Annotated in this window: 289 protein-coding genes, 8 tRNA genes, 2 rRNA genes, 1 other RNA gene, 5 pseudogenes and 1 riboswitch (2 of these 306 running past the window's edge); of the genes and pseudogenes, 131 read left to right on the top strand and 174 right to left on the bottom strand. The window is 73.6% G+C overall.

Annotated features, from left to right (window positions below):
• From RVR_RS11110 to RVR_RS11175, 14 genes are all read right to left on the bottom strand, one after another.
• On the bottom strand, positions 1-489 hold the 5' portion of the coding sequence (locus tag RVR_RS11110; RefSeq protein ID WP_237404685.1) for a glycosyltransferase family 2 protein. Its footprint begins 435 nt before the window's first position; 489 of the gene's 924 nt are visible here — the first part of the coding sequence; the start codon lies at positions 487-489; its stop codon lies beyond the left edge, outside the window.
• Entirely contained in the window at positions 486-860 is a 375-nt protein-coding gene (locus tag RVR_RS11115; RefSeq protein WP_202233695.1) for a DUF2304 domain-containing protein, read from the bottom strand. Before RVR_RS11115 ends, RVR_RS11110 begins: the two co-directional genes overlap by 4 nt.
• Positions 861-865: 5 nt before the next feature.
• Positions 866-1,594 (bottom strand): glycosyltransferase family 2 protein, encoded by a 729-nt coding sequence (locus RVR_RS11120; protein WP_202233696.1) that lies wholly within the window; start codon positions 1,592-1,594, stop codon positions 866-868.
• 21 nt (positions 1,595-1,615) lie between these two features.
• Positions 1,616-3,154 (bottom strand): polysaccharide biosynthesis protein, encoded by a 1,539-nt coding sequence (locus RVR_RS11125; protein ID WP_202233697.1) that lies wholly within the window; start codon positions 3,152-3,154, stop codon positions 1,616-1,618.
• Complete coding sequence (gene rfbD, locus RVR_RS11130) at positions 3,147-4,043, bottom strand: dTDP-4-dehydrorhamnose reductase (protein ID WP_272933073.1); 897 nt, start codon at positions 4,041-4,043, stop codon at positions 3,147-3,149. The genes RVR_RS11125 and rfbD overlap by 8 nt, the downstream gene beginning before the upstream one ends.
• Positions 4,040-5,023 carry a dTDP-glucose 4,6-dehydratase gene (gene rfbB / locus RVR_RS11135; RefSeq protein WP_202233698.1) on the bottom strand — a complete coding sequence of 328 codons (984 nt, stop codon included), beginning with the start codon at positions 5,021-5,023 and terminating at the stop codon, positions 4,040-4,042. The genes rfbD and rfbB overlap by 4 nt, the downstream gene beginning before the upstream one ends.
• Positions 5,020-6,087 carry a glucose-1-phosphate thymidylyltransferase gene (locus tag RVR_RS11140; RefSeq protein WP_202233699.1) on the bottom strand — a complete coding sequence of 356 codons (1,068 nt, stop codon included), beginning with the start codon at positions 6,085-6,087 and terminating at the stop codon, positions 5,020-5,022. The genes rfbB and RVR_RS11140 overlap by 4 nt, the downstream gene beginning before the upstream one ends.
• Before the next feature lie 161 nt (positions 6,088-6,248).
• Entirely contained in the window at positions 6,249-8,309 is a 2,061-nt protein-coding gene (locus tag RVR_RS11145; protein ID WP_202233700.1) for a hypothetical protein, read from the bottom strand.
• A 238-nt stretch (positions 8,310-8,547) separates the two neighbouring features.
• The gene (locus RVR_RS11150) at positions 8,548-10,047 is read right to left on the bottom strand and encodes a bifunctional cytidylyltransferase/SDR family oxidoreductase (protein ID WP_202233701.1); all 1,500 of its coding nucleotides are present in this window, start codon (positions 10,045-10,047) and stop codon (positions 8,548-8,550) included.
• A 99-nt stretch (positions 10,048-10,146) separates the two neighbouring features.
• On the bottom strand, positions 10,147-11,589 hold the full coding sequence (obgE, locus tag RVR_RS11155) for a GTPase ObgE (protein WP_202233702.1): 1,443 nt from the start codon (positions 11,587-11,589) through the stop codon (positions 10,147-10,149).
• A 132-nt stretch (positions 11,590-11,721) separates the two neighbouring features.
• Positions 11,722-11,976: a 50S ribosomal protein L27 gene (gene rpmA / locus RVR_RS11160; RefSeq protein WP_202233703.1), complete on the bottom strand. Its 255-nt coding sequence runs from the start codon at positions 11,974-11,976 to the stop codon at positions 11,722-11,724.
• 14 nt (positions 11,977-11,990) lie between these two features.
• A complete protein-coding gene (gene rplU, locus RVR_RS11165; protein WP_103889203.1) occupies positions 11,991-12,314 on the bottom strand; it encodes a 50S ribosomal protein L21 in 324 nt (107 codons plus the stop codon).
• A 307-nt stretch (positions 12,315-12,621) separates the two neighbouring features.
• Positions 12,622-17,031: an Rne/Rng family ribonuclease gene (locus tag RVR_RS11170; RefSeq protein WP_202233704.1), complete on the bottom strand. Its 4,410-nt coding sequence runs from the start codon at positions 17,029-17,031 to the stop codon at positions 12,622-12,624.
• A 224-nt stretch (positions 17,032-17,255) separates the two neighbouring features.
• On the bottom strand, positions 17,256-18,059 hold the full coding sequence (locus tag RVR_RS11175; RefSeq protein WP_202233705.1) for a TIGR03936 family radical SAM-associated protein: 804 nt from the start codon (positions 18,057-18,059) through the stop codon (positions 17,256-17,258).
• Between the two features lie 617 nt (positions 18,060-18,676).
• Between RVR_RS11175 and RVR_RS11180 the strand changes: the two genes are divergently transcribed.
• Positions 18,677-18,991 (top strand): hypothetical protein, encoded by a 315-nt coding sequence (locus RVR_RS11180; RefSeq protein ID WP_202233706.1) that lies wholly within the window; start codon positions 18,677-18,679, stop codon positions 18,989-18,991.
• Between the two features lie 6 nt (positions 18,992-18,997).
• Positions 18,998-20,083 (top strand): SPFH domain-containing protein, encoded by a 1,086-nt coding sequence (locus RVR_RS11185; RefSeq protein WP_237404686.1) that lies wholly within the window; start codon positions 18,998-19,000, stop codon positions 20,081-20,083.
• On the opposite strand, the pseudogene RVR_RS38880 reads toward RVR_RS11185, so the two are convergent.
• Positions 20,035-22,005, bottom strand: a pseudogene (locus RVR_RS38880) (glycoside hydrolase family 76 protein); the annotation flags it as partial. The gene RVR_RS11185 and the pseudogene RVR_RS38880 sit on opposite strands and share 49 nt — an antisense overlap.
• Between RVR_RS38880 and RVR_RS11195 the strand changes: the two are divergent.
• Positions 22,004-22,840, top strand: a complete 837-nt coding sequence (locus RVR_RS11195) for a helix-turn-helix transcriptional regulator (RefSeq protein ID WP_202233708.1) — start codon at positions 22,004-22,006, stop codon at positions 22,838-22,840. The pseudogene RVR_RS38880 and the gene RVR_RS11195 overlap by 2 nt on opposite strands.
• 178 nt (positions 22,841-23,018) lie before the next feature.
• Positions 23,019-23,711, top strand: coding sequence for an SDR family NAD(P)-dependent oxidoreductase (locus tag RVR_RS11200; RefSeq protein ID WP_202233709.1), 693 nt, complete (start codon positions 23,019-23,021; stop codon positions 23,709-23,711).
• Between the two features lie 72 nt (positions 23,712-23,783).
• On the opposite strand, the gene RVR_RS11205 is transcribed toward RVR_RS11200, so the two are convergent.
• From RVR_RS11205 to RVR_RS11250, 10 genes are all read right to left on the bottom strand, one after another.
• Positions 23,784-25,724 (bottom strand): TIGR03960 family B12-binding radical SAM protein, encoded by a 1,941-nt coding sequence (locus tag RVR_RS11205; protein WP_202233710.1) that lies wholly within the window; start codon positions 25,722-25,724, stop codon positions 23,784-23,786.
• Between the two features lie 196 nt (positions 25,725-25,920).
• Positions 25,921-27,117, bottom strand: coding sequence for a rod shape-determining protein RodA (rodA, locus tag RVR_RS11210; RefSeq protein WP_202233711.1), 1,197 nt, complete (start codon positions 27,115-27,117; stop codon positions 25,921-25,923).
• Positions 27,117-29,360, bottom strand: a complete 2,244-nt coding sequence (gene mrdA, locus RVR_RS11215; RefSeq protein ID WP_202233712.1) for a penicillin-binding protein 2 — start codon at positions 29,358-29,360, stop codon at positions 27,117-27,119. The genes rodA and mrdA overlap by 1 nt, the downstream gene beginning before the upstream one ends.
• A gap of 47 nt (positions 29,361-29,407) precedes the next feature.
• Entirely contained in the window at positions 29,408-30,112 is a 705-nt protein-coding gene (gene mreD, locus RVR_RS11220) for a rod shape-determining protein MreD (RefSeq protein ID WP_202233713.1), read from the bottom strand.
• A 4-nt stretch (positions 30,113-30,116) separates the two neighbouring features.
• Entirely contained in the window at positions 30,117-31,130 is a 1,014-nt protein-coding gene (mreC, locus tag RVR_RS11225) for a rod shape-determining protein MreC (protein WP_202233714.1), read from the bottom strand.
• Positions 31,131-31,271: 141 nt separating this feature from the next.
• Positions 31,272-32,294, bottom strand: a complete 1,023-nt coding sequence (locus tag RVR_RS11230) for a rod shape-determining protein (RefSeq protein ID WP_202238535.1) — start codon at positions 32,292-32,294, stop codon at positions 31,272-31,274.
• A 194-nt stretch (positions 32,295-32,488) separates the two neighbouring features.
• Positions 32,489-32,908, bottom strand: coding sequence for a nucleoside-diphosphate kinase (ndk, locus tag RVR_RS11235; RefSeq protein WP_202233715.1), 420 nt, complete (start codon positions 32,906-32,908; stop codon positions 32,489-32,491).
• Positions 32,909-32,977: 69 nt separating this feature from the next.
• Complete coding sequence (locus tag RVR_RS11240) at positions 32,978-33,313, bottom strand: DUF4233 domain-containing protein (protein WP_202233716.1); 336 nt, start codon at positions 33,311-33,313, stop codon at positions 32,978-32,980.
• A 126-nt stretch (positions 33,314-33,439) separates the two neighbouring features.
• Entirely contained in the window at positions 33,440-34,960 is a 1,521-nt protein-coding gene (folC, locus tag RVR_RS11245; protein ID WP_202233717.1) for a bifunctional tetrahydrofolate synthase/dihydrofolate synthase, read from the bottom strand.
• Between the two features lie 114 nt (positions 34,961-35,074).
• Complete coding sequence (locus RVR_RS11250) at positions 35,075-37,711, bottom strand: valine--tRNA ligase (protein WP_202233718.1); 2,637 nt, start codon at positions 37,709-37,711, stop codon at positions 35,075-35,077.
• A gap of 160 nt (positions 37,712-37,871) precedes the next feature.
• On the opposite strand from RVR_RS11250, the gene RVR_RS11255 reads away from it, so the two are divergent.
• Positions 37,872-38,717, top strand: coding sequence for a hypothetical protein (locus RVR_RS11255; protein ID WP_202233719.1), 846 nt, complete (start codon positions 37,872-37,874; stop codon positions 38,715-38,717).
• A 209-nt stretch (positions 38,718-38,926) separates the two neighbouring features.
• Complete coding sequence (locus RVR_RS11260) at positions 38,927-39,898, top strand: hypothetical protein (RefSeq protein ID WP_202233720.1); 972 nt, start codon at positions 38,927-38,929, stop codon at positions 39,896-39,898.
• 101 nt (positions 39,899-39,999) lie between these two features.
• Here RVR_RS11260 and clpX read toward each other — a convergent pair whose 3' ends face one another.
• The 5 genes from clpX to RVR_RS11285 all read right to left on the bottom strand — a co-directional run bounded on the left by clpX (position 40,000) and on the right by RVR_RS11285 (position 45,218).
• Positions 40,000-41,283, bottom strand: a complete 1,284-nt coding sequence (gene clpX, locus RVR_RS11265) for an ATP-dependent Clp protease ATP-binding subunit ClpX (RefSeq protein ID WP_202233721.1) — start codon at positions 41,281-41,283, stop codon at positions 40,000-40,002.
• 163 nt (positions 41,284-41,446) lie between these two features.
• Positions 41,447-42,130 carry an ATP-dependent Clp protease proteolytic subunit gene (locus tag RVR_RS11270; RefSeq protein ID WP_402443004.1) on the bottom strand — a complete coding sequence of 228 codons (684 nt, stop codon included), beginning with the start codon at positions 42,128-42,130 and terminating at the stop codon, positions 41,447-41,449.
• Positions 42,131-42,239: 109 nt separating this feature from the next.
• A complete protein-coding gene (locus RVR_RS11275) occupies positions 42,240-42,854 on the bottom strand; it encodes an ATP-dependent Clp protease proteolytic subunit (protein ID WP_202238536.1) in 615 nt (204 codons plus the stop codon).
• Between the two features lie 632 nt (positions 42,855-43,486).
• Positions 43,487-44,932 carry a trigger factor gene (gene tig, locus RVR_RS11280; RefSeq protein WP_202233722.1) on the bottom strand — a complete coding sequence of 482 codons (1,446 nt, stop codon included), beginning with the start codon at positions 44,930-44,932 and terminating at the stop codon, positions 43,487-43,489.
• A 209-nt stretch (positions 44,933-45,141) separates the two neighbouring features.
• Positions 45,142-45,218, bottom strand: a tRNA-Pro gene (locus RVR_RS11285).
• Positions 45,219-45,361: 143 nt separating this feature from the next.
• Here RVR_RS11285 and RVR_RS11290 point away from each other — a divergent pair.
• Positions 45,362-45,435: transfer RNA gene (locus tag RVR_RS11290), tRNA-Gly, on the top strand.
• 18 nt (positions 45,436-45,453) lie between these two features.
• On the opposite strand, the gene RVR_RS11295 is transcribed toward RVR_RS11290, so the two are convergent.
• A complete protein-coding gene (locus RVR_RS11295) occupies positions 45,454-46,656 on the bottom strand; it encodes an HNH endonuclease (RefSeq protein ID WP_237404687.1) in 1,203 nt (400 codons plus the stop codon).
• Between the two features lie 117 nt (positions 46,657-46,773).
• The gene (locus tag RVR_RS11300) at positions 46,774-48,003 is read right to left on the bottom strand and encodes a GNAT family N-acetyltransferase (protein ID WP_202233723.1); all 1,230 of its coding nucleotides are present in this window, start codon (positions 48,001-48,003) and stop codon (positions 46,774-46,776) included.
• A 169-nt stretch (positions 48,004-48,172) separates the two neighbouring features.
• On the opposite strand from RVR_RS11300, the gene RVR_RS11305 reads away from it, so the two are divergent.
• Positions 48,173-49,315: a PP2C family protein-serine/threonine phosphatase gene (locus RVR_RS11305; protein ID WP_202233724.1), complete on the top strand. Its 1,143-nt coding sequence runs from the start codon at positions 48,173-48,175 to the stop codon at positions 49,313-49,315.
• A gap of 130 nt (positions 49,316-49,445) precedes the next feature.
• Positions 49,446-49,640, top strand: a complete 195-nt coding sequence (locus RVR_RS11310) for a hypothetical protein (protein WP_202233725.1) — start codon at positions 49,446-49,448, stop codon at positions 49,638-49,640.
• Here RVR_RS11310 and RVR_RS11315 read toward each other — a convergent pair.
• Positions 49,605-50,636: an asparaginase gene (locus RVR_RS11315; protein WP_202233726.1), complete on the bottom strand. Its 1,032-nt coding sequence runs from the start codon at positions 50,634-50,636 to the stop codon at positions 49,605-49,607. The two genes, RVR_RS11310 and RVR_RS11315, sit on opposite strands and share 36 nt — an antisense overlap.
• A 137-nt stretch (positions 50,637-50,773) precedes the next feature.
• On the opposite strand from RVR_RS11315, the gene RVR_RS11320 reads away from it, so the two are divergent.
• Positions 50,774-51,226: an Lrp/AsnC family transcriptional regulator gene (locus RVR_RS11320; protein WP_202233727.1), complete on the top strand. Its 453-nt coding sequence runs from the start codon at positions 50,774-50,776 to the stop codon at positions 51,224-51,226.
• Between the two features lie 30 nt (positions 51,227-51,256).
• On the opposite strand, the gene RVR_RS11325 is transcribed toward RVR_RS11320, so the two are convergent.
• The 4 genes from RVR_RS11325 to RVR_RS11340 form a co-directional block, all read right to left on the bottom strand.
• The gene (locus RVR_RS11325; RefSeq protein WP_202233728.1) at positions 51,257-52,081 is read right to left on the bottom strand and encodes an Fpg/Nei family DNA glycosylase; all 825 of its coding nucleotides are present in this window, start codon (positions 52,079-52,081) and stop codon (positions 51,257-51,259) included.
• A gap of 9 nt (positions 52,082-52,090) precedes the next feature.
• Positions 52,091-52,579, bottom strand: a complete 489-nt coding sequence (locus RVR_RS11330) for a ribose-5-phosphate isomerase (RefSeq protein ID WP_202233729.1) — start codon at positions 52,577-52,579, stop codon at positions 52,091-52,093.
• Positions 52,580-52,660: 81 nt separating this feature from the next.
• Complete coding sequence (locus RVR_RS11335) at positions 52,661-53,254, bottom strand: biotin transporter BioY (RefSeq protein WP_202233730.1); 594 nt, start codon at positions 53,252-53,254, stop codon at positions 52,661-52,663.
• Positions 53,255-53,534: 280 nt separating this feature from the next.
• Positions 53,535-54,176 carry a mycothiol-dependent nitroreductase Rv2466c family protein gene (locus RVR_RS11340; protein ID WP_202233731.1) on the bottom strand — a complete coding sequence of 214 codons (642 nt, stop codon included), beginning with the start codon at positions 54,174-54,176 and terminating at the stop codon, positions 53,535-53,537.
• 202 nt (positions 54,177-54,378) lie between these two features.
• Between RVR_RS11340 and pepN (RVR_RS11345) the strand changes: the two genes are divergently transcribed.
• Together pepN (RVR_RS11345) and RVR_RS11350 are read left to right on the top strand one after the other, a co-directional pair.
• Positions 54,379-56,976, top strand: a complete 2,598-nt coding sequence (gene pepN / locus RVR_RS11345) for an aminopeptidase N (RefSeq protein WP_202233732.1) — start codon at positions 54,379-54,381, stop codon at positions 56,974-56,976.
• Between the two features lie 384 nt (positions 56,977-57,360).
• Positions 57,361-58,353 carry a hypothetical protein gene (locus tag RVR_RS11350; protein WP_237404688.1) on the top strand — a complete coding sequence of 331 codons (993 nt, stop codon included), beginning with the start codon at positions 57,361-57,363 and terminating at the stop codon, positions 58,351-58,353.
• A 40-nt stretch (positions 58,354-58,393) separates the two neighbouring features.
• On the opposite strand, the gene RVR_RS11355 is transcribed toward RVR_RS11350, so the two are convergent.
• The 3 genes from RVR_RS11355 to RVR_RS11365 all read right to left on the bottom strand — a co-directional run bounded on the left by RVR_RS11355 (position 58,394) and on the right by RVR_RS11365 (position 64,003).
• A complete protein-coding gene (locus RVR_RS11355) occupies positions 58,394-60,169 on the bottom strand; it encodes a TIGR03767 family metallophosphoesterase (RefSeq protein WP_202233734.1) in 1,776 nt (591 codons plus the stop codon).
• A 277-nt stretch (positions 60,170-60,446) separates the two neighbouring features.
• Positions 60,447-63,056 (bottom strand): ABC transporter permease, encoded by a 2,610-nt coding sequence (locus tag RVR_RS11360; RefSeq protein WP_202233735.1) that lies wholly within the window; start codon positions 63,054-63,056, stop codon positions 60,447-60,449.
• Positions 63,053-64,003 carry an ABC transporter ATP-binding protein gene (locus RVR_RS11365; RefSeq protein WP_237405287.1) on the bottom strand — a complete coding sequence of 317 codons (951 nt, stop codon included), beginning with the start codon at positions 64,001-64,003 and terminating at the stop codon, positions 63,053-63,055. Before RVR_RS11365 ends, RVR_RS11360 begins: the two co-directional genes overlap by 4 nt.
• A gap of 381 nt (positions 64,004-64,384) precedes the next feature.
• On the opposite strand from RVR_RS11365, the gene malQ reads away from it, so the two are divergent.
• Both malQ and RVR_RS11375 read left to right on the top strand, forming a co-directional pair.
• Positions 64,385-66,457, top strand: coding sequence for a 4-alpha-glucanotransferase (malQ, locus tag RVR_RS11370; RefSeq protein ID WP_202233736.1), 2,073 nt, complete (start codon positions 64,385-64,387; stop codon positions 66,455-66,457).
• A gap of 47 nt (positions 66,458-66,504) precedes the next feature.
• Positions 66,505-66,744 (top strand): hypothetical protein, encoded by a 240-nt coding sequence (locus tag RVR_RS11375; RefSeq protein WP_202233737.1) that lies wholly within the window; start codon positions 66,505-66,507, stop codon positions 66,742-66,744.
• A 170-nt stretch (positions 66,745-66,914) separates the two neighbouring features.
• Here the strand turns inward: RVR_RS11375 and RVR_RS11380 are convergent, their stop codons facing one another.
• From RVR_RS11380 to RVR_RS11400, 5 genes are all read right to left on the bottom strand, one after another.
• Complete coding sequence (locus tag RVR_RS11380; RefSeq protein ID WP_202233738.1) at positions 66,915-68,342, bottom strand: alkaline phosphatase family protein; 1,428 nt, start codon at positions 68,340-68,342, stop codon at positions 66,915-66,917.
• 320 nt (positions 68,343-68,662) lie between these two features.
• Positions 68,663-71,233, bottom strand: a complete 2,571-nt coding sequence (pepN, locus tag RVR_RS11385) for an aminopeptidase N (RefSeq protein WP_202233739.1) — start codon at positions 71,231-71,233, stop codon at positions 68,663-68,665.
• 179 nt (positions 71,234-71,412) lie between these two features.
• On the bottom strand, positions 71,413-71,985 hold the full coding sequence (locus RVR_RS11390; RefSeq protein ID WP_202233740.1) for a hypothetical protein: 573 nt from the start codon (positions 71,983-71,985) through the stop codon (positions 71,413-71,415).
• Positions 71,985-73,811: a hypothetical protein gene (locus tag RVR_RS11395; RefSeq protein ID WP_202233741.1), complete on the bottom strand. Its 1,827-nt coding sequence runs from the start codon at positions 73,809-73,811 to the stop codon at positions 71,985-71,987. The genes RVR_RS11390 and RVR_RS11395 overlap by 1 nt, the downstream gene beginning before the upstream one ends.
• Positions 73,812-73,971: 160 nt before the next feature.
• Positions 73,972-74,508, bottom strand: a complete 537-nt coding sequence (locus RVR_RS11400) for an HNH endonuclease (protein ID WP_103889250.1) — start codon at positions 74,506-74,508, stop codon at positions 73,972-73,974.
• Between the two features lie 293 nt (positions 74,509-74,801).
• Here RVR_RS11400 and RVR_RS11405 point away from each other — a divergent pair, with 293 nt between their 5' ends.
• Both RVR_RS11405 and RVR_RS11410 read left to right on the top strand, forming a co-directional pair.
• Entirely contained in the window at positions 74,802-75,806 is a 1,005-nt protein-coding gene (locus RVR_RS11405) for a mechanosensitive ion channel family protein (protein ID WP_202233742.1), read from the top strand.
• Complete coding sequence (locus RVR_RS11410; RefSeq protein WP_346731446.1) at positions 75,803-76,498, top strand: GNAT family N-acetyltransferase; 696 nt, start codon at positions 75,803-75,805, stop codon at positions 76,496-76,498. The genes RVR_RS11405 and RVR_RS11410 overlap by 4 nt, the downstream gene beginning before the upstream one ends.
• Here RVR_RS11410 and RVR_RS11415 read toward each other — a convergent pair.
• From RVR_RS11415 to RVR_RS11425, 3 genes are all read right to left on the bottom strand, one after another.
• Positions 76,417-78,051: a hypothetical protein gene (locus RVR_RS11415; RefSeq protein WP_237404689.1), complete on the bottom strand. Its 1,635-nt coding sequence runs from the start codon at positions 78,049-78,051 to the stop codon at positions 76,417-76,419. The two genes, RVR_RS11410 and RVR_RS11415, sit on opposite strands and share 82 nt — an antisense overlap.
• Positions 78,052-78,448: 397 nt before the next feature.
• The gene (locus tag RVR_RS11420) at positions 78,449-78,922 is read right to left on the bottom strand and encodes a carboxymuconolactone decarboxylase family protein (RefSeq protein WP_202233744.1); all 474 of its coding nucleotides are present in this window, start codon (positions 78,920-78,922) and stop codon (positions 78,449-78,451) included.
• 95 nt (positions 78,923-79,017) lie between these two features.
• Positions 79,018-79,950 (bottom strand): helix-turn-helix domain-containing protein, encoded by a 933-nt coding sequence (locus RVR_RS11425; RefSeq protein WP_202233745.1) that lies wholly within the window; start codon positions 79,948-79,950, stop codon positions 79,018-79,020.
• Between the two features lie 347 nt (positions 79,951-80,297).
• Between RVR_RS11425 and RVR_RS11430 the strand changes: the two genes are divergently transcribed.
• From RVR_RS11430 to RVR_RS11440, 3 genes are all read left to right on the top strand, one after another.
• Complete coding sequence (locus RVR_RS11430) at positions 80,298-81,182, top strand: helix-turn-helix domain-containing protein (protein ID WP_202233746.1); 885 nt, start codon at positions 80,298-80,300, stop codon at positions 81,180-81,182.
• Between the two features lie 31 nt (positions 81,183-81,213).
• Positions 81,214-81,426 (top strand): DUF397 domain-containing protein, encoded by a 213-nt coding sequence (locus tag RVR_RS11435; RefSeq protein WP_237404690.1) that lies wholly within the window; start codon positions 81,214-81,216, stop codon positions 81,424-81,426.
• Between the two features lie 142 nt (positions 81,427-81,568).
• A complete protein-coding gene (locus RVR_RS11440; protein ID WP_202233747.1) occupies positions 81,569-81,967 on the top strand; it encodes a DUF397 domain-containing protein in 399 nt (132 codons plus the stop codon).
• A gap of 46 nt (positions 81,968-82,013) precedes the next feature.
• Here RVR_RS11440 and RVR_RS11445 read toward each other — a convergent pair whose 3' ends face one another.
• A complete protein-coding gene (locus RVR_RS11445) occupies positions 82,014-82,862 on the bottom strand; it encodes an SDR family oxidoreductase (protein WP_202233748.1) in 849 nt (282 codons plus the stop codon).
• Positions 82,863-82,963: 101 nt separating this feature from the next.
• Between RVR_RS11445 and RVR_RS11450 the strand changes: the two genes are divergently transcribed.
• The 6 genes and pseudogenes from RVR_RS11450 to RVR_RS11475 all read left to right on the top strand — a co-directional run.
• A complete protein-coding gene (locus RVR_RS11450; RefSeq protein WP_202233749.1) occupies positions 82,964-83,923 on the top strand; it encodes a helix-turn-helix domain-containing protein in 960 nt (319 codons plus the stop codon).
• 75 nt (positions 83,924-83,998) lie between these two features.
• Positions 83,999-84,580 carry a SigE family RNA polymerase sigma factor gene (locus tag RVR_RS11455; RefSeq protein ID WP_430393123.1) on the top strand — a complete coding sequence of 194 codons (582 nt, stop codon included), beginning with the start codon at positions 83,999-84,001 and terminating at the stop codon, positions 84,578-84,580.
• Positions 84,577-85,074: a hypothetical protein gene (locus RVR_RS11460; protein WP_202233751.1), complete on the top strand. Its 498-nt coding sequence runs from the start codon at positions 84,577-84,579 to the stop codon at positions 85,072-85,074. Before RVR_RS11455 ends, RVR_RS11460 begins: the two co-directional genes overlap by 4 nt.
• Positions 85,075-85,457: 383 nt before the next feature.
• Positions 85,458-86,111 carry a hypothetical protein gene (locus RVR_RS11465; protein ID WP_202233752.1) on the top strand — a complete coding sequence of 218 codons (654 nt, stop codon included), beginning with the start codon at positions 85,458-85,460 and terminating at the stop codon, positions 86,109-86,111.
• Between the two features lie 146 nt (positions 86,112-86,257).
• Positions 86,258-87,097 (top strand): hypothetical protein, encoded by an 840-nt coding sequence (locus tag RVR_RS11470; protein WP_202233753.1) that lies wholly within the window; start codon positions 86,258-86,260, stop codon positions 87,095-87,097.
• Position 87,098: 1 nt separating this feature from the next.
• Positions 87,099-87,262 (top strand): annotated as a pseudogene (locus RVR_RS11475) (ATP-binding cassette domain-containing protein); the annotation flags it as partial.
• Positions 87,263-87,454: 192 nt separating this feature from the next.
• Here the strand turns inward: RVR_RS11475 and gap are convergent.
• Both gap and RVR_RS11485 read right to left on the bottom strand, forming a co-directional pair.
• Positions 87,455-88,453: a type I glyceraldehyde-3-phosphate dehydrogenase gene (gene gap / locus RVR_RS11480; RefSeq protein WP_202233754.1), complete on the bottom strand. Its 999-nt coding sequence runs from the start codon at positions 88,451-88,453 to the stop codon at positions 87,455-87,457.
• A gap of 210 nt (positions 88,454-88,663) precedes the next feature.
• A complete protein-coding gene (locus RVR_RS11485) occupies positions 88,664-89,620 on the bottom strand; it encodes a GlxA family transcriptional regulator (RefSeq protein WP_202233755.1) in 957 nt (318 codons plus the stop codon).
• Positions 89,621-89,864: 244 nt separating this feature from the next.
• Here RVR_RS11485 and RVR_RS11490 point away from each other — a divergent pair, with 244 nt between their 5' ends.
• From RVR_RS11490 to RVR_RS11565, 16 genes are all read left to right on the top strand, one after another.
• Positions 89,865-90,548 (top strand): ribonuclease FAU-1 family protein, encoded by a 684-nt coding sequence (locus tag RVR_RS11490; RefSeq protein WP_202233756.1) that lies wholly within the window; start codon positions 89,865-89,867, stop codon positions 90,546-90,548.
• Positions 90,549-90,804: 256 nt separating this feature from the next.
• Positions 90,805-91,602, top strand: coding sequence for a polyprenyl diphosphate synthase (gene uppS / locus RVR_RS11495; RefSeq protein ID WP_202233757.1), 798 nt, complete (start codon positions 90,805-90,807; stop codon positions 91,600-91,602).
• A gap of 149 nt (positions 91,603-91,751) precedes the next feature.
• On the top strand, positions 91,752-92,660 hold the full coding sequence (locus tag RVR_RS11500) for a hypothetical protein (protein WP_202233758.1): 909 nt from the start codon (positions 91,752-91,754) through the stop codon (positions 92,658-92,660).
• Between the two features lie 148 nt (positions 92,661-92,808).
• A complete protein-coding gene (locus RVR_RS11505; protein ID WP_202233759.1) occupies positions 92,809-94,050 on the top strand; it encodes an ROK family transcriptional regulator in 1,242 nt (413 codons plus the stop codon).
• 249 nt (positions 94,051-94,299) lie between these two features.
• The gene (locus RVR_RS11510) at positions 94,300-95,628 is read left to right on the top strand and encodes an ABC transporter substrate-binding protein (protein WP_202233760.1); all 1,329 of its coding nucleotides are present in this window, start codon (positions 94,300-94,302) and stop codon (positions 95,626-95,628) included.
• Positions 95,628-96,575, top strand: a complete 948-nt coding sequence (locus RVR_RS11515) for a carbohydrate ABC transporter permease (RefSeq protein ID WP_202233761.1) — start codon at positions 95,628-95,630, stop codon at positions 96,573-96,575. The genes RVR_RS11510 and RVR_RS11515 overlap by 1 nt, the downstream gene beginning before the upstream one ends.
• 5 nt (positions 96,576-96,580) lie before the next feature.
• Positions 96,581-97,498 (top strand): carbohydrate ABC transporter permease, encoded by a 918-nt coding sequence (locus tag RVR_RS11520; protein WP_202233762.1) that lies wholly within the window; start codon positions 96,581-96,583, stop codon positions 97,496-97,498.
• Positions 97,495-98,772 (top strand): family 4 glycosyl hydrolase, encoded by a 1,278-nt coding sequence (locus RVR_RS11525; RefSeq protein ID WP_202233763.1) that lies wholly within the window; start codon positions 97,495-97,497, stop codon positions 98,770-98,772. Before RVR_RS11520 ends, RVR_RS11525 begins: the two co-directional genes overlap by 4 nt.
• Positions 98,763-99,776 (top strand): N-acetylglucosamine kinase, encoded by a 1,014-nt coding sequence (locus RVR_RS11530; protein WP_430393124.1) that lies wholly within the window; start codon positions 98,763-98,765, stop codon positions 99,774-99,776. The genes RVR_RS11525 and RVR_RS11530 overlap by 10 nt, the downstream gene beginning before the upstream one ends.
• Before the next feature lie 184 nt (positions 99,777-99,960).
• Positions 99,961-101,430 carry a hypothetical protein gene (locus tag RVR_RS11535; RefSeq protein ID WP_346731447.1) on the top strand — a complete coding sequence of 490 codons (1,470 nt, stop codon included), beginning with the start codon at positions 99,961-99,963 and terminating at the stop codon, positions 101,428-101,430.
• 110 nt (positions 101,431-101,540) lie between these two features.
• On the top strand, positions 101,541-102,506 hold the full coding sequence (locus RVR_RS11540; protein ID WP_202238543.1) for a glutamate ABC transporter substrate-binding protein: 966 nt from the start codon (positions 101,541-101,543) through the stop codon (positions 102,504-102,506).
• A gap of 153 nt (positions 102,507-102,659) precedes the next feature.
• Positions 102,660-103,949, top strand: coding sequence for a hypothetical protein (locus tag RVR_RS11545; RefSeq protein WP_202233764.1), 1,290 nt, complete (start codon positions 102,660-102,662; stop codon positions 103,947-103,949).
• Between the two features lie 291 nt (positions 103,950-104,240).
• Positions 104,241-106,775 (top strand): serine/threonine-protein kinase, encoded by a 2,535-nt coding sequence (locus RVR_RS11550; protein WP_202238544.1) that lies wholly within the window; start codon positions 104,241-104,243, stop codon positions 106,773-106,775.
• 4 nt (positions 106,776-106,779) lie between these two features.
• Positions 106,780-108,213 carry a PP2C family protein-serine/threonine phosphatase gene (locus tag RVR_RS11555; RefSeq protein ID WP_202233765.1) on the top strand — a complete coding sequence of 478 codons (1,434 nt, stop codon included), beginning with the start codon at positions 106,780-106,782 and terminating at the stop codon, positions 108,211-108,213.
• A gap of 79 nt (positions 108,214-108,292) precedes the next feature.
• On the top strand, positions 108,293-109,618 hold the full coding sequence (locus RVR_RS11560; RefSeq protein WP_202233766.1) for a vWA domain-containing protein: 1,326 nt from the start codon (positions 108,293-108,295) through the stop codon (positions 109,616-109,618).
• A 70-nt stretch (positions 109,619-109,688) separates the two neighbouring features.
• Positions 109,689-110,759, top strand: coding sequence for an FHA domain-containing protein (locus tag RVR_RS11565; protein WP_202233767.1), 1,071 nt, complete (start codon positions 109,689-109,691; stop codon positions 110,757-110,759).
• A gap of 18 nt (positions 110,760-110,777) precedes the next feature.
• Here RVR_RS11565 and RVR_RS11570 read toward each other — a convergent pair whose 3' ends face one another.
• Positions 110,778-111,758, bottom strand: a complete 981-nt coding sequence (locus RVR_RS11570) for a methyltransferase domain-containing protein (protein WP_202233768.1) — start codon at positions 111,756-111,758, stop codon at positions 110,778-110,780.
• 84 nt (positions 111,759-111,842) lie between these two features.
• On the opposite strand from RVR_RS11570, the gene RVR_RS11575 reads away from it, so the two are divergent.
• The 4 genes from RVR_RS11575 (at position 111,843) to RVR_RS11590 (ending at position 120,244) form a co-directional block, all read left to right on the top strand.
• Positions 111,843-112,247 carry a globin gene (locus RVR_RS11575; RefSeq protein WP_202233769.1) on the top strand — a complete coding sequence of 135 codons (405 nt, stop codon included), beginning with the start codon at positions 111,843-111,845 and terminating at the stop codon, positions 112,245-112,247.
• Positions 112,248-112,417: 170 nt separating this feature from the next.
• Complete coding sequence (locus RVR_RS11580; RefSeq protein WP_202233770.1) at positions 112,418-115,993, top strand: FtsX-like permease family protein; 3,576 nt, start codon at positions 112,418-112,420, stop codon at positions 115,991-115,993.
• A 121-nt stretch (positions 115,994-116,114) separates the two neighbouring features.
• Entirely contained in the window at positions 116,115-119,048 is a 2,934-nt protein-coding gene (locus tag RVR_RS11585) for an FtsX-like permease family protein (protein ID WP_202233771.1), read from the top strand.
• Positions 119,045-120,244 (top strand): ABC transporter ATP-binding protein, encoded by a 1,200-nt coding sequence (locus RVR_RS11590; RefSeq protein WP_346731448.1) that lies wholly within the window; start codon positions 119,045-119,047, stop codon positions 120,242-120,244. The genes RVR_RS11585 and RVR_RS11590 overlap by 4 nt, the downstream gene beginning before the upstream one ends.
• 117 nt (positions 120,245-120,361) lie before the next feature.
• Here RVR_RS11590 and RVR_RS11595 read toward each other — a convergent pair whose 3' ends face one another.
• The 7 genes from RVR_RS11595 to RVR_RS11625 form a co-directional block, all read right to left on the bottom strand.
• Positions 120,362-121,078, bottom strand: a complete 717-nt coding sequence (locus RVR_RS11595) for a DUF8185 domain-containing protein (protein ID WP_202233772.1) — start codon at positions 121,076-121,078, stop codon at positions 120,362-120,364.
• Positions 121,075-121,497 carry an acyl-CoA thioesterase gene (locus tag RVR_RS11600; RefSeq protein ID WP_202233773.1) on the bottom strand — a complete coding sequence of 141 codons (423 nt, stop codon included), beginning with the start codon at positions 121,495-121,497 and terminating at the stop codon, positions 121,075-121,077. The genes RVR_RS11595 and RVR_RS11600 overlap by 4 nt, the downstream gene beginning before the upstream one ends.
• Positions 121,497-123,161 (bottom strand): energy-dependent translational throttle protein EttA, encoded by a 1,665-nt coding sequence (ettA, locus tag RVR_RS11605; protein WP_202233774.1) that lies wholly within the window; start codon positions 123,159-123,161, stop codon positions 121,497-121,499. Before ettA ends, RVR_RS11600 begins: the two co-directional genes overlap by 1 nt.
• 220 nt (positions 123,162-123,381) lie before the next feature.
• Positions 123,382-124,815 carry a thioester domain-containing protein gene (locus RVR_RS11610; protein ID WP_202233775.1) on the bottom strand — a complete coding sequence of 478 codons (1,434 nt, stop codon included), beginning with the start codon at positions 124,813-124,815 and terminating at the stop codon, positions 123,382-123,384.
• Between the two features lie 244 nt (positions 124,816-125,059).
• The gene (locus RVR_RS11615) at positions 125,060-125,494 is read right to left on the bottom strand and encodes a single-stranded DNA-binding protein (protein ID WP_202233776.1); all 435 of its coding nucleotides are present in this window, start codon (positions 125,492-125,494) and stop codon (positions 125,060-125,062) included.
• Between the two features lie 126 nt (positions 125,495-125,620).
• Complete coding sequence (locus tag RVR_RS11620) at positions 125,621-127,645, bottom strand: GTPase (RefSeq protein WP_202233777.1); 2,025 nt, start codon at positions 127,643-127,645, stop codon at positions 125,621-125,623.
• A 5-nt stretch (positions 127,646-127,650) separates the two neighbouring features.
• On the bottom strand, positions 127,651-129,291 hold the full coding sequence (locus tag RVR_RS11625) for a dynamin family protein (protein WP_202233778.1): 1,641 nt from the start codon (positions 129,289-129,291) through the stop codon (positions 127,651-127,653).
• A gap of 328 nt (positions 129,292-129,619) precedes the next feature.
• On the opposite strand from RVR_RS11625, the gene RVR_RS11630 reads away from it, so the two are divergent.
• Positions 129,620-129,695, top strand: a tRNA-Arg gene (locus RVR_RS11630).
• 241 nt (positions 129,696-129,936) lie between these two features.
• Here the strand turns inward: RVR_RS11630 and RVR_RS11635 are convergent.
• Positions 129,937-130,929, bottom strand: a complete 993-nt coding sequence (locus RVR_RS11635; protein WP_237404692.1) for a 4,5-dihydroxyphthalate decarboxylase — start codon at positions 130,927-130,929, stop codon at positions 129,937-129,939.
• 129 nt (positions 130,930-131,058) lie between these two features.
• Here RVR_RS11635 and RVR_RS11640 point away from each other — a divergent pair, with 129 nt between their 5' ends.
• Both RVR_RS11640 and RVR_RS11645 read left to right on the top strand, forming a co-directional pair.
• A complete protein-coding gene (locus tag RVR_RS11640) occupies positions 131,059-131,676 on the top strand; it encodes a TetR/AcrR family transcriptional regulator (protein ID WP_202233779.1) in 618 nt (205 codons plus the stop codon).
• A gap of 210 nt (positions 131,677-131,886) precedes the next feature.
• Positions 131,887-132,627: a dienelactone hydrolase family protein gene (locus RVR_RS11645; RefSeq protein ID WP_202233780.1), complete on the top strand. Its 741-nt coding sequence runs from the start codon at positions 131,887-131,889 to the stop codon at positions 132,625-132,627.
• A 153-nt stretch (positions 132,628-132,780) separates the two neighbouring features.
• Here RVR_RS11645 and RVR_RS11650 read toward each other — a convergent pair whose 3' ends face one another.
• The 5 genes from RVR_RS11650 to RVR_RS11670 all read right to left on the bottom strand — a co-directional run bounded on the left by RVR_RS11650 (position 132,781) and on the right by RVR_RS11670 (position 138,355).
• A complete protein-coding gene (locus tag RVR_RS11650; RefSeq protein ID WP_237405291.1) occupies positions 132,781-135,000 on the bottom strand; it encodes a heavy metal translocating P-type ATPase in 2,220 nt (739 codons plus the stop codon).
• A gap of 143 nt (positions 135,001-135,143) precedes the next feature.
• Positions 135,144-135,431, bottom strand: a complete 288-nt coding sequence (locus RVR_RS11655) for a hypothetical protein (protein ID WP_202233782.1) — start codon at positions 135,429-135,431, stop codon at positions 135,144-135,146.
• A 141-nt stretch (positions 135,432-135,572) separates the two neighbouring features.
• Entirely contained in the window at positions 135,573-136,088 is a 516-nt protein-coding gene (locus tag RVR_RS11660; RefSeq protein ID WP_202233783.1) for a copper chaperone PCu(A)C, read from the bottom strand.
• 577 nt (positions 136,089-136,665) lie between these two features.
• Entirely contained in the window at positions 136,666-137,280 is a 615-nt protein-coding gene (locus RVR_RS11665) for a sigma-70 family RNA polymerase sigma factor (protein WP_202233784.1), read from the bottom strand.
• 376 nt (positions 137,281-137,656) lie between these two features.
• Positions 137,657-138,355, bottom strand: coding sequence for a hypothetical protein (locus RVR_RS11670; protein ID WP_202233785.1), 699 nt, complete (start codon positions 138,353-138,355; stop codon positions 137,657-137,659).
• A gap of 111 nt (positions 138,356-138,466) precedes the next feature.
• Positions 138,467-138,662, top strand: a riboswitch (cobalamin riboswitch).
• 33 nt (positions 138,663-138,695) lie between these two features.
• Between RVR_RS11670 and nicT the strand changes: the two genes are divergently transcribed.
• Entirely contained in the window at positions 138,696-139,847 is a 1,152-nt protein-coding gene (nicT, locus tag RVR_RS11675) for a Nickel transporter NicT (protein WP_202233786.1), read from the top strand.
• A 13-nt stretch (positions 139,848-139,860) separates the two neighbouring features.
• Here nicT and RVR_RS11680 read toward each other — a convergent pair whose 3' ends face one another.
• Positions 139,861-140,655 (bottom strand): alpha/beta fold hydrolase, encoded by a 795-nt coding sequence (locus tag RVR_RS11680; protein ID WP_202233787.1) that lies wholly within the window; start codon positions 140,653-140,655, stop codon positions 139,861-139,863.
• 282 nt (positions 140,656-140,937) lie between these two features.
• Entirely contained in the window at positions 140,938-142,020 is a 1,083-nt protein-coding gene (locus tag RVR_RS11685) for a phospholipase D-like domain-containing protein (RefSeq protein WP_202233788.1), read from the bottom strand.
• Positions 142,021-142,490: 470 nt separating this feature from the next.
• Here RVR_RS11685 and RVR_RS11690 point away from each other — a divergent pair, with 470 nt between their 5' ends.
• From RVR_RS11690 to RVR_RS11710, 5 genes are all read left to right on the top strand, one after another.
• Positions 142,491-143,444, top strand: a complete 954-nt coding sequence (locus tag RVR_RS11690) for a SigB/SigF/SigG family RNA polymerase sigma factor (protein ID WP_202233789.1) — start codon at positions 142,491-142,493, stop codon at positions 143,442-143,444.
• Positions 143,445-143,752: 308 nt separating this feature from the next.
• Positions 143,753-144,244, top strand: coding sequence for a MarR family transcriptional regulator (locus tag RVR_RS11695; protein ID WP_202233790.1), 492 nt, complete (start codon positions 143,753-143,755; stop codon positions 144,242-144,244).
• 536 nt (positions 144,245-144,780) lie between these two features.
• Positions 144,781-145,671 carry an SIS domain-containing protein gene (locus RVR_RS11700; protein ID WP_202233791.1) on the top strand — a complete coding sequence of 297 codons (891 nt, stop codon included), beginning with the start codon at positions 144,781-144,783 and terminating at the stop codon, positions 145,669-145,671.
• Between the two features lie 179 nt (positions 145,672-145,850).
• The gene (locus RVR_RS11705; RefSeq protein ID WP_202233792.1) at positions 145,851-146,711 is read left to right on the top strand and encodes a class II fructose-bisphosphate aldolase; all 861 of its coding nucleotides are present in this window, start codon (positions 145,851-145,853) and stop codon (positions 146,709-146,711) included.
• Between the two features lie 269 nt (positions 146,712-146,980).
• Positions 146,981-147,184 carry a MarR family transcriptional regulator gene (locus tag RVR_RS11710; RefSeq protein ID WP_202233793.1) on the top strand — a complete coding sequence of 68 codons (204 nt, stop codon included), beginning with the start codon at positions 146,981-146,983 and terminating at the stop codon, positions 147,182-147,184.
• Positions 147,185-147,282: 98 nt separating this feature from the next.
• On the opposite strand, the gene RVR_RS11715 is transcribed toward RVR_RS11710, so the two are convergent.
• From RVR_RS11715 to RVR_RS11745, 7 genes are all read right to left on the bottom strand, one after another.
• Positions 147,283-148,266 carry a DedA family protein gene (locus tag RVR_RS11715; protein ID WP_202233794.1) on the bottom strand — a complete coding sequence of 328 codons (984 nt, stop codon included), beginning with the start codon at positions 148,264-148,266 and terminating at the stop codon, positions 147,283-147,285.
• 225 nt (positions 148,267-148,491) lie between these two features.
• On the bottom strand, positions 148,492-149,238 hold the full coding sequence (locus tag RVR_RS11720; RefSeq protein ID WP_202233795.1) for an SDR family NAD(P)-dependent oxidoreductase: 747 nt from the start codon (positions 149,236-149,238) through the stop codon (positions 148,492-148,494).
• A gap of 420 nt (positions 149,239-149,658) precedes the next feature.
• Entirely contained in the window at positions 149,659-150,948 is a 1,290-nt protein-coding gene (locus RVR_RS11725) for a citrate synthase (protein ID WP_202233796.1), read from the bottom strand.
• A 124-nt stretch (positions 150,949-151,072) separates the two neighbouring features.
• The gene (gene recD2, locus RVR_RS11730; RefSeq protein ID WP_202233797.1) at positions 151,073-153,295 is read right to left on the bottom strand and encodes an SF1B family DNA helicase RecD2; all 2,223 of its coding nucleotides are present in this window, start codon (positions 153,293-153,295) and stop codon (positions 151,073-151,075) included.
• Between the two features lie 293 nt (positions 153,296-153,588).
• Positions 153,589-154,440, bottom strand: a complete 852-nt coding sequence (locus tag RVR_RS11735; protein ID WP_202233798.1) for a sugar phosphate isomerase/epimerase family protein — start codon at positions 154,438-154,440, stop codon at positions 153,589-153,591.
• Positions 154,437-155,600, bottom strand: coding sequence for a dihydrodipicolinate synthase family protein (locus RVR_RS11740; protein WP_202233799.1), 1,164 nt, complete (start codon positions 155,598-155,600; stop codon positions 154,437-154,439). Before RVR_RS11740 ends, RVR_RS11735 begins: the two co-directional genes overlap by 4 nt.
• On the bottom strand, positions 155,597-156,748 hold the full coding sequence (locus tag RVR_RS11745) for a Gfo/Idh/MocA family protein (RefSeq protein ID WP_202233800.1): 1,152 nt from the start codon (positions 156,746-156,748) through the stop codon (positions 155,597-155,599). The genes RVR_RS11740 and RVR_RS11745 overlap by 4 nt, the downstream gene beginning before the upstream one ends.
• Positions 156,749-157,046: 298 nt before the next feature.
• Between RVR_RS11745 and RVR_RS11750 the strand changes: the two genes are divergently transcribed.
• From RVR_RS11750 to RVR_RS11765, 4 genes are all read left to right on the top strand, one after another.
• Complete coding sequence (locus tag RVR_RS11750) at positions 157,047-158,162, top strand: LacI family DNA-binding transcriptional regulator (protein ID WP_202233801.1); 1,116 nt, start codon at positions 157,047-157,049, stop codon at positions 158,160-158,162.
• A 97-nt stretch (positions 158,163-158,259) separates the two neighbouring features.
• The gene (locus tag RVR_RS11755; RefSeq protein WP_202233802.1) at positions 158,260-159,180 is read left to right on the top strand and encodes a bifunctional helix-turn-helix transcriptional regulator/GNAT family N-acetyltransferase; all 921 of its coding nucleotides are present in this window, start codon (positions 158,260-158,262) and stop codon (positions 159,178-159,180) included.
• A 194-nt stretch (positions 159,181-159,374) separates the two neighbouring features.
• Positions 159,375-160,172, top strand: coding sequence for a sugar phosphate isomerase/epimerase family protein (locus RVR_RS11760; protein ID WP_202233803.1), 798 nt, complete (start codon positions 159,375-159,377; stop codon positions 160,170-160,172).
• A gap of 105 nt (positions 160,173-160,277) precedes the next feature.
• A complete protein-coding gene (locus RVR_RS11765) occupies positions 160,278-161,180 on the top strand; it encodes a LysR family transcriptional regulator (RefSeq protein ID WP_202233804.1) in 903 nt (300 codons plus the stop codon).
• Between the two features lie 125 nt (positions 161,181-161,305).
• On the opposite strand, the gene RVR_RS11770 is transcribed toward RVR_RS11765, so the two are convergent.
• Together RVR_RS11770 and speB are read right to left on the bottom strand one after the other, a co-directional pair.
• Positions 161,306-165,223 carry an ABC transporter ATP-binding protein gene (locus RVR_RS11770; protein WP_202233805.1) on the bottom strand — a complete coding sequence of 1,306 codons (3,918 nt, stop codon included), beginning with the start codon at positions 165,221-165,223 and terminating at the stop codon, positions 161,306-161,308.
• Positions 165,224-165,400: 177 nt separating this feature from the next.
• A complete protein-coding gene (gene speB / locus RVR_RS11775) occupies positions 165,401-166,360 on the bottom strand; it encodes an agmatinase (RefSeq protein WP_202233806.1) in 960 nt (319 codons plus the stop codon).
• Between the two features lie 379 nt (positions 166,361-166,739).
• Here speB and RVR_RS11780 point away from each other — a divergent pair, with 379 nt between their 5' ends.
• Positions 166,740-167,624 (top strand): phosphatase, encoded by an 885-nt coding sequence (locus tag RVR_RS11780; protein WP_202233807.1) that lies wholly within the window; start codon positions 166,740-166,742, stop codon positions 167,622-167,624.
• Between the two features lie 52 nt (positions 167,625-167,676).
• Here RVR_RS11780 and RVR_RS11785 read toward each other — a convergent pair whose 3' ends face one another.
• From RVR_RS11785 to RVR_RS11795, 3 genes are read right to left on the bottom strand one after another with little or no spacing between them, the layout of a single operon-like run.
• Positions 167,677-168,561: an acyl-CoA thioesterase gene (locus RVR_RS11785; RefSeq protein WP_202233808.1), complete on the bottom strand. Its 885-nt coding sequence runs from the start codon at positions 168,559-168,561 to the stop codon at positions 167,677-167,679.
• On the bottom strand, positions 168,558-169,715 hold the full coding sequence (locus RVR_RS11790) for an acyl-CoA dehydrogenase family protein (RefSeq protein WP_202233809.1): 1,158 nt from the start codon (positions 169,713-169,715) through the stop codon (positions 168,558-168,560). The genes RVR_RS11785 and RVR_RS11790 overlap by 4 nt, the downstream gene beginning before the upstream one ends.
• Positions 169,716-169,748: 33 nt before the next feature.
• On the bottom strand, positions 169,749-170,378 hold the full coding sequence (locus RVR_RS11795; RefSeq protein ID WP_202233810.1) for an SACE_7040 family transcriptional regulator: 630 nt from the start codon (positions 170,376-170,378) through the stop codon (positions 169,749-169,751).
• A gap of 84 nt (positions 170,379-170,462) precedes the next feature.
• Between RVR_RS11795 and RVR_RS11800 the strand changes: the two genes are divergently transcribed.
• The 6 genes from RVR_RS11800 (at position 170,463) to glmS (ending at position 178,643) form a co-directional block, all read left to right on the top strand.
• Positions 170,463-172,091 carry a carboxyl transferase domain-containing protein gene (locus RVR_RS11800; protein WP_202233811.1) on the top strand — a complete coding sequence of 543 codons (1,629 nt, stop codon included), beginning with the start codon at positions 170,463-170,465 and terminating at the stop codon, positions 172,089-172,091.
• 41 nt (positions 172,092-172,132) lie between these two features.
• Positions 172,133-174,154, top strand: a complete 2,022-nt coding sequence (locus tag RVR_RS11805; RefSeq protein ID WP_202238547.1) for an acetyl/propionyl/methylcrotonyl-CoA carboxylase subunit alpha — start codon at positions 172,133-172,135, stop codon at positions 174,152-174,154.
• Complete coding sequence (locus RVR_RS11810; RefSeq protein ID WP_202233812.1) at positions 174,151-175,134, top strand: hydroxymethylglutaryl-CoA lyase; 984 nt, start codon at positions 174,151-174,153, stop codon at positions 175,132-175,134. The genes RVR_RS11805 and RVR_RS11810 overlap by 4 nt, the downstream gene beginning before the upstream one ends.
• Positions 175,135-175,136: 2 nt before the next feature.
• Positions 175,137-176,303, top strand: coding sequence for an acyl-CoA dehydrogenase family protein (locus RVR_RS11815; RefSeq protein WP_272933074.1), 1,167 nt, complete (start codon positions 175,137-175,139; stop codon positions 176,301-176,303).
• Positions 176,304-176,411: 108 nt separating this feature from the next.
• Positions 176,412-176,687: a hypothetical protein gene (locus RVR_RS11820; RefSeq protein WP_202233813.1), complete on the top strand. Its 276-nt coding sequence runs from the start codon at positions 176,412-176,414 to the stop codon at positions 176,685-176,687.
• Between the two features lie 141 nt (positions 176,688-176,828).
• The gene (gene glmS, locus RVR_RS11825; protein WP_202233814.1) at positions 176,829-178,643 is read left to right on the top strand and encodes a glutamine--fructose-6-phosphate transaminase (isomerizing); all 1,815 of its coding nucleotides are present in this window, start codon (positions 176,829-176,831) and stop codon (positions 178,641-178,643) included.
• A 57-nt stretch (positions 178,644-178,700) separates the two neighbouring features.
• Here glmS and RVR_RS11830 read toward each other — a convergent pair whose 3' ends face one another.
• A complete protein-coding gene (locus RVR_RS11830; protein WP_202233815.1) occupies positions 178,701-179,222 on the bottom strand; it encodes a universal stress protein in 522 nt (173 codons plus the stop codon).
• Positions 179,223-180,024: 802 nt separating this feature from the next.
• Here RVR_RS11830 and RVR_RS11835 point away from each other — a divergent pair.
• The 7 genes from RVR_RS11835 to RVR_RS11865 all read left to right on the top strand — a co-directional run bounded on the left by RVR_RS11835 (position 180,025) and on the right by RVR_RS11865 (position 187,728).
• Complete coding sequence (locus RVR_RS11835) at positions 180,025-181,461, top strand: helix-turn-helix domain-containing protein (protein WP_202238549.1); 1,437 nt, start codon at positions 180,025-180,027, stop codon at positions 181,459-181,461.
• A 10-nt stretch (positions 181,462-181,471) separates the two neighbouring features.
• Positions 181,472-182,089 carry an oligoribonuclease gene (gene orn / locus RVR_RS11840; RefSeq protein ID WP_202233816.1) on the top strand — a complete coding sequence of 206 codons (618 nt, stop codon included), beginning with the start codon at positions 181,472-181,474 and terminating at the stop codon, positions 182,087-182,089.
• Positions 182,090-182,166: 77 nt separating this feature from the next.
• Positions 182,167-182,239 (top strand) — tRNA-His (locus tag RVR_RS11845).
• Between the two features lie 681 nt (positions 182,240-182,920).
• Positions 182,921-184,420: a cellulose binding domain-containing protein gene (locus RVR_RS11850; protein WP_202233817.1), complete on the top strand. Its 1,500-nt coding sequence runs from the start codon at positions 182,921-182,923 to the stop codon at positions 184,418-184,420.
• Positions 184,421-184,688: 268 nt separating this feature from the next.
• Entirely contained in the window at positions 184,689-186,482 is a 1,794-nt protein-coding gene (locus RVR_RS38885) for a discoidin domain-containing protein (protein ID WP_202233818.1), read from the top strand.
• Between the two features lie 191 nt (positions 186,483-186,673).
• A complete protein-coding gene (locus tag RVR_RS11860) occupies positions 186,674-187,108 on the top strand; it encodes a VOC family protein (RefSeq protein WP_202233819.1) in 435 nt (144 codons plus the stop codon).
• Between the two features lie 83 nt (positions 187,109-187,191).
• A complete protein-coding gene (locus RVR_RS11865) occupies positions 187,192-187,728 on the top strand; it encodes an RBBP9/YdeN family alpha/beta hydrolase (RefSeq protein ID WP_202233820.1) in 537 nt (178 codons plus the stop codon).
• Between the two features lie 134 nt (positions 187,729-187,862).
• On the opposite strand, the gene RVR_RS11870 is transcribed toward RVR_RS11865, so the two are convergent.
• On the bottom strand, positions 187,863-188,906 hold the full coding sequence (locus RVR_RS11870) for a LacI family DNA-binding transcriptional regulator (protein ID WP_202238550.1): 1,044 nt from the start codon (positions 188,904-188,906) through the stop codon (positions 187,863-187,865).
• 359 nt (positions 188,907-189,265) lie between these two features.
• On the opposite strand from RVR_RS11870, the gene RVR_RS11875 reads away from it, so the two are divergent.
• The 4 genes from RVR_RS11875 (at position 189,266) to RVR_RS11890 (ending at position 194,309) form a co-directional block, all read left to right on the top strand.
• On the top strand, positions 189,266-190,603 hold the full coding sequence (locus RVR_RS11875; RefSeq protein WP_202233821.1) for an ABC transporter substrate-binding protein: 1,338 nt from the start codon (positions 189,266-189,268) through the stop codon (positions 190,601-190,603).
• A 195-nt stretch (positions 190,604-190,798) separates the two neighbouring features.
• A complete protein-coding gene (locus tag RVR_RS11880; protein WP_202233822.1) occupies positions 190,799-191,806 on the top strand; it encodes a carbohydrate ABC transporter permease in 1,008 nt (335 codons plus the stop codon).
• Between the two features lie 2 nt (positions 191,807-191,808).
• The gene (locus tag RVR_RS11885; RefSeq protein ID WP_202233823.1) at positions 191,809-192,726 is read left to right on the top strand and encodes a carbohydrate ABC transporter permease; all 918 of its coding nucleotides are present in this window, start codon (positions 191,809-191,811) and stop codon (positions 192,724-192,726) included.
• A 110-nt stretch (positions 192,727-192,836) separates the two neighbouring features.
• Entirely contained in the window at positions 192,837-194,309 is a 1,473-nt protein-coding gene (locus tag RVR_RS11890; protein WP_202233824.1) for a GH1 family beta-glucosidase, read from the top strand.
• Between the two features lie 111 nt (positions 194,310-194,420).
• On the opposite strand, the gene RVR_RS11895 is transcribed toward RVR_RS11890, so the two are convergent.
• The 3 genes from RVR_RS11895 to RVR_RS11905 all read right to left on the bottom strand — a co-directional run bounded on the left by RVR_RS11895 (position 194,421) and on the right by RVR_RS11905 (position 197,485).
• Complete coding sequence (locus tag RVR_RS11895) at positions 194,421-195,896, bottom strand: glycoside hydrolase family 18 protein (protein WP_202233825.1); 1,476 nt, start codon at positions 195,894-195,896, stop codon at positions 194,421-194,423.
• A 157-nt stretch (positions 195,897-196,053) separates the two neighbouring features.
• Positions 196,054-196,770, bottom strand: coding sequence for a class F sortase (locus RVR_RS11900; protein WP_202233826.1), 717 nt, complete (start codon positions 196,768-196,770; stop codon positions 196,054-196,056).
• A 277-nt stretch (positions 196,771-197,047) separates the two neighbouring features.
• Positions 197,048-197,485 (bottom strand): hypothetical protein, encoded by a 438-nt coding sequence (locus RVR_RS11905; protein WP_202233827.1) that lies wholly within the window; start codon positions 197,483-197,485, stop codon positions 197,048-197,050.
• A gap of 325 nt (positions 197,486-197,810) precedes the next feature.
• Here RVR_RS11905 and RVR_RS11910 point away from each other — a divergent pair, with 325 nt between their 5' ends.
• Positions 197,811-198,995 carry a multicopper oxidase domain-containing protein gene (locus tag RVR_RS11910; RefSeq protein ID WP_202233828.1) on the top strand — a complete coding sequence of 395 codons (1,185 nt, stop codon included), beginning with the start codon at positions 197,811-197,813 and terminating at the stop codon, positions 198,993-198,995.
• Between the two features lie 116 nt (positions 198,996-199,111).
• Here RVR_RS11910 and RVR_RS11915 read toward each other — a convergent pair whose 3' ends face one another.
• Positions 199,112-200,893: an FAD-dependent oxidoreductase gene (locus RVR_RS11915; RefSeq protein ID WP_202233829.1), complete on the bottom strand. Its 1,782-nt coding sequence runs from the start codon at positions 200,891-200,893 to the stop codon at positions 199,112-199,114.
• 403 nt (positions 200,894-201,296) lie between these two features.
• Here RVR_RS11915 and RVR_RS11920 point away from each other — a divergent pair, with 403 nt between their 5' ends.
• The 7 genes from RVR_RS11920 to RVR_RS11950 all read left to right on the top strand — a co-directional run bounded on the left by RVR_RS11920 (position 201,297) and on the right by RVR_RS11950 (position 206,766).
• Positions 201,297-202,445 carry a SchA/CurD-like domain-containing protein gene (locus RVR_RS11920; protein WP_202233830.1) on the top strand — a complete coding sequence of 383 codons (1,149 nt, stop codon included), beginning with the start codon at positions 201,297-201,299 and terminating at the stop codon, positions 202,443-202,445.
• A 147-nt stretch (positions 202,446-202,592) separates the two neighbouring features.
• Complete coding sequence (locus RVR_RS11925) at positions 202,593-203,036, top strand: cupin domain-containing protein (RefSeq protein ID WP_202233831.1); 444 nt, start codon at positions 202,593-202,595, stop codon at positions 203,034-203,036.
• On the top strand, positions 203,033-204,337 hold the full coding sequence (locus RVR_RS11930) for a beta-ketoacyl-[acyl-carrier-protein] synthase family protein (RefSeq protein ID WP_202233832.1): 1,305 nt from the start codon (positions 203,033-203,035) through the stop codon (positions 204,335-204,337). The genes RVR_RS11925 and RVR_RS11930 overlap by 4 nt, the downstream gene beginning before the upstream one ends.
• Positions 204,334-205,593, top strand: a complete 1,260-nt coding sequence (locus tag RVR_RS11935) for a beta-ketoacyl synthase N-terminal-like domain-containing protein (protein ID WP_202233833.1) — start codon at positions 204,334-204,336, stop codon at positions 205,591-205,593. The genes RVR_RS11930 and RVR_RS11935 overlap by 4 nt, the downstream gene beginning before the upstream one ends.
• Positions 205,594-205,606: 13 nt before the next feature.
• Positions 205,607-205,891: an acyl carrier protein gene (locus RVR_RS11940; RefSeq protein WP_202233834.1), complete on the top strand. Its 285-nt coding sequence runs from the start codon at positions 205,607-205,609 to the stop codon at positions 205,889-205,891.
• A gap of 35 nt (positions 205,892-205,926) precedes the next feature.
• Entirely contained in the window at positions 205,927-206,433 is a 507-nt protein-coding gene (locus tag RVR_RS11945) for an SRPBCC family protein (RefSeq protein WP_202233835.1), read from the top strand.
• Positions 206,434-206,439: 6 nt separating this feature from the next.
• Positions 206,440-206,766 (top strand): TcmI family type II polyketide cyclase, encoded by a 327-nt coding sequence (locus RVR_RS11950; protein ID WP_202233836.1) that lies wholly within the window; start codon positions 206,440-206,442, stop codon positions 206,764-206,766.
• Between the two features lie 168 nt (positions 206,767-206,934).
• Here the strand turns inward: RVR_RS11950 and RVR_RS11955 are convergent, their stop codons facing one another.
• From RVR_RS11955 to RVR_RS11995, 9 genes are all read right to left on the bottom strand, one after another.
• Positions 206,935-208,035, bottom strand: coding sequence for a methyltransferase (locus RVR_RS11955; protein ID WP_202233837.1), 1,101 nt, complete (start codon positions 208,033-208,035; stop codon positions 206,935-206,937).
• A 59-nt stretch (positions 208,036-208,094) separates the two neighbouring features.
• Positions 208,095-209,234, bottom strand: a complete 1,140-nt coding sequence (locus tag RVR_RS11960) for a right-handed parallel beta-helix repeat-containing protein (protein ID WP_202238551.1) — start codon at positions 209,232-209,234, stop codon at positions 208,095-208,097.
• 429 nt (positions 209,235-209,663) lie between these two features.
• A complete protein-coding gene (locus tag RVR_RS11965) occupies positions 209,664-211,007 on the bottom strand; it encodes a sensor histidine kinase (RefSeq protein ID WP_202233838.1) in 1,344 nt (447 codons plus the stop codon).
• 25 nt (positions 211,008-211,032) lie between these two features.
• Positions 211,033-211,725 carry a response regulator transcription factor gene (locus tag RVR_RS11970; RefSeq protein WP_202233839.1) on the bottom strand — a complete coding sequence of 231 codons (693 nt, stop codon included), beginning with the start codon at positions 211,723-211,725 and terminating at the stop codon, positions 211,033-211,035.
• A gap of 164 nt (positions 211,726-211,889) precedes the next feature.
• Positions 211,890-212,426 carry a hypothetical protein gene (locus RVR_RS11975; protein WP_202233840.1) on the bottom strand — a complete coding sequence of 179 codons (537 nt, stop codon included), beginning with the start codon at positions 212,424-212,426 and terminating at the stop codon, positions 211,890-211,892.
• Positions 212,427-212,454: 28 nt separating this feature from the next.
• Positions 212,455-213,309 (bottom strand): spermidine synthase, encoded by an 855-nt coding sequence (locus tag RVR_RS11980; protein WP_202233841.1) that lies wholly within the window; start codon positions 213,307-213,309, stop codon positions 212,455-212,457.
• A 142-nt stretch (positions 213,310-213,451) separates the two neighbouring features.
• Positions 213,452-213,832 (bottom strand): hypothetical protein, encoded by a 381-nt coding sequence (locus RVR_RS11985; RefSeq protein ID WP_202233842.1) that lies wholly within the window; start codon positions 213,830-213,832, stop codon positions 213,452-213,454.
• Between the two features lie 195 nt (positions 213,833-214,027).
• On the bottom strand, positions 214,028-214,618 hold the full coding sequence (locus RVR_RS11990; protein WP_202238552.1) for a histidine phosphatase family protein: 591 nt from the start codon (positions 214,616-214,618) through the stop codon (positions 214,028-214,030).
• A gap of 64 nt (positions 214,619-214,682) precedes the next feature.
• Positions 214,683-215,372: a TetR/AcrR family transcriptional regulator gene (locus tag RVR_RS11995; RefSeq protein WP_202233843.1), complete on the bottom strand. Its 690-nt coding sequence runs from the start codon at positions 215,370-215,372 to the stop codon at positions 214,683-214,685.
• A 238-nt stretch (positions 215,373-215,610) separates the two neighbouring features.
• Between RVR_RS11995 and RVR_RS12000 the strand changes: the two genes are divergently transcribed.
• From RVR_RS12000 to RVR_RS12015, 4 genes and pseudogenes are all read left to right on the top strand, one after another.
• Positions 215,611-216,711: a phosphatase PAP2 family protein gene (locus tag RVR_RS12000; protein ID WP_202233844.1), complete on the top strand. Its 1,101-nt coding sequence runs from the start codon at positions 215,611-215,613 to the stop codon at positions 216,709-216,711.
• Between the two features lie 162 nt (positions 216,712-216,873).
• Positions 216,874-217,977: pseudogene (locus RVR_RS12005) on the top strand (hypothetical protein); the annotation flags it as partial.
• A 293-nt stretch (positions 217,978-218,270) separates the two neighbouring features.
• Positions 218,271-219,983: a hypothetical protein gene (locus RVR_RS12010; RefSeq protein WP_202233845.1), complete on the top strand. Its 1,713-nt coding sequence runs from the start codon at positions 218,271-218,273 to the stop codon at positions 219,981-219,983.
• 182 nt (positions 219,984-220,165) lie between these two features.
• Positions 220,166-221,446: an AAA family ATPase gene (locus tag RVR_RS12015; RefSeq protein ID WP_237405294.1), complete on the top strand. Its 1,281-nt coding sequence runs from the start codon at positions 220,166-220,168 to the stop codon at positions 221,444-221,446.
• A 119-nt stretch (positions 221,447-221,565) separates the two neighbouring features.
• Here RVR_RS12015 and RVR_RS12020 read toward each other — a convergent pair whose 3' ends face one another.
• Positions 221,566-222,654 carry an FAD-dependent monooxygenase gene (locus RVR_RS12020; protein WP_202233846.1) on the bottom strand — a complete coding sequence of 363 codons (1,089 nt, stop codon included), beginning with the start codon at positions 222,652-222,654 and terminating at the stop codon, positions 221,566-221,568.
• A 149-nt stretch (positions 222,655-222,803) separates the two neighbouring features.
• On the opposite strand from RVR_RS12020, the gene RVR_RS12025 reads away from it, so the two are divergent.
• The 5 genes from RVR_RS12025 (at position 222,804) to RVR_RS12045 (ending at position 225,630) form a co-directional block, all read left to right on the top strand.
• Positions 222,804-223,691, top strand: coding sequence for a LysR family transcriptional regulator (locus RVR_RS12025; RefSeq protein WP_202233847.1), 888 nt, complete (start codon positions 222,804-222,806; stop codon positions 223,689-223,691).
• Between the two features lie 70 nt (positions 223,692-223,761).
• Positions 223,762-224,124, top strand: coding sequence for a hypothetical protein (locus tag RVR_RS12030; protein WP_202233848.1), 363 nt, complete (start codon positions 223,762-223,764; stop codon positions 224,122-224,124).
• A 133-nt stretch (positions 224,125-224,257) separates the two neighbouring features.
• Positions 224,258-224,878 carry a bifunctional DNA primase/polymerase gene (locus tag RVR_RS12035; RefSeq protein WP_237404694.1) on the top strand — a complete coding sequence of 207 codons (621 nt, stop codon included), beginning with the start codon at positions 224,258-224,260 and terminating at the stop codon, positions 224,876-224,878.
• An 18-nt stretch (positions 224,879-224,896) separates the two neighbouring features.
• Positions 224,897-224,970, top strand: a tRNA-Lys gene (locus tag RVR_RS12040).
• 231 nt (positions 224,971-225,201) lie between these two features.
• Positions 225,202-225,630: an OsmC family peroxiredoxin gene (locus RVR_RS12045; protein ID WP_202233849.1), complete on the top strand. Its 429-nt coding sequence runs from the start codon at positions 225,202-225,204 to the stop codon at positions 225,628-225,630.
• Positions 225,631-225,674: 44 nt separating this feature from the next.
• Here RVR_RS12045 and RVR_RS12050 read toward each other — a convergent pair whose 3' ends face one another.
• Together RVR_RS12050 and RVR_RS12055 are read right to left on the bottom strand one after the other, a co-directional pair.
• Positions 225,675-226,967: a M6 family metalloprotease domain-containing protein gene (locus RVR_RS12050; protein WP_202233850.1), complete on the bottom strand. Its 1,293-nt coding sequence runs from the start codon at positions 226,965-226,967 to the stop codon at positions 225,675-225,677.
• Between the two features lie 3 nt (positions 226,968-226,970).
• On the bottom strand, positions 226,971-228,278 hold the full coding sequence (locus RVR_RS12055) for a M6 family metalloprotease domain-containing protein (RefSeq protein WP_430393126.1): 1,308 nt from the start codon (positions 228,276-228,278) through the stop codon (positions 226,971-226,973).
• 422 nt (positions 228,279-228,700) lie between these two features.
• On the opposite strand from RVR_RS12055, the gene RVR_RS12060 reads away from it, so the two are divergent.
• Entirely contained in the window at positions 228,701-230,461 is a 1,761-nt protein-coding gene (locus RVR_RS12060; RefSeq protein ID WP_202233851.1) for a putative bifunctional diguanylate cyclase/phosphodiesterase, read from the top strand.
• On the opposite strand, the gene RVR_RS12065 is transcribed toward RVR_RS12060, so the two are convergent.
• Complete coding sequence (locus RVR_RS12065) at positions 230,413-231,252, bottom strand: AraC family transcriptional regulator (RefSeq protein WP_202233852.1); 840 nt, start codon at positions 231,250-231,252, stop codon at positions 230,413-230,415. The genes RVR_RS12060 and RVR_RS12065 overlap by 49 nt on opposite strands.
• Before the next feature lie 102 nt (positions 231,253-231,354).
• Here RVR_RS12065 and RVR_RS12070 point away from each other — a divergent pair, with 102 nt between their 5' ends.
• A complete protein-coding gene (locus RVR_RS12070; protein WP_202233853.1) occupies positions 231,355-232,176 on the top strand; it encodes a sulfite exporter TauE/SafE family protein in 822 nt (273 codons plus the stop codon).
• A gap of 166 nt (positions 232,177-232,342) precedes the next feature.
• Here the strand turns inward: RVR_RS12070 and RVR_RS12075 are convergent, their stop codons facing one another.
• A complete protein-coding gene (locus tag RVR_RS12075) occupies positions 232,343-234,199 on the bottom strand; it encodes a glycosyl hydrolase family 18 protein (RefSeq protein ID WP_202233854.1) in 1,857 nt (618 codons plus the stop codon).
• 433 nt (positions 234,200-234,632) lie between these two features.
• Positions 234,633-235,757, bottom strand: a complete 1,125-nt coding sequence (locus RVR_RS12080; RefSeq protein WP_202233855.1) for an LLM class flavin-dependent oxidoreductase — start codon at positions 235,755-235,757, stop codon at positions 234,633-234,635.
• Positions 235,758-236,156: 399 nt separating this feature from the next.
• Between RVR_RS12080 and RVR_RS12085 the strand changes: the two genes are divergently transcribed.
• Both RVR_RS12085 and RVR_RS12090 read left to right on the top strand, forming a co-directional pair.
• Positions 236,157-236,915: an IclR family transcriptional regulator gene (locus tag RVR_RS12085; protein ID WP_237405295.1), complete on the top strand. Its 759-nt coding sequence runs from the start codon at positions 236,157-236,159 to the stop codon at positions 236,913-236,915.
• 46 nt (positions 236,916-236,961) lie between these two features.
• Positions 236,962-237,035, top strand: a tRNA-Lys gene (locus RVR_RS12090).
• Positions 237,036-237,086: 51 nt separating this feature from the next.
• On the opposite strand, the gene RVR_RS12095 is transcribed toward RVR_RS12090, so the two are convergent.
• From RVR_RS12095 to RVR_RS12105, 3 genes are all read right to left on the bottom strand, one after another.
• Complete coding sequence (locus RVR_RS12095; RefSeq protein WP_202233857.1) at positions 237,087-238,355, bottom strand: MFS transporter; 1,269 nt, start codon at positions 238,353-238,355, stop codon at positions 237,087-237,089.
• The gene (locus RVR_RS12100; protein ID WP_202233858.1) at positions 238,352-239,050 is read right to left on the bottom strand and encodes a FadR/GntR family transcriptional regulator; all 699 of its coding nucleotides are present in this window, start codon (positions 239,048-239,050) and stop codon (positions 238,352-238,354) included. Before RVR_RS12100 ends, RVR_RS12095 begins: the two co-directional genes overlap by 4 nt.
• Before the next feature lie 219 nt (positions 239,051-239,269).
• The gene (locus RVR_RS12105; protein WP_237404695.1) at positions 239,270-240,115 is read right to left on the bottom strand and encodes a pentapeptide repeat-containing protein; all 846 of its coding nucleotides are present in this window, start codon (positions 240,113-240,115) and stop codon (positions 239,270-239,272) included.
• A gap of 364 nt (positions 240,116-240,479) precedes the next feature.
• Between RVR_RS12105 and RVR_RS12110 the strand changes: the two genes are divergently transcribed.
• A complete protein-coding gene (locus RVR_RS12110; RefSeq protein ID WP_202233860.1) occupies positions 240,480-241,829 on the top strand; it encodes a PP2C family protein-serine/threonine phosphatase in 1,350 nt (449 codons plus the stop codon).
• A gap of 109 nt (positions 241,830-241,938) precedes the next feature.
• On the opposite strand, the gene RVR_RS12115 is transcribed toward RVR_RS12110, so the two are convergent.
• From RVR_RS12115 to RVR_RS12130, 4 genes are all read right to left on the bottom strand, one after another.
• A complete protein-coding gene (locus tag RVR_RS12115; protein WP_202233861.1) occupies positions 241,939-244,896 on the bottom strand; it encodes an FAD-binding and (Fe-S)-binding domain-containing protein in 2,958 nt (985 codons plus the stop codon).
• A gap of 232 nt (positions 244,897-245,128) precedes the next feature.
• Positions 245,129-245,830 (bottom strand): class F sortase, encoded by a 702-nt coding sequence (locus RVR_RS12120; RefSeq protein ID WP_202233862.1) that lies wholly within the window; start codon positions 245,828-245,830, stop codon positions 245,129-245,131.
• A 6-nt stretch (positions 245,831-245,836) separates the two neighbouring features.
• Entirely contained in the window at positions 245,837-246,529 is a 693-nt protein-coding gene (locus tag RVR_RS12125; RefSeq protein ID WP_202233863.1) for a hypothetical protein, read from the bottom strand.
• Between the two features lie 165 nt (positions 246,530-246,694).
• Entirely contained in the window at positions 246,695-247,474 is a 780-nt protein-coding gene (locus RVR_RS12130) for an HAD-IIA family hydrolase (protein WP_202233864.1), read from the bottom strand.
• Between the two features lie 174 nt (positions 247,475-247,648).
• On the opposite strand from RVR_RS12130, the gene RVR_RS12135 reads away from it, so the two are divergent.
• Positions 247,649-248,710 (top strand): Gfo/Idh/MocA family protein, encoded by a 1,062-nt coding sequence (locus RVR_RS12135; RefSeq protein ID WP_202233865.1) that lies wholly within the window; start codon positions 247,649-247,651, stop codon positions 248,708-248,710.
• A gap of 62 nt (positions 248,711-248,772) precedes the next feature.
• Here the strand turns inward: RVR_RS12135 and RVR_RS12140 are convergent, their stop codons facing one another.
• Together RVR_RS12140 and RVR_RS12145 are read right to left on the bottom strand one after the other, a co-directional pair.
• Positions 248,773-249,627, bottom strand: a complete 855-nt coding sequence (locus RVR_RS12140; RefSeq protein ID WP_202233866.1) for a fumarylacetoacetate hydrolase family protein — start codon at positions 249,625-249,627, stop codon at positions 248,773-248,775.
• Positions 249,628-249,715: 88 nt separating this feature from the next.
• Positions 249,716-251,209 (bottom strand): DUF445 domain-containing protein, encoded by a 1,494-nt coding sequence (locus RVR_RS12145; protein ID WP_202233867.1) that lies wholly within the window; start codon positions 251,207-251,209, stop codon positions 249,716-249,718.
• 135 nt (positions 251,210-251,344) lie between these two features.
• On the opposite strand from RVR_RS12145, the gene RVR_RS12150 reads away from it, so the two are divergent.
• Positions 251,345-252,475, top strand: coding sequence for an aminotransferase class V-fold PLP-dependent enzyme (locus RVR_RS12150; protein WP_202233868.1), 1,131 nt, complete (start codon positions 251,345-251,347; stop codon positions 252,473-252,475).
• Positions 252,476-252,506: 31 nt separating this feature from the next.
• Here RVR_RS12150 and RVR_RS12155 read toward each other — a convergent pair.
• The 3 genes and pseudogenes from RVR_RS12155 to RVR_RS12165 form a co-directional block, all read right to left on the bottom strand.
• Positions 252,507-253,450 (bottom strand): annotated as a pseudogene (locus RVR_RS12155) (ABC transporter ATP-binding protein).
• Between the two features lie 136 nt (positions 253,451-253,586).
• Positions 253,587-254,465: an ABC transporter permease gene (locus RVR_RS12160; protein WP_430393230.1), complete on the bottom strand. Its 879-nt coding sequence runs from the start codon at positions 254,463-254,465 to the stop codon at positions 253,587-253,589.
• 7 nt (positions 254,466-254,472) lie between these two features.
• Positions 254,473-255,276 (bottom strand): ABC transporter permease, encoded by an 804-nt coding sequence (locus tag RVR_RS12165; RefSeq protein WP_202233869.1) that lies wholly within the window; start codon positions 255,274-255,276, stop codon positions 254,473-254,475.
• Between the two features lie 284 nt (positions 255,277-255,560).
• On the opposite strand from RVR_RS12165, the gene RVR_RS12170 reads away from it, so the two are divergent.
• Positions 255,561-257,957 (top strand): transglycosylase domain-containing protein, encoded by a 2,397-nt coding sequence (locus RVR_RS12170; protein ID WP_237404696.1) that lies wholly within the window; start codon positions 255,561-255,563, stop codon positions 257,955-257,957.
• 131 nt (positions 257,958-258,088) lie between these two features.
• Here RVR_RS12170 and RVR_RS12175 read toward each other — a convergent pair whose 3' ends face one another.
• Positions 258,089-258,388 carry a GroES family chaperonin gene (locus tag RVR_RS12175; protein WP_202238557.1) on the bottom strand — a complete coding sequence of 100 codons (300 nt, stop codon included), beginning with the start codon at positions 258,386-258,388 and terminating at the stop codon, positions 258,089-258,091.
• 49 nt (positions 258,389-258,437) lie between these two features.
• Positions 258,438-258,764: a DUF3618 domain-containing protein gene (locus tag RVR_RS12180; protein WP_202233870.1), complete on the bottom strand. Its 327-nt coding sequence runs from the start codon at positions 258,762-258,764 to the stop codon at positions 258,438-258,440.
• A gap of 100 nt (positions 258,765-258,864) precedes the next feature.
• On the opposite strand from RVR_RS12180, the gene bcp reads away from it, so the two are divergent.
• From bcp to RVR_RS12200, 4 genes are all read left to right on the top strand, one after another.
• Complete coding sequence (gene bcp / locus RVR_RS12185; protein ID WP_202233871.1) at positions 258,865-259,332, top strand: thioredoxin-dependent thiol peroxidase; 468 nt, start codon at positions 258,865-258,867, stop codon at positions 259,330-259,332.
• A gap of 105 nt (positions 259,333-259,437) precedes the next feature.
• On the top strand, positions 259,438-260,073 hold the full coding sequence (locus RVR_RS12190; protein WP_237405298.1) for an HNH endonuclease signature motif containing protein: 636 nt from the start codon (positions 259,438-259,440) through the stop codon (positions 260,071-260,073).
• Entirely contained in the window at positions 260,070-260,591 is a 522-nt protein-coding gene (locus RVR_RS12195; protein ID WP_237404697.1) for an HNH endonuclease, read from the top strand. Before RVR_RS12190 ends, RVR_RS12195 begins: the two co-directional genes overlap by 4 nt.
• A 52-nt stretch (positions 260,592-260,643) precedes the next feature.
• Positions 260,644-260,727: transfer RNA gene (locus RVR_RS12200), tRNA-Leu, on the top strand.
• Positions 260,728-260,780: 53 nt separating this feature from the next.
• Here RVR_RS12200 and rdgB read toward each other — a convergent pair.
• The 11 genes from rdgB to clpS form a co-directional block, all read right to left on the bottom strand.
• Entirely contained in the window at positions 260,781-261,386 is a 606-nt protein-coding gene (gene rdgB, locus RVR_RS12205) for an RdgB/HAM1 family non-canonical purine NTP pyrophosphatase (protein ID WP_202233873.1), read from the bottom strand.
• A gap of 7 nt (positions 261,387-261,393) precedes the next feature.
• Positions 261,394-261,918: a hypothetical protein gene (locus RVR_RS12210; protein ID WP_202233874.1), complete on the bottom strand. Its 525-nt coding sequence runs from the start codon at positions 261,916-261,918 to the stop codon at positions 261,394-261,396.
• Positions 261,919-262,241: 323 nt separating this feature from the next.
• Entirely contained in the window at positions 262,242-262,970 is a 729-nt protein-coding gene (rph, locus tag RVR_RS12215; protein ID WP_202233875.1) for a ribonuclease PH, read from the bottom strand.
• Between the two features lie 174 nt (positions 262,971-263,144).
• Positions 263,145-263,378, bottom strand: a complete 234-nt coding sequence (locus tag RVR_RS12220) for a PTS sugar transporter subunit IIB (protein WP_202233876.1) — start codon at positions 263,376-263,378, stop codon at positions 263,145-263,147.
• A gap of 421 nt (positions 263,379-263,799) precedes the next feature.
• The gene (locus RVR_RS12225; RefSeq protein ID WP_202233877.1) at positions 263,800-264,552 is read right to left on the bottom strand and encodes an MBL fold metallo-hydrolase; all 753 of its coding nucleotides are present in this window, start codon (positions 264,550-264,552) and stop codon (positions 263,800-263,802) included.
• A gap of 287 nt (positions 264,553-264,839) precedes the next feature.
• Complete coding sequence (locus RVR_RS12230; RefSeq protein WP_202233878.1) at positions 264,840-265,790, bottom strand: PLP-dependent cysteine synthase family protein; 951 nt, start codon at positions 265,788-265,790, stop codon at positions 264,840-264,842.
• Positions 265,790-266,095, bottom strand: a complete 306-nt coding sequence (locus RVR_RS12235; protein WP_202233879.1) for a MoaD/ThiS family protein — start codon at positions 266,093-266,095, stop codon at positions 265,790-265,792. The genes RVR_RS12230 and RVR_RS12235 overlap by 1 nt, the downstream gene beginning before the upstream one ends.
• A 311-nt stretch (positions 266,096-266,406) precedes the next feature.
• Entirely contained in the window at positions 266,407-266,817 is a 411-nt protein-coding gene (locus tag RVR_RS12240) for a M67 family metallopeptidase (RefSeq protein ID WP_202233880.1), read from the bottom strand.
• Positions 266,818-266,848: 31 nt separating this feature from the next.
• Positions 266,849-268,450, bottom strand: coding sequence for an amino acid permease (locus tag RVR_RS12245; protein ID WP_202233881.1), 1,602 nt, complete (start codon positions 268,448-268,450; stop codon positions 266,849-266,851).
• A 206-nt stretch (positions 268,451-268,656) separates the two neighbouring features.
• Positions 268,657-269,220 carry a DUF2017 domain-containing protein gene (locus RVR_RS12250; protein ID WP_202233882.1) on the bottom strand — a complete coding sequence of 188 codons (564 nt, stop codon included), beginning with the start codon at positions 269,218-269,220 and terminating at the stop codon, positions 268,657-268,659.
• Positions 269,220-269,531, bottom strand: coding sequence for an ATP-dependent Clp protease adapter ClpS (gene clpS / locus RVR_RS12255; protein WP_202233883.1), 312 nt, complete (start codon positions 269,529-269,531; stop codon positions 269,220-269,222). Before clpS ends, RVR_RS12250 begins: the two co-directional genes overlap by 1 nt.
• Positions 269,532-269,630: 99 nt before the next feature.
• Here clpS and RVR_RS12260 point away from each other — a divergent pair, with 99 nt between their 5' ends.
• Both RVR_RS12260 and RVR_RS12265 read left to right on the top strand, forming a co-directional pair.
• The gene (locus RVR_RS12260) at positions 269,631-270,962 is read left to right on the top strand and encodes a nicotinate phosphoribosyltransferase (protein ID WP_202233884.1); all 1,332 of its coding nucleotides are present in this window, start codon (positions 269,631-269,633) and stop codon (positions 270,960-270,962) included.
• A 75-nt stretch (positions 270,963-271,037) separates the two neighbouring features.
• Complete coding sequence (locus RVR_RS12265; RefSeq protein ID WP_202233885.1) at positions 271,038-271,631, top strand: isochorismatase family protein; 594 nt, start codon at positions 271,038-271,040, stop codon at positions 271,629-271,631.
• A gap of 14 nt (positions 271,632-271,645) precedes the next feature.
• Here the strand turns inward: RVR_RS12265 and RVR_RS12270 are convergent, their stop codons facing one another.
• Positions 271,646-271,960: a hypothetical protein gene (locus RVR_RS12270; RefSeq protein ID WP_202233886.1), complete on the bottom strand. Its 315-nt coding sequence runs from the start codon at positions 271,958-271,960 to the stop codon at positions 271,646-271,648.
• Between the two features lie 92 nt (positions 271,961-272,052).
• Complete coding sequence (locus tag RVR_RS12275) at positions 272,053-274,467, bottom strand: immune inhibitor A domain-containing protein (protein WP_488165667.1); 2,415 nt, start codon at positions 274,465-274,467, stop codon at positions 272,053-272,055.
• A 323-nt stretch (positions 274,468-274,790) separates the two neighbouring features.
• Here RVR_RS12275 and RVR_RS12280 point away from each other — a divergent pair, with 323 nt between their 5' ends.
• Positions 274,791-275,075: a hypothetical protein gene (locus tag RVR_RS12280; RefSeq protein WP_202233888.1), complete on the top strand. Its 285-nt coding sequence runs from the start codon at positions 274,791-274,793 to the stop codon at positions 275,073-275,075.
• Positions 275,076-275,135: 60 nt separating this feature from the next.
• Here RVR_RS12280 and RVR_RS12285 read toward each other — a convergent pair whose 3' ends face one another.
• Both RVR_RS12285 and RVR_RS12290 read right to left on the bottom strand, forming a co-directional pair.
• A complete protein-coding gene (locus tag RVR_RS12285; RefSeq protein ID WP_237404698.1) occupies positions 275,136-275,609 on the bottom strand; it encodes an RDD family protein in 474 nt (157 codons plus the stop codon).
• A gap of 75 nt (positions 275,610-275,684) precedes the next feature.
• Entirely contained in the window at positions 275,685-276,734 is a 1,050-nt protein-coding gene (locus RVR_RS12290; RefSeq protein WP_202233889.1) for an aldo/keto reductase, read from the bottom strand.
• Positions 276,735-276,853: 119 nt separating this feature from the next.
• Between RVR_RS12290 and RVR_RS12295 the strand changes: the two genes are divergently transcribed.
• Positions 276,854-277,405, top strand: a complete 552-nt coding sequence (locus tag RVR_RS12295; RefSeq protein ID WP_202233890.1) for a TetR/AcrR family transcriptional regulator — start codon at positions 276,854-276,856, stop codon at positions 277,403-277,405.
• A 22-nt stretch (positions 277,406-277,427) separates the two neighbouring features.
• Here RVR_RS12295 and RVR_RS12300 read toward each other — a convergent pair whose 3' ends face one another.
• Positions 277,428-278,132 carry an RDD family protein gene (locus tag RVR_RS12300; RefSeq protein WP_202233891.1) on the bottom strand — a complete coding sequence of 235 codons (705 nt, stop codon included), beginning with the start codon at positions 278,130-278,132 and terminating at the stop codon, positions 277,428-277,430.
• 113 nt (positions 278,133-278,245) lie between these two features.
• Positions 278,246-279,496: an RDD family protein gene (locus RVR_RS12305; RefSeq protein ID WP_202233892.1), complete on the bottom strand. Its 1,251-nt coding sequence runs from the start codon at positions 279,494-279,496 to the stop codon at positions 278,246-278,248.
• 281 nt (positions 279,497-279,777) lie between these two features.
• On the opposite strand from RVR_RS12305, the gene RVR_RS12310 reads away from it, so the two are divergent.
• Positions 279,778-280,257, top strand: a complete 480-nt coding sequence (locus tag RVR_RS12310) for an SsgA family sporulation/cell division regulator (RefSeq protein ID WP_202233893.1) — start codon at positions 279,778-279,780, stop codon at positions 280,255-280,257.
• 21 nt (positions 280,258-280,278) lie between these two features.
• Here the strand turns inward: RVR_RS12310 and RVR_RS12315 are convergent, their stop codons facing one another.
• Together RVR_RS12315 and hppD are read right to left on the bottom strand one after the other, a co-directional pair.
• On the bottom strand, positions 280,279-281,649 hold the full coding sequence (locus RVR_RS12315) for an FAD-binding oxidoreductase (protein WP_202233894.1): 1,371 nt from the start codon (positions 281,647-281,649) through the stop codon (positions 280,279-280,281).
• Between the two features lie 79 nt (positions 281,650-281,728).
• Positions 281,729-282,853 carry a 4-hydroxyphenylpyruvate dioxygenase gene (hppD, locus tag RVR_RS12320; protein WP_202233895.1) on the bottom strand — a complete coding sequence of 375 codons (1,125 nt, stop codon included), beginning with the start codon at positions 282,851-282,853 and terminating at the stop codon, positions 281,729-281,731.
• Between the two features lie 124 nt (positions 282,854-282,977).
• Between hppD and RVR_RS12325 the strand changes: the two genes are divergently transcribed.
• The 7 genes from RVR_RS12325 (at position 282,978) to RVR_RS12355 (ending at position 289,757) form a co-directional block, all read left to right on the top strand.
• On the top strand, positions 282,978-283,448 hold the full coding sequence (locus tag RVR_RS12325) for an Lrp/AsnC family transcriptional regulator (protein WP_202233896.1): 471 nt from the start codon (positions 282,978-282,980) through the stop codon (positions 283,446-283,448).
• Positions 283,449-283,488: 40 nt separating this feature from the next.
• Positions 283,489-284,136 (top strand): ABC transporter permease, encoded by a 648-nt coding sequence (locus tag RVR_RS12330; protein WP_202233897.1) that lies wholly within the window; start codon positions 283,489-283,491, stop codon positions 284,134-284,136.
• Positions 284,137-284,335: 199 nt separating this feature from the next.
• Positions 284,336-285,544, top strand: coding sequence for a betaine/proline/choline family ABC transporter ATP-binding protein (locus RVR_RS12335; RefSeq protein WP_202238560.1), 1,209 nt, complete (start codon positions 284,336-284,338; stop codon positions 285,542-285,544).
• A complete protein-coding gene (locus RVR_RS12340; protein ID WP_237404699.1) occupies positions 285,541-286,470 on the top strand; it encodes an ABC transporter permease in 930 nt (309 codons plus the stop codon). Before RVR_RS12335 ends, RVR_RS12340 begins: the two co-directional genes overlap by 4 nt.
• A 65-nt stretch (positions 286,471-286,535) precedes the next feature.
• A complete protein-coding gene (locus RVR_RS12345; RefSeq protein WP_202238562.1) occupies positions 286,536-287,498 on the top strand; it encodes a glycine betaine ABC transporter substrate-binding protein in 963 nt (320 codons plus the stop codon).
• A gap of 89 nt (positions 287,499-287,587) precedes the next feature.
• A complete protein-coding gene (locus RVR_RS12350) occupies positions 287,588-288,232 on the top strand; it encodes an ArsR/SmtB family transcription factor (RefSeq protein ID WP_430393128.1) in 645 nt (214 codons plus the stop codon).
• A gap of 127 nt (positions 288,233-288,359) precedes the next feature.
• The gene (locus RVR_RS12355) at positions 288,360-289,757 is read left to right on the top strand and encodes an MFS transporter (protein ID WP_237404700.1); all 1,398 of its coding nucleotides are present in this window, start codon (positions 288,360-288,362) and stop codon (positions 289,755-289,757) included.
• A gap of 59 nt (positions 289,758-289,816) precedes the next feature.
• On the opposite strand, the gene RVR_RS12360 is transcribed toward RVR_RS12355, so the two are convergent.
• The 3 genes from RVR_RS12360 to RVR_RS12370 form a co-directional block, all read right to left on the bottom strand.
• Complete coding sequence (locus RVR_RS12360) at positions 289,817-290,605, bottom strand: hypothetical protein (RefSeq protein WP_202233898.1); 789 nt, start codon at positions 290,603-290,605, stop codon at positions 289,817-289,819.
• A 599-nt stretch (positions 290,606-291,204) separates the two neighbouring features.
• A complete protein-coding gene (locus RVR_RS12365) occupies positions 291,205-291,975 on the bottom strand; it encodes an IclR family transcriptional regulator (protein ID WP_202233899.1) in 771 nt (256 codons plus the stop codon).
• Positions 291,976-292,243: 268 nt separating this feature from the next.
• Entirely contained in the window at positions 292,244-294,037 is a 1,794-nt protein-coding gene (locus RVR_RS12370) for a DEAD/DEAH box helicase (protein ID WP_202233900.1), read from the bottom strand.
• Between the two features lie 241 nt (positions 294,038-294,278).
• Between RVR_RS12370 and RVR_RS12375 the strand changes: the two genes are divergently transcribed.
• Positions 294,279-295,610 carry an SMP-30/gluconolactonase/LRE family protein gene (locus RVR_RS12375; protein WP_202233901.1) on the top strand — a complete coding sequence of 444 codons (1,332 nt, stop codon included), beginning with the start codon at positions 294,279-294,281 and terminating at the stop codon, positions 295,608-295,610.
• 121 nt (positions 295,611-295,731) lie between these two features.
• Here the strand turns inward: RVR_RS12375 and RVR_RS12380 are convergent, their stop codons facing one another.
• On the bottom strand, positions 295,732-297,357 hold the full coding sequence (locus tag RVR_RS12380; RefSeq protein WP_202233902.1) for an MFS transporter: 1,626 nt from the start codon (positions 297,355-297,357) through the stop codon (positions 295,732-295,734).
• 194 nt (positions 297,358-297,551) lie between these two features.
• Here RVR_RS12380 and RVR_RS12385 point away from each other — a divergent pair.
• Positions 297,552-297,625: transfer RNA gene (locus tag RVR_RS12385), tRNA-Cys, on the top strand.
• A gap of 123 nt (positions 297,626-297,748) precedes the next feature.
• Here the strand turns inward: RVR_RS12385 and RVR_RS12390 are convergent.
• Positions 297,749-298,909: a TFIIB-type zinc ribbon-containing protein gene (locus tag RVR_RS12390; protein ID WP_202233903.1), complete on the bottom strand. Its 1,161-nt coding sequence runs from the start codon at positions 298,907-298,909 to the stop codon at positions 297,749-297,751.
• 143 nt (positions 298,910-299,052) lie between these two features.
• Complete coding sequence (locus tag RVR_RS12395) at positions 299,053-300,189, bottom strand: SPFH domain-containing protein (protein WP_202233904.1); 1,137 nt, start codon at positions 300,187-300,189, stop codon at positions 299,053-299,055.
• Positions 300,190-300,402: 213 nt separating this feature from the next.
• Between RVR_RS12395 and RVR_RS12400 the strand changes: the two genes are divergently transcribed.
• Together RVR_RS12400 and RVR_RS12405 are read left to right on the top strand one after the other, a co-directional pair.
• Positions 300,403-300,849, top strand: a complete 447-nt coding sequence (locus tag RVR_RS12400) for a carboxymuconolactone decarboxylase family protein (protein ID WP_202233905.1) — start codon at positions 300,403-300,405, stop codon at positions 300,847-300,849.
• Complete coding sequence (locus tag RVR_RS12405) at positions 300,846-301,586, top strand: isocitrate lyase/PEP mutase family protein (RefSeq protein ID WP_202233906.1); 741 nt, start codon at positions 300,846-300,848, stop codon at positions 301,584-301,586. Before RVR_RS12400 ends, RVR_RS12405 begins: the two co-directional genes overlap by 4 nt.
• A gap of 67 nt (positions 301,587-301,653) precedes the next feature.
• Here RVR_RS12405 and RVR_RS12410 read toward each other — a convergent pair whose 3' ends face one another.
• The 7 genes from RVR_RS12410 to RVR_RS12440 form a co-directional block, all read right to left on the bottom strand.
• Positions 301,654-303,960 (bottom strand): xanthine dehydrogenase family protein molybdopterin-binding subunit, encoded by a 2,307-nt coding sequence (locus RVR_RS12410; protein ID WP_237405300.1) that lies wholly within the window; start codon positions 303,958-303,960, stop codon positions 301,654-301,656.
• Between the two features lie 5 nt (positions 303,961-303,965).
• Positions 303,966-306,056, bottom strand: coding sequence for a 2Fe-2S iron-sulfur cluster-binding protein (locus RVR_RS12415; protein ID WP_202233908.1), 2,091 nt, complete (start codon positions 306,054-306,056; stop codon positions 303,966-303,968).
• Positions 306,053-306,925, bottom strand: a complete 873-nt coding sequence (locus RVR_RS12420) for an FAD binding domain-containing protein (protein ID WP_202233909.1) — start codon at positions 306,923-306,925, stop codon at positions 306,053-306,055. The genes RVR_RS12415 and RVR_RS12420 overlap by 4 nt, the downstream gene beginning before the upstream one ends.
• A 264-nt stretch (positions 306,926-307,189) precedes the next feature.
• Entirely contained in the window at positions 307,190-308,821 is a 1,632-nt protein-coding gene (locus RVR_RS12425) for a beta-N-acetylhexosaminidase (RefSeq protein ID WP_202233910.1), read from the bottom strand.
• Positions 308,822-308,905: 84 nt separating this feature from the next.
• Positions 308,906-310,093: a tetratricopeptide repeat protein gene (locus RVR_RS12430; RefSeq protein WP_202233911.1), complete on the bottom strand. Its 1,188-nt coding sequence runs from the start codon at positions 310,091-310,093 to the stop codon at positions 308,906-308,908.
• Positions 310,094-310,151: 58 nt separating this feature from the next.
• Positions 310,152-310,460 carry a DUF3039 domain-containing protein gene (locus RVR_RS12435; RefSeq protein WP_202233912.1) on the bottom strand — a complete coding sequence of 103 codons (309 nt, stop codon included), beginning with the start codon at positions 310,458-310,460 and terminating at the stop codon, positions 310,152-310,154.
• Positions 310,461-310,471: 11 nt separating this feature from the next.
• On the bottom strand, positions 310,472-311,050 hold the full coding sequence (locus RVR_RS12440; RefSeq protein WP_202233913.1) for a YqgE/AlgH family protein: 579 nt from the start codon (positions 311,048-311,050) through the stop codon (positions 310,472-310,474).
• Between the two features lie 165 nt (positions 311,051-311,215).
• Between RVR_RS12440 and murA the strand changes: the two genes are divergently transcribed.
• Positions 311,216-312,571: a UDP-N-acetylglucosamine 1-carboxyvinyltransferase gene (gene murA, locus RVR_RS12445; RefSeq protein ID WP_202233914.1), complete on the top strand. Its 1,356-nt coding sequence runs from the start codon at positions 311,216-311,218 to the stop codon at positions 312,569-312,571.
• Positions 312,572-312,682: 111 nt separating this feature from the next.
• Here the strand turns inward: murA and RVR_RS12450 are convergent, their stop codons facing one another.
• The 10 genes from RVR_RS12450 to ftsE all read right to left on the bottom strand — a co-directional run bounded on the left by RVR_RS12450 (position 312,683) and on the right by ftsE (position 324,938).
• The gene (locus RVR_RS12450; protein ID WP_103888102.1) at positions 312,683-312,964 is read right to left on the bottom strand and encodes an HU family DNA-binding protein; all 282 of its coding nucleotides are present in this window, start codon (positions 312,962-312,964) and stop codon (positions 312,683-312,685) included.
• 191 nt (positions 312,965-313,155) lie between these two features.
• Entirely contained in the window at positions 313,156-314,598 is a 1,443-nt protein-coding gene (locus tag RVR_RS12455; protein WP_202233915.1) for an NAD-dependent malic enzyme, read from the bottom strand.
• Positions 314,599-315,012: 414 nt separating this feature from the next.
• Positions 315,013-317,322, bottom strand: a complete 2,310-nt coding sequence (locus tag RVR_RS12460) for a HelD family protein (RefSeq protein WP_202233916.1) — start codon at positions 317,320-317,322, stop codon at positions 315,013-315,015.
• A gap of 162 nt (positions 317,323-317,484) precedes the next feature.
• Positions 317,485-318,663 carry a uroporphyrinogen-III synthase gene (locus RVR_RS12465; RefSeq protein ID WP_202233917.1) on the bottom strand — a complete coding sequence of 393 codons (1,179 nt, stop codon included), beginning with the start codon at positions 318,661-318,663 and terminating at the stop codon, positions 317,485-317,487.
• 153 nt (positions 318,664-318,816) lie between these two features.
• Positions 318,817-320,181, bottom strand: a complete 1,365-nt coding sequence (locus RVR_RS12470; protein WP_202233918.1) for a nitrate/nitrite transporter — start codon at positions 320,179-320,181, stop codon at positions 318,817-318,819.
• 491 nt (positions 320,182-320,672) lie between these two features.
• Positions 320,673-321,059, bottom strand: a transfer-messenger RNA (tmRNA) gene (gene ssrA / locus RVR_RS12475).
• Positions 321,060-321,264: 205 nt separating this feature from the next.
• The gene (gene smpB, locus RVR_RS12480; protein ID WP_202233919.1) at positions 321,265-321,744 is read right to left on the bottom strand and encodes an SsrA-binding protein SmpB; all 480 of its coding nucleotides are present in this window, start codon (positions 321,742-321,744) and stop codon (positions 321,265-321,267) included.
• An 18-nt stretch (positions 321,745-321,762) separates the two neighbouring features.
• A complete protein-coding gene (locus RVR_RS12485; protein WP_202233920.1) occupies positions 321,763-323,058 on the bottom strand; it encodes a S41 family peptidase in 1,296 nt (431 codons plus the stop codon).
• Between the two features lie 221 nt (positions 323,059-323,279).
• Positions 323,280-324,200, bottom strand: coding sequence for a permease-like cell division protein FtsX (gene ftsX, locus RVR_RS12490; protein ID WP_202233921.1), 921 nt, complete (start codon positions 324,198-324,200; stop codon positions 323,280-323,282).
• A 48-nt stretch (positions 324,201-324,248) separates the two neighbouring features.
• Positions 324,249-324,938, bottom strand: a complete 690-nt coding sequence (gene ftsE / locus RVR_RS12495) for a cell division ATP-binding protein FtsE (protein ID WP_037907191.1) — start codon at positions 324,936-324,938, stop codon at positions 324,249-324,251.
• 379 nt (positions 324,939-325,317) lie between these two features.
• On the opposite strand from ftsE, the gene RVR_RS12500 reads away from it, so the two are divergent.
• On the top strand, positions 325,318-325,509 hold the full coding sequence (locus RVR_RS12500) for a hypothetical protein (protein WP_202233922.1): 192 nt from the start codon (positions 325,318-325,320) through the stop codon (positions 325,507-325,509).
• 103 nt (positions 325,510-325,612) lie between these two features.
• On the opposite strand, the gene RVR_RS12505 is transcribed toward RVR_RS12500, so the two are convergent.
• The 5 genes and pseudogenes from RVR_RS12505 to RVR_RS12520 all read right to left on the bottom strand — a co-directional run bounded on the left by RVR_RS12505 (position 325,613) and on the right by RVR_RS12520 (position 332,407).
• The gene (locus tag RVR_RS12505) at positions 325,613-326,491 is read right to left on the bottom strand and encodes a hypothetical protein (protein ID WP_202233923.1); all 879 of its coding nucleotides are present in this window, start codon (positions 326,489-326,491) and stop codon (positions 325,613-325,615) included.
• A gap of 252 nt (positions 326,492-326,743) precedes the next feature.
• Complete coding sequence (prfB, locus tag RVR_RS12510; protein ID WP_202233924.1) at positions 326,744-327,862, bottom strand: peptide chain release factor 2; 1,119 nt, start codon at positions 327,860-327,862, stop codon at positions 326,744-326,746.
• A 184-nt stretch (positions 327,863-328,046) separates the two neighbouring features.
• Positions 328,047-329,078, bottom strand: a complete 1,032-nt coding sequence (locus tag RVR_RS39305) for a DUF8189 domain-containing protein (RefSeq protein ID WP_488165672.1) — start codon at positions 329,076-329,078, stop codon at positions 328,047-328,049.
• Positions 329,070-330,404, bottom strand: a pseudogene (locus RVR_RS37510) (serine/threonine-protein kinase); the annotation flags it as partial. The gene RVR_RS39305 and the pseudogene RVR_RS37510, both read right to left, overlap by 9 nt.
• Positions 330,405-330,715: 311 nt before the next feature.
• Positions 330,716-332,407 (bottom strand): serine/threonine-protein kinase, encoded by a 1,692-nt coding sequence (locus RVR_RS12520; protein ID WP_202233926.1) that lies wholly within the window; start codon positions 332,405-332,407, stop codon positions 330,716-330,718.
• A 454-nt stretch (positions 332,408-332,861) separates the two neighbouring features.
• Between RVR_RS12520 and RVR_RS12525 the strand changes: the two genes are divergently transcribed.
• From RVR_RS12525 to RVR_RS12540, 4 genes are all read left to right on the top strand, one after another.
• The gene (locus RVR_RS12525) at positions 332,862-336,305 is read left to right on the top strand and encodes an FtsK/SpoIIIE domain-containing protein (RefSeq protein ID WP_202233927.1); all 3,444 of its coding nucleotides are present in this window, start codon (positions 332,862-332,864) and stop codon (positions 336,303-336,305) included.
• A gap of 301 nt (positions 336,306-336,606) precedes the next feature.
• Complete coding sequence (locus RVR_RS12530; RefSeq protein ID WP_202233928.1) at positions 336,607-338,016, top strand: ABC transporter substrate-binding protein; 1,410 nt, start codon at positions 336,607-336,609, stop codon at positions 338,014-338,016.
• Between the two features lie 6 nt (positions 338,017-338,022).
• Positions 338,023-339,441, top strand: coding sequence for a carbohydrate ABC transporter permease (locus RVR_RS12535; RefSeq protein ID WP_430393129.1), 1,419 nt, complete (start codon positions 338,023-338,025; stop codon positions 339,439-339,441).
• A gap of 131 nt (positions 339,442-339,572) precedes the next feature.
• The gene (locus tag RVR_RS12540; RefSeq protein WP_202233929.1) at positions 339,573-340,472 is read left to right on the top strand and encodes a carbohydrate ABC transporter permease; all 900 of its coding nucleotides are present in this window, start codon (positions 339,573-339,575) and stop codon (positions 340,470-340,472) included.
• Positions 340,473-340,670: 198 nt separating this feature from the next.
• Here the strand turns inward: RVR_RS12540 and RVR_RS12545 are convergent, their stop codons facing one another.
• From RVR_RS12545 to RVR_RS12555, 3 genes are all read right to left on the bottom strand, one after another.
• Positions 340,671-345,641: an NAD-glutamate dehydrogenase gene (locus RVR_RS12545; protein WP_202233930.1), complete on the bottom strand. Its 4,971-nt coding sequence runs from the start codon at positions 345,639-345,641 to the stop codon at positions 340,671-340,673.
• Between the two features lie 267 nt (positions 345,642-345,908).
• Entirely contained in the window at positions 345,909-346,562 is a 654-nt protein-coding gene (locus tag RVR_RS12550; RefSeq protein WP_202233931.1) for an HAD family hydrolase, read from the bottom strand.
• Positions 346,563-346,627: 65 nt separating this feature from the next.
• Positions 346,628-347,134: a DUF6912 family protein gene (locus RVR_RS12555; protein WP_202233932.1), complete on the bottom strand. Its 507-nt coding sequence runs from the start codon at positions 347,132-347,134 to the stop codon at positions 346,628-346,630.
• A 153-nt stretch (positions 347,135-347,287) separates the two neighbouring features.
• Here RVR_RS12555 and RVR_RS12560 point away from each other — a divergent pair, with 153 nt between their 5' ends.
• Complete coding sequence (locus tag RVR_RS12560; RefSeq protein WP_202233933.1) at positions 347,288-347,854, top strand: Rv3235 family protein; 567 nt, start codon at positions 347,288-347,290, stop codon at positions 347,852-347,854.
• 146 nt (positions 347,855-348,000) lie between these two features.
• Here the strand turns inward: RVR_RS12560 and secA are convergent, their stop codons facing one another.
• Positions 348,001-350,799, bottom strand: coding sequence for a preprotein translocase subunit SecA (gene secA / locus RVR_RS12565; RefSeq protein ID WP_202233934.1), 2,799 nt, complete (start codon positions 350,797-350,799; stop codon positions 348,001-348,003).
• Positions 350,800-351,062: 263 nt separating this feature from the next.
• Here secA and RVR_RS12570 point away from each other — a divergent pair, with 263 nt between their 5' ends.
• Together RVR_RS12570 and RVR_RS12575 are read left to right on the top strand one after the other, a co-directional pair.
• Positions 351,063-351,650 carry a GNAT family N-acetyltransferase gene (locus RVR_RS12570; protein WP_202233935.1) on the top strand — a complete coding sequence of 196 codons (588 nt, stop codon included), beginning with the start codon at positions 351,063-351,065 and terminating at the stop codon, positions 351,648-351,650.
• Positions 351,651-351,797: 147 nt separating this feature from the next.
• On the top strand, positions 351,798-352,985 hold the full coding sequence (locus RVR_RS12575) for a winged helix-turn-helix domain-containing protein (RefSeq protein WP_202233936.1): 1,188 nt from the start codon (positions 351,798-351,800) through the stop codon (positions 352,983-352,985).
• A gap of 162 nt (positions 352,986-353,147) precedes the next feature.
• On the opposite strand, the gene RVR_RS12580 is transcribed toward RVR_RS12575, so the two are convergent.
• The 7 genes from RVR_RS12580 to mtnA all read right to left on the bottom strand — a co-directional run bounded on the left by RVR_RS12580 (position 353,148) and on the right by mtnA (position 361,666).
• Entirely contained in the window at positions 353,148-353,885 is a 738-nt protein-coding gene (locus tag RVR_RS12580; protein WP_202233937.1) for a response regulator, read from the bottom strand.
• A 134-nt stretch (positions 353,886-354,019) separates the two neighbouring features.
• Positions 354,020-354,712, bottom strand: a complete 693-nt coding sequence (hpf, locus tag RVR_RS12585; protein ID WP_202233938.1) for a ribosome hibernation-promoting factor, HPF/YfiA family — start codon at positions 354,710-354,712, stop codon at positions 354,020-354,022.
• A gap of 296 nt (positions 354,713-355,008) precedes the next feature.
• The gene (locus tag RVR_RS12590; protein ID WP_202233939.1) at positions 355,009-355,905 is read right to left on the bottom strand and encodes a ComF family protein; all 897 of its coding nucleotides are present in this window, start codon (positions 355,903-355,905) and stop codon (positions 355,009-355,011) included.
• A 76-nt stretch (positions 355,906-355,981) separates the two neighbouring features.
• Positions 355,982-357,823, bottom strand: coding sequence for an LpqB family beta-propeller domain-containing protein (locus RVR_RS12595; RefSeq protein WP_237404701.1), 1,842 nt, complete (start codon positions 357,821-357,823; stop codon positions 355,982-355,984).
• Positions 357,823-359,790, bottom strand: a complete 1,968-nt coding sequence (mtrB, locus tag RVR_RS12600; protein WP_202233940.1) for an MtrAB system histidine kinase MtrB — start codon at positions 359,788-359,790, stop codon at positions 357,823-357,825. Before mtrB ends, RVR_RS12595 begins: the two co-directional genes overlap by 1 nt.
• A gap of 1 nt (position 359,791) precedes the next feature.
• Positions 359,792-360,481: an MtrAB system response regulator MtrA gene (gene mtrA / locus RVR_RS12605; protein ID WP_202233941.1), complete on the bottom strand. Its 690-nt coding sequence runs from the start codon at positions 360,479-360,481 to the stop codon at positions 359,792-359,794.
• Positions 360,482-360,616: 135 nt separating this feature from the next.
• Positions 360,617-361,666: an S-methyl-5-thioribose-1-phosphate isomerase gene (gene mtnA, locus RVR_RS12610; protein ID WP_202233942.1), complete on the bottom strand. Its 1,050-nt coding sequence runs from the start codon at positions 361,664-361,666 to the stop codon at positions 360,617-360,619.
• Between the two features lie 95 nt (positions 361,667-361,761).
• On the opposite strand from mtnA, the gene RVR_RS12615 reads away from it, so the two are divergent.
• Complete coding sequence (locus tag RVR_RS12615; RefSeq protein WP_202233943.1) at positions 361,762-363,045, top strand: DUF7847 domain-containing protein; 1,284 nt, start codon at positions 361,762-361,764, stop codon at positions 363,043-363,045.
• Positions 363,046-363,162: 117 nt separating this feature from the next.
• Here the strand turns inward: RVR_RS12615 and rrf are convergent.
• Together rrf and RVR_RS12625 are read right to left on the bottom strand one after the other, a co-directional pair.
• Positions 363,163-363,279: ribosomal RNA gene (gene rrf / locus RVR_RS12620) — 5S ribosomal RNA — on the bottom strand.
• 105 nt (positions 363,280-363,384) lie between these two features.
• Positions 363,385-365,299: ribosomal RNA gene (locus tag RVR_RS12625) — 23S ribosomal RNA — on the bottom strand (it continues 1,211 nt past the right edge of the window).

Raw genomic sequence — 365,299 nt, forward strand, 5'->3', positions numbered from 1 at the left:
GCCGCGCAGCAGGCTGACCGCGAGCGCCTCCCCGCCGAGCCGCGCGCGCCGGTCGGGCGCCGCCGAGTACAGCCGCCGCTTGGCGGTGTCGACCAGCGTGCGCGCCGGACGGCCCTCGCCGTCGACCACCCGCACCGCCGGCTGGTACATCGCGGCGCCGGGCATGGCGTCGCGGGCCGCCCGCACCGTGGCGACGTAGCAGGGGCGCATCAGGTCGTCGCTGCCCATCAGCACGGTGTACGGGTAGTCGGCGAGCTCCACGCAGCGGCGGAAGTTGCCGGTCACGCCGAGGTTCCGCTCGTTGCGGAAGTAGCGCACCCGGCGGTCGTCCAGGCCGGCGAACCACTCCGGCACGCCGGGGCGGTCGTCGTCGTCCACGACGGTCAGCCGCCAGTCCGGGTCGGTCTGGGCGAGGACGCTGCGCACGGCGTCGCGCATCAGCGCGGGGTCGCCGTAGTAGGGCAGCATGATGTCGAGCGTGTCGGTCACGGGGAGTGTTCGCCTTCCATGGCGGCCAGCGGCCGCCCGGGCTCGGGGCGGTGGGCCGTGCGCAGGGCGGCGTCACGGGCGAGTTCGGTCAGCCTGCGCTCCATGGCGCGGAACCGCAGGTAGGTGTTGAGCGCCAGCGCGGTCACACCGACCACCAGCAGGTACAGCACCAGGTCGGTGCCGCGGCCGACGCCGAGCAGGTGCGCGGCCTTCGTCGTGTCGCCGGGCCGCAGCACCGCGTACGCGTTGAGGAAGCAGAAGGCGAGGAAGGCGATCCGCTTGCCCGCCCGGGTCCTGGTGGTGTTCCAACTGCGCATGAACACCGCGAGCAGCACCACCACCGCGGCCAGCAGCACGAACTGGATCAGCACCGGCCTCAGCCCTTCCCGCGGTTCAGGGACAGGTCGAAGAGGATGTTCACTCCGTTGAGCAGCGACTGGCCCTTCGCCCGCGAGTAGTCGGTGTAGCGGATCGACACCGGGGACTCCACGACGGTGAGGTCGGAACGGGCGAGGAAGCCGGTGATCTCGGAGGCGTGCGCCATGCCGTTCATCGTGATGTTGACCCGGGCGGCGGCGACCCGGTTGAACAGGCGCAGCCCGTTGTGCGCGTCGGAGAGTCTCAGCCGGCGCGCGGTGGGGCTCACCGCCGCCGCCGTGCGCAGCACCAGGCGCTTCGTCCAGGGCACGTGGACCCGCTCGCCGCCCGGCCGCAGGAAGCGCGAGCCGAGCACCACGTCGGCGCCGCGGGCCCGGGCCAGCGCCAGCATGGTGATCACGTCCTCGACGCGGTGCTGGCCGTCGGCGTCGAAGGTCACGAAGCGTTCGGCGCCCGGCTGGGACAGCGCGTAGTGCAGCCCGGTCTGGATCGCCGCGCCCTGGCCGAGGTTGACGGGGTGTTGGACCAGGTGCGCGCCGCTGCCGACGATCTCGGCCGGGGACCCGTCGGCACTGCCGTCGTCGACGCACACCACGTTGGGGAAGGTCCGCAGCGCCTCGGCCACCACTCCGGCCACGACCGGAGCCTCGTTGTAGACCGGGATGATCAGCCAGACGTCACCGAAGGTGCGCTTGTCGGCAAGGCGCGGCGCGCCGGAGATCACCATGGGAGCGCACCCTTTCGTCAACTATTCAACCGATTGCGGACGATCCGCGGGTTCCATGGCATTGGTCCCCGATAGGGCATCCGTCCATCCAGCTTGACGGTCGAAGTGACGCGGAGGTTGCTTCCGGATGGCATAAGTCACCCGGATGGAGAGCATGACCGCGGTGATCGCGGCGCCAGCGGCATATGCGATCTCGACGCGGTCACGGATCGGCAACGGACTGGCCGTCACCGCGAGCAGCGCGGCCGTGCCGACCGCCCACGACAGCAACTGCCGGCCGTGGCCGCCGGTGGTCTGGAGCGCCTGGCCGAGGACCGAGGCGAGCATGTAGCAGAGGGTGCCGGCCGACAGCCAGGCGAAGTCCGCCCAGCCGAGCAGGTCGGGCGACCCGAACAGCCGCGGCACCAGCCAGGGGCCCAGCGCCACCGCCACCACTCCGCCGGTGCCGCCCAGCAGCCCGGTGAACGTCGCGGTGCGCAGCAGCAGTTGGCGGTAGGCGGCGCGGTCGCCGGCCGCGACGGCCTCGGACAGTCCGCGCAGCAGCGACGCCTGGAGCGAGCCGAAGACGAACAGCGGCACCCGGGCCAGCACCACCGCGGACAGCAGCGCGGTGATGAACGCGGTGTCGTCGGGCGCCAGCAGCTTCACGCTGATCACCGAGACGTTCACCAGCAGTTGGGCCAGCAGGGTGGAGGGGATCAGCGCGAGCAGGCCGGACCACAGCGCCCGCCACGGCAGCGGTGGCACCGGCCGCAGCGCCGTCGATCCGCCCGGCCGCACCACGGGCCCGGACGCCGCCGGCGCGCCCGGCGCACCCGCTCCCCCGCCGGCGAGGGGCCCGGCGGCCGGTCCGGCCGCGGCGCGCGCGCCGCGCACGCCCGCCGCGTCCCGCGCGCCGTACCGCGCCGCGCGCAGCACCCACGGCAGCGTGGCCGCCACCGACAGCAGCGTCGGCACCACCAGCACCGCGGCGAACGGCAGCGGCGCGTGCGTGCCCGCGACCGCCAGCAGCACCGAGCACACCACCCGCAGCACCCCGTCCAGGGCCAGTTGCGCGCCGTACGCGGTGAACCGGCCGGTGCCGGCGAGCATGCCGCGGCCGGCGTACGCCAGCGACAGCGCCCCGAACGCCGCGCACAGCGCGCCGACCAGGGACAGCTCGCCGTCGAAGAGCCGGTCCGCGATCGGGCGGGCGAAGACCGCCACCGGCACGCACACCGCGGCCAGCAGCCCCAGCGAGCTCGCCAGCCCCCGGCGCAGCACCGGACCGGTGCCCTCGCCGGCCACCACCCGGGCCGCGACCAGCCGGGTCATCTCCTGCTCGATGGGGAAGAACAGCCCGAGCCCCACCGAGAAGACCAGGGTCCACAGCACCGACACGCCCGCCATCCGGTCGGACGGCAGCGTGCGGCCGGCCGCGGCGAGCTGGATGTAGCTGGCCAGCCCCAGGACCACGGTGCCCGCGCCGACCAGCGCGGTCCCCGGCGGCAGCACGTCCACCGCCCGCCTCCCCAGCCGCCGCGCCCGCCCACCGGCCGCGCCGGCCGGGGCCTCAGCCACGTTCGGCTGCCACCAGGGCGGGGAACGCCTCGGCCAGGGCCGACTTCCAGTCGCGGATCGGCTCGATGCCCGCCGACCGCCAGCGCTCGTGGCCGAGCACGCTGTAGGCCGGACGCGGCGCGGGCCGGGCGAAGGCCGCGCTGGTGGTGGGGTGGACCCGCTCGGGGTCCGCGCCCAGCAGCCGGAAGATCTCCCGGGTGAAGCCGAACCAGGTCGTCTCGCCGGAGCTGGTGCCGTGGTAGACGCCGGCCGGGGCGTCGCCGGCGAGCGCCGCCGCGCCCAGCCGGACCAGGTGGTCGGCGAGGTCCACGGTCCAGGTGGGCTGCCCGCGCTGGTCGTCCACCACGTCGAGGGTGTCCTTGACGCCCTCCAGCCGGATCATCGTGCGCACGAAGTTGCCGCGTGCCGCGCCGTACAGCCACGCGGTGCGGACCACGTACCCGTCCTCGGGCAGGGTGTCGAGCACCGCCCGCTCGCCGGCCAGCTTGGTGCGCCCGTAGGCGCCGCGCGGTCCGGTGGCGGCGTCCTCGGCGTACGGGCGGTCCGCGTCGCCGGCGAAGACGTAGTCCGTGGAGACGTGGATCAGCTTCGCGCCGGACTTGGCGCACGCCTCGGCCAGGTGCCGGGGGCCGTCGCCGTTGATCCGTGCGGCCTGCGCCTCGCGGGTCTCCGCGTCGTCGACCCCGGTCCAGGCCGCGCAGTTGACGACCAGGACGGGCTGGTGCTCGGCGACGGCGGTGGCCACCGCCTCCGGGTCGGTGATGTCCAGGGCGGTACTGCCCAGGGCCACCACCTGGGCGCCGGGCTCGGTCCGCAGCCGGACCAGCAGGTCCTGGCCCAGCATCCCGGCGGCGCCGGTCACCAGCCAGGTCGCGTTCGGCGGTTTCACAGTGCGGCGCGCTCCTTCAGCGGCTCCCACCAGGCCCGGTTGTCCCGGTACCAGGCGACGGTCTCGGCCAGGCCGGTCGCGAAGTCCTTGCGCGGCTCGTAGCCCAGCTCGGTACGGATCTTGGTGCAGTCCACCGAGTAGCGGCGGTCGTGGCCCTTGCGGTCCTCGACGTACTCCACGCTGTCCCAGTCGGCCCCGCACGCGTCGAGCAGCAGGCCGGTCAGCTCCTTGTTGGACAGCTCGGTGCCGCCGCCGATGTTGTAGACCTCTCCCGGGCGGCCGAGGGTGCGCACCAGGTCGATCCCCTGCACGTGGTCGTCGATGTGCAGCCAGTCCCGGATGTTGCCGCCGTCGCCGTAGAGCGGCACCTTCCCGCCGTCCAGCAGGTTGGTGATGAACAGCGGGATGACCTTCTCCGGGAAGTGGTGGTGCCCGTAGTTGTTGGAGCAGCGGGTCACCCGCACGTCCAGGCCGTGGGTGCGGTGGTAGGCGAGCGCGATCAGGTCGCTGGACGCCTTGGCCGCGGAGTACGGCGAGTTCGGCTGGAGCGGGTCGGTCTCGGGCCAGGAGCCCTCGGAGATCGAGCCGTACACCTCGTCGGTGGAGATGTGCACGAAGGTGCGCACGCCGTTGCGCAGCGCGCCGTCCAGCAGGGTCTGGGTGCCGGCCACGTTGGTGGTGATGAACTCGGTGGCGCCCAGGATCGAGCGGTCGACGTGCGACTCGGCGGCGAAGTGCACCACCTGGTCGTGCTCGGCGAGCAGCTTGTCGACGAGCGCGGCGTCGCAGATGTCGCCCTGCACGAAGCGGAAGCCGGGGTGCGCGCGGACCTCGTCGAGGTTCGCCGGGTTGCCCGCGTAGGTCAGCTTGTCCAGGACGGTGATCCGCACGTCGCCGGGGCCGGTCGGGCCGAGCAGCGTGCGGACGTAGTGGGAGCCGATGAAGCCGGCCCCGCCGGTCACCAGTATGCGGTCGGTCATGACGAGATCTGCACCTTGCTGTGATCGCCGAGCACCAGGCGGTGCGCGGCAGGGTTGCGGGGGGCCGGGGTGACTTCGACGTTGCGCCCGATCAGCGACGCCTCGATCCGGCGCACACCGGTGAGCGAGGAGTCGCGCAGCAGTATCGAGTACTCGATCTCGCTGTCCTGGATCCGGCAGTTCTCCGACACGGAGGTGTACGGGCCGACGTACGCGTCGTTGATCACCGTGTTCGGGCCGATGACCACCGGACCGACGATCCGGCTGCCGGACACCTTCGCGCCGGCCTCGATCCGGACCCGGCCGATGATCTCGCTCTGCTCGTCGACCTCGCCGAGCACCTCGGGTTCGAGGGTGTCCAGCACCGACCGGTTGACCTCCAGCATGTCGGTGACGTTGCCGGTGTCCTTCCAGTAGCCGGAGATGGTGGTGGAGCGCACGTCGCGGTGCTCGTCGATCAGCCACTGGATGGCGTGGGTGATCTCCAACTCGCCGCGCCAGGACGGCGTGATGGCCCGCACCGCCTCGTGGACGGCGGGGGTGAAGAGGTAGACGCCGACCAGCGCCAGATCGCTCTTGGGCTGCTTCGGCTTCTCCTCCAGGTTCGTCACCCGCCCCTGCGCGTCGAGTTCGGCGACGCCGAAGGAGGTCGGGTTCGGCACCCGGGTGAGCAGGATCTGCGCGTCGGGGCGCTCGGCGCGGAACTCCTCGACGAGGCCGCTGATGCCCCCGACGATGAAGTTGTCGCCGAGGTACATCACGAAGTCGTCCTCGCCGAGGAACTCGCGGGCGATCAGCACCGCGTGCGCCAGGCCGAGCGGCGCGTCCTGCGGGATGTACGTGACGCGGATGCCGAGGGCGGAGCCGTCGCCGACGGCCTCCCTGATCTCCTCCGCGGTGTCACCGACGATGATGCCGACCTCGGTGATGCCGGCCTCGGCGATGGCTTCGAGGCCGTAGAACAGCACCGGCTTGTTGGCGACCGGCACGAGCTGTTTGGCGGAGGTGTGGGTGATCGGCCGGAGACGGGTGCCCGCCCCGCCGGAGAGCACAAGTGCTTTCACGTTAGGTGTCCCATGCAGATGGATTCAGGGGCGGTCACTGCGGGTCGCGACCCGCGCCCCCGGCTGCGAGCATACCCGGACGACACCCCGCGTTCCGCTCCCGGACACCTGCGCCGGACCCTTTGCCGGGCGGGTGTCCCGGAGCGGTTCGCTCCGATTTGCTACCTGGCCTGCGCGGTCGGGCCGCCGAGCAGATCGGCGTCACCCGTCTGGCCCAGTGCGGCCTGCTGGGTGAGTCGGATGTCCGCCTTGTGCGCCAGCTCGCGCACCGCCGCCGTGAACCGCTCGATGGAGGTCGGGTGGTCCGGGCCGAGCAGGTACTGCTTGATCTCCCGGCGCGGACCGGCCAGCGGGTCGCCCGCGGGGCTGACCACGGCCGTGACCAGCTCACCGACCCGGCTCGCGGAGTTGTCCAGGACGAGGGCGGCCCGGGCGGCGGTGTTCTGCCGCTTGAACTCCTCCTCGCCCAACTGGGCGGAGTCGGTGATGGCGTACGGCTTGCCGGTCGCCACGAAGTCCGAGACCACGCTGGAGATGTCCGAGACCATCGCGTCGGACTCGTTGAAGCACTCGTACAGGTGGGGCATCGGGCCGGTGACGACCTTGTGCTCCCAGGCGCTGAGCGACCGCCAGTACGCCGCGTTCCAGCGGCCGCGCAGTTCCGCGAGCCGCGCCGTCAGCTCCGGGTCGGCCATCGAGTCGCGGGACATGGTGGCCATGTCGCCCTCCGCGGAGGTCACTTCGGCCACCAGCGAGTCCAGCTCGCCCTGTATCGAGGCGAGTTCGGCGCGGGCCGCGGCCTGCACCGCCTTGCCCTCGGCGATCCGGGCGGACCAGTCCGGGTCGGCGGCGCGCTCGGCGTTCGCCTTCTCCAGCACCGCCACCACCTTCTCGTGCGCCCGCTTCGCCTTCGGGTTGACGGTACCGGTGAACGGGTGCGGCTTGTACAGCACCCGGACCGGGGTAGCGGAGCCCACCAGGCCGCGCATGATGTTCGCGCCCGCCAGGATCAGCGAGGTGTTGCCGGGCTCGTCGGTCCAGCCCTCCCAGGTCGGCGCGTACAGCACGGTCGGGATGCCGCTCGCGGCGGCGCCGTCCCAGGCGGCGATCCCGGCGAGCTGCGGCCGGCCCACCTCGACGACGTCCTCGTCGCGCACGCCGACGTCGGCCAGCGCGTAGCGGTCGCGTCCCGCCTTGCCGGCCGTCCACACCTCGTCGTACGCCTTGCTGAACGGGTTGATGCTGGCGACCTTGTCGCTGTCGCCGTGGCCGACGAAGACGTGCTTCATGCTCGGCACCCGCAGCAGGTGGATGTTCTTGCCCACGTTCGCCGGGTACAGGGCGACCCGCACGGTGGACAGGTCCATGTTCATCAGGTGCACCGCGCCCGGCACGCACAGCACCGGCACCGCGGTGTCCGCGAGCTGGAGCAGGATCGCGCGCTCCCGCAGGATCACCAGCGGCCGCTCGCCGGGCAGGTCCGCCATGGTGTCCAGCCACATGTTGACCTGGTACGCCGAGTCGGGCGAGCCGGAGAAGTACAGCACCGTGGTCGGCCGGTAGGCCCGCAGCCAGGTGTCCATGAACGCCAGCGCCTCGTCCGTCTTCGCCGGCAGCCGGCGGCGGGTGAGGTACGGCGCCAGGGCCAGCGTGTAGACGATGCCCAGGCCCAGGGTGAGCGCGGCTCCGGCGTAGACGTACGCGAGGTGCCCGTCCTTCGCGTAGATCAGCAGGCCGATCACCGCGAACAGGTCCAGGTGCAGCATCTTCTCCGCGGCGCGCGAGATCAGCACGGGGGACGGCGCCTTGGTGATGCGCATCCCGCTCAGGTCGATGTTGCGGGTGCCGAACGGGAGCTTGCGGCGGTTGCGGATCAGCGTGATCAGGGCCGAGTGCGGGGCCTGCATGCCGTAGAAGACCAGGAAGCACACGATGGCGGCGGAGAACGCCCGGCTGTTGGCGAGGTTGAGCTGCGCCATCAGCAGCACCAGCGTCAGCTCACGCAGCAGGAAGCGCAGCGACAGCCCGGCCCGGGCCTTGCTCAGCCGGTTGATGAGGTACGAGCGGCGTTGGTGCAGGTACCAGTCGGTCACGTAGCTGACCGCGCCGGCGGCCGCGAAGAACCACAGGCTCGGCAGCAGCGCGGCGATCACCAGGCACGGGTAGCTGAGGAGCATGAGCAGCGCGGCGGCGAGTTCGCCGCCGGACGCCACACGGGCCATGCGAATGGCTTTTGAGATCACGGGGTGACTGCTCCAGTGCGATGTCGAACGAGACGTCGAATGAGGACAAGGGGGTCGGATGGGGCGGGAAGGGCGCGGCCGAGGAGGCGGTGCGGGAGCAGGCGGCCCGGGAGGCGCCGCGCCCCCTCATCGGCCCGGTCGGCCTCATCAACGGACGAAGTCCCTGGGCGCACCGCATCACACGGGCCCAAGGACTGTCGATCCGATCCGGTCAAGACTACTGCTCGTCCTCCCCCTGGGCGAGGACGTGGGCCAGGGCCCGCTCGATCCCGGAGGCGCCGGACAGGCCCTGCATCGGGTCCTGCTGGCGGACGTCGATCACGTGGCCGGTGAGGGTGGACAGCAGGACGTCGAGCGAGGTGCGGGCGACCGCCTCCGAGGAGAGCAGGGTGCCGGCCGGCTCCTGGCCGAACGCCTTGGTGCGCATCGGGGTGGCGGTCCGCTCGGGGTTCACGCAGTTGACCCGGATGCCGTCGCCGGCCCACTCGTCGGCGAGCGCCTGGGTGAGGTTCACCATCGCGGCCTTGGTGGACGAGTACAGGCTGTACTCGGCCCGGCCCCGGGTGTAGCTGCTGGAGGTGTAGAGCAGGAGCTGGCCGCGGGTCTCGGCGAGGTACTTGTGCGCGGCGCGCGCGATCTGCACCGGGGCGAGGTAGTTGACCCGCAGCGCCTCCTCGATGGTGGCGTTGTCGGTCTCGGCGAGCTTGCCGATCCGCAGCACGCCCGCGGTGTTCACCACGTAGTCGACCCGGCCGGTCTCCGCGTAGGCCCGCGAGAGCGCGTCGTCGACGTGCTCGGGGTCCTCGACGTGGGTGCCGGTGGTGGAGCGGCCGAGCGCGAAGACCTTCGCGCCGTACCCCTCGGCCATGGCCGCGATGTCGGCGCCGATGCCGTAGGAGCCGCCGAAGATCACCAGGGTCTTGTCGGCGAGCAGTTCGCGGTAGGCCGCCTCGTCGGACTGGCCGGGGGCCGCGGTGGAGGCGAGCTGGAAGAGCTTGTCGGCGATGAAGACGTCCACCGGGGTGGTCACCTTCATGTTGTGCTCGTCGCCGGGGACCACGTAGATCGGCACGTCCGGCAGGTACCGCAGCACCACCGAACAGTCGTCCGTGGCCTGGAAGTTGGGGTCGCCCCCGGCCACCTCGTAGGCCCGGCGGATGGTGGACAGCCGGAACGCCTGCGGGGTCTGGCCGCGGCGCAGCCGGGAGCGGTCCGGCACGTCCGTGATGAACTCGCCGTCGCCGCCGTGGGTGCGGGTGACGATGATGGTGTCCGCGGACGGGATCGCCACGTCCACCGCTTCGTACCGCTCCAGGGCGGTCACGCAGTCGCTGATCACCCGCTGGGAGATCAGCGGGCGCACGGCGTCGTGGAACAGGACGTTGCGGTCCTGGCCGGGCTCCAGTTCCTCGCTCAGCGCGGCGATGGCGCGCTCGGTGGTCTCGTTGCGCGTCGCGCCGCCCTCGATCACCCGGCTGACCTTCTTCAGGCCGGCCTTCGCGACGATCTTCTCGACGTCCGGGACGTAGCCCGGTGCCATCAGCACGATGATGTCGTCGATCGCGTCCGCCTGCTCGAAGATGGCGAGCGTGTGCTCGATCAGCGACTTCCCGGCGATCTTCAGTAGCTGCTTGGGAATCGACAGGCCGACCCGCTGCCCCGTGCCACCGGCAAGGACGACAGCGGTGGTACGGGTGGAAGCATGGTGCAGGGACACGTGAGACCTACCTAGCGGCAACAAGAGATACGGGGATCGTCTCACCCCCGGTAACCGTCCCGCAAGGCGGGGTTCACCGAACCGGGGGCCCGCCCCGGGTCAGCCGCCGAACGGGTGGAACTCGTCGTACGCCTCCGCCGCCTCGTCGTGGGCGGCCTGCCGGTCGCGGCGGCGGGCCGCCGCGGGCCGCGGCGCGTCGAACCGGTGGTCCTCGCCGCGCCGGCCCAGCATCTCGGCGCCGGCCGCGAGCGAGGGCTCCCAGTCGAAGACCACGGCGTCCTCCTCCGACCCGATCGCGACGCCGTCGCCCGACTTCGCGCCCGCCTTGACCAGCTCGTCCTCGACGCCGAGCCGGTTGAGCCGGTCCGCGAGGTAGCCGACCGCCTCGTCGTTGGTGAAGTCCGTCTGGCGCACCCACCGTTCGGGCTTCTCGCCGCGCACCCGGTACAGCTCGCCGTCGAACGTGACGGTGAACCCGGCGTCGTCGACCGCCTGCGGGCGGATCACCACGCGGGTGTTCTCCTCGACCGGGCGGGCCGCCCTGGTCTCGGCCACGATGCCGGCCAGCGCGAACGACAGCTCCTTCAGGCCGGTGTGCGACACCGCGGAGACCTCGAGGACGCGGTAGCCGCGCGCCTCCAGGTCCGGCCTGATCATCTCGGCCAGTTCCCGCCCGTCGGGCACGTCGACCTTGTTGAGCACGACCAGCCGCGGCCGGTCCTCCAGCCCGCCGCCGTACGCCCGCAGCTCCGCCTCGATCACGTCGAGGTCGGTCACCGGGTCGCGGTCGGACTCCAGGGTCGCGGTGTCCAGCACGTGCACCAGCACCGAGCAGCGCTCGACGTGCCGCAGGAACTCCAGGCCGAGCCCGCGGCCCTGGCTCGCGCCGGGGATCAGCCCGGGCACGTCGGCGATCGTGTAGACGGTGGAGCCTGCGTTGACCACGCCGAGGTTGGGCACCAGCGTGGTGAACGGGTAGTCCGCGATCTTCGGCTTGGCCGCCGAGAGCACGGAGATCAGCGAGGACTTCCCCGCGCTCGGGTAGCCGACCAGCGCCACGTCGGCGACGGTCTTCAGCTCCAGCACGATGTCCCGGGCCTGCCCGGGCACCCCGAGCAGCGCGAACCCGGGCGCCTTGCGCCGGGTCGAGGCGAGCGCCGCGTTGCCGAGGCCGCCGCGGCCGCCCTGCCCGGCGACGTACGTGGTGCCCTGGCCGACCAGGTCGGCCAGCACGTTTCCGTGCCGGTCCTGCACGACGGTGCCGTCCGGCACCGGCAGCACCAGGTCGGTGCCGTCCTTGCCGGAGCGGTTGCCGCCCTCGCCCGGCTTGCCGTTGGTGGCCTTGCGGTGCGGGCTGTGGTGGTAGTCGAGCAGGGTGGTCACGTCCTGGTCGACGACGAGGACGACGTCCCCGCCCCGCCCGCCGTTGCCACCGTCCGGTCCGCCGAGCGGCTTGAACTTCTCCCGGTGCACGGAGGCGCAGCCGTGGCCCCCGTTACCCGCGGCGACATGCAGTTCGACGCGGTCCACGAAGGTGGTCATGGGTGCTTCCTCCAGAACGTACGGGTTTCCCGCGGTTCTCGCGGTCCTACTGGCCTTGTAACACGCCGAGGGCGGCCCCGCTTCCCGGAGTCCGGGAACGGGTCCGCCCTCGAATGGTTCCTGCGGCCTGCCTCAGGCGGCCGGAACGATGTTCACCACGCGGCGACCGCGCTTCACGCCGAACTCGACCGCGCCGGCGGACAGCGCGAACAGCGTGTCGTCCTTGCCGATGCCGACGCCGGAGCCGGGGTGGAAGTGGGTGCCGCGCTGGCGGATGATGATCTCACCGGCGTTGACGACCTGGCCGCCGAAGCGCTTCACACCGAGCCGCTGAGCGTTGGAGTCGCGCCCGTTCCGGGTGGACGATGCGCCCTTCTTGTGTGCCATCTCTCCTCAGTCCCTTACTTCGCAGCCGCGGCGGGGATGCCAGTGATCTTCAGCGCCGTGTACTGCTGGCGGTGACCCTGGCGACGGCGGTAACCGGTCTTGTTCTTGTAGCGCAGGATGTCGATCTTCTGGCCCTTGTGGTGGTCCACGATCTCGGCCTCGACCTTGATCCCGGCGAGCACCCACGGGTCGCTGGTGACGGCTTCGCCGTCCACCACGAGCAGCGTCGAGAGCTCGACGGCGTCGCCGACCTTGCCGGTGGGAATCCTGTCAACCTCGACGATGTCGCCGACGGCCACCTTGTGCTGGCGGCCACCGCTACGCACGATCGCGTACACGCGGAACTCACTCTCGCTCGAATTCGAAACCCCTGATGCCAGCACCCCATGTCCTGCCGCGGGGGGCCTCTCCCGGCGGGGCCGGGAGGAAAGTGCTCAGTGGATGGCGCAAAGACGCCGAGGATTCAGGGTACGGATCGCTCCCGCCCCCGGTCAAATCCGGTCCGCACCCGCACCCGGCCGGCGTGCCGCGGGTCCGCCCCACGCAGCCGCGAACCCTTCCGCCCGCCCCCGGGCGGCCGCTCACCGGCGGGTGGCCGGGGGCGGGTTCCAGGGGCGGGCAGAAGGGGTGCTGCGGGCCGGGCGGCTACTCGGCGGGAGTGCTCGCCTTCTTCGTCGCGGCCTTCTTCGTGGTCGTCTTCTTGGCCGCCGTCTTCTTGGTGGCGGCCTTCTTCGCCGTCTTCTTGGCCGCCGCCTTCTTGGCCGGGGCCTTGCGCGCCCGCTTCTTGGGCTCGGCTCCGGCCTCGGCGTCCTCGGCTTCGGCGCCCTCGGCGGGCGCGGACCCGGAGGTGACGGCCTCGGACCCGGCCTCGGCTCCGGCCTCGGCCGGCGCGGGCTCGGCGGCCGGGACGACCACCACCGCCGCCTCCTCGGCCGCGGCAGGTGCCCCCGCGGGCGCCGTCGCCTTCCGGGTGGCACGCCGACGGGTACGCGCCGGCGGCTCGGTCGAGACGACCGGCTCCGGCTCCGACTCCGCGACCGGCTCGGCCTCGGGCTCGGCGGCGACCACGACCACCGCCGCCTCCTCGGCCGCGGCGGGCGCCCCCGCGGGCGCCGTCGCCTTCCGGGTGGCACGCCGACGGGTACGCGCCGGCGGCTCGGTCGAGACGACCGGCTCCGGCTCCGACTCCGCGACCGGCTCGGCCTCGGGCTCGCTCACCGGGACGACCACGACGGCCGGCTCGGGCTCGCGGTCCGCGGCGGCCGGTGCCCCGGCCGGGGCGGTCGCCTTGCGGGTGGCGCGACGCCGGCCGCGGCCGCGGGCGCCGTTCGCGGCGGCCTCCGCCTCGGCGGCGCTGCCGAACCACTCCTCCTCGGGGTCGCCGACCGCCGGCACCAGGTCCGACTCGCCGACCTCGATCGGCTCCAGCTCGGGCAGTTCCGCCTCGTCGCCCTGCGCCGGCTCGGCCGCCGCGGCCACCTCGTGCTCGTGGTCGGGCTCGCCCGCGGCGGCGCCGCGGCGGCGCTTGCGCTTGCCGCCCCCGCCCCCGGTGGTGGTGGCCTGGTCCATGTGCACGATCACGCCGCGCCCGTTGCAGTGCACGCACGTCTCGGAGAAGGACTCCAGCAGCCCCTGCCCGACCCGCTTGCGGGTCATCTGGACCAGCCCGAGCGAGGTGACCTCGGCCACCTGGTGCTTGGTCCGGTCCCGGCCCAGGCACTCCAGCAGCCGCCGCATCACCAGGTCGCGGTTGGACTCCAGCACCATGTCGATGAAGTCGACCACCACGATGCCGCCGAGGTCGCGCAGCCGTAGCTGGCGGACGATCTCCTCGGCCGCCTCCAGGTTGTTGCGGGTGACGGTCTCCTCCAGGTTGCCGCCCTGTCCGGTGAACTTGCCGGTGTTGACGTCGACCACGACCATCGCCTCGGTCTTGTCGATCACCAGCGAACCGCCGGACGGCAGCCACACCTTGCGGTCCAGCGCCTTCAGCAACTGCTCGTCGATCCGGAAGTTGGCGAAGACGTCGACCTCCGACGTCCAGCGCGACAGCCGGTCGACGAGGTCGGGCGCGACGTGGTCGACGTACTCGTGCACCGTCGACCACGCCTCGTCGCCGCTGACGATGACCTTGGAGAAGTCCTCGTTGAAGATGTCGCGGACCACGCGCACCGTCATGTCCGGCTCGCCGTAGAGCAGCGTCGGCGCGTTGCCGCTCTTGGACTTGCGCTTGATCTCCTCCCACTGCGACTGGAGCCGCTCCACGTCGCGGCGCAGCTCGTCCTCGCTGGCGCCCTCGGCGGCGGTGCGCACGATGACGCCCGCGTCCTCGGGGACGACCTTCTTCAGGATGGACTTCAGCCGGGCCCGCTCGGTGTCGGGCAGCTTGCGGCTGATGCCGGTCATGGAGCCCTCGGGCACGTAGACCAGGTAGCGGCCGGGCAGCGAGACCTGGCTGGTCAGGCGGGCGCCCTTGTGGCCGATCGGGTCCTTGGTGACCTGCACCAGCACCGGCTGCCCGGACTTGAGCGCGGACTCGATCCGGCGCGGGCCGCCGGACATGCCCAGCGCCTCGAAGTTGACCTCGCCCGCGTACAGCACCGCGTTGCGGCCCTTGCCGATGTCCACGAACGCGGCCTCCATCGACGGCAGCACGTTCTGCACCTTGCCGAGGTAGACGTTGCCGACGTAGGAGGTGGCCTGCTCCTTGTTCACGTAGTGCTCGACGAGGACGTTGTCCTCCAGCACGCCGATCTGGGTGCGCTCACCGTTCTGCCGCACCACCATGACGCGCTCGACCGCCTCGCGGCGGGCCAGGAACTCGGCCTCGGTGATGATCGGCACCCGGCGGCGGCCCTGCTCGCGGCCCTCGCGGCGGCGCTGCTTCTTGGCCTCCAGGCGGGTCGAGCCCTTGATGGACTGCACCTCGTCGGAACCGGTGCCGCCCTCGTAACGGGACCGCGGTTCGCGGACCTTGACGACGGTGCGCTCCGGGTCGTCGGAGCCGGCACCGGACGTGTGGTCGTCACCGCTGTCGGAACCGCGGCGGCGGCGACGGCGCCGGCGGCGGCTGCTGGAGGAGGAGCCGCCCTGCGCGTCGTCGTGGTCGTCGTCGTGGGCGCCGCCCTCGTCCTCGTCGTGGCCCTCGGCGGTCTCGTCGGACTCGTCGTCCCCGCCGTTGTCCTCGTGGTCCTGCTCGCCGGACTCACCGCGGCGACGGCGGCGGCCGCCCCGGCGGCGGCGACGGGACGGGCGGTCCTCGCCGTCCTGCTCGGTGTCCGAGCCGTCGGCGCCCCGGTCCTCGCCCTCGTCGTCGTGGTCCTCCGCCTCGGCCTGGTCGGCGGGGGCGGCGGCCTGCGCGGGCTCGGCCTGCTGCACCTGCTGCTGCTCGGCCTCCTGCTCCCCGGCGGGCGCCTGCTCGGGCGCCGCGCCGCGCCGGCGCCGGCGACGGCGCGGGGTGCGGTCCTCGTCGGCCTCGGCGGTCGCGTCGGCGGCGGCCTCCTCCTCGGCGGCCGGGGCGGGTGCCACGGCGGCACCGGCCTCGGGGGCCTGGAACACCGGCGGCTGGAAGACGGCGACGGCCGGGCGGGTCGCGCGGCGGCGGCCGCGCGCGGGCGCCTCCTCGGCGGGCGCCTCCTCGCTGGGCGCGGTGGCCTCGCCGGCCTCGGTGCGCACGTCGAGGTCGACGGAGTCGGCGGGCACGCCGAAGGCGGCGGCGATGGCCTCGACGGCTTCGGCGGTCGCGTCGGCGACGGTCTCGCCGTAGCCGCGGATCTCGTAGGCGTCGTCGACCTCGACGCCCCAGCCGTCGCCGTCGCGCAGCGCGCGGCCGGTGTAGGCGTGGCGGCCGGCGGAGTCCTCGCGGGGCGCGAGGTCACCGGGCTTGAGCCGCCGCAGGCCGTCGCCGGCGGAGAAGGTCGGGACGGCGGCGCCCTTGCGGCCGCGGCGGCGGGGACGGCCGCCGCCCTGCTGGTCGTCGGCGGCGGCGGGCGCGGCGGGAGCCTGGGACTGGGCCCGGGCGGCCGGTGCGGGCTGCGACGGCGCGGCGGGAGCCGGCTCCGCGGCGGGCGGGGCTGCCTCGGCGGGGGCCGCGGCCGCGCGGGTGGCACGGCGGCGGGTACGCGCCGGGGCGGCGCTCTGCTCGCCCGCGGGGGCGGCGGGGGTCTCTTCGGCGGCGACCACGGGGGCGGCGGGAGCCGCGGCCGGGGCCTCGGCGGGCGTCTCGGCCTGCTCGGCGGGCGCCGGGGAACCGGCGGGCGCGGTGGCCTTGCGGGTGGCCCGGCGGCGGGCGCGCGGCGGTGCCGCGTCGGCGGCGGTCTCCTCGGCGGCGGCCGGGACCGCGGCCTCGGGGGCCGGGGCGGCGGCGGGCTCGGCGGCCGGGGTCTCGGCCTGCTCGGCGGGCGCGGGGGCACCGGCCGGGGCGGTCGCCTTGCGGGTGGCGCGACGGCGCGGGCGCGCCGGAGCGGCCTCCTCGGCCTCGGCAGCGGCGGGCACGGTGTCCGTGCTCGGGGTCGTACCGGGGCCGGCGTCGGGGGCCGGGGCGGCGGCGGGGGCCGGGGCGGCGGCGGGCTCGGCGGCCGGGGTCTCGGCCTGCTCGGCGGGCGCGGGGGCACCGGCCGGGGCCGTGGCCTTGCGGGTGGCACGTCGGCGCGGGCGCGCCGGAGCGGCCTCCTCGGCCTCGGCAGCGGGCGCGCTCTCCGTCGCCGGAGTCTCCTCGGCCGGAGCGGCGGCAGCGGTCTTGCGGGTCGCACGACGGCGCGGGCGCGCCGGAGCGGCCTCCTCACCCTCGGCAGCGGGCGCGCTCCCGGCCGCCGGAGTCTCCTCGGCCGGAGCCGCGGCAGCGGTCTTGCGGGTCGCACGACGGCGGGGCGCGGCCGGGGCCGCCTCCTCCGTCTCCGCCGCGCCGGAGGCGGCGCCCGCCGGTTCGGCGGCGGTCTCGGCTCCGGGCGGACCCGCGGGCCGGGACGCGGCGCGACGGCGGCGGCGGGGTGCCGCGCTCTCGTCCGCGGCGGCGGAAGGCGTGGTCTCGGGGGTGGTCTCGTCGTTGTCAGGCATTCGGGCAGTGCTCCCGTCGTGCCCCCGGGCGCCGCGCCTGGTGTTCCGGGGTCGGCGGGCCGCTTGGGTCGCGGTGGCCGTCCGCCGGGGCGCGGGCGCCGCACGGGGGCTTGCTGTCTCGCTCGTCGGCCCGCCCCTGCGGGGGGCCGACGAAAGTCTCGTGTGGTCAGCGTCGCCCGGCCCGGGTGGCTCCCTGGCGCGTCGGCAACGCGTCGACGCCGTACCTAGGCGGAACCGGCAGGCACCGCCACGGCGTCGCGATCGGGCGCGAGCGGGTCGGTGACCGTGCCGGACTCCTCGTCGAGCGGCCCCTGCGCCAGCCTGGTCACCGCTACGGGGACCGGCGGCGCGAGGTCGGCCGTCGCATGGAGGCCGGACAGTACGTCGTCGGGTCGCACGGCAGGTGTCAGGTGTCGTACAACCAGCCGCAGTATCGCACAAGCGCCGCCCCGAGGCGCGGCGGCACCCTGATCCGTCGCGTCCGACCGGTCCGTACCGCCCGCGGCGGCCTCCGCGACCGCCGCCCCGACCGACGCCGGGACGACCTCGAACCGCGCGACGGCGGCCCGGCAGTCGAAGGTGCGCACGCCGTTCTTGGTGGTGCGCTTGACCTCGACGGTGTCGGCGGCGAGGAACGCGGCCACGGCCCGGCGGGCCTCCTCGGGCTCGACGCCGTCGAGCCGCAACTGCCACACCGACGCCTCCAGGCGCTCGGCGAGGCCGGAGGTCCGGGCGTCGACGGCCTCGATGACGTCGAGGCCGTCCGGCAGGGACCCGTCCAGCAGCAGCCGCAGCCGCTCGGGGTCGCGCGGTGCGGCGAGCGCGATCTCCAGGTACTCCGCCTCGCTGGCGACGCCCGTCGGGGCGGCGTTCGCGTACGACACCTTCGGGTGCGGGGTGAACCCGGCCGAGTACGCCATCGGCACCTCGGCGCGGCGCAGGGCCCGCTCGAAGGCGCGCTGGAAGTCGCGGTGGCTGGTGAACCGGAGGCGGCCGCGCTTGGTGTACCGCAGGCGGATGCGCTGCACCGCCGGCGCCGGCGGCGGGCCCTCGGGCTGTCGCTTGCCCAGTGTCGCTCAGTCCTTCGTCTCGCGTTCGCTACGCCCGTGCGGGGCTTGTGCGGCCCGCCCGGGTGTTCCTGCGTGTCCAAGGTTACGCCGCGGGGCCCTCCGGGGGTGCCAGCGGGCCGCTCGCCGCGGGGGCTCACGCCGCCCGACCCCCGGCCGCCCCGTCCTGGCCGAGCGCGCAGTTCCCCGCGCCCCCTCCGGCACCCCCGCCCGCCGCAGGGGCACACGCCGCCCGCCCCCGGCCGCCCCGTCCCGGCTGAGCGCGCAGTTCCCCGCGCCCCTCCGGCACCCCCCGCCCGCCGCGGCACCCCCACTCGCCGCAGGGGCTCGCGCCGCCCGCCCACGGACGCGCCGTCCTGGCTGGGCGCGCAGTTCCCCGCGCCCCCTCCGGCACCCCCCGCCCGCCGCGGGGGTGGGCCGGGGGTGTGGGGCGGTCGGGGGGTGTGGAGGCGGGGTAATGTGGAGGTACCGGGGCGATTCGTGCGTCGGCGCACCCGGGTCGGCGCCGCCACCGGTGACCGTTCGAGTGCGGGCGGCCGTCGTCGTACGGGCGCGCCGCACGGCGAGGTGAACCACCGATGACCATCGCCATAGCCCTCGCGGTGATCGCGGTCGTGGCCGTCGCCGGCGTCTGGCTGCTGCGCAGGCAGGCCGCCGAGCAGCGGGACGGCGAACCCGCACCGCGGATCGAGGACGGGCCGCCCGCCCGCGCCGAGGAAGGCGCCGAGGCCCGGCCCGCAGCCGACTTCCCCTGGCGGGAGCGCCCCGGGGACCGTCCCGGTGACGACGGCCTCCCGCCGGACCACGACCTGCCGCCGTCCGCCTCGCCCGACGCGGTGCCCGCGGGGCGCCTGCCGGATCCGCGGGGCGACGGGCTCCGCCCGGGGAGGTGACCGGCCGTGGTCGTCCTCGTCACCGTCCTGATCGTCGTCGCCGTCCTGGCGCTGGCCCTGCTCGCGCTGAGCGTGCGCAACGTGCAGCAGTACGAGCTGGGCGTCGTCTTCCGGTTCGGCCGGCTGCTGCCGGACATCCGCGAGCCGGGCCTGCGGCTGATCAGCCCGGTCGGCGACCGGATGCACAAGGTGCCCGTGCAGACCGAGGTGTTCGGGGTGTCGCCGCAAGGCGCGATCACCGCGGACAACGTGACGCTGACCGTCAACGCGGTCGTCTACTTCCGCGTGGTGGACCCGGTCAAGGCACTGGTCAACGTGCACGACTACCGCGGCGCGGTCGCGCAGATCGCGCAGACCTCGCTGCGCGCGGTGATCGGCCGGGCGGACCTCGACACGCTGCTGTCGGACCGCACCCGGGTCAACGCGGAGCTGAAGAAGGTCATGGACGCCCCCACCGAGGGGCCGTGGGGGCTGCGCATCGAGCGGGTGGAGATCAAGGACATCGCGCTGCCGGAGTCGATGATGCGGTCGATGTCGAAGCAGGCCGAGGCCGAACGGGAACGCCGGGCCCGGGTCATCGCCGCGGACGGCGAACTCCAGGCGTCGCAGCGCCTGACCGATGCCGCCGCGACCATGGCCGACACCCCCGGCGCCCTTCAACTGCGCCTGCTCCAGACCGTGGTGGACGTCTCCGCGGAGAAGAACAGCACCCTGGTGATGCCCTTCCCGGTGGAGATCCTGCGCTTCTTCGAACGGCTCGGCGACGAGGGGCTCGGCAACAGGCACCTGGGGGCCGCGGGCCCGGACGGTGAGCGGTCCGACGCCGGACGCCCCGGCACCGGGGAACGCCCCGACACCGGACGCCTGGACGCCGAAGAACCCGCCGGCGTCGCGGAACCCGTCGGCGTCGACGAACCCGCCGGCGGCGCGGAACCCGCCGGCGGCGAACGGCGCCCCGACCGTCAGGACGCCGCGAGCAGGGCGCTCAGCGCGGACGCCTCGGTGCGCCAGTCCGCGGTGCCGCCGCCCGACCAGTCCTCGGCGACGCGGTTCAGCCCGTCGCGCGCGGTGGACCACAGCGAGCCGGCCTGAGCGGCGGCGAAGGAGCCGTAGGCGTTGCCGGTGACGGAGTCCAGGTCCTGGAGGTAGCGCATGAAGACGCCCTTGAACTGCTTGGCGTTGTCGTCGCAGGACGGCGTGGAGGCGTCGCAGGACTCGGTGAGCACGCCGTTCCTGACCAGCGCCGGGGAGGCCACGGCGGCGTCGGCCAGCCTGCGCGCGGTGCTCAGGTCGGCGGAGTCGCCGGTGGCGCGGTACATCTCCACCGCCGCCCCGATCGCCAGGCCCTGGTTGTAGGACCAGACCGTCTGCCCGTTGTTCGCGCACCCGCTGGTGAGGCCGTCGTTGACCAGTCCGGAGGAGTTGATCAGGCCGCTCTTCTGGAACCACTGCCACGAGGTGGTGGCCCGGCCCAGCCAGGTGGTGTCACCCGGGATGCGGTCGTGCAGTTCGGCGGCGATCCGGACGTACAGCCCGTTGGTCACCGCGTTCTTGTACGTGCGCTCCCGGTCCCACCACACCCCGCCGCCGCAGGTGCCGGTGTCCCACAGCCCGTTGACGTAGGTGGCGATGGTGACCGCTTCGTCGAGGTAGGTGTGGTCGCCGGTGAGGTCGTAGGCGTCGATCCAGGCCAGCGCCCACCACTCGGAGTCGTCGGTGGCGCGGCTGATGAAGTCGCCGTCGATCGGGTCGGAGCTGCGGGCGCCGGCGGGGAAGGACGCCTTGTCGATCTGGTAGGTGCGCCGCACGATCCACTCGTAGCGGGTGTCGCCGGTCTGCCGCATGTAGTCGATCACGGTGGCCAGCGCGACCGCGGAGTTCCACCAGCTCGACGGCCAGTAGGCGGTGTTCGGGTCGTAGGAGTACATCAGCGCGTCCGCGGCGGCCGACGCCTTCGTCGGCGCCGGGCGCGCCCACGCGGTGCAGCTTCCGTTCTGGCCCTCGACCGCGCGGCCGCACGCGCGCACCGCCCCGCCGTACAACCGGCCCAGCGGGTCACTGGTGTTGAAGCGCGCGGTGGACGTGCCGGTCGCGCCGGACGGCGTGCTGGTACGGCCCTTGGAGGAGCCGTCCGGCCAGCTCGCGCCCTGGTCCCAGGAGCGGTCGAGCCAGATCTCGTCGCCCGCCTTGCCGCCCGCGATGGTGCCCCAGGCCATGCCGGTGCTGTCCGTGTGCAGCGCGATGGTGCGGCCGCTCAGCGTCGTGGCGGGGACCGGCTGGGTGTCGCCGGGCGCGCTGCCGGAGCCGTCGCAGGCCGTGGCGCAGACGGTGAGGTGCGCCCAGGTGGTGCACGCGACGCCCTGCGCGTCGCCGCAGGCGCGCAGCACCGCGCGGCGGTGGTTCGTCGGGTCGTAGAGGTTGTACATCAGCGTGCGGGTGCCGGTCCACGTCGAGGGGATGGACGCCTTGCCGAGCAGCCCGTCCCAGGTGGTGCCGCCGTCCCAGGAGCGGTCCAGCCACACCGAGTCACCGGTCTGCCCGCCGTCGATGCTGGCCCAGGCCATGCCGTCGGTGTCGTCGACGTGCAGCCGTACCACCCGGCCGTTGAGGCTGAGGTCGGGGACGGGGAAGGTCTCCTGCGCGGCCTGCGAGGGGTCGAGGGTGTCGCAGTACAGCGCGCACACCTGCGTCGTGGCGGCGGCCGTCTCCGCCCGGGCGCCGGTCGCGCCGGCCCCCTGGAGCAGCGCCGCCACCGCCAGCAGCAGCGCCAGCACCAGTGGCACCGCTCCCCCGCGCGTCCCCGGCACCGTACGCATGACGCCTCCTCGGACCCGTCCGCCCTGCCCCTCGCGCACCTCTTGCACCAGGGGAAACGGAGCACCCAGCAGGCATGAGAGCACGGCCGTCATTGACATGTCCACAGCCATGACAACGATGGCATCGATTGGCCGGATCGCGCCCCTCCGCTCCGGCGCCGTCCGCCGCGGGGCCGGGTGCGGGAGCATGGAGGGCATGAACCCCCTCGGTGCCGCGCTGCGGGCGTGGCGGGACCGGCTGGACCCGGCGACGGCGGGGCTGCCGCACGGCTCGGCGCGCCGGGTGCCCGGGCTGCGGCGCTCGGAACTGGCGTCGCTGGCCGACATCTCCGTCGAGTACGTGGTCCGCCTCGAACAGGGCCGGGTGGCGGCCCCTTCGCCCCAGGTCTGCGCCTCGCTGGCCCGCGCCCTGCGGCTGACCGGCGAGGAGCACGCCCACCTGCTGCGGCTGGCCGGCCACGCCGCGGACCCCCGCCGCGTGCCGCGGCACGTCCCCGACAGCCTGCTGCGGATCATGGACGAACTCGCCGCCAACCCGCTGTCGGTCTACGACGCCACCTGGGGGCTGCTGCACTGGAACCCGCTGTTCGCGGCGACCTTCGGCGACCCCGCCCGGCTCGGCCCGGCGGACCGCAACGCGCTGGTCTGGCAGTTCCTGGACGCCATGCCGGCCCCGGTCCGGCAGACCGCCGACGAGCGGACCGCCTTCGAGGAGTCCCTGGTCGCCGACCTGCGGGCGACCACGAGCCGGTTCCCGGCCGACCCCGGCGTCGCGGCCCTGGTCGCGCGGCTGGAGCGCAGCCCGCGCTTCCGCGAGCTGTGGGGACGGCCGTCGGTGGGCGGCCACGAGAGCGCCCACAAGGTGGTCGGGCATCCCGACGTCGGCGACATCGCGCTGAACTCCGACACCCTCACCACCCAGGGCGGCAACCTGCACCTCGTCGTCTACACCGCGCGCCCGGGCACCGACGCGCGCGGCAAGCTCGACCTCCTCGCCGCCGTCGGCGTCCAGGCGGTGTCCGCGCGGGGGTGAGGCGCCGGCGGTGCACCACCGCGCCGGGCCCCGCGCCCGCCGGGCACCCGCGCACCGGGCCACCAAGGGTGGTACGCGCCGTACCACCACCGTCCGTGGCTCCCCCCGGCGCCCGCCGCCCGCCACGCTCGGAGGTGGGGCGGTGCACCGGCCGCCGCCCGGAGCCGGAGGAGCAGCCATGACCACCACGTTCGTCACCGGAGCAGGCAGGTCGCTCGGGCTGGAGACCGCCCGCCGCCTGGTCGAGGCCGGCCACACCGTCCTGCTCGGCGCCCGCGACCCCGAGCGCGGCCGGGCCGCGGCCGGGGCGGTCGGCGCGCGCTTCGTCCGCATCGACGTGGCCGACGACGCGTCGGTCGAGGCGGCCGCCGCCGACGTCGCCGCCCACGAGGGCGCGCTCGACGTCCTGGTGAACAACGCCGGGATCCACGGCCGGGTCGGCCCGGTCGAGGAGTACACCGCCGCCGACGTGCGCGCCGTCCTGGACGTGAACGTCGTCGGGATCGTCCGCGTCACGCACGCGTTCCTGCCGCTGCTGCGCAGGTCCGCGCACCCGGTCATCGTCAACGTGTCCAGCGGGATGGGCTCGTTCGGCCTGACCCACGACCCGGAGCGGATCGAGTCGCAGTACTCCCTGCCGCTGTACGCCGCCTCGAAGGCCGCCGTCACCATGCTCACCACGCAGTACGCCCGGGAGCTGGCGGACGTGAAGGTCAACGCCGCCGACCCCGGGCAGACCGCGACCGACTTCACCGGCGGGCTCGGCCACAGCGTCGAGGTGGGCGCCGAGTCGATCGTGGCGCTCGCCACGATCGGCCCCGACGGCCCGACCGGCCGCCTCGTGGACCGCTCGGGCACCCTGCCCTGGTGAGGCCCGGCCGACCGCCCGGGCGCCGTCCCCGGTGCGGCCGGCTCAGTTGCGGCCGGCTCAGTTGCGGCCGGCTCAGTTGCCGCCCGCGCCGTTCACGACCGTCAGCGGCAGCAGCTTCTTGCCGGTGGGGCCGATCTGGATGTCCAGGTCGAGCTGGGGGCACACCCCGCAGTCGAAGCACGGCGTCCAGCGGCAGTCGTCCACCTCGGTCTCGTCGAGGGCGTCCTGCCAGTCCTCCCAGAGCCAGTCCTTGTCCAGGCCGGAGTCCAGGTGGTCCCAGGGCAGGACCTCCTCGGCGGTCCGCTCGCGGGTGGTGTACCAGGCCAGGTCCAGGTCGAACGCGGGGAGCGCGGCGTCGCAGGCACGCAGCCAGCGCTCGTAGGAGAAGTGCTCGCGCCAGCCGTCGAACCGGCCGCCGTCGGCGTACACCGCGCGGATCACGGCGCCGACGCGGCGGTCGCCGCGGGAGAGCAGGCCCTCGATGATGCCGGGCTTGCCGTCGTGGTACCGGAAACCGATGTTGCGGCCGTACTTGCGGTCGCCGCGGATCGCGTCGCGCAGCTTCTCCAGCCGGGCGTCGGTCTCCTCGACGCCGAGCTGCGGCGCCCACTGGAAGGGGGTGTGCGGCTTGGGGACGAAGCCGCCGATCGACACGGTGCAGCGGATGTCGTTCTGCCCGGTCACCTCGCGGCCCTTGGCGATCACCTTGCGCGCCATGTCCGCGATCTGGAGCACGTCCTCGTCGGTCTCGGTGGGCAGGCCGCACATGAAGTACAGCTTCACCTGCCGCCAGCCGTTGCCGTACGCGGTGGCGACGGTGCGGATCAGGTCCTCCTCCGACACCATCTTGTTGATCACCTTGCGGATGCGCTCGGAGCCGCCCTCGGGGGCGAAGGTCAGGCCCGAGCGGCGGCCGTTGCGGGTCAGCTCGTTGGCCAGGTCGATGTTGAACGCGTCCACCCGGGTGGAGGGCAGCGACAGGCCGATCTTGTCCGCCTCGTACCGGTCCGCGAGGCCCTTGGCGACGTCGGCGATCTCGGTGTGGTCGGCCGACGACAGCGACAGCAGGCCGACCTCCTCGAAGCCGGTCGCCTTCAGGCCCCGGTCGACCATCTCGCCGATGCCGGTGATGGAGCGCTCGCGCACCGGGCGGGTGATCATCCCGGCCTGGCAGAACCGGCAGCCGCGGGTGCAGCCGCGGAAGATCTCCACCGACATCCGCTCGTGCACGGTCTCCGCGAGCGGCACCAGCGGCTGCTTCGGGTACGGCCACTCGTCGAGGTCCATGACGGTGTGCTTCGACACCCGCCACGGCACGCCGGAGCGGTTGGGCACGACCCGGGAGATCCGGCCGTCGGGCAGGTACTCCACGTCGTAGAAGCGCGGGACGTACACGCCGCCGGTCCTGGCCAGCCGCAGCAGCAGCTCGTCGCGCCCGCCGGGGCGGCCCTCGGCCTTCCACGCGCGGATCAGGTCGGTGATGGTGAGCACCGCCTGCTCGCCGTCGCCGATCACGGCCGCGTCGATGAAGTCGGCGATCGGCTCGGGGTTGAACGCCGCGTGCCCGCCGGCCAGCACCACCGGGTCGTCCTCGGTGCGGTCGGCCGCGTCCAGCGGGATGCCGGCGAGGTCGAGCGCGGCCAGCATGTTCGTGTAGCCCAGCTCGGTGGAGAAGCTGAGCCCGAAGACGTCGAACGCGCGGACCGGGCGGTGGCTGTCCACGGTGAACTGCGGCACCTTGTGCTCGCGCATCAGCGCTTCCAGGTCCGGCCACACGCTGTAGGTGCGCTCGGCGAGCACGCCCTCCCGCTCGTTGAGCACCTCGTAGAGGATCATGACGCCCTGGTTGGGCAGGCCGACCTCGTACGCGTCGGGGTACATCAGCGCCCACCGCACGTCGGCGGCGTCCCAGTCCTTGACGGTGGAGTTCAGCTCACCGCCGACGTACTGGATCGGCTTCTGTACATGCGGGAGCAGCGCTTCCAGGCGCGGGAAGACCGACTCGACAGGCATCTCGGCGACTTTCGTGTGTCCTGATCTTGCGGGCGCCCCGGCGGCCGGGCCGTCGGGGGGAGGGTGACCCTCAAGGGTACCCGAGCCGCGACACGCGCCCGGCCGGACCGGCGACGGGGCGAACGGCGGACGGCAGGCGGCAGGCGGCAGGCGGTGAGCAGCGGGCAGCGGGCAGCGGGCAGCGGGCAGCAGCGCGCTACGCCGACATGGGCCGCTGCATCTTCACGGACTGGAGCATCCCTATGGCCACGAAGTTGGCGAACATCGATGATCCGCCGTAGGACACGAAGGGTAGGGGGATGCCCGTGACCGGCATGATGCCGAGCGTCATGCCGATGTTCTCGAAGGACTGGAAGGCGAACCAGGCGACGACGCCGGCCGCCACGATCGTGCCGTACAGGTCGGTGGCGTTGCGGGCGATGGTGCAGGCGCGCCAGAGGATCACGCCGACCAGCAGCACGATGAACGCGCCGCCGACGAAGCCGAGTTCCTCGCCGGCCACCGAGAAGACGAAGTCGGTCTGCTGCTCGGGCACGAACTGGCCGGTGGTCTGGCTGCCGTGGAACAGGCCCTTGCCCAGCAACCCGCCGGAGCCGATCGCGATCCGCGCCTGGCTGGTGTTGTAGCCGACGCCGGACGGGTCGAGCGCGGGGTTGGCGAACGCGGCGAACCGGTCGATCTGGTACTTGTCCAGGATGCCGAGCTGCCAGACCAGCAGGGAGCCCACGATCCCTGTGGCGATCAGCCCGAACACCCAGCGGGTGGACGCCCCGGAGGCGAGCAGCACGCCGAGCACGATGGCGCCGAGCACCATCACCGACCCGAGGTCGGGCATCATCAGGATGATCAGGATCGGCAGGGCGGCCAGCGCGAGCGACTGCGTCACCCGGCGGTGGTCGGGGTGTTCCTGGTCACCGGCGTCGACCCGGGCGGAGAGCACCATCGCCATGCCGATGATGATGGAGATCTTCACGAACTCCGACGGCTGGAGCGAGAAGCCGCCGCCGATGATGATCCAGGAGTGCGCGCCGTTGACGGTGGAGCCCAGCGGGCTGAGCACCGCGAGGATGCCGAGGATCGACAGCGCGTAGAAGAACGGCACGATGGTGCGCATCCGGTGGTGCCCTATGGCCATCGCGCCGATGCACAGCGCCAGGCCGATCCCGGCGTTCATCACATGGCGGATCAGGAAGTAGTACTGGTCGCCGTGGGTGAGGCTGGTGCGGTTGCGGGTCGCGGAGTAGACCAGCAGCGTGCCGATGAAGCACAGCAGGATCGTGGCCAGGAAGAGCAGCCAGTCCATCCGGCGCACCACGGAGTCCCGGGCGAACAGCTTGCCCATGGTGGAGCGCTCCGGCGTGAACCGCCGGACGGAGTAGGAGTTCGCGCTCATCACGTGTACTTCCTGCCGTACAGCAGTTTCTCGGTCCGGGTCGGGGTGAGCGCGGCCAGCGCGGGCACCGGGTCGCCCCCGGTCGATCCGGCCGGGGAGTTGGCGAAGGTGTCGGCGACCTCGGTGGAGTACGCGGCCTGCTGGGCGCTGACCACCGAGCCGTCGGCGGAGATCTTCGGCAGCGACGTGACCGGCTGGGGCATGATGCCCTTCTTCGGGTCGATCGTGGTGCTGTCCTTCTTGATGCCGTACATCGCCTCGTAGATGCGGCGGATCGCGGTACCCGAACCGCCGGAGCCCGTACCGCCCTGGGAGATCGTCATGACGATCGTGTAGTCCTTGGTGTACGTGTCGAACCAGGACGTGCTCTGCTTGCCGGAGACCTCCGCGGTACCGGTCTTGGCGTGCAGCGGGATCTTGTCCTGCGGCCAGTTGCCGAACTTCCAGTCGGCGGTGCCCTCGGTGACCACGCCGGCCAGTGCCTGGTTGATGTACTTCAGCGTGGACTTGGAGTCGGGCAGCTTGGCGACCGCCTTGGGCTTGATCGGGGTGACCGTCTTGCCGTCGGGGCTTATCACGGCCTTGCCGATGGTCGGCTGGTACAGGGTGCCGCCGTTGGCGAGGGCCGCGTAGATCCGGGCCATCTGGATCGGGGTGACGAGCGTGTCGCCCTGGCCGATGGCGTAGTTGACGGAGTCACCGGCGCGCAGTTCGTAGCCGTCCGGGCAGTTCTCGATGGCGATCGCGACGCTCAGGGAGGGGTTCTTGTCGTTCTTGTGCTTCTTGGCGGTCGCGCACCAGTCGGCCTTGTTCTCCTCCCAGAAGTCCTTCTTCCACTGCCGGTCCGGGACCCGGCCGGTGACCTCGCCGGGCAGGTCCACCCCGGTGGTGGCACCGAGGCCGAACTGGTGGGCGGTCGTGTAGAAGTAGTCCTTGGGGTTCTTCGGGTCGTTGCCGCCGTCCTTCTGCCACTGGGCGTAGGAGAGCCGGTAGAAGACGGTGTCGCAGGAGACCTCGAGCGCGCGGGCCAGCGAGATGTCGCCGTAGCTCTCGTTCTCGTCGTTGTGGAAGACCTGGTTGCCGATGGAGAACGACGACGTGCAGGCGTACGGGCCGTCCTCGCTGTAGCCGGCCTTGACCGCGGCCGAGGTGGAGATGACCTTGAAGGTCGAGCCCGGCGCCGACTCGCCCTGGATGGCGCGGTTGAGCAGCGGGTAGTTGGACTTGGTGTCGGTCAGGGCCGCGTAGTCCTTGGCCGAGATGCCGCCGACCCACTCGTTGGGGTCGTAGGTGGGCTCGCTGGCCATCGCGATGATCTGACCGGTCTTGTTGTCCATGACGATCGCGGCGCCGGAGTCGGCCTTGAAGTTCTTGTGGGTGACCGGGTCGTACGTCTTGCGCGCGGTCACCATCGCGTCGTTGAGTTCCTTCTCGGTGACCGCCTGCACCTTGGCGTCGATGCTGGTGACCACGTTGTCGCCGGGCGTGGCCGGCGTCTCGGACGCCTTGCCGATCACCCGGCCGAGGTTGTCGACCTGGTACTTGGTGACGCCGGCCTTGCCGCGCAACTGGTCGTCGTAGGTGCTCTCCAGGCCGGAGCGGCCGACCTGGTCCGAGCGCAGCAGCGGGTTGCTGGTCTTCTCGGAGGCGGCCACCTCCTTGTCGGTGACCGGGGAGAGGTAGCCGAGTACCTGGGCCGCGTTCGCCTTGTCCGGGGCCGGGTAGGTGCGCACCGCGGTGGGCTCCGCGGTGATGCCGGGGAAGTCCTCGCGGCGCTCCATGATCTGGAGGGCCTGCTGGGTGGTGGCCTCGTCGGTGATCGGGATCGGCTGGTAGGGCGAACCGTTCCAGCACGGGCGCGGGGTCTGCGCGTCGCACAGCCGCACCTTGTCCATCACGTCCTGGGGCTTCATGCCGAGCACCTTGGCCAGCCGGGTCAGCACGGCGGTGCCGCCGTCGGCCTGCTGGAGCAGGTCGGTGCGGCTGGCCGAGACCACCAGCAGGGTCTGGTTGTCGGCGATCGGCACGCCCCGGTCGTCGAGGATCGAGCCGCGCACGGCCGGTGTGACGACCTGCTGGTAGTGGTTGCTGGCGGCCTCCTGGTCGTACTCCTGGCCGTTGCGGATCTGGAGGTACCACAGCCGGCCGCCGAGGGTCAGCAGCAGCGAGAGGACCAGCACCTGGAGGATGACCAGCCGGATCGTGACCCGGCTGGTCCGCCCGGTCTCCGGGATGTTGCTCATCTACTCGCTCTCCCCGCTCGCTCGCTCCGTGCGGGCACCACTCGCCGTCATCGCCGTGCTCCCCTTGCCACCATGCTGCCGTTGAACCGCGCCCGGCCGAACAGGCCGCGCTGCGGGGTGATGCCTGCTCCGGCGCCCGCTCTGGCGCGCCCGCGCCCGCGGAGGCGGAACCGGCCGCCGCCACCGCCGCCCCGGCCGCCGCCGAACCCGCCGCCGTAGCCGCTGCCGGCGGCGTCCTCCGCGAGCGGGTCGTGGTCGAAACGGCGGGCCAGCGCCATGACCAGCGGGACCACGAACGGCGCCAGCAGCAGGTCGTACAGCGTCGCGGTGAACACCAGCTTGGCCAGGCCGACGTGGGCGCCCGCGGTGTCCCCGACCAGTCCGCCGACGCCCGCGTACAGCAGCGTGGTGGCGACGGCGGCGCCGATGACCACCAGCATCGGACCGGCGGCGGTGCGCAGTTGGCCGCTGTCGGGCCTGGCGAGGCCGGCCGCGTAGCCGATCACGCACAGCACCAGGGCGTAGCGGCCGACCGCGTGGTCGGCCGGCGGCGCGACGTCGGCGAGCAGTCCGGCGAAGAAGCCGATCAGGCAGCCGCCGACGTGGCCGTAGGTGAGGGCCAGGCCCAGCACCGTCAGCAGCAGCAGGTCGGGGACCGCACCCGGCAGGTGCAGCCGGGCCAGCACGCTGACCTGGGCGACCAGGGCGATCACCACCAGGACGGTGGAGAGCACGATCCGGTTCGGGCGCATGGCGTCAGTCCCCGTCGGTGGAGGTCGGGTTGGTCGAGGTCGTCGAGGTCGTCGGCTCGGTGCTCGGCGGGACCGCGCCGTCGGAGCTGCCGGAACCGGGGGTGTCCCCCGGCGACGGGGTGCTCTTCGGTTTGGGCTTCGCGGTGTGCGACGGGGTGGGCTTGGCCGGCAGCACGCTGTCCCGCGGGTCGGTGCGCGGGCCGACCACGACCACGCCGACCACGTCGAGCTTGGTGAAGCCCACGTACGGCTGGACCTCGACGGTCTTGGTGAGGTTGCCGTCCGACGGCTCGACGCTGACCACCTTGCCGACCGGCACGCCGGGCACGAAGGGCTTGTCCTTGTCGGAGCCGAAGGAGACCACCCGGTCGCCCTTGTGCACGTCGGCCTTGCCGTTGAGGAGCTGGTCGCGCAGCGGCCGGTTGCCCTGGCCGGTGGCGAAGCCGATCTCCTGGCTGCCCTCCAGCCGGGTGCCGACGGTGAAGTCCGGGTCGTTGGCGAGCAGGACGGTCGAGGTGGAGCGGCCGACGGTGGTGACCCGGCCGACGAGGCCGTCGCCGTTGATCACCGTCATGTCGCGCTTGAGGCCGTCGTTGCTGCCGGAGTCGATGGTGATCGTCCAGGAGAAGCCCTGGGCCGCTCCTATCGCGATGACCTGCGCTCCCTTGACGGTGTACTGCCCGGCGCCGGCGACCTTCAGGAGCTTGTCCAGTTCCTGGGCACGGGCGCGGGTGGTGTCCTTGCTGCCGAGCTGCTGCTTGAGCTGGGTGTTCTCCTGCTCCAGCCGCTTGATGGTGCTGCTGTCGCGGCCGGAGTCGCGGACCGCGTCCACCGCGTTGCCCACCGGGTCGACCACGCCGGACACCGCGTTCTCCACCGGGCCGAAGGCCGACTGGGCCACTCGTCGCGGCCGGTCCAGGGGGGAGTTCTCGCCGCCCCGGATGTCGACGGTGATCAGCGCGAGCGCCACGACCACCAGTAGTACCAGCAGCAGCCGGCTCTCCTTTGTGTCCCTCACGGGCGCCAGTCCGTGCCTTCCTCATCGGACCCGCCGCCGCTGGGGCCGCGGCCGGTCGGAGCTACTGTGCCGGTTTGCGCCCGCATCCGGCGCCGCGGTGGTGACAGCGCCTGCGCCGGGTGGGGCGGTTCGTCTTCCGTGTCATCTGCGCGGGGCCGCGTCGAGGACCTGCTGAAGGGCCTCGAACTCCTCCACGCACTTGCCCGCACCGAGCGCCACGCAGTCCAGCGGGGCCTCGGCGATGTGGATCGGCATGCCGGTCTCGTGCCGCAGCCGCTCGTCCAGGCCGCGCAGCAGCGCGCCGCCGCCGGCCAGCACGATGCCGCGGTCCATGATGTCGCCGGACAGCTCCGGCGGGCACTTGTCGAGCGTGGTCTTCACCGCGTCGACGATCGCGTTCACCGGTTCCTCGATGGCCTTGCGCACCTCGTTCGCGGAGATCACCACGGTCTTGGGCAGGCCGCTGACCAGGTCCCGGCCGCGGATCTCGGTGTGTTCGTCGTCCTTCGCGGCGGCGAACGCGGAGCCGATGGTCAGCTTGATCTGTTCGGCGGTGCGCTCGCCGAGCAGCAGGCTGTACTCCTTCTTGATGTGCTGGATGATCGCGTTGTCCAGCTCGTCGCCGGCCACCCGGATGGACTGGGCGGTGACGATGCCGCCGAGGCTGATCACCGCGACCTCGGTGGTGCCGCCGCCGATGTCCACCACCATGTTGCCGGTGGCCTCGTGCACCGGCAGTCCGGCGCCGATCGCGGCCGCCATCGGCTCCTCGATGATGTGCACGGTACGGGCGCCGGCCTGGGTGGCGGCCTCGATCACGGCGCGGCGCTCCACACCGGTGATGCCGGAGGGCACGCACACCACGACCCGCGGGCGGACCATGTAGCGGCGGCGGTGGATCTTGAGGATGAAGTAGCGCAGCATGCGCTCGGTGATCTCGAAGTCGGCGATGACGCCGTCCTTCAACGGGCGCACCGCGACGATGTTGCCGGGGGTGCGGCCGATCATCTTCTTCGCCTCGGCACCGACCGCGAGGATGCCGCCGGTGTTGGTGTTGACCGCGACGACCGACGGCTCGTTCAGGACGATCCCGCGGCCCCTGACGTACACCAGCGTGTTGGCGGTCCCGAGGTCGACAGCCATGTCACGGCCGATGAACGACATGTTGTTCGCCATGTGGATACGTCTGGCCTTCCCGAGCGTGGGCGGAGGTTCCATCGTAGTCGCGCCGGGCTGGGCGCGGCGTCGGGGTTCCGACGCCATTGTCATCAGAACACACAGCGGACCTCAGTAATGGTGACGCCGTGTCGGAGTGTCTGGTTCCGTTCCGACCCCGGTCGGATGCGGGAACCGCCCGGTCAGCTGCCGGAACGGTCGGGGAAGAAGAGCTTGATCTCGCGTTCGGCGGACTCCTCGGAGTCCGAGGCGTGCACCAGGTTCTCACGGGTGACGGTACCGAAATCCCCCCGGATGGAGCCGGGCCCGGCCGCGATCGGGTCGGTCGGGCCGGCCAGCGCGCGCACTCCCTCGATCACCCGCTCGCCCTCGACCACCAGGGCCACCGACGGGCCGGACGCCATGAACTCCACGAGCGGCTCGTAGAACGGCCGGCCGACGTGCTCGGCGTAGTGCTGTTCCAGGGTGCCGCGATCCAGGGTACGCAGCTCCAGCGCGCTGATGGTCCAGCCGGCCTTGCGCTCGATTCGGCCCAGGATCTCGCCGACCAGGCCGCGGCGAACGGCGTCCGGCTTGAGGAGGACAAGGGTGCGCTGGGACACGGTGCGGCTCCTGACGGGTATGACAAGCGAATGTGACGACGAGCCTACAAGGCGGGTGCCGATCGGTTGTCAGGCGGCTTGTGTCGCGTGCCGGGCCTTGATGTCGTCGACCTTGCGCCCGAAGTGGATCGACGCCCACCACAGGGCGGCGAAGATCACGCCGAGCACGAACATCGTACCGACCACGAAGCCGCTGACGATCAGGCCGATCTGGAGCGCCCAGCCGACCACGACCGCCCACGGCCGGGTGACCACCCCGCACAGCAGGACGCACAGCGCCATCGTGACGCCGCAGACCGTCCACACGGTGCCCATCGACAGGTCGGGATGCTTCATCGCGACCAGCCCGGCGAAGCCGACCACGAAGAACTCGCCGATCAGCGTGCTCGAACACAGGGTCCGCATGCCCGGGCCCCCTTCCCTCTGGTTTCCTTCCGCGCCCGCGTGCGCGGGTGCTGCGCCGTAAGCGCGCACGGGTGTGCCGCGGCTCGCGTGCACGGGTGTTCCGCTGTCCGCATGTGCGCGGCCGCCCTACCGGCGGGCCAGCAGCAGGCGGGCCTGGCCGACGGTGATGACCGAACCGGTGACCAGTACGCCGGCGCCGGCGTACTCGCCCTCGTCCTCGGCGAGGGTGACCGCGGCCTCCAGCGCGTCGTCCAGGCGCGGTTCGACCTGCACCCGGTCCTCGCCGAACACCTCGACCGCCACGGCCGCCAGCGCGTCGACGTCCATCGCCCGGGAGGTGGAGTTGCGGGTGACCACGATCTCCGCGAGCACCGGCTCGAACGCCTCCAGCAGCCCGCGCACGTCCTTGTCGCCGCTCGGCCCGACCACGCCGACCAGGTGGCTGAAGCCGAACACCTCGCTGATCGCGGCCGCGGTGACCCGCGCGCCGGCCGGGTTGTGCGCGGCGTCGAGCACCACGGTGGGGCTGCGCCGGACCACCTCCAGCCGGCCGGGCGAGGTGACCGCCGCGAACGCGCCGCGCACGGTGTCCAGGTCGAGGGTGCGCTGGTGGACGCTGCCGATGCCGAAGAACGCCTCCACCGCGGCCAGCGCCAGCGCCGCGTTGTGCGCCTGGTGCTCGCCGTGCAGCGGGAGGAAGACCTGTTCGTACTCGCCGCCGAGGCCGCGCAGCGTGAGCATCTGCCCGCCCACGGCCACCTCGCGGTGCACCACCCCGAACTCGGCGCCCTCGCGGGCGACGGTGGCGTCCCTCTCGACCGACCGGCGCAGCAGTTCGCGCGCCGCGTCCGGCGGCTGCTGGGCCAGGACCGCGGTGGCGCCCTTCTTGATGATGCCGCCCTTCTCGACGGCGATCTCGCCGGGGGTGCTGCCCAGCCGGTCGGTGTGGTCCAGCGAGATCGGGGAGACCACGGCCACCGAGGCGTCCACCACGTTGGTGGCGTCCCAACTGCCGCCCATGCCGACCTCGACCACCGCCACGTCGACCGGGGCGTCCGCGAACGCCGCGTACGCCATGCCGGTGATCACCTCGAAGAAGGACATCCGGTGCGGCTGGGCGGCGTCGACCATCTCGACGTACGGCTGGATGTCGCGGTACACCTCGACGAAGCGCTCCGCGGAGATCGGCGCGCCGTCCAGGCTGATCCGCTCGGTCATCGACTGCACGTGCGGGCTGGTGTAGCGGCCGGTGCGCAGTTCGAAGGCGAGCAGCAGCCGCTCGATCATCCGGGCGGTGGAGGTCTTGCCGTTGGTGCCGGTGATGTGAATCGCGGGGTAGGAGCGCTGCGGCTGGCCGAGCACGTCCATCAGTGCGGCGATCCGGTCGAGGGACGGGTCGAGCTTCGTCTCGGGCCAGCGGCCCAGCAGTTCGTCCTCGACCTCGCGCAGCCGGCGGTCCAGCTCGGGGTCCGACGGCCGGGCCGGCACGTCGTCCTCCGGGGCGGGCGGGGTGACCTGGGTGCGCAGCGTGCGGCTGCCGGCCTCGATGACCGCCAGGTCCGCCTCGCGCGGCCCGCCTCCCGCGCCGTCCTCGCCGTCGTCCGGGAACTCGTCCGGGAACTCGTCGTCCTGCCCGTGCTCGCTCACAGCGTCCAGTCTACGGAAGCGGCCCGGGCCGAACCGCCCGGGCCCGGGCTCCGCGCGCGGGCGCCGCGCGCACCGTCCCCCGGTGCGCGGCGCCGCCCGTGCCGCCCGTGCCGCCTACGCCGCCGGGAGGGCGGCGAGCTGCGCGGTGATGCGGGCGATGTCCTCGTCGGCGGCGGCGAGCCGGGTGCGGATGCCCTCGACCACCTTCGCCGGTGCCTTGCCCAGGAACGCGTCGTTCCCGAGCTTCCGCTCCGCCTGCTGCTTCTCCTTCTCGGCCGCGGCCAGGTCCTTGGCCAGCCGCTTGCGCTCCGCCGCCACGTCGATCGCGCCGGACAGGTCGAGGGAGACCCTGGCCGCGCCGACGGGCAGGGTGGCGGTGGCGTGGAAGCCCTCGCCGGTCGGCTGGAGCCGCAGCAACTGCCGGATGGCGTCCTCGTGGGGCGGCAGCAGGGTGCCGTCGAGCGACAGCTCGGCCGGGACCCGCTGGCCGGGCTGGAGCCCCTGGTCGCTGCGGAACCGGCGGACCTCGGTGACCAGCCGCTGCACCGCGGCGATCTCCGCCTCGGCGGCCGCGTCGCGGAAGCCGCTGTCGGCCGGCCAGGCCGCGGTGACCACGGTCTCCTCACCGGTGAGGGTGGTCCACAGCGTCTCGGTGACGAACGGCACGATCGGGTGCAGCAGCCGCAGCGTGACGTCCAGCACCTCGCCGAGCACCCGCCCGGAGACCCGCGCCGGGTCGCCGCCCTTGAGGAAGGTGGTCTTGGACAGCTCGACGTACCAGTCGAAGACCTCGTCCCACGCGAAGTGGTAGAGCGCGTCGGAGAGCTTCGCGAACTGGTAGTCCTCGTAGAGCGCGTCGACCTCCGCGACCACCGTGTTGAGCCGGGAGAGCACCCAGCGGTCGGCCGCGGACATCTCCTCGGGCGCCGGCAGCGGCCCGGCCACGGTGGCGCCGTTCATCAGCGCGAACCGGGTGGCGTTCCAGATCTTGTTGGCGAAGTTCCGCGACGCCTGGACCCAGTCCTCGCCGATCGGGACGTCGGCCCCGGGGTTGGCGCCGCGGGCGAGGGTGAAGCGGACCGCGTCCGACCCGTAGGCATCCATCCAGGTGAGCGGATCGACGGAGTTCGGGTTGGACTTGGACATCTTCTTGCCGTGCTCGTCGCGCACCAGGCCGGTGAGCGCGATGGTGTGGAACGGCGGGGTGTCGTCCATCGCGTACAGGCCGAACATCATCATCCGGGCGACCCAGAAGAAGATGATGTCGTGACCGGTGAGCAGGACGTCGGTCGGGTAGAACTTCGCCAGGTCCGCGGTCTGTTCGGGCCAGCCCAGGGTGGAGAAGGGCCACAGCGCCGAGGAGAACCAGGTGTCCAGGACGTCGGCGTCCTGGGTCCAGCCCTCGCCGGAGGCGGGGGGGAGCTCGTCGGGCCCGACGCAGACCTGCTCGCCCGCGGGGCCGTACCAGACCGGGATGCGGTGGCCCCACCAGAGCTGCCGGGAGATGCACCAGTCGTGCATGTTGTCGACCCAGTCGAAGTACCGCTTCTCCATCTCCGGCGGGTGGATCCGCACCCGGCCGTCGCGCACGGCGTCGCCGGCCGCGCGGGCCAGCGGCTCGACCCTGACCCACCACTGGAGCGACAGCCGCGGCTCGACGGTGGTCTTGCACCGGGAGCAGTGGCCGACGGAGTGGACGTACGGCCGCTTCTCGGCCACGACCCGGCCCTGCTCGCGCAGCGCCTCGACGATCGCCGAGCGCGCCTCGAAGCGGTCCAGGCCCTGGAACGGGCCGGGCACGGTGATGACCGCCCGCTCGTCCATGATCGTCAGGGACTCCAGGGAGTGCCGCTGGCCGATGGCGAAGTCGTTCGGGTCGTGGGCGGGGGTCACCTTGACCGCGCCGGTGCCGAACTCCGGGTCGACGTGCGCGTCGGCGACCACCGGGATGGTCCGGTCGGTGAGCGGCAGCTTGATCCGCCGGCCGATGAGGTGGGCGTACCGCGCGTCGTCGGGGTGGACGGCGACGGCGGTGTCGCCGAGCATCGTCTCGACCCGGGTGGTGGCGACCACGACGCTGTCCTCGCCGTCGCCGTACCGCAGCGAGACGAGCTCGCCGTCGTCGTCCTGGTAGTCCACCTCGATGTCGGAGATGGCGGTCATGCAGCGCGGGCACCAGTTGATGATCCGCTCGGCGCGGTAGATCAGCTCGTCGTCGTAGAGCTTCTTGAAGATGGTCTGGACGGCCTTGGACAGGCCCTCGTCCATGGTGAAGCGCTCGCGGGACCAGTCGACGCCGTCGCCGAGGCGGCGCATCTGGCCGAGGATGCGGCCGCCGTACTCCTCCTTCCAGCGCCAGGTGCGGGCGACGAAGTCCTCGCGGCCCACGTCGTGGCGGGACTTGCCCTCCTCGGCGAGCTGCTGCTCGACCTTGTTCTGGGTGGCGATGCCGGCGTGGTCCATGCCGGGCAGCCACAGCGCCTCGAAGCCCTGCATGCGCTTGCGGCGGGTGAGGGCGTCCATCAGCGTGTGCTGGAAGGCGTGTCCGAGGTGGAGGGTGCCCGTCACGTTCGGCGGCGGGATGACGATGGTGTACGGCGGCTTGTCGCTCTTCGCGTCGGCTTCGAAGTACCCGCGCTCCACCCACCGCTCGTACAGCGGCCCCTCTACCTCGGCCGGCGTGTACTGGGTCGGCAGATGGGGGTCGCTGTGCTGCCCGCTGGCGGGGCGCGGATGAGTGTTGTCGGTCACGGTCCCGATTCTAGTAGGCCCGCCGCCTGGCTCCCGACGGGTTATCCACAGGGCGGCCCGGGCGGCCCGGCCGCCGCGGGAGCAGCCCGCCGCCCGGAGGGCGCGGCGGGCCGCGACTGCGGCAGGATGAGCGGGACTTGTCAACGGAGGGGACCACACCATGAGCCACGACCCATCGCAGCCGGGCCCGTACGGCGACCGGGCCCAGGGGGGCGGCTACGGGCCGCCGCAGCCCGGGTACGGCTCACCGCTGCCGCCGGGGCCCGCGGCGAGCGGCAACGGCAACGGCAACGGCAGCGGCAGCGGCAGCGGCAGCGGCAGCGGCAGGCGCAACGGCATCGTCATCGGTGCCGTCGTGGCGCTGGTCGCGATCGGCGCGGGCGTCTTCTTCGCCACCAGGGGCGGCGGCTCGTCGTCCGCGCTCCACGACGACGGCGAGAAGTACACCCTGACCACCCCGGACACGGTCGCCGGCACCTACACCCGGGCCGACCAGTCCGCCGGCGCCAACCCGGGCCTGCTGGACGGCGACGTCAGCCGGCTGGAGGCGCTCGGTGTCACCGACCCCGTCCAGGTGGCGGGGACCTACGTCACCGGCAACGTCGCCACCGGGAAGTACCTGTACCTCAACGGCGTCCACGGCGACGTGAAGGACCCGGCCAAGGCGGTCGACGGCATGATCGGCCTGTTCGCCGCCGACCGGGCGCGGGCGCGGAAGGACGGCTCGACGATCGTGCCGACCGGCGACGCGCAGTCCGTGCAGCCGGCCGGACTGAAGCCCGACGCGCTCGTGAAGTGCCAGAAGGTCACCGAGACCACGCCGGTGGACGGCCAGCAGGTCCCCAACCACACCACGGTGTGCGCGTGGGCCGACTACAGCACGGTCGGGTACCTCCTCGCCTACGACAGCTCGCAGAGCGCGATGGGAACGCCCGCCGTGTCGATCCCGGCCCTCGCCGCGCTCACCGCGAAGGTGCGCGACGACGTCGAGGTGCCCGCGAGCTGAACCCCCGTGCCCGGTGGGCCGGTTGACCCCGCAGCCGGCCACCGGGCGGACCGGTGGCCGCACCCGTGCGCCGCCAAACGGGCCGGTTGCCGCGGGTCGGCGCGGCCGGCCGTGACGCGAGCTGTTACGGATCGGTTGCGCCCCCGGATACAGAACCGGGCATGTCATCCGGGAGGATGGCCGGACTCGTTAACGGAGGGGACGAACCCATGAGCTACAACCAGCCGCCGCCGAACCCGTACGGCGACCAACCCCAGGGTGGCGGCTACGGCCAACCGCAGCCCGGCCCGCCGCCGCAGGGCGGTTACGGCCAGCCGCAGCCCGGCTACGGCTACGGCTACCCCCAGCAGGCCCCGCCGCCCCCGCCTCCGTACGGGGGCCAGCCGGCCTACGGCCAGCCGCCGCAGCCCGGTTACGGCCAGCAGCCCCCCTACGGCCAGATGCCGCAGCAGGGTTACGGGTACCCCCAGCCTCCGCAGCAGGGCGGGAACGGCAAGCGCACCGGCGTCATCGTCGGCGTGGTCGTCGCCCTGATCGCGGTCGGCGGCGGCGTGTTCTTCGCCACCAGGGGCGGCGGCAGCAGCGGTTCCTCCTCACTGCACGACGACGGCAAGAAGTACACCCTGACCACCCCGGACACGGTGGCCGGCGACTACGCCAAGAGCGACGACTCCGACGGCGACGGCTTCGACGACGACGACCTCGCCAAGATCAAGGCACTCGGGGTCAGCGACCCGACCCAGGTCAGCGCGTCCTACAAGGAGGACACGTCGGCCCTGGCGGGCAAGTTGCTGGAGTTCTCCGGCGTCTACGGCACGGTCAAGGACCCGGGCAAGGTCGTCGACGGCATGTTCGCCATGCTCAAGCAGGGCACGGAGGAGGACAAGGAGAACGGCACCAAGGTCGAGACCTCCGGCAGCCCGCAGTCCGTCAAGCCGGCCGGCATGAAGAGCGACGCGGTCATGAAGTGCCAGACGATCAAGGAGACGGGCGAGGAGTCCGGCCAGTCCTACACCGTCAACACGACGGTCTGCGTGTGGGCGGACTACAGCACGGTGGCGTACGTCATCCCGATCGACTCCGCGCAGATCATCACCGGCGGCGGCAGCGCGCCCTCGATCGCGGACGCCGGAGAGCTGACCTCCAAGGTCCGCAACGACGTGGAGGTGGAGGCGCAGTAGCCTCCCGGCGGCACCCCTGGTACGGCGAAGGGGGCGCCCGGTCCGTCTCGGACCGGGCGCCCCCTTTCGCGTGCTGCCGGGCTGCGGCTGCCGCCGCGGCGCTAGGCGCTCTTCTGCTCGCCCTGGCCGGCGATCCGCGGGTCGCGCGGGACGAGGGTCGGGTTGACGTTGGAGTGCACGACGTCGGCGGTGATGACGACACGGGCGACGTCCTGACGGGACGGCACCTCGTACATCACCGACATCAGCACCTCCTCCATGATCGCGCGCAGTCCGCGGGCGCCGGTCTGCCGCAGGATCGCCTGGTCGGCGATGGCCTCCAGCGCGCCGCGCTCGAACTCCAGCTCCACGCCGTCGAGTTCGAAGAGCTTCTGGTACTGCTTGACCAGCGCGTTGCGCGGCTCGACCAGGATCTGCAGCAGCGCCTCGCGGTCGAGGTTGTGCACGTTGGTGATGACCGGCAGCCGGCCGATGAACTCGGGGATCATGCCGAACTTCACCAGGTCCTCGGGCATGATCTCGGAGAACTGGTCGGCCATGTTCAGCTCGCGCTTGGAGCGGATGGTCGCGCCGAAGCCGATGCCCTTGGCGCCCGCCCGCGCCTCGATGATCTTCTCCAGACCGGCGAAGGCGCCGCCCACGATGAACAGCACGTTCGTGGTGTCGATCTGGATGAACTCCTGGTGCGGGTGCTTGCGGCCGCCCTGCGGCGGCACGGAGGCGGTGGTGCCCTCCAGGATCTTCAGCAGCGCCTGCTGGACGCCCTCGCCGGAGACGTCGCGGGTGATCGACGGGTTCTCGCTCTTGCGGGCGACCTTGTCGATCTCGTCGATGTAGATGATGCCGGTCTCGGCCTTCTTGACGTCGTAGTCCGCGGCCTGGATCAGCTTCAGCAGGATGTTCTCGACGTCCTCGCCGACGTAGCCCGCCTCGGTGAGCGCGGTGGCGTCGGCGATGGCGAACGGCACGTTCAGCATGCGGGCCAGGGTCTGGGCCAGCAGCGTCTTGCCGGAGCCGGTCGGGCCGAGCAGCAGGATGTTGGACTTCGCCAGCTCGATGGCGTCGTCATGCCCGGGGCGGCCGCTCTCGCCCGCCTGGACCCGCTTGTAGTGGTTGTACACCGCGACGGAGAGCGCCTTCTTGGCGGGCGCCTGCCCGACCACGTAGCTCTCCAGGAACTCGTAGATCTCCCGCGGCTTGGGCAGGTCCTCCCAGCGCACCTCGGAGGACTCGGCGAGCTCCTCCTCGATGATCTCGTTGCAGAGGTCGATGCACTCGTCGCAGATGTACACACCGGGGCCTGCGATGAGCTTCTTCACCTGCTTCTGGCTCTTTCCGCAGAACGAGCACTTCAGCAGGTCTCCGCCGTCACCGATGCGTGCCACGAGGTCTTTCCCCTTCGCCTGGGCTCCGCCGACCTTCAACGGAACCTGGTGCTTCTCTCATCGACGGTACCTTGCCGCGCCCCCCGTGTGGGCCCCCCTTGGGCGTACTCGCGATCCGAGTACGGTCCGGGGCGCCGCACGGAGGGCGCAGCTTACCCGTCCTTCAGACGCCCACGGACGTCTTGCGCGTGGACACGATCTGGTCGACCAGTCCATAGGCCAGCGACTCCTCAGCGGTGAGGATCTTGTCGCGCTCGATGTCGTCGCGGATCTGCTCGATCGGCGTGGTGGAGTGCTTGGCGAGCATCTCCTCAAGCTGCTGGCGCATCCGGATGATCTCGTTGGCCGCGATCTCCAGGTCGGAGACCTGGCCGCGGCCGGTCTCGCTGTACGGCTGGTGGATGAGCACCCGGGCGTTCGGCAGCGCCATCCGCTTGCCGGGGCTGCCGGCCGCGAGCAGCACGGCCGCCGCGGAGGCCGCCTGGCCCATGCAGACCGTCTGGATGTCGGGCTTCACGAACTGCATGGTGTCGTAGATCGCGGTCAGCGCGGTGAAGGAGCCGCCGGGGCTGTTGATGTAGACCGAGATGTCCCGGTCGGGGTCCATCGACTCCAGGCACAGCAACTGCGCCATGACGTCGTTGGCGGAGGCGTCGTCGATCTGCACGCCGAGGAAGATCACGCGCTCCTCGAAGAGCTTCGCGTACGGGTCGTACTCGCGCACGCCCTGCGAGGTGCGCTCGACGAAGCGCGGGATGACGTAGCGGGCCTCGGCGCCGAACACGCCGGGGCGTTCGGCCGCGGTGCGCTCGTAGAGGCCGCTGCCGGGGAAGTTCAAGGGGTTCACGTCCACCGTCTCCAGGTGATGAGGTGCGTCGTTGTCGGGGGCCGGGCGGCCGCGGCCGGCGCGCCGGCGGTGCCGGGCGGGCGCGGCACCGCGGCCGGTGCGGGCGGCCTCAGGAGGCGGGCGCGGCGCCGGTGCCACCGCCGCCCGGGACGTGGGCGGCCGACAGCATCACGCCATCCACCAGGCCGTACTCCCGGGCCTCCTCGGCGGAGAACCAGCGGTCGCGGTCGGAGTCCTTGGTGATCTGCTCGAAGCTCTGGCCGGAGTGCTCGGCGATCAGCTCGGCCATCCGGCGCTTGGTGTGCAGGAGCTGCTCGGCCTGGATCTTGATGTCGGTGGCGGAGCCGCCGAGGCCCGCGGAGGGCTGGTGCATCAGGATGCGGGTGTTCGGCAGCGCGAAGCGCTTGCCCGGGGTGCCCGCGGTGAGCAGGAACTGGCCCATCGAGGCGGCCATGCCCATGGCGATGGTGACGACGTCGTTCTTGATGAACTGCATCGTGTCGTAGATCGCCATGCCGGCGGTCACGGAGCCGCCGGGGCTGTTGATGTAGAGGAAGATGTCCTTGTCGGGCTCGGCCGCAAGGAGCAGGAGCTGTGCGGTGATCTTGTTGGCGATGTCGTCGTCGACGGCCTGGCCGAGGAAGATGATGCGCTCGCCGAGCAGTCGGTTGTAGACCTGGTCGCCGAGACCGCCGGGGCTCGGCTCGCCGGCGGCGGTAGGCATCGGAGTCGTCACGTATCCACCTGCTCGTTGTCGGACGGTCGAAGCGACCGTCACGGTCTTCGTCCGGGTCGGGGGCGGCCGCTGACCCTTGCCGCACCCCTGCCCTCCTACTGGTGGACCCTAACGCGCAGGTGGGGCCCAGCAATCCCCTACGCGGGACTGTTCGCTGTGAGCGCATGCCGTGGGGGGCGGGTTTGGAACGGGTTCGCGCGGCCCGCGCGGCGCCGTGGAGGGGCTCGGGGCGCGTCCCCGGGAGAGGGTGGCGGGGGCCGCAGAGGGGGACGGCGGGTGGCCGCGGAAGGGGGTCGGCGCGTGTCCCCGGGAGGCCCCTGCACGGCGCGCTCGGGGCCGCTCTCCCGCCGCTCGGGGCGCGGGCCGGGAACAGGGGCCCTGCGGGCCGGAAAAGGGGCGCGGGGAACCGCGCGACCGGATGCCGCTGTCACGGGCCGGGCCGGCGGGCCCGGCCCGCCCCCGGCGGCGGTCCTGGACCACCGCCGGGGGCGGGCCGGTCGCGCGGTTCCCCGCGGCCCTGACACTGGCGGGCGAACGCCTTCCGCGGCGGGCCCCGGCGAAGCGGCCCTCGGCGCCTCTTCGGGCCGCCGAGGGCCTTCGGGGCTCCGGGCCGCTCCGGGTCAGCTCTTGTCGGCCTCGGGGGCGTCCTCGGCGGCCGTCTCGGCGGACTCGTCCGCGTCCTCGGTGGAAGCGGCCTCGGCGGAGGCGGCCTCGGCGGCGTCCTCGGTGGAGGCGTCCTCGTCCTCCTCCTCGTCGGACAGGTCGACGACCTCGCCGTTGCTGTCGGTGACCTTGACGGCCTCGACGACGACGGCCAGTGCCTTGCCGCGGGCCACCTCGCCGACCAGGAGCTGGACCTGGTTGCCCTCGACGACGGCCTGGGCGAACTGCTCGGGCGACATGCCCGAGGACTGCGCGCGGCGCATGAGGTGCTCGGTCAGCTCCTCCTGGTTGACCGAGAGCTTCTCGGTCTTGACCAGCTCGTCGAGGATGAACTGCGTCTTGATGCCCTTGACCGCCTGCTCGGACACCTCCGCGTCGTACTCCTCGCGGGTCTTGCCCTCGCGCTCCAGGTACGTGTCCCAGGTCAGGCCGAGGGCCGGGAACTGGTGGTGCTCCAGGTTGTGGGTGCGCGTCTCGATCTCGCTCGCGAGCAGCTTCTCCGGGATCGGCACCTCGGTCAGCTCGATGAGCGCGTCCAGCACCTTCTCCTGGGCCTGGGTGGCCTGGTCGTAGGTCTTGATCCGCTCCAGGCGCTTGCGGGAGTCGGCCCGCAGCTCCTCCAGGGTGTCGAACTCCGACGCGAGCTGCGCGAACTCGTCGTCCAGCTCGGGCAGTTCGCGGGCCTGGACGTCGGTGACGTCCACCTTGACCTCGGCGTCCTGGCCGGCGCCGGTGCCGCCGCTGAGCGAGGAGGTGAAGGTGGCGGTGCCGCCCTTCTCCAGCCCGGTGACGGCCTCGTCGATGCCGTCGAGGAGCTGGCCGGAGCCGATGGTGTAGCTGACGCCGCTGGCGACGCCGTCCTCCAGCACCTTGCCGTCGATCGACGCCTGGAGGTCGACCACGACCACGTCGCCCTCGGCGGCGGCGCGCTCGACCGGGGTGGTGGTGGCGAAGCGGTCGCGCAGCTGCTCCAGCGAGGTGTCGACGTCCTCCTCGGGCACCTCGACGGCGTCCACGGTGACCTCGATGCCGGAGTAGTCCGGGATCTCGATGGTCGGGCGGATCTCGACCTCGGCGGTGAACTTCAGCTCGGTGCCGTCGTTGAACTCGGTGATGTCCACGTCGGGCTGCCCGAGCACGTTCTCGGCGAGTTCACCCTCGGTGACCGCCTCCGTGTAGAACTTCGGCAGCGCCTCATTGATGGCCTCTTCGAGGACCGCGCCACGGCCGAACCGCTGGTCGATGACGCGCGCAGGGATCTTGCCCTTGCGGAAGCCCGGCACCGTGACCTGCTGGTTGATCTTCTTGTACGCCGCGTCGAGGCTGGGCTTGAGCTCCTCGAAGGGCACCTCGACAGTGAGTCGAACCCGGGTCGGGTTCAGAGTCTCGACGGCGCTCTTCACGGTTGGGTCTCCTTGGGGGCTTTACGTTGATGGGGGCCACTCTCATGCGCGCGGTCGGGGCCACGCGTCGGGTCGCCGACCGCCCATCCTACCGGTAGCGCCAAACGCCCCGGACGGGGTCGATCCGATCCGTCGCACTCTCGCCGCCCGCCGGCGGTGGCGGGGTCGCGTCGTCGTTGCGCACTTCGCTGCGGTGACCGCGTAACTGCTGGTCGGGGTGGCCGGATTCGAACCGACGGCCTTCCGCTCCCAAAGCGGACGCGCTACCAAGCTGCGCCACACCCCGCTGGTGCGACACGTAGAGTACATGCCTCCGTACGCCCGGGCAGCCAGGATTCACGCCCACCGCCGAGCCGGTTCGACCGGGTGGCGTGCGGTGTGCCAGAATCCTGGGTGCCAGGGTGCTGTTTCCCAGCACCCACCGGCTTCGCGGGCGTAGCTCAATGGTAGAGCCCTAGTCTTCCAAACTAGCTACGCGGGTTCGATTCCCGTCGCCCGCTCCACCCCCCTCCCGCCCTGCCTCAGGGCGCGGCATGCTCCTCGTTCTGGACCTGCTGTTCGCGGCCAGTGCGCCGCAACCACTCGTTGTAGCGCCAGCGAAGAGCCTCACGGTGCGGAAGCTGCTCAAGGTCCAGCCGCGGATGAAGGATGCCCATGGCGGCCAAGCTCGGTCCTCCAGGGCGGGCCTCTGCCGTGAGGGAATCAGGATGGATGGCGAAGAGGTGTGCATCGAAAGCCCGGTGTAGGGCAGCGTTCATGGGGAGCCCATTCCGGGCGTCAGGGCTGCCGCCCTCAGCGTCGCCCCGCAGATGTGCTGCTTCGATCATTTGAGGCACATCAATTCCGGAAAGAGGGCAGCGCGGGCCGTACCTGAGGAAAACCTCAAGCTTGAAGCGTGCTTGATCGGGCCGCTCAACAACGGAGCCGTTCCGCCGACGCCTGCGGTTCCCCTCAAGGATAAATGGCTCTTCTTCCGAAAGGTCGCGATTGATGACGCGGCCGGGAGGGTTTTCGCCGAACGTGACCAGAAACAGGCTGCTCTCATCATCCCAGCCTTCCACCCAAGCAAGCCGTACGCCCCGGAGATCGCCATGCTCGGTGATCACGAAGACGGGTAGCCCGGTGAGGGCCGCCGCCTTCGTCGCGTTCACTTCGCCGAGGTCCCGGCCACGCTGCCGCGTGACGGGGTAGTGGTACAGGACTCCCGTCTCACTCAGGTCATCGGGGTAGTGCTGACCGGTGTGCTTGAGCCCGATCGCCACCCCGTTGGGGTGGATCTTCTTCGTACGCTTCTTATCTGTCCAGATGCCACGGAAATTTCCGTACGCCCCCACGGACCTCAGGGCATCCGGGGTCACCAAACCGTCAGCGTCCCCTCGCGCGACCAAATCCGCCCAGACAGCCATACGCCAGGCCCGTTCGGCGTCCACTGTCTCAGAGTGGTTGCCAATGACGGAGTATCCCAGCGAGCGCAGCACGCGGTTGGCGGCGGCTTCCCCGCCGGAGAAGGCGTCCTTCGACAGAGGGCCGTCATTCGGGTGCTGGTACCCGAAGGCAACGCCGGCGATCGCCTTAGCGTCGTACAACCGATCCGTGGAGTGGATGTAGTACTGCGTGGCGGACCCGAAGTGATACTCGTCCCGAAACGCCTGTCCCCCTTTTCGGTCATACTCCATCAGGGCCTTTTCGACTGCTGCCGCACTGGTCAGGTGCTGGATGTTCATGAGCCCACCCCCAGGATCTGGTCCGTGCCACGATCCTAGACACCGCTACCGACAGCGCGCCCGCGAGCAGCGGCGATCCCGCGGGTGCCCGGGTGGGTGTTCCCGGGGGGCCGGGGGTCAGAAGCCGTGGGGGAGCCAGGGGGCCGGGGTGGTGTGGAAGGCGGCGCTGGTGAGGGGGAGGGCGCCGGGGCGCAGTTCGTGGAGGAGGGCGGCGCCCGCCATCGCGCCGAGGGTGGGGCCCCCGAGGTAGGCCGCCGCCAACTCCTTGGCGTCCAGGGCGATGTCGGCCGGGTCGGTGGTGCGCTCGCAGGTCGCCCCGGAGGCGTCGCCGGACAGCCGCCAGCGCCCGGCGTTCCAGGGGCAGAAGGCGTCGGCGACGTCGAGCACCACGTCGACCGGGACGGAGTAGGCGCGGGCGGCCAGCGCCGCGCCGACGTCGACCAGCCGCAGGTGCAGCCCGTCGGCCAGGGCGAGGGCGCACCGGCGCGGGTCGGAGACCAGGTGCAGGAGCGCGTCGTCGACCGGGAGGCTGCCGAAGCGGACCGACCCGGTGAGGTCGATCGAGAGCAGGTAGCGCCACAGTTCGGCGTAGGCCGCCGGGTCGAGTGCGGCGATGTTCCGCAGCCGCACCTCGTTCTCGCCGCCGCTCCGGATCGCGACGGCGTACCGGGCGTAGCCGCGCACCTCGCCGCCGCTCTCGGCCAGCACGCACATCAGGGGGCCGGCGCCCCGCCGGACCGCGGGCGCGTCCACGATGCCCAACTGCTCCCAGTGCGGCTGCCGCGCCAGCATCCCGGCCCGCCCGGCCACCGAAGCGGCGTAGACGTCCTCACAGGCCGCGAGCGCGCCGGGGTCGTCCGGTGCGACCAGCCGCAGCCGGAACGCGCCGGAGGGGGCCGCCGGGACGGTCAGCCGGACCCGGGCGGTGTCGATGGCGCCGCTCATCTCCTGCGTGGCGATGCCGTACCCGAAGCGGCCGTAGATCGCCGGTTCCGAGGCGGTGAGGACCGCGACGGGCTCTCCCCCGTCACGCAGCGCGTCCAACTGGCGGCGCATCATCGAGCGGAGGATGCCGCGGCGGGTGTGGGTGGGCTGGACGGTGACCATGGTCACTCCGGCGGTGTCGAGCAGCCCGCCGCCGGGGACGGTCATCCGGAACGAGTGCAGGCCCGCGGTGCCCACCAGCTCGTCGCCGTCCCATGCCGTGGTCAGCCGGTCGAACTCGGACACGCCGCGCCACATCGCGCGCTTCTCGACGGCTTCGGTCTCGGCGTGGAAGGCCCGCTCCACCCGGTCGAACAGGTAGTCCCACTGGTCCGGAGCGGCGCCGCGCAGTTCGATGGTCATGACGGACTGCCTACCAGCCGGGCACGGAGCGCGGCGAACGCATTTCCGCCCGGCCGGGCCGACCGCTCGTCAGGACCGCGGCGGGCGCCCCGTTCGCGCCACCGCGTGCCACTTCACAGGCCATCCGCCCTGCACGGCGCGGCAATCGGTGGGTAGGGTCGCCGGGGACATGGACAAGGCGGCGGCGAAGGGCGAGCGCGGGTTCCGGTGGCGCAGGAGGCTGCACCGGGCCCGGTTGGCCGTGCGCCGGTCCGCGGTCGACTACTTCCGGGGCGACGCCTCGGAGTGGGCGGGCCTGGCGGCGGTCGCGGTGGCGATCCCCGCGCTGGCGTACGCGTCGGTGAACATGCCGGTGTGGTGCCCGCCGGAGGCCCTGGTGCTGCCGATCCTGGCCGGCGGGCTGCTGCTGCGCCCGGCGAGCCTGCTGCTGCTGTACGCGGGCTCCGCGCTGGCGATGGTGGTGGAGTCGGCGGTGCTCGGCCCGTACCGGGAGGGCCCGGGGCGGGTGACGCCGGGCACGGTTCTGCTGGTGACCGCGGTGGCGCTGGTCGGGCTGGTGATAGCGCAGTTCAGGGCCCGGGTGGGGGTGCCCTGGCGGCGCGGCCACAGCATGCTGTTCGACCTGCGCGAGCGGATCAGGGTGCAGAGCAGGCTGCCGCGGCTGCCCGGCGGGTGGCACGCGGAGATGGCGCTGCGGCCGGCCGGCGGCCAGTCGTTCTCCGGTGACTTCGTGGTCGCCACCCGCAGTTCCGACGGCCGGGTGCTGGAGGCGGTGCTCACCGACGTGTCCGGCAAGGGCATGGACGCCGCGTCCCGCTCGCTGCTGCTGTCCGGCGCGTTCGGCGGGCTGCTCGGCTCGCTGCCCCCGCACGCCTTCCTCGGCGCCGCCAACGGCTACCTGCTGCGGCAGAACTGGGAGGAGGGTTTTGCCACGTCGGTGCACCTGGTGCTTGATCTGGAGAGCGGCGACTACGAGTTGCTCTCGGCGGGCCACCTGCCGGGGGTGCAACTGCACGCGGGGACCGGCCGTTGGGAGGAGATGGCGGCCGAGGGACCCCTGCTCGGGGTGTACGACGGGGCCGAGTTCCACGGCGTGAAGGGCACGTTGGGCTCTGGTGACGTGCTGATGCTGTTCACCGACGGCCTGGTGGAGACGCCGGACCGGGAGATCGCCGAGGGGATGGACCGGCTGATCGGCGAGGCGGACCGCCTGGTGCCGGGCGGATTCCGCGGCTCCGCTTGGCGGTTGATCGAGGCGGTGGCCAAAGACGTCAACGACGACCGGGCGTTGCTCGTGGTGTGCCGCGACTAGCCCGTGGGAATGGGACTATGGGTCCAGACACGTCTCCTGTGTCCGTGGCTGATGGCACCATGGAACGGGCGAGGCGGGGGCGGCGGTGCGGTCCCCGGACCGGCATTACCGAAAGAGGAAGTGATCCGTCATGGTTATCTCCCTGTCTGCCGCACTGCTGCTCGCGATCGTGCTGGTCGTGATGATCCGGGCCAAGTCCATCAAGCCGGGGCCGGCCATCGTGGCGGCCCTGTTCGGCTTCTTCCTGGCCTCCACGAACATGGCGCCGGACATCAACCGCTTCCTCAACTCAGTGGCCGACACCATCAACCAGATAAAGCTCTGACGCCCGCAGCGCCTGCGGGGTCGCCCGCAGGACCGCTTCCAGGGTCTGTCCGGGGTCCTCGCCCCCGGGGGTGGCCAGCAGCGCCGCGAGCACCGCGATCCGCGCCTGGGCCGGGCGCAGCGAGCCGGCCAGCCGCGCGCCGGCCGCCACCAGGTCCACCGCGCCTCCGCCGGTGTACAGCGGCGCGACGGCGCCCGCCGGCACCCTGGTGCTGATCAGGACGAGCACGCCGTCGGCGACGGCCCGGCGCACCGCGTCGGCGATCTCGGGGTTGGCGTTGCCCGCTCCGGTGCCGGCCACGACCAGGCCGCGGGCGCCGGCGGCCAGCGCGGCGTTCAGCAGGACCGCGTCCGCGTCGCTGTGGTGGGTGAGGATGTCCACCCGGGGGCCGGTCACGCCCGGTGCGGGCATCGGCAGCGCAGCCGGGCGCGGGCGCCGGCGGCCCCAGCTCACCCGGCCGAACTCCAGTCGGCCCAGCGGCAGTCCGTCCGGGTCGCCGAAGGCGTGGGCGTCCACGGTGTGCTTCTTGACGGTGCCCCGGGCCGCGTACACCTGGCCGCCGAAGACGATCACGGCGCCGATGTCGCGGCCGGAGGCGGCGGTCAGCAGCGCGTCGTAGAGGTTGCCGGCCGCGTCCCCGTCCTCGGCGTCCAGCGGCTTCTGCGCGCCGGTCAGGACCACCGGGCGGTGGTCGTCGTGGAAGAGGTCGAGGAAGAAGGCGGACTCCTCCAGGGTGTCGGTGCCGTGGGTGACCACGACGCCGTCCACTCCGGGGTCGGCCAGCGCCTCGTGCACGGCGTGCAGCAGGCGCAGTTGGTGGGCGGTGGTCAGCCGCGAGCTGTTGACGGTGAACAGGTCCACCACGCTCACGTCCACGCCCTCGGGCACGGCGCCCGCGGCGAGCACTTCCTGTCCTGCGGCCTCGGCCGCGTATCCGTCGCCCTGCCAGCGGCTGGCGATGGTTCCCCCGGTGCTGATGACCACGACGTGACGCACGATGCGCAGCCTCCCTGACTGGTGTCGCGCCTCCCCGGGCGCACGGCATTCCCCAGCACAATGATATGCGCGTAGACCTGCCATATGATTGCCAATACCGGTCGGTATGGCGCCGCTACGTGGTAGGAATCCCCCTTATGGACGCCATCGACAGAAGTATCTTGCGCGAGTTGCAGGCCGACGGCCGGCTGACCAACCAGGAACTGGCCCAGCGGGTGGGTCTGACCCCCTCCCCCTGCCTGCGCCGGGTGCGGCAACTGGAGGACGACGGGGTGATCCGCACCTACCGCGCGGTGGTCGATCCGGCGGCGGTCGGGCGGGGGTTCGAGGTCTTCGCGTCGGTCGAGGTGCACCGCGACCGCGAGTCGGTGGCCGCGTTCGAGGCCGAGGTGCAGTCGACGCCCGACGTGGTGGAGGCGTACCGGCTCTACGGGGCGCCCGGCTGCCTGCTGCGGATCGCGGTGGCGGACTCCGACGCGTACGAGAAGTTCTGGACCGACAAGCTGATCGCGCTGCCCGGGGTCTCGGACGTGAACTCGCAGATGATCATGAAGCGGATCAAGTCGCCGCAGGGCATCCCGGTGGACTGATCGGCGCGGCCCGGCCTCACGGCCGGCCGGTCACGCGGCCGCGGGGTCCGGCGGCTGGCAGGCGGGGCACCAGAAGAGGTTGCGGTTGGCCAGCGGCCGGGTGCGCACCTCCGTGCCGCACACCAGGCACGGCTGCCCGGTGCGCCGGTAGACGTACACCTCGCCGCCGTGGTCGTCGCGGCGCGGCGGCCGGCCCATCGCCTCGGGCTCGTGCTCGGGGCGCACCGTGTCGATCCGGTTGGCGCGCACGCCCGCGCGCATCAACACCACCAGGTCGGCCCACATCGCGTCCCACACCGGGCGGGGCAGCGCCCGGCCGGGCAGGAAGGGGTCCACGCCGTGCCGGAAGAGCACCTCGGCGCGGTAGACGTTGCCGACCCCGGCGAGCACCTTCTGGTCCATCAGCAGCGCGGCGACGGAGATCCGGGACCGGGACACGCGCGCCCACGCGGGCTCGGGGTCTGCGTCGGCGCGCAACGGGTCCGGGCCGAGCCGGTCGTGCACCGCCTGCTTCTCGCCGTCGGTGATCAGCTCGCAGGCGGCCGGCCCGCGCAGGTTCATCGCGTGTTCGCCGTGCCGCCCGCCGACCAGCCTCAGCCGTACGGTGTCGGTCACCGGGTCGTCGTCGAAGGCGACCTTGCCGATCAGGCCGAGGTGGACGTGCACCCAGCCGACGCCGGCGAAGCCGAGGAACAGGTGCTTGCCGTGCGCCTCCGCGGCGTCCAGCACGGCGCCGTCGAGCAGCGCCGCGCCGTCGGCGAACTTGCCCTGCGGGCTGCCGGCCCGGACCGGCAGCCCGGCGAACCGGTCCTGGCAGTCCTGCGCCAGCCGGTGGATCGTGTGGCCCTCGGGCATGCGCTGAGGTCAGTCCTGCCGCGGGTGGTGGGCGGGGACCGGGGGGAGGTCGCCGGTCTCCTCGTAGGCGTCGAGCATGTCGATGCGGCGCTGGTGGCGCTCTTCCTGGGAGTACGGCGTGGCGAGGAAGACCTCGACGAACTTCAGCGCCTCCTCCTGGGTGTGCATGCGGGCGCCGATGCTCAGGACGTTGGCGTTGTTGTGCTGGCGGGCCAGGGAGGCGGTCTCCTCGCTCCAGGCCAGCGCGGCGCGCACGCCCTTCACCTTGTTCGCGGCGATCTGCTCGCCGTTGCCCGAGCCGCCGATCACGATGCCCAGGGTGCCGGGTTCGGCGACCGTACGGGTCGCCGCGCGCAGGCAGAACGGGGGGTAGTCGTCCACCGCGTCGTAGATGTGGGGGCCGCAGTCCACGGGGTCGTGGCCGTTGGCCTTCAGCCACTCGACGAGGTGGTTCTTGAGTTCGAAGCCGGCGTGATCGGAGCCGAGGTAGACGCGCATGCGGTGATTGTCCCACCCCGCGGGGTGCCCCGTTCCGCCGGCCCGGGGCGGTTCGCGGGCCGGGGCACCCCCGGACAGGCCCTACCCGCGGTCGAGGAGGCGCCAGGCGGTGGGCAGGAAGCCCATGGCCAGTGCGGCCTTGAGGGCGTCGCCGAGGAGGTAGGGCCGCAGGCCGAGGCGGACGGCGTCGGCCATGGACAGGTGCGCCGCGTGCGCGAGGTAGGGCACGCCGACCGCGTAGACGACGGCCGAGCCGAGCACCATGACCCCGGCGGTCCGCAGCACGGTGCGGTCGCCGCCGCGCCGGGCGAGGGCGCCCACGACCGCGGAGGCGAGCATCATCCCGAGGATGTAGCCGAAGGTCGGCATGGACCAGCCGGAGCTGCCCTCGGCGAACCACGGCAGCCCGGCCACACCCGCGGCGGCGTACAGCGCGAGGGCGGCGAAGCCGCGGCGGGCGCCGAGCGCGGTGCCGACCAGCAGCGCGGCGAAGGTCTGCCCGGTGACCGGCACCGGCGAACCCGGTACGGGCACGGAGATCTGCGCGGCCAGTCCGGTGAGCACGGCTCCGCCGGCCACGAGCGCGGCGTCCCGCAACCGGGCCCGGTGGGCCGAGGAGGCGGGCAGCAGATCGGCGAGGACGGCGCCGGGGGCCGTGGAGGCGGCAGTGCTCATGGATGACTCCGCGAGGGTGCGAGACGGTCGGGACACCGCGACGCTAGCGCAGCGGCCGTCCGCCGATCATCGTCGGACCCCGACAAAGCGCGGCCGCCCCGCTTGGAGGCTTCACCCGCACGCCGGGCTCCTCCGCCCCTCGCCCTCCGTGCCCGGATCGCACGCCTTTTCAGCAGCTCACGTGAGACTCGTCACGCCATGAAGAGCCGCGGACACGGGTACGGGGCGACTCCGTACGAAGCCGCCCCGCCGCCCATCGCACTGTGGAGTTCCGCCAACGCTAGTCGAAGATCGGGCCCTGGGTGCGGGTGCGCTTGATCTCGTAGAAGCCCGGGATCGCGGCGACCAGCAGGGTGCCGTCCCATAGCTGGGCGGCCTGCTCGCCCTTGGGGGCGGGGGTGACGACCGGGCCGAAGAAGGCGATCTGCTCGCCGTCGGCGCCGGGGACGGCGATCACCGGGGTGCCGACCTCCTGGCCGACCTTGTCGATGCCCTCCTTGTGGGAGGCGCGGAGCTGCGTGTCGTACTCCTCGGAGTCCGCGAAGTCGGCGAGGGAGGCGGGCAGTCCGACCTCCTCCAGGGCCGCCACGACGGTCTCGCGGGTCTTGGGCTCGGCCCGGTTGTGGAAGCGGGTGCCGAGCGCGGTGTAGAGCGGGCCGACGACCTCGTCGCCGTGCAGTTCCCGGGCGGCGGTGACGACCCGGACCGGGCCCCACGCGTCGCGCAGGAAGGTGGCGTACTGCTCGGGGAGGGTGTCGAGCTTGTCCTCGTTGAGCACCGCGAGGCTCATCACGTGCCAGCGCACCTCGACCGGGCGGACCTTCTCCACCTCCAGCATCCAGCGGGAGGTCATCCAGGCCCACGGGCACAGCGGGTCGAACCAGAAGTCGGCGGGGGTCTTCTCGGCGGCGGTCGCGGTCACTGCGCGCTCCTCGTGGACAGCTTCGGGTCAGGGTCGGGTGGCCGGCGGCTGACGCCTTCCACCTCGGCGTACAACGCGCGGCGCGCCCCGCCCCATTCCCCGTCGCCGCCCCGCGGGGCCGAGGGGCCCGTGGGAGGATGCCAGGGCGCCGCGACCCGGCGCACCCGACGGCAGGAGTGCCGAGACCGAGAGGAGCCGCCACGTGCCCGGCGAGAACCTGAGCCGTGAGGAGGCCCGCGAGCGGGCCGCGATCCTGTCCGTGGAGCGGTACGACGTCGCGCTGGACGTGCGCTCCGCGGTCGGCCCGGCCGCCGGGAGCGGACCGCGCACCTTCCGGTCCACCACGGTGATCGACTTCCGCTGCTCGCGGCCGGGCGCGTCCACCTTCGCCGACCTGATCGCGCCGTCGGTGGCGTCGGTGCGCCTCAACGGCCGCGACCTCGACCCGGCCACGGTCTTCGACGGCACCCGGATCGCGCTGGACGGCCTGGCCGAGCGCAACACCCTGGTGGTGGACGCCCGGTGCGCCTACAGCCGGACCGGCGAGGGCATGCACCGCTTCGAGGACCCCGAGGACGGCGAGGTCTACCTCTACACGCAGTACGAACCGGCCGACTCCCGCCGGGTGTTCGCGAACTTCGAGCAGCCGGACCTGAAGGCGCCCTTCTCCTTCCGGGTCACCGCGCCCGAGGGATGGACGGTGCTGAGCAACGGCGCGGCCGACGGCGACCCCGTGCCGGCCGAGGGCGGCGGCGCCACCACCGTGTTCGCGCCGACCCAGCCGATCTCCACGTACATCACCGCGGTGGTCGCCGGGCCGTACCACGTGGAGCACGACCACTACGCGCGCACGCACCCGGACGGCGCGGTGCTGGACATCCCGCTGTCCGCGCTGTGCCGCCGCTCGCTGGCCCGGCACTTCGACGCCGACGCGATCTTCGACGTGACCAGGCGCGGGCTGGACTTCTTCCACGAGAGCTTCGACTACCCGTACCCGTTCGGGAAGTACGACCAGGCGTTCGTGCCGGAGTACAACCTCGGCGCGATGGAGAACCCGGGCCTGGTGACGTTCCGCGAGGAGTACGTCTTCCGCGGCAAGGTGACGCGGCCGTCGTACGAGGGCCGGGCCAACGTCATCCTGCACGAGATGGCGCACATGTGGTTCGGCGACCTGGTGACCATGCGCTGGTGGGACGACCTGTGGCTGAAGGAGTCGTTCGCCGACTTCATGGGCGCGTTCGCGCTGGTCGAGGCGACGGAGTTCACCGAGGGGTGGATCACCTTCGCCAACCGCCGCAAGGCGTGGGCCTACCGGGCCGACCAGCTCCCCTCCACGCACCCGGTGGTGGCCGACATCCCGGACCTGGAGGCGGCGAAGCTCAACTTCGACGGGATCACCTACTCCAAGGGCGCCTCGGTACTCAAGCAGCTCGTCGCGTACGTCGGGCGGGACGCGTTCCTGGAGGCGGCGCGGCGCTACTTCAAGCGGCACGCGTACGGCAACACCACGCTGGCGGACCTGCTGTCGGTGCTGGCGGAGACGTCGGGGCGGGACATGGCCGCCTGGTCGGCCGCGTGGCTGGAGACCGCGGGCGTCAACTCGCTGACCCCGCAGGTGGTCTGCGACGCGGAGGGCCGGATCACCGAGCTGTCGGTGGCGCAGACCGCGGACGGCGCGCGGCCCCGGCTGCGGCCGCACCGGATCGCGGTCGGCCTCTACCGGCGCACGCCCGAGGGCGCGTTGGAGCGCTACGCCCGCGCCGAGGCCGACGTGGCCGGGCCGTCCACGGCGGTGACCGAGCTGACCGGGCAGCCGCGGCCGGACCTGGTGCTGGTCAACGACGACGACCTGACGTACGCGAAGACCCGTTTCGACGAGGTCTCGCTCGCCACGCTCCGCGAGCGGCTCGGCGAACTCACCGACCCGCTGGCACGGGCACTGGCGTGGTCGGCGGTGTGGAACATGACCAGGGACGCGCTGATGCCCGCGCGGGACTACCTGGAGCTGGTGCTGCGCTTCGCCGGGCAGGAGAGCGACATCGGGGTGCTCCAGTCGCTGCACCTCCAGGCGCGCAGCGCGCTGGAGCACTACGTGGCGCCGGACGCGCGGCAGGAGGCGGGCGCGTCCCTCGCGGAGGGGGCGCTGCGCGAGCTGCGGCAGGCCGAGCCGGGCAGCGGGCACCAACTGGCGTGGGCCCGGTTCTTCTCGGCGGTGGCCGCCACCGCGGCCGATCTGCAACTGCTCCAGGGGCTGTTGGACGGCTCGGCGAAGATCGACGGGCTCGACGTGGACCAGGAGCTGCGCTGGACGTTCCTCGAAGCGCTCGTCTCCGAGGGGGCGGCCGGGGCCGACGCGGTCGCGGCGGAGCGCGGGCGCGACGACACGGCGTCCGGCCACCGGCACGAGGTGCGGTGCCTCGCGGCGCGGCCCGACCCGGAGGTGAAGGCGGCCGCCTGGGCCGCGCTGGTGGACTCCGACACGCTGTCCAACGCGCTGGTCGAGGCGACCCTCGCGGGCTTCGTCCAGCCGGGGCAGCGGGAGTTGGGCGCTCCGTACGTCGCGCCCTACTTCGCGGCGATCGAACGGGTCTGGGCCGAGCGGTCGATCGAGATCGCGATGGACGTCGTGCGCGGGCTCTACCCGTCCTTCCAGGAGGGGGCGCTCGTCCTGGCGGAGACCGACAAGTGGCTCTCCGAGCGGGCCGAAGCCGCCCCCGCGCTGCGCCGGTTGGTGCTCGAAGGCCGCGACGACCTGGCCCGCGCGCTCCGCGCCCAACAGTGCGACGCTCCCTCCCGCTGACCACCCCGCCCCAGGGGCGCCGGACCACCACACCCCCGGCGCCCCACCCCGCAAGAACCCGCACCCCCCCAGGGGCGCGAGGAACTGCGCGACCAGCCACCCACCGGCCGGTGGTCCGGCAACCCCGCCCCGGGGGCAGGGCGGGCGGCGCCTCCACCACGAACAACCCGCACCCCCCCAGGGGCGCGAGGAACTGCGCGACCAGCCACCCACCGGCCGGTGGTCCGGCAACCCCGCCGCGGAGGCAAGGCGGGCGGGCGGCCCAGCCCCCGGCAGGGCAACTCGGCAGGCGGGCCCCGGTACTTTAGCCCGGCGTTGTCCGGTTTTGTCGACGAGCGTGTAACAAGGGTTAGTTCCACCCCGTTCGGCGGGAAACACTCGGCCATGACCGCGAACGACCTGACCCCCCACGCCCTGGACCGCCGCGACGGCTGCGACGAGACGGTGGTGACGTTCCGCCGCCTGCGCGAACTCGGCCTGACGGCCTCGGAGATCGGCGAGCACTGCCGTCCGGGCGGCCGCTGGCAGCAGGTCCTGCCGCAGGTGTGCCTGCTGCACTCCGGCCCGCCCAGCAGCGAGGAACGCCTCCGGGCCGCCCTGCTGTACGCGGGCCGCGACCCCGACCGGCACGGCCCCGTGGGAGGCGGCCGGGAAGCGGTGCTCACGGGTCTCGCCGCGCTCGCCCTGTACCGCTTCAGCTCGGTCCCCCCGCTGATCGGCCTGCCGGTGATCGACGTGCTGGTGCCCTGGCAGCGGCGGTTGCGCGACGCCGGCGACGTCCACGTGCACCGCACCCGCGAACTGCCGTGCCCGACGGACGTGGTGGGGCTGCCGTGCGCTCCGGTGCCGCGTGCGCTGGCCGACGCGATCGCCGTACTCGCCGACACCGACGCCGTACGGGCGCTGCTGACCGAGGCGGTGCGGTCGGGGCACTGCGACGGCTCCGCGGTGCTGCGGGAACTCTCCCGCGCCGGGCTGCTGCACCGCCCGACGGTGCGGCGCGCGGTGGACGTACTGCGTACGGAGGACCGCGCGATGGCCGAGCAGCGGCTCTACACGATGGTGCGCGCCCACAGCCTGCCCGACCCGGCGTGGAACGTGGACCTGCGGCTGCCCGGCGGCCCGCCGCTCGGCGGCGTGGACGCCTTCTGGCCGGAGCACGGCGTCGCGCTCTGCCTGGACCCGGCCGACGACGCGCTGTGGTCCTACTACGCCCGGCAGCGCGAGCACCTGGAGTCGCTGGGCGTCACGATGGTGTTCCTGTCCCCCGCGAAGCTGCGCGACGCGATGGCGCAGCAGGCGGCCGTGGTCAGGACGGCGCTGGGGGCGTCCTGCGAACTCGACCCGGCCGCCTACGTGGTGGTCACCCCGCGCTGAGCCCCTCGCCGGGCCCACCCGGGCGCGGGCGACCGGCGGTTCACCTCTTCCGCACCAGCAGCTCGGCGTTGCGGTCGTGGGCGGCGCCGCCGGCGGAGGCGACGTCGGCGCCGGGCGCGTTGAAGGCCAACTCCCGGTAGAGCGAGGCCAGTCCGGTGGTGGACAGGTCGTGGAAGTCGGTGCGGTGGGGTGCCGCGGACTCGATCAGCGTGGTGATCAGCGACAGCGTCCCGTCGTGGTTGTCGACGATCTCGATGATCCGGGCGAGCTGCGGATAGTCCACGTGGGACGCGGTGTTGACCTCCCAGAAGGTGTCGCGCGGGTCGATCCGGTTGTGGTGGCTGTGCCCGTTGACCCAGGCCAGCACGTTCGGGTGCTTCTTCAGCAGCGCGGTCAGCTCGGCGCCGCCGTGCCGCTTCTCCGCGGGCCGGGCCGGGTCGGTGCGCAGGTTCGTCATGCTGTGGCTGGCGTGGTGGCTGAAGACCAGCACGTGTTCGTCCTCGTGCTCGGCCAACGTGCGGTCCAGCCAGTCGAGTTGTTCGGAGCCGATGGACCCGAGGAACGCGCCGCCCCGGTCGGTGGTGTCCAGGCTGACGCCGAGCACGCCGTCGGCGACCGGGAAGGTGTAGTACAGGTGGTCGGCGTCCACGCCCTCGGCGGCGTAGCCGTGGCCGACGGGACCGGCGCCTGTACGGCTCGGGTCGAGGTGGGCGGCCAGGTACTCCTGCGGGGTGAACGGGACGCGGCGCGCGTCCGGGGTGACGGTGCGGGCGGTGCGGGCGTACCGCTGGAGCACCTCGCGGACCAGCGCGCCGTCCGGGTCCCGCTGCGCGCTCACCGCCTCGTAGACGCGCATCATGTCGGCGTGCGGCACCTGCTCCAGTTTGCGGTCGCCCACGGCGGTCTGCGCGGCGAACGAGCCGTGCGGGCCGGACCGGTAGGCGCCGCTGAACAGGGCGTCGTGGTTGCCGACCGTGGAGTACCACGGGATCTTCAGGCCGGGCGCGGTGAGCGGGCGCATAGCCGCGGACAGGTAGCCGGGCAGGTGCGGGAAGCCGAGCTTCTTGTCGGCGTCGGTGCGGGCGTTCTCCGGCTGCCAGAACAGCGGCAGCCCCGAGTTCTGGATGCCCTCGAACGCCTGCGGGTCACCGGTGTTGGGGTCGATCCGGCCGCCGCTCATCGCGGTGAGGAACCAGTCGAGTTCGATGGTGGAGTTGTTGTCCGTGTTGTCGCCGGTGGTGATCGCGAACGCCAGCGGGTGGCCGGTGACCGGGCCGCCGCGCAGGCTGTTCACCCGGTCGATGATCGAGAGGGTGCTCAGCACGGACAGCGCCTCGTGCGGGCGCCAGTCGTGCGGACCGTGCTCGCGCATCCACTCCATCCGCAGCGGGGACTGGACGTCCATCACGTGCAGGTCGGTGAGCTGGACGAAGGCGGCGAGCACGGTACGGCGGTCGGTGCGGCCGGGGTGCGCGGGGGCGAGGTCGGCGCGCACCACCCGCTTCCAGCCGGGGCCGTCGGTCAGCCGCCGGTACGCGCCCTTGCCGGTGGGGGTCGCCACGGAGTGCAGGGTGGTGCCGACGGGGGTCGGCTCCACGGGTGCGGGCGGGGTGGTCGGCGGCGGGGTGGTGGTCGCAGCGGAGGCGGCCGGCGCCGTGGTGGCCCGGGCGCTGGCCCGGTCGGAGCCGGGGCCGAACAGCCAGGCGGCGGCGCCGCCCGCCGCCGCGAGGCCGGTGCCGGAGGCGATCAGCAGGGCGCGGCGGTCGACGTGGGAAGGGGAAGCGGAAGGGGTACGGGCGGTCTCGGGTGCGGGCATGTCGTTCCCCCGTGGGGAGGCTGTGGCGTGCGAGCGGCCCCGGACGTGGGGCACCCACGGGGATGGTTGGCAGCGGAAGTGGCGTTCGCCGTAACGGGGGGCGAACGCGGAATGCCCATCTCCGGGCGCGAATGTCCGTTTCCGCGTTCGTCATCCGGGGGAGTCCTCCCGTTCCGCCGCAGGACCGCCCGCACGGGCCCCGCGGGACGCGCCGGCGCGGCACCGTACGGGGGCCGGGCGGGCGGCCCGGGCCGCGCCTCCGAAGGGCCTCGCCCCGCTACGGGGCGGCGGGGCGCCGCACCAGCAGCCGCGCGGGCAGCAGCGTCGCGGCCAGCGCCAGCGCCACCGCACCCCCGGCGATGCCCGCACCGGTGAGCGGCGGGACGTACGGGCTCGCACCGGTGAGGCCGCGGGCGATGGGCACCAGGGTGACCCAGGCGATCACGGCGCCGACGGCGAGCCCCGCCACGGCGACCACCAGCGCCTCCCAGCGCATCATCCCGAGCACCTGCCGCCGGGTGGTCCCCGCCAGCCGGAGCAGCGCGACCTCGCGCCGGCGGTCGAGGACCGTCATGACGAGGGTGTTGGCGGCGGCGACGGCCGCGAACCCGCCGAGCACGGCGGCCATCACCTGGTTGGACCACGCGTTGAGTTCGAGGTCCCGGTCCGCCTGCGCCCGGTAGCCCGCCCGGTCGGTGACGGTGCTCCCCGGCACCCCCAGGCCGGCCAACTCCCGCCGGACCGCGGCCGGGTCGGCGCCCGGGGCGTCGCGCACGAGCACCTGCGCGTCGTTCGCGGTTGCCGCGTACGGCGCGACCGCGCTCCGCGGCATGAGCAACTGCCCGACGCCCAGGCCGCGTGCGTAGATCGCGACCACCGTCGGGCGGACCGCGGTGCCGTCGCCGAGCCGGAGCGAGAGGCGTCCGCCGACCTTCACGTGGGCGGTGCCCGCCAGCAGCGTGTCCACCGCGACCGTGCGGCCCCCGCCGGTGAGGTCGGCCAACGAACCCTCCTCGACGCCGAGTTGCAGCACCTTCGGCAGGGCCGCGGGGTCGCCGGAGACGCCGACGAGGCTCGCCGAGTCCAGCCCGCCGCCCTCCCGGACGAGCGCGCCGCTGCGCAGCACGCCGACCGCGGTGTCCACGCCGGGCAGCGCGGCGGCGCGGCCGGCGGCGGAGGCGGGCAGTCCGGCACCGCCGGACCCGACCACCTGGTCGGCGACGACCGCCTGGCGGAGCTGCCGCGACGAGGCGTGGGTGAGCGACCCCTGCATGCACAGCAGGGTGCCGCAGAAGGCGGTGACCAGCGCGATCGGGGTGATCGCGGCGGCCAGCCGGCGGGCGGCGGTCCGGGTGTTGGCGGCGGCGAGCATCCCCGGCACCGAGCCGGACGCGCGCAGCGGCATCCCCAGCACCGCCGCGGCCAGCCAGGCCACCACGGGGCCGAGGAAGGCCACCCCGGCCATCAGGCAGAAGACGATGCCGAGCGCCACCGAGGCGGCGTCGTCACCGGTCTGGTGGGAGGCGACGCCGGCCACCACGCAACCGCCGACGACCGCGGCCACGCCCAGCACCGTACGGACCACGCCGGGCCTGCGGCGTTCGACCGCGGCCTCGCCCAACGCCCGGCTGGGCCGGGCCCTGGAGGGGCGGCGCGCGGCGAGGTGGCCGGCCACGAGCGACCCGAGCAGACCGGCGCCGATCGCGGCCGCCATCGGAATCCAGCCGACGTCGAGCGTCACTCCGCGCGGCACCGCGCCCCGGTGGACGAGTTGCCGCAGCCACCAGCGGGCCAGTCCGACGCCGGGCAGGATCCCGGCGGCGCCGGCGACCGGGGCGACGAGCAGCGCCTCGGTCGCCACGGTCCGGCGGATCTGGCGCGGGGTGGCGCCGATCGCGCGCAGCAGCGCGATCTCCCGGCCGCGCTGGCCGACGGCGAGGGCGACGGTGCCCATGACCACGAAGACGGCCGTGGCCGTGGCGATCCCTCCGAAGGAGCCGCCGATCGCGGTCATCACCTCCTTGCCCTCGGCGAGTCCGGGCTGCTCGGCCGCGCCCCGGCCGTCGCCGGTGCGCACCTTCGCGCGGCCGCCGACCGCCAGGCGGGCCTGGTCGGCGAGCGCGGCGGTGCCGGTGCCGGGCTTCGGGAAGACGGCGATGGCGTCCGCGCGGCCGGGGTGGCCGGAGAGCGGATCTGCGGCGGAGTCGGCGAGATACGCGGTCGGGCCGGTCGAGGCGTCGGCGGGGACCAGCCCCGAAATGCGGTAGGCGGCGGTCCGCCCGGGCGCGAACAGGGTGAGGGTGTCCCCGACGGACAGGTGGGCCGCGCGGGCCGCGCCGGCGTCGAGCACCACCTCGCCCGCGCCGGGCGCGCGTACGGCGCCGCTCGTCCCGGTCGTCCCACTCGTCCCCGCCGTGGCGCCCGTGCTCCCGTTCGCCGCGCCGCCGGACGCCGAACCGGGGTCCGACGCCGGCGGGATCAGGTGTGCGGACCAGTTCCGGCCGGTGAGCCGCGGGAGTTCGGCGCCGCCCGCGCCCCCGCGCGTCGCGCCCAACGGGAAGGCGATGTCGGGGACGGCCGCGGCCACGCCCGGGCGGGCGGCGATCCGCGCCGCCAGGCCGGTGGCGAGGCGCGGCTGATCGGGCAGGGCCTCGGAGTCGGTGTCGCGGTCGTCGCCATGGCCGGTGGTGAGGTGGGCCTGCGGGTCGGCGGCGACCACGACCGGTACGCGCGCGTAGCGGACCGGCGGCACATGGGCGGTCAGCCCGGTCTGGAGCAGGACGCCGCAGGCGGTGACCACCACGGCCGCGAAGAGCAGCGCGACGAACGTGCCGGCGAAGGAGGCGGGCCGGAAGCGGACGGAGGCACGGGCCAGGCCGTTCGTCACGCCACCCTCCCCCGCGCGCCGCGGCCGTCCCCCGCCGCGAGGCCGCCGGGAACCCCCGGCGCACCCGGAGCCCCGGCACCGGAAGCACCGGGCGGACCGGACGCACCGGACCCACCGGACGCACCCATGGGCGCCGCGGCACCCGCGCCCGCCTCGGCACCCGGAACCCCGCCTCCCCCGCCCCGCGCGGTCAACGCGACCATCCGGTCCGCCACCGTCTTCGGGTCGGGAGCGACCAGCTCCCCCGCCAGGTTGCCGTCCGCCAGGAACAGCACCCGGTCGGCGTACGACGCGGCGACCGGGTCATGGGTCACCATCACCACGGTCGCGGCCGGACCGGTCCCGTCCGGGCCGCCGTCGACCGCCTGCCGCAGCAGCGCCAGCACCTCGCGGGCCGTGCCCGTGTCGAGCGCGCCGGTCGGCTCGTCCGCGAAGACCACCTCCGGGCCGGTGACCAGCGCGCGGGCGACCGCCACACGCTGCTGCTGTCCGCCGGAGAGCTGGCCGGGGCGCCGCCTGCCGTAGCCGTCCAGGCCGACCCGGCCGAGCATCGCGGCGGCCCAGCGCCGGTCGGGGCGCCGCCCGGCCAGTCGCTGGGGCAGCAGCACGTTCTGCTGGACCGTCAGCGACGGCAGCAGGTTGAACGACTGGAAGACGAAGCCGATCCGGCTGCGGCGCAACCGGGTCAGCTTGTCCTCGCTCAGCCCGGTGATGTCCTCGCCGCCGAGCAGCACCGCGCCGTCCGAGGGGCGGTCCAGGCCCGCCGCGCACTGGAGGAAGGTGCTCTTGCCGGAGCCGGAGGGCCCCATCACCGCGGTGAACGTGCCCCGCGGCAGCGCCAGGTCGATGCCGCGCAGCGCGTGCACCGCCGCGGCACCCCGGCCGTAGGTGCGGCGCACGCCGCGCAGTTCCACCGCGGGGGGCGCCGTGCCGGCGACGGCCCCCACGCGGTGCCCGGCGGCGTGCCCGTCCCCGTAGCCGCCCACGCGCCCGTCCCCGTAGCCGCCCACGCGCCCGTCTCCGTAGCCGCCCACGGGTCCTCCCGCGTATCCGTCCGTGCTTCGCGTTCCGTCCACACCCCGACGCTACGAAGCCACGGCGGCCCGGACCATGGCGCTCTCCGGCGTCCTGCCGGTGGGGTTTTCCCGACCCCCGAAAGTGCCCGGGGCAGGCCCGCGGACGCCTCCGAGGATGCCCCGAAAGCGTCCGGAGGAGAGCCCCGGCCGCGCTCCCGGGCGGCCGGCCGCGAGGTGGGACCGCCGGGGCGGGGTAGGAGGGAGGCACCCCGGGGTAGGGGTCTGAGCACGCACTGTGAGGACGGAGGCCCGATGGACCGGGTACGGCTGGCCGGGTTGTACGGGGTGGACGTGACGTACCGCCCGACCGCGGACACGGAGGTGCCCGTCCCGGAGGACACGATCGTGGCGGTGCTGGCCGCGCTCGGGGTGGACGCGAGCACGCACTACGCGGTCAAGGACGCCGTGGCGGCGTACGAGCAGCGGGAGGGCAACCGCCTGCTCGACCCCTGCACGGTGCTGCGGGCCGGGCACGACACCCTGGACGCCGTCCTGGCCCGGCTGCCGCGGGGCAGCGGGCTGACCGTGGCCTCCCGCACCGGCGAACCGCTGGCCGCCGCGCCCACCGCGCCGGGCCGCTACGCGCTGCGCGCCACGACGCCCGACGGCCGCGTCTCCACCGGTGACCTGGTGGTGGCGCCCGAGCGGCTGCCCGGCCCGCCGGAGCGCACCTTCGGCTTCATGGCGCAGCTTTACTCCACGCTGTCCTCGCGCTCCTGGGGCATGGGCGACCTCGCCGACCTCGCCGACCTCGCGGCGTGGTCCGGCCGCACCCTGGGCGCGGGGTTCGTGCAGATCAACCCGCTGCACGCCGCGGTGCCCGGCCACCCCACCGACCCCTCGCCCTACCGCCCGTCGTCGCGGCGCTTCCCCGACCCGGTCTACCTGCGGGTGGAGGAGGTCCCGGAGTATGCCTACCTGCCGACCGGGGCCCGCGAGCAGGTGGCGGGGCTGCTGGCGGAGGCGGCCGTGCTGCGCGACGGCGTGCTGGCGAAGGACGCGCTGATCGACCGGGACGCGGTGTGGGCGCTGAAGGCGCGGGCCCTGGAGGTGCTGCGGGCGGTGCCGCTGAGCCCGGGCCGCCGGGCGGCCTACGCGGACTTCCTCGCCGAGCAGGGCCAGGCGCTGGACGACCACGCCACCTGGTCGGCGCTGGCCGAGCTGCACGGCCCGGACTGGCACGCCTGGCCGCCGGGGCTGCGCGACCCGCGTTCGCCGCAGGTCGCGCGGGCGCGCAGCGAGCTGCTGGAGCGGGTGGACTTCCACGCGTGGCTGACCTGGCTGACCGACGGCCAGCTCGGCGCGGCGCAGCGGTCCGCGCGGGACGCCGGGATGCCGGTCGGGGTGGTGCACGACCTGGCGGTGGGCGTGCACCCGGCCGGTTCGGACGCCTGGTCGATGCAGGACGTGCTGGCCGCGGGCATCTCGGTCGGGGCGCCGCCGGACGCCTTCAACTCCCGCGGCCAGGACTGGGGGCTGCCGCCGTGGCGACCGGACGCGCTGGCGGCGACCGGCTACGCGCCCTACCGCGACCTGGTCGCCCGGATGCTGCGGCACGCCGGCGGCCTGCGGATGGACCACGTGATGGGCCTGTTCCGGCTGTGGTGGGTGCCGCAGGGCCGCCCGCCGACGGAGGGCACGTACGTCCGGTACGACGCGCGGGCGATGCTCGGGCTGCTGGCCCTGGAGGCGTACGAGGCCGGCGCGGTGGTGATCGGCGAGGACCTGGGGACCGTGGAGCCGGGGGTGCGGGAGGAGCTGGCCGACCGGGGGGTGCTGGGCACGTCGGTGCTGTGGTTCGAGCGGGACTACTCCGGGGCGGATCCGGAGCGCCGTCCGCTGGCGCCCTCGGCGTGGCGGGAGGCGTGCCTGGCGACGGCGACCACGCACGACCTGCCGAGCACCGCGGCCCGGCTGACCGGGGAGCACGTCGGGCTGCGGCACCGGCTGGGGCTGCTGGGCCGGCCGCTGGAGGAGGAGCAGGCGGAGGACGCCGCGGAGGTGGCGGAGTGGATCGCGCTGCTGGGGCGGCTGGGGCTGCTGCCGGAGGGCCCGGTGGACGAGGAGGAGGTGGTGAAGGCGGTGCACCGGTTCCTGGCCCGGACCCCGGCGCGGATGGTCGGGGTGTGGCTGCCGGACACCGTCGGCGACCGCCGCCCGCAGAACCTGCCCGGCACCTCCACGGAGTACCCGAACTGGCGGCTGCCGGTCGCCGGGGCGGACGGGCGGCCGGTCACGCTGGAGGAGCTGGCCGCGTCGCCGCGGCTGCACGCCCTCGCCGAGGAGCTGCGCGGGGCGCTCGCGACGCGCCCGACGCGCCTGTAGGGCACCCCGCGCGCACGAGGCGCGGGTGCGGTCACTACATTGACTCCGTGGACAAGAAGCTCACCAAGAAGGTCGTGCGCGCCGGGGTCGTCACCACCGGTACGACGCTGCTGCTGCTGATGTCGTCCCCCGCGTTCGCCCTGACGCGCGACGACGGCGACGATCCGGGCTCCGGCCTGAGCGTGATCCAGACGCTCGGCCTGTTCGTGGCCCTCCCGCTGGTGCTGTTCGGGGTCATCGCCGGCCTGGTCATCGTCACGGACAAGTCCCGCAAGCAGCAGCCCTGACGCCTGACGGCGCCGCCGGCCCACCCTGACGCGCCGCCCCCGGTACGGGAGGCGGCGCGCGGGCGTTGGGCGGGGACGGACCGTTCCCGGCGCGCGGACCCTTTCAGCGGACCCTCTCAGGGGCGCGGGCCCGCTCAGGTGCGCGGGCCCTTTCCGGCACGCGGGCCCGCTCAGGTGTGCGGGCGGTTGCCCTTCTCCTGCTTCGGGAAGCTCTGGTCGGCGCCCGGCAGGGTCGGCTTGGGCAGGGTGGCGACCTCCTGCTCGGCCTCGGCGAGCTGCTCCGCGGTGTTGTCGGGCAGCCGCGGCGGCCTCGGGGCGGTGCTCGCGAAGCGGAACGCCGAGGTGAGGTCGCCGAAGGTGCGGCGGCGCCACTGCGAGATGTTCGGCTCCTCGACGCCGGTGAACCGCTCCAGGAACCGCAGCGACGAGGTGTGGTCGAACGCCTCGCTCGCCACCCATCCCCCGACGGTCCACGGCGAGACGATGATCGCCGGCACCCGGAAGCCCGCGCCGATCGGCAGCCCGTCGATGTACTCGTCCGGGGTGCCGGCCTTGGCGGTCGGCGGCACCACGTGGTCGAAGAGCCCGTCGTTCTCGTCGTAGTTGAGGATGAACGCGGTCTTCGCCCACACCTCGGGGTTGGACGCGATGGCCTCGATCTTGGACGCCACGAAGTCCGCGCCGGCGGCCGGCAGGTAGTCCGGATGCTCGGACTGGTAGCTGGTGGGAAGGATCCACGAGACGGCCGGCAGCCGGTCGTTGCGGGCGTCGTCCTCGAAGGTGCCCTCGGGCTGGAAGACCATCGCCCGGTCGTACAGCGGGTCGCCCGGCTTCGCGTCCTGGAACTGCTGGAACTGCGAGAGCATGTTGGTGCCGTAGTTGTCGGTCTCCTGGTAGACCTTCCAGTCCACGCCGGCCGCCTGGAGGCGCTCGGCGTAGGTGGTCCAGCGGTAGGGCGTGGGCGCCACGTTGCTGATCACCGGGCCGCCCTTGGTGCCGCCCGGGTCCACGGTGCCGGTCATCCAGTACAGCCGGTTGGGCCAGGTCGGGCCCATCATCGAGCAGTAGTAGTTGTCGCAGATGGTGAAGGTCTCCGCGAGCGCGAACTGGAACGGGATGTCCTCGCGCGTGTAGTAGCCCATCACGTAGGGGCCGTTGGCGCCGTCGGCCGCGCGGTGGGCGGGCAGCCACTGGTCCATCGCGCCGCCGTTCCACGCCTGGTGCTGCACCGCGTAGGCGTGGCTGGTGGAGGGGATCGCCTGGGCGCTGGTGCTCTTGGTGTCCAGGTGGAAGGGGAGGGTGTAGCCGTCGGGGTTCTCGGCGTCGGGCTGGTAGAAGACCGAGCGGCCGGTGGAGAGCTTCTTCGCGTGCGGGTCGTTGAAGCCGCGCACACCGGACAGGGTGCCGAAGTAGTGGTCGAACGACCGGTTCTCCTGCATCAGCATGACCACGTGCTCGATGTCGCGCAGCGAACCGCCGCGCGGCGGGCCGGCGGCGACCGCCTTCTGCACGCTCGGCGGGAGCAGGGACAGCGCGGCCGCGCCGCCCACCGCTCCGGCCGCCGATCCGAGGAGTCTGCGACGCGTCAACTCGGCCATGAACGTTCCTCCTTGAGCTGTCGGCGGGGCACCCTTGCCGGAGGCCCCACGGCAGCCTGAAGGGTGGGAGGCGTGGGTCGATGGGGGCCGCCGGTGAACACGTGGCCAACGTGCAGGTAGCAGTTGGCCACATCTTTACCTGCGTTACCGTCCCGCCACTCCCGTCACACCGGTTCGTTCACCTGAGCGCCGCGCCGGGCCCCGCGCAACGCGGCCGCCGGGTACGGCCGACGGAGTCCCGCCGGCCGCCTACGCGGACACGGCGGTGCCCCGGCCCGAGGGGACCGGGGCACCGCCGGAGGAACGCGTGCGGGGGGTGGTTACGACGCGGCGGCCTCGTCCGCGGCCTGCGCCTTCAGGGCCCGCTCGACGCCGGAGCGGGACTCCACCACCAGCCGGCGCAGCGCCGGCACCGGCTCGGCCGAGGCCAGCCACGCGTCGGTCGCGTCGAGGGTCTGCTGCGAGATCTGGAGCCACGGGTACAGGCCGACCACGATCTGCTGCGCCATCTCGTAGCTGCGCGAGTCCCACACCTTCTTGACCGACGCGAAGTACCGCTCGGCGTAGGGGGCGAGCAGGTCGCGCTGGTCGCTCTGCACGAAGCCCGTGATGACGGCGTCCTGCACCGCGTTGGGCAGCTTGTCCTCGTCGACGACCGACGCCCAGACGGCCTGCTTGTTCTCCTCGTCGGGGCGGGCGGCGCGGGCCGCGGCGGCATGCTGCTCGCCGGCGGAGGTGGGGTCGCGGACCAGCTCGGCGTCGATGGCGTCGTCACCGGCCCTGCCGGTCGCGGCCAGCCGGGTCAGCAGCACCCAGCGCAGCTCGGTGTCCACCGCGAGGCCGTCGTAGGAGCGGGTGCCGTCGAGCAGCCCCTGGAGGATGTCGAGTTGCTCGGGCGTGCGGGCGGTGCCGGCGAAGGCGCGGGCCCAGGCGAGCTGGTGGTCGCTGCCGGGCGCGGCGGCCTCCAGGTGCTCCAGCGCCGCCCGCGTCCAGCGCTCCACGCCGGTCTCCCGCCACTGCGGCGCGACGTACGCGTCCAGGGCCAGCTTGACCTGGCGGTGCAGCGACTGCACCACGCCGATGTCGCTCTCCTTGCCGATGCCGTGCAGCACCAGCTCCAGGTAGTCGCGCGCGGCCAGCTCGCCGTCGCGCGTCATGTCCCAGGCTGCCGCCCAGACCAGCGCGCGCGGCAGCGACTCGGTGAAGTCGCCGAGGTGGTCGCGGACCACAGCCAGCGAGCGCTCGTCCAGCCGGATCTTGGCGTACGACAGGTCGTCGTCGTTGAGCAGGAAGACGTCCGGGCGGGGCGTGCCGACCAGTTCGGGCACCTCGGTGCGGGCGCCGTCGACGTCCAGCTCGATCCGGCGGGTGCGGGACAGCACGCCGTCCACGAGGTCGTAGGCGCCGATCGCGATGCGGTGCGGGCGCAGCACCGGCTCGCCCTTGGCGCCGGCCGGCAGCGCGGGCGCCTCCTGGCGCACCGCGAAGGAGGTCACGGTGCCGTCGGCGTCGACCTCGATCTCCGGGCGCAGCACGTTGATGCCGGCGGTCTCCAGCCACGCCTTCGACCAGGACTTCAGGTCGCGCCCGGAGGTCTCCTCCAGCGCGCCCAGCAGGTCGGACAGGCGGGTGTTGCCCCACGCGTGCCGCTTGAAGTACTGCTGCACGCCGGCGAAGAACTCGTCCATGCCGACGTAGGCGACGAGTTGCTTGAGGACGGAGGCGCCCTTGGCGTAGGTGATCCCGTCGAAGTTGACCAGGACGTCTTCCAGGTCGTTGATCTCCGCCATGATCGGGTGCGTGGAGGGCAGTTGGTCCTGCCGGTACGCCCAGGTCTTCATGCTGTTGGCGAAGGTGGTCCAGGAGTGCGGCCACTTCGAGCCGGGGGCGTGCGCCTGGCAGGCGATGGAGGTGTAGGTGGCGAACGACTCGTTGAGCCAGAGGTCGTTCCACCACTCCATGGTGACCAGGTCGCCGAACCACATGTGGGCCAGCTCGTGCAGGATGGTCTCGGCGCGCAGCTCGTAGGACGAGTCGGTGACCTTGGAGCGGAAGACGTACTGGTCGCGGATGGTGACCGCGCCGGCGTTCTCCATGGCGCCCGCGTTGAACTCCGGCACGAAGAGCTGGTCGTACTTGGGGAACGGGTACGGGTGCGCGAACTTGTCGTGGAACCAGTCGAAGCCCTGCCGGGTGACGGCGAAGATCTCCTCGGCGTCCAGGTGCTCCACGAGGGAGGGCCGGCAGTACACGCCGAGCGGCACGCTCTGGCCGTCGCCCTCCCAACTGCTGTGCACCGACGCGTACGGGCCGACAATGAGCGCCGTGACGTAGGAGGAGATGCGCGGGGTGGGCGCGAAGACCCACACGCCGTCCTCGGGCACCTCGGGCGTCGGCGAGTTCGACACGACGGTCCAGCCGGCCGGCGCCTTGACGGTGAAGGCGAAGGCGGCCTTCAGGTCGGGCTGCTCGAAGCTGGCGAAGACCCGCCGCGCGTCCGGCACCTCGAACTGCGTGTACAGGTACGCCTGCTTGTCCACCGGGTCGACGAAGCGGTGCAGGCCCTCGCCGCTGTTGGTGTACGCGCAGGTCGCGACGACGCGCAGTTCGTTCGCCCCGGCGGGCAGGTCGTCGAGGGCGATCCTGGAGTCGGCGAAGACGCGCTCGGGGTCGAGCGCGGTCCCGTTGAGCACCACCTCGTGCACGGTCGGGGCGACGAGGTCGATGAAGCTCGAACCGGGCTCGCGCACCTCGAAGCGCACGGTGGTGACCGAGCGGAAGGTCCCGCCGTCCTGGGCACCGCGCAGGTCCAGCTCGATGTCGTACGCATCCACGCCGAGCAGGCGCGCACGCTCCTGCGCCTCCGCACGCGTGAGGTTCGTACCAGCCACGACGGCCCTCTCCTTCGCTTCCGAACGTGTCGACGGACGTGTCGACCGGATCGATCCGGATATCGATCACCCGGGTCCCGCTCACCGGATCTCCCCCGATGGCACGCCCATCCTCGCACGTATCGCCGCGGCCCCGCGGAGCCGCCGTGGCCTGCGGCGCCGCGGGTCGCGGGGGTGCGTCAGTCGGCGGAGGGGAAGGTCGTGGGAACCGGGGACGCCGACGCGTCGGCGTCCTTGTACTGGTCCCAGTCCGAGTTGAAGGAGTAGCCGTCGGAGACGGTGTCCTTGGCGGCGCCGACATCGACGCAGCCGCTCTCGACCTGGAGGGCCGTCGTGGGCCCGGCCCCGACGCTGGGCAGCTCCAGTTCGACGGTGATCCCGCTCTTCTCGGCCGATCTGCCGTCCTCGCTCGGGGTGAGGTGCCACCCGGCAGCCGCCAACTGGTCCGCCACCGTCTGCTCCAGCGACGCGTAGGTCATCTTCTTGTCGGACGTGGCCCTTATCAGGGCGCGCACGACGTACTGCACCGAAGAGGAACCGCTTTTGCCGCACGACGTGAAGTAGCCGGCGCCGCCGGAGGTGGACGCGGGGGCGTCGAGGGAGTTGTAGAGCTTCCAGTAGACGGCGGCCGTCTCCTTGCGGGTCTGGTTGGCGCGTTCCTTGCCCTTTTCGGCGTTCACCCCACCGCTGGAGCAGGCAGCGGCCGACACCACGACCACGGCACACACCGCCGGCAACCACTTGTACCTCATCAGTCTCCCGCCAGGTCCTGACCGTCGTGGCGACCGAGGTCGCGTTGGATGAAAGGTCCTCCCTGGGCGATGACCTTGCCCACCGCCGGGTCCTTGAGCCAGGCATTGTAGGCGGTTCTTTCCTTCGCCTGCTGTGCCGCCGAGCCCGAAATTCGCAGGTTTCCGTCCGCGTCGATGAATTCGGGGCAGCCGTATTCCTGCGCGTACTCCTTCGGGTCGCCCGTCCAGGTGATGCCGTCGGACGTGGTGACCGGCGGGAACTTTCCGTGCTCCCGGTAGTAGTCCTTGGCCGAGGACTCCCAGTCGTGGCCCCAGCTGATCTGTCCGGGGTCCTTCGGCGCCGGGGCCGAATCGCTGGGCCAGTGGTCGATCCCCAGGTCGATGATGTTCTTCACCCCGTCCACGGCCTCGGACTTGAGGGTCCCCTGCGGGTCGAGGGAGAAGTCGATCGCCATCGAGACGCCCAGCTTGGCGTTGTCCTTGAAGCTGTTCTGCCACTTCCCCTTCCCGTCCTTGTAGTCCTGCGCCTCCTGCTGGTAGACGTTGTGCGCCTCCTGCGAGAAGAACCCCTCCAGTACGCCCGCGCCGTGGACGGCCACCGCGTCGTCCGGATTGTCCCGGGCCAGCTCGTCGGCCTGCTGCGCGGCGAACGCGTAGAGCTTTCCGCCCGCCTCCGGGTTGAGCATTCCCTCGCCGGTGAACGCCTGCCATTCCTCCGACGAGGCGGTCACGTGCCCGGGCCCGAGGTCGATGTGGACCGGGTCGGTCAGGGACGACTGGAGGTCGGAGAAGTAGTACGCGATGTCCTGGTCGAAGACGCCCTGGATCTCCTCGTGCGTGTGGTTGTCCGGGTTCTTCGCGTAGTACTGGATCAGCTTGGTGGTGTTGTCGGCGGCCATGTCCGCGTCGGCGCCCGGGCCGGGGATGGTGCCCGCCTTGACCACCTCGGCGAACGCCCCGGCCTGGTCGTCGGGCAGTCCGCCGTGGTGGTCGGAGTCGCCCTTCATCCACTCCGGGATGTAGGCCATGTCGTCGTGCAGGAACCGCGTGGCCGCCGCCGGGTCCGCGGCCAGCGCCGGCCAGATCGCCTTGCCGTACATGTAGTTGCCCGGCGCGAGGCTCTGCTTGCCGAGGTCGACGAGGACGTCCGAGGGGAAGGTGGCGTACGGCACGAGGCCCGCCAGTAGCTGGATGTTCTCGACCTTCTCCTCCTTGAAGCCCGTCGACTCCTTGAGGTCGAAGCCGTTGCGCATGGCGGTGGCCACCACGGTCGCCAGCGTGGTGATGCCCACCTTGCTGTCCTCATGGTCCGGGTCGGCGGCGAACGACTCCTGCTCCAGCTCCTGGAGCCTGGTCGGGCCCAGCGCGTCGGCCGCCGCCTTGCAGTAGTCCGGGTCGAACTCGTTGGCCTGGAGCCGCTTGTAGTACTCCTGGGCCGAGATCTTGCCGTCCTTCCACTGCTGGGCGTCGTCCTGCGCGCCCTTCTGCGCGGCGGCCGTGGTCGGGTAGTTGCCGAGGGAGGACGCCCCGGCGCCGACCATGCCGGTGCTGCCGAACTGCTGCTGCTCCTTGGCCCCGTCCACCGCCAGGCTGTGCCGGCGTTGCAGCATCGGCACCTGGTCCTGGGCCCAGGTGAAGTGCGTGTTGATCTTGGTCAGGCGGCTGGTGTCCAGGCCGATCCGGTTGGCCTGGCCCATCCAGCCGTTGACCAGGGAACGCGCGCTGCCGTCGTCGCCGGCCCGGCTCTTGATCGAACCGATCATGTCCCAGAGCTTCTGCGGGTCGATCCCGCTGAAGTCCCCGCCCCCGTCGTCCGGTCGTACCACGTGTCCCCCTCGGCTGCTCCGCCTTGGTCGGTTCGACCCCCCCGTTGCTGGGCGGCATCTTGCCAACCGGGCAGAGCGGCGTCCACGGGACGGGGACCGGCCGCCGGCTTTGTTGCACAGTTGTCGAACGACCCGGCCCCGAACACACGAAAGCCCGGTCTCAGGCTGATATGCCGTCGATCCGGGCCAGGGCGTCGTCCGCGCCGAAGGGTTGCAGGTATGGCAGCCACCTCGGGTCCCGATGTCCGGTCCCGATGATCCGCCAGGCCAGCCCCGACGGTGGGGCCGGTTGATGGCGCAGCCGCCATCCGAGCTCGGCGACGTGGCGGTCCGCCTTCACGTGGTTGCAGCGTCTGCACGCCGCAACCACGTTGTCCCAGGCGTGCTGGCCGCCGCGGCTGCGCGGGATGACGTGGTCGACGCTGGTGGCGGCGGCCCCGCAGTACGCGCACTTGCCGCCGTCCCGGGCGAACAGCGCCCGCCGGGTGAGCGGCACCGTGCCCCGGAAGGGGACGCGGACGAACTTGGTGAGTTTCACGACACTCGGCGCGGGCAGCGCCTGGGTCTCGCTGTGCAGGTAGGCGCCGGATTCCTCCAGGCACACGGCCTTGTTGTTGAGCACGAGGATGAGCGCGCGGCGTAGCGGTACGACGCCGAGTGGCTCGTACGACGCGTTCAGTACCAGGACATGCGGCACGGATGCCTCCTTAGGCGCCGGCGGCGCGTGGCTCGCGCCGGGACGATCTGGCCTCAGTCTCTCCGGAATGCGGTGCACCGCGCCACCATGCCCGGGTAACGGACCGAAGGTGTTTTGGACCACACTCGGGCCTCCTCCCGCCCCCGGTCCCTGCTGGGACAACGCCGCCGCACCCTCCATACATCCCCCGTTCGGCGGCCTTCCGCTCCTCCGACGTGCAACGAGACGGCATCGTTCACAGCTTTTCCGCGCCGTTACATTGGAGGCTTCGCACCCCGACGGAGGTCTCGTTCGTGTCCAGCCCGACCCCGCAGCCCCAGAACACCGCGCCGTTCGCCGAGGTCCCCCGTTCGGCGGCACAGGCCAGTAGCTGGGTGGACGACAACTGGGCGAACTGGCTCACCTCGGGCCTGCGCATCCTGCTGATCATCGCGATCGCGGTGGTACTCCGTTCGGTGGTGCGCAAGACGATCAGCCGGCTGATCGAACGGATGAACCGGGGCGCCGAGGTCGCCGCGAACACCGCGCTGGGCGGGCTGCTGGTCAACGCCGAGCGGCGCCGGCAGCGCAGCGAGGCGATCGGGTCGGTGCTGCGCAGCGTGGCCTCGTTCCTGATCCTGGGGACCGCGGCGCTGACCGTGCTGTCCGTGCTGAAGATCAACCTGGCGCCGCTGCTGGCCAGCGCGGGTGTGGCCGGGGTCGCGATCGGCTTCGGCGCCCGCAACCTGGTGACGGACTTCCTCTCCGGTGTGTTCATGATCCTGGAGGACCAGTACGGGGTCGGCGACGTGATCGACGCGGGCGTGGCGACCGGCACCGTGGTGGAGGTCGGCCTGCGGGTCACGAAGCTGCGCGGCGACGGCGGCGAGATCTGGTACGTCCGCAACGGCGAGGTGAAGCGGATCGGCAACCTCAGCCAGGGCTGGGCCACCGCGGTGGTGGACGTGCAGGTGGGCGCGGGCGAGAACCTGGACCGGGCGCGCGGGGTGATCGCGGCGGCCGCGGACGACATGGCCAAGGAGACGCCCTGGGACGAGCGGCTGTGGGAGCCGGTGAAGGTGCTCGGCCTGGAGTCGGTCGCCGCGGACTCCGTGGTGCTCCAGGCCCAGGCCCGCACCATGCCGGGCCAGGCCGGGAGCGTCTCGCGCGAGCTGCGCTGGCGGATCAAGCAGGCGTTCGTCCGCGAGGGCATCGAGATCACGGGCGGGCCGGGCACCGTGGTGCCGGCCCAGGCCGTGACCGTGGAGGACGACGCGCCGGCCGCGGCGGCCGAGCGGACCGGCGGTGACAACGAGTGAGCGCCACCGACGGCAGGACGGCCACGGGCAGGACGGCTACGGGCGAGGGCACGGGTACGACGACGGGCGCGGGCGCGGGCCCGGCCGCGGGCACCGGCACCGATACGGTCCCCGGTCCGCGTACGGCCGGGGCCGGCTGGTCGCTGCGGCCCGCGACGGCGGCCGACGTCGAGACGGTGGCCGAGCTGAAGGCCGTGGTCATGCGCGCGGACCTGGAAAGGCTCGGGCGCTACGACGACCACCGGGTGCGGCAGCGGCTGCGGGACGGCTTCTCCCGCGACCACACCTCGGTCATCATGGCGGGCGCCGACGTCGCCGGGTCGGTCACCTTCCGGTCGGCGGGCGACGGCTCGCGCGTCCTGGAGCACTTCTACCTCGCCCCCGGCCACCAGGGACGCGGACTGGGCACCTCGGTGCTGCGGGCGCTGCTGGCCCGGGCGGACCGGGAGGGCGCCGCCACCCGGCTGACCGTCCTCCAGGGCAGTACCGCCCGCCGCCTGTACGAGCGGCACGGCTTCACCGTCGAGTCCGAGGACCCGATCGACGTCTTCATGGTCCGCCCGCCGTCACCGCCCCCGGGCACGCGCCCCCCGGAACCCGGGGACGGCGCTCAGTGCCGCGGGGCCGCCCCCGCCGACGGAACGAGCGCGGAGGTCACGGTCATCGGGCCGTCGGTGAACGCCGTCAGGTAGAGGTGCTGGTGCGCCGGGAAGGCGCGGTAGCCGCCGGGGGGCCGCAGGCGGTAGGTGGTGGCGGCGTGCGGGCCCAGGGTGCGCGGGCCCGCCTCGACGGTCCACCACGCGGACGAGCCCTGGCCGCTGCGCGAGGCGAAGTGCGGGGTCAGCGCGACGGACCCCCGGTTGGCCACCCGGACCGTCACGGCCGTCAGCCCGTGGTGCGCGCGGGCGAGCCGCGGGACGACCGTCATCGACAGCGGCGGCGGGCTCGCGGCGGCCACGCCGACGCAGGCCACCGCGGGAACCAGCAGCCCGCCCAGCACCGCCGCCTTCGCGCGGCGGCCGCGCAGGGCCGCCGGCAGCCGCGGCTGCCAGGCGCCGGCCAGCGCCGAGGCGGGCACCGTGGCCAGCGCGGCCAGCCACAGCGGGGTGAGCATCAGGAAGTACCCGTCCTGGGAGCGGGTGGCGAAGTAGAACGACGCCCAGGGCAGCACCGCGACCGCGGGCCCGAGCCGCCGCACGAACAGGCAGGTCGCGGCGAGCAGCCCGAGCAGGAGCAGCACGCTGCCGTAGGAGTAGAAGCTCAGCCGGCTGCTGCCGTCGGTGAAGTAGTACGAGATGTCCACGACGCCCTGCCCGTGCAGGATCGCGTTCTGCGTCAGGGGCAGCAGGATGCCGTGCAGCCAGTCCACCGGGTCCTGGGCGGCGACGTAGGCGTTCAGCAGGCTCCAGGACAGCAGGGCGGTGCCGGCGTAGCGGGCGGTGACGGCGAGGGCGCCGCGCCCGCCCAGCTCGCCGCGCCGCACCGCGTACAGGGCGACCAGCAGGAACGGGGTGAGGAACCAGGCGAGCTGCTGGGAGGCGCAGGCGCCGCCGAGGCAGAGCGCGCGCACCACCCCGGAGCGTCCCAGCCGCCCGCCGGCGCCGGTCTCCGGCCAGCGGACCACGACCGGGACCAGCAGGGCGAAGACGAGCATGGCGGGGTAGCCCGCGCGGGCGTACTGCGGCAGCAGGTCGAAGCCGAGGCAGACCGCGGTAGCCGCTGACCGCCAGGGCGCGGGCAGCATCAGCCACAGCAGCACCGCGCCGGCCATCAGGGCGCCGGTGGTGACCAGGGTGGCCGCGGCGGTGCTGTGCACCACCAGGTGCACGGGCGCGGCGAGCAGCGCGGTCAGCGGCGGGTAGCCGTAGGTGTAGTCGGCGCCGCCTCCCATGGTCTTGGTGAGCGCGATGCCGGAGTGCCCGAACAGCCACGGCCACGGCTGGCCGTAGATCGGCCGACCCTGGTCGAGGGCGTGGGCCGCCTGGGCGGTCAGCACGCCCTCGTCGGCACCGGCGTGGTGCAGCGCGTAGCGGCAGGCCACCAGGAGGAGGGCGATCAGCAGGACGCCGGCGTCCACCCGGACCAGCGCGCGGCGGGTCCGCACGGCGCAGGCCGCCACGCCGGCGACCAGGATTCCGGCGTAGCAGGCCGAGACGACGGCGGCGAGCGGCGGGTGCGTGCCCATCGCCTCGGTCCAGGTGCCGCGGGTGCCGATGAAGAGGCTGACGGTCCCGATCAGGGTCATCCCGCGGTGCCACTGGGCGGGGGCGGCGGCCCCGCTTGGCGCCGCGTCCCCCGTGGTCCTCGCCGCCCCGGTCCCCGCCGGCGCCGGCCCCTCCCCGGTGGGGGCCGGCGCCGGGTCCGCCGGTTCCGGTGGCCGCTGCGCCACCGCCCCGCCGCCCGCGTACGCGCCTGCGTCCATACCGACCGTCCCCCTCCCCCGCCCCGCCGCCCGCCGGGGTTCCGGCGGGACGGCGCGGACGCGCGCCTACTGGTGTGGAGGGCCGCCGGGCTCCCGGCGTTGCACCGGTCCGGCGCGGAATTCCCCCGACAAGGACGACCACGCGAGGTGCGTCCGGGTTGTCCTCCCGGCCGGTTACGGATGGGTGAACTCTCGTCGGCGCGGGGATATGCGGGCGCGGTCAGCCGAGGTGGCCCGGGGTGTAGGAGCCCGCGGGCTGGCGGACGATGACGTTCACGCGGTTGAAGGCGTTGATGACGGCGATGGTGGTGATCAGCGCGACGAGCTGGTCCTCGTCGTAGTGCTTCGCGGCGTCGGCCCACGCCTCGTCCGTGACGCCGCCCGCCGCGTCGGCGATCCGGGTGGCCTGCTCCGTCAACTCCAGGGCGGCGCGCTCGGCCTCGGTGAAGACGGTGGCCTCGCGCCAGGCCGCGACCAGGTTGAGCCGGACCGCGCTCTCGCCCGCGTGGGCGGCCTCCTTGGTGTGCATGTCCGTGCAGGCCCCGCAGCCGTTGATCTGGCTGGCGCGGAGCCTCACCAGTTCCAGGGTGGCGACCGGTATCGAGGAGGTCTCCGCGATCCGGCCGGCCGTGACGAGGGGGGTGATCGCCTTGGTGGCGAGAGCGTTGCCCGCGAGATGCAGTCGAGCGTCCATGGTGGGTGTCCCTGCCTTCGCTGTCGTGTGGTGCGCGTGCACCCTTCCGACGGAGCGGCGCCCCGAAACGTGACACGCGTACCCGTCGGCGCAGGTCAGCGCCCCCGCGCGGGCTCGACCTCCCGCTGCCCCTCCGCGTCCTGCGCGCCCTCCGCGTCCCGCCCGCACGCCCGCCCGTCCTCCCGCTCGTACGCCGCCGCGGTCGTCTCGATCAGCCGCAGCGACGCCTCCGGGGGCAGCGCGGCGCCCGCCAGCAGGTCGTGGGTGAGCTGCATCAGGCTCGTCGTGGCCGGCTCGCTGAGCGGTGCGCCCGTCTGGTGCGCGGTGAAGTGCCCGAGCGGCAGCTCCTCCGCGAACGTCATCAGCCGCAACGCCCCGTCGGTCGCGGTCGGATGCGGGGTCGCCGTCAGCGGCAGCACGTTCAGGGCGATCCGCTGCCGCCGCACCAGGTCGGCGAGGTGGCGCAACTGCCCGGCCATCACCGCCGGTCCGCCCAGCGGCCTGCGCAGCGCGGTCTCCCCCACCACCGCGCTGTAGCGCGGCCCGAGCGGGTCCAGCAGCACCGGCGTCCGCGACAGCCTCGCCTCCCAGCGGTGCCGGACCGTACGGTCGGCCAGCACCGGCGCGTACGCCTCCGCGACCGCCCGCGCGTACGCGTCCGTCTGCAACAGGCCCGGCACCAGCGCCGCGTCCCACTCCCGGATGGCCGTCGCCAGCCACTCCCACTCCGCCAGCGGGGAGAGCCGCCCGGGCGGCGGGGCGGACCGGGCCGCCTCGATGTTCCGCTCGAAGAAGTCGCCGGTGTCCAGGAGTTGGTCGACCGCGCTCGTCAACTCGTCCGGCAGCCGCCGCTCCCCCTGTTCGATCCTCGCCAGGAACGACATCTCGATGTGCAGCTTCGCGGCCAGCTCCACGAGGCTCAGCCCGGCCCGTTCCCGGTAATACCGCAACTCCGCGCCGTACAGCGACCGCGCCGAGAGCGTACGGTCCAACTTCCGTGACGCGAAGCGTCCTGGATTCACGGACATGGGGTTTCTCCTCCGTTTTCCCTTGCGCCGTCCGGGCTCCACCCACCCGAGCGGTCGGAATTCCCGCGCCGAGAACTACGCGTAATTACGCGAACGAAGCGGAAGGTGGGTGCCCTTGGGGCGGCGTGGCCAATCGTGGCTGGCGAGGGCGGTGCGGAACCGCGTCCTCACCGCCCCCACTACATTGGCGCGCACGAGCCCTCCGCCGCAATCGAATCTGCGGTGAAGCTTCCGGAGAGCCGTTATTGGTATATGCAGAAACCCGAACAAACGCCTTCCGGGCTCGTGCTAGGACTGCAACAATCCACACAGCGCACCCGGCGCACGCAACATAAACGGAGGACAGGGTGGCAGCGAAACTCGGAGCAACAGGACGGCGCCTGGAACTCGGCCTACGGCTGCGCAGTATCCGGGAGAGCATCATCGTGAACGGCCGACCGATGACGCGGACCATGGCCGCCCAGGGCACGAAGGTCTCCGAGGCCGCGCTGCAACGCATCGAGACGGGCGCGATCAACTTCCGCAACGCGGGCGACCTCCGCAGGCTTCTCGCCAAGTACGGAGTGGACGACGAGGAAGTCATCGAAAGTCTGGTCGAGTTGAACCGCGACGCGACCAACCAGGACTGGGTGACGCGGTACCGGGGCAACCTGCTCCCGGCGATGAAGGGCTTCGTCGGCATCGAGGCGGAGGCCCAGGAGATCCGGATCTACCAACCGGCGGTCGTGCACGGCCTGCTCCAGACGGAGGCGTACGCGCAGGCGATCTTCGATCTGGAGCGGCCGGTCGAAGAGACCACGAGCGAGTTCATCGCGAACAACGTGGCCTTGCGGATGGAACGCAAGGAGCGGGTCATCGCGCGCAGGCCCGAACCGGTGCGCTTGTGGGTCATCCTGGCCGAGTCGGCGCTGCGGTACGTTGTCGGTTGTCCCGCTACCATGCGCAGCCAGTACGAAGAAATCACCAGGCTGTCAAAGTTGGATCACGTGACCATCCAAGTCCTGCCCATGCACAGCCGGGGGTACCGCTCAAGGAGCGACCTGGTCGTCATCGAGTTGCACGGCGGTCTGCCCCCGATGGTCCAGGTGGACAACGCTTGGGGAGGGGTCTCGACCTCGGACAAGCCCAAAGAAGTAGCGCGGTTCAACCGCAAGTTCAACCAGATGATCTCTTCCGCACTACCCTCGGAGGAGACGCCCGACTTCATGCAGCGGCTAGCACGAGAGGTGTAAAGCCATCAACACGCACATCACCGCCCCCGAGTTGGCGCCCGACAGCGCCTGGCACAAGTCGTCCTACAGCGGCGGCTCCGGCGACAGTTGTGTCGAGGCCGCCGACGTGACGGCAACCCATGGCGGCATCGGCGTCCGCGACTCCAAGGACCCCCAGGGGCCCGCCCTCCTCTTCACCCCCACGGAGTGGACCTCCTTCGTCGCCCTCCTCCGCACCGGCACCGCCGACTTCGGCACCGTCTGACACCGGGACGGGCGCACCACGCACCGGGCGGGCCTCCCCACCGCCAAGGGGAGGCCCGCACGTTGTCGCGTTCTGCCCTCGTGCCGGCACGCGCGGGCCTGGCACGGTCGAAGCACCCGCTCCCGTACCCACGAGGAGAACCATGACCGCGCGGACCTACACCGCTCCCGAGCTCGCGCCGGACCACGCCTGGCGGAAGTCGTCCCACAGCGGCGGCTCCGGCGACAACTGCGTCGAGATCGTCACCCTCTCCGCATCCCAACTGGCCCCTGACCACGACTGGTTCAAGTCCTCCCACAGCGGCGGCACCGGCAACAACTGCGTCGAGATCGCCCACGTCCCGACGGACGCCCCCTGGGCGAAATCGTCGTACAGCGGAGACACGGGCAACAGCTGCGTCGAAGTCGCCGCCTCGCCCCACCTCGTCGGCGTCCGCGACTCCAAGGACCCCCAGGGGGCCGCCCTCCTCTTCACCCCCACGGAGTGGACCTCCTTCGTCGCCCTCCTCCGCACCGGCACCGCCGACTTCGGCACCGTCTGACACCGGGACGGCGCGCCACGCCCCGGGCCGACAGGGCGTACCGGGCTCAGGCGTCGTCGGCGTCGGTGCTCGCGGCGGCGGCCTCCTGGGGCTCCACCTGGGCGAGGCGGGCGCGGAGGGCGGCGGTGGAGGCCGCGTAGGAGTCGCTGCCCAACACCAGGCGGAGCGGGGCGGGTCGCTCGTCGGCGCTCGCGATGATGCGGTCCGCCATCTTCCCCGGGTCGCCGATCACGGGGACGGTGGCGGCGACCCCGTCCCGGAACTGGCGGACGAACGCGGCCGGCGTACCGTCGTAGGCCGCCAGCGGCTCGCTGAGCCGGAGGTTGCCGCGGGCGAACTCGGTGCGGGCGCCGCCGGGTTCGACCAGCGTCACCTCGATCCCGAACGGGGCGACCTCCTGCGCCAGGGCCTCCATGAACCCTTCGACGCCCCACTTGGTCGCATGGTAGAGCGAGGCGCCGGCGTGGGCCGCGAGCCCGGCGACCGAGGAGATCTGGATGATCCGGCCGCCGCCCTGGGCCCGCAGGTGCGGCAGGGCGGCGCGGGCGGTCTGGATCGCGCCGAGCAGGTTCGTGCCGACCTGGTGGTGGACCTGCTCGTCGCTGAGCTCCTCGGCCGCGCCGAAGAGGCCGTAGCCGGCGTTGACCACCACGACGTCGATCCGGCCGAGTGCGGCGAAGGCGGCGTCCACGACCTCGCGGACCCGCGGCAGGTCGGTGACGTCGAGGTGGTCGACGCGGAAGCGGTCGCCGTGGCGGGAGCGCAGGTCGTCCACCGAGCCGTCGCGGCGGACCGTGCCGGCGACGCGGTCACCCGCCGCGAGCAGCCGCTCGGCCAGTGCGCGGCCGAACCCGCTGTTGACCCCGGTGATGAACCATGTGCGTGCAGTCGTCATGCTCCGATCCTCGGGAGCGGGGCGGATGCCCGGCACCCCCTGCTGTTCCTGGTAGTGGCAGGGATACCCGGGCGGGGGCGGTCCCGGCATAGCGTGGGGGCATGGGTGACGTGGGCGGCGGTGCGGGTTCCGGGGGCTCGGGGGGCGCCGTCGGCAACGACCTCGGCGACTTCCTGCGGGCACGGCGCGAGCTGGTCACGCCCGGGGAGGTCGGGCTGCCGCCGGGGAACGGGCTGCGCCGGGTGCCGGGGCTGCGCCGCGAGGAGGTGGCGATGCTGGCGGGGATCAGCGTGGAGTACTACGTACGGCTCGAACAGGGCCGGGACCGCACCCCGTCGGCGCAGGTGGTGGACGCGATCGCGGGGGTGCTGCGGCTCGACGCCGAGAGCACCGCGTACCTGACGGCGCTGGCCGAACCCCGTCCGCGCCGGCGCCGCGGGCCCCGACCGGACCAGCAGCAGGTCGTGCCGCGCGGGCTCGCGCTGCTGCTGGCCACGGCGAACGTGCCCGTGATCGTCTTCAACCGCTACAGCGACGTGCTCGACGCGAACCGGCTCGCGCGGGAGCTGTCGCCCACGATGGTGCCCGGGGTGAACCGGCTGCGGATGCTCTTCCTCGACCCGGACGCGCCGAGGCACTACGCCGACTGGGAGGCGTACACGGCGATCGCGGTCGCCCACCTGCGCGCGCAGGTGGGCGCGCACGCGCGCGCCGAGATGGCGGACGAGCGGCTGCACGCGCTGATCGGCGAGTTGTCGGTCAGGAGCGAGCGGTTCCGCCGGCTGTGGGCGCGGCACGACGTGCGCACGGCGAGCAGCGGCAACTTCTTCATCCGCCACCCGCGCTTCGGCGAACTGGAGCTGCTGGTCGAGAAGTTCGCGGTGGTGGGAGCGGACGGCCTGGAGGCGCTGTTCCTCCACGCGGAGCCGGGGAGCCGGTCGGAGCGGGCGCTGGCGGAACTGGCGGAGTCGGTGGGACCGGAGGGGCCGGAGCTGTCGGAGGAGTCGGCTCGCCGGCCGCTTCCACCCGCACCGGGAACTCCCGACCGCCCCGCACTGTGACCCACGTCTCATCCTTCGCGTGCAGCACACGCGGCCCGTTCCCCGTCGAGGAGGGGTGACAGGAAGGGAGGGGACGTGATGCTGGCAACCGAGCGACACGCCCGTACCGGACGCAGCGGGACCGCGCCGACGAAGCCGGAGAGCGAGAGGGACTTCGACGGCTTCGTCACCGCCCGGTCGGCCGTACTGTTCCGCGGGGCCCTGATCCTGACCGGGAACCGCGAAGCCGCGGAGGACCTGGTGCAGGAGACGCTGGAGCGAGCCTGCCGCAAGTGGCGCACCATCGCCGCGAAGGACGCTCCGGAAGCCTATGTGCGGCGGATCATGGTGAACCTCGCCAACGACAGGTGGCGGCGGTTCCGCCGCACGGTCCCGCACCAGGACGGCGTCGAACACGCCGCCCCCGGGGACCAGTACGGGCAGGTGGACACGAGGGACCAGTTGCTCCGGGCCCTCCAGACACTGCCGATGCGGATGCGGACGGTCGTGGTGCTGCGGTATTTCCACGACCTCTCGGACGACGAGATCGCGGCGGACCTGAGGATCTCGCCGAGCACCGTGCGGTCCCAGCTCGCCCGCGGCATCGACAAGCTCCGTGGCCAGTTCCCCGCGTTGTCCCACCCTTCACCGCAGCAGCCCATGGAAGGAATCCGATGAGTGCACCTGGTTCGCGGCCTTCCGGCTGCACACCCTTCGAACAGGAACTGGTGAACGCCATGAACGACTACGTGAACTCCGCCGAGACCCCGCACTTCGCCACCGACGCCATCGTGCGCCGCGCCCGCCGGAAGAAGGCCACGGCCATCGCGGGCATCGCCACCGCCCTCGTCCTGGCGAGCGCGGGCACGGCCCTGGCCGCGGGCGTCGTCGGCGGCGGTGAGCACACCGCCCGCCCGGCCGCCGCGGCGAGCGCCACCGACGGCACCACCGTGCTCTACGGCTCCAGCGACGGCACGAACGTCACCGTCCCGCTGGCCGGCCTGGACTCGTTGGGGGTCAGGGCGGCGATCGTCCCGCTCCGGCTCACGCCCGACTTCACCCGCACCCCGGTCGCGAACTGCCGGCAGGGCACGGTCGTCGCGGTCTCGCCCCACGCCCCGACGGTCGTCCACGCGGGGGACACGGTCCACGTGACCGTCTGCGCCGGCTGACGCCCACGGAACCGGCCTGACGCGGCCGGGCCGGCAGGAACAGGAGTGGTGGCCCCGCCGCAATCGGGGCCACCACCTCCCGCATCCCACCACACATGAGCCCGGCCCGCCGCCCTTGCCGCTCTTGCCGCTCTTGCTGCTCTTGCTGCTCTTGCTGCTCTTGCTTCAGCCTCCCTTGTCGATGCCGCGTTGACGGCCGCCCCCGCGTCGCCGTGGACTGCGGCGCGTGACGACAGCTAACGTAGGGCGCCGAACGTTGCAGAACGTGGCTCGCCGTGACGGACGGCCAGCGCGGGGGGATCTGCACGACCTCTCCTCGGTGCGGCCTCGCCTGTCACTCCTGTCACATCTGCACATACCGACAACGGGAGACTGGCACCACGATGGCACCCCGCACGAGACTCGTCGCCGCCACAGGAACGCTGGCCGCAACCGCCCTCCTCGCCGCCTGCGGCGGCGGCGACCACGACGACAAGATCGCGTCCAGCCCCACACCCAGCGCCACGACGGCTTCGCCGGCCACGCCCGCTTCCAGCACGCCAGAGGCGGATCCGAGCGCGCCCACCTTCGACTTCCCGAGCGACGTCACGATCAAGATCGACCCGGACACGACAGGTGACGCGACGAAGGACGCGGTCCTCCGCGATCAGGCGTACGGGCTCGACGCGACGTATCTGGCGATCTCGAAGCTCGACGAGAAGCTACCCGTTTTCACGAACTACGTGATCGAGGGCGCGTCCGAAATGTGGAGCGAGAGCATCGCCTCGGGCAGAAAGAACCACCGTACGGTCACTGGAACCGTGCACTTCTACGACCGGAAAGTGACGATCAGCAGTTCGACCACTGCTGGTGTCACCTTCTGCGAAGACCAGTCCGCGTCTTACGACAAGGACTCGAAAACCGGCAAGGTCTACACGACGACACCGAGCGTCAACGACTTCCTCTCCCACAGTGTCTTCATGCGTAAGGACAAGGCTGGCACCTGGCGTATCGCCACATACAACTCCCAGAGGGGAGCCGCGCGTTGCAAGCCTTAGCTTCGAAAGGACTCCGGGCCCTCACCCTCGCCGTCGCAGCAGCGGGCTGGGTGGGACTGAGTGTCACCCCGAGTGAAGCCGGAAACGGGTGGCCTCCGGCCTCAGACACGCCCCCTGCCGATACGTCCAAGCCGCCCTCGTCCAACGTGATCGGCACACAGGTCCACTACGAGCAGAGTTACACCGGCTCCGGCGTACGCATGACCGCGCCGGCGACGGCCAACTGGTCGCCCCCGCTGTGCTGGTACGAGCCCGAGTTCACACCGGCAGAGTTCTCGGACTACATCAACAACCACTACGTGCAGGGGTCCGCCTGGGAAACGATGGGGCAGGACTACGGCGGAGACGACTTCCACAAGGGAGACAAAGGGGCCTGGTGGCAGTTGATCGCACCCACCGCGGCGGGTTCCGACGCCTGCGCCGCCCTTGACCCGTGGAAATGGATCACCCCCGAGCAGCCCTCCACGCCGGACGTCCCCACGATCGACCCCAAGACGCTTGCCGGCCTCGCCTTCGACAAGACGATCCTGCCGGAGCCGGACATCAGGCTGCGCCCCCTCGCACAGAACCAACTGGTCAACCTCGACACGGAGATCGCCTTCGACAAGGCCCTCCCGAAGGTCTGGGTCACCGCGAGTCTGGACAACGCCGCGTTCGGTATCCACGTCGCCGCGACCACCGCGGCCGTGCCCCAGCGGCTCGTCATCGACGCGGGGACACCGTACGCAGACCCGGCGAGTTGCACGTACAACCTGAAGGCGTCCGGAGGCAGCTACAGCGTCAATACCAAGGATGCCGACTGCAACGTCACGTACACCAAGGCGTCGAACGCCGGTTACTCCCTGAAGGCGACCGTCGTCTGGAAGGTCATCTGGACCCCTTCCGCGGACCCCGCCGGAGCGCCGAGCACCCCCGCGCTGCCCGACGGCCAGTCCAGCAGGCAGTTCACCGTCACCGTCCGCGAGGACCAAACCGTCAACCGCTGACCTGTACGCGCTGCTGGGGCCGAACGGCGCCGGCAAGACCACGGGCGTGAAGATCCTGTCCACCCTCGTCCGCGCCGACGCCGGCGAGGTACGGGTGGGCGGCCACGCGTGGCACGCGAACCGCAGGCCGTCCGGGCCGCGATCGGGGTCACCGGACAGTTTTCCGTCGGCGCGGTGACCTCCCGCCCGCGGAGTGCGACACGCGGCAGGAGGACCAGGTCGGGGATCACCCGTGCAGGGTAGCCAAGCACCCGGCGCACGGCCCCCTCCCGGACGCGGGAGCCCCCGGGCGCGAGGGCGTCCCGGGGGCGGGGGGTGAGGGTGAGCGAGTGAGGGTGAGGGTGAGGGGGCGAACGGTCAGGCGGAGGCGAGGAGTTGCAGGGTGTCGATGACGCGGTTGGAGAAGCCCCACTCGTTGTCGTACCAGGCGACGACCTTGACGTGGCGGCCGTCGACGCGGGTGAGGGCGGAGTCGAAGATCGCCGAGGCGGGGTTGCCGGTGATGTCGGAGGAGACCAGGGCGTCCTCGGAGTACTCCAGCACGCCGGCGAGCGGTCCCTCCGCCGCGGTGCGGTAGGCCGCGAGGACGTCCTCGCGGGTGACGTCGCGGGCCACCGTCGTGTTCAGCTCGACGATGGAGCCGACCGGGACCGGCACGCGGATCGAGTCGCCCGACAGCTTGCCGTCGAGGTCGGGCAGCACCAGCCCGATCGCCTTGGCCGCGCCGGTGGTGGTGGGCACGATGTTGACGCCGGCCGCGCGGGCCCGGCGCGGGTCGCGGTGCGGCCCGTCCTGGAGGTTCTGCTCCTGCGTGTAGGCGTGCACCGTGGTCATGAAACCGTGCTCGATGCCGGCGAGTTCGTGCAGCACGGCGGCGAGCGGGGCGAGCGCGTTGGTCGTGCAGGAGGCGTTCGAGACGACCGTGTGCAGCTCCGGGTCGTACGCCCCGGTGTTCACGCCGAAGGCGAGGGTCACGTCGGCGCCGTCGGACGGCGCGCTGACCAGGACCTTGCGGGCGCCCGCGTCGAGGTGGGCGCGCGCGGCCTTCGCGGAGGTGAAGCGGCCGGTCGACTCCAGCACGATGTCCACACCGAGCTCCGCCCACGGCAGTTGCGCGGGCTCGCGCTCGGCGAGCACCTTGATCCGGCGGCCGTCCACCACGAGGACGTCGCCGTCGACGCTCACCGGGCGGCCGAGCCGGCCGGCGGTCGAGTCGAAGGCGATCAGGCGGGCGAGCGCGGCCGGCTCGGTGAGGTCGTTGACGGCCACGACCTCCAGCTCGGTGTCGCGTTCGAGCAGCGCGCGCAGCACGTTGCGGCCGATGCGGCCGAATCCGTTGATGGCGATGCGGGTCATGAGTGGTGTCCCCGGTTCCTGGAGTGTCGTCGCGTTCGCCCTCCAGGTTCGCGCGCGGGGACGCCGCCCGACCTGGGCACGAGCGCCACGGTTCGCAAGGATCGCGCCACGCGCACCCGTACACAGACGCCGGGCCCGGGGACCGTACGCCCGGCCGCGTACGCCCGGCCCGCGGCGCGGTCTCTGGCCGACCCGGGGCCGTACGCCCGGCTACTCGCCGCGCGTGAAGGTCCTGCGGTACTCGCTCGGCGTCGTCCCCAGCGTCCGCTGGAAGTGCATCCGCAGGTTCGCCCCCGTGCCCAGCCCCACGTCCGCCGCGATCTGCTCGACGCTCCGCTCGGAGCGCTCCAACAGCTCCCGGGCCACGTCCACCCGCGCCCGCATCACCCACTGCATCGGGGTGTACCCGGTGTCCTCGGTGAAGCGGCGCGAGAACGTGCGGGGCGAGACCGCCGCGTGCCGGGCCAGCACCTCCAGGGTGAGCGGGTCGCCGAGCCGGTGCAGCGCCCACTCGCGGGTGGCGGCGAACCGCTCCCCCAGCGGCTCGGGCACGCTGCGCGGCACGTACTGCGCCTGGCCGCCGCTGCGGTACGGCGCCGCCACCAGCCGGCGCGCCGCGTGGTTGGAGGCGGCCACCCCCAGGTCGCGGCGCAGCACGTGCAGGCACAGGTCGATCCCCGAGGCGGCGCCGGCCGAGGTCAGCACGCTCCCCTCGTCCACGAACAGGACGTTCTCGTCGACCCGCACCCGCGGGTGCTTCGCCGCGAGTGCCCGGGTGTAGTGCCAGTGGGTGGTGGCCCGGCGGCCGTCCAGCAGTCCGGTGGCGGCCAGCGCGAAGGCGCCGGTGGAGATCGCGGCCAGCCGCGCGCCGCGCCGGTGCGCCTCGACCAGCGCCTCCACCACGGCGGGCGGCGGGTCCTCGCGGTCCGGGAAGCGGTAACCGGGGAGGAAGACGATCTCGGCCCAGCCGAGCGCGTCCAGGCCGTCGGCCACGTGGTACGACAGGCCGTCGCCGCCGGTGACCAGACCGGGCGCCGCGCCGCACACCCGCACCTCGTACGGCATGCTCGCGCGGGTCGAGAAGACCTGCGCGGGAATCCCGACGTCGAGCGGCTTGGCCCCTTCGAGCACGAGGACGGCGACGCGATGCAGGCGGGAGGCGGGCACGGTCACCAGCGTAGACGCGGCGGCGGGCTCGGCCGCGGACCCGGCCCCGCGCGGACGGACGACGGCCCGCGGCCGCCAGGGTGCGGCGGCGCCCTCCCGCGCCCTCCCCCCTCCCGCGCCCTCCCGCGGCGTCGCGCCGCCGGCGGCGGCCCGCGCGCCGCGGCGCGCGCCGGTCCCGCGCCTCCGCCCGCCGGGGTGGCCGCGTCCCACCCGGGGCACGATCCCGTCCGAAGGGGGTGGCGACATGGCAGGGTTCGCCCCGGGAACGACCGTCGTCCGCAGGGACGTCTTCCGCGGCCGGGTGTGGAGCGCGCAGGCGCTCCGCGTCGTGCACGACTCACCGGAGGCGCTCGTCGTGGCCTGCCGCCCGGGCGCGGAGTCACTGGCGCCGCGGGCGTGGATCGAGTGCCAGGTGACCGGCGACGCCCCCGACCGGATGCGGGCGCTGGACGACCTGGCCTCCGGCGGCTGGGAGTTGGGGCGCTGGACCTGGCGGGACACGGTGCAGTTGCTGTGGAACCCGCCGGCGACGTACTTCAGCGTCAACGCCTTCTACGAGCCGGACGGCGACCACCGCCTGGACCACTGGTACGTCAACTTCCAGCGCCCGCTGCGCCGTACCCCCCTGGGGTTCGACACCTTCGACCTGCTGGTGGACCTGGTGGTCGCGCCCGACCTGTCCCGGTGGACGTGGAAGGACGAGGACGAGTACGCGCAGGGGCGGCGGTTGGGCGTGGTGGACGACGCGGACCACGCGGCGGTGGAGGCCGCACGCGGCCAGGTGCTGGCGATGATCGAGGGCGGCGAGGGGCCGTTCGCGGCCGGCGCGGGGTGGCGGCAGTGGACGTCGTCACCCGCGTGGCCGGCGGCGGTGCTGCCCGAGGCGGCCGCGCACGCGGAGGTGTCGGAGGTGTCGGAGGTCTTGTGAGGGTGGGGGCGGGCGGGACACGTGGCGAGGGCCGGGCGGGGTGTGCGGGTGAGGGCGGCGGCGCGGCGGGCGGGTGAGGGCGGAGCTGGGTGAGGGGGCGGGGGCCGGCGGGCGCCGCGGGAACGTGCCCGTGCCCGTTTCGGTGCCCGCGGGGCCCGGTTCCCGGTCCGCCGGACGTCACGCGCGGCGCGTGCCATCGTTTCGTCGTATGACGGAGCCGCCGACCGGTTCCGCACCTCTCCGGAAGGATCGCGGCATGCGCATGGCCGGCCCCCTGTACGCCCTGTACACGCGACGGCTGCGCCGCCGGGTCGCCTCGTCCGGGCCGCTGCCCCGGCACATCGGGCTGATCATGGACGGCAACCGGCGCTGGGCCCGGCAGCGGGGCATCGCCAACCCGAGCGTGGGCCACCGGGCCGGCGGCGAGCACGTGGAGGACGTGCTGTCCTGGTGCGACCGGCTGGGCATCCGGCACGTGACGGTCTTCGTCTGCTCCACGGAGAACCTGGTGCGCCGCGACAGCGCCGAGGTGGACTTCCTGATGGGCCTGATCGAGGAACTGGTGGGCCGGCGCCTCGCCCGGCCCGACGCCCGCCGGCGGCTCCACGTCGCGGGGTCGCTGGACGCCCTGCCCGACCGGACCGCCCGCGTGCTGAAGGAGGCCGTGGAGACGACCCGGGACTGCCCCACCGGAGCGCACGTCACGCTCGCCATCGGTTACGGGGGCCGCCAGGAGGTTGTCGACGCGCTGCGCGAACTCCTGCACGAGCAGGCGCAGTCCGGCCACACCCTGGACGAACTCGCCGACCGGATCGACATCGACGACGTGGCCCGGCACCTCTACACGGCCGGCCAGCCCGACCCCGACCTGATCATCCGCACCAGCGGCGAGCAGCGCATGTCCAACTTCCTGCTGTGGCAGGGCGCCCACGCCGAGCTGTACTTCTGCGAGGCGTACTGGCCCGCCTTCCGCGAACTCGACTTCCTCCGCGCGATCCGCAGCTACGGCGCCCGCCGAAGCCGCCCGACGGCCACTGCCGCTCCCGGCCGGTAGCCGCCCCCGGCGGGCGGGTCCCCTCCGTGGCACCTCCTGCGCCCGGCCGGCGCGGAAACACCCGGGACGCGCGGCCCGGCGGGGCGGTACGGTCGTCGGGCCCGTCGCCGGCACGGCCGCGAGGGCGCGAGGATCTGGGGGGATCTGGGGTGAGCCGGTCGATCGTCCGACGCGCGTCCACGGCCGCGGCGGCGGCCCTTCTCGTACCGCTGGCGCTGGCGTCCTGCCAGGGCTCCGCGCCGTCGCCCCACCAGCGGCCCACGACGGCCGCGCCCACCCCCACGCCGGACCCGCACACCGCCGACCCGGACCCCCGCCACCTCGCGCTGGGCGACTGCTTCACGGCGGACCGCACCTCCCTGCTCTCCGACGGGAGGTCGCCGCTGCTCGGGCTCGTGCACATCGTGCCGTGCACGAGCCCGCACGACGCGGAGGTCTACGGCCGGTTCACCTACTCCGGCGATTCCTACCTTCCGGCGGCGAAACTGCGCGACATCGGCGCGTACGACTGCACGAACCTCACCACGGTCTACGACATGGACAGTTGGACCGTCTCCCCGACGCGGGACCTGGCCCGCTCCCTCCTGCCGACACGGGCGGAGTGGGCCGCCGGCGACCAGGACATCATCTGCTACTGGGTGGCGCGCGACGGCAGGAGCGATGTCTCGCTGCGCCGCGACGAGACCACCCTCGACCCCGACCAGTACGCCTACCTCGACGCCGCCGACCGGCCGGAGTCCGCCCTCGCGGTGGACCCGGCGTCGCAGGGCGAGAGCGACCTGCCCTCCTACCAACTGTGGGCGGGCGGCGTCGCCGACTCGCTGACCACCGAGACGCAGTTGCTGCGCCGGCGCACCTGGCCGGCCCGCGCCCGGGGCCCGGTCGACGCCCTGCTGAAGCGCGTGGACACGCTGGCCGCGCGGTGGCACGACGCCTCGCAGGACAGCACCCCGGCCTCGGTCCGGCGCGACACCCGCGCCCTCGTGGGCGAGGACTCCCTGCCGCAGGAGCGCGCCGTCCGCCAGGCGCTCGGCCTCGCCACCGCCCGCGCGCGCTGACCCTTCGCCTGCCCGGGCGCCCGGGGCGCCGCCCCGTTCGGTAACGAGTTGGCCGAGCCTGGTCCGGGCCCTCTTGACGCTCCACCGACAGCGGGCCTACCTTGGCCTTCGTCAATAGGAAAGTTTACTAACAGTGTGGTGAGGGAGGATGGCGCGCATGGCTGGCACTCCAGGAACGCCGCGCGTACTGCGCGCCATGAACGACCGCGCCGCGCTCGACCTCCTGCTGGAGCACGGCACGCTCTCCCGCACCCGCATCGGCAAGCTCACCGGGCTGTCCAAGCCGACCGCGTCGCAGTTGCTCGCCCGGCTGGAGGCGGCCGGCCTGGTGCTCGCCACCGGCACCACCGCGGGCCGCCCGGGCCCCAACGCCCAGCTCTACTCGGTGAACCCGGCCGCCGCCCACGTCGCCGGGCTCGACGTGAAGACCGAGCGGATCCGGGCCGCGGTCGCCGACATCACCGGCCGTACCGTGGGCGACTTCCGGTTGCCCACCCCCAGCCACCGCGCGGGCAGCGCGGTGGAGCACGTGGTGCGGGCGCTGGAGGGAGCGGTGAAGGCCGCCGGGCTCAGCCGCGCCGACCTGCACCGCGTGGTGATCGGCACGCCCGGCGCGTTCGACCCGAGCACCGGCCGGCTGCGCTACGCCAGCCACCTGCCCGGCTGGCACTCCCCCAGCCTGCTCGACGAGCTGGCCGCGGCGCTGCCGATCCCGCTGGAGTACGACAACGACGTCAACCTCGCCGCGATCGCCGAGCAGCGCCTCGGCGCCGCCCGCGGACACGGCGACTTCGCGCTGCTGTGGAACGAGGAGGGCATCGGCGCGGCCTTCGTGATCGGCGGCCGGCTGCACCGGGGCTGGACCGGCGGCGCCGGCGAGGTCGGCTTCCTGCCGGTGCCCGGCACCCCCCTGGTCCGCAACGTCGTCAAGGCGAACAACGGCGGCTTCCAGGAGCTGGCCGGGTGCAACGCGGTGCTGCGGACCGCCCGCGAGCTGGGCCTCGACGTCCCCGAGGGCAGCCTTGAGGACGCCGCGGCCGCGCTGCTGCGCCGGGCGGCGGACTTCCACGAGGAGGCGGCGAGCGCGGACGGCGGCGGCGAACCCGCCGGACCCTACGCGGAGTTGCTGGCCCGCTGCGCCACCGGCCACGCCGTCGGCCTCGCCTCGATCGTCGCGGTGCTCGACCCCGAGCTGATCGTGCTGGCGGGCGACGTGACCGTCTCCGGCGGCGAGCCGCTGCGCGCGATGATCCAGGCCGAACTGGCCGAACTCGCCGTGCCCCGGCCCCGGTTGGTGCTCGGCACCGTACAGACGCACCCCGTCCTCAGCGGCGCGCTGGAGAGCGCGCTCGCCACCACCCGCGACGAGGTGTTCGACACCTCCCGCTGACCCCCGTCCCGCGCGCACGGCCGTAGCCGCCCGGAGCCGCGAACCAGCCCACCGGACCACCCGCCCCACCGCACCCCTACGCACGAGCGCAGCACCGCCCCACCAGCACCGCCCCACCAGCACCGCCCCACCGGCACCGGCACCCGCACCCTCACCACCCCCAGCGGAACGGCAGGCCCCACGCCGTCCCGTCGGCACCGCACACCCTCAACCGCCCCGCTCCACCCGGTCCCCCGGAGGTAAAGCGCAGTGTCCCGTCTGACGAAGGCCGCCGCCGTCGCGGCCGCCGCCACCCTGTCCCTGCTCGCGAGCGCGTGTACCGGCCAGAGCACCTCCGGCGCGAACGACGACGCGAGCAAGGACGTCACCATCAACTTCTGGCACGGCTGGTCCGCGCCCAACGAGCTGAAGGCGATCAACGACAACGTCGCCCGCTTCGAGAAGCTGCACCCCAACATCCACGTCAAGGTGCAGGGCAACATCACCGACGACAAGATCAACCAGGCGCTGCGGGCCGGCGGCGGCAAGGCGCCCGACGTGGTCTCCTCCTTCACCACCGACAACGTCGGCCAGTTCTGCTCCTCCGGCGCCCTCGCCGACCTGGCCCCGTTCCTGGCGGCGTCGCACATCGACCCGGCGACCACGTTCCCGAAGACGATGCAGGAGTACACGCGGTACGACGGCGTCCAGTGCACCCTGCCGCTGCTCGGCGACGCCTACGGGCTCTACTACAACAAGAAGGAGTTCGCCGCCGCCGGCATCGCCGCGCCACCCCGGACCATGTCCGAACTCAAGGCCGACGCGGTCAAGTTGACCAAGTCCACCGGCGACTCCTACTCCCAGCTCGGCTTCATGCCGGACTTCCACGGATACGAGTCCACCCCGACCCACTTCGCCGCCCAGTGGGGTGTGAAGTGGTTCGACGCGGACGGCGGCTCGCAGACCGCGAAGGACCCGGGCTTCACCGAGATGTTCCAGTGGCAGCAGTCGATGGTGAAGGCGCTCGGCGGCTTCTCGAAGCTGGAGAGGTACCGCAACACCTTCGGCGACGAGTTCGGCGCGAAGAACCCGCTCCAGACCGGCCAGGTCGCCATGGGCATCGACGGCGAGTGGCGGCTGGGCATGGCCGCGGACGCCGGCGTCACCGACCTCGGCGTGGCCCCCTTCCCCGTCCCCGACGACCAGGCGGGCACCTACGGCAAGGGCTACGTCACCGGCACCATCGTGGGCATCGCCAACACCAGCACCAAGAAGAACGCGGCCTGGGAGCTGGTGAAGTTCATGACCACCGACACCGACGCGGTCGTCTCCTTCGCCAACGCGATCCACAACGTGCCCTCCACGCTGGCCGCGCTGAAGTCCCCGGAACTCGACCAGGACCCGGGCTTCAGGACCTTCATCGACATCGCGCAGAACCCCGACAGCACCACCACCCCGCCCAGCGTCAACGGCGGCGCCTACCAGGTCACCATGCAGGACTTCGGGTACGCCTACGAGTCCGGCAGGGCCAAGGACCTCGCATCCGGGTTGAAGGGCGTCGACGCGCAGGTCGACAAGGACATCGCGCAGGCCAGGTGATGAGCGCCGTGCACCCCGTGCTGCGCGCCAGGCGCAGGAAAGAGGCCCTGCGGAACCTCGCGTTCCTCTCACCGTGGATCATCGGGTTCGCCGTCTTCTTCGTCTACCCGCTGCTGTCCACCGTCTACTTCTCGTTCATGCACTACAACGGCTTCAACCCGCCGACGTGGACCGGCGGGAGGAACTGGTCGTACGTCTTCACGCAGTACCCGCTGTTCTGGCCGGCGCTGCGGAACACGCTGTGGCTGGTCGTCGTGACGGTCACCCTGCGGGTGGTCTTCGGGCTGGGCATCGGCCTGCTGATCACGAAGATCAGGACCGGCGCGGGCCTGTTCCGCACCGCCTTCTACCTGCCCTACCTCGCACCGCCGGTCGCCGCCACCATGGCGTTCGTCTTCCTGCTCAACCCCGGCACCGGTCCCGTCAACCACCTCCTGGGCGGGATCGGGCTGCCCACCCCGGGCTGGTTCACCGACCCGCACTGGTCCAAGCCCGCACTCACCACGCTCGCGCTGTGGGGCATCGGCGACCTGATGGTCATCTTCATGGCCGCGCTGCTCGACGTCCCCAAGGAGCAGTACGAGGCAGCCGAGTTGGACGGCGCCGGCCGCTGGGCCCGGTTCCGGTACGTCACGCTGCCGAACATCTCGCCGATCGTGATGTTCGCGGTGGTCACCGGGGTCATCCAGACCATGCAGTACTACACGCAGCCTCTGGTCGCCGGGAAGGTCGCCTCGGGCGTCATCGGCAACTCCGGCCAGCAGTTCGAGCCCGGCTACCCCGACAAGTCCACCCTGACGCTGCCGCAGCTCGTCTACAACCTGGGCTTCCAGCGCTTCGACTACGGCTCCGCGTGCGTGGTCGCCCTGGTGCTGTTCGTGCTGGCGATGGTGTTCACCGCCCTGCTGATGCGGCGCCGCAGCGGCTTCCTCACGGCGGAGGACTGATCCGGATGACGCACATGACCGACACCGCCCCCGCCCCCGGCGCGGCCTCCCGCCGCACCGCCCACACCCCCGACCCCCGCGCCGCGCGGGCCGCCCGGCGCCGCCGCACCCTGCACTGGATCGCGGTGCACGCGCTGGGCATCGCCGCCGCCGCGTTCTTCGTGCTGCCGTTCGTCTTCGTGGTGCTCACCGCACTGATGACCGACAACCAGGCGCTGACCCGCTCGCTGTGGCCGCACCCCTTCGCGTGGTCCAACTTCCGTACCGTCTGGGACACCCCGGGCTTCCTCACCTGGTGGCGCAACACCCTGGTCTACTCCGTCGCCGGCACCGTGCTGACCGTCGTGTCCTCGCTGCCGGTCGCCTACGCGCTGGCCAGGTTCCGCTTCCGCGGCCGCAACCTCGTCATGGTGCTGGTGATCTCCACCATGATGCTGCCGCCCCAGGTGGTCATCATCCCGATGTACCTGTTCTGGACCAAGCAGCTCCACATGGACGGCACCCTGTGGCCGCTGATCATCCCGATGGCCTTCGGCGACGCCTTCACCATCTTCCTGCTGCGCCAGTTCCTGCTGACCATCCCCAAGGAGTACACCGAGGCGGCCAAGGTGGACGGCTGCGGCGAACTGCGCACCCTGCTCACCGTGATCGTGCCGATGATCCGCCCCGCCATCGCCGCGGTCGCCCTCTTCCAGTTCTTCGCCTGCTGGAACGACTACTTCGGCCCGCAGATCTACGCCAGCTCCAACCCCGCGGCGTGGACCCTCAGCTACGGCCTGGAGTCCTTCAAGGGCGCCCACCACACCAACTGGAATCTGACCATGGCCGCCACCGTTCTCGTGATGGCCCCGGTGATCGTGGTCTTCTTCTTCGCACAGAAAGCCTTCATCGAAGGTGTGACCCTGACAGGAGTCAAGGGATGAAACTGGCGGTCGTGGGCGGCGGGTCCACATACACGCCCGAACTCGTCGACGGGTTCGCCCGGTTGCGCGACACGCTGCCCGTGGAGGAGCTGGTCCTGATCGACCCGGCCGCGGAGCGGCTGGAGCTGGTCGGCGGGCTCGCCCGGCGGATCTTCGCCAAGCAGGGGCACCCCGGCCGGATCGTCACCACCGACGACGTGGCCGCCGGCGTGGCGGGCGCGGACGCGGTGCTGCTGCAACTGCGCGTCGGCGGGCAGGCCGCGCGCAACCAGGACGAGACATGGCCGCTGGAGTGCGGCTGCGTCGGGCAGGAGACCACCGGCGCGGGCGGGCTCGCCAAGGCGATGCGCACGGTGCCGGTGGTGCTCGACATCGCCGAGCAGGTGCGCAGGACCGCGCCGGACGCGTGGATCATCGACTTCACCAACCCGGTCGGGATCGTGACCCGGGCACTGCTGCGCGCCGGGCACAGGGCGGTCGGGCTGTGCAACGTGGCCATCGGCTTCCAGCGGAAGTTCGCCCGGCTGCTGGACGTGGCGCCCGAGCAGGTGCACCTGGACCACGTGGGGCTCAACCACCTCACCTGGGAGCGCGGGGTGCGGCTGGGCGGCCCGGACGGCGAGGACGTGCTGCCCCGGCTGCTGGCCGAGCACGGCGACGCGATCGCCGAGGACCTGCACCTGCCGCGCCGGGTGATCGACCGGCTCGGCGTCGTCCCGTCGTACTACCTGCGCTACTACTACGCGCACGACGCGGTGGTGCGGGAGCTGGGCACCAAGCCGTCGCGGGCCGCCGAAGTCGCCGAGATGGAGAAGCAGTTGCTCCGGATGTACGGCGACCCCGCGCTCGACGAGAAGCCGGAGCTGCTGTCCAGGCGGGGCGGCGCGTTCTACTCCGAGGCCGCCGTCGCGCTCGCCGCCTCCCTGCTGCGCCCGCAGTCCCCGTCGTGGCGGGGCGACGTGCAGGTGGTCAACACCCTCAACAACGGCACCCTGCCCTTCCTGCCCGACGACGCCGTCGTCGAGGTGCCCGCCCGGGTGGACGGCACCGGCGCCACGCCGCTGCCGGTACCGCCGCTGGAACCGCTCTTCGCCGGGCTGGTCGCGGCCGTCACCGCCTACGAGGACCTGGCGCTCACCGCGGCGCTGCACGGCGGCCGGGACCGGGTCTTCGCCGCGCTGCTGGCCCACCCGCTGATCGGCCAGTACGAGTACGCCGAGAAGCTGACGGACCGTCTGGTCGCGCACAACCGGGAGCACTTCGCGTGGGCGTGACTTCCGAGCCGCTCGTCCCCGGCGGCGTCCTCGCCGTCGACGCGGGCAACAGCAAGACCGACGTGGCCCTGGTCGCCGCCGACGGACGGGTGCTGGGCGGCGCCCGGGCCGGCGGCTTCCAGCCGCCGGTCGTCGGGATCGGCCCGGCCGTGGCGGTCGTGGCCGACGCGGTCGAGCGGGCGGCCGCGGCCGCCGGGCTGCCCGCGGCGGGCGACCGCGGCGGCCGGCCGCTGGTCGAGCACACCTCGGCGTGCCTGGCCAACGCCGACCTGCCGGTCGAGGAGCGGCAGTTGCAGGAGGCGCTGCACGCCCGCGGCTGGGCGCGCGACACGCAGGTCGCCAACGACACGTTCGCGATCCTGCGGGCCGGCGTGGACCGGCCGCGCGGGGTCGCCGTGGTGTGCGGCGCCGGGATCAACTGCGTCGGGCTGCTGCCGGACGGGCGCACCGCGCGCTTCCCGGCGATCGGCAAGATCTCCGGGGACTGGGGCGGCGGCTCCGGGCTGGCCGAGGAGGCGCTGTACCTCGCGGCGCGCGCCGAGGACGGCCGGGGCGGACCGACCGCGCTGGCCACGACGCTGCCCGCGCACTTCGGGCTGCGCACGATGTACGAGCTGATCGAGGCGCTGCACCTGGAGCGCATCCCGCACGAGCGGCGGTACGAACTGACACCGGTGCTCTTCGCGACCGCCGACGCGGGCGACGCGCTCGCCGGCTCCGTGGTCGACCGGCAGGCCGAGGAGGTGGTCGCGCTGGCCACGGTGGCCCTGCGGCGCCTCGACCTGCTCGACGACGAGGTGGACGTGGTGCTCGGCGGCGGCGTCATGGCGGCCGGCAACCCCCGGCTGCTGGACGGCGTCACCGCGGGGCTCGCCTCGGCCGCGCCCAAGGCCCGGGCGCACGTCGTCACCGCGCCCCCGGTGCTCGGGGCGGCCCTGCTCGGGCTCGACCACACCGGCGCGCCGCCGTCCGCCCACGCGACCCTGCGCACGTACTACCCGTAGGAGGCGGCCGCCCCCGCCCGCGCACCCCCCGGACGACCGGGAGGAGGGGTGCCCGGCGCGGGGGCGGGAAACCCGCAGGGGGCACAGGGTGCCCCGGAACCGTCGAACCGCCGGACGCGTGTGCAGAGGTAGACGGCGGCAGCCATACTGCTGCTGCACGCCGAACGCTTCGTGGGGAGGGTGCGTGACGCAGACGCCAACCGGCAGCAGCACGGGTACCGCACCGGTGCGGGCGGTACCGGACCAGGCGGCAGAGCGGCAGGGCGGGACCGCCCGGCCCCTGCCGCCCGCCGCGCACGCCCCGCGCCTGACGGCCTGGCGGGAGTCACTCGTCCGGGTACGGGCGGCGGCCACCACGGAACCGGGCCGGCTGCGCCTGATCGGCGCGGCCGTCGCCGCCCTCGTCCTCGCCTTCGGCGCCGTCACCGCCTGGCAGGTGGCCGAACGGCAGTCCGCGGCGGGCAACGTGATCGACCACAGTGCCCCGTTGAGCGCGAACGCGGCCGAGATCTACCGCTCCCTCGCCGACGCGGACGCCACCGTCGCCGGCGGCTTCCTGGTCGGCGGCGAGGAGCCGAAGAAGGTGTCGGACCGCTACCGGAACGACATCACCACCGCAGCCGAGCTGATCGCCGACGCCGCCGCGAACAGCGCCGGCTCGCCGCAGGCGCGCACCCAGATCGCCACGCTGAACAGCCAACTCCCGCAGTACACCGAGCTGGTGGCGACCGCGCAGGCCGACAACCGGCAGGGGCTGCCGCTGGGCGGCGCCTACCTGCGGTACGCCGACGCGCAGATGCGCAAGCAGGGCGGCCTGCTGGACGCCGCCGACAAGCTCTACCAGGCCGAGAACGGCCGGCTCGGCGCGGACTACTCCGACGCGAAGGCCATGCCGTACGTGTCCTGGGCGCTGGGCGTGATCGCGCTCGCCGCGCTGGTCTGGGCGCAGCGCCGCCACTACCGCCGCACCAACCGGGTGTTCAACCAGGGCCTGCTGACGGCGACGGCGGCGACCGCGGTGGTGCTGGTGTGGCTGGTCGCGGCGCACACCGTGGCCCGGAACGACCTCGCGGACTCCTCCACCCACGGCGCGAAGTCGATCCAGGTGCTCAACAACGCCCGCACCGAGGTGCTCCAGGCCCGCGGCGACGAGAACCTGACCCTGGTCGCACGCGGCTCCGGCGACGAGTACGAGAAGAACTTCACCCAGGAGATGGAAGCGCTGGCCGGCAAGGGCAGCGGCGCCACGGCGGCCGACGGCAGCGAGCTGGCCCAGGCGCTGGCTCTCGCGGACAAGGAGGCCGGCCGCGCGCCGGTGCGCTCCGCGATCGCGGACCTCGCCGAGTGGCGGCAGCGGCACACCAGCGAGCGCGCCGCCGACGACGGCGGCGACTACACCACCGCGGTCGCCGAGGTGATCGGCGGGAAGAACAGCAGCGGCGCGCAGGTGACGGAGACCACCGGGAAGACCTTCGACGCGGTCGACACCAGCCTGGGCCAGGCCGTCGCGCAGGAGCAGAAGGAGTTCCACCAGGCCGCGACCGACGGCCGCGGCGCGCTGGCGCTGCTGCCGTTCGGCGCGGGTGTGCTGGCGGTGCTCGCCGCCGCTGCCGCGCTCGTCGGCATCGGCCGGCGGCTGTCGGAGTACCGGTGAACGCGGTGCGGACGTACAGACGTACACAGGGGCGGAGCAGGTCCGGCCGGGCCGGGAGCGAGGAGGTCGCGGTGAGCCGTACAGCACGCGGATGGGGCGGGGTCGCCACGATGGCGGCGGCCTGCGCGCTGACCGTCACGGCGGCGCTGAGCCCGTTGGGCGTGGGGCCGCTGGCCGGCGTCCCGGCTGCGGTGCGGGCCTCGACCTCGGTGCCCTCCGCCGGCACGCCGATCGCGCACGGGCAGTACGCCGCCGCGACCGACGCGGGCACCTGCGCGGCGCCGGAGGCCAGCCTGTCGCCGTCGTCGGGCAGCACCGACGGCGCGGCCGTGGAGCGGATCAGGAAGCGCGGCCGGCTGATCGTCGGGGTGGACCAGAACAGCTACCTGTGGGGCTTCCGCGACCCGGAGACCGGCGCCATCGCGGGCTTCGACATCGAGATCGTGAAGGCCGTCGCGCAGGACATCCTCGGCAGTTCGGCGAAGGTGCAGTACCTCACGGTGCCCACGAACAAGCGGGTGCCGGACATACAGGAGCACAAGGTGGACATGGTGGTGCGCACCATGTCGATCACCTGCGACCGGCTCCAGAAGGTGGCGTTCTCCATCCCCTACTTCGAGGCCGGCCAGCAGCTTCTGGTGCCCAAGGACTCGGCGATCACCGGGTACGACGACAGCCTCAAGGGCAGGACGGTGTGCACCGCGTCGAGTTCGACCGGGCAGGCCAAGCTGGAGCAGGACGCGCACGGCGCCCGCGTGAAGGCCGTCGACAACCAGCTCGACTGCCTGGTGCTGCTGCAACTGGGCCAGGTCGACGCGGTGTTCACCGACAACGCGCTCGCCGCCGGCCAGGCCGCGCAGGACCCGACGGTGCACGTGGTCGGATCACCGGTCACCAAGGAGCCGTACGGTGTGGCCATGAACCTGGACGACAAGGACCTCGTGCGCCGGGTCAACCAGGTGCTGACGGCCTACGAGGCCGGCGGCGCGAACAGCGCGTGGATGCACTCCTACGAGAAGTGGCTCGCCAAGGACCTGCCGGGTGTCACCGGACCGCCGGAGCCGACGTACCAGTAGGGAGGGCGGTTCTCCGGGAGGTGCGGTCCGCCGGGGGCGGGGCCTCCCGCCGGCGGGGACGCTCCGCCGGACGGCGGGACGGCAAGGCAGCGAGGCAGCGGGACGGCGGGGCGGCACGGTCAGCTTGGGCACGGCCTACGGGAAGAGGGTGTGATGGCGGTCGCGGGAGCCTCCGGACCGGTGATGGGCCGGGAGGACGTCGATCTTGCGCTGGAGCGGCTCGGCGCCGAGCACGAAGCCGTCGAGACCTCCCTGCTCGCCCTCCAGGACCACTCCGGGCGCAGACTGCTCGAAGGCGCCGAGCTGACCGGCGTCACCAAGGAGCGGTGGGAGCGCACCGACACGGCGATCACCGCGATGTGGGCGCACTTCGACGCGTACACCGGCGCGTTGCACGCCGCCCGCGAGCTGCGGGCCCGCCGCCGCTGGCCGACCCAGACCGAACTGGCGCGGCTCACCGAGCTGTTGCGCGGCGAGGGCGTCACGGTGCTGGGCGCCACGGTGCCCGACCACGAGCGCTCGCTCACCGGCCCGGCCCGCGCCAGCGAGCAGTTGAGCCTGGGCGAGCTGGTCCGCCGGATGACCGCCTGGTACGACCAGGCCATGGAGACCGTGGCCGCCGCCGACGCGGTGTGGTCCGCGCTGCCGGCCCGGATCGACCTGCTGGCCGCCGAGACGCAGCGGGTCCGCTCGCTGGCGCGCTCGGTGGGCGTGCGCCCGGGCGAGCACCCCTGCGGCGACGAACTGGAGTCTCTGGTCGAGGAGTTGACGGAGCTGCGGGCCCGCAGCGTCTCGGACCCGCTGGCCTTCTGGAACCCGCTCCCGGCCCCCGGCCGGCCCGACACCGGGCGCTACGACGACGCCGGGCGCCGGCTGGAGGAGATCCGGCGCGAGGTGGAGGCGGTCCTGCATGTGCGGGACGACGCCGAGCACCGGCTCGGGCGGCTGCGCGACGTGATGTCGCGGGCCGACCGCACCCTCACCGAGGCGCGCGCCGCGCGGGTCGAGGTGCTGTCGAAGATCCTTGCCTCCGACGTGCCCGCGGTCAGCGGGCCGGCCTCCGCGCTGCACGAACAGCTCGCCGCGGCCGAGGAGTTCGCCAGGACCGCGCAGTGGCACCGGCTCTCCCCGCTGCTGGACGGCCTGGAGGGGCACGCCGACGACGAACTGCTGCGCGCCAGGGAGTCGTTGACGGCGGTGACCGCGCCGCTGGCGGTCCGGGCGGAGCTGCGCGGCCGACTCGACGCGTACCGGGCCAAGGTGGCCAGGCTCGGTCTGGCGGAGGACCCGGTGCTGATCGAACGGTACGACCAGGCACGGCGGTTGCTGTGGAGCGCGCCGTGCGACCTGGGCGCGGCCGAGCGGGCGGTACGGCGCTACCAGCAGGCCGTCTCCGACCTGGGCAGTACCCCGAGCGGTTCCGCTGACCGGGGGTCGGCATGAGCGGGCACGCGGCGTCGGCGCCGCACCCGTCGACACCGCGCCCGTCGGCGCCGCACCCGTCGACACCGCGCCCGTCGGCGCCGCACCCGTCGACACCGCGCCCGCGCCCGCGGGCGGGTCGGCGCGCGATCGGCGGTCCGCGCGCGAGAATCGGCACGGGGCCGCGCCCGGGAGCGGGCATCGGCACCGGCGGCCGTGCGGAACAGGCGACGGCGTCAGGTACAGGGAAGGCGTGAGGGGGAGACCGTGAGCGAGTGCCAGCGACCCGGCTGCGACGGGACCTTGGAGGACATGGGCGGCGGCGACCTGTACTGCGACACGTGCGGGCTGGCGCCGTCGCCGGCCCCCGCGCCGGCGGCTGCCCCGTCCGGTGCCGCGGGCTCCGGTACGGGCGCGGGCGCGGCAGGTGCGGGCGGCCCTGGTACGGGGGGTGCGGCGCCGGTTCCCGGCGCCCGCTCCGGCGCGGACTCCGGCCAGTCCTCCACCGGCGCGTCCTCCGCTTCCTCCTCCCGCTCCTCGCGCTCCTCCCAGGCGTCGCGCCGCTCGGTCTCCGGGCGGCTGTCGCAGTCACTGGCCGGCGGCTCCACCGGCGGCTCGGTGTCGGTGCGCAGCACCCGCGGTTCGAGCAGCGGCCCGACCCGCGGCAAGCTGGGCGCCGGGCTGGTGCCCGTACCGACGGTGCCGCGGCCCGATCCGGCCGCCGCGGTGCTGGAGAACCCGGAGGTGCCCGAGCGCAAGCGGTTCTGCAGCAAGGGCGACTGCGGGGCGCCGGTGGGCCGCAGCCGCGAGGGGCGCCCCGGCCGTACCGAGGGCTACTGCACCAAGTGCGGGCACCCGTACTCCTTCACGCCCAAGCTGCGCCCGGGGGACGTGGTGCGCGGGCAGTACGACGTGGCGGGCTGCCTCGCGCACGGCGGGCTCGGCTGGATCTACCTGGCCAGGGACCGCGCGGTGGCCGACCGCTGGGTCGTGCTGAAGGGCCTGCTCGACACCGGCGACGAGGACGCGCTGGCCGCCGCGGTCTCCGAGCGGCGCTTCCTCGCCGAGATCGAGCACCCCAACATCGTCCGGATCTACAACTTCGTCGAGCACCTCGACCAGCGCACCGGCACCCTCGACGGCTACATCGTGATGGCGTACGTCGGCGGCAAGTCGCTCAAGGAGATCGCCAACGAGCGCCGCACGCCCGAGGGCCGGCGCGAGCCGCTGCCGGTCGCCCAGGCGATCGCGTTCGCCATCGAGGCCCTGGACGCGCTCGGCCACCTGCACAGCCGCAACCTGCTGTACTGCGACTTCAAGGTGGACAACGCGATCCAGACCGAGGACCGGCTCGAACTCATCGACATGGGCGCGGTGCGCCGGATGGACGACACCGAGTCGGCGATCTACGGCACGGTCGGCTACCAGGCGCCCGAGGTCGCGGAGGTCGGCCCGTCGGTCGCCTCCGACCTGTACACCGTCGCCCGCACCCTGGCGGTGCTGACCTTCGACTTCCAGGGCTACACCAACGTCTTCGTGGACAGCCTGCCCGACCCGGACAAGATCGAGGTCTTCCGGCGCTACGAGTCGTTCTACCGGCTGCTGGTGCGTGCCACCGACCCGGACCCGCACAAGCGGTTCGCCTCGGCCGAGGAGATGGCCGACCAGTTGCTGGGGGTGCTGCGGGAGGTCGTCGCCCTGGAGTCGGGCACGCCGCGGCCGGCCCTGTCCACCCTCTTCGGTCCCGAACTGCGCGTGGTGGACACGCAGTTGGTGCGGCCGCTGACCGGGGACACCTCGCAGCTCGGCGCGGTGCGCCCGCCGGACGCGCCGCGGCGCTCCCGCGCGGACCGCGGTGCCCGGGCGCAGACCGCGCCCGCCGTACCGCCGCCGGGCGGCGGCTGGGGCCCCGGCCGGCCGATCGTCTCCCGGCTCGACACGACCGCGGCCGTCCTGGCGCTGCCGGTCCCGCACGTCGACGCCGGCGACCCCAACGCCGGCTTCCTGGCCGGTATCGCGGCCGCGGCGCCCGGCGAGGCGGTGGCCGCGCTGGCGTCCGCGCCGGTCGACTCGGTGGAGAAGCGGCTGCGCGAGCTGCGGGCCCTGCTGGAGCTGGACGACCTGCCGGGCGCCCAGGAGGTGCTGCGCGGTCTGGAGGAGTCCGGCGAGGACTGGCGGGTGGTCTGGCACCGCGGCCTGGTCGGGCTGTGCGCCGCCGACCACGCGACGGCGGCGCTCAGCTTCGACGCGGTCTACGACGCCTTCCCCGGCGAGCCCGCGCCGAAGCTGGCGCTGGGCGTCTGCGCGGAGGTGCTCGGGCAGCTCGACAACGCCGCCGAGTACTACCGCCTGGTGTGGACCACCGACCACGCCTACGTGAGCGCGGCCTTCGGGCTGGCCCGGGTGCTGCTGAGGTCCGGCGACCGGGTCGGCGCGGTGCGCGCCCTGGAGTCGGTGCCGGAGTCGTCCATCCACTACACCGCCGCCCGGGTCGCCGCGATACGCGCCCGGCTGCGCGACCGCGCGCCGCAGGAGCCGCTGCTGCCGGACCTGCACGCCGCGGCCCGCCAGGTCGAGGACCTGCAACGGCAGGGCCTGGACCACGACCGCCGCGAGCAGCTCGCCACGGAGGTGTACGGCAGCGCGCTGGACTGGGTGCTGGCCGGCCGCAACGGTGCGGGCGGGGCCCGGGACGCGCCGGTGCTCGGCGCCGAACTGGACGAGCGCGGACTGCGGTTCGGCCTTGAGCGGTCCTACCGGGTGCTCGCCCGGCTGGCCCGCCAGGGCGGTACGAGGATCGAACTGGTGGAGCGGGCCAACCGCTTCCGCCCCAGGACCTGGGTGTGAACCGATGCGACCACTGCCCGAGTCGGCGCCCTCGGCGCCCACGGCCCGCCCCACGATCTGCCCCGACTGCTCGGAACCCCAGGGTCCCGAGGACCGGTACTGCGGGCGCTGCGGGCGCGACCTGAGCGCGCCCGTCCCCGGGCCGGGGCCCGCTGACCCGGGCCCGGGCCCGGACGGCCCGGCCGCCGCGGAGCCACGGGCCGCGGGGCGGGACGGTGCGGACGGCGGTGCGGACAGCGGCGCCGCCGAGGCCGGGACCGACCTCGCCCCGGCCCCGGAACCGGCCGGCACCGGCTCCTTCCTGCTCGCTCCCCCGCAGACCGCCTCCGCTTCCTCCGGTTCCTCCCCTGCCGCCTCTTCCGCCTCGTCCTCCTCCGACGACACGCTTCCGCTCGGCTTCTCCGCGCACCGGTCCGACCCGCGCGGGGACGACGCCGGCAGCGGCGGTGCGGCCGGCGGCAGCGGGACCGGGAGCGGCGGCGGCAGCGGCAGCGGCGGGAGCGGGGCCGGCGCCCCGGCCGCGGCCGGCCCGGTGTGCGTGGCGTGCGGCGTCGGCGGGGTCGACGACGACGGCTACTGCGAGCACTGCGGGCACGCCCAGCCCCGGCAGCGCGACCACCAGGAGAAGGAGCTGGAGGGCGTGGCCGCGGTGAGCGACCGCGGGCTGCGGCACCACCGCAACGAGGACGCGTTCGCGCTGGGCACCGTCGCCCTGCCCGACGGCGGCGCCGCCGTGGCGGCCGTGGTGTGCGACGGCGTGTCCACCGCCTACCGTCCCGACGACGCCTCCGCGGCGGCGGCCGCGACCGGCAGCGAGGCGCTCTTCGCCGCCCTGGAACGCGGCGCCTCCCCCGACGACGCGATGCGCGAGGCGCTGCTGACCGCGTTCGACGCGGTGAGCGCGCTCGCCGAGGAGGAGCCCCCGGAGCCGGTCCACCGCAACGCCCCGGCGTGCACCTGCGTGAGCGCGGTCATCACCGGCCCGGTCTTCACCGTCGGCTGGATCGGCGACAGCCGCGCGTACTGGGTGCCGGACGACCGCGGCCGCCCGGCCGCCCGCCTCACCGAGGACGACTCGTGGGCCGCGCGGATGGTCTCGGCCGGGCTGATGTCGGAGGCCGAGGCGTACGCCGACGCGCGCGCCCACGCGATCACCGGCTGGCTCGGCGCGGACGCGGTCGAGGTGGACCCGCACGTGGCGGCCTTCCAGCCGGAGGGCCCGGGCGTGGTCGTGGTGTGCACCGACGGGTTGTGGAACTACGCCGAGTCGGCCGCGGAGATGGCCGAGGCGGTGCCGGCCGACGCCCGGACCAGGCCGCTGGCGAGCGCGCGTTCGCTGCTCGGCCTGGCGCTCGACGGCGGCGGACACGACAACGTGACGGTCGCGGTGCTGCCGTTCCCGGCAGACGTCGCACGGGCAGTATCCCCCTCCGCCTAGCTCCGGCCGGCGCGGCGCCCGGGTGTCCGCGCACGGCAGGGGGGCGGACGAGCATCGGCGTTAAGGAGCACAGGAAGCGATGCCCAGTCTTTCGAAGTCGAACGTGCCGCAGTTCTCCGTCGACGTGTACCAGAACGAGTACCTGCCCGAGGGCGGCCGCGAGGTCAACGCGATCGTCACGGTGACCTCGACCGGCGGCGGCACCTCCGGCGGCCTGCCCCTGCCGGGCGGCTCCGCGTCGGCCGGGGTGGTCATCATGGTCGACTGCTCGGGGTCGATGGAGTACCCGCCGACGAAGATGCGCAACGCGCGGGACGCGACCGCGGTCGCCATCGACGCGCTGCGCGACGGGGTGGCGTTCGCGGTGGTGGCCGGCACCCACCAGGCCCGCGAGGTCTACCCGGCCAACGGCGGTCTGGCGGTGGCCGACGCGACCACCCGCGCGCAGGCCAAGCAGGCGCTGCGCAAGCTCACCGCGGGCGGCGGCACCGCGATCGGCACCTGGCTGCGGCTCGCCGACCGGCTGCTGGACGGCTCCGGCGTCGGCATACGGCACGGCATCCTGCTCACCGACGGCCGCAACGAGCACGAGAAGCCGGAGGACCTGGCGAGCGCGCTGGACTCCTGCGCGGGCCGGTTCACCTGCGACGCGCGCGGGGTCGGCACCGACTGGGAGGTCAAGGAGGTCACCGGGATCGCCTCGGCGCTGCTCGGCTCGGCGGACATCGTCGCCGACCCGGCCGGCCTGGCCGCCGACTTCCAGGCGATGATGCACAGCGCGATGGGCAAGGAGGTCGCGGACGTCGGCCTGCGGGTGTGGACCCCGCAGAACGCCGAGATCGCGTTCGTGAAGCAGGTCGCGCCCACCGTCGAGGACCTGACCGGGCGGCGCACGCAGTCCGGTCCGCGCAGCGGGGACTACCCGACCGGGTCATGGGGCGACGAGTCGCGCGACTACCACATCTGTGTGAAGGTGCCACCGGTCGTCGTCGGCCAGGAGATGCTGGCCGCCCGGATCTCGCTGGTGTTCCCGCAGGCCGCCGGCACCCCGGAGGTGCCGGCGCAGGGACTGGTGCGGGCGCTGGGCACCGACGACATGGCCGCCTCGACCCGGATCAGCCCGCAGGTCGCCCACTACACCGGGCAGGCCGAACTGGCGCAGGCGATCCAGCAGGGTCTGGAGGCCCGCAAGTCCGGTGACCTGGACGCGGCCACCGCCAAGCTGGGCCGGGCGGTGCAGCTCGCCAGCGTCTCCGGCAACGAGGGCACCGCGAAGCTGCTGGCCAAGGTGGTGGACGTGGTGGACGCGGCGAACGGTACTGTGCGGTTGAAGCCCAAGGTCGCCGACGCCGACGAGATGACCCTGGAAACGCGGTCGACGGTGACCGTGCGAGTGAAGAAGTAGCCATCGGGTACCAAGTGCTCGCGCACACCTTTTTAAGCCGCCCGAGCCGGGCGGAGGGGGAGCCGACACCATGCCGATCTGTGCCAACGGCCACCAGAGCAGCGCCACCGACTGGTGCGAGGTCTGCGGCCTGCTGATGGCGTCGCCGGCCGCGGGGTCGCGGCCGGCGTCCTCCGCGTCGTCGTCCTCGGCCTCGCCGGTCTCGGCCCCGCCGTCCTCGCCCTCGCCGCCCGGGTTCGGCGAGGGCCCGGCGGGCGGCTCCGAGCGCTGCCCGAACTGCGGGACGCCGCGGGAGGGCGCCGCGCTGTTCTGCGAGGAGTGCCGCTACAACTTCCGCACCCACGCGGCGACCGTGGTGCCGCCGCAGCCCGTCCCGCCCGAGTACCCGCCCTACCAGCGGCAGGAGTCGCAGGTCTCGCGGCCGTCCCAGGTCAACCGGCCGGCGGAGTCGGTGCCGGACGGCTCGGTCACCGTCACCTCCGGCTCGGGGGACTTCGTGCTCGACCCGCCGTCCAGGCCGGCGCGGCCGGGGGCGTACGAGCCGGGGTCCGCAGGGCCGGGGGCGTACGAGCCGGGGTCCGCAGGGTCGGGGGCATCCGCGCCGGAGTTCGCGGGGTCGGGGGCATCCGCGCCGGGGTCCGCGGGGCCGGGGGCATCCGCGCCGGGGTCCGCGGGGCCGGGCGGCTCGGCCACCGCCACCGGGCAGCCGCCGCAGTCCGCCGCGGCGGGCAGCAGCGCCGGCTGGGTGGCGGTGATCGCCGCGGACCGGGCGTACTTCACCGCGATGATGGCCCGCAGCGGGCCCGACGCCGGGAAGCTGTACTTCCCCGTGTTCTCCCCGGAGGTGGAGGTCCCGCTCACCGGGCACCAGGTCACGATCGGACGCCGCCGGCACAGCACCGGCGAGGCGCCGGACATCGACCTGTCCCGCTCCCCGGAGGACCCGGGGGTGTCGCACCACCACGCGGTGCTGGTGCAGCAGCCGGACGGTTCGTGGTCGGTGGTCGACCAGGACTCCACGAACGGGACCACGGTGAACCTCGCCGAGGAGTCCATCCGGCCCTACCTGCCCGTCCCCCTGGCCGAGGGGGACCGGGTGCACGTCGGCGCGTGGACCACGATCACGCTGCGGCGGATGTGAGCCCCGCGGCCCGGGCGTTCACGTCCCGGCGATCGGCCAGGTGTGCGGGCCGTCGGGACGGTCGCGCCAGATCCACTGGTCCGGGCCGTCGACGGTGAGGCCGTAGCGGGTGCGGTCGGCGGCGGACGCCCGGCCGAACACGCTCACGGCGAGGCCGTGTTCGGGGGTGCCGGCCGGTGCGCCGGAGGCTCCGCGCAGCGGGACGAAGTACGCGGGCGTGGGCAGGAACCGTCCCTCCGCCCGGCCGGGCCCGTGCACGGTCAGGGCCACCAGGCCGGCGGCCAGCGGCAGCAGCGCCAGGCCGCCGGGCACGCACTGCTCCAGCCAGGCCGCGGGCACCCCCGGCAGCTCGCAGGTGGCCATGATCCGGTCGTACGGGGCGCGGGGCGGATGCCCCAGCGCGCCGTCGCCGGTGACCACGGCGACCGAGCGGGCCGCCTCGGTGCCGTAGGCGTCCAGGTGGGCGCGGGCCGCGGCCGTGATCTCCGGCTCCAGGTCGATCGTGGTCACCGTGCCCGGGCCGAGCCGGTGGGCCAGGAGCGCCGCGTTGTAGCCGGTGCCCGCACCGATCTCCAGCACCCGTTCCCCGCCGTGGACGTCCAGCGCCTGGCACATCAGCGCCATGAGCGAGGGCTGGCTGCTGGAGGAGACAAGCTCGCCGCCGACCACGCGGGTGGCGATCGGCCGGTCCTCGTAGGCCGCCGCGAGCCGCCGGCCCGACCAGCCGTCGAACCCCGCGTACCCGCCCCCGTCCCCGCCTCCACCGCCCGCGGGCTCGTCCTCGTAGCCGTCGTCGTACCCGTCCTCGTAGCCGCCCTCGTCGTCCAGCACGAACAGGTCGCGCGGGACCTCTTCGAAGGCCGCCCGCCAGGCGGGGTCGGTCAAGCCGCCGCCGGCCACGATGCGGGAGACCATCCGGGCCCGCAGCGACCCCGCGGCGGCGGCGTACCGCTGCCCGCGGCGTCCCTGCTGCCGCCCGTCGGGCCCTGTTCCGGCCATACCTCCATCGTGCGCCGGAAAGCCCCCGGAGGACGAACCGGAACACCGCTGAGGGCCGGGCGGCGCATCTGCGACGATGGAAGGGTGAATGAGATCCGGCGCGGCGAGTTGCAGCAGCAGACGTTCTACGAACTCGTCGGCGGCGAGGAGACCTTCCGCCGCCTCGTACACCGCTTCTACCAGGGCGTCGCCGAGGACCCCGAGCTGCGCGCGATGTACCCGGAGGAGGACCTCGGCCCGGCCGAGGAGCGCCTGACGCTGTTCCTGATGCAGTACTGGGGCGGCCCGCGCACCTACAGCGACAACCGCGGCCACCCCCGGCTGCGGATGCGGCACATGCCCTTCGCGGTGGACCGCGCCGCCCACGACGCCTGGCTGCGCCACATGCGGGTGGCCGTCGACTCCCTGGAGCTGCCCGCCGAGCAGGAGCGCCAGCTCTGGGACTACCTGGTCTACGCCGCCGCCTCGATGGTGAACACCCCGGGCTGACCCCGCCCCGCGTCCCCGTGGGCCCGCTGGCCCGGTCGGTGTGGCCGGAAACGTGCGCCCGGGACGTCCGCTCGGCGGACCATCACGATCGGATTGCGACATGGGCCGCCCCGCTTATGCGCCGCCGCGCTCTTTGAGAGCATCCCGTCAGGAACCGACGGGGGGAACGTGTGACCGGATTCGTCCTGCTACGTGTCCGGGCGCATCGGCTCCTGCTCGCCGCCGCCCTCCTCACGGTGCTGCTGACCACGTGCGTGCTCGCCACGTTCACCGCCTTCACCGGGGCGATAGGCGACGCGGCCCTGCGCCGCACCCTCCAGCACCAGGCCGCCGGCCAGGCCACCGTCGAGGTGCAGAGCGACCTGAACGGCACCACCGCGGCGGCCGTCGACAAGGCCGTGCGCGGCCACCTGAGCGACGCCTTCGCCGGGCTGCCCACCAGCGTCCACGGCAGCACCCGCTCCGGCCCGTACGGCCTGCCCAGGAGCCCGCGGACCCCGGCCCCGACCTCGGACGACGAGCCCGACCTGACCCTGCTGGCCACCTTCGACCGCGCCCAGGTCCGGCTGGTGGAGGGGAGGTGGCCGGCCGCGGCCGGGCGGAGCGCCTCGCGGGTGCAGGTCGCCGTCCCGCAGGTGGCCGCGCAGGACCTCGGCGCCTCACCCGGCGACGTCCTCACCCTCGCCGACCGGCTCGGCGGCGCCCCGCTGACCATCCAGATCAGCGGCGTGTTCCAGCCACGCGACCCGGCCTCCCCGTACTGGCACCTCGACCCGCTGGGCGGGCGCGGCGCGCACACCGTCGCGTTCACCACGTACGGGCCGATGCTCGCCGACCCGGGCACCTTCGACTCCGGCCGGGTCACCGCGGCCGCGATGTCCTGGCAGGCCACCGGCGACTTCCGGCACGCCGGCGCGCGGTCCATGGACCGGCTGGAGAACGGCGTCCGGCAGACGCTCTACGCGCTCCACGACGACCAGGCCACCTCCACCACCACCGCGAGCAGCGGCCTGCCCGACCTGCTCGACGCGCTGCGCCGCAGCATGCTCGTCACCCGCTCGACGCTGCTGATCGGCGCGCTGCAACTGGTGATCCTGGCCGGCTTCGCGCTGCTGCTGGTGGCCGGGCTGCTCGCCGAGGAGCGGGCCGGGGAGACCGCGCTGCTGCGCGCCCGCGGCGGGTCGCGGGCCCGGGTCGCCCGGCTGGCCGGCGGGGAGGCGCTGCTGCTCGCGGTGCCCGCGGCCGTGGTCGCCCCGCTCCTGGCCGGGCCGGTCACGCGGGGGCTGGCCGGCACCGGCGCCATGGCCCGCACCGGCGTCAGCCTCGGCTCCGGCAGCACGGGCCCGGCCTGGCTGGTCGCGCTGGCCGCCGCGCTCGCCTGCGCCTGCGCGGTGATCGTGCCGGCGCTGCGCACCGGAGGCCCCGGCGCCGTAGGGACCGCGCGCGCCCGGCTCCGCTCGCTGCCGGGCGGAGTGCAGGCCGGCGCGGACATCGGGCTGCTGATCGTCGCGGGCATCGCCTACTGGCAGTTGGACCGGCGCGCGTCGGGCAGCGGCGCGCTGAGCACGAACGCGGGCGGCGGCCTCGGGGTGGACCCGATCCTCGTGGCGGCACCCGCGCTGTGCCTGCTGGCCGGCACGATGCTGGTGCTGCGGCTGCTGCCGCTGGTGGCGAAGCTCGGCGAACGGCGGGCAGCGCGCGGCCGCGCGCTGCCGCTGGCGCTCGCCGGCTGGCAGCTCGCGCGGCGGCCCCGGCGCGGCGCGGGAGCCGCGCTGCTGCTGGTGCTGGCGATCGCGATGGGGGTCTTTTCGATCGGGCAGAGCGCGAGCTGGGACCGCTCGCAGCGCGACCAGGCGCAGTACGCCGTCGGCGCCGACCTGCGCGTCACCGGCATGACGACCCCGCCGTTCGGGCAGCCCGGGATCTTCGCGCACCAGGCGGGCATCGCCGCCGCGGCCCCCGCCGGCAGCGCCGGCCTCCTCCTCGACCAGAACCGGACGGCGACCGTGCTGGCCATCGACTCCGCGCGGGCCGGGAAGGCGATGCGGTTCCGTTCCGACCTCACCGGGGGGCGGTCGGCGGCCGAGGTGCTGGCACCGCTGCGCGAGGGGGTCCGGGCCGGCGGCGGTTTCGCGCTGCCGGCGGACGCGCGGAAGGCGGGGTTCGAGGCTGTGCTGAGGCCGGGCGCGGGCGGGTCCGGGGAGTCAGGCGGGTCCGGCGGGTCCGGCGGGTCCGGGGAGTCGGGCGGGCCGGGCGGGCCGGGCGGATCGGGCGGATCGGGCGGATCGGGTTCAGGGGGGACCGGGGGTTCGGCCGATCCGGGCGGTGCGGCCGGCACCCCGGGCGCCGTGGACCACGTCGGCCTCGACATCGTGGACGCCGACGGCGTGCCGTACTCCGTCCCGATCGGCGACGTACCCGCCGACGGCCGGCCGCACCCGCTGGTCCTCGACATCGCCTCGCTGGCCGGCGCGGCGGACGGCGCGCCCGCCGGTCCGCTGCTGGTCACCGGCCTGAGCGTCGGCTTCGACGTCCCGGACCAGGACGGGGCCTACACGCTGGCGGTCTCGGACGCGCGGGTCACCGATGCCGCGGGCACCGTCCGCACGCTGGCGGTGCCCACCCAGCAGTGGTCGTCCGCGCCCGCCTTCGACGACCCCTCGCTCGCCCAGTTGCCGCGCACGCGCGACCCGCAGTCCGAGGTCCCGCGCGTCGGCGGGGGCGCGACGCTGGCGCTGCGCTACGACACCGGCGCCGTCCAGGTCACCAGGGGCGCCTCCGACGCGGCGCCGACCGCGACGGTGCAGGTCCGCGCGAACACCCCCGAGCCGCCCGCCGTCTCCGGTGTCGCCACCGACGCCTTCCTCGCCTCGCAGCACGCGAAGGTCGGCGGCAGCGTCACCGTCCAACTGGGCGGTGTCCAGGTGCCGGTGCGCGTCGCGGGTTCGGTCCGCGCGATCCCCGGGCTCGGCGACGGCCGGACGGCCGGCACGGGTGCGGCCGGGTCCGACGGCTCGGCCGCGGGCTCCGGGTCCGACGGCTCCGACGCGTCCGACAGTTCGTCGCCCGGGTCGGACGCGGACGGCGGGGCGGGGTCGGACGCCGACCAGGACGTCGGCGGCGTGATCGTCGACCTGCGCGCGGTCAACCAGTACCTCCGGTCCCACGACGGCCAGGCCGTGGAGCCCACCGAGTGGTGGATCGCCGCCCGCCCGGGCGCGACCGCGCGGACCGCCGCGGCGCTGCGCGCCCGTACGGACGTCGACACCGTCCTGGTCGCCGACGAGACCGCCGCCGACCTGCGGTCCGACCCGCTGGGCGCCGGCCCGCAGTCGGCGCTGCCGGCCGCGGTCGTGGCCGCGGTGGTGCTGGCCGCGCTCGGCTTCGCGGTCTCCTCGGCGGGCGCGGTGCGCGAGCGCACCGCGGAGTTCGCGGTCCTGCGGGCGCTGGGCGCGCCCCGGCGCCAGCTCGCCCGGGTGATCGCGGCCGAGCAGGGGCTGCTGGTCCTGGTGTCGCTGGTCGTCGGCGCGGCGCTCGGCGCGCTGCTGACCCGGCTCGTGACGCCGCTGATCGTGCTGACCCCGCAGGCCACCACCCCCGTACCGCCCCTGGTCGTCCGACTGCCGGCCGGCCGCCTGCTCGAACTGCTCGCGGAGGTCGTGGTGGTGCCGGTCCTGGTGGTCCTGGCGACGGCGGTACGCCGGGGCGACCCGGCGACGGCGCTGCGGCGGCAGGGGGAGGACTGAGATGGCGGCGCGGAAGCAGGACGGCGGCGGGCGGAAGCCGGAGGAGGGCGCGCGGAACCCGGCGGGCGCGGAGGCTGCGGCGGACACGGCGAGCGCGGCAGGCGCCGCGGGTTCGGCGGGTATGGCTGGTGCCCCAGGTGCCCCAGGCACGGCTGGCGCGGGCGGACCGCGGGCTGCGGCGGACCCGGCCGGCACGGCGCCCGCGCAGGCTCCGGCGGACACCGCCGCCCCCGGGGACGTGCGGCTCGCCTGGGTCCGGGTGCGGCTGCGCTCCGCCCGCGGCGCGACCCTGGCCGCCTTCGTGCTCGTGCTCGTCACCGCCTTCCTCGCGGCGGCGCTGCCGCGGGCCGTGGACCGCTACGAGGACGGGGCGCTGCGGCACGCGGTGCGGGCCGGCCAGTACCAGGACCGCGGGATCGCCCTGACCGAGAGCTACGAGGCACAGCAGGGCCTCGGCGGAACCGACCCGCTCCGGCCGGCGGGCATCGACGCCGTCCAGACCGCGGCCCGCTCGCTGCTGGCGCGCTCCGTTCCGCTCGCCCCGGGCGCCTCCGTCCAGGGGGCCCGTACCACCAAGGAGTCCGAGGTCACCGACCCCGGACTGCCGCTCACCTCCTCGCATCCGCCGACCGCCGACCTCGTCGCGCAGGCGGGCGTCGCGGCGCACGCCCGGCTGGTGTCCGGCCGGATGCCGCGCGCGCCGGGCGCCGCGCCCGGCGGATCGGCCCCGGCCGCCGTCGAGGCGGTCGTGACGGTGCGAACGGCCCAGGTGCTCCACCTCGCGGTCGGCCGTACCCTCCACCCGCGCGGGCTGAGCCCGACCCCGATGACCGTGCGCGTCACCGGCATCGTCGCCCCGCGCGACCCCGGGGCCGCGTACTGGAACGAGGACGACGACCTGCTCGGCCCGGTGGTGAACTCGCAGCCGGCCGGTATCGGCGAACAGCCCAAGACGTACTGGCACTTCACGCTGCTGACCGACCCCGGCGCCGCCCCCGCGCTGCCGCAGCTCGGCGCGGGCATCTCCCTCTACTGGTACGAACCGCTGGACGTCGGCCGGCTGACCGCGCACGGCGTCCCCGCGCTGCGCGCCACCCTGGCGTCGCTGTCCGGCGGCCCGCTGGCGGCCCGGTTGCAGGACGCGGTCGGCAGCCAGGTGGACGTGGGCGACGGCCTCGGCACCACCCTCACGAACTTCGTCCAGGAACGCGACGCCACCGACCCGCTGGTGCTGATCGCCGCGGTGGGCGTCGGCACCACCGCGCTGGCCGTACTGCTGATGGCCGGCGGCCTCGCCGCCGAGCGGCGGCGCACCGAGGTCGCCCTGCTGCGGGCCCGGGGCGGATCGCTGCGCGGAGTCGCCGGGCGGCTCGCCGCGGAGACCGCGGCGGCGGCCGTGCCCGGCGGCGCGGCCGGCACGCTGCTCGCGCTCCTGCTGCTGCCCACCGGCCGCTGGCTGCTGCCGGTGCTGCTGGCCGCACTGGCCACCGCGGTCGTGGTGCTCGCGCTGCCGCTGCGGGCCGCCTTCGCGGTGCGCAGGCCCCGCCCGGGCGGGCGGGAGGACGTGGCCACGGCCCGGCCGACGCGGCGTCGGCTCGTGGTCGAACTGACCGTCGTGGTGCTGACGGTGGGCGCGGTGGTGGCGCTGCGGCAGCGCGGCGGCGGGGGGGCCGGCGGCACCGGCGGCTCCGGGGGCGGCAGCGGTCCGGGCACCGACCCGTACCTGGCCGCCGCTCCGGTGCTGGTGGCGATCGCCGCCGCGCTGGTCCTGCTGCGCCTGTACCCGCTGCCGCTGCGCCTGCTGGCCCGCCCCGCGGCCCGGCTGCGCGGCGCGGTCGCCCCTCTCGGGCTGGCCCGCGCGGGCCGCTCCTCCGCGGGTGGCCAGTTGCCGCTGCTGGCGGTGCTGGTGGCGCTGACCGTGACGTCCTTCGGCGGCTCGGTGCTGGCCGGGATCGGGCAGGGCAGGGACCGGGCGGCCACCGCCACGGTCGGCGCCGACGCCCGGCTCGACGCGGTCACCTCCACGCTGTCGCCGCGGCTGCCCGCCGCCGTGCGGAAGGTGCCCGGGGTCGGGCTGACCACCACGGCGCGGGTGGAGCAGAACTCCGCCGACGCGACCTTCAGCGAGTCGTACGCGGTGGTGCTGGTCGACCCGTCCTCGTACGACAGGGTGACCCGCGCGGCCGGGCTGCCGTCCTTCCCGGCGGGCGCGCTGTCCGGGCACCGGGGGACGGCGGGCGACGAGGTGCTGCCCGCGGTGCTCTCGCCCGGCCTGGCCCGGCAGGTCGGCCGGGAGACGGTCTCGCTCGACACCGACCTCGGCAGCACCGGCATCCGCACCGCGGCCGTGCTGCCGACCACCCCGGCCGCGCCCGGGAGCGAGTTCGTGATCGTGTCGGCGGCCTCGGTCGCCGCGCTGGCCCCGGCCGCCGGTTCGGCCGCGGCGCAGGTGGTCCCCACGACGATGCTGGCGATGGCGGCGCCCGGCCGGCGGATCGACGCGAAGGCGCTGCGCGAGGTGGCGGCGACGGACACCTCGTCGGTGTCGGTCCTGCTGCGCAGCCAGGAACGGGCGGCACTGAAGGACAGTCCGCTCCAGCACGGCGCCCGGCGGCTGTACCTCGCGGCGGTCGCGGCGGGTGCGGGCTACAGCGCGCTGGCACTGCTGCTGTCGCTCCTCCAGGCGGCGCCGGGTCGGGCCACGCTGCTGGCGAGGCTGCGGACGATGGGCATGACGCGGGGGCAGGCACGGCGGCTGGTGCTGCTGGAGATGCTGCCGCAGGTGCTGCTGGGCGCGGTCGGCGGCGTGCTGGTGGGGCTGGCGGTGGTCCCGCTGCTCGGGCCGGGCGTGGACCTGCGGGCGCTGACGTTCGGCACGGCGCCGGGCGACTTCGCCGCGGTCGACTTCGGACTGGGACTGCGGGCGAACCCCTGGGCCCTGGCCCTGCCGTCGGCGGGGTTGCTGGTACTGGCCTGTGCGGTGCTGCTGACGCAGGCGTGGCTGTCCGGGCGGCGGCGGGAAAGCACGGAACTGAGAGCGGGGGACCGGGTATGAGCGGGGAAGCGCGGGAGCAGGGCGCGGGCACGGGCTCGGGCACGGCGGGTACGGACCCGGTCGGAGCGGGTGCGCGGGGCGCCGGCGGCGCGGGTGCGGGTGAGCCGGGTGCGGGTGCCCCCGGGCCGGGTGAGCTGGGTCCGGGTGCTCCCGGTCAGGGTGAGGCGGCCACCGACGGCCCGGGTACGGACGGTGCGGCTACTCACCGGGCGGGCGGCGCGGGCCGTGAGGGCGACGGGCGGCCCCCGGTGCGCAGCCTCGCCGACCTGGAGCAGCAGGCCACCGCCCGCCTGGGCGGTCCCGCGTACGGGCACGACGCGCTGATCAGCTGCGACCGCCTGGTGCGGATCTTCACCGCGGACGGCGTCGAGGTGCAGGCGCTCCAGGGCCTGGACCTGCTGGTCGGCAAGGGCGAGCTGATGGCCCTGGTCGGCGCGTCGGGCAGCGGCAAGTCCACGCTGCTGAACATCCTCGCCGGCCTGGACGTCCCCACCGCGGGCGCGGCCTCCGTCGACGGCTACGACCTGCTCGCCATGGACGCGGCCGCCCGGCTCAGCTACCGCAGGCACGTCGTCGGCTTCGTCTGGCAGCAGACCGCGCGCAACCTGCTGCCGTACCTGACCGCGGCCCAGAACGTGGTGCTGCCCATGCAACTGGCCGGCCGCGGCGGCCGGGGCGCCAGGCGCCGGTACTCCGCCCGCGCCGCCGAACTGCTCGACATGGTCGGTGTCGGCCACTGCCGGGACCGGCACCCCGGCCAGATGTCCGGCGGTGAGCAGCAGCGCGCCGCGATCGCGGTCGCCCTCGCCAACAGCCCCGCGGTGATCCTCGCCGACGAGCCGACCGGCGAGCTGGACTCGGCGACCGGCGAGCAGGTCTTCGCGTCCTTCCGCACCGCCAACGAGGAGTTGGGCACCACCGTGGTCGTGGTCACCCACGACCACGCGGTCGCGAACTCCGTGCGGCGCACCGTCGCCATCCGCGACGGCCGCACCGCCTCCGAGGTGGTCCGCCGCACCGAGGTCGACGAGCACGGCCAGGAGTCGGTGGTCGCCCGGGAGTACGCCACGGTCGACCGCGCCGGACGCCTCCAGCTCCCCCGCGACTACACCGACGCGCTGGACATCCGCTCCCGGGTGCTGCTGGAGCTGGAACAGGACCACATCGGGGTCTGGCCGGACCGCCCCGAGGAGTAGCCGCGCCCAGGAGCAGCCGCAGGAACGGCCGCAGGCGCAGCCGCCCGGAGGAGCGCCGGAGGAGCGGAAGAGGAGTAGCCGTGCCCCTCCCCCGGCGGACCGGCCGGCCCGTGGCGGTCAGGAGGGGGAGACCGTCAGTCCCGCCGCCCCCGACGCCCTTCGTATCGCCACCGAGCCGTAACCGGTGCGCAGCCGCAGCCACGGGCCGGCCGCGAGCACCGCGACCGCCTCGTCCGCGGCCTCGCCGGAACGCCGCGCCGGCAGGAACCCGAGCGCGTGGGCGGCGTGCACCACGCGCAGTGTCACCCCGGCTCCGCCCCCGGGCAGCGGCCGACTCCACAGCTCCTCGGCGAGGGCGTCCAGTTCGGCCCGCGAGCGCCGCTCGGGCACCAGCGCCTCCGTACGCTCCCGGAACTCCGCGACCGCCCGCGCCGCGACCTCCCGTACGACGGTCGCCCGCAGTTCCGCGACCCGCCGCCAGCCCTCGCGCGGCGGCAGCAGCCCGGCCCACGCCGGACCGGTGACGGACGGCGGCACCGTGAACCGGCCGCCCCCCACCGCTTCCCCGACCGCCTCCAGCAGTTGCCCGGCCGACACGGTGGCGTCCACCACCGCGGCTATCCCGTCGCCACCGAGCGCCAGGCTCTTGACGGCCAGCACCCCGCCGAAGGGGGGCTGCCCGAACACGCCCAGCGCCGCCTCCCCCGCCGCCGAACGCAGCCGCACCACCGCCGCCTTGTCCCACCTCACCAACCGTCCGAGGAACGCGGCGAGGTCGGCCTCCACGACCGCCGCCCCGCCCGGTCCCTCGGCGAAGCCGAGCCGCACACTCACCCGACCACGGCCCCCTCGTCCCGGTAGCGCTCCAGGAACGCCCGCTCCTCCCGGGTGATCCGCCGCGGCCGCTGCTCGGCCAGCGAGTACGGCACCACGACGGTCGCCGCCCGCGCGTACACCGCCTGCTCGTCCTTCACCTCGTACCTGACGGTCATCGACGCGGCGTTGATGCTCTCCACCCACGTCTCGATCGCCACCGGCTCGTACCGGTGCACCAGGGGCCGCAGGTAGTCGATCTCGTGCCTGGCCACCACCGACCCGCCCGAGAACGTCCCGCCGCCTTCCCTGTCCGCCAGCCGGAACATGAGGTCGATCCGCGCTTCCTCCAGGTACCGCAGGAAGAGCACGTTGTTGACGTGCCCGTACGCGTCCATGTCGCCCCAGCGCAGCGGACAGCGGAAGACGTGCCGGGCCATCAGCCGCGCGTCAGCTTCTTGTACGTGGCCCGGTGCGGGCGCGCCGCGTCCGGCCCCAGCCGCTCGACCTTGTTCTTCTCGTACGACTCGAAGTTGCCCTCGAACCAGAACCACTTCGAGTCGCCCTCGTACGCCAGGATGTGCGTCGCCACCCGGTCCAGGAACCACCGGTCGTGGGAGACGACCACGGCCGCACCGGGGAACTCCAGCAGCGCGTTCTCCAGCGACGACAGCGTCTCCACGTCGAGGTCGTTGGTCGGCTCGTCCAGGAGCAGGAGGTTGCCGCCCTGCTTGAGGGTCAGCGCGAGGTTCAGCCGGTTGCGCTCACCGCCGGAGAGCACCCCGGCCGGCTTCTGCTGGTCCGGCCCCTTGAAGCCGAACGCCGACACGTACGCCCGCGACGGCATCTCGACCTGCCCGACGTTGATGTAGTCCAGGCCGTCCGAGACGACCTCCCACAGCGTCTTCTTGGGGTCGATGTTGGAGCGGCCCTGGTCCACGTACGAGATCTTCACGGTCTCGCCGACCTTGATGGTGCCGGTGTCCGCCTGCTCCAGGCCCTGCAGCATCTTGAACAGCGTGGTCTTGCCCGCGCCGTTCGGCCCGATGACACCGACGATGCCGTTGCGCGGCAGGGTGAACGACAGGTCGTCGATCAGCACCTTCTCGCCGAACGCCTTGTGCAGGTGGTCCACCTCGACCACGACCGACCCGAGCCGCGGACCCGGCGGGATCTGGATCTCCTCGAAGTCCAGCTTCCGCATCTTGTCGGCCTCGGCGGCCATCTCCTCGTACCTGGCCAGTCGGGCCTTCGACTTGGCCTGCCGCCCCTTGGCGTTGGAGCGGACCCACTCCAACTCCTCCTTCAGGCGCTTCTGCCGCTTGGCGTCCTTCTGCCCCTCGACCTTCAGCCGGGACGCCTTGTTCTCCAGGTACGTCGAGTAGTTGCCCTCGTACGGCAGCGCCCGGCCGCGGTCCAGCTCCAGGATCCACTGCGCGACGTTGTCCAGGAAGTACCGGTCGTGGGTCACGGCCACCACGGTGCCGGGGTACTTCGCCAGGTGCTGCTCCAGCCACTGCACCGACTCCGCGTCGAGGTGGTTGGTCGGCTCGTCCAGCAGCAGCAGGTCGGGCGCCTCCAGCAGCAGCTTGCACAGCGCCACCCGGCGCTTCTCGCCACCGGACAGGTTCGTCACCGGCCAGTCCCCGGGGGGGCAGCCGAGCGCGTCCATCGCCTGCTCGAGCTGCGCGTCCAGGTCCCACGCGTTGGAGTGGTCGAGCTGCTCCTGCAGCTTGCCCATCTCGTCCAGCAGCGCGTCGGAGTAGTCCGTCGCCATCTGCTCGGCGATCTCGTTGAACCGGTCGAGCTGCGCCTTCGTCTCCGCGACGCCGTCCTGCACGTTCTCCAGGACCGTCTTCGACTCGTCCAGCGGCGGCTCCTGCAACAGCATGCCCACGCTGTAGCCGGGCGACAGGAACGCGTCCCCGTTCGACGGCTGCTCCAGCCCCGCCATGATCTTCAGCACGGTGGACTTACCGGCACCGTTCGGGCCGACCACACCGATCTTCGCGCCCGGCAGGAAGCTCAGCGTCACATCATCGAGGATGACCTTGTCGCCGTGCGCCTTGCGCGTCTTGCGCATCGTGTAGATGTACTCAGCCAAGAGAAACCGTCCGGCATTCGAGAAGGGCCAATGTGCGGCTCCGCCGCGTGAGGGCAGATACGCCCCATCTTGCCAGCCGTCCGCCCCGGGGAGCGAACGGGTAGGTCAGCCCCTCCGCCCCGGGGGTCCCTCGGGCCCCGGAGGGCCGGAGGGACCCGGGCGCGTTCCTCTGCCGGGCGGTCCCGGTCGGGCGGGCGGACCCGCCCGACCGGTCACCGGCTTACGCGGCGGAGTTCTTCCGGGTGTTGCGGCGGAAGAAGAAGACCGCTCCGCCACCGACCACCACGAGGGCGACCGCTATGCCCGCGATCAGCGGGGTGGAGCTGCTGCTGCCGGTCTCGGCGAGGTTGCCGGTGCTCGACGACGCCGGGCTGGGCTGGTTGGTGGCCGGGATGGTCGGCGGCGCGGTGGCCGCCTTGCAGTCCAGCACGCCCTTGAACGTCTTCACCGACTTGTCCGGCAGCGTGATGTCGATCTTGTAGCCCTGGTCCTCGGCGACGGGGACCGTGATCGTCTGCGACGCGCCGGGGGCGATGGTGTAGGTCTTCCCCTCCAGCGTGAAGGTGAAGGCCTCGTCGCCCTTGTTGGTGGCGCTGACGTCCACGCCGGACTTGGAGCAGTTCACCTGCGCGGACAGCGCCGGTATCGGGCCCTGGTCCGCCCACGTGGCCGTCGCGGTGGCCGTGATCTCGCTCTGGCTGGTACCGGCCAGGATCATGGTCTGGCTCGGGCCGCCGGTCTTGGAGTTGGTGCCCGCGAAGGCGCGCCCGACCGGCACGCTCGTCGTCGCCGACACCGTCACCGAGGTGCTGCCCTCCTTCGTGCCCGCGGGCACGTCGAAGTACAGCTGGCTGCCGTCGGACACCGTCGTGACCGGGTTGCCGTCCGCGTCGACCAGCTTCACGCCGGAGGGCGCGTCCGCGGCCAGCACCGCCTGGGCGCCGGTGGCGCTGGTGTGCGCGGTCACCGGGCCGATCTTGCCGCCGGACTTGCCGGACACCGACGGCGGAGTGAGCTCCAGCGACGGCGACGGCTCGGCGACGGCCTGCGCGGACTGGTCGAGGTAGTCCGCCAGCTTCTCCGCCGCCGGGTCGTCCGCGGCCGCCTTCGGGTCGTCGGACAGCCGCCAGATCGCGACCTGGGTGCCGGCCGCGGCCGTCTCCTTGGTCAGCGGACCCGACCCCGCCGTGTTCGCCAGCGCGCCGAGGTCGCTGACCGTCGGGAAGGAGTGCTGGAGTATCCAGGTGATCTTCCCGGCCACGTCCTTGTCCCGGCCCGCCTGGGTCAGGGACGTCGCGCTCCAGGGGACCTCGTTGTAGACGGCGTTGCCGCTGGTGTCGGCGCCGTTGTAGAGGTCGATGCAGTAGGTGTAGACGCTGGTGCCGTCGCTGAGGTCCAGCTTGAACAGCCCGGCCAGCTCCGCGGCGGACTTGCCGCTCTTGTCGGTCACGGTCGCGCTGCCGTACATCCCCGGCACGAGCTCGCCGAGCTTGCCGGTCGCGCCGCCGGACGTGGTGGTCGCGGTGCCGTCGCCCGAGCTGCCGCTGTCGGCGCCGGCCGTGGTCGCCCCCGCGAAGGCGCCTGCCGCGAGCAGGCCGGCCGTGATGCCGGCCGCCGCGAGGCGGGCAGCGCCTCGTCTGTAGGTGTTGAACATGACTTTTCCCCTCCGGGCGAGGCACCTGGTCGTGATGAAGGGGTTGACCCCGCCTTGCCGAGCCCCCGTGCATACGAACGCCGAAATCCTAGGAAGCACGCATGCCATGACCACAGCCGAAAGCGGCCTGAGCGCCATTCGAATCTGAATCGTTACGCACCCGCGGGCGTGTCTCCGTCATTGTCGATAAATCCTCGACGCAATTCACGCCAGAAATACCTGCGGGTATTCGCCTTCCGACGGCTCACGGCACGGCGGCCGTCAACTCCGGTGCCGGCGGCCGGACTTCCGCCCGGGCAGCGCCGGCGGCGCCACCACCCCCGCCCGAACGGCTGAACCGGGCCACACCACGGGCCAGATCATGCCCGATCGCCACCGCCTCCAACTCCGCGGCGAGATAGCGCCGGCCGTCCTTCTCGTCCTGCCTGATCCGCAACCTGCCCTGCACCACCAGCGGTTCACCGAGACAGACGGACTCCTTCACATTGCTCCCGAGGTTCCGCCACGCGCGCACGGTGTAGAAGCTCGTCGCGCCGTCGGTCCACGCGCCGCGCTCGGCGTCCCAGCGACGCGTGGTCGTCGCCAGCCGAAACCGGGTCACGACCAGACCGGTGGCCGTCACCTGGCTCTCCGGCTCCGTGGCGACATTTCCCACAACGGTCACCAAGGTCTCGTTCATCGCGCATTCCTTTCGATCCGCCGCGCTCCCGTGCGGAACGCGGTGAGACCATCTTGCGCGAAATCGGACGGCCCGGGAAAAAATATCCGGAAACTGTGGATAGCTCGCTGGATGTGGATAACTTCGTCACTCGGGCGAGTGATACGAACGGTCCGCCCCGCTTCGGGCCGGCGCCGGCACCGCGCTCCGGCGCGTATCCGACGAGCCGCCCGCCGGCAGGAACCGGGCGGGCCCAGGCGCCGAGCCGGCCACGACCGCGTACTGCTCGCGGACCTCGCGGTAGCGCATCAGCTCGGCCGCGACCGGTTCGAGGACCCGCGCGCGGCCGCAGTCGGCCGCCGCGTCCCGCAGCCGGCGCTCAGCGGCCTGTCCGTATCTCCTGGCCGGCCCCCGCGCGGCGATCCGGCAGGTTCCCGAGACCAGCGGGCCGCCGAACCCGCCGACCGCGACCGTGACGAGCGGCGGCCACCACGGCAGGTCCAACGAGCCGGAGCCGACCGCGGTCAGGCAGACCACCCCGGCCAGCGCGAGCACCATCAGCAACCACTGCACGACCGCGGCGGCCGACCACCAGCCCGGGCGCTCCGGCGCGCGCGGCCGGGCCCGGACCGCAGCCGCGTCGAGCGCCGCCGGCAGCCCTTCCCCTCCACGCCGGGCCGCGTCCCGCACGGCCCTCGCCCACGGCTCCGGCAGCCCGCGGGCCGCATCGGCGGAAAGTCCGCGCACCGCCTCGTCGATCACCGGCCGCGAGGCCGTCCGCCGCGGCGGTCCGGCCTGCACCGTTCCGCCGCGCGCGAGAGGCCGCACCTCGGTCCGCCGCGGGCTGTCTGTCCTCCGACCGGGTGAACCCGTCATTTTCCGGGCGAAACGGGAACAGCCCGCGACGCCGACCCGTTCCCCCATCAGTCGACTCCACGGAGTGCCGCAGGCGTCCCACGCGGCACTCGACCACTCCTTCTCCGCCGACAGACCGGCACCGGCCGCTCCCACCGCGTCCGCGAGCCGGTCGACGAACTCCTCGCGCGCCGGATCGGTGAGCCCGGCGCCGCCCTCGCCGACGTAGAGCGGCTGGATCCCGCTCGCCATGCGGTCCATGTCCGCCGCCAACCGCCGTCCCGCAGCGGCGCGTTCGGAGACGATCTGGGCCAGCACGGCGCGCAGGTCCGGCACGCCCTGCCCGGTGAGCGCGGAGGCGGCGAGCACCACGGCGCCCGCCTCGCCGTGCTCGCCGACCGCCAGCCCGTCCTCGTCGAGCAGCCGCCGCAGGTCGTCGAGGACGAGATCGGCCGCGTCCCCCGGGAGACGGTCGACCTGGTTCAGCACCAGCACGGTGACATCGGCGTGCCCCGCCAGGGGCCGCAGGTAGCGCTCGTGCAGTGCCGCGTCGGCGTACTTCTCCGGGTCCAGCACCCAGACGACGACGTCCACCAACCGCAGCAGGCGGTCCACCTGCTCGCGGTGCCCGGCGGCGGCGGAGTCGTGGTCCGGGAGGTCGATCAGCACCAGCCCGTCGAGGCTCTGCTCCTCGGCGTCGCCGAGGTCGTCCCCGATCTCGGCGACGCCGCCAACTGAACAGTGGGAAGCACCCTCGGAAGACCCGCCTCGGCCCGGCGGGCACGGCACCCGCTCCGGCCGCCGCCCCTGCCGGTGCGGCGGCTCCTCGGCGGGGCCACCGGCCGGTACCTCCATGCCCGCACCGGCCTCTGCCACTGCCGCTGCCTCCGCGGGCCCGGGGGCGGACATGTCCCGCAGCCCGTAGCGGGCGTAGCGGTCCTGCGGGGCCACGCCCAGCCGGTCGAGCAGCCCCGCGGCCCGCTCCGGTTGCCATGCGCAGGACACCGGTCGTGAGGTGGTGGGGCGGCGCACTCCCGTGGCGGACAGTTCCAGTCCGGTCAGCGCGTTGAAGAGGGTGGACTTGCCGCTGCCGGTCGCCCCGGCCACGGCGACCACGGTGTGGTCGAGGGACAGCCGGCGCCGCTCGCCGACCCGCGCGAGCAGTTCGCTGCCGTCGGCCAGTTCGTCCGGGCCGATCCGGGTCCTGGACAGGCCGAGCAGCTCGCCGAGGGCTTCGATCCGGACGGTCAGGGGGTCGGCCACCGCGGGCTCGGCGGAGGCGTTCGGGTCGTCCAGGGCCGAGGGGCTGGTGGCCACCGGGGTCACCTCTCCTTCTGCAGTACGGACAGGGCGGCGATCAGGGCGGACTGCTGTCCCGGGGGGACGTCGTAGCCGTCGACGGGGGCGAGCCGGGCGTCGCGTTCGCGGGACAGCAGCCCGGCGACGGCGTCGTCGAGCAGGGCGCGCGCGGCATCGCACAGCCGGACGGCGGCCTGGGCGCCGAGTGTTTCGGCAAGGCGTTCGCCGGCGGGCCGGCCCTGTCTGCCTCCGAGCAGCACCGCGGTCAGCAGGGCGGCGACGTCCTCCGGATCACAGGCCGGTCGGTCGGCGGAGCGGGCCGCGCGGGCCTCGGTGTGGGCGAGCTCCCTCAGACCGCGCCGCCAGCGCCGTACACCCTTGTCGATGCGGGTGGCGACGGCCACCCGGTCGCGGTCGGGTCGGGAGGCGGGCTCGTGGAGCAGGGCGGCGCCGGCCGGCTCCTGCCGCCACGCCTCGGCCACGCGGTCGTCGGCGGCGTCGGTCTCGGTGCGCAGCAGGGCTGCCAGTTCCTCGGCCAGGGCGCGCTGGAGGGCGGCCGGGCCGCACGCCGGGTAGCCGCGCCAGTACACCAGCGCCTCCCCGGCGAGGAGGCTGCCCGCGCCGACTGCCGCGGCGGTGCGGACGGCCGCCCGGTCGTAGGCATCCTCGGCGGCGCGGGTCAGCCGCTGGGCGGCGGCGTGCTGGGCGGCCGAGGCGGCGGCCAGTGCGGGCAGCCGGTCGCGGAGCGAGTCGAGGGTGCCGACGGCGGTCCGGCGGGCGGCGTGCTGCCGCGCGGCGGGGTCCTCGGCGCAGTGCGCCAGCCAGGCGCGCAGCGCGGCGACGGTGGTCTGGGGCAGCAGCCCGGCTCCGGCGGCGGACTCGGGCAGTTCGGGCACGGTGAAGCGGGGCACGTCGCCGAGGCCGGACTTGGTCAGGAGCGCCGCGTAGTGGCGGCTGACGTCCTCGGCCACCTGGTGCGGCACCCGGTCCAGGACGGTGGCGAGCGTGACGTCGTACTCCTTGGCGGCGCGCAGCAGGTTCCAGGGCAGGGCGTCGGCGTAGCGGGAGGCGGTGGTGACCAGGATCCAGATGTCGGCGGCGCAGATGAGTTCCGCGGCGAGCTCGCGGTTGCGGCCGACCAGCGAGTCGATGTCGGGGGCGTCGAGGAGGGCGAGGCCGCGGGGCAGGGAGTCGTCGGCCTCCAGGCGGAGTTCCGCCCGCTCGGGCCCCTGGCGTTCCGTCTCGGCCCGGTCCGTCCCGTCCTCGTCCGCCCGGGAGCGCTGGCGCACCGACCAGACGCGGGTCAGGCCCGGCAGCACCCGCGGGTCCGCGAACCAGGCGCGGTCTTCGGGGTGGCAGACCAGCACCGGGGTACGGGTGGTGGGCCTCAGCACCCCGGACGCGCTGATCCGGCGCCCGACCAGCGAGTTGACCAGGGTGGACTTGCCCGCCCCGGTGGAGCCGCCGACGACGGCCAGGAGCGGCGCCTCCGGAGCCTTGAGCCGGGGAACGAGGTAGTCGTCGAGCTGGCTCAGCAGCTCCTGGCGGGTACGGCGGGCCCGGTCGGCCCCCGGCAGCGGGAAGGGGAAGCGCGCCGCATCGACGCCGTCACGCAGCGCCGACAGCGCGTCGAGCAGCTCGGGCCGTACGTCCAAGATCACCACAATGGCACAATGCCCCATATTGGCGTGATTTTGAAGCGTATTCGGTACGGTTTGCCCTATTCGCGCAGCGCGGCACCCCGATGGGACGCATGTGGACCAGGGGACGGAATGAGCCACCGGCATAACGAGTGCACAACAGCAGCATTTCGACCCGTCAAAAGCGATGCGGCTTCAGTGGCCACCTGGGATTATCGGACCGCTTCACCGAACCTCCACAACGTGTCACGCGGGTGAAGCATGCGGCAGCGGGCATCTGTCGCCCTATCCTTGACCCCGGTACGAGGTCACGGAACCACCCAGGGGCGGAGACAGCCGCGGCCACTGTCCGGCCCCCGTAGCTCAGTGGATAGAGCAGGTGCCTTCTAAGCACTTGGCCGCAGGTTCGAGTCCTGCCGGGGGCACCACACCGGATCACCGCCAGCGATGATCGCCGGTCATCTCATCCTTCTTTTTCGCCTTTGCGATGATATCCGCCCTGGTGAACCGTTGCCTCAGGTGGCTGATTTCAGCCCCTGAAGCGACTGTTGCCGGGGTTGTCCGGGATGCGTCCCGCCTCGGACCGTGGCAGGGCGCGACCCCGCCCGCGCCACCACACCGGGCCCCCGGTCACCCCGGTCGTCCTGCCCTCCCGGCAGGGCCGTTCCGTCAGGTGTCGAGGAGCTCCGGCACGAAGACGTCCTCGCACGTGAGCCGCCGCTTGGACAGGCCCTGTTCGTGGTGGTAGCGCAGGAAGGTGTCGAGGGCCGTCCGGTTCGCGGTGATCCCGTACGGCCACCAGTCGTCGCCCAGCAGTCGGCGGTTGCGCTCGAACAATGCGCTGAACCAGGGGGTGATGAGGCCCATGTGCTGCTTGGTGGCACCCTCGCGGTAGGCGCGGGCGGCGAGCTCCTTGGCCTGGACGAAGGCGTCGTACACCGCCCGGGCCAGGCCACGCCGGCGCGCCCACTCGCGGCGGATCGCGACGACGTGCATCGGGGGGAAGATCCCGGTGCGGCGGTAGTAGTCCCGCTCCACGGCCTCGTAATCGGGGAACAGGCGGGCGACCTTCGGCGAGCCGTCGAGCAGCGCCTGGGGCACGTCCACGGAGATCAGCGCGTCGATCTCGCCGGCCGCGAGCATGGCGCCAAGGGTCCGGCCGTCCTCCGCGTGGCGCACGTCGACGCCGTCCGGGACCGGCTGCGGGATCCAGTCGAAGGAGGGGACGGGGTGGTTGGTGCCGCCGATCACCCAGTGGCAGCGGTCCGGGGTGACGCCGTACTCGTCGGCCAGGACGCCCTTCATCCACACCCCCGGGTCGTGGCCGTAGAGCGCGAACTCGCCGATGGTCCGGCCGGCCAGGTCCTGCGGTTTCTCGATCCCGCTGTCCGTGTTCACGAAGACCGCCGAGTGGCGGAAGTTGCGGTTGGGCAGGATCGGCAGCGCCAGGAAGGGGGAGTCGTCGAGGTCGAAGGTGCGCAGGAAGTAGGTGAGGCCGAGCTCGGCCACGTCGTGATGCCCCTCCACGACGCGGCGGAAGATGTCGGACACCAGGGGGGCGGTCTCGAAGGACGCGTCCACCCCGTCGATCTCGACGCGGCCGTCGAGCAGGGCCTCGGTGTGTTCGTAGGCGTGGACGCCGACGCTCAGGGTCGGGTTCATCAGCAGGTCTCCCCTTCGGGGGGTTCGTCGGACGGGGGTCGCTTCCGTGAATGAACGTTCGCTTTAATGGTGATCCCGGCACAGCCGGGGCGTCAAGATGAATGACCATTCACGTTGGAAGGGGTCGCCATGCCGCGCCTCACCGCCGAGCGCCGCGAGGCCAAGCGCGCCGAGATCGTCGCCGCGGCCCGCCGCTGCTTCTCCCGCGAGGGCTTCCACCAGACCTCGATGCCGGACATCGCCGCCGAGGCAGGGGTCTCGGCGGGGGCGCCCTACCGCTACTTCGCCAGCAAGGAGGAGATCATCCTCGCCATCGCGGGAGACGCGTTCCGGTTGATCTTCGAACCGGTCGAGCGACTGGCCGACGGCACCGACGCCCCCACCCTCGGCGAGTTGGTCGCCGCCGCGCTCGGCACGATCAGCGGCGAGACCGTACGGGACGCCGCGGGGCACCCGGTCGACGTCGACGAACTCCTGCGCTGCGCCGTGCAGACGTGGTCGGAGGCGCTGCGCAGCGACGAGGTGCGCGGCCCGGCCGCGGAGGGCTTCGAGCGGGTACGGGCCAGCATCGCCGGAGCGCTGGACCGCGGCCGGGCCGCGGGCACGGTCCCCGCCACCCTCGACCCCGACCGTGGCGCCCGGGTGGTGATGGGGCTGCTGCACGGCTTCCTGCTCCAGCGGGTGGCCTTCGGGCTCACCGACACGGCCGGCCTCGCGGCCGACCTGCACGCCGGGCTGATCATGTGACCGAGCCGGGGGCAGGAGGACCCCGCCAAAACCCGTTGGCGTACGGGGCGGCCCCGCTGCTACGTTTCCGGAGGCCGTGCGAGAGACCGAGGAGGTGGTACCCGTGAACGCAGTATCGACATGGGTGCTCCCCTCCGGGGTCACGGTCGGGCGGTAGGTGGACAGGTCGCCCGGGAGCGCCGTTCCGGTGTCCTCCCGAAAGGCACGACCATGCACATCACTTCGCAACAGCGCCTCGACGACGGCGTCGACGAGAGTCGGTTCACCCTCGGCGACATCCCCGGCATCCTGTGGACGCCCGCGTCGGCGTCCGCGTCCGTACCGGCCCCGCTGATCCTGCTCGGCCACCCTCCCCTCGGCCTGCGCGCGATGTACCCCCGGCTGGCGGCCCGTGCCCGGCACGCCGCGGCGGACGGCTTCGCCACGGCCACCATCGAACTCCCCGGCAGCGGGGACCGGCCCCGCTGGCCCGCCGTCGAGCAGGCCCGCGGTGACCTGCGCCGGGCGATGGAGGCCGGCGAACCGGTCGGCGACGAGATCGTCGACGCCCTCGTCCTCCCGCTGGTCGACAAGGCCGTTCCGGAATGGCAGGCCGCCCTGGACGCCCTGCTGTCACTGCCCGGGATCGCCGGACCGGTCGGGTACTCGGGCGGGGTCATCTCCGTCGGCGTCCGGCTGGCGGTGGTCGAGCCGCGCGTGTCGGCCGCCGTCCTGTTCGCCGGGAGTCTGGTGCCGCGCGCCACGTTCGAGGAGGCGCGAAGGGTCACCATCCCCCTGCACGTCCTGCTGCAGTGGGACGACGAGGGGAACGACCGGCAGGCATCCCTGGACCTGTTCGACGCCTTCGGTTCCGAGGAGAAGTCCCTGCACGCCCACCTCGGCGGGCACACCGGCGTGCCGCAGCACGCGGGGGACGCCGCGTCCCGGTTCCTCGTCCGGCATCTGAGGTAGGTCCCGCCGGCCCGCCGTTCGGTCCGACCGCCCCACCGCCCCACCACTGGCAACGGCGGCGCTCGGCCGAGGTGTCGGGGCGGGCGGACCGTACGGGTCCCGGCCGCCCCTCCGGTGCGGGCGATGCCCTCCCGGCCGACGGTGCGGCCGCCCTCAGGCTCGGTGGCCGCCCGCCGCACCCGGTCGGCGGCCACCGCTGCGGGCGGCGGGCGGGGCCGGGTTCCACGACCGCAACCGGAGGCTGTTGCCGACGACCAGCAGCGAACTGGCCGACATCGCCACGGCCGCCGGCATCGGGTCGAGCCAGCCGGTCGCGGCGAGCGGGAGGGTCACGGCATTGTAGGCGAACGCCCAGGTCAGGTTGGCGCGAATGGTGCCACGGGTGCGGCGCGCGAGGCGTACGGCGTCGGCGACGGCGTGCAGGTCGGCGCGTACCAGGGTGATGTCGGCGGCGGCCGCCGCGGCGGCGGTGCCGTCGCCCAGCGCGATCCCGAGGTCGGCACGCGCCAGCGCGGCCGCGTCGTTGACGCCGTCGCCGATGAACGCGACCCTGCGGCCCTCGGCGCGCAGCCTGGCCACGAGTTCGGCCTTGCCGTCGGGCGAACACCCGGCGTGGACCCGGGAGATGTCGAGGTGCTCGGCGACCGCGCGGACCGGACCGGGACGGTCGCCGCTGGCCAGGACCGGGTGCACCCCGAGCCGCCGCAGGTGGTCCACGGCCCGGTAGGCGTCGGGCCGCAGGACGTCACCGATCTCGACGACGGCCTCGGGGGTGCCGTCGACGGTGACCTGGACGCAGGTGCGCGCCGCGCGCTCGGCGGAGGCGACCGCCTCGGCCAGGGCGCCGGTCAGCCGGGGTTCGGGGGTGCCGACGGCGACGCGGTGTCCGTCCACCACGCCGGCCACGCCGGAGCCCGGCGTCGCGTGGAAGCCGGTGACGGGCGGCAGCGGCGTGTCCCGGCCGGCGCGTGCGTACGCCGAAAGCGCCCGGCCCAGCGGGTGCTCGGAGCCGTGCTCCACCGCACCGGCCAGCCGCAGCGCCTCCTGCACACCGATGCCGCCCGCCCGCGCGCTCACCCCGGCCACGGTCATCCGGCCGGTGGTGAGGGTGCCGGTCTTGTCCAGTACCACGGTGTCGATGTTCTGGAGCGACTCCAGCGCGCGGGCCCCGCCGACGAGGACACCCATCCGCGCGCCGCGCCCGGTCGCGGCCAGGAGCGCGGTCGGGGTGGCCAGGCCGAGCGCGCACGGGCACGCGACCACCAGGACCGCGACGCAGGCGGTGACCGCCGCCTGCGCGTCGGCGCCGGCACCCAGCCAGAACCCCAGGACCGCGACCGCGACGGCCAGCACCGCCGGGACGAACACCCCGGCGACGGCGTCGGCGAGGCGCTGCGCGCGGGCCTTGTCGGCCTGCGCGTCGGCGACCATCCGCGCGATCCGGGCCAGGCGCGTGTCGGCACCGACCGCCGTGGCGCGCACCAGCAGCAGCCCGCCCGCGTTGACCGCGCCGCCCACCGCCTCCGCGCCCGCCCCGACCTCGACCGGCTCGCTCTCACCGGTGATCAGGGACAGGTCCAGGGCGGAGACGCCCTCGACCACGGTGCCGTCGGTGGCGACGCGTTCACCGGGCCGCACCACGAACTCCTGCCCCACCCGCAGTTGCTGCAAGGGCACGGTGTGCTCGCCGGCCTCGTCGCGGACGGTTGCCTCCGCCACGGTGAGCCCTGCCAGGGCGGTCAGCGCGCTCCCGGTGGCGCGGCGGGCCCTGCCCTCCAGCAGCCGCCCGGCGAGCACCGCCAGCGGCACGCTGACCGCGCCTTCGAGGTAGACGTGCGTGCCCTCGTGGAGCATCGGCATCAAGGTGAACGGCATCCGGTAGTCGCCGCCGCCGGCGCCGCCCCACAGCAGCGCGTACGTCGACCAGCCCAGCGAGGCGGCCACGCCCAGCGAGACCAGGGTGTCCATGGTCGCGGTGGCGTGCCGCAGCCCCCGCAGCATGCGGGCGTGGAAGGGCCAGGCGCCCCAGGTCGCCACCGGCACCGCGAGCACGAAGCAGAGCCACTGCCAGCCGGCGAACTGCCAGGGCGGCACCATCGACAGGGCCAGGACCGGCAACGCTCCCGCCGCGACCAGCGCCACGCGCGACACCTCGTCGCGGCCCGCACCGGAGTCCGCCGCCGGTTCCGGCTCGCCCCTCAGCACCGAGGCTCCGTAGCCGGCCGCCTCGACGACACCCACCAACTCCTCGGGGGTGACGCTCCCGGGATGGCTGACCCGGGCGGTGTTCGTGGCCAGGTTGACGGTGGCGCGCACGCCCTCCAGCCGCGCGAGCCGCTTCTCCACCCGGCTGACGCACGCGGCGCAGGTCATGCCGGTGACGGCCAGGTCGGTCACGGCCGCGGTGCCTTTCGTGGTCGGGGTGATCGGGGTGGCCAGCGTGGTCGGGGTGGCCGCCGCCCCGGACTCCTGGGCTCCGGACTCCCGGACTGAGGTGGCTCCGCCCTGGTCCGTGCTCATCGCATCCCCGCCATGCCGTGCCCGCCGTCGTCCCCGCCCGAGCCGTCCGCCGCCGAGCCCCCGCCCATGGAACCGCCTCCCATGGAACCGGGAACGCCCACCGGGGCGGGGTGCATGCGCGGGTTGACCGGCCCGGCCGCCCGCCCGACCGACCAGGCGACGGCGAAGACGGCCACGAGGGCGACCAGGAAGGCAGCCAGCACCGCCCCCGGCGGTACTGGTCGGGACGGGGGAGCGGCGGAACCGGCGGAGGCGGTCGTCGGGACCGCCGATGTGGTGGGCACGGGAACTCCAGGAGAGGGGCGTGGGAACGTGCGGGATGACGCCGGGGAAGCCCCCTCCCGGAAGTCCCCCGGGGCAAGGCCCGTTCACGGGACGGAGGATTCGCGGGAGGCGGATTCGTGGTCGAAGGAGCCGACTTCCGGTCAGTCGCCGGGCCGGACGACGACGGCGTCCGTGGTGACCGTGCCGCTCCCGGTGAACTCCAGGGTCAGCCGGACATGTTGGCCGAGGCTCAGGTGCGGCGGGTCCGGCACCATGAGGTCGACGGTCTCGGGGGCCATCGTGAGCGCCTGGCCGGGACCGATCGTCACACCGTTCAACACCTCCATGTGGCCGGCGTGCGCGACGACCACCGTACGGGCGGGCATCGCCGCGCCCCACGGGGTACGCGCCCCGGTCAGCGTGTCGGCCGACCCGCCGCTGTTGCGCAGGTTCACGAACGCGGCCGTCGCGTCCGGCGACATCGGCAGCAGGATTCGCGCCCCACTGACGCGCATCACGGCGTCCGGAGCGCCCGCCGCACCGGACGCGGCGTACACCGCCAGCGCGAACAGCGCGAGCGCGGCGGCGCCGAGCGGAACGGCCGCGCCACGCAGGAGCGGTACGACCCGGCGGAGGGTGCGGGAGGCGCGCGCGGGCGCGCCGGGGCGGTACGTCACGTTCCAGTAGTCGGACCCGGCCCCGGTGGAGTTCCCGGCCGTTTCCCTTCACTTCCGCGCCGCCCGCGTGGCCGGCGGACCCGATCCCCCGCGACCACCGCGACGACCAGCCGGAGCGCCACGGCGACGACAGCTCCCACGGCCACTCCCCCGAACACCCCGGCCGAGCCGGCCAGACGGCCGCCGAGCCAGCCGTACCCGCCGGCCAGCACCGCAGTGCCGGCGAGCGTCAACGCCCGACCTCGCAGGTCACGTTCCCGCACGTCCCGTTCCCGCCGTTCCCATTCCCGCCGTTCCCGGCCCCGCCGGCCCCGACGGCCCCGACGGCGCCGGCACCGACGCCGTCCCGACGCGACCGGCTCCTCCCACGGCCAGAGGGGTTCCCCCGCCGCCGGGCGGCGTGACGGGGTGAACCGCCCGCCCGACCGGCGCGTCACCTTCGCGGAACCTGTCCGCCGGGCATCTCGCACCCCATACCGCCTCTCTCGTCGATCGGTTGCCCGTTGCGTGCCCGCGGGCAGGTGGGGGCGGGCCGCCAGGTCGGCGGCCCGCCCGTCGTCGGGACGCGGCGGAACCGTCAGGCCGCCGCGGCCGCCGCCTCGGGTTCGTCGGCGGCGACCAGCAGTGCGTGGACGTCCGCCCGGGCCCGCGCCACACGGGAGCGGACGGTGCCCACGGGGCACCCGGTGCGGGCGGCCGCTTCGGCGTACGGCAACTCCAGGAGCTGGGTGAGCACGAACGCCTCCCGGCGCCCGCGGTCCACCGTGCTCAGCAGGTCCAACAGGGCGACGCCCTCGTCGAAGCCGGGTCCGTGGGCGGGTTGCGCCCGCTCGGCCGCCTCCAGCCAGTCGTCCGTTGCCGACGTCCGGGGCCGCGCCGCGTCGTAGCGGTAGCGGTCGACCACCACACGGCGGGCGATGGACAGCAGCCAGGTGCGGGCGCAGGAGCGCCCGGCGAACCGCGGCAGGCCGGACAGCGCCCGCAGGTACGTCTCCTGGGTGAGGTCGTCGGCCCCGGAGAAGTCAGCGGTCAGGTGGGCGACGAAGCGCCGGACGTCGGCGCGGGTGGCCCGGACGAAGTGTTCGATCGCCTCCTCGTCGCCGCGGCCGGCGGCCAGGGCCCAGGCGGTCACCTGGGCGTCGTCACGTGCGACCGGCGGCCGGTCGCCCCGGGGGTTCCGGGCAGGGGTCATGTTCTCGGGTCCTTCGCTCGTGCGGGACCGGCCGTGATCACGGCACGCGGTCCCGCCGACGGGCGGCCCGCCCTTCGCGCGCGCCGCGGTCGTCGGACGCGGGACGTCGCGCACGGGACGTCGTACACGGAGGCGTCGTACACGGGGTGCCGTACACGGCGGCGTGCACGCGCTGGTGAGGACGCGCGGACCGGTGAAGGCGTACGCACACGAACGCGCTGACGCGGCGGCGTGGTGCCGGGCAGGCCGACGGGATCAGGGTCCGGTACGGTCCACGCGGTGCCGGGGCGGCGCGAAGCCGGCCGCGGGGGCAGCGGGACATACCGGCGCTGCGGCCGTCGGAGCGGCCGGACAACCGGCCGGTGGCGGGCGCCTGTCAGATCAGGACGACGAGCGGCGGCGGCCCGCGCCGCACCACCGCGTGCCTCAGCAGCACCTCGGCGGGCCGCAGAGGCGGCACGGTGCCGGCCCGCACGCGCGGCAGCGGCGGCAGCGTGATCCCGCACACCGCCAGGACGTACCGCAGCGGAGCGGCCAGTACCCAGGCCAGCGAGCGGATCATCCGGTGGAGGGCGACCTCGCCCCGCCACATCCACAGGCCGCACACCAGGGCGGCAGCGGCGTGCAGCAGGAGCATGCCCGGGGACCACTCGTGCATGGCCATGCCGCCGCCCGGCCCCGCCATGGACCCGGTGCCGCCCGGGCCCGGCGCGGCCATCCCCATGCCCGGCATGAACGGCATTGAAGGCATGGAAGGCATGGGGGGCATGGAGGACGTGGCGGGCATCGCCGGGTCGGGCACGGCCGAGGGAGCGGCGCCGACCCACTGCCCGAGCAGGAAGACGCAGTGGAGCCCCAACTGCGTGGCCAGGCTGCCGCCGAGGATCACCGGCGCGCCGCGCCGCCTCCCGAAGGCCCACCACGCGAGGGCGGTGACCCCGGCGAACGCGTACAGCAGAGCCCAGACCGGGACCCCGGCGCCGGACATCATCGCGTGGCCGAGGCCGCTCATCGCCGTGCACACGGCCGCGAACACGGCTGAGCGCACAAGGCGGAGGGCGGGCATCCGGGCCATGGCGACATCGTGCCAGCCGTCGGCGCCCGTGACGTCACCGGGGCACGCGGTCCCGACCGCCGCGCGCACCGGGCCCGTTGAGACCCCGTTGCAGTCGGCTGACGTGTGCATCTACGCTGGCCGGGCCGTGGTGCTCGGGAAACCGGTGGGAAACCGGTGCGGCCCTCGCCACTGTGATCGGGAAGTCACCGTGCTCGTTCCGCCCCGCAGGGGGTGGACGCCACTGGCCGTTTCGGCGGCTGGGAAGGCGGAGGACGGCGACGTCGGACCCGTAAGCCAGGAGACCGGCCACGGCACGCACGACGAACTGTCCACGAGGTGCTGGAGAGGCTGCCCCGGTATGACCCTGCCCGAAAACCCGCCGTCGCCCGCCGGACCGCCCGCGGGGACGCCCTCCCCCGGGCCCGTCGCCCACCGATTCGCACGCGCCGACTGGATACGCACCGGCGTGCTGCTGGCCGCGATCGCCGCCCTGCACGCCGCGGCGTTCGCCATCCTGGTGATGATGGTCGCGCCGCACCACTACACCGTCGGCAAGCAGGCGTTCGGCGTCGGGCTGGGGGTCACGGCCTACACCCTCGGCATGCGGCACGCCTTCGACGCCGACCACATCGCCGCGATCGACAACACCACGCGCAAGCTGATGGCCGACGGGCAGCGCCCCGTCTCGGTCGGCTTCTGGTTCGCCCTCGGCCACTCCTCGATCGTCGTCGCCATGGCCGGCATGATCGCCGGCGGCGCCAAGATCGCCGGCACCCTGATGAACGAGGACTCCGAGACGCACGTCACCCTCGGCGTCATCAGCACCAGCGTCTCGGGGACTTTCCTCTACCTCATCGCCGCCCTCAACCTCGTCGCCCTGCTGGGCATCTACCGGGTGTTCAAGGAGATGCGCGCGGGCAACTTCGACGAGCACGAGCTGGAGAAGCACCTGGACAGCCGGGGCTTCATGAACCGCCTGCTCGGCCGACTCACCAAGTCGATCCGCCACCCCGGCCAGATGTACCCGGTCGGCGTCCTGTTCGGCCTCGGCTTCGACACCGCCACCGAGGTCACCCTCATGGTGATGGCGGGTTCCGGCGCCGCCTCCGGCCTGCCCTGGTACGCGGTGCTGTGCCTGCCGCTGCTGTTCGCCGCCGGCATGAGCCTGTTCGACACCCTCGACGGCACCTTCATGAACTTCGCGTACCACTGGGCGTTCTCCAACCCGGTCCGCAAGGTCTACTACAACCTCACGATCACCGGCCTGTCCATCGCCGTGGCCTTCGTCATCGGCACCATCGAACTCGTCGGCGTCCTGCACGACAACGCCGGCTTCACCAACGGCGCCACCGACTGGATCTCCGGTATCAGCCTGGACAACGTCGGCTACGTCATCGTCGGCCTGTTCGTCGTGGTCTGGGCCTGCGCCCTGGCCTACTGGCGGTTCGCGAAGGTCGAGCGCCGCTGGGGCGCCGCGGCACGCGCCGGCTCGGGCGGGATGTCGTCCTAGTCCCGCGGGGCCGTCACCGGGCGAGGAAGTCGATCACCGCCGGCAGCGCCTCGGGGTCCTGGAACGGGAAGATGTGCCCGCCCTCGAAGACCCGCAACTCGGCGCCCGGTATCGCCCGGGCCACCGCCTCGCTGTTGGCGACCGGCGCGATGCCGTCGTAGCGCCCGGCGGCGACCAGCGTCGGGCAGGTGACGGCCGGGAGCCGGTCGTACACGTCGTGCGCGGCGCGGGCCCGGAGTTGGAGTTCCTCTCCCAGCCGCACCGCGGCCGGCTTGCCGGCCGCCAGCCGCCCGCGCATCGACTCGACCACCGCGCGGTCGCCGGGGCGGGAGGCCAGCCACTCCGCGGTGAAGCGGGTGTCAAGGATGCCCGCGTACCGGGCCTGCCGCTCCTCCAGAGGGAGTTCGCCCAGCGTGTGCAGCGGGTACGAGGAGCCGCCGGGTCCCCCGGACGAGGTGCACAGCAGCGCCATCCGCTCGATCCGTTCCGGCCGGGTGACGGCCAGTTCCTGGGCGACCATCCCGCCGAAGCTGATCCCGAACACGCGGAAGGACGGCCAGCCGAGGTGGTCGGCGAGCGCCGCCGCGTCCGCGGCGAGGTCGGCCATGGCGTACGGCCCGGAGGCGGCCGCGGACCGGCCGATGCCGCGCTGGTCGAAGGCGGCGACCTCGAAGCGGCCGGCCAGGCGCAGGAGCAGGGGGGCGGCCTCGACGAGCGTCCCGCCGGACCCGTTGAGGAACAGCAAACGCGGTCCCGTGCCCGTCACCTGGTAGGTGAGGGCGGTTCCGTCGAGGTCGGCGGTGGCCATCCGATCAGCTCCTTGTCCGGTGCGTCCGCTTGCACGTCGTACCGCGCCGCGTGGTGTCGCGCCGCGCCGCGCCGTAGCGTGTCGCGCCGTACCGTGTCGATCCGCGGTGCTCGGGAATTCTCGCGCACGGCGGGGTCGCGCGGGGCGCGCGAGCGGTATCCGGCGGGCGGGCGGCCCTCCCGCCCGGCCGCCCGCGACGCCGTTCGGGAGTGCCGCCACAGGAGGGGGTCGCTACGGGATGCGGCCGCTGTGGGAGGGGTCGGCAGCCTGCGGCCCGCCGGATCAGGACCAGGCGGTGCCGCCCGCGTAGTCGGAGGCGAGTGCCGTGTTGATCCCGGAGATGATCGGCGCCGAGGTGGTGATGAAGCCCAACTCGCGGTTCTTGTTGAGCGAGGCGCTGGAGAAGTTCTGCGAGCCGACGTCGACCGTGGCGGCGCTGGTGCCGTAGTCCGCGACGATCGCCTTCGCGTGGATGTAGAGCGACGCGGTGTAGGCGTAGGTGCGCACGTGGACGCCGGCGGCGGTGAGGGCGTCGAACTCGTCGGCGTACTCGTTGTCGTCGTTGGTCATGGTGACCTCGACGTTCACCCCGCGCTTGGCGGCGTTCTCCAACGCGGTGGTGACGGTCGCGTAGCCCATCTCCTCGTTCTCCACCGAGAGGCTGGCGGTGGCGCCGTTGATGATCGCCAGGATCTTCGACTGGGCGTCGGTGGGGCTCCACACCAGGTGGTCGCCGTCGGTGGGGGTGATGGCGGTGCCGGCGTAGTCGGCCGCGAACACCTTCTCTATCGCCTTGACGTCGAGGGAGTTGTTCTCGATGACGGCGAAGTCACGGCTGGTGGAGTAGTACTGGCTGGTCAGATTGCCGCTCATGATGGCGGTGGTGGCGTCGTCCACCGTGAGGGTCTTCTGGTGGGTGGCGGCGTAGGTGGTGGAGGCCCAGTGGGTCGGCACGCCGTTGGCGTTGAGGTAGGTGTACGCCGCGGTGTTGTTCGACTTCTCCAGGTTCTGGTCCAGGATCACCCGGACCGTCACCCCGCGGGCCGCCGCGGCGGCGAGGTCGTGCTCGGCGGTGGTGTCGGTGAGTTCGTACATCGTGAGGTCGATGCTGGTCGTCGCCGAGCCGATCAGGTCGTAGATCGCGCCGTAGCCGGCCGACGGTTCCGTGACCAGGGTGTAGGTGACGGCGGAGGGAGTGACGGCGGAGGGGGAGCCCGCGTCGGAGGTGGTGGCGGTGGTGGAACCGGACGTGGCGGGACCGGACGTAGCCGGACCGGACGTGGCCGCTCCGGCGGTACCGGCGGTGCCCGCGATCAGGGCAGCGGCGGCGAGCAGGCAGGCGGGACGGATGTACGGGCGGGACATGCGCACCTCGTGGGATCGTCCGACATGACATGTACAGGACATCACGAGATCGACCGGGGATCATCACAGCCCTGGCGAAATCCTGGACTCGGCTTGGCAAAGTCCCCCACCCCGAACCCCCGCCCCCACAGATCCCCACTGCCCGACTCGCACCCCTCCAGTCCCGTGCGCACAGCACCGTCACCAAGTCTTCGACGAAACCACCCCGTACACAGCGGCGCCGAGCCCGGCACCGGGGCGACGGGGACGCGCCCCTGATCCCGATCCACCACGGCGCGCGAGCCCCGGCGCGACAGCCCACCCCGCAAGGCGGCCGCGCGATCGCATCTCCGAGATCGTCGCGGATTTGATGATTTGAACCGTTTGCGATGGTTTGCCGGATTCGTGACCGGGCACACCCCATTCGGCCCCTCCCCCGGCCGTGACCGACCGTAGCGCCGTGGGGTCGCAGCGCGAGGAGCTGGTGACAGATGGCATCTTCCGTGTCCGTGTCCGCGTCCGGTCCGATACCCGCACGCACCTCCCACCGGGGCAGGCATCCCCACGACGACGCCCCCGACACCGCCGAGGCATTCCGCCGTCTGGCCCGCCTTCCGGACGGCGCCCCCAAGGAACGGCTGCGCCAGGAGATCGCCACCGACTGGCTGCCGATGGCGCACCGCCTGGCCGGCCGGTACCGCAACCGCGGCGAGTCGCTGGACGACCTGCGCCAGGTGGCCGCCCTCGGCCTGGTCAAGGCGGTGACCCGGTACGATCCGGACCGCGGCACCGCTTTCGAGAGCTACGCGGTGCCGACCATCGACGGCGAGATCAAGCGGCACTTCCGCGACTGCATGTGGTCGGTACACGTGCCGCGCCGGGTGCAACTGCTCAGGGCGCGGGTCCGCGCCGCGCACCAGGAACTGGCCCAGAGCCGGCCGGGCCGGGAGCCCACCGCACAGGAGATCGCCGAGCACGCCGGCCTCACGGAGGAGGAGGCCGCCGCGGGACTGGAGGCGCTGGAGAGCTTCAGCTCGCTGTCGCTGGACGCCCAGTGCCGGCAGCCGCTGGACACCGGACCCATGTCCCTGGCCGACACGCTGGGCGCCCCCGACCCGGCGCTCGACGTCGTGCTGGACCGCGAGGCGGTCAAACCGCAACTGTGCCGCCTCCCCGAACGCGAACGCCAGATCCTCTACCTGCGCTTCTTCCGCGGAATGACGCAGAGCATGATCGCCGACCAGCTCGGCATATCCCAGATGCACGTGTCCCGGCTGATCAGCCGGTCCTGCTCGGCGATCCGCGCGGAGGTGGTCGGGGCCGAGCACGCGGTGGACGCCCTCGAACGCGGCACCGCCGCCCCCGCCGGCTCGCACGCCGCGCCCGTCCGCGATCACCCGCAGGCTCCGGACACCGCCTCCCCCGCGCACCGCCGTGCGGCCTGAGGGCACTCCCCCAGGCCCGCTCGGGCGGACGGCCCCGGCCGCCCGGGCCACCCCTGCCGCATCCCCCGCCCCTGCTCTTCACCTGCGCATCCTCCTTTCCCCCACCCGAACTCCCCTGGGCGGGAACAGGCATGCTTTTGCCCGAAAGGGCTACGAGGGTGAACAGGCGGTGTGAGAAAGTGAGCGCCTGAGCTGCCCCCGGCAGGCTTCGAGCACCTGCCGGCACCGCGCTCGCCGCCGGGGGCGAACGCGCAGGCAGCCATGGGCCACCCCGGCGAGCAGGCAAACGATGCGAGGGATCGTTGCGTATGGACTCCACACTGTCCGGGGCGACTTCGACAGCCCGACGCCGCAGACGGCTGACGAACCACATCAAGGAGCACGTACGGGGCCTGAACGCGCAACTGACACTGCTCAACCACCAGATCGGCGCACACCTGGACCTCCGGGACGCCGACCTCGAGTGCCTTGACCTGGTCAGCCGGCACGGTCCGCTGGGCCCGACGGCGCTCGCCCGGCGCGCGGGGCTGCACCCGGCCACGCTCACCGGCGTGCTGGACCGGCTGGAACGCGGCGGCTGGGTGGTGCGCACCCCGAACCCGAGCGACCGCCGGGCGATACTCGTCCAGGTGATCAAGGAGAAGGAAGCCGAGATCGGCTACCTCCTGTCCGGCCTCAACCACGCCATGGACGACGTGTGCGCGGGATACGACGACGACGAACTGACAACGATCGCCGACTTCCTGCTCCGCAGCGTCAAGGCAGGGGAGATCGCCACCGACGAGCTCTCCGAGGGCTGACCCGCCCGCCCGCCTCACCGGCCCGGCCCCCGCGCCCCAGCTCCACCACCCACGGCGCGGCGGCCGGGCCGCGCGCTTTCCGGTGCCCTTGCGCACCCCGCGGCCACCTGCGGCCAACGGCCCTCCTGCCGCCACGCGTTCCACCTTCCGCGTCGCCAACACCCTCTGTCGCCAGGCCACTCGACCAGCGGCACTCCGCCAGGCGTCCGGCCGCGGCCTCCTCCACGCCGTCGCGCTATGCCCTCCGCCAGGTGACGAACCCCCGCCCGCTCCGCAAAGCCTCCCCTCCTCCCGCGCCTCCCGGTGGGCCTCCGCATGCCCCGCCGCCGCCATCCGTCGAACCCGCCGCGACTCACCGGCGGCTCCGCCGCAGACGGGAGGGCGAACCCTCTCGCTTCCGACACGACAGCCCCCAGATGCACACTCTTGTTCATTACTCGCTCTTTTCAAGCAGAATCAATCATCTACACTGACCGCAGAACGCGCACGACACCCGCTCGCGCACCACAGCGCACGGCTCATCCCGAGGAGACCGCATGGCCGCCCCGTCCCTGACCACCACCGAGATCACGACCCAGCCCGACTGCTGGCAGCGCGCGGTCGAGCTCGCCCCGGAGCAGTCCGGGAAGCTGCCCGCCCGCGGTGAGCGGGTCGCGGTCATCGGCTGCGGCACCTCGTGGTTCATGGCGCAGTCCTACGCCACCCTGCGCGAGAGCGCCGGGCACGGCGAGACCGACGCCTTCGCCGCCTCCGAGTTCCCGCTCGGCCGCAGCTACGACCGCGTGCTCGCGATCACCCGCTCCGGCACGACCACCGAGGTCCTCAGGGCCTGCGAGCAGTTGCTCGGCTCCACCCCGGTCACCGCCATCACCGCCGACCCGAAGACGCCGGTGATGCAGGCGGCGGACGAGATCATCGTCCTCGACTTCGCCGACGAGCAGTCCGTGGTGCAGACCCGCTTCGCCACGACCGTGCTGGCCCTGCTCCGCGCCCACCTCGGCGAGGACCTGACCACCGCGATCGCCGACGCCCGCACCGCCGTAAGCGACGAGCTGGCCCCCGAGGCGCTCTCGGCCGAGCAGATCACCTTCCTCGGCACCGGCTGGACCTACGGACTGGCCCAGGAGGCCGCGCTGAAGATGCGGGAGGCCGCCGGCGCCTGGACCGAGGCATACCCGGCCATGGAGTACCGCCACGGCCCGATCAGCATCACCGGCCCCGGTCGCGTGGCCTGGTCCTTCGGCCCGCTGCCGGAAGGTCTGGCCGGGAACATCGCCGCGGTCGGCGGCCACCTCGAGCACCGGCCCACGGTCGACCCGCTCGCCGACCTGGTGCGCGCCCAGCGCCTCGCCGTCGCGATCGCCGAGGCGAAGGGCTACGACCCGGACCGCCCGCGCAACCTGACCCGGTCGGTCATCCTCGCCTGATTTCCACCGCCTCCACCTCCTCCTTCCTCCCGCTGACGCTGCGTCCTCATGTGTCGGCGCCCGATTCCACCTCCCGTCCGCCGCGTCCGCGGCCGATCCACCCGCCCGAACCGTCGGCACGCTCCGTGCCGAGCCACCGGTCCCGTACGACCCCAGGGACCCGGATCCGAGGAAGCCGCATGCCGACCGCCACCACCGCCGAACTCGTCTCCGCCGCCCACGCGTCCGGCGGTGGCGTGGCCGCCTTCAACGTGATCACCCTGGAGCACGCAGAAGCGATCACCGCCGCAGCCGAGCAGACCGGCCTGCCCGTCATCCTCCAGATCAGCGAGAACGCCGTGAAGTTCCACGGCGGCCTCCTCGACGGTGTGCTCGCGGGTGCGGCGGCCGCCGCCGCAGCGGCCTCCGTACCCGTCTCCCTCCACCTGGACCACGTGGAGGACGAGGCGCTTGTCCGCACCGGGGTCGCGGCCGGCGTGTCCTCGGTGATGTTCGACGCGTCGGTCCTGCCCTACGAGCAGAACGTCGGCGCCACCGCCCGCGTCACCGAGTGGGCCCACACCCACGGGGTGTGGGTGGAGGCCGAACTCGGCGAGGTCGGCGGCAAGGACGGTGCGCACGCCCCGGGTGTGCGCACCGACCCTGCGGAGGCGGCTGCCTTCACCGCCGCCACGGGAGTGGACTCGCTGGCCGTCGCGGTCGGCAGTTCGCACGCGATGACCGAGCGCACCGCCCGGCTCGACCACGAACTCATCGGCCGGCTGCGTGAGTCCGTGGGCGTGCCGCTGGTCCTGCACGGCTCGTCCGGCGTGTCCGACGGCGAGCTGCGGCAGGCAGTCGCCGCAGGCATGGCGAAGATCAACATCGGGACGGCGCTCAACATCGCCTTCACCACCGCCGTACGCGACTACCTCGCCAGCGACCCGACGGCGGTCGACCCGCGCCGCTACCTCCGCCCTGGTCTCGACGCGATGACGGCCACCGCCGCCCACCTGCTGCGGGTCGTGGCCGGTGAACCCGAGCAGGAAGGCCGAGACTGACGGTGCGGGATCGTGCGGGATCGTCGCGTACTCGAAGTCTGCCGCATTCCGGCCGGCCCGAAAAGATCTACGCCCACAAGCAACTCGAACGAGTGAGCGACCGCAGTTCAGTGTGATCGGTATGCCAGTCATACCGGCCATGACCTGCGGTTTGTCACCGTTACGCGGGTTCCGTGTCACAGAAGATCAACAACCGCATGCGCCGACCGCGGCCCGTCGTTGTCCGGACGAAGGTGCTGATCGACATCGCTGTGGCATGGAGGTGCTTCATGGCCGATCGAACGCTGTGGTCGTACGCGGACATCGCAGCCCACATCCGCGTCCAGGTGGACACCGTGCGCTCGTACCGGAAGCACGGGCACCTGCCCGATCCCGACGTGGTGGAGCGCGGGAAACCGTTCTGGTACGCGGACACGATCCGGTCGTGGAGCGCCAGGCGCCCGAGCAACAGGGGGCGCCGAGAATCCGGCTGACCGGAGCGGAAGACCCCGCACGGCATCCGCGCCGCGGGCCGGCCGATGCGCCGGGGCGAACGCAAAGAGGCCGGGGAACGACCCCGACCAGGACATGACTACGTGCCGCGCCCGGTCAGCGGACAGGAACTGTCGTCCGCGTCGTTGTCGGGGGGCGGCAGGGGGGAAGGCAGGATCTCCCGGCCCTCCAAGGGCACCGAGACCGGGGGAGGTCTCTCGGGTGGGACCGGAGGAGGGAATCCCGGGGCGGCGGGAGCCGCGGGTGGTTGCGGCGGGGGCGGAGCCGGCAGGCCCCCGGAGACGGCTCCCGCGGCCCCACCGGCTGCTCTCGCCGCAGTCGCCGCACCGCCGGCCGCACTCGCCGCACCGGCCACGGCGGGCGCGGCCTGCGCCGCGGCGCCGCCGTCACCTCCGCCCGCGACGGACGCGGCCACGACCGACGAGGGGCGGCCTGCGTCCTGGTGGCCGCTGTCCCGGCGGCGGGACACCCACTGGGCCACCGTGCCGACCCCCGCGACCAGCAGGGATATACCGAGCCCCAGGGACAGGGCGTAGAAGGAGTTCGAGGCGGCCCGACCGCTGATGTACCCGGCGCCGACCGAGTACGACGCCCACACCGCCTCGGCGACGCCCGCGCCGATCACGTAGCGCCGGGCGGGATAGCGCACGACGCCGGCGGCCAGCCCGCCGATCACCCGACCGCTGGGCAGGAAGCGGACGCCTATGACGAAGGGCACCCCATGGCGCTGGATGCGCAGAGCCGCCCATTTGAGCAGCGCCGCCTGCCGGGGCCTGCGGCGCATGCGGTTGAGCACGCGGCCGCTGAGGGCCCGACCGGTGCGGTGCAGCAGCATGTCCCCCATGACGGCGCTGCCCGCCACCACCAGGAGCACGAGGGCGATGCTGAGGCGCCCCTCCGCGGCCATCACACCGCCCGTGACGAGCAGGACGGCGTTGGGCACGAGCGGCGGGGCCGTCGTCGCGGCCAGCAGCGCGTACGCCCACAAGACGTTGCCACCCCGCAGGTGCTCGGCGAGACCGGAGGTGAAGTCCAATGACGACACGCTCAGTGCAACGTCCATATCACCGCCCCTCTTCCCACCCCCTGGGAACAACGCTGACAGCGGTTCCCGTGACTCGGCAAGCGTGTTTGGCGGTGTAGGGGCACTTCTCCGCCGATTCCCCGGAAATCTCATCCTCGGGACGCAGCGGCGCTACTCCTGTGGGTGGAGACGCCTCACGACACGCCGCCACGTGTCCGGAGCGGCACGTGTCCGCGCGCCGCCGCGGGTCGCCCGCCGGCGGCCTCAACGCCCGAGCAGCTCGCCGCCGTTGCACTGCAGGATCTCACCGGTGATGAAGCCCGCCTCCGGGGAGGCCAGGAAGAGCACCGCCGCGGCCACGTCCGCCGGGCGGCCGACCCGGCCCACCAGGGTGCGTCCGGCGCGCCGGGTCAGCTCCGCGTCGTTGAGCCGCGAGCCGAAGAACTCGGTGCCCGCCACGGTCCCGGGAGCGACGATGTTGCAGGTGACGCCCTGCGGCCCCAGTTGGGCGGCCAGGGAGTGGTTCCAGGCGTGCAGAGCGGCCTTGGAGGCCCCGTAGGAGCCACCGCCGCGCAGCGCGGCGACCGAGGTCACGGTGACCACGCGGGCGCCGTCGGCGAAGCGGTCGCGCATCGACTCGGTGAGCAGCACCGCCGTGAGGACGTTCCGCTCGAAGTCGCCGCGCCAGCGGGCCAGCAGGCCGTGCGGTCCGGCGCCGACCGCGAGCTCACGGCTGCCGGCGCTGTTCACCAGGACGTCGACCCGGTAGGGCAGGTGCGACAGGACCGTCTCGACGTCGTCCGGATCGGCCAGATCGCATACGACCGGGGTGACGTCCAGAGCGCGCTGGGTGCGCAGCTCGTCCGCGGCGGCGTGCAGGACCTCGCGGCGGCGGCCGACGATCGTGACGTGGTGGCCGTCCTCCGCGAACCGGGTCGCGATGGCCAGGCCGATGCCCGTGCCTCCGCCGGTCACCACGATGTTCCGGACCGCTGTCCCGTTCTCTGCCATGTGCTCCGCCCCTCGAGGAGAGACAGCACGCTACGGGATCACGCCCGACCGGCCGCGAGCGGGGTAGCCTGCGCAAACACCCCCGCCGAAGAGACGTAGATCACATCGCTTGCGGCGTAACCATTACGGTGTCTCATGGGTCTTATGTCTTGAACACCGGCCCCCGGCGGAGCCGGTGCGGGGGGTTGAGGTACGGTCCATCTAGGGGGATGGATCGAGTTGCGTCGCCGGGGCGACACCGGGGAGCTTGAGCGGCCCTCCCGGCCGCCTCGTCCCGGCTTGGCGCAGCCGCCGAAGAACGCCCGGTACGGACCCGTGGGGGGATCCGCTCCGGGAAACGGGAGCGCCCCGTGCCGGACCCGTGGGGGGATCCGTCGCGGGGCGCTCTCCTGTGTGCGTGCCTCCGGGCGTGCGCCCAGGTCAGCGGGCTTCGACCGGGACGTAGTCGCGGGTGACGACGCCGGTGTAGATCTGCCGCGGCCGACCGATGCGGGAGCCGGGCTCCTTGATCATCTCGTGCCACTGGGCGATCCAGCCGGGCAGCCGGCCGAGCGCGAACAGCACGGTGAACATGCTGGTCGGGAAGCCCATCGCCCGGTAGATCAGCCCGGTGTAGAAGTCCACGTTCGGGTAGAGCTTGCGCGAGACGAAGTAGTCGTCGCTGAGCGCGTGCTCCTCCAGCTTGAGCGCGATGTCCAGCAGCTCGTCCGACTTGCCGAGCGCCGAGAGGACGTCGTGCGCCGCCGCCTTGATGATCTTCGCCCGCGGGTCGAAGTTCTTGTAGACGCGGTGCCCGAAGCCCATGAGCTTCACGCCGTCTTCCTTGTTCTTCACCCGGCGGATGAAGGAGTCGACGTCGCCGCCCTCGGCCTTGATGCGCTCCAGCATCTCCAGCACCGACTGGTTCGCGCCACCGTGCAGCGGCCCCCACAGCGCGCTGATGCCGGCGGAGATCGACGCGAACAGGTTGGCCTGCGAGGAGCCGACCAGCCGGACCGTGGACGTCGAACAGTTCTGCTCGTGGTCGGCGTGCAGGATGAGCAGCTTGTCCAGCGCGTTGACCACGACCGGGTCGAGTTCGTACTCCTCGGCCGGGACCGAGAAGGTCATCCGCAGGAAGTTCTCGACGTAGCCGAGGTCGTTGCGCGGGTAGACCACCGGCTGGCCGACGGACTTCTTGTACGCGTACGCCGCGATCGTCGGCAGCTTGGCGAGCAGCCGGATCGTGGACAGGTCGCGCTGCTCGGGGTCGAAGGGGTTGTGGCTGTCCTGGTAGAACGTCGACAGCGCGCTGACCACCGAGGAGAGCATCGCCATCGGGTGGGCGTCCCGGGGGAAGCCGTCGTAGAACCGTTTGACGTCCTCGTGCAGCAGCGTGTGCTGGGTGATCTGCCCCTGGAACGCGGAGAGCTGGTCGACGGTCGGCAGCTCGCCGTTGATCAGCAGGTACGCGGTCTCCAGGAAGGAGCCGCGCTCGGCGATCTGCTCGATGGGATACCCGCGGTAACGCAGGATGCCCTGCTCACCGTCGAGGAAGGTGATCGCGGACTTGTACGCCGCGGTGTTGCCGTAGCCGCTGTCCAGGGTGACCAGTCCGGTATCGGCGCGCAGCTTGCCGATGTCGAAACCGTTGTCACCGACGGTGCTGTCCACCACGGGGTAGCTGTACTCGCCGTCCCCGTACCGCAGTACTACAGAGTTGTCGCTCACGTCATTCCCTCACCGACGGTTTTGCCTCTTCTTCGAGGTGCCCTGACTACGTCCACTGTCCCCCATTTGGCACTGGGGTGTGCACTCGGGGTCGGCCATCGGGCCGAAAAGTGGCACGGAGTGCCTATTTTGCGCCCAGATCAAGCCGATGGTCGAGAGCCGTGAAGCGACGACCCGCGGAGACCGTCCGCACGGCCTGCCCGATCGCCCGACGCGACCCCACCAGCACGACCAGGCGTTTCGCCCTCGTGACCGCGGTGTAAAGCAGGTTGCGTTGGAGCATCATCCAAGCCCCGGTAGTGACGGGGATCACCACCGCCGGGTACTCGCTGCCCTGCGATCTGTGGATCGTGACGGCGTAGGCGTGGGTCAGCTCGTCCAGTTCGTCGAAGTCGTATCCGACTTCCTCGTCCTCGTCAGTCCGCACCGTGAGCTTCTGCTCGACCGCGTCGAGGGCGGTCACCACGCCCACGGTGCCGTTGAAGACGCCGTTGGCGCCCTTCTCGTAGTTGTTCCTGATCTGCGTGACCTTGTCGCCGACGCGGAAGGTACGGCCGCCGAAGCGGCGCTCCGCCACGTCCGGGCGGGAGGGGGTGACAGCCTGCTGGAGGAGGCCGTTGAGCACACCGGCGCCGGCCGGGCCGCGGTGCATCGGGGTGAGCACCTGGACGTCCCGGCGGGGGTCGAGGCCGAACCTGGCCGGAATCCGACGGGCCACGACGTCGACTGTCAGCCGGGCCGCCTCCTCCGAGTCCTCCTCGGCGAAGAGGAAGAAATCGGCCAGTCCCTGAGTGACCGGCGGCACTCCCGAGTTGATCCGGTGCGCGTTGGTCACCACCCCGGACTGCTGGGCCTGGCGGAAGATACGGGTCAGCCGCACGGCCGGCACCGGTCCACCCGGGGCCAGCAGGTCCCGCAGCACCTCGCCCGCCCCCACGCTCGGCAATTGGTCCACGTCGCCGACGAACAGCAGGTGCGCCCCGGGTGGCACCGCCTTCACCAGTTTGTTCGCCAGCAGCAGGTCCAGCATCGACGCCTCGTCGACCACCACGAGGTCCGCGTCCAGCGGCCGGTCACGGTCGTACGCCGCGTCGCCGCCCGGCTTGAGCTCCAGCAGGCGGTGCACCGTCGAGGCGGGGGCCCCGGTCAACTCGGCGAGCCGCTTGGCGGCCCTGCCGGTCGGGGCGGCGAGCACCACCTTGGCCTTCTTGGCAGCCGCCAGGGCTACCACCGAGCGCACCGTGAACGACTTGCCGCAGCCCGGGCCGCCGGTGAGCACCGCGACCTTCTGCGTGAGCGCCAGGCGCACGGCCTCCTGCTGCTCGGGGGCGAGGTCCGCGCCGGTCCGGTCGGCGAGCCACGCCAGCGCCTTGTCCCAGTCGACATCCTGGAAGGCCGGCATCCGGTCCTCCGGCCCGCGCAGCAGTCGCAGCACCTGGGCGGAGAGGGCGATCTCCGCGCGGTGGAACGGCACCAGGTACACCGCCCTGACCGGCTCGCCGTCGCCGTCGGGCGACGGGACCCGCTCGCGCACCACGCCCTCCTCGTCGGCCAACTCCCCCAGGCACTCGATCACCAGGCCGGTGTCCACCTGAAGCAGCTTCACCGCGTCGGCTATCAAGCGCTCCTCGGGCAGGAAGCAGTTGCCGCTGTCCGTGGCCTGCGACAGGGCGTACTGGAGGCCGGCCTTGACCCGCTCGGGGCTGTCGTGCGGGATGCCGACGGCCTGCGCGAGCCGGTCGGCGGTCAGGAACCCGATGCCCCACACCTCGGAGGCGAGCCGATATGGCTGGTTCTTCACCACGGAGATGGACGCGTCGCCGTAACTCTTGTAGATCCGCACGGCGATGGACGTGGAGACCCCCACGCCTTGGAGGAAGACCATCACCTCCTTGATCGCCTTCTGCTCCTCCCATGCGGCGGCGATCAGCTTCGTCCGCTTCGGTCCGAGACCCGGCACCTCGACCAGGCGGGTGGCCTCGGTCTCGATGACGTCCAGCGTGTCGGTGCCGAAGTGCTCCACGATGCGCTCGGCGATGCGCGGCCCGATGCCCTTGATGAGCCCGGAACCGAGATAGCGGCGGATCCCCTGCACGGTGGCGGGCAGGACCGTCGTGTAGTTCTCCACCGTGAACTGCTTGCCGTACTGCGGGTGCGAACCCCAGCGGCCGTGCATGCGCAGGGACTCACCGGGCTGCGCGCCGAGCAGGGCGCCGACCACGGTGAGCAGGTCGCCGGCGCCGCGGCCGGTGTCGACGCGCGCGACCGTGTAGCCGTTGTCCTCGTTGGCGTACGTGATCCGCTCAAGGACGCCCTCCAGGACCGAGAGGTGCGGTGCCTCACCCATCTGCTGGCTCCCTCCGGGCCGGTCGGTGATCTGCTCCGAAGGTACCGGCAGTGACCGACATCGCGGCGCCCGTCACCCGCGCGGCTGTGGACAACTCCCCCGGCGCGCGGGAGAAAGCGCGAGGGGCCCGGCCGAAGCCGAGCCCCTCGTCATCCCTCCCCCTGTACCCCCGAAACCCCCCTCGGGCGTACCAGCCGGGCTCCCTGAACCCCCTCCGGGAGCCCCGATGCCATGTACGACACGTCGAGCGGGGAAAGGGTTGTACCGCGGGACGGGAAAATTCCAAGATCTTTTCAGAGCACGTGCCGCCGGTACCGGTCCGCGACCTCGGCGAGCACCTCGGCGCCGTCCCTGGCCCACAGACCGGGGTTGAAGATCTCGACCTCCACCTGGCCCCGGTACCCGGCCTCGTCGGCCCGCACGCGCAGTCCCCGCAGGTCGACGCATCCGTCACCGAGCTGCCCGCGCCCGAGCAGCACCCCTTCGGGCAGCGGCGTCACCCAGTCCGCGACCTGGAAGCTCGCGATCCGCCCGCTCCCGCCGGCACGCGCGATCCCCGCCTCCGCACGGTCGTCCCACCACAGGTGGTAGGTGTCCACGACGACACCCACGTGTTCGGGTGCGAACCGCTCCGCGATGTCCAGCGCCTGTCCCAGCGTCGAGACCACGCAGCGGTCCGAGGCGAACATCGGGTGCAGAGGCTCGATCGCCAGCCGCACACCGTGCTCCGCCGCGTACGGCACGAGTGCGCCGATCGCGTCCGCCACCCGCTCCCGGGCCGCCGCGATGTCCCGCTCGCCCTCGGACAGGCCGCCCGAGACGAGCACCAGGGTGTCGGTCCCGAGCATGGCGGCCTCGTCGATCGCCGCCCGGTTGTCGGCCAGCGCCTCCGCCCGCCGCGCCGGGTCGGACGCGGTGAAGAAGCCGCCCCGGCACAGGGAGGTGACGGCGAGACCGTGCTCCCTCATCAGCGCGGCCGCGTCGCGCACCCCGTACTCCTGGACCGGGGCGCGCCACAGGCCGACCGACCCGATGCCGAGCGCCGTACATCCCTCGGCCAGTTCGGGAAGCGACCACTGCTTCACGGTCTCCTGGTTGATACTCAGGCGTGCGAGGTCCCGCGCGGTGCCCTGGTCGGCGGTCATGCGTCCACTCCGTGTACGGCGAGCAGCCCGCGCATCCGGGCTTCGGCGAGTTCGGGGTCGGCGAACAGGCCGACCCGGTCGGCGAGTTCGTACGCCCGCGCGAGGTGGGGAAGGGAACGCGCGGACTGGAGGCCGCCGACCATGGTGAAGTGGTCCTGGAATCCCGCAAGCCAGGCGAGCAGGACCACTCCGGTCTTGTAGAAGCGGGTGGGCGCCTCGAAGAGGTGCCGCGACAGGCCGACCGTCGGGTCCAGCAACGCCCGGAATCCGGCGGCATCACCGGTGTCCAGGGCGCTGACCGCGGCGGCCGCCACCGGCGCCAGCGGATCGAAGATCCCGAGCAGCGCATGGCTGAAGCCCTCGCCGTCGCCCTCGATCAGCTCCGGGTAGTTGAAGTCGTCGCCCGTGTAGCAGCGCACCCCCTCCGGCAGACGGCGGCGCAGCGCGACCTCCCGGTCCGCGTCAAGCAGCGAGACCTTGATGCCGTCAACCTTGTCCGGATGGGCGGCGATGACCTCCAGGAAGGTCTCGGTCGCGGCGTCGAGGTCGTCGCTGCCCCAGTAGCCAACCAGCGCGGGATCGAACATCGGGCCGAGCCAGTGCAGGATCACCCGGTCGGCGGACTGCCGCAGCAAGTGTCCGTACACCTCCAGGTAGTCGTCGGGTCCTTTGGCGACGGCGGCCAAGGCGCGCGAGGCCATCAGGACGGCCTGCGAACCGGCCTCCTCCACCACTGCCAACTGCTCCTCGTAGGCGGCCGTGACCTCGGCGAGGCCGGCCCCCGAGGCGGCGGCACCGGCCAGTTGGTCGGTGCCCACTCCGCACGCGATCCGGCCGCCCGTCAGCCGCGCCTCCGCAGAGGACCTGCGGATGAGCTCCGCCGCGACCGGCCAGTCCAGGCCCATGCCGCGCTGCGCGGTGTCCATGGCCTCGGCCACCCCGAGCCCCGTGCTCCACAGGTGGTGGCGGAACGCGAGGGTCGCGTCCCAGTCCACGGCCGCGGGGGCGTCGGCCGCGGTGCGCATCGGGTCGGCGACGACGTGGGCGGCCGAGTAGACCACCCTGCTGCGCAGGGGCAGTCCCGCCGCATGGACGACGGGTTCGGAACGTGGCCGGTAGGCGCGCAGTTCACCGGACGCGTCGGGCAGCAGGAGGGTCACAGCGACAGCTCCGGGACCTCGAAGCGGCGGCCTTCCTCGGAGGACCTCAGGCCGAGCTCGGCGAGCTGGACGCCCCGGGCACCGGCCAGCAGGTCCCAGCGCCACGGCTCGTCGAGCGCCACGTGGCGCAGGAAGAGCTCCCACTGCGCCTTGAAGCCGTTGTCGAAGTCGGCGTTGTCCGGGACCTCCTGCCACTGGTCGCGGAAGGTCTCCGTCGCCGGCAGGTCGGGGTTCCAGACCGGCTTGGGCGTGGCCGAGCGGTGCTGGACGCGGCACTTGCGCAGCCCCGCGACGGCGGAGCCGTGGGTGCCGTCCACCTGGAACTCGACCAGTTCGTCCCGGTTGACCCGCACGGCCCAGGAGGAGTTGATCTGCGCGACGGCCCCGCCCTCCAACTCGAAGACACCGTAGGCCGCGTCGTCCGCGGTGGCGCCGTACGGCTTGCCCTGCTCGTCCCAGCGCTGCGGGATGTGGGTGGCGGTGAGCGCCTGGACGCTGCGCACCCGGCCGAACAGCTCGTGCAGCACGTAGTCCCAGTGCGGGAACATGTCCGCCACGATGCCGCCGCCGTCCTCGGCACGGTAGTTCCAGGACGGGCGCTGCGCGCTCTGCCAGTCGCCCTCGAAGACCCAGTACCCGAACTCGCCGCGCACGGAGAGGATCCGGCCGAAGAAGCCCCCTTCGACCAGCCGCCGGAGTTTCTGCAGGCCGGGCAGGAAGAGCTTGTCCTGCACCACGCCGTGCTTCACTCCGGCCTCGGTGGCGAGCCGTGCGAGTTCCACGGCTCCGGCCAGCGTGGTGCCCGTCGGCTTCTCGCAGTAGATGTGCTTGCCTGCCGCGATGGCCTGCCTGACCGCCCCTTCGCGGGCGGAGGTCACCTGGGCGTCGAAGTAGATCTCGACCGACGGGTCGGCCAGGACCCCGTCCAGGTCGGTGCTCCAGTGCTCGATGCCGTGCCGCTCGGCGATCGCGCGCAGCGCGTGCTCGCGGCGGCCGACGAGTACGGGCTCCGGCCACAGCACAGTGCCGTCGCCCAGGTCGAGGCCGCCCTGCTCGCGCAGGCCGAGGATGGACCGTACCAGGTGCTGCCGATAGCCCATGCGTCCGGTGACGCCGTTCATGGCGATCCTCACGGTCTTGCGTGTCATGGGCCTCTCCTGGGCGGTCGGGGGCGGGGTGGGAAGTGCGGTCGGCAAGGTGCTCGCGGTAGGGGCTCGCACCATAGCAAGCGCTTTCTTCCGTATCACGCTAGCTTGCGCGAGTGGCGGTCGACAAGACTCTCCTGGATGCCGAGGTAAGCGCTTGCTGGCGTGACGGCCTGCGGAACTGCGGCGTGGCTGCCGCGGGCGGCGACGAGGTGAGAGCATGTGCCGTCGACGCTCGACAGCCGGTGCGACGCCGGCCGGAGCGATCCCCCAGCCGCCGCACGAGGAGGTCAGGACCGATATGGCAGTGACGCTGGCCGATGTCGCGGCGCGCGCGGGAGTGTCGTCGGCGACCGTCTCCCGGGTCCTCAACGGCAACTACCCGGTGGCCGGCAGCACCAGGGAGCGGGTGCGGCGGGCCGTGGCGGAGCTGGACTACGTCGTCAACGGTCAGGCGCGAGCGCTGGCCGCGGCGAGCTCCGACCTCGTCGGCGTCCTGGTCAACGACGTGGCGGACCCCTTCTTCGGCCTGATCGCCAGCGCGCTCCAGCGCGAGATCGGTGCCGGCCCCGGCAACCCTCCGAGCGGCGGCAAGCTGGCGGTGGTCTGCAACACCGGCGGGTCGCCCGAGTCCGAACTCACCTATCTCACCCTGCTCGAACGCCAGCGCGCGGCCGGCGTGGTACTGACCGGGGGCGCGGTCGAGGACGGGCCGCACACGGCCGCGGTGGCCGCCAGGCTGGCCCGGCTGGCCTCCTCCGGCACGCGGATCGTGCTGTGCGGGCGCCCGCCGCTGCCCGATACGGCGCCCGGCATCACGACCCTCACCTTCGACAACCGGGGCGGGGCGCGACGGCTGACCGAGCACCTGCTGTCGCTGGGGCACCGCCGGATCGGCTGCGTGGCCGGCCCGCCCGAACGCAGCACCACGCGGCACCGCCTCGAAGGCCACTACGCGGCACTGGCCGCCCACGGGCTCGTTCCCGGGGACGGCGACGCGGTGGGCAGTGGGGACCTGCCGGGCCAACCCGTCGTGTACGGCGGGTACGACCGCTCGTCCGGCTACGACGGCGCACTGGAACTGCTGCGCAAGGACCCCTCGGTGACCGCGGTCGTGGCGTCCAACGACGCCGCCGCGCTCGGCGTGTGCGCCGCCCTGCGCGACCGCGGGCTCCGCGTCCCCGGCGACATCTCCGTGGCCGGGTTCGACGACCTCCCGTTCAGCGTCGACGCCTCGCCGGCGCTGACCACCGTCCGCATCCCGCTCCAGGAGGCGGGAGCGCGCGCGGGCCGGCTGGTGCTGGGTCGGTCGGCCCCGCCGCCGGGCTGGGTGGCCACGGTGACCACGGAACTGATGGTCCGGGAGTCCACCGCGCCACCGGCCCATCCAGCCCGCACGGCCCGCACGGACCGCTGAAAGTTATCCACAGGCGGGAAAAATGGGCTTTCGCGGGGCTCCGCCACGGTCCTACCTTTGACTCAGGCAAAGAAAGAACAGAAAGGCCGGAGTCGTCATGGCAGTCCAGGAGATCCGCGCGTTCAACCGCTTCTACACCAACCTCATCGGCGCGCTCGACTACAGCCGCCACCTCCACACACCGTTCACGCTCACCGAGGCGCGCGTGCTCTACGAACTCGCGCACGCGCGACGCACCGACGCGGCCGACCTGCGCGTGGAGTTGTCACTCGACGCCGGCCATCTCAGCCGGATGCTGTCGAAGTTCGAGGAGAGGCAGCTCGTCACGCGCAGGCCATCCGAGCAGGACGCGCGAAGACAGCGGATCGAGCTGACCACGCGGGGGAAGGAGGCCGCGTCCCTGCTGGAGGACCGCGCGCAGGAGGCCGTGAGTTCGCTGGTCGGCCGGATAGCACCGGAGGACCGGCCGCGGCTCACCGCTGCGATGAGCACGGTCCGCGAGATCCTGCACGACGACCACCGCTTCACCCCTGGCCCGCGCGTCGTCCTGCGCTCGCCCCGCCCGGGCGATCTGGGGTGGGCCATCGAGCGGAACGCCTCGGTGTACGCGGCTGAGTACGGCTGGGACGAGGAATACGAAGCTCTGGTCGCGCGCATCGTCGCGGACTACGCGTCGGGCCGCGACCCGCACCGCGAGGCGATGTGGGTGGCCGAACTCGACGGCGAGCGGGCGGGATGCGTCTTCTGCGTGCGGGACGACGCGCCCGGGACCGCGCGGTTGCGCCTGCTGCTGGTCGATCCGGCCGCCCGGGGCCACGGGATAGGCGGGCGCCTGGTGGACACGTGCGTCGCCTTCGCCCGCCAGGCCGGTTACGACGCGCTCGTCCTGTGGACCAACGACGTCCTGTCCGGGGCCCGCAGGATCTACGAGCGGGCCGGGTTCGAGCTGATCGCCGAGAACCCCCACCACAGCTTCGGCCGGGATCTGGTGGGACAGGACTGGCGCCTGACCCTGTGACCAGTCCGGGCGGCACCCCGACTGGCACGGAGCGGGGCGAGGACAGGTGCGGAGCGGACGTCCTGGGCGCTCCGCCGACGGATCACCGCGGTCGAAAGGAGGTCGAACCAGGGCGGGCGGGTGGGCGACACGCCGACGCGGCGAGGCCCGGTCGCGGTTGACCCCGCGCGGGCCCCGTGCCTAGTGTCCGGCAAATGAGACTCGCCTTCTCCACCCTCGGACTCCCCGCGTTGCCCATCGACCAGGTCGTGCGACTCGCGGCAGAAAACGGCTACCACGGCGTCGAGTTGCGCGCGAGCGACGAGGAACCGGTGCACCCGGGGCTCGACGCGGACGAACGCGCCCGGGTGGTCGAGCAGTTCGCGTCCGCCGGCATCACCATCCTCACCGTGGCCGCCTACGCGAGGGTGGCGGCCCGGGGCGAGGACGGCCCGGTGCTGGCCGAGGTCGAAGCCGCTGTCGACCTGGCCGCCGACCTGGGGGCGTCCTACGTCCGGGTCTTCCCGGGCGGAGGCGACCTGCCGGTTGCTGAGGCGGACGCGCTGGCCGAACGGCGCCTGGCAGCGGTGGCACCGCATGCGACCGACCGCGGGGTACGAGTGCTGCTGGAGACGCACGACTCGCACCGGTCCGGCGCCGACGTGGCGCGGGTGCTGGGAGCTGTCGGGCACCACGCCGTGGGTGCGATCTGGGACGTGATGCACACCTGGCTGGCCGGTGAGCAGCCGTCCTCGACCTATCCCGCACTCGCCCCGTACCTGGGATACGTGCAGGTCAAGGACATCGCCTCGGCGGAGGAGCGAACCCCGCTGGCGCTCGGCAAGGGTGCGCTGCCATTGGCGGAGACGATCGAGGTGCTCAGCCGCGCCGAGTGGGACGGCTGGCTGTGCTGGGAGTACGAGAAGAGGTGGAATCCGCAGGCGGAGGAGTTCCCGGGTCTGCTGGAGGCCGGACGGGAGCACCTGGCCCGGCTGTTGTCGGAGTCGGCCTGAGCATCCGGGGCGGCGGGCGCACGGCAACGTGACGGCCGGGCGTCCGGGCGGCCGGTGCCGTCCGGGCGGCCGGTGGATGGCGGCAGTGGGAAGGAGCCTGCGGGCGTGCTCGATCTGGGACGGTTGAGGGCGCTGCACGCGGTGCACACGCACGGGTCGATCGGTGCGGCGGCAGCGGCGCTGGGATACACACCCTCGGCGGTGTCCCAGCAGGTCGCGAAGTTGGAGCGCGAGGCCGGTTCGGTGCTGCTGGAGCGGCAGGGCCGCGGGGTGGTGCTGACGGACGCCGCGCTGCTGCTGGTGGCCGCCGCGCAAGAGCTGATGCGGGTGGTGGAGTCGGCCGAGGTCGCGTTGGAGGAGCAGCGCGGCCGCCCGGGCGGGCGGTTGACGGTCGCAGCGTTCCCGACCGCGGCATGCGGTCTGCTGCCTCCGGTGCTGGCCGCGTTGGCCGCCGCACACCCCGCGCTGGACCTGCGGCTGGTCGAGGTGGACGCCCACCTGTCGGTCGACCTGGTGGCCCGGGGCGGGGTGGACCTGGCAGTGGCCCACGACTGGGACATCGCGCCGCTGCCCGTGCCGGAAGGGCTGGGTCGCGCGGTCATCGGTGACGACCGGTGCGACGTGCTGGTGCCGGCCGGGCACCGGCTGGCGGAGCGCGGGTCGGTGCTGCGCGCGGACGTCGCCCGGGAGCGGTGGATCTGCCAGCCACCGGGATCGGTGTGCCACGACTGGCTGGTGCGAACGCTGCGGGAGTCCGGCACCGAGCCGGACATGGCCTACCAGGTCGGCGAGTACGGCACGCAGGTCGCCCTGGTGGCCGCGGGGCTGGGCATCGCGCTGGTGCCCCGGCTGGGCCGGGGGCCGCTGCCCGAGGGAGTGCGGGTGCTGCGGCTGGAGCCCGCTCCGGTGCGGCGGTTGTACGCGCTGTGGCGGAAGGGCGCGGCACGCCGACCGTCGATCATGGCCGCGGTCGACGCGCTTCGGGCGCAATGGCGGCAGGTCGGATGAGCGGACCCGCCGCCCGGCCCGGTGGACGGGCACGGACGGCGGGTGACGGAGACCGGATGACCGGAGGGGGGAGGGCGGACGGCGGAGGGCGGGCGGGGTGACTGCTTCGGGCCGGGCGGTGGTGGTCAGGCGGCCGAGCGGACCTCCCCGGTGAAGGTGCGCCACAGCTCCGCGTACCGGCCGTCGCGGGCGAGCAGTTCGTCGTGGGTCCCGTCCTCGATGACGCGGCCGTGGTCGAGGACGACGACGCGGTCGGCCCGCGCGGCGGTGCTGAGGCGGTGCGCGACCACGAGGGTGGTGCGGCGGACGGCCAGCCGGTCGGCGGCCTGGTTGACCAGCGCCTCGGTGGCGAGGTCGAGTGCGGCGGTGGCCTCGTCGAGCAGCAGGATCGCGGGGTCGACGAGTTCGGCTCGCGCCAGGGCGATGAGCTGGCGCTGGCCCGCGGAAAGGTTCCGGCCGCGTTCGGTGACCTGGTGGAGGTAGCCGCCTTCGAGGGTCGCGATCATCCCGTCGGCACCCACCGCGCGGGCTGCGGCCTCCACCTCGGCGTCCGTCGCGTCCATCCGCCCGTACGCGATGGCGTCGCGCACGGTGCCCGCGAACAGGTACGGCTCCTGGGGGACGACGCCGAGTTGCTGCCGGTATCCGGTCAGGTCGAACGCGCGGATGTCGGTGCCGTCGACGAGGACGGCGCCGCCGGTCGGGTCGTAGTAGCGGGCGACGAGCTTGACCAGCGTGGACTTGCCCGCGCCCGTCTCCCCGACGAAGGCGACGGTCTGGCCGGCGGGCACACGCAGCTGGATGCCGGCCAGGGCGTCGGGGGTTTCGGCGTCCGTACCGCCGTAGCGGAAGCGGACGTCCTCGAAGGTGATCTCGCCGCGCAGGCGGTGCACCGGCCGCGGGTCGGCGGCCTGCGGGGTCGTGGTGGGACGGTTCAGCAGTTCGCGGATGCGGCCGAGCGAGACCGTGGCCTGCTGGAAGCCGTCGAAGACCTGGGAGAGTTGCTGCACCGGGGAGAAGAAGAGGTCGATGTAGAGCAGGTAGGCGACCAGGGCGCCGGCGGTGAGGGTGCCGGCGTTGACCCGGTGGGCGCCCACGATGAGCACCAGTGCCGCCGCCACGCTGGACAGCAGCTGCACGAACGGGAAGTACACCGAGATCAGGAACTGGCCGCGGACCCGGGCGGTCCGGTACTCGTCGCTGCGGCTCAGGAAGCGCCGGGCGCCGAGTTCCTCGCCACGGAACGCCTGCACCACCCGCAGGCCCGCGACGTGTTCCTGGAGATCGGCGTTGACGACGGCGATCCGCTCGCGCGCGGACTCGTACGCGCGCACCGACTTGCGGCGGAAGACCCAGGTGGCGACCACCAGCAGCGGCAGGGTCGCGAAGACCATCAGCGCGAGCTGCACGTCGATCGCGAGCAGCGCCACCAGGATGCCGGCGAAGGTCAACACGCTGACCAGCGCCGTGACCAGGCCGGTCTGAAGGAAGGTGGACAGGGCGTCCACGTCGGTGGTCATCCGGGTCATGATGCGGCCGGACAGCTCCCGTTCGTAGAAGTCCAGGCCGAGCCGGTGCAGGTGGGCGAAGATCTTCACGCGCAGCGTGTACAGGACGCGTTCACCGGTGCGGCCGGTGAGAAGGGTGGAGCCCCACTCCACCACCCACTGCAGCAGGACCAGCGCCAGCCCGAGCAGGGAGGCGACCCAGACCGCGTGCAGCGCGTGCCGGCGTACGCCCGCGTCGATACCGTGCCGGATCAGGACCGGCAGCAGCAGCCCGGCGACGGCGTCGACCGCGACGAGCAGCAGGCTCAGCACCAGCGGGCTGCGGAAGCCGCGGAGCATGCTGCCCAGCCCGAACCCCGTTTCCGCGGCACGCGCCCGCTCCTCGTCGATGTCCGGAGTGTCGAGGGCGGGCGGCAGGGCGGCGACCTTGGCCAGGAGTTCCGGGGTGGCGGGCATCCCAGCGAGCGCGCCCGCCATGCCCCCGCCCGGGCCTCCCCCGGCCCGGCGCACGGCCGCGGCCGCCGGCGGTCCGGCCGCGCCCCGGCCGCCGGCGGGGTCGTCCTCGTCGACCACCCGCAGGTGCTCCGGCCACAGCTCGGGGGTGACGCCCGCGAGCGCCGTCGCCTGCGCGGGCTCCGCCGCGTCGACCGCCTCGTCCTGGACGCGCAGCAGGCACCGCGGGTCGCCGCAGGCGCCGTCCGCCGACACGTCGTGGGTGCACCGCGAGCCCGGGCGCGGGACCGCGGCGCCCGCCGGGTCGAGGTCGACCACGTCGGCGCCGAGCGCCTCGGGGTCGGTGAGCAGCGCGCGGTACAGCGGGCTGCGCGCCTGGAGCTCGTCGTGGGTGCCCACGTCGGCGAGCCGGCCGGCCTCCAGGACCGCGATCCGGTCGGCGAGCGCCAGGGTGGATCGGCGGTGGGCGATCAACAGGGTGGTGCGCCCGCGCATCACCTGGCGCAGGGCGTCGAAGATCTCCGCCTCGACCCGGGCGTCCACCGCTGACGTGGCGTCGTCCAGGAGCAGCAGCCGCGGATCGGTGAGGATCGCGCGGGCCAGGGCGACGCGCTGCCGCTGGCCGCCGGACAGGGTCAGGCCCTGCTCGCCGACCACCGTGTCGTACCCGTCGGGAAGGGCGCTGATGAACTCGTGGGCCTGGGATGCGCGGGTGGCGGCGAGGATCTCCTCGTCGGTGGCGTCGGGCTTGCCGTAGGCGATGTTGGCCCGGACGGTGTCGGAGAACAGGAAGCTGTCCTCGGGCACCAGCCCGATCGCGGAACGCAGCGACGCGAAGGTCAGCTCGCGGACGTCCACGCCGCCGATCCGCACCGCGCCGCCGGTCACGTCGTACATCCGCGGCAGCAGCAGGGAGACGGTGGACTTGCCGGAGCCCGAGGCGCCGACCACGGCCACGGTCTCGCCGGGTTCGATGCTCAGGTCGAAGCCCTCCAGGACCGGGCGCTCGGCGCTGTAGCCGAAGCTGACGTGGTCGAAGTCGACCGTGGCCGGAGCTCCCGGCGGGAGGACCTTGGCACCCTCGTCGAGGGTGGGGCGGGTGTCGATGAGTTCGAGGACGCGCTCGACGCCGGCGCGCGCCTGCTGGCCGACCGTCAGCATCATGGTCAGCATCCGCACCGGGCCGGTGAGCTGCGCCAGGTAGGTGGAGAACGCCACGAACGTGCCCAGCGTGATCTGCCCGCGGGCGGCCATCCAGCCGCCCAGCGCGAGCATGCCGATCTGGCCGAGCGAGGGGACCGCCTGGAGCGCCGGCGTGTAGCGGGCGCTGAGCCGGACGGTGCGCAGCCGGCCGGCGAACAGGCGGCGGCCGACCGTCCGCAGCTTGTCCATCTCCTGCCGCTCCTGGCCGAAGCCCTTCACCACGCGCACGCCGGTGACCGAGCCGTCGACGATGCCGGCGACCGCCGCGGCCTGGCCCTGGGCGTACCACGTGGCGGGGAAGAGCCGCTTGCGGGAGCGGTCGGCGATGAACCACAGCGCCGGGGCGACGGCGAGGGCGACCAGGGTCAGCACCGGGGAGAGCACCAGCATCACGACGAGGGAGAGCAGGAAGAGCAGCAGGTTGCCGATCATGACGGGCAGCATGAACAGCAGGCCCTGGATCAACTGGAGGTCGCTGGTGGCGCGACCGACCACCTGCCCGGTGCTCAGCTCGTCCTGCCGGCGGCCGTCGAGCCGCATGATCGACCGGAACATCTCGTCGCGCAGGTCGTGCTGGACGTCCAGGGCCAGGCGGCCGCCGTAGAAGCGGCGCATGTACGTGAGCACGTAGACGACGGCCGCGGCCGCCACCAGGGCGACGGCCCAGGGGGCGAGCTGCCGGTCGTGCCGGACGATGACGTCGTCGATGATCAGCTTGGGGACCAGCGGCACCAGCGCGGTGACGCCCATGCCCGCCAGCGACGCGCCGAACGACAGCAGCACGTTGCGCTTGTAGCGCCACGCGTAGCCGCTGATCCTGAGGAGCCAGCCCTGTGCGGAGCCGTCACCGACCGCTCCCCCCGCCTTCGCCTTCGCCACGCCGTCCTCCACCACGTTCGTCCCCGCGGCCCGCTGCCGCCTGCCCTGCCCACGCTCGCAACGCGCCCGACCGCGCGTTTCATCCTCCCGCAACAAATCCAACGACCAAGGTCGCACAGGAGTGCGACCTTGGTCGTAGTCATTTCGAGTGATGACGGAATGCCGGCGGCGGCCGGCTCAGCGTGTCGCGGCGATCTGCCGGGCCATGATCGTCGTGAGCTCGTAGGCGGTGTGGGAGGCGGCGACCGAGGTGATCTCCGCGTGGTCGTAGGCCGGGGCGACCTCCACCACGTCGGCGGAGACCAGGTGGCAGCCGGCCAGGCCGCGCAGGATCTCCAGGAGCTCGCGGGAGGTGAGCCCGCCGGCTTCCGGGGTCCCGGTGCCGGGTGCGTGCGCGGGGTCCAGGACGTCGATGTCCACCGAGACGTACAGCGGCCGGTCGCCGATCCGCTCGCGGAGCTGCTGGGCGACCTCGTCGACGCCGCGCCGCATCACGTCGGCGGAGGTGACGATGCCGAAGCCCATCTTCTCGTCGTCGTCGAGGTCCTTCCGGCCGTAGAGCGGGCCCCGGGTCCCGACGTGGGAGAGCGCGGAGGTGTCGAGGATGCCCTCCTCCACCGCCCGGCGGAACGGCGTCCCGTGGGTGTAGGCGGCGCCGAAGTACGTGTCCCAGGTGTCGAGGTGCGCGTCGAAGTGGAGCAGGGCCACCGGCCCGTGCCGCCGGGCGACCGCGCGCAGCAGCGGCAGCGCGATCGTGTGGTCGCCGCCCAGCGTCATGAGCCGGGCGCCGGTGCCCAGCAGGTCGTCGGCGGCCGCCTGGACGGACTCGACCGCCTCGCCGATGTCGAACGGGTTGGCCGCGATGTCGCCCGCGTCGGCGACCTGGGCGAGCGCGAAGGGGGACGCGTCCTGCGCCGGGTTGTACGGACGCAACAGCCGGGATGCCTCGCGGATGGCGTTGCCGCCGAACCGCGCCCCCGGGCGGTAGGATACCCCCGTGTCGAAGGGCACGCCGACGACGGCGACGTCCGTGGTGCCCACCTCGTCGAGCCGGGGCAGCCGGGCGAAGGTCGCGGGGCCCGCGTAGCGCGGGACACGCGAGGAGTCGACGGGGCCGCGCGGCTGGGCGCTGCTCATGGGGCTGCCTCTTCTCGGTCGGGCGGTCGTCGGTGCGACCGCCGTCTTCGCACGGCCGCCGTGTCGTGCGGCCGTGGTGGTGCGGGGCCGCCCGGTCGTGCGGCCGTCGTGGTGCGGGGACGCCGTCCGGTACGGCCGCGCCTCTTGTGCAGCCACACCGCGTGCGGCGGTTCCCGCCGCGACCGGGGCCCGGCGCGGTCGGAAACGGCCGGCCCCGGCGGGCTCCCGCGTGCCGGCGCGGTACGCCGGTACCCGCGACCCTAGGGACCCGCACCGCCCCCCGAAATGTACGTTTCCTCCAATCGGCGGGGGTGATTACGCCTCGGCGTCGATCCGGGGCGCGTCGCACACCAGCACGCCGGGGCGGGAGAATGTGCCCATGCCCATGGACCCGCTGCCTGCCACCCCCACTCGCCAGGCCCTCGTCTCGCACCTGATACGCACCCGGATCGCCGGGGACGTCGCGACCCCTCGCGAGAACAACCTCGACCACTACCGCGAGCTCGCCGAGGGCAACCGCTACTTCTGGTTCGGGCTGGACCTCGGCGACCGGTGGACCGACGCGTCGGCGGTGCTGGAGCTGATGGCCGAGCGGTGCGGCGTGGTCGCCGACCCCGAGCACGTCAACGGGCAGGACACCATCGACCCGGAACTGACCGTCGACGGGCTGGACCGGATGGCCGAGGTGCTGAGGAAGGCGGTGGAGGACCGTTCCACGGTCCTGCTGGCGAGCGGGCACCCCGCGGGCCTGTTCGCGGTGCACAACGTGCTCGCCAAGGCGCTGCGGGCGGTCGGCTGCCAGGTGGTCGGGCCGGCGGAGAACCTGTACGCGGACGGCGGCGAGATCCGCTACCTCGGCGGCGTCTTCATGCTGCACCGGGGCGGCAGCCTGGTGCACACGCACTCGCCCGAGCCCATGGCCGAGGTGCTCAACGCCCTGGAGCGCGACGGGCGCGGGCTGCCCGACCTGGTGGTGGCCGACCACGGGTGGGCGGGCTGCGCGGGGGCACGCGGCATCGACACGGTCGGCTTCGCGGACTCCAACGACCCGGCCCTCTTCGTCGGCGAGTCCGAGGGCAGCGTCCTGGTGAGCGTGCCGCTCGACGACAACGTGCAGCCCCACTTCTACGCCCCGATGGCGTCCTACCTGCTGGACGCGGCCGACCTGCGGCACCGCCCGGCCGCGCCCCGACCGGGCGGGGGCGGCCGGCACCGCCCCGACCCGCGGACCCGCAGGACCCGGACCCGCAAGACCCGCGACTAGATCCTGTCCGGCGAGGTCCGGTCACACGGCACCCGGGACCTGACGCAGGAGGTCAGGCGCGCGGCACCCGGACGAGGCCCTCCTGGATCACCGACACCGCCAGCGCGCCGTCCTGCGTGTAGATGCGGGCGGTGCCCAGGCCCCGGCCGCCCGAGGAGGACGGGCTCTGCTGGTCGTACAGCAGCCACTGGTCCGCCCGGAAGGGGCGGTGGAACCACATCGCGTGGTCCAGGCTGGCGCCCACCACGTCGCCGACCGCCCAGCCGCCGCGCCCGTGCGCGAGGAGCACGGAGTCCAGCAGCGTCATGTCCGACACATAGGTGGCGAGGCAGACGTGGAGCAGCGGGTCGTCGGCGAGTTCGCCCCTCGTGCGGAACCACACCTGCGAGCGGGGCTCGCGGCGCACCCCGGCGGTGAGGAAGGGCGGGTCCTCGACGTAGCGCAGGTCCACGGCGGCACGCGCCTCCTGCAGCCGGTCGATCACCGTCGGGTCGGGGAACCTGTCGGCGTGCTTCGGCAGCAGTTCGTCGGCCGACGGGAGCGACTCGGGGTCGGGCGCCGGCGGCATCGCCTCCTGGTGCTCCAGACCGTCCTCGTGGACCTGGAAGGACGCCGACAGGTGGAAGATCGGCTGGCCGTGCTGGATCGCGACGACGCGGCGCGTGGTGAAGGAGCGGCCGTCGCGGATCCGGTCCACCTGGTAGACGATCGGCGCGCCGGGGTCGCCCGGCCGCAGGAAGTACGCGTGCAGGGAGTGCGCGGCGCGCTCGGGGGGCACGGTGCGGCCGGCCGCGACCAGGGCCTGCGCGGCGACCTGGCCGCCGAAGACGCGCGGCACCACGGCCGAGCGGCTGTAGCCGCGGAAGATGTCCTGCTCGATCCGCTCCAGGTCGAGGAGATCAAGCAGGGACTCCAGGGGTGTCGGGTTCTCGTTCACAGGCCCATCGACTTGGCGATGATCGACTTCATGACCTCACTGGTCCCGCCGTAGATCCGGTTGACCCGGTTGTCCGCGTACAGGCGGGCGATCGGGTATTCGTTCATGTAACCGTATCCGCCGTGCAGCTGGAGGCAGCGGTCGATGACGCGGGCGGCGACCTCGGTGCAGAAGAGCTTGGCGGAGGCGGCGTCGGCGGCCGACAGTTGGCGCAGGTCGTGGGCCTCCAGCGCGCGGTCCACGACGGCCTCGGCGGCATCGACCTCGGCCTTGCAGGCGGCGAGCTCGAACTTGGTGTTCTGGAAGGAGGCGACGGTCTTGCCGAACACGGTGCGGTCCTGGACGTACGCCTGCGCGAAGCGGACGGCGGCCGCCGCCTGGGCGTACGCGCCGGCCGCGATGGCCAGCCGCTCCTGCGGCAGGTTCTGGCCGAGGTAGGAGAAGCCCTTGCCCTCCTCGCCGAGCAGGTCCTCGGCGGGCACGCGGACGTCGGAGAAGGACAGCTCCGCGGTGTCGGAGGTCTTCAGGCCGAGCTTGTCGAGCTTGCGGCCGACCGTGTAGCCCTCGGACTTGGTGTCGACGACGAACAGGGAGATGCCGGCGCGGCGGTCCTCGGCGGTGGGCGGGGCGGTGCGGGCGCAGACGATGACGCGGTCGGCGTGGACGCCTCCGGTGATGAAGGTCTTCGCCCCGTTGAGGACGTAGTGGCCGCCGTCCTCCGCGAGCTTGGCGGTGGTCTTCATGCCGGCCAGGTCGGAGCCGGTGCCGGGCTCGGTCATCGCGATGGCGAACATCGTGGCGCCGCTGACGAAGCCGGGCAGCCAGCGCTTCTTCTGCTCCTGGGTGGCGTACGCCATCACGTACGGCAGGCAGAGGCCGACGTGCACGCTGCTGCCGCCGAAGCTGACGCCGGCGCGCGCGAGCTCCTCGCCGATCACGACCTGGAACTTGAAGCTGGTCTCGCCCGCGCCGCCGAACTCCTCGGGCACCTCGATGCCGAAGACGCCCAGTTCGCCGAGCCGGTGGTAGAACTCCCGCGGCACCTGCCCGGCCGCCAGCCACTCGTCGTAGACGGGCACGACCTCGGCCTCGATGAAGGCGCGTATCGTCGCGCGGAACGCCTCGTGGTCCTCGTTGAACACCGTACGACGCACAGCGCGCCTCCCGTCGGAGAAGTAAGCAAGCGCTCAGAAAGTTACCCGCCGGTCGTCGCCGCTGTCCAGGCCGGAGCCGCCGTCGAGGGCGTCCAGCGCGCTCAGCGCGAGGCGGTGCAGAAGGGCGGCCATTCCGGCCCGGTCCGGCAGGCCGGACTGCGCGCCGAGGTGGGGCGTGGAGTTGAGCAGGCCGAACACGGCGTGCACGGCGGCGCGGGCCTCCAGTTCGGTGGCCCGCGGATAGACCCGCCGGACCACGCCGACCCACTCCTCCACGTACTGCCGCTGGAGCTGGCGGACGAGCTTGCGGTCCGAGTCGCGCAGCCGGTCCAGCTCGCGGTCGTGCAGCGTGATGAGCGGCCGGTCGTCGATCGCGAAGTCGATGTGGCCGCGGATCAGCGCGTCCAGCGCCTCGGCGGGCTCGCCGCTCTCGGCCACCCGCATCCGGCCCGCGGACAGCAGCCGCCCGCTGATCCCGACCAGCAGTTCGGCGAGCATCGCGTCCTTCCCCGCGAAGTGCCGGTACAGGCCGGGGCCGCTGATGCCGACCGCGGCCCCTATCTCGTCGACGCCGACCCCGTGGAACCCGCGCTCGGCGAAGAGCCGCGCGGCCTCCCGGAGGATCTGCTCGCGCCGGTTTTCCACAGCTTTCGTCGGACTCATGGAATCGAGTCTAGACAATCCCGTTAGCGGGCGTTAACGTGGAGTCATCGGTTAACGCTCGCTAACACACCGGGGGGCCGACCCATGGCAGCACCCGCCCTGACCAGTGCCACAGATCCGACATCGGAGGCATTCCGCGCCAACACGCAGGCGCACACCGCGCTCGTGGCCACGCTGCGTGACAAGCTCGCCACCGCCAGGCTCGGCGGCGGGGAGAAGGCGCGCGCACGGCACACCTCAAGGGGAAAGCTGCTGCCGAGGGACCGCGTCGACGGACTGCTCGACCCCGGCTCCCCCTTCCTGGAGCTGGCCCCGCTCGCGGCCGACGGGATGTACGACGGCCAGGCACCCGCGGCGGGGGTGATCGCCGGGATCGGCCGCGTCTCGGGCCGCGAGGTCGTGGTGGTGGCCAACGACGCCACCGTCAAGGGCGGCACCTATTACCCGATGACCGTCAAGAAGCACCTCCGGGCCCAGGAGGTCGCCCTCGACAACCGGCTGCCGTGCGTCTACCTGGTGGACTCCGGCGGCGCCTTCCTCCCCCGGCAGGACGAGGTCTTCCCCGACCGCGACCACTTCGGCCGGATCTTCTTCAACCAGGCGACCATGTCGGCGCGCGGCATCCCGCAGATCGCCGCGGTGATGGGTTCGTGCACCGCCGGCGGCGCCTACGTACCGGCGATGAGCGACGAGGCCGTCATCGTGCGCAACCAGGGCACGATCTTCCTCGGCGGCCCGCCCCTGGTGAAGGCCGCCACCGGAGAGGTGGTCACCGCCGAGGAACTGGGCGGTGGCGAGGTGCACTCCCGGACCTCCGGCGTGACCGACCACCTCGCCGAGGACGACCCGCACGCGCTGAGCATCGTCCGCGACATCGTGGCCACGCTCCCCGCCCGGGGAGCGCCGCCCTGGACGGTGCGGCCGGCGCAGCCACCCGCGGTGGACCCGGCGGGGCTGTACGGCGCGGTCCCCGCCGACTCCCGCACCCCGTACGACGTACGGGAGGTGATCGCCCGGCTGGTGGACGGCAGCCGGTTCGCGGAGTTCAAGGCGGAGTACGGCACAACACTGGTCACCGGTTTCGCCCACGTCCAGGGCCACCCGGTCGGCATCGTGGCGAACAACGGCATCCTCTTCGCCGAGTCGGCCCTCAAGGGCGCGCACTTCATCGAGCTGTGCGACCAGCGCGGCATCCCGCTGCTCTTCCTCCAGAACATCTCGGGCTTCATGGTGGGCCGGCAGTACGAAGCGGGCGGCATCGCCAAGCACGGCGCGAAGATGGTGACGGCGGTGGCGTGCGCGCGGGTGCCGAAGCTGACCGTGGTGATCGGCGGCTCCTACGGCGCGGGCAACTACTCGATGTGCGGCCGCGCCTACAGCCCCCGGTTCCTGTGGATGTGGCCCAACGCGAAGATCTCCGTGATGGGTGGCGAGCAGGCCGCCTCGGTGCTGGCCACGGTGAAGCGGGACCAGTTGGCGGCCGCCGGGGAGAAGTGGAGCGAGGAGGCGGAGGAGGCGTTCAGGGCGCCGATCCGCGAGCAGTACGACACCCAGGGCAACGCCTACTACGCGACGGCCCGGCTGTGGGACGACGGGGTCATCGACCCGCTGGAGACCCGCACCGTGCTGGGGCTGGCGCTGACCGCCTGTGCCAACGCGCCGCTGCCGGCGGCCGATCCGACCGCGCCGGGCTACGGCGTCTTCCGGATGTGAGGGCCGAGATGAGCAGTGTGCCCACCCCGAGCCGGCCGACGATGTTCGACACCGTGCTGGTCGCCAACCGGGGAGAGATCGCGGTGCGGGTGATGCGCACCCTGCGCGAGGCGGGGGTGCGGTCGGCCGCGGTGTTCACCGAGGCGGACGCCGACGCCCGGCACGTACGGGAGGCCGACAGCGCGGTGCGGGTGGACAGTTACCTGTCGGCGGCCGAACTGGTCCGCGCGGCGGGCGAGGCCGGCGCGCAGGCGGTCCACCCCGGATACGGGTTCCTCGCCGAGAACGCGGGCTTCGCCCGGGCCTGCGCCCGGGCCGGCCTGGTCTTCATCGGACCGCCGGCGGACGCGATCGAGCTGATGGGCGACAAGATCCGGGCCAAGCAGACGGTGCGCGCGGCCGGTGTGCCGGTGGTGCCCGGCAGCAGCGGCAGCGGGCTGACCGACGACGAACTGGCCGAGGCGGCGCGGGAGATCGGCATGCCGGTGCTCCTCAAGCCGTCGGCGGGCGGTGGCGGCAAGGGCATGCGGCTGGTCCGGGACGCGGCGCGGCTGCCCGAGGAGATCGCGGCGGCCCGCCGGGAGGCGCGCGGCTCGTTCGGCGACGACACGCTGCTGGTGGAGCGGTGGATCGACCGCCCCCGGCACATCGAGATCCAGGTGCTGGCCGACGCGCACGGCAACGTGGTGCACCTGGGCGAGCGGGAGTGCTCACTGCAACGCCGCCACCAGAAGGTGATCGAGGAGGCGCCCTCGGTCCTGCTGGATCCGGCTACCCGGGAGGCGATGGGCGAGGCCGCGGTGCAGGCGGCGCGTTCCTGCGGGTACACCGGCGCGGGCACCGTGGAGTTCATCGTGCCGGGCGCGGACCCGGCCGCGTACTACTTCATGGAGATGAACACCCGGCTCCAGGTGGAGCACCCGGTCACGGAGCTGGTGACCGGACTGGACCTGGTGGAGTGGCAGTTGCGGGTGGCCTGCGGCGAGCCGCTGGACTTCGGCCAGCAGGACGTCACGCTCACCGGGCACGCGATCGAGGCGCGGATCTGCGCGGAGACGGCGCGGCCGGGCGACGGCGGAGTGGACTTCCTGCCGTCGGCGGGCACCGTACTGGAGCTGCGCGAGCCGACCGGTCCCGGTGTGCGGGTGGACTCGGGCCTGGCGCCGGGCACCGAGGTCGGCACCGCGTACGACCCGATGCTCGCCAAGGTCATCGCGTACGGCCCGGACCGGGCGACGGCGCTGCGCCGGCTGCGGGCGGCGCTGGCCGGCACCGTGGTGCTGGGGCTGGAGACGAACACCGGCTTCCTGCGCCGGCTGCTGGCCCATCCGGACGTGGCCGCCGGCCGGTTGGACACCGGACTCATCGACCGGGACGCGGGCCTGCTGGTGCCGGACGGCGTGCCCGACGAGGTGTACGCGGCGGCGGCGCTGCTGCGGCAGCGCGCGCTGGCCGCGGAGACGGAGGGCGGCGGATGGGTCGATCCCTTCTCGGTGCCGAGCGGATGGCGGCTGGGAGGGGAGCCGGCCTGGACGGTGCACCATCTGCGGGTGCCCGGCCGCGACCCGGTGCGGGTGGGGGTGCGCGACGGCCGGGTCAGGATCGGCGACGGCCCGCAGGCGCAGGCGCGGATCGAGGTGACCGGGTCGCGGGTGGCGCTGTACCGCGAGGGCACCGTGTGCACGTTCGACGCGGCGGGAGACTGGCTCGGCCGGGACGGCGACAGCTGGCACGTGCAGGCGTACGACCCGGTGGCGGCGGCCCTGCGCGGGGCGGCGGCGGGTGCCGGGGGCGGTGCGCTGACGGCGCCGATGCCCGGCACGGTCACGGTGGTGAAGGTGGCCAAGGGCGAGCGGGTGGTGGCCGGGCAGAGCCTGCTGGTGGTGGAGGCGATGAAGATGGAGCACGTGATCGCCGCACCGCATGACGGCACGGTGGCCGAGATCGACGTCGCCGCGGGCACGGCGGTGGCGATGGACCAGGTGCTGGCGGTGGTCACTCCGGACGGCTCCCCGGACGGCTCCCCGGACGCCTCGCCGGACGGGAACGGGGAGGCGTCATGACGTCCGACGCCACGGACCACGGCTCGGTGCTCTCCGCGGGCCTGCCGATGGCGGTGCCGATGCCCGGCCTGCCGGGTCACGTCCGCATCCATGAGGTCGGCGCGCGCGACGGCCTGCAGAACGAGAAGTCGACGGTAGCGACGGAGGTGAAGGCGCAGTTCGTGCACCGCCTCGCGGAGGCGGGGCTGACCACGATCGAGGTGACCAGCTTCGTGCACCCCACGTGGGTCCCGCAGTTGGCGGACGCGGCCGAGTTGATGCCGCGCCTCGCGGACCTGGCCGCCCGCCCCGAGCTGCGGCTCCCGGTCCTGGTGCCGAACGGGCGGGGGCTGGAGCGCGCGCTGGAGCTCGGGGTCCGGGAGATCGCGGTGTTCGGCAGCTCCACCGAGTCCTTCGCCCGGGCGAACCTGAACCGCACGGTGGCGGAGTCGCTGGCGATGTTCGAGCCGGTGGTGGCCAGGGCCCGCGACGAGGGCCTGCGGGTGCGCGGCTACCTGTCGATGTGCTTCGGCGACCCCTGGGAGGGCCCGGTCCCGGTCGCCCGAGCGGCGAGGGCGGCCCGCCGGCTGTACGAACTGGGCTGCACCGAGGTGAGCCTCGGCGACACCATCGGCGTGGCGACACCCGGCCACGTGGTGGCGCTGCTGGACGAGCTGACCGCCGGCGGGGTCCCGATCGGGCATCTCGCGGTGCACTTCCACGACACCTACGGCCAGGCCCTGGCGAACACGCTGGCCGCGCTCCAGCGGGGCGTGGGCGTCGTCGACGCCTCGGCTGGCGGCCTGGGCGGCTGCCCGTACGCCAAGAGCGCCACCGGAAACCTCGCCACCGAAGACCTGGTCTGGATGCTGCACGGACTGGGCATCGAGACCGGCGTCGATCTCGACCGCCTCAGCGCCACAAGCGCCTGGATGGCGGAGCAGTTGGGACGGCCCAGCCCGTCCCGGACCGTCCGCGCCCTCACCCACCGGGAGCCGTAGCCATGTCGATCGACCACCGTCTGTCCGAGGAGCACGAGTCGCTGCGGGCGACCGTCGAGGAGTTCGCCCACGACGTGATCGCGCCGAAGATCGGCGACTTCTACGAGCGGGGCGAGTTCCCGTACGAGATCGTGCGGGAGATGGGGCGGATGGGCCTGTTCGGGCTGCCGTTCCCGGAGGAGTACGGCGGGATGGGCGGGGACTACTTCGCGCTCGGGCTCGCGCTGGAGGAACTGGCCCGGGTCGACTCCTCGGTGGCGATCACCCTGGAGGCGGGGGTGTCGCTGGGCGCGATGCCGGTCTTCCGGTTCGGCACCGAGGAGCAGAAGCGGACCTGGCTGCCGCGGCTGTGCTCGGGCGAGATGCTCGGCGCCTTCGGGCTGACCGAGCCGGAGTGCGGCTCGGACGCGGGCGGCACCCGGACCACCGCGCGGCTGGACGAGACGACCGGCGAGTGGGTGATCAACGGCACGAAGTGCTTCATCACCAACTCCGGCACCGACATCACCGGCCTGGTCACGGTGACCGCGGTGACCGGCCGCAAGGAGGACGGGCGGCCGCGGATCTCCTCGATCATCGTGCCCTCCGGGACCCCCGGCTTCACGGTGTCCAAGAAGTACAGCAAGGTCGGCTGGAACGCCTCGGACACCCGGGAGCTGTCGTTCGCGGACTGCCGGGTCCCGCGGGCGAACCTGCTGGGCGAGGAGGGCCGGGGGTACGCCCAGTTCCTGCGGATCCTCGACGAGGGCCGGATCGCGATCTCCGCGCTGGCCACCGGACTGGCCCAGGGCTGCCTGGACGAGTCGCTGGCGTACGCGCGGCAGCGCAAGGCGTTCGGCCGGCCGATCGGCGCCAACCAGGCGATCCAGTTCAAGCTCGCGGACATGGAGATGCGTGCCTACACCGCGCGCCTGGCCTGGCGGGACGCGGCGTCGCGCCTGGTGCGCGGCGAGGACTTCAAGAAGGAGGCCGCGCTGGCGAAGCTCTACAGCTCCGAGATCGCGGTGACCAACGCCCGCGAGGCCACCCAGGTGCACGGCGGATACGGCTTCATGAACGAGTACCCGGTGGCCCGGATGTGGCGCGACGCCAAGATCCTGGAGATCGGCGAGGGCACCAGCGAGGTGCAGCGGATGCTGATCGCGAGGGAGCTGGGCGTGACCGAGTGACCCGTCGCGGGTCGTTTCTCACCCGTTCGGCCCACCCTCACCGCACGGGGGTGCCCGAAAACGGGCAGGATTCTTGCAATGCGGCGATGATCTGATGAGTATCAACGAGTGCCCGAACCCCGGACGTCCTACGACGACCTCATCGACCACCTGGTCCGCACCACGTCGCTGCACCGCGGCGAGGCGGCCCGGGTGGTGATGGACGTCCTGGCCTACTTCGACGAGACGACCGAGGAGTACGTCTGCCGCAGGCACCGCGAGCTCCAGGTGAAGGGCCTGGTCAACACGGAGATCTTCGAGCGGATCGGCGAGGAGCTGCCGCACCGGGCGGTCGCCCCGGCCGCGCTGTCCCAGCGCCAGCTCCGCCGAATCGTCTACGGCTGACCGGGCACCCCACCTCACCGGCCCGCGGCTTCCGCCAGAGGCTCCCACCAGAGGACGCCGCCAGCGGAGGCCGGCAGCGGAAGCCGCCAGGAGCTCAGGGGCATCGGGCACCCCGACCAGTACGACCGAGAGGGACGACACATGTGCGGAATTGTCGGCTACATCGGCAGGCGTGACGTGGCACCGCTGCTGCTGGAGGGCCTGCAGCGACTGGAGTACCGGGGCTACGACTCGGCCGGCATCGCGATCACCGGCCGGTCGGGCGAACTGCGCACGGTCAAGGCCAAGGGCCGGGTGCGCGACCTGGAGGCCCGCGTCCCCAAGCGCTTCGCCGGCACCACCGGCATCGCGCACACCCGCTGGGCGACCCACGGCGCGCCCAGCGACGCCAACGCCCACCCGCACCTGGACGCGGGCGGCACGGTCGCCGTCGTGCACAACGGCATCATCGACAACGCCTCCGAGCTGCGCGTCCGGCTCACCGCCGAGGGCACCGTGTTCGGCTCCGAGACCGACACCGAGGTGCTCGCCCACCTCATCGCCCGCTCGCAGGCCGACACGCTGGAGCAGCGGGTCAGCGAGGCACTGCGCGCGGTCGAGGGCACCTACGGCCTCGCGGTGCTGCACCGCGACTTCCCGGACCGGATCGTGGTGGCCCGCAACGGCTCGCCGGTGGTGCTCGGCATCGGCGAGAAGGAGATGTTCGTCGCCTCCGACGTGGCCGCGCTCGTCGCCCACACCCGCCAGGTCGTCACGCTCGCGGACGGCGAGATGGCCACCCTCAAGGCCGACGACTTCCGCACCTACACCACCGAGGGCTCCCGGACCACCGCCACGCCGACCACCGTGGAGTGGGAGGCCGAGTCGTACGACATGGGCGGCCACGACACGTACATGCACAAGGAGATCGCCGAGCAGGCCGAGGCGGTGGACCGGGTGCTGCGCGGGCGGATCGACGACAAGTTCGCCACGGTCCACCTCGGCGGCCTGAACCTGGACCCGCGCGAGGCCCGGAGCGTGCGGCGGATCAAGATCCTCGGCTGCGGCACCAGCTACCATGCCGGCCAGATCGGCGCGCAGCTCATCGAGGAGCTGGCCCGTATCCCCGCGGACGCCGAGCCGGCCTCGGAGTTCCGCTACCGCAACCCGGTCGTGGACCCCGACACGCTCTACGTCGCGGTGTCCCAGTCCGGCGAGACGTACGACGTGCTGGCGGCGGTGCAGGAACTCAAGCGCAAGGGCGCGCGGGTCCTGGGCGTGGTCAACGTGGTGGGGTCGGCCATCGCCCGGGAGGCGGACGGCGGGACCTACGTGCACGCCGGGCCCGAGGTCTGCGTGGTGTCCACGAAGTGCTTCACCAACACGGTGGTGGCCTTCGCGCTGCTCGCCCTGCACCTGGGCCGGATCAGGGACCTGTCGGTGGCCGACGGGCGGCGGATCATCGAGGGGCTGCGCCGGCTGCCGGGCCAGATCGACGAGATCCTCAAGGCCGAGCCGGAGATCAAGCGGCTGGCGCTGCACTTCGCGGACGCGAAGTCGATGCTCTTCATCGGCCGGGTGCGGGGCTACCCGGTGGCCCGCGAGGCGTCGCTGAAGCTGAAGGAGGTCAGCTACATCCACGCCGAGGCGTACCCGGCCTCCGAGCTGAAGCACGGCCCGCTGGCGCTGGTCGAGCCGGCGATGCCGACGGTGGCGATCGTGCCGGACGACGACCTGCTGGAGAAGAACCGGGCCGCCCTGGAGGAGATCAAGGCCCGCAGCGGCCGCATCCTCGCCGTGGCCCACCAGGAGCAGGAGAAGGCCGACCACACGATCATCGTGCCGAAGAACGAGGACGAACTGGACCCGATCCTGATGGGCATCCCGCTCCAGCTCTTCGCCTACCACACCGCCCTGGCGCTCGGCCGGGACATCGACAAGCCGCGCAACCTGGCGAAGTCGGTCACGGTGGAGTGACCGGCGCACCGCGGTGCGGGTCCCGGACCGGTCGTCCGGCCGGGCCCGCACGGCCGGTCACGGAATGACCACCACCGGTCGCTGCGCCCGCCGGGCCAGCCGCCCGGCCACCGAGCCGAAGATCCGGCCGACCATGCCGTGCGTGCCGCCCACCACGATGGCGTCGGCTTCGTACTCCTTGCCGACCTCCTCCAACTCGTGGCAGATGTCGCCGCCGCGCTCCACCAGCACCCAGGAGATCTCGGCGAGGTAGTCGGCGCAGGCCAGTTCCAGGCCGAGCACCTCGGTGCGGTGGTCGGGCACGTCCACGAAGACCGGCGGCTCGCAGCCGGCCCAGACGGTGGCCGGCAGCCGGTTGGCGACATGGACGATGATCAGTGCGGACCGGGTCCTACGGGCCATCCCGATCGCGTACGACAGCGCGCGCTCGCTGGAGACGGACCCGTCGAAGCCGACGACGACGCCGTGCCGGAAGGCCGGATCGCAGGAGTGGTGCCGCGCGGTGGCCAGCTCGGGAACCGTCGCCTCGTCGGCGATCGGCCTGCCGTCGGCGGGCTCGGGAATCTCATGACCGGCCATGATGCGGATTCTCGGCGAGGGCGGCGCTGACGCGCCGAGCAGCGGACAAGACGTTTCTCGCGGGGCGGGCCGCCGCAGCGGCCGGTTTCGGCCAGTTCACCACTTCCCGTCCCACTCCCTCCAGGGTACGGCCGGCAGGAGCGCCTGCACAGGGCTGATCAGCTCTTCACAGGCTCCTCCGTACGTCTTGCGTACCCGGAGTTCCCAGGAGAATGCCGGAGGCGGGCCGAGAGCGCAACGGCACCGCGCCCACGAGTGCGACGTCATCGCGCCAACCGGCGTCACGGTTCGGCGCACGGGCGCATCACGGGGGCGCACTGCCGATACCTCCGAGGCAACTTCCGCCACCGCCTTCCGCCGCGGCCCGACCAGCACCGCGCGCACCACCCCGGCGGCGGCCGCACATGTGCAAGTTCACTCCGGAATACCCGCGAAAGCCGTACGCGTATTCAGCTCCGGAGCAGCGATTTTCGGCCAACTTGGCGCCGTTACGCATTCGTTGGCGGCCAGGCGCACTAACACCTGCGCCACCAGCGGTTCTACGATGCGGCAGGAGCCGGACGGCGCGGTCCGCAGTCACGAGGGCACGAGGCGTACTTCCCAGCGGGCCGCCCGGGTGAAACGCTTCGTGATCGAATGCTTTACGCCACGTTGCCTTGTCGACTTAGCGTCAGATGGTGAACTTGTCACTAACGCCCCACCTGACACAGTAGATTTGATCATGGGTGACTGCGCAGGACCGCGGGGGATTACGTGCAGGACCGAGGGGACGACGCGTCGATACGAGGGGGGCTTGAGCTCCATGAGCCAGGAGTCCAGTTCCGGTACGGCGGCGGACACTCCGTCGCAAGCACCATCGGCATCGCCTCGCGCCATCCGCAAGCTCTCCGCGCGCCGCCGGCCCGAGGTGGTCGCGGTGCTGCTCTTCAGCGGTGGTCCGATCTTCGAGAGTTCCATACCCCTGTCCGTCTTCGGCATCGACCGGCAGGACGCGGGCGTGCCCCGCTACCGGCTGCTGGTCTGTGCCGGCGAGGAGGGTGCGCTGCGCACCACCGGCGGGCTCGAACTGACCGCGCCCTACGGCCTTGAGGCGCTCGCCCGGGCCGGCACCGTGGTCGTGCCCACCTGGCGCTCGATATCCCAGGCGCCTCCGCCCGAGGCCCTGGACGCGATCCGCCGCGCGCACGAGGAGGGTGCCCGGATCATCGGGCTGTGCACCGGTGCCTTCGTGCTCGCCGCCGCCGGACTGCTGGACGGCCGCCCGGCCACCACGCACTGGATGTACGCGCCGACGCTCGCCAAGCGCTACCCGTCGGTGCACGTGGACCCGCGGGAGCTCTTCGTCGACGACGGCGACGTGCTCACCTCCGCCGGGACCGCGGCCGGCATCGACCTGTGCCTGCACGTGGTGCGCACCGACCACGGTACGGACGCGGCCGCCGCGCTCGCCCGCCGGCTGGTCGTGCCGCCGCGCCGGGCGGACTGGCAGACCGGCCCGCGGCACATGGACCGCTCTTTACCCGAGGAGATCGGCGCGGACCCGCTGGCCGAGGTCGTCGCGTGGGCGCTGGAGCACCTCCACGAGCAGTTCGACGTCGAGGCGCTGGCCGCGCGCGCGTACATGAGCCGGCGCACCTTCGACCGACGGTTCCGCTCGCTGACCGGCAGCGCACCGTTGCAGTGGCTGATCACGCAGCGGGTGCTCCAGGCGCAGCGGCTGCTGGAGACGTCCGACTACTCCGTCGACGAGGTGGCCGGACGCTGCGGTTTCCGCTCGCCGGTGGCGCTGCGCGGGCACTTCCGACGCCAGCTCGGCTCCTCCCCCGCGTCGTACCGTGCCGCCTACCGCGCCCGTCGGCCGCAGGACGACGGCGACCGGGACCGCGACCGGGACCGGACCGTGTCTCCGTCCGACGTGCCGCCCGCACGCCGGGGCGGGCTGGGGGGCCCGGCGGCGGGCCCGTCACACGGCTACGGAAACGCGCACGGCAACGCTCATGGGAGCGCTCACAGCGCCGTTCCCGGGGTGGGAGCGGGCGGCGGACCGGGCAGCGGCTCGGGCGGCGGCTCGCAGGTGCTGGCCGCCCCGGCCAAGGGCGACCCGGACGCGTACAGCACCTCCGCGCGCGTCCCGGAGCAGTCCGGGCGGCCCGATCCGGCCGACGGGGCGGCGCGCGGGCGGCTGCGCGCCGGACGTGGTCTGGGTGCCGCCCTCCCCGGACCACGGGATCGCCCTTAGGGTGAGACACATGAACGACCGGATGGTGTGGATCGACTGTGAGATGACCGGCCTCTCCCTGGCGCACGACGCGCTCATCGAGGTGGCCGCGCTCGTCACCGACTCCGAGCTGAACATCCTCGGCGAGGGGGTGGACATCGTGATCCGCCCGCCCGCCGAGGCGCTGGAGACGATGCCGGAGATCGTCCGGCAGATGCACACCGCCTCCGGGCTGCTGGAGGAGCTGCCCGGAGGGGTCGGCATGGCCGAGGCGGAGAAGGTCGTCCTGGACTACATCCGCGAACACGTCGCCGAGCCCCGCAAGGCGCCGCTGTGCGGCAACTCCGTCTCCACCGACCGCGGCTTCCTCGCCCGGGACATGCCGGCGCTGGAGCAGCACCTGCACTACCGCATCGTGGACGTCTCCTCGATCAAGGAGCTGTCCCGGCGCTGGTACCCGCGGGCCTACTTCAACAGCCCGGAGAAGAACGGCAACCACCGCGCGCTCGCCGACATCCGCGAGTCCATCGCCGAACTGCGCTACTACCGCGAGGCGGTCTTCGTACCGGCCCCCGGACCGGACACGGACACCGCCCGCGCGATCGCCGCGAAGCACGTCGTCCCGCCGTCCCCGCACCCGGCCGGATAAGCGGGGCGCGACCACCCCCCGCCACCCTGTACACTTTTGCTCGCGGCGCCACTCCGGCAGGAAAAGCGCCGCTCGTGGTGGGTGTAGCTCAGATGGTAGAGCACCTGGTTGTGGTCCAGGATGTCGCGGGTTCGAGTCCCGTCACTCACCCTCCGGGAAGGGCCCCCGACCGCTGAGAAGCGATCGGGGGCCCTTCCGCCGTTCCCGGCCCTGTTCCCGTTCCCGGCCCCGGAGATCGGCCCCGGATCGGGCCCCGCGCGGTCCTGGTCCGCCCTGGAACCCTCCCCCCGGCCCGGTCCCGTCCGGCCCCCACCGGTGCGCGTACGGGCCCACCCGTCCCGGCTCCCACCGCGACCGCGCCGGGCCCGCCCGCACGGGGGCGGGCGCCGGCACGCGCGGTGACCCCGCTGCCCGGCCGCGATTGTCCGGTTCCGACCCGGGCACTTGACACCCGCCGCCCCGCCGCGGGCGCGCTCTCCCGGACACGGAATGACGGGAATTGCGCGGGGGAAACGCCGAACCAATGGGAGCGCTCCCACAACTCCTTCCCTCCCTCTACCCGGATACACGGCGAGCCGCTATGGTCTCGGAGCGGACCAGTGGGAGCGCGCCCACGCCCATCCCCGCTCTGCGCACCACACGGGCCGCCGGGCGGCCCGCGCCACCGGGCTCCCACCCGGCGCGGGCCGCACCGCACACCCGGCACCCGGCACCCGGCACCCGGCACCCCGAACACCCGCACAAGCACCCGCACCCGCACCCGCACCCGCACAGAGCACCCGCACGTCGCACCACCTTCCCCCCACATCCCCCACATCCCAGGAGTCGCACATGCGACGACCCACGCGCACCGCGGCGCTCTCCGTCGCCGCCGTCACCGCCGCGGCGGCCGCCACCACGCTGCTGCCCGCCCTGGGCACCGGCACCGCCGCCGGCGCCACCCCCTCCTGCACGGTCGCCTACTCGGTCACCAACCAGTGGGACACCGGGTTCCAGGGCAACGTCGTGATCACCAACAACGCGGCGGCCACCACCAGTTGGAAGCTCACCTTCGACTTCGCCGGCGGCCAGCACGTCACCCAGGGCTGGAACGGCACGTGGTCGCAGTCCGGAACGACCGTGAGCGCGACCTCCGCGTCGTACAACGCGGCGATCCCCACCGGCGGCAGCGTCAGCGCCGGGTTCCTCGCCGACTTCTCCGGCGCGAACCCGAGCCCGACCTCGTTCGCGCTCAACGGCACGACCTGCAACGAGGACGGCGGCACCACTCCCCCGACCAGCCCGCCGGGAGACGGCGACGGCGGCACCGGCGACCCGGCCCCACCGAAACTCCACGTCTCCGGCAACCAGTTGGTGGACTCCACCGGCAAGAAGGTCGTGCTGCACGGCGTGAACCGCTCCGGCACCGAGTTCGCCTGCGCCCAGGGATACGGCATCTTCGACGGACCGGTGGACGACGCGGCGATCGACGCGATCAAGAGCTGGAAGGGCGTCAACGCGGTGCGCGTGCCGCTCAACGAGGACTGCTGGGAGGGCCTTTCGTACGTGCCCGCCGAGTACGGCGGCGCCGCCTACATCAGCGCGATCACCGACTGGGTGAACCGCCTCGTCGCGCACGGCATCACCCCGATCGTCGAGCTGCACTGGACGCACGGGCAGTACACGGGCAACTCGGCGGGCTGCTCGGACGTCAACGCCACCTGCCAGAAGCCGATGCCGGACGCGCAGTACGCGATCCCGTTCTGGCGCGACGTCGCGGACACCTTCAAGTCCGACACCTCGGTCGTCTTCGACCTGTTCAACGAGCCCTACCCGGACCGCGCCACGTCCACCGCCGAGCAGGCGTGGACCTGCTGGCGGGACGGCGGCACCTGCCCGGGCATCGGCTACCAGGTGGCCGGCATGCAGGACCTGGTCGACGCGGTGCGCGGCACCGGCGCGCAGAACGTGATCATGCTCGGCGGGGTGGCGTACTCCAACGACGAGACCGGCTGGCTGGCCCACGAGCCGACCGACCCGGCCGGGAACCTCGCCGCGTCGCTGCACGTGTACAACTTCAACACCTGCGCCAACCAGTCCTGCTGGGACAGCCAGATCGCCCCGGTCGCCGCGCGGGTGCCGCTGGTGGCCGGCGAGATCGGTGAGAACACCTGCGCGCACTCGTTCACCGACACCTTCATGAACTGGCTGGACGCGCACGGGCTGTCGTACCTGGGCTGGACCTGGAACACCTGGGACTGCTCCTCCGGCCCGTCGCTGATCTCGTCCTACGACGGGACGCCGACCGCCTACGGGCAGGGCCTCAAGAACCATCTGGCCGCGCTGGGTTGAGCGACCCGCGCCCCGACCGGGCGGTCCCGTGCATGGATGGCGTGCACGGGGCCGCCCTTCCGTATGTCCGCCTTGTCCGGCAACCGCCGTGTGAGCAGCGGGTCGTCCGTTCGGGAGTCGAAACGGCGGGGGTGGCCGGCGGGCCAGTATGGAACAACTTATTGACGCCGATGTACGGGCCTTGTAAACATCACCTCGCCGGAGAGCGCTCTCACCCCCATGCTCCGGCCTCCATCACGGACCCCCACCCGGATGAGGAGATCCCCAGATGCCAGGCAGCACTCCGCCGTTGGTGCGGCATCGGCCCGGACGGCACGACAGGTCCCGGCCGTATCTCGTCCTGACCCTCCTGCTCGCCCTGACCGCGGGCCTCGCGCTCGTCGTCACCTCGCAGTCCCCGGCCCGCGCGGCCGGCACGCTGCTGTCCCAGGGGCGGCCCGCCACCGCCTCCTCCGTCGAGAACGCCGGCACCCCCGCCTCCGCCGCCGTCGACGGCAACACCGGCACCCGCTGGTCCAGTGCCGCCGCCGACCCCCAGTGGCTCGAAGTCGACCTGGGCTCCGCCCAGTCGATCGGCCAGGTGCGGCTGGACTGGGAGACGGCGTACGCGAAGGCGTTCAAGATCCAGACGTCGGCCAACGGCACCGACTGGACCGACGTCTACTCCACCACCACCGGCACCGGTGGCGACCAGACGCTCCCCGTAAACGGTTCCGGCCGCTACGTCCGGGTGTACGGCAGCCAGCGCGCCACGCAGTACGGCTACTCGCTGTGGGAGTTCCAGGTCTACGGCGGCGGCACCGGCACGCCCGCCACGTGCGCCACCGACGACGCGGCGCAGGGCCGGCCGGCCGCGGCGTCCTCGTCCGAGAACGCCGGCACCCCCGCCTCCGCCGCCGTCGACGGCGACACCGGCACCCGCTGGTCCAGCTCGTTCAGCGACCCGCAGTGGCTGCGGGTGGACCTCGGCAGCTCGGAGCCGATCTGCAGCGTCGGCCTCAACTGGGAGGCGGCGTACGCGACCGCGTACCAGATCCAGATCTCGGACGACGCCGCCAACTGGACCACGGTCTACTCCACCACCACCTCCACCGGCGGCATCCAGACCGTGGACGTCACCGGCACCGGCCGCTACGTGCGGATCTCCACCACCGCGCGGGCCACCGCGTACGGCGTCTCGCTGTGGGAGTTCTCGGTGCACCTGGCCGCGGGCACCACGACGCCCCCGCCGACCGGCGGTGACGACTCGTTCTGGGGCGGCACCGGCCAGATCCCGGCGGCGAACAACGTGATGGAGGTCGCGATCCTCAACCGGACCAACGGCGCGTACCCCGACAGCCAGGTCTACTGGAGCTTCGACGGCCAGGAGCACTCCATCGCCGAGCAGCCGTACTTCGACATGCCGGCCAACTCCTCGGGCCGGATGTACTTCTACGTCGGCTCGCCGAACAGCCAGTACAACGACTTCATCGAGTTCACCATCGGCCCGGACGTGTTCAACGGCAACACCACCCGGGTCGACGCCTGGGCACTGCCGCTGGCCATCCGGCTGCACTCGCACAGCGGCCAGGACGTCCAACTCGGCGACGCCCAGGACCTCTTCACCACCAGCCGGGACCAGGTCTTCCAGGAGTTCCAGGACGCGGTGCCGCAGCAGTTCAAGGTGCTCGCGCAGACCCAGGCGCCGTACCGGATCATCGCGCCGGGCAGCGACCCGAGCTTCCGGGCCGGCGGCGCGAACGCGAACTACTTCACCTCCTACGCCCAGTCGGTCGGCGTCAACGCGGCGACCTCGGACATCTTCGGCTGCGCCGGCGCGCTGGCCGGCGACCCCAGCACCTGCGCCGCGCTCAACCGGCACACCGCCACCCTCCCGGCCGACCAGCAGCAGGACCCGACGAAGTTCTACTCGGGCGACCCGGCCAACTGGTACGCCAAGTTCTGGCACGACCACGCGATCAACGGGCTGGCCTACGGCTTCCCGTACGACGACGTGGCCGGGCAGGCGGCGTACACCTCGATGCAGGACCCGCAGTGGATGGAAGTCGCCGTCGGCTTCTGACCCCCGAGAACCGTTTCCCGGAAATCCCCCCACAGGAGCCGGCGGGGGCGGGGCGGGCACACGAAGCCGCGTGTGCCCCGCCTCGCCCCCGCCGGCGCGTCCGCGTCCACCGGGCGGCGGACCCGGACGTGCCCCGGGACACCGGTCGCCGGTCCCGCGACCGGGCGACGACCCCCTGCTAAGGTGCGCCGATGTCACCGATCAGGCAGTTCCAGGTCACCTTCGACTGCGCGGACCCCGAGCGGGTCGCCCGCTTCTGGTGCGACGTGCTGGGCTACGTGGTGCCGCCCCCGCCGGAGGGGTTCGCCGACTGGGACGCGTTCGACCGCTCCCTGCCCGTCGAGCGGCGGGGCGCGAGCTTCGCCTGCGTCGATCCCTCGGGCGTGGGACCGCGGCTGTACTTCCAGCGCGTCCCCGAGGGCAGGGTGGTGAAGAACCGCGTCCACCTCGACGTGCGGGTCGGCACCGGACTCGTCGGCGACGAGCGCCTGGCGGTGCTGCGGGCGGAGTCCGAGCGCCTGGTCGCGCTCGGCGCGGTCGTCGTCCAGGTGCTGGTCGCCGACGGGGAGAACGAGTCCTGCATCGCGATGCGGGACGTCGAGGGCAACGAGTTCTGCCTCGACTGACGGTCCCCCGGCCGGGGTGACCGCGGCCGGTCGCGGACCGGGACGGCCGCACGGAACGCTGGGAGCGAGGGGAAGGGGTCGGTATGGCGCGCAACGCGGTGATCTTCCACGGGACTGGGGCCAACCCGCGGGTGTGCTGGTACCCGTGGCTGGGGCGGCGGTTGGCCGCGCGGGGATACGAGGTGCGGCTGCCGCACCACCCGGAGCTGAACGTGGAGCCGATCGGCACCTTCCTGCCGAAGGTGCTGGCCGGGCAGCCGTTCGACGAGGACACGGTGCTGGTGGGGCACTCCGGGGGCGCCGCGCTGCTGCTGGCGGTGCTGGAGCACATCGAGGTGCCGGTCGCGCAGGCGGTGCTGGTGGCGGGGTACGCGACGCGCCCGAACGACTCGGCGGAGCCGGTGCTCCAGGAGACCTACGACTGGGCGGCGATCAGGGCCCACGTTCGGGACTTGTACTTCGTCAACTCCCGGGTGGACCCCTACGGTTGCGACGAGCACCAGGGGCGCGCGATGTTCGAGCGGCTGGGCGGCACCCAGATCGTGCGCGACGACGGCCACTTCGGGGACCACGACCAGCCGTACGACACGTTCGAGCTGCTGGACCGGCTGATCCCCTGAGGAGCCCGCCGGGTCCGGCGGGCCACCCGCGCCGGCGGACCGCCCGCCCCACACCGCGCCCCGCCGGGCCCCACCTCACACCGCGCCCCGCCGGACCGCCTCCTGCCCGGTCCGCGCGCGGCCGGGTCCCCGCCTCACACCGACTCGCGCCGGACCAGCTCCGTCGCGAGGACCACGTGCCGGCGCACCGAGGTGCGCTCCGCGATCTCCTCCAGCAGCACCCTCGCCATGGTGCGGCCCATCTCCTCCGTGGGCTGCCGCACCGACGTCAGCGCCGGGTCCATGTGCCGGGCGATCGCCGAGTCCTCGAAGCCGACCAGCGCCACGTCGCCCGGCACGCTGCGGCCCTCCTCGCGCAACACCGCCCGCGCACCGGCCGCCATCACGTCGGACGCCGCGAACACCCCGTCCACGTCGGGCCAGCGTGCCAGCAGTTCCCGCATCGCCCGGCGCCCGCCCTCCTCGGTGAAGTCCCCCGCGGCGATCAGCTCGTCGTGGCCGGACGCGCCGCCCTCCCCCGCGGAGGGCCCGCCCGCGGCCACCGCCTGGCGGTACCCCTCCAGCCGTGACCGGGCGACGTACATGTCCAGCGGCCCGGTGATCGTCGCGACCCGGCGCCGGCCCCGCTCGATGAGGTGGGCGACCGCCGCCCGCGCCCCGCCCACGTTGTCGGCGTCGACGTAGGACACCGCTTCGAGGTCCGAGCGCCGGCCGTTGAGGACCGCGGGCATGTCGAGCTGCTCCAGCAGGTCCGGCAGCGGGTCGTCCTCGTGGACGGACACCAGCAGCACCCCGTCCACCCGGTGCGCCGTGAGGTACTGCGCGAACCGCGCCCGCTCCTTGGGGGTGCGGATCAGTGTCAACAGCAACTGCATGTCGGTGTCGGCGAGTTCGGCCCCGATGCCGCGGATGATGTCCGAGAAGTAGGGCTCGGCGAACAGCCGTGTCTCAGGCTCGGGAATGACCAGTGCGATCGCGTCCGTGCGGTTGCCGGCCAGGGCCCGCGCCGCCCGGTTCGGCACGTAGCCGAGCTCGGCGATCGCCGCCTCCACCGCCGTCTTCGCCCGCTCGCTGACCCGCGGTGAGCCGTTGATCACCCGGGAGACCGTGCCGCGCCCCACCCCGGCGCGCACGGCCACCTCCTCGAGGGTGGGCCGTCCGCTGTGCCGCCCGTTCATGGCCACTGGAGCCTCCTGTACTCACTGCGCGCCACCTTAGCGCGAGGTCCTTCCACTGCGACGAAGCTCTTGAGAGCGCTCCCACGTTACAAGCAACCTTGCCCACCCCACGGGGCGCCGACCCGGGGGCTTCCGTTCAAGAAGTGACCATCCGTCCGTCCCGGACACGTTCCGGCAACGAAATCGACTTCACATCTTGACTTTGACCCCTCGCAGGCATGAGTGTTCCGGCAAGCCTAGTGGGAGCGCTCCCACGCATTGCTTCCGACGATCGCCGTTTTCGTCGTCACCCGGGGACAGCTCCACCCGCATCGCACGCACCACCGCATCGCACGACCCACCCTGACAAGGAGAGTGGAATGCGCACTTCCGGCAGAACCCGCAGGACCGCCGTTCTCGCGGTCGCGGGTCTCGCAGCCTGCGCGACCCTGATCACCGGTTGCGGCAGCAACAGCAAGGACGACAGCAAGGGGGGATCGTCCAACGAGAAGATCACGCTGCGCATCGGTGACTTCGGCTCGTTCGGCTACGACGACAAGACGGGCGCGAAGCTCTTCGCCGAGTACCACAAGCTGCACCCGAACATCACCATCAAGGAAGACAACGTCTCCGACAGCGGCCAGTACTGGAACTCCCTGAAGCTGCACCTCACCCAGAACAGCGGCCTCGACGACATCCAGGCGATCGAGATCGGCTTCGTGGCGAACGCGACCCAGCCGCAGTACGCGAACAAGTTCGTGGACTTCACCACGGTCAAGGGCTTCGACGCCGGCAACTGGCTGGACTACAAGGAGAAGGAGGCCACCACCTCCGACGGCAAGATCATCGGTGTCGGCACGGACGTCGGCCCGACCGCGATCTGCTACCGCAAGGACCTGTTCAAGGCAGCCGGGCTGCCCACCGACCGGGACGCCGTCGCGGCGCTGTGGGCCGGCGACTGGCAGAAGTTCGTGGACGTCGGCAAGCAGTTCAAGGCCAAGTCGCCCAAGGGCGTCGCCTTCACCGACTCCGCCGGCGGCCTGTTCAACGCGGTGCTCTCCAGCCAGACCACGCAGTACTCCGACCAGAGCGGGAAGTTGATCTACGACTCCAGCCCGGGCGTGCAGACCGCGTGGAACCTGTCCGCCGAGGCGGTGCAGGACGGACTGACCGCCAAGCTCCAGCAGTTCGACCAGAACAACACCTGGAGCGCGGCGTTCAAGACCAACAAGTTCGCCACGGTCGCGTGCCCGAGCTGGATGATCGGCCAGGTCGCGGCCGACTCCGGCACCGCCAACAAGGGCAACTGGGACATCGCCCAGCCCCCGCAGGCCGGTAACTGGGGCGGCTCCTTCCTCAGCGTCCCGAAGTCCGGCAAGCACGTCGCCGAGGCCGAGGCCCTCGCGCAGTGGCTGACCGCGCCGGCCCAGCAGGTCAAGGTCTTCCAGAAGTTCGGCAACATCCCGTCGACGAAGGCCGGCCTGGACGACCCCGCGGTGGAGAACACCACCAACGACTTCTTCCCCGGCACCCCGATCGGCAAGATCTTCGCCACCACCGCGCACAACATCCAGCCGGCCCCGATCGGTCCGAACGACGGCACCGTGAAGGACATCATCACCCAGAACGGCCTGCTCGACATGGAGCAGCGCGGCACCTCGAAGGCCAGTGCGTGGTCGAAGGTGCAGGCCGCAGTCAAGGACCAGGTCGGCAGCTGACCCCGGGTCGGCAGCCCGTCCCCGGTCCGCGGCCGGCTCCACGCCGCCGGCCGGACCGAGGTCCGTCCGACCGGGTCCCGGCGGTCGCACCGCCGCCGCTGCGGACCGCCCGGCAGTAACTCCCGCCTGCCGGGCGGTCCGCCCCGCCCCGTCCCCTCCCCGCCCGCTGATTCCCTACCGGAAGGACGGCACCCCGTGGCCACCTCCGTCAGGGCGACGTCCGACGGCAGCCCCCGGTCGTCCCGGACCGACCCCAGCAAGAGCCGCAAGAGCGGCGCCCCCGGCCCGCCCGGCGGCTGGCGCGCCAAGGCGTTCCGGCTGGACACCAAGGCGTCGCCGTACGCGTACATCGCCCCCTTCTTCCTCTGCTTCGCCGCCTTCGGCCTGTTCCCGCTGATCTACACCGGGTGGCTCTCCTTCCACGAGGTCCAACTCGGCACGCACGCCACCTGGGTCGGCTTCGACAACTACACCGCGCTGTGGGACAACAGCTTCTTCTGGACCGCGCTGCGCAACACCTTCACCCTCGGGGTGATCTCCACGGTGCCGCAGCTGATGATGGCGCTCGGCCTGGCCCACCTGCTCAACTACCAGTTGCGGGCCCGCGGCTTCTTCCGGGTGGCGATCCTGGCGCCGTACGCCACCTCGATCGCGGCGGCCACGCTGGTCTTCATCCAGCTCTTCAACCCCGACTACGGGATGATCAACCAGTTCCTGGGCCACGTCGGCGCCGGGCACGTGCAGTGGAACTCGTCCAAGTGGCCCGCGCAGATAGCGATCTCGGCCATCGTGACCTGGCGCTGGACGGGGTACAACGCGCTGATCTACCTGGCCGCGATGCAGGCGGTGCCCGCCGACCTGTACGAGGCGGCGGCGCTCGACGGCGCCTCGCGCTGGCGGCAGTTCGTCAGCGTGACCATCCCGTCGATCCGGCCGACGATCTTCTTCACGATCATCGTGTCCACCATCGGCGCCACCCAGCTCTTCGGCGAGCCGCTGATGTTCGGCGGCAGCGTGGGCGTCTCCGGCGGCACCGACCACCAGTACCAGACCCTCAGCCTGTACATGTACGACAAGGGCTGGCAGATCGGCGAGCTGGGCCAGGCGTCCGCGGTGGCCTGGGTGATGCTGCTGATCCTGCTGCTCATCGGCGCGGTGCAGCTGCTCGTCCTGCGGAACAACCGCCGCAAGCTTGGGAGCTGACGATGGCACAACTCACCCAGCCGATCCCGTCCACCGGGCCCCGGCACTCCTCCCCCGAACCGCGCCGGCGCCGCCGGGTGCGCGCCCACAGCGCGGGCGGCCAGCAGAAGGCCGGCCCGATCGCGTACGCGCTGGTGATCCTGGCCACGGTGCTGTCGCTGTTCCCGCTGTACTGGACGGTGGTGGCGGCCTCCCGGACCGACACCGAACTGGTCACGCCGCCCACCCCGTTGCTGCCCGGCAGCCACCTGATCGACAACCTGAAGATCGTGTGGGACCAGGTCGACATGACCACGGCCCTGATCAACTCCACCATCGTGGCGGGCTGCGTGGCGCTCAGCACGGTGCTCTTCGCGACGCTCGCCGGATTCGCCTTCGCCAAGCTGGAGTTCCGCGGCCGCAACGCGCTGCTGACCGTGGTGGTGGCGACCATGACCATCCCGCCACAGCTCACGGTGATCCCGCTCTACCAGATCATCACGAACGTCGGCTGGGTCGGGCACATCCAGTCGGTGATCCTGCCGTCGCTGGTGGCCGCGTTCGGCGTCTTCTTCATGCGGCAGTTCCTCTCCGAGGCGCTGCCGGTGGAACTCGTCGAGGCGGCCCGGGTGGACGGGGCGCACAGCCTGCGGATCATCTGGCACGTGGTGTTCCCGATCGCCCGTCCGGCGATGGCGGTGCTCGGCATGCTCGTCTTCGTGCAGTCCTGGAACGACTTCTTCTGGCCGTTCATCGCGCTGAACCAGCAGAACCCGACGGTGCAGGTGGCCTTGCAGGGCCTGGGCTCCGGCGACCACACGATCAACCACGCGGTGGTGGTGTGCGGGGCGCTGGTCGCGACGCTGCCGCTGCTGCTGGTCTTCGCGGTGCTGGGCCGGCAGATCGTCGGCGGGATCACCGCCGGCGCGGTCAAGAGCTGACATCCCCGCGGCCGGCGCGCCCCTTCCCGCGCCTGCCCGGCGCGCGCGGCGTCCGCGCCCCGCACCCCCTCCTCCCCCGACGACCCCTGATTCCCCTGGAGTCCCCCGCCATGACAGCAGTCCGTTCGCAGAGCGCGGAGGCAGCGGCGAGCCCGGCCGCACTCCGATTCCCCCCCGGTTTCGTCTGGGGGGCGGCCACCGCGGCCTACCAGGTCGAGGGCGCCGCGGCCGAGGACGGCCGCACCCCGTCGATCTGGGACACCTTCAGCCACACCCCCGGCCGGGTCCTCAACGGGGACACCGGGGACATCGCGGCCGACCACTACCACCGGTACCGGGACGACGTCGCGCTGATGCGGGACCTCAACCTGGGCGCCTACCGCTTCTCGATCTCCTGGTCCCGGGTGCAGCCCACCGGCCGCGGCCCGGCCGTCCAGCGCGGCCTGGACTTCTACCGCCGGCTCGTCGACGAGCTGCTGGACAAGGGCGTCACCCCCGTCGCCACCCTCTACCACTGGGACCTGCCACAGGAGTTGGAGGACGCCGGCGGCTGGACGGTGCGGGAGACCCCGGAGCGCTTCGCGGAGTACGCGGAGATCGTCACGCGGGCCCTCGGCGACCGGGTGCCGTACTGGACCACGCTCAACGAGCCGTGGTGCTCGGCGTTCCTCGGCTACGGGTCGGGGGTGCACGCGCCCGGCCGGACCGAACCGGAGTCGGCGCTGCGGGCGGCGCACCACCTCAACCTCGCCCACGGCCGGGCGATCGGGGTGCTGCGCTCGGTGCTCCCCGCCACCGCGCGGACCTCGATCACCCTCAACCTGCACCAGGTGCGGGCCCACAGCCGGTCGGACGCCGACCTGGACGCCGCCCGCCGGATCGACGCGGTCGGCAACCGGGTCTTCCTCGGCCCGATCCTCGGCGACGGCTACCCGGAGGACCTGCTCGCCGACACCGGCCACCTGGTCGACTGGGACGCGCTGGTCCGGCCGGGCGACCTGGAGGAGATCTCCCGCCCGATCGACCTGCTCGGCATCAACTACTACACGCCGACGCTGGTCTCCGACGGCCGCGAGAGCCCCGACCTGCCGCGCGAGGACGGCCACGGCGCGAGCGACCACTCGCCCTGGCCCGGGTCCGAGCACGTCGCCTTCCACCTGTCGCCCGGCGAGACCACCGCGATGCGCTGGGCGGTCGACGCGACCGGCCTGTACGACCTGCTGATGCGCGTCCACCGCGAACACCCCGACGTGGCGATGATGGTCACCGAGAACGGTGCCGCCTACGACGACTACATCTCGCCCGAGGGCACCATCAACGACCCGCGGCGGATCGCGTACCTGCGCGGCCACCTCTCGGCGGTGCACCGCGCGCTCGCCGACGGCGCCGACGTCCGCGGCTACTTCCTGTGGTCGCTGCTGGACAACTTCGAGTGGTCCTACGGCTACAGCAAGCGCTTCGGCGCGGTGTACGTCGACTTCGGCACCCAGCGCCGCATCCCCAAGCAGAGCGCCCACTGGTACGCCGAGGTGGCGCGCGACAACGTCCTTCCGGATCCGCCGGAGGAGGCCGGCAGGTCCTGAGGGGCGCAAAGGGGCTCCGGCCGCCGCGAACGAGGGTGCGCGGCGACCGGAGCCCGCCGCCGTCCTGCCTCGTGGGGGTGGGGCAGGAAGGCGGCCGGACCCGCGGCGGGGTCAGCCGGTGTAGGCGCCGAGCGCCTTGGCGAAGTCGCCGTCGGACTGGGTGACGGAGCTGCAGGTGGCGTCGGCGTGGCTCTGCGCGCCGCCGGGGCATTGCTTGTCGCGGGTGGCGGACCACATCGACAGCCAGGCCAGGCCCTTGGATGTCGCGAAGTCGGCGAGCGCGCCGGCGTCGGCGACGGTGAAGGTCTCGCTGGCGACGTCGTTGACGCCGATCATCGGCGTGACGGCGACCGCGTGCCAGGCGGCGTCGTCGGACAGCTCGAGCACGCTCTTGACCTGGGCCTGCGTGGCGGTGGCGGCGTCGATGGCGTACTGCCCCATGTCACCGGTGTAGGAGGAGCCGTAGTCCATCGCCATGATGTCGACGGCGTGCACGGCGACGCCGTTGCTCTTGGCGTCCGACAGCACGTCGACGCCGTCCTGGGTGAGGCCGCTGGGCATCGCGGGCAGCGTGTAGGAGACCTCCAGGCCGCTGTGGCTCGCCTGGAGCAGCGCGATCGCCTGCGCCCTGCGGGTGTCGGCCGCGGTGTCGGCCAGCGCGCCGCCCTCGACGTCGAAGTCGACCTTGGTGAGCCGGTAGGCGTCGACCACCTTGCCGTAGGCGGCCGCGAGGTCGCTCGCCGAGGAGCAGGCGGCGGCCAGTTCGGTGCCGTTGGCGCCGCCGAAGGAGACGCGCACGTCGCCGCCCGCGGCGCGGACGGCGCCGATCTGGGCGGCCACCGCGTCGCTGTCGAGATCGGTGACGCCGCCCCACTTCGGGGTGCAGCCGCCGCCGGAGACGACGAAGGCGAGGTTGAACTGCCTGGTCCCGTCGGCCTTCATCGCGCCCGTCAGGTCGTAGGCGGGGTAGAGCGAGGTGTCGACGTAAGGGGCGAACCCGCCGGAGGCGGCCCCGCCGGTCCCGGCGGTGGGGGTCCCCGAGGTGGGGGCGGCCGTCGGGGTGGCGGTGGGAGTCCGCGTGGGCTGCGCGGTGGGGGTGGCGGTGTCGGTGGGACGGCCGGTGGGCGCGGTGGTCGGGTCGTCGTCCACCGAGCACTTGGCGCCGTTGATGGTGCAGTCGGCCGGCGCGGCGGAGGGCCCGGTGCCGCCGGAGACGTTCGCGGTGAAGCCGACCTGCGCCGTCGCGCCGGGGGCGAGGGTGTGGTCCCAGCTCTCCGGGGTGACCGTCACGGTCTGCCCGGACACGGTGTAGCGGCCGTTCCACAGCGTGCCGACGGTGGTGCCGGCCGGCAGCCGGAAGGTGAGCGTCCAGCCGTCCAGCGGACTGCCGGACGCGTTGCTGATGTCGTACTGCCCGGTGAAGCCGGTGCTCCAGTCGCTGGTCGTGGTGTAGGCCGCCGCGACGGTGGCCGCGCTCGCGGAGCCGGCGAAGGCGAACGCGCCGCCGGCGGCGGCCGCGGCGGCGGTGATCGCGCAGAGCACCTGCGTCCGGCGGCCGGGACGGCGGCGGTGGGTGGTGGGTGCCATGGCTGCCTGCCTTGCACTCGGGGGGTGGGGGCGGGCAGCACGCTAGCGGGCGCCGAACGGACAAAAAGCCAGTTCAGGACCACCGGGCGGGTTCTTAGGGCGGGCTTAAGGAAGTGGAAGGGGCGGCTTAACGCTCGGCGCCGCGCGGCGCCCGGGATCAGGAGTTCCGGGACGACACCAGGTGCGCGAAGACGACCACGTTCGCCTCGTAGTCCTGCTTCTTGCGGTCGAACACGCCGCCGCAGGTGATGATGCGCAGTTGGGCGTCGGGGGTGTCGCCGTAGACCCGCTGGTCGGGGAAGTCGCCCTTGGAGAAGGTGTCGACCTCGTCGACGGAGAAGGTGGCGATCGAGCCGTCGGCGCGGGTGATGTCCACCGCGTCGCCCTTCTTGAGGTAGGGCAGCAGGTAGAAGACCGCGGGGCCGGTCTTGGTGTCCACGTGGCCGGCCACGACCGCGTTGCCGCGCTCGCCGGGGGTGGCGCCGTCCTTGTACCAGCCGGCGAGGTTGCGGTCGGTGTCGGGCGGCGGCTGGAGCACTCCGGTGGCGTCCATGGACATCGGGGCGAAGGGGGCGTTCACCCCGATGCTCTGGATGGAGATCCGGGTCGGCTCGGAACGCGGCAGCGACGGTCCGGTGGTCGGCCGCATCGTGACCACCGGGTCGCTCGACGGCGCCGGGGCGGCGCTCGCCGTGGACACGGGCGCCGGGGCCCCGATCGCGGTGTCCGCGCTGGAGGAGTCGAAGGAGCGGAACACCAGGAACGCGCCGAGCAGGGCCGCGGCGGCGGCCCAGCGCAGGACCCGGGCGCCGCTGTCCCGCGCCGGCGGCGCGTCCGCTGTCCGGGGCTCGCGCCCGGGCTGCTGCGTGCTCATGGGGGTGCTGCCCTTCTGACGGTCCGCGGGATACGGGAGGAGGTGCGGTCGTGCGGTCGTGCGGTCGTGCGGTCGGGGCGGGGCGGCCCGCGCGCCGGGGACGGGTGGCGGCGCGGCGGGCGGCGCGGGCCGGGGAGGGGCCGGGCGGCCGGGCGCGGTGGGGGACGGTGCGCGCCCGGCCGCCGGAACGGGGCCCCGGCGGTTCTTCCGGGAGGTGGCCACCGCCGTAACGGCGGTGGCCACCACGGTCCGGCCGGGCGGCCGGAGGGCGGACGGGTCAGGCGAGGGCGCCGGCCCCGGCCGTGGCACGACGGCGGCGCAGGACGTACGCGCCGGCGCCCAGACCGCCGAGCAGCAGCACCGAACCGGCCGCGAGGCTGCTGCCGCCGGCCATCGACATGCCGCCGCCACCGGTGTGCATGCCGCCGTGCGGCTTGTGCCACTGGCCGCCGTCCGACCCGTGGCCGGCCGTGTCCTGCGCGTCGTGGCCGGTCGCCTCCTGCGAGCCGGCGCTGTCGCTGTCGCTGTCGGACGAGTGGGTGTACTTACCCGAATCCGACGAGGAGGAGGAAGAAGAGGAAGAGGAGGACGACGACGAGCCCTGGCCGCTCGGGTCGTAGATGCCGACGGCACCCGCGGCGTGAGCGGCCGGAGCGGCGAGGGCGAGACAGGCGGTGAGCGCGGCTCCGGCCACGAGGGTGCGGGCAGTACGCATGGGGACGATTCCTTCCGGCGACGACGTGCGCCGGCTGACAACGTGTCAGCCCGACAAGCGCAGTGACGACAAGATCACCGTCAGCCAGCCGTGCCGGGACCGCCACCGGAGACGGCCGCATGAGGGTGACCGCATCCGCTCTTCGGGTGGCAGGCACCGCCACCTGCCTGTTTCGGCCACCCCCCAGGGGCGGGGCAGCCGCCCGCCGGCGGCCCCGGCCCGCACAGTGGGTACGCGGCGACGCCCGCAGGCCGCGCCCGGGCCGGCGCCTGAAGGCCCTTCAGGCGCCGGGGGCCGGCCGCCATCCCCGAGCGAGAGGACCTCCATGTCACCGGAGCCGGTACGCGAACCGCGCCGAGGCAGCGGCCGCCGGAACCTGCTGCGCGCGCTGACCGGCGGCAGCGCGGCTGCCGCGCTGGCGCTGGCCGGACCGCCCGCCGAGGCGGCCGCCGCGGGCGGCGCCGACGCCGACCCCTTCGCCGCGGACGCGTTCCGCGCGGTCGGCGGCGGCCGGGTGCGCGAGTACTGGATCCAGGCCGACTCCTTCGCCCACAACGCCGTGCCGAACGGACGCGACGGCATGACCGGCATGACCTTCACCGCCGAGCGCACCACCTTCCAGGCGATCGGCTACCGCGCCTACACCCCGAACTGGGAGCAGCCGCTGCCGGCCGACCCGGGTCCGCAGGGCATCGGCCCGAACAGCGGCATCCCCGGGCCGGTGCTGCGCGCCGAGGTCGGCGACGTCCTCAAGGTGCACTTCCGCAACAACGACACGCACTACAAGTGGCCGCACAGCATGCACCCGCACGGGGTGCGGTACACCCCGTCCAACGACGGTGCGTGGATGGCGGACAGCCCGGACACGCCCGGAACGGCCGTCCCCTACGGGGAGACCTACACCTACACCTGGACCTGCGTGCCCAGTTCCGTGGGGAGTTGGCCCTACCACGACCACGCGGCACCGCAGACGCCGCCGAAGCCCGCCACCGCGTCCGACGGCTCCGTGCCGGCGCCCTCCCCCTCACCGTCCATGCCCGACTCGATGGACTCGCGGGCGTTCGGCGGGGACGGGCCGGTCATGGAGATCGGCGCGGAGCTGGGGCTGTTCGGGATGATCGCGGTCACCGACGCGCGGACCCCCGAGGTCGACCGGGAGTTCGTGCTCTTCTTCCACGACCTGTCCGCCTCCGACGCGACCTCCCTCCAGCAGGACCTGTCGCTGTGCAACGGAGGGGCCTTCGTCGGCAACGCCCCCACGTTCACCGCGCGCAGCGGCGAGCGGATCAGGTGGCGGGTCGCCACGCTCGGCAACTCCTTCCACGTCTTCCACATCCACGGGCACCGCTGGCTCAGGCCCACCGGGTGGACCGACTCGGAGGTCCTCGGGCCGGCCACCACCCTCACGGTGGAGTACCGCGAGGACAACCCGGGTGACTGGCTCTACCACTGCCATGTCGCCGCGCACATGATGCACGGCATGTCGGGGGTGTACCGCGTGACGAGGTGACGGTCCCCGGTGGCCTTCCGGTGGTGGGTCGCGCCCCGAACGGGCTCGGGTGCCGCATGCGCGACCCACCACCGGCCACCGGGCCCCGCGGGGGCGAGCCGGGGGCGCCCGGCGGATCAGCCCCGGTGGAAGACCTCCGCCAGGGCGGCGCGCAGCACCGACTCCGGGTCGGGGCGGGCCCCTTCGGAACGCCAGGCGACGAACCCGTCCGGGCGGACCAGCACCGCGCCCTCCTCCCGGATGCCGTGCAGCGCGCAGAAGTCGGGCGCGGGCCCGCCCGGACGGCCCGCACCGCCGGGACCACCCGCTTCTCCCGATCCACCCGGACCACCCGCGCCCCCGGCACCACCCGGACGGCCCGATCCGACCGCGTCCTCGGCCTCGCCCGCGTCACCCGGGTGGATCTCCAGCTCACGGCCGAGCCGGTAGCGGTCGAGCGGCACCCCGATCCGCTCGGCGGCGAGCCGCGCGGCGTCGTACCAGGCACCGCCCTGCGGCCCGGTGAGCAGGACCGGCGTGTGCTCGTACAGGTCGAGCGTGGAGATCCGCTCTCCGTCGCGCCGTACCCACAGGTGCGGCGCGCGCCCGCCGGGGACCGCCAGCGGGCTGAACTCGGGCGGCACCGCGGACTGTCGGGGGTCCGCCCCGAGCACCGCGCCGACCGGGTAGCGGTAGCCGAGCACCGCCGGCATCATGCCGGCCCGCGGCCCGGCGGCGACCGGCGCGGCGTCGTAGCCGGGGTGGCTGTGCTCGGCGGAGCGGGCCGACGCGCGGGCGGCGGTGGCCAGCGCGACCGGGCGCCGCTCGGCGTCGTAGCTGTCGAGGAGGCCGGGGCCGGCCCATCCGGCCAGGACCGCCGCGAGCTTCCAGGCGAGGTTGTGCGCGTCCTGGATACCGGTGTTGGATCCGAACGCCCCGGTGGGCGACATCTCGTGCGCGGAGTCGCCCGCGAGCAGCACCCGGCCGCTCCCGTAGCGCTCGGCGACGCGTTCCGCCGCGTGCCAGGGCGCCCTGCCGGTGATCTCGACCTCCAGGTCGGGCACACCGACGGCGGTACGGATGAGGTGGGCGCAGCGCTCGTCGGTGAAGTCGTCGAGGCTCTCGCCGTCGTCCGGCCGCCACGGCGCGTGGAAGACCCAGTCCTGGGCGTTGTCGACGGGCAGCAGCGCGCCCGGGCTCTCGGGGTTGGTGAGGTAGCAGACGATGAACCGGCGGTCGCCGACCGCGTCGGCCAGCCGCTTGGCGCGGAAGGTGACGCTGACGTTGTGGAAGAGGGCGCCGGGGCCGGTCATCGGGATGCCGAGGCGTTCGCGGATCGGGCTGCGCGGGCCGTCCGCCGCGACGAGGTAGTCGGCGCGGACGGTGCGGCTGCCGCCGGAGGCGCGGTCGACGATCTGCGCGGTGACGCCGTCCGCGTCCTGCGCGAAGGACACCAACTCGGTGCCGAAGCGGATGTCGCCGCCCAACTCGCGGGCAGCGGCCAGCAGTACGGGTTCCAGGTCGTTCTGGCTGCACAGGCACCAGCCGGACGGGCTGATCCGGGAGATGGAGCCGCCCGGGTCGATCGTCCGGAACAGCCACTCCTGCTCGGCGCCCGTCAGGGTGTCGGCCTGGAGGATGCCGTGGTTCCCGGCGAGCACCGACGCGGCGGCGCGGACGCGGTCCTCGACGCCGGCGGCGCGGAACAGCTCCATGGTGCGGACGTTGTTGCCGCGTCCGCGCGGGTGGTGCGAGGTGCGGGCGTGCCGCTCGACCAGCAGGTGCGGCACGCCGAGGCGGCCGAGGAAGAGCGACGCGGACAGGCCGACGAGCGAGCCGCCCGCGATCAGGACGGGCACGCGCTCGTCGGTACCGCCGTCGCGGTCGGGCGGCGGGGCGGGGTGCGGGGTTTTCGTCACGGGGGTCTCCGGAAGTGTGGGGGGTGGGGCGCGCGAAGGCGCGGGCGGCGGGACGGCACGTTCCGTTGCCGGCCGCCGGGGAGGCTTCCCGGTGGTTTCCTTCCCTGCCGGGGCGCTCCGCGGGCCGGGCCGGGCGGTGCTTCACTCGGCCGCCTCACGTGCCGCGCACGATTGCCGCCCGGGCCCGAGCATCGGAGACAGGCGGTCCCGCCACGCGCATACGGCATGACGCATATGCGTGTGGCACCACCGCTCAGGGCCCCGGGACCCAGGGCCCGCCGGCCACCCGCCGACGAAGCGGCGACACGCCGGCGACCACAACGGCACCACCGCAGGACTCCCCCCACACCGTGCCCGGCCCGCGGCCGCGCGCACCCGCCCCACCCGAGAGGAACGAATCGCCGTGACGACTCTGGACGACCGTCTCGCCCCACCCCCCTCCTCCGCCGCGTCGACCACCGCCCGGCTGCGCGTCGTCCTGCTGCTGGACGTGCTCGACGGCCGGCAGCAGCAGTTCCTCCAGGCGTACGAGCAGATCCGGCACCAGGTGGCGGCCGTGCCCGGGCACATCAGCGACCAGCTCTGCCAGTCCCTCGGCAACTCCTCCCAGTGGCTGATCACCAGCGAGTGGGAGGGCAGCGAGCCGTTCCTGGAGTGGGTGGAGAGCGCCGCGCACCGCACGATGGTCGAGCCGCTGCACGGCTGCGTGCGGGACACCACGTCGCTGAGGTTCCTGGTCGCGCGGCAGACTCCCGAGGAGGGCGCGCCCCGTACGGCGAAGCCGCCGGCGGCGCCTTCGTCCGCGCCGGCCGACGAGATCGACCCGCTGCCCGCGCCGCCGCTGTGCTCGGGCGGGGTGGTGCGGCACGCGATCACCTTCACGGTGAAGCCGGGCAGCGAGCCCGAGGTGGCGAAGCTGCTCTCGGACTACAGCGCCCCGCAGGCCCGGGTCGACGACACCACCCGGCTGCTGCGCACCTCGCTGTTCATGTACGGCAACCGGGTGGTGCGGGCGGTCGAGGTGGCCGGGGACCTCGGCAACGCGCTGCGGCACGTGGCGGCGCAACCCGAGGTCAGGGCCGTGGAAGCGGCGATCAACCCCTACCTGGAGGAGGAGCGCGACCTCACCGCTCCCGCCTCGGCCCGTGCCTTCTTCGCCCGGGCGGCGCTGCCGGCGACCGGCCACGAGAGCGCCGCGGCCGCGGTCCCCGCCGCGGAGGGCGGCGAGCCGCTGACCCGGCTGGCGTTCCTGTACCCCGTACGGCCCGGGCGCGGCGCCGACGCGGCCCGGCTGCTCGGCACCCTGGACGCCGAGGCCGTCGCCGACCCGTCGCACCCGCTGGCCACGGCCACGGTCTTCCGGCGCGAGGACACCGTGGTCCGGGTGATCGACGTGCGCGGGCTGCCCTCCGACGGCCCGGCCGTGCCCGGCGCCGACGGCGCGTCCGGCGTGCTGCGCGAACTCCTCGTGCCGGGCGGGCCGGTGGACCCCACCGGGCTCGGCCTCGGCGGCCACCCGATGACCCCCGTCACGGACCGCGCCTCGCGCTGAACCGCCCCGCACCGTACCGCCCTCGGCGGCGCGGCACCCGCGCCGCCGAACCGCGGGACCCGCACCACCCGACGCACACCACCCGACCCGCACCACCTGACGCACACCACGGAACACGGAAAACCCGAAGGACACCAAGGAGCCGCCATGACGAACGAAGTGCGCATCGTGCACCTGGACGACACCAGCCCCAACCGCCGGCGCGGCGGCGACCTGAGGGCCCTGCTGACGCCCACCGCGGTCGGCGCGACCAGCGGCTTCATGGGGGTGGCGATCATGCGGCCGGGCGAGCGCATCGGCGAGCACTACCACCCGTACTCCGAGGAGTTCGTCTACGTGCTCAGCGGTGAGCTGGAGGTGGACCTCGACGGCGTCAGCCACCCGCTGCGACCGGAGCAGGGCCTGATGATCCCGGTGGACATGCGGCACCGCTTCCGCAACGTGGGCGACACCGAGGCGAGGATGGTCTTCCACCTCGGCCCGCTGGCCCCGCGTCCGGAGCTGGGCCACGTGGACACCGAGGAGACCGAGCCGGCGGCGGCCGGTGAGGTCGACCTGGCGCCTCCCGACGCGACCAAGGCGCGGGCGTGAACGGCCGGGACGGGCGAGGGCCCGGCCCGGAGGGAGGCCGCCGGGTCGCCGTCACCGGCCTCGGGGTGGTCGCTCCGGGCGGCATCGGCGTGCCGGCCTTCTGGGACATGCTGACGGCCGGCCGTACCGCCACCCGCGGCATCAGCCTCTTCGACCCGGCCGGGTTCCGCTCCCGGATCGCCGCCGAGTGCGACTTCGACCCGCAGGCCGCCGGGCTCACCGCCGCGCAGGCCGAACGTGCCGACCGCTACGCCCAGTTCGCGCTGGTCGCGGCGCGCGAGGCGGTCCGCGACAGCGGGCTCGACCTCGCCGCACAGGACCCGTGGCGGCTCGGGGTGTGCCTGGGCTCGGCGGTCGGCGGCACCACCCGGCTGGAGCGCGACTACGTCAAGGTCAGCGCGTCCGGCAGCAGTTGGGACGTCTCCCCGCAGGAGGCCGGCGCGCACCTGCACCGGGCGTTCCAACCCAGCGCGCTGGCCTCCGAAGTGGCCGAGGACATCGGCGCGCACGGACCGGTGCACACCGTCTCCACCGGTTGCACCTCCGGCCTGGACGCGGTCGGCCACGCCTTCCACGCCGTGCAGGAGGGCAGGGCGGACGTCGTGGTGGCCGGGGCGGCGGACTCGCCGATCTCGCCGATCACGGTGGCCTGCTTCGACGCGATCAAGGCCACCTCGACCCGCAACGACGACCCGGCGCACGCCTCCCGGCCGTTCGACGCCGACCGGGACGGGTTCGTGCTCGGCGAGGGTTCGGCGGTGCTGCTGCTGGAGGAGTGGGAGCACGCGAAGCGGCGCGGCGCCCGCGTGCTGTGCGAGCTGCGCGGCTTCGCGACGTTCGGCAACGCCTACCACATGACCGGGCTGACCACCGAGGGGCTGGAGATGTCCCACGCGATCGACCGGGCGCTGGCCGACGCGCGGATCGACCGCACCGCGGTCGACTACGTCAACGCGCACGGCTCGGGCACCAAGCAGAACGACCGGCACGAGACCGCCGCGGTCAAGCGCTCGCTGGGCGAGCACTCCCGCACGGTGCCGATGAGCTCGATCAAGTCCATGGTCGGGCACTCGCTCGGCGCCATCGGCGCGATCGAACTCGCCGCGTGCACGCTCGCGTTGATGCACGACGTGGTACCGCCGACCGCCAACTACCAGACCCCGGACCCGGAGTGCGACCTGGACTACGTGCCGCGCACCGCACGGCAGGCGCGGCTGCGGTCGGTGCTGTCGGTGGGCAGCGGCTTCGGCGGCTTCCAGTCCGCTGTGGTCCTGGCCCACGCCGAGAGGAGTGCGTCATGAGCGGGTCCGGCAGCGGACGCGGGGCCGCGGTGGTGACCGGAATCGGCGTGGTCGCGCCGAACGGCGTCGGTACCGAGGCGTTCTGGAAGGCGGTGCAGCAGGGCGGTTCGGTGCTCGGCCCGGTCCGCCGGGAAGGCTGCGATCGGCTGCCGCTGAAGGTCGCCGGCCAGGTGGCGGACGGCTTCGATCCGGCCGGGCTGGTCGAGGACCGCTTCCTCGTGCAGACCGACCGGTTCAGCCACTTCGCCATGGCCGCCGCCGAACTCGCCCTGTCCGAGGCACACCTGGCATCCGACCCGGACGCCCCGTTCTCGGTCGGCGTGGTCACCGCGGCCGGCTCCGGCGGCGGCGAGTTCGGCCAGCGCGAGCTCCAGCAACTGTGGGGCAGCGGGCCGCAGTTCGTGGGCCCGTACCAGTCCATCGCCTGGTTCTACGCGGCCAGCACCGGCCAGATCTCGATCCGCGGCGGGTTCCGCGGCCCGTGCGGGGTGCTGGCCGACGACGAGGCGGGCGGCCTGGACGCGTTCGCGCACGCGAGCCGGACCATCCGGCGCGGCACCGACGCGATGGTGGTCGGCGCCACCGAGGCCCCGCTCGCGCCGTACTCCGTGGTGTGCCAGCTCGGCTACGACGCGCTGAGCCTGGCCGACGACCCGCGGCACGCCTACCTGCCGTTCACCGACGACGCCCGCGGCTTCTCCCCCGCCGAGGGCGGCGCGATGTTCGTGGTCGAGGAGGAGGCGGCGGCCCGCCGGCGCGGCGCGCGGGTGCGGGCGGTGGTCGCCGGCCACGCGGCGACCTTCACCGGCACCGGCGGCTGGCGGGACTCCCGGGAGGGGCTGGCGCGCGCCGCGCGGGGCGCGCTGGAGGAGGCCGGCTGCGCGCCGGAGGAGGTGGACGTCGTCTTCGCCGACGCGCTCGGGGTGCCCGAGGCCGACCAGGCCGAGGCGCTGGCCATCGCCGACGCGCTCGGCCCGCGCGCGGCGACAGTCCCGGTCACCGCCCCCAAGACCGGCTTCGGCCGGGCCTACTCCGCCGCCTCGGCGCTGGACGCCGCCGCGGCGGTGCTCGCCCTCGAACACGGCGTGGTGCCCCCCACCCCGAACGTGGCCGAGGTCCGGCACGACCTCGACGTGGTCACCGGCGAGGCCCGTGTCACGCCGCTGCGCACCGCCCTGGTGCTCAGCCGCGGGCTGATGGGGTGCAACGCGGCCCTGGTGCTGCGCGCGCCCGACCCGGCCCGATCCCCCCACTGAAGGAGAACGACCCATGAACGACCGGAAGAACGCGGCCGCGGACGGCCCCGTCACCTTCGACGAGCTGGCCGACCTGATGAAGAACCGGGCGGGCCTGGCGGTGGACCCGGCGCAGCTCGCCGCCGACCCGGCGACGACGTTCGAGGAGTTCAACCTCGACTCGCTGGGGCTGCTGGGCATCGTGGCCGAGCTGGAGAAGCGCTACGACCGCAGGATCGGCGACGACGCGGAGACCTGCAAGACCCCGCACGCGTTCCTGGCGACCGTCAACTCCCAGCTGAACGCGGCCGCGGCCTGACCGCCCGTACCCGTACGAGACAAGGAGCGCAGCTCATGGCAGCACCGACCGCAGGGCACACCGAGAACGCCATCACCATCGCCGCCCCGGTGGACCTGACCTGGGACCTCACCAACGACCTGGAGAGCTGGCCGCAACTGTTCAGCGAGTACGCCGCCGTGGAGGTCATGGAGCGCGACGGCGACCGGGTCACCTTCCGGCTGACCATGCACCCCGACGAGAACGGCACCGTGTGGAGCTGGGTCTCCGAGCGGGTGATGGACCGCAGCACCCTGACCGTGCGCGCCCGGCGGGTGGAGACCGGCCCGTTCGAGCACATGGACATCCGCTGGGAGTACGCCGAGGTGCCCGGCGGCACCTCGATGCGGTGGGTGCAGGACTTCGCGATGAAGCCGACCGCCCCGGTCGACGACGCGGCCATGACCGACCGCATCAACCGCAACTCCGTGATCCAGATGGAGCGCATCCGCGAGCGCGTGGAGAAGCAGGCCGCCGAGCGCGGGCTGTCCGCGATGCCGCCGCGCACCGCCGAGGGGGCGTGAGCGCGCATGCACCGCAGCCTCATCGTGGCCCGGATGAAACCGGACGCCGCGGCCGCCGTCGCCGAGGAGTTCGCCGCCTCGGACCGGGGTGACCTGCCCGGGCTGATCGGCGTCACCGGGCGCAGCCTCTTCCGGTTCCACGACGACCTCTACCTGCACCTGATCGAGGCCGAACGGCCGCCGGGTCCCGAGGTCGCCAGGCACACCGGCCATCCGGAGTTCCGCCGGATCAGCGAGGCGCTGGCCCCCTACGTCTCGGCGTACGACCCGGTGACCTGGCGCGAGCCCAAGGACGCGATGGCCCAGGAGTTCTACCGCTGGGACCGCGTCTGAGCGGCCCGACCGCACGTGACGGTTCCCCGCACCCCTTCGAGGGGTGCGGGGAACCGTCACGTGCGGGCTGTGGCTGTGTGCGGGCTGTGTGCGGGCTTCCGCAGCGGGCGTCCGTCCGGACGCCGCGGCGGGCGGTCCCCCGACCGGGGGACCGCCCGCCGCGGAGGGTCAGGCCACCCGCGACTCGAACGCGTGCAGGTGGGGGTTGATCGGGCGCACCGCCGTGACCGGCAGGCCCGCCTCGGCCATGAGCGCGGTCATGCTCGCCCTGGTGTGCTTCGCGCCGCCGACGTTGAGCAGGAGCAGCAGGTCCATCGCGGTGGTGAACCGCATGGAGGGGCTCTCGTCGACGAGGTTCTCGATCACCAGGACCCGGGCGCCGGGCTCGGCGGCGGCCACGACGTTGCGCAGGGTCGCGCGGGTGCTGGCGTCGTCCCACTCCAGGATGTTCTTCAGCACGTAGAGGTCCGCCCGGACCGGGATCGCGGCGCGGCAGTCGCCGGGGACCAGCCGGACCCGGTCGGCGAGCGCGCCACCCTCGCGCAGCCGCGGGTCGGCGTGGGCGACGACGTCGGGCAGGTCCAGCAGGGCGCCCTGCAGGGCGGGTTCCTTCTCCAGCAGGCCGGCCAGCGCGAGCCCCTGGCCGCCGCCGATGTCGGCGACGCTGCGGACGCCGGTGAGGTCGACGTACGCGGCCAGGTCGCGGGCCGCCTGGCGGCTGGAGGAGGTCATCGCGCGGTCGAAGACGCGGGCGGACTCGGCCGCGTCCGCGTGCAGGTACTCGAAGAAGCCCTTGCCGTACAGGCCGGCGAACACGTCACGGCCGGACCTGACCGCCTCGTCCAGGCGCGGCCAGGCGTCCCAGGTCCACGGTTCGGTGCACCACAGCGCGATGTGGTGCAGGCTGCCGGGCACGTCCTCGCGCAGCAGCCGGGACATGTCGGTGTGCGTGAAGCGGCCGTCCGCGGTCTCGGCGAACACCCCGTAGCAGGCGAGGGCGCGCAGCAGGCGGCGCAGCGGCTCGGCCCCCACCTCCAGGGCGGCCGCCAACTCCTCGGCGGTGGCGGGGTTCTCGCCCAGCGCGTCGGGAAGTCCCAGGCGCGCGGCGGCGCGTACGGACGCGGCGCAGGCGGCGCCGAAGACGATCTCGCGCAGCCGCATCGAGGCGGCGCCGTCCGCGGTGCCGTGGTCGGCGGGGCGTCCCGCCGCGGTGTCGAGGGGGGTCTTCCCGGGTTCCTGTGGGGATTTCGTGTCCGGTGTGGTGGTCATCGTGGCGGCCTTTCTGGTGGCGTCGTGCCGGTGTCGGGCAGGGCGTACGGCGGCTGCCGTCAGCAGTGGCCCGCGGGGAGGGAGACCTGGCAGTGGTTCGCGGTGAAGGTGTTGCCGGTGCCGTGGTCGCGGTCGGCGAGGTCGGCGGGGCCGTTGTCCAGCAGCGTGTTGTTCCGCACGGTGTTGCCGGAGTCGGGCCCCCCGGTGAAGCTCGGGAAGAGCACGACGCCGCCGGACAGCGGCGACTCGCCGACGTTCCCGTTGACCTCGTTGCCGCTGATCAGGGTGTTCTCGACGCCGGTCAGCACGATGCCGGAGCCCTGGACGTAGGGCAGGCGGGCGGTTGCCGGGCAGTAGGCGTTGTTCGCGTCGACGGTGTTGCCGGTGACCGTGATCTCGCCGGCGCGCGGGGTGTTCTCGTCGCCGACGAGGAAGACGCCGGCGCAGTTCCCGGAGATCGTGTTGGCGGCCACGGTGACGTGCCGCAGCCGGCGCACGACCAGGCCCATGTGGTTGCCGTCGAGCGCGTTTCCGCGGATCTCGGTGCCCTGGGCGTCGGTGGCGCCGCCCTCCTCGAAGACGGTGTTCGCGACGAACAGGCCCGCCTCGCCGTTGCCGCGTGCCTCGTTGCCGGTGAAGTGCGAACGGGCCGACTTCTCCTGGCCGATGCCGTACTGGCCGTTGGCGTCGGCACGGACCCGGTGGACGGTGAGGCCGTCGGCGGAGGTGGCCCACAGGCCGTACTTCGCGAAGCCGGTGACGGTCAGGGACTCGACGCGCACGCCGGACGCGCCGGTGACGCAGAGTCCGTCGCCGGCGGCGGCGCACGCGGCCGCGCCCGTCCGCGCACCGGCGGTCGAGGGAGCGGGGGCGGTCGCGGGGGCGGGGGCGGCGGGGGTCGCGGCGGCCGGGTCCGTCGTGCTCTGCGGGTCGGAGGCCGCGGTGGCCGGGGCCAGTACGGTGCTGCCCGCGCCGGTGCCGCGCAGCGTCAGGTCCGGCGTGGTGATCTGCACGCTGCCCCGGTACGTGCCCGGCAGCACCAGGACGGTGTCGCCCGGCGCGGCCGCGTCCACGGCCGCCTGGATCGACTCCCCCGGGTGCACCACCCGTACCGCCGCCGCCCGCGCGGGCGCTCCCGCGACACCCACCGCCGCCACCGTCGCGGCTGCCACCGTCGCTCCCGCGACCATGCGCTTCATCATGTGCCCGACCCGCTTCCGTTCGGCCCCCGCAGCGGGGGCGGTGGACGTGAAAACGGCGGCTCGGGCCGCCGTTTCGACGCTATGGACGGCCCTGTCCGGCCGCCACTCACGGGGGTCACTGGGGTGATGGCCGGACCGCGAACGGACCAGCGGGCGTAGGCCGCTGGGGTCGGCGCCCGGGGCAGGCGGGTGGGTCCCCCGCGAGGTGGCGGAAGCCGGATGGGCGCGGGTCCTTCCGCGTGCGGCCCGCGGGGCGCCGCCACCCGGGCGACGCGGTGCGGGACGACCGGCCGCGCCGACGACCGGCACCACCGGGAGGACCGGGGCCGCCGGAGGACCGGCAGCACCGGTGACCGGGACCGCCGGGCCGCCGTTCCGCGAAGGCGGCGGTGTGGCGGCTGGGCGGACGGGAGGGCGCGGAACGGCCTACGGTCGGCGGTGGGTGGGGCGCGGGGCCGGGACGGGGAGGGAGCGGGCGAGGCGGACCCGGACCTCGGTGCCGCCCAGGACGCTGCGGCCGACCGCCAGGTCGCCGCCGGTGGACTCGGCGACCCGGCGCACGATGTCCAGGCCGAGCCCGGTGGACCCGGGTCCGCCGGCGCCGTGGCCGCGCCGCAGGGCGGCGGCCGGGTCGGCGACGCCCGGCCCGGCGTCGGAGACCAGCAGGATCACCGCGCCCTCGAACTCGTGCACGTCGACCGCGAGGGCCGTGCCCTCGGGGGTGTGCCGGAAGACGTTCCCGAGCATCGCGTCCAGCGCGGCGGCCAGGTCCGCGCGGGCGACCGGCACCCGCACCGGCCGGTCGGCCCCCGCGGTGCGCACCTCGCGGTTCTCGTCCTCCGCGAGCGCCGACCAGAACGCCATCCGCTCGCGCACCACCTCGGCCGCGTCGCACCCGGCGGGCACCCCGGCGCCGGAGCGGTGACCGCGGGCGGTCCGGATGATCTGGTCCACCTCGCGTTCGAGTTGGGCGACCGCCGCGCGGGTGTGCTCGGCGGCCGGACTCCCGCCGAGCGAGGCGGTGTTGAGCCGCAGCACGGTCAGCGGGGTGCGCAGCCGGTGCGAGAGGTCGGCGGCGAGTTCCCTCTCGTTGGCGAGGAGTTGGACGACCTGGTCGGCCATCGCGTTGAACGCGGCTGCCGCCGACCGCAGTTCGTCCGGACCCGCCTCCGGCACCCGCACCGCGAGGTCGCCCTCGCCGAGCCGCCGGGCGGCGCCGGCCAGCCGGACCGCGGGCCGGATCGTCCGGCTGCCGAGCCGGTCCGCGACCACCGCGGACCCCGCCATCAGGCCGACCCCGACGGCGGCCAGCACCAGCCACGCGGTGGCCACGCCCCGGGTGACGTCGGCCTCGGGCACGAACACCTCGACCACCGCGATCGTGCCGGTGGGCACCGCGGTCGGCCGCAGCAGGGCGTACCCGCCGGGCACCCGCACGGTCGCGGCCTCGCCGTGCGCCGACGCGCTGTCGAGCGCGGAGCGCGGGGCGCGGTGCCGGCCGAGATCGACCGCCGCGGCGTGCGCGGTGGCCGGGATGCGCAGCGCGATCCGGTTCTCGCCGCCGGCCTGGGCGGTGGCGACGGCCCGGGCGAGTTCGGCGCGGTCGGTGGTGATGGCCAGGGCCGGCGCCACCGCGGCGGCCTGCCGTTCGGCGTTGGTCAGCGCGCGGTCCCTGGCCAGTTCCCTGACCACCAGGCCGAGCGGCACCGCGAAGGCGAGCACCACCATGGCGGTGACCGCGAGCGAGACCCGTATCAGCGCCCATCTCATCGCCGGACCGCCCTCCTCGCGCCGCTCACGCCGGCGGCTCCAGCTTGACGCCGACCCCGCGCAGCGTGTGCAGGTAGCGCGGGCGGGCCGCGGTCTCGCCGAGCTTGCGGCGCAGCCACGACAGGTGGACGTCGATGGTCTGGTCGTCGCCGTAGGACTGCCGCCACACCTCGGCGAGCAGTTCGCGGCGCGGGACCACCACGCCCGGGCGGGCTGCGAGGAAGGCGAGCAGGTCGAACTCCCTCCGGGTGAGGTCGAGTTGGCCGCCGTCGAGCAGGGCCAGCCGGCGGCGCGCGTCGATCTCCAGCCCGCCGACCCTGATCCGCGCGTCCGCGGCCGGCTCCCCCGCGGCCCCGCCCCGCGCCCGTCGCAGCACCGCGCCGAGCCGGGCGGAAAGGTGCTCGACGGAGAACGGCTTCACCAGGTAGTCGTCGGCGCCCGCGTTCAACAGCCGTACGATCTCGGCCTCGTCGTCGCGGGCGGTCGCCACGATCACCGGGACGTCGCTCAGGCCGCGGAGCATCTTCAACGCCTCGGAGCCGTCCAGGTCGGGCAGCCCGAGGTCGAGGATCACCACGTCGAAGCCGACCTGTGCGACCTCGCGCAGCGCTTCCAGCGCGGTGCCGACGCTGCGGACGGTGTGCCCGGCGTCGGTGAGGTGCCGGATGAGGGCGGACCGCACGAAGTGGTCGTCTTCGACGACGAGGACTGTTGGCATGAGGCGAACTTAACGAATCGCTCGGCGGGAAGGGCCGTGGCCGCCCGCCCGGGTGGGACGGAGCCCGCGCCCGATCGCCGCGCGGGCTCGGGTGTCGGGCGCCGTGAGGGGTTTGCACGCGCTCGGACGCCGCGCCGGCTCGGGGGGTGCGGCCGGGGTGGGGCTCAGTCGTCCTCGTAGGTCTGGACGGTCGGGGGATGGGAGTTCCAGGTGCACAGCAGGGTGGTGGCGGTCGTGCCGGAGGCGGAGGTGAAGGTGACACGGAGCCAGCCGGGCTGGTCCGCCCAGAGCTGCATCTTCCAGGTGGGGTCGGGGGTCGCGGAGACGAGGGAGGCGGAGGTGGGGCCGAGGTCGAGGACGACCTGGCCGCCGGAGAGGGTGTAACTGTGCACGGTGCCGGGGTCGGTGCCGGTGGGGGCGGGGGTGGGGGTGGGCTTGGTCGAGGCCGTCGGAGAGGGCGGGGCCGAGGCCGGGGTGGAGGGGGCGGGGTGCGGGGTGGTGGGGCCGGAGGAGGGCTTGGGGCGGTGGACCGCGCTGGATATGCCCGGGGGCGGGCCGGTGCTCGCGGCCTGGAGGGGCAGCGCGCGCGGCGGACCGTACGCGGTGCCGCGGAGCACCGAGCGCACGCCGAACCAGGACACGGCGACCGCCACCGCGGTTGCCACTGCCCAGACGCCGATGTGGAGGACCGCCCTGCGCACGGCCCCATCCTGCCTCGCCCGGGCCGGATCAGTCGAAGACGTGCGCGGGAGGAGGCGGCGAGGCATCGGCGGTGGCATCGGTGACGACGGGTGCCCCGGCGGTGAAGTCGGCCAGGGCGCGGCCGTGTTCGACCCGGCCGGGATGGGGGTCGGTGGCCACCCGCCGGGTGAGTTCGGCGACGGGCAGCGGCCGGTCGGCGGCCAGGAGGATCAGGTTGCCGAAGCGCCGGCCGCGCAGCACCGCCGGGTCCGCGGCGACCGCGGTGTCGGTGAACGCGGCCCGGACGGTGGCCACTTGGCCGCGGACGAAGGCGAGCGACCCGCCGTCGGTGAGGTTGGCGGCGTACAGGCCCGCCGGGTCGAGGGCGCGGCGCACGTCGGCGAGGAACTCGGCGCTGGTGAGGTGCGCGGGGGTGCGGGCGGCCGCGAAGACGTCGGCGATCAGCAGGTCGGCCCAGCCGTCGGGGACCTTCGCCAGGCCCTCCCGCGCGTCCCCGCCGCGCACCTTGATCCGCCAGGAGCGGTCCCAGGGCAGTTCCGCCCGGACCAGCTCGGTCAGCGCCGTGTCGATCTCCACGACCTGCTGGGTCGAGCGCGGCCGGGTGTGCGCGGTGTAGCGGGCCAGGCTCAGCGCGCCGCCGCCGAGGTGCAGCACCCGCAGCGGCCGGCCGGGCGGCGCCGCCAGGTCGACGACGTGGCCGAGCCTGCGCTGGTAGGCGAAGTCGAGGTGCGCCGGGTCGGCGAGGTCGACGTGGGACTGCGGGGCACCGCCCACCAGCAGGGTCCAGGCCCGCGGCCGCTCGCGGTCCGGCCGCAGCTCGGCGGGCCCGCCGCCCACGGGGACGGTGCGGGACTCCGCGGTGCTGCGCCGTTGACGTGCCATGGTCCGATTATCGACCGACGGCGCCGGTGCCCCCGACCCCGGCGCCCCCGCAGCCCGCACCACGCACCCCGCACCCCGCACCCCGCCTCCGGAGTCCGCCGGCGTCATTCGTCCGGCGTCATCCGCCGCCGGACGGCGCGCCTCACGACGCGGGCGGCTGCGCGAACCCGTCGACCAGCTCGATGGTCCGGGCGGCGGTGCCCAGCGCCTCCCGCAGCTCCGCCGGGTCGGTCACCGCCGCGCCGGCCCGTGGCGGGACCAGCCAGCCGCTGCCGCAGGGAGTGGGACCGCCGCCGGTGCGGTGGCACTGGCTGCCCGGCAGGTCCCAGCCGTCCGCGGTGCCCGGCGGGACCAGGAAGGCCAGGCTGTCCCCCACCCGGTCGTGGAACACCGGCCCCACGCCGGTGCTCAGCCGCAGCAGGTCCACCGCCTCCAGGCCCTGCCTGGACGGCACCGTCACCACGTCCCGCGCCGGGGGCGCGACCACTTCCGGGCTGTGGCCCGAAGCACTGCTCTTCTCCACGGCAACCTCCCTCCGAAGGGGGCCGACGTGATCGGCTCCCACCTCGTACAACGGCGTCCGTACCCGCCGGGGGGCACCGCCAGGGGTGGCGTTGCCTGGCGAATCACGCCGCCACCCCCCTGTTCGGGGGTGATACGGGGGTGGGGGGTGCGCCGGGGCGCGCCCGGACACGCCCGGACACACCCCGGGAGCGGCCTACTCCAGGTGCGCCGTGTCGTTCCACCGCTCCAGCGCCGGCGCTCCGTACGCCCAGCCGAGGACCGACAGCGAGGCCGGGTCCAGGCGCAGCGCCGCCGCGAAGGACGGGTCGAAGCCGAGCCAGCGCGCGCCCAGCACCCGCAGGAAGTGGCCGTGCGCGAAGACCAGCACGTCGCGCGGGGCCGAGCGGGCCCACCCGATCACCTCGTCCGCGCGCTCGGCGACCTCGGCCAGCGTCTCGCCGCCGGGCGCCCCGTCGCGCCAGATGTGGAAGCCCGGCCGCAGTTCCTGGAGCTGGGCGGGGGTCAGGCCCTCGTAGCGCCCGTAGTCCCACTCGACCAGCGTGTCCCACTCCTTGGCGCGGCCGAACCCGGCGAGTTCGGCGGTCGCGGCGGCGCGCAGCAGGGGCGAGGTGCGCACCTCGGCGTCGGGCAGGCCGTTCCAGGGGGCGGCGGCGAGCCGCTCGCCGAGCAGCAGCGCGGTGCGCCGTCCCTCGCCGGTCAGCGGCACGTCGGTACGGCCGGTGTGCCGCCCGGTGCGCGACCACTCGGTCTGCCCGTGCCGGACCAGGAGGATACGCGGCGCCACCACTGCCATACCGAAGGACCTTTCACGGACCGGCCGAAAACGCCTCCATCATCACCCACGGTCCTCAGACCCCGGCGAGCAGCCCTCGCAGCAGCCGGTCCAGGCCCCATTCGTACTGCGCCGCCGCGTCGTCCTGCGCGCACAGCAGCTCGGGAACCAGGGAGGCCAGGGCGGGGTAGCGCTCGGGCGGGAGGGCGCGCAGCTTGGCCTTCGCCCGCTCGCGCGCCCCCTCCTCGCACATCGCGCGGGTGCGCCGGGTGCTCCACAGCGCGGAGCCCACCGTGTACTGCATGAGCGCCACGTGGGCGCGGACCGCGTCCTGCCGGGGCAGCCCGCACGCGCGCAGCAGCGTGAGCATCCGGTCGATCACCGCGAGCGCGTCGTCGCCCCGGGTGGGGCGGGTGGTCAGCAGTTGGAGCGCGGAGGGGTGCTCGGTGAACAGCCGGTAGACCCCGAGGCAGACCTCGCGCAGCTCGCGGTCCGGGTGCGCGCCGCAGGCCCCCGGCAGCTCCACCGTGTCCAGCAGCCGCTGGGCGACGGCGTCGCTGATCTCGTCCTTGCCGCGGAAGTGCGAGTAGATCGCCATCGGGGCGACGCCCAGCCGTTCGGCGAGCGCGCGCATGGTGAAGGCCTCGGTGCCGTCCCGATCGAGCAGAGTGATGGCGGCATCGAGGATACGATCGGGATTGAGCGTGTTGCGGGGTGCGCGGCGCCGTGGGGTGCGCAGCGGCTGGGCGGACGGGGGGACCGGCATCGGGTTCTCTGTTCTCGTCTCCTTCGTACCTCGTGCGGGCAACCCGGGAGCGGAACCGGGCGTCCTTCGGAGTGTGCCCACCCTGCGTGATCGGGTTGAACACCGTACGAACTCGGGGTATCTGCGAAACTTCGGGGGCGAGGTGCGCCGCACTTACCGTACGGCGTACGGTTGAGCCTACGCCACCGACCAGAGCGCCGGACCCGCGGCCCAACGGAGAACCTGGAGAGACGTCCGGATGACGATCACTGCCACTGCGCCGCGCGCCGCTGCCTACCGCGGCAGGCTGCGCTGGTGGACCGAACTGCCGCTCATCGCCGTGGTCTACGCGCTGTACTCCGGAGCGCGGCTGCTGGTGCGCGGCGACGTGAGCGGCGCCGTGCAGCACGGCGCGGACATCCTGCACTTCGAGCAGATCGTGCACCTCGACCCGGAGCACTGGTTCAACCGGCTCTTCACCGACCACGCCTTCCTGGGCGTGCCGGCCGACTTCGCGTACGCGTCGCTGCACTACATCGTCACGCCCACGGTCCTGGTCTGGCTGTGGCGCCGCCGGCCCACCCACTACCGCACGGCCCGCACCTGGCTGATGCTGTCCACCCTGATCGGGCTGATCGGCTTCACCCTGCTGCCCACCGCGCCGCCCCGGCTGCTCACCGGCCACCACGGCTTCATCGACACCATGGCCCAGTACGGCTCCTACGGCTGGTGGGGCAGCGACGCGAGCGCGCCGCGCGGCATGGGCGACCTCACCAACCAGTACGCCGCGATGCCGAGCCTGCACGTGGGCTGGTCGCTGTGGTGCGGGATCATGCTCTTCCGCTACGGGCGGCACTGGACGGTGCGCACCCTCGGTGTGATCTACCCGCTGATGACCGCGTTCGTGGTGATGGGCACCGCCAACCACTACCTGCTGGACGCCGCCGCGGGCGTCGCGGTGATGGGGGTCGGCTTCCTGCTGGCCAGGCCGGCGCTGCGGATGGTGGACGCGCTGTACGCGCGGTTCGGCTCCGGGCGGGCGGCCGCGGACGTGGCGGCGTCCGGCGCGGCCTCCTCGCAGGCTCCCTCGACCTCTTCGGCGCCGGCTCCGGTCGCCGCCACGTCCGCCGCGTCCACCACGTCCACCGCGGAGGCCGTGCCGGACGCGAAGGGCTCCGCGGCTGCGCAGGACGGGGGCGTCCGGGAGGCGGGGCGCGCGCGGTCCGCGTCCGCGCCGTCGGTGCCGCGCCAGAGCCCGGCGCGCGGGGACCGCGACGACGTCCGCGGCGAGGTGGACGGCGACGGTGGCGAGGCGGGCGCCGCCCCGCTCCCCGACGGCGAGCCGGCCGGCCACAACTGACCTCGGCCGCCGGGCCCGCGATCCTCCGGCCCGCGACCCTTCGGGGTGCGCGGGCCGGCGTGCGTCCGCGGGCCGGTGCGCGTCCGCGGGCGTCCCGGGACACCGGCCCGAAGGCCCGGCCCGGAGACCGGCCGAAGAGCGCACGGGGCGCCCTCGGGGTGGTTGTCAGTGGCGGATGACACACTCTCACGGGTGAGCACTACGCACTCCCTGCGGGAGCGGCTGGCGGTCCTGCGCGGCCACGGCACCGCACCCCGCCCGATGGACGCGCGGGCGCTGGCCGCACTGGCCGCCAACCCCGGCTGCAAGCGCCGCGCGGTGATGGACGCCGCCGGGGTGGACAAGGGCGCCGTCGCCGAAGCGCTCGGCTCCCCCGCCCGGTTCGGCCAGTCCCGGTTCGCCTTCTCCCGCGGCCACGCCTTCGAGGCGCGGGTGAAGGCCGACGGCTGCGCCGAACTGCTGCGGCTGCTGGGCTGCGAGGGCGGGGCGGAGCTGCCCGACCTGGCGGCGCCCGGCCCCGAGGGGCGGGTGGCCCGGACCCGGATGGCGCTGGCCGAGGCCGCGCCGGGCGCGTGGACGCTGCTGGACCACCCGCTGCTCGCCCTGGACGTCGCCGGCTCCACCGTCCACCTCGAACCCGACGCGGTGGCGGTCGCGCCCGACGGCACCTGGACCGTGGTCGAGATCAAGTCCTTCCCGATCCTGGACGGCGGCGCCGACGCGATGAAGGTCGGCGCCGCGGCCCGGCAGTCGGCGGTGTACGTCCTGGCGCTCGACGCGGTCACCCCCGGCAGGACCCGCGCCGACATCCTGCTGGTCTGCCCGAAGGACTTCTCCAACCTGCCGACCGCCGACCGGGTGGACATCCGCAAGCAACTCGCCGTCACCCGCCGCCAGCTCACCCGGCTGACCCGGATCTCGGACATCGCCGACCTGCTGCCGGAGGGCACCACCTTCGACCTGTCGTACACGCCCGACGGCCGCACCCCGACCCGGCCGCGGGCCGAACTGGCCGCCGCCGTGGACACCGTCCCGGCGGCGTACGCCCCGGAGTGCCTGTCCACCTGCGAGCTGGCCTTCCACTGCCGCGACCGCTCCCGCGCGGCGGGCCGGGTCGAGGCGCTGGGCCGCTCGCTGCGCGGCGAACTGGGCGGCCTCACCACGGTCGAGGCGGTGCTCGCCGCCGCGCACGGCCGCGCGGGCGACCCGCGGGACCCGGCGGTCGCCGCGCTGCGCCGGGCCGCCGCGCTGCGGGAGGAGGCGCTGACCGCGGCGGGGGACGGGCCACGGGCAGCGAAACCGGGACCGGGCGCGTCCGCGGGGGCCGCCGGGCCGGCGGAGGGCGGCGCCCCGGCCGGAGGCGGCTCCCCGACTCGTGTGCCGGCGCCCGCGCGTCCCCCGGCGGACCCGCCCGCGGCGTCCGTGCCCCCGCCCGGCCGGTCGCCGCACCCCGCACACCCCGCACACCCGGGACGGCCCGCGCACCCCGACCACCCCGCGCATCCGGGACCGCCCGCGCCGCCCTCCGCCGGGCCGGAGCGTACGGCCGGAGGCGCGGCGTGAGCGTGCTGCACACCCTCGCCCGGGCCGAGGCGGTCGCGGCGCGGCAGGCCGTGCCGGCCGCGACCGTACGCCACTGCCATCTCTCCGACCGGCCGCTGGTGCTGGTGCCGCTCACCACCGCCGGCGAGGCGGGCGCGCCGCTCGGCGCGATGCTCGGCACCGACCGGGACGCCCCCGAGCTGCTGGTGGTGCCCCAACCGCTCGACCGCGAGCTGCGGTTCGGCTTCTTCGCCGGGCTCGCCACGCAACTGCTGCGCGCGCTGGACCGCTACGCGGACGAGGTGGAGGTCGAGCCGGCCACCCGCAACCGCGAGGAGACCGAGCTGTGCGCCGACGCGCTCCAGGTGGTGGTGCCCAACAGCGCCGCCGTGGAGTACGTCCGGCTGGTCGGCCGCTCCACCCGCTTCCTGCGCACCGTCGAGGACCAGGACGCCCCGCACCCGGTCCCGGTGCCGGTGCCGCTGCTCGGCCGCTGGCTCACGCACTACGCCGAGCGCTCCCGCACCCCGGGCAGCGGGCTGCTGCTCGCCATGACCGACCTGCTCACCCGGCACTGGGCCACCGGCCAGAGCGCCATGGAGGACCAGCACCTCGGCGCCCTGCTCGGCTGGATCGACCCGCCGCCCGGGCTCGACGGGCCCACCGCCGCCGCCCGCGCCCAGACCGGCCGCGCCCCGGACGGCCTGCTGCTCAGCCCGCCGGCCGGCCCGGCCACCGACCCGGTCTTCGACAACCGCGTCCTCGCACCGGCCCAGGCCCGTTACGACAAGGCCCGGAGCGCGGCCGAGCGCGCGGCGGCCGAGGCGGGGATACGCGACCTGGTCGCCTCCCAACTCCGGCCCACCTGGGACGACATGTGGCGCGGACTCGACCTGCTGCGGGACCTGCCCGAGGGCGCCCACGTGGCGGAGCGGTGGAAGCGGGACCGCTGGTCGTTCACCGGCCACCGCGACCGGGTGCGGGCGGGTGAGCCGCCGCAGCCCAAGCGCGACGACGCCATCACCGCCGCGCAGAAGCTCGCCGGCCGGGAGACCGCGCAGGCCCGGCTCGCCGCCCAGGAGGCGTTGGACGACCCCCTCGCAATGGCGGCGCGCCGGCTGTCCGGCGAGGCGTTCACCGGCACCGTGGTCGAGGTCGAGATGACCTGGTCCGAGGGACGCCGCCCGATGCCCCGGCCGGTCCTCACCCTCCTGACCGGGGACCTGCCGCAGGCGGAGCCGGGCGCGAAGGCGTACCGCGCGCTGCCCGACGCGAGATCGGCGCAGGGCGCCGAGCTGCTGGAGGTGCTCCAGGGGGCGGACCCGGAGGACGGTCCCCCGCACGGCGGCCCCCCGGATGTCCCGGAGACGGACACCGCGAAGACGGCGGACACAAGGGCGGCCGGCGCGGACGGCGCCGCGTACGGCACGCCCGCGGACGGCCGAGCCGGCGGGGACGGCGGGGACGGGGGCGGCGGGGGCGGCGGCCGCCTGCCCGCGTGGAGCGTGCGGGTGAAGCTCACCGGCGGCATGGGCAGCGGCCGCACCCCGCGGGAGGGCTCGGTCCCGGCGCCGGGCGACACCGTCACCTTCACCCTCTTCGAGCACGACCCGAGAAGCGGCCCCGCCCTGCCCGACGCGGAGCAGACCCCGTGGACGCACGGCGGCCCGCCCGGCTCCGACACCACCCCGCCCGCCCCCGACCCCGTCACCGCGGAGGACTTCCTGTGATCCAGCCCGTGCCCAGCACCGGGGCGGCCGCCGGCGGCGGGCCGTACCCCCCGGGGCCCGCGGACGATTCCTCCGGTGCGCCACGGGAGCCGTCGAGGCCGAAGGAGCCGTCGGCGCCGGGGGGACCGTCGGCGGAGGGGCCGTTCGATCCCGGCAGGGCGGCCGCCGAGGCGACCGCAGCGATCCTGGCGAGCACCCTGCGCGGCACCGAGCGGGGCGTGGTCGTGGACTCGCCCCCGGGCGCGGGCAAGTCCACGCTCGTGGTCCGCGCGGCCCGTGAACTGGCGGCGGCCGGCGAGTCGTTGATGATCGTGGCGCAGACCAACGCGCAGGTCGACGACCTCGCCGACCGGCTGGCGACGGCGGACCCCGACCTGCCCGTGGGGCGGCTGCACGGCACCGACTCGCCGCCGGACCCCGCGCTCGACCGCCACCCGTCGCTCGCGAAGTCCACCTCCGTCGCCGAACTGCGGGACCGCGCGGTGGTGATCGCGACCGCGGCGAAATGGGCGTACGTCAAGGACGTCGAGCCGTGGCGGCACGCCATCGTGGACGAGGCGTACCAGATGCGCTCGGACGCGCTGCTCCAGGTCGCCGGGCTCTTCGAACGCGCCCTGTTCGTGGGCGACCCCGGCCAGCTCGACCCGTTCAGCGTGGTGGGGGCGGAGCAGTGGGCCGGACTGAGCTGGGACCCGTCGGCGAGCGCGGTGGTGACGCTGCTCGCCCACAACCCGGGCCTGCCGCAGCACCGGCTGCCGGTGTCCTGGCGGCTGCCCGCGTCCGCGGCGCCGCTGGTGTCGCGGGCGTTCTACCCCTACACCCCGTTCCGCAGCGGCACCGGTCCCGGCGACCGGCGGCTCGGCTTCGGCGTGCGGGGCGACGGCGGCGGGCTGGACCGGGTGCTGGACGAGGCGGCGGAGAGCGGGTGGGGCCTGCTGGAGCTGCCCGCGCGGCACACCCCGCGCACCGACCCGGAGGCGGTCCGCGCCGTCGCGCTGCTGGTGCGCCGCCTGCTGGACCGGGGCGGGCTGACGTACTCCGCGCCCGACCCCGATCCGGCGCCGCTGACCGCCGAGCGGATCGCGGTCGGCACCGCGCACCGCGACCAGGCCGCCGCGGTGCGCGCCGCGCTCGCCGCGCTCGGCGTCCTCGGGGTCGCGGTGGACACCGCCAACCGGCTCCAGGGACGGGAGTTCGACGTCACCGTGGTGCTGCACCCGCTGTCCGGGCGGCCGGACGCCACGGCGTTCCACCTGGAGACGGGGCGGTTGTGCGTACTGGCCTCGCGGCACCGGCACGCGTGCATCGTGGTCTGCCGGGCGGGGGTGGCCGACCTGCTCGACGAGCATCCGTCCTCCGAGCCGGTCCGGCTCGGCGTCACCGTCAAGTTCCCCGACGGCTGGGAGGCCAACCACTCGGTCCTAGCCCACCTCGCCGAACACCGCACCCCCTGGCGGGGCTGAGGACCCACCCCCTGGCGGGCTGAGGGCTGTCCGGCGGGATCCGCCGGACAGCCCCACGGCGTCTCCCCCCGGCCGCCTGGCCGCGGACCCCCGCCCGGCGGCGGGGGCACCGCTCCCGGTCAGGACGTGGTGAGCATCCAGTGGCTGAAGGCGGCGTAGCGCTCGGCGAACTCGGCGGCCCCGTCGGCCTTCTCGACGGCGGCGGAGTGCTCGCGGACCTGGTCGAAGCGCGCCCGGCGCTCGTCCTCGTAGCGGGTGAACGCGGTCGCCGCGTCGGGGGCGTCCGCGAGGTGGGCGCGCAGCACGCCGACGTCCTCCACCCCGAGGGTGCCGCCGGCGGCGATGTGCGGGGACAGGCCGTGGGCGGCGTCGCCGATGAGGGCGATCCGGTCGCTCGTCCAACGCGGCAGCGGGGGCACCAGGGTGATCTGGTTCTCCAGGATGTCCTCCTCGGGGGTCGCCTCGATCATCGCCAGCAGGTCCTCGTGCCAGCCCTCCGCGGCCAGGTGCCGGGCCCGGGTCAGCGCCCGCTCCCGCTTCGTGCCGGTCAGCTCGGCGACGTCGAACTGGTTGACCATCCACATGGTCTGCTCCGGGGAGACCCGGGCGTAGCCGCCCCGGGTGCGCGCCCCGCCGATGGTGAGCACGCTGCCCTCGGGCCGCTCGGCACCCGCCGGCACCAGGGCCCGCCAGGCGAAGTGGCCCTCGTGGGCGACGGCTTCGCTGCCGGGCACGAGCGAGGCCCGGATACGGGAGTGGACGCCGTCCGCGCCGATCAGCAGGTCGGCCCGCACGTCCGTGCCGTCCTCCAGGTGGACGACGACCTCGGCGTCCGTCTCGGTGCAGCCGGTGGCCCGGGCACCGAGGCGGATGCGGTCGAGGCCGACCCGGTCGGCGAGCAGCCGGTTCAGGGCCGGCCGCGGCACCAGCAGGAAGCGGTGGTCGTCGGTGCCGTAGCCGGGGGCGCGCTGGGGGCGGCCGGCCGGGTCGAAGAACCAGGTGTCGATCCAGGCGCCCAGGGCACGCACCTCGTCGCCGACGCCGATCTGGTCGAACTCGCGCAGCGCGTTGGGCCACAGCCCGATGCCCGCCCCGGCGGCGCGCACCTGCGGCGCCTGCTCCAGGACCGTGACTTCGTGGCCGATCGACTGAAGGGACGCCGCCGCGGTGAGCCCCACCAGTCCGCCTCCGGCGATCACAGTACGCATCGCTGCCTCCTCGTTCTCCCGACGCCGTCCGCCGACGCCGCGCCCGACGTCCTCCGACGTCCCGCCGTGCCCGGATGGGCACGACAACCAGTGAACCGGCGCGGTGACATAACTTCAAATGCATGGATCTGATCTCTACCATTACCTGTATGCATATGGACCTGAACCTGCTCACCGCGCTGGACGCCCTGCTCGACGAGCGCAGCGTGGGCGGCGCCGCCGACCGGCTGCACCTGTCGCAGCCCGCCATGAGCCGCACGCTCAGCCGGATCAGACGGGCGACCGGCGACGAGATCCTGGTCCGCTCCGGCCGCGAGATGCTGCCGACCCCCTACGCCGAGCAGGTGCGCGAGGAGGTCCACCGGCTCGTCACCCGCGCGCAGGCCGTCCTCACCCCGAACGCCGAGGTGGACCCGGCCACGCTGGAGCGCACCTTCACCCTCCAGTGCAACGACGTCGTCGCCGGCGCCCTGCTGCCGCGCCTCGCCGCCGTCCTCGCCGAGACCGCGCCCGGCGTGTGCCTGCGGCTGCTCGCCGAGGGCCCCACCACCACCGACGAGCTGCGCCGCGGCCTGGTCGACCTTCAGATCACCGACAGCGCGACCGACCACGCGGACACCCGCCGCACCACGCTGTTCGCCGACCACCTGGCCGCCGTGGGCCGCCGCGACCTGCCGCACGACCCGTCCGACTGGGCCGGGTTCGCCGCCCTGCCGCATGTCGTGGTCTCCCGCCGCGGCCGCACCCGGGACCGTATCGACGACCTCCTGGACACCCGGCACCTGCGCCGGCACGTGGCCTTCACCGTGCCCACCCTCGCGCTGGCGCTCGGCGTGGTGGCCGCCCACCCGATGATCGCCGTCGCGCCGGCGGCCCTGACCGCGGAGGTCCTGCCCGCCGGCCTGCGCACCTACCCCCTGCCCGCGCCCGCCCCGCCCGTCCCCGCCGTCCTCGCCTGGCACGCCCGCCACGACCGGGACGCCGCCCACCGCTGGCTGCGCACCCTGGTCACCGCCGAGCTGACCCCGGCTTCCTGACGCCCGGGGGTGGGGCCGGGCGCGGGGGGTGCGGGACAATGGGGGGTGTTGCCGAGTACGGGAGGTAGGGATGAGCCAGCCGCCACAGGCGCGCCGGCCGGGCGGTGAGCGGCCGAAGCGGCCCGCGCCGCTGCTGTTCGAACCGGGGGCCGTGCCCGAGGAGGGGGCCGACCGGTTCTTCGACCTGGAGTCGATGGAGGACCCGCGGGAGTTGCTGGCGCGGGCCACCGAGCTGGCGGTGGCGTTCCGCGCCGCGGCCGACCGCGCGACCGACTTCCAGGCGATGGCGGCGGCCCAACTCGCCGATCCGCGCCGCTTCGACCGGCTGACCTTCGCGAAGCTCGCCGAGCGGGCCGGATGGACCGAGGACTACGCGAAGAAGATGGTCGAGTACGGCGAGGGCCTGATCAAGAGCGGCGGCGTCACCCCCTGAGGGCCGTCCGCCCCCGTCCGCCCCTCACTGCCGGCGTCCCCGGGCGGGGCAAGGTACCTCCCCCACATCACTCCTGTCCCGCTTTCCCCTGATTCCGCGGGGGTGCAAGCATGCAGTCGGTAGATGTGGACGCATGGACGAGATCCAGCGTCAGCAGCAGACCTCCTACGTCACCTCGGCGGGCGCCGCGTGGCTCGCCTCCGCCAGCGCCTTCCCACGCAGCGTCCAGGCGCTGTGGTCGGCCCGCCCGGCCGCGCCCAGCGTGCTGCCGTGCGGCACCGTGTTCGACGTGGTCAACCTCCCGCTGCTCTTCGGACGGCGGGTGCTGGAGCAGCTCTGGACGACCGGTCCCGGCAGCGGCCCGGCGGCCGTGCACCGGGGCCGGGTGCTGGTGCTGGCGGCGCCCGGCACCGCCCATCGGCTGCCCGCCCTGCTGGCGTGGGAGGAGTGGGGCCGCCGGGTGCCGCCGCCGCTGTGCCACGGCCGGGGCGACGCGGTCACGGTGCCCCCGCTCTACGACTGCGTGCCCGCCGACGGGGCCGCGCCGGACCCCGGGACCGGCCGGTCCCGCTGGGTGGTCGCGCCGGACACCGGCAGGCCCTGGCTGCCGGGCGCCGACGTGCTGCTGTGGGCCTGCGTGCGGGTGGCCCGGCAGGAGGAGCACCTCCCGCCGCCGCCGGCCCAAGGGCCTGGTCAGACCGCCCGTGACCGGTCGGCGTCCATCGATTTCCCACCCCGCTGGAGCGGGTGCTAGTGTCTACGACGTCAGCAGGCGCCGCTAGCTCAGTTGGTTAGAGCAGCTGACTCTTAATCAGCGGGTCCGGGGTTCGAGTCCCTGGCGGCGCACCTGAAGGACGAAGGCCCTCCGCGCGAGCGGGGGGCCTTCGTCGTACCCGGACACCGCCCGCCGCACCGCCCGTCCTCGCGGCGCGCGAGGACTTCCGGCGCGCGAGGACTTCCGGTGCGCGTGAACTCCCGGTGCGACTCGGCGCCTTCGCCCCCGGCCGCCCCGCCGCGAGGTAGCGTTCCTACGGCGGCCCGAGCCGCCTGCCGGTTCGTACTCTTGGAGGCTTCACCATGGCAACCACTCGTACCGCGACGACCCAGTGGAAGGGCCCGCTGATGGGCGGCGCCGGGACGGTCTCGCTGGACACCTCGGGCGTGGGCACGTACGAAGTGTCGTGGCCGTCGCGCGCCGAGGCCGCGAACGGCAAGACCAGCCCCGAGGAGCTGATCGCCGCCGCCCACTCCTCCTGCTACTCGATGGCCCTCTCGCACGGCCTGGCCGGTGCGGGCACCCCGCCCGAGACCGTGCAGACCGTGGCGAACGTCACCTTCCAGCCGGGTGAGGGCATCACCGGGATCACCCTCGCGGTCAAGGCGCGCGTGCCGGGCCTGACCGCCGAGGCGTTCGAGGCCGCCGCGCAGGACGCCAAGGCGAACTGCCCGGTCAGCAAGGCGCTCGCGGGCGTGGACATCACCCTTGAGGCCGATCTGCTCGCCTGACCCGAGGTTCCTCCCGGCCGGCCGACCCGCCGGCCGGGCCCGGTTCAGCGGCGGGTGACCCGCACCCGCCAGTCACCCGCCGCGTCCGGTGCCAGCACCTTGAAGGCGAAGCCGTCGGCCCGGTCGGTCCACCCCTGGCCCTCGGTGAAGGGCGCGTCGTTGAGCGAGTTGAACGACGCGCTGCTGAAGTCGCACGCCCCGGTGCCCGGGTGGGCGTCCTCGACGGTGACCGGCCCCTTCCCCGAGTCGACGTCGGTGCGCACCCGGTAGGCGAGTATCCCCTCGCGGCAGGCGTCCTTGTCGTTGCCCAGCGGCTCGCGCAGCTCCAGGACGTACGCGGTGGTGTCGCCGAACGGTATGACGACCGCCTTGCCCCCGCCGGGCACCTCGACCGGCCGCAGCGCGTACGTCCGGGTGCCGGGCCTGCTGACGCAGGCGATCTGCCGGTCGTCGATCCAGCCGAGCTTCCACTTGTGCCAGGCGAGCAGGTCGCCCTGGAGCCCCCAGTCCAGCGACATGGTGTCCCACTGCCCGGCGAGGCGGTCGGTGCGCTGGAAGTCGTCGGCGGCGTAGAGGTCGGGCAGGCCCAGCGCGTGGCCGTTCTCGTGGGCCAGCACCCGGAAGCCGGACTGGTCGTGGCCGTAGATGAGCGAGACCTTGTCCAGGTGGGTGCCGTCGTCGGTGGTGGCGGCCGAGGCGCCGGTCCAGGTCACCGAGAGCACCGCCTGGTCGGCGGGCGGCCCGGCGTTGGGGGTGACGAGGATGTTCACGATGTCGTAGCCGTGGAAGTCGACGCTCCGGCCGGCGGCCCTGATCAGGTCGCGCATCATCTCGGTGTGCGCGTCCCAGCCGTAGCCGCGGCCGATCCCGTACGCGGAGAACGGCCGCGGCATGCGTATCCAGCGCAGCACCGGCGTGGACTCGTAGTCGAGCCGGCCGTAGGAGGCGGCGGCGTACCACTGCTTGACGGCCGGGAAGAACTCGCCGTACCGCTCGCGGGCGCTGTACGGGGCCTTGGCGTCGGGGAAGTCGATCAGCAGGGTGAGCGCGCGGACCGTGCCGGTGGAGGGGGCGAACTCCTCGTCGCTACCGTGGTACGGGTGCGGCGGGAAGCCCTCCGACATGGCGACGCCGGGCTCGGCGCGCAGCGCGCAGGGGCGGGCGGCGGGCGGCGGCGCGGCGTGCGAGCCGACCAGCTGGGGCTCCGCGATGACCGTGGAGCCGACGGCGAGCAGCCCGCAGGCGGCGAGGGCGGCGGCGCGTATGCCGGGGCGCGGGCGGCGGCCGGTACGGGCCGGCCGGCGGCCGCGGGCGCCGGGGCGGGGACGGTCGGCCATCCGTCAGCCCGCCGTGCCCGCGCCGGACGTCCGGCCGAGGGCACCCGCCGGCGCCTCGGTGACCCGGACCGACCAGGTGCCGTCGCTCTGGTGGCCGAGCACGGTGACCTGGGTGCTGCCGTCGGGCGTCGTGTACGACTCGCCGACGCCCAGCGGCGCGTCGGCCAGCGGCGGGTAGACCGAGGTGGCCGGGCAGGCGGCGTGGCCCGGGTGGCCGTCGACCACGTCGATCGGGCCCTCGCCGGACTGGCGGTCGGAGCGCACGTCGTAGAGCAGGACGCCCTCGGTGCACGCCACGCGGTCGTTGCCGGTGCGGGTGCGGGCCTCCATCGCCAGCGCGGTGTCCTCGCCGGTGCGCACCACCAGCAGCTTGGAGCCGCCGGGCGTCTCGTCGGGGCTGAGGTCGTGGTAGGTGGTGCCGACGCCGGTGACGCAGCCGACCTGGTCCGGCCGCAGCCAGCCCAGCCGCCACTTGTGCCAGGCGAAGGGGTCGGGGGCCAGCCCGAACTGGCTGCCCATGAGGTCCCAGTCGCCGACGTGGGTGTCCCAGTCGGCGTCGCTGCCGGGCGGCGGCTGGTAGTACAGGTCGGGCAGGTCGAAGATGTGGCCGGTCTCGTGGGCGAGCACGTTGCGGTCCGGCGGGTGGTGCTCGAAGACGGTCACCATGTGGCGGACCGGGTTGCCGTCGACGGCGATCGGGGCGGCGAGGTTCACCACCTTGGTGGCGTCGGAGTCCACGCCGGGCGCGTCCGGGTCGGCGACGAGGTAGACCACGTCGTAGCCGGCGAAGTCCACCGACGGGTCGGCGGTGGCGATCGCGTCGCGCAGGTAGGCGTACCGGTCGGCGGCGTCCCAGTTCCGGCTGATCAGGTAGTCCGACGCGGGGCGGGGCATGCGGAGCCAGCGGGTCTCGGCGTGCAGGTGCAGCCGGAACTGCCCGTAGGAGGCGCCCGCCCAGAACCGGCTGGTCGCCGGGTAGTGGTCGGCGGCGACCTGCGCGGGGGTGAGCTGCGGAGGGGAGCCGGGGAAGGACAGGAAGACCATCAGCGCCCTGACGTCGCCGTCGGGGCGGGCGTAGTCGCCGTCCCAGCCGTCGACCCCCTCGGAGTGGTGCACCGCGGTGCGCGGCAGCAGGCACGCGGCACCCTCGGCGGCGCCGGCGGCCGGCCCGGTCATCAGGGTCCAGGCGACCAGGGCGGCGAACCCGGCGAAGGCGGCGGCGAACGCCCGCAGCACCCGGGGCCGGGGGCCGGCGCCCGCCGCGGCGGGGCCGTCCGCCGGGTTGCCTGACGCGAGGTCTGACCGCCGCACAGGGACCTCCGGGAGGCTGGGGTTTCGGTCCGGGACTTTCCCCACATTGCTATGGATCGTGGGGGTTCGCCGGTTTCGGATGCTCCGTGCGGGTTGCCGCCCGCGGGGCTCGGCGGCGCGGGCGGCAGGCGGTACGACCGCCCGGGTGGCGCGGGCGGCGCGGGCCGGCCCGGGGGCGCGGAGCCACACCGCCGGCGCGAGACCGCGCACGGGCACGGGCGCCGGCGCGGAGCGGCCACCACCCGTCCGGGTGACTACCCTCCGTCATGATGTGCGGAGTGCGTTCACCTGCTCGACCAGGGGCCGCCGCAACCGCCCGCGCGGGTGGCACCCGTGCGACACATCACCGGAGCGACGCTGGATCGTCCGCTCCGCCTGCCCATATGATCGCGGGTGACGGAAGTGCGAACAGGGAGCATTCGATGGGCGGACCCTCGGGCGGCCCCGGCGTCGAGCCCGACAGCACAGCAGCCACCATCACCCGCTGTGACCGGTCGCGCGGATCGTCGCCCGCCGCGGAACCGGACGACTTCCGGGCCGCCTTCGCGGTCGCCGGCTCGGCGATGGCCCTGCTCGGCCCCGACGGCGGCGTGCTGGCGGCGAACGCCGCGCTGGCCCGGCTGTTGGGGGTGCCGCCGGAGCGGATGGCGGGGACCGACGCCCGCGTGCTGCTCGGCCTGGCCGGCGACCCGCACACCGGCCCCGCCTTCGAGGAGGTCCTCGCCGGCCGGCGGGGCCGCCTGCACCACGCCCTGCGGCTGGCCCGGGCCGACGGCGACGACCTGAGCGCCGAGTTGTCGCTGTCGCGCACCGACGGCGGGTCGCTGCTGCTGACGGTCGAGGACATGACCGAACGCGAGTCGCTGCGCCGGCAGTTGCGGCACCTGCGGATGCACGACCCGGTGACCCGACTGCCCAACAGGGCGCTGTTCTTCGAACGGCTCGCGGACGCCTGTGCCCGCGCCCCCGAACGCGGCAGCGGCCGGATCGGGCTGTGCTACCTCGACCTCGACGGCTTCAAGGCGATCAACGACACGCTCGGGCACCGGGTGGGCGACGAGTTGCTCGCCGCCGTCGCCGACCGGCTGCTGGCCTGCGCCGGACCCGGCGGCCACCTCGCGGCCCGGCTGGGCGGCGACGAGTTCGCGCTGCTGCTGCGGGACTCCACCGGCACCGGGCAGGCCACCGCGCTCGCCGAGACCGTCCTGGAGGCGTTCCGGCAGCCGTTCGACGTCTCCGGGCACCGGCTGGCGGTCTCCGCGAGCATCGGCGTGGTCGAGCGCGAGGCCCAGGGCACCTCCCCCACCGGGCTGATGCAGGCCGCGGACACCACGCTGTACTGGGCGAAGGACGACGGGAAGGGCCGCTGGACGCTCTTCGACCCGGAGCGCAACGAGCACCGGATGACCCGGCAGTCACTGTCCAGCACGCTGCGTCAGGCCGTCGAGCGCGGCGAGTTCGTCCTCGACTACCAGCCGCTGGTCGCGCTCGACACCGGCGAGGTGCGCGGCGTGGAGGCTCTGGTGCGCTGGGAGCACCCGCACTTCGGGCGGCTCGGGCCGGGCCGCTTCATCGGCCTCGCCGAGGAGGACGGCTCGATCGTGCAACTGGGCCGCTGGGTGCTCGCCGAGTCCTGCCGCCAGGCCGCCGCCTGGCAGCGGGAGCGGCCCGACACCCCCCTGGTCGTCAGCGTCAACGTGGCGGTCCGCCAGGTCTGGGACTCCGACCTGGTGGCCGACGTGGCCGCGATCCTGCACGAGACGGGGCTGCCGCCGCAGCTCCTGCAACTCGAACTCACCGAGTCCGCCGTGATGGGCAGCGCCGGCCGCCCGCTCCAGGCGCTGCACGCGCTCCACGAGATGGGGGTGCGGATCGCCATCGACGACTTCGGCACCGGCTACTCCAACCTCGCCTACATGAGCCGGCTGCCGGTCTCCACGCTCAAGCTCGACGGCTCGTTCGTGCAGGGCTTCCGCTCCGCGGAACACCCCAACCCCGCCGACGAGACGATCGTGGAGGCGCTGGTCGACCTTGCCCACCGGCTCGGCCTCACCGTCACCGCGGAGTGCGTGGAGAACGCCGAGCAGGCCGAGCGGCTGCGCCGGATCGGCTGCGACACCGGCCAGGGCTGGCACTACTCCCGCCCGGTGGCCGCCGCCTCCATCTCCCGCCTGCTGGACTGACTACGGCGGCCCGCGCCCTCGGGCCGGTCCGAACGCCCGTAGGCGGTGGGCGGGCGGCCCAGCAGCCGGCCGAACGCGGCGGTGTACGCGGCGGGGTTGTCGTAGCCGAGCAGGGCGGCGACCCGAGTGACGGGGGTGCCCGCGGCCAGGTGCGGCAACGAGTGCAGGATGCAGGCGCGTTGCCGCCACTGCGAGAAGCTCAGCCCGGTACCGCGGCGGAAGAGGCGGGCGAGGGTGCGCTCGCTGACGTTGAGCACGGCGCACCAGCGGGCCGGCGGGTCGTGCACGTCCGGACGCCGCAGGAACGCCTCGCACAGGTCGCGCAGCCGCGGGTCGGCGGGCAGCGGCACGTCCAGCGGCAGCGGGGCGAGGTCCTTCAGCTCGTGCAGGATCAGGGCGACCACGGCGCCGTCCCGGCCGTGCTCGGGGTAGCGCGGCTCCATGTCGACGGCGGCCAGCAGCAGCGCGCGCAGCAGGGCGGAGACGTCCACGGCCCGGCAGCGGGTGGGGAACCAGGGCACCGCGGCCGGTTCGATGTACAGGCTGCGGGTGCTGACCCCGGTCATGGCGACCTGGTGCCGGGTGCGCGGCGGGATGAGCACCGCGCGGGCGGTGGGCACCGTCCAACTGCCGTCCGCGGCCTCGACCCGCATCACGCCGGTCGCCGCGTAGAGCACCTGGGCGCGGCGGTGCTCGTGCCAGGCGAGCAGGTGGTCGCGGGGGTAGTCGGTGCCGATGGCCAGCACCGCGCGATCGAGGGCGTCCACCTCGGCGACCGGGACGTTGCGCATGCGCACGAGGCTACGCGCGATCCCGTCGGCTGTCTGCTGCGCGTAGGAACATGGCCGGACATCGATTGTCCGCCAGGGCGGGCGCCGCCTAGCGTCGGGACCGTGCTGACCTCCTTCCTCACGCTGGTCGCCTTCGGCTGCCTGACCGGCGTCACCACGGTGCTCTTCGGCTTCGGCGGCGGGTTCGTCACCGTGCCCGTCGTCTACGGCGTCCTGACCGTCACCGCGCGGCCGGGGGCGTCCGGCGCCGACGCCATGCACGTCGCCGTCGCGACGTCGGCGGCGGTCATGGCCGTCAACGCCTCGGCCGCCGCGCTCGCCCAGTGGCGCGAGGGCCGGCTGCGCGCGGAGTACGTCTGGCCGCTGGCCGCCTTCATCGCGGTCGGCGCCGCCGCGGGCTCGCTGGCCGCGACCCTGGTCGGCGGCACCGCGCTGCGCCTGCTGTTCGCCGGCTACCTGCTGGTGACGATCGCGGACAGCCTGCTGCGCCGGGGCTTCCTGACCAGGGCGCCCCGGGAGCGCCCCCGCCCGCTGGACCGCGGCACCACCACCTTCGGCGGCGTCGGGATCGGGCTGGTGGCCGCGGGCCTGGGGGTGGGCGGCAGCGTGATGACGGTCCCGCTGCTGCGGCGCCGCGGCCTGCCGATGGCCGAGGCGACCGCGACGGCCAACCCGCTCAGCGTCCCGGTCGCCCTCACCGGCACCCTCGTGTACGCCCTCGCGCCCGCGTTCACCGGCTCGGCCGGCGCGGGCCGGCTCGGCTACGTGGACCTGCCGGCCGGCGCCGCCCTCCTGCTGGGGTCGTTGCCGGCCATCGCCCTGCTGCGGCGGAGTGCCGCGCGCGTCCCGGACCGCGTCCACTCGGCCGCGTACGTGGCGCTGCTGCTGGTCGTGCTCGTCGTGATGGGGGCGGCGGCGGTCTGACCCGCGGGCCGGGCCGGCCGCACCGGCGCAACCGGCGTCGGCCGGGGCGCCGTTCCGGCCGCGGGACAGGGGAAGGGCCCGCGTCCTCGGGGGGAGTAAGGACGCGGGCCCTTCGGCGGGACGGGCGTGTGAGGACGCCCGCCCCGCGGGAGGGGAGAGATACGGATCAGCAGACGCCGAGGTCGGTCCAGACACCCCACTCGCCGGTGGTGCCGGGCACCTCGTTGGTGGTCCACCACTTGGCCTGCCAGTTGTGGCCGTTCCAGGAGACCTTGTCGCCGTTGACGTAGATGGCGCTGGCGCTCCAGGACGCGAGGGTGCAGGTGCCGCCGGTACCGCCGGTGGTGCTGCCGGCCGTCGTGCCGGTGGAGGTGCCGGTCGAGGTGCCCGTGGACGTGCCAGTGGAGGTGCCGGTCGAGGTCCCCGTGGACGTGCCGGTCGACGTACCGCCGTCCGTGGTGCCCGCGGTCGTGCCGGACGTGGTGCCCGAACTGGTGCCCGAGCTGGTGCTGCCGCTGGAGGTGCCGCCGGTCGTCGAGCTGCCGGAGCAGTCGGAGGCCGACCCGTTCGTCGCGGTGACGATCTTGTTGAAGAGCGTCGCGGAGCTGTCCAGGTCGAGCAGCGAGTACATCATCGAGCCGCCGAGCCCGTTGCAGTGGGCGTAGTCGGCCCTGGCGGTGATCGACGCGTCGCTCAGACCGGTCCAGAAGGTGGACCCGTCGTAGAAGTACGCCGACTGCGACTTCGCGTCGTAGAAGGTGTCGGCGGGGTTGTCGACCACCCCGCTCAGCTCCTTGTAGTACGCGATTCCGGCCGTCGCGCTGATGCCGCGCGCGGCGGAGGGCCCGGTGGCGGTCTGGTACAGGCCGTGGTTGCCGCCCGCCGGCACCCCGGTCCAGCCGCGGTAGTAGAGCGGGTAGCCCATGGTGATCTTGCCGGCCGGCATGCCCCCTGGGATGCCGTAGGCCGAGTCGCCCTGGGTCCAGGCCTTGAGCGCGTTGTCGGTGCTGTACTTCTCGGTGCCCGGGGCGACCGCGGAGGACGGGTCGTCCGGGGACTGGTAGAGCGGGTCCTGCTCGTTGGTCGGGCCGGTGGCCTCGAACCCGCCGTGCATGTCGTACGTCATGACGTTCGCGTAGTCGAGGTACTGGCCGATCTTGTCGGTCTGGATGTTCGCGATCTTGTCCTGGCCGGACGGCAGGGCCGCGGTGAGCAGCATGTGCTTGCCGCCGTTGGCCGCGCCGTAGGCGTCCAGCTCGCTGCGGAACTCGGCGAGCAGTGCGGTGTAGTCGGCCTTGTCCGCCGCGCTGTAGTGGTTGCCCACGTGGCCGCCCGCCGAGCCCGGGTACTCCCAGTCGATGTCGAAGCCGTCGAAGATGCCCGCCGCGCTGCCGGTGCCGCCGTAGCCGCCCTGCTGGGGCAGGTTGCCCTTGATGAACATGTCGATGCAGGAGCTGACCAGCTTCTTGCGGCTGGCGTCGGTGGCCGCGGCGTCGGAGAAGTACTTGGAGTAGGTCCAGCCGCCGAGCGACACCAGGATCTTCAGGTTCGGGTACTTCGCCTTCAGCTCCTTGAGCTGGTTGAAGTTGCCCACGATCGGCTGGTTGTAGACGTCGGCGGTGCCGTTGACGCTGATGTCGGAGCCGAACGACTTCTGGTAGTCGGCGAAGGCGTCACCCGCGCCGTCGCCCGCGTTCGGGTCCTGCTCGTTCGTGGAGTCCGACGCCTTGGTCGCCTCGAAGCAGGTGAGGTTCGTCGGGTCGATGTTCTCGAACGAGTAGTTGAGGATGTCGAGCTTGCCGGCGATGCCCTCGGTGTCGAGGTTCTTGGGGTAGAAGGCGTTGCCGTAGACGCTCCACTGGTCGTAGTAGGCGATCTTGGCCCCGCCGCTGCTCGCGGCCGCGGGCTGGGCGGCGGCCGCCTTCGCCGCGGTCCCGGCGGAGTCCGCCTGCGCGGTGCCGACACCGCCGACCAGGGCGGCGAACAGGCCCAGTCCGACGGCGGCGCTCGTGGCGGCGGCCACGAACGCTCTCTTCCTTGACCTTGACTGCACGAGGACCTCCGGGGGGAGAGGGAGGAGCAACAGGGGCGACCAGAATGGTTAACCCTTGGTCAAGTGCACGTCAATGGTCTGCACCAGACTTGGACTAGACCAATTTGACGACGGCGGGGCATACCGCGACCGCCGGCGGACCCGGTGCGGGGGTCCGCCGGCGGCGGTGACGAGGGCTTTAAGCCGCGCTTAAGTCGGACAGCGGCGGCCGCTCGCGGCGCGGACCACCGACCCGTCGGTAACCGGGCTTTAACCGGCGCGGACGGCAGGCGGGCAGCCCGGGACGGCGCGGGAGCGCTCCCCCGCTCCTTCGCAGGAGCACTCCCCCGCTCCCTTCGTAGGAAGGCTCCTCACGCCTCCGCGGAAAGGCTCTTCACGACTGCACGAATGCGCGGGAGGAGCCTCACGCCTCCGCGGCGACGTCCTTCGGGAGGCCGTACGCGTCCGCGATCAGTTCGTACGAGCGCAGCCGCGCGGACGGCGTGTGCGCGTTGGCGGTGATCACCAGTTCGTCGGTGCCGGTGCGCTCCACCAGTTCGTCGAGCCCGGCGCGGACCGTCGCCGGGTCGCCGTGGATCACGTTTCCGAGCCAGGAGTCGACGAAGTCCCGCTCGACCGGGCTGAACTCGTACGCCGCCGCCTCGTCCGGGGTCGGCACCAGCCCGGGGCGGCCGGTGCGCAGCCGGAGCATGCTCAGCGCGCCGGTGAGCACCTGGCGGCGGGCCTCCTCCGGGTCCTCGGCCGCCAGCGCGGCCACGCCGATCGAGGCGTAGGGGCGGTCCAGGACCGCGGAGGGGCGGAACGACTCGCGGTAGAGCGCCAGCGCGGGCAGCGTGTTGGCGGCGGAGAAGTGGTGCGCGAAGGAGAAGGGCAGGCCGAGCGCCCCGGCCAGTTGCGCGCTGAAGCCGGAGGAGCCCAGCAGCCACACGCTCGGCCGGGCCCGGGACTGCACCCCGCCGGGCGCGCTGCCCTGGACCGGACCGGGGATGGCGTGGATGCGGGCGTACCGGTGGCCGTCGGGGAAGGTGTCGTCCAGGAACCGGGTCAGCTCGGCGAGCTGGCGCGGGAAGTCGTCGGCGCCTTCGTGCAGCGTCTCGGTGCGGCGCAGCGCGGCGGCGGTGGCGCCGTCGGTACCGGGGGCGCGGCCCAGGCCCAGGTCGATCCGGCCGGGCGCGAGCGCCTCCAGGGTGCCGAACTGCTCGGCGATCACCAGGGGCGCGTGGTTGGGCAGCATCACGCCGCCCGAGCCGAGCCGCAGGGTGCCGGTGTGGGCGGCGAGGTGGGCCAGGATCACCGCGGGCGAGGAGCTGGCCACGCCGGGCATCGAGTGGTGCTCGGCGACCCACATCCGGTGGTACCCGCGGGTCTCGGCGACCCGGGCGATCTCCACGCTGGTGCGCAGCGCGTCGGTGGCGGTGTACCCGCTGCCGACGGTGGCCAGATCCAGCACCGACAGGGGCACCGGCGCGCTCCCGCGGGCCGTCCCCCGGATACCGTGTCCCGGGTCGGGCAGGGTTGCGTCGGCCACGGCGGGCGCCTCCTCGGTCGTCGGTCACCGCGCCCGCGGACCGGATCCGGCGGCGGGTCCGGCCCGCCGGGGCGAAGTGGGGTACGGGTCCGTCCCGTCCGCCGGGTGCAACCGGAGCGCGCACCCGCCTTATTCCCGCCTCCGCGCGCTCCCGCCGGGTCGGCCGGAAACAGCACTTGCAGATCAGCCACAAGAGGGCAATGACCATGACATATGCCAGCGTGGCGCCTTCCTGCGTATACGGCCGTGGCCGGTGGGAATAGCTTTCAACCGCCTCTGCCCGAAAGCCCATTGGCGCTATCGTGGAGTACCGTCCCACCGCGGGTCAGCCCTTGACACTGACCCATGACCAGCGGTCGGACCAGGCACGCAGACGGTCTTACCTTGCAGGGGGTCACCGTGGCGCTCGAACACCGACAGGTCGGACCGGGGGTGTACGCGGTCCAGTACGCACTGCGCGTACTGGAATCCGTGCACACGCACAACGACGGCGTCAGCGCCGAACAGCTCTCCCGCGAGATCGGCGTGCCCCTGGGCTATCTCAGCCAGGTGCTCTCGATGCTGCGCCGGGAACGCTACCTCGGATTCCTGCCCGGCGGCGGATACGTGGTCGGCGAGTCCCTGGTGCTGCTCGGCGCCCCCAACCGCGACCTCGCGCTCGCCGAGAAGCTCAAGGTGATCCTCAAGGAGCTGCGCGACGAGGTCGACGCCGCCGTCTACTTCAGCCGGTACGACGACGGCGAGGTGCGGATCATCGACTTCGCCGACGGCCCCAACGCGCCGAAGGTCAACGAGTGGGTCGACTTCCGCTCCGCCGCCCACGCCAGCGCGGTCGGCAAGTGCCTGCTCGCCCAGCTCGACCACGACGGCCGCCGCGAGCACCTGTCCCGGCACCGCCCGGCCCGCCTCACCTCGCGCACCGAGATCGACGACCGCGTGCTGCTCACCAAGCTGGAGCGGCAGCCCGCCAGCGTCCCCACCCTCGACCTCCAGGAGTACGCGGTCGGCACCGTCTGCGCGGCGATCCCGGTCACCATCGGCAGCACCGTCGCGTGCCTGGCGCTGTCCATGCCCTACGCCCAGGCGCACCGGCTGCGGCCGGCCGTGGACACCCTGCACGAACGGGCCGCCCCGGTACTGCTGAGCATGAGCATCTGATTTTCTCCGCGGGGCCGCGATGCGGTACTGTTTTCCACGTCAGCAGGCGCCGCTAGCTCAGTTGGTTAGAGCAGCTGACTCTTAATCAGCGGGTCCGGGGTTCGAGTCCCTGGCGGCGCACATGACGCAGGAGGTCTGGGTCCCGACCGGTCGGAAACGACGGGTCGGGGGTCAGACCTTCTCCGCTTTCCCGGCCCGCTCGGCCGTCCCGACCGCGGGGCCCCGCGGCTCCACCGCGTGCGCGGCGCCCACCAGGCGGTCCCGCCCCGCGCCGTAGCCGAAACCGGCCATGGCGGCGTTCAGCGCGACCAGCAGCAGGAGCGAGGCGGTCCAGCCGCCGGTGGCGTCGTGCAGGATGCCGAGCAGCAGGGGGCCGGCCGCCGCGACGAGATAGCCGACGGACTGCGCCATCCCGGCCAGGGCGGCGACCTCTCCCGGACCGGTCGCGCGCTGCGACTGGAAGGTCAGCGCGAGCACCAGGCAGACACCGCCGCCGAGCCCCAGCAGGACGCAGGCCAAGACCGGCAGCCCCGGCGCGGCGAGCAGCACCGCGAAACCGCCCGCCACCAGCACGGACGCGGCCGCGGCGACCCACCGCTGGTCCTGGCGGCCCCGGGTGACCAAGGGCAGCAGCAGGGCGGCCGCCAGCGCGACGACCTGGTAGAAGAAGAGCATCCAGCCGGCGCCGGTGGTGCTCATCCCCTGGTGGGCGAGGATGCTCGGCAGCCAGGCGACGACCGTGTAGAAGCCGAGCGACTGCAGGCCCATGAAGAAGCTGACCTGCCACGCGAGCCACGAGCGCCACGGCGCCGGGCTGGGCGAGGTGCCGGCGGTGGCCGCCGGCCGGTCGCCGCGCGCCCGCGGCAGCCACACGGCCAGCGCGACGACAGCCACGACCAGCCCCCAGGCCAGCGACGTCCGCCACCCGCCGGGCACCGCGCCGGCCAGCGGCACGGAGATGCCCGAGGACACCGCCGCGACCAGGCCCATCACCGTGACGTAGAGGGAGCTGACCGCGTGGATGCGGGCCGGCGGGACGCGCTGCCGGATGATCGACGGCAGCAGTACGTTGCCGAAGGCGACGGCGGCGGACAGCACCGCGGTACCGGCGAACAGGCACGCGGTCGAGGGCAGGGACCGCACGACGGTGCCCGCGGCGAGGGACGCCAGGGACGCCACCAGGACGCGGGCCGGGCCGAAGCGGTGCGCCACCCGCCCCACGAACGGGGAGGTCACGGCGAACGCGAGCAACGGCAGCGTGCCGAGCACGCCGCCCCAGCTCGCCGCCAGGCCGGTGGAGTGCTCGATGTCCGGCAGCAGTGTGCCGACACCGGTGAGCGTCGCGCGCAGGTTCGCGGCCACCAGCAGGATCGCGACGACCAGGCCGGTGCCGACCGCGGCCGGCGCGGGCGCCGTCCGGGTCGTGGCGGTGCGGCTCATCGGTTTCCCTCCTCTTCGTGGCCGGCGTGGTTCAGTGCCACGATCCGCGCGGCGGCGTGGCGGGCTCCGGTCTCGTCGCGGGCCTCGATCGCGGCGACCAGGTCCTGGTGCAGCCGGGCGTGCGCGGCGAGCACGCCCGTGTCGAACGGCTGGCCGACCAGCGACGCGGTGATGGCGTGGCCGAGGTGGTCGTAGACCTCGGCGAGCAGCGGGTTGCCGCCCGCCCGTACGACCGCCTGGTGGAACCGGCCGTCGACCTCCGCCATCTCCTCCGCCGTACCGCCCTGGCCGGCGCCGTCCGCCTCCTCCAGCAGGGCGCGCAGTCCGACCAGGTCGTCGGTGCCGCGCCGGGCCGCGGCCAGGCCGGCCGCGTACTCCTCCAGCACGGCCCGCAGTTCCAGCACGTCGTCGCGCGGCGAGGACGCGGCCCGGCGTACCAGTACGGCCTCCAGCTCGCTGGCCGCCCGCACGTAGGTGCCGTCGCCGGCCCTGGCCTCCAGCAGCCCGAGGTGGGTCAGCGCGCCCAGCGCCTCGCGCAGCGTCGTCCGGCTGACGCCGAGCCGCTCGACCAGTTCGTGCTCGGACGGCAGCCGCGTCCCGACCGGCCACTGGCCGGTGGTGATGTGCTCGCGCAGGCTTTCCACCAACTGTGCGGACAGGCTCGCCTTCCGCTGCGGTGCTCGTAGATCAACCATGGCGCCTACGCTACAACAAATGTCAGACATTCATATGTGTGAGGGGCCTCACGAAGGTGCGGCCCCGTGCGGCACGGCGGGCAGCGGTGGGCCGGCCCGGCTCAGGAGGGGGGTGCGGCCCGGCGTGCGGGCGGGACCAGGGGGCGGGCCGGACCGGGTGGGCGGGCCGGACCGGGGGCGGGCCGGACCGGGGGCGGGGCGGATCGGGGGCGGGGCGGATCAGGACCAGTGCGCCGGGCGGTCCAGGCCGGGGCCGGTGCGGGTGCGGGCGTCGCCGCGTGCCGCGTTCACCTGGGACTGGGTGAGGAACAGCGCGCCGGTCAGGTCGGCGCCCCGCAGGTCCGCGTCCCGCAGGTCCGCGCCGATCAGGTCGGCCAGCCTCAGGTCGGCGCCCCGCAGGTCGGCCGCGATCAGGCAGGCGCCGCGGAAGTCGGTGCCCCGCAGGTCGGCGCCGCGCAGTCGGGCGCCGAGCAGGTCCGCGCCGCGCCGGACGGCCCGGCGGCGCGCGCCCGGGCCGGGCGCCCTGACCAGCTCGCTCGCCCGCAGCAGCAGCGGGTTGACCGCGGCGCGCTCGGCGTCGAGGTCGAGCGCGGCCAGGGCGGCCGGGTCGAGCCCGGTCAGCGCGCGGACCCGGGCCAGCTCGCGGTCGGCGGCCGGGTGCAGTTCCGCGGCGGCGGGCCGCTCGCGCACCTCGGTGAGGTAGGCCAGCAGCTCGTGCAGTTGGCGCATCCGCGGCAGCGCGGCGAACATGGCCCGGCCGCCGTCCTCGGCCCCGCGCCAGTCCCGGCCGCCGAAGGTGACCTGGGACAGGTGCTGGCCGGCGCCGAAGCAGTCGTAGACGGTGCAACCGCGGTAGCCCTCGGCGCGCAGCCGGGTGTGGATGCCGCAGCGGTGGTCCGCGCCGAGGTGGCGGCACGGCTCGCCGGAGTCCTTGTCGGCGGCGAAGTCGGCGGAGCGGGTGAAGGCGAGGGCCACGCAGCACAGGCCGAAGCAGTTCCCGCAGTCCGCCCGCAACCGCGCCCGCTCTCCGCCGGGCCGGCCCAGCGGGACCTCCACCGCGCTCACCCGCGCCCCCTCGTGCACGCTGTTCCTCCGGGCCGGCCGGATCGGCTCCCGCCCGCGGTCCATGGTGCCCTACGTCCCCGGCGCCGCCCGGTCCGCCCCCGCCCCGCCCGGGGGCCCGTGCCGGAGGGGCGCGGAGGCCACCGGGAGAACCGGCGCCGGCCGGGAGGTTTACGGACCGGGCGGGGTGGGGTATCGCTCGCCACCAGGTTGCACGCGTGCGCGATGCTGGGGAACGTTGGAGGTGTTCGGAGCGTTCCTGGTCATGGCAGTGCCGGTCCCGACCGGTTTTTGTCCGTGGCGTGGGAGGCGCGCGGCTGACGCGGCCGGGAAGGCCAGATAGGTACCCCATGTGAAGAACGCCTGGATGCGAGCCGTGCAGCGGCTGGAGACCGACTACCTCTCCCGCATGGGTATGTCCCTGCCGCTCCTGGCTCTGGCCCTGGTCACGCTGGCCGACCTGTCCGCCGGCCGGGACCACTACCTGACCCCCGGCATCATCGTGGCGCCCCCGCTCGCCGCCATCACCGTGACGTGGAAGCGGACCCTGTTCATCTGCGTGCTCGGCGCCACCGTCCAGGCCGCGCTGTCGCCGTACGACGGCATCACCCACATCCGCAACCACGACGTCCTGGTCGGCCAGCTCATCTCCTACTGCCTGGTCAGCCTCTTCAGCGTCTACATCGCGTGGCGGCGGGAGACCGGCGCGAAGGCGTTCAGCGCGATCACCTCCGTCGCCGAGGCCGCCCAGCACGCCCTGATGCGCCCGCCGGCGCCGCGCGTCGGCACGATCCGGCTCGCGGTGCGGTACGTCTCCGCCGCCGACGCCGCGCAGATCGGCGGCGACCTGTACGCCGTGCTGGACACCCCGCACGGGGTGCGCGCCCTGATCGGCGACGTCCGCGGCAAGGGGCTGGCCGCCGTGCAGACCTCGGCGGTGGTGCTCGGCGCGTTCCGCGAGGCGGCGTACGACGAGGGCGGGCTCGACACGGTCGCCGCGCGGGTCGACACGAGCGTGGCGCGGCACGTCGACACCGGGGACTTCATCACCGCGCTCTTCGCCCAGTTCGACAAGCCGGACAGCGTGGAACTACTGCACTACGGCCACGTGGCGCCGCTGCGGGTGTCCCGCGACGGCACCGTGGAGACGCTGGAACCGGTCGACCCGTGGGTGCCGCTCGGGCTCGCCGACATGGTCGGGGCGGGCGGCGCGGTGCGGGAGTCCCCCGCGCCGCCGACAGGGCCGGGCGCGCCGGGGGCCCGGGCCGTGTCCGGGCCGGTGCCAGGGACCGCGCCCGCGTCAGGGACCGGGCCAGGGCCGTATCCGGTGGCGTCACCCGAGTCCGCGCCCGCGCCCGCGCACGAGTTCGCGGCAGGCGGCCCGCCGCGGTCCGCGGCCGCCGACGTGGCCGCGCTGGCGGCGCGCGGGCCCTCGCCCTGGCGGGTGCCGCTGCTGCCCGGGGACATCCTCGTGCTGTGCACCGACGGCGTGATCGAGGCGCGCAACCCCCGAGACAACACCTTCTACCCGCTCGCCCAGCGGGTCGGCCCGCTCGTCGCCGGCTGCGGCCACGACCTGGACAGCGCCGTGGAGCGCGTCTACGCGGACCTGCTGGAGCACGCCGGCGGCTCCCTCTCCGACGACGTCGTCCTCCTGCTCCTCGCCCCCATTCCCCGCCCCCTGCCCACCCACCCCCAGGACCCGCCGCTGTACTAGCGAGCTCGTGCAACGGTTTGGTCCGGCGCCCCGGGGCGCCCCCGGACAAGGGCCCGAGGGGCATCGGACAGGGGCCCGGGTCAGGGCGCTCGGGTCAGGGGCGCTCGGGTCAGGGGCGTTCGCGCGTCGCGCGTTCCAGGGCGACCAGGACCGACTCGTACGGCTCCCCGGTGGCGTGCTCCATGGCCAGCTCGCACATCCGGTCCGCCGACAGGTGGGCGCCGAAGGCGCGGCCGGCGACCTCCTCGGCCTCGGGGCGGGTGGCAGCCGCGGTCAGCGGCTCGTGGACGGTGCCCCGGTCGCCGGCGAACCCGCAGCACCCGGCGTCGTCGGGGACGACCACCTCCCGCGCGCAGGCGCGGGCGACGGTCTCCAGCGCGCTCGCGCCGAGGCCGTCCCCGCCGAGGCGGACCGCCGCGCAGGTGGGGTGGAGCACCGCGCAGTCCACCGGCCCGGTCGCGGTGAGCTTGGGCAGGAGCTGGGCAGCCGTCCAGGCCACCGCGTCCAGGACCGTCAGCTCGCCGTGCAGCTCACGGTTGGCGTCGGTGAGGTGGGGCACCACGTCGCGGGCGAGCCCGAGCGCGCAGGACTGGGCGTCCACGACCACGGGCAGCCGCCCGCCGCCGGTCCACGCCCAGGCGTGCTCCACCACCCGGTTCGCCATCACCGCGTGGCCGGCGTCGTACCCCCCGGCGTACCAGGCCGTGCCGCAGCAGGTGCGGGTGACGTCGGGCGGGATCCACACCGGCTGGCCGGCCCGCTCGGCGAGGGCCACCAGCGCGTGCACCACCCAGCCGCGGCCGGTACCGGACGGCGGCCCGAAGATCCGGTTGGCGCAGGAGGGCAGGTAGACCGCGGCGGCGCCCTGGCGTTCGGTGCGCGGCAGGCGCGGCGCGGGGCCGGGGGTCTCCGGCGGCCACCCGGGCAGCGCTGCGGCGCGCAGCGCGCGGCGGGCCGGCGCGGTCGCGGCGGCGAGCGGACGGTCGCCGGCCCGGTCGCGTACGGCGCCGACCGCGGCCAGGCCCGCGCGTACCGCCCGCTGCGCGCTGCGCCAGTGGGTGGCGAGCGAGACGGCGGCACGCTGCTCGGCGGGGGTGTGCCGGGTCCGCCGGGCCTCCCTCATCAGCGCGCCGGTGTCGATGCCGACCGGGCAGGCGGCCGCGCACAGCGAGTCCCCGGCGCAGGTGTCCATCGCGTCGTGGCCGTAGGCGTCCAGCAGCGCGCGCAGCACCGGCGAGCCGGCCGGCTGCCGGGCCATCTCGCGGCGCAGCGCGATCCGCTGCCGCGGGGTGGTGGTCAGGTCCCGGCTGGGGCAGACCGGTTCGCACAGGCCGCACTCGGTGCAGGGGTCGGCCGCCTCCCCGGTGGCCGGGAGGGTCTTCAGGCCGCGCAGGTGGCCGCGCGGGTCCTGGTCGAGGACCACCCGGGGGGCGAGGATGCCGCCGGGGTCGAGCAGCGCCTTGACCCGCCACATCAGGGCGGTGGCGCGCGCACCCCACTCCAGTTCCAGGAACGGGGCGAGGTTGCGCCCGGTGCCGTGCTCGGCCTTCAGGGAGCCGTCGAACTGCTCGGTGACGGTGTGGCAGAAGTCGTCCACGAAGGCGGCGTAGCGCTCCACGTCGGCCGGGTCGGCGGCGTCGAAGGCGAGCAGGAAGTGCAGGTTGCCGTGGGCGGCGTGGCCGGCCACGGCCGCGTCGAAGCCGTGCCGCTCCTGGAGCGCCAGCAGTTCCGTGCACGCCTCGGCGAGCCGGTCGGGCGGCACCGCGAAGTCCTCGGTGACCAGGGTGGTGCCCGGCGGCCGGCTGCCGCCGACCGCGGTGGTGAAGGCCCCGCGCAGCCGCCACAGCCGGCCGATCGTGCCGGGGTCGCGGCTGAAGGAGTTGTCCGCCGAGGGGACCGGCGCGACGAGCCCGAGGTCGTCGCAGACCCGGCGCGCGGCGCGCTCGTACGCGGCCAGCTCGGTCTCGTCCGCGGCCCGGAACTCCACCAGCAGCGCCGCGCACCCGGTCGGCAGCCGCTGCCAGTCGGCCGGCGCGCCGGGCACGGCCGCGGACGCGGCCAGCACGTGGCCGTCCATCAGCTCGACGGCCTCGGCACCGGCCTGCGCGAACTGCGCCGCGGCGGCCGCCGCGGCGGCCAGCGAGGGGAAGAAGAGCAGTCCGGCGGTGGCGGCGGCCCGGGCCGGCAAGGTGGCGTAGACGGCCTCGGCGACGAAACCGAGGGTGCCCTGCGAGCCGATCATCAGCCCGCGCAGGATCTGCGCCGGGGTCTCGGCGTCGAGGAAGGCGTCCAGCCGGTAGCCGCTGGTGTTCTTGATCGCGTGCTTGGCGCGGATACGGGCGGCCAGCGCCGGATCGCCCTCGATCTCGTCCCTCAGGTCCAGCAGGCCCTGGTAGAGGTCGGGTTCGGCGGCGGCCAGCGCCGCGTCGGCGTCGGGGTCGGCGGTGTCCACCACGGTCCCGGACGCCAGCACCGCGGTGAGCGAGACGACGGTGCGGTAGGAGTCGCGGGTGGTGCCCGCGGCCGTCCCGGAGGCGTTGTTCGCCAGTACCCCGCCGACGGTCGCGGCGCCCGCGCTCGCCGGGTCGGGCCCCAGCACCCGGCGGTGCCGGGCGAGCGCGGCGTTCACCCTGGCCAGCACGGTCCCCGGCAGCACCCGCGCCCGCGCCCCGCCGGCCTCGACCTCGACCCCGCCGAAGTGGCGCCGCACGTCCACGAGGATGTCCTCGCCCTGCGCCTGCCCGTTCAGGCTGGTGCCGGCCGCCCGGAAGACCAGGTTGCGGCGGTGCTCGCGGGCGTACCCCATCAGCTTGACGACGTCCTGCACGCTGTCGGGGACCACCACGGCCTGCGGCACGAAGCGGTACGGGCTCGCGTCGCAGGCGTAGCGCACCAGGTCGGAGACGCCGCCGAGCACCTTGCCCGGGCCGAGCAGCGTTTCGAGGTCGGTGCGCAGCCCGGGCGGGGTGCCGCCCGCGCGGGCCTCCTCGACCCGGTCGGGCGCCGGCCGCGCGTGCTGGACGGGGGCGGGCCGCCGCCGGCTCCCCTTCGGGTCACGCTTGGGCATCCGTTCCTCCGGTCAGGGGATCGTCACACCGCTTCGCACACCGTTCCTCACGCTGTTCCGCTCGCTGTCACGCCCACCTCCGCGCCCGCCGCGCCGGCGGTGGACCGGTCCGAGGGCCGTCCGTGAACCGGTCCGTGGACCCGTCCGTGAACCGGCCCGTGGACATCGGTGGGTACGCCGGATCGTGCGGGGGCGCGCCCACCTCGATGGGCATCCTTGCACCTTTAGCACCCTATGCCCCGCTGCCGGACGCCGCGCGCGAACCGGTCAGCGAGGCGTACACCACGACGTTCGCCGAGTACGCCTGGCGGGCGCTGTCGAAGTCGCCGCCGCAGGTGATCAGCCGCAGCTCGGGGCGGTTCGCCGCGTCGGAGCCGTAGACCCGGGTCGCGTCGAAGTGGTCCTTCGGGACCACCTCCACCGCCTCCACCGAGAAGTCCGCGACGGAGTGGTCCGCCCGGGTCACCGCCACCAGCGCGCCCGGTCTGACCGTGCTCAGCGGGAAGAAGACCGCCGGCCCGGTCTCGGTGTCCACGTGGCCGACGATCAGCGCCGCGCCGGCGGCCCCCGGGGTCGGGCCGCCGGTGTACCAGCCGGCCACCTGCGGGGTCGAGTACGGCGGCGGGTCGATCGTGCCGTCGGTCAGGCCGCGCCCGACGAGGTCGGCGTGCAGCCCGATCGAGCCGATGTCGAGCCGGACCGGGTCGGACGCGGGCAGCGGGACATGCGCCGCGTACAGGTGCGGCGGGTGGTCCCGCGCGGCGGCGGCCCGAGGGCCGCCGGCCCCGGCGGTCCCGGTGCCGCCGCCGGAACCCTGGCCGACCAGCCAGGCCGCCAGCAGGAGCAGCCCGACCGCGAGGGCCGTCCACGTCCTGCCGTCGGCCCTGGCCCGGGTGTCGGCCCGTACCGCCCGCGCGTCCGCCCCTTCGGCCATGCCGGGTCAGCCGCGGGCCGTGCCGCGGCGCCGGTAGAGCGCGAGCCCGGCCAGACCGGCCGCCGCGACACCGCCGGTGACCAGCAGCGGGCCGGCGCTGCCGCCGGCTTCGGCCGGACCGGCCGCGAGCTGCTCCGCGCCGGCGTCGCGCACGGCGAGCCGCCGGGCCTCGCCGCCCCCGCCGGCCGGCACCGGGCGGATCGGGTCGGTCGGCGTGAGACCGCCGTCGCTCTCGCTGCTGCCGCCGCTGACGGTGACGGACGCGCTGGCGGAGCTGGAGCCGTCCTCGCAGCGCACCGCGATCGTGTAGGAGCCCTGGACCGCGGTGGACTTGATGAACGCGTCGCCGTCCATGCCGTCGCCGCTGCCGGACGGGGACAGGGTCACGGTGTCGACGAACACGTCGGCGCTGGCCGTCGCGGTCTTCCCGGCCTTGCAGGAGGTCGCGAGGTGGAGGGAGACCACGCCGCCGGGGGCGACGGTGCGCGGCGAGACGTCCATGCCGCCCGCGTCGGACGACGAGCTGCCGGTCGAACTCGACGAACTCGACGAGCTGGACGAACTGCTCGACGAGGAGCTGCCCGACCCTCCCCCGCCGTCGTCGGCGGCAGCCGGCTTCGGCAGTCCGGAGACGCCGCCCACGGCGAGCACGGCGACGGCGCCGGCGGCAGCGACGGCGGGCAGTTTCAGACCAAACATGAGGACCTCCGCTCGGCCGGGAGCGGGGGCCCGCGCCCGGTGCTTACGAAGATTCCGCCGCCCGCCGCCGCCCGCACTCCGGGCGGCGGCCCAGTGGCCCATCAGGGTGATCGTCGGTCTACGGAGCGTAAAGACCGCGCGTCCGGGCCATAGGGGCCCGCCCGGTCAGATCTCGGCGACCAGGTCCGCGATCGAGTCGACCACCCGGGACGGGCGGAAGGGGTAACGGTCGATGTCCGGCAGCGTGGTCAGGCCGGTGAGCACCAGGAACGTCTCCATGCCGGACTCCAGCCCGGCCAGCACGTCGGTGTCCATCCGGTCGCCGATCATCGCGCTGGTCTCGGAGTGGGCGCCGATGACGTTCAGCCCGGCCCGCATCATCAGCGGGTTCGGCTTGCCCACGAAGTAGGGGTCCTTGCCGGTCGCCTTGGTGATCAGCGCCGCCACCGAGCCCGCGGCCGGCAGCACGCCCTCCGGGGAGGGGCCGGTCTGGTCGGGGTTGGTGCAGATGAAGCGGGCGCCGCCGTTGATCAGCCGGATCGCCTTGGTCAGCGCCTCGAAGCTGTAGGTGCGGGTCTCGCCGAGCACCACGTAGTCCGGGTCGTGGTCGGTCAGCACGTAGCCGACGTCGTGCAGCGCCGTGGTCAGGCCCGCCTCGCCGATGACGTAGGCGGTGCCGCCCGGCCGCTGGTCGTCCAGGAACTTCGCGGTGGCCAGCGCCGACGTCCAGATGTTGCCCACCGGGACGTGCAGGCCCATCCGGGTCAGCCGGGCGTGCAGGTCGCGCGGGGTGTAGATGGAGTTGTTCGTCAGCACCAGGAACGGCTTGCCCGACTCCTTCAGGCCCGTCAGGAACGCGTCCGCACCGGGGATGGGGGTGCCTTCGTGGATCAGCACCCCGTCCATGTCGGTGAGCCACGACTCAATCGGCTTGCGTGTCGACACGGGTCGCTCCTGTCCTGGGTACCACCTGACCGCCTGAGACGCACCAAGCGTAGCCGGGGCGGGTGGCGCCGCCGCCCGCCGGGCGGACCGGCCGCCGCCGGGCTCGCGCGGCCGGCGCGCGCCCCGGGCGCCCCCGGCGCGGCGCGTGCCGCGGGCAGTGCGAGAGTGGCGGGCATGAGCACTCCCCCGCCGCTGCGCGTCGGCCTGGTCGGGTACGGCCCGGCCGGGGCGTTCTTCCACGCACCGCTGATCGCCGCGACGCCCGGCCTGGTCCTGGACACGATCGTCACCGCCGACCCGGGGCGCCGGGCCGCGGCGGGCTCCGAGCACCCGGGCGTCCGCTTCGCCGACCGCGCGGCCGACCTGTGGGGGCGGGCCGGGGAACTCGACCTGGTGGTGCTCGCCTCCCCCAACCGCACCCACGTGCCGCTGGCCACCGAGGCGCTGGAGGCCGGGCTGCCGGTGGTCGTGGACAAGCCGCTGGCCGGGACCGCCGCCGAGGCCCGTGCCCTCGCCGCGCTCGCGGACGCCCGCGGGCTGCTGCTCGGCGTCTTCCAGAACCGGCGCTGGGACGGCGACTTCCGCACCGTGCGCGACCTCGTCGAGCGGGGCGCGCTCGGCGAGGTGCGCCGCTTCGAGTCCCGCTTCGAACGGTGGCGCCCCCGGCTCAAGGGCGGCTGGCGCGAGTCGGGCGACCCGGCAGACATCGGAGGTCTGCTCTACGATCTCGGCGCCCATCTCGTCGACCAGGCGCTCACCCTGTTCGGTCCGGCCGCGCTGGTCCACGCCGAGGCCGCCGCCGTGCGCCCGGGCGCGACCGCCGACGACGACGCCTTCATCGCGCTCACCCACGCCTCCGGGGTCCGCTCCCACCTGTGGATGAGCGCCGTCACGCCCCGGCTCGGCCCGCGCTTCCGCGTGCTCGGCAGCACCGGCGGATACGTCGTGCACGGGCTGGACCCGCAGGAGGCCGACCTGCGCGCCGGGCGCCGCCCGGGCGACGGCGCGCCGTGGGGCGAGGTGCCGCCGGCCGGCTGGGGCACCGCCGGCACCGACGGCGCCGAGGCCGCGGTGCCCACGCTCCCCGGCGACTACCCCGCCTTCTACGCGGCCGTGGCGGCGGCGCTGCGCGCGGGCACCGCCGCGCCGGTCACCGCGCACGAGGCCGCCGCGGCCCTGGACGTCATCGAGGCCGCCCACCGCTCCGCGGCGACCGGCGGGACCGTACGGCTCTGACCGGCCGGGGAACCGGGACGCGCGCGGAGCGGGAAGCCGGGACGCGCCGGTCGGGGCGGCGGCTACGCGGCGCCGAACTCCTGGCGCTGGCGGCCGAGTCCGTCGATGCTCAGCTCGACGACGTCCCCGGGCCGGAGGTACGGCTTGGGGTCGGGTCGGCCGAGCGCGACCCCGGCGGGGGTGCCGGTGTTGATCACGTCCCCCGGGTAGAGCGTCATGAACTGGCTGAGGTAGCGCACCACCTCGGCCACCGGGAAGATCTGGTCCGCGGTCGAGCCGTCCTGCTTCAGCTCGCCGTTCACCCACAGCCGCAGCGGCAGCGCCTGCGGGTCGGGCACCTCGTCCGCGGTGACCAGCCACGGGCCGAGCGGGTTGAACGTCTCGCAGTTCTTCCCCTTGTCCCACTGGCCGCCGCGCTCGGTCTGGAAGGCCCGCTCGGACACGTCGTGCGCCACCGTGTAGCCCGCGACGGCGGCCATGGCCTCCTCGTGCGAGGCGGCGTACCGCAGCTCGCGCCCGATGACGACCGCCAACTCGACCTCCCAGTCGGTCTTCTCGCTGCCCCGCGGCACCAGCACCGTGTCGTCGGGGCCGACCACGGTGTCCGGCGCCTTCATGAACACCACGGGCTCGGCGGGCGGCCGGGCGCCGGTCTCGGCGGCGTGGTCGTGGTAGTTCAGCCCGATGCAGACGATCTTGCCGATCCCGGCCAGCGGCGGGCCGACCCGCTCGGCCGGATCCAGCGCGGGCAGCGCGCCCCCGGCCTGCGCCGCGGCGATCCGGGCGAGCGCGGCCGGGTCGGCGAGCAGCGCCCCGTCGATCTCGGGCACGATCCCGCCGAGGTCCCGCCGTACGCCCTCGTGGTCCAGCAGGGCCGGGCGTTCCGCCCCGGCGGGTCCGACGCGCAGCAGCTTCACAGGTGCACTCCCTACGTGACGTGGTCGAGCGGTCATCGGATGTCTTTCCCCGCATCCTCCCCGCGGGGTGCCGGGCCGTCAACACACGTCAGCCGCCCACCGCGTGCGAGACCGCGTAGATGAGCAGGCCCGCCAGCGCGCCGACCACCGTCCCGTTGATCCGGATGAACTGGAGGTCCCGCCCCACGTGCGCCTCGATCTTGCGCGAGGTCTGCTCCGCGTCCCACCCCGCGACGGTCTCGCTGATGAGCGAGGTGATCTCGTCCCGGTAGGTGGTGACGAGGTAGGTGGCCGCGTCCTCCAGCCACCCGTCCACCTTCGCCTGGAGCCGCGTGTCCACCGCCAGCCGCGCACCGAGCCCGAGCAGCGACGTCCGCGCCCGCCGCCGCAGCTCGCTGTGCTCGTCGTCCGCCGCGGCCACCACCATCGCCCGCACCGCGCCCCACGCGCTGGCGATGAGGTCCTGCACCTCGCTGCGCGCCAGGAGGTCCTTCTTCAGCCGCTCCACCCGCGCCCGGGTGTCCGGGTCGGACTGGAGCTCGGTGGCGAAGTCCCCGAGGAAGCGGTCCACCGCGCCCCTCGCCGGGTGCCCCGGGGAGTCCCGCATCTCGGTGACGAAGCGCAGCAGCTCCTTGTAGACCCGCTCGCCGATCCGGCGGTCGACGAACCGCGGCGTCCACCCGGGCGCCCCGCCCTGCACGGCCACCATGACGGAGTCGCCGTGCTCCACCAGCCAGTCGTGGGCGCGCACGCACACCAGGTCCACCAGCCGCCGGTGGCCGCCGTCGGCGACGACCCGCTCCAGCAGCCTGCCCAGGCCCGGCGCGATCTCCTGCGCCTCGGCCCGCCGGGTGATCGCCTCGCCGACGACCGCCTGCACGTCGGAGTCGCGCAGCACCCGCAGCGCGCCGCGCAGCGCGGCCGACGCCTGCTCGGTGACCTTGTCGGCGTTGGCCGGCTCCGCCAGCCACCCGCCCAGCCGCGACCCGATCCCGACCGCGCGCAGCCGGGCCCGCACCACGTCGGAGGACAGGAAGTTCTCGCCGACGAAGTCGCCGAGGCTCGCGCCCAGGGCGTCCTTCTTCGTCGGGATGATCGCGGTGTGCGGAATGGGCAGGCCCAGCGGGCGGCGGAAGAGCGCGGTGACCGCGAACCAGTCGGCGAGGGCGCCGACCATGCCCGCCTCCGCGGCCGCCGACACGTATCCCGCCCAGCCGCCCGCGCCGTGCGCCGCGGCCCACTTCGCCAGGGCGTACACCACGGTGGCGACCAGCAGGAAGCCGGTCGCGATCAGCTTCATCCGGCGGACGCCGGCCCGCCGCGCCTCGTCCGGGTCCGCCCCCGGGCCGCCGCCGCCCGCCGGAACGCGCGCCCGCGGCCCGGGGCCGGGGCCCGCGCCGGGGCGCGCCACCGCGGCCGCCCGGACGCCCCCGTCCCCGCCCGCACCCGCACCCGCACCCGCACCCGCACCCACCGCGCGGCCGGTACCGCGGACACCGCCCACGTCACCCACGTCACCCACGTCAGCCACACCCCCCGCGTCGCCTGTGCCGCCCGTGCCGTCCACTCGCCCCGTCTCCATCGGCTCCACCCGCGTATTCTCACCGCCACTGCCGTTCCGGGAACGTACGACGGGTTCCCGACGCCTCCCTCGCACCGCGCCTGCGCGGGGAGGACCCCCGAACAGCCTCCCGCACGACCCCAGGAGAACACCGCGATGACACCGCAGCACGACCGCGGCGGCCTGCCCGGATACGCCGAGCACTTCGAGGAGCCCGAGGGCTACCTCGACTTCGCACGGTACGGCCCCCCGTCGCGTCCGGTGCTCGACGCCGTCCACGACGCGCTGGGCCGCTCCGCCCGCGCGGACCGGCACACCGTCGACGACCTGATGCGCGCCGAGCGGCGCGCCCAGGAGGCCGCGGCCCGCCTGGCCGGTACCGATCCGGCGCACACCGTCCTGCTGCCCAACGCCTCCACGGGCATGTTCCACGCCGCGCTCGGACTGCCCGGCGGGGCGGTCCTGGTGCCCGCCGGGGACTTCCCGGCGAACCACTACCCGTGGCGGCGCTCGGCCGGACTCGGCCGGGCGGTGCCGCACTGGCTGACCGCGGGTCCGGACGGCCGCGTCACCCCCGACGCGGTGCGCGCCGCCCTCACCGGCGACGTCGTCGCGCTGTCGGTCAGCGCGGTCGACTTCAGGACCGGCCACCGCGCCGACCTCGCCGCCCTGCGCGAGGTGATCGGCCCCGACCGGCTGCTGGTCGTGGACGCCATCCAGGGCTTCGGCGTGGCCGACCTGGCCTGGCAGGCGGCCGACGTGGTCGTCGCCGGCGGCCAGAAGTGGCTGCGGGCGAGCTGGTCGACGGGGTTCGCCGCGCTCTCCGACCGCGCGCTGGAACGCCTCGAACCCACCCTCACCGGGTGGACCGGCGTCCGCGACGCCGGCCTCTTCGACGACCGCGAGCACCCGCCGGCCGACGGCGCCCAGCGCTGGAGCCTCACCAACCTCAGCCCGGTCGCAGCCGCCGGGCTGGAGGCGGCGCTCGCCCTGGTGGAGGCGGTCGGAGTGCCGGCGATCGAGGCGCACGTGCGCACCCGGGTCGGCGAGCTGATCGACGCGGTACGCGGCGCGGGCGGCCGCCTGCTGTCGCCCGAGGCACCCGCCGAGCGCGCCGGGATCGTCTCCTTCCGCATGCCCGGGGCCTCCGCCGCCGAGGTCGCCGCCGCCCTGCACGCCCATGAGGTCACCCCCACCACCCGGCCCGACTCCGTCCGGCTGTCCGCCCACGCCTCCACCACCGCCGCGGCGGTCGACCGGGTCCGCGCCGCCCTCGCGTCCCTGTGAGGACCGCGGGAGCGGGCAGGGCCCCGGCCGCTCAGGTCCGCCCCGCGTACATCCGGGCAATGACGTCCTCGATGTCCGGCTCGCGGATCGACAGGTCCACCAGCGGGTACCGGTTCGCCAGCGCCGCGACCAGCGGCGCCGCGCCGGCCCCCGCGGGAAAGGCGAAGGACTGCCGCGGCCCGTCCACCGACACCAGCCGCGCCCCGCCAGCTCCACCGGGGGGAGCTCGCGGGCGAAGTCCGCGACCAGCGTCCGCTCGCTCTCCCCCACGGCGTGCAGACCCCCGAGGCCGCCGTCGTACACGACCTTCCCGTGGTCGATGACCATCACCCGGCGGCACAGGCTCTCGATGTCGGTGAGGTCGTGCGTCGTGAGCAGGATCGTGGTGCCGCGCTCGGCGTTGAAGTCGCGCAGGAAGTCCCGCACCCGGCTCTTGCTGACCACGTCCAGCCCGATGGTCGGCTCGTCGAGGTACAGTACCTCGGGGTCGTGCAGCAGCGCCGCCGCGATGTCGCCGCGCATCCGCTGCCCGAGCGAGAGCTGCCGCACCGGCACGTCCAGCAGCGGCCCGAGGTCGAGGAGGTCCACGCACGCGCCGAGGTTGCGCGCGTAGGCGGCGTCCGGGATCCGGTACATCCGCCGCACCAGCTCGTAGGAGTCCCGCAGCGGCAGGTCCCACCACAGGGTGGTGCGCTGCCCGAAGACCACCCCGATCCGCCGGGCCAGCCGGGTGCGCTCCCGGGCCGGGTCGATCCCGTCCACCCTGATCCGCCCCGCGCTGGGGTTGAGGATGCCGGTGAGCATCTTGATGGTGGTGGACTTTCCCGCGCCGTTGGGCCCGATGTAGCCGACGATCTCGCCGCGCGGCACGCTGAAGCCGATCCCGTCGACCGCGCGCACCTCGTGCCGCTCGCGCCGCAGCCACCCGGCCTTGCGGCGCACCTCGAAGACCTTCTCCACGCCCTCCAGCTCGATGACCGGGTCGGCGGCCCCCGGAGTGGCCTCCGGAGCCGCCCCCGAGCCCGCCCCCGGGTCCGCCGCCGGGCCCGGACCCGCGGCCCCACCCGCGCCCCTGTCCGGCCCCGCCGGCCGGTCGATGCCGCTCACCGTCTCAACTCCCTGTGCTGCGGTAGGTACGAAGACCCCGCCGCCAGACCGCGGCCGCGAGCACGCAGCAGACCGCGGCGACGGCCGGGGAGGCGAAGTCCAGCCAGCCGGGCAGGCCGAGCGGATCGGGCTCGCCCAGCACGTGCAGCACGGGCAGCCAGTTGACGAAGGCGAGCGGCACCACGAAGGTGACCCCCCGCACCAGGTCCCGCGCGAAGATCCCCGGCGGGTACTGGAGCATCGTGTTGCCGCCGTAGGTGACCGAGTTCTGCACCTCCGAGGCGTCCTGCGCCCAGAACTGGAAGGCGCCGCCGGCCACGTACACCGCACTGAAGATCACCCCGCCCGACACCAGCATCATCGGCACCATCAGCACGTTCACAGCCGTCCAGTGCACGTCCACCCGCAGCAGCGCCCAGCCGAGGACCAGCGCGCCCTGGGTGATCCGGCCCAGCCGGCGCAGCGCGAACCGGTCCGCGGCGACCTGCGCGAGCACCGGGACCGGACGCAGCAGCAGCGTGTCCAGGGTGCCGTCGCGCACCCGGCGGCCGAGCCGGTCCATGGAGCCCATCACCAGGTCGGCGATGCCGAAGGAGGTGCTGCACGCGCCGTAGAGGAACGCCACCTCCGGCAGCGTGAAGCCGCCCAGCCGGTGGACGTGCCCGAACATCAGCACGATCGTGACGAAGTCCAGCAGGGTCGCGGTGAAGTTGCCGAGCGCGGTCAGGACGAAGGACGTGCGGTAGGCCATGGTGGAGCGCACCCACATCCCCACGATCGGGCCGTAGGCGCGCACCGCCTCGCCGGCCCGCCCCACCCGGGCCCCGGGCGCGTACCTCCCCGCGCCGCCCGGCGCCGCCCCGCCGGGCCGCTGCCGCGGCAGTTCCGCCTCAGCCACCCTGGACCACCACCCGGCGCGTCGCGGCCGACTGCAACAGCCGCCCGGCGCCGAGCAGCGCCGCCGCCCAGCCGGCCTGGCCGCACAGCGCCGGCACCGCCCCGGCGCCGCGGTGCCGGCCCAGCAGCACGTCCGCGGGCACCTGGAGCATCGACGCCCACGGCAGCGCCCGCGCCAGCTCGCCCAGCGCGCCCGGGAAGACCGTCAACGGCAGCAGCAGCCCCGAGAAGAACAGCCCGGTCAGCAGCATCGCCTGGCTCACCCCGGCGCCGTCCAGCAGCCAGAAGGCGCTGAGCCCGACCAGGAAGCGCAGCGCGAAGCTGACCAGTCCGGCCAGCATCACCGACACCGCGAACAGCACCCAGGTCCCGGGCGCCGACGGCAGCGCCAGGTCGAAGACCAGCGCCCCGCACAGCACCGGCACGACCCCGCGCCCCAGTAGCTGGAATCCCATCCGCCCCAGGTCCGTCGCCAGCCACCAGCCCTGGAGGTCGGCCGGCCGGTACAGGTCCACCGCGATGTCCCCGGACCTGATCCGCTCCATCAGCTCGTCCTCGCACCCGCCGCCCATCAGCGCCATCGGCGTCAGCAGCGCCTGCCCCAGCCACACGTAGGTCAGCGCCTGCGCCTGGTCGTAGCCGCCCAGGTGCGGGCGCTGGTCCCACAGCGCGAGATAGCTGTAGCTGATGATCAGACCGAAGACGCAGTTGGTGAAGACCCCCGCGGCGGTGGCGACGCGGTACGTCGCGTAGCGGCGGAAGACCCGCGTGACCACCGCCCCGTAGAAACCGCCCATCGACTGTGAACCCCCTCACGTGGCCCGGCACACAAGCCGCCGACCCTAGTACCGGCGAAGCCCGCGCTGCCAACGGTTTTCCAGGGCCGAACGGGTGAGCGAGCCGCGCCGCCGGAGTCGTCACAGCCCTGTCACGGATGTCCGGTGCCGATCGGCATCGCACGGATGATGCGACAGTGTGGGAGTCGGAGGGCTACGTGGGTGTACGGACGCGTACGTAACGGTTGGTCCATGATGTACCGCCCCAGGCCAACCCTGGCGGCGGCCGAGGAGTCCTTACAGACATGAGTGACGATCCGAACCGGAGTACGGACCGCGGCGCGGACCGCGGTGCACGCCGCGGCATGGACCGCAGCGCGGACCGGAGCGCGGACCGGGACACGCCGCAGGGCCTGCGCCAGGAAGGATGGGCGCCCCGCCCGGCGTCGGCCGGCCGGCCCCGCCGCACCGGCCTGCGCCGCCTGCTGCCGACCTGGCGGATGGCGCTCGGCGGCACCCTCACCCTGCTGCTGCTCCTGGTCGGCGCCTTCTTCGTCGGCTACGCGCTCGTGTCCATCCCCGACGCCAACGCCGCAGCCACCGCGCAGAGCAACGTCTACCTCTACTCCGACGGCAAGACCGAGATCTCCCGCGACGGCGCCGTCAACCGGCAGAACATCCAGCTCGACCAGGTCGCGTCGACCGCCCGCTACGCCACCCTCGCCGCGGAGGACCGCAACTTCTACCACGAGTCCGCGGTCAGCCCGAAGTCCATGCTGCGCGCCGCCTGGAACACCGCCACCGGCAAGGGCAGGCAGTCCGGGTCCACCATCACCCAGCAGTACGTGAAGAACTACTACCTCACGCAGAGCCAGACGGCCTCGCGCAAGGTGAAGGAGTTCTTCATCTCGATCAAGCTCGACCGCACCGAGTCGAAGGACCAGATCCTCCAGGGCTACCTCAACACCAGCTACTACGGCCGCAACGCGTACGGCATCGAGGCCGCCGCCGAGGCGTACTTCAGCGAGAACGCCTCCGACCTCACCACCGCCCAGGGCGCCTACCTCGCCACGCTGCTCAACGCACCCAGCGAGTACGACCTGTCCGCGCACCCCGAGAACGCCCCCGCCGCCAAGGCCCGCTGGAACTACGTGCTGGACGGCATGGTCAAGGAGCACTGGCTCACCGCGTCCCAGCGCGCCGCCACCAAGTTCCCGGCCATCGGCACGCCGAAGCCGGTCGCGAGCAAGGCCGGGCAGCGCGGCTACATCATCGAGGCGGTCAACCAGTACCTCACCGACCACCACATCGTGGACGCCGACGCGCTCTCCCGCGGCGGCTACCGCATCGTCACCACCATCCAGAAACCCAAGGAGGACGCCTTCGTCGCGGCGGCCCGGAAGGACGTCTACGACAAGCTCGGCAACGCCAAGCAGGACAAGTACGTCCGGGCCGGCGGCGTCTCCATCGACCCCTCCACCGGCGACGTGGTCGCCCTGTACGGCGGCATCGACTACACCAAGCAGTACGTCAGCAGCGCCACCAACCGGACCTACCAGCCCGGTTCCACCTTCAAGCCGGTGATCTTCACCTCGGCGCTGCAGAACCACTCCACCACCCAGGACGGGCGGAGCATCACCCCGACCACCGTCTACGACGGCGACAGCGGACGCCAGGTGCAGGGCCCCGACGGCCCGGTCGGCTACCACCCCGACAACGAGGACGACGCCGACTACGGCGACATCACCGTCACCCGCGCGATGGACCAGTCCGTGAACTCCGTCTTCGCGCAGATGGCCCAGGACGTCGGCACCAAGAAGGTCATCGACACCGCGCACGACCTGGGCATCCCCGACGCCGTGGACATCCCCCAGACCCCGGCCATGGCGCTCGGCGCGTTCGGCAGCAGCCAGTCCCAGCCCAACAGCGCCAGCCCGCTGGACATGGCCCAGGCGTACGCCACCCTCGCCAACCACGGCGTGCAGATCCCCTACACGATCGTGGCGAAGATCACCAAGGACGGCAACACCCTCGGGCTGCCGGACCGCGACCCGGTCCAGTCGGTGCCGCGCAGCGCCGCCGACACCACCACCGCGATGCTCAAGAGCGTGGTCGACGCCCCGCTCGGCACCGCCGCGGCCGCCCGCGACTCCGGCTGGCCGTCGGCCGCGAAGACCGGCACCGCGGAGAACGACAAGGCCGCCTGGTTCGCCGGCTACACGCCCAAACTCGCCACCGTCGTCGCCCTGTTCGGGATGAACCCGGCCAACGGCGCCCAGGAGCAGCTCAACGGCTCCATGAACATGGCCCGGATCAACGGCGGCGGCCCGCCCGGCTCCGTCTGGGCCGACTACACCGCCGCGGCGCTCAAGGGCCAGCACGTCACCGGCTTCAACCTGGACATGCAGGACGGCTCCCAGACGGTCGCGCCGCAGAGCGACGAGCCCACCACCCCCGACAGCGGCGTCACCACCCCGCCCACCACCGGCGCCACGACACCGGCCACGCAGCCGCCGACCACCACCCCGCCGACCACCGGGACCACCGCCCCCGGCACGCCGAGCACACCGCCGACCAGCTCCGTGCCGACCGACCCGGCGGAACCGCCCACCGGCAGTGACCCGACCGACACCTTCGCCCCCCAGGGCGGCTCGGCCGGCACCGACGGCCTGACCGGCCTCGCGGGAGGCCGGAGCGGCTAGCACGAAGGCTCCGGCGGCCCGCACGGGCCACCGGAGCCGGGGCGGGGCCACCGGAGCCCGCGGCGGCAGACGGGAGCCCGGGGCGGCAGACGGACGGCCGCGGCGGCAGACGGACGGCCGCGGTCAGGCGGTCACAGGTACAGGCCGGTCGAGTCGTCGCCCTGGAGGCGCTCGGCGGCCACCGCGTGCAGGTCGCGCTCGCGCATCAGGACGTAGGCCACGCCCTGCACCTCCACCTCGGCCCGGTCCTCCGGATCGAACAGCACCCGGTCGCCGACCTCGACGGTCCGCACGTGCTGGCCGATCGCGACGACCTCGGCCCAGGCCAGCCGCTTCCCGACGGCCGCGGTCGCCGGGATCAGGATGCCGCCGCCGCTGCGGCGCTCGCCCTCGCCGTTGTCCTGCCGCACCAGCACGCGGTCGTGCAGCATCCGGATGGGCAGCTTGTCGTGTGCACTCTTGGAACTCACGCCGACGAACCTACCGGCGACTGCGCCGCACGATGAGACCGACCACCGCCACCGCGACCACGGCCCCGGCCGCCGCGGCCGGCACGACCCGCTCCAGGCGCGGCGCGCCGTCCTCGTCCACGAACTGCGCCCGCGCCCTGCTGACCGCGCGGTTGGCGGCGACGTACGCCTGCCCGACCGTGTGGTCCAGCGCGGAAACCGCCTTCGCCTTGGTGTCCCGCATGATCGTCACCGGGTGGACGCGGACCGCGATCTCGTCCAGCGTCACCGCGAGGTCCTGCCGTCTGCGGGCGATATCCGCCTCGATCTGGGCGGCCGTCCTGGCACCTTCCGACACCGCACTGCCTCCATCGCCTGATTAGGTAGCGTTCGGACAGTCTGTCAGTACGACGCGGCCCGTGCCTCGTCGGCACCCCCGTTTCGCCCCAGGAGCCTCCATGCCCGACCGCCTCGCCCCCGGCGACACCGCCCCCGCGTTCACCCTGCCGGACGCCGACGGCAACCAGGTCTCGCTCGCCGACCACCTCGGCCGCCGCGTGATCGTCTACTTCTACCCCGCCGCCCTGACCGCCGGCTGCACCAAGCAGGCGTGCGACTTCACGGACAACCTCGCGGTGTTCGCGGAGGCGGGCTACGACGTGCTCGGCATCTCCCCGGACGAGCCGGAGAAGCTGGCGAGGTTCCGCGACAAGGAGTCCCTGAAGGTGACCCTGCTCGCCGACCCCGACCGCCAGGTGCTGACCGCCTACGGCGCGTTCGGCGAGAAGACGATGTACGGCCGGACCGTGACCGGCGTCATCCGCTCCACCCTCGTGATCGACCCGTCCGGCAAGGTCGAGCGCGCCTTCTACAACGTGAAGGCCACCGGCCACGTCGCCAAACTCCTCCGCGACCTGAAGATCTGACCCGCCCCCGCCGCCGTAACCCCCCGCCCACCCGTTCGTTGACCCGTACGAGAACGCGAACACGCGAGCGATCCCGGAGGAACCGTGGGTGTGCAGGCGAAGGCGGTGAGCCGGTACGCGAAGGACCGGCTGACGGCGGCGGTGGCTTCGTCGCGGACCCTGTCCGACGTGTTGCGGGCCCTCGGAGCGGAACCCGCCGGTCCGAGTCGGAAGTACGTGCGGGAGCTCTTGCGCCGTCACGGAATCGACACCTCGCATCTGGAGAGGGAGGGCACACGCTGGACGAGGGAGGTGCTGGAACCAGCCGTGGCCGCGTCGACGAACATGTGCGAGGTTCTCCGGCGGCTCGGCCTCGACGTGGTGGGCGGCCACCACACGCACATCTCCCGGCGGGTGCGGGCCCTGGGTATCGACACCTCGCACTTCGTGCGGCCTTCCCGGCGGGGCGAGCGCCGCCGGCCACGCACCCCGGAGTCGGTGCTCGTGGTGCAGGACCCCGCCCGCGGGCGGCGGACACCCGGAGACCGGTTGAAGCGGGCTCTGTTGGAACAGGGCGTCCCGGATCGCTGCGCCCAGTGCGGGACGGCCCCGTTGTGGCGGGGCCGCCCCCTCCCGCTCGAGGTCGACCACATCGACGGGAACTGGCGTGACAACCGCATGGCCAACCTGCGGCTGGTCTGCCCCAACTGCCATGCCGCGACGGACTCCTACCGAGGACGCGCGAAGGGACGCACCGGGTGAGCCGGGCACCTGACCCCGGGGCGGCCGCCCGACCCACCACCGAGCAACTGCGGGCAGCCGTCGCCGTGGCGGTCTCGATCGCGGGCGTGCTCCGCGTCCTGGGCCGGGCGGACGGCAGCCGGACCCGCGCCCTGCTGCGGCGGTGGATGGCCGAGGACGGGCTCGACACCTCGCACTTCCTGGGCCAGGCACACGCGCGGAACCGGCCCGGGCCGACTCCGCGCAGGGCACCCGAGGACGTGCTGGTCCGGCACGAAGGCGGCGCACGCACCCGGACCTCCGTCCTGCGCAGAGCACTGGCGGAGATCGGTGTTCCGCAACGATGCGCCGAGTGCGGAACACCCCCGGTGTGGCACGGGCGTCCCATGACCCTGGAGATCGACCATGTCAACGGAGACCGGGCCGACGACCGGGCCGAGAACCTGCGGCTGCTCTGCCCGAACTGCCATGCGGTGACGCCCACCTGGTGCCGAGGAGGACGGGGCGTGCCCGGGCCCCTCGGGCACGCGGGCGCGTGACGGGATATCGGGCCGACACGGCACGCGAGGGCCCGATATCATGGCGGGGCTGGCGGCCGTTGCTGAATTGGCATAAGCGCGGCGCTTAGGACGCCGTGGGAGAAATCCCATGTGGGTTCGAGTCCCACCGGCCGCACGCGGGATGAAGCCCGTCCGGGGTTCCGGACGGGCTTCGCGCGTTGGCGGCGTTCAGGGGAGGAGTTCGGTGAGGAGGGGGGTCAGGGCGCGGAAGGCCTTGCCGCGGTGGCTGATCGCGTTCTTCTCCGCCGCCGTCATCTCCGCACAGGTCCGCTCCTCGCCCTCGGGCTGGAGGATGGGGTCGTAGCCGAACCCGCCGCTCCCGGCGGGTTCGTGCCGGAGGGTGCCGCGCAGCCGCCCCTCGGCGACGCGCGTGGTGCCGTCGGGCAGCGCGAGAGCGGCGGCGCAGGCGAAGTGGGCGGCCCGGTGCGGGTGGTCGATGTCGCCGAGCTGGGCGAGCAGCAGGGCGAGGTTGGCGGCGTCGTCGCCGTGCCGCCCGGCCCAACGGGCGGAGAAGATGCCGGGCGCGCCGCCGAGCACGTCGACGCACAGCCCCGAGTCGTCGGCGACCGCGGGCAGCCCGGTCGCCTCGGCGAGCGCCCGCGCCTTGAGCAGCGCGTTCTCCGCGAAGGTGACCCCGGTCTCCTTGACGTCGGGGATCTCCGGGTAGGCGTCGGCGCCCACGAGGTCGTGGCGGAGGCCGGCCTCGGCGAGGATGGCCCTCAGTTCGGTGACCTTGTGGGCGTTGCGGGTGGCGAGCACGAGACGGGTGGTCATGCGCCGATTATCCCCGGGCGCAGACGACGGTCAGCCGGCCGGCCGCCGAGGCGACGGGTCGCAGGTCCGGGTCGCGGCCGTCGGCGGCGGTGGTACGGGCCCGCCGGACCGACGCGGACAGGTCGGCGACCGCGTGGCCGACGTCCGAGCCGTCCCCGCGGTCCCCGATCCGGTCGAGGTCCTTCTGCACCTTGTCGAGGGCCGCGACGGTGTCCTTGCGGCGGCCGGGGTCGGACACCTGCCCGATGTTGGTGGCGGTGCTCTGGAGGTCCTGGACGTCGCCGGCGACGGTGGCGGCGGTCCTGACGCAGTCCAGGGCGCGGGTGGTGCCCTGGCAGGCGGTGAGGAGCGCGGTGAGGAGCAGGGCGGCGACCGGGAGGGCGGCGGCGCGGGCGCGTGGGCGGTCGCCGGGCCCCGCGGTGGCGGTTGCGGTGCCGGTCGCGGTGCCGCCGTCCTCCCGCGCGGGGCAGGGGCCGGCGGGCCCGTGGTGGATCGTGGGTACGGCGTGAACGGCGGTGCGGCGGTGGCTCATTGCGGTGGCCCTCCCCGGCTGGTGCGCGCGGCCGCGTACCGCGCGCACCCGTACACACGCGGCGCGCGGCGCCCAGGGTTGCCCGTCCCGCCCGGGGGCCGGTGCACGCACGGGCCCCCGGGGGCAGGACACCGACCGGGGGCGGCCGCCGACCGTCCGACCGGGACCGGCCACCGCGACCGAGGGCCGGGGCGGGCCGCGGCCCGTCACCCGCCGGCCGCCGAACCCCCCGGGCCCCGCACCCACCGCGCCCACCCGCCCACCGACCGCCGACCGCCGACCACCGAGCGACCGCGTGCGGCGGGGCGAGGCGAGGCGGGGCGTCAGCTCGCCGCCAGGGCCTCCTGCTGGATCTTGGTGAGCTCGGCGCAGCCGCCGGTGGCGAGCGCGAGGAGCGCGTCGAGTTCGGCGCGGTCGAAGGGCGCGCCCTCCGCGGTGCCCTGGATCTCGACGAAGCGGCCGTCCCCGGTGCAGACGACGTTCATGTCGGTCTCGGCCTTGACGTCCTCCTCGTAGGGGAGGTCGAGGACGGGGACGCCGTCCACGATGCCGACGCTGACCGCGGCGACGGTGCCGGTGATCGGCTTGGCCTTGAGCCGCACCAGGTGGTTGGCCTGCATCCAGGCGACCGCGTCGACGAGCGCGACGTACGCGCCGGTGATCGCGGCGGTGCGGGTGCCGCCGTCGGCCTGGAGGACGTCGCAGTCGAGGACGACGGTGTTCTCGCCGAGCGCCTTGTAGTCGATGACGGCGCGCAGCGAGCGGCCGATCAGCCGGGAGATCTCGTGGGTGCGGCCGCCGATCTTGCCGCGGACGGACTCGCGGTCGCCGCGGGTGTTGGTGGCGCGCGGCAGCATGCTGTACTCGGCGGTGACCCATCCCTCGCCGCTGCCCTTGCGCCAGCGCGGCACGCCCTGGGTGGCGCTGGCGGTGCAGAGCACTCGGGTGTCGCCGAAGGAGACCAGGACGGACCCTTCGGCGTGTTTGCTCCAGCCCCGCTCGATCGTGACGGGGCGGAGCTGGTCAGGGGTGCGGCCGTCGAATCGTGACATGCCTGGAGCCTATCCGGGTGAACGGCCACCCGGAGTCACGGCTTCCCCGCGCCCCCGTGCCCGCGGCTGCCGTACCCCTGCTCCGGCCCCTGCTCGTGCCCTCGCCGCCGGGGCGCGCGACGGCCGAGGGGCCCGCGGCGGTCCTCCCGGGCGTCCGGGAGGAGGACCGGGGCCTCACATCATGCCGTCGATCTCCGCGGCGATCGGGTCGGCGTCGGTGCCGATGACGACCTGGATCGCCGTGCCCATCTTGACCACGCCGTGCGCTCCCGCGGCCTTGAGCGCGCCCTCGTCCACACGGCCGGGGTCGACCACTTCGGTGCGCAGGCGGGTGACGCAGCCCTCGACCTCTTCGATGTTCTCGATCCCGCCGAGCCCGGCGACGATCTTCTCTGCCTTGGTGGCCATGTGCGTCTCCTGTTGTCCTGGCCCCGGCCGCTCCCGTGCACCGGGACCCGCCGGCGGGTCGCCGTGTTTCCGATATGTCACGTTAACCCACTGTTGGAGTGTGTTCGCGGCCGGTGCGGGCCACCGGGACCGGGGCCGCCGGCGGTGCGGACCACATCGTGCGCTGGTGGGGAGTGTGCCCTTCGGCGCGGTCCGGGAGCCGATCGGCGTCGGCGTGAGGCCCTTCGGCGACCGGACGCCCGGGCTCGGCGTGGGCGGCGGCGCGGCGGCGGTGCTGCGGCGGCGCGGAGGTGCGGCCGCGGGACGCCGGAGCGCGAACCGGCGGAGGAGAAACAGCAGAGGAGGAACAGCGGAGGACGAACAGCGGCCGGTACGGGCCCGCGGAGCCTCCCCGGACACGGTACCGGCCGGCGAAAACCCGTCAGATCTCGTAGACCGCGCCCGCCTTCGCCAGTTCGACCGGACCGGCGAAGGCGGCCTGCGCGTCGCGGAGGTTGACCGACGGGTTGGTCCACGGCGGGATGTGGGTGAGCACCAGCCGGTCCACCCCGGCGCCCTCGGCGATCTGCCCGGCCTCGCGCCCGTTGAGGTGCAGGTCGGGGATGTCCTCCTTGCCGTGGGTGAAGGACGCCTCGCACAGGAACAGGTCGGCGCCCGCGGCCAGGTCGTCCAGCGCCTCGCACGGCCCGGTGTCGCCGGAGTACGTCAGCGTCCGGCCGCCGGACTCGATCCGGAAGCCGTACGCCTCCACCGGGTGGCTGACCGCGGCCGTGGTGACCTGGAAGGGGCCGAGCCGGAACGCGCCGGGCTCCAGGGTGCGGAAGTCGAAGACCTCGCTCATGCACTTCTCGTCCGGCACGTCCCCGTAGGCGATGTTCAGCCGGCGCTCGGTGCCCGCCGGGCCGTAGACCGGGATCGCCGAGACCGGGCCGCCCTCGTGCCGGTAGTAGCGGGCCACGAAGTAGCCGCACATGTCGATGCAGTGGTCCGCGTGCAGGTGGCTGAGCAGCACCGCGTCGAGGTCGTACAGGCCGCAGTGGCGCTGGAGTTCGCCGAGCGCGCCGTTGCCCATGTCGACGAGCAGCCGGAAGCCGTCGGCTTCGAGCAGGTAGCTCGAGCAGGCCGAGTCCGCGGACGGGAACGAGCCCGAGCAGCCGACGACGGTGAGGTTCATCGCGGGGTACACCTCCGAGGGCGCGGCGCATCGCCCCGATTCCGGCTCCTAGGTGGCGGACTCCCGCCACGTTCTAGGAAGGGTAAAGCGGCCCGCTGCGCAGCGCGCTCTTACGGGCACCGGTTGTGGGCGGAATCACCAGTCCGGGTCACCCCGAACCCCGCTGCGAACGCGACCCGCCCCCGCCGGGCGTCCGGGGGGCGGGTCACCCGTGCTACGGCGGGTCCGCGCCCTCCCGGACGGGCGGCGGGCACCGGGCCGGCGGCCGGTCGCCGGCCGTGAGGCGGCTACGCCCAGAGCTGGCCGTGCAGCGCGGCGACGGCCTCCTCCGTGGAGGCGGCGGTGTAGATGCCGGTGGACAGGTACTTCCATCCTCCGTCGGCGACCACGAAGACGATGTCCGCGCGCTCGCCGGCCTGCTCGGCCTTGCGGGCCACGCCGAGTGCCGCGTGCAGCGCGGCGCCGGTGGACACCCCGGCGAAGATGCCCTCCTCGGACAGGAGTTCACGGGTGCGGCGCACCGCGTCCTGCGAGCCGACCGAGAAGCGGGTGGTGAGCACGGACTCGTCGTACAGCTCGGGGACGAAGCCCTCGTCGAGGTTGCGCAGGCCGTAGACGACGTCGTCGTACCGCGGCTCGGCGGCCACGACGCTCACGCCGGGCACCTTCTCGCGCAGGTAGCGGCCGACGCCCATCAGGGTACCGGTGGTGCCCAGGCCCGCCACGAAGTGCGTGATGGTGGGCAGGTCGGCGAGGATCTCCGGGCCGGTGGTGGCGTAGTGGGCACCGGGGTTGGCCGCGTTCCCGTACTGGTAGAGCATCACCCAGTCGGGGTGTTCGGCGGCCAGTTCCTTCGCCACCCGCACCGCGGTGTTGGAGCCGCCGGCGGCGGGCGAGGAGATGATCTCCGCGCCCCACATCGCCAGCAGCTCGCGCCGCTCGGAGGAGGTGTTCTCCGGCATCACGCAGACGATCCGGTAGCCCTTGAGCCGGGCCGCCATCGCCAGCGAGATGCCGGTGTTGCCGGAGGTCGGCTCCAGGATGGTGCAGCCGGGGGTGAGCACGCCGTCCGCCTCGGCCCGCTCGATCATGTGCAGCGCCGGGCGGTCCTTGACCGAGCCGGTCGGGTTGCGGTCCTCCAGCTTCGCCCAGACGCTCACCCGGTCCGAGGGCGAGAGCCGGGGCAGCCGCACCAGCGGGGTGTTGCCGACCGCGGCGAGCGGACTGTCGTACCGCATCAGCAGCGGCCGGACGGCGCGTCCGCGGTCCCCGAGCCGCCGGCGACGGCCGGCAGGATCGTCACGCTGTCGCCGTCGGCGACCTTGGTGGCGATGCCGTCGAGGAAGCGGACGTCCTCGTCGTTGAGGTACACGTTCACGAAGCGGCGCAGCTCGCCGCCGTCCACCACGCGGTCGCGCAGACCCGCGTGGCGGGAGTCGAGGTCGGTGAACAGCTCGTCGAGCGTGGTCCCGGCACCCGCCACGGCCTTCTGGCCGTCGGTGTACGTGCGGAGGATGGTCGGGATGCGGACCTCGATGGCCATGACTGCGCTCCTGTGAGTGCGGACGAAGCTGGGTGGGTGACGCCGGTCTGGAGCCGGGGTGGTTCCGTGCGGGCCGTGCGGTTGCGGTGCGGTGCCGGTACGACGGCGAGCGGCGTGCCGCCTCGGCGGCGGGCGTGCGGGGCTACCGACACGCCGCGGCGGTGCGGCGGCACAGGTCGACGTGCAGCCGCGCCACGAGCAGCGCGCCGGGCGCCGTGTCGCTCATGAGTCGCTCACACCGAGGAGAACCATGCGGTCATCGTATCGATTCCCGACCGCCGCCCGGCGAGCGCGTCCCAGCATCCGGAAGGTCAGGACGCGGAAGGCACCACTTCGACCGGTTCCTCGGTGACCTGGCCGTCCACGATGCGGAACGAGCGGAACTGGAACTCCTCCGCGGTGGAGACCAGCACGTAGTGCGCGCCGGGCTCGTTGGCGTAGGAGATGTCGGTGCGGGAGGGGTACGCCTCGGTGGCGGTGTGCGAGTGGTAGACGATCACCGGCTCCTCGTCGCGGTCGTCCATGTCGCGGTAGAGCTTGAGCAGGTCGGTGGAGTCGAACTCGTAGAACGTCGGCGAGCGGGCGGCGTTCAGCATCGGCACGAACCGCTCGGGGCGGCCGCTGCCCTCCGGCCCCGCCACGATCCCGCACGCCTCGTCGGGGTGGTCGGCGCGGGCGTGGGCGACGATCGCGTCGTACAGGTCCTGGGTGATGGTGAGCATGCGGGAAACGTAACAGGGGCGGGTGCGGCGGCTACAGCGCCGGGGTGGGCGGGATTCCGCCCGCCCCGCCCGCGCCCGCCCCGCCCCCGCCCGCCCCGCCGGCGGCCGCTCCGCCCCCGGCCGCCGGGCCGTCCGCCGCGGCCGGGTCCGCGAGCGGCGTCTCCGCTCCGGCCGGGCCGCCGGGCGACAGGTGCGGGCGGCGGGCGAACGCCGCCGGGTCGCGCCGCCTGAGCACCCGGTAGCCGGCGCCGAGCAGCGCCGCCCACAGCGGCACCCCGTACAGCGACACCCGGGCGTCGGCGTCGGCGCCGATCAGCACCAGCACCAGCGCGAGGAAGGCCAGCGCGCACCAGCTCGCGGCCGCTCCGCCGGGCGCGGCGAACCACGCGCGCGCGGCCCGCCCGGCGCGTACGGCGGCGCGGTAGCGGATGTGCGCGGCGAGGATCACCGCCCAGGTCCACACCGCGGCCACCGTGGCGAACGCGGTGATGTAGGTGAACGCCCCTTCGGGATCGACGTAGTTGACCCACACGCCGATGCCCATCACGGCCACCGAGGCGAGCGTGCCCAGTGCCGGGGTGCGGCGGGCGGTGAGCCGGTCGAAGACGCGCGGGCCCTGCCCGTTGGCGGCCAGGTCGCGCAGCATGCGGCCGGTGGAGTACATGCCGGAGTTGCAGGAGGACAGCGCGGCGGTGAGCACCACGAAGTTGACCACGCCCGCGCCGAAGGGGATGCCGATCTCGGCGAACGCGGCCACGAAGGGGCTGACCCCGGGCCGGAACCGCGTCCAGGGCACCACGCACAGGATCACCGCGAGCGCGCCGACGTAGAACAGCACGATCCGCCAGGGCAGCGTGTTGATCGCCTTGGGCAGGGTGCGGTGCGGGTCGCGCGCCTCGCCCGCCGTGACGCCGACGAGTTCGACCCCGAGGTAGGCGAACATCACCATCTGGAGGGTCAGCAGCGAGCCGCCGACGCCGCCGGGGAAGAAGCCGCCGTCCCGCCACAGGTGGCCGGCCGAGGCGGTGCCGCCGGCCGCGGACACCCCGAGGGTGAGCACGCCGACGCCGATCAGGATCATCCCGAGGATCGCGGTGACCTTCACGGTGGACAGCCAGAACTCGATCTCGCCGAAGAGCCCGACCGACACCAGGTTGGCGGCGGCCAGCAGCAGCAGGAACGCCAGCGCGGCGCTCCACTGCGGCACCCCGGGCCACCAGTAGGCGACGTAGGTGGCCGCGGCGGTGACCTCGGCCATGCCGGTGGTCACCCACATCAGCCAGTACGTCCACCCGGTGGCGTAGCCGGTGAAGGGGCCGAGGAACTCCCGGGCGTAGCCGGCGAAGGAGCCGCTGACCGGACGGTAGGTGAGCAGCTCGCCGAGGGCGCGCATGACGCAGAAGATGGCCGCGCCGGCGACGGCGTACATCAGCAGCAGGCTCGGGCCGGCGCGGTGGATCGCGCTTCCGGCGCCGAGGAAGAGGCCGGTGCCGATGGCGCCGCCGATCGCGATCATCTGGACCTGCCGGCCGCCGAGGCCCCGGGCGTACCCCTCGGAGCCGGCCGCCGGGTCGCCGCCCGGGCCGTCCTCGGGGCCCCCGGGCACGGGCCGCACGCGCGTTTCGTCCGCCATACGCGGATACGTACCCCGCGGCGGCCGCGGTGCGGCGGCCGCGGCGGCAGTGGGCCCGGACGTCACCGTGAAGGCCGAAGGGGCCCGCCCGCGGCGGTGGGGCCGGAAGGGATGCGCGACGGGCCCGGGAGCGGGCACGGTGGGCACGGGGCGGTGCGATCGGGCCGGGCCCCGGGGCGGTGCGCCCGGGCCCGGGGCGGCGCACGTCAGCGCGTCAGCGTCTCGACCAGGCTCTCCTGGAGGCCGCCCAGCCACAGGTACGCCATGACCAGCGGCTTGCGGGGGTCGCTGTCGGGCAGGTGGTACAGCTCGCTGCCCTCGTCCTCGGTGACGCCGAGCCTGGTGCCCAGGGTCAGCCGCAGGTCGTTGAGGGTGCCGAGCCACTGCCGGGACTCGTCCGCGGTCAGCTTCAGCACCGGGCCGCCGGCGTCGAGCACCCGGATCACCGCCAGCGCGTCCTCGCGCTTGCGGGCCCGCAGGTCGTTCTCGGTGAAGCGGCGGAACTCCGAGGCGTCGGCGGTCTCCTCGTACGCGTCCGGGAAGAGCCGGGCCAGCGCCGGGTCGTCCGGCGGCTTCGTGGGGCCCTCGGCGAACAGCCGCGCCAGCGGGTCGTCGTCGGCGCCCGACGGCTCCTCGCCGGGGCCGACCAGCTCCAGCAGTTGGACGGTGAGGCTGCGCAGGATCGAGATCTCCACCTCGTCCAGCGCGATGGCGGCGCCGCCACCGCGGACCGGTTCGAAGGAGCCCGCACGGGCCCGCCGGAAGGCCATCAGCGGTCCTGCGACAAGGTCGCCCACAGGCCGTAGCCGTGCATCGCCTGCACGTCCCGCTCCATCTCCTCGCGGGTGCCGCTGGAGACCACGGCCCGCCCCTTGTAGTGGACGTCCTTCATCAGCTTGGTGGCCTTGCCCTTCGAGTACCCGAAGTACGTCTGGAAGACGTACGTCACGTAGCTCATGAGATTGACGGGGTCGTTGTGGACGAGGGTCACCCACGGAACATCCGGCTCGGGGACCACGGAGGGGGCCTCGCTCGGCTCGGTACGTTCGATCTCGACAGGTGCGACGCTCACAGGTTCCATGCTGCCGCGCCGCGGGGCCGTCGCACAAATGGGCGTGTGAGAGGGCCCACAGACCCGAGATCTCGTCAGTTTGACGAAATGAGGGGTAGCATCGTGGGCATGAGCACAGCAGACCTGGCACTGCCGGTGGACGTGCCGTCCACCGCGCTGTTCACCGACCGGTACGAGTTCACGATGCTGCAGGCCGCCCTCAAGAGCGGCGCCGCACACCGCCGGTCGGTCTTCGAGGCGTTCACCCGGCGACTGCCGGAGGGGCGGCGGTACGGCGTCGTGGCCGGCACCGGCCGCGTGCTGGACGCGGTGGAGAACTTCCGTTTCGACGCACCCCTGCTGGAGTTCCTGGAACGGGAACGGGTGGTGGACGCGCCGACGCTGAAGTGGCTGGCCGACTACCGCTTCACCGGCGACATCTGGGGCTACCCCGAGGGCGAGGTGTACTTCCCCGGCTCGCCGATCCTGCGGGTGGAGGGCAGCTTCGCCGAGGCGGTGCTGCTGGAGACGGTGGTGCTGTCGATCCTCAACCACGACTCGGCGATCGCCGCGGCCGCCTCCCGGATGGCGGTGGCCGCCGGCGGCCGCCCGCTGATGGAGATGGGCGCCCGGCGCACCCACGAGCTGGCCGCGGTGGCCGCCGCCCGGGCCGCCTACGTCGGCGGGTTCCGCTCCTCCTCCAACCTCGCCGCCGGCTTCCGCTACGGCCTGCCGACCATCGGCACCAGCGCGCACGCCTTCACCCTGCTGCACGACACCGAGCGGGACGCCTTCACCGCGCAGGTCCAGTCGCTCGGCCGCTCCACCACCCTGCTGGTGGACACCTACGACCTCACCGAGGCGGTGCGCACCGCCGTGGAGGTGGCCGGGCCCGAGCTGGGCGCGGTGCGGATCGACTCCGGCGACCTGCTGCTGCTCGCGCACCGGGTGCGCCAGCAGCTTGACGACCTCGGGGCGCGGAACACGCAGATCGTGGTCACCTCCGACCTCGACGAGTACGCGATCGCCTCACTGGCCGCGGCGCCGGTCGACGCGTACGGGGTCGGCACCTCGCTGGTGACCGGCAGCGGGCAGCCGACCTGCTCGATGGTCTACAAGCTGGTCGCCCGCGCCTCCGTGCCGGACGACGCCGGGGCACCGCTCACCGCGGTCGCCAAGAAGGCGCTCGGCGGGAAGACCAGCGTGGGCGGGCGGAAGTGGGCCGCGCGGCGGCTGGACGCCGACGGTGTCGCCGAGGCCGAGGTGGTGGGCAGCGGGGAGATCCCCGCCGACCTGGTGGACCGGCAGCTACTGGTGCCGCTGGTGCGCGGCGGCGAGGTCGTGGGGCGCGAGCCGCTCGACGCGGCGCGCACCCGGCACATCGCCGCGCGGGCGGGCCTGCCGCTGTCGGCCACCCAGCTCTCCCGCGGCGAGCCGGTGCTGCCCACGGAGGTCCGGTAGCCCCCACGCCCCTGGAGGCCGGCCGCCTCCCGCAATAAGCTCGGCACCCCGGACCGGAGAGCACACGGAGAGACCATGCACCGCGCACTGATCGTCGTGGACGTGCAGAACGACTTCTGCGAGGGCGGAAGCCTCGCGGTGCGCGGCGGCGCCGACGTCGCCGCCGCGGTCACCGACCTGATCGGGCAGTCCGCCGGGGTCTACCGCCACGTGGTGGCGACCCGTGACCACCATGTGGACCCTGGCTCCCACTTCTCGGACGAGCCGGACTTCGTGACGTCGTGGCCGCCGCACTGCGTCGCGGGCACCGAGGGGGTCGGGTTCCACCCGAACTTCACGCCCGCGGTCGCCTCGGGGGCGGTGGACGCGGTCTTCGACAAGGGCGCCTACGCGGCCGCCTACAGCGGCTTCGAGGGCGAGGACGAGAACGGCGCCGGCCTGGCCGCGTGGCTGCACGAGCGCGGGGTCACCGAGGTGGACGTGGTGGGCATCGCCACCGACCACTGCGTGCGCGCCACCGCGCTGGACGCCGTCCGGGAGGGTTTCACGGCCCGGGTGCTGCTGGACCTGACCGCGGGCGTGGCGCCGGAGACCACCCGGCAGGCGCTGGTCCGGCTGCGGCAGGCCGGGGTGGAGCTGCGCGGCGAGGTGGCGGCCGCCGGAGAGTGACCCCCGGCCGGCCTTCACGGGTGGTGCGCGACCCGGTTGAGCGCGGAGATCGGGTGCCAGGGGTCGGTGCCCCGGGCGCGGTACTCCCGCCAGACCAGGCCGTCGGGATGGTGCAGCACCGCCGAGACCTCGTCGGGGTTGGGCGGCTCGGCGTTGCCGGACAGCCGCGCGCCGCGGAAGCCGAGGTTGCTGAGCCGGGTCAGGGCGCGCTGGCGGTTCAGGGCGTGGACGACCACCCGCACGGTCAGCTCGGGACACGCCGGGTGCGGCAGGCCGAGCGCCACCACGACCGTGCCGCCCGGGAGCTTGATGAAACCGCCGACCGCCATGTCCACATCTTGTGCGCATCGGCCGCCGCCCACCAGGGGACGACGGCCGAACGTCGCGTCACCGCAGGTCAGGGCGGTGAGTGTGACGGATGTTACCGGTGTGACGGGCCGACCTGGACGGTGAGGGTGCTCCCGTCGAGGGCCTGTCCGACGATGGTCAGCCGGGTGTTGGTGTCCGGGACCTTGACGCTTCCGTACGGATTGCTCGCGTACCAGTACGTTCCGTAGTGGTCGTCGAAGACCGGGTTGCCGGGCTTGGCCGGGACGCGCGCCGCGACCCCGTCGTCGTGCAGGGTGAAGCCGGCGGAGGGGAACCAGCCGAACGGGGAGTCGTAGGTCTGGACCCGGTTGCGCATCAGCGTGCCGTCGGTGAAGGTCTCCGGCCTGGCGTGCGCGTCGACCGGCAGGATCTCGCCGCTGCCCGGGTGGGCGCCGACGTTGTTGTCCTGCTGCGAGGTGTCCCACAGCCACACCAGCAGGCCGGTCTGGTACGGGTAGTGCTCCACCCAGTCCGGCCGGGTGCCGGTCCAGCCGAAGTTGTACGGGCCGGTCCTCAGCGTGGTGTCGTACGAGGTGTACTGCCGGTTCTCGGCGACGTAGTACTCCGGGTAGTCCTTGCTGAAGGAGGCGCCGATCCGGGAGAAGCCGTCGGCGGTCCAGCCGTTGTCGTCGGTCTCGGCGCCGTCGGTGAGCAGGGTCCCGCCGTCGGCGGTCACGGTGATCGCGTCGGCCGCGAAGCCCTGCTGGGCGACCCCGCCGTCGGTGGCGTAGCGGAAGCGCAGCAGGACCTGCCGGCCCGCGTAGGCGTCGAGCGGGAAGGACAGGTCCTCGTAGGCGCCGGAGGTGCCGGTCAGGGCCGGGCGGTCGCTGCCGTCGCGCGGCAGGTCCGCGCCGTTCGCGGTGCCCTCCAGCGCGGTCCAGTTCGCGCCGCCGTCGGTGGAGACCTCGGTGTAGAGGAAGTCGTAGTTCTGCTCGATGTCCCACCAGCCCTTCAGGTCCAGGGCGGCGGAGGTCGCGCCGGTGAGGTCCACGGTGCGGGTCAGGGTGTGGGAGAGGTCGTCGCCCATGCCGCTCCACCACTGCCGGTCGCCCTCGGCGGGGGTGGTGACGGTGGTGGTGACGGACTTGTCGGGCAACTGCACCACCAGGGCCTGCTTGTCCTTGGTGTTGTACTCGGCGACGCCCAGTTTGGTGGTGGAACGGGTCGCCGCCTTGGCGGTGCCGTAGTTCAGCCAGCCGAGCTGGAGCTTGTCCCAGGCGTTCATGTCGTCGGGCAGGTCGCCGATCGCGTTCTTGCCGGTGCCCATCCAGGAGCCGGAGGACATCAGCGTCCAGAACCCGGTGCTGTTCTCACCGACGTAGGAGGTGTCGTACTCGTCGGGCAGCCCGAGGTCGTGGCCGTACTCGTGGGCGAAGACGCCGAGGCCGCCGTTCTCCGGCTGGAGGGTGTAGTCGCCGACCCAGATGCCGGTGTCGCCGATCTCGGTACCGCCGGCCTTGTCGCCCTCCGGCCCGGTCCGTCCGGCGTCGCTGCCGTAGGCGTACCAGCGGTGCGCCCACAGGGCGTCGGTGCCCTGGGCGCCACCGCCGGCCGACTCGTCCTCGCCGGCGTGCACGATCTGGAAGTGGTCGATGTAGCCGTCCGGCTCGTTGAAGTCGCCGTCGCCGTCGTGGTCGTAGCGGTCCCACTGGTCGTACTGCGCCAGGTCGGCCTTGATCTGCGCGGCGGTACGGCCCTGTGCCTCCTGGTCGGCGACGTAGGCGGTGGTGGCGTCGCGGATCAGGTCCCAGGCGCTGGAGCAGATGCTGGAGCCGCACCAGTTCGAGCCGTAACGGGCCTCGTTGTAGGGCACCTTGACCCAGTCGGAGACCTCGCCGTCGACCGAGTAGCGGCCGGAGGACTGCTTCTCGTAGTACTTGGCCAGGGACTCGTCGTCCTTGGCGTGCGAGAAGTACAGGTCCTGGTAGTGCTGCCGGTCGTAGTCCGCCTGCCAGGCGGTGCTGTTGTCCTGCGAACGGTCCGGCTGGGCGATGGTGTTGTGGGCCGGCCCGGGGTCGCCGCCGTACTTGGCGGCGGGCGGCTCGGGTCCGTCGGGGCCGTCCGGGTCGTAGGTGGTGGTGGAGTCCACCTGGTCGCCGAACTCCACCAGGATGGTGAAGATCTTGTCGGTCTTCTCCCGGCCCAGTTCGACGTACTTGCCCTGCCTGCCGTTGCCGTGGCCGAGTTGGACCACCTGGGAGCCGTCGCGCTGCTGGACGGTGGCCTCGCCGGAGACGACCTGCTGCAGGGCGGCGGAGTGCTCGGCCGCCTGCTGCTTGCTGAACGGGCCCGGCAGGTTGTGCGGTTCGGTCTGCGCGGGGTCGTGGCCCGCGGTCGCGTCGGCGGCGGTGCTCCCGCCGTGGCCCGGGGCCGCGGCGACCGCTCCGGTGGCGACGGCGGGGACAGCGAACACGGCTATCGCGGCCGCCAGGGCGGCTCTTTGACTGATCCAGTGCTGTCTTTTCAAGATCCTTGACCTCCCCTTGGGAAAGGCCATTGCACCGGAGTGGCGGAGGAAAAGACAGACCTTGACTTGTGCATGGCGGACTGGTTGGGTGGACCGCTTGCCGGTGACCGCGCTCCGCTGACCGGACGTCAGCCGCGGCAACTCCCGTGCGCCGCAGGTGCGTCGGGGTCTTCGGCCAGACGTGCGACCCGTGCGCCCCCCGTGCTCCGCACCGTGGGTGAGGCCGCGCTTACCCGACGGCGGCCCTGGGCATCCCGAACCGTAGGGTCACCCCCGTCAGCACGCCCCCGCGTCTCGACGAACTCCGAGGACGGATACCCCTCATGCCACGTCCTACGCACGCCCAAGTCGCCTACGGTGCCGGCACCGTCGTCGTGTTCACCCTCGCGGTCCTGCTGCTGACGGGCGCGCACTCCACCGGCGCGGTGGTCGGCCTCGCCGCGCTCGGGCTGGTACTCGGCCTGCTGGTCGCCGCGGTGCCGCGGATCGGCGGCCGCCGGACCCCCGCCGCCGCGCCGGCGCCCCCCGGCGGCACGGTGCCGCGGGCCCGGATCGGCGCCCCGGCGCAGAGCGCGGAGACCCGCGTGGGCGAACACTCGCTGCGCTAGGGCCCGCCCGGCGGATCCTGCCGGGCTCACGGCGCCCGGCCGCCCCGGCCGGAACGCGCCTCAGTAGGCGGCCACGACCACGGTCCTGGCCGCCTTGTCGTGCAGGCACTGCCGGAAGGGCCGGTCCCAGGTGCACCACAGGGAGTTGACCACCCAGAACAGCGGGCCGACGAGGATCACGCTGAGGACCGCGGGCAGGACGTACACCGCGGCCCGGGTCCACCCGGCCGGGCCGGGCACCGCCCCGTCGACCAGCCGAGCCGCGCGGATGCGCAGCGCCATCTTGCCCAGGGTCTGGCCGCGGGCGGCGGTCATGGCGCCCTCGATCGCGAAGTAGAGCAGGTAGCCGACGATCCCGACCAGCGCGCGCCGGCCGAGGGTCTCGTCGGTGCCGTGCCGGACGTCGTCGCCCATGACGGCCCAACTGACCACGACCACCACGGCGAGGAGGACGACCGTGTCGATCAGCCGGGCGAGGAACCGCTGCCCGAAACCGGCCAACGGCGCCATGCCCTCCGGGGGTTCTGACGTCATCCTCCGAGTAAACCAGCCGTTCGGGTGACGGCACACCCCGGGATACCCGGGCGATCCCGGGATCGTGCCGGCGCGTCAGAGGTTGGCGTAGCCGGGGATGCCGTCCTTGATGCGGTCGAGTTCGCGGCTGTCCGAGACGCCCTGGAAGTCGTACCGGGGGGTGTAGGGCGCCTCCAGGCGGCGGGCCTGCTCGTCGGTCAGCCGCAGGTCGAGGGAGGCGACGGCGTCGTCGATCTGCCGGATGCTGCGGGCGCCGACGACGGGCGCGGCGACGACGGGGTTGCGGCGCAGCCAGGCGAGCGCGACCTGGGCGCGGCTGACGCCGTGCTCGTCGGCGACGGCGCCCACCTCGTCGACGATGAGCCGGTCGCTGTCGGCGGTGGCCCGGTAGAGCAGGTCGGCGTAGGCGCCGTCGGTGGCGGCGCGGTCGGTGGCGTGCGCCTCGTCGAAGGGGCGCGCGAGGCGGCCGCGGGCCAGCGGGCTCCAGACCATGGTGGCGACGCCCTCGTCGGCGCACAGCGGGAGCATCTCGCGCTCCTCCTCGCGGGCGAGCAGGTTGTAGTGGTCCTGGAGGGTGGCGAACCGGGTCCAGCCGTGCCGCTCCTGGAGGTGCAGGGCCTTGGCGAACTGCCAGGCGTGCATGGAGGAGGCGCCGAGGTAGCGGGCCTTGCCGGACTTCACCACGTCGTGCAGGGCCTCCAGGGTCTCCTCCAGCGGGGTGTCCGCGTCGAGGCGGTGGATCATGTAGACGTCGACGTGGTCGGTGCCCAGGCGGCGCAGGCTGTGGTCGATCTCGCTCATGATCGCCTTGCGGGACAGGCCGCCCCCGTTGGGGCTGCCCGGGCGCATGGGGTGGCGGACCTTGGTGGTGACGACCACGTCGTCGCGGTTCGCGAAGTCCTTCAGGGCGCGGCCGAGGATCTCCTCGCTGGACCCGTAGGAGTAGAGGTTGGCGGTGTCGAAGAAGTTGACGCCGGCCTCCAGGGCGTGCCGGATCAGCGGTCGGGCGTCCTCCTCGGGCAGGGACCAGACCGGGTGGCCTCGGTCGGGCTCGCCGTAGCTCATGGCGCCGACGGCGATCGGGGAGACGTCCAGGCCGGTCCGGCCGAGCTTGGTGTAGCGCACGGATGGGCTCCTACAATGGGAAGGGAGACAAGCGGAGAGTTCTCCGCCTGACCCCGGGAACGCTAGCGGAGAACTCTCCGTTTCGCAATCGGACGACCGCCCGCTCACCAGGAGGACCCGTGGCCGACGCCGCGCAGCAGCGTTCCGACGCGCTGAAGAACCGGGAGGCGATCCTCCAGGTCGCCCACGAGGCGCTCGCCGAGTCCCCCGCCGCCTCGCTCAACTCGATCGCCAAGCGCGCCGGGGTCGGCGCCGGCACCCTCTACCGGCACTTCCCCACCCGCGAGGCGCTGGTCCTGGAGGTCCACCGGCACGACGTGGACCGCCTCGTCGCGTCCGTACCGGGCACCCTCGCCGCCCACGCCCCCCTCGACGCGCTGCGGACCTGGTTCACCACCCTCGCCGCCTACGTGCGGATCAAGCACGGCCTCGGCGAGGCCCTGCACTCCGCCGCCGCGCAGGAGGTCGTCAGCGCGTCCTGGCCCCCCGTCACCGCGGCCGTCGGCAGGCTCCTCGACGCGTGCGAGCAGGCCGGGGAGGTGCGCCCCGGCATCGACCCGGTGGACGTCATCATGCTTCTGAGCTGCCTGTGGCGGACGCCCGACACCCCCGACGGAGCGGCGCAGGCCGACCGTCTGCTGGAACTGGCGATCAACGGCTTCCGCCCGTAGGCACTCCGCGCCCCCGGGCGGGTCAGGTGGTCGTCTGGACCACCACGGTCTTGGCGGCCTTGTCGTGGATGCCCTGCTTGTAGGGGCGGTCGACGAGGACCGTGACGCCGATGACGAGGAACCACACGCAGGAGCAGCAGAAGGCCGGCACCCACAGGACGGCCGCCCGGATCGCGGCGGCGTTGGAGGTGGGCACGCTGCCGTTGTCGAGCATGGCGGCGCGCAGCCGCATCATCCGCTTCCCCACCGTCTGCCCGGTGGCACGGGTCATCAGGAACTCGTAGACGAACCCGATGCCGGCCGTGAAGATCCCGCCGACCGCGGAGCGGCCCGCCGTGAAGTGGTCGTCCTGGACCCCGACCGAGGCCCAGTCCAGCAGGAACGACGGGATCAGCACGATGACGATGTCGATCACCCGCGCCAGCACCCGCTTGCCGGCCTCGGCGAGCGGCGGCATCCCCGCCAGCGGGTCCGGCGCGCCCGGCCCACCGCCGTACGGGTCCTGGCCGTACGGGTTCTGCTCGTACGGGTTCCGGCCGAAGCCGCCTTGGCCGCCCTGGCCGCCGGGGGGCGGCGGCGGAGCGCCGTACGGGCCTCCCCCGTACGGGCCTCCCCCGGAGGGTCCGCCACCGGAGGGACCGCCGGGCGGCGGCTGGTCGGGCGGGGGCTGCTGCCCGCCTGACGGTTTGTCGTACGGTGAGCCGCCGCCGGGCTGATCGCTACTCATGTCCCGAGTCAAACCCGCGCGTGCGGCCCCCGCCCGCGGGCCGCAGCCGATCGGAGTACGGTGCCGGGGCTCCGCAGGCGGCCCGCGGCCGCCCGCGCGCGGGGAACCCGCGCCTACCCGCGCGCGACGAACGTACGGGCCGCCTTGTCGTGCCAGCACTGCTTCCACGGCCGGTCGAACAGGCACCAGGCCACCCCGACCACGCCGACCGCCAGCAGGTTCAGCAGCGTGCGCAGCAGCCAGCGGCGCGCGCTCGGGCCGAAACCGGGCGGGAGCTGCGCCTCGATGTCCAGCACCCGCAGGCCGACCAGCCGCTTGCCGAGGGTGCGGCCCCACTTGGCGGTCGGCAGCACCTCCAGCAGCACCCCGGCCACCAGGAACGTGGCCAGCACCGCGCCGAGTTGGACCCCGGTGGTGCCGTCGATCAGCCAGACCCTGACCGTCTGCCCGGTCAGCCGGGCCTGGTCCACCTTGTCCTTGGCGTGGTGGTAGGCCGCGCTGCCCAGCGGCACCGCGGCGAGCGCGGTCACCGCGCCGAGCACCACCGCGTCCACCAGCCGGGCCAGGAACCGGCGGACCAGCCCGCCGGGCCGGTCGTGGCCCTGCGAGACCCCGAACGGGTCACTGGCCGGCTGCCGCCACGGCACGACCCCGCCCTCGCCCCGGGCCAGATCCTGCACCTGCGCCGCCCACGGCGCGGACGCCTGAGCGGCGGGCTCGGGCCCGGGCGCCGCGACCGGCACCAGGGGCGACGGCTGCGGCGCGGGCCGCGCCGGCTGCGGGACGCGGTCGGCGGCCGGGACGGGGCCGGGCGCCGGGACGGGGCCGGGCGCCGGGACGGGGCCGGGGGCCGGGACGGGAGACGGCGGCGCGGGGGCCGGTGCGGGCTGCGGTGCCTGCGGGGCGGGGCGGGCCGCGGTCGGGTCCGGGGCGCCCCAGGAGATCGGGGGCAGCCGCGGTTCCGGCTGTGCCTGCGGCGCGGGCCAGGAGGGCGCCGGGCCCTGGGCGAGGTGGGCCCGCGGATCGGGCACCGGCCGCTGCTGCTCGGGGGCCGCCACCGGCGCCTGACCGGTCTCGGTCCACCGCTCGGCGGTGGGCGCGGCCGGGTCCTCGTCGAGGAACATCGGGCCGGACTCGTCGAGCGCGGGCGTGGCGGGCGCGGCCTGCGCGGCGGCGGGTCCGGCGTCCACCGGCGCGGGGCGGCTGGTGCCGGGCACCCACGAGGAGCCGTTCCAGTAACGGATGTAGTGCGGGATCGACGGGTCCGGGTAGTAGCCGGGTACGGGAGCGCCGGACCCACCCGGGGTCGCGGACGGCTGGGGGGATGCCGACGAACCCGAGGAGCCAGAGGTGGGTGCGCTCATGGTCACAGTTCCGTATCTGCTCGGCCGCGGGGTGGTGTGACGTCCACATCTACCAGAATGACCGACCCGGCGTGCCCGCCGTGCCGCGCACCCCGCTCTCCGACGTCTCGTTGACATGTCATTACCCCGATGCGCCGCCGGGTGCGCCGGGTTCGGGAAATCTGAAGCAAATCCGGGAAACCCGCGTAATGGTTGGAGAGGCACGCGCTCTCTTCCAGGTGCAGGCCCCGTCGCGACACCAGCCCCCGGGGCCACCGCGCCAAGGAAAGGACGTCGGACTCATGCAGAACGTGGTGGAACGTGAACTGGAGATGCAGCTCGTCCTCTCACCGGAACGAAGCATTCCGGTACCCGCACGGCTCACCTACCGCACGGACGATCCGTATGCGGTGCACGTCACCTTCCACATCGGCTCCGACGCGCCCGTCAACTGGACGTTCGCGCGCGAGCTGATCGTGGAGGGGGTGTTCCGGCCGTGCGGTCACGGCGACGTGCGGATCTGGCCGACCAAGGTGAACGGGCGGTCCGTGCTGTGCCTGGCGCTCAGCTCGCCGGACGGCGACGCGCTGCTGGAGGCGCCGTCCTCGCCGGTGGCCGCCTGGCTGGAGCGCACCCTGCGGGTGGTGCCGCCGGGCAGCGAGCACGAACAGCTCGGCATGGACGACGGGTTGAGCCGGCTGCTCGCCCCCGCCGCGGGGGACGAGCTGTGGCTGCGCGACCCGTGGTCGGACTCCGACGACACCCCGGACGCCAGTGCGTGACGGGGGCGGGGCCGGGTGTCCTCAGAGCATCTTGCCGGGGTTCAGCAGTCCGAGCGGGTCGAAGACGGCCTTCACACCGCGCTGCAACTCCACCCCGAGCGGGCCCAGTTCACGGGCCAGCCAGTCCTTCTTCAGCAGGCCCACGCCGTGCTCGCCGGTGATGGTGCCGCCGAGCGCCAGGCCCAGGGCCATGATCTCGTCGAACGACTCGCGGGCCCGGCGGGTCTCGTCGGGGTCCTGCGCGTCGAAGCAGACGATGGGGTGGGTGTTGCCGTCGCCGGCGTGCGCGCACACCCCGATGGTCAGGTCGAACCTCTCGGCGATCGCGGCCACGCCGTCCAGCATGTCGGCGAGCTTCCCGCGCGGCACGCACACGTCGTCGATCATCGACGCGGTGGAGACCTTCTCCAGCGCGGGCAGGGCCAGCCGGCGGGCCTGGAGCAGCATCTCCGACTCGGCGGGGTCCTCGGCCGGCACCACCTCCGTGGCGCCCGCCGCCGTGCACAGCTCGGCGAGCGCGGCGAGGTCCGCGGCCGGGTCGGCCGAGTCGTACCCGGCCAGCAGGAGCGCCGCGGTGCTCTCCGGGAGGCCCATCCGCGCCATGGCGTTGACCGCGCGCAGCGTGGTGGCGTCCATCAGCTCCAGCAGCGAGGGGGTGTGGCCGCTCTCCATCACCGCGCACACCGCGGCGCCGGCCGCCGCGGCCGAGGGGAACTCCGCGACCAGGGTGAGCTGGGGGCGCGGGGCCGGCCGCAGCGCGAGCACCGCCCGGACCACGACGCCGAGGGTGCCCTCGGAGCCGACGAACAGCCGGGTCAGGTCGTAGCCGGCGACGCCCTTCGCGGTCCGCCGGCCGGTGCTCAGCAGCCGCCCGTCGGCGAGCACCACGTCGAGGCCGAGGACGTACTCGGCGGTCACGCCGTACTTCACGCAGCACAGGCCGCCGGCGCCGGTGCCGATGTTGCCGCCGATCGTGCACTGCTCCCAGCTCGACGGGTCCGGCGGGTAGGACAGGCCCTGCTCCGCGACCGCGCGGGAGAGCACCGCGTTGACGACGCCGGGCTCGACCACGGCGACCCGCTCGACCGGGTCGATCTCCAGGATGCGGTCCATCGCGGCCAGCGAGAGCACGATGCAGCCGTCCACGGCGTTGGCGCCACCGGACAGGCCGGTCCTGGCACCCTGCGGCACGACCGGGACGCGGAACCGCGTGGCCGTCCGCATCACGTGCTGGACCTCTTCCACGCTGGTGGGACGCACCACCAGAGCCGCGGTGCCCGCGTCCGAGAAGCCCGCCATGTCGTGGGCGTAGGACGCCACGACGTCCGGGTCGGTCACCAACGCCTCCGGCGGCAGGACCGCCGCCAGTTCGGCTCTCACGTCATCGTGCATGCCGCACAGCGTGTCACACGGCTTCCCGGATGGGGAGGGCCGTCCCGGCAGGGAACGCGGCCCTCCGCCGTCACGCGTCCTAGAGGTTGCCGCGGCGCTCCTGCTCGCGCTCGATCGCCTCGAAGAGCGCCTTGAAGTTGCCCTTGCCGAAGCCCATGGAGCCGTGCCGCTCGATCATCTCGAAGAAGACGGTCGGCCGGTCCTGGACCGGCTTGGTGAAGATCTGCAGCAGGTACCCGTCCTCGTCGCGGTCCGCCAGCAGCTTCAGCTCGCGCAGCTCGTCGAGGGGGACGCGGGTCTCGCCCACCCACTCCCCGAGGGTGTCGTAGTAGGAGTCGGGGGTGTCGAGGAACTCGACGCCGGCCGCCCGCATCGCGCGGACGGACGCCACGATGTCGTTGGTGGCCAGCGCGATGTGCTGGACGCCCGGTCCGCCGTAGAACTCCAGGTACTCGTCGATCTGGGACTTCTTCTTGCCCGCGGCCGGCTCGTTGAGCGGGAACTTCACCTTGCGGGAGCCGTCGGCGACCACCTTGGACATGAGCGCGGAGTACTCGGTGGCGATGTCGTCGCCGATGAACTCCTTCATGTTGGTGAAGCCCATGACGTCGTTGTAGAAGGACACCCACTCGTTCATCCGGCCGAGTTCGACGTTGCCGACGCAGTGGTCGACGGCCTGGAAGAAGCGCCGCGCGGGCGGCTCGACCAGCGGGGCGGCCGCTTCGTACCCCGGCAGGTAGGGGCCGTCGTAGCCGGTGCGGTCGACCAGGGTGTGCCGGGTCCGGCCGTAGGTGGCGATGGACGCGAGGACGACGGTGCCGTGGTCGTCCTTGAGCTCGTGGGGCTCGGCGAGGCCGGTGGCGCCGTGCGCGACCGCGTAGGCGTACGCGGCGCGGGCGTCGGGCACCTCGATGGCGAGGTCGATCACGCCGTCGCCGTGCTCGGCGACGTGCTCGGCGAGGAAGCGGCCGTGGTCGGTGGACGGCTTGATCACCGAGGTGAAGACGAACCGCGCGCCGCCCGACTCCAGGACGTACGACGCGGTCTCGCGGCTGCCGTTCTCGGGGCCGGCGTATGCCACCCGGCGCATGCCGAACGCGGTGGAGTAGTAGTGCGCGGCCTGCTTCGCGTTGCCCACCGCGAAGACGACGGCGTCCATGCCCTTGACGGGGAAAGCATCCGGGGTCCCAGTGAGTGCAGTCATGGGAAAAGCGTCCCGCCGCCCTTCAGAGTGCGCAATAGTTCCGGTTTCTGCTGGACAGGGTGTCCAGCACTGGCCAGGATCGTCCTGTCAATCTGTGCAGTATGACCATGGAAGGCGGGCGGGGATGGGCATCGACGCGCTGGACGGGCGGCTGATCACGCTGCTGGACGAGGAGCCGCGGATCGGCGTGCTGGAGGCGTCGCGGCGGCTGGGGGTGGCCCGCGGCACCGTGCAGGCCAGGCTCGACCGGCTGCGGGCCAACGGAGTGATCCGGGGCTTCGGGCCGCAGGTGGACCCCGCGGCGCTCGGCTACCCGGTGACCGCGTTCGCCACCCTGGAGATCCGCCAGGGACAAGGCACCGACGTGCGGGCGCACTTGGCCGGCGTGCCGGAGGTGCTGGAGCTGCACACCACGACCGGGGAGGGCGACATGCTCTGCCGGCTGGTGGCCCGGTCGAACGCCGATCTCCAACGGGTGATCGATCGGGTTGTCGGCTTTGATGGCATCGTCCGGGCGGCCACGGCGATCGTCATGGAGAACCCGGTGCCGCTGCGGATCATCCCGCTGGTGGAGCAGGCCGCGCGGGACGCCTGACGGACCGCGCGGGAGGCGAGGCGAGGCGAGGAGGCCGGCGGTGAACCTCTGGCAGTTCCTGTCCAACCGGCACCAGCAGCTCCTCGTGGACGCCTACCAGCACGCCAGCGCGGTCTTCCAGTGCATGGTGGTCGCCACCGTCATCGGCGTGCTGATCGGGGTGCTCACCTACCACACCGAGTGGGCCGGCAACCTCGCGGTCACCACGACCGCGGCGATCCTCACCGTCCCCTCCCTGGCGCTGATCGGCCTGCTCATCCCGATCCTCGGGCTGGGTGTGCCGCCGACGGTCACCGCCCTGGTGCTCTACGGGCTGCTGCCGATCGTGCGCAACTCGATCGTGGGGCTGCGCGGGGTGGACGCGTCGCTGGTGGAGGCCGCCCGCGGCATCGGCATGTCGCGGCTGGCCCGGCTGGTGCGGGTGGAACTGCCGCTGGCCTGGCCGCCGATCCTCACCGGCATCCGCGTCTCCACCCAGATGCTGATGGGCATCGCCGCGATCGCCGCCTACGCCTCGGGCCCCGGGTTGGGCAACGAGATCTTCACCGGGATCGCGTCGCTGGGCAGCGCCAACGCGCTCAACGAGGTGCTGGCCGGCACGCTCGGCATCATCGTGCTGGCGCTCGCCTTCGACGCGGTCTACGTCCTGATCGGCCGGCTGACCATCCCGAGGGGGATTCGTGGCTGAAGCAGCGGAACCGGCGGGAGCGGTGGGCGCCGGCACGCCCGGCGGCAGCACGGCGCAGGGCGCCGGGCCGGCGCCGGGCGGCGGCGGACCGGGCGGAGGGAGCGAGCCGAGCGGCGGTGGGCCGGGCGGAGGGAGCGAGCCGGGCGGCGGACGGGCCGCGGGACGGACCGGGGGCGACGGGCGGGCGGCGGGGGCCGCGATCGTCCTGGAGAACCTGACCAAGCGTTACCCGGGCTCCCCGCGGCCCGCGGTGGAGAGCGTCAGCATGGAGATCGGCGCCGGCGAGACGGTGATCCTGGTCGGGCCGTCCGGGTGCGGCAAGTCCACCACGCTGAAGATGATCAACCGGCTGATCGAGCCGTCGTCGGGGCGGATCAGGATCGGCGACGAGGACGTCACCGGCATCGACCCGGTGAAGCTGCGCCGCAAGGTCGGCTACGCGATCCAGTCCTCGGGGCTCTTCCCGCACATGACGGTCGCCGAGAACATCGCGCTGGTCCCGAAGATGGTCGGCTGGGGCAGGAGCCGGGTCCGGGACCGGGTGGAGGAGATGCTCGACCTGGTCGGCCTGGACCCGCGGGAGTTCCACGGCCGCTACCCGCGGCAGCTCTCCGGCGGCCAGCAGCAGCGGGTGGGAGTGGCCCGGGCGCTGGCCGCCGACCCGCCGGTGCTGCTGATGGACGAGCCGTTCGGCGCGGTGGACCCGATCACCCGCGACCACCTCCAGGACGAGCTGATCCGGCTCCAGCACGAACTGCACAAGACGATCGTCTTCGTCACCCACGACTTCGACGAGGCGATCAAACTGGGCGACCGGATCGCGGTGCTGCGCGAACGCTCGCACATCGCGCAGTTCGACACCCCCGAGGCGATCCTCACCAATCCGGCCGACGAGTTCGTCTCCGGCTTCGTGGGCGCGGGCGCGGCGCTCAAGCGGCTGAACCTGACCCGGGTCCGGGACGTGGAGATCGCCGACTTCGCGGCGGTGACGGTGGACGAGCCGCTCCAGTCCGTCTTCGACCGGCTGCGCGCCGGCCAGCACAACGAGTTGCTGCTGCTGGACCACCGCCGGCGGCCGTACAAGTGGCTGCGGCGCGGCGACCTGATGCGGGCGCGGGGCTCGCTGGCCCGGGCCGGCACCCTGGTGACGCACACCGTGACCCGGGACGCGACGCTGCGGGACGCGCTGGAGGCGGTGCTCACCGACAGCGGCGGCCGGGTCGCGGTGACCGGGCGGCGCGGCGAGTTCATCGGCGTGGTGGACATGGAGACGCTGATGAACTCGGTGCACGAGATGCTGGAGGCGGACCGGCTGACCGCGCTGGAGCACCGGCACGACCTGGACGAGGCCAAGGCGCGGCAGGAGGGCGGGCCGGGCGGCGCCGGGGGCGAGGGGGCGCCGTCGTGACCGGGGTACGGGACGGCGGGCGGGAGGGGTACGGCGGCGCCGGCGACGGGTCGAGCCGCTGGGACGCGTCGGGCCCGGCCACCGGGCTCGCGCCGCGGGACGACGGCACCGGCGAGGGCCTCCCCGGCGAGGGCGGCCCGGGGGGCGACGGGGACGGCGGGCACGGGGTGCGGCCGCGCCGCCGGGCCCGCAAGGTGACCTGGCAGAAGCTGGTGTTCACCCCGGCCGTGCTGGTGGTCGCCCTGGTCGCCACCTACCTGTGGATCACGAACATCCACCTGGACGCCATCGAGCACAACTCGCTCGACAACGGCAACGTGCGGTTGCGGCTGTGGCAGCACGTCCGGCTCACCGCGATCTCCACCTTCTGGGTGCTGCTGATCGCGATCCCGCTGGGCATCGCGCTGACCCGGCGGCGGCTGCGGCCGATCGCGCCGGCGTTCACCGCGCTGGCCAACGTCGGGCAGGCCACCCCGGCGATCGGGCTGCTGGCGCTGCTGGTGATCTGGCTGGGCATCGGGGCGCGCACGGCGATCATCGGCATCGTCGCCTACGCGGTGCTGCCGGTGCTGTCGAACACGATCGCCGGGCTGCGGGCGATCGACCCGACGATGGTCGAGGCCGCGCGGGGCATCGGGATGTCGGCGCGCGGGGTGCTGACCCGGGTCGAGCTGCCGCTGGCGGTGCCGCTGATCCTGGCCGGGGTGCGCACCGCGCTGGTGCTCAACGTGGGCACCGCGACGCTGGCCACCTTCGGGGGAGGCGGCGGGCTCGGCGACCTGATCACCTCGGGGATCGTCAACCAGCGCATGCCGGTGCTGATCCTCGGCTCGATCCTGACGGTGGTGCTGGCGCTGTTCGTGGACTGGCTCGCCGCGATCGCGGAGGCGCTGCTGCGGCCGCGCGGGCTGGAGGAGGAGGCGTGAGGCGGGCCGGGGACGGGCGGCGGCGCGGCGACCGTACGGCGCCGGGGCGGCGCACGGGGACGGCGCTGCGCGCGGCCGTCGGCGCGCTGGCCGCGCTCGCGGTGTTCTCCTCCTGCGGGCTGACCAGCGGCAGCCCGCTGGTGGACGACGTGCAGCCGGGCAGCCTCGGGCGCGGCAAGCCGCTCGACGGGGCCTCGCTCACCGTCACGTCCAAGAACTTCAGCGAGAACATCATCCTGGGCGAGATGATCGGCCTGGTCTTCAAGGCCGCCGGCGCCTCGGTGCTGGACCGCACCAACATCACCGGGTCGATCGGCGCCCGCGAGGCGGTCAAGTCCGGCCAGGCGGACGCGATGTACGAGTACACCGGCACCGCGTGGATCACCTACCTCGGGCACACCACCCCGGTCGCCGACCCGCACGCGCAGTGGCGGGCGGTGGCCGACGAGGACCGGGGGAACGGCCTGACCTGGCTGGCCCCCTCCACCCTCGACAACACCTACTCGCTGGCGATCAGCGCGAAGAACGACGCGAAGTACCACCTGCGGACGCTCTCCGACGTGGCCGCGCTGGCCCGGCGGAATCCCCGGGCGGTCACGCTCTGCGTGGAGAACGAGTTCGCCTCCCGGCAGGACGGACTGGTGGGCATGGAGAAGGCGTACGGCATGAAGCTGCCCTCGGGGAACATCCAGAAGATGGACGCCGGGATCATCTACACCCAGATCAACAAGAGCAACTCCTGCCTGCTGGGCGAGGTGTACACCACCGACGGCCGGATCCGGTCGATGAACCTGACGGTGATGAAGGACGACCGGAACTTCTTCCCCAACTACAACGCGGCGCCGGTGATCTACTCCAAGGTCTTCCGCGAGTACCCGGTGATCGCGAAGCTGCTCGACCCGGTCAGCGCGAAGCTCACCACCGCGGTCGCGCAGCGGCTCAACGCGAAGGTGGACGTGGACGGCCAGGACCCGCACGACGTGGCGAAGGACTGGCTGGTCGAGCAGGGCTTCATCAAGGAGGGCTGACCGAGGGCCGGGCCGGACCGGACACGCATGCAAAGGCTCTTTGCAAAAAAGCGTTGCAAAGGTTCTTTGCGTTCCTCTACGGTGACGGGGTGCCCGAGAACCCCGCGGACGGCGTCCGCCACCCCGACCACCCGACCGAGGTCCGCGTCATGGACCCGCGCGCCCTGCGCGCCCTCGCCCATCCGCTGCGCACCCGGATCATGGCCGCGCTGCGGGAGTACGGCCCCGCCACCGCCTCCGGGCTCGGCGAGCGGCTCGGCGAGTCCAGCGGCGCCACCAGCTACCACCTGCGCCAGCTCGCCGCGCACGGCTTCGTGGCGGACGACCCGGAGCGCGGCACCGGCCGCGAGCGGTGGTGGAAGGCGGTGCACCGCGGCACCCGCTTCGACAGCGCCCAGGAGTTCCTGGGGCACGCCGACCCCGAAGTGCGCGGCGCGATGCGCTCGTTCATGCACCAGATGGCGGTGGAGCACGCGGAGCAGCTCACCACCTGGCTCGGCACCACGGACGAGTGGCCCGAGCCCTGGCGGGAGTCGGGGAACATGAGCAGCTTCACGCTGCGGCTGACCCCGGAACTCGCCGCGGAACTGGGCCGCCGGGTGGAGGAGCTGATCGAGTCCTACCGCGACCGGCTGCCCGAGCCGCCCCCGGACGAGCACCCGCGCAGTCCCGCCGCCGACGGCTCGGCGAGCGTCCGCCTCCACTTCCACGCCTTCCCGCGCCGCGTCGACTGACCACGCCGCCCGGGCGCCGGCCGGCACCACCCGGGCGCCACCGCGATGCCCACCGCGCCGTACGGCGCCACCGCACCGCCCACCGCACGACTCCGCACCGCTCATCACCCGCACGGGGGGACCCGCCATGAGTTCATCAGCCATGCCCGCTTCCGGACCGGGCCGCGCCGGCGGCATACCCGCCGGCCCCCGGGACCGCCGCCCGCTCGCCCTGCTGCTCACCGCCAACGTCGTGTCCATCGCGGGCAACATGCTCACGCTGGTCGCCGTCCCGTGGTTCGTGCTCGCCACCACCGGCAGCCCGGCCCGCGCCGGGCTGGTCGCCTTCGCCTCCACCGTGCCGGTGGTGCTGGCGGCGCTGCTCGGCGGCCCGCTCATCGACCGGCTCGGCTACACCGTGACGAGCGTCGTCTCCGACGGGGTGTGCGCGCTGGCGACGGTCGCCGTGCCCGTCCTGCACGCGACCGGGCACCTGACGTACGGACTGCTGCTGGTCCTGGTCGCCGTCAGCGGGCTGTTCCACTCCCCCGGCGAGACCGCCCGCGAGGTGCTGATGCCGCGGCTGGCCGAGCGGGCGGGCACCACGGTCGCGCGGGCGTCCAGCGGCTACGAGGGCGCCTCGCGCGGCGCGCGGATGCTCGGCGCGCCGCTCGCGGGCGTCCTGATCGCCGGGATCGGCGCGGCCGACGTGCTGGTGCTGGACGCCGCCACCTTCGCGGTCTCCGCGCTGCTGATCGGCGCGGGGGTGCACGGGCGGACCGGCGGCGGCGCGTCCGCCCCGGTGGCGGGGTCGAGGAAGGCGTCCGGGAGCGGCGGCGGTGCCGGGAGCGGCGGGGAGCGCGCGGGCCGGCGGGGTGCGGCACTGTCGGCGTACCGGGCCGAACTCGCCGAGGGGTACCGCTACCTGCTGCGCGCCCGGCTGCTGTTCGCGGTGGTGGCGATGGTGATGGTGACCAACGCGCTGGACCAGGCGTGGTCGGCGGTGCTGCTGCCGGTGGACGCGCGCGAGCACCTGGGCGGGTCGGTGGGCGTCGGGCTGGTCTCCGGGGTCTTCGCCGCCGCCGCGCTCGCCGGGTCGCTGCTCTTCGGGGTGGTCGGGCACCGCTTCCCGCAACGGACCCTGTACATCGGCGGGTTCCTCGTCTGCGGGTTCCCGCGCACCGCGGTGGCCGCGTTCCTGCCCGGGCTGGCCCCGCTGCTGGTGGCCTGCGCGGTGTGCGGACTGGGCGCGGGCGTCCTCAACCCGATCATCGGCACCGAGATGGTGCGACTCGTCCCGGAGCGGCTGCGCAGCCGGGTGTTCGGCGCGGTGACCTCAGGCGTCCTGGTCGCGGTGCCGCTGGGCGGCCTGCTCGGCGGGTACGTCGTGCAGTACGCCGGCCTGCGGACCGGGATGGTGACGGTCAGCGCGATCTACCTGCTGGCCACGCTGAGCCCGCTGGTCCTGCCGGCGTTCCGGGAGTGGGACACGGCCGGCGGGACGGCCGCGGAGGCGGCCCGGGAGCCGGTCGGCGCCGAGGGGTGACGCCGACGGCGCCGCCGCGGTGCGACACCGCCCTGCCGGCCGCCGGGCCGCCCCGTACGTCAGCAGGCGGGGGTCCCGCGGCCCGCGCGCAGGTCGGCCAGCGCGGACAGCGTGCCGTCCAGCGTGGTGACGGGGATCAGCCGCAGCCCGCCGGGGAGCGCGGCCTTGGCGTCGGTGCACTCGCCGCGCGGCACGATGAAGACGGTGGCGCCGTCGCGCACGGCGGCCTTCTCCTTCAGCGGGACCCCGCCGACCGCGCCGACCTTGCCGGAGCCGTCGATGGTGCCGGTGCCCGCGATCACCCGGCCGCCGGTCAGGTCGCCGCCGTGGCCGTCGCCGTCGATCGTGTCGATGATGCCGAGGGTGAAGAGCAGGCCGGCGCTGGGCCCGCCGACGTCGGCCAGCCGGAGGGTGACCTTCACCTTCGACGGCGAGAGGCCGAGGTGCTTCAGGGCCGCCGTGGTGGCGTCCTGCTGCGAGTCGGTCATCTCCTTCTGGTTGGCCTGCTGGATCTCCTCGACGGAGCCGCCGGTGGGGTAGACCGAGTCGCGGGGCATGGCGGCCTTGCTCTTGCTGAACCACGCCTTGGCGACGTCCGTGAGGTGCACGGTCGCGTCCGGGGCGGTGGCCGCCACGGTCACCATCCGGAGCTGGCCGCTGGTCGTCCGCGTCTTCGTGCCGCTGACCGTGATCACCGGGGTGCCCTTGTCGGCGCCCAGTACGTTCGCCGTCAGCCCGGGGACCACGATGGACATCGGGAGGGGGGCCAGGGCGGCGACGGCCAGCAGCGCGACCACGACCGCGCCGCAGGCGGCGAGGATCAGGGCACGGCGGGATACGGCAGGCATGGTCCGAAGCCTATCCGGTGCGACCGGGCGCCCCCTGACCCGCCCGGGTGCCCCCGTCCCCCGGTCCCGGGACCACCCCCCGGTGGGCGGGCCCCACAGGGTGCCCCACCCTGCGGATGACGGGACCTCGCGGTCGGCGGTGCCCGGCCGCGCAGTTCCCCGCGCCCCTGGGGGGGTGCCCCTGACGGTCCACGTTCACCTGCCCGTGCACTGTGGCTGAGCGCGCAGTTCCCCGCGCCCCTGGGAGGATGCCCCTTGCGGTCCGCGTTCACCTGCCGGTACGTCGTGGCTGAGCGCGCAGTTCCCCGCGCCCCCGGGGTGGGTGCGGCTGCTCCGCAGCGCGTCCCGCCCGTTCCCGGGCGAAGGGACCGTACAGCCGACAACGGCGAGCAACCCGAACAAGGGGCGCGGGGAACTGCGCGCGCAACCGGTCACCGGGCCGCACCCGGCCACACAGCGGCACCCCCCACGGCGGCGACCCGGGCGCACCCGGGAACGCACCGAAACCCCCACGGCGGGGGGACGGGGGCACCCCCACCGGCAGGTGGTCCCGGGACCGACGGCACCGGGGCACCCGGGAGGGTCAGGGGCCCCAGCCGTCAGCGGAGGGCCTCGGAGACCTCGATCGCCGCCTCCACCACACGGTGCCCCACCCGCTCGGGTACGGATTCCGCGAGCATGACAACGCCGACGCTCCCCTCGATACCGGGCACCCCGAGGAGGGGTGCCGCGGCACCGGCCGCGCCGGCCTCCAGCTCACCGGAGGTGATGACGCACCGCGCCTGCCCGACGGCCCCGCCCGCCCCGATCACACGGTCGGTGCCGTCGACCGCGAGGTCCGCCGGCCCGGCGGTCCGCGCACCGAAGCCCGCGAGCTCCTCGCTCTCGATCCGCTCCCAGCCGACCCCGTCCGCGGTCGGCTGCATGCCGCGCCCCGCGAGGATCGCCCGCCCGGCCGCCCCGCGGTCCAACGGGTGCCGGAACCCCGTCCGGTAGGCCACGTGGTAATCCGTCCAGGTCGGCTCGACCACGGCGACGGCCAGCGCCTCGGTGCCGTCGACGAGGGTCAGGTGGGCCGTCGCCCCGATGTCCTCGGCGAGCGCCCGCAGCGCGGGCAGCGCGGCCTCCCGCAGCAGCGGGTGCACCTGGTGCGCCAGCCCCAGCACCCCGAGCCCCACCCGGGCCCGCCCACCGAGGTCCCTGCGCACCAGAGAGTGCTGCTCCAGAGTGGCCAGCAGGCGGTAGACCACCGTGCGGTTCACCCCGAGCTTGGCCGCCAACTCCGTCACGGTCAGCCCGTGGTCGGTGTCGGCGAGCAGTTTGAGAACCCGTAGGCCCCGGTCGAGCGTTTGAGACGTCTCCGCGGTCACGACGCCCCCTCCTCGTGAAATCGGCGGCGCATCCCACGACCCCCGCCATCGGGGGCGCGCACTGCCGGTCCCGGGGCAGTGCGCGGAGAGGCCGCCGGTCGGTTCGTTACCCGGCTGCGCTCCGCGGCTGCACTGCCACGGCGCGTGCGTGACCGGCACCGTAGCGAGGGAGTACCGCTCAGCGGAAGGGGTCGTCCACAATCCGGGCGTTCCCTTGACCGGACCTTGAGGTTCGATCGGGGGCCGATCACCTACAATCCGGCGCGGATCACCGCATTCGGGTCGCCCACTCCTGGACCTTCTTGATGCGCTCCGCGAGCTGCCCGGCGCTCGCCTCGGCGCTGGGCGGACCGCCGCAGACCCGGCGCAGCTCGTTGTGCACGACGCCGTGCGGTTTGCCGCTCTGGTGGTGGTACGCGCCCACCAGGGTGTTGAGCTGCTTGCGCAGTTCCAGGAGCTGGCGGTGGGTGACGATCGGGCGCCGCTCGGCCGGCAGTTCGAGCAGGTCGGCCTCTTCGTCCGGCTTCTTCCGGCTGTGCGAGATCTGCCGGGCCTGCCGCCGCTGGAGCAGTAGCTGCACCTGGTCCGGCTCCAGCAGCCCGGGGATGCCGAGGTAGTCCTGCTCCTCCTCGCTGCCCGGGTGGGCCTGCATGCCGAACTCGGCGCCGTCGTAGAGCACCCGGTCGAAGACCGCGTCGGACTCCAGCGCCTCGAACGGCAGCATGTCGTCGTCGGTGGCCTCGTCGTCGGCCTGCTCGGCCTCGGCGAGCAGCTTGTCCTCCTCGGCGAACGGGTCCTCCTCGCCGGCCTTCTTCGGCTTGTCGAGCACGTGGTCGCGCTCGACCTCCATCTCGCCTGCGAACTCCAGCAGCATCGGGATGGTCGGCACGAACACCGACGCGGTCTCGCCGCGCCGCCGGGACCGCACGAAGCGGCCCACCGCCTGCGCGAAGAACAGCGGGGTGGAGATGGTGGTGGCGTAGACGCCGACCGCCAGACGGGGCACGTCGACGCCCTCGGAGACCATCCGGACCGCGACCATCCAGCGGTCGTCGGACCCGGAGAACTCCTCGATCCGCTTGGACGCGCCGGTGTCGTCGGACAGCACCAGCGTCGGCTTGTGGCCGGTCAGCTCCCTGAGCAGCTTGGCGTAGGCGCGGGCCGTGTCCTGGTCGGTGGCGATCACCAGGCCGCCCGCGTCCGGGATGCCCTTGCGGACCTCGGTCAGGCGCTGGTCGGCGCTCCTGAGCACGTTCGGGATCCACTCGCCGGTGGGCGCGAGCGCGGTGCGCCACGCCTGGGCCGTGGCGTCCTTGGTCATCGGCTCGCCCAGGCGCGCGGACAGCTCGTCGCCGGCCCGGGTGCGCCAGCGCATGGTGCCGGAGTAGCTGAGGAAGATCACCGGGCGGACCACGCCGTCGGCGAGCGCGCTGCCGTACCCGTAGGTGTAGTCGGCGGCGGAGCGGCGGATGCCGTCGTTGCCCTCCTCGTAGACCACGAACGGGATCGGGTTGGTGTCGGAGCGGAAGGGGGTGCCGGTCAGCGCCAGCCGGCGGGTGGCCGGTTCGAACGCCTCCAGACACGCCTCGCCCCAGGACTTGCTGTCGCCGGCGTGGTGGATCTCGTCGAGGATCACCAGGGTCTTGCGCTGCTCGCAGCGGTTGCGGTGCAGCATCGGCCGCACCCCGACGCCCGCGTACGTGACCGCGACGCCGTGGAACTCGCGTCCGACCGGGCCCGCGCTGTAGTCCGGGTCGAGCTTGATCCCTATCCGCGCGGCGGCGTCCGCCCACTGCGTCTTGAGGTGCTCGGTCGGGGCGACCACGGTGATCTGCTGCACCATGTGGTTGTGGAGCAGGTAGGACGCCAGGCTGAGCGCGAACGTGGTCTTGCCGGCGCCGGGCGTCGCCACCGCGAGGAAGTCCCGCGGCTGCGCGGCCACGTAGGCGTCGATGGCGCCCTGCTGCCAGGCCCGCAGCTTGTTCGCCGTGCCCCAGGGGGCCCTCCCGGGGAAGGCGGGCGACAGGTGGTGGGAATGGGGGTGCGAGGCGGCGGTAGTCACGGTCTCCGTAGGGGGGTTGTCGGCGCGGGGGCCGCGCCGGTGCGGTTCGGTACGAAAACCGCCTCAGCCTACCGGGCGGCGCGACGGCCCCCCGGCGGCGGCGCGGGCCTGTCGCCGCGGTGCGACCCACCTCACAATGCGGCGACGGGGTCGCGCGCGGGACGCACCCCGTACGGCAGACTGCGTAGGCGGTGAGAGGCGGTGGCGGACCCGGGGGGGCTGCATGGAAGCGGGGGGTGGCATGGGAACCGGTGGGACCGGGACCGGGACCGAGGGCGCGGCCGGGCGGGGGCCCGGCGACGACGGCGGGCAGGGGCCCGGGGACGGTGGCGGGCAGGAGCCGGCCGGCCCCGACGGCGGCGGCGCCGCGCCCCCGCCCGGTCGCCGCCGGCGCACGCGCAACCGCGTGCTCGCGCTCACGGTGCTGCTGGTGCTCGTGGCCGTCGTGGCGGTGGTCAAGTACCGCGACCGGGACAAGGGCACCCCCTACGTGCCGCCGCGCGCCGGCCAGGCGTCGATCCTGCTCACCCCGGACCAGGCCGGGTCCGGCCTGGACCTCAACACGATCCGCACCGACGACGGCATGGCCTTCGGCCCCGACGGCTCCCTGTACGTGCTGCGCACCGACCTGTTCCGGATCACGCCCGACCGTCAGGTCTCCCGGGTGTGGCGGGCCGGCGCGTACGCCACCGGCGGGCTGGCGGTGCTGCCCGACGGCACCGTCGCGGTGGGCGTGCGGGGCGGGGTGCTGCGGATCGACGCCCACGGCAAGGCGTCCACGCTGGCGGGCAGCCCGGACCCGGCACCGGGGAAGGACCCGGACGGGTCCGGGGACGGCAAGGACGGGGACGGCAAGGACGGCGGCGGCACGGACGGCGGCGGCACGGACGGTTCGGGCGCCCGGGACGCCGCCGGCGGCACCGGCACCGCGGGCTCGACGGCCGCCGCCACCGGCTTCGTGGGCGTGGCCCGTCCGCTCGGCACCCGGCCGGACGGCGCCCTGGTCGTACAGGACTCCACGGCGGTCTGGGCGGCCCGCGGCGGCGCCGCCACCAAGGTGCTGGACACCCCGGTCGCCGGCGCCTACCTCGACGACGACACGGACACCAAGGCCGTACGGCCCACGGCCGACGCCGAAGGCGACGCGTACTTCGTGCCCACCGCCGACCCCGGCCCCGGACTGGCCCGCCGCATCACCCGGGTCACCCCGTCCGGCAAGGCGACGCAGGTCGCGGTCCCCAGGACGATCCCCGGCCTGCCCGGCGGCCCCGGCGGGCTCACCGTGCAGTCGCTGGCGGGGGACGGCGCCGACGGCGTCTACGTCGACGCCGTGGCCGGCGACAGCTCCGGCTCCGGCTCCGGACTGAACGCCTACGTCGTGCACCTCCACGACGGCACGGCCAGCGTCGTGGCGCACAGCCGCACCGCCGCCCACGGCCTCGACTGCGCGCTGCGGCACCCGGTCGGCGCCCTCGACCTGCCCTGCGCCCTCCCGAACGGCATGGCCTACCACGACGGGCGGCTCGCGCTGGACGGCATGGTGCACTACACCCTGGAGGTGTCCGTCTCCTGAGGCGGACCGCCCCACCGCGCCGGTGGGCGGGCCACCCCGGTGGGAGAGCCCTGCGGCGGCAGGCTGTCCAGGCCCCCTCCGAGCCGAGCACCACCGGCCGGGGGCGACGGGGGCGGGAGGATCAGCCCCGGGCCGCCGGACGGGTGCGCAGCCGCGCCGCGACCAGCATCCCGGCCAGCGCGATGCCCGCGGCCGGCACGAACACCGCCGCGAACGCGGCCGGATGGCCGCCGCCGGCCGCGCTCGCGGCCGCGGCGCCGGTGGCCGCGCCGACCGAACCGCCGCCGAGCGCGGTGAAGACGGTGCCGGCGCCGCCCACGACCAGCACGTTCGACAGGGCGTCGGAGACCTGGAGGGCGGCGGAGTTGGCGCCCGCCTCGGCCGGCGGGGACAGCCGCAGCAGCACCACGCTCAGCGCGGAGATGGTCAGCCCCATGCCGAGGCCGCCCGCGCACCAGGCCACCGCCACGATCCACGGCGGCACCGCGTGCGCCAGCGCGAGCGGCGCCGTGCCGATCGCGGCCGCGGTCAGCGCCATGCCGGCCTGCGCCAGCCACTCCCGGTGCTCCTCGAGCCCGGGCCGGGACTGGAGGTAGGAGCCGAGCGCCCAGGTCAGGCCGCCGCCCGACAGCGACAGGCCGGCCAGCGTCGGCGACAGGCCGCGCTGGGTGACGAGCATCAGCGGCACGAAGCTCTCCGCCGCGAAGAACGAACCCGCCGCGATGCCGCGCAGCAGCACCACCGCCGGCAGCCCGCGTGCGGCCCGGAAGGTGCCCCGCGGCAGCAGCCGCAGTGCCGCCGGCACCAGCAGCGCCGCGCCGGCCGCGGCCGGCAGCACCGACAGCGGCCGCAGGTCCTGCCCGGCGTACTGGAGCAGCGCCGCACCGGCCGCGAGCGCCCCCGCCCACCAGATCCGGCGGCCGTCGGACCGGACGGCGGGCCGCTGCGCCGGCACGTCGTCCGGCTGCCGCCGGGCGGCCCGCCGCAGCGCCGGCAGCATCACGGCCAGCGGCAGCACCACCAGCACCGGGATCGCCAGGAACACCCAGCGCCAGCCGAGGTGCTGGGTGACCGTGCCGGACACCAGCGGCCCGACGATCGAGGGCACCACCCAGGACGCGGAGAACGCCGCCATCACCGCCGGCCGCAGCCGCTCCGGGTAGGCGCGGCCCACCACCACGTACAGCGCCACGATCACCAGGCCGCCGCCGAGCCCCTGGACCGCCCGGCCCAGCACGAACACGTCCATCGCCCGCGCGGTGCCGCTGACCACCAGGCCGGTGCCGAACCCGGCGATGCCGGCGGACAGCGGCGCCAGCGGCCCGCTGCGGTCGCACCACTGCCCGCTCACCACCATGGCCAGCAGCGAGGTGGTGAAGTAGCCGGAGAAGGCGAAGGCGTAGAGCCCGACGCCGTGCAGGTCACGGGCGGCGACCGGCATCGCGGTGCTCACCGCGGTCGCCTCGAAGGCGATCATCAGCACCACGGAGACGATGCCGAAGGTGAGCGCGCGGTACGGGCGGGACAGCACGCCGCCGCCTGCCGGCTCCCCGTTCCCGGCGGGCTCCCCCGCCCCGACCGGCCCGGCCTGTCCGACCGGCCCGGCTCCCCCGACCGGCGCGGCCTGTCCGACCGGCCCCGCGTCCTCGGGGAGGGCGGCCGGGCCGCCGGACCCCGCGTCCCGCGCGGCGTTCCCGGCACCGCGCCGTCCGTGGCGGGTGCGCGTGGTCGGTCTCGTCGATGCCATCCGGCCAGGGTAAGGGTCACCGCGGCGGCCGCGCCCCTACCGGAGGGCGGCAATCGGCTCGGGCGGCCGGCCCCGAGGGACGGCGGTCGGCCCCGGGACGGCGTGAACGCCGTGTGGCAGTCGTGTTGCGGGGCGGGCGGGGGCGTTGACCGCACCCGGCGCGGACCGGCATCGTCGAAGCAGCAGGAGCACGCGGCCGCGTGCCCGAGTGGTCAGGGACTCGTCTGCAAAGCGAGCTACACCGGTTCGAATCCGGTCGCGGCCTCCACCACGCCCCCCGGCCCGGTGCCCGTCCAGGGCCCGGGCCGGGCGCCGTCGAGCCCGCCGGCGCGTGCCGCGCGGGCCGCACCGGCGCCGACCGGACGGCGGGTCACCCCGCCGCCCGGCCACGTCACTTCGCCGCCACCACCGCGACGATCACCGCGATCACCACGGCCAGCGCCGCGATCGCCGCCGTGATCTTCACGGCGCTGTAGGGGCGGTCCCCGATCACCTCGCCGGTGCGGGCGTTCACCATGACCTGCCAGCTCCTGCCCGCGTGCAGGTAGGTCAGGAACCACACCGGCAGCAGGACCAGCTTGAACGTCACGTCGTCGTACCGGGTGGCCACGGAGGTCAGCCGCTGCTCGTCGCCGCCGATGTCGGCGCGGCAGTCCGACGCGATCTGCGCGGCCATCCGCTCCTTCGCCGTCTCCAGGCCCTGTTCGGGCTCGACGTCGTAGCGGACGGTCTGGAAGCCGGCCAGGTACTCGGGCTGGTAGGGGCGCGCCTCCTGGAGGGGCCACGGGGTCAGCTTGTCGAGCTGCTCGGACTTCACGTGGACGGTCCCGGCCACCAGGACGTCGTCGAAGGCGCGCGCGACGGTGCCGGAGGCGTGGTGCCAGCGGGTGTGCCGGACCTGGCGGGTGCGGGTGACCTGCTGGCCGTTCTCCGTGGCGGTGTAGGTCTCGGTGGTGTAGTAGTGCTCGCCGCGCTGGCCCTCGTAGCGCGAGGCGGTCGCGGCGTCGTAGGTCCAGTGCGGCAGGTAGCTGCCCTTGAACGTCTCCGCCTCGGTGACCTTCTTCAGGCTGCCGGGCGCGAACCAGCGGGAGGACGTCCAGGTGTTCAGCCGGTCCCGGGCGGCGCCGCGGTCCAGGCCGAACGGGACGACCGCCTCGGGCACCACCCGCTCGGTCTGCTCGGCGTCGGCGACCAGCGGGGTCGCGCAGAACTGGCAGCGCGCCGACAGGTCGTCGGTCTCCGTGCGGGCGCCGCAGCCCGGGCACAGGAACGCGCGGGCCTCGCCCAGCACGACGGCACGCGGCTTGTCCCGCAGCGCCGCCAACTCCCCGATGGGATGCTCGCGCACCTGGCGCGGCACCTGGGCGAGCGCCTGCTCGTGTCCGCAGTACGGGCACTTCAGCGCGCCCGCGCCCGGCGAGAACTCGACGGTCGCGCCGCACGCCTCGCACGGGTACGACCGCACGTCGCCCGCCGCCTGTCCGTACGCCCCCGCCTGCGGTGCGCCGGTGGCGGCCGCCTGCCCCTCCGGGCCGCGCTCCTGAGTGCTCATGGCCTCGCTCTCCCCACCCTCGTGTGCCCGGCCGTCCGCGGGCCGGCCTCGACGTGCCTTGCGTGCGTGCTCCCGGGGCACCCGCGGGCGCGGGCGCCGTGGCGCCTTCGGTCCGCGACGGCGCCCCCCCGCGCCGGTCCGCCTCACGCCTGCGGCGGCAGCGGCGGCGGCACCGCCCCGAACAGCCCGCCGACCTCCGGGACCTGCGCGGCGGGCAGCCACCCGGCCATACCGTCCTTCCAGACCAGCGTCTCGCGGGTGAGGGTGCCGGCCGCGACCAGGCCGGACAGCGCGGCGGCGTCGTACGGGCCCTGCTGGGCGCCGCCGATCCCGAGGAACCACTGGGCCTGCCGGGGCAGCGGCGGCGGGGTGGCGGCCGCGGGAGCGGGCGCGGCAGCCGCGGGGGCCTGCGGAGCCTGCCCGGTCTGCGGGGCGAGCCCCGCGGCGATCCGCTGGCCCATCGCCAGCCCGACGCCCAGGCCGACGCCCTCGCCCCCGCCGCCCGGGTTGCGGGCCGCGTCCCCGATCGCGTTCGCCGCCTGGAACTGCGTGTACTGGTCGAGGTTGCCCGCGATGCCCATCCGCGACCGGGTGTCGATGGCCTCCTCGACCTCCGGCGGCAGCGAGATGTTCTCGATCACGAACTTCGGCACCGCGATGCCGACCGACGCCAGTTCCTGGCTGAGCACCCCGGCCAGCCGGGTGCCGATCGCGTCCTGCTGCGTGGCCAGGTCCAGCATCGGCACACCCGAGGCGGCGAGCGCGGTGGACAGCCGGCCGACGATGAGCTGGCGCAGGTACTCCTGGACCTCCTCGGTGCGGAACTGCGGGTCGGTGCCCGCCAGTTCGCGCAGCAGCGCGGCCGCGTCCACCACCTTCGCGGCGAACGAGCCGAAGGCCCGCAGCCGGACCATCCCGAACTCGGCGTCCCGCACGATCACCGGGTTCGCCGTCCCCCACTTCATGTCGGTGAACTGGCGGGTGGTGACGAAGTACACCTCGGCCTTGAACGGCGAGTCGAAGCCGTACTTCCAGCCCTTGAGGGTGGACAGGATCGGCATGTTCTGGGTGTGCAGGGTGTACGTGCCGGGGGTGAACACGTCGGCGATCTGGCCCTCGTTGACGAACACGGCCGTCTGGGACTCGCGCACGACGAGCCTGGCGCCCATCTTGATCTCGTTGTCGTGCCGCGGGAACCGCCACACGATGGTGTCCCGACTGTCGTCGGTCCACTCCACGATGTCGATGAACTCGCCCCGGATCGCGTCGAACAGACCCACGCCCGTCCCCCATTCCGCGCTGCGCGCGCTGCTTGCCCCGATGATCGTCCAGCGGCCCGGGCGCCCCCGAGCCCCGGCACTCTAGCAACCGCCCCCGTCCCCACCCGTACAGGACGCCCGCCCCCGATCCCCGGTTCCGCGCCGGATTGGCCCGGGGATCGGAGTGCGGAGTGGACCAGGGCGCCGGCGCCGGCGGGCCGTAGCGTCGGGGGCATGACGCAACGAGGAAACTACGCCCGGCAGGCGCCGGACGCGTACAGGGCGATGCTGGCGTTCGGCCGGGCCGCGACGCAGGGGCTCGACCCGGTGGTCGGGGAGCTGGTGAAGATCCGGGCCTCGCAGATCAACCGGTGTGCCTTCTGCCTGGACATGCACGTGAAGGAGGCGCGCAAGGCCGGTGAGAGCGACGAGCGGATCGACCTGCTCGCCGCGTGGGAGGAGGTCGACGGCCTCTACACCGACCGGGAGCGGGCCGCGCTGGCGCTGACCGAGGCGGTCACGCTGCTCACCGAGGGGTTCGTGCCGGACGAGGTGTACGCGCGGGCCGCCGCGCACTTCGACGAGGCCGAACTGGCCCGGCTGGTCGGGGCGATCGTCGCGATCAACGCGTGGAACCGCTTCAACGTGGCGTTCCGCACCCCGCCCGGGAGCCCGGCGTGAGCGCCCCCGCGGGCGGCGCCGCCGCGCTGCGCGCCCTGCACACGGGCCGGGCGGCCGGCGACCCGCTGGTGCTGCCCGGGCCGTGGGACGCGGCGAGCGCGAGGGTCTTCGCGGACGCCGGGTTCGCGGCGCTGGCCACGCCCAGCGAGGGCGTGTCGGCGGCGCTCGGCTACGCCGACGGGCAGGGCACTCCGCCGGACGAGATGTTCGCCGCGATCCGCCGGATCACCCGCGCCGTGGACGTGCCGGTGACCGCGGACGTCGAGGCCGGGTACGGCCTGCCGGCCGCGGAGCTGGTGGAACGGCTGCTGGAGGCCGGGGCGGTCGGGTGCAACCTGGAGGACTCCGACCCGGCGGCGGGCACCCTGCGGGACCCGGGCGCGCAGGCGGACTTCCTCGCGGAGGTGCGGGCCGCGGCCGGGGACGCGCTGGTGCTCAACGCGCGCGTCGACACCTACCTGCGCGGGACGGACCGTACGCCGGCGGCCGCGATCGCCCGCGGGGTGCGGTACGCCGCGGCCGGAGCGGACGTGGTCTACCCGATCCTCGCCCCGCCGGCGCAGCTCGCCGCGATCGCCGAGGGGGTGGGGCTCCCGGTGAACGCGCTCTGCCGGGCCGGCGGCCCCGCGCCCCGCGAACTCGGGGTGTTCGGCGCCGCCCGGGTGACGTTCGGCGGCGGGCTCCACCACCAGGCGACGGACACGCTGCGGGCGGTCGCCGCGGGCCTGGCCACCTGAAGTGCCCCCCTGCTCCCCTTTGTCGCGCCCGCGGACGCGACAAAGGGGCGCAGGGGGCCGGGACCGCTCAGGCGGTGGGGGGTTTGACGACCGCGGCCTGGGGGCGGATGGGGAGGCGGTTGACGGGACGGCCGGTGGCCGCGCGGACCGCGGCGGCGACGGCCGCCGGGGAGGTGACCACCGGCACCGCGGAGGCCGCCTTCGCCCCGAAGGGGGCCACCACGTCCCGCTCCTCGACGAGCCTGACGATCCGCACGTCGGGCGCGTCGAGGGCGGTCGGCAACGCGTATCCGGTGAGGTTGGGCCGCTTGACGATCCCGCGCGGCGCCCGCAGGTCCTCCATGAGCGCCAGACCCAGCCCCTGGGTGACGCCGGCCTCGATCCGCGCGGCGAGCTGCCGCGGGTTGAGCACCCGTCCGACGTCCTGCGCGACGGCGAGTTCGACCACCCGCACGGCCCCCAGCTCGATGTCCACGTCCACCACCGCGCGGATCGCGCAGAAGGCCAGCCCGACGAACGCGTCGCCCTGCCCGTTGTCGTCGAGCCGGTCGGTCGGGTGCGGCCGGCACTGCGCGGTGGCCCACAGCTCCTTGCCGTCGAGCGTCTCGGCGACCGTCGTGGACAGCACCCCGTCGTAGGACGTGATCTTGCCGTCGGCGATGGACAGCAGCTCCACCGACATGCCGAACTTCGCGGCCAGCGGCTGGAGCAGTTGGGTGCGGACCATCTTGGCCGCGCGCTCCACCGCCCCGCCCGACACCCAGGTGTGCCGCCCTCGCGCGGCCGGCCCGGCCGGCGGCTGGTCGGTGTCCGAGGGCAGCACCCGCACGTCGTCGACGCCGAGCACCTCCTGCACGATCTGCCGGGCCAGCGTGGTGAACCCCTGCCCGGTCTCGACGGCCGAGCAGATGACGGTGGCGCGGCCGTCGTGGATGCGCACGGTCGCGGTGGACACCTCGTCCGCGCCCTCGGCGCCGAGCACGTGCACCATGCCGAGCGCGTAGCCGACCCCGCGGCGCACCGCCCCGGGCTCCCCGGCGCCGGAGACGCCGCCGGGCAGCAGCCACTGCGACTCGTCGTCGCCGTCGGGCAGCGGCGGCAGGTCGGCGTCCCGCACGGCCTTGAGCAGTTCGCCGACCGGCGCCGGGCAGGTGACGGTCTGGCTGGTGGGCAGCAGGTCCCCGGTGGCCAGCACGTTCCGCATCCGGATCTCGGCCGGGTCCAGGCCGAGCTTGGCGGCGAGCTTGTCCATCTGGCCCTCGTAGGCCGCGCAGACCTGGAGCGCGCCCTCGCCCCGCACGTGCCCGGACGGCGGGTTGTTGGTGCGCACCGCCCAGCCCTCGACGAACACGTGCGGCACCACGTACGGGCCGGCGGCGAAGGCGACGGCGGCGGCGAGCGCGTCGGAGGACGCGTCGGCGTAGGCGCCCGCGTCGAGCAGGATCTGCGCCTCGACCTTGACCAGCCGGCCCTCGGCGTCGGCGTGGTGGCGGTAGCGCAGCAGGGTGGGGTGGCGGTGCGCGTGGCCGAGGAAGGACTCCTCCCGGGTGGCCACGAACTTCACCGGGCAGCCGGTGCGCAGCGCCAGCAGGCCCAGCGGCAGTTGGATGCCGGAGTCCTCGCGGTCGCCCATCGCGCCGGGGACGCCGGTGACCACGACCTTGACGCGGTCGGACTCCAGCCCGAAGCAGGCGGCGGCGATGTCCCGGTCGGCGTGTGGATCGGTGGACGCGACGTAGAGTTCCACGCCGCCGTCCGGGCGCGGCACGGCCAGCCCGGCCTCGGCGCCGATCGGGGCGGGGTCCTGCCGGCCGACCCGGTACAGGCCCTCCACCACGACGTCGCCGACCGCCTCCGCGTCGCCGAAGCGCAGCGGGATGTGCCGGATCAGGTTGCCGTCGGGGTGCAGCGGCTGGGCGGCGAACGCCTTCTCCGGGTCGGTGACCGGCTCCAGCACCTCGTACTCGACGAGGATCGCGGCCGCGGCCAGCCGGGCGGTGTCCGGGTGGTCGGCGGCGACCGCGGCGATCGGCTCGCCGTGGTGGCGCACGACGTCGTGGGCGAACACCGGCCGGTCGGCGACCCCGCGGCCGTGCATGGCGTCGCCGGGCACGTCCTCGTGGGTGACCACGGCGCGCACCCCGGGCATCGCGACCGCGTCGGAGGTGTCGACACGGGTGATCCGCGCGTGCGGGTAGGGCGAGCGCAGCACCGCCGCCCACAGCAGGCCCTCGGCCCACAGGTCGGCGGCGTACGGGTAGGTGCCCTGCGCCTTCGGCAGCGCGTCGGCGGAGGGCACCGAGGCGCCGATGCCGTGCGGCTCGCCGCCGGTGTCGGCCAGCGGGTCGGCCACCGCTCCGGGGCCCTCGACGATGCTGCTCACCGGTCACCTCCCGAGGTCGCGGGACCGCCCTGGTGCGGGATGCGGGCGGGGTCGTCGGAACCCGCGGCGCCCTGGTCGTCCGGGTCGCGGCCGGTGTCGCGGGCGGCGACGACCGACCGGACGGCGTCGAGGACGCCCCGGTAGCCGGAGCAGCGGCACAGGTTGCCGCTGAGCGCCTGGCGGATGTCGAGGTCGGTCGGCCGGTGGTTGCCCTCAAGCAGGTCGTGGACGGTCATCGCCATGCCCGGGATGCAGAAGCCGCACTGCACGGCGCCGCTGTCGGCCAGCGCGCACTGGACGTCGGAGGGGCGGCCGTCGACGGTCAGGCCCTCGACGGTGCGCACCTCGCTGCCGGCCGCGGTCGCCGCGGGCACCAGGCAGGACGCCACCAGCCGCCCGTCCACCTGGACGGAGCAGGCGCCGCACTCGCCCTGCTCGCAGCCGTCCTTGGCGCCGGCCAGCCCCAGCCGCTCGCGCAGCACGTACAGCAGGGACTCGCCGAGCCAGGCGTCGGTGACGGGCCGGTCGGTGCCGTTGACCCGCAGCATGTAGGAGGCGAGCGGGTGCTCGCTGCGGGTCTCGGCGGCGGGTTCGAACGCCTCCTCCGGGCCGGGAGCGACGTCGGGGGCGGCGGGGTCGGGCTCGGCCGCGCCGGCGCCGTCGGAGCCGAAGTCCGTGGCTCCGTCGCCGTCCTGGACGGTGCCGGTGCCGTCGCCGGGCGCGAGGTCGCCGGGCTGGGCGTCGTCGGCGGGCGCGTCGCCGTCCACGGCCTCCACGGGGTCCGCGGGGTCGGAGGCGTCCACGGCCTCCACGGTGCCCGGTACGGGCGCGGCGGCCTGGTCGGCGGCGGGGTCGGGGCCGCCGTCCTGCCGGGGCTCCTCGGGGCCGTCGGGGAGGTCGGCGCCGTCCTGCGGCGCGGGCCGCTCGGCGCCGTCCGGACCCGCGGGGTCGGGCAGCACGTCGTACCCCTCGGGGCCGCCGGCCGGTTCCGCGGCGGCGGCCTCGTCGAACCGCGGTACGCCGTAGTCCTGGAGGTCGCCGGCCGCGGCGCCGTCGTGGCCGGCGGAGGGGTCCTGGACGCCGTAGGGGTGCTCACCGGTCGCGGCGCCGTCGTGGCCGCCCGGACGGTCCTGGGCGGCCCCCTCGCCCGTCGGCGCGGGGGGCGGGGCCTCCGGGTCGTCCACGATGCCCGACCAGGCCGCGTCGGCGGCCGGGGCGTGGGCCGGCAGCCACGGCACCGCGTCGCCGCCCTCCGGGCCGGTGAACGGCATCTCCCAGTGGCCGCTGCCGCCGTCGGACGGCGCGTCGTCGGCGCCGCCGCGCGCCCGTTCGGCCGCGGCCCGCTCCTGCGCCGCCTGCGCGGCGGCGGCCGCGCCCTGGCCGAACATGGCGGCGGGGAAGGAGTGGGTGGGCGCGGGCGAGGGCGTCTGGTCCCAGGCAGGCGAGAAGGCGCCGAGGGAGTACTCGCCGGACTCGGCCTCGGACTCCTCCCTTATGACCGGGATCGACCAGGTGGTGGCCGGGTCGGGGGCGCCGCCGGAAGGCTCGCCGCTGCCGCCGTCGCCCGGACCGGGGTCGCCCGGGCCGGCGTCGTGGCCGGGGAACGGACCGCCCCCCGCGTCGTCCTGGCCGCCGCCGAACCCGCCGTAGCCGCCCGCGGGGTCGAGGTGCCCGGCGTGGCCGGCGTGCTCGTACGGCCGCTCGTGGCCGGCGTAGGGCCGGCCGGGGTCGCCGCCCTGCGGGCCGGGCTGCTCCTGCGGCGGGTAGGCGTAGGCCGCCGGGTCGTCCGGGCCGGGACCGAACAGCGGCTGGCCGACCTGGTAGCCGCCGTCGTCCAGGTAGCCGGCGTCGCCCGCCGGCCGGCCGTTCCAGCCGGGACCGGCCGGGCCGTGCGCGCCGAGCGGGTCCTCGCCGGGCCGCGGCTCGGGCGGGAGTTGGGCCGCGAAGGACACGTGCATGGTCTGGTCGGGGTCGTAGTCCCCGCCGCCGGGCACCGGCTGCCAGGCGCCGGCGGTGCCCGGGCCGTGCACGTCGTGCTGCTCGTGCTGCTCGTGCTGGTCCCGCTCGTTCGGCTGCCGGTCGGTCATGCCAGGGCCCTCCCGAGCGCTCGGCGGGACAGTGCGGCCACGGTTCGGCGCAACTGGACGGCGGCCGGCGGTAGTTCGACGCCCGGCTGGTCGGGGATGCAGGCGGCGGCGACGTACTCCCCGAAGGCGGTGCACGCCTCGGGGGCGAGGGTGCGCTCGCCGTCCCAGTCGATCAGCCCGGCCACCCACTGCTCGGCCTCCAACGGCCGCAGCGGCACCGGCGCGACGGCGCCGACCGAACAGCGCACCTGGCGCCGGGCGGGGTCCACGACCAGGGCGACGGAGGCGACGGCCCGGCCGGGGCCGGTGCGCCCGGTGGCCTTGAGGAAGGTCTGCGGGGCGTGCAGCAGCGGGATGCGCACGAAGGCGAGGAGTTCGCCGGGGCGCAACGGGTCCATGCCGGTGAGCAGATGGCTGACCGGCAGCTCGCGGTCGCCCTCCGGCCCGGCGAGGATCACGCTCGCCTCCAGCGCGGCGAGCACCGGCAGGGCGTCGCCGGTGGGCGCCGCGGTGGCGATGTTGCCGCCGAGGGTGCCGGCGTTGCGGATCTGCGGCGGCCCGGCGGAGCGGGCGGCGGCGGCCAGCGCGGGGATCAGCGCGGCGAAGTCGGGGCGGCCCATGCGGGCGTGGGTCAGGCCGGCGCCGAGCAGCGCGGCCCCGTCGGCGTACTGCCAGCCGCGGATCTCGCTGATCCGGCCGAGGCCGACGAGCGCGGCCGGGCGCAGCAGCCCGGAGTTGACCGACGCCATCAGGTCGGTGCCCCCGGCGACCGGCACGGCACTGGGCATGTCGGCCAGTGCCGCCACCGCCTCGTCGAGCGAGGAGGGCAGCGTGACGTTCGCCGCCTCCTGCCGTGCATACGTGCTCACGCCGCTGCCCCTTCCCGGCCTACCTCCGTCACGCGGTAGCCGTACCGTACGTGCTGACAGCCCGGACGTGGCAACTCTGGCACATGTTCCGGGGCGCCCGACGCGAGGGTCCACGAAGTACCGATCCGCCCCTCACAGGGTGATCGTACGGCTAGATCCCGATCGCGCGCCGTGCCGCGATTGCCTGCGTTCGGGGCAGTTGGGGCGGTACGGGTCCGGGGCGCCGGGGGCCGGCCGCGCGCCGCGCCGCCGGCCCCGGTCCGGTCACACGATCGGGGGCGGGCCGTCCTTCGGCCGCCCGAGCACACCGGGGCGGCGCTGCCAGGGCCGAGGGCCGCCGGGCGGGCGGTACTCCACGCCGAGGGCGTCCAACCGCGCGTAGTGGGTGCGCATCCGCGCCTCGAAACCGGGCCAGTCGCGGTCGGCGGGGGCACCCAGCGCGGACCAGGCGACCTCGGCGAAGGCGGCCAGCCGGGGGAAGACCATGTAGTCGAGCACGCGGGGCGAATCGATCACCTCGGTCCAGACGTTGGCCTGGGTGCCGATGATGTGCGCGGCCTCCCCGGCGGTCAGCTCCGGCGGGACCGGTTCAAAACGGTAGACGTCCTCCAGCGTGCGGACGTGGGCGATCGGCACCGGCTCGTCGGGCGCGTCGGACTGCCGCCAGTTGAGGTAGACGTGGCCCTCGGGGCACATCACCACGTCGTGCCCGGCGCGGGCGGCGGTGATCCCGCCGCCGTAGCCGCGCCAGGAGGAGACCGCGGCGCCCTCCGCGAGCCCGCCCTCCAGGATCTCGTCCCAGCCGATCAGCCGGCGGCCGCGCTCGGCGAGCCAGCGGTCGAAGTGCCGGATCAGCCGGCTCTGGAGCTCCTCCTCGTCCCGCAGGCCGAGTTCCACGATGCGGTCCTTCGCGGTGGGCGAGCCGGCCCACTGCTCCTTGGGGCACTCGTCGCCGCCGACGTGGAAGAAGGTGCCGGGGAACAGCTCCAGCAGTTCGGTGAACACCTCCTCGTAGAACCGCAGCACGGCCTCGGTCGGGGCGAGCACGTTGGGGTTCACGCCCCAACTGGTGAGCACCGGCAGGGCGCTGGTGTCGAGCACGTCGGTGTTGCCGAGTTCGGGGTAGGCGGCGATGGCGGCCTGGGAGTGGCCGGGGATGTCCACCTCGGGGACGACGGTGATGTGGCGGGCGGCGGCGTAGGCGACGATCTCGCGGATGTCGTCCTGCGTGTAGTAGCCGCCGTGCGGGCGCTCCTCCCACAGCGGGGACTCGCGCAGGCCGACCTTGGTGCGCTCGCGCCAGGCGCCCACCTCGGTCAGGCGCGGGTGGCGGCGGATCTCCACCCGCCAGCCCTGGTCGTCGGTGAGGTGCAGGTGCAGCACGTTGAGCTTGTGCGCCGCCATCAGGTCCAGGTAGCGCAGGACCACGTCCTTGGGCATGAAGTGGCGGGCCACGTCCAGCATGAAGCCGCGCCAGCCGAAGCGGGGGGCGTCGGTGACGCGGCAGGCCGGCAGGGTCCAGGCGCGCTCGGCCAGAGGCGCGCGGCGGAAGGCGTCCGGGCCGAGCAGTTGGCGGAGGGTCTGGGCGCCCCAGAAGACGCCGGCCGGTCCGGCGCCGGCGATCTCCACGCCGGCCGACGGGTCGACGGTCAGGCGGTACGCCTCCGGGCCGCCGGGCAGCGTGCCGTCCACCACCAGCCGCACGGCCGCGGCGTCGGAGGGGCCGCCGGCGGGGAAGGGCAGGCCGGTCGCCGCGCCCAGGGTGCCGCGCAGCCACCGCGCGGCCGCGTCCGTCCCCGGGCCGGCCACGAGCGCCGTCCGCGCCCGCAGCGTGAAGACGGCTCCGCCGTCACCGGTTTCCGTCGTGCCCTGGCTCGGCAGGGGGATGAGGTCCATGCCCTCATCCTGCAACACCCCCGCCGATTGGCATAGACCAATAGGGGTCCCCCGCGGAGGCCGGCAGGATCCGCCGGGCAGGTCCTAGAGGGCGCGGCGGCGCAGGGCGTGGAGGCGGGCGGAGAGGACGGCGGCGGCCAGCCATCCGCCGACGGTCCAGAAGAGGTGGGCGAGGGCGATGGGCGCCCAGGTGTCACCCGTGCCGCGTCCCCGGAGGGACACCGCCAGGGTCCCGCCGATCAGCAGCCCCGTCGCGGTGAGTTGCAGCCGCACCAGCCCGGCGTACCGCAGGATGCGCCGCGCGTACACCTCGCCGTACCACCAGGGGACGCCCAGCAGGACCGCGCAGACCGCGGCGAGCCCGGCCGCGCACAGCAGCGCCACCGCCCACAGCGGCCAGGGCGAGCCCCGCGACGCGCGGTCGGCGGCCAGCCCGCTGGTGAGCAGCGCGGGCAGCGGCAGGATCGTGGCGACGCGCACCGCGGCGATCCGCCACAGCCACGCGTCGCCGACCATCTCGGTGCGCGTGGTGGCGCGCACCCCGCGCAGCCGGGTGCGCGCGCTCACCCCGGAGCGCCGCGCGCCCATCACCGCCAGCACCCCGATCAGCCCGAAGGTGACCCCGAAGACGATGCCGGCCGCGACCAGCTCCCAGCCGCCGCCGGTCTCCACCCGGTAGAGCTGCACCCCGAGGAAGACCGCGAGGCCGGCCCCGCCCAGCACGGCCCCGCCGCGGGGCACCACGAGCTGCCCGGGCGACGCGCCGAGCGCCAGTGCCCGCTCCGCGGCCGCCCGGTGCTCGGCGCGGTTGCGGCGCGGTATCCGCCCGAGCACCCCGCGCCCGGCGGACAGCGAGCGGGCGAGCGCGATCTGCGCCTCGGCCTCGCGCGGGGCCAGCGCGGCCGCGCGGCGGCCGGCGGCGATCGCGTCCGGGACGCGGCCGAGCCGCCGGTAGACGTCGGACAGCAGCACCGCCGGCTCCCAGCCGTCGGGGTCCGCGCCGGTCGCGCGCAGCGCCACCGTGAGCGCGGCGTGCGCCTCGTCCAGGGACAGCAGCACCACGCCGGCGAGCACGAAGACGTCGCCGGCCTCGACCGGCGAGGCGATCGCCAGCGCCCAGTCGACGGCGTCGCGCGCCTCCGCGGGCCGCTGCTCCTGGGCGAGCACCCAGGCGCGCAGCAGGTATCCGGCGCTGCCGTTGCGCTCGACGAAGGCGTCGCTGATCAGCGCGTGCGCCTCGGCGAACCGGCCCTGGCCGACCAGGAAGTGCACGCGCTCACCGCTGTGCGCGTCGTCGTCCGGCGCGTCCGCCGCGCCGAACGCGCCGCTGTCAGTCGTTGCCGCCCCTTCCGGACCTGCCGGAACCGGACTTGTCGTTGCCGCCGCCACCGGCCGGCATGCCCTCGTAGATCTCCTTGCACATCGGACACACCGGGTACTTCTTCGGGTCGCGTCCGGGGACCCAGACCTTGCCGCAGAGCGCGACGACGGGCGTGCCCTCCAGCGCGCTCGCCATGATCTTGTCCTTCTGGACGTAGTGCGCGTAGCGCTCGTGGTCGCCGTCACCGTGGGAGAGCTGCGGAGTCGGCTCGACCAGTGTGCCGGTGCCCGCCCCGCGCTCGGGCTCGAGAGTGCTCATAACCGTCAAGCCTAATTGAGAGAGGGATCGTCGGGATACGTGGCCACCATCGCGAGCCTGCCGCGCTGGCGGCGCAGCACCGCCCGCCACATCTTCTCCGGATCGGGCGCGGACACGTCACCCGGCTCGGACTCCACGACGTACCAGGCGCCGTCGGCGAGCTCCCGCTCGAGCTGGCCGGCCCCCCAGCCGGCGTACCCGGCGAAGATCCGCAGCGAGCCCAGTTCCGCGGCGAGCAGTTCCGGCGGCGCCTCCAGGTCGATCAGGCCGATCGCGCCGTGCACCCGCCGCCAGCCGAGGATCGCCTCGTCGCCCTCCTCCCCGGGCTCTCCCGGCACCACGGCCAGGCCCAGCGCGGAGTCCAGCGAGACCGGCCCGCCCTGGAAGACGACCGGCGGGGCGACCGCGAGCGGCGCCCAGGGCCGGAGCACGTCGCCGACGCCGACGGGTGTCGGCCGGTTCAGGACGACGCCGAGCGACCCCTCCGCGTCGTGGTCGAGGAGGAGCACCACCGCCCGGTCGAAGTTGGGGTCCGCGAGCTTCGGCGTGGCCACCAGGAGTCGTCCGGTGAGCGAGGACACCTCGGTCATGGTCCACATGATCCCCCAACCGCTGCCCGTTGGGAGGGTCAACGGCGGGGTAGGCGGACCCACCGGGCGCATTACCATCTGTTCTTGGTTCCCGCGCGGCGGCGAAAGACCCGCTGCCGCGCTCACCGAAGCCGGGTACGGCTTCTGAAGAAGATCGCGAGATCCATGACCGACATCGCCGATGTGCTGCTTGTCCACGGTGGAACTCCCCTGGAAGGCGAGATCCGGGTCAGAGGTGCGAAGAACCTCGTGCCGAAGGCCATGGTGGCCGCTCTGCTCGGCAGCGAGCCGAGCCGGCTGCTGGGGGTGCCCGAGATCCGGGACGTGCGGGTGGTGCGCGGTCTGCTCCAACTGCACGGCGTGACCGTGGAGAGCGGTGAGGCGCCCGGTGAGCTGGTGATGGACCCGCGCCGGGTGGAGAGCGCCAACGTCGCGGACATCGACGCGCACGCCGGCTCCTCGCGCATCCCGATCCTGTTCTGCGGGCCGCTGCTGCACCGGCTCGGGCACGCGTTCATCCCGGGCCTGGGCGGCTGCGACATCGGCGGCCGGCCGATCGACTTCCACTTCGACGTGCTGCGCAAGTTCGGCGCCACCATCGAGAAGCGGGCGGACGGCCAGTACCTGGAGGCGCCGCAGCGGCTGCGCGGCTGCCGGATCAGGCTGCCCTACCCCTCGGTCGGCTCCACCGAGCAGGTGCTGCTGACCGCGGTGCTCGCCGAGGGCGTGACCGAACTCACCAACGCCGCGGTGGAGCCCGAGATCGAGGACCTGATCTGCGTCCTGCAGAAGATGGGCGCGATCATCTCGCTCGACACCGACCGCACCATCCGGATCACCGGCGTGGACTCGCTCGGCGGCTACGTCCACCGGGCCATCCCGGACCGGCTGGAGGCCGCCTCCTGGGCGAGCGCGGCGCTGGCCACCGAGGGCGACATCTACGTGCGCGGGGCGCAGCAGCGCTCGATGATGACCTTCCTGAACACCTACCGCCGGGTCGGCGGCGCCTTCGAGATCGACGACGAGGGCATCCGCTTCTGGCACCCGGGCGGCCCGCTGAAGGCCATCGCGCTGGAGACCGACGTGCACCCGGGCTTCCAGACCGACTGGCAGCAGCCGCTGGTGGTGGCGCTCACCCAGGCGTCGGGGCTGTCGATCGTGCACGAGACGGTCTACGAGTCCCGGCTCGGCTTCACCGAGGCGCTCAACCAGATGGGCGGCCACATCCAGCTCTACCGCGAGTGCCTGGGCGGCAGCGCCTGCCGGTTCGGGCAGCGCAACTTCCTGCACTCGGCCGTGGTGTCCGGGCCGACCAAGCTGCAGGGCGCCGACCTGGTCATCCCCGACCTGCGCGGCGGCTTCTCGTACCTGATCGCGGCGCTGGCCGCGCAGGGCACCTCGCGGGTGCACGGCATCAGCCTGATCAACCGCGGCTACGAGAACTTCCTGGCGAAGCTCGAAGGGCTGGGCGCCGACATCGAGCTCCCGTCGGGGTCCGACCGCGCCGACGTGGCGGGCTGAGGGCCACCGGGCCCGCCGGGCCGGGTCCCGGCGGGAGACGCCGCGGGCGGCCGCCTCCTCACGGAGGCGGCCGCCCGCGGCGTCTGCGGTGCTACTGCCGCACCACCGGGCTCACTTGCCCTTGGCGGCTTCCTTCAGCTTGGAGCCCGCGGACACCTTCACGCTGTAGCCGGCCGGGATCTCGATCGGCTCACCGGTCTGCGGGTTGCGGGCGGTGCGGGCGCTGCGGTGGGTGCGCTCGAAGGTCAGGAAGCCGGGGATGGTGACCTTCTCGTCACCCTTCGCCACGATCTCACCGACGGTCTCGGCGAACGCGGCCAGCACGGCGTCGGCGTCCTTGCGGGTCACCTCGGCGCGGTCGGCCAGCGCGGCCACCAGCTCACTGCGGTTCATATCTGTACTCCCGTGTTCTTGCTGCCATGGGGGCGCGAGCCGAAGCTGTTGCTGTGTGCCTCACCGCCCAGGTGTGCATCCTGCCCCCATATATGGGGGGAAAGCCAATCGCCTGCCCGCGCGAGTCGCGGAAAAAGCGCTGGAAGAGGCCCACAGGGGGCACCCTGGGGCGGGAGCATCACGCGCTGTCGTCAGACGGTCGACGCTGGGAATCCGTTTCCGCGCTCCGGCGCCGCGGCCCTGGCGGCGTCCCGGACGGCGTCCGCGACCGCGCCGGCCACCTTGTCGTTGAAGACGCTCGGCACGATGTAGTTCGGGTTCAGCTCGTCGTCGCCCACGACCGAGGCCAGCGCGCGGGCGGCGGCCAGCATCATCTCGGTGTTCACGGTGCGTGACTGGGCGTCCAGCAGGCCGCGGAAGACGCCCGGGAAGACGAGCACGTTGTTGATCTGGTTGGGGAAGTCGCTGCGGCCGGTGGCGACCACCGCGGCGGTCTCGCGCGCCTCGGCGGGGTCCACCTCGGGGTCGGGATTGGCCAGCGCGAAGACAATGGCGCCCTCGGCCATCCGGGCGATGTCGGCGCCCTCCAGCACGTTCGGCGCGGAGACGCCGATGAACACGTCGGCGCCCACCACGGCGTCCTTGAGGGTGCCGGTGGCGCCCGCCGGGTTGGTGTTCTCCGCGATCCAGCGCAGCGGGGTCTGCGGCCCGACGTCCTTCAGGTCGTCGCGCTGGGCGTGCACCACGCCGTGGATGTCGGCGACCACCGCGTGCTTGACCCCGGCGGCCAGCAACAGCTTCAGGATCGCGGTGCCGGCCGCGCCCGCGCCCGACATGACCACCCGCAGGTCGCCGATCTCCTTGCCGACACAGCGCAGCGCGTTGGTCAGCGCGGCCAGCACCACGATCGCGGTGCCGTGCTGGTCGTCGTGGAAGACCGGGATGTCCAGCGCCTCGCGCAGCCGCGCCTCGATCTCGAAGCAGCGCGGCGCCGAGATGTCCTCCAGGTTGATGCCGGCGAAGCCCGGCGCGATGGCCTTGACGATCGCCACGATCTCGTCGGTGTCCTGGGTGTCCAGGCACAGCGGCCACGCGTCGATCCCGGCGAACCGCTTGAACAGCGCCGCCTTGCCCTCCATCACCGGCAACGCGGCCTTCGGCCCGATGTTGCCCAGCCCCAGCACCGCCGAGCCGTCGGTGACCACCGCGACGGAGTTGCGCTTGATGGTCAGCCGGCGCGCGTCCTCGGGGTTCTCCGCGATCGCCAGGCACACCCGCGCCACACCGGGCGTGTAGACCATCGACAGGTCGTCGCGGTTGCGGATCGGGTGCTTGGACTGCATCTCGATCTTGCCGCCGAGGTGCATCAGGAACGTACGGTCGGAGACCTTGCCGATCGTCACGCCGTCGATCGAGCGCAGCTTGCTGACGATGTCGGCGGCGTGGTCGGTGGAGCTGGCGGCGATGGTGACGTCGATCCGCAGCTTCTCGTGGCCCGAGGCGGTCACGTCCAGGCCGGTGACCGACCCGCCGGACGACTCGACCGCGGTGGTGAGCCGGCCGACCGCGCCCCCGCTGGCGGGGACCTCCAGCCGCACCGTGATCGAGTACGAGACGCTCGGCGCCGTTGCCATGACGACCTTCTTCCGGTTCCTGCCTGAGGGTATGCTCGTGATCGTTGCACCTACCGGCGGGTATCCGTGAACCCGCCGCCAGCAGTGGAATCGTACTTCCGGCATGCGGGAGCACTGCGGGCGCGGGGTGCACAGCGGCGGAAGAACGCGTGGCAGGCGGGTGACGGACCACCAATTCCGGCCTGCGGGAAGAGGTTCGCCGCAGGGTTTGTTAGCCTGGATACGGCACCGGCTCGATCCAAGCCCCCGGGCCCAACCTTAGGCGCTTCGAGCGCCCACTTGCCGCGAGGCGAGCATGGCGGGCCGGTGTCGCAGACGTCACTCGGGCGCCCCCTTCGTCGAAGGGGGCGCCCGAGCCGTGTCCGGGCCCAGGCCGTGTCCGGGTCCGGGCGGCCGCGCCGACCCGGCCAGGTCCTAGTCCGCCCGCAGCAGGTCCGGCACGCCCGCGGCGTCCGGCAGGTCCGCCGGCACCGCGAGCACCGTCAGCCGCTGCGTCGCCCGGGTCAGGGCCACGTACAGGGTGCGCAGCCCCGCGGGCGACTCCTCGGCGATCTCCGCCGGCGCGACCACGAGCGTCGCGTCGTACTCCAGCCCCTTGGCCTCCAGGCTGCCCAGCGCCACCACGCGGTCGCCCAGGCCCGCCAGCCAGCCGCGGGCCTGCGCGCGCCGGTCCATCGCCACCACGACGCCGACGGTGCCGTCCACCTCCTCCAGCAGCCGCCGCGCGGCGGACCGCACGTCGGCGCCCAGGTCGTCGCCGGCCACCTCGTAGCGCGGCGCGATCCCGGTGGAGCGGACCGCGCGCGGCGACGGGCTGCCCGGCATCGCCAGCGCCAGCACGGTGGCGGCGACCTCGGCGATCTCCGCGGGGTTGCGGTAGTTGACGGTCAGGGTGAAGCGGCGGCGCGGGCGGCTGCCGAGCGCCTCGTCGCGGGCCCGGGCCGCCTCGTCGACGTCCGTCCACGAACTCTGCGCCGGGTCGCCGACGATCGTCCAGGTCGCGGTGCGGCCGCGCCGCCCGACCATCCGCCACTGCATCGGCGTCAGGTCCTGCGCCTCGTCCACGATCACGTGCGCGTACTCGGTGCGCTCCCGCGCCAGCCGCTCCGCGCGCTCCCGGCGGGTCTCGGCGGCCGCCTGCGGCATCAGCTCCTCCAGCCCGGTGAGCTGGTCCAGCGGATCGACCTCGCGGCGCCGGTCCCGGGGCGGCGCGCCCAGCAGCGTGTCCAGCTCGTCCAGCAGCGCCACGTCGTGCACGGAGGTGCCGGACCGCCGCAGCGACCGGGCCACCCGGCGCACCTCCGGCGGGCTGAGCACCCGGCGGGCCCAGCGCGACAGCCGCTTGTCGTCGGCGAGCGCGGCCAGCACCCGGGCCGGCTCCAGCACCGGCCACCAGGCGTCCAGGAAGTCGGTGAAGTCCGGCTCGGTGCTGATGTCCTCGTCGAAGCCCGCGCGTTCCTGCGCGGCCAGGTCCGGGTCGTCGAAACTGCGGCCGGCCCTGCGCCACAGCGCGTCCAGCAGCAGCCGCCTGGCACGCGGGCGCAGCAGGTTGACCGGGGTGGTCCCGCTCAGCGCCTGCTGGCGCACCGCCGCCAGCTCGTCGGCCTCCAGCTCCACCCGGCGGCCGAAGGCGACCACCCGCAGCCGAGTGGGCCGCGCGTCCGCGCCACCGCCCGCTCCCCTGCCGCCGCCCGCTCCCGCGCCGGGGGCCGACGGCAGCTCCAGGCAGCCGCGCGCGGCGTTGCGCAGCACCTTCAGCATCCGCAGCGAGCCCTTGATCCGGGCCACCGCGGGGTCGTCGTACAGGTCGGCCGTGACCCCGTCGACCAGCGAGCCGACCGCGCGGATCGCGACCTGGCCCTCCTCGCCGAGCGACGGCAGGACGCCCTCGGTGTACGCGACCAGCAGCGGGGTGGGGCTCACGCACAGGATGCCGCCGGAGTAGCGGCGCCGGTCCTGGTAGAGCAGGTAGGCCGCCCGGTGCAGGGCCACCGCGGTCTTGCCGGTGCCCGGGCCGCCGGACACCTCGGTCACCGACGCCGCGGGGGCGCGGATGACCACGTCCTGCTCGGCCTGGATGCTGGAGACGATGTCCCGCATGGTGTGCGTGCGCGCCTGGCCGAGCGCGGCCATCAGGGCGCCGTCGCCGACCACCGGCAGCCCGGTGGTCAGCTCCGGGCGCAGCAGGTCGTCCTCGACGCCGAGCACCCGGCGGCCCTTGGAGCGGATCACCCGGCGGCGCACCACCCGGCCGGGCGCGACCGGCGTGGAGCGGTAGAAGGGCGCGGCGGCCGGCGCGCGCCAGTCGATCACCAGCGGCGCGTACTCCGCGTCGAGCACGCCGATCCGGCCGATGTGCAGGGTCTCGGCGACCTCGGCGGTGCCGTCGCCGCGGACCGCGTCGTCGGCGGGCTCGATCGAGGTGTAGGCGCCGTCGGCGCCCTTCCTGCCGTCCTTGCCGCGCAGCAGGTCGATCCGGCCGAAGAGGAAGTCCTCGAACTCGTTGTTCAGGCGGTTGAGGTGGACGCCGGCCCGGAAGACCTGCGCGTCGCGTTCGGCCAGCGCCCCGGGCGTGCCGACCTGGCCGCGCTGCGCGGCGTCGTTCATCAGGAACTCCGCCTCGTGGATCTTCTCCTCAAGACGGCTGTACACCCGGTCCAGGTGCGCCTGCTCGGCGGCGATCTCCCGGTCCCGGACCCCCGGTGCTGTGGTCTGCGCTGCCACGCAGGACCCCCTTCTGCTGTGCGGCTGCCCCGCGCGAGTCCGTGCGAGGGGCAGCCTGCAACCGTACGCGACCGGCGCCCGGCTGCCCACCCGGCCACGCAGGGGGGAGGGCGGCGGCGCGCACCTCGTCGCGCACCGGTGCCGTCGCGCGGAGGAGTCCCGCTATCCGCAGGTGGTGCCGGAGCCGTCCGCGGGGTCCGGTTCGCGGGGGTCGAGCGCCAGCCGGTACCCGCGCTTCACGACCGTCTGCACCAGCCGGGGCTCCCCCAGCGCCGTCCGCAGCCGCGCCATCGCCGTCTCGACGGCGTGCTCGTCGCGGCCGGAGCCGGGCAGCACCCGCAGCAGGTCACCGCGGCCGACCACCCAGCCGGGCCGGCGCGCCAGCGCCCGAAGCAGCGCCATGCCCGCCGGCGGCACCGGCCGCAGCCGGCCGTCGACGACGGCCGCGTGCCCGCGTACCTCGACGCGGTGCCCCGCCACCGGCAGCGGGTGGACCCGGGCCGGCAGCTCGCGCGCGACGAGCTGCACCAGCGGCCCGAGCCGGAACCGCTCCGGCTGCCGGGTCGGCACGTCGTGCTCCTGGAGCTGGAGGGCGGTCACCGGCCCCACGCACGCGGCCAGCACGTCGCCGCGCAGCGCCTGGAGCAGGCCGTCCAGCCGGCCCCGCTGCTCCGCCCGGTCCAGCAGCGACGCGACGGCCGGCGCGGAGGTGAAGGTCACCGCGTCGAGCCCGCCCGCGCACACCGCGTCCAGCAGCCGGTCCACCGGTCCGAGGTCCTCCGGCGGCATCCACCGGTAGACCGGCACCGCCACCACCCGCGCCCCGGCCAGCCGCAGCGCCTCGCCGAACCCAGCGGCCGGCTCGCCGTGCAACTGGACGGCCACGCACCGCCCTTCGACCCCGTCGGCGAGCAGCCGCTCCAGCACCTCGGCCATCGACTCGGACGCCGGCGACCACGCCTCGGTGAGCCCGGCCGCGCGGACCGCGCCGCGCACCTTCGGGCCGCGGGCCAGCAGGCGCGTCTCGCCGAGCCGCCGCAGCAGCGCCTCCCCCAGCCCCCACCCGTCGGCCGCCTCGATCCAGCCGCGGAAGCCGATCGCGGTGGTGGCGACGACGATGTCCGGCGCGTCGTCCAGCAGCCGCTTGGTGGTCGCCAGCAGCTCGGCGTCGTCGGACAGCGGCATGATCCGCAGGCTGGGCGCCCGCAGCACCGCCGCCCCGCGCCGCTCCAGCAGGGCGGCCAGTTCGTCGGCCCGGCGGGCGGCGGTCACCCCGACGGTGAACCCGGCGAGCGGCGGCAACCCGTCGGCCGCTCCGGGGGGTTCGACGTGCGCTTCCATGGGTGCTCCACCTCGCTGACCTGACGTACCCGCGCGCCGCGGCCCGCTGCCCCGGCGCCACGCCCGGGAGGGTCATCCTCCCAACCCGGGGTGACGGGTTCGGTTCACCGGGATTTCCCGGGTGTTACGTGCGGTGTCCTCCTGCGACACCGTTCAGACCTCGGCGTACGCCTCCGCGCCCGCCGGGGCCGCCTGCTGCTCCCCCTTCCGGCTGCCGCCGCGCGCGCCGCCCGCCGGCCGCAGGTATACGACCCAGGTGAGCGCGAAGCACACTGCGTAATATCCGAGGAACGCCACGAAGGCGGGGGTGCCGCTGCCGGCGTCCAGGAACGACTCGCGGAAGGCGAGGTTGATGCCGACCCCGCCGAGGGCGCCGACCGCGCCGATCAGCCCCATCGACGCGCCGGACAACCGCCGCCCGTACGCCGCGGCCGCCTCCCCGGTGAGCCCGCGGGCCTCGGCCTTCTTCTGGAAGATACCCGGGATCATCTTGTACGACGACCCGTTGCCGAGCCCGCTCAGCGCGAACAGCACGATGAAGCCGACCAGGAACGCCGCCAGCGACCTCGCCTGCGACGCCGCGACGACCACGCCGGCGGCCGCCGCCATCGCCAGGAAGTTCCACCAGGTGATCTGGCCGCCCCCGAACCGGTCCGCCAGCCGCCCGCCGACCGGGCGGACCAGCGAGCCGAGCAGCGGCCCGATGAAGGTCAGGTCCGCGGCCTGGAGCGGGGTGCGTCCGAACTGGTTCTGCAACACCAGGCCGAAGGCGAAGCTGAAGCCGATGAACGAGCCGAACGTGCCCACGTACAGCAGCGCCATGATCCAGGTGTGCGGGTCGCGGGCGGCGTCCACCGCGGCGCCGGTGTCGTTGCGCACCGGCGCGAGGTTGTCCATGAAGAGCGCGGCGAGCACCGCCGCGACCACGATCAGCGGGATGTAGACCGCCAGCACCACCCGCGGGTGGGCGGCCCCGGCGGTACCGATCACGAGCAGCCCGACGAGCTGGATCGCGGCCACGCCCACGTTCCCGCCGCCCGCGTTCAGGCCGAGCGCGAAGCCCTTCTCGCGCAACGGGTAGAAGGAGTTGATGTTCGTCATGGAGGAGGCGAAGTTCCCGCCGCCGACCCCGGTCAGCGCGGCCACGACCATCAGCGTCGCGTACGACACCCCCGGCCTGACCACGAACGCGGCGGCGATCGTCGGCACCAGCAGCAGCGTCGCGCTCACCACCGTCCAGTTGCGGCCGCCGAAGACGGCCACGGCGAAGGTGTACGGCACCCGCAGCACGCCGCCGACCAGGGTCGGCATCGCCACCAGGAAGAACTTGCCGGCCGGGTCAACGCCGTAGGCCGGGCCCATGAACAGCACCATCACCGACCACAGGCTCCACACCGAGAAGCCGATGTGCTCCGACAGCACGGAGAACGCCAGGTTGCGCCGGGCCACCTGCCGCCCGCCGCCCTCGTGCCAGAACCTCTCGTCCTCGGGGTCCCACTGCTCGATCCACCGGCCCATCACGCCGCCTCCCGCCGTCGCCGCCTGCCGCACTGACGGACCTGACGGTAGGAACGCCGGGTTTCCGGCTCCCCGACGCGGCGTGACACCCGCGCAACCAGGCACTCACCCGGCCCCTCGCCCCCCTGTGAGCCCCCGCCGCGACGCGCGGCGCAGCCGCGCAGGAGCAGAAACGACGAAGGGCGAGGCAGCCCGCGCATTCCGCGGGCACACCTCGCCTGTCCCGCCCAAGGGGGTGCGGGTGGCGGAGCCCCCGCCGCGACGCGCGGCGCGGGCGGAGCCCCCGCCGCGACGCGCGGCGCAGCCGCGCAGGAGCAGAAACGACGAAGGCGAGGCGGCCCGCGCATTCCGCGGGCACACCTCGCCTGTCGCGCACAAGGGGGTGCGGGTGGCGGAGCCCCCGCCGCGACGCGCGGCGCAGCCGCGCAGGAGCAGAAACGACGAAGGCGAGGCGGCCCGCGCATTTCGCGGGCACACCTCGCCTGTCGTCTTCGTGGAGATGGCGGGAATCGAACCCGCGTCCTGTGGTGCGGAACCAGGGCTTCTCCGAGCGCAGTCCGCTGTGCTTTTCTCGGCCCCGGCAGTCACGCGGACAAGCCGCCGACGGGCCCAGCCACTGTGAGTTTTCCCGCCGCGCCCCGTGGCCGGGCCCGGCGGTTGAGTCCCCTTGATGATGCCAGGATCCGGGTCGGGAACACCCCCGGGCTGACACTCCGCGGAGTCTTCGCTAGCTGCTAATTAGGCAGCGAGAGCGAAGGCGGAGGAATCGCGCTTGGAATTGGCGATTATTGGTTTCGGCATATGGTTAACGAGATCATTGCCGCTTCCTCGGCTCGCTTCCCCTGCTTCGACATCCCCAGTCGAAACCGATCATCCCCATGTGGTGTTTTCAAGGTGCGCCACCGGTCGCCCGGTGGTCGGTGCTGCTGGTCCTGCGTGGCCTAGTGTAGTGGCACAACACGCACCGGGGCCACCGCATTCCCTCGTGCCCGCGGCGCGCCGAGGCCACGGGCAGGGCGGGCCAGGCCGGGGCCGGGCGGGCCGGTGCCGGCCCGGTCGCCCCGGTCCGTCGGCCGGCACCGGTCAGGCGCGCTGCCGGCGCCGCGCCGCGGACACCGCGCGGTCGGTCTCGCGCCGGTCCTGCTTCTCCCGCAGCGTCTGCCGCTTGTCGTACTCCTTCTTGCCCTTGGCGAGGGCGATCTCCACCTTCACCCGGCCGTCCTTGAAGTACAGCGCCAACGGCACGATGGTGTGCCCGGTCTCCTGGGACTTCTGGTCGAGCTTGTCGATCTCCGCGCGGTGCAGCAGCATCTTTCGCTTGCGGCGCGCCGCGTGGTTCGTCCACGTCCCCTGCGTGTACTCGGGGATGTGCACGTTGTAGAGGTACGCCTCACCGCCCTCGAGCTGGCCGAAGCCGTCCACCAGCGACGCGCGGCCCAGCCGCAGCGACTTCACCTCGGTGCCGGTGAGGACCAGCCCCGCCTCGTACGTGTCGAGGATGAGGTAGTCGTGCCGCGCCTTCTTGTTCTGCGCGATGATCTTGCGACCCGTCTCTTTAGCCATAGCCGGGCCATTGTCCCACTACCCGGGGGCACCGAGGCCAGCGAATACCTCGCGGCTGGCGGCCACCGGGTCCTGCCCGCCGGAGACCACGACGTCGGGGGCGATGCCGGTGCCGTCGACGGTCCGGCCGTCCGGCAGCCGGTAGTGCCCGACGGTCAGCTCGGCCACCGAGCCGTCCGGCAGGGTGGTGGGCATCTGGACCGAGCCCTTGCCGAAGGTCCGCGAGCCGATCACCACCGCGCGGCCCCGGTCCTGGAGCGCCCCGGAGAGCATCTCGGCCGCGCTCATCGTGCCGCCGTCGACCAGCACCACCAGCGGCACCGAGGTGTCGCCGCCGTCGGCCGCGTAGAGCGCCTGCTGCCGCCCGTGCACGTCGTAGGTGGCGACCAGGCCGCCGTCGAGGAACGCCGACGCGGTGGCGACCGCCTCGCTGACCAGGCCGCCGGAGTTGCCGCGCAGGTCGAGCAGGACGCCGTGGTCGGAGTCCCGGACCGCGGCCGCGACCTGCGCGCCGACCCCCTTGGTGAAGGCGTCCACCTTCACCACGGTCGGGCCGTCCGGCTGCCGCGTGACGGTGACCGCCTCGGTGGCGAGGGTGGCGCGGTGCACCGCCACCGTCCAGTCGCGCGCGCCGCGCTCCACGTCGAGCGTGACCGGGCTGCCGGGGACGTTGTCGCCGCGCAGGGCCGCGACGACCTCGGTGACGGGCATGCCGGTGCACCGGGTGTCGCCGATCGCGGCCAGCACGTCGCCGCTGCGCAGCCCGGCCCGGTCGGCGGGGCTGCCGGCCTGCACCTCGGCGATCTGGATGCGGCCCCCGTCGACGCGGCGCACCGAGACACCGGTGCCGACGTACCTGCCGGCGAGCGCCTGCTGGAACCCGGCGTACTCCTGGGCGGTGTAGGACGACGACCAGCGGTCGCCACTGCGGCTGACGAGCTGCTGCGCGGCGTCCGGGCCGGGGGCGTCGGGAGCGGCCGTCCGGCCGGTGCGGCCGGTGTCGGCCGGGCCGTCCCCGCCGGGGCCGGGCGGGGGGCCGTCGCCGTCGCGGCCGTCGGCGGTGGCGTCGCCCGGGGCCGAGGTGCCGGTCCCGGTGCCGTCGCCCGCGGCCGGGTCCGGGGACGGCGCGCCGGCGGTCCGCACGGCGCCGACCTGGCCGGTGGCGACCGTCTGGCCGCTCCTGCGGGCCGCCGTGTCCACCCCGGTGAGGCTGCTCGCCGCCGCGCCGGTGGCGAGCATCGCACCGCACACCAATGTCAAGGTGGCCCCGCGGCGCCAGCGGCGGGGCGTCCCGAACAGCGACGGGCCGGACATGGCGGGAAGTCTAGGGCAGAACCCTGTCCGGCACGGGGAGTTGCGGCTGCGCCCGCCCGCGGCGCATCGCGACCGCCGGGCGTCCCCCGGCGGCGTACGGCGACCCGCACGGCGTACCCCAGCCGCGTATGCGCGGACGTCGCACGACGGCGCCCCGGGGATCGCGGACCCGCGTGCGGGCCCGGCCCCGGGGCGCCGCCCCGCGTGAGACCGTCGGGCGGTCAGACCCGCAGGTAGCGGCGCAGCGCGATGAACGCCGCGAGCGCCGGCATCGCCACACCGATGACCAGCACCAGCGGGAGCACCTGGACCACCGGGCCCCAGCCGATGAAGGACACCAGGGGGATCTTGTCCTGGAGTCTGAGGCCCGCGTCGATCAGGAAGTACCGCCCGCCGAGCAGCATCACGCACGCCAGTCCCGCGCCGACCAGTCCCGCGAAGGCGGCCTCCATGATGAACGGCATCTGGATGTAGAAGCTCGACGCGCCCACCAGCCGCATGATGCCCGTCTCCCGGCGCCGGGAGAAGGCGGACACCCGCACGGTGTTGATGATCAGCAGCATGGCCACGGTGAGCATGAACGCCAGCACCACGTACGCGACCCGGGTCATGCCGTTGAGCAGGTCGAAGAGGTTCTGGAGCACCTTGCGCTGGTCCTCCACCGACTGCACGCCCTTGCGCCCGTTGAAGGCGCTCGCCACCACCTCGAACTTCGTCGGGTCCTTCAGCTTGACCTGGTAGCTCTGCTCCATCTGGTCCGGTGTGATGGAGTCGGCGAGCTGCTTGTTGGACTTGAACTGCTCCTTGTAGTGCTTGTACGCGCCCTCGGCCGACTCGTAGTAGATCTTCTTGACGACCGGCAGCTTCTTCAGGTCGGCGAGGATCTGGGCCTTCTGGTCCTCGGTCACCGGGCCCGCGGCGCAGTTGGGCGTGGTGGCCGCGTCGTTCTTGTTGCAGAGGTAGACGCTCACCTCGACCTTGTCGTACCAGTAGCCCTTCATCGCGTCGACCTGCTTGTTCACCAGCAGGGCACCGCCGGTGAGGGCGAGCGAGAGGGCCACGGAGATGACGACGGCAAGAGTCATCGTGAGGTTCCGGCGGAGACCGACGCCGATCTCCGACAGAACGAACTGGACACGCATGGGGGTCGGGGTTCCTTCCGGAGGGTTGGTGCGAGCGGGCGGCAGCAGTCAGTGCTGGTAGCCGTACACACCGCGCGACTGGTCGCGGACCAGTCGCCCCTTCTCGAGTTCGATGACGCGCTTGCGCATCTGGTCGACGATGTTCTGGTCGTGGGTGGCCATCACCACGGTGGTGCCGGTCCGGTTGATCCGGTCCAGCAGCCGCATGATGCCCACCGACGTCTGCGGGTCGAGGTTTCCGGTCGGCTCGTCCGCGATCAGGAGCATCGGACGGTTGACGAAGGCGCGGGCGATCGCCACCCGCTGCTGCTCACCACCGGACAGCTCGCCGGGCATCCGGTCGTCCTTGCCGGCCAGGCCGACCAGGTCGAGCACCTCGGGCACGGTCTTGCGGATGGTGCCGCGCGGCTTCCCGATGACCTCCAGCGCGAACGCCACGTTCTCCGCCACGGTCTTGTTCGGCAGCAGCCGGAAGTCCTGGAACACGGTGCCGAGTTGGCGCCGCATCTGCGGAACCTTCCAGTTCGAGAGCCGGTTGAGGTCCTTGCCCAGGACGTGCACCATGCCGGTGTCGGTGCGCTCCTCGCGGAGGATGAGCCGCAGGAAGGTCGATTTCCCGGAGCCGGACGAGCCCACCAGGAAGACGAACTCCCCCTTCTCGATCTCCAGCGAGACATCCCGCAGCGCGGGGCGGTTCTGCTTGGGGTAGGTCTTGGTGACACTGTCGAAACGGATCACGTTGGCACCAGTGGGTTGCGGGATCGGGGTTTGGGGTAGGGCCGGATAGGGGATGTGGGGGCGACACTACGCGACCTGGCGACGCCCGCGCAGTCGCGGTCGGCGGTTGGTGGCCCGGGCCACAGGGCACACTCGGACAAAGCCGTCATCCGCCCCCTCCGCCGCGCCCTGCGGGCGTCGTACGCCGCCGCCGCGGCCGCCCGCCCGGGCCTCGGGGCGCCCTTCCGGGCGGAACCTGGCACAGTGGGAAGTGTGCAGCCGCGGGAACACCGCGCGGCACCGGCCGCCGAAGCGGCGGCGCGGGCACGGAGTAGACGCGTCGAGCCCAGGGAACGATTTCACCACCGGGGGCGTTCACCGGACGGAAAAGGAGAGCGCGATGACGTTCGACCGACTGGTGTGTGCCAACTGCGCCGGCCCCGTGAGCGAGGGCCGCTGCCCGGTCTGCCGCGCGAACCGCGCGCGCATGGAGCAGGAGGGCGGCTGGTCGACGATATCCCCCGCCACGCTGATAGCGCTCCTGGTGGCGCTGCTGGCGGTGGTCCTCGTCGTGGAGCACGCCACCGCGTGACGCCCGCCCGCCCGGCGGGGGCGGAGACCAAATGACACGGACGACAAGGCAGGCCCGGAGCGCTTCGGCGCTCCGGGCCTGCCTTGTCGTGCCGCTGCGACCGTCAGGCCGCGGCGCCGTTGCCGCCGCCGCGGTTGACCAGGCGCGGGGTGAGGCGGAAGCCGATCCCGCCCGCGATCAGGGTCGCGGCCCCGATGATCATGAAGGTGGTGCCGCTGGAGCCGGTCTCGGCCAGCTGCGAGGTGGTCTGGCCCTGCTGGACCTGCTGGTTGTCGGTGCTGGCGTTGTTGCCGCAGTCGACGCTGTCGCCGGACAGGGTGCAGGTGTTGTCGTTGCCGCCCGAGGTGGACGAGCCACCCGAGGTGGAGGAGCCACCGCCGGAGGACGACGAACCGCCCGTGCTCGACGAACCGCCGGAGGTGGAGCCGCCGGAGGAGGAACCACCCGAGGTGGTCGTCCCGCCGTTGTCGGTGGTCCCGCCGTTGTCGGTGGTGCCACCGTTGTCGGTCGTCCCGCCGTTGTCACCGGTACCGCCGTCGTCGGTGGTCCCACCGTTGTCGGTCGTCCCGCCGTCGTCGGTGGTACCGCCGTCGTCGGTCGTACCGCCGTTGTCACCGGTACCGCCGTCGTCGGTGGTCCCACCGTTGTCAGTGGTACCGCCGTCGTCGGTCGTACCGCCGTTGTCACCGGTACCGCCGTCGTCGGTCGTACCGCCGTTGTCGGTCGTACCGCCGTCGTCAGTGGTGCCACCGTTGTCACCGGTACCGCCGTCGTCGGTACCACCGATGGTCACACCGAGCGTGTCGCCGCCGTTGGTGACGCCGAGCGTGTCGCCCGGCGCGTCAGCCGGCTGCACGTTCGAGGTGCCGCTCGGCTGGGAGGCGGCCTGGGCCGCGCCCACGGCCGTCAGGGAGGCGCCGGCCGCGATGACGGCGGCCGCGGCTATGCGGGTGACGCGCAGCCGTGTGTTGCGCTTGGTCATGTCTCAAGTACCCCCATCAGAATGTCTGCTTAGGGATGCGCAGCGATGCGGAGTGCGGTGCCACTGGGGCCCGGATGCGCCCGCCCCAAACGCTCACACCGCATGAAGTTGCGCATGCCGCGCAACACCCTCGCCACTTTGCCCGGGACCGTCAAGGCCGTTACGGACGCCTTGGGCGAATTGCCCGCCTGTGCCCGTCAGTTCTGTACAGCACTGTGACACGGGCGACGCGACTGCCGTCGCGGCGGCCCGTCACGCGTCGGTCTTCTCGCGGGACTTGCGCCAGCGGATGCCCGCCTCGATGAACCCGTCGATGTCGCCGTCGAGCACGCCCTGCGGGTTGCCGACCTCGTGCTCGGTCCGCAGGTCCTTCACCATCTGGTACGGGTGCAGGACGTACGAACGCATCTGGTTGCCCCAGGAGTTGCCGCCATCGCTCTTGCCGAGCGAGTCCATCAGGGCCTGCTCCTCCTGGCGGCGCCGTTCGAGCAGCTTGGCCTGGAGGACGTTCATCGCGCTCGCCTTGTTCTGGATCTGCGAGCGCTCGTTCTGGCAGGAGACCACGATGCCGGTCGGCAGGTGGGTGATGCGGACGGCGGAGTCCGTGGTGTTGACGCCCTGGCCGCCGGGGCCGGACGCGCGGTAGACGTCGACGCGCAGCTCGGACTCGTCGATCTCGACGTGGTCGGACTGCTCGACGACGGGCAGCACCTCGACCCCGGCGAAGGAGGTCTGCCGGCGCCCCTGGTTGTCGAAGGGCGAGATCCGCACCATGCGGTGGGTGCCCTGCTCGACGGAGAGCGTGCCGTAGGCGTACGGCGCCTTGACGGTGAAGGTGGTCGACTTGATGCCGGCCTCCTCCGCGTACGACGTCTCGTAGACCTCGGTGGGGTAGCCGTGCCGCTCGGCCCAGCGCAGGTACATCCGCTGGAGCTGCTCGGCGAAGTCCGCGGCGTCCACGCCGCCGGCCTCGGCGCGGATGTTGACCAGCGCCTCGCGGGCGTCGTACTCGCCGGACAGGAGGGTGCGGACCTCCATCTCGTCCAGCGCCTTGCGGACCTGCTCCAGCTCGGCCTCGGCCTCGGTGCGGGTGTCGGCGTCGTCCTCGGCCTCGGCGAGTTCGAAGAGCACCCCGAGGTCGTCGATCCGGCCGCGGAGCGCCTCGGTCTTGCGCAGCTCGGCCTGGAGGTGCGAGAGGCGGCTGGTGACCTTCTGCGCGTTCTCCGGGTCGTCCCAGAGGGAGGGCGCCGCGGCCTGCTCCTCGAGCGCGGCGATGTCGCCCCGCATCCGGTCGAGGTCCAGTACGGCCTCGATCGACCCCATGGTGGAGGAGAGGGACTTCAGTTCTTCGGAAACGTCGACGATCGCCACGGGGTCCAGCCTACCGGCTGGTCGGGTGAAGGGCGGTTTTCGGTCGAACGGCGGTCTCGGAGCAGGTCGCCCGGTGCGCCGCGCGGGACGTCCCACGGGCCCGGTGCCGGGCCGTACGGCCGGGCCGTACACAGGGCCCCGTACGCCGGGCCGGGCGGCAGCCCGCGGCGTACGCTCCCCCGGCTCACGCGGTGGCCGTCGCGCGGGAGAGCCGGCCCCCCGCGGTCAGCAGGTAGACCTCCAGGGTGCGGGAGGAGGCGCCGGCACCGACCGGGCCGATCGCGCCCTCGGGCCGGGCCAGGGCGCCGGCCGGCGCGGCGCCCTCGGCGCCACGGTCGTCCGCCGCGTCGACCACCAGGCCGCCGGAGAAGACGTAGAGGTGGTCGCCGGCGGGCAGCGCCTCCACCCGGGCGCTGCCGTCGACCGTGGTGAGCACGGACGCGGGCCGCCAGGCGCCGTCGGAGAACGGCAGCCGCAGCACCGCGTTGTCGGCCTTGCGCACGACGAAGGCGTCCAGGCTGCCGCGGCCGGTGGAGACCAGCGCGGGCGCGTCCTTGATCCGGCCCGGCGCGGGCACGGTCGCCCAGGCGTTCCAGCGGCCGTCCACCAGGGAGGCGGTGACGAGGTCGCCGCCGACCCGTCCGACCAGGTCGATCCGGCCGGGCGCGGAGGAGGCGGCCGCCGGGGCCGCGTCGAAGTGGGTGCGCTCGTCCACCTGGAGCCAGGGCTGCCAGTAGCCGCCGGCCAGGGTGCGGCGGTAGAGCAGGCCGTCGGTGCCGAGGGCGAACAGGTCGATCGACCCGGACCGGGCGGACACCACCGCCGGGTCGGCCTGGACGCTTATCCCGGTGAGCTTGTGCCAGGGGCCGTAGCCCGAGCCGTCCCGGACCACGTACCAGACGTTCTTGTCGGTTCCGCGGGCGAAGACGTAGGTGTCGCCGCCCATGACGAGCACCCGGGGGCCGCCGGTCAGCGCCACGCCGGCGGCGGGCGCGTCGTGGAAGGCCGACCACTTCGGCAGGTCGACCGGTGCCCCGGTGCGGCCCTGCGGGGAGTCGGCGGCGCCGGTCGGTGCGGCTGTGGCGGTGTGGTCGGCGCTGGTGTCGCGGGCCGGGTCGGTGTCCGGGTCGGTGGCGGTCGCGTCGCCCTTGTCGTCGCGGGAGGTGCCGCCGGAGCCGGAGTGGCCGCCGTGGTCGGCGGAGCCGGCCGACGCGATGCCCCAACCGCCGAGCCCGGCGACGGCGAGCGCGGCCGCGGCGGCCGCGGCGAGCTTGATCCGCCGCTGGCGCACGGCGTCGGAGACCGAGCGGTGGCGGGGGCTGGCCGGGCGGTCGGGGGCGGAGGCCCGGCCCTTTCCCGCGCCCTTGCCGCCGCCGGCGCCCGCGCCGGCCGGGCCGACCGGCGCCTCGGGGTGGCCGCCGCGGCCGGGGCGGGCGGCCTCGGCGCCGAACCCGGCCAGTTCCTCGGCGGTGGGGAGCTTGATGCTCGTGTGGGTGTCGCGGCTGGAGTCCGGGGCGGCGCCGCGCACCAGCGGCACCGCACCGCGTCTGCGGTCGCGGTCCGGCCGCCCGGTGCCGCCGCCGGCGCCGGAGCGCGCGGGATCGGGATCGACGCCGAAGCCGGCGGGCCGGGCCGGCTCGTCCGCGTCGTCGTACACGCCGCCGGCCCGCTCCGGCTCTCCCCCGGCGCCCGGCGCGGCCACGTCCAGCGCCGGCTCTCCGGCCAGGTCCGGCAGCAGCTCCCGCAGCCGCGCGGCGAGCTCCCCCGCCTTCAGCCGGGACGCCGGGGCCTTGGCCAGGCACTGCGCGAGGATCTGCCACAGCTCCCCGGACAGCCCGGGCAGCGGCTGGACGGCCTCGGTGACGTGCCGGCGCAGGACGGCGCCGGGGTGGCCGCCGCCGAACGGCGTGAACCCGGCCAGGAGTTCGTACAGCACCGTGGCCAGGGCGTAGATGTCGACGGAGGCGCGCGGCGGCAGTCCCTCGATGATCTCGGGGGCGAGGTAGTCGGGGGTGCCGATGATCCGGGTCGCGCGGGTGCGGCGCGGGGTGTCCACGAGGCGGGCGATGCCGAAGTCGGTGAGCAGCGCGGGCGGGGCGCCGCCGGGCCCGGGCGGGGCGGCCGAGTCGAGCAGCACGTTCTCGGGCTTCACGTCGCGGTGCACCACGCCGCCGGCGTGGGCGGCGGCCAGGCCGTCCGCGACGTCGACGGCGATCGCGACCGCCGCCTCGGGCGGCAGGCGGCGATCGCGCTCCAGCCGGGAGCGCAGGTCGGTGCCGCGCACCAGCTCCATCACCAGGGCGAGGTCGCTGCCGTCGACCACGAGGTCGCGGATGCCGACGATGTGCGGGTCGTCCAGGGACAGCAGCGCGGTGCGCTCCTGCACGAAGCGGCCCACCAGGTCCTGGTCGGAGGCGAGGTCCTCGCGCAGCAGCTTGATGGCGACCGGGCCTTCGGGTCCCTCGCCGAGCCACACGGTGCCCGCGGAACCGCGTCCCAGCACCTGGTGGGCGGTGTACCGGCTGCCGATCTTCCTGGCCAAGGCTGCTCCGACTCCTCCGACGGTCCGCCGCGTCGCCATCGGTCGCGGGCGCCGGGTGGGACCGGGACGCCGTGCGGCACCGCGTGATGGCTCGTGTTGGCGACAAAGCTACGCGGCCCGGGGGCAGTTCGGGACGCCCCCGGCCGGTGAGGAGGCGTTCTGCCGGAGAAATCACCCTCTGGAAGTCGACAAATCCTCAAACAAGGGTGCGGAAGAAGGCGCGGGCGCCCGCCCGCCGTGGGGCGGCGCGGCAGCGGAGAAGGAGCGGGCGAACCGGGGAGAGGGTCGGGCGAACCGTGGGCGGGCCGCCGTCAGTTGCCCGAGCCGCCGCCGGAGTCGCCGGTGATCGCGGAGACCTTGTCCCACGCGGTGTGCACCCAACTCGACGTCGCGTCCCACAGGTTGCGGGTGCTGTTCACCCAGTCCGGCAGCGGCGTCGTGTACCAGACCACGACGAAGATGACGACGAGCACCAGGACCACCATCAGGCAGCCCTTCAGGCAACCGAGGCCCGGGATCTTCATCGGGTTGGCGCTGCGCCGCGGCTCGCGCGGCTCGCGGGCGCGGGCGGGCGGCGCCGGGGCCGGCGGGCGCTGGGGTTCGTACCGCTGGGGTGCGTGGCTCTGCGGGGGCGGCTGGTAGCGCTGCTGGGGCTGCGGGGCCTGCTGCTGCGGGTAGCCGTACGGACCGGACCGGCCCTGGCCGCCCTGCCGGGGGCCGCCGTACTGCTGCGGCGGCTGCGCGGGCTGCTGCTGCGGCCGGCGGACCGGGCGGCGGTGGAGCGGGTCCATCTCCCGCCGGCTGACCTCGGTCTGCTCGTTGCGGTGGCGGGCGGCGCTGAGCTGGGACTCCCACGGGTGCGGGCCCTGGGCCTGCGGCGGGCCCTGGGCCTCGGCGGCGGGCAGCACGCGGGTGCCGTCGGCGGCGCCGGCCGGGTCGGAGCCCGCCCCGGCAGCGTCGGCGGCGTTCGCGGCGTCGGCGGCCTCCACCACACCGCGGTAGCGGTCCGAGGACAGCACGCCGGTCGTCGCGTTCGGGTCGTACGCCGTGCTGCCGGCCGGCAGCACCTGGGTCGGCTCGGCGTCGCCGGTGCCCGGCACCACGGCCGGGTCGGCCTCGGGGCCGAGCAGCGCGCCCACCCCGAACGCGGCCTCGACCTGCGCCGGGCTGGCGTGCACCCCCACGCCCGCGGCGACCACCCGCAGCGCCCGCGCCAGGTTCTCCGCGCCGGGCCGCTGCTCGGGGTCCTTGCGCAGGCAGCGCTCGATGACGGTCCACAGCGGTTCCGGCACGTTGCCCGGGCGCACCGCCTGGTCGGTCATGTGGGCGCGCAGCACCTCCAGCGCGGACTCGCCGCGGAACGGCGGGCGCCCGGTGACCAGCTCGTACATCAGCACGCCGGCGCCGTAGACGTCGACGGCCGACGTCTGCGGGCGGCCCTGCGCGGACTCCGGGGCGACGTACGCCGGGGTGCCCACGAACTCCTGGGTGCGGGTCACCCCCGGGGAGTCGGCCAGCCGGGCGATGCCGAAGTCGGTGAGCATCGGGTGCATCGACTCGGTGCCGTCCTCGCCGGTGGTGGTGGCGAGCAGCACGTTGGCGGGCTTGAGGTCGCGGTGCACGATGCCGTCGGCATGGCTGGCGGCCAGCGCGTCGGCGACCGCGGCGGTCAGCAGGGCGGTGCCGACCGGGCTGAACGGGCCGTTCTCCCGCAGGTAGCGGTGCAGGTCCGGGCCGTCGATCAGGTCCATGACCAGGGCGAGCAGATCGCCCTCGACCACCAGGTCGCGGACCCGCACGATGTGCGGGTGGCGCAGCCGGAGCAGGGCGGAGCGCTCCCGCAGGAAGCGCATCACCACGTCCGGGTCGCCGGCCAGTTCCTCCTTGAGGACCTTGACCGCGACCAGGGAGTCGTCGTCGCGCACCCGGGCACGCCAGACGGTCCCGGTGGCACCGCGTCCGAGCGGTTCCTCCAGAAGGTATTTGCTGCCTACCGGCCGCACGTCATGCGCTCCCTGCTGCCTGATGGTTCTTCCCGGTCCGGCCCAGCGTAGAGCCTGCCGCGGCGCGGTGCCGGGTTCCCCTGGAGACGCCGCGCCACCTCCGGCGGTTGCCCTCCCCCGCAGGAACGGTCCGCCCGCACCCCCTGGCCCGCCCGCGCCGCCGCGGCCGACCGTGCCGCGGTACCGGGTGGCGGGCCCGGTGGGGCCCCCGGTGGGGCCGGGTGGCGGGCCCGGTGGGGGCCGGGTGGCGTGCCCGGTGCGGCCGGCTCCGGGGGAGGGTGGGGGCGAAGGGGCGGCGGAGGGTGGGAGGATGCATGCGTCAAGTCACCGTGCACACGCACCCGTAGGGGCGCCGCGGGGGTGACGGCATAGGCGTACGTCGAGGCGCGGACGCGGGCGGGGAGGGTCTTCCCGGCGCGTGCCCGGGCCACGGGGAGAAGGGACCGCGGACGAGATGCAGATCCGGCTGACCGTCCTCGGGCCGCGCGGCAGCGGCCGGGCAGCTCGCGGGTGTGACGTGCTCGTCACGGCCCCCGCGGGCACCACCCTGGGCGCCGTGGCGGGCGCCCTCGCCTCGGCGGCCGGCACGGCGCGTCCCGGCGGCCGCGCCTCGGGCGCCCCCGTCGCGCTGTACGCCGGCACCGGCCGCCTCGCCCCGACCGCGGTGCTGGGCGCACCGCCGCTCGTGGACGGCGCGCTCCTGTCGCTGCACGCCCCCGCCGAGCAGCACGGCGACCAGGGCCAGCACGGCGATCACGGCCAGTACGGCCGCTTCGGGCAGTACGGCAGGCCGCCGGCCGACCTGGCCGCGCTGCACGTGGTCGGCGGCCCCGACGCGGGCGGGGTGCACTTGCTCCAGGGCGGCCAGGCGGCGGTCGGCCGCTCGGCCGACGCCGACGTGCCGCTCGACGACCCGGACGTCTCGCGCCTGCACTGCGAGATCGCGGTCGGCTCAGACGGCACGGTCACCGTCGCCGACCTCGGCTCGACCAACGGCACCACCCTGTCCGGCCGCCCGGTCGGCGTCCACCCGCTGCCGTTCGCGCCCGGCGCGCTGCTGCGGATCGGCGAGTCCACGCTCGGCCTCACCCCGGCGCACCCGGCCACTCCCGCGCCGCTGGCGACCGCCCCGGACGGCGAGGGGCACCTGCGGGTCGCCTCACGCGGCGCCGGCGGGCCCGAGGCGGCCGCGGAGCAGGACGGCTCCGGCGCGTTCGGCGGCGGCCCGTACGACGCCGCGGCCACCGCCGGCGCGCACCCGCGGGAGGAGGCCGGCGGCGGCGCGGACGCGTACGGCGCGGACCGGCCCGGGGCGGGCGGGGACGTCAGCGGCAACCCCCCGGGCAGCGGCAGGGGCAGCGGCAATGGTGGAGGGCCCGCTCACGGAACCGGCTCCCGTCCGGGCGGCACGGCCGAACCGGAGTGGCCGCCCGCCGAACCGCCCGCCGCGGACAGTTCCCGGCGCCCCACCGGCGAGCGCAACCGCCGCGACCTCGACGAGCCGCCGCGCGCCGGCGTCGTCGGCGCCATAGGCGCCTGGGCCCGTCGGCTGGCCGGCAGCCGGCCCGGGCCCGACGACGGCGGACCCGTGCCCGCCGCAAACGACCCGGCTGCCGCGGAGGCGCTGCGCGGGCGCTGGCCGGACCCGGCGGCGGTCCTGCTGACCGCACTCGGCCCGGGCCGGCGGCTGTGGGAGCGCGGCCACGCCCACCCCGACGCGCTGACGGTGCGCCTGGGCACCGCCGACCTGGCCGCGCCGGACGGCGGCGGCCTGCTGCGCGACGCCCCGTACACCGTGGACCTGCGGGCGCCGGCCAGTTCCTCGCTCACGCTGGCCGGGCCCCGGCCGCGGCTGGCCGGGCTGGCCCGGGCGGTGCTCGCGCAGCTCTGCGCGCTGCACTCCCCCGCCGTGCTGGAGGTGGCGCTGGTCAGCGCCGACCGGACCCGGGGTGCGGACGAGCGCACCGAGGAGTGGTCCTGGCTGAACTGGCTGCCGCACCTGCGTCCCGCGCACGGCCAGGACTGCCGGCTGCTGCTCGCCTTCGACCGCGACCAGGCCGAGGCGCGCGTCTCCGAGCTGGTACGGCGGCTGGAGTCCGGGCCGCTGGGGCCCGGCTGGGCGAGCGCGCCGCCGTCCGCGGTCGCCGCGGCCGCCGCCCGCCACGACGGCCCGTACACCCTGGTCGTCCTCGACGGAGACCCCGGCTCGGCGGCGCTGCGCGACGCGCTGGGCCGGATAGCCGTGGCCGGACCGTCGGCCGGCATCCATCTGCTGTGCCTCGTCGAGACCGGGGAGCGCCCCGCCGTCCAGGGCGGTCTGACCGCCCGGGTCTGCGGCGACGTGGCGACCACGCTGCGGCTGGAGCCGGCCCCGGGGGCCGACGGCGACGCGGCGGCGGGCGCGGGCGCCCACCCGGCGGAGCCCGTGGACGGCGTGGTCGTGCTGGACGCGGTGTCGGCGGCGTGGGCCGAGCATTTCGCCCGGGCCCTCGCGCCGCTGCGGGAGGCCGACGCGGGGGCGGTGGACGTGCCCTCGCGGCATGTGCTGCCCGGCGCGGTACGGCTGCTGGACGAGCTCGACCTGGCGATCGCGACGCCGGCGCGGATCGCGGCGCGGTGGGCCGAGGCGCCCGGTGCCGCCTCCGGGGCCACCGCGGTGATCGGGGTGGGCGCGGGCGGCCGGGTGGCCGTGGACCTGGTGGCGGAGGGGCCGCACGCGATGCTCGGGGGCGCGCCGGGCTCCGGCAAGACGGAGCTGCTGCGCTCGGTGGTGGCGGCCCTGGCGGCGGCCGACCGGCCGGAGCGGCTGGCCCTGGTGCTGGTGGACGGCGCGGGGACGGAACACGGCGAGGGGCTCGGCTCCTGCGCGGACCTGCCGCACGTCTCCACCCACCTGGTGGCCTCGGACCCGGTCCGGATGCGGGAGTTCGCGCAGGCGCTGAGCGCGGAGCTGAAGCGGCGGGCGGAGGTGCTGGGCGGCGAGGACTTCGCGGCGTGGCACGGCCGGGGCCCGGCGGCGGGGATGGTGCCGCACCAGGGCGGGCGCAGGGGCGCCCCGGGCGCGGACCAGGGTCCGGGGTCCGGGTCGGGCACGGGTGCGGGTGCGGGGCCCGGTACGGGTGCGGGTGGCGGCCGGGGCGCGGCCTCAGGCGGAGCGCGTACGGGGGGCGGCGCGAGTGCTTCCGTAGGCGGCGCGAGTGCTTCGGTGGGCGCGGGCGGTTCCGCCGGGGCGGGCGCTTCGGTGGGCGGGAGCGGCTCGGCGAGCGGAGGCGGCCCCGGGGGCGGCGTGCGGCCCGTGCTCCCGCGCCTGGTCGTCGTCGTGGACGACTTCGACGCGCTCGTGGCGCCGGGGCTCGGCAGCCCGGGGCGGCCGTCCGCGGGCAGCGTGGTGCGGGCGCTGGAGGCGGTGGCGCGTGACGGCGAACGGTTGGGCGTGCACCTGTTCGCCGCGACCGGCCGGCCCGAGCGGACCGCGGGCACCGAGACCGACGAACGGGCCCGGTTGCGCATCGCGTTGCGGACCGCCGACCCGGAGTCGGCGGCGCTGCTGGTCCATGTCGAGGATCCGGCGGGGCTGGACGACGCGGTGCCCGGACGCGGCTACCTGAGGCGCCCCGGCGGCGCGGTGACGCCGTTCCAGGCCGCCCGGGTCAGCGCGCGCATCCCGCGGACGGCGACGCTGCGGCCGACCGTGGTGCCGCTGGAGTGGGAGCGGATGGGCGACCCGCCGGCCCGCCGCCAGGTGCGCGAACTCGGCAACGGGCCGACCGACCTGGCGCTCCTGGCCAGCGCCCTCCAGCGTGCCGCCGAGACGCCGGCCGACGACGCCGCCGCGCCGCGCGCTCCGCTGCCCTCGGCCGCCACCGCGCCGGCCGCGCTGATCCAGCCGCGCATCTGACCTCCGCACGCGTCGAGCGCCCGTCCGCGGGTGTCCTCGACGCCCGCCTCCCTCGTCTTTCCCCCAACAGCGCCCGACCGACGCTCTGGTGACGCCTCGACAGCTCCACGGCACCGCCCGGGCAGCCACGATGAGGCGCGGCTTTCGACCCTGACCTGACGGTCCGTCCTACCCTGCCCCCGAAGGGTTCGCTTCAAGATCACGGCATCGTCACAATGACCCCCGCAAGCTCGCGCAAGACCTTGCGAGCGCCATCGCGCCGGGCGTAGACAGTCGCCAACGGGACTGAGGGGAACACGACATGCGTACCGTAAGGCGCACTCACATCACCTACGCGCGACGACGCAGCACTACGCGCATAGCTCTCGCGGCGGTGGCGGTGTCCGCGCTCGCGCTCACCACCGCGGCCTGCGGCGGGGACAGTGACAAGAAAGACGATTCCAAGAGCACGTCGTCGGCCTCCTCATCGGGGAGTGACGGGAGCGAGCTGAACCTGCCCGACCTGCACGGGCAGAAGCTCGAGGTCGCGGCGGTGTGGACCGGCCCCGAACAGAAGGCGTTCCAGAAGGTGCTGGACCAGTTCGACAAGCTCACCGGGGCGAAGTCCACCTTCGTACCGACCGGTGACAGCCAGTCGACCTTCCTCGGCACGAAGATCGAGGGCGGCGCCCCGCCGGACGTGGCGTTCCTCGCCCAGCCCGGCGTGCTGCACCAGTTCGCGGACAAGGGCTGGCTGAAGCCGCTCGGCGCGAGCGCGCAGGCGCAGTTGAGCAAGAACTACTCCAAGGGCTGGCAGGACCTGGGCGCCTGGAAGGGCAAGCAGTACGGGGTCTACGCCAAGGTCGCCAACAAGTCGCTGATCTGGTACAACACCTCGGCCTTCAGCAACGCGGGCGCGACCGTGCCGAAGACCTGGTCGGACTTCCTGAAGACCGCCGAGACCGTCTACGAGTCCGGCACCCCGGCGGTGTCGATCGGCGGCGGGGACGGCTGGACCCTCACCGACTGGTTCGAGAACATCTACCTCTCGCAGGCCGGTCCGGAGAAGTACGACGAGCTGACCGCGCACACGATCAAGTGGACGGACCCGTCGGTCAAGACCGCGCTGACCACGCTGGCGCAGCTCTTCGGCAACAAGGACCTGGTCGCCGGCGGCACCTCCACGGCGCTCGCCGACGACTTCCCGAAGTCGGTGACCCAGGTGTTCAGCGGCAACCCGCCGAAGGCCGCGATGGTCTACGAGGCCGACTTCGTGTCGTCGTTCATCACCGCCAACACCAAGGCGAAGGTCGGCACGGACGCGAAGGTGTTCCCGTTCCCGGCCGTCGGCAACGGCAAGGCGCCGGTGGTCAGCGGCGGCGACGTCGGCGTGGCGCTGAAGGACAACGCGGGCGCGCAGGCGCTGCTCACCTACGTGGCGTCCACCGACGCGGCCAAGATCTGGGCGTCCAGCGGCGGTTACCTCTCGCCGAACAAGTCGCTGCCGTTCTCGGCGTACCCGGACGCGACCGAGCGCACCATCGCCCAGTCGCTGATCGCCTCCGGCGACGACTTCCGGTTCGACATGTCGGACCAGGCGCCCGCGGCCTTCGGCGGCACCAAGGGCCAGGGCGAGTGGAAGGACCTCCAGGACTTCCTCGCCAAGCCGTCCGATGTGGCCGGCACGCAGGCGAAGCTGGAGTCGGACGCGGCCAAGGCGTACGGGAGCTGAGGTCGGATGGCTGACGCCTCTGTTCCAGGGGCGAGCGGTCCGGTGGGAGCGGGTGGCGGCGTCTCCGCCGTCCCGGCTCCCGCCGGTCCCGGCTCCGTCGAGGGGCCCGGCTCCGGCCGGCGCCCCGGCAAGCGCCGCAGCATCATGGGCACCCGCCCGTGGATCGCCGCGCTGTTCCTGCTGCCCGCGCTCGTCCTGCTGGGCGCGCTGGTGGCCTATCCGATCGGCTACACGGTCTACCGCAGCCTCTTCGACGCCAGCGGTGACTCGTTCGTCGGCCTGAAGAACTTCCGTACGGTCTTCACCGACCACGGCATCCTCACCGCGGTCCGCAACAACGCGATCTGGGTGGTGGTGGCGCCGACCGTGGCGACCGGTCTCGGGCTGGTCTTCGCGGTGCTCACCGAACGGGTGCGCTGGAGCACCGCGTTCAAGCTGGTCATCTTCATGCCGATGGCCATCTCGATGCTGGCCGCGGGCATCATCTTCCGGCTGGTGTACGAGCAGGACCCCTCGCGCGGGGTGGCGAACGCCGTGGTGGTGGCCGTGCACGACACGTTCACCAGCAACTCCGCCTACCCGGGGGCGCGTCCGCGGCCGGACAGCGACCTGAAGCCGACCGCCGGCGGGTCGTTCACCTCGACCTCCGCCGCGCGTGTCGGCACCTCGGCGGACCTGCCGCTGGTCGGCATCCCGCAGACCGAACTGCCGTCCGACGCGCAGCAGGCCAAGCCGGCCGCGGCGAAGCCGGGCCAGGTCACGGGCACGGTGTGGCTGGACTTCCGGCCCGGCGGCACCGGCAAGCCCGACGTGATCGACCCGGGTGAGAAGGCGCTGTCCGGGGTGAAGGTGGAGGCGGTCGAGAACGGCAAGGTGATCGCCTCGGCCAAGTCCGGCAAGGACGGCACCTACGCGCTGCCGGGGAAGGCGGCCGGCGCCCGACTGCGGTTGCCCGCCTCGAACTTCTCCGGCAAGTACAACGGCATCAACTGGCTCGGACCGGACCTGGTCACCCCGTCGATCATCGGCTCCTACGTGTGGATGTGGGCCGGTTTCGCCATGGTGCTGATCGCGGCGGGACTCGCCGGGGTGCCGCGCGAGCTGCTGGAGCAGGCCCGGGTGGACGGCGCGGGCGAGTGGCAGGTCTTCCGCCGGATCACCGTGCCGCTGCTGGCTCCCGTGCTGGTGGTGGTGATGGTGACACTGATGATCAACGTGTTGAAGATCTTCGACCTCGTCTACATCATCGCGCCGGGCAACACCCAGTCGAACGCCAACGTGCTCGCGCTCCAGCTCTACCTGTCGTCCTTCGGCGGCGGCAACGACCTGGGCGTCGGCAGCGCGATCGGCGTGATCCTGCTGCTGCTGGTGCTGCCGGTCATGATCTTCAACATCCGGCGGCTGCGCAGGGAGGGACGGCGATGAGCGCGGACGCGACGGACGCGGGTGCGGGAGCGGGTGCGCCCACGGGTCCGGGGAGGAGCACGGGCGCGAGGACGGGCACGGGTACGGACCGGGGCACGGGTACGGACCGGGGCCCGGGTACGGACGGGGGCGTGGAGACGGCCGGGACGGGCGCACCGCGCACGGCCTCCGGCGCCGGGCGGCGCGGGATCGGCGCGCGGCTGGCCGGCGCGGCGAGCGGCGGCCTGCTCCGGCTGGTGCTGCTGGTGGTGGCGCTGTTCTGGCTGATGCCCACGGTCGGGCTGCTGCTGTCCAGCCTGCGCAGCCGGCAGGACATCGCGGCCACCGGCTGGTGGAAGGTGTTCACCTCGCCGACCCAGCTCACGGTCACCAACTACCGTTCCCTGCTGGACAACCACGCGATCACCAGTTCGCTGTGGAACACCGCGCTGATCACCGTGCCGGCCACCGTGCTGGTCGTGGTGATCGGGTCGCTGGCCGGCTACGCCTTCGCGTGGATGGAGTTCCCCGGCCGCGACTGGTGGTTCATCGGCGTGGTGGCGATGCTCGTGGTGCCGGTGCAGGTGGCGCTGGTCCCGGTGGCGAAGCTCTTCGGCAAGATCGGGATCTTCGGCGACATCTCCGGGGTGGTGCTCTTCCACACCGCCTTCGGGCTGCCGTTCGCGATCTTCCTGCTGCGGAACTTCTTCGCGGAGATCCCCCGCGAACTGCTGGAGGCGGCGCGGCTGGACGGCGCCGGCGAACTGCGGCTGTTCGTCCGGGTGATCATGCCGCTGGGCGGCCCGGCTATCGCCTCGCTCGGCATCTTCCAGTTCCTGTGGGTGTGGAACGACATGCTGGTCGCGCTGATCTTCGCGAACAGCGACTCGCAGCCGATCACGGTCGCCCTCCAGCAGCAGGTACGGCAGTTCAGCGACAACATCGACATCCTGGCGCCCGGCGCCTTCCTGTCGATGGTGGTCCCGCTGGTCGTGTTCTTCGCGTTCCAGCGGCAGTTCGTCTCCGGTGTGATGGCCGGGGCGGTCAAGTAGCACTTCCACGGCGCCCGTCCACCCGGCCCGTCCGGCGGGTGGACGGGCGCCGCCGTGTCCGCGGCAGGGGCCGGCACGACCGGCGGTGCGGGCGGTCCGGGAAGCTCGGCGACCCGGGTGGGGGCGGCGCAGGTGGGGCGACGCAGGTGGGGCGACGCAGGTGGGGCGGGCGCCACTGCCGGGCGCCCGCCCCCTTCCTCAGTGGTGCGTGCGCAGCAGCGTGCGGAACGTCCGCATCGCCACCGACAGGCTGGCGAGGTCGAACTCCTCCGAGCCCTGGATCTCCTCCAGGGTGGTCCGCGCCCGGTTCACCAGGCCGGAGTTGCGCTCCTCCCACGCCTTGTAGCGCTCCTCCGGGGTCGCTCCGGCCTCGCCCGCGCTCAGCACGTCGGCGGTGAGCGCCGCGTGCGCCGCGAACAGGTCCTCCCGGATCGCGGCCCGCGCCATCGACTGCCAGCGGTCGTCCCGCGGCAACTGGATGATCCGGTCCAGCAGTTGGGTGATGCCCAGCCGGTCGGCGAGGTCGAAGTAGATCTCGGCGACGTCCAGCGGCTCCTTGCCGGCCCGCCTCGCCACGTCCACGATGTCCAGCGCCGGGAACGCCGAGGAGAACCCCGCCACCCTGGTCGCCAGCTCGTCCGGCACCCCGGCGGCGGTCAGCTCGTCGTGCAGCCCGCTGTACCACTCCAGGTCCGCGCCGCACAGCAGTTGCGGCAGCTTCGACCAGACCGCCGTGACGCCCTCACCGAAGAACTCGATGGTCTCGGCGATCTGCAGCGGCTGCATGCGGTTGTTGAGCAGCCAGCGGGTGCCGCGCTCGACCAGCCGCCGAGAATGCAGCCGGATCCGGGTCTGCACGTCGGCCGCGACGGTGTTGTCCAGCGCCTCGACCGCGTCCCAGATCGGGCCGAGGTCGAAGATCGCCCGGGCCGCGGTGTGCGCCCGCACGATCTCCTCGGTGGTCGCGCCGATCTCCTCGCGGAACCGGTGCAGGAAGGTGGTGCCGCCGGTGTTCACCGTGTCGTTGACCAGCACCGTGGTGACGATCTCGCGGTGCAGCGCGTGGTTGTCGATCTGCGTGGCGAAACGCTCCCGCAGGGCCACCGGGAAGTACGCGTGCAGCAACGACCGCAGGTACGGGTCGTCCGGCAGCTCGGTCTGGATCAGCTCGTCGGCCACCGTGATCTTCGCGTAGGCGAGGATGACCGCCATCTCCGGCTGCGTCAGGCCCGTGCCGGCCGCCGACCGCTCGCGGATCTGCCGGTCGGTGGGCAGGAACTCCAGTGCCCGGTCCAGCCGGCCGTCCCGCGCCAGGCGCCGCATGAACCGCTGGTGCGCGTGGAGCAGGCTGCTGGTCTGCGCCATGCTGTTGGCCAGTGCGACGTTCTGCGCGTAGTTGTTGCGCAGCACCAGGTTGCCGACGTCGTGGGTCATCTCGGCGAGCAGGGCGTTGCGCTGCTTGACCGTCATGTCGCCTTCGGCGACGGTGCTGTTGAGCAGCACCTTGATGTTGACCTCGTGGTCCGAGGCGTCCACGCCGGCGCTGTTGTCGATCGCGTCGGTGTTGATCCGGCCGCCGGTGCCCTCGGGCCCGCCGGAACGCGCGAACTCGATCCGGCCGAGCTGCGTGAAGCCGAGGTTGCCGCCCTCGCCGACCACCTTGACCCGCAGGTCGGTGCCGTCGATCCGGATCGGGTCGTTCGCCTTGTCGCCGACGTCCGCCTGCGTCTCGGTGGACGCCTTGACGTACGTGCCGATGCCGCCGTTCCACAGCAGGTCGACCGGGGCCTTCAGGATCGCCTTCATCAGCTCGGCCGGCGTGAGCTTCGCCCCGGCGGACCCGATGCCGAGCGCGGCGCGCACGGCCGCGCTGACCGGGATCGCCTTGGCGGTGCGCGGGTAGATCCCGCCTCCGGCCGAGATCAGCGAGGAGTCGTAGTCGGCCCAGGAGGAGCGCGGCAGTTCGAACATCCGGCGCCGCTCGGCGTAGGAGGTGGCCGCGTCCGGGTTCGGGTCGAGGAAGATGTGGCGGTGGTCGAAGGCGGCCACCAGCCGGATGTGCTCCGACAGCAGCATGCCGTTGCCGAAGACGTCGCCGGACATGTCGCCGATGCCGACGACGGTGAAGTCCTCTTCCTGCGTGTTGTGCCCGGTCTCCCGGAAGTGCCGCTTCACCGACTCCCAGGCGCCGGAGGAGGTGATGGCCATCTTCTTGTGGTCGTAGCCGACCGACCCGCCGGAGGCGAAGGCGTCGCCGAGCCAGAACCCGTACGAGACGGCGACCTCGTTGGCGATGTCGGAGAACGACGCGGTGCCCTTGTCCGCCGCCACCACCAGGTAGGTGTCGTCCTCGTCGTGCCGGACCACGTCCTGCGGCGGCACCACCTCGCCGCCGACCAGGTTGTCGGTGATGTCGAGCAGTCCGGAGATGAACGTCCGGTACGAGGCGATGCCCTCGGCCATCCAGGCGTCCCGGTCGGCTGCCGGGTCCGGCAGCCGCTTGCCGACGAACCCGCCCTTCGCGCCCACCGGCACGATCACGGTGTTCTTCACCATCTGGGCCTTGACCAGGCCCAGCACCTCGGTGCGGAAGTCCTCACGGCGGTCGGACCAGCGCAGTCCGCCGCGCGCGACCTTCCCGAACCGCAGGTGCACGCCTTCCACCCGCGGGCTGTACACCCAGATCTCGTAGGCCGGGCGGGGCGCGGGCAGGTCGGGCACGGCCTGCGGGTCGAACTTGATCGACAGGTAGGAGTGCGGCTTGCCGTCCGCGCCGCGCTGGAAGTAGTTGGTGCGCAGCGTCGCCTTGATCAGGGTGAGGAAGGAGCGCAGGATGCGGTCCTCGTCGAGGCTGGCCACCTGGTCGAGGGCGCCCTCCAGCTCCTCCAGGATGCCGTCGGTCAGCTCGCGGCCGGCCTTCTGGTGGTCGGGCGAGAGCCGGGCCTGGAAGAGGTTGACCAGCAGCCGGGTGGTGTGGACGTTCGTCCGGAGGGTGTCCTCCATGTAGTCCTGGCTGAAGGTCGAACCGGCCTGCCGCAGGTACTTCGCGTAGGCGCGCAGCACCATCGCCTGCCGCCAGTCCAGCCCGGCGCGCAGCACCAGCGAGTTGAAGCCGTCGTTCTCCGCCCGGTCGGTCCAGGTCGCGGCGAACGCCTCCTGGAACCGCTCGCGCGCGTCGTCGCCCAGATCGCCGAGCGCGGGGTCGAGGCGGAGCCCGAAGTCATAGACCCACGCCCGCGAGTTGTCGGCGCGGCGCAGCTCGTAGGGGCGTTCGTCCACGACCTCCACGCCGAGCCGCTGCAACACCGGCAGCACCGCGGACAGCGACACGGGGGCGCCGGTGCGGTAGATCTTGAACCGGCGCTCCTGGGGCGCCGCGGAGACCGGTTCGTAGAGCGAGAGCGTGAAGTCGTCCTCGCCCAGGCTCTCGATGTGCTGGAGGTCCGCCACGGCGACCCGCGGCGCGAAGTCGGCGCGGTAGCCGTCGGGGAACGCGTCCGCGTAGCGCCGGCCGAGTTCGGCGGCGCGCTCCTCGCCGCACTCGGCGTTGAGCGCCTCGGCGAAGCCGTCGGCCCAGGAGCGGGCGGCCGCCGCGAGCCGGTTCTCGATCCGCTCGACGTCCGACTCGTTCAGCTCGGGCAGCCGGCCGCCGGGGTCGACGCGGATCACGAAGTGCAGCCGGGAGAGCACCGACTCGGTGTTCCACGCGGTGAAGTCGACGCTGCGGCCGCCCAGTTCCTCCTGGAGGATGTGGGTCAGCCGCAGCCGCACCGCGGTGGTGTAGCGGTCCCGGGGCAGGTAGACCAGCGCGGAGTAGTACCGGCCGTACTCGTCCTGCCGCAGGTACAGACGCAGCTTCCGGCGCTCCTGCAGGTACAGCACGCTGGTGACGATCGCGCGCAGTTCGTCCACGCCGGTCTGGAACAACTCGTCGCGCGGGTAGGTCTCCAGGATCTGGAGCAGGTCGCGGCCGTCGTGGCTGCCGGCCTGGTAGCCGGAACCCTCCAGGACCTCCTCCACCTTGCGGCGGACCACGGGCACCCGCCGCACCGACTCGGTGTAGGCGCTGGAGGAGAACAGGCCGAGGAAGCGCCGCTCACCGGTCACGTTGCCCTCGGCGTCGAACTTCTTGACGCCGATGTAGTCCAGGTACGACGGGCGGTGCACCGTGGAGCGGCTGTTGGCCTTGGTCAGGATCAGCAGCCGGTGCTCGCGCGCCTTCCTGCGGGCGTCGGCAGGCAGCCGGCTGAAGGACGGTGAGGTGGCGTGGCCGGGGCGCCCGGGGTGGGTGCCGTCGTCGTGCGGGTGCTGCGGGTCCGAGCGCAGGATGCCCAGGCCCGTGCCGGGCACGGCCAGGAGCACGTCCTCGCCTCCGCCCTCGGCGTCGTCACCGGTGGCGGTGGTCAGTTCGTACTCGCGGTAGCCGAGGAAGGTGAAGTGGTCGTCGGCGAGCCAGCGCATCAACTCCCATGCCTCGCTGCTCTCCTGCTCCGGCAGCGGCGGCGGGGAGGCGGCCAGTTCGTCGGCGATGGTGAGCGCCGCCTGGCGCATCTTCGTCCAGTCCTCGACGGACTCGCGCACGTCGGACAGCACCCGGCGCAGGTCGGCGGTGATCTCCTTGATGTCGTCCCGATCGGTCTCCCGGTCGATCTCGACGTGGATCCAGGACTCCACCAGCACGTCGTGCGGCAGCGACTCGCCCTCGGCCTGCGAGGCGTACCCGATGACCTCGATCAGCTTGCCGGCGACGTCCCGCCGGACGTGGAACTGCGGGTGGACGACCACGTGGATCGCCCGGTTCGCCTGGGTCAGCGCGTTGGTGACCGAGTCCACCAGGAAGGGCATGTCGTCCGTGACGACCTCGACCACGGTGTGGCTGCACTGCCAGCCGTTCTGCTCCACCGTCGGGGTGTGCACCCGGAGGTTGGCGGTACCCTGCGGACGGTTCTCCGCGAGGCGGTGGTGCGACATCGCGGCACCGTAGACATCGACCGGGTCTCGGTCGATCAGGTCCTCGGGCGCGCTGTGCAGGTAGTAGCGCTGGAGGAACGCGTTCAGCGCCTGCGCGTCGAGGCCCTGGCCCGGGGGTCCTCCCGCAGGGCTGTTCTCACCTGCCAGAGCCGCCCGTTCGAGAAGCGCCGCCTTGGCCTCGTCCAGCTTGGTCTGCATGTCCTCTGACTCCTGTCGCGCGCCATTGCGTGACGTCGGTTGGTGGCACGACGTACCGCGACGCGGGGTTTCCGCTACGGGACGACGTTATGCCGTGAAGGTGGCTCGTCGTGCCCGTCAGCACGAGATGCCCCCGGAGCACGGATCAACAGTGATCACGCCCGCCAGGCTATCGTCCCGGCCGGGGTGCCTGTCATGCGCCGTCTTCGTACAAATGCACCGCACACGTTTGGCCCGAATGGACAGAAACCGGGGTTCCCGCCCAGGTCAGGCCGCTATTCGCTCGGCCAGCGCAACGGCCTCGGTGAGGCTGTCGGCTACCGGGACCCCGGCCGTCTCCAGGGTCGCACGACTGTGTGAACCGCCGGTGTACAGCACGGCGAACGCGCCCACGTGGGCGGCGGCGGCCGCGTCGTCCAGGGCGTCGCCGATGACCACGACGGGGCGGCCGTCGAGACCTTCGAGCGCGGCCACGTGCCGGGCCATCTGGGCGGACTTGCCCTCGCTTGCCGCGCCGCTGCGGCCGTCGATCCGCTGGAAGCGGCCGGTGATGCCGTGCGCGGCGACGAACGGCATCAACTGCTGCGGGGTGGCGAGCGAACACAGCGACTGGCTCAGTCCCGACGCGTGGCGCGAGGCGAGCAGTTCGGCCGCGCCCTCCGCGAGGCTGCACCGCTCGGCCAACCGCAGGTAGTGCCGCTCGAAGTTCGCGTCCATCACCGCCCACTCCTCCTCCGAGGGCAGCCGGCCCAGCAGCCGCTGGTAGAAGCGCGGTACCGGAACGCAGTACAGCTCGCGGTACCGCTCGGCGGTCACCGGGGGCAGGCCGAGCTCGGCGAACGAGGCGTTGGTCGCCCCGACCACCGCTTCGATGTCGTTGAAGAGGGTCCCGTTCCAGTCCCATACGAGGTGCGCGTTCACACAACGAACGTTACTCGCGCGCGGCGACCGCCCGTTTCCGGCCTGTGGACAACCTCCGTACGGGGTCAGCCGATCAGGTGGGGGATCTCCTGCGTCGCATACCACAGGAGTTCGTGATCCTCGGCACCGTCGACGGTGAACTGTGCGTCGTCGTCGCCGGCGTCCACCGCGCCCAGCGCTTCGGCCGCGGCGCGCACGTCGGACTCGGCGTCGTCGGCGTCCACGTGCACCGCGGCCGCCTCGTCGAGCCGCGCCGCGCGGGTCAGCCGCACCGCGCCGAGCGAGGCCGGGTCCAGGCCGCGGTCGGGGTCGTGGCGGACCACACCGTCGGCGACGTCCACCGCCACCACCACGCGCCTGCGCGGTACTTCGGGCCGCACGGCCAGCAGCCGCAGCGACCCCTGGGCGGCCCGGGTGAGCGCCGCGTACTCGAGTTCCTCGATGTCGTCGGAGACGTACCACTCGCGCAGGCCGGGCGTGACGGCGAAGGCGTCCAGCGGCGCCGGGCCCAGTTCGCCCGCCTTGTACGCCTCGGCGAGCCCGGCGAGCGTGGTGGGAATGTAGACGCGCATGGCGTGAAGCATACGGGTGCCGCCACCTTCACAGGTGAATCCGGCCCGACCGCCGGATCGGCCCCGGACGGCCGCCCGGCCGCTTGCCCGCGATCGGCGCCGCCGCCTACAACCGCCCCATCGCACCGGAAACGATCTTTGGGGAGACGCAGCATGCCCATCACGCCCTCGAACCGCCCCGGCACCCGCGCCCCGGCCCGCCCGGCGGTCACCCGCCCGGCCGCCACCCGCGCGACGCCGCACGCCGCGCCGCACCCGACGGCACCCCGCCCCGCGCCACCGCACCCGGGGCGCCGGCCGGCCGCCGGTACCGCGCCTCCACGCCGTACCGACCCGCGCCGGCCCTCCTCGCGGCCCAGGTCCGCGCTGCGCCCCCTGCCCCCGCACCTGTGGTTCGCCGATCGGCTGCTGGAGGTCCTCACCGGCCGCCGACCGCTGACCTCGCTGGCGGGGCGGGTCCGGGACGAGGCGTACCAGCGGCTGTGGATGCTGCACGCCGAGCGGGCGGACTGGCGGCGCCGCGCCCGCGGCCGCACCCCCTACGTGAGCCGCTGCCGCGTCTTCCCCACCGCGGGCGGCGCGCTGGAGGTGACCGCGGTGGTCGCCCTGGACGACGACGTGTTCCGGGCGATCGCCTTCCGGCTGGAACCCGGCGACGCCGACTCCGGCCCCGGCTACGGCCGCGCCCGCTGGCGCTGCACCGACGTCGCCGCGCGCTGACCTGCGGCGCCCGCGGACGGAACCCGACCACGGCACACGAACGGCTCGGGCACACGAACGGCTCGGGGCCGGACCGTCGCCGGTCCGGCCCCGAGCCGGTGCTGTGCGTCGACGCGGCCTGCCGCGCCGACCGCCTCGCCGCGCGCCTACTTCTTGCGGCGGCGACCGCCCTTGGCGGCCTTGCGGCGCTCCGCGCGGGTGGTGCCGACCTCCTCGTCGCCGGACGAGCCACCGGAGACGCCCGCCTCCTCGAACTCGCCCTCCACGACGCCGCCCTCACCGTCGACCGACGGCGCGGAGAAGTGCAGCCGGTCCGCCCGCTTGGGCGCCTCAAGGCCCTTGGCGCGGATCTCGGGCTGCTTGACCAGCGACGGCGGCGCGTCCTCCACCTCGTCCGACACCGGCACCTCCTCGACCTGCTGCTCCACCTGGACCTCCAGGTTGAACAGGTAGCCGACGGACTCCTCCTTGATGCCGTCCATCATGGCGGTGAACATGTCGAAGCCCTCGCGCTGGTACTCCACCAGCGGGTCGCGCTGCGCCATGGCGCGCAGGCCGATGCCCTCCTGGAGGTAGTCCATCTCGTAGAGGTGCTCACGCCACTTGCGGTCGAGGACCGACAGCACCACGCGGCGCTCCAGCTCGCGCATGATGTCCTCGGTGAGCTGCTTCTCCCGCTCGCCGTACTGCTCGTGGATGTCGTCCTTGACCGACTCGGCGATGAACTCGGCGGTGATGCCCGCGCGGTCGCCGGCCGCCTCCTCCAGCTCGTCCACGGTGACCTTCGCCGGGTAGAGCTGCTTGAACGCGCCCCACAGGCGGTCCAGGTCCCAGTCCTCGGCGAAGCCCTCGCGCGTCTCGGCGTCGATGTACGCGTCGATGGTGTCGTCCATGAAGTGCTGGACCTGCTCCTGGAGGTCCTCGCCCTCCAGGACGCGGCGGCGCTCGCCGTAGATCACCTCGCGCTGGCGGTTGAGCACCTCGTCGTACTTCAGGACGTTCTTGCGGATCTCGAAGTTCTGCTGCTCGACCTGCGACTGGGCGGACGCGATCGCCCGGGTGACCATCTTGTTCTCGATCGGCACGTCGTCGGGCACGTTGGCCATCGACATCACGCGCTCGACCATCTGCGCCTTGAACAGCCGCATCAGGTCGTCGCCGAGGGACAGGTAGAACCGGGACTCGCCCGGGTCGCCCTGGCGGCCGGAGCGTCCGCGCAGCTGGTTGTCGATACGGCGCGACTCGTGCCGCTCGGTGCCCAGGACGTAGAGGCCGCCGAGGTCCTTGACCTCCTCGAACTCGGTCTTCACCGCCTCCTCGGCGCGCTCCAGCGCCTCGGGCAGGGCCGCCGCCCACTCCTCGACGTGCTCGACCGGGTCCAGGCCGCGCTGGCGCAGCTCCGCCTCGGCGAGGTCGTCGGGGTTGCCGCCGAGCTTGATGTCGGTACCGCGGCCGGCCATGTTGGTGGCGACGGTGACCGCGCCCTTGCGCCCGGCCTGGGCGACGATGGTCGCCTCCCGGTCGTGCTGCTTGGCGTTGAGCACCTCGTGCGGGATGCCGCGCTTGGACAGTTGCGCGGACAGGTACTCGGACTTCTCGACGGAGACGGTGCCGACCAGCACCGGCTGGCCCTTCTCGTGCTTCTCGACGATGTCCTCCACGACGGCGGCGAACTTCGCCTCCTCCGTGCGGTAGATCAGATCCGGCTTGTCGTCGCGCTGCACCGGGCGGTGGGTCGGGATCGGCACGACGCCCAGCTTGTAGATCTGGTGGAACTCGGCGGCCTCGGTCATCGCCGTACCGGTCATGCCGCTGAGCTTGCCGTAGAGGCGGAAGAAGTTCTGGAGGGTGATCGTGGCGAGCGTCTGGTTCTCGTCCTTGATGTCCACCCCCTCCTTCGCCTCGATGGCCTGGTGCATGCCCTCGTTGTAGCGGCGGCCGGCGAGGATACGGCCGGTGTGCTCGTCGACGATCATGACCTCGCCGTCGATGACGACGTAGTCCTTGTCGTTCTTGTAGAGCTCCTTGGCCTTGATGGCGTTGTTCAGATAACCGACGAGCGGGGTGTTGACCGACTCGTAGAGGTTGTCGATGCCCAGCCAGTCCTCGACCTTGCCGACACCGGACTCGTGGATGGCGACGGTGCGCTTCTTCTCGTCCACGTCGTAGTCGCCGGTCTCCTCCTTGCCGAGGCTGCCGGCCTCGCCGCGGTCGAGCCGCCGCACCAGGCGGGCGAAGTCGCTGTACCACTTCGTGGCCTGGTCGGCCGGACCGGAGATGATCAGCGGGGTACGGGCCTCGTCCACCAGGATCGAGTCGACCTCGTCGACGATCGCGAAGTTGTGGCCGCGCTGGACCAGCTCGTCCTTCGACCAGGCCATGTTGTCGCGCAGGTAGTCGAACCCGAACTCGTTGTTGGTGCCGTAGGTGATGTCGCAGCCGTACTGCTCGCGGCGCTCGGCCGGCGTCATGTTCGCCAGGATGCAGCCGACGCTCAGGCCGAGGAACTTGTGCACCCGGCCCATCCACTCCGAGTCGCGCTCGGCGAGGTAGTCGTTGACCGTGATCAGGTGAACGCCCTTGCCGGAGATCGCGTTGAGGTACGCGGGAAGGGTGCCGACCAGGGTCTTGCCCTCACCGGTGCGCATCTCGGCGACGTAGCCGAGGTGCAGGGCCGCGCCGCCCATGAGCTGCACGTCGTAGTGGCGCTGGCCGAGCACGCGCTTGGCCGCCTCGCGCACCGCGGCGAACGCCTCCGGCATCAGGTCGTCCAGCGACTCCCCGTCCTCGTGGCGCTGCTTGAATTCGTCGGTGAGTGCCCGCAACTCGGCGTCCGTGAGCTCGACGAAGTCCTCTTCGACGGAATTTACCTGGTCCGCGATGCGGTGCAGCTTGCGCAGGATCTTGCCTTCACCTGCACGCATGATCTTGCTGATGACGGACACGTAGGCTGACTCCTTGCCGGTCGGGCCGGGCGCGAATTCCCGCGCGGGGCACAGCGCGGGTCCTGGTCTGCCTGGCCCTGCTGCAACGGCCATCGTAAGCGAGGACACCAGCGGGCCGGGAGGCCCGGCAGCGGCAAAACGGTTTTCCCCGGCTCCCGGCGGTCCGCGATACTCGGCCGCAGTCCTCCCGCCGCCCGATACGCGGCCGTCAGGGGGTGCCCGGCCCCGTGCCGGAAAGCCCGCCGGAAAGGTTCGCGCCCGCCATGGAAACACCTGTTCTCACCACAAAGCGCCTTGTGCTGCGCGCCCTGGAACCGCGTGACGGCGACGCCCTGTGGGCCGCCTGTCAGGACCCTGAGATCTCTCGCTGGACATCGGTCCCGTGGCCGTATCCGCGCGAACGCGCCGACGACTTCATCAACGTCGTGTGCGCGGACGGCTGGCGCGACGACAGCATGTACAACTTCGGCGTCTTCACCCGGGACGAAGGCGTCCTGGTCAGCTCCATGGGCCTGGTCCGCCTCCAGCACCTGGCCGCTCCGCAGCGCATGGCCGAGCTGGGCTACTGGACGGCTAAGCACATGCGCGGCAAGGGCTACACGGTGGAGGCGGCGCGGGCGGTGTGCTCCTGGGCCTTCGACACCCTGGGGGTGGAACGGCTGGAGTGGTTCGCCGAGGCGGGCAACGAAGCCTCCCGCGCGGTCGCGCTGAAGCTCGGCTTCGCCATGGAGGGCACCGTCCGGGCCATGGTCGTCCACGCAGGCACCCGGCGGGACGCCTGGAGCGGCTCCCTCCTCCCGTCGGACTGGGACCGCCCCTCCGAGGCGCAGTACCTGCCCTACACCGGGTAGCGGGGCGGCCGCCCGGGAGCGGGAACGGGGGCCGGGAAGCGGAGAACGGCGTCGGGGAGCCCGTCGGAACGGCCGGGAAAAGTCGCCGGAACGAGTGAACCCGCTGGTCAAAGCCGATTGTCGGTGGCGGGTCCTACGCTGGCCGTCATGACTCTCCTGCCGTCGCCTGAGCTCACCCTGTCCGCCGACGAAGCCCGCAGGATCGCCCTTCGGGCGCAGGGCTTCCTGGGCGCGCCGGACCGGCGGGCAGGTACCCGGGGCGTGCTCCGGTCGCTCGGCGCGGTCCAGCTCGACACCATCTCGGTGCTCGCCAGGTCGCACGAGCTGATCCCCTACGCCCGCCTGGGCGCGGTCGGCCGCGCGGGGGTGGAGGAGGCGTACTGGTCCGGCGGCCACGCCTTCGAGTACTGGTCGCACGCCGCCTGCATCCTGCCGATCGAGGAGTGGCCGCACTTCGCCTTCCGGCGCCGGGCCCGCCGTGCGCGCGGGCACCGCTGGCACATCCTGGAGGATGCCGAGCGCTCCTGCGCCGCCGTACTGGACCGCCTGAAGGTCGACGGCCCGCTCACCTCCACCGAACTGGGCGGCGCGAAGAACGGCGGCCCCTGGTGGGACTGGTCCGAGACGAAGATCGCGGTGGAGTGGCTGCTGGACACCGGCGAGGTGGTCTGCACCCAGCGCCGCGGCTGGAAGCGCGTCTACGACCTCGCCGAGCGCGCCGTCCCCGACGCCCTGCTGCACGACCGCCTCGACGACACCGAGTGCGTCAGGCGCCTGGTCGCGCAGGCCGGCGCGGCCATGGGCGTGGCCACCCGGGCGGACCTGGCCGACTACCACCGGCTCAAGGGCGAGCAGGTCGCGGCGGTGCTGGATGCCACGGGGCTGGTGCCCGTCGAGGTCGAGGGCTGGGGCAAGCCGGCGTGGGCCGACCCGGCCGCGCTCGCCGCCCCGCCGCGCGGGAGACACCGCACCACACTGCTGTCGCCCTTCGACTCCCTGGTCTGGGACCGTCCGCGCACCGAGCGCATCTTCGGCTTCACCCACCGCCTGGAGGCGTACACCCCCAAGCCGAAGCGGGTGCACGGATACTTCGCGATGCCGCTGCTGTCCGGTGGCCGGCTCATCGGCCGGGTGGACCCCGCGCGGGAGGGCAGGACCCTGGTCGCGCGGCAGGTCACCCTCGACGGTCCCAAGGCCGTGCAGCCCGCGGCCGACGCCCTCGCCGAGGCCGCGACCTGGGTGGGCTGCACCCAGGTCCGGGCCGAACGCGTCCTGCCCGAATCCCTGCGCGCCCCGCTGACCGCCGCCCTCACCCGCAGCCGAGCCGACGGCTAAGGGCCGTCCCGCAATCCCCGACGGGCGTGCGACGACAGCTACGGCGCCTCGCTTCGTTGTCGGGCGCATCCACAGACGACCCGGTATGAGGACGACCCTCCGCCTTGCGATCCACCGCATCTGACGCCGCACGCTGATCCGCCGGGGATGACGGGACAGCCCTTAGCGGATCTCCAGGATCTTCTCCCGCATCGCGTAGACCACGGCCTCCATGCGGGAGTGGAGCTGGAGCTTCTCCAGGATGTTGCGGACGTGGTTCTTCACCGTGTTCTCGCTGATGAACAGTTCCTTGGCGATGTCGCGGTTGTTCAGGCCGGTGGCCACCAGCTTGAGCACCTCCAACTCGCGGTCGGTGAGTTTGGGCGCCGGGAGCAGCCGCTTCTCGTCCGTGCGCTGGATCATCGACTTGAACTCGGTCAGCAGCTTCGACGCCATCGACGGACTGATCTGCGACTGCCCGTCCGCGACCGCCCGGATCGCGGTCGCCACCTCGTCGGTGGAGATCTCCTTGAGCAGGTAGCCCGTCGCGCCGGCCTTGATCGCCTCGTAGAGGTCGGCTTCCTCGTCGCTTATCGTCAACATGATGATCTTGGCGCTGGGCGCGACCTCCTTGATCGAGGTGCACGCCTCGATCCCCCCGCGCCGCGGCATCCTGACGTCCATCAGCACGATGTCCGGCAGCAGGTCCGCGGCCTTCTCCACCGCCTCGGCACCGTCGCCCGCCTCACCGATGACCTGGATGTCCTCCTCCTGCGCGAGGACGATCTCCAGGCCCCGCCGGAACAGCGCGTGGTCGTCGACGACGAGCACCCGAATCGGCTCCGCGCGCGGCGGCCCGGACTGTTCGCCGTACTGCTCCGGGCTCCCCTCGCCGGGCGCCCCGCGCTCGAAGTCCGGCATCAATTCCTCCCCCTCAGACCAGAGTTGACCACTGGCCCAGCATTTCACGTCCTGGCGCGCCGACGCCCCCGGCACCGGACCGGGGGCATGCGGCGCTCCTGCTTCCCGCGGACCCTCCCGGGCCCTGCCGAAGGTCAGGCGCCGTGGTGCAGCGCGTCACCGGCTCCCGCCGGCGGCGCGGAACCCGACTGGTCCGCGTTGAGGTGGATCACGCCGTAGTCGTAGCCCTGCCGCCGGTAGACCACGCTCGGCTGCTTGGACTCGCTGTCGACGAACAGGTAGAAGTCGTGCCCGACCAGCTCCATCTCGTACAGCGCCTGGTCCAGGGCCATCGGCGCCGCGGCATGGGTCTTCTCCCGGACCACGAGCGGGCCCTCCCCGCGGACTTCCAGCGGCCCGATCCTGGTCGTGGGCACCTCACCGTCCGCCGACGGGTCGGCGACGAGGGTGCCGTCCCCGTTGATCCGGGCGACGCCGGGAACGCTGTCGGCCACCTCCGCGGCCGGAATACGGCCGTTGCCCCGACGGGTGTGCCGCTTGCTCGCGGCCTTCCGCAGCCGGGCCTCCAGCTTCGTCACCGCCACGTCCAGGGCCGCGTACGGGTCCGCCGCGGCGGCCTCCGCCCGCACCACGGGCCCACGGGTGTTCAGCGTGATCTCCACCCGGTCGCTGTGCTCGGCCTGCCGGGGATTGAGCTCCTTGGACACCTCGACGTCGAGGCTGATCACCTTGCCGTCGAGCTTCTGGATCTTGTCCAGCTTCTCGGCCACGTGCTTCCGGAACCTCTCGGGCACCTCGGTCTTGCGGCCTTTGACGACGATGTCCACGCAGAACTCCGTTCCGGACCACCCCCGTGACCAGGGGCAATCCCTTTCATGAGGCCGACGAGGGTGCCAGTCCCTGCCGGCGCTGCGTTAGCTGCCGCTCCGCCACCCGGGCTGCTCCGGATACCGCGAAGCTGCGACTTTCACCTCCTTCTGCCCCACAGGGAAGATCAACACCCCCGGTGTTCGCTTCCCTATCCCCCGAACATAGTCCCGGAGTGTGCCTCTCGGCATCCTCAGCGCGGGCATACCTCCGTTCCGGTGAATGTCAGCTCCCATCACCTGCGACGATGCGTAAATCAGCCGATCCCGGAATCGTGCGGACCGGCCACCACCGCGGCGCCGATGACCCTGCCGCCGGCCGCGGCCAGAGCGGCTGCGGCCACCGCGAGCGACGCGCCGGTCGTCATGAGGTCGTCGACCAGCACCACCGGGGCCGCGGCCAGCAGCGCGACGCCGCCGCTCCCGACTTCCATCGCGTCGAAGAGGTTCGCCAACCTCCCTTCCGCGCCCAGTTCGGCCTGGTCGCAGACCTGCCGCCGCTGCCGCAGCACCGCCGCCGAGCGGGCGGGGACACCCCGCCGCCGCAGGTCCCGGGCCGCCGCGCGGGCGATGCGGGCGGTGGCGTCGTGTCCCCGCTGGGCGACCGCGCGGCGGGCCGAGGGCACGGGCACCAGGAGCAGCCACGGGCGGGGCCACGGCGCCGGCCGCGGCACGGGCGGTACCGGTGGCCCGGAAGCGCCTCGCAGGGCGGTGCGGGGCGTCTCCAGGCCGCGGTGGACCGGCCACAGGTCGGAGCGGGGCCCGTGGTCGGCGCCGGCTGCCGCTGGAGCCCGTCCGGGCGGGTTCCAGCGGTGGCCGACCGCATGCGGGGTGGCCGTGCCGGGCGGGGCGCCGAGGGGAGCGGTCGCCCGGACGACCGCTCCCGCCAGTGCCTCGCCCAGCGGCCGAGCGAGGCCCAGGGCGCCCCGCTCCTTGTGGGCGAGGACGACGGCCCGCACCTCGTCCCCGTACCGGCCGGCCGCGTAGACCGGCGGCAGCCCTGGCGGCTCGGGGGACGGACGCACGCGCCGTGCCGTGGCCGCTCCGCCCAGCAGCCCGCGGCACCGCTCGCACAACTCCGTCCGCGGGCTCCCGCAGCCCGCGCAGTCCACCGGGAGGAACAACCCGGCGATCTCCCGCCACCAACCCCGCATGACTCAACTCTGCGCCCTGCGGCAAGCCCGCTGCCAGTCACTCTTTCGTGTCTGTGGACAACATCATCCCCGCAGGTCAGCCCGGGTAGATCGGAGCGCTGCCCTTCGGGGAGACCTGCTTCCAGTTCGCGTCCGTCGGCAGTTCGTAGACCCTGCCGTTGTACGAGGCGAGCAGCGGGGCGGCCGTGTTCTCCGAGGAGGCGACGGAGGTGGCCTCACTGACCCCCTGCAACGCCGAACCGGCCGAGCCGTCCGAGCTGATGTACTCGATCTGCTGGGCCCCGCCCGGTTCGGTGTCGAGCACCACGAGCCTGCTGGCACCGGCCCAGGACACGGACGTCATGTTCTCTCCGGCCGGCGTCAGCGGGCGCAGGCTGTTGACCGCGAACTGGGGGTGCTGGGTGGTGCCCTCCCGGACGATCCGGCCGAGCATCAACCGGGTCTCGCTGCCCTGCTGCACCACCAGGGCGATCCGCACCCCGTCCGAGGCCACCCGCAGCGACTGGATGCGCCCGTCGAGGTCGGGCACGGGCACCTCGATCGGGGCGCCGGTCCCCTTCGGCAGCACCAGCAGCTTCGGGGAGTCGGGGTCGCGGTCGGCCACCCACAGGTCGTCGAACCCGTCCCAGCTCGGCGCGCTCAGCCCGTCCTTGACGTTGCTGCTCGCGACCGTCTTGCCGAAGGTCTGCCCGGTGACCAGCGACCCGACCACCAGATCGCGCCCGTCGGCGCGCACGCCCGCGGCCACCTCCTGGTCCCTGCGCACCGCCACCGAGTCCAGGTACGCCTTGCTGGAGCCGAACGGTCCCGGCACCGCGGTCGCCTTCGGCGTGCTGCCCTTGCCGTCGTCGGTCAGCTCCAGCAACCGGTGCTGGCTGTCCGCCTCGATGAAGTAGGGCCGCGGGGTGGCGCCGGCCAGGTTCTCCGGGCCGTATCCGACCGCGTCGTTGCTGTGCAGCACGCACGCGGTGGAGCCGTCCGCGTGCTCCACCTGGGCGGACACCAGCTGGGCGGACGCCTGCGCCTGGACGGTCGCGAAGAGCTGCGCGGCCAGTTGCGTGCAGCGCTGCCCCTTCAGCTTGTCGGCGGCGCTGTCCAGGCGGACCTGGAGCCGTTGCGAGTCGTCCACCGACACCCCGTGGTCGGGCCCCTTGTCCTCCAGCCGCGTCCCCGCGGGCGTCGCGGTCGTGACCACGTGGGACAGCCAGTCGGTGGGCCCGCCCAGCAACGCCGAGACCGTCGACACCAGCGGGTCGTTCTGGATGCGCAGGTACACCGGATCGGCGACCAGCGTCGCGTTGCTGCTGCCGCCGGCCGGGTGCTCGTCAGGCCCGAGCCGCGCGAAGTAGTACATGTTCACGGAGTGGTATATCCGCTGGAAGTCCAGGTCGGACAGCACCAGGCCGTTCGCGAGGCCGTCGATCCGCCACTGGTTGTCCTCCTTCACCAGGTGGAACGAGGTGCTGAAGGCGCCGTGGTCCGGCTCGTAGGCGTGCTTGGCGTCCACCACCGCCGACTTCGTGGCCGACAGCGTGACCGTGGTGTAACCCTCCTTGCGTCCGCTGCCGCCCACCTCGCGCGGAGCCAGCTCACCGGAGAAGACGGTGATCCCCGTGTCCGGCTTCCAGCGGTCCTTCTCCTGCTTCGACAGGTAGCTCTTCGCCGTCACGAAGTCCGACTCGCTGCTGGTGGTCGCCTCCAGGAAGCCGTTGACGATGTCGGACGCGCTCTCCCCCGGGCTCGGCCCGATGCCGAAGACGCGCACCTGCGAGTCGGAGTCCGCCCGCTGGCCCTCACTGACCTTGCGGACCTCCCCACTGCTGGGCATCGAGGCGCAACCGGCCAGCAGCAGCGCGGCGAACAACGGCAGCAGCGCGTGCCGCAGCAGCCGGAGCCGGCCGCCCCCCATCGCACCCATCAGACGTCGTCCTCCCGCGTGTTTTCCCTACGCTCCACGACCCGCGCGCCGCTGCCCGGAAGGGCCGCGGGGTCCGCCGTCGGCGGCCGGGTCGGCGCCTTGGGCACCAGTGGCATGGACGGCAGCTGCGGCCCGCGGGCGGTGGCCTGCCGCGCCGCCGGGCCGTCACCGGCAGCACCTCCCGGCCCGCCTGCCCTGGGCACGGGAACCGACGGCCCGGGCCTGGCCTGGAGCCCCGCGGAGCTCAGCCCCCGGTTGCGGCGCGAGTCGTCGGGCTCCAACGGGATCGGCGAACCGCGCAGGCTGTCCCCGGCGGTGCGCGGAAGTGTCATACGGAACTGCGACCCGCCGCCCGGCTCGCCCCACGCCTGCAGCCAGCCGCCGTGCAACCGGGCGTCCTCCACCGCGATGGACAGGCCGAGCCCGGTACCGCCGGTGGTGCGCGCACGTGCCGGGTCGGCCCGCCAGAAGCGGTTGAACACGCGGGTTGCCTCGCCCGGCTTCAGACCGACGCCGTAGTCCCGGACCGCGACCGCGACCGCGCCGTCGGCCGTGGCCAGCCGCACCACCACGTCACGGCCCTCGCCGTGCTCGATCGCGTTGACCACCAGGTTGCGCAGCACGCGCTCCACCCGGCGGGCGTCGGCCTCCGCTATCACCGGCTGCGCGTCGCCGCGGATGACCACGCGGGTCCCCTTGCGCTCGGCAAGCGGCTCCGCGGCGTCCACCACCTGGCGCACCACGTCCCGCAGGTCTATCGGCTCGGCGGCCAGGTCGGCGGCCCCGGCGTCGAACCGGCTGATCTCCAGCAGGTCCGACAGCAGCGACTCGAAACGGTCCAACTGGTTCTGCAGGAGTTCTGCCGAGCGCGCGGTGACCGGGTCGAAGTCCGTCCGCGCGTCGTGGATGACGTCGGCCGCCATCCGGACCGTCGTCAGCGGGGTGCGCAGCTCGTGCGACACGTCGGAGACGAAACGGCGCTGGATCCGCGACAGGTCCTCCAACTGCTGGATCTTGACCTGGAGGTTCTGCGCCATCTTGTTGAACGACTCGCCGAGCCGGGCGATGTCGTCCTCCCCGGTGACCTGCATCCGCTCCTGGAGCCGCCCGGCCGCCAGCCGCTCGGCGATCCCGGCCGCCATCCGCACCGGCGTGACGACCTGCCGCGTCACCAGCCAGGCGATCGCGCCGAGCAGGACCACCACGAATATCCCCGCGGTGGCCAGGGTCCCCTTGACCAGCCCGAGGGTCTTCTCCTCCTGGTCAAAGGGGAACAGGTAGTACAGCTGGTAGGTGTTCCCGTTGATGTCCGTCAGCCGCTTGCCCACGGCGAGCGCAGGCCGCGGCTTGTGACCGTCGTCGGTCTTCACCATCGTGTACTGCTTGAGCGCCCCAGGATGGCTCTGCACAGCGTCGCTGAGCGACTTCGGAATGCTCTCCTCGGGCAGGACGGTGCCCGAGCCGCGCGGCCCGCGCACGCTGCCGGCGTTCCCGCCGGCGAACGGCGGGTCGTCGCCCCGCCCGGGGCTGAGCGCGACGATCCAGTACACGCCCTTGCCGCCGCTGGCGAACTGCTCGACCAGGCTGTTCAGCCACGTCCCGGAGTCGACCCGGCCCTGCGCGGCACCCGAGCCGGACGCCTGCTGGGTCTGGCTGCCCTTGTCCGCCATGTCCTGCGCGATGGAGAAGCCACCGGTCGCCTGGTTGGTGGCGGCCTTCTCCTTCGCGTCCAGCAGCCCGTTCTGCACCTGGCCGATGACCACGAAGCCGAGCAGCAGCACCACGCCCACCGACATCAGCAGCGTGAAGGCGACCACCCGCAGCTGAAGGTTGCGCCGCCAGAGCCGCACCGCCGGCTGCAGCGGACGCCGCGCCCAGCGCACGAACGAGCGGATCACCGGCAGCAGTCCCTGCATCGGGTCCGCCAGCCGGCTCTCCAGGCGCTCACGCTCGTACGACGCCCACATCTCAGCCCGGTCCCGCCTTGTAGCCGACACCGCGGACGGTCACGACGATCTCCGGGCGCTCGGGGTCCTGCTCCACCTTCGACCGCAGCCGCTGCACGTGCACGTTCACCAGCCGGGTGTCGGCGGCGTGGCGATAGCCCCAGACCTGCTCCAGCAGCACCTCGCGCGTGAACACCTGCCACGGCTTGCGGGCGAGCGCGACCAGCAGGTCGAACTCCAACGGCGTCAGCGCGATCGGCTGGCCGCCACGCTTCACCGAGTGCCCGGCGACGTCGATCAGCAGGTCCCCGATCGCCAACTGCTCGGGAGTCGGCTCCTCCGCACGCCGCAACCGCGCCCGTACCCGTGCCACCAGCTCCTTGGGCTTGAACGGCTTGATCACGTAGTCGTCCGCCCCGGACTCCAGGCCGACCACCACGTCCACGGTGTCGCTCTTCGCCGTGAGCATCACGATCGGCACGCCGGACTCCGCGCGGATCTGCCGGCACACATCGATGCCGTCCCTCCCGGGCAGCATCAGGTCCAGGAGCACCAGATCCGGCTTGGCCTCCCGGAAAGCAGCGAGAGCCTTGTCGCCGTCAGCGCAGAACGACGGCTCGAAACCCTCTCCGCGCAGCACGATGCCGAGCATCTCTGACAGCGCGGTGTCGTCATCGACGACCAGGACTCGTCCCTTCATACCGACCATCATCCCATTTACGTATCGATACCGGTGACCTTTGGTGATCGAGGTCACGCTACGCAACCATTCTCCATGGTTGCGCGCCCTTGCGCTGTCCCCCTGTGACAGCCTGTGGACAACTTGTGCCACGACCGTGCGGCGACCTTACCGGCACACGGCTGCCAGCGTCTCGGCCGTCACCGGCGAGACCACCCCGTTCTCCGTCACGATCGCGGTGATCAGCTCCGGCGGCGTCACGTCGAACGCTGGGTTGTACGCCTGCGTGCCCAGGGGCGACGGGGCGAGATCGGTCACCTCCGCGCCGGACCGCTGCTCGACCTCGATCGACGGGCCGTCCGGCGTCCCCAGGTCGATCGTCGTCGTCGGCGCCACCACGACGAACGGCACGTGGTGGTAGCGCGCGAGCACCGACAGCGGATAGGTGCCCACCTTGTTCGCCGTGGATCCGTCCGCCGCGATCCGGTCAGCGCCCACCAGCACCGCGTCGACCTCGCCCGCGGTGAACAGCGACCCCGCCGCGTTGTCCGTGAGCAGCGTGTACGGCATCCCGGCCCGCGCCGCCTCGTAGGCGGTCAGCCTCGCCCCCTGGAGCAGCGGCCGCGTCTCGTCCACCCACAGGCGCCGCAGCTCGCCGGCCCGGTGCGCGGCCAGCACGACACCGAGTGCGGTGCCCTGCCCTCCCGACACCAAGGCTCCCGTGTTGCAGTGCGTCAGCACCCGATACCCCCCACCGGGCACCAGCTCGGCCAGCAACTGCTTCCCGTGCCCGGCCATCGCCGCGCTCGCCTCCGCGTCCTCAGCGTGCAGCGCCCGCGCTTCGGCGAGCGCGGCAGCCGCCGCGTGCTCCGGCTCGGCCTCGCGGTACGCGCCGAGCGCCCGGTGCACTCCGTAGGCGAGGTTGACCGCGGTCGGTCGGGCCCGCGCGAGGAGCTCGGCCGCTTCTTCCACGTCATATCCGCGCGCCGCCGCCAGCGCGACACCGTACGCACCCGCCAGACCGAGCAGCGGCGCGCCACGCACGGCGAGCGAGCCGATCGCGCCCACGAGCCCCTGCACGTCCGTGCACGCCAACTCCACCTCCTCCTGAGGAAGTCGGGTCTGGTCGAGCAGTACCAGCACCGGCCCCTCGGGCGGCTCCTCCCATCGCAGCGCCGGTATGAAGTCGTTCTCAGGTCGCGTGATGTGATCACCCATATCGCTCAGTCTGCCCTGTCAAGCCGTGACGACGTCAGCCCATGGCACGATGGCGGCTTGAACCAGCCGAGCAACACGAAGAGGGGCAACCTCCGATGACCAACACTCCGGGCTCCACGACGCCCGGGCCCTCCGACTCCCCCGAGCCGGACGGCGGCACCGGTCCCGGCCCTGCCCCGTCGCCCCAACTCCCCGAACAGGACCGGCCGGCCGCACCGTCCGTACCGCCGGAAGCCTCACTGCACCGGCCCGACCCGGGCCCGGGCTGGTCCGCCCAACAGCCACCGGCCGACGCCAACGGCTGGGGCCGCTGGACACCGCCGCCGGGGAGCCGTTCGCCGCTACCCCCGTCGCAGGGCGGCCCCCGTTGGGGCGGTCCCCCCGCGCCCAACGGATGGCAGCAGCAGGGCCCTTGGAGCCGGCCCGCAGCTCCCCAGCCCGGGGTCGTCCCGCTGCGCCCCCTCGATGTCGGCGAGATCCTCGGCGGTTCCGTCGCCACCCTCCGACGCCACTGGCGCGCCATCCTCGGCGTGACCGCGACGGTCGCCCTCGTCACACAGGCGATCGCTGTCGTCGTCCAGGGCTCCTACACCGACGACGGCAGCCTCGAGAAGCTGGAGGACACCGACCACCCGAGCGCGCACGACCTCCTTCACGGCCTCCGCGACGCCTACGCGGGCCTTGGGCTCACGGTCGTGGTCGCCGCTCTCGGCGTCCTGACCGCCACGGCGATACTGGCCCTGGTCACCAGCCGCGCCGTCCTGGGCCGTACGGTCGCGGTCGGCGAGGTCTGGCGCGAGGCCCGCGGCAGGTTCGGGCGGCTGGTCGGCCTCGCGCTCCTGCTCGTCGGCCTCTACGTCGCGGTCCTGGGCATCGGTGTGCTGCCGGGCGTCCTCGTCGCCGCGGCGGGGGTGTCGGACGGCGGGGCGGCCCTGGCCGTGCTCGGAGCCTGTGCCGGCCTGGTCGTGATGGTCTGGCTGTGGATTCTGCTGAGCCTCTCCCCGCCGGCGCTCATGCTCGAGAACCAGAGCGTCGTCGGCGCGATGAAGCGGTCGGCCAAACTCGTCCGGGGTGCCTGGTGGCGTGTCCTCGGGGTCGAGCTGTTGACCGTGCTCGTCACGTACATCGCTTCGGCCATCATCGAGCTGCCGTTCACGATCCTGTCCTCGGCCGTCACCAACGAGTCCTTCTCGTCCTTCTACAACTCCGACAGCTCTCCCGGCTGGACGTTCCTCGTCGTCAACGGCATCGGGGCCGTCGTGGGCTCGATGGTGACCCTTCCGGTCAGCTCCGGCACGGTCACGCTGCTCTACATCGACCAGCGCATCCGCCGCGAGTCGCTGGACATCGAGCTGCACCAGGCCGCCGAGCAGAAGTGAGCGGTCGAGCCCAGCCGCAAGGCTGGGCTCGACCGGAGGAGTCGGCGGCGGAACAGGGTGAGGAACGCAAAAAAGCCTCGGCCCCCGGTCGAAACCGGGGGCCGAGGCTGAATGATTGTTCGGCGGTGTCCTACTCTCCCACAGGGTCCCCCCTGCAGTACCATCGGCGCTGAAAGGCTTAGCTTCCGGGTTCGGAATGTAACCGGGCGTTTCCCTAACGCTATGACCACCGAAACACTATGAAACTCTCCACACACCACACACCCCACCCGGTTCTCACCAGGCAATGGCATGTGGGTAGCTGGTTGTTTCAGAACCACACAGTGGACGCGAGCACACATGGACAAGCCCTCGGCCTATTAGTACCGGTCAGCTCCACCCCTCACGAGGCTTCCACATCCGGCCTATCAACCCAGTCGTCTACTGGGAGCCTTACCCCATCAAGTGGGTGGGAGCCCTCATCTCGAAGCAGGCTTCCCGCTTAGATGCTTTCAGCGGTTATCCCTCCCGAACGTAGCCAACCAGCCATGCCCTTGGCAGAACAACTGGCACACCAGAGGTTCGTCCGTCCCGGTCCTCTCGTACTAGGGACAGCCCTTCTCAAGACTCCAACGCGCGCAGCGGATAGGGACCGAACTGTCTCACGACGTTCTAAACCCAGCTCGCGTACCGCTTTAATGGGCGAACAGCCCAACCCTTGGGACCGACTCCAGCCCCAGGATGCGACGAGCCGACATCGAGGTGCCAAACCATCCCGTCGATATGGACTCTTGGGGAAGATCAGCCTGTTATCCCCGGGGTACCTTTTATCCGTTGAGCGACGGCGCTTCCACAAGCCACCGCCGGATCACTAGTCCCTACTTTCGTACCTGCTCGACCCGTCAGTCTCACAGTCAAGCTCCCTTGTGCACTTACACTCAACACCTGATTGCCAACCAGGCTGAGGGAACCTTTGGGCGCCTCCGTTACCCTTTAGGAGGCAACCGCCCCAGTTAAACTACCCACCAGACACTGTCCCTGATCCGGATCACGGACCGAGGTTAGACATCCAGCACGACCAGAGTGGTATTTCAACGACGACTCCCATCAAGCTGGCGCTCGATGATCAAAGTCTCCCACCTATCCTACACAAGCCGAACCGAACACCAATATCAAGCTATAGTAAAGGTCCCGGGGTCTTTCCGTCCTGCTGCGCGAAACGAGCATCTTTACTCGTAGTGCAATTTCACCGGGCCTATGGTTGAGACAGTCGAGAAGTCGTTACGCCATTCGTGCAGGTCGGAACTTACCCGACAAGGAATTTCGCTACCTTAGGATGGTTATAGTTACCACCGCCGTTTACTGGCGCTTAAGTTCTCAGCTTCGCCACACCGAAATGTGACTAACCGGTCCCCTTAACGTTCCAGCACCGGGCAGGCGTCAGTCCGTATACATCGCCTTACGGCTTCGCACGGACCTGTGTTTTTAGTAAACAGTCGCTTCTCGCTGGTCTCTGCGGCCACCCCCAGCTCACACCGTAAAGATGATCACCAGAAGTGGCCCCCCTTCTCCCGAAGTTACGGGGGCATTTTGCCGAGTTCCTTAACCATAGTTCACCCGAACGCCTCGGTATTCTCTACCAGACCACCTGAGTCGGTTTAGGGTACGGGCCGCCTTGAAACTCGCTAGAGGCTTTTCTCGACAGCATAGGATCATCCACTTCACCACAATCGGCTCGGCATCAGGTCTCAGACTTAAAGCTGCCCGGATTTACCTGGACAACGTCCTACACCCTTACCCCGGGACAACCACCGCCCGGGCTGGACTACCTTCCTGCGTCACCCCATCACTTACCTACTACAAGTCCGGTTCAGCGGCTCCACCACTCCCCCTCACTCCGAAGAGATCAGAGGCGGCTTCACGGCCTTAGCATCGCTCGGTTCAGTACTGGGCGCTTCAAAGCGGGTACCGGAATATCAACCGGTTGTCCATCGACTACGCCTGTCGGCCTCGCCTTAGGTCCCGACTTACCCTGGGCAGATCAGCTTGACCCAGGAACCCTTAGTCAATCGGCGCAAGAGTTTCCCACTCTTGTATCGCTACTCATGCCTGCATTCTCACTCGTGAACCATCCACCACTCGCTTACACGGCGGCTTCACCCGGCACACGACGCTCCCCTACCCATCCGTACGGGCGTTGGCCCTCATGTACGAATGACACGACTTCGGCGGTACGCTTGAGCCCCGCTACATTGTCGGCGCGGAATCACTTGAC

Source organism: Streptomyces sp. SN-593 (assembly GCF_016756395.1).
GTDB classification, from domain to species: Bacteria; Actinomycetota; Actinomycetes; order Streptomycetales; family Streptomycetaceae; genus Actinacidiphila; species Actinacidiphila reveromycinica.

Coding starts and splice junctions, on each gene's coding strand:
- RVR_RS11905 (WP_202233827.1), bottom strand. CDS start 197,485: ATGCGTACTGCCCGCACCCTCGTGGCCGGAGCCGCGCTCACCGCCTGT.
- RVR_RS11800 (WP_202233811.1), top strand. CDS start 170,463: ATGGCAGCACCCGCCCTGACCAGTGCCACAGATCCGACATCGGAGGCA.
- RVR_RS11415 (WP_237404689.1), bottom strand. CDS start 78,051: ATGACCCTGATCGGGACCGTCAGCCTCTTCATCGGCACCCGCGGCACC.
- RVR_RS12120 (WP_202233862.1), bottom strand. CDS start 245,830: ATGGCCGAAGGGGCGGACGCGCGGGCGGTACGGGCCGACACCCGGGCC.
- RVR_RS12485 (WP_202233920.1), bottom strand. CDS start 323,058: ATGTCCGGCCCGTCGCTGTTCGGGACGCCCCGCCGCTGGCGCCGCGGG.
- RVR_RS12265 (WP_202233885.1), top strand. CDS start 271,038: ATGCACCGCGCACTGATCGTCGTGGACGTGCAGAACGACTTCTGCGAG.
- ftsX (WP_202233921.1), bottom strand. CDS start 324,200: ATGCGTGTCCAGTTCGTTCTGTCGGAGATCGGCGTCGGTCTCCGCCGG.
- RVR_RS12245 (WP_202233881.1), bottom strand. CDS start 268,450: ATGGCGGACGAAACGCGCGTGCGGCCCGTGCCCGGGGGCCCCGAGGAC.
- RVR_RS11980 (WP_202233841.1), bottom strand. CDS start 213,309: ATGGCACGTCAACGGCGCAGCACCGCGGAGTCCCGCACCGTCCCCGTG.
- mrdA (WP_202233712.1), bottom strand. CDS start 29,360: ATGAGCAACATCCCGGAGACCGGGCGGACCAGCCGGGTCACGATCCGG.
- RVR_RS11465 (WP_202233752.1), top strand. CDS start 85,458: ATGGCACCCCGCACGAGACTCGTCGCCGCCACAGGAACGCTGGCCGCA.
- RVR_RS12560 (WP_202233933.1), top strand. CDS start 347,288: ATGCCCATCACGCCCTCGAACCGCCCCGGCACCCGCGCCCCGGCCCGC.
- RVR_RS11645 (WP_202233780.1), top strand. CDS start 131,887: ATGCACATCACTTCGCAACAGCGCCTCGACGACGGCGTCGACGAGAGT.
- RVR_RS12435 (WP_202233912.1), bottom strand. CDS start 310,460: ATGAGCACTCTCGAGCCCGAGCGCGGGGCGGGCACCGGCACACTGGTC.
- RVR_RS12220 (WP_202233876.1), bottom strand. CDS start 263,378: ATGGCCACCAAGGCAGAGAAGATCGTCGCCGGGCTCGGCGGGATCGAG.
- RVR_RS11445 (WP_202233748.1), bottom strand. CDS start 82,862: ATGACGACTGCACGCACATGGTTCATCACCGGGGTCAACAGCGGGTTC.
- RVR_RS12065 (WP_202233852.1), bottom strand. CDS start 231,252: ATGCGCAACGTCCCGGTCGCCGAGGTGGACGCCCTCGATCGCGCGGTG.
- RVR_RS12175 (WP_202238557.1), bottom strand. CDS start 258,388: ATGCTGCACGACCGCGTGCTGGTGCGGCAGGACAACGGCGAGGGCGAG.
- RVR_RS11565 (WP_202233767.1), top strand. CDS start 109,689: ATGCCGATCTGTGCCAACGGCCACCAGAGCAGCGCCACCGACTGGTGC.
- RVR_RS11760 (WP_202233803.1), top strand. CDS start 159,375: ATGAGACTCGCCTTCTCCACCCTCGGACTCCCCGCGTTGCCCATCGAC.
- RVR_RS12285 (WP_237404698.1), bottom strand. CDS start 275,609: ATGACGTCAGAACCCCCGGAGGGCATGGCGCCGTTGGCCGGTTTCGGG.
- RVR_RS11490 (WP_202233756.1), top strand. CDS start 89,865: ATGGCAGGGTTCGCCCCGGGAACGACCGTCGTCCGCAGGGACGTCTTC.
- RVR_RS12310 (WP_202233893.1), top strand. CDS start 279,778: ATGCAGAACGTGGTGGAACGTGAACTGGAGATGCAGCTCGTCCTCTCA.
- bcp (WP_202233871.1), top strand. CDS start 258,865: ATGCCCGACCGCCTCGCCCCCGGCGACACCGCCCCCGCGTTCACCCTG.
- RVR_RS11720 (WP_202233795.1), bottom strand. CDS start 149,238: ATGGCAGAGAACGGGACAGCGGTCCGGAACATCGTGGTGACCGGCGGA.
- RVR_RS12300 (WP_202233891.1), bottom strand. CDS start 278,132: ATGAGTAGCGATCAGCCCGGCGGCGGCTCACCGTACGACAAACCGTCA.
- RVR_RS12615 (WP_202233943.1), top strand. CDS start 361,762: ATGACCAACACTCCGGGCTCCACGACGCCCGGGCCCTCCGACTCCCCC.
- RVR_RS12270 (WP_202233886.1), bottom strand. CDS start 271,960: ATGGCGGTCGGCGGTTTCATCAAGCTCCCGGGCGGCACGGTCGTGGTG.
- RVR_RS11440 (WP_202233747.1), top strand. CDS start 81,569: ATGACCGCGCGGACCTACACCGCTCCCGAGCTCGCGCCGGACCACGCC.
- RVR_RS11255 (WP_202233719.1), top strand. CDS start 37,872: ATGAGCCACGACCCATCGCAGCCGGGCCCGTACGGCGACCGGGCCCAG.
- RVR_RS11650 (WP_237405291.1), bottom strand. CDS start 135,000: ATGACCTGCGCCGCGTGCGTCAGCCGGGTGGAGAAGCGGCTCGCGCGG.
- RVR_RS12575 (WP_202233936.1), top strand. CDS start 351,798: ATGACTCTCCTGCCGTCGCCTGAGCTCACCCTGTCCGCCGACGAAGCC.
- RVR_RS11520 (WP_202233762.1), top strand. CDS start 96,581: ATGACGCACATGACCGACACCGCCCCCGCCCCCGGCGCGGCCTCCCGC.
- RVR_RS12555 (WP_202233932.1), bottom strand. CDS start 347,134: ATGCGCGTCTACATTCCCACCACGCTCGCCGGGCTCGCCGAGGCGTAC.
- RVR_RS11570 (WP_202233768.1), bottom strand. CDS start 111,758: ATGGCCGGAACAGGGCCCGACGGGCGGCAGCAGGGACGCCGCGGGCAG.
- RVR_RS11260 (WP_202233720.1), top strand. CDS start 38,927: ATGAGCTACAACCAGCCGCCGCCGAACCCGTACGGCGACCAACCCCAG.
- RVR_RS11945 (WP_202233835.1), top strand. CDS start 205,927: ATGGCAGCACCGACCGCAGGGCACACCGAGAACGCCATCACCATCGCC.
- RVR_RS12380 (WP_202233902.1), bottom strand. CDS start 297,357: ATGGCATCGACGAGACCGACCACGCGCACCCGCCACGGACGGCGCGGT.
- RVR_RS12595 (WP_237404701.1), bottom strand. CDS start 357,823: ATGGGTGCGATGGGGGGCGGCCGGCTCCGGCTGCTGCGGCACGCGCTG.
- RVR_RS11890 (WP_202233824.1), top strand. CDS start 192,837: ATGACAGCAGTCCGTTCGCAGAGCGCGGAGGCAGCGGCGAGCCCGGCC.
- uppS (WP_202233757.1), top strand. CDS start 90,805: ATGCGCATGGCCGGCCCCCTGTACGCCCTGTACACGCGACGGCTGCGC.
- RVR_RS12580 (WP_202233937.1), bottom strand. CDS start 353,885: ATGCCGGACTTCGAGCGCGGGGCGCCCGGCGAGGGGAGCCCGGAGCAG.
- mtrB (WP_202233940.1), bottom strand. CDS start 359,790: ATGTGGGCGTCGTACGAGCGTGAGCGCCTGGAGAGCCGGCTGGCGGAC.
- RVR_RS11955 (WP_202233837.1), bottom strand. CDS start 208,035: ATGACCACCACACCGGACACGAAATCCCCACAGGAACCCGGGAAGACC.
- RVR_RS12000 (WP_202233844.1), top strand. CDS start 215,611: ATGACGATCACTGCCACTGCGCCGCGCGCCGCTGCCTACCGCGGCAGG.
- RVR_RS12225 (WP_202233877.1), bottom strand. CDS start 264,552: ATGAACCTCACCGTCGTCGGCTGCTCGGGCTCGTTCCCGTCCGCGGAC.
- RVR_RS12525 (WP_202233927.1), top strand. CDS start 332,862: ATGCAGATCCGGCTGACCGTCCTCGGGCCGCGCGGCAGCGGCCGGGCA.
- RVR_RS11700 (WP_202233791.1), top strand. CDS start 144,781: ATGGCCGCCCCGTCCCTGACCACCACCGAGATCACGACCCAGCCCGAC.
- RVR_RS11795 (WP_202233810.1), bottom strand. CDS start 170,378: ATGAGTCCGACGAAAGCTGTGGAAAACCGGCGCGAGCAGATCCTCCGG.
- rph (WP_202233875.1), bottom strand. CDS start 262,970: ATGTCACGATTCGACGGCCGCACCCCTGACCAGCTCCGCCCCGTCACG.
- RVR_RS12325 (WP_202233896.1), top strand. CDS start 282,978: ATGGGCATCGACGCGCTGGACGGGCGGCTGATCACGCTGCTGGACGAG.
- RVR_RS11120 (WP_202233696.1), bottom strand. CDS start 1,594: ATGGTGATCTCCGGCGCGCCGCGCCTTGCCGACAAGCGCACCTTCGGT.
- clpS (WP_202233883.1), bottom strand. CDS start 269,531: ATGGAACCTGTGAGCGTCGCACCTGTCGAGATCGAACGTACCGAGCCG.
- RVR_RS11205 (WP_202233710.1), bottom strand. CDS start 25,724: ATGCCTGTCGAGTCGGTCTTCCCGCGCCTGGAAGCGCTGCTCCCGCAT.
- RVR_RS11240 (WP_202233716.1), bottom strand. CDS start 33,313: ATGCGGACCCTGTGTTCGAGCACGCTGATCGGCGAGTTCTTCGTGGTC.
- RVR_RS12060 (WP_202233851.1), top strand. CDS start 228,701: ATGGGCGGACCCTCGGGCGGCCCCGGCGTCGAGCCCGACAGCACAGCA.
- RVR_RS12305 (WP_202233892.1), bottom strand. CDS start 279,496: ATGAGCGCACCCACCTCTGGCTCCTCGGGTTCGTCGGCATCCCCCCAG.
- RVR_RS12315 (WP_202233894.1), bottom strand. CDS start 281,649: ATGCACGATGACGTGAGAGCCGAACTGGCGGCGGTCCTGCCGCCGGAG.
- RVR_RS11600 (WP_202233773.1), bottom strand. CDS start 121,497: ATGGCCCGGCACGTCTTCCGCTGTCCGCTGCGCTGGGGCGACATGGAC.
- RVR_RS12260 (WP_202233884.1), top strand. CDS start 269,631: ATGAGCACAGCAGACCTGGCACTGCCGGTGGACGTGCCGTCCACCGCG.
- RVR_RS12570 (WP_202233935.1), top strand. CDS start 351,063: ATGGAAACACCTGTTCTCACCACAAAGCGCCTTGTGCTGCGCGCCCTG.
- RVR_RS11805 (WP_202238547.1), top strand. CDS start 172,133: ATGTTCGACACCGTGCTGGTCGCCAACCGGGGAGAGATCGCGGTGCGG.
- RVR_RS11665 (WP_202233784.1), bottom strand. CDS start 137,280: ATGACCCCTGCCCGGAACCCCCGGGGCGACCGGCCGCCGGTCGCACGT.
- RVR_RS11590 (WP_346731448.1), top strand. CDS start 119,045: ATGAGCGGGGAAGCGCGGGAGCAGGGCGCGGGCACGGGCTCGGGCACG.
- gap (WP_202233754.1), bottom strand. CDS start 88,453: ATGACCCGCATCGCCATCAACGGATTCGGCCGCATCGGCCGCAACGTG.
- RVR_RS12415 (WP_202233908.1), bottom strand. CDS start 306,056: ATGACCGACCGGCAGCCGAACGAGCGGGACCAGCACGAGCAGCACGAG.
- RVR_RS11230 (WP_202238535.1), bottom strand. CDS start 32,294: ATGTCGTTCATCGGCCGTGACATGGCTGTCGACCTCGGGACCGCCAAC.
- smpB (WP_202233919.1), bottom strand. CDS start 321,744: ATGGCTAAAGAGACGGGTCGCAAGATCATCGCGCAGAACAAGAAGGCG.
- RVR_RS12535 (WP_430393129.1), top strand. CDS start 338,023: ATGGCTGACGCCTCTGTTCCAGGGGCGAGCGGTCCGGTGGGAGCGGGT.
- malQ (WP_202233736.1), top strand. CDS start 64,385: ATGGACCGGGTACGGCTGGCCGGGTTGTACGGGGTGGACGTGACGTAC.
- RVR_RS11900 (WP_202233826.1), bottom strand. CDS start 196,770: ATGAGCACGCAGCAGCCCGGGCGCGAGCCCCGGACAGCGGACGCGCCG.
- RVR_RS11705 (WP_202233792.1), top strand. CDS start 145,851: ATGCCGACCGCCACCACCGCCGAACTCGTCTCCGCCGCCCACGCGTCC.
- RVR_RS11690 (WP_202233789.1), top strand. CDS start 142,491: ATGGCATCTTCCGTGTCCGTGTCCGCGTCCGGTCCGATACCCGCACGC.
- RVR_RS12355 (WP_237404700.1), top strand. CDS start 288,360: ATGAGTTCATCAGCCATGCCCGCTTCCGGACCGGGCCGCGCCGGCGGC.
- RVR_RS11745 (WP_202233800.1), bottom strand. CDS start 156,748: ATGACACGCAAGACCGTGAGGATCGCCATGAACGGCGTCACCGGACGC.
- RVR_RS12035 (WP_237404694.1), top strand. CDS start 224,258: ATGGACGAGATCCAGCGTCAGCAGCAGACCTCCTACGTCACCTCGGCG.
- RVR_RS12165 (WP_202233869.1), bottom strand. CDS start 255,276: ATGGGCGGTTTCTACGGGGCGGTGGTCACGCGGGTCTTCCGCCGCTAC.
- RVR_RS12390 (WP_202233903.1), bottom strand. CDS start 298,909: ATGAGCACTCAGGAGCGCGGCCCGGAGGGGCAGGCGGCCGCCACCGGC.
- RVR_RS12500 (WP_202233922.1), top strand. CDS start 325,318: ATGACGTTCGACCGACTGGTGTGTGCCAACTGCGCCGGCCCCGTGAGC.
- RVR_RS11350 (WP_237404688.1), top strand. CDS start 57,361: ATGACCGCGAACGACCTGACCCCCCACGCCCTGGACCGCCGCGACGGC.
- RVR_RS11460 (WP_202233751.1), top strand. CDS start 84,577: ATGAGTGCACCTGGTTCGCGGCCTTCCGGCTGCACACCCTTCGAACAG.
- RVR_RS12465 (WP_202233917.1), bottom strand. CDS start 318,663: ATGGAAGCGCACGTCGAACCCCCCGGAGCGGCCGACGGGTTGCCGCCG.
- RVR_RS11545 (WP_202233764.1), top strand. CDS start 102,660: ATGGCGGTCGCGGGAGCCTCCGGACCGGTGATGGGCCGGGAGGACGTC.
- RVR_RS12115 (WP_202233861.1), bottom strand. CDS start 244,896: ATGCCCAAGCGTGACCCGAAGGGGAGCCGGCGGCGGCCCGCCCCCGTC.
- RVR_RS11515 (WP_202233761.1), top strand. CDS start 95,628: ATGAGCGCCGTGCACCCCGTGCTGCGCGCCAGGCGCAGGAAAGAGGCC.
- RVR_RS12145 (WP_202233867.1), bottom strand. CDS start 251,209: ATGGAGACGGGGCGAGTGGACGGCACGGGCGGCACAGGCGACGCGGGG.
- RVR_RS12360 (WP_202233898.1), bottom strand. CDS start 290,605: ATGCCTGCCGTATCCCGCCGTGCCCTGATCCTCGCCGCCTGCGGCGCG.
- RVR_RS11815 (WP_272933074.1), top strand. CDS start 175,137: ATGTCGATCGACCACCGTCTGTCCGAGGAGCACGAGTCGCTGCGGGCG.
- RVR_RS11640 (WP_202233779.1), top strand. CDS start 131,059: ATGCCGCGCCTCACCGCCGAGCGCCGCGAGGCCAAGCGCGCCGAGATC.
- RVR_RS11275 (WP_202238536.1), bottom strand. CDS start 42,854: ATGCCTACCGCCGCCGGCGAGCCGAGCCCCGGCGGTCTCGGCGACCAG.
- RVR_RS11755 (WP_202233802.1), top strand. CDS start 158,260: ATGGCAGTCCAGGAGATCCGCGCGTTCAACCGCTTCTACACCAACCTC.
- RVR_RS11380 (WP_202233738.1), bottom strand. CDS start 68,342: ATGGCCGAGTTGACGCGTCGCAGACTCCTCGGATCGGCGGCCGGAGCG.
- RVR_RS38885 (WP_202233818.1), top strand. CDS start 184,689: ATGCCAGGCAGCACTCCGCCGTTGGTGCGGCATCGGCCCGGACGGCAC.
- RVR_RS11835 (WP_202238549.1), top strand. CDS start 180,025: ATGAGCCAGGAGTCCAGTTCCGGTACGGCGGCGGACACTCCGTCGCAA.
- RVR_RS11610 (WP_202233775.1), bottom strand. CDS start 124,815: ATGTTCAACACCTACAGACGAGGCGCTGCCCGCCTCGCGGCGGCCGGC.
- RVR_RS11865 (WP_202233820.1), top strand. CDS start 187,192: ATGGCGCGCAACGCGGTGATCTTCCACGGGACTGGGGCCAACCCGCGG.
- rpmA (WP_202233703.1), bottom strand. CDS start 11,976: ATGGCACACAAGAAGGGCGCATCGTCCACCCGGAACGGGCGCGACTCC.
- RVR_RS12135 (WP_202233865.1), top strand. CDS start 247,649: ATGAGCACTCCCCCGCCGCTGCGCGTCGGCCTGGTCGGGTACGGCCCG.
- RVR_RS11850 (WP_202233817.1), top strand. CDS start 182,921: ATGCGACGACCCACGCGCACCGCGGCGCTCTCCGTCGCCGCCGTCACC.
- RVR_RS11585 (WP_202233771.1), top strand. CDS start 116,115: ATGGCTGGTGCCCCAGGTGCCCCAGGCACGGCTGGCGCGGGCGGACCG.
- RVR_RS12170 (WP_237404696.1), top strand. CDS start 255,561: ATGAGTGACGATCCGAACCGGAGTACGGACCGCGGCGCGGACCGCGGT.
- rdgB (WP_202233873.1), bottom strand. CDS start 261,386: ATGACCACCCGTCTCGTGCTCGCCACCCGCAACGCCCACAAGGTCACC.
- RVR_RS12095 (WP_202233857.1), bottom strand. CDS start 238,355: ATGAGCCGCACCGCCACGACCCGGACGGCGCCCGCGCCGGCCGCGGTC.
- RVR_RS12235 (WP_202233879.1), bottom strand. CDS start 266,095: ATGGCCATCGAGGTCCGCATCCCGACCATCCTCCGCACGTACACCGAC.
- RVR_RS11560 (WP_202233766.1), top strand. CDS start 108,293: ATGCCCAGTCTTTCGAAGTCGAACGTGCCGCAGTTCTCCGTCGACGTG.
- RVR_RS12045 (WP_202233849.1), top strand. CDS start 225,202: ATGGCAACCACTCGTACCGCGACGACCCAGTGGAAGGGCCCGCTGATG.
- RVR_RS11995 (WP_202233843.1), bottom strand. CDS start 215,372: ATGCCGGTCCCCCCGTCCGCCCAGCCGCTGCGCACCCCACGGCGCCGC.
- RVR_RS12375 (WP_202233901.1), top strand. CDS start 294,279: ATGGGAACCGGTGGGACCGGGACCGGGACCGAGGGCGCGGCCGGGCGG.
- RVR_RS12030 (WP_202233848.1), top strand. CDS start 223,762: ATGAGCCAGCCGCCACAGGCGCGCCGGCCGGGCGGTGAGCGGCCGAAG.
- RVR_RS11810 (WP_202233812.1), top strand. CDS start 174,151: ATGACGTCCGACGCCACGGACCACGGCTCGGTGCTCTCCGCGGGCCTG.
- murA (WP_202233914.1), top strand. CDS start 311,216: ATGACCGACATCGCCGATGTGCTGCTTGTCCACGGTGGAACTCCCCTG.
- RVR_RS11670 (WP_202233785.1), bottom strand. CDS start 138,355: ATGGCCCGGATGCCCGCCCTCCGCCTTGTGCGCTCAGCCGTGTTCGCG.
- RVR_RS11635 (WP_237404692.1), bottom strand. CDS start 130,929: ATGAACCCGACCCTGAGCGTCGGCGTCCACGCCTACGAACACACCGAG.
- RVR_RS11940 (WP_202233834.1), top strand. CDS start 205,607: ATGAACGACCGGAAGAACGCGGCCGCGGACGGCCCCGTCACCTTCGAC.
- RVR_RS12280 (WP_202233888.1), top strand. CDS start 274,791: ATGCCACGTCCTACGCACGCCCAAGTCGCCTACGGTGCCGGCACCGTC.
- RVR_RS11420 (WP_202233744.1), bottom strand. CDS start 78,922: ATGGACGCTCGACTGCATCTCGCGGGCAACGCTCTCGCCACCAAGGCG.
- RVR_RS12450 (WP_103888102.1), bottom strand. CDS start 312,964: ATGAACCGCAGTGAGCTGGTGGCCGCGCTGGCCGACCGCGCCGAGGTG.
- mtrA (WP_202233941.1), bottom strand. CDS start 360,481: ATGATGGTCGGTATGAAGGGACGAGTCCTGGTCGTCGATGACGACACC.
- RVR_RS11965 (WP_202233838.1), bottom strand. CDS start 211,007: ATGAGATGGGCGCTGATACGGGTCTCGCTCGCGGTCACCGCCATGGTG.
- RVR_RS12455 (WP_202233915.1), bottom strand. CDS start 314,598: ATGGCAACGGCGCCGAGCGTCTCGTACTCGATCACGGTGCGGCTGGAG.
- RVR_RS12400 (WP_202233905.1), top strand. CDS start 300,403: ATGACGCAACGAGGAAACTACGCCCGGCAGGCGCCGGACGCGTACAGG.
- RVR_RS11295 (WP_237404687.1), bottom strand. CDS start 46,656: ATGAACATCCAGCACCTGACCAGTGCGGCAGCAGTCGAAAAGGCCCTG.
- nicT (WP_202233786.1), top strand. CDS start 138,696: ATGACCCTGCCCGAAAACCCGCCGTCGCCCGCCGGACCGCCCGCGGGG.
- RVR_RS11300 (WP_202233723.1), bottom strand. CDS start 48,003: ATGACCATCGAACTGCGCGGCGCCGCTCCGGACCAGTGGGACTACCTG.
- obgE (WP_202233702.1), bottom strand. CDS start 11,589: ATGACCACCTTCGTGGACCGCGTCGAACTGCATGTCGCCGCGGGTAAC.
- mtnA (WP_202233942.1), bottom strand. CDS start 361,666: ATGGGTGATCACATCACGCGACCTGAGAACGACTTCATACCGGCGCTG.
- RVR_RS11170 (WP_202233704.1), bottom strand. CDS start 17,031: ATGCCTGACAACGACGAGACCACCCCCGAGACCACGCCTTCCGCCGCC.
- RVR_RS11680 (WP_202233787.1), bottom strand. CDS start 140,655: ATGGCCACCGCCGACCTCGACGGAACCGCCCTCACCTACCAGGTGACG.
- orn (WP_202233816.1), top strand. CDS start 181,472: ATGAACGACCGGATGGTGTGGATCGACTGTGAGATGACCGGCCTCTCC.
- RVR_RS11970 (WP_202233839.1), bottom strand. CDS start 211,725: ATGCCAACAGTCCTCGTCGTCGAAGACGACCACTTCGTGCGGTCCGCC.
- RVR_RS11310 (WP_202233725.1), top strand. CDS start 49,446: ATGGTTATCTCCCTGTCTGCCGCACTGCTGCTCGCGATCGTGCTGGTC.
- RVR_RS11615 (WP_202233776.1), bottom strand. CDS start 125,494: ATGAACGAGACCTTGGTGACCGTTGTGGGAAATGTCGCCACGGAGCCG.
- RVR_RS12250 (WP_202233882.1), bottom strand. CDS start 269,220: ATGGCCTTCCGGCGGGCCCGTGCGGGCTCCTTCGAACCGGTCCGCGGT.
- RVR_RS11695 (WP_202233790.1), top strand. CDS start 143,753: ATGGACTCCACACTGTCCGGGGCGACTTCGACAGCCCGACGCCGCAGA.
- RVR_RS11335 (WP_202233730.1), bottom strand. CDS start 53,254: ATGAGCACTGCCGCCTCCACGGCCCCCGGCGCCGTCCTCGCCGATCTG.
- RVR_RS12210 (WP_202233874.1), bottom strand. CDS start 261,918: ATGAGCCACCGCCGCACCGCCGTTCACGCCGTACCCACGATCCACCAC.
- RVR_RS11895 (WP_202233825.1), bottom strand. CDS start 195,896: ATGGCACCCACCACCCACCGCCGCCGTCCCGGCCGCCGGACGCAGGTG.
- RVR_RS11525 (WP_202233763.1), top strand. CDS start 97,495: ATGAAACTGGCGGTCGTGGGCGGCGGGTCCACATACACGCCCGAACTC.
- RVR_RS11505 (WP_202233759.1), top strand. CDS start 92,809: ATGGCGCGCATGGCTGGCACTCCAGGAACGCCGCGCGTACTGCGCGCC.
- RVR_RS11960 (WP_202238551.1), bottom strand. CDS start 209,234: ATGAAGCGCATGGTCGCGGGAGCGACGGTGGCAGCCGCGACGGTGGCG.
- RVR_RS11950 (WP_202233836.1), top strand. CDS start 206,440: ATGCACCGCAGCCTCATCGTGGCCCGGATGAAACCGGACGCCGCGGCC.
- RVR_RS11910 (WP_202233828.1), top strand. CDS start 197,811: ATGTCACCGGAGCCGGTACGCGAACCGCGCCGAGGCAGCGGCCGCCGG.
- RVR_RS12230 (WP_202233878.1), bottom strand. CDS start 265,790: ATGCGGTACGACAGTCCGCTCGCCGCGGTCGGCAACACCCCGCTGGTG.
- RVR_RS11145 (WP_202233700.1), bottom strand. CDS start 8,309: ATGGCCCGTGTGGCGTCCGGCGGCGAACTCGCCGCCGCGCTGCTCATG.
- RVR_RS11390 (WP_202233740.1), bottom strand. CDS start 71,985: ATGAGGTACAAGTGGTTGCCGGCGGTGTGTGCCGTGGTCGTGGTGTCG.
- RVR_RS11885 (WP_202233823.1), top strand. CDS start 191,809: ATGGCACAACTCACCCAGCCGATCCCGTCCACCGGGCCCCGGCACTCC.
- RVR_RS11195 (WP_202233708.1), top strand. CDS start 22,004: ATGAACCCCCTCGGTGCCGCGCTGCGGGCGTGGCGGGACCGGCTGGAC.
- RVR_RS11830 (WP_202233815.1), bottom strand. CDS start 179,222: ATGGCCGGTCATGAGATTCCCGAGCCCGCCGACGGCAGGCCGATCGCC.
- RVR_RS11935 (WP_202233833.1), top strand. CDS start 204,334: ATGAGCGGGTCCGGCAGCGGACGCGGGGCCGCGGTGGTGACCGGAATC.
- hppD (WP_202233895.1), bottom strand. CDS start 282,853: ATGACTGCACTCACTGGGACCCCGGATGCTTTCCCCGTCAAGGGCATG.
- glmS (WP_202233814.1), top strand. CDS start 176,829: ATGTGCGGAATTGTCGGCTACATCGGCAGGCGTGACGTGGCACCGCTG.
- RVR_RS11425 (WP_202233745.1), bottom strand. CDS start 79,950: ATGTCCGTGAATCCAGGACGCTTCGCGTCACGGAAGTTGGACCGTACG.
- RVR_RS11325 (WP_202233728.1), bottom strand. CDS start 52,081: ATGCCCGAGGGCCACACGATCCACCGGCTGGCGCAGGACTGCCAGGAC.
- RVR_RS12110 (WP_202233860.1), top strand. CDS start 240,480: ATGCGAGCCGTGCAGCGGCTGGAGACCGACTACCTCTCCCGCATGGGT.
- RVR_RS12425 (WP_202233910.1), bottom strand. CDS start 308,821: ATGGACCTCATCCCCCTGCCGAGCCAGGGCACGACGGAAACCGGTGAC.
- RVR_RS11180 (WP_202233706.1), top strand. CDS start 18,677: ATGACCATCGCCATAGCCCTCGCGGTGATCGCGGTCGTGGCCGTCGCC.
- RVR_RS11200 (WP_202233709.1), top strand. CDS start 23,019: ATGACCACCACGTTCGTCACCGGAGCAGGCAGGTCGCTCGGGCTGGAG.
- mreD (WP_202233713.1), bottom strand. CDS start 30,112: ATGCGCCCGAACCGGATCGTGCTCTCCACCGTCCTGGTGGTGATCGCC.
- recD2 (WP_202233797.1), bottom strand. CDS start 153,295: ATGGGTGAGGCACCGCACCTCTCGGTCCTGGAGGGCGTCCTTGAGCGG.
- RVR_RS11715 (WP_202233794.1), bottom strand. CDS start 148,266: ATGGACGTTGCACTGAGCGTGTCGTCATTGGACTTCACCTCCGGTCTC.
- RVR_RS12470 (WP_202233918.1), bottom strand. CDS start 320,181: ATGGGCCGGTGGATCGAGCAGTGGGACCCCGAGGACGAGAGGTTCTGG.
- RVR_RS12590 (WP_202233939.1), bottom strand. CDS start 355,905: ATGCGGGGTTGGTGGCGGGAGATCGCCGGGTTGTTCCTCCCGGTGGAC.
- RVR_RS12505 (WP_202233923.1), bottom strand. CDS start 326,491: ATGACCAAGCGCAACACACGGCTGCGCGTCACCCGCATAGCCGCGGCC.
- RVR_RS11450 (WP_202233749.1), top strand. CDS start 82,964: ATGGGTGACGTGGGCGGCGGTGCGGGTTCCGGGGGCTCGGGGGGCGCC.
- RVR_RS11555 (WP_202233765.1), top strand. CDS start 106,780: ATGCGACCACTGCCCGAGTCGGCGCCCTCGGCGCCCACGGCCCGCCCC.
- RVR_RS12545 (WP_202233930.1), bottom strand. CDS start 345,641: ATGCAGACCAAGCTGGACGAGGCCAAGGCGGCGCTTCTCGAACGGGCG.
- RVR_RS11860 (WP_202233819.1), top strand. CDS start 186,674: ATGTCACCGATCAGGCAGTTCCAGGTCACCTTCGACTGCGCGGACCCC.
- RVR_RS12100 (WP_202233858.1), bottom strand. CDS start 239,050: ATGGTTGATCTACGAGCACCGCAGCGGAAGGCGAGCCTGTCCGCACAG.
- RVR_RS11875 (WP_202233821.1), top strand. CDS start 189,266: ATGCGCACTTCCGGCAGAACCCGCAGGACCGCCGTTCTCGCGGTCGCG.
- RVR_RS11550 (WP_202238544.1), top strand. CDS start 104,241: ATGGGCGGCGGCGACCTGTACTGCGACACGTGCGGGCTGGCGCCGTCG.
- RVR_RS11780 (WP_202233807.1), top strand. CDS start 166,740: ATGCCCATGGACCCGCTGCCTGCCACCCCCACTCGCCAGGCCCTCGTC.
- RVR_RS12050 (WP_202233850.1), bottom strand. CDS start 226,967: ATGGCCGACCGTCCCCGCCCCGGCGCCCGCGGCCGCCGGCCGGCCCGT.
- RVR_RS11685 (WP_202233788.1), bottom strand. CDS start 142,020: ATGTCCCGCCCGTACATCCGTCCCGCCTGCCTGCTCGCCGCCGCTGCC.
- RVR_RS11710 (WP_202233793.1), top strand. CDS start 146,981: ATGGCCGATCGAACGCTGTGGTCGTACGCGGACATCGCAGCCCACATC.
- RVR_RS11750 (WP_202233801.1), top strand. CDS start 157,047: ATGGCAGTGACGCTGGCCGATGTCGCGGCGCGCGCGGGAGTGTCGTCG.
- RVR_RS11305 (WP_202233724.1), top strand. CDS start 48,173: ATGGACAAGGCGGCGGCGAAGGGCGAGCGCGGGTTCCGGTGGCGCAGG.
- RVR_RS11870 (WP_202238550.1), bottom strand. CDS start 188,906: ATGAACGGGCGGCACAGCGGACGGCCCACCCTCGAGGAGGTGGCCGTG.
- RVR_RS11320 (WP_202233727.1), top strand. CDS start 50,774: ATGGACGCCATCGACAGAAGTATCTTGCGCGAGTTGCAGGCCGACGGC.
- RVR_RS12025 (WP_202233847.1), top strand. CDS start 222,804: ATGCATATGGACCTGAACCTGCTCACCGCGCTGGACGCCCTGCTCGAC.
- RVR_RS11735 (WP_202233798.1), bottom strand. CDS start 154,440: ATGACCGCCGACCAGGGCACCGCGCGGGACCTCGCACGCCTGAGTATC.
- RVR_RS12240 (WP_202233880.1), bottom strand. CDS start 266,817: ATGCTCACCATCACCCAGGACCTGTACGACGCGATCGTCGCCCACGCC.
- RVR_RS12125 (WP_202233863.1), bottom strand. CDS start 246,529: ATGTTTGGTCTGAAACTGCCCGCCGTCGCTGCCGCCGGCGCCGTCGCC.
- RVR_RS11355 (WP_202233734.1), bottom strand. CDS start 60,169: ATGCCCGCACCCGAGACCGCCCGTACCCCTTCCGCTTCCCCTTCCCAC.
- rodA (WP_202233711.1), bottom strand. CDS start 27,117: ATGAGCGCGAACTCCTACTCCGTCCGGCGGTTCACGCCGGAGCGCTCC.
- rfbB (WP_202233698.1), bottom strand. CDS start 5,023: ATGACCGACCGCATACTGGTGACCGGCGGGGCCGGCTTCATCGGCTCC.
- RVR_RS11540 (WP_202238543.1), top strand. CDS start 101,541: ATGGCGGCGGCCTGCGCGCTGACCGTCACGGCGGCGCTGAGCCCGTTG.
- RVR_RS12530 (WP_202233928.1), top strand. CDS start 336,607: ATGCGTACCGTAAGGCGCACTCACATCACCTACGCGCGACGACGCAGC.
- RVR_RS12150 (WP_202233868.1), top strand. CDS start 251,345: ATGACACCGCAGCACGACCGCGGCGGCCTGCCCGGATACGCCGAGCAC.
- RVR_RS12020 (WP_202233846.1), bottom strand. CDS start 222,654: ATGCGTACTGTGATCGCCGGAGGCGGACTGGTGGGGCTCACCGCGGCG.
- RVR_RS11330 (WP_202233729.1), bottom strand. CDS start 52,579: ATGCGCGTCTACCTCGGCTCCGATCACGCCGGCTTCGAACTCAAGAAC.
- RVR_RS11925 (WP_202233831.1), top strand. CDS start 202,593: ATGACGAACGAAGTGCGCATCGTGCACCTGGACGACACCAGCCCCAAC.
- RVR_RS12440 (WP_202233913.1), bottom strand. CDS start 311,050: ATGACCGAGGTGTCCTCGCTCACCGGACGACTCCTGGTGGCCACGCCG.
- speB (WP_202233806.1), bottom strand. CDS start 166,360: ATGAGCAGCGCCCAGCCGCGCGGCCCCGTCGACTCCTCGCGTGTCCCG.